Annotated in this window: 451 protein-coding genes, 2 tRNA genes and 18 pseudogenes (2 of these 471 cut by a window edge); 234 read left to right on the forward strand and 237 right to left on the reverse strand. The window is 59.6% G+C overall.

The genetic code is table 11. The features are described from left to right. The 10 genes and pseudogenes from treZ to AB4O23_RS17075 all read right to left on the reverse strand — a co-directional run. Positions 1-1,599, reverse strand: the 5' portion of a protein-coding gene (gene treZ, locus AB4O23_RS17030) for a malto-oligosyltrehalose trehalohydrolase (RefSeq protein ID WP_137220121.1). It extends 147 nt beyond the left edge of the window; 1,599 of the gene's 1,746 nt are visible here — the first part of the coding sequence; its start codon is at positions 1,597-1,599; the stop codon falls past the left edge of the window. Positions 1,600-1,618: 19 nt separating this feature from the next. Further along, positions 1,619-3,172: a glycogen synthase GlgA gene (glgA, locus tag AB4O23_RS17035; RefSeq protein ID WP_026067302.1), complete on the reverse strand. Its 1,554-nt coding sequence runs from the start codon at positions 3,170-3,172 to the stop codon at positions 1,619-1,621. Positions 3,173-3,645: 473 nt separating this feature from the next. After that, positions 3,646-4,599 carry a D-2-hydroxyacid dehydrogenase family protein gene (locus tag AB4O23_RS17040; protein ID WP_460150207.1) on the reverse strand — a complete coding sequence of 318 codons (954 nt, stop codon included), beginning with the start codon at positions 4,597-4,599 and terminating at the stop codon, positions 3,646-3,648. Positions 4,600-4,623: 24 nt separating this feature from the next. Beyond that, positions 4,624-5,625, reverse strand: a complete 1,002-nt coding sequence (locus tag AB4O23_RS17045; protein WP_068931954.1) for an alpha/beta fold hydrolase — start codon at positions 5,623-5,625, stop codon at positions 4,624-4,626. A 47-nt stretch (positions 5,626-5,672) separates the two neighbouring features. After that, a complete protein-coding gene (locus tag AB4O23_RS17050) occupies positions 5,673-6,116 on the reverse strand; it encodes a YqaA family protein (RefSeq protein ID WP_175404215.1) in 444 nt (147 codons plus the stop codon). Positions 6,117-6,119: 3 nt separating this feature from the next. Further along, a complete protein-coding gene (locus tag AB4O23_RS17055; protein ID WP_460060069.1) occupies positions 6,120-6,566 on the reverse strand; it encodes a DUF411 domain-containing protein in 447 nt (148 codons plus the stop codon). Between the two features lie 82 nt (positions 6,567-6,648). After that, positions 6,649-7,107 carry an SRPBCC family protein gene (locus AB4O23_RS17060; RefSeq protein WP_068931953.1) on the reverse strand — a complete coding sequence of 153 codons (459 nt, stop codon included), beginning with the start codon at positions 7,105-7,107 and terminating at the stop codon, positions 6,649-6,651. 81 nt (positions 7,108-7,188) lie between these two features. After that, entirely contained in the window at positions 7,189-8,034 is an 846-nt protein-coding gene (locus tag AB4O23_RS17065) for a methyl-accepting chemotaxis protein (RefSeq protein WP_371912027.1), read from the reverse strand. A 63-nt stretch (positions 8,035-8,097) separates the two neighbouring features. Then, positions 8,098-9,183: pseudogene (locus AB4O23_RS17070) on the reverse strand (cache domain-containing protein); the annotation flags it as partial. Positions 9,184-9,303: 120 nt separating this feature from the next. Then, entirely contained in the window at positions 9,304-10,299 is a 996-nt protein-coding gene (locus tag AB4O23_RS17075) for an aldo/keto reductase (RefSeq protein ID WP_460060071.1), read from the reverse strand. Positions 10,300-10,414: 115 nt separating this feature from the next. Between AB4O23_RS17075 and AB4O23_RS17080 the strand changes: the two genes are divergently transcribed. Further along, positions 10,415-11,326 carry a LysR family transcriptional regulator gene (locus AB4O23_RS17080; protein WP_460069445.1) on the forward strand — a complete coding sequence of 304 codons (912 nt, stop codon included), beginning with the start codon at positions 10,415-10,417 and terminating at the stop codon, positions 11,324-11,326. Between the two features lie 76 nt (positions 11,327-11,402). Here the strand turns inward: AB4O23_RS17080 and AB4O23_RS17085 are convergent, their stop codons facing one another. The 3 genes from AB4O23_RS17085 to AB4O23_RS17095 form a co-directional block, all read right to left on the reverse strand. Beyond that, the gene (locus tag AB4O23_RS17085; protein ID WP_460060072.1) at positions 11,403-12,125 is read right to left on the reverse strand and encodes a membrane-targeted effector domain-containing toxin; all 723 of its coding nucleotides are present in this window, start codon (positions 12,123-12,125) and stop codon (positions 11,403-11,405) included. After that, positions 12,118-12,708 carry a hypothetical protein gene (locus AB4O23_RS17090; protein ID WP_460060074.1) on the reverse strand — a complete coding sequence of 197 codons (591 nt, stop codon included), beginning with the start codon at positions 12,706-12,708 and terminating at the stop codon, positions 12,118-12,120. The genes AB4O23_RS17085 and AB4O23_RS17090 overlap by 8 nt, the downstream gene beginning before the upstream one ends. Positions 12,709-12,785: 77 nt before the next feature. Beyond that, positions 12,786-13,811 (reverse strand): hypothetical protein, encoded by a 1,026-nt coding sequence (locus AB4O23_RS17095; protein ID WP_460089777.1) that lies wholly within the window; start codon positions 13,809-13,811, stop codon positions 12,786-12,788. A gap of 21 nt (positions 13,812-13,832) precedes the next feature. Between AB4O23_RS17095 and AB4O23_RS17100 the strand changes: the two genes are divergently transcribed. Further along, a complete protein-coding gene (locus AB4O23_RS17100) occupies positions 13,833-14,027 on the forward strand; it encodes a hypothetical protein (RefSeq protein ID WP_017530556.1) in 195 nt (64 codons plus the stop codon). A 1-nt stretch (position 14,028) separates the two neighbouring features. Here the strand turns inward: AB4O23_RS17100 and AB4O23_RS17105 are convergent, their stop codons facing one another. Continuing rightward, on the reverse strand, positions 14,029-14,409 hold the full coding sequence (locus AB4O23_RS17105) for a hypothetical protein (protein ID WP_017530555.1): 381 nt from the start codon (positions 14,407-14,409) through the stop codon (positions 14,029-14,031). Positions 14,410-14,645: 236 nt separating this feature from the next. Between AB4O23_RS17105 and pvdQ the strand changes: the two genes are divergently transcribed. The 4 genes and pseudogenes from pvdQ (at position 14,646) to AB4O23_RS17125 (ending at position 18,996) form a co-directional block, all read left to right on the forward strand. Beyond that, complete coding sequence (gene pvdQ, locus AB4O23_RS17110) at positions 14,646-16,934, forward strand: bifunctional acylase PvdQ (protein ID WP_460138669.1); 2,289 nt, start codon at positions 14,646-14,648, stop codon at positions 16,932-16,934. Between the two features lie 212 nt (positions 16,935-17,146). Beyond that, a tRNA-Cys gene (locus AB4O23_RS17115) sits at positions 17,147-17,220 on the forward strand. Positions 17,221-17,488: 268 nt separating this feature from the next. Further along, a pseudogene (locus tag AB4O23_RS17120) lies at positions 17,489-17,719 on the forward strand (IS1182 family transposase); the annotation flags it as partial. Between the two features lie 419 nt (positions 17,720-18,138). Continuing rightward, positions 18,139-18,996, forward strand: coding sequence for a class I SAM-dependent methyltransferase (locus AB4O23_RS17125; protein WP_065879011.1), 858 nt, complete (start codon positions 18,139-18,141; stop codon positions 18,994-18,996). A 402-nt stretch (positions 18,997-19,398) separates the two neighbouring features. On the opposite strand, the gene AB4O23_RS17130 is transcribed toward AB4O23_RS17125, so the two are convergent. Further along, positions 19,399-19,920, reverse strand: coding sequence for a DUF2846 domain-containing protein (locus tag AB4O23_RS17130; protein ID WP_017530550.1), 522 nt, complete (start codon positions 19,918-19,920; stop codon positions 19,399-19,401). 65 nt (positions 19,921-19,985) lie between these two features. Then, a complete protein-coding gene (locus AB4O23_RS17135; protein WP_017530549.1) occupies positions 19,986-20,459 on the reverse strand; it encodes a hypothetical protein in 474 nt (157 codons plus the stop codon). 243 nt (positions 20,460-20,702) lie between these two features. Here AB4O23_RS17135 and AB4O23_RS17140 point away from each other — a divergent pair. Next, a pseudogene (locus tag AB4O23_RS17140) lies at positions 20,703-20,888 on the forward strand (IS66 family transposase); the annotation flags it as partial. Between the two features lie 55 nt (positions 20,889-20,943). Here the strand turns inward: AB4O23_RS17140 and AB4O23_RS17145 are convergent. Next, positions 20,944-21,201: a hypothetical protein gene (locus AB4O23_RS17145; RefSeq protein ID WP_017530547.1), complete on the reverse strand. Its 258-nt coding sequence runs from the start codon at positions 21,199-21,201 to the stop codon at positions 20,944-20,946. Between the two features lie 297 nt (positions 21,202-21,498). Here AB4O23_RS17145 and AB4O23_RS17150 point away from each other — a divergent pair, with 297 nt between their 5' ends. The 3 genes from AB4O23_RS17150 to AB4O23_RS17160 all read left to right on the forward strand — a co-directional run bounded on the left by AB4O23_RS17150 (position 21,499) and on the right by AB4O23_RS17160 (position 24,409). Further along, entirely contained in the window at positions 21,499-22,107 is a 609-nt protein-coding gene (locus AB4O23_RS17150; RefSeq protein WP_026067474.1) for a LysE family translocator, read from the forward strand. 342 nt (positions 22,108-22,449) lie between these two features. Continuing rightward, on the forward strand, positions 22,450-23,430 hold the full coding sequence (locus tag AB4O23_RS17155; protein WP_032883602.1) for a GlxA family transcriptional regulator: 981 nt from the start codon (positions 22,450-22,452) through the stop codon (positions 23,428-23,430). A gap of 49 nt (positions 23,431-23,479) precedes the next feature. Next, a complete protein-coding gene (locus AB4O23_RS17160; RefSeq protein ID WP_460060079.1) occupies positions 23,480-24,409 on the forward strand; it encodes an ADP-ribosylglycohydrolase family protein in 930 nt (309 codons plus the stop codon). Between the two features lie 25 nt (positions 24,410-24,434). Here the strand turns inward: AB4O23_RS17160 and AB4O23_RS17165 are convergent, their stop codons facing one another. From AB4O23_RS17165 to AB4O23_RS17175, 3 genes are all read right to left on the reverse strand, one after another. Further along, positions 24,435-25,682 (reverse strand): NAD(P)/FAD-dependent oxidoreductase, encoded by a 1,248-nt coding sequence (locus AB4O23_RS17165; RefSeq protein WP_460060080.1) that lies wholly within the window; start codon positions 25,680-25,682, stop codon positions 24,435-24,437. A 137-nt stretch (positions 25,683-25,819) separates the two neighbouring features. Next, positions 25,820-26,767 carry a dihydrodipicolinate synthase family protein gene (locus AB4O23_RS17170; RefSeq protein ID WP_017530542.1) on the reverse strand — a complete coding sequence of 316 codons (948 nt, stop codon included), beginning with the start codon at positions 26,765-26,767 and terminating at the stop codon, positions 25,820-25,822. A 32-nt stretch (positions 26,768-26,799) separates the two neighbouring features. Then, on the reverse strand, positions 26,800-27,726 hold the full coding sequence (locus AB4O23_RS17175; RefSeq protein WP_017530541.1) for a 4-hydroxyproline epimerase: 927 nt from the start codon (positions 27,724-27,726) through the stop codon (positions 26,800-26,802). Positions 27,727-27,922: 196 nt separating this feature from the next. Here AB4O23_RS17175 and AB4O23_RS17180 point away from each other — a divergent pair, with 196 nt between their 5' ends. Together AB4O23_RS17180 and treS are read left to right on the forward strand one after the other, a co-directional pair. Further along, complete coding sequence (locus AB4O23_RS17180; protein ID WP_217855047.1) at positions 27,923-28,702, forward strand: AraC family transcriptional regulator; 780 nt, start codon at positions 27,923-27,925, stop codon at positions 28,700-28,702. Between the two features lie 83 nt (positions 28,703-28,785). After that, complete coding sequence (gene treS / locus AB4O23_RS17185; protein WP_065879020.1) at positions 28,786-30,849, forward strand: maltose alpha-D-glucosyltransferase; 2,064 nt, start codon at positions 28,786-28,788, stop codon at positions 30,847-30,849. Positions 30,850-30,913: 64 nt separating this feature from the next. Here the strand turns inward: treS and AB4O23_RS17190 are convergent, their stop codons facing one another. The 5 genes from AB4O23_RS17190 to AB4O23_RS17210 are packed head-to-tail and all read right to left on the reverse strand — an operon-like array spanning position 30,914 to position 38,630. Then, a complete protein-coding gene (locus AB4O23_RS17190; RefSeq protein ID WP_460060082.1) occupies positions 30,914-32,143 on the reverse strand; it encodes an alginate lyase family protein in 1,230 nt (409 codons plus the stop codon). Next, complete coding sequence (locus AB4O23_RS17195) at positions 32,140-35,208, reverse strand: efflux RND transporter permease subunit (protein ID WP_460069438.1); 3,069 nt, start codon at positions 35,206-35,208, stop codon at positions 32,140-32,142. The genes AB4O23_RS17190 and AB4O23_RS17195 overlap by 4 nt, the downstream gene beginning before the upstream one ends. Next, on the reverse strand, positions 35,205-36,323 hold the full coding sequence (locus AB4O23_RS17200; RefSeq protein WP_460060085.1) for an efflux RND transporter periplasmic adaptor subunit: 1,119 nt from the start codon (positions 36,321-36,323) through the stop codon (positions 35,205-35,207). The genes AB4O23_RS17195 and AB4O23_RS17200 overlap by 4 nt, the downstream gene beginning before the upstream one ends. A gap of 16 nt (positions 36,324-36,339) precedes the next feature. After that, complete coding sequence (locus tag AB4O23_RS17205; RefSeq protein WP_137220115.1) at positions 36,340-37,152, reverse strand: MipA/OmpV family protein; 813 nt, start codon at positions 37,150-37,152, stop codon at positions 36,340-36,342. Then, positions 37,149-38,630 (reverse strand): efflux transporter outer membrane subunit, encoded by a 1,482-nt coding sequence (locus tag AB4O23_RS17210; RefSeq protein ID WP_460060086.1) that lies wholly within the window; start codon positions 38,628-38,630, stop codon positions 37,149-37,151. Before AB4O23_RS17210 ends, AB4O23_RS17205 begins: the two co-directional genes overlap by 4 nt. 96 nt (positions 38,631-38,726) lie before the next feature. Between AB4O23_RS17210 and AB4O23_RS17215 the strand changes: the two genes are divergently transcribed. From AB4O23_RS17215 to AB4O23_RS17230, 4 genes are all read left to right on the forward strand, one after another. Beyond that, a complete protein-coding gene (locus AB4O23_RS17215; protein ID WP_017530533.1) occupies positions 38,727-39,416 on the forward strand; it encodes a response regulator in 690 nt (229 codons plus the stop codon). Between the two features lie 5 nt (positions 39,417-39,421). Beyond that, a complete protein-coding gene (locus AB4O23_RS17220; protein ID WP_017530532.1) occupies positions 39,422-40,597 on the forward strand; it encodes a sensor histidine kinase in 1,176 nt (391 codons plus the stop codon). A gap of 345 nt (positions 40,598-40,942) precedes the next feature. After that, complete coding sequence (locus AB4O23_RS17225) at positions 40,943-42,424, forward strand: APC family permease (protein ID WP_017530531.1); 1,482 nt, start codon at positions 40,943-40,945, stop codon at positions 42,422-42,424. A 170-nt stretch (positions 42,425-42,594) separates the two neighbouring features. Next, positions 42,595-42,858: a hypothetical protein gene (locus AB4O23_RS17230; protein WP_080598193.1), complete on the forward strand. Its 264-nt coding sequence runs from the start codon at positions 42,595-42,597 to the stop codon at positions 42,856-42,858. 83 nt (positions 42,859-42,941) lie between these two features. On the opposite strand, the gene AB4O23_RS17235 is transcribed toward AB4O23_RS17230, so the two are convergent. Then, positions 42,942-44,873, reverse strand: coding sequence for an acyltransferase family protein (locus tag AB4O23_RS17235; protein WP_068931941.1), 1,932 nt, complete (start codon positions 44,871-44,873; stop codon positions 42,942-42,944). Between the two features lie 90 nt (positions 44,874-44,963). Here AB4O23_RS17235 and AB4O23_RS17240 point away from each other — a divergent pair, with 90 nt between their 5' ends. Beyond that, positions 44,964-45,155 (forward strand): hypothetical protein, encoded by a 192-nt coding sequence (locus tag AB4O23_RS17240; RefSeq protein WP_065879031.1) that lies wholly within the window; start codon positions 44,964-44,966, stop codon positions 45,153-45,155. Between the two features lie 37 nt (positions 45,156-45,192). Here AB4O23_RS17240 and AB4O23_RS17245 read toward each other — a convergent pair whose 3' ends face one another. After that, on the reverse strand, positions 45,193-45,795 hold the full coding sequence (locus tag AB4O23_RS17245; protein ID WP_065879032.1) for a helix-turn-helix domain-containing protein: 603 nt from the start codon (positions 45,793-45,795) through the stop codon (positions 45,193-45,195). A gap of 161 nt (positions 45,796-45,956) precedes the next feature. On the opposite strand from AB4O23_RS17245, the gene AB4O23_RS17250 reads away from it, so the two are divergent. Continuing rightward, positions 45,957-46,652: a B3/B4 domain-containing protein gene (locus AB4O23_RS17250; protein ID WP_137220113.1), complete on the forward strand. Its 696-nt coding sequence runs from the start codon at positions 45,957-45,959 to the stop codon at positions 46,650-46,652. A gap of 26 nt (positions 46,653-46,678) precedes the next feature. Here AB4O23_RS17250 and AB4O23_RS17255 read toward each other — a convergent pair whose 3' ends face one another. From AB4O23_RS17255 to AB4O23_RS17270, 4 genes are all read right to left on the reverse strand, one after another. Next, positions 46,679-47,563, reverse strand: coding sequence for an alpha/beta fold hydrolase (locus tag AB4O23_RS17255; protein ID WP_460070364.1), 885 nt, complete (start codon positions 47,561-47,563; stop codon positions 46,679-46,681). A gap of 587 nt (positions 47,564-48,150) precedes the next feature. Then, the gene (locus AB4O23_RS17260; RefSeq protein WP_017530376.1) at positions 48,151-49,185 is read right to left on the reverse strand and encodes a site-specific integrase; all 1,035 of its coding nucleotides are present in this window, start codon (positions 49,183-49,185) and stop codon (positions 48,151-48,153) included. Further along, positions 49,186-49,395, reverse strand: coding sequence for a DUF4224 domain-containing protein (locus tag AB4O23_RS17265; RefSeq protein WP_460060092.1), 210 nt, complete (start codon positions 49,393-49,395; stop codon positions 49,186-49,188). Between the two features lie 2 nt (positions 49,396-49,397). Then, a complete protein-coding gene (locus AB4O23_RS17270; protein WP_460060093.1) occupies positions 49,398-49,616 on the reverse strand; it encodes a hypothetical protein in 219 nt (72 codons plus the stop codon). Between the two features lie 115 nt (positions 49,617-49,731). Here AB4O23_RS17270 and AB4O23_RS17275 point away from each other — a divergent pair, with 115 nt between their 5' ends. Further along, positions 49,732-49,974 carry a hypothetical protein gene (locus AB4O23_RS17275; RefSeq protein WP_116078917.1) on the forward strand — a complete coding sequence of 81 codons (243 nt, stop codon included), beginning with the start codon at positions 49,732-49,734 and terminating at the stop codon, positions 49,972-49,974. Positions 49,975-50,009: 35 nt separating this feature from the next. Here AB4O23_RS17275 and AB4O23_RS17280 read toward each other — a convergent pair whose 3' ends face one another. After that, positions 50,010-50,276 (reverse strand): hypothetical protein, encoded by a 267-nt coding sequence (locus AB4O23_RS17280; RefSeq protein WP_460060094.1) that lies wholly within the window; start codon positions 50,274-50,276, stop codon positions 50,010-50,012. A gap of 49 nt (positions 50,277-50,325) precedes the next feature. Beyond that, on the reverse strand, positions 50,326-50,820 hold the full coding sequence (locus tag AB4O23_RS17285) for a hypothetical protein (protein ID WP_460060095.1): 495 nt from the start codon (positions 50,818-50,820) through the stop codon (positions 50,326-50,328). Positions 50,821-51,002: 182 nt separating this feature from the next. Between AB4O23_RS17285 and AB4O23_RS17290 the strand changes: the two genes are divergently transcribed. Beyond that, entirely contained in the window at positions 51,003-51,248 is a 246-nt protein-coding gene (locus AB4O23_RS17290; RefSeq protein WP_460060096.1) for a hypothetical protein, read from the forward strand. A 400-nt stretch (positions 51,249-51,648) separates the two neighbouring features. Here AB4O23_RS17290 and AB4O23_RS17295 read toward each other — a convergent pair whose 3' ends face one another. From AB4O23_RS17295 to AB4O23_RS17305, 3 genes are all read right to left on the reverse strand, one after another. Continuing rightward, entirely contained in the window at positions 51,649-51,960 is a 312-nt protein-coding gene (locus AB4O23_RS17295) for a DUF4406 domain-containing protein (protein WP_460060098.1), read from the reverse strand. A gap of 52 nt (positions 51,961-52,012) precedes the next feature. Beyond that, positions 52,013-52,825: a DNA cytosine methyltransferase gene (locus AB4O23_RS17300; RefSeq protein WP_460060100.1), complete on the reverse strand. Its 813-nt coding sequence runs from the start codon at positions 52,823-52,825 to the stop codon at positions 52,013-52,015. A 65-nt stretch (positions 52,826-52,890) separates the two neighbouring features. Continuing rightward, a complete protein-coding gene (locus AB4O23_RS17305; protein WP_460060102.1) occupies positions 52,891-53,841 on the reverse strand; it encodes a phosphoadenosine phosphosulfate reductase domain-containing protein in 951 nt (316 codons plus the stop codon). Positions 53,842-53,889: 48 nt separating this feature from the next. Here AB4O23_RS17305 and AB4O23_RS17310 point away from each other — a divergent pair, with 48 nt between their 5' ends. Both AB4O23_RS17310 and AB4O23_RS17315 read left to right on the forward strand, forming a co-directional pair. Further along, complete coding sequence (locus AB4O23_RS17310; RefSeq protein WP_460060103.1) at positions 53,890-54,309, forward strand: hypothetical protein; 420 nt, start codon at positions 53,890-53,892, stop codon at positions 54,307-54,309. A gap of 66 nt (positions 54,310-54,375) precedes the next feature. Beyond that, positions 54,376-55,002: a hypothetical protein gene (locus AB4O23_RS17315; RefSeq protein ID WP_460060104.1), complete on the forward strand. Its 627-nt coding sequence runs from the start codon at positions 54,376-54,378 to the stop codon at positions 55,000-55,002. Between the two features lie 153 nt (positions 55,003-55,155). On the opposite strand, the gene AB4O23_RS17320 is transcribed toward AB4O23_RS17315, so the two are convergent. Beyond that, the gene (locus AB4O23_RS17320; RefSeq protein WP_460060105.1) at positions 55,156-55,716 is read right to left on the reverse strand and encodes a hypothetical protein; all 561 of its coding nucleotides are present in this window, start codon (positions 55,714-55,716) and stop codon (positions 55,156-55,158) included. Between the two features lie 29 nt (positions 55,717-55,745). Between AB4O23_RS17320 and AB4O23_RS17325 the strand changes: the two genes are divergently transcribed. Next, positions 55,746-56,330, forward strand: a complete 585-nt coding sequence (locus tag AB4O23_RS17325) for a hypothetical protein (RefSeq protein WP_460060106.1) — start codon at positions 55,746-55,748, stop codon at positions 56,328-56,330. Between the two features lie 39 nt (positions 56,331-56,369). On the opposite strand, the gene AB4O23_RS17330 is transcribed toward AB4O23_RS17325, so the two are convergent. The 9 genes from AB4O23_RS17330 to AB4O23_RS17370 form a co-directional block, all read right to left on the reverse strand. Next, positions 56,370-56,684 carry a hypothetical protein gene (locus AB4O23_RS17330; RefSeq protein WP_460060108.1) on the reverse strand — a complete coding sequence of 105 codons (315 nt, stop codon included), beginning with the start codon at positions 56,682-56,684 and terminating at the stop codon, positions 56,370-56,372. Positions 56,685-56,753: 69 nt separating this feature from the next. Next, the gene (locus AB4O23_RS17335; protein WP_460060109.1) at positions 56,754-57,224 is read right to left on the reverse strand and encodes a hypothetical protein; all 471 of its coding nucleotides are present in this window, start codon (positions 57,222-57,224) and stop codon (positions 56,754-56,756) included. Next, the gene (locus AB4O23_RS17340) at positions 57,221-57,466 is read right to left on the reverse strand and encodes a hypothetical protein (protein WP_078825163.1); all 246 of its coding nucleotides are present in this window, start codon (positions 57,464-57,466) and stop codon (positions 57,221-57,223) included. The genes AB4O23_RS17335 and AB4O23_RS17340 overlap by 4 nt, the downstream gene beginning before the upstream one ends. A 7-nt stretch (positions 57,467-57,473) precedes the next feature. Next, a complete protein-coding gene (locus tag AB4O23_RS17345; RefSeq protein ID WP_078825162.1) occupies positions 57,474-58,037 on the reverse strand; it encodes a siphovirus Gp157 family protein in 564 nt (187 codons plus the stop codon). Beyond that, positions 58,034-58,771: a hypothetical protein gene (locus AB4O23_RS17350; protein WP_078825161.1), complete on the reverse strand. Its 738-nt coding sequence runs from the start codon at positions 58,769-58,771 to the stop codon at positions 58,034-58,036. Before AB4O23_RS17350 ends, AB4O23_RS17345 begins: the two co-directional genes overlap by 4 nt. Further along, the gene (locus AB4O23_RS17355) at positions 58,771-59,865 is read right to left on the reverse strand and encodes a hypothetical protein (RefSeq protein ID WP_460060111.1); all 1,095 of its coding nucleotides are present in this window, start codon (positions 59,863-59,865) and stop codon (positions 58,771-58,773) included. Before AB4O23_RS17355 ends, AB4O23_RS17350 begins: the two co-directional genes overlap by 1 nt. Before the next feature lie 159 nt (positions 59,866-60,024). After that, a complete protein-coding gene (locus tag AB4O23_RS17360) occupies positions 60,025-60,219 on the reverse strand; it encodes a hypothetical protein (protein WP_135196626.1) in 195 nt (64 codons plus the stop codon). Continuing rightward, the gene (locus tag AB4O23_RS17365; protein ID WP_135196627.1) at positions 60,216-60,407 is read right to left on the reverse strand and encodes a hypothetical protein; all 192 of its coding nucleotides are present in this window, start codon (positions 60,405-60,407) and stop codon (positions 60,216-60,218) included. The genes AB4O23_RS17360 and AB4O23_RS17365 overlap by 4 nt, the downstream gene beginning before the upstream one ends. After that, positions 60,404-60,841 (reverse strand): hypothetical protein, encoded by a 438-nt coding sequence (locus AB4O23_RS17370; protein WP_460060112.1) that lies wholly within the window; start codon positions 60,839-60,841, stop codon positions 60,404-60,406. Before AB4O23_RS17370 ends, AB4O23_RS17365 begins: the two co-directional genes overlap by 4 nt. Positions 60,842-61,023: 182 nt before the next feature. Between AB4O23_RS17370 and AB4O23_RS17375 the strand changes: the two genes are divergently transcribed. Continuing rightward, a complete protein-coding gene (locus AB4O23_RS17375; RefSeq protein ID WP_460060113.1) occupies positions 61,024-61,356 on the forward strand; it encodes a hypothetical protein in 333 nt (110 codons plus the stop codon). A 137-nt stretch (positions 61,357-61,493) separates the two neighbouring features. On the opposite strand, the gene AB4O23_RS17380 is transcribed toward AB4O23_RS17375, so the two are convergent. From AB4O23_RS17380 to AB4O23_RS17400, 5 genes are all read right to left on the reverse strand, one after another. Then, complete coding sequence (locus AB4O23_RS17380) at positions 61,494-62,258, reverse strand: hypothetical protein (RefSeq protein WP_460060115.1); 765 nt, start codon at positions 62,256-62,258, stop codon at positions 61,494-61,496. A 72-nt stretch (positions 62,259-62,330) separates the two neighbouring features. Next, positions 62,331-62,603 (reverse strand): hypothetical protein, encoded by a 273-nt coding sequence (locus tag AB4O23_RS17385; protein ID WP_460060116.1) that lies wholly within the window; start codon positions 62,601-62,603, stop codon positions 62,331-62,333. A gap of 61 nt (positions 62,604-62,664) precedes the next feature. Then, complete coding sequence (locus AB4O23_RS17390; RefSeq protein ID WP_460060118.1) at positions 62,665-62,907, reverse strand: hypothetical protein; 243 nt, start codon at positions 62,905-62,907, stop codon at positions 62,665-62,667. Positions 62,908-63,320: 413 nt separating this feature from the next. Next, complete coding sequence (locus AB4O23_RS17395) at positions 63,321-63,572, reverse strand: DUF1654 domain-containing protein (protein ID WP_460060120.1); 252 nt, start codon at positions 63,570-63,572, stop codon at positions 63,321-63,323. Positions 63,573-63,737: 165 nt separating this feature from the next. Then, positions 63,738-64,310 carry a hypothetical protein gene (locus tag AB4O23_RS17400; RefSeq protein WP_460060121.1) on the reverse strand — a complete coding sequence of 191 codons (573 nt, stop codon included), beginning with the start codon at positions 64,308-64,310 and terminating at the stop codon, positions 63,738-63,740. Between the two features lie 163 nt (positions 64,311-64,473). Between AB4O23_RS17400 and AB4O23_RS17405 the strand changes: the two genes are divergently transcribed. Beyond that, a complete protein-coding gene (locus tag AB4O23_RS17405; RefSeq protein WP_223496437.1) occupies positions 64,474-64,962 on the forward strand; it encodes a DUF2846 domain-containing protein in 489 nt (162 codons plus the stop codon). A 397-nt stretch (positions 64,963-65,359) separates the two neighbouring features. On the opposite strand, the gene AB4O23_RS17410 is transcribed toward AB4O23_RS17405, so the two are convergent. From AB4O23_RS17410 to AB4O23_RS17425, 4 genes are all read right to left on the reverse strand, one after another. Beyond that, complete coding sequence (locus AB4O23_RS17410) at positions 65,360-65,686, reverse strand: DUF2388 domain-containing protein (protein ID WP_223496435.1); 327 nt, start codon at positions 65,684-65,686, stop codon at positions 65,360-65,362. 104 nt (positions 65,687-65,790) lie between these two features. Continuing rightward, positions 65,791-66,699 carry a DUF7946 domain-containing protein gene (locus tag AB4O23_RS17415; protein WP_167655231.1) on the reverse strand — a complete coding sequence of 303 codons (909 nt, stop codon included), beginning with the start codon at positions 66,697-66,699 and terminating at the stop codon, positions 65,791-65,793. Between the two features lie 69 nt (positions 66,700-66,768). Beyond that, positions 66,769-67,014, reverse strand: a complete 246-nt coding sequence (locus AB4O23_RS17420) for a hypothetical protein (protein ID WP_223496433.1) — start codon at positions 67,012-67,014, stop codon at positions 66,769-66,771. After that, entirely contained in the window at positions 67,014-67,682 is a 669-nt protein-coding gene (locus AB4O23_RS17425; RefSeq protein ID WP_223496431.1) for a LexA family protein, read from the reverse strand. Before AB4O23_RS17425 ends, AB4O23_RS17420 begins: the two co-directional genes overlap by 1 nt. An 87-nt stretch (positions 67,683-67,769) precedes the next feature. On the opposite strand from AB4O23_RS17425, the gene AB4O23_RS17430 reads away from it, so the two are divergent. From AB4O23_RS17430 to AB4O23_RS17495, 14 genes are all read left to right on the forward strand, one after another. Further along, positions 67,770-67,985: a helix-turn-helix domain-containing protein gene (locus tag AB4O23_RS17430; RefSeq protein WP_223496429.1), complete on the forward strand. Its 216-nt coding sequence runs from the start codon at positions 67,770-67,772 to the stop codon at positions 67,983-67,985. A gap of 54 nt (positions 67,986-68,039) precedes the next feature. Next, on the forward strand, positions 68,040-68,654 hold the full coding sequence (locus AB4O23_RS17435; RefSeq protein ID WP_223496427.1) for a hypothetical protein: 615 nt from the start codon (positions 68,040-68,042) through the stop codon (positions 68,652-68,654). 110 nt (positions 68,655-68,764) lie between these two features. Next, entirely contained in the window at positions 68,765-69,577 is an 813-nt protein-coding gene (locus tag AB4O23_RS17440; protein ID WP_460060123.1) for a replication protein, read from the forward strand. After that, a complete protein-coding gene (locus AB4O23_RS17445; RefSeq protein ID WP_460060125.1) occupies positions 69,567-70,373 on the forward strand; it encodes an ATP-binding protein in 807 nt (268 codons plus the stop codon). The genes AB4O23_RS17440 and AB4O23_RS17445 overlap by 11 nt, the downstream gene beginning before the upstream one ends. After that, entirely contained in the window at positions 70,373-70,843 is a 471-nt protein-coding gene (locus AB4O23_RS17450; RefSeq protein ID WP_460060127.1) for a hypothetical protein, read from the forward strand. The genes AB4O23_RS17445 and AB4O23_RS17450 overlap by 1 nt, the downstream gene beginning before the upstream one ends. Further along, positions 70,840-71,109, forward strand: coding sequence for a hypothetical protein (locus AB4O23_RS17455; RefSeq protein ID WP_068931908.1), 270 nt, complete (start codon positions 70,840-70,842; stop codon positions 71,107-71,109). The genes AB4O23_RS17450 and AB4O23_RS17455 overlap by 4 nt, the downstream gene beginning before the upstream one ends. Continuing rightward, positions 71,106-71,711 carry a recombination protein NinG gene (locus AB4O23_RS17460; protein ID WP_223496423.1) on the forward strand — a complete coding sequence of 202 codons (606 nt, stop codon included), beginning with the start codon at positions 71,106-71,108 and terminating at the stop codon, positions 71,709-71,711. Before AB4O23_RS17455 ends, AB4O23_RS17460 begins: the two co-directional genes overlap by 4 nt. After that, on the forward strand, positions 71,708-72,253 hold the full coding sequence (locus AB4O23_RS17465; protein WP_223496421.1) for a hypothetical protein: 546 nt from the start codon (positions 71,708-71,710) through the stop codon (positions 72,251-72,253). The genes AB4O23_RS17460 and AB4O23_RS17465 overlap by 4 nt, the downstream gene beginning before the upstream one ends. Before the next feature lie 120 nt (positions 72,254-72,373). Beyond that, the gene (locus tag AB4O23_RS17470; protein ID WP_460084681.1) at positions 72,374-72,730 is read left to right on the forward strand and encodes a hypothetical protein; all 357 of its coding nucleotides are present in this window, start codon (positions 72,374-72,376) and stop codon (positions 72,728-72,730) included. A gap of 88 nt (positions 72,731-72,818) precedes the next feature. After that, the gene (locus tag AB4O23_RS17475; RefSeq protein ID WP_068931904.1) at positions 72,819-73,007 is read left to right on the forward strand and encodes a Com family DNA-binding transcriptional regulator; all 189 of its coding nucleotides are present in this window, start codon (positions 72,819-72,821) and stop codon (positions 73,005-73,007) included. Positions 73,008-73,013: 6 nt separating this feature from the next. Continuing rightward, entirely contained in the window at positions 73,014-73,319 is a 306-nt protein-coding gene (locus tag AB4O23_RS17480) for a hypothetical protein (protein ID WP_017528152.1), read from the forward strand. Between the two features lie 392 nt (positions 73,320-73,711). Continuing rightward, positions 73,712-74,050, forward strand: a complete 339-nt coding sequence (locus AB4O23_RS17485; protein WP_010211438.1) for a hypothetical protein — start codon at positions 73,712-73,714, stop codon at positions 74,048-74,050. Next, on the forward strand, positions 74,047-74,391 hold the full coding sequence (locus AB4O23_RS17490) for a hypothetical protein (protein ID WP_460060130.1): 345 nt from the start codon (positions 74,047-74,049) through the stop codon (positions 74,389-74,391). Before AB4O23_RS17485 ends, AB4O23_RS17490 begins: the two co-directional genes overlap by 4 nt. Before the next feature lie 48 nt (positions 74,392-74,439). Further along, on the forward strand, positions 74,440-74,631 hold the full coding sequence (locus tag AB4O23_RS17495) for a hypothetical protein (RefSeq protein ID WP_460060132.1): 192 nt from the start codon (positions 74,440-74,442) through the stop codon (positions 74,629-74,631). Positions 74,632-74,671: 40 nt separating this feature from the next. On the opposite strand, the gene AB4O23_RS17500 is transcribed toward AB4O23_RS17495, so the two are convergent. Beyond that, entirely contained in the window at positions 74,672-75,235 is a 564-nt protein-coding gene (locus AB4O23_RS17500) for a hypothetical protein (RefSeq protein WP_460060134.1), read from the reverse strand. Positions 75,236-75,346: 111 nt separating this feature from the next. Further along, the gene (locus AB4O23_RS17505) at positions 75,347-75,550 is read right to left on the reverse strand and encodes a hypothetical protein (RefSeq protein ID WP_042570956.1); all 204 of its coding nucleotides are present in this window, start codon (positions 75,548-75,550) and stop codon (positions 75,347-75,349) included. Positions 75,551-75,624: 74 nt separating this feature from the next. On the opposite strand from AB4O23_RS17505, the gene AB4O23_RS17510 reads away from it, so the two are divergent. Together AB4O23_RS17510 and AB4O23_RS17515 are read left to right on the forward strand one after the other, a co-directional pair. Then, positions 75,625-76,257, forward strand: coding sequence for a putative metallopeptidase (locus AB4O23_RS17510; protein ID WP_460060136.1), 633 nt, complete (start codon positions 75,625-75,627; stop codon positions 76,255-76,257). 180 nt (positions 76,258-76,437) lie between these two features. Next, positions 76,438-76,770, forward strand: a complete 333-nt coding sequence (locus tag AB4O23_RS17515) for an HNH endonuclease (protein ID WP_460063973.1) — start codon at positions 76,438-76,440, stop codon at positions 76,768-76,770. A gap of 66 nt (positions 76,771-76,836) precedes the next feature. Here AB4O23_RS17515 and AB4O23_RS17520 read toward each other — a convergent pair whose 3' ends face one another. Further along, positions 76,837-77,385, reverse strand: coding sequence for a hypothetical protein (locus AB4O23_RS17520; RefSeq protein WP_460060137.1), 549 nt, complete (start codon positions 77,383-77,385; stop codon positions 76,837-76,839). 31 nt (positions 77,386-77,416) lie between these two features. Between AB4O23_RS17520 and AB4O23_RS17525 the strand changes: the two genes are divergently transcribed. From AB4O23_RS17525 to AB4O23_RS17565, 9 genes are all read left to right on the forward strand, one after another. Next, positions 77,417-77,878, forward strand: a complete 462-nt coding sequence (locus AB4O23_RS17525) for a DUF2280 domain-containing protein (protein WP_460060139.1) — start codon at positions 77,417-77,419, stop codon at positions 77,876-77,878. Beyond that, complete coding sequence (locus AB4O23_RS17530; RefSeq protein WP_460060141.1) at positions 77,865-79,166, forward strand: terminase large subunit domain-containing protein; 1,302 nt, start codon at positions 77,865-77,867, stop codon at positions 79,164-79,166. Before AB4O23_RS17525 ends, AB4O23_RS17530 begins: the two co-directional genes overlap by 14 nt. Beyond that, positions 79,163-80,581: a DUF4055 domain-containing protein gene (locus AB4O23_RS17535; RefSeq protein ID WP_460060143.1), complete on the forward strand. Its 1,419-nt coding sequence runs from the start codon at positions 79,163-79,165 to the stop codon at positions 80,579-80,581. Before AB4O23_RS17530 ends, AB4O23_RS17535 begins: the two co-directional genes overlap by 4 nt. Next, on the forward strand, positions 80,556-81,644 hold the full coding sequence (locus tag AB4O23_RS17540) for a minor capsid protein (protein ID WP_460060145.1): 1,089 nt from the start codon (positions 80,556-80,558) through the stop codon (positions 81,642-81,644). Before AB4O23_RS17535 ends, AB4O23_RS17540 begins: the two co-directional genes overlap by 26 nt. Positions 81,645-81,695: 51 nt before the next feature. Next, positions 81,696-82,361, forward strand: coding sequence for a hypothetical protein (locus AB4O23_RS17545; protein ID WP_460060146.1), 666 nt, complete (start codon positions 81,696-81,698; stop codon positions 82,359-82,361). A 70-nt stretch (positions 82,362-82,431) separates the two neighbouring features. Then, positions 82,432-83,160, forward strand: a complete 729-nt coding sequence (locus AB4O23_RS17550; protein ID WP_460150210.1) for a hypothetical protein — start codon at positions 82,432-82,434, stop codon at positions 83,158-83,160. A gap of 12 nt (positions 83,161-83,172) precedes the next feature. After that, positions 83,173-84,138, forward strand: coding sequence for a major capsid protein (locus AB4O23_RS17555; protein WP_017528141.1), 966 nt, complete (start codon positions 83,173-83,175; stop codon positions 84,136-84,138). Positions 84,139-84,185: 47 nt separating this feature from the next. Then, positions 84,186-84,770: a hypothetical protein gene (locus AB4O23_RS17560; protein WP_223496404.1), complete on the forward strand. Its 585-nt coding sequence runs from the start codon at positions 84,186-84,188 to the stop codon at positions 84,768-84,770. A gap of 59 nt (positions 84,771-84,829) precedes the next feature. Then, the gene (locus tag AB4O23_RS17565) at positions 84,830-85,333 is read left to right on the forward strand and encodes a DnaT-like ssDNA-binding protein (RefSeq protein ID WP_460060149.1); all 504 of its coding nucleotides are present in this window, start codon (positions 84,830-84,832) and stop codon (positions 85,331-85,333) included. Between the two features lies 1 nt (position 85,334). On the opposite strand, the gene AB4O23_RS17570 is transcribed toward AB4O23_RS17565, so the two are convergent. Further along, positions 85,335-85,640: a hypothetical protein gene (locus AB4O23_RS17570; RefSeq protein ID WP_181643602.1), complete on the reverse strand. Its 306-nt coding sequence runs from the start codon at positions 85,638-85,640 to the stop codon at positions 85,335-85,337. 29 nt (positions 85,641-85,669) lie between these two features. Between AB4O23_RS17570 and AB4O23_RS17575 the strand changes: the two genes are divergently transcribed. The 10 genes and pseudogenes from AB4O23_RS17575 to AB4O23_RS17620 all read left to right on the forward strand — a co-directional run bounded on the left by AB4O23_RS17575 (position 85,670) and on the right by AB4O23_RS17620 (position 94,256). Continuing rightward, positions 85,670-86,038, forward strand: a complete 369-nt coding sequence (locus AB4O23_RS17575; protein WP_460060151.1) for a hypothetical protein — start codon at positions 85,670-85,672, stop codon at positions 86,036-86,038. After that, complete coding sequence (locus AB4O23_RS17580; RefSeq protein WP_460060152.1) at positions 86,035-86,691, forward strand: hypothetical protein; 657 nt, start codon at positions 86,035-86,037, stop codon at positions 86,689-86,691. Before AB4O23_RS17575 ends, AB4O23_RS17580 begins: the two co-directional genes overlap by 4 nt. Next, a complete protein-coding gene (locus tag AB4O23_RS17585) occupies positions 86,688-87,104 on the forward strand; it encodes a phage tail terminator-like protein (protein WP_460060154.1) in 417 nt (138 codons plus the stop codon). The genes AB4O23_RS17580 and AB4O23_RS17585 overlap by 4 nt, the downstream gene beginning before the upstream one ends. Before the next feature lie 73 nt (positions 87,105-87,177). After that, positions 87,178-87,834: a phage tail protein gene (locus AB4O23_RS17590; protein ID WP_460060156.1), complete on the forward strand. Its 657-nt coding sequence runs from the start codon at positions 87,178-87,180 to the stop codon at positions 87,832-87,834. A gap of 3 nt (positions 87,835-87,837) precedes the next feature. Further along, positions 87,838-88,218, forward strand: coding sequence for a phage tail assembly chaperone (locus AB4O23_RS17595; protein ID WP_460060158.1), 381 nt, complete (start codon positions 87,838-87,840; stop codon positions 88,216-88,218). A gap of 17 nt (positions 88,219-88,235) precedes the next feature. Next, entirely contained in the window at positions 88,236-88,538 is a 303-nt protein-coding gene (locus AB4O23_RS17600) for a DUF1799 domain-containing protein (RefSeq protein ID WP_012724063.1), read from the forward strand. Positions 88,539-88,565: 27 nt separating this feature from the next. Next, a complete protein-coding gene (locus AB4O23_RS17605; RefSeq protein ID WP_460060160.1) occupies positions 88,566-91,628 on the forward strand; it encodes a phage tail tape measure protein in 3,063 nt (1,020 codons plus the stop codon). Next, positions 91,628-91,966: a phage tail protein gene (locus AB4O23_RS17610; protein WP_068931880.1), complete on the forward strand. Its 339-nt coding sequence runs from the start codon at positions 91,628-91,630 to the stop codon at positions 91,964-91,966. The genes AB4O23_RS17605 and AB4O23_RS17610 overlap by 1 nt, the downstream gene beginning before the upstream one ends. Before the next feature lie 11 nt (positions 91,967-91,977). Next, positions 91,978-92,731 (forward strand): annotated as a pseudogene (locus tag AB4O23_RS17615) (phage minor tail protein L). Between the two features lie 769 nt (positions 92,732-93,500). Beyond that, positions 93,501-94,256: a C40 family peptidase gene (locus tag AB4O23_RS17620; RefSeq protein ID WP_460060162.1), complete on the forward strand. Its 756-nt coding sequence runs from the start codon at positions 93,501-93,503 to the stop codon at positions 94,254-94,256. Between the two features lie 154 nt (positions 94,257-94,410). On the opposite strand, the gene AB4O23_RS17625 is transcribed toward AB4O23_RS17620, so the two are convergent. Together AB4O23_RS17625 and AB4O23_RS17630 are read right to left on the reverse strand one after the other, a co-directional pair. Beyond that, positions 94,411-94,998: a hypothetical protein gene (locus tag AB4O23_RS17625; RefSeq protein WP_460060164.1), complete on the reverse strand. Its 588-nt coding sequence runs from the start codon at positions 94,996-94,998 to the stop codon at positions 94,411-94,413. Between the two features lie 80 nt (positions 94,999-95,078). After that, positions 95,079-95,402: a hypothetical protein gene (locus tag AB4O23_RS17630; protein WP_223496381.1), complete on the reverse strand. Its 324-nt coding sequence runs from the start codon at positions 95,400-95,402 to the stop codon at positions 95,079-95,081. Between the two features lie 141 nt (positions 95,403-95,543). Here AB4O23_RS17630 and AB4O23_RS17635 point away from each other — a divergent pair, with 141 nt between their 5' ends. The 13 genes from AB4O23_RS17635 to AB4O23_RS17695 all read left to right on the forward strand — a co-directional run bounded on the left by AB4O23_RS17635 (position 95,544) and on the right by AB4O23_RS17695 (position 108,113). Continuing rightward, positions 95,544-95,900, forward strand: coding sequence for a VOC family protein (locus tag AB4O23_RS17635; protein ID WP_223496379.1), 357 nt, complete (start codon positions 95,544-95,546; stop codon positions 95,898-95,900). Between the two features lie 132 nt (positions 95,901-96,032). Next, positions 96,033-96,488 (forward strand): hypothetical protein, encoded by a 456-nt coding sequence (locus AB4O23_RS17640; protein WP_223496377.1) that lies wholly within the window; start codon positions 96,033-96,035, stop codon positions 96,486-96,488. Positions 96,489-96,668: 180 nt separating this feature from the next. Beyond that, positions 96,669-97,535, forward strand: coding sequence for a hypothetical protein (locus tag AB4O23_RS17645; protein WP_223496375.1), 867 nt, complete (start codon positions 96,669-96,671; stop codon positions 97,533-97,535). 302 nt (positions 97,536-97,837) lie between these two features. Then, complete coding sequence (locus AB4O23_RS17650; protein WP_223496372.1) at positions 97,838-98,185, forward strand: nucleotide pyrophosphohydrolase; 348 nt, start codon at positions 97,838-97,840, stop codon at positions 98,183-98,185. 12 nt (positions 98,186-98,197) lie between these two features. Then, positions 98,198-99,283 (forward strand): protein NO VEIN domain-containing protein, encoded by a 1,086-nt coding sequence (locus AB4O23_RS17655; RefSeq protein WP_223496369.1) that lies wholly within the window; start codon positions 98,198-98,200, stop codon positions 99,281-99,283. 78 nt (positions 99,284-99,361) lie between these two features. Next, the gene (locus AB4O23_RS17660; RefSeq protein ID WP_135196658.1) at positions 99,362-99,784 is read left to right on the forward strand and encodes a hypothetical protein; all 423 of its coding nucleotides are present in this window, start codon (positions 99,362-99,364) and stop codon (positions 99,782-99,784) included. A gap of 55 nt (positions 99,785-99,839) precedes the next feature. Continuing rightward, entirely contained in the window at positions 99,840-100,433 is a 594-nt protein-coding gene (locus AB4O23_RS17665) for a tail assembly protein (protein WP_135196659.1), read from the forward strand. Positions 100,434-100,847: 414 nt separating this feature from the next. After that, positions 100,848-104,414 carry a TipJ family phage tail tip protein gene (locus AB4O23_RS17670; protein ID WP_460060169.1) on the forward strand — a complete coding sequence of 1,189 codons (3,567 nt, stop codon included), beginning with the start codon at positions 100,848-100,850 and terminating at the stop codon, positions 104,412-104,414. Between the two features lie 778 nt (positions 104,415-105,192). Continuing rightward, positions 105,193-105,381, forward strand: a complete 189-nt coding sequence (locus tag AB4O23_RS17675; protein ID WP_223271453.1) for a hypothetical protein — start codon at positions 105,193-105,195, stop codon at positions 105,379-105,381. Between the two features lie 9 nt (positions 105,382-105,390). Beyond that, a complete protein-coding gene (locus AB4O23_RS17680; protein ID WP_460060170.1) occupies positions 105,391-106,332 on the forward strand; it encodes a hypothetical protein in 942 nt (313 codons plus the stop codon). Positions 106,333-106,753: 421 nt separating this feature from the next. Then, positions 106,754-107,119: a hypothetical protein gene (locus AB4O23_RS17685; protein ID WP_460060171.1), complete on the forward strand. Its 366-nt coding sequence runs from the start codon at positions 106,754-106,756 to the stop codon at positions 107,117-107,119. A 59-nt stretch (positions 107,120-107,178) separates the two neighbouring features. Beyond that, the gene (locus AB4O23_RS17690; protein ID WP_460060172.1) at positions 107,179-107,604 is read left to right on the forward strand and encodes a cell wall hydrolase; all 426 of its coding nucleotides are present in this window, start codon (positions 107,179-107,181) and stop codon (positions 107,602-107,604) included. Continuing rightward, positions 107,604-108,113, forward strand: coding sequence for a lysis system i-spanin subunit Rz (locus tag AB4O23_RS17695; protein WP_460060174.1), 510 nt, complete (start codon positions 107,604-107,606; stop codon positions 108,111-108,113). Before AB4O23_RS17690 ends, AB4O23_RS17695 begins: the two co-directional genes overlap by 1 nt. Positions 108,114-108,402: 289 nt before the next feature. Here AB4O23_RS17695 and AB4O23_RS17700 read toward each other — a convergent pair. Then, positions 108,403-109,093, reverse strand: a pseudogene (locus tag AB4O23_RS17700) (SOS response-associated peptidase family protein). Positions 109,094-109,176: 83 nt separating this feature from the next. Between AB4O23_RS17700 and AB4O23_RS17705 the strand changes: the two are divergent. Then, complete coding sequence (locus tag AB4O23_RS17705; protein WP_460106112.1) at positions 109,177-109,386, forward strand: hypothetical protein; 210 nt, start codon at positions 109,177-109,179, stop codon at positions 109,384-109,386. Here the strand turns inward: AB4O23_RS17705 and AB4O23_RS17710 are convergent. From AB4O23_RS17710 to AB4O23_RS17720, 3 genes are all read right to left on the reverse strand, one after another. Then, positions 109,378-109,737 (reverse strand): hypothetical protein, encoded by a 360-nt coding sequence (locus AB4O23_RS17710; RefSeq protein WP_460060176.1) that lies wholly within the window; start codon positions 109,735-109,737, stop codon positions 109,378-109,380. The genes AB4O23_RS17705 and AB4O23_RS17710 overlap by 9 nt on opposite strands. Positions 109,738-109,819: 82 nt before the next feature. Next, positions 109,820-110,029: a hypothetical protein gene (locus AB4O23_RS17715; RefSeq protein ID WP_017528106.1), complete on the reverse strand. Its 210-nt coding sequence runs from the start codon at positions 110,027-110,029 to the stop codon at positions 109,820-109,822. A 164-nt stretch (positions 110,030-110,193) separates the two neighbouring features. Beyond that, positions 110,194-110,280: transfer RNA gene (locus AB4O23_RS17720), tRNA-Leu, on the reverse strand. Positions 110,281-110,561: 281 nt separating this feature from the next. Here AB4O23_RS17720 and AB4O23_RS17725 point away from each other — a divergent pair. After that, positions 110,562-110,753 (forward strand): DUF2188 domain-containing protein, encoded by a 192-nt coding sequence (locus AB4O23_RS17725; RefSeq protein WP_083221580.1) that lies wholly within the window; start codon positions 110,562-110,564, stop codon positions 110,751-110,753. A gap of 150 nt (positions 110,754-110,903) precedes the next feature. Beyond that, a complete protein-coding gene (locus AB4O23_RS17730; protein ID WP_460060177.1) occupies positions 110,904-111,362 on the forward strand; it encodes a GFA family protein in 459 nt (152 codons plus the stop codon). A 2-nt stretch (positions 111,363-111,364) separates the two neighbouring features. On the opposite strand, the gene AB4O23_RS17735 is transcribed toward AB4O23_RS17730, so the two are convergent. The 5 genes from AB4O23_RS17735 to AB4O23_RS17755 all read right to left on the reverse strand — a co-directional run bounded on the left by AB4O23_RS17735 (position 111,365) and on the right by AB4O23_RS17755 (position 114,723). Continuing rightward, positions 111,365-111,892, reverse strand: a complete 528-nt coding sequence (locus AB4O23_RS17735) for a DinB family protein (protein ID WP_065879036.1) — start codon at positions 111,890-111,892, stop codon at positions 111,365-111,367. A gap of 5 nt (positions 111,893-111,897) precedes the next feature. Further along, positions 111,898-112,509: a LysE family transporter gene (locus AB4O23_RS17740; protein WP_017528102.1), complete on the reverse strand. Its 612-nt coding sequence runs from the start codon at positions 112,507-112,509 to the stop codon at positions 111,898-111,900. Between the two features lie 82 nt (positions 112,510-112,591). Continuing rightward, entirely contained in the window at positions 112,592-113,062 is a 471-nt protein-coding gene (locus tag AB4O23_RS17745) for an arsenate reductase ArsC (protein ID WP_017528101.1), read from the reverse strand. A 1-nt stretch (position 113,063) separates the two neighbouring features. After that, a complete protein-coding gene (locus AB4O23_RS17750; protein ID WP_460060179.1) occupies positions 113,064-114,347 on the reverse strand; it encodes an arsenic transporter in 1,284 nt (427 codons plus the stop codon). Positions 114,348-114,366: 19 nt separating this feature from the next. Next, positions 114,367-114,723, reverse strand: a complete 357-nt coding sequence (locus AB4O23_RS17755; protein WP_116078745.1) for a metalloregulator ArsR/SmtB family transcription factor — start codon at positions 114,721-114,723, stop codon at positions 114,367-114,369. Between the two features lie 174 nt (positions 114,724-114,897). Here AB4O23_RS17755 and AB4O23_RS17760 point away from each other — a divergent pair, with 174 nt between their 5' ends. The 4 genes and pseudogenes from AB4O23_RS17760 to AB4O23_RS17775 all read left to right on the forward strand — a co-directional run bounded on the left by AB4O23_RS17760 (position 114,898) and on the right by AB4O23_RS17775 (position 116,713). Continuing rightward, positions 114,898-115,113 (forward strand): hypothetical protein, encoded by a 216-nt coding sequence (locus AB4O23_RS17760; RefSeq protein WP_017528098.1) that lies wholly within the window; start codon positions 114,898-114,900, stop codon positions 115,111-115,113. Between the two features lie 71 nt (positions 115,114-115,184). After that, a pseudogene (locus AB4O23_RS17765) lies at positions 115,185-115,881 on the forward strand (AzlC family ABC transporter permease). Then, positions 115,878-116,189 (forward strand): AzlD domain-containing protein, encoded by a 312-nt coding sequence (locus AB4O23_RS17770; RefSeq protein WP_065879038.1) that lies wholly within the window; start codon positions 115,878-115,880, stop codon positions 116,187-116,189. Before AB4O23_RS17765 ends, AB4O23_RS17770 begins: the two are co-directional and overlap by 4 nt. 170 nt (positions 116,190-116,359) lie before the next feature. After that, on the forward strand, positions 116,360-116,713 hold the full coding sequence (locus AB4O23_RS17775; RefSeq protein WP_026067277.1) for a hypothetical protein: 354 nt from the start codon (positions 116,360-116,362) through the stop codon (positions 116,711-116,713). A 142-nt stretch (positions 116,714-116,855) separates the two neighbouring features. Here AB4O23_RS17775 and AB4O23_RS17780 read toward each other — a convergent pair whose 3' ends face one another. The 10 genes from AB4O23_RS17780 to AB4O23_RS17825 form a co-directional block, all read right to left on the reverse strand. Beyond that, positions 116,856-117,560 carry a YoaK family protein gene (locus AB4O23_RS17780; protein WP_017528094.1) on the reverse strand — a complete coding sequence of 235 codons (705 nt, stop codon included), beginning with the start codon at positions 117,558-117,560 and terminating at the stop codon, positions 116,856-116,858. Between the two features lie 93 nt (positions 117,561-117,653). Further along, positions 117,654-118,682 carry a DNA topoisomerase IB gene (locus AB4O23_RS17785; protein ID WP_065879039.1) on the reverse strand — a complete coding sequence of 343 codons (1,029 nt, stop codon included), beginning with the start codon at positions 118,680-118,682 and terminating at the stop codon, positions 117,654-117,656. A 73-nt stretch (positions 118,683-118,755) separates the two neighbouring features. Next, positions 118,756-119,841 (reverse strand): molybdenum ABC transporter ATP-binding protein, encoded by a 1,086-nt coding sequence (modC, locus tag AB4O23_RS17790; protein ID WP_065879040.1) that lies wholly within the window; start codon positions 119,839-119,841, stop codon positions 118,756-118,758. Beyond that, positions 119,841-120,521 carry a molybdate ABC transporter permease subunit gene (gene modB / locus AB4O23_RS17795; RefSeq protein ID WP_065879041.1) on the reverse strand — a complete coding sequence of 227 codons (681 nt, stop codon included), beginning with the start codon at positions 120,519-120,521 and terminating at the stop codon, positions 119,841-119,843. Before modB ends, modC begins: the two co-directional genes overlap by 1 nt. Beyond that, positions 120,522-121,274: a molybdate ABC transporter substrate-binding protein gene (modA, locus tag AB4O23_RS17800; protein ID WP_065879042.1), complete on the reverse strand. Its 753-nt coding sequence runs from the start codon at positions 121,272-121,274 to the stop codon at positions 120,522-120,524. It abuts the gene before it with no gap. A gap of 114 nt (positions 121,275-121,388) precedes the next feature. After that, entirely contained in the window at positions 121,389-122,447 is a 1,059-nt protein-coding gene (locus AB4O23_RS17805) for an NAD(P)H-dependent flavin oxidoreductase (RefSeq protein WP_017528089.1), read from the reverse strand. Between the two features lie 105 nt (positions 122,448-122,552). Further along, entirely contained in the window at positions 122,553-123,599 is a 1,047-nt protein-coding gene (gene ada / locus AB4O23_RS17810; protein WP_017528088.1) for a bifunctional DNA-binding transcriptional regulator/O6-methylguanine-DNA methyltransferase Ada, read from the reverse strand. Positions 123,600-123,674: 75 nt separating this feature from the next. Further along, positions 123,675-124,340, reverse strand: coding sequence for a DNA oxidative demethylase AlkB (alkB, locus tag AB4O23_RS17815; RefSeq protein ID WP_068931863.1), 666 nt, complete (start codon positions 124,338-124,340; stop codon positions 123,675-123,677). Between the two features lie 3 nt (positions 124,341-124,343). Then, complete coding sequence (locus AB4O23_RS17820) at positions 124,344-124,511, reverse strand: hypothetical protein (protein ID WP_017528086.1); 168 nt, start codon at positions 124,509-124,511, stop codon at positions 124,344-124,346. Between the two features lie 25 nt (positions 124,512-124,536). Next, entirely contained in the window at positions 124,537-124,839 is a 303-nt protein-coding gene (locus AB4O23_RS17825; protein WP_003173824.1) for a DUF1883 domain-containing protein, read from the reverse strand. Positions 124,840-125,051: 212 nt separating this feature from the next. Between AB4O23_RS17825 and AB4O23_RS17830 the strand changes: the two genes are divergently transcribed. Continuing rightward, positions 125,052-125,402, forward strand: a complete 351-nt coding sequence (locus tag AB4O23_RS17830) for a hypothetical protein (RefSeq protein WP_460084675.1) — start codon at positions 125,052-125,054, stop codon at positions 125,400-125,402. Between the two features lie 22 nt (positions 125,403-125,424). Further along, a complete protein-coding gene (locus AB4O23_RS17835; protein ID WP_017528084.1) occupies positions 125,425-125,655 on the forward strand; it encodes a hypothetical protein in 231 nt (76 codons plus the stop codon). Positions 125,656-125,662: 7 nt separating this feature from the next. On the opposite strand, the gene AB4O23_RS17840 is transcribed toward AB4O23_RS17835, so the two are convergent. Further along, positions 125,663-125,944 (reverse strand): hypothetical protein, encoded by a 282-nt coding sequence (locus AB4O23_RS17840; protein WP_017528083.1) that lies wholly within the window; start codon positions 125,942-125,944, stop codon positions 125,663-125,665. Between the two features lie 142 nt (positions 125,945-126,086). Continuing rightward, the gene (locus AB4O23_RS17845; RefSeq protein WP_017528082.1) at positions 126,087-126,272 is read right to left on the reverse strand and encodes a hypothetical protein; all 186 of its coding nucleotides are present in this window, start codon (positions 126,270-126,272) and stop codon (positions 126,087-126,089) included. A gap of 311 nt (positions 126,273-126,583) precedes the next feature. Between AB4O23_RS17845 and galU the strand changes: the two genes are divergently transcribed. Continuing rightward, a complete protein-coding gene (gene galU / locus AB4O23_RS17850; protein ID WP_003173830.1) occupies positions 126,584-127,423 on the forward strand; it encodes a UTP--glucose-1-phosphate uridylyltransferase GalU in 840 nt (279 codons plus the stop codon). 106 nt (positions 127,424-127,529) lie between these two features. Next, positions 127,530-128,888, forward strand: coding sequence for a glutathione-disulfide reductase (gene gorA / locus AB4O23_RS17855; RefSeq protein ID WP_065879044.1), 1,359 nt, complete (start codon positions 127,530-127,532; stop codon positions 128,886-128,888). Here gorA and AB4O23_RS17860 read toward each other — a convergent pair whose 3' ends face one another. Further along, positions 128,889-129,896 carry a DNA-binding protein gene (locus AB4O23_RS17860; RefSeq protein ID WP_068931862.1) on the reverse strand — a complete coding sequence of 336 codons (1,008 nt, stop codon included), beginning with the start codon at positions 129,894-129,896 and terminating at the stop codon, positions 128,889-128,891. A 171-nt stretch (positions 129,897-130,067) separates the two neighbouring features. On the opposite strand from AB4O23_RS17860, the gene AB4O23_RS17865 reads away from it, so the two are divergent. The 3 genes from AB4O23_RS17865 (at position 130,068) to ahpF (ending at position 133,390) form a co-directional block, all read left to right on the forward strand. Beyond that, complete coding sequence (locus AB4O23_RS17865) at positions 130,068-131,000, forward strand: site-specific integrase (RefSeq protein WP_137220111.1); 933 nt, start codon at positions 130,068-130,070, stop codon at positions 130,998-131,000. 133 nt (positions 131,001-131,133) lie between these two features. Then, on the forward strand, positions 131,134-131,697 hold the full coding sequence (ahpC, locus tag AB4O23_RS17870; RefSeq protein WP_003191303.1) for an alkyl hydroperoxide reductase subunit C: 564 nt from the start codon (positions 131,134-131,136) through the stop codon (positions 131,695-131,697). Between the two features lie 127 nt (positions 131,698-131,824). Further along, complete coding sequence (gene ahpF / locus AB4O23_RS17875; RefSeq protein WP_068931860.1) at positions 131,825-133,390, forward strand: alkyl hydroperoxide reductase subunit F; 1,566 nt, start codon at positions 131,825-131,827, stop codon at positions 133,388-133,390. Positions 133,391-133,440: 50 nt separating this feature from the next. On the opposite strand, the gene gloA is transcribed toward ahpF, so the two are convergent. Then, the gene (gene gloA, locus AB4O23_RS17880) at positions 133,441-133,962 is read right to left on the reverse strand and encodes a lactoylglutathione lyase (protein ID WP_017528076.1); all 522 of its coding nucleotides are present in this window, start codon (positions 133,960-133,962) and stop codon (positions 133,441-133,443) included. Positions 133,963-134,160: 198 nt separating this feature from the next. Between gloA and AB4O23_RS17885 the strand changes: the two genes are divergently transcribed. Continuing rightward, positions 134,161-134,697 carry a DUF4946 domain-containing protein gene (locus AB4O23_RS17885; RefSeq protein ID WP_460138662.1) on the forward strand — a complete coding sequence of 179 codons (537 nt, stop codon included), beginning with the start codon at positions 134,161-134,163 and terminating at the stop codon, positions 134,695-134,697. Positions 134,698-134,810: 113 nt separating this feature from the next. On the opposite strand, the gene AB4O23_RS17890 is transcribed toward AB4O23_RS17885, so the two are convergent. The 3 genes from AB4O23_RS17890 to AB4O23_RS17900 form a co-directional block, all read right to left on the reverse strand. After that, entirely contained in the window at positions 134,811-135,170 is a 360-nt protein-coding gene (locus tag AB4O23_RS17890) for a histone-like nucleoid-structuring protein, MvaT/MvaU family (protein ID WP_065879049.1), read from the reverse strand. A 198-nt stretch (positions 135,171-135,368) separates the two neighbouring features. Continuing rightward, entirely contained in the window at positions 135,369-136,910 is a 1,542-nt protein-coding gene (locus AB4O23_RS17895; protein ID WP_460150212.1) for an EAL domain-containing protein, read from the reverse strand. An 85-nt stretch (positions 136,911-136,995) separates the two neighbouring features. Next, positions 136,996-137,865 (reverse strand): LysR family transcriptional regulator, encoded by an 870-nt coding sequence (locus AB4O23_RS17900; RefSeq protein WP_065879051.1) that lies wholly within the window; start codon positions 137,863-137,865, stop codon positions 136,996-136,998. A gap of 76 nt (positions 137,866-137,941) precedes the next feature. On the opposite strand from AB4O23_RS17900, the gene AB4O23_RS17905 reads away from it, so the two are divergent. Next, positions 137,942-138,865 (forward strand): DMT family transporter, encoded by a 924-nt coding sequence (locus AB4O23_RS17905; protein ID WP_017528071.1) that lies wholly within the window; start codon positions 137,942-137,944, stop codon positions 138,863-138,865. 241 nt (positions 138,866-139,106) lie between these two features. Next, positions 139,107-140,183 carry a 4-hydroxyphenylpyruvate dioxygenase gene (gene hppD, locus AB4O23_RS17910; protein ID WP_017528070.1) on the forward strand — a complete coding sequence of 359 codons (1,077 nt, stop codon included), beginning with the start codon at positions 139,107-139,109 and terminating at the stop codon, positions 140,181-140,183. Between the two features lie 54 nt (positions 140,184-140,237). On the opposite strand, the gene rarD is transcribed toward hppD, so the two are convergent. The 3 genes from rarD to AB4O23_RS17925 form a co-directional block, all read right to left on the reverse strand. After that, positions 140,238-141,119, reverse strand: a complete 882-nt coding sequence (gene rarD, locus AB4O23_RS17915) for an EamA family transporter RarD (RefSeq protein ID WP_017528069.1) — start codon at positions 141,117-141,119, stop codon at positions 140,238-140,240. Between the two features lie 186 nt (positions 141,120-141,305). Next, entirely contained in the window at positions 141,306-142,316 is a 1,011-nt protein-coding gene (locus tag AB4O23_RS17920) for an aldo/keto reductase (protein ID WP_065879053.1), read from the reverse strand. Positions 142,317-142,399: 83 nt separating this feature from the next. Next, complete coding sequence (locus AB4O23_RS17925) at positions 142,400-143,302, reverse strand: LysR family transcriptional regulator (protein WP_135196671.1); 903 nt, start codon at positions 143,300-143,302, stop codon at positions 142,400-142,402. 101 nt (positions 143,303-143,403) lie between these two features. Here AB4O23_RS17925 and AB4O23_RS17930 point away from each other — a divergent pair, with 101 nt between their 5' ends. Further along, the gene (locus AB4O23_RS17930) at positions 143,404-144,108 is read left to right on the forward strand and encodes an SDR family oxidoreductase (RefSeq protein WP_017528066.1); all 705 of its coding nucleotides are present in this window, start codon (positions 143,404-143,406) and stop codon (positions 144,106-144,108) included. 48 nt (positions 144,109-144,156) lie between these two features. On the opposite strand, the pseudogene AB4O23_RS17935 reads toward AB4O23_RS17930, so the two are convergent. Then, positions 144,157-145,468 (reverse strand): annotated as a pseudogene (locus AB4O23_RS17935) (MFS transporter). Between the two features lie 174 nt (positions 145,469-145,642). Here AB4O23_RS17935 and AB4O23_RS17940 point away from each other — a divergent pair. From AB4O23_RS17940 to AB4O23_RS17955, 4 genes are all read left to right on the forward strand, one after another. Further along, the gene (locus tag AB4O23_RS17940) at positions 145,643-146,749 is read left to right on the forward strand and encodes a sugar diacid recognition domain-containing protein (protein ID WP_460063976.1); all 1,107 of its coding nucleotides are present in this window, start codon (positions 145,643-145,645) and stop codon (positions 146,747-146,749) included. A gap of 91 nt (positions 146,750-146,840) precedes the next feature. Further along, positions 146,841-147,980 (forward strand): glycerate kinase, encoded by a 1,140-nt coding sequence (locus AB4O23_RS17945; RefSeq protein WP_460060190.1) that lies wholly within the window; start codon positions 146,841-146,843, stop codon positions 147,978-147,980. Positions 147,981-148,032: 52 nt separating this feature from the next. Next, positions 148,033-149,103, forward strand: coding sequence for a DUF1176 domain-containing protein (locus AB4O23_RS17950; protein ID WP_460060192.1), 1,071 nt, complete (start codon positions 148,033-148,035; stop codon positions 149,101-149,103). Positions 149,104-149,164: 61 nt separating this feature from the next. After that, complete coding sequence (locus AB4O23_RS17955; protein ID WP_065879058.1) at positions 149,165-149,677, forward strand: GNAT family N-acetyltransferase; 513 nt, start codon at positions 149,165-149,167, stop codon at positions 149,675-149,677. On the opposite strand, the gene AB4O23_RS17960 is transcribed toward AB4O23_RS17955, so the two are convergent. Next, a complete protein-coding gene (locus AB4O23_RS17960) occupies positions 149,674-150,366 on the reverse strand; it encodes an aspartate/glutamate racemase family protein (protein ID WP_065879059.1) in 693 nt (230 codons plus the stop codon). The genes AB4O23_RS17955 and AB4O23_RS17960 overlap by 4 nt on opposite strands. A 193-nt stretch (positions 150,367-150,559) precedes the next feature. On the opposite strand from AB4O23_RS17960, the gene AB4O23_RS17965 reads away from it, so the two are divergent. After that, a complete protein-coding gene (locus AB4O23_RS17965; protein WP_017528059.1) occupies positions 150,560-151,231 on the forward strand; it encodes a DUF3313 domain-containing protein in 672 nt (223 codons plus the stop codon). Here the strand turns inward: AB4O23_RS17965 and AB4O23_RS17970 are convergent. The 7 genes from AB4O23_RS17970 to AB4O23_RS18000 all read right to left on the reverse strand — a co-directional run bounded on the left by AB4O23_RS17970 (position 151,228) and on the right by AB4O23_RS18000 (position 159,813). Then, entirely contained in the window at positions 151,228-152,214 is a 987-nt protein-coding gene (locus AB4O23_RS17970) for a DUF3829 domain-containing protein (protein WP_460150214.1), read from the reverse strand. The genes AB4O23_RS17965 and AB4O23_RS17970 overlap by 4 nt on opposite strands. Next, a complete protein-coding gene (locus AB4O23_RS17975) occupies positions 152,211-153,761 on the reverse strand; it encodes a J domain-containing protein (protein ID WP_065879061.1) in 1,551 nt (516 codons plus the stop codon). The genes AB4O23_RS17970 and AB4O23_RS17975 overlap by 4 nt, the downstream gene beginning before the upstream one ends. Before the next feature lie 37 nt (positions 153,762-153,798). After that, positions 153,799-155,199 carry a DUF1254 domain-containing protein gene (locus tag AB4O23_RS17980; protein WP_065879062.1) on the reverse strand — a complete coding sequence of 467 codons (1,401 nt, stop codon included), beginning with the start codon at positions 155,197-155,199 and terminating at the stop codon, positions 153,799-153,801. Between the two features lie 152 nt (positions 155,200-155,351). Beyond that, on the reverse strand, positions 155,352-155,714 hold the full coding sequence (locus tag AB4O23_RS17985; protein ID WP_460060196.1) for a response regulator: 363 nt from the start codon (positions 155,712-155,714) through the stop codon (positions 155,352-155,354). A 251-nt stretch (positions 155,715-155,965) separates the two neighbouring features. After that, entirely contained in the window at positions 155,966-157,840 is a 1,875-nt protein-coding gene (locus AB4O23_RS17990; protein WP_460060197.1) for a hypothetical protein, read from the reverse strand. A gap of 33 nt (positions 157,841-157,873) precedes the next feature. After that, positions 157,874-159,169, reverse strand: coding sequence for a hypothetical protein (locus AB4O23_RS17995; RefSeq protein WP_460138660.1), 1,296 nt, complete (start codon positions 159,167-159,169; stop codon positions 157,874-157,876). Beyond that, positions 159,166-159,813, reverse strand: a complete 648-nt coding sequence (locus AB4O23_RS18000) for a hypothetical protein (RefSeq protein WP_460150216.1) — start codon at positions 159,811-159,813, stop codon at positions 159,166-159,168. The genes AB4O23_RS17995 and AB4O23_RS18000 overlap by 4 nt, the downstream gene beginning before the upstream one ends. A 260-nt stretch (positions 159,814-160,073) precedes the next feature. Here AB4O23_RS18000 and AB4O23_RS18005 point away from each other — a divergent pair, with 260 nt between their 5' ends. From AB4O23_RS18005 to AB4O23_RS18025, 5 genes are all read left to right on the forward strand, one after another. Continuing rightward, on the forward strand, positions 160,074-163,571 hold the full coding sequence (locus AB4O23_RS18005) for a response regulator (protein WP_065879064.1): 3,498 nt from the start codon (positions 160,074-160,076) through the stop codon (positions 163,569-163,571). Beyond that, the gene (locus AB4O23_RS18010; protein WP_017528052.1) at positions 163,572-164,402 is read left to right on the forward strand and encodes a CheR family methyltransferase; all 831 of its coding nucleotides are present in this window, start codon (positions 163,572-163,574) and stop codon (positions 164,400-164,402) included. Then, complete coding sequence (locus AB4O23_RS18015; RefSeq protein WP_017528051.1) at positions 164,399-164,998, forward strand: chemotaxis protein CheB; 600 nt, start codon at positions 164,399-164,401, stop codon at positions 164,996-164,998. The genes AB4O23_RS18010 and AB4O23_RS18015 overlap by 4 nt, the downstream gene beginning before the upstream one ends. After that, a complete protein-coding gene (locus AB4O23_RS18020) occupies positions 164,992-166,185 on the forward strand; it encodes a hybrid sensor histidine kinase/response regulator (RefSeq protein WP_017528050.1) in 1,194 nt (397 codons plus the stop codon). The genes AB4O23_RS18015 and AB4O23_RS18020 overlap by 7 nt, the downstream gene beginning before the upstream one ends. Before the next feature lie 78 nt (positions 166,186-166,263). After that, entirely contained in the window at positions 166,264-166,641 is a 378-nt protein-coding gene (locus AB4O23_RS18025) for a response regulator (RefSeq protein WP_017528049.1), read from the forward strand. 44 nt (positions 166,642-166,685) lie between these two features. Here the strand turns inward: AB4O23_RS18025 and AB4O23_RS18030 are convergent, their stop codons facing one another. The 4 genes from AB4O23_RS18030 to AB4O23_RS18045 form a co-directional block, all read right to left on the reverse strand. Beyond that, positions 166,686-171,389 carry a hypothetical protein gene (locus AB4O23_RS18030; RefSeq protein ID WP_460116727.1) on the reverse strand — a complete coding sequence of 1,568 codons (4,704 nt, stop codon included), beginning with the start codon at positions 171,387-171,389 and terminating at the stop codon, positions 166,686-166,688. A gap of 139 nt (positions 171,390-171,528) precedes the next feature. Next, on the reverse strand, positions 171,529-173,199 hold the full coding sequence (locus AB4O23_RS18035) for an ATP-binding protein (protein WP_065879066.1): 1,671 nt from the start codon (positions 173,197-173,199) through the stop codon (positions 171,529-171,531). Continuing rightward, entirely contained in the window at positions 173,199-174,698 is a 1,500-nt protein-coding gene (locus AB4O23_RS18040; RefSeq protein WP_135196677.1) for an ATPase domain-containing protein, read from the reverse strand. Before AB4O23_RS18040 ends, AB4O23_RS18035 begins: the two co-directional genes overlap by 1 nt. 144 nt (positions 174,699-174,842) lie before the next feature. Beyond that, positions 174,843-175,901, reverse strand: a complete 1,059-nt coding sequence (locus AB4O23_RS18045; RefSeq protein ID WP_460060202.1) for a tetratricopeptide repeat protein — start codon at positions 175,899-175,901, stop codon at positions 174,843-174,845. A 269-nt stretch (positions 175,902-176,170) separates the two neighbouring features. Here AB4O23_RS18045 and AB4O23_RS18050 point away from each other — a divergent pair, with 269 nt between their 5' ends. The 4 genes from AB4O23_RS18050 to AB4O23_RS18065 are packed head-to-tail and all read left to right on the forward strand — an operon-like array spanning position 176,171 to position 180,060. Beyond that, complete coding sequence (locus AB4O23_RS18050; RefSeq protein ID WP_460060204.1) at positions 176,171-176,938, forward strand: SDR family NAD(P)-dependent oxidoreductase; 768 nt, start codon at positions 176,171-176,173, stop codon at positions 176,936-176,938. 12 nt (positions 176,939-176,950) lie between these two features. Continuing rightward, complete coding sequence (locus AB4O23_RS18055) at positions 176,951-178,135, forward strand: acetyl-CoA C-acyltransferase (RefSeq protein ID WP_068931850.1); 1,185 nt, start codon at positions 176,951-176,953, stop codon at positions 178,133-178,135. 12 nt (positions 178,136-178,147) lie between these two features. After that, complete coding sequence (locus AB4O23_RS18060) at positions 178,148-179,275, forward strand: acyl-CoA dehydrogenase (RefSeq protein ID WP_135196678.1); 1,128 nt, start codon at positions 178,148-178,150, stop codon at positions 179,273-179,275. Between the two features lie 11 nt (positions 179,276-179,286). Continuing rightward, a complete protein-coding gene (locus AB4O23_RS18065; RefSeq protein ID WP_068931849.1) occupies positions 179,287-180,060 on the forward strand; it encodes an enoyl-CoA hydratase in 774 nt (257 codons plus the stop codon). Positions 180,061-180,136: 76 nt separating this feature from the next. On the opposite strand, the gene AB4O23_RS18070 is transcribed toward AB4O23_RS18065, so the two are convergent. The 12 genes from AB4O23_RS18070 to arnC all read right to left on the reverse strand — a co-directional run bounded on the left by AB4O23_RS18070 (position 180,137) and on the right by arnC (position 193,114). Then, positions 180,137-181,288, reverse strand: coding sequence for an acyl-CoA dehydrogenase family protein (locus AB4O23_RS18070; RefSeq protein WP_017528039.1), 1,152 nt, complete (start codon positions 181,286-181,288; stop codon positions 180,137-180,139). A 3-nt stretch (positions 181,289-181,291) separates the two neighbouring features. Further along, positions 181,292-182,398 carry an enoyl-CoA hydratase/isomerase family protein gene (locus tag AB4O23_RS18075; protein ID WP_017528038.1) on the reverse strand — a complete coding sequence of 369 codons (1,107 nt, stop codon included), beginning with the start codon at positions 182,396-182,398 and terminating at the stop codon, positions 181,292-181,294. A gap of 139 nt (positions 182,399-182,537) precedes the next feature. Next, the gene (locus AB4O23_RS18080) at positions 182,538-183,248 is read right to left on the reverse strand and encodes an HPP family protein (RefSeq protein WP_017528037.1); all 711 of its coding nucleotides are present in this window, start codon (positions 183,246-183,248) and stop codon (positions 182,538-182,540) included. A gap of 163 nt (positions 183,249-183,411) precedes the next feature. Further along, the gene (locus AB4O23_RS18085) at positions 183,412-183,621 is read right to left on the reverse strand and encodes a type VI secretion system contractile sheath small subunit (RefSeq protein WP_017528036.1); all 210 of its coding nucleotides are present in this window, start codon (positions 183,619-183,621) and stop codon (positions 183,412-183,414) included. A gap of 190 nt (positions 183,622-183,811) precedes the next feature. Further along, on the reverse strand, positions 183,812-185,434 hold the full coding sequence (locus AB4O23_RS18090) for an ArnT family glycosyltransferase (protein WP_137220105.1): 1,623 nt from the start codon (positions 185,432-185,434) through the stop codon (positions 183,812-183,814). A 3-nt stretch (positions 185,435-185,437) separates the two neighbouring features. Next, the gene (locus tag AB4O23_RS18095) at positions 185,438-186,817 is read right to left on the reverse strand and encodes a UDP-glucose dehydrogenase family protein (protein WP_017528034.1); all 1,380 of its coding nucleotides are present in this window, start codon (positions 186,815-186,817) and stop codon (positions 185,438-185,440) included. Then, complete coding sequence (gene arnF, locus AB4O23_RS18100; RefSeq protein WP_065879072.1) at positions 186,814-187,215, reverse strand: 4-amino-4-deoxy-L-arabinose-phosphoundecaprenol flippase subunit ArnF; 402 nt, start codon at positions 187,213-187,215, stop codon at positions 186,814-186,816. Before arnF ends, AB4O23_RS18095 begins: the two co-directional genes overlap by 4 nt. Further along, complete coding sequence (gene arnE, locus AB4O23_RS18105; RefSeq protein WP_017528032.1) at positions 187,212-187,559, reverse strand: 4-amino-4-deoxy-L-arabinose-phosphoundecaprenol flippase subunit ArnE; 348 nt, start codon at positions 187,557-187,559, stop codon at positions 187,212-187,214. Before arnE ends, arnF begins: the two co-directional genes overlap by 4 nt. After that, positions 187,556-189,211, reverse strand: a complete 1,656-nt coding sequence (gene arnT, locus AB4O23_RS18110; RefSeq protein ID WP_460060208.1) for a lipid IV(A) 4-amino-4-deoxy-L-arabinosyltransferase — start codon at positions 189,209-189,211, stop codon at positions 187,556-187,558. Before arnT ends, arnE begins: the two co-directional genes overlap by 4 nt. Further along, complete coding sequence (gene arnD, locus AB4O23_RS18115; RefSeq protein ID WP_017528030.1) at positions 189,208-190,092, reverse strand: 4-deoxy-4-formamido-L-arabinose-phosphoundecaprenol deformylase; 885 nt, start codon at positions 190,090-190,092, stop codon at positions 189,208-189,210. Before arnD ends, arnT begins: the two co-directional genes overlap by 4 nt. Beyond that, entirely contained in the window at positions 190,092-192,083 is a 1,992-nt protein-coding gene (gene arnA / locus AB4O23_RS18120) for a bifunctional UDP-4-amino-4-deoxy-L-arabinose formyltransferase/UDP-glucuronic acid oxidase ArnA (protein WP_065879074.1), read from the reverse strand. Before arnA ends, arnD begins: the two co-directional genes overlap by 1 nt. Continuing rightward, a complete protein-coding gene (gene arnC / locus AB4O23_RS18125; RefSeq protein WP_017528028.1) occupies positions 192,080-193,114 on the reverse strand; it encodes an undecaprenyl-phosphate 4-deoxy-4-formamido-L-arabinose transferase in 1,035 nt (344 codons plus the stop codon). Before arnC ends, arnA begins: the two co-directional genes overlap by 4 nt. Before the next feature lie 413 nt (positions 193,115-193,527). On the opposite strand from arnC, the gene AB4O23_RS18130 reads away from it, so the two are divergent. Both AB4O23_RS18130 and AB4O23_RS18135 read left to right on the forward strand, forming a co-directional pair. Then, positions 193,528-194,340 carry a M949_RS01915 family surface polysaccharide biosynthesis protein gene (locus AB4O23_RS18130; RefSeq protein WP_017528027.1) on the forward strand — a complete coding sequence of 271 codons (813 nt, stop codon included), beginning with the start codon at positions 193,528-193,530 and terminating at the stop codon, positions 194,338-194,340. 108 nt (positions 194,341-194,448) lie between these two features. Continuing rightward, positions 194,449-195,363 carry a site-specific integrase gene (locus tag AB4O23_RS18135; protein WP_017528026.1) on the forward strand — a complete coding sequence of 305 codons (915 nt, stop codon included), beginning with the start codon at positions 194,449-194,451 and terminating at the stop codon, positions 195,361-195,363. 5 nt (positions 195,364-195,368) lie between these two features. On the opposite strand, the gene AB4O23_RS18140 is transcribed toward AB4O23_RS18135, so the two are convergent. Further along, entirely contained in the window at positions 195,369-196,577 is a 1,209-nt protein-coding gene (locus AB4O23_RS18140; RefSeq protein WP_017528025.1) for a multidrug effflux MFS transporter, read from the reverse strand. Positions 196,578-197,362: 785 nt separating this feature from the next. Here AB4O23_RS18140 and AB4O23_RS18145 point away from each other — a divergent pair. The 5 genes and pseudogenes from AB4O23_RS18145 to AB4O23_RS18165 all read left to right on the forward strand — a co-directional run. Then, a pseudogene (locus AB4O23_RS18145) lies at positions 197,363-197,443 on the forward strand (hypothetical protein); the annotation flags it as partial. A gap of 201 nt (positions 197,444-197,644) precedes the next feature. Further along, positions 197,645-198,349: a methyl-accepting chemotaxis protein gene (locus AB4O23_RS18150; protein ID WP_460063979.1), complete on the forward strand. Its 705-nt coding sequence runs from the start codon at positions 197,645-197,647 to the stop codon at positions 198,347-198,349. A 148-nt stretch (positions 198,350-198,497) separates the two neighbouring features. Beyond that, positions 198,498-199,418, forward strand: a complete 921-nt coding sequence (gene rbsK, locus AB4O23_RS18155; RefSeq protein WP_460060210.1) for a ribokinase — start codon at positions 198,498-198,500, stop codon at positions 199,416-199,418. 28 nt (positions 199,419-199,446) lie between these two features. Then, positions 199,447-200,778: an L-fucose:H+ symporter permease gene (gene fucP / locus AB4O23_RS18160; protein WP_017528022.1), complete on the forward strand. Its 1,332-nt coding sequence runs from the start codon at positions 199,447-199,449 to the stop codon at positions 200,776-200,778. After that, complete coding sequence (locus AB4O23_RS18165) at positions 200,775-201,821, forward strand: aldose 1-epimerase family protein (protein WP_017528021.1); 1,047 nt, start codon at positions 200,775-200,777, stop codon at positions 201,819-201,821. Before fucP ends, AB4O23_RS18165 begins: the two co-directional genes overlap by 4 nt. On the opposite strand, the gene deoR is transcribed toward AB4O23_RS18165, so the two are convergent. Next, complete coding sequence (gene deoR, locus AB4O23_RS18170) at positions 201,818-202,576, reverse strand: DNA-binding transcriptional repressor DeoR (RefSeq protein WP_065879078.1); 759 nt, start codon at positions 202,574-202,576, stop codon at positions 201,818-201,820. The two genes, AB4O23_RS18165 and deoR, sit on opposite strands and share 4 nt — an antisense overlap. A 128-nt stretch (positions 202,577-202,704) precedes the next feature. Here deoR and deoC point away from each other — a divergent pair, with 128 nt between their 5' ends. Then, positions 202,705-203,388 (forward strand): deoxyribose-phosphate aldolase, encoded by a 684-nt coding sequence (deoC, locus tag AB4O23_RS18175; RefSeq protein WP_137220103.1) that lies wholly within the window; start codon positions 202,705-202,707, stop codon positions 203,386-203,388. Between the two features lie 188 nt (positions 203,389-203,576). On the opposite strand, the gene AB4O23_RS18180 is transcribed toward deoC, so the two are convergent. Further along, positions 203,577-203,999, reverse strand: a complete 423-nt coding sequence (locus AB4O23_RS18180) for a hypothetical protein (protein ID WP_139113510.1) — start codon at positions 203,997-203,999, stop codon at positions 203,577-203,579. 202 nt (positions 204,000-204,201) lie between these two features. On the opposite strand from AB4O23_RS18180, the gene AB4O23_RS18185 reads away from it, so the two are divergent. The 7 genes from AB4O23_RS18185 to AB4O23_RS18215 all read left to right on the forward strand — a co-directional run bounded on the left by AB4O23_RS18185 (position 204,202) and on the right by AB4O23_RS18215 (position 212,432). Then, positions 204,202-206,379: a type VI secretion system Vgr family protein gene (locus AB4O23_RS18185; RefSeq protein WP_068931843.1), complete on the forward strand. Its 2,178-nt coding sequence runs from the start codon at positions 204,202-204,204 to the stop codon at positions 206,377-206,379. Positions 206,380-206,396: 17 nt separating this feature from the next. Continuing rightward, positions 206,397-206,843 carry a DUF6484 domain-containing protein gene (locus AB4O23_RS18190; RefSeq protein WP_017529828.1) on the forward strand — a complete coding sequence of 149 codons (447 nt, stop codon included), beginning with the start codon at positions 206,397-206,399 and terminating at the stop codon, positions 206,841-206,843. A 15-nt stretch (positions 206,844-206,858) separates the two neighbouring features. Then, complete coding sequence (locus tag AB4O23_RS18195; RefSeq protein WP_017529827.1) at positions 206,859-207,971, forward strand: DUF2169 family type VI secretion system accessory protein; 1,113 nt, start codon at positions 206,859-206,861, stop codon at positions 207,969-207,971. Next, positions 207,968-209,008 carry a 3-oxoacyl-ACP synthase gene (locus AB4O23_RS18200; RefSeq protein WP_026067418.1) on the forward strand — a complete coding sequence of 347 codons (1,041 nt, stop codon included), beginning with the start codon at positions 207,968-207,970 and terminating at the stop codon, positions 209,006-209,008. The genes AB4O23_RS18195 and AB4O23_RS18200 overlap by 4 nt, the downstream gene beginning before the upstream one ends. Continuing rightward, positions 209,008-210,198 carry a PAAR-like domain-containing protein gene (locus tag AB4O23_RS18205; protein WP_065879081.1) on the forward strand — a complete coding sequence of 397 codons (1,191 nt, stop codon included), beginning with the start codon at positions 209,008-209,010 and terminating at the stop codon, positions 210,196-210,198. The genes AB4O23_RS18200 and AB4O23_RS18205 overlap by 1 nt, the downstream gene beginning before the upstream one ends. Positions 210,199-210,464: 266 nt before the next feature. Further along, positions 210,465-211,148, forward strand: a complete 684-nt coding sequence (locus AB4O23_RS18210; RefSeq protein ID WP_223271456.1) for a hypothetical protein — start codon at positions 210,465-210,467, stop codon at positions 211,146-211,148. A gap of 45 nt (positions 211,149-211,193) precedes the next feature. Beyond that, entirely contained in the window at positions 211,194-212,432 is a 1,239-nt protein-coding gene (locus tag AB4O23_RS18215; RefSeq protein WP_460060217.1) for a TIGR02270 family protein, read from the forward strand. 5 nt (positions 212,433-212,437) lie between these two features. Here AB4O23_RS18215 and AB4O23_RS18220 read toward each other — a convergent pair whose 3' ends face one another. Together AB4O23_RS18220 and AB4O23_RS18225 are read right to left on the reverse strand one after the other, a co-directional pair. Further along, positions 212,438-213,772 (reverse strand): LLM class flavin-dependent oxidoreductase, encoded by a 1,335-nt coding sequence (locus tag AB4O23_RS18220; RefSeq protein WP_065879084.1) that lies wholly within the window; start codon positions 213,770-213,772, stop codon positions 212,438-212,440. Positions 213,773-213,792: 20 nt separating this feature from the next. Continuing rightward, positions 213,793-214,749: an ABC transporter substrate-binding protein gene (locus AB4O23_RS18225; RefSeq protein WP_065879085.1), complete on the reverse strand. Its 957-nt coding sequence runs from the start codon at positions 214,747-214,749 to the stop codon at positions 213,793-213,795. A gap of 302 nt (positions 214,750-215,051) precedes the next feature. Here AB4O23_RS18225 and AB4O23_RS18230 point away from each other — a divergent pair, with 302 nt between their 5' ends. After that, complete coding sequence (locus AB4O23_RS18230; RefSeq protein ID WP_017530672.1) at positions 215,052-215,921, forward strand: isocitrate lyase/PEP mutase family protein; 870 nt, start codon at positions 215,052-215,054, stop codon at positions 215,919-215,921. A gap of 64 nt (positions 215,922-215,985) precedes the next feature. On the opposite strand, the gene AB4O23_RS18235 is transcribed toward AB4O23_RS18230, so the two are convergent. Both AB4O23_RS18235 and AB4O23_RS18240 read right to left on the reverse strand, forming a co-directional pair. After that, positions 215,986-216,603: a methyl-accepting chemotaxis protein gene (locus AB4O23_RS18235; RefSeq protein ID WP_460063983.1), complete on the reverse strand. Its 618-nt coding sequence runs from the start codon at positions 216,601-216,603 to the stop codon at positions 215,986-215,988. Positions 216,604-216,621: 18 nt separating this feature from the next. Beyond that, positions 216,622-217,341: pseudogene (locus AB4O23_RS18240) on the reverse strand (PAS domain-containing protein); the annotation flags it as partial. 245 nt (positions 217,342-217,586) lie between these two features. On the opposite strand from AB4O23_RS18240, the gene AB4O23_RS18245 reads away from it, so the two are divergent. Both AB4O23_RS18245 and AB4O23_RS18250 read left to right on the forward strand, forming a co-directional pair. Further along, entirely contained in the window at positions 217,587-217,967 is a 381-nt protein-coding gene (locus tag AB4O23_RS18245; protein WP_017530670.1) for a RidA family protein, read from the forward strand. A gap of 68 nt (positions 217,968-218,035) precedes the next feature. Then, positions 218,036-220,015, forward strand: a complete 1,980-nt coding sequence (locus AB4O23_RS18250; protein ID WP_017530669.1) for a peptidase U32 family protein — start codon at positions 218,036-218,038, stop codon at positions 220,013-220,015. Here the strand turns inward: AB4O23_RS18250 and AB4O23_RS18255 are convergent. After that, positions 219,993-220,895: a DMT family transporter gene (locus AB4O23_RS18255; RefSeq protein WP_065879086.1), complete on the reverse strand. Its 903-nt coding sequence runs from the start codon at positions 220,893-220,895 to the stop codon at positions 219,993-219,995. The genes AB4O23_RS18250 and AB4O23_RS18255 overlap by 23 nt on opposite strands. A 109-nt stretch (positions 220,896-221,004) precedes the next feature. Here AB4O23_RS18255 and AB4O23_RS18260 point away from each other — a divergent pair, with 109 nt between their 5' ends. After that, a complete protein-coding gene (locus AB4O23_RS18260) occupies positions 221,005-221,448 on the forward strand; it encodes an Lrp/AsnC family transcriptional regulator (protein ID WP_017530667.1) in 444 nt (147 codons plus the stop codon). Between the two features lie 71 nt (positions 221,449-221,519). On the opposite strand, the gene xylB is transcribed toward AB4O23_RS18260, so the two are convergent. The 6 genes from xylB to AB4O23_RS18290 all read right to left on the reverse strand — a co-directional run bounded on the left by xylB (position 221,520) and on the right by AB4O23_RS18290 (position 228,208). Then, positions 221,520-222,980 carry a xylulokinase gene (gene xylB, locus AB4O23_RS18265; protein ID WP_065879088.1) on the reverse strand — a complete coding sequence of 487 codons (1,461 nt, stop codon included), beginning with the start codon at positions 222,978-222,980 and terminating at the stop codon, positions 221,520-221,522. Positions 222,981-222,987: 7 nt separating this feature from the next. After that, positions 222,988-223,989, reverse strand: coding sequence for a LacI family DNA-binding transcriptional regulator (locus AB4O23_RS18270; protein WP_460150218.1), 1,002 nt, complete (start codon positions 223,987-223,989; stop codon positions 222,988-222,990). 31 nt (positions 223,990-224,020) lie between these two features. Further along, positions 224,021-224,953, reverse strand: a complete 933-nt coding sequence (locus tag AB4O23_RS18275; protein WP_065879090.1) for an ABC transporter substrate-binding protein — start codon at positions 224,951-224,953, stop codon at positions 224,021-224,023. Positions 224,954-224,987: 34 nt separating this feature from the next. Beyond that, positions 224,988-225,974 carry an ABC transporter permease subunit gene (locus AB4O23_RS18280; RefSeq protein WP_026067484.1) on the reverse strand — a complete coding sequence of 329 codons (987 nt, stop codon included), beginning with the start codon at positions 225,972-225,974 and terminating at the stop codon, positions 224,988-224,990. Further along, positions 225,967-227,499 carry a sugar ABC transporter ATP-binding protein gene (locus AB4O23_RS18285; protein WP_017530662.1) on the reverse strand — a complete coding sequence of 511 codons (1,533 nt, stop codon included), beginning with the start codon at positions 227,497-227,499 and terminating at the stop codon, positions 225,967-225,969. The genes AB4O23_RS18280 and AB4O23_RS18285 overlap by 8 nt, the downstream gene beginning before the upstream one ends. A 166-nt stretch (positions 227,500-227,665) precedes the next feature. Beyond that, positions 227,666-228,208, reverse strand: coding sequence for a cytochrome b (locus AB4O23_RS18290; RefSeq protein WP_065879092.1), 543 nt, complete (start codon positions 228,206-228,208; stop codon positions 227,666-227,668). Between the two features lie 182 nt (positions 228,209-228,390). On the opposite strand from AB4O23_RS18290, the gene AB4O23_RS18295 reads away from it, so the two are divergent. The 7 genes from AB4O23_RS18295 to AB4O23_RS18325 are packed head-to-tail and all read left to right on the forward strand — an operon-like array spanning position 228,391 to position 234,688. Next, complete coding sequence (locus tag AB4O23_RS18295; RefSeq protein ID WP_017530660.1) at positions 228,391-229,068, forward strand: thermostable hemolysin; 678 nt, start codon at positions 228,391-228,393, stop codon at positions 229,066-229,068. After that, positions 229,058-230,536, forward strand: coding sequence for an AMP-binding protein (locus AB4O23_RS18300; protein WP_460150221.1), 1,479 nt, complete (start codon positions 229,058-229,060; stop codon positions 230,534-230,536). Before AB4O23_RS18295 ends, AB4O23_RS18300 begins: the two co-directional genes overlap by 11 nt. Beyond that, complete coding sequence (locus AB4O23_RS18305) at positions 230,533-231,207, forward strand: TenA family transcriptional regulator (RefSeq protein ID WP_017530658.1); 675 nt, start codon at positions 230,533-230,535, stop codon at positions 231,205-231,207. Before AB4O23_RS18300 ends, AB4O23_RS18305 begins: the two co-directional genes overlap by 4 nt. Then, positions 231,194-232,003 carry an SDR family oxidoreductase gene (locus AB4O23_RS18310; RefSeq protein WP_065879094.1) on the forward strand — a complete coding sequence of 270 codons (810 nt, stop codon included), beginning with the start codon at positions 231,194-231,196 and terminating at the stop codon, positions 232,001-232,003. The genes AB4O23_RS18305 and AB4O23_RS18310 overlap by 14 nt, the downstream gene beginning before the upstream one ends. After that, positions 232,000-232,644: a tetratricopeptide repeat protein gene (locus AB4O23_RS18315; protein ID WP_017530656.1), complete on the forward strand. Its 645-nt coding sequence runs from the start codon at positions 232,000-232,002 to the stop codon at positions 232,642-232,644. The genes AB4O23_RS18310 and AB4O23_RS18315 overlap by 4 nt, the downstream gene beginning before the upstream one ends. Before the next feature lie 11 nt (positions 232,645-232,655). Further along, positions 232,656-233,318: a response regulator gene (locus tag AB4O23_RS18320; protein WP_017530655.1), complete on the forward strand. Its 663-nt coding sequence runs from the start codon at positions 232,656-232,658 to the stop codon at positions 233,316-233,318. Further along, positions 233,315-234,688, forward strand: coding sequence for a sensor histidine kinase (locus tag AB4O23_RS18325; protein WP_017530654.1), 1,374 nt, complete (start codon positions 233,315-233,317; stop codon positions 234,686-234,688). The genes AB4O23_RS18320 and AB4O23_RS18325 overlap by 4 nt, the downstream gene beginning before the upstream one ends. 9 nt (positions 234,689-234,697) lie before the next feature. On the opposite strand, the gene AB4O23_RS18330 is transcribed toward AB4O23_RS18325, so the two are convergent. Further along, the gene (locus AB4O23_RS18330; protein WP_017530653.1) at positions 234,698-235,936 is read right to left on the reverse strand and encodes an MgtC/SapB family protein; all 1,239 of its coding nucleotides are present in this window, start codon (positions 235,934-235,936) and stop codon (positions 234,698-234,700) included. Between the two features lie 228 nt (positions 235,937-236,164). Between AB4O23_RS18330 and AB4O23_RS18335 the strand changes: the two genes are divergently transcribed. From AB4O23_RS18335 to AB4O23_RS18350, 4 genes are all read left to right on the forward strand, one after another. Then, positions 236,165-237,088, forward strand: a complete 924-nt coding sequence (locus AB4O23_RS18335; RefSeq protein ID WP_026067483.1) for a universal stress protein — start codon at positions 236,165-236,167, stop codon at positions 237,086-237,088. 213 nt (positions 237,089-237,301) lie between these two features. Then, entirely contained in the window at positions 237,302-238,648 is a 1,347-nt protein-coding gene (locus AB4O23_RS18340) for a sensor histidine kinase (protein ID WP_065879095.1), read from the forward strand. After that, entirely contained in the window at positions 238,633-239,016 is a 384-nt protein-coding gene (locus AB4O23_RS18345) for a response regulator (RefSeq protein ID WP_017530650.1), read from the forward strand. Before AB4O23_RS18340 ends, AB4O23_RS18345 begins: the two co-directional genes overlap by 16 nt. 9 nt (positions 239,017-239,025) lie before the next feature. Further along, on the forward strand, positions 239,026-240,267 hold the full coding sequence (locus AB4O23_RS18350; RefSeq protein WP_065879096.1) for an EAL domain-containing response regulator: 1,242 nt from the start codon (positions 239,026-239,028) through the stop codon (positions 240,265-240,267). Positions 240,268-240,327: 60 nt separating this feature from the next. Here AB4O23_RS18350 and AB4O23_RS18355 read toward each other — a convergent pair whose 3' ends face one another. Beyond that, complete coding sequence (locus AB4O23_RS18355; RefSeq protein ID WP_065879097.1) at positions 240,328-241,128, reverse strand: alpha/beta fold hydrolase; 801 nt, start codon at positions 241,126-241,128, stop codon at positions 240,328-240,330. A gap of 142 nt (positions 241,129-241,270) precedes the next feature. Here AB4O23_RS18355 and AB4O23_RS18360 point away from each other — a divergent pair, with 142 nt between their 5' ends. Then, positions 241,271-242,122 (forward strand): AraC family transcriptional regulator, encoded by an 852-nt coding sequence (locus tag AB4O23_RS18360; RefSeq protein ID WP_017530647.1) that lies wholly within the window; start codon positions 241,271-241,273, stop codon positions 242,120-242,122. A gap of 30 nt (positions 242,123-242,152) precedes the next feature. Here the strand turns inward: AB4O23_RS18360 and AB4O23_RS18365 are convergent, their stop codons facing one another. The 3 genes from AB4O23_RS18365 to AB4O23_RS18375 form a co-directional block, all read right to left on the reverse strand. Next, the gene (locus AB4O23_RS18365; protein ID WP_175404216.1) at positions 242,153-242,290 is read right to left on the reverse strand and encodes a hypothetical protein; all 138 of its coding nucleotides are present in this window, start codon (positions 242,288-242,290) and stop codon (positions 242,153-242,155) included. 11 nt (positions 242,291-242,301) lie between these two features. Further along, positions 242,302-242,514, reverse strand: coding sequence for a hypothetical protein (locus tag AB4O23_RS18370; RefSeq protein WP_017530645.1), 213 nt, complete (start codon positions 242,512-242,514; stop codon positions 242,302-242,304). Between the two features lie 68 nt (positions 242,515-242,582). Then, complete coding sequence (locus AB4O23_RS18375) at positions 242,583-243,128, reverse strand: hypothetical protein (protein ID WP_017530644.1); 546 nt, start codon at positions 243,126-243,128, stop codon at positions 242,583-242,585. A gap of 399 nt (positions 243,129-243,527) precedes the next feature. Here AB4O23_RS18375 and AB4O23_RS18380 point away from each other — a divergent pair, with 399 nt between their 5' ends. Then, positions 243,528-244,937, forward strand: coding sequence for a circularly permuted type 2 ATP-grasp protein (locus AB4O23_RS18380; RefSeq protein WP_017530643.1), 1,410 nt, complete (start codon positions 243,528-243,530; stop codon positions 244,935-244,937). Between the two features lie 3 nt (positions 244,938-244,940). Then, positions 244,941-245,891 (forward strand): alpha-E domain-containing protein, encoded by a 951-nt coding sequence (locus AB4O23_RS18385; protein WP_017530642.1) that lies wholly within the window; start codon positions 244,941-244,943, stop codon positions 245,889-245,891. Positions 245,892-245,955: 64 nt separating this feature from the next. Here the strand turns inward: AB4O23_RS18385 and AB4O23_RS18390 are convergent, their stop codons facing one another. After that, the gene (locus AB4O23_RS18390) at positions 245,956-248,214 is read right to left on the reverse strand and encodes an ATP-dependent DNA helicase (protein WP_460060224.1); all 2,259 of its coding nucleotides are present in this window, start codon (positions 248,212-248,214) and stop codon (positions 245,956-245,958) included. After that, on the reverse strand, positions 248,211-249,860 hold the full coding sequence (locus AB4O23_RS18395) for a VRR-NUC domain-containing protein (RefSeq protein WP_017530640.1): 1,650 nt from the start codon (positions 249,858-249,860) through the stop codon (positions 248,211-248,213). The genes AB4O23_RS18390 and AB4O23_RS18395 overlap by 4 nt, the downstream gene beginning before the upstream one ends. 186 nt (positions 249,861-250,046) lie before the next feature. Here AB4O23_RS18395 and AB4O23_RS18400 point away from each other — a divergent pair, with 186 nt between their 5' ends. Beyond that, positions 250,047-250,271, forward strand: a complete 225-nt coding sequence (locus AB4O23_RS18400; RefSeq protein WP_017530639.1) for a YgdI/YgdR family lipoprotein — start codon at positions 250,047-250,049, stop codon at positions 250,269-250,271. Between the two features lie 82 nt (positions 250,272-250,353). Here AB4O23_RS18400 and AB4O23_RS18405 read toward each other — a convergent pair whose 3' ends face one another. The 8 genes from AB4O23_RS18405 to AB4O23_RS18440 all read right to left on the reverse strand — a co-directional run bounded on the left by AB4O23_RS18405 (position 250,354) and on the right by AB4O23_RS18440 (position 261,019). Beyond that, positions 250,354-251,778, reverse strand: coding sequence for a polyurethane esterase (locus tag AB4O23_RS18405; protein ID WP_460060225.1), 1,425 nt, complete (start codon positions 251,776-251,778; stop codon positions 250,354-250,356). Positions 251,779-251,819: 41 nt separating this feature from the next. Further along, complete coding sequence (locus AB4O23_RS18410) at positions 251,820-253,157, reverse strand: TolC family outer membrane protein (protein WP_460106131.1); 1,338 nt, start codon at positions 253,155-253,157, stop codon at positions 251,820-251,822. Between the two features lie 2 nt (positions 253,158-253,159). Then, the gene (locus AB4O23_RS18415) at positions 253,160-254,473 is read right to left on the reverse strand and encodes an HlyD family type I secretion periplasmic adaptor subunit (protein WP_017530636.1); all 1,314 of its coding nucleotides are present in this window, start codon (positions 254,471-254,473) and stop codon (positions 253,160-253,162) included. Further along, positions 254,470-256,221: a type I secretion system permease/ATPase gene (locus tag AB4O23_RS18420; protein WP_068931830.1), complete on the reverse strand. Its 1,752-nt coding sequence runs from the start codon at positions 256,219-256,221 to the stop codon at positions 254,470-254,472. The genes AB4O23_RS18415 and AB4O23_RS18420 overlap by 4 nt, the downstream gene beginning before the upstream one ends. A gap of 102 nt (positions 256,222-256,323) precedes the next feature. Then, positions 256,324-256,692 carry an AprI/Inh family metalloprotease inhibitor gene (locus AB4O23_RS18425; RefSeq protein ID WP_026067482.1) on the reverse strand — a complete coding sequence of 123 codons (369 nt, stop codon included), beginning with the start codon at positions 256,690-256,692 and terminating at the stop codon, positions 256,324-256,326. Between the two features lie 49 nt (positions 256,693-256,741). Next, entirely contained in the window at positions 256,742-258,175 is a 1,434-nt protein-coding gene (locus AB4O23_RS18430; protein WP_460060229.1) for a serralysin family metalloprotease, read from the reverse strand. A 366-nt stretch (positions 258,176-258,541) separates the two neighbouring features. After that, positions 258,542-259,645 carry a DmpA family aminopeptidase gene (locus AB4O23_RS18435; RefSeq protein WP_065879103.1) on the reverse strand — a complete coding sequence of 368 codons (1,104 nt, stop codon included), beginning with the start codon at positions 259,643-259,645 and terminating at the stop codon, positions 258,542-258,544. A 9-nt stretch (positions 259,646-259,654) separates the two neighbouring features. Further along, positions 259,655-261,019, reverse strand: a complete 1,365-nt coding sequence (locus tag AB4O23_RS18440; RefSeq protein WP_017530631.1) for an APC family permease — start codon at positions 261,017-261,019, stop codon at positions 259,655-259,657. Between the two features lie 199 nt (positions 261,020-261,218). On the opposite strand from AB4O23_RS18440, the gene AB4O23_RS18445 reads away from it, so the two are divergent. Next, the gene (locus AB4O23_RS18445) at positions 261,219-262,004 is read left to right on the forward strand and encodes a helix-turn-helix transcriptional regulator (protein WP_460060230.1); all 786 of its coding nucleotides are present in this window, start codon (positions 261,219-261,221) and stop codon (positions 262,002-262,004) included. A 54-nt stretch (positions 262,005-262,058) separates the two neighbouring features. On the opposite strand, the gene AB4O23_RS18450 is transcribed toward AB4O23_RS18445, so the two are convergent. From AB4O23_RS18450 to AB4O23_RS18465, 4 genes and pseudogenes are all read right to left on the reverse strand, one after another. Then, on the reverse strand, positions 262,059-263,138 hold the full coding sequence (locus AB4O23_RS18450; RefSeq protein WP_065879104.1) for a polyamine ABC transporter substrate-binding protein: 1,080 nt from the start codon (positions 263,136-263,138) through the stop codon (positions 262,059-262,061). Positions 263,139-263,198: 60 nt separating this feature from the next. Further along, positions 263,199-263,294 (reverse strand): annotated as a pseudogene (locus tag AB4O23_RS18455) (cupin domain-containing protein); the annotation flags it as partial. A 34-nt stretch (positions 263,295-263,328) separates the two neighbouring features. Then, a complete protein-coding gene (locus AB4O23_RS18460; protein WP_460060232.1) occupies positions 263,329-264,735 on the reverse strand; it encodes an NAD(P)/FAD-dependent oxidoreductase in 1,407 nt (468 codons plus the stop codon). A 49-nt stretch (positions 264,736-264,784) separates the two neighbouring features. Next, a complete protein-coding gene (locus AB4O23_RS18465; RefSeq protein WP_460063986.1) occupies positions 264,785-265,594 on the reverse strand; it encodes a helix-turn-helix transcriptional regulator in 810 nt (269 codons plus the stop codon). 256 nt (positions 265,595-265,850) lie between these two features. Here AB4O23_RS18465 and AB4O23_RS18470 point away from each other — a divergent pair, with 256 nt between their 5' ends. Further along, positions 265,851-266,123 (forward strand): DUF1652 domain-containing protein, encoded by a 273-nt coding sequence (locus AB4O23_RS18470; protein WP_003174017.1) that lies wholly within the window; start codon positions 265,851-265,853, stop codon positions 266,121-266,123. A gap of 65 nt (positions 266,124-266,188) precedes the next feature. Here AB4O23_RS18470 and AB4O23_RS18475 read toward each other — a convergent pair whose 3' ends face one another. Continuing rightward, positions 266,189-268,636: a UvrD-helicase domain-containing protein gene (locus tag AB4O23_RS18475; RefSeq protein ID WP_223497009.1), complete on the reverse strand. Its 2,448-nt coding sequence runs from the start codon at positions 268,634-268,636 to the stop codon at positions 266,189-266,191. Between the two features lie 217 nt (positions 268,637-268,853). On the opposite strand from AB4O23_RS18475, the gene AB4O23_RS18480 reads away from it, so the two are divergent. After that, positions 268,854-269,549, forward strand: coding sequence for a pirin family protein (locus AB4O23_RS18480; RefSeq protein ID WP_017530625.1), 696 nt, complete (start codon positions 268,854-268,856; stop codon positions 269,547-269,549). Between the two features lie 117 nt (positions 269,550-269,666). Here AB4O23_RS18480 and pgm read toward each other — a convergent pair whose 3' ends face one another. The 4 genes from pgm to AB4O23_RS18500 form a co-directional block, all read right to left on the reverse strand. Further along, positions 269,667-271,313, reverse strand: coding sequence for a phosphoglucomutase (alpha-D-glucose-1,6-bisphosphate-dependent) (gene pgm / locus AB4O23_RS18485; RefSeq protein ID WP_065879108.1), 1,647 nt, complete (start codon positions 271,311-271,313; stop codon positions 269,667-269,669). A 96-nt stretch (positions 271,314-271,409) separates the two neighbouring features. Next, entirely contained in the window at positions 271,410-272,816 is a 1,407-nt protein-coding gene (locus AB4O23_RS18490) for an aminotransferase-like domain-containing protein (RefSeq protein ID WP_017530623.1), read from the reverse strand. Beyond that, positions 272,813-274,231 (reverse strand): hypothetical protein, encoded by a 1,419-nt coding sequence (locus AB4O23_RS18495; RefSeq protein WP_065879109.1) that lies wholly within the window; start codon positions 274,229-274,231, stop codon positions 272,813-272,815. Before AB4O23_RS18495 ends, AB4O23_RS18490 begins: the two co-directional genes overlap by 4 nt. Before the next feature lie 704 nt (positions 274,232-274,935). Further along, positions 274,936-275,958 carry a zinc-dependent alcohol dehydrogenase family protein gene (locus tag AB4O23_RS18500; RefSeq protein WP_460069374.1) on the reverse strand — a complete coding sequence of 341 codons (1,023 nt, stop codon included), beginning with the start codon at positions 275,956-275,958 and terminating at the stop codon, positions 274,936-274,938. Between the two features lie 268 nt (positions 275,959-276,226). Here AB4O23_RS18500 and AB4O23_RS18505 point away from each other — a divergent pair, with 268 nt between their 5' ends. Continuing rightward, positions 276,227-277,141, forward strand: coding sequence for a LysR family transcriptional regulator (locus AB4O23_RS18505; RefSeq protein WP_010210548.1), 915 nt, complete (start codon positions 276,227-276,229; stop codon positions 277,139-277,141). Between the two features lie 213 nt (positions 277,142-277,354). Here the strand turns inward: AB4O23_RS18505 and AB4O23_RS18510 are convergent, their stop codons facing one another. Genes AB4O23_RS18510 through AB4O23_RS18520 form a run of 3 tightly spaced genes read right to left on the reverse strand, consistent with a single transcriptional unit; the run spans position 277,355 to position 278,290 of the window. After that, positions 277,355-277,771, reverse strand: a complete 417-nt coding sequence (locus tag AB4O23_RS18510; protein WP_460150223.1) for a hypothetical protein — start codon at positions 277,769-277,771, stop codon at positions 277,355-277,357. Positions 277,772-277,788: 17 nt separating this feature from the next. Then, positions 277,789-277,935 carry a hypothetical protein gene (locus AB4O23_RS18515; RefSeq protein ID WP_189654366.1) on the reverse strand — a complete coding sequence of 49 codons (147 nt, stop codon included), beginning with the start codon at positions 277,933-277,935 and terminating at the stop codon, positions 277,789-277,791. A gap of 7 nt (positions 277,936-277,942) precedes the next feature. Next, a complete protein-coding gene (locus AB4O23_RS18520) occupies positions 277,943-278,290 on the reverse strand; it encodes a hypothetical protein (protein WP_189654367.1) in 348 nt (115 codons plus the stop codon). A 210-nt stretch (positions 278,291-278,500) separates the two neighbouring features. Between AB4O23_RS18520 and AB4O23_RS18525 the strand changes: the two genes are divergently transcribed. From AB4O23_RS18525 to AB4O23_RS18545, 5 genes are read left to right on the forward strand one after another with little or no spacing between them, the layout of a single operon-like run. Next, on the forward strand, positions 278,501-279,139 hold the full coding sequence (locus AB4O23_RS18525; protein ID WP_460060238.1) for a TVP38/TMEM64 family protein: 639 nt from the start codon (positions 278,501-278,503) through the stop codon (positions 279,137-279,139). 10 nt (positions 279,140-279,149) lie between these two features. Next, the gene (locus AB4O23_RS18530) at positions 279,150-279,533 is read left to right on the forward strand and encodes a nuclear transport factor 2 family protein (RefSeq protein ID WP_010656555.1); all 384 of its coding nucleotides are present in this window, start codon (positions 279,150-279,152) and stop codon (positions 279,531-279,533) included. Between the two features lie 56 nt (positions 279,534-279,589). Further along, entirely contained in the window at positions 279,590-279,976 is a 387-nt protein-coding gene (locus AB4O23_RS18535) for a nuclear transport factor 2 family protein (RefSeq protein WP_032885487.1), read from the forward strand. Between the two features lie 44 nt (positions 279,977-280,020). Next, a complete protein-coding gene (locus tag AB4O23_RS18540; RefSeq protein ID WP_135196271.1) occupies positions 280,021-280,470 on the forward strand; it encodes an SRPBCC family protein in 450 nt (149 codons plus the stop codon). Between the two features lie 56 nt (positions 280,471-280,526). After that, positions 280,527-281,105 carry a flavin reductase family protein gene (locus AB4O23_RS18545; protein WP_135196272.1) on the forward strand — a complete coding sequence of 193 codons (579 nt, stop codon included), beginning with the start codon at positions 280,527-280,529 and terminating at the stop codon, positions 281,103-281,105. On the opposite strand, the pseudogene AB4O23_RS18550 reads toward AB4O23_RS18545, so the two are convergent. From AB4O23_RS18550 to AB4O23_RS18565, 4 genes and pseudogenes are all read right to left on the reverse strand, one after another. Beyond that, positions 281,102-281,251: pseudogene (locus tag AB4O23_RS18550) on the reverse strand (FAD-dependent oxidoreductase); the annotation flags it as partial. The gene AB4O23_RS18545 and the pseudogene AB4O23_RS18550 overlap by 4 nt on opposite strands. A gap of 155 nt (positions 281,252-281,406) precedes the next feature. Further along, a complete protein-coding gene (locus AB4O23_RS18555; protein WP_460084643.1) occupies positions 281,407-282,150 on the reverse strand; it encodes an SDR family oxidoreductase in 744 nt (247 codons plus the stop codon). Positions 282,151-282,220: 70 nt separating this feature from the next. Continuing rightward, the gene (locus AB4O23_RS18560) at positions 282,221-283,324 is read right to left on the reverse strand and encodes an alkene reductase (RefSeq protein ID WP_135196274.1); all 1,104 of its coding nucleotides are present in this window, start codon (positions 283,322-283,324) and stop codon (positions 282,221-282,223) included. A gap of 51 nt (positions 283,325-283,375) precedes the next feature. Next, a complete protein-coding gene (locus AB4O23_RS18565; RefSeq protein ID WP_010656561.1) occupies positions 283,376-283,957 on the reverse strand; it encodes a TetR/AcrR family transcriptional regulator in 582 nt (193 codons plus the stop codon). Between the two features lie 58 nt (positions 283,958-284,015). Here AB4O23_RS18565 and AB4O23_RS18570 point away from each other — a divergent pair, with 58 nt between their 5' ends. Both AB4O23_RS18570 and AB4O23_RS18575 read left to right on the forward strand, forming a co-directional pair. Continuing rightward, positions 284,016-284,399 carry a helix-turn-helix domain-containing protein gene (locus tag AB4O23_RS18570; protein ID WP_223271414.1) on the forward strand — a complete coding sequence of 128 codons (384 nt, stop codon included), beginning with the start codon at positions 284,016-284,018 and terminating at the stop codon, positions 284,397-284,399. A 109-nt stretch (positions 284,400-284,508) separates the two neighbouring features. Then, positions 284,509-285,141, forward strand: a complete 633-nt coding sequence (locus AB4O23_RS18575; protein ID WP_010656563.1) for a TetR/AcrR family transcriptional regulator — start codon at positions 284,509-284,511, stop codon at positions 285,139-285,141. Positions 285,142-285,174: 33 nt separating this feature from the next. Here AB4O23_RS18575 and AB4O23_RS18580 read toward each other — a convergent pair whose 3' ends face one another. Then, positions 285,175-286,377, reverse strand: coding sequence for a pyridoxal phosphate-dependent aminotransferase (locus AB4O23_RS18580; RefSeq protein WP_267863837.1), 1,203 nt, complete (start codon positions 286,375-286,377; stop codon positions 285,175-285,177). A 295-nt stretch (positions 286,378-286,672) separates the two neighbouring features. On the opposite strand from AB4O23_RS18580, the pseudogene AB4O23_RS18585 reads away from it, so the two are divergent. Then, positions 286,673-287,343, forward strand: a pseudogene (locus AB4O23_RS18585) (NAD(P)-binding oxidoreductase). Further along, positions 287,340-288,005: an NAD-dependent epimerase/dehydratase family protein gene (locus AB4O23_RS18590; RefSeq protein ID WP_099549806.1), complete on the forward strand. Its 666-nt coding sequence runs from the start codon at positions 287,340-287,342 to the stop codon at positions 288,003-288,005. The pseudogene AB4O23_RS18585 and the gene AB4O23_RS18590 overlap by 4 nt, the downstream one beginning before the upstream one ends. Here the strand turns inward: AB4O23_RS18590 and AB4O23_RS18595 are convergent. Further along, entirely contained in the window at positions 288,002-288,583 is a 582-nt protein-coding gene (locus AB4O23_RS18595) for a TetR/AcrR family transcriptional regulator (protein WP_169985955.1), read from the reverse strand. The genes AB4O23_RS18590 and AB4O23_RS18595 overlap by 4 nt on opposite strands. 153 nt (positions 288,584-288,736) lie before the next feature. Between AB4O23_RS18595 and AB4O23_RS18600 the strand changes: the two genes are divergently transcribed. Continuing rightward, the gene (locus tag AB4O23_RS18600) at positions 288,737-289,612 is read left to right on the forward strand and encodes a LysR family transcriptional regulator (RefSeq protein WP_046036268.1); all 876 of its coding nucleotides are present in this window, start codon (positions 288,737-288,739) and stop codon (positions 289,610-289,612) included. Positions 289,613-289,684: 72 nt separating this feature from the next. Here the strand turns inward: AB4O23_RS18600 and AB4O23_RS18605 are convergent, their stop codons facing one another. The 4 genes from AB4O23_RS18605 to namA all read right to left on the reverse strand — a co-directional run bounded on the left by AB4O23_RS18605 (position 289,685) and on the right by namA (position 292,935). Further along, positions 289,685-290,122, reverse strand: coding sequence for a nuclear transport factor 2 family protein (locus AB4O23_RS18605; RefSeq protein WP_046036384.1), 438 nt, complete (start codon positions 290,120-290,122; stop codon positions 289,685-289,687). 231 nt (positions 290,123-290,353) lie between these two features. After that, positions 290,354-291,373, reverse strand: a complete 1,020-nt coding sequence (locus tag AB4O23_RS18610) for an alpha/beta hydrolase (protein WP_460084640.1) — start codon at positions 291,371-291,373, stop codon at positions 290,354-290,356. Positions 291,374-291,442: 69 nt separating this feature from the next. After that, positions 291,443-291,826 carry a nuclear transport factor 2 family protein gene (locus AB4O23_RS18615; RefSeq protein ID WP_099549809.1) on the reverse strand — a complete coding sequence of 128 codons (384 nt, stop codon included), beginning with the start codon at positions 291,824-291,826 and terminating at the stop codon, positions 291,443-291,445. A 68-nt stretch (positions 291,827-291,894) separates the two neighbouring features. Next, positions 291,895-292,935 (reverse strand): NADPH dehydrogenase NamA, encoded by a 1,041-nt coding sequence (gene namA, locus AB4O23_RS18620; RefSeq protein WP_099491992.1) that lies wholly within the window; start codon positions 292,933-292,935, stop codon positions 291,895-291,897. 112 nt (positions 292,936-293,047) lie between these two features. Here namA and AB4O23_RS18625 point away from each other — a divergent pair, with 112 nt between their 5' ends. Continuing rightward, positions 293,048-293,437 carry a winged helix-turn-helix transcriptional regulator gene (locus AB4O23_RS18625; protein WP_012724350.1) on the forward strand — a complete coding sequence of 130 codons (390 nt, stop codon included), beginning with the start codon at positions 293,048-293,050 and terminating at the stop codon, positions 293,435-293,437. 156 nt (positions 293,438-293,593) lie between these two features. On the opposite strand, the gene ggt is transcribed toward AB4O23_RS18625, so the two are convergent. The 4 genes and pseudogenes from ggt to AB4O23_RS18645 all read right to left on the reverse strand — a co-directional run bounded on the left by ggt (position 293,594) and on the right by AB4O23_RS18645 (position 297,808). Next, positions 293,594-295,258 carry a gamma-glutamyltransferase gene (gene ggt, locus AB4O23_RS18630; protein ID WP_460089743.1) on the reverse strand — a complete coding sequence of 555 codons (1,665 nt, stop codon included), beginning with the start codon at positions 295,256-295,258 and terminating at the stop codon, positions 293,594-293,596. 249 nt (positions 295,259-295,507) lie between these two features. Next, positions 295,508-296,768 (reverse strand): annotated as a pseudogene (locus tag AB4O23_RS18635) (cation:dicarboxylate symporter family transporter). Between the two features lie 113 nt (positions 296,769-296,881). Then, positions 296,882-297,307 (reverse strand): VOC family protein, encoded by a 426-nt coding sequence (locus AB4O23_RS18640; RefSeq protein WP_135196279.1) that lies wholly within the window; start codon positions 297,305-297,307, stop codon positions 296,882-296,884. Between the two features lie 165 nt (positions 297,308-297,472). Then, the gene (locus AB4O23_RS18645; RefSeq protein WP_223271416.1) at positions 297,473-297,808 is read right to left on the reverse strand and encodes a LysR substrate-binding domain-containing protein; all 336 of its coding nucleotides are present in this window, start codon (positions 297,806-297,808) and stop codon (positions 297,473-297,475) included. Positions 297,809-298,683: 875 nt separating this feature from the next. Between AB4O23_RS18645 and AB4O23_RS18650 the strand changes: the two genes are divergently transcribed. Next, positions 298,684-299,148, forward strand: a complete 465-nt coding sequence (locus AB4O23_RS18650) for a LysE family translocator (RefSeq protein ID WP_460150225.1) — start codon at positions 298,684-298,686, stop codon at positions 299,146-299,148. Between the two features lie 27 nt (positions 299,149-299,175). Here AB4O23_RS18650 and AB4O23_RS18655 read toward each other — a convergent pair whose 3' ends face one another. The 13 genes and pseudogenes from AB4O23_RS18655 to thrC all read right to left on the reverse strand — a co-directional run bounded on the left by AB4O23_RS18655 (position 299,176) and on the right by thrC (position 311,031). Beyond that, the gene (locus AB4O23_RS18655; protein ID WP_373682479.1) at positions 299,176-299,940 is read right to left on the reverse strand and encodes a methyl-accepting chemotaxis protein; all 765 of its coding nucleotides are present in this window, start codon (positions 299,938-299,940) and stop codon (positions 299,176-299,178) included. A gap of 141 nt (positions 299,941-300,081) precedes the next feature. Further along, positions 300,082-301,068: pseudogene (locus tag AB4O23_RS18660) on the reverse strand (cache domain-containing protein); the annotation flags it as partial. A 32-nt stretch (positions 301,069-301,100) separates the two neighbouring features. Continuing rightward, the gene (locus tag AB4O23_RS18665; RefSeq protein ID WP_051550466.1) at positions 301,101-301,604 is read right to left on the reverse strand and encodes an Lrp/AsnC family transcriptional regulator; all 504 of its coding nucleotides are present in this window, start codon (positions 301,602-301,604) and stop codon (positions 301,101-301,103) included. 12 nt (positions 301,605-301,616) lie between these two features. Continuing rightward, positions 301,617-302,378, reverse strand: coding sequence for an ABC transporter ATP-binding protein (locus AB4O23_RS18670; protein ID WP_027616446.1), 762 nt, complete (start codon positions 302,376-302,378; stop codon positions 301,617-301,619). Positions 302,379-302,430: 52 nt separating this feature from the next. Continuing rightward, positions 302,431-303,141: an ABC transporter permease gene (locus tag AB4O23_RS18675; protein ID WP_027616445.1), complete on the reverse strand. Its 711-nt coding sequence runs from the start codon at positions 303,139-303,141 to the stop codon at positions 302,431-302,433. Next, complete coding sequence (locus AB4O23_RS18680) at positions 303,138-303,866, reverse strand: ABC transporter permease (protein WP_027616444.1); 729 nt, start codon at positions 303,864-303,866, stop codon at positions 303,138-303,140. Before AB4O23_RS18680 ends, AB4O23_RS18675 begins: the two co-directional genes overlap by 4 nt. A gap of 51 nt (positions 303,867-303,917) precedes the next feature. Next, positions 303,918-304,700 carry a transporter substrate-binding domain-containing protein gene (locus tag AB4O23_RS18685; RefSeq protein ID WP_027616443.1) on the reverse strand — a complete coding sequence of 261 codons (783 nt, stop codon included), beginning with the start codon at positions 304,698-304,700 and terminating at the stop codon, positions 303,918-303,920. A gap of 173 nt (positions 304,701-304,873) precedes the next feature. Further along, positions 304,874-305,191 carry a DMT family transporter gene (locus AB4O23_RS18690; protein WP_122675166.1) on the reverse strand — a complete coding sequence of 106 codons (318 nt, stop codon included), beginning with the start codon at positions 305,189-305,191 and terminating at the stop codon, positions 304,874-304,876. A gap of 142 nt (positions 305,192-305,333) precedes the next feature. Next, complete coding sequence (locus tag AB4O23_RS18695) at positions 305,334-306,536, reverse strand: trans-sulfuration enzyme family protein (RefSeq protein ID WP_139645610.1); 1,203 nt, start codon at positions 306,534-306,536, stop codon at positions 305,334-305,336. Positions 306,537-306,587: 51 nt separating this feature from the next. Then, a complete protein-coding gene (locus AB4O23_RS18700) occupies positions 306,588-308,006 on the reverse strand; it encodes an aldehyde dehydrogenase family protein (protein ID WP_122675014.1) in 1,419 nt (472 codons plus the stop codon). 2 nt (positions 308,007-308,008) lie between these two features. Beyond that, a complete protein-coding gene (locus AB4O23_RS18705) occupies positions 308,009-309,058 on the reverse strand; it encodes a homoserine dehydrogenase (protein ID WP_122675015.1) in 1,050 nt (349 codons plus the stop codon). A 117-nt stretch (positions 309,059-309,175) separates the two neighbouring features. Then, the gene (locus AB4O23_RS18710) at positions 309,176-309,613 is read right to left on the reverse strand and encodes an Lrp/AsnC family transcriptional regulator (RefSeq protein WP_027606629.1); all 438 of its coding nucleotides are present in this window, start codon (positions 309,611-309,613) and stop codon (positions 309,176-309,178) included. 14 nt (positions 309,614-309,627) lie between these two features. After that, positions 309,628-311,031 carry a threonine synthase gene (gene thrC / locus AB4O23_RS18715; RefSeq protein ID WP_135196280.1) on the reverse strand — a complete coding sequence of 468 codons (1,404 nt, stop codon included), beginning with the start codon at positions 311,029-311,031 and terminating at the stop codon, positions 309,628-309,630. A gap of 238 nt (positions 311,032-311,269) precedes the next feature. Between thrC and AB4O23_RS18720 the strand changes: the two genes are divergently transcribed. Beyond that, positions 311,270-311,752, forward strand: a complete 483-nt coding sequence (locus tag AB4O23_RS18720) for a DinB family protein (protein ID WP_027616437.1) — start codon at positions 311,270-311,272, stop codon at positions 311,750-311,752. A 55-nt stretch (positions 311,753-311,807) separates the two neighbouring features. Here AB4O23_RS18720 and AB4O23_RS18725 read toward each other — a convergent pair whose 3' ends face one another. Both AB4O23_RS18725 and AB4O23_RS18730 read right to left on the reverse strand, forming a co-directional pair. Next, positions 311,808-312,701, reverse strand: a complete 894-nt coding sequence (locus AB4O23_RS18725; RefSeq protein WP_460060246.1) for a dihydrodipicolinate synthase family protein — start codon at positions 312,699-312,701, stop codon at positions 311,808-311,810. A gap of 29 nt (positions 312,702-312,730) precedes the next feature. Then, positions 312,731-313,426 carry a B3/B4 domain-containing protein gene (locus tag AB4O23_RS18730; RefSeq protein ID WP_027616435.1) on the reverse strand — a complete coding sequence of 232 codons (696 nt, stop codon included), beginning with the start codon at positions 313,424-313,426 and terminating at the stop codon, positions 312,731-312,733. A gap of 160 nt (positions 313,427-313,586) precedes the next feature. On the opposite strand from AB4O23_RS18730, the gene AB4O23_RS18735 reads away from it, so the two are divergent. The 3 genes from AB4O23_RS18735 to AB4O23_RS18745 all read left to right on the forward strand — a co-directional run bounded on the left by AB4O23_RS18735 (position 313,587) and on the right by AB4O23_RS18745 (position 316,723). Continuing rightward, on the forward strand, positions 313,587-314,189 hold the full coding sequence (locus tag AB4O23_RS18735; protein ID WP_027616434.1) for an XRE family transcriptional regulator: 603 nt from the start codon (positions 313,587-313,589) through the stop codon (positions 314,187-314,189). A gap of 732 nt (positions 314,190-314,921) precedes the next feature. Then, positions 314,922-315,755 (forward strand): oxidoreductase, encoded by an 834-nt coding sequence (locus AB4O23_RS18740; RefSeq protein ID WP_058426034.1) that lies wholly within the window; start codon positions 314,922-314,924, stop codon positions 315,753-315,755. Positions 315,756-315,781: 26 nt separating this feature from the next. Continuing rightward, on the forward strand, positions 315,782-316,723 hold the full coding sequence (locus AB4O23_RS18745) for an AraC family transcriptional regulator (RefSeq protein ID WP_056859947.1): 942 nt from the start codon (positions 315,782-315,784) through the stop codon (positions 316,721-316,723). Positions 316,724-316,877: 154 nt separating this feature from the next. On the opposite strand, the gene AB4O23_RS18750 is transcribed toward AB4O23_RS18745, so the two are convergent. From AB4O23_RS18750 to AB4O23_RS18765, 4 genes are all read right to left on the reverse strand, one after another. Continuing rightward, complete coding sequence (locus AB4O23_RS18750; RefSeq protein WP_056860328.1) at positions 316,878-317,270, reverse strand: RidA family protein; 393 nt, start codon at positions 317,268-317,270, stop codon at positions 316,878-316,880. Between the two features lie 951 nt (positions 317,271-318,221). Beyond that, positions 318,222-318,992 carry a molybdopterin-dependent oxidoreductase gene (locus AB4O23_RS18755; RefSeq protein ID WP_056859946.1) on the reverse strand — a complete coding sequence of 257 codons (771 nt, stop codon included), beginning with the start codon at positions 318,990-318,992 and terminating at the stop codon, positions 318,222-318,224. After that, the gene (locus AB4O23_RS18760) at positions 318,985-319,545 is read right to left on the reverse strand and encodes a cytochrome b/b6 domain-containing protein (RefSeq protein WP_460063991.1); all 561 of its coding nucleotides are present in this window, start codon (positions 319,543-319,545) and stop codon (positions 318,985-318,987) included. The genes AB4O23_RS18755 and AB4O23_RS18760 overlap by 8 nt, the downstream gene beginning before the upstream one ends. 134 nt (positions 319,546-319,679) lie before the next feature. Next, positions 319,680-320,291, reverse strand: coding sequence for a hypothetical protein (locus AB4O23_RS18765; RefSeq protein ID WP_056859944.1), 612 nt, complete (start codon positions 320,289-320,291; stop codon positions 319,680-319,682). Positions 320,292-320,506: 215 nt separating this feature from the next. On the opposite strand from AB4O23_RS18765, the gene AB4O23_RS18770 reads away from it, so the two are divergent. Next, a complete protein-coding gene (locus AB4O23_RS18770) occupies positions 320,507-321,202 on the forward strand; it encodes a heavy metal response regulator transcription factor (RefSeq protein ID WP_056859943.1) in 696 nt (231 codons plus the stop codon). Further along, positions 321,175-322,569, forward strand: coding sequence for a heavy metal sensor histidine kinase (locus tag AB4O23_RS18775; protein WP_056859942.1), 1,395 nt, complete (start codon positions 321,175-321,177; stop codon positions 322,567-322,569). Before AB4O23_RS18770 ends, AB4O23_RS18775 begins: the two co-directional genes overlap by 28 nt. Before the next feature lie 60 nt (positions 322,570-322,629). Here AB4O23_RS18775 and AB4O23_RS18780 read toward each other — a convergent pair whose 3' ends face one another. Together AB4O23_RS18780 and AB4O23_RS18785 are read right to left on the reverse strand one after the other, a co-directional pair. Beyond that, positions 322,630-323,130, reverse strand: coding sequence for a nuclear transport factor 2 family protein (locus AB4O23_RS18780; RefSeq protein ID WP_056860327.1), 501 nt, complete (start codon positions 323,128-323,130; stop codon positions 322,630-322,632). An 85-nt stretch (positions 323,131-323,215) separates the two neighbouring features. After that, positions 323,216-324,072, reverse strand: a pseudogene (locus AB4O23_RS18785) (SDR family NAD(P)-dependent oxidoreductase). Positions 324,073-324,240: 168 nt separating this feature from the next. Between AB4O23_RS18785 and AB4O23_RS18790 the strand changes: the two are divergent. Then, complete coding sequence (locus AB4O23_RS18790) at positions 324,241-325,653, forward strand: MFS transporter (protein ID WP_223271418.1); 1,413 nt, start codon at positions 324,241-324,243, stop codon at positions 325,651-325,653. A 1-nt stretch (position 325,654) separates the two neighbouring features. On the opposite strand, the gene AB4O23_RS18795 is transcribed toward AB4O23_RS18790, so the two are convergent. Then, positions 325,655-326,515 carry a LysR family transcriptional regulator gene (locus AB4O23_RS18795; protein WP_056859940.1) on the reverse strand — a complete coding sequence of 287 codons (861 nt, stop codon included), beginning with the start codon at positions 326,513-326,515 and terminating at the stop codon, positions 325,655-325,657. Positions 326,516-326,634: 119 nt separating this feature from the next. Here AB4O23_RS18795 and AB4O23_RS18800 point away from each other — a divergent pair, with 119 nt between their 5' ends. The 3 genes from AB4O23_RS18800 (at position 326,635) to AB4O23_RS18810 (ending at position 329,723) form a co-directional block, all read left to right on the forward strand. Continuing rightward, positions 326,635-328,497: an NAD(P)-binding domain-containing protein gene (locus AB4O23_RS18800; RefSeq protein ID WP_223271419.1), complete on the forward strand. Its 1,863-nt coding sequence runs from the start codon at positions 326,635-326,637 to the stop codon at positions 328,495-328,497. Between the two features lie 88 nt (positions 328,498-328,585). After that, positions 328,586-328,933, forward strand: coding sequence for a chorismate mutase (locus tag AB4O23_RS18805; RefSeq protein WP_058426038.1), 348 nt, complete (start codon positions 328,586-328,588; stop codon positions 328,931-328,933). Positions 328,934-329,081: 148 nt separating this feature from the next. Further along, positions 329,082-329,723: a hypothetical protein gene (locus AB4O23_RS18810; protein WP_065873175.1), complete on the forward strand. Its 642-nt coding sequence runs from the start codon at positions 329,082-329,084 to the stop codon at positions 329,721-329,723. A gap of 434 nt (positions 329,724-330,157) precedes the next feature. On the opposite strand, the gene AB4O23_RS18815 is transcribed toward AB4O23_RS18810, so the two are convergent. Next, complete coding sequence (locus AB4O23_RS18815; protein WP_223271420.1) at positions 330,158-331,813, reverse strand: GGDEF domain-containing protein; 1,656 nt, start codon at positions 331,811-331,813, stop codon at positions 330,158-330,160. 374 nt (positions 331,814-332,187) lie between these two features. On the opposite strand from AB4O23_RS18815, the gene AB4O23_RS18820 reads away from it, so the two are divergent. Further along, positions 332,188-336,135, forward strand: a complete 3,948-nt coding sequence (locus AB4O23_RS18820) for a response regulator (protein ID WP_460063994.1) — start codon at positions 332,188-332,190, stop codon at positions 336,133-336,135. Further along, positions 336,128-337,243, forward strand: coding sequence for an HD-GYP domain-containing protein (locus tag AB4O23_RS18825; protein WP_460060250.1), 1,116 nt, complete (start codon positions 336,128-336,130; stop codon positions 337,241-337,243). The genes AB4O23_RS18820 and AB4O23_RS18825 overlap by 8 nt, the downstream gene beginning before the upstream one ends. A 109-nt stretch (positions 337,244-337,352) precedes the next feature. Here the strand turns inward: AB4O23_RS18825 and AB4O23_RS18830 are convergent, their stop codons facing one another. From AB4O23_RS18830 to AB4O23_RS18885, 12 genes are all read right to left on the reverse strand, one after another. Continuing rightward, positions 337,353-337,598: a hypothetical protein gene (locus AB4O23_RS18830; protein WP_058426040.1), complete on the reverse strand. Its 246-nt coding sequence runs from the start codon at positions 337,596-337,598 to the stop codon at positions 337,353-337,355. A gap of 200 nt (positions 337,599-337,798) precedes the next feature. Next, complete coding sequence (locus tag AB4O23_RS18835; RefSeq protein ID WP_103451591.1) at positions 337,799-338,011, reverse strand: hypothetical protein; 213 nt, start codon at positions 338,009-338,011, stop codon at positions 337,799-337,801. Positions 338,012-338,056: 45 nt separating this feature from the next. After that, positions 338,057-338,347 carry a hypothetical protein gene (locus AB4O23_RS18840; protein ID WP_137220385.1) on the reverse strand — a complete coding sequence of 97 codons (291 nt, stop codon included), beginning with the start codon at positions 338,345-338,347 and terminating at the stop codon, positions 338,057-338,059. A gap of 34 nt (positions 338,348-338,381) precedes the next feature. Then, positions 338,382-338,912 carry a hypothetical protein gene (locus AB4O23_RS18845; RefSeq protein WP_103451589.1) on the reverse strand — a complete coding sequence of 177 codons (531 nt, stop codon included), beginning with the start codon at positions 338,910-338,912 and terminating at the stop codon, positions 338,382-338,384. 452 nt (positions 338,913-339,364) lie between these two features. Next, positions 339,365-339,751, reverse strand: a complete 387-nt coding sequence (locus AB4O23_RS18850) for a hypothetical protein (protein ID WP_017530034.1) — start codon at positions 339,749-339,751, stop codon at positions 339,365-339,367. Positions 339,752-339,895: 144 nt separating this feature from the next. After that, entirely contained in the window at positions 339,896-340,351 is a 456-nt protein-coding gene (locus AB4O23_RS18855) for a hypothetical protein (RefSeq protein WP_174556999.1), read from the reverse strand. 413 nt (positions 340,352-340,764) lie between these two features. Beyond that, positions 340,765-340,971 (reverse strand): hypothetical protein, encoded by a 207-nt coding sequence (locus tag AB4O23_RS18860; RefSeq protein ID WP_032883549.1) that lies wholly within the window; start codon positions 340,969-340,971, stop codon positions 340,765-340,767. Positions 340,972-341,070: 99 nt separating this feature from the next. Next, on the reverse strand, positions 341,071-341,385 hold the full coding sequence (locus tag AB4O23_RS18865; protein WP_015371109.1) for a hypothetical protein: 315 nt from the start codon (positions 341,383-341,385) through the stop codon (positions 341,071-341,073). 29 nt (positions 341,386-341,414) lie between these two features. Continuing rightward, positions 341,415-342,017 (reverse strand): hypothetical protein, encoded by a 603-nt coding sequence (locus tag AB4O23_RS18870; protein WP_015371108.1) that lies wholly within the window; start codon positions 342,015-342,017, stop codon positions 341,415-341,417. A 237-nt stretch (positions 342,018-342,254) separates the two neighbouring features. Next, the gene (locus AB4O23_RS18875; protein ID WP_065883888.1) at positions 342,255-343,115 is read right to left on the reverse strand and encodes an SMP-30/gluconolactonase/LRE family protein; all 861 of its coding nucleotides are present in this window, start codon (positions 343,113-343,115) and stop codon (positions 342,255-342,257) included. A 39-nt stretch (positions 343,116-343,154) separates the two neighbouring features. Further along, positions 343,155-343,628, reverse strand: coding sequence for a DMT family transporter (locus AB4O23_RS18880; protein WP_460150227.1), 474 nt, complete (start codon positions 343,626-343,628; stop codon positions 343,155-343,157). Positions 343,629-343,639: 11 nt separating this feature from the next. Then, positions 343,640-345,037, reverse strand: coding sequence for an amidohydrolase family protein (locus tag AB4O23_RS18885; RefSeq protein ID WP_053139078.1), 1,398 nt, complete (start codon positions 345,035-345,037; stop codon positions 343,640-343,642). Between the two features lie 145 nt (positions 345,038-345,182). Here AB4O23_RS18885 and AB4O23_RS18890 point away from each other — a divergent pair, with 145 nt between their 5' ends. Beyond that, complete coding sequence (locus AB4O23_RS18890; protein ID WP_460138651.1) at positions 345,183-345,884, forward strand: LysR family transcriptional regulator; 702 nt, start codon at positions 345,183-345,185, stop codon at positions 345,882-345,884. Beyond that, positions 345,874-346,095 carry a LysR substrate-binding domain-containing protein gene (locus tag AB4O23_RS18895; RefSeq protein ID WP_460138650.1) on the forward strand — a complete coding sequence of 74 codons (222 nt, stop codon included), beginning with the start codon at positions 345,874-345,876 and terminating at the stop codon, positions 346,093-346,095. Before AB4O23_RS18890 ends, AB4O23_RS18895 begins: the two co-directional genes overlap by 11 nt. On the opposite strand, the gene AB4O23_RS18900 is transcribed toward AB4O23_RS18895, so the two are convergent. Then, positions 346,008-347,255, reverse strand: coding sequence for an MFS transporter (locus AB4O23_RS18900; RefSeq protein WP_460060256.1), 1,248 nt, complete (start codon positions 347,253-347,255; stop codon positions 346,008-346,010). The two genes, AB4O23_RS18895 and AB4O23_RS18900, sit on opposite strands and share 88 nt — an antisense overlap. 88 nt (positions 347,256-347,343) lie before the next feature. On the opposite strand from AB4O23_RS18900, the gene AB4O23_RS18905 reads away from it, so the two are divergent. The 4 genes from AB4O23_RS18905 to AB4O23_RS18920 all read left to right on the forward strand — a co-directional run bounded on the left by AB4O23_RS18905 (position 347,344) and on the right by AB4O23_RS18920 (position 349,404). Next, positions 347,344-348,138 (forward strand): AraC family transcriptional regulator, encoded by a 795-nt coding sequence (locus AB4O23_RS18905; RefSeq protein ID WP_041931406.1) that lies wholly within the window; start codon positions 347,344-347,346, stop codon positions 348,136-348,138. Between the two features lie 199 nt (positions 348,139-348,337). After that, entirely contained in the window at positions 348,338-348,553 is a 216-nt protein-coding gene (locus AB4O23_RS18910) for a hypothetical protein (RefSeq protein ID WP_137220386.1), read from the forward strand. A gap of 201 nt (positions 348,554-348,754) precedes the next feature. Then, positions 348,755-349,045: a type II toxin-antitoxin system ParD family antitoxin gene (locus tag AB4O23_RS18915; RefSeq protein ID WP_027605753.1), complete on the forward strand. Its 291-nt coding sequence runs from the start codon at positions 348,755-348,757 to the stop codon at positions 349,043-349,045. Between the two features lie 2 nt (positions 349,046-349,047). Next, positions 349,048-349,404 carry a type II toxin-antitoxin system RelE/ParE family toxin gene (locus tag AB4O23_RS18920; RefSeq protein WP_058426049.1) on the forward strand — a complete coding sequence of 119 codons (357 nt, stop codon included), beginning with the start codon at positions 349,048-349,050 and terminating at the stop codon, positions 349,402-349,404. Between the two features lie 643 nt (positions 349,405-350,047). Here the strand turns inward: AB4O23_RS18920 and AB4O23_RS18925 are convergent. Both AB4O23_RS18925 and AB4O23_RS18930 read right to left on the reverse strand, forming a co-directional pair. After that, complete coding sequence (locus AB4O23_RS18925) at positions 350,048-350,602, reverse strand: DcrB/PsbP domain-containing protein (protein ID WP_068931824.1); 555 nt, start codon at positions 350,600-350,602, stop codon at positions 350,048-350,050. Between the two features lie 255 nt (positions 350,603-350,857). Next, positions 350,858-351,757, reverse strand: a complete 900-nt coding sequence (locus tag AB4O23_RS18930) for a LysR substrate-binding domain-containing protein (RefSeq protein WP_068931823.1) — start codon at positions 351,755-351,757, stop codon at positions 350,858-350,860. A 204-nt stretch (positions 351,758-351,961) separates the two neighbouring features. Between AB4O23_RS18930 and AB4O23_RS18935 the strand changes: the two genes are divergently transcribed. Next, positions 351,962-352,564: a glutathione S-transferase gene (locus tag AB4O23_RS18935; RefSeq protein WP_065879111.1), complete on the forward strand. Its 603-nt coding sequence runs from the start codon at positions 351,962-351,964 to the stop codon at positions 352,562-352,564. A 245-nt stretch (positions 352,565-352,809) separates the two neighbouring features. Then, a pseudogene (locus tag AB4O23_RS18940) lies at positions 352,810-353,308 on the forward strand (pectate lyase); the annotation flags it as partial. A 346-nt stretch (positions 353,309-353,654) separates the two neighbouring features. Here AB4O23_RS18940 and AB4O23_RS18945 read toward each other — a convergent pair. Continuing rightward, complete coding sequence (locus AB4O23_RS18945; RefSeq protein ID WP_460063997.1) at positions 353,655-354,476, reverse strand: ZIP family metal transporter; 822 nt, start codon at positions 354,474-354,476, stop codon at positions 353,655-353,657. A 495-nt stretch (positions 354,477-354,971) separates the two neighbouring features. On the opposite strand from AB4O23_RS18945, the gene AB4O23_RS18950 reads away from it, so the two are divergent. The 3 genes from AB4O23_RS18950 to AB4O23_RS18960 all read left to right on the forward strand — a co-directional run bounded on the left by AB4O23_RS18950 (position 354,972) and on the right by AB4O23_RS18960 (position 356,293). Continuing rightward, positions 354,972-355,151, forward strand: coding sequence for a con-10 family general stress protein (locus AB4O23_RS18950; RefSeq protein ID WP_017529080.1), 180 nt, complete (start codon positions 354,972-354,974; stop codon positions 355,149-355,151). Positions 355,152-355,469: 318 nt separating this feature from the next. Next, on the forward strand, positions 355,470-355,688 hold the full coding sequence (locus AB4O23_RS18955) for a con-10 family general stress protein (RefSeq protein WP_116078836.1): 219 nt from the start codon (positions 355,470-355,472) through the stop codon (positions 355,686-355,688). Between the two features lie 53 nt (positions 355,689-355,741). Further along, positions 355,742-356,293 (forward strand): ATP-dependent Clp protease proteolytic subunit, encoded by a 552-nt coding sequence (locus tag AB4O23_RS18960; RefSeq protein WP_065879113.1) that lies wholly within the window; start codon positions 355,742-355,744, stop codon positions 356,291-356,293. Between the two features lie 188 nt (positions 356,294-356,481). Here AB4O23_RS18960 and AB4O23_RS18965 read toward each other — a convergent pair whose 3' ends face one another. Continuing rightward, positions 356,482-356,796 (reverse strand): hypothetical protein, encoded by a 315-nt coding sequence (locus tag AB4O23_RS18965; protein ID WP_116078839.1) that lies wholly within the window; start codon positions 356,794-356,796, stop codon positions 356,482-356,484. 297 nt (positions 356,797-357,093) lie between these two features. On the opposite strand from AB4O23_RS18965, the gene cyoA reads away from it, so the two are divergent. The 5 genes and pseudogenes from cyoA to cyoE all read left to right on the forward strand — a co-directional run bounded on the left by cyoA (position 357,094) and on the right by cyoE (position 361,858). Continuing rightward, complete coding sequence (cyoA, locus tag AB4O23_RS18970) at positions 357,094-358,011, forward strand: ubiquinol oxidase subunit II (protein ID WP_017529076.1); 918 nt, start codon at positions 357,094-357,096, stop codon at positions 358,009-358,011. Between the two features lie 2 nt (positions 358,012-358,013). Then, positions 358,014-359,986: pseudogene (gene cyoB, locus AB4O23_RS18975) on the forward strand (cytochrome o ubiquinol oxidase subunit I). A 3-nt stretch (positions 359,987-359,989) separates the two neighbouring features. Next, positions 359,990-360,604: a cytochrome o ubiquinol oxidase subunit III gene (gene cyoC / locus AB4O23_RS18980; RefSeq protein WP_068931820.1), complete on the forward strand. Its 615-nt coding sequence runs from the start codon at positions 359,990-359,992 to the stop codon at positions 360,602-360,604. Between the two features lies 1 nt (position 360,605). Beyond that, positions 360,606-360,944 (forward strand): cytochrome o ubiquinol oxidase subunit IV, encoded by a 339-nt coding sequence (gene cyoD, locus AB4O23_RS18985; RefSeq protein ID WP_116078841.1) that lies wholly within the window; start codon positions 360,606-360,608, stop codon positions 360,942-360,944. A 35-nt stretch (positions 360,945-360,979) separates the two neighbouring features. Beyond that, positions 360,980-361,858, forward strand: coding sequence for a heme o synthase (cyoE, locus tag AB4O23_RS18990; protein ID WP_460060261.1), 879 nt, complete (start codon positions 360,980-360,982; stop codon positions 361,856-361,858). Between the two features lie 7 nt (positions 361,859-361,865). On the opposite strand, the gene AB4O23_RS18995 is transcribed toward cyoE, so the two are convergent. Next, a complete protein-coding gene (locus AB4O23_RS18995) occupies positions 361,866-362,375 on the reverse strand; it encodes a ferritin-like domain-containing protein (RefSeq protein ID WP_065879118.1) in 510 nt (169 codons plus the stop codon). Between the two features lie 64 nt (positions 362,376-362,439). Next, positions 362,440-363,324, reverse strand: coding sequence for a manganese catalase family protein (locus AB4O23_RS19000; RefSeq protein WP_017529070.1), 885 nt, complete (start codon positions 363,322-363,324; stop codon positions 362,440-362,442). 286 nt (positions 363,325-363,610) lie between these two features. Here AB4O23_RS19000 and AB4O23_RS19005 point away from each other — a divergent pair, with 286 nt between their 5' ends. Beyond that, the gene (locus tag AB4O23_RS19005) at positions 363,611-364,363 is read left to right on the forward strand and encodes an OBAP family protein (RefSeq protein WP_065879119.1); all 753 of its coding nucleotides are present in this window, start codon (positions 363,611-363,613) and stop codon (positions 364,361-364,363) included. Positions 364,364-364,491: 128 nt separating this feature from the next. Further along, positions 364,492-364,689 (forward strand): hypothetical protein, encoded by a 198-nt coding sequence (locus AB4O23_RS19010; RefSeq protein ID WP_068931818.1) that lies wholly within the window; start codon positions 364,492-364,494, stop codon positions 364,687-364,689. Here AB4O23_RS19010 and AB4O23_RS19015 read toward each other — a convergent pair. The 9 genes from AB4O23_RS19015 to AB4O23_RS19055 all read right to left on the reverse strand — a co-directional run bounded on the left by AB4O23_RS19015 (position 364,639) and on the right by AB4O23_RS19055 (position 373,663). After that, a complete protein-coding gene (locus AB4O23_RS19015) occupies positions 364,639-365,625 on the reverse strand; it encodes an SDR family oxidoreductase (RefSeq protein WP_135196289.1) in 987 nt (328 codons plus the stop codon). The genes AB4O23_RS19010 and AB4O23_RS19015 overlap by 51 nt on opposite strands. Before the next feature lie 115 nt (positions 365,626-365,740). After that, the gene (locus AB4O23_RS19020; RefSeq protein ID WP_135196290.1) at positions 365,741-367,351 is read right to left on the reverse strand and encodes a gamma-glutamyltransferase family protein; all 1,611 of its coding nucleotides are present in this window, start codon (positions 367,349-367,351) and stop codon (positions 365,741-365,743) included. A gap of 22 nt (positions 367,352-367,373) precedes the next feature. Further along, positions 367,374-368,153, reverse strand: coding sequence for an amino acid ABC transporter ATP-binding protein (locus tag AB4O23_RS19025; RefSeq protein WP_017529063.1), 780 nt, complete (start codon positions 368,151-368,153; stop codon positions 367,374-367,376). A 2-nt stretch (positions 368,154-368,155) separates the two neighbouring features. After that, positions 368,156-368,932 (reverse strand): amino acid ABC transporter permease, encoded by a 777-nt coding sequence (locus tag AB4O23_RS19030; protein ID WP_017529062.1) that lies wholly within the window; start codon positions 368,930-368,932, stop codon positions 368,156-368,158. Positions 368,933-368,944: 12 nt separating this feature from the next. Continuing rightward, the gene (locus tag AB4O23_RS19035; protein ID WP_017529061.1) at positions 368,945-369,754 is read right to left on the reverse strand and encodes an ABC transporter substrate-binding protein; all 810 of its coding nucleotides are present in this window, start codon (positions 369,752-369,754) and stop codon (positions 368,945-368,947) included. 63 nt (positions 369,755-369,817) lie between these two features. Beyond that, positions 369,818-370,489 (reverse strand): GntR family transcriptional regulator, encoded by a 672-nt coding sequence (locus AB4O23_RS19040; protein ID WP_135196291.1) that lies wholly within the window; start codon positions 370,487-370,489, stop codon positions 369,818-369,820. A 226-nt stretch (positions 370,490-370,715) separates the two neighbouring features. Continuing rightward, entirely contained in the window at positions 370,716-372,248 is a 1,533-nt protein-coding gene (locus AB4O23_RS19045; RefSeq protein ID WP_135196292.1) for a sensor domain-containing diguanylate cyclase, read from the reverse strand. A gap of 187 nt (positions 372,249-372,435) precedes the next feature. Further along, positions 372,436-372,666, reverse strand: a complete 231-nt coding sequence (locus AB4O23_RS19050; RefSeq protein WP_065879122.1) for a hypothetical protein — start codon at positions 372,664-372,666, stop codon at positions 372,436-372,438. A gap of 106 nt (positions 372,667-372,772) precedes the next feature. Continuing rightward, a complete protein-coding gene (locus AB4O23_RS19055) occupies positions 372,773-373,663 on the reverse strand; it encodes a LysR family transcriptional regulator (RefSeq protein ID WP_460146944.1) in 891 nt (296 codons plus the stop codon). 165 nt (positions 373,664-373,828) lie between these two features. Here AB4O23_RS19055 and AB4O23_RS19060 point away from each other — a divergent pair, with 165 nt between their 5' ends. From AB4O23_RS19060 to AB4O23_RS19080, 5 genes are all read left to right on the forward strand, one after another. Then, complete coding sequence (locus tag AB4O23_RS19060; protein ID WP_017529056.1) at positions 373,829-374,911, forward strand: 4-oxalomesaconate tautomerase; 1,083 nt, start codon at positions 373,829-373,831, stop codon at positions 374,909-374,911. Between the two features lie 43 nt (positions 374,912-374,954). Further along, positions 374,955-376,268 carry a dicarboxylate/amino acid:cation symporter gene (locus AB4O23_RS19065; protein ID WP_026067359.1) on the forward strand — a complete coding sequence of 438 codons (1,314 nt, stop codon included), beginning with the start codon at positions 374,955-374,957 and terminating at the stop codon, positions 376,266-376,268. A gap of 134 nt (positions 376,269-376,402) precedes the next feature. Continuing rightward, a complete protein-coding gene (locus AB4O23_RS19070; protein WP_137220390.1) occupies positions 376,403-377,707 on the forward strand; it encodes a CitMHS family transporter in 1,305 nt (434 codons plus the stop codon). Positions 377,708-377,802: 95 nt separating this feature from the next. After that, on the forward strand, positions 377,803-379,047 hold the full coding sequence (locus AB4O23_RS19075) for an OprD family porin (RefSeq protein ID WP_460064001.1): 1,245 nt from the start codon (positions 377,803-377,805) through the stop codon (positions 379,045-379,047). A 203-nt stretch (positions 379,048-379,250) separates the two neighbouring features. Next, positions 379,251-379,505, forward strand: coding sequence for a hypothetical protein (locus AB4O23_RS19080; RefSeq protein ID WP_460060264.1), 255 nt, complete (start codon positions 379,251-379,253; stop codon positions 379,503-379,505). 33 nt (positions 379,506-379,538) lie between these two features. Here AB4O23_RS19080 and AB4O23_RS19085 read toward each other — a convergent pair whose 3' ends face one another. Beyond that, positions 379,539-380,039, reverse strand: a complete 501-nt coding sequence (locus tag AB4O23_RS19085) for a CinA family protein (RefSeq protein WP_460060265.1) — start codon at positions 380,037-380,039, stop codon at positions 379,539-379,541. Positions 380,040-380,162: 123 nt separating this feature from the next. Here AB4O23_RS19085 and AB4O23_RS19090 point away from each other — a divergent pair, with 123 nt between their 5' ends. The 5 genes from AB4O23_RS19090 (at position 380,163) to AB4O23_RS19110 (ending at position 382,913) form a co-directional block, all read left to right on the forward strand. Further along, on the forward strand, positions 380,163-380,585 hold the full coding sequence (locus tag AB4O23_RS19090; RefSeq protein ID WP_223496686.1) for a low affinity iron permease family protein: 423 nt from the start codon (positions 380,163-380,165) through the stop codon (positions 380,583-380,585). Positions 380,586-380,670: 85 nt separating this feature from the next. Further along, positions 380,671-381,981, forward strand: coding sequence for an SDR family oxidoreductase (locus AB4O23_RS19095; RefSeq protein WP_460084613.1), 1,311 nt, complete (start codon positions 380,671-380,673; stop codon positions 381,979-381,981). Between the two features lie 44 nt (positions 381,982-382,025). Continuing rightward, entirely contained in the window at positions 382,026-382,307 is a 282-nt protein-coding gene (locus AB4O23_RS19100; protein WP_068931813.1) for a hypothetical protein, read from the forward strand. Positions 382,308-382,419: 112 nt separating this feature from the next. After that, complete coding sequence (locus AB4O23_RS19105; RefSeq protein ID WP_065879130.1) at positions 382,420-382,674, forward strand: DUF6555 family protein; 255 nt, start codon at positions 382,420-382,422, stop codon at positions 382,672-382,674. Beyond that, positions 382,671-382,913 (forward strand): hypothetical protein, encoded by a 243-nt coding sequence (locus AB4O23_RS19110; protein ID WP_065879131.1) that lies wholly within the window; start codon positions 382,671-382,673, stop codon positions 382,911-382,913. Before AB4O23_RS19105 ends, AB4O23_RS19110 begins: the two co-directional genes overlap by 4 nt. A gap of 223 nt (positions 382,914-383,136) precedes the next feature. Here the strand turns inward: AB4O23_RS19110 and AB4O23_RS19115 are convergent, their stop codons facing one another. Both AB4O23_RS19115 and AB4O23_RS19120 read right to left on the reverse strand, forming a co-directional pair. Beyond that, positions 383,137-384,930 (reverse strand): thiamine pyrophosphate-requiring protein, encoded by a 1,794-nt coding sequence (locus AB4O23_RS19115; protein ID WP_065879132.1) that lies wholly within the window; start codon positions 384,928-384,930, stop codon positions 383,137-383,139. A gap of 17 nt (positions 384,931-384,947) precedes the next feature. Further along, positions 384,948-385,805 carry an SDR family oxidoreductase gene (locus tag AB4O23_RS19120; protein WP_017529044.1) on the reverse strand — a complete coding sequence of 286 codons (858 nt, stop codon included), beginning with the start codon at positions 385,803-385,805 and terminating at the stop codon, positions 384,948-384,950. 282 nt (positions 385,806-386,087) lie between these two features. Here AB4O23_RS19120 and AB4O23_RS19125 point away from each other — a divergent pair, with 282 nt between their 5' ends. Continuing rightward, the gene (locus AB4O23_RS19125) at positions 386,088-390,233 is read left to right on the forward strand and encodes a CheR family methyltransferase (RefSeq protein ID WP_460150229.1); all 4,146 of its coding nucleotides are present in this window, start codon (positions 386,088-386,090) and stop codon (positions 390,231-390,233) included. A gap of 7 nt (positions 390,234-390,240) precedes the next feature. On the opposite strand, the gene AB4O23_RS19130 is transcribed toward AB4O23_RS19125, so the two are convergent. From AB4O23_RS19130 to AB4O23_RS19140, 3 genes are read right to left on the reverse strand one after another with little or no spacing between them, the layout of a single operon-like run. Beyond that, the gene (locus AB4O23_RS19130) at positions 390,241-390,684 is read right to left on the reverse strand and encodes a DUF421 domain-containing protein (RefSeq protein ID WP_017529042.1); all 444 of its coding nucleotides are present in this window, start codon (positions 390,682-390,684) and stop codon (positions 390,241-390,243) included. A gap of 8 nt (positions 390,685-390,692) precedes the next feature. Continuing rightward, positions 390,693-391,208 carry a hypothetical protein gene (locus tag AB4O23_RS19135; protein WP_065879134.1) on the reverse strand — a complete coding sequence of 172 codons (516 nt, stop codon included), beginning with the start codon at positions 391,206-391,208 and terminating at the stop codon, positions 390,693-390,695. A gap of 14 nt (positions 391,209-391,222) precedes the next feature. After that, positions 391,223-391,444: a hypothetical protein gene (locus tag AB4O23_RS19140; protein ID WP_065879135.1), complete on the reverse strand. Its 222-nt coding sequence runs from the start codon at positions 391,442-391,444 to the stop codon at positions 391,223-391,225. Between the two features lie 325 nt (positions 391,445-391,769). Between AB4O23_RS19140 and AB4O23_RS19145 the strand changes: the two genes are divergently transcribed. The 6 genes from AB4O23_RS19145 (at position 391,770) to AB4O23_RS19170 (ending at position 397,809) form a co-directional block, all read left to right on the forward strand. Continuing rightward, complete coding sequence (locus AB4O23_RS19145) at positions 391,770-391,946, forward strand: con-10 family general stress protein (RefSeq protein ID WP_017529039.1); 177 nt, start codon at positions 391,770-391,772, stop codon at positions 391,944-391,946. A 577-nt stretch (positions 391,947-392,523) separates the two neighbouring features. Next, a complete protein-coding gene (locus AB4O23_RS19150) occupies positions 392,524-392,700 on the forward strand; it encodes a hypothetical protein (protein ID WP_189654370.1) in 177 nt (58 codons plus the stop codon). A 26-nt stretch (positions 392,701-392,726) separates the two neighbouring features. Then, entirely contained in the window at positions 392,727-394,355 is a 1,629-nt protein-coding gene (locus tag AB4O23_RS19155; RefSeq protein ID WP_175404217.1) for an ABC transporter substrate-binding protein, read from the forward strand. Next, positions 394,352-395,302 (forward strand): ABC transporter permease, encoded by a 951-nt coding sequence (locus AB4O23_RS19160; RefSeq protein ID WP_017529036.1) that lies wholly within the window; start codon positions 394,352-394,354, stop codon positions 395,300-395,302. Before AB4O23_RS19155 ends, AB4O23_RS19160 begins: the two co-directional genes overlap by 4 nt. A gap of 3 nt (positions 395,303-395,305) precedes the next feature. Continuing rightward, on the forward strand, positions 395,306-396,190 hold the full coding sequence (locus tag AB4O23_RS19165) for an ABC transporter permease (protein WP_065879136.1): 885 nt from the start codon (positions 395,306-395,308) through the stop codon (positions 396,188-396,190). Then, positions 396,187-397,809, forward strand: coding sequence for a dipeptide ABC transporter ATP-binding protein (locus tag AB4O23_RS19170; RefSeq protein WP_460069320.1), 1,623 nt, complete (start codon positions 396,187-396,189; stop codon positions 397,807-397,809). The genes AB4O23_RS19165 and AB4O23_RS19170 overlap by 4 nt, the downstream gene beginning before the upstream one ends. A gap of 57 nt (positions 397,810-397,866) precedes the next feature. On the opposite strand, the gene AB4O23_RS19175 is transcribed toward AB4O23_RS19170, so the two are convergent. Then, positions 397,867-398,385, reverse strand: a complete 519-nt coding sequence (locus tag AB4O23_RS19175; RefSeq protein ID WP_017529033.1) for an SgcJ/EcaC family oxidoreductase — start codon at positions 398,383-398,385, stop codon at positions 397,867-397,869. A gap of 154 nt (positions 398,386-398,539) precedes the next feature. Here AB4O23_RS19175 and AB4O23_RS19180 point away from each other — a divergent pair, with 154 nt between their 5' ends. From AB4O23_RS19180 to AB4O23_RS19265, 18 genes and pseudogenes are all read left to right on the forward strand, one after another. Beyond that, the gene (locus tag AB4O23_RS19180; protein WP_017529032.1) at positions 398,540-399,706 is read left to right on the forward strand and encodes a sensor histidine kinase; all 1,167 of its coding nucleotides are present in this window, start codon (positions 398,540-398,542) and stop codon (positions 399,704-399,706) included. Beyond that, entirely contained in the window at positions 399,703-400,356 is a 654-nt protein-coding gene (locus AB4O23_RS19185) for a response regulator (RefSeq protein ID WP_017529031.1), read from the forward strand. Before AB4O23_RS19180 ends, AB4O23_RS19185 begins: the two co-directional genes overlap by 4 nt. Beyond that, positions 400,353-402,668 carry an ATP-binding protein gene (locus AB4O23_RS19190; RefSeq protein WP_460060270.1) on the forward strand — a complete coding sequence of 772 codons (2,316 nt, stop codon included), beginning with the start codon at positions 400,353-400,355 and terminating at the stop codon, positions 402,666-402,668. The genes AB4O23_RS19185 and AB4O23_RS19190 overlap by 4 nt, the downstream gene beginning before the upstream one ends. Further along, positions 402,665-403,153, forward strand: coding sequence for a response regulator (locus AB4O23_RS19195; RefSeq protein ID WP_017529029.1), 489 nt, complete (start codon positions 402,665-402,667; stop codon positions 403,151-403,153). Before AB4O23_RS19190 ends, AB4O23_RS19195 begins: the two co-directional genes overlap by 4 nt. 36 nt (positions 403,154-403,189) lie before the next feature. Continuing rightward, positions 403,190-403,720: a sterol desaturase family protein gene (locus tag AB4O23_RS19200; protein WP_017529028.1), complete on the forward strand. Its 531-nt coding sequence runs from the start codon at positions 403,190-403,192 to the stop codon at positions 403,718-403,720. Positions 403,721-404,136: 416 nt separating this feature from the next. Continuing rightward, the gene (locus AB4O23_RS19205; RefSeq protein WP_440447072.1) at positions 404,137-405,048 is read left to right on the forward strand and encodes a methyl-accepting chemotaxis protein; all 912 of its coding nucleotides are present in this window, start codon (positions 404,137-404,139) and stop codon (positions 405,046-405,048) included. 9 nt (positions 405,049-405,057) lie between these two features. Further along, positions 405,058-405,426 carry a response regulator gene (locus AB4O23_RS19210; protein WP_017529026.1) on the forward strand — a complete coding sequence of 123 codons (369 nt, stop codon included), beginning with the start codon at positions 405,058-405,060 and terminating at the stop codon, positions 405,424-405,426. Between the two features lie 22 nt (positions 405,427-405,448). Further along, a complete protein-coding gene (locus AB4O23_RS19215; RefSeq protein WP_068931601.1) occupies positions 405,449-405,736 on the forward strand; it encodes an STAS domain-containing protein in 288 nt (95 codons plus the stop codon). A gap of 40 nt (positions 405,737-405,776) precedes the next feature. Next, entirely contained in the window at positions 405,777-407,819 is a 2,043-nt protein-coding gene (locus tag AB4O23_RS19220; RefSeq protein WP_065876894.1) for a chemotaxis protein CheA, read from the forward strand. A gap of 30 nt (positions 407,820-407,849) precedes the next feature. Beyond that, on the forward strand, positions 407,850-409,508 hold the full coding sequence (locus AB4O23_RS19225; RefSeq protein ID WP_017529023.1) for a methyl-accepting chemotaxis protein: 1,659 nt from the start codon (positions 407,850-407,852) through the stop codon (positions 409,506-409,508). A 36-nt stretch (positions 409,509-409,544) separates the two neighbouring features. After that, complete coding sequence (locus AB4O23_RS19230) at positions 409,545-410,084, forward strand: chemotaxis protein CheW (protein WP_460060272.1); 540 nt, start codon at positions 409,545-409,547, stop codon at positions 410,082-410,084. A gap of 9 nt (positions 410,085-410,093) precedes the next feature. Beyond that, entirely contained in the window at positions 410,094-410,903 is an 810-nt protein-coding gene (locus AB4O23_RS19235) for a CheR family methyltransferase (RefSeq protein WP_017529021.1), read from the forward strand. Next, complete coding sequence (cheD, locus tag AB4O23_RS19240) at positions 410,900-411,388, forward strand: chemoreceptor glutamine deamidase CheD (RefSeq protein WP_065876892.1); 489 nt, start codon at positions 410,900-410,902, stop codon at positions 411,386-411,388. The genes AB4O23_RS19235 and cheD overlap by 4 nt, the downstream gene beginning before the upstream one ends. A gap of 4 nt (positions 411,389-411,392) precedes the next feature. After that, a pseudogene (locus AB4O23_RS19245) lies at positions 411,393-412,476 on the forward strand (protein-glutamate methylesterase/protein-glutamine glutaminase). 355 nt (positions 412,477-412,831) lie between these two features. Next, positions 412,832-414,073 carry a multidrug efflux RND transporter periplasmic adaptor subunit MexE gene (gene mexE, locus AB4O23_RS19250; RefSeq protein WP_065876897.1) on the forward strand — a complete coding sequence of 414 codons (1,242 nt, stop codon included), beginning with the start codon at positions 412,832-412,834 and terminating at the stop codon, positions 414,071-414,073. Positions 414,074-414,088: 15 nt separating this feature from the next. Continuing rightward, positions 414,089-417,268 (forward strand): efflux RND transporter permease subunit, encoded by a 3,180-nt coding sequence (locus AB4O23_RS19255; protein ID WP_460150231.1) that lies wholly within the window; start codon positions 414,089-414,091, stop codon positions 417,266-417,268. Beyond that, the gene (locus tag AB4O23_RS19260; RefSeq protein ID WP_460060274.1) at positions 417,265-418,680 is read left to right on the forward strand and encodes an efflux transporter outer membrane subunit; all 1,416 of its coding nucleotides are present in this window, start codon (positions 417,265-417,267) and stop codon (positions 418,678-418,680) included. The genes AB4O23_RS19255 and AB4O23_RS19260 overlap by 4 nt, the downstream gene beginning before the upstream one ends. 328 nt (positions 418,681-419,008) lie before the next feature. Then, positions 419,009-420,193: an MFS transporter gene (locus AB4O23_RS19265; protein WP_065876889.1), complete on the forward strand. Its 1,185-nt coding sequence runs from the start codon at positions 419,009-419,011 to the stop codon at positions 420,191-420,193. 86 nt (positions 420,194-420,279) lie between these two features. On the opposite strand, the gene AB4O23_RS19270 is transcribed toward AB4O23_RS19265, so the two are convergent. Then, positions 420,280-421,296, reverse strand: coding sequence for an AraC family transcriptional regulator (locus AB4O23_RS19270; protein ID WP_017529014.1), 1,017 nt, complete (start codon positions 421,294-421,296; stop codon positions 420,280-420,282). Between the two features lie 167 nt (positions 421,297-421,463). Here AB4O23_RS19270 and efeU point away from each other — a divergent pair, with 167 nt between their 5' ends. Genes efeU through efeO (AB4O23_RS19290) form a run of 4 tightly spaced genes read left to right on the forward strand, consistent with a single transcriptional unit; the run spans position 421,464 to position 425,690 of the window. Next, positions 421,464-422,309, forward strand: a complete 846-nt coding sequence (efeU, locus tag AB4O23_RS19275; protein ID WP_460060275.1) for an iron uptake transporter permease EfeU — start codon at positions 421,464-421,466, stop codon at positions 422,307-422,309. A gap of 10 nt (positions 422,310-422,319) precedes the next feature. Continuing rightward, complete coding sequence (gene efeO / locus AB4O23_RS19280; protein ID WP_368949622.1) at positions 422,320-423,522, forward strand: iron uptake system protein EfeO; 1,203 nt, start codon at positions 422,320-422,322, stop codon at positions 423,520-423,522. Between the two features lie 14 nt (positions 423,523-423,536). After that, positions 423,537-424,841 (forward strand): iron uptake transporter deferrochelatase/peroxidase subunit, encoded by a 1,305-nt coding sequence (gene efeB / locus AB4O23_RS19285; RefSeq protein WP_068932177.1) that lies wholly within the window; start codon positions 423,537-423,539, stop codon positions 424,839-424,841. A 27-nt stretch (positions 424,842-424,868) separates the two neighbouring features. Next, complete coding sequence (efeO, locus tag AB4O23_RS19290) at positions 424,869-425,690, forward strand: iron uptake system protein EfeO (protein ID WP_017529010.1); 822 nt, start codon at positions 424,869-424,871, stop codon at positions 425,688-425,690. 62 nt (positions 425,691-425,752) lie between these two features. On the opposite strand, the gene AB4O23_RS19295 is transcribed toward efeO (AB4O23_RS19290), so the two are convergent. Together AB4O23_RS19295 and pssA are read right to left on the reverse strand one after the other, a co-directional pair. Next, complete coding sequence (locus AB4O23_RS19295) at positions 425,753-429,604, reverse strand: hypothetical protein (RefSeq protein WP_460060277.1); 3,852 nt, start codon at positions 429,602-429,604, stop codon at positions 425,753-425,755. Between the two features lie 149 nt (positions 429,605-429,753). Beyond that, on the reverse strand, positions 429,754-431,097 hold the full coding sequence (gene pssA / locus AB4O23_RS19300) for a CDP-diacylglycerol--serine O-phosphatidyltransferase (protein ID WP_460060278.1): 1,344 nt from the start codon (positions 431,095-431,097) through the stop codon (positions 429,754-429,756). Positions 431,098-431,221: 124 nt separating this feature from the next. On the opposite strand from pssA, the gene AB4O23_RS19305 reads away from it, so the two are divergent. Both AB4O23_RS19305 and AB4O23_RS19310 read left to right on the forward strand, forming a co-directional pair. Then, complete coding sequence (locus tag AB4O23_RS19305; protein ID WP_065876885.1) at positions 431,222-431,785, forward strand: TetR/AcrR family transcriptional regulator; 564 nt, start codon at positions 431,222-431,224, stop codon at positions 431,783-431,785. A gap of 40 nt (positions 431,786-431,825) precedes the next feature. Next, positions 431,826-432,305, forward strand: coding sequence for a nuclear transport factor 2 family protein (locus AB4O23_RS19310; protein WP_017529005.1), 480 nt, complete (start codon positions 431,826-431,828; stop codon positions 432,303-432,305). 72 nt (positions 432,306-432,377) lie between these two features. Here AB4O23_RS19310 and AB4O23_RS19315 read toward each other — a convergent pair whose 3' ends face one another. Next, entirely contained in the window at positions 432,378-433,526 is a 1,149-nt protein-coding gene (locus tag AB4O23_RS19315) for a PQQ-dependent sugar dehydrogenase (RefSeq protein WP_017529004.1), read from the reverse strand. A gap of 10 nt (positions 433,527-433,536) precedes the next feature. Further along, complete coding sequence (locus AB4O23_RS19320) at positions 433,537-433,851, reverse strand: hypothetical protein (RefSeq protein WP_017529003.1); 315 nt, start codon at positions 433,849-433,851, stop codon at positions 433,537-433,539. Positions 433,852-434,038: 187 nt separating this feature from the next. On the opposite strand from AB4O23_RS19320, the gene ku reads away from it, so the two are divergent. Both ku and ligD read left to right on the forward strand, forming a co-directional pair. Further along, positions 434,039-434,878, forward strand: coding sequence for a non-homologous end joining protein Ku (gene ku / locus AB4O23_RS19325; RefSeq protein WP_065876883.1), 840 nt, complete (start codon positions 434,039-434,041; stop codon positions 434,876-434,878). Positions 434,879-434,902: 24 nt separating this feature from the next. Further along, positions 434,903-437,401 (forward strand): DNA ligase D, encoded by a 2,499-nt coding sequence (gene ligD, locus AB4O23_RS19330; RefSeq protein ID WP_460060280.1) that lies wholly within the window; start codon positions 434,903-434,905, stop codon positions 437,399-437,401. 19 nt (positions 437,402-437,420) lie between these two features. Here the strand turns inward: ligD and lpxO are convergent, their stop codons facing one another. Next, positions 437,421-438,320, reverse strand: a complete 900-nt coding sequence (gene lpxO / locus AB4O23_RS19335) for a lipid A hydroxylase LpxO (RefSeq protein ID WP_017529000.1) — start codon at positions 438,318-438,320, stop codon at positions 437,421-437,423. Between the two features lie 330 nt (positions 438,321-438,650). Between lpxO and AB4O23_RS19340 the strand changes: the two genes are divergently transcribed. From AB4O23_RS19340 to AB4O23_RS19355, 4 genes are all read left to right on the forward strand, one after another. Then, positions 438,651-439,055: a TIGR03067 domain-containing protein gene (locus tag AB4O23_RS19340; RefSeq protein ID WP_460060282.1), complete on the forward strand. Its 405-nt coding sequence runs from the start codon at positions 438,651-438,653 to the stop codon at positions 439,053-439,055. A 121-nt stretch (positions 439,056-439,176) separates the two neighbouring features. Further along, a complete protein-coding gene (locus tag AB4O23_RS19345; protein ID WP_460060284.1) occupies positions 439,177-440,415 on the forward strand; it encodes an MFS transporter in 1,239 nt (412 codons plus the stop codon). A gap of 142 nt (positions 440,416-440,557) precedes the next feature. Beyond that, positions 440,558-442,144 (forward strand): ABC-F family ATPase, encoded by a 1,587-nt coding sequence (locus AB4O23_RS19350; RefSeq protein WP_026067350.1) that lies wholly within the window; start codon positions 440,558-440,560, stop codon positions 442,142-442,144. A gap of 136 nt (positions 442,145-442,280) precedes the next feature. Beyond that, a complete protein-coding gene (locus tag AB4O23_RS19355; RefSeq protein ID WP_460084596.1) occupies positions 442,281-443,456 on the forward strand; it encodes an MFS transporter in 1,176 nt (391 codons plus the stop codon). Here AB4O23_RS19355 and AB4O23_RS19360 read toward each other — a convergent pair. After that, on the reverse strand, positions 443,450-444,487 hold the full coding sequence (locus tag AB4O23_RS19360) for an alpha/beta hydrolase family protein (protein ID WP_017528995.1): 1,038 nt from the start codon (positions 444,485-444,487) through the stop codon (positions 443,450-443,452). The two genes, AB4O23_RS19355 and AB4O23_RS19360, sit on opposite strands and share 7 nt — an antisense overlap. A gap of 211 nt (positions 444,488-444,698) precedes the next feature. Continuing rightward, positions 444,699-445,310: an FMN-dependent NADH-azoreductase gene (locus AB4O23_RS19365; RefSeq protein ID WP_017528994.1), complete on the reverse strand. Its 612-nt coding sequence runs from the start codon at positions 445,308-445,310 to the stop codon at positions 444,699-444,701. A gap of 125 nt (positions 445,311-445,435) precedes the next feature. Here AB4O23_RS19365 and AB4O23_RS19370 point away from each other — a divergent pair, with 125 nt between their 5' ends. Together AB4O23_RS19370 and AB4O23_RS19375 are read left to right on the forward strand one after the other, a co-directional pair. Then, positions 445,436-446,344, forward strand: coding sequence for a LysR substrate-binding domain-containing protein (locus AB4O23_RS19370; protein WP_017528993.1), 909 nt, complete (start codon positions 445,436-445,438; stop codon positions 446,342-446,344). Further along, entirely contained in the window at positions 446,341-446,697 is a 357-nt protein-coding gene (locus AB4O23_RS19375; RefSeq protein WP_017528992.1) for an MmcQ/YjbR family DNA-binding protein, read from the forward strand. Before AB4O23_RS19370 ends, AB4O23_RS19375 begins: the two co-directional genes overlap by 4 nt. On the opposite strand, the gene AB4O23_RS19380 is transcribed toward AB4O23_RS19375, so the two are convergent. After that, positions 446,686-446,944, reverse strand: the 3' portion of a protein-coding gene (locus AB4O23_RS19380) for a DUF1294 domain-containing protein (RefSeq protein WP_017528991.1). The gene runs 125 nt beyond the window's last position; the window shows 259 of its 384 coding nt (coding positions 126-384); the start codon falls outside the window, past its right edge — the gene reads right to left on this strand; its stop codon occupies positions 446,686-446,688. The genes AB4O23_RS19375 and AB4O23_RS19380 overlap by 12 nt on opposite strands.

The following is a 446,944-nucleotide window of genomic DNA, read 5'->3' on the forward strand; positions in this document are numbered from 1 at the left end:
CAGGCGGCCGTTGCCCAGGCGCCAGCGCGCGGTCACGGCAGCGTTTGCCAGCACCTGCGCGCCCAGTGCGACGCTGCCGGGCAGGTGCGGCACGAGGTGTTCGCGGCGCAGGCCGAGCAGATGGCGGTAGAACTCGGTGTGCGCGTTATCGGCCAACGCCGGGGCTGATTGCGCAAAGGTGGACAGGGCGTTCGGGTCGGGGATGCGCGCACGGCGCTCGGGGTCGTGGAACGCGGCGAAATCGGCGAACTCATTGCGTCGGCCTTCACGTACCGCTGCGGCGAGATCGCCGTGGTGGTCGGTGAAAAACAGAAAGGGCTCGCGGGCGTTGCTCTCATCGCCCATGAACATCAACGGGATCATCGGCGACATCAACAGCAATGCGGTTGCGGCCTTGAGCGCGTCGGGCGAGCAGAGTTGATGCAGCCGTTCGCCGAGGGCGCGGTTGCCGATTTGGTCGTGGTTCTGCAAAAACGCCACGAAGGCAGTGGGCGGCAATGACGCGCTGGGCTCGCCGCGAGCGTGGCCATGTCGGGTGGCCTGGCCCTGATAGATAAACCCTTCGCCCAGGCAACGCGCCAATTTGGCGGTAGCGTCTGTGGCGAAGTCGCTGTAATACGCATCGGTTTCGTCCGTGAGCAGCACATGCAGCACGTTGTGGAAGTCGTCGTTCCACTGCGCGTCAAAGTCCTGCTGCAACAGGCTGGCCTGGTTCAGCTCGTTTTCCAGGACCAGCCACACATGTCGACCGATGTCGACCTGCTCTCGCACGCGGTGTGCCAGTTCCTGCAGGAAGCCGGGGTTGTCGATCGCGTGCACGGCGTCCAGCCGCAGGCCGTCGAAGCGGTATTCGAGCAACCACATCAAGGCGTTGTCGAGAAAGAAATCGCGCACTTCGCGGCGGTTGAAGTCGATACCCGCGCCCCACGGCGTGTGGATGTCCTCCTGGAAGAAGCCTTTGGCGTACTGGCCCAGGTAATTGCCGTCGGGGCCGAAGTGGTTGTAGACCACGTCGAGGATCACGGCGAGGCCGTGCCCATGGGCGCTGTCGATCAGGTGTTTGAGTTGCTCGGGTGTGCCGTAGGACGATTGCGGTGCGTAGGGCAGTACGCCGTCGTAACCCCAATTGCGCTCGCCGGGGAACTGCGCCAATGGCATCAGTTCAATCGCGGTAACGCCCAGCTCGGCCAGTCGTGGCAGGTGTTTCTCGACCTCGGCGTAGCCGCCCAGCGCGCCGACGTGCAGTTCGTAAATCACCGCTTCGTGCCACGGCCGGCCATGCCAGTTGGCGTGTTGCCAGGTATAGGCAAGGGGGTCGACCACCAGGCTCCAGCCATGTACGTCTGAAGCCTGGGCCCGGGACGCCGGGTCTGGCACATCCCGTTCGCCGTCGATGTTGTAGCGGTAGCGCGTGCCCGCCGGGCACTTTATTTCAACTTCAAACCAACCATCGGCCTGGGGCAGCATGGCGATGGAGTTGCCGTCTTCCAATTCAACGCTGACATAAAACGCGTCTGGCGCCCACAAAGCAAAACGCGTGTGTTGCGCGTCCAGCATGATTGCGCCGTGGGGCCAGGTTTCCATATTCCGTAATGGCATCTATAGAGACCTCCCTTGATTACTTGGTTTGTTTCCCCAGCGCTTTAGCGACCAGTTGTTCATACAGTTCGGCGTAGGGTTCCACCGCCTGGCACCAATTGAAGGGTTGAGTCATGGCCCGGCAGCGCATGGCATTGAGCAGGCCGGGGAAGGCAAACACCTTGAAGGCGCGACTGAGCGCTTCTTCGTAGCTTTGTACCGTGGATTCATTGAACAGGAACCCGGTTACGCCATCCTCGATGGTGTCGGCCAGCCCGCCGGTATTGCGCGCTACCGGCAGTGAGCCGAAGCGCTGGGCGTACATCTGGCTCAAGCCGCAGGGCTCGTAGCGCGAGGGCATCAGCAGGAAGTCGCTGCCGGCGAACATGCGGCGTGCGTCGGTCTCATTGAAGCCGATGCGCACACCGACCTGGCCGGGGAAGCGCAGCGCCAGTTCGCGCATGGCCTGTTCTTCTTCCGGCTCGCCACGGCCGATAATCGCGATCTGGCCGCCGTTTTCGACGATGAAGTCGGCGACCGCTTCGGTCAGGTCCAGGCCTTTTTGGTAGACCAGGCGCGAGACCACGGCAAACAGCGGGCCGGTGGAGTCATGCAGGCCGAACAACTCGCGTACATGGGCGGCGTTGATCGCCTTGCCTTCCCAGTCGCCGATATTGAAGTTGTGGACCAGATGCTCGTCGGTGGAGGTTTCCCAGCTTTCATCGATACCGTTGGGGATCCCGCTGAGCAGGCCTTGCTGGGTCTTGGCGGCGAGGAAACCGTCGAGCCCGCAGCCGAATTCCGGGGTGGTGATTTCCTGGGCGTAGGTGGCGCTCACCGTGGTGATATGGCTGGAGTACGCCATGCCGGCCTTGAGGAACGACATTTTGCCGTAGAACTCCATGCCTTCCTGTTGCAGGGCGTGAGGCGGAATGCCCAGCTCCGGCGTGGAGGCCAGGCTGACCACGCCTTGGTAGGCCAGGTTGTGAATGGTGAACAGGGTGGGCGTGCGTGACCCACGCCAGTGCATATACGCCGGGGCCAGACCGGCGGGCCAGTCGTGGGCGTGCACCAGGTCCGGGCACCAGTGGATCTGCGCCAGGTTGGCGGCCATGTCGGCGGCGGCCAGGCCCAGGCGGGCGAAGCGAATATGGTTGTCGGGCCAGTCGCGGCCGTTGTTGGCGCCGTAGGGCGTGCCTTCGCGCTCGTAGAGCTCGGGGCAGATCAGCACATAAATGACCAGGCCGTCCTTGAGGTCCATGCGCCCGATCTTGCACGGCGGCAGCGCGGCGTGGCCACCCAGCTCGCCGATGATATGGATCGGGTTGTCGCTTTCCATCACCTGCGGGTAACCGGGGATCAGCACGCGCACATCATGCAGATGCGCCATGGCGCGGGGCAGGGCGGCCGATACGTCGCCCAGGCCGCCGGTCTTCACCAGGTCGGCAAATTCAGACGTTACAAACAGCACTTTCTTTCGATTGGGGTTATGACTGGACACCGGCCGCACCGTGTTGAGGTCGACTAAAGGGGTCGACCCGCCAACTGGCTGACTAACACGTTCTCCCTGAATACTTGCTGCGGCACTGATCATAATTCTCTCCACGTGTTGGTCGGCTAATGGCCCGCTGCCATTAGCTCCGATGACCGCATCCTGCGGCCAGGCGCACAAGCGCATTACGAACTGGCAAGGCGTATGCCAGCTGCACGGTTAGCTTAAAAAGATTGGATGGACGGGCATGTAGCGTGAATCGCGGTGTGCTCGCCTTGCCTTAAAACTTGACCAAGGGCCGAGTTGAAAAGTTTAGTTTTTTTGCGGGGTTTTTGTTTTGAAACGGACCCATCGGTCATGAGTCTAGGACAGATCCCAGAGCCTGTAGGGTTTCTGGAAGGTTTTTGTAGGACAAAAAACTTGTAACCTTATGCAGCTTTATAAAACGACCTGCATCCGAGACGAGGCAGCTCTGTTGCGCCGGGTCGTGAAGCGGCCCCAATTCGGGGCCGTCACGCCGGTGGAGAGGCACTGTGTGCAGGGCAACAGCAGCGCGCGCGCACTTAAAAGGTGCATCAGCCGAGCAGGCGAATCGGCGACCCTTGGGCCCACGCCTGGATATTCTCAATCATCTGCCCATAGAACTGCCGGTAGTTCTGCTCGCTCACATAGCCCACATGAGGCGTGGCCAGTACATTCGGCAACTGGCGGAAGGGGTGGTCCGACGGCAATGGCTCTTCGCCATAAACGTCCAGCGCAGCCCCTGCCAGACGGCCGCTCTGCAACGCCTGCACCAGCGCCGGTTCATCCACGATCGGCCCACGCGCGGTATTCACCAAACGTGCGCCGGGCTTCATCCACCCCAACGCCTCGGCATCCACCAGGCCACGGCTGCGCTCGCTGAGCACCAGGTGGATGGTGAGGATATCGGCCTCTTCGAACAGCGTTTTTTTGCTGACCCAGGTCACGCCCGCCTCGACCGCGCGCGCGGGCGTGAGGTTTTCACTCCAGGCAATCACGCGCATGCCGAACACTTGGGCAAAGCGCGCGACCTTCTGGCCAATGCTGCCCAGCCCCAGGATGCCCAGGGTCTTGCCATGCAGGTCGCCGCCCAGGCCCACCTGCCAGTGGCCGGCCCGCAGGGAATTGGCCTCGGCGAGCAGGTTACGGCTACTGGCCATGATCAACGCCCACGTCAGTTCCGGCGCCGCGTGTTTATAGCTGTCGGTGCCGCAAACCTGAATGCCCAGGCGCTTGGCGGCGGGAATGTCGAGGGCCGCGTTGCGCATGCCGCCGGTCACCAGCAGCTTGAGGTTGGGCAGGCCCTGCAACAGCGCCGAGTCGAAGGTGGTGCGTTCGCGCATGACGCAAATCACCTGGAACCTGTGCAAGCGCTCGATCATCACGGCGGTGTCCGCCGGGTAATCGTGCAGAAAATGCACCTGGCCCACGGCCTTGAGCGCCGACCAATCCACCACGCCACTGGCCACGTTCTGCCAATCATCAATGACTGCGATCTGTACCGACATTGCCCTTGCCTCACAAAGGTTGGATTAAAGCGCGTTCAAACCTTGCAACAGCGCCGTGTGGAATTTTTCCGGCGCTTCCATCTGCGGTGCGTGCCCCAGGCCGGTGAATTCCACCAAGGTGGCGCGGGGAATCAGCTTGGCCACCTGTTTGCCCAGCCTGTCGTAGTGACCGATGCGGGCCTTGACCTGTGGCGATGCAATATCTTTATTGATCGCCGTGGTGTCGGAAGTGCCGATCAGCAGCAGGGTGGGCATCTGCAGGTTTTTGAACTCGTAGTACACCGGCTGGTTGAGGATCATGTCGTAAATCAGCGCCGAGTTCCATGCAACCCGCTTGCGCCCGGGGCCCGTGGCGAGGCCGGCGTACATGTCCACCCAGCGCTCGTACTCGGGCTTCCAGCGCCCCACGTAATAGGTGTTGAGTTGGTAGTTGCGAATCCCCTCGGCGCTGACGTTGAGTTCACGCGCGTACCACTGGTCCACGGTGAGGTAGGGCACGCCCAGGGCTTTCCAGTCTTCCAGGCCGATGGGGTTGACCATTGCCAACTGCTCGGTCTGCTCGGGGTACATCAGCGCGTAACGCGTCGCGAGCATGCCGCCGGTGGAGTGCCCCAGGAGGGTGGCCTTTTGAACGCCGAGCTTTTCCAGTAATTGATGGGTGTTGCTGGCCAGTTGCTGGAAGCTGTACTGGTAATAGGCGGGCTTGCTGGAGGTGCAAAAGCCAATCTGGTCCGGCGCGATCACCCGGTAACCGGCGTCGCTCAGGGCTTTGATCGAACTTTCCCAGGTAGCGCCGCAGAAATTCTTGCCGTGCATCAGCACCACGCTGCGGCCATTGGGGTTGCCTTTGGCAGGCACGTCCATGTAGCCCATTTGCAGGGATTGGCCCTGGGATTGGAAGTTGAAATGTTTCAAGGGGTAGGGGTATTTGAAACCTTGCAGTTCAGGGCCGTAGGTGGCCGCAAATACGGGCGTGACGCTGGTTGTGAGCAGGCCGACGGCACAAAAGGTGCGGCGTAAAGACATGGGCGAGGGCTCCGAAAAAAGGGTCTTCGGATGCTGTTGCGAGGCGATTAACGGGGGATTAACACCCAGTGCAAGGTCACGGCGGCGAGCACTGCGTAGCGCAGGCTTTTGGCCAGCGTCACCAGCAGCAAAAAACGCCACAGCGGTTCACGCATCACACCGGCCACCAGGGTCAGCGGGTCGCCGATGATCGGCAGCCAACTGAGCAGCAGCGTCCAATGCCCCCAACGCTGGTAATGAACACGTGCTTTTGCAAGTTGCGTGTCGCTGACCGGAAACCAGCGCCGTTGCTTGAAGTGTTCCACCCAGCGCCCCAGCAGCCAATTGACCAGCGAGCCGAGTACGTTGCCCAGCGTGGCGATACCCAACAGCCACCACAGGCTGTAATGCCCGCTGACCAGCAGGCCGACCAGCACCGCTTCCGATTGCAACGGCAGCAGGGTCGCCGCGCCAAACGCGGCCAGGAACAGCCCGAGGTAACCCATCAGCACCGATCAGCGCGCCGGGTAATCGGCCACCACCACATCGTTACCGTCGCGCGTCAACCCGATGACTTGATAGGCCTCGCTGCGCCCATCCACTTCCATGCCGGGCGAACCCATCGGCATGCCGGGTGCCGCGATGCCGAGCAGATCGTCACGTTTGCGCAACGCCAGCACCTGGTCGGCTGGCACATGACCTTCAACGAACTTGCCGTCGATCACGGCGGTATGGCAGGAGCCCAGGCGCGGGACCACGCCCAGGCGTTGCTTGACGGCGCTCATGTCGGCCTCGACATGGTCATTGACCTTGAAACCGTTGCTTTGCAGGTGGCTGATCCACTTTTTGCAGCAACCGCAATTGGCGTCACGGTGCACGTCGATAGGGATCAGCTCCGCGACCTGGGCCAGGGTGGTGGTGAACAGTGCACAAAGCAGGGCCAAACGTAGTGGGGTTTTCATCGTGGTGTCGTCCGATTTCCAGGCAGTAAGGCGGGCATTCTCCCTGCTTTTATCGGTGTGACGTCAGGGTAATGTTTCAAGATTATACAAAAGGCGGGTGTTCCAGCCGATGCTTGAGCCGGTCCAGGGCGGTGCTCGACAGTGTGAGCATGCGCTCATGCAGGCTGGCCAACTGCAACTCGGTTCCATAGGTCAGCACGCGCTTGAACAGCGTGCCGTCAGCGCAGGGTTGCAGGACATAGTGGATCGAACCGTCGACGGCCATGGAGGTAAACACCGTCTTGAACTCATCGGGGCGGCGGGCGATTTGTACGCGATAGCTCATGGGTACGCGGATACCCAACAGGTCGATCATTTCGGTAAACCGCGCACCGGCGCAGAGGGAGCCGGTGGTGCCGGTGTCGGCACTGAGGGAGGAGGGGTGCCATTCGTGCCAGCGATCCGGTTGAGTCACATAGTCATAAACGGTATCGATGGGGGCGTTGATAATGCGTTCCTGACTGATCCGCTCCAAGCGGACCGACTGCTCGACAGCGCGCATGGCACACCTCCTGTGTTGCAACTATGAGCTGTCAGAATAGCCCTACTCCCGTGCTTTGCACGGGAGTCTGGATGCCATTGATCAGCGCACTTTGAAGCGGCTCATCAGGCTGATCACCCGGCCATTCGCGTCGAGCAGACTTTGCGTATTGGTTTCAGTGGCATGGCCGCTTTCCACCAGTTCTTCGACCATATGCCTGATCTGCACCATGCTGCGGTTGATCTCCTCGGTCACCGCGCTTTGCTGCTCGGCGGCCGTGGCGATCTGGGTGCTGAGGTTGTTGATATGGCTCACGGAGCCGGCCATTTCATCCAACCCGGTGTTAACCCGCGCCGTGGCGTCCGCCGCCGATTGGCAACTGGCCTGGGTGTTTTCCATGGCCGCCACCGACGAACTCACGCCGCTGGTCAGCCGCGCCAGCATTTCATTGATCTGCGACGTGCTGGCCTGGGTGCGCGCGGCCAGGGCGCGCACTTCGTCGGCCACCACCGCAAAGCCTCGGCCTTGCTCACCCGCCCGTGCGGCCTCAATGGCGGCGTTGAGCGCCAGCAGGTTGGTCTGCCCGGCAATCGCACCGATCACGCCCAGGGTCTCGGTGATGCGCGCGGCGTCCTGGCGCATGTTTTCCACGCTTTGGGTGGCGCTGGACACTTCGCCGATCAAGGCGCCGACGCTGCTCGACGCTTCCCCCACCACCACGCGGGAGCGGTCGGCATGCTCGTTGGCGCGTTGGGTGAAGGCGGCCGTTTCGGCGGCATTTTGCGCGACGGTGTCGGCGGTGGAACTCATCTCGGTAATCGCGGTGACGGTCTGATCGGTTTCCGAGGCGTGGCGCACCAGGATCTGGTTGGTGTGCGCCGAGGTGCGTTGCAATTGCTCAAGGCCTGACGACATGGCGCCAGTGGCCTGGGTCACTTCGCCGATCATGTTTTGCAGGTACACGATAAAACGGTTCACCGAGTGACCAATCGCGCCCAGTTCGTCTTCGGCGCGGATGGTGATGCGTCGGGTCAGGTCGGCGTCGCCCGTGGACAGGGCGTCGATGTTGGTTTTGAGAGTCTTCATGCGCTGCACCAATTGGCGGATCGCATACAGCGCCAGCAGCACCAGCAACACCACCATGGGGATTTGCAACAGGGCCAGGCTGCCGAGCACGTCGTCACGCTGTGCGGTGATCAGTGAGGTGGGCAGGGCGGTGGCGAGGAACCACGGCGTGCCTTCGATGGGGCGCATATAAAAAGTGCTGGCGACGCCGCCATTGTCGAATTCGCTGCGTTGCAAGGCCTGGTCGCGATGCGCCAGGGCTTTGCTGACCTGGGCGGCAAAGGCTGATGTGCCGGTCAGTTCGCTGATGTTCTTGAGCACTACCGGGCTGCTCAGGCGCGAGCTGTTGCTGATGATCTTGCCGTCGCCTTCGACGATCAGCATTTGCCCGCCGATGTCCTTTTCCTTGCTGGCCACCAGGTCGTTGAAGAAACCCAGGGTCACATCGATAGTCGCTACGCCATACGCGGCGCCGTCGCGCTGGATCGCCATGGCGCAGTTGGTGCGCGGCTCCTGGCTGGCGTCGTCCTTGTAGGCGGCGGCCCAGGCGCATTGCCCGCGCGGTGCGGCGAGGCCGCCTTTGTACCAGCTCTGGTCGTAATAGTTGGGCGCCGGGTCACTGTTCCAGAAGGTGTTCACCATCAGCTTGCCCGACGCGTCGCGGTGCCAGAACGTACTGTGCTTGTTACGCCCCGGTGTGCGTTGGTTGGGCAACGGCCAGATGCCGCCGCCAAACACTTTGAGCTCACCGTACTGGTCCACCAGGCCGGGCAGGACCTTGTCGATGGCGTCGCTGTCGAGCAGGGGCACGGTCTGCGTGATGGTGCGTTGCTGGGCCTGAACCTTGTTGAGCTCGCCCTTGATCCGTTCGGCCACCTCGGCGACGCGGTTGAGCACCACCTGTTCTTCGGTGTGACGCAGCGTCGGCGCGACCAACTGGCCGATGCCGACGACGGTCAATACGAACAGCACCAGGACGAACAGCACCAGAAACAGGGTGTAGCGGGCTTGGATAGAGCGCAGTGGGGGCATGGGGCCGTCCTTACGAAGCGTTATTGTCGACGCGGCTTTATTAGAGCTTCGTAAGGCTATCGGCCCGGCGCACGGGAGCTTTAGGTACGTGCGTACAAGAAAGTCGGAGCGCCGCGCTCCTCAGATATCCAGCATCGCCATGACTTCTTCGGGGTAGCGCAGGCCTGCGGTGGCGTCGGCGGGGAAGATCGCTTGCAGCGCCCCCAGCTCGGCCGGGCTGAGGCTGATCGACACGGCCGCGACGTTCTCTTCCAGGTACTTGCGCTGCTTGGTCCCCGGGATCGGGATGATGAAGTCGCCTTGCGCCAATACCCAGGCCAGCGCCAGTTGCCCGGCCGTTACGCCTTTGTCCGCCGCAAGGGTTTGTACCTGTTTCACCAGGTGCAGGTTTTTGGTGAAATTCTCCCCCTGAAAGCGCGGGTTGAAGCGGCGGTAGTCATCGGCACCGAAATCGTCCGGGCTTTTCAGCGCGCCGGTGAGAAAACCACGCCCCAACGGGCTGTAGGGCACAAACGCGATGCCCAGGCGTTGGCACGTGGCGAGGCAGCCGTTGTGCTCCTGGTCACGGCTCCACAGTGAGTATTCGCTTTGCAGGGCGCTGATGGGGTGCACCTTGTGCGCCCGTTCCAGGGTCGCGGCGGACGCTTCGCTCAAGCCGAGGTAACGCACCTTGCCCTGTTGCACCAGCTCGGCCATGGCGCCAATGGTTTCTTCGATGGCCACTTCAGGGTCGATGCGGTGTTGGTAGTACAAATCCAAGGTGTCGACGCCAAGCCGTTGCAAGGTGCCGTTGATGGACTCGCGGATGTACTCGGGGCGGCCATTCACACCGCGCAGGGCCGGGTTGGCCGGGTCGCGCACGATGCCGAATTTGCTCGCCAGGAACACCTGGTCGCGCTTGCCGGCAATGGCTTTGCCGATCAGTTGCTCGTTGGTGTGAGGGCCGTACATGTCGGCGGTGTCGAGAAAGTTCACGCCCAGCTCCAGCGCGCGGTGCAAGGTGGCGATGGCTTCGGTGCTGTCGCTGCCGGGCGTGTAGAAATCGCTCATGCCCATACAGCCGAGGCCGATGGCGGAAACACGTGGGCCGTTTTTACCGAGTTGACGAGTGTGCATGGGTGCAGCTCCTTGGGATGAAGGCGTCATTGTTACGCTCGACAGAATCGGGATAAACAGGCTAAAAGCACTATCACTATTCGTAATATCTAAACAATAAGCCGGGGTGCCGCCGTTGGACCGTTTTAATGCGATGCGCGTGTTTACCCGGATCGTCGAGCTGGGCGGGTTCGCCAAGGCCGCCGACAGCCTGCAACTGCCTCGCGCCTCGGTGACGATCCTGATCAAACAATTGGAAGCGCACCTGGGCGTGCAGCTGTTGCAGCGCACCACGCGCCAAGTCAGCCCGACCCTCGACGGCGCGGCGTATTACCAGCGCTGCGTGCAGTTGCTCACCGACCTGGAAGAAACCGAGGCGGTGTTTTCCACCCAGCGCCAGAACCCGCGCGGCACGTTGAGCATTGATATGCCGGCGGGCATCGGCCGCTACCTGGTCATCCCGGCGCTGCCGACGTTTACCGCGCGCTACCCGCACATTGCCTTGGAAATCGGCCTCAACGACCGCCCGGTGGACCTGATTCGCGAGGGCGTGGATTGCGTGTTGCGCGGCGGCCTGGCCCTGGACGAATCGCTGGTGGCGCGGCCCTTGGCGATGATGGATCAAATCACCTTGGCCAGCCCCGCCTACCTGGCGCGCATGGGCGTGCCCGAGACCCTGGACGACCTGGCCCGGCACCAGATGGTCGAGTACGTTTCCAGCGCCAGCGGCAAACGGTTTGGCTTGGAGTTTGAAGTGGGCGGCGAACTGCGCGCGGTCAACCTGCCCAAGGTGGTCGCGGTCAACGGTGCGGATGGCTACTTTTGCGCCTGCGAGGCCGGGTACGGGTTGATCCAGGCCCCGTACTATCACGCCGTGCAACGCTTGGCCCTGGGCGCGCTGGTGGAAGTACTGCCGCAGGTGGCCGTGCCGAAAATGGCGCTGACCGCGCTGTACCCGCCGCATCGCCAGTTATCACAGCGGGTGCAGGTGTTTGTGGATTGGCTGGTTGAGCTGTGCGCCACGCCGGGTACCGGGTTGCAACGTTAAGGCGCGATACCGGCGGCTTGAACGGCAGCCCAACCACAGCTTGCACACGCGGGTGAGCTGTCGTTGGGCACATGGCTCAGGTTTGCGGTTTGACGTAAATCTGCAGGTCGCCCGGAACGCTGTCGGCGGCGATCGGCTGGGTGGGGTCTGGTGCGCGGCCGATGAGCCGCCTGCCGATACTGGTCTGGACGTTGCGTCTGTCGAAAACGCCAATGCCAATGGCCCCTGTCAATTCAGCCCGGCCGGGTACACCTTCGGACGTGTTCATGTGTGAACGCCCCACCAGCGCCACCCACTTTTGCGTACCCGAGTGGGCCTGGATGGTTTCTGCCGCGTAGTAATTAAACTCCTCCAGCCGCCGTACGGAGCCGTTGCCCGTGGTGGTCGGCCCGAGTATGCCGCGCAGGTTCTTGTGCCGGGTGAGGTAGTAATGGTCAATCGGCATGATCTGTATGCCGTTGTGCTCCAGCTTGGCGCGCAGCTCTTGAAACGTCGGGTTCGTGCGGGGCTTTTTGTCTGTCCCGGCCAGCAGGCCGATGCCGTCATCGACCAGCCCTTGGGGCATATCGATCACGCCCTCGAAATACACTGTTTTCACCCCTTGGTCCTTTAACGTCTCTGCGTTATCGAACAGCACCCTGAAGCTCGCCATCTGTTTATGTGACTCGCCCAATACGATGCCGGGTGCGGCTTTAAAGGCTTCTGCGATCAGTTGGGACACCGGGACCGGCTTTGGAATAAGCGGCAGCGTGGGGCGTGGTGGAAGGCCTATCTGCCGGATAGACGCGTAATTATTCATGCATTTCGTTGTAGAACTTCGTCATGGTTTTCAGCTTGGTGTCGGGCTTGAAATGGTCCGGCTCCAGCTTGCCTTTAAGGCTTTCTACATAGTCGCCATCGGGCAATGCGTTTCTCACCCGTAGCGGACGGGGATAAGGGTGCGGCGGGTAATTGCGACGCAGGTCTGGGTTGCTCGGTGAGTGGGGCGCCAGCGTATCAAGCGGATTGAAGTTTTCCAGCGGCGGGCCGTAAGGCTTCATTTTGGCCGGATCGTAGGCAAAGCGTTGGCCGCCGCCGAGCACGGTGGCGCCTTCCACGGTTTGGCCTGATGTGGTGAAAGTGCCCAGGCTGACCGCGCCGTAATGGGGATGGGCGGCTATCGACGCCCGCTTGATTTTTTCAATGCCGCTGCCGATCAAGTGTGTGCCGCCGCGCACAATCTCACCCAGGCCATTCAATGGGTTCAATTCACCGATCAGCGTGGTGCCGAGGATTTTGGCTATTTGCAACGCCTTGGCCGTCGCGCTGATCGCCTTGGCGCCGACTTTTGCCACCTTCGACGCAGCGCCCGCGCCGGCGGTGACGAAGCTGAACACGTCCATCACACCGTCCAGGTAGTTGCCGTTCTGAAAGTTGACGATGGCCGATCTGAGCGGGATCAGGTCCAGGAAAAAATCGGTCAGTTGCCTTCCGAATCCATCTGTTGGTCATAGCGGCTGGTGCCTTTGGCTGCCTGGACTGCATCCTCATTGTCGATATCAAGGTGCTCGACAAACACATCGGCAATGGCCTGTGTTCGTGCGCTTGCATAGCTCAGGGGCACCGGCAGTGAGGCGGCTGTGGGGGCGGCGTTGAGCCATTGGGCTTGGCCGACGCGGGTGGGGGTGAATTTTTCTATCGGATAGACCCGGTTGGAGGTGCGCTGCCGTTGCTGGGTCAGCTCGGTGCCTGGAACCCCGGTAATGGCCCCCTGTTTCAAATCGATTTTATAAACGGTTTCACCTGCCACGCCGGAGGCTTTAACCAGCAGCGTTTGGTTTTTTTCTTCGAGTGTTCTGCCGAATAAGCCCGTACCCAGCGTGTAGGTATTGTTTTGATAGAACTCGAGCTTGGCGTATTCCAGGTTTTGCCTGTCGGGCAGCGGCAGTTGAGCGATCAGGTGTTTGATCGTCGCAGTGATGCCTTTTTTGCGCGAGTCGATCGCCTGATTGAATTGCTCGTTGAACGTGGCGTTTACGTCGAGTGCGACGAGCGTACGTTGCCGCTCAGGGCTGAGGGGGAATGGCCATGACAGCCCGCCGCCGAAACTGCCCAAGGGATGTTCCAGGGCTCTGTTGAACACGGCCCCGGCCAGGGCCGTCAATGCAAAGTGGCTGGTGGGTAGCGCCAGGCCTCGGGACCGGAGGTAATCCAGCAGGGTAACGGAGGCATCGGCTTGGCTGCGCTCCGGTGAAGCGGGGTCGATGATCATGGTCGTTGCTTTCAACGCTGCCAGGATCGCCTGGGGCGTTGCGTTTTCTCCCAAGCGTGTGGCGATCTCATTGAGTTTTTGCCCCAGGGTTTTGAGGTTTAGTCTGTCGCCCAGCAGGCGTGGCAGGCCATCGCTGAATCCGGCGTCGGACGAGCCAAAGCGTTTTATCGTCTGTAAGATACGAATTTGCCGACCCGATGCCTCGCATGTTCGGCGATCATTCAGTGCATACACTTTCAGCTTCAGGACCCCGTCATGACCCAAAAGCAACGCTTGAAATATTCGATTCTGATTTCCCTGGTGGTACTGGGATCGATGTTCGGCCTGTCCTACCTGCAGAACACCGGGGCTATCAGCGAAAAAACCTTCCAGTACATCGCCATTGCGATTGCCGTGGTGGTGGTGGTGATCAACGGCGTGATGCGTCGCAAGGTCAAGCCTAACCTCTGAGTCAGGCGCGGCCTTCGAGCACTTTGGCGGCCTCTTCATGGAGGCTGTAGCTCTTGTCGGTGTTGAGGGTGATCACGCCCTCGCTGCACAGGCGCTTGAGCACCTCGCGCACACTGAGAAACGACAATGGAATGCCCAGCTCGAGCAAATGGCTGTGCACGCCGCGCACCCCAAGGGTGCGCTGGTTGCTGGCGGCGGTGAGCAGGGCATCGATGACCTTCAGCCGAATCAGGCTGGTACGCAAACCAAAACATTTGAGCAAATGGCGGATACGCTGGTTGCCTTGCTGTTCGGGCGTTTTACCGAACGCTTGCGCGCCGCTGCCGAAATTGGCATCGGCGGCCGTTGAATGTCCTTCCGTGGGCACTGTCGGGTTGTACATGCAAAAACTCCTTATCAGAGCCTGATCAGGAAAATGATGGCGCTCTTAGTAACTAAGACGAACGAGCGAGCGAAATCATGAAGTGAAGGATGTAGAAATTTTGTCGGTATCGGTTTTGTCACACAGCCATCGCCCTGAATAAACCGCGCTGGCGCTAAATTCTTCCCGGTTGATTGCGTTCTTACGGTGGGGTGGTTGCCCCTTGTGAGGGTGTTCAATTTGACGGTGGAGTCTGCGTGATTATTTCCAATCGGGTGTCCAGGGTATGCGTGACGGGTGTGTTGCTGGGGCTGAGCCTGGCCGCATCGGCGCGGGAGCAGGTGGCGCAGGCGTCGGCGGATATCCGGCGCACCAGTTTCGGCGTGCCGCACATCCGCGCTGACGATGAGCGGGGCCTGGGCTTCGGCATCGGTTACGCCTATGCCCAGGACAACCTGTGCCTGCTGGCCAATGAGGTGGTCACGGTGAACGGCGAGCGGGCCAGGTACTTCGGCCCCGAACAGGCGACCCTCGAAGAGCGCAACAACCTGGCCAGTGATGTGTTTTTTACCTGGCTGAATTCGCCGGGTGCGGTTGCCGCGTTCTGGAAGGCGCAGAGCCCGCAGATCCAACAGCGTATCGAAGGCTACGTCGCCGGTTACAACCGCTACCTGAAAGAGCAGGGCGCCCCCGCGCAGTGCCAGGCGACGTGGGTGCGGCCACTGGTTGCCGAGGATCTGGTCAAGCTGACCCGCAGGCTGTTGGTCGAAGGCGGTGTCGGCCAGTTCGCCGAAGCCCTGGTCGGCGCCACGCCACCTCACGCCACCGCCGCCGTGCACACCGGCGCCAAGGCCTTTGAACTGGCCGCGGCCAATCAACAACGCTTCAGCCTGGACCGCGGCAGTAACGCGGTGGCGGTGGGGCGTGATCGCTCGTTCAACGGGCGCGGCATGCTGCTGGCCAACCCGCATTTTCCCTGGGTAGGCGGCATGCGGTTTTATGAAATGCACCTGACCATTCCCGGGCAACTGGATGTGATGGGCGCCGCGTTGCCGGGCTTGCCGGTGGTGAACATCGGCTTTAACCAACACGTGGCGTGGACCCATACGGTAGACACGTCCAAGCATTTCACCCTGTACCGATTGACCCTGGACCCCAAGGATTCCACGCGCTACATGCTGGATGGCAAGTCCGTTGCAATGGATAAAACTTCGGTGAACGTGCAGGTCAAACAACCCGACGGCAGCGTTAAAGCGGTGAACCACACGGTCTACAGCTCACTGTTCGGCCCCGTTGTGCAATGGCCCGGCAAGCTCGATTGGGACCGTCACACGGCTTTCAGCCTGCGCGACGCCAACCTTGGCAATGACCGCGTGCTGCAACAGTGGTACGCAATGAACCGCGCGGCCAGCCTCAAGGCGTTGCAAAACTCGGTGCACACCCTGCAAGGCATCCCGTGGGTCAACACCCTGGCCGCCGACGACCAGGGCCAGAGCCTGTACATGAACCAGTCGGTGGTGCCCAACGTCAACGCGGCCAAACTCGCGCAATGCAGCGACCCACGCGCCGGCGTGCAACTGATCATGCTCGACGGCGCTCGCAGCGCCTGTGCCTGGGACATTGACCCGCGCGCCGCCCAGCCCGGCATCTTCCCGGCCGAACAATTGCCGCAACTGGAACGCACCGACTTTGTGCAGCATTCCAATGATTCCGCCTGGATGGTCAACCCCCAGGCGCCGCTTGCCGGGTTCTCTGCGGTGATCAGCCAGGACAACATCAGCCTTGGCCCGCGCGCGCGGTTTGCCCTGCAACGCCTGCAATCCCTGGCCAAGCAGCCGATCACCGTTGCGGACCTGCAACACATGGTGATGGACAACGAGGTGTACCTGACCGGCCAGGTCATGCCCGACCTGCTGCAGTTCTGCGCCAGACAACTGGGCACCGATGCGCAGGCGTTGAAGCCGTTGTGTGCCAGCCTCCAAACCTGGGACCGGCACGCCAACCTCGACAGCGGCATCGGCCTGGTGCACTTCATCAACTTGATGGAACACCTGCAGCAACTCCCCGACGCCTGGCGCGTAACCTTCGACCCGGCGCAGCCCCTGACCACGCCTCGCGGCCTGGCCATCGACCGCGAACCCGTGGCCAACGCCTTGCGCGAAGCCATGCTGGCTTCCACGGCCGACGTCGCCAAACGAGGCCTTGGCGCGCAAAGCCACTGGGGCGATGTGCAACGCTCCGGGCAAACCCCGATCCACGGTGGCCCGCAGGAACTGGGCGTCTATAACGCGATGCAAACCGTGCCCCGCGCCGACGGCAAGCGCGAAGTCGTCAGCGGCAGCAGCTACCTGCAAATCGTCACCTTCGACGACAAGGGCCCCCAGGCCCAGGGCGTACTGACGTTCTCCCTGTCCAGTAACCCTGCGTCGAACTATGCCAAGGACCAGACCCAAGCGTTCTCCGAGAAAAAACTGCGTTCGCTGCCCTTCACCGAAGCCCAGATCAAGGCCGACCCGCACTATCAATTACAGCGCATCCAGGAGTAGGCCATGCACGCAAACCCTTGATGCCGCTGCGAAATATTTTTGAAATCAAGGGGTTGCAGGCATTGGCAAATGAGTACATAATGGCGCCCATCGAACGCAACGAAGCATTAAAAACTTCAATGTATTCAATGAGTTAGAGTAGAGGTAGGGCTTTTTGGCCCACTCAAGTTTTTATGCGGTGAGTGCCAGTGGTAAAGGCATTGATCGTTTGAGGCCGAGTAGCAAAATGGTTATGCAGCGGATTGCAAATCCGCCTACGCCGGTTCGATTCCGACCTCGGCCTCCACTCTTGAAAACCCCGTAGATTAACGTCTACGGGGTTTTTTATTGTCTGGGATTTGGTCATCGCTTTCGCAATTTTTCGGATCGCTTCCGCATCCCTACCTTTTTTCGGGAAATTTAAGACGCCGTTATCGGTATGCCTCTCCCCGATTGGGCGTGGGATTGTGCTCGAGGCTAAGAAGCCTGAGCGTCTACTAACGGCCCAGAGTGTGTAAAAACACCTTCGCGAACCCTTGCTATGATTTCTGAGGATTTCATCGCAGGGATCGCCCATGAAGCGCTTTATCCAAGGTGAACATCGAGGCCAAGGCATCTTACTTCCCGAGAGCCTCGACGACGACGTCAGCGATACCAATCCGGTGCGCGTAGTCGACGTTTTTGTCGACGAACTCAACCTGGTTTCCTTGGGTTTTGACGGTGCTATTCCGGCTGACACAGGCCGTCCCGCTTACCACCCCTCGATCCTGTTGAAGATATACATCTACGGCTATCTCAACCGCATTTGATTTCGCTGGTGGCGGATTCAGCCCCACCGGTTATTACAAGGACACAAATGGAATTGTGCGGCTTCGCGGCTCTATAAAGTCAGGCACTGTAGGCACTGCTGCGTTTCTCCTGACGACTGGATTCCGGCCGGCCGGCGACTCCAATTTTGCGTGCGTATCCAATAACTTATTCGGGTTCGTCATTGTAAACGCTGGTGGTGCCGTGATTGTTCAGGCAGGCAGCAACTCTTACGTATCTCTCGACGGAATCTCATTCCGAGCTGCGTAGTGGTACGGGCCCATCAGTGGACACTCGCTGGCGGGCCTTTGCATCAAAATTCTTGACCCTTGGCTGGCCGGATGGGCGTCTGATTGGAAGCGAAAACGCTCTGTAGTATGCTGCCCCGCGATCACCAATATGGATATCAAGGACTTACATGAATAATAATGTCTGCCCAGTATGTAGAGGGAAGCTATCAGTTGGTGTTCAGGCATGGCACTTTACTTGCCATAGTTGTAACTATGAAAAGGGCGATCTGGAGCCTGTTATTAATGAGGTGTCTCCGCACAAACTTGTTAATGAAACAGTCAGAGAGACCGGCCTGCGCGATATTCGCGTCGGGAATTTCAATAAACTACTTGGCGTAATTTCAGCGCTTAAGCCCGGCGGCGGCAAGCTGGTAGATGTTGGGTGCGCCCACGGCTGGTTTGTTGAAGCGGCAATGCATAAGTTTGAATCATTGGGCGTTGAGCCTGATGAAGTCGTATTCAAGGCGACTCATGCGCGCGGGCTCCCTGTTCGCAAAGGTTATTTCCCTGACACCTTGAAAGACGGTGAGATGTTCGATGTGATTGTGTTCAATGACGTGATTGAGCATATCCCCGACATCGTCAAGGTGCTTTCCGAGTGCCATAGCCGACTGAATAGCGGAGGCTTGCTTGTTCTGAACCTGCCCAGCAGTGACGGTATTTTCTATAAAATCGCCAGGGCATTTTGCCGCATCGGCAAGTACAGCTACTTCGAAAGGCTTTGGCAGAAAGGCCTCCCATCGCCACATGTTCACTACTTCAACCCAAAAAACCTTTCTGATCTTTTGGCCAAAAACAGATTCACCGCGGTGAAATCTGGAACGCTTCCTACGCTTGGACTGCCTGGCCTGTACGCCAGAATTTCATGCGCCGGCAACCTTGGGAAGCTCTCAACGATCGTCATCTATTGCGCGGTAGCCTGCGCCATTCCGGTCTTGCGCCTGTTGCCGAGTGACATCGTTTACGTAGTGGCCGAGAAGGACTAGTAGGTAAATCGATAGGGCGTCTGTAAGGGTGGGACAATCCTGGGACACTGGATGTCCCATATATCCCTGCATGGATATACAGCATGAGTTGCACAAAGCCAGTAAATACGGGTACTTGAGTCTAAAGGCCCAATGAAATAGGGGCCGGTTAACGGACTGCAAATCCGCCTACGCCGGTTCGATTCCGACCTCGGCCTCCACTCTTAGAAACCCCGTAGATTAACGTCTACGGGGTTTTTTATTGTCTGGGATTTGGTCATCGCTTTCGCAACCCTGTCTTTTTTGTTTGGAAATTTGGGACGCCTTTATCGGAATGGCGCCCCTCGATTGGACGTAGCATTGTGCTCAAGAGTAAGGGGCTTGAGCATCCACTAACGTCCGATTCTGTTGAAAAAGTCGTAGTTACGGTGCAGTTCCCGGCAACTCCTGGCACCACTTGATGGAACGCAACGCTTCCTCGGCAGGCACAAGCGCGTAGCGCGAGTAAAACATTGCTCCACTGAAACGACGGCCGTCGACTTCACCCAAGGTCTGCCCATCCGTGAAGTCGACGGTGCTGAGTTGATCGGCGATGTAATACACCTTTCCATTTTCGACGGTGATATCGAAACGCTTGTTAACCATACCGCTGATGATGGGGGGCGAGGTGGAGGCGACGCTGTGCTTGCCGGCGGGAATGCCGGCCTTGAAAAAACTACCGGAAGGCAAGCTGCCGATGGCGCGGCCATCGACCTGAATGGTCGGGGCCACCCCATTACCGATGCTGGCCGAGGTGCGATAGAAGTACACCGTGGCCTCATCCGCACGGGGTTCAGCCGGTGATGTGAAGAACGGTTGGCCTTTGAGGTCCGGACCGCCGATGCAGCCGGTCAGTGAGGCCAGGGCGGCGAACAGGCCGACCCAGAGTAGCGTACAGCGCTTCATGGCATGAAATTCCTTGAACGTGGATCAATGGGCGTCGGGTTCGATGACTGTCACCGTTACCGGATTCAGATCTTGCACAGCCCTTTACCGAAGTCAGTGGCATCAGAACTCGGCCAAGGCGCAAAACCGCTCTTCGGCGTCAGATTCACGATGTTGCGGTCCTTGAGCATCGGGTACTTGCGCTTGAGCGCCTGCACCGTGTCCTCGGCGTTGTTCACGTTGGACAGGCAAAAGCGCAGGGCATCGGCGCGCAGATCGCCGATATAGAGGGTTTCCCCGGCCTTCACCGAGAAAACCGCAGGCACAGGGCGCGGCATCGATTTTCCGGCGTAATACACGTAATGCCACTGCGTGTACTCATACTCTCCAGGCGGCACTTCATACATGAAGTAATGGCCCAGCACAGAGGGTGATGGCTGATCATCTTCATTGCCCAGCGTCGTCAGCCGTATTGCGGTACCGGGTGCTCCCTGTTGGTCGATTTCAACCACCAGCCCATGGGGCTGCATCATCGGAAAGCTCTCACCAATCGCACCCATGATGATCGCCTTACTCGGGTCCGGTGCGTGCTTACCGTCGTAGCGTGATGTAGCGCACCCGGACAGGAGGGTTGCGCAGAGCGCGACCGCGCCCCAGACGAGATGTTTATTGCTGACTTTCCCTAGCATTGGTCTTTTTTCCGATCAGTAATCTTGCAGTTCGTAGATCCCAGCTGAGCGAACCGAAAACGCGCAAACACAGTTCCACGTTGCCGGCTCGTCCGGTCCTATTGTCCAGCAAGAAAAGCCGTGCCGGTAATGGATAGGTCGCATGCCTGGATGATCGCCCAGCGTGATGCCGTGCCCGAAGGTTCGGTTATCAGCAGGGCGCTCGATAATAGCTTGAAACACTGGCCAGCGCTGTCCCGCCACCTCGATAACGGCGCCGTTCCCATTGACAACAACTGGGCTGGGAACCAGATCCACCCCGTAGATTAACCTCTACGGGTCTTTTTATGGCTCATCGAAAATGGCCGGTCATGGATCAACCATCCCCCTCAGACCGGATGATGCGCTGAGATTTGGCTTCAGCCGCGTACCGATCAAGCTTTTCCTGTTGAGCCGTCAGCAGCGCACATATCTTCGCCAGGGTCGCTGCCGTTGACGGCGGGCTGCCCGCAGTCGGCATGGCTGTCAGCTCTACCACCGCCCATCCGACAATCGCCGCCGCATCTTCCAGATCGTAAAACAACGCCTGTTGCGCGGTTCTGGGGCCGTCGAGGCCTTGTATCAACTTTTTCATCTACGGCTCCGCTGGGGATGTTCAGGCCATTGGCCGCTGGGGAGGGGCACGGCGGTGCGTGCTTTTAGCCTGCGATTAATCCGGGCAAAGAAAAGCCCGCGTTGGGGAGCGCGGGCTAAAGGGGATGTTCACTAGGAGCTGGGTTCACCCTAGGCGCTCGTCTGTGAAAGCTTCGTGAAAGCCTCGCAATTATTTGAGCGAGAAGTGTATGGCTGGATTCGACCCTGGCTGTACGGGGCATCGGGCGGCTTAACCCACTACTGTCGCAGGCCTCTCACAGCGTTTGGGTGCCGCCTCATGTTCATGTCTACCAGCCTGCTCTCAGCCTTCGTGCTGTTCGCCTTCGTGTCTTCGATCACGCCCGGCCCCAATAACACCATGCTGTTGGCTTCGGGGGTGAACTTCGGGTTCCGCCGCTCGATGCCTCATGCGCTGGGGATCAGTATCGGGTTCATGCTGCTGGTGATTTCGGTCGGCCTGGGGTTGGGAGAAGTGTTCAAGGTGTTCCCTTGGGCCTATACGCTGTTGCGCTACGTCGGCGCGGCGTATCTGCTTTACCTGGCGTGGAAGATCGCCACGGCGGGGGCGCTGTCCGACAGCCACGATGAACACGCAAAACCCATGACGTTCCTGGGCGCGGCTGCGTTCCAGTGGGTGAACCCCAAGGCCTGGATCATGGCGTTGGGAGCGATTACCACCTATACGCCCGCTGAGGGCTATGTCACCAACGTGCTGGTTATCGCCCTGGTTTTTGCCGTGGTGAACCTGCCCAGTGTGTGCGTGTGGGCAGGCTGTGGCAGCGGCTTGCGCAATGTGCTGAGCGAACCGCGCCGGCTAAGGGTGTTCAATGGGGCGATGGCCGGGTTGCTGGTGTTGTCGCTGTATCCGATGGTGTTTGCCAACTAACGGTCAGACCGGCGAGATGGTCGCCAGCAAGCCGATGCCGATGGTCAACACCAAAAAGCCGAACAGGAATATTGCCATCTTGGTCATACGGCCTCCGAAGGGGAAGGAAGGGGGGATGTGGCCATTGTCCACCCGCGCGGCATTTCGATACAGGCGCAGATAACAACTAAAAAACCATATCAGATGCGCTTCCCACCGTTCTGCTGCGGGCTTTGGCCGGTTGTGCGTTTGTCGAGATCAGGGCGTGAGACAGCCAATGCATTTGCCCCTAAGATGACGCCCATCGCATCAACAATAAAAGTGGGCCAACCCTCGATGGAAAGACGTCAATTCAGCGGTGGCATGAAGGGCAAGAACCTGCGCTACCTCAATGAAACCTCGCAGCCGGCGTCGGTCAGCCGCGTGGGCTTCCTGTTGCTCGAACACTTTTCCCTGCCGGCCTTTACCCAGACCCTCGACACGCTGGTCACCGCCAACCTGCTGCGCCCCGAGCTTTTCGCCTCGCGCACCTACGGTTGCGACGAGGGTGAAGTGATCAGCGACCTGGGCCTGGTCATTCGCCCCGATGCACGCCTGGATGCCGATGCGCTGCATGAAGTGGACTTGCTGGTGATCTGTGGCGGGTTCCGCACCGAACTCAAGGCCGGCGAAGGCTTCATCCAACTGCTGCGCAGCGCTGCCGAACAGGGTATCCACCTGGCGGGGTTGTGGAACGGCGCCTGGTTCCTCGGCCGCGCCGGGCTGTTGCAGGATTACCGCTGCGCCATCCACCCGGAACACCGTCCGGCATTGGCCGAAGTGTCCAAGGCCACCCATGTGACCAGCGAACCCTACGTGATCGACCGCGACCGCCTGACCGCTTCAAGCCCTTCCGGTGCGTTCCATATGGCGCTGGACTGGATCAAGGGTCTGCACGGTAAAGCCCTCGTCGAAGGCATCGAAGATATCCTGGCCTTCGAAGAATCGCGCTACCGGCGCATCAAACCCACCGAAAACGTCAGTGTCAGCGCGCCCCTGCGTGAAGTGGTGAAATTGATGGATTCCAACCTGGAGGAACCCCTGGAGCTGGACCAACTCGCCGTCTACGCCGGTCGCTCGCGCCGCCAGTTGGAGCGCTTGTTCAAGGAGCAATTGGGCACCACGCCGCAGCGCTACTACATGGAGTTACGCGTCACCGAGGCCCGCCGGTTGTTGCAGCACACCGAGCTCTCGCAGGTGGAAGTGCTGGTGGCGTGCGGGTTCGTGTCGCCGAGTCATTTCAGCAAGTGCTATAGCTCGTACTTCGGATATCGCCCCTCCAAAGAGAAGCGGTTGGTCAAGTAAAGTGCTGGTTGATCCATGCACTCCAGCATGGCCTTTTCAAGGAAGACACATGTCTCTTACGCTTTCGGATCGTTATCGCGGCTGCCTGCTGGGCCTGGCCTGCGGCGATGCAGTCGGTACCACCGTCGAGTTCATGCCTCGTGGCACATTCACTCCGCTTACCGATATGGTCGGAGGAGGGCCGTTCAACCTCAAGCCCGGCCAGTGGACGGACGACACCTCGATGGCGCTGTGCCTGGCGGAAAGTCTGCTGCACAAAAAAGGTTTTGACCCGCGGGACCAGATGGGCCGCTACCTGAACTGGTGGAAGTGGGGATACCTGAGTTCCACCGGCGATTGCTTTGATATCGGCATGACGGTTCGCCAGGCGCTGGCGACATTTGAGACCACCGGCGACCCGTTTGCAGGCTCAACGGACCCGCGTTCGGCCGGTAATGGTTCGATGATGCGTCTGGCCCCCGTCGTGTTGTTTTACTTTCCAGACCCGGAAAATATTCGTGCCTACACCCTCCAGAGTTCGCGAACTACCCACGCGGCGCAAGAGGCGCTTGAGTGCTGCCTGGTACTTGCGCAGGCGATCAGCAACGCGCTGCGCGGCGAGCCGAAGGATGACGTGTTGCGCTTATCCAGCGCAGGATTGTCCGCGCCCAAAGTCATCGCCATAGCGCATGGCGAATATCGCAGCAAGTCGACAACCGAGATCAATGGAACAGGGTATGCAGTCGCGTCCTTGGAGGCAGCGTTGTGGTGTTTCCACCACACTGACAGTTTTGCCGAGGCAGTGCTCGCTGCGGCAAACCTTGGGGATGACGCCGATACCACTGCGGCAATCGTGGGGCAATTGGCGGGCGCTTACTACGGTGCTCAAGCTATCCCTGCTGATTGGACAAACAAACTGTGGCTGCAGGATGAAATCGAGGGCATTGCTGACGCGCTATTGAGCGCGTCCGCGCACCCTGGGCAAGCGCCCGCGCTTTAAGGCGTCGCGCGCAGGCCCACCTCTTTCAAAACCGATCCAGCCGATACGGCCCTGGCGCCGGCACATCTGTTTGCCCAACGCCGGCACACGCCAGTTGCCCTATCCTTTCTGCCGTCACCGCCGCCTGCGTCAACCCCAAGTGCTGATGACCGAATGCGAGCAGTACTTTTGCGTCACACACCCGGTCAATGACCGGCAGCGAGTCCGGCAGGGATGGCCGAAACCCCATCCATGGCGTTGCGTCCCGCACATTCAATTCCTCACGAAACAGCCCCTGGCTCAACCGATGCAACTGCCAGGCGCGGGCCATGTTCGCCGGGCGCTCCAGGCCGGCGAATTCCACCGTGCCGGCCAGGCGCAGGCCGCCGGTCATGGGGGTCATGATGAATTTGCGTTCCAGCGAGGTGACGGCAAACGGCAGGCGCTGGTGCTCGTGGGGCAGCATCAAGTGATAGCCGCGCTCGGTGTCCAGCGGGATTTTTTTGCCGGTGAGGCAGGCGGTGAGTCGGGCCGAGTGGGCGCCGCAGGCGATGAGTACCTGGCGTGCGGTGAGAGTGCCCTGGTCGGTCGTCAACACCACGCCATCAGCGTCAACCCGTGCATCGCGCACCTGACGCGTGACGAATTGCACGCCGCTGGCCTTGGCCGCTTCCACCAGTTCGCATAGCACGTGGTAAGGGTCGACAAAATGCCCCGTCGCGGGAAAAAACAGCCCGCCCTGGACCCGCTCGCTTAACTGCGGCACGGCCTTGCGAATGGCCTCGGCGGGCCAGAAATCCACCGCCACATGTTGTTGGCGCATCCGCTGTTGCAAGGCGTCGAGGGCGGGACGCGAGTCGGCCCGTTCGTACACCAGCAGCGAGCCCTCTTCGCGCAACAGTTCAGAACGATGGATGCTGGCCAGCAAACGCTGCCAGGCGCCGAGGCTGCCTTCGTTCAACGCGCGAATACCCACCACGGTGCGCTGGTATTGCGTCGCACGCAGGTTCAGCAACAGCCGCACAAACCAGGGCAGGGCGCGAGGCAGGTATTTCCAGTCCAGGCGCAAAGGGCCCATGGGGTCGGTGAGCATGGCGGGCAAGCGCTTGAGGATCGACAGGTCGGCGATGGGAAACACCTGTTCCGTCGCCAGGTGGCCGGCGTTGCCATAGGAGGCGCCCCTGCCGGGCGCCTGCGCGTCAAGCACCTTCACCCGCCGACCTTGGCGCGCCAGCTGCAAGGCGCAGGCAACCCCGATAATACCGGCGCCGACCACGACGAAATCTTCGGCCATGGCCTATACCTCTCTCTGGCCGTCGCGATGGCCGCAGAGCAAGTGCCGACCGCTCAACAGCGTGCCTGTCAAAGTCATGAGAGCGTCCTGGAAAAACACAGTTGGCCGCTGTGAACAGCACAGCGGCGCCTAAACAATCAGCCGACGTTCTGTTCCGCCGACCAATTGGCGTACCACTGGCGGAACAGCGCGTACTGGGTTTCGGCATAGCGGCGCTGGGCGTCGCTGAGCACGTCGGTTGCATTGAAATGCAAGTCGTAGCCGGTGTCGCCGTTGAGCACCATCAAGTGCTTGTAATACAGCACCAGGTCACCGCCTTCATCGAAGGACGACAAGACCGCCAACGCGGCCTCCAGCTCATGCGCCTGGCGCCGGGCCGTGGCATCGCCCCTGGCCGCCTGTTTGCTCAGGGCCACCAGTTGCAGCACTTCCCGTGGCAGCGCGTTGCCGATGCCGGTGATTGCGCCGGTGGCGTTGCAGTTGACGAAGCCGTGTACCACCTGGGTGTCGACGCCGACCATCAGGGTCACGTTATCGTCCTGGGAGGTGATGTGTTCGGCGGCGTATCGCAGGTCGGCGCCGCCGCCGAACTCTTTGAAGCCGATCAGGTTGGGGTGTTCGCGACGCAGCTCGAAGAACAGATCGGCGCGGGTGGCGAAGCCGTAGTACGGGCTGTTGTAGATCACGGCCGGCAGCTTGGGCGCGGCTTTGAGGATCGCCGAGAAGTGGGCCTTTTGCGCGGTTGCAGAGGCGCCCCGGGACAGCACGCGCGGAATCACCATCAGGCCGTGTGCGCCAACCTTGGCGGCGTGGGCCGCATGGGCCTGCGCTTCACGGCTGTTCACCGCGCCGGTGCCGACGATGGTCGGCACCCCGGCCGCCACCAGACGCGCCACGCCTTCCTGGCGCTGGGCCTCGGTGAGCAACGGCCAGTCGCCCATGGAACCGCAATACACCACGGCGTTCATGCCGATATCGACCAACTCGCGGCCCTTGGCGACCAGTGCGTCGAAGTCCGGTTGGCGCGCGGTGGTGCACGGGGTCATCAGCGCGGGGATACAACCGGTGAAGATGTTATCGCTCATGGTTCCAGCTCCGTTCAATCAAAGGAGGGGGCTCAGATGCCCCAGGCAAAAGGGTCTTGCTCGTCGATCAGCAGGGTGCTGTCGGCGGTCATGTAGGCGCGGCCGGTAATCAGGGGAATGACGCGCTCGCCCGCCCACTCAAACCGGCCTTCGAATTGGCTGCCGGTGATGCTGGCCTGTCTCCAGGTCTGCCCTTCGACGAGCTTGCCGTCGGCGGCCAGGCACGCCAGTTTGGCGCTGGTGCCGGTGCCGCACGGCGAGCGGTCGTAGGCTTTGCCGGGGCACATCACGAAGTTGCGGCTGTCGGCGCGGGCGTCGTCGGCGAACAGTTCGATATGGTCGATCAGCGCGCCGTCCGCGCCACCGATGCCCTGATCTTCCAGGGCCTTGAGCATCGCCCAGGTGTAGTCGGTGAGGGCGTCGACGTTGCTCATCTCCAGCGCCTTGCCGTGCTCGGACACCAGGAAGAACCAGTTCCCGCCCCAGGCGATATCGCCATGGACCGTGCCATGCCCCGGCACCCGCACCGGCACCTGTTGGCGATAGCGATAGGCGGGCACATTGCGCAGGGTCACGCTGCCATCTTCGTGCAAAGTGGCCGCCACCGGGCCCACCGGGGTGTCGATGCCGTGTACGCCCGGCTGGATGCGTCCCAGGTGGTGCAACGACGCGATCAGGCCGATAGTGCCGTGGCCGCACATGCCGAGGTAACCGGCGTTGTTGAAGAAAATCACCCCACAGGTTGCCTCCGGCGTCACCGGCGCGCAGTACAACGCGCCGACCAGTACCTCGTTGCCACGCGGTTCGAGCAGGCAGGCGCGGCGCCATTGGTCGTGTTCGGTGCGCAGGTTGTCGAGCTGCTCGGCGAGCGTGGCGCCCCTGAGCGCGGGGAAACCGTCCATCACCAGGCGCGTGGGCTCGCCGCCGGTGTGGGAGTCGATCACATGCAGTCGCTTCATAACGGGCTCCAGACGGTGGGTAGCGGGACGCTGGCCAGGCGGCAGTGGTCCTATCCTGAACGGGCGGGCGGTGGCGCGATTGATGTTTTTTGCCGACATCGATGACGAATTCAGCACAGTGCGCATCGCTCGACAGCACCGCCATGCATCGGGCAATCTGCTACGCGTCTAGGCGATCAGCAGGGGCTACACAGTGATGATGCACAGCGCATTTGCCGGCCTTTGCCAAGGCAGCGAGACGAGCCGCCCGCACGACATCCAGCAGTTGGTGGCCGGCGTGGCGCAGTTGCTGCCGATGCTGGATGCGATCCCCAACGCCGCCATTTTCATCAAGGACACACACGCGCGTTACGTCCTCGCCAACCGCACCCTGGTGCAACGCTGCGGCCTCAAGCAGTTGCAGCCGCTGCTGGGCAAGACCAGCGCTGACGTGTTCCCGGCGCCGCTGGGCCCGGGTTATACCGAGCAGGACCGGCGCGTGCTGCAGCAAGGTTTGGTGCTCGAAGACCAGTTGGAACTGCACCTCTACGGCACACGGGAACCCGGCTGGTGCCTGACCCGCAAATGGCCGTTATACAACCACCAAGGCCACATCATCGGCTTGGCCGGGATTTCCGTAGACCTGCAATCGGCCAGCGAAACCCACCCCGCGTATCAACGCCTGGCGGCGGTGGACGAGCACATCCGCATGCATTTCAACCGTCGCGTCACCCTCGGCGAACTGACGCGCATCGCCGGTATTTCAGTGGCGCAACTGGAGCGTTACTGCAAGCGCGTGTTCCACCTCACCCCCCGGCAAATGATCCAGAAGGTCCGGCTGGACCATGCCCATCGCTTGCTGCACGGCGACCTGCCGATCACCGAGGTGGCGCTGCAGTGCGGGTATACCGACCACAGCGCGTTTACCCGGCAGTTCAAGGCCTCGACCGGGTTTACTCCGCGTCAGTATCGCCAGGCGACGCAGGGGTTGGCTTAGCAGAGCCATAACAATGCAACGAATGGCCCGCGTACCCCTCATATGTCTACGAGCGATTTTTTACAACGACAGGGACCAAGCTTATGACCGCGGCTGACAACAACCATGTGAACTGGCTGGTGGAACAATCGATGCTGCACGCAGCCCGCCAGCGCGCCAAGCTCTACTCCGGGCAAGGCAGGTTGTGGCAACAGCCCTTTGCGCAGACGCGACCGCGCGACGCTTCGGCGTTGTCCTCGGTGTGGTTTACCGCGTACCCGGCGTCGATTGTGACCCGCGAGGGCGGCACGGTGCTGGAGGCGCTGGGGGACGAAACGCTGTGGCACACCCTGTCGAAAATCGGTATCCAGGGCATTCATAACGGCCCGCTGAAAAAGTCCGGTGGCCTCAACGGCACACTGCATACGCCGACCATCGACGGCAATTTCGACCGCATCAGCTTCGAGATCGACCCGCAACTGGGCACCGAGGCGCAGTTGCAGGCGCTGACGCGCATGGCGGCGGCGCACAACGCGGTGATCATTGACGATGTGATTCCGTCCCACACCGGTAAGGGCGCGGACTTCCGCCTGGCCGAGATGGCGTACGAAGACTACCCCGGTCTTTACCATATGGTAGAAATCCGTGAGGAAGACTGGCACCTGCTGCCCGACGTGGCCGAAGGCCGCGACGCGCAGAACCTCAGCCCCTTGCAGGTGGACGCGCTGCGCGACAAGCACTACATCGTCGGCCAGTTGCAGCGGGTGATCTTCTTCGAGCCGGGCGTCAAGGAAACCGATTGGAGCGCAACCCAGGTGGTGATCGGCGTGGATGGAAAACCGCGACGCTGGGTGTATCTGCATTACTTCAAGGAAGGCCAGCCGTCGCTCAATTGGCTGGACCCCACGTTTGCCGCGCAGCAAATGATCATCGGCGACGCACTGCACGCCATCGACGTGATGGGTGCGAAGATCCTGCGCCTGGATGCCAACGGGTTTCTCGGCGTGGAGCGCAAGCTCGATGGCACGGCCTGGTCAGAGAGCCATCCATTGTCGATCACCGGGAACCAGTTGCTCGGCGGGGCTATTCGCAAGGCGGGCGGCTTCAGCTTCCAGGAGTTGAACCTCACGGTGGATGACATCGCCTCGATGTCCCATGGCGGTGCCGACCTGTCCTATGACTTCATCACCCGGCCTGCCTACCAACATGCGCTGCTGATGGGTGATGCGGAGTTCCTGCGCTTGATGCTGCGCGAGATGCATCGCCAGGGTATCGACCCCGGCTCGCTGATCCATGCGTTGCAGAACCACGACGAGCTGACCCTGGAACTGGTGCACTTTTGGACACTGCACGCCCATGACAGCTTCCTGTACCAGGGGCAGACCTTCCCCGGCAACATTCTGCGCGAGCACATCCGCGAGCAGATGTATGAACGCCTGACCGGCGAACATGCGCCGTACAACCTCAAGTTCGTGACCAACGGCGTGTCCTGCACCACGGCCAGCATCATCACCGCGGCGCTGGGTATTCGCGACCTGGAGGCGATTACCCCGGCGGACATTCAACAGATCCGCCAGATCCACCTGCTGCTGGTGATGTACAACGCCATGCAGCCGGGGGTGTTTGCCTTGTCCGGCTGGGACCTGGTAGGGGCATTGCCACTGGCGGCGGCGGACGTTGCGCATTTGATGCAGGACGGCGACACCCGCTGGATTCATCGCGGCGCCTATGACCTGGTGGACCTTAACCCCGACGCACACTTATCCGCCGGGCAGATGCCACGCGCCAAAAGCCTGTACGGCAGCCTGAACAGCCAGTTGCAGGACCCCGAGTCGTTTGCCGCGCAACTGCAAAAAATCCTCGCGGTGCGCCGCGCTTACGACATCGCCGCCAGCCGCCAGGTGCTGGTGCCGGATGTGCAAAACCCCGCCCTGTTGATCATGGTCCATGAACTGCCGGCCGGCAGAGGCACGCAAATCACCGCGCTGAATTTCGGCGCCACGCCGATCACCGAAACCGTGAACCTGCCGGATATTGCAGCGGGGATGGTGGTGGACATTATCAACGAGCGGGTGGAAGGGGACCTGACTGCGCAGGGGGAATTCACTATCACGCTGGATGCCTATGAAGGGCTGGCGTTGCGGGTGGTGAGCAATTCGCCGATCTGATAGTCACCGCCTTCCAACGGTGGGAACGGGGCCTTAGCCGACGCATGGGGCAGTTGATGCATCGCTACGGCACCAGTTCAGCGTTTGACAGGCCGTACTCCCCCAGCGAATAGAGCAAGGTCCCGTACCCCAGTTGGTCGTAGCCACCGCTGTTGGGACCATAATCCCCGCCACCGCCTTCCACCTGGGCTTTGTTCGCGAAGGCCTTCACGTTCGGTGCGCTGAGGCCTTCAAGCACCCCGTAGTGGTTGTAGAGCAGCTCCCAGATCGGACGGATTTCGCCTCGATGCTCGGCCGAGATGGTCGTCTGCTTGAACGCGCTGTTGGTGAAGGTGGTGAATGGCACATCCTGGCCCAGGTTGTATTTGGCCACGTATTCGGCGCCTTGCAGCACGCGGTTGTTCTGGTAACCGAACAGGTCATCGCCCTGGTTCCAGGCCATTTGGCAGAAGCTACCGAGCAAGGCGATGTCGAGCAGTGTGTGCGCCTGGTCGCGCCCGCTTTCCTGGACCTGGCCCAGGCCATTGCCGTAGAGCTTCCAGACCACGTGTTCAATGGAACCGTTGCCGGCGCCATGTTTGAAATAATTGACCGCTTCATCATAGATATCGCGACGGTCGGTCAGTACGCCGATGGCCAGCATCGCGTTCATATTGGCCAGGTCCCAGTTGGCCCAATAGTGGTCGACCAACGCGTTATTGTGATGCGCCAGGAAATCATGGTTCATCGGGTAGAAGACCGTGAGCATCATGCGCTGGAACTGCTGTAAGTCCGCCGCCTTCCACTTTGGATAACCGCGCAGTATTTCGGCGGCATTGGCGAGCTGGTATCCGTACAAACCGGCGGCGAGGAATCGGTCCGAAGTGCCCTCAATGGCGGTGAGGGTGGTGGACCACTGGTTCAACAAAGCGACGGCTTTGTCGGCATACGCAGGGTCGCCCGACAGCTGCCAGCGCAGGGCCAAGGCGTACGCGGCGGCTGCGTCGTTGAATAACCTGGCGTAGTTTTCCGGATGTTGGCCATCCGCGCCCCGGTACACCACCGCGACGGGGCTCGGGTTCCAGGCCAGCGATGCATGCCGGTTGGCGATCAATTTTTGCCAGCCGGCCAGCCACGGCTGGTTATGGTTGGCCAGTTTTTCGCGGATGCGCAGGAAGTCTTGCTGGGTCTGCAACAGGCCTGGGTGGACGAACGCGGAGGCTTGAGTACCGAGACTCAGCGAAAGCGCGCCGAGCAGCACGGCCCCGCGGGTTGTGCGCTTGAGGTTGCGCGTTGCCTTCAACGAAAAAATCATGCTGTGCTCGCCTTGATATGTGAGTGTTTACGCGGTGTAAACAGCAATACGTACAGCACCGGGATCAGCCCCAGCGTGACCAATGTGCCGAGCGCCAGGCCGCCCATCAGCGTGATCGCCATGCCTTCCCACAGCGGCCCGGCAAACAGCATCAGCGGCACCAGCCCGATGATGCAGGTCAGTTTGGTCATGACGATGGGGCGCAGGCGCTTTACGGCGGCGTTCACCACCGCCTCGTAAACCGGCAGGCCCTCGTGGAGTTCGGCCTCGATACGTTCCAGCAACAGCACGGCGTTGTTCACGATAATCCCTGCCAGTGACAGCAGGCCGAACGTGGCCATGAACCCGAACGGGTAACCAGTGATCAGCAGCGCGACGGCCACACCGATCAGGACGAAGGGGATGGCGGAAACCACAATCAGCAACTTGCGAAACGAATTGAATTGCCAGACAAACAGCAACAGCATGGCGACCAGCGCGTGGGGCAGGTATTGCAGCAACGCCTGGTTGGCGTCCGCCGAGTCCTCGATCTCGCCGCCCAGTTCAATGCGATAGCCCGGCGGCAGCGCCAGTGCCGCCACCTGCGGCGCGAGTTGCTCGACGATGGACGTCGCCGTCAACGACGGGTTATGCCCGACCACGGTAATGGCGCGTTCCTGATTGCGCCGCATCAGCGTCGAGGGTTCGCTGGCCGCGACGATGCGGGCAACGGCCGCCAACGGCACGGGGGGCGAGCCGTCGGCCGGGTAGACCAGGATGCCGCGCAGATCGGGGGAGGCCTCGGTTGTCGTCGCAGGCTCGCGCACCACCAGCGGGACGCGGGTTTGTTTGTCCTGCAATGCCGAAACCTGAATGCCGCCGAAGTGCAGTTGCAAGGCCTGGCCGATGGCTTGGGTGTCGACACCGGCGCGGCGCGCACTCTGCTGATCGACCTCGACGGTGTAACGCGTCAGGCGAATGCTCCAGTCGTTGCGCACATCCAGCGTGCCCGGCACTTCACGCAGGGCCTTTTCGATCTGGCCGGCCAGGCTGCGCAACACGTTTTCGTCCGGGCCCAGCACACGATAGATCGCCACACCGGCCTCAGTGGTGCCCAGGGAAAAACGCTTGGGCTCGGCGCGCAGTTCCGGGTGTTGCTTGAGCAAATAGCGGCGGGTATTGGCGATCACCGCATCGATATCCGTACCGGGCTTGACGCTGACGGTGAAGTACGCGGTTTCCGGTGCGGGCAAAGGCGGGTTGAGGCCCAGCACGATTCGTGGCCCGCCGTCGCCGACATAGCCGATGCTGTCGGCTACCTGGGGCTCCTTGCTCAGCCACAGGCTGATCTCGCGCACGCTTTGCAAGGTCTTGCGCGAGCCGCTGCCGGGTTCCAGGCTGATGGGTACCTGGAACTGCAAGCGGTCCGATTGAGGCAGAAAGTCATAGGGCACGCGCATCAGTTCGAAAATAGCGGCGGCGAGTAACACCAGCATCGCCATCAGAAACAGTGCTTTGTGTTGCAACACGCGGCCGATGACCGCGCGGTAGCCTCGGTAAAAACCGCTGTCGTAACTGTCTTCCGACGCCTCGTGGCGCGCAGCCTTGGCGAAATACAGGCACAGCAGCGGCGTGACGGTGATACTCAACAGCCACGAGCCGAGCAGCGTCAACGCCAGTACGACCGCCAGTGAACGCAGGTATTCATTGGTGCTGGTCTGGCCGAGGAAGAACGGCGAGAACGCCAGCACGATCACCAGCGACGAGGTCAGCAGCGGAATCGCCAGGGTGCGCCCGGCGTCCTCGCAGGCCTGGCGTCGGTCCTCGCCGGCATGCAGCCGGCGCTCGATGTCCTCGGCGATCACGATGCCGTTGTCCACCAGCAAGCCGAGCGCGAGGATAATCGCGGCAATCGACACGGTTTGCAGCTCGACCCCGAGCATGCGCATCGCAAGCAGCGTGCCGAGGATGGTCAGCGGCACAATCGCGCCGACCACCAGCCCGGTGCGCCAGCCCAGAAACAGCATGACTACGGCCATGACGATGACCACCGTCTCGATCATCACGTGTTTCATCTTGGCCATCTGCTGGTCGACCACATCGGCCTGGAACGTCACCATATGGGCCGTGAAACCCAACGGCAGCTGCTGTTCCAGCTCGGCCAAGCGCTTGCGCAAGGCCACGCCGAATTGGTGCACGTTCTGTCCTGGCGCCATGGACACCGCCAGCACCACCGCGTCCTGGCCTTGATAGATCGCGGCGCTCTGGGGCGGGTCGGCAGCCATCACCGAGATCTGCGCGATGGCGCCGAGGGCCACCGATTGCGCGGTACCGTTGGCGCCGGGCAGTTGGATCGGCAACTGGCGCAGTTGCTCCACGCTGAGCACTTCGCCGGTCACGGTGAGGGTGGTGATCTGCCCGCCAATGTCGGCGATACCACCGGGCGCCAACACGTTCTGTTGCTGCACTTGCTGGAACAGCTGCTGCGGGGACAAACCCAGCCCCGCCAGGCGTTGCGGGTTGAAATCGATCGAGAGTTGCTGGTCCTGCACGCCGTGCAACGTTACCTGGCCGATGCCGGGCAACCCGCCCAATTGGTCGCGCAGGCGTTTCAACGGCCCGCGCATTTCGCTCATGCTGTAGCCGGGCGCGGTGACCGCAATGGAGGCGACGGCGACGCGTCCGAAATTATCATCGACAAAAGGCCCCTGGGTGCCAGGTGGAAATCCAGCGCCGGCCTCGGCGACTTTATTGCGTACCTGCTGCCACAGCACGCCCAGGTCCTTGATTTCATCGCGGGCCGTCACCTGGATAATCACGCTGCCGGGGTGGACGGTAGTCACGATGTTTTTGATCTGCGACAGCTCGCGCAGCTTTTCTTCGGTGGGCCGGGCCAGCAACTCTTCGGCGCGTTCGCTGGGCAGGCCGGGAAACTGGATGCTCACCAGCGCATCGCGGATGGTCACCGAGGGTTCTTCCTGGGTCGGGAAACTCAGGAACGTCGCCACGCCTGCGAGCAGGATCAGCAGGGCGGTGAATAACGTCAGGCGGCTCGCGCCCAATGCGTGACGGGTCAGGTTGATCATTCGGGCGCGCTCAAACGGCTGGAGGGTGCGAGCAGGTTGACGGGCTGGCCGTCGGTGAGGAACGCCACGCCGGTGACGACGACTTGTTCACCGTCCTTGAGGCCCTTGTCGATGGTGACGCGACCTTGGTCAATCAGGCCAATCGCAATATCACGCAGTGCGACCTTGCCCTGGGTCGGGTCATAGACGAACACCTGCACCTGGCTGGCGTCGCCGCCCATGCGCAGCGCCTGGGTCGGAATCGACAGCGCGAGCGCGGCAGAGGTCGCCAATCGCACGTTGAGGTTCACGCCGCTGGGCAGCGCCAGGTCGCGGGCGTCCAGGCGAAAACGCGCGCTTTGCAACATGCCGTTCTGCGCGCGTGTCGACAGGCCCTCCAGCACCAGCGGCAGGGTCGATCCGGGCGCGGCCGGGTCGTTGGCGACGGCGTGGTCGCCAGGCTTGAGGCCGGCGGCCTGTTCCACCGGGACTTGCACGATGACCTGCAACGCGCCGCTGGCTTCCAATTCCATCACCACTTGGCCGGGCGATAACTCGCTGTACAACTGCGCGGGTCGTGCCACGACGCGACCGTCAAACGGCGCGATCAACTGGCCCTGGCGTTGGTCGCGTCGCACCAGGTCCAGGGCCGCTTCATCGGCGGCCTGCTGCGCTACGGCGGCCTGCCACGCGGCTTCGGCTTGCTCCGCCGCGCTGGCCGCGACGCTGCCCTGGGCATACAGCAGTTGCTGGCGCACCTTGTTACGCTTGCGCTCGGCGGTTTGCGCCACGCTGGCGAACAAGGCCGCCTGCGCTTGTTTCAGGCGCAACCGCACGGCCGCCGTATCGAGGCTCGCCAGCACCTGGCCTTGTTTTACGCTATCGCCGATGTCGACATTCAACGCCACCAATCGGCCCGCGCCTTCGAAGGCCAAGACCGCGCGCTGGCGTTGGCGCACCACACCGGTCAACGGCGCGGCGTCGGCGCCGTAGGCGCGCACGCTGGCGACTTTCACCGACCTTATGGCCGGCTCCGGCGCCGCCTCCTCGCGCGAACAGGCCACCACCATCAGGCAGGCAACGCCGAGCACCAGGGGGCGGCCCCAAGAACGGAACAACTGAGCAAAACCCTGCATGCCTGGCGCCTCGTTATCAGAAGGTGTAGTTGATGGCGAACATGCCCAGGCCGGCGCCTTCACGCTTGACCAGTGGGCTGTTACGGGCCTGGTCGGCGTACTGGGTCAGCGTCAGGCTGGCCAGCGTCGACCAGTGCGCGTCCAGGCTGTGCTGCCAGTTCAAGGCGGCGGAATAGGCGTAGATCCCGGCATCGGCGTTGTATCTGCCGTAGAGCGAACGCTGGCTCTGTGCCTGTGTGACGCCGAAGAAGGTCTGGTTGTAGCGGCCATCGCCGGCATGGGCGTCGATGTCCAGGGCCAGGGTGTCGCTGTCTGTGTGAAACAGCACGCCTTCGAGGCCAAAGCGGTAGCGGTTGCCACGGTGCTCGCCGGCCATGCGCAGTTCCGCTTCGCCGCTCACCGAGAGCCAGTCAAGCAGCTGCTGGCTGAGGGTGAAGTCGGCGACGGTGGCGCCGCCGATATCGCCCATGCCTTTGAGCTCGCGGTCGCCGGGGCGGCTGGTGCTGTCCTTTTCCTTACGGCCCAGGTCGTAGTTGATTGCCGCGCTGGCGCTAAAGCCGCTGTCGGATTGAAATTGCAGGCCCACCCCACGGGTGGTGTCGGCGAACAGCACGCCACGCTGGATGCTGAACATCGGCAGCACCAGTGAGCGGTAGCGGTCGGCGCCCATGTAGCGCGGCGCGACGCCCATGCCAAGGCCCAAAGTTGCGGTGGTCTTGTCGGCTGCGGGGCTGGCGTCGGCGGCCTGCGCCTGGGGCACGAGGGCGCAGGCCATCAGGGCGGCGGCGCCCCAGAGCACGGTACGGGTAGGGGCAGTGGTCAATGTCATGGTGAAACCCTTTCTTTGGATGAAAACAATGGTGCGCCGGACAGCGCGCGATACAGCGCCAGGCGGTTGAACAACACCTGGTAGTTGGCCTTGCGTAACTCGATGGCCGATTCAGTCAGGCGAATGGCAGCGGCCAGGTACTGCGAACGCGCAGCCGCGCCGGCGGCAATCTGCTGGTCGACACGCTTGGCCTTTAATGCCGTCGAAGCGGCCAGGTCGATGTGTATGGTGGCGTCGGCCAATGCTTGTTGGCGTTGGCTCAACAGGTCGGCGATTTCGCGGAAGGCGTCCTGCACGGTCTTTTCGTATTGGGCGACAGCCGACTGTTGGCGCGCAGTGGCCAGGTCAAGATTGGCTCGGTTGCGGCCGCCGTCGAACAGCGGCAGGTTCAGTTGCGGCGTGAACAGCCAGGCGCCGCTGCCGGATGAAAACAGGTTGCTCAAGCGCGGGCTGGCGATGCCCGCGCCGGTGCTCAAGGTGATAGAGGGGAAGAACGCCGCCCGCGCGGCGCCGATGTTGGCGTTGGCGGCGCGCAGGGCTTGTTCGCACTGGCGCACATCGAAGCGCTGTAATAGTCGTTGGGACGAGAGTTCGATCAGCCACGGCGGGGTATCCAAATCAATTACAGGGTCTGTCGTGGCAGCGATCGAAGGCGTGGCCTGATAGCCAGTCACCCATGTCAGCGCCTGCTGTGCGCTGGCGTGGTCGGCGCTTGCATCCTGCCATTGCTGGGTGGCGCGCCGAACCTCCATGCGCTGGGTGTCGACCGTGTCCTGGGCGACGAGGCCTTCTTTTTGCTGACCGTCGAGTACGCTCAGCAGCAGGTTTTGGTCGTTAAGAATGGACTGCGTGTCGACCCGGACGCCTGCTTGTAAGCGTTCCTGCAAATACAGGCGCGCCACTTCAACGATCAGCGCCTTGCGCGCGGCCAGGGCACCGTAGCGCGTGGCCAGGTAGTCATGTTGCGCCGCTTCGGAGAGGCTGCGCACCCGGCCGAAAAAATCCAGCTCGAAGTCCGAGATACCCACGGAGGCCACCGCGATGTCCTGTCCATAACGTTCGTCGGCAGCCTTGTCGTGCAAGTGCTGGCGGTTGCGTTGCAGCCCCAGCGCCACGGTGGGCAGGCGATCGGCGCGGGAAATGCCGTACTGGGCGCGAGCTTGCTCCACACGCAGCGATGCAAGGCGCAGGTCGCGGTTGTACGTCAGGGCTTGTTCCACCCGATGCGGCAACTGCGCCGATGAATCCAGACCGGCCAGCAGCTGTTTCTCGTCCTCGGCAAGCGCCTCTGTGTCGTTGGCCTTGGAGGAGGGCGCGCCTACCGCAGGTTCGCCCAGCAGCGTTTGCGGCACGGGCAGCGCAGGTGCCTGGTACTCAGGCGCCAGTGAGCAGCCGGCCAACAGGGCAACCAACAGCAAAACCGCGCTGTGGCGTTCAGGCAGCTTGATAGGCTTGGACAGCGATGCGGTGGTCGGCATAGGATCGGTTCGCGAAAGTCGGCGTAGGGCAATACTGGCAGCGGACTTTCAATAAACCGTTCGTGAATTATCAAGGTTTCATCAAGAGGCTTCTTTGTGTCAGGAAAACGTATCCTCATCGTCGAAGACGACGCCGACAGCGCCAACATTCTCGAAGCGTATCTGCGCCGGGACGGCTTCGAGGTGGCCCTGGCCGAAGACGGCCAACGCGGTCTGGACCTGCACAAAAGTTGGCGGCCCGACCTGATCCTGCTCGACGTGATGCTGCCGCGCCTGAGTGGCACCGAGGTGTTGTCCGCCGTGCGTCGCGGCAGTGACACGCCGGTGATCATGGTGACGGCCATGGGTGACGAGCCGGAAAAACTCGGTGCCTTGCGCTATGGCGCCGACGACTATGTGGTCAAGCCCTACAGCCCGCGCGAGGTGGTGGCGCGGGTACATGCGGTGTTGCGGCGTAGCGCGGGCAGCCAACCGGTGGAACAGGTGCTGCGCTATGAAAACCTGCGAGTCGACCTGCTCGCGTTCACCGCCGCCATTGAGCACCGCGATGCGCCACCGCAGTGGCTGGAACTGACACCGACCGAATTCAAGTTGCTGGCGACGTTGCTCAAGACCCCGTCCAAAGCCTTCACCCGCGATGAATTGCTGGAAATCTGCCTGCCGGAAAGCGAGGCCCTGGCCCGCGTCGTCGATGCCCACGTGCACAACCTGCGGCGCAAGCTCGAAACCCATGGTATCGCCGGAGTACTGGTGACGGTGCGCTCCATTGGCTATCGGTTCAGGTGAGCAACATGCTGGAAAAATCACGGGCCAACGATAAACCTCTGTGGCGCTGGGTCGGCATGCGTATGAGCCTGTTGGCCATCGGCGCGGTGGTGGTGATCGCCGTTTGCATGTGGATCAACTTCAGGCTGTCGGACCAGTATTTTTTGCAGCGCCTGCCGCCGGCGGCGCGCGAGGAGTTGCTGCAGTTGCGCGCCGAGCCGCAGCTCAATGAGACACGCTTGCGCCAACTGGTGGCCGAGTACTATCCGGTGGAGTTCTTCCAGCCGGATATGGCCAACCGTGACTGGCTGATCCTGGCTTGCCTGGTGCTGGCCGCTATCCCGATCATCATTCTCTGCGGTTTGTGGTTTTCGCGGCCCTTGTCCAGCCAGTTCTCGGCGATTGCCCAGGGCGCACGGCGGGTCGCCGGCGGTGATTTCCTGACGCGCCTGCCGGTTCACCACGACGCACCCGACGAGCTGCAACGCCTGATCAGCGACTTCAACAGCATGACCACCCAACTGGAACGTTATGAGCGCGATGTGCGTGAGTCCAGCGCGGTCATCGCCCACGAACTGCGCACACCGTTGAATGCCGCGATGGGGCGCGTGCAGGGCATGCTCGACGAGGTATTCCCCAGCGATGCCACGCAGTTGGGCATGGTCAAGCGCCAGCTCGATCAACTGCGTAAATTGGTGGACGACCTGCACCTGCTGTCGATGGCCAGGGCAGGGCAACTGGTGCTGGAACGCAGCGATTTTCCCCTGGCGGCGTTGGTGAGCGAACGACTGGCCTGGTTCCAGCCGCAATTGGACGAGGCCGGTGTGCAGGCACGGGTCAGTATCGAGGACGGGGTTCGTATCCATGCCGATCGGGATCGCCTGGGTCAGGTGCTGAATATCCTGATCGACAACCTGCTGCGCTATGCGGCGGCGGGCGGCGAATTGAACATCATGGCGCGCCAGGTCGAAGACCGCGTCGTGATTGAGATGGGTGACCGAGGGCCGGGCATCGAAGCACAACACCTGGACAGCGTGTTTGACCGCTTCTGGCGGGCGGAGCGCTCCAGGGCGCGTTATTCGGGGGGCAGCGGGCTGGGCTTGTCCATCGCCCGTGCGATCTGCCAGGCCCATGGCGGCACTATCGCTGCCAGCAATCGTGCCCAGGGCGGCACCTTGATCAGGGCGCAATTTCCGTTGTAGTTCGGCGCAGCAGGTGCGTGAGGACGTCTTGGGATCATGGCGTTACCCAGCTATCTATTTAATCGAACGCGGCGTTCAGTATTTAATATTTGCCGGACTCTGCCGCGGCTATTAGCCTCTTTCCAAGCCTCCAACGAAGCGCCGGACTTCAGGAGGCTGCTGCAATAGCCACACGAACAGAGCACTCGCCAAAAGACGTGCGCGCCTGCGAAAACCGCGCCCGCCAGTGGATGCCCAGGCAACCCCCCACACCCATTACAAGAATACCGAGCCGGGACGAACCTTGAGGGTTTGGCCACGGCTTCGGACAGCCAAAATCTGCCGATTTTCTGGAGCCACACCGCCATGAGTGCACGTCCCCAAACCGGCGTAGACGCCGATAGCGACGCCGAACAATTGCGCAAACTGGGTTACACCTCGAACTTCAATCGCAGCATGAGCCTATGGGAAAACTTCGCCCTGGGCTTTACCTACCTGTCGCCGGTGGTGGGTGTCTACACCCTGTTCGGCCTGTGCCTTGCCGCCGGCGGGCCGCCGATGTTCTGGGCCTACCTGCTGGTGGGCTGCGGGCAATTGCTGGTGTGCCTGATCTTCGGCGAAGTGGTTTCGCAATTCCCGATTTCGGGCGGCGTCTACCCTTGGGCCCGACGCCTGGTGGGTAAGCGCTGGGCATGGATGGTCGGCTGGATCTACTCCATCGCGCTGTGCGTCACCATTGCCGCCGTCGCGGTCGGAGCCGGGCCTTACCTCGCGGCGATGCTCGGTTTCGAGGCGAGTAACAACACCAATATCATCATCGCGGTGGTGCTGACGCTGTTCGCCACCCTGGTCAATCTCAGCGGCACCAAGGTGCTGGCCCGCATCGCCATGTTCGGCTTTCTGTGTGAGCTGGTCGGCGCGGTAATCGTCGGTGTGTACCTGTTGGTATTTGAACGTCATCAGCCCATCAGCGTGCTGTTCAACACGTTTGATATCCGTATCGACGGTTCCTACTTGCCGGCGTTCCTCACTGCATCGCTGGCGGGCATGTTCCTTTACTACGGCTTTGAGGCCTGCGGCGACGTGGCCGAGGAAACCCCCAACCCGAGTAAACAAATCCCGGTGGCCATGCGCATGACCATATATATCGGCGGTGTGGCCGCGATGTTCGCCTGCCTGGCGCTGATCCTCGCCGTGCCGGACATGCAAGCGGTGATCAACGGCACCGATAAGGACCCGGTGACTACCATCCTCAACAATGCCTTTGGCAGCGTCGGTTCGAAGGTGGTCATGGGCGTGGTGATGATCTCCTTCATCTCCTGCGTCATCAGCCTGCAGGCCGCCGCCAGTCGACTGCTGTATTCCTACGCCCGCGATGAGATGGTCATCGGCAGCCGCCTGCTCAAGCGGATTTCGCCGACCACTCAGGTGCCGGTGGCAGCGCTGTTCGTCTCCGGTGTGCTGCCGACCCTGATCATCACCCTCGGTTTCTTCCTTCAGGACGCGGTGGCGACCATCGTCAGCTTTGCGGCCATCGGTATCTACCTGGCCTTCCAGATGATCGTGCTTGCGGCCCTCTACGCTCGCGCCCGGGGCTGGAAACCCAGCGGCAAATTCGCGTTGGGGGCCTGGGGCCTGCCGGTGAATATCGGCGCGCTGATCTATGGCGTCGGTGCAATCATCAACATGGCCTGGCCGCGCACACCGGATGCGGCCTGGTACATCAACTACGCGATGGTTCTCAGCACGGCCATCGTGATTGGCCTGGGCCTGCTCTACATGTGGCTGGGCAAACCCTATGACCGTGGCACCGCACCCGCCGGCGATGCCTGGGAAGTCAGTCGATAGCCGGGGGAGGCGCGGGCTGAGTCTTGCAGGCCACTCGCTGGCTTGAATGGTTCTATGAAATGCTACAAAAGTGGATCTTTTTACCGAACCATTTCGTTCCTATAGTCGCGCCGTATCTTGAGCACTCAGCGCTGTTCGCTGAGTGCTCCTACCCTACGGGAACGCGATCTATGAATTATCAAAAATGTTCTATCGGCCTTGGCGCTTGTGCACTGTTGGTTTTGTCCGCGCTGCGATTGTCCGCCGGCCAACCGCCGGCCAGGGAAGACTTTATAAAATATCCCTCCCTGCGACAAAAGTGGTCGGCAATATGCGACCCGCGCAGCAACCTCGCCGAAGTTAACGCTGAAGGTTGCGAGCATTTACATCAATGGACGGCCGCCAGCGAATTCTCTGTTTTGGATAACTTAATGAATCAAAACCTGGGCAAGTAACAACGCTCGCTGCGGTGTTGCGGCATGTCGATTACTTAAAAAGCAGCGTCATGCCGGAGTTTGCATTGCTGTCGCTCAGTCACTCAGAGATGCCCGCTTTGTTTGAGCTTCTTGGCCAGGTATCGAGAGCCTTCAATGGTCAGGTGGTTCGGATCCCTGAATAGCAGTTTGCCGCCGCTCACCATCGAGCAATCGTTGGTGTTGCAGAAGTACTGGAGCACCGGAACGTATTTCACATTCGGCGATTTCTCAACAGCTTCAGCCAGCGCTTTATGGTACAGGGCCTTATTTTTCATCTGTTGATCAAAAGGCCCGGTGCAGGTTGGGCCGTCTGCGCTGAACCTGCGCCCGTATTTGCATGCCTCAGGGTCAAACAAGAAGGTTGGAACATCATCAAGTAGGGTGACGGATTTATGGTTGTCGGTGAAGAGTTTGAAGGTTCTTTCAAGCTGGCCGGCCGGATCTTCAGTGCTGGGTTGGATCTTTTGTTCCCAAAGCGCGGAGATGAAAACCTTTTTGATGGCTGGGTCTGCCGCGACTCTTTCTATAGCTTCACGCATGACTGGGCTGTCAAGTGCGGGCAATTGTTTTTGAGAGAAAGAGGCGACATTGCTGCTGTTGAATTCATCTGCAAACCCTGCGAGCAAGTGCTCTGCATGGCTATCGCCCAATAGCAAAATATCAATCGATCCAGTTTGTTTTGACTGAAAGCAGCGATATCCGAACTCAAGGTCTTTGAATGACAAATTCCTCAGTGCTTCGTCCGAGCATTTGTAGAAGTTTTTGCTCATGTACGTGATGTACGGATACCTGCCAAGATCTTCGGCGTAGCGCGCAACTGGCTTCGCTGCCTCGCGAAATGGAAGGCCGTCACCCACCTGAATGCCGAGCGCGGTAACTGTCGTGACGACCATCGCGCCGCACAAGCCCTTGATGGCCGTGTTGCGGTCTATGCGCTGGGTACGAATAGGCGATTCGATGAAGCGGTACGTCGCCCATGCAAGCACCAAGGCTGCCACAATGGCCGTGGCTCTTATTTCTGGCGAAGGCGTTGCGCTCTGGATGATCCTCGGGAAGACCAGCAGCGGCCAATGCCACAGGTAGAGTGGGTAACTGATGAGCCCGATACCGACCATCAGGCGATTGGAAAGAACGAAGCGATTAACCATCCCCTCAGGGCCCGCTGCGATGATCAAAACGGCACCCGCGACAGGCACCAGGGCAAGCATTCCGGGGAATGCGGCAGCGCTGGTGATAGTGAGCAGGCCGTATCCAATCATGGCAGTCCCGGCCAAGGACATAACGTTTGCCCAAATGGCTGACGGTGCCGCTCGAAGTGCCAGGCAAGACAGTAACGCGCCCGCCAGCAGTTCCCAGAATCGTGTTTGCGGAGAATAAAAATCTGCCGTTGGATTGTGGGATGCCTGATACAGATTCAGGCCAAATGACACTGCGATGAGCAGCCCTATAGCAATCGGCAGGTTCGTGCGCAGACGCCAGAACGCGAGTAACAGCAGCGGCCATACGAAGTAGAACTGCTCTTCAATACCCAGGCTCCACAGATGTAGAAGCGGTTTTGTGTTCGCGGCTACATCAAAGTAACTGGTCTCGCTCCACAGCAATAGATTTGAGACAAATGCGGCGCCTGCAATCGAATGTTTGGCAAGTGACAGGTACTCATCTGCCAACATCGCGAGCCAACCGAATGACAGGCATGACACCAGCACGACTATAAGTGCTGGGAATATTCTGGCGGCACGCCGGGCGTAAAATCCAGAGAGTGAAAACTTATCCTCGCGCAGCGCTTGGATGAGAATGGACGATATCAAAAATCCGGAAATGACGAAGAATATGTCAACCCCGATAAAACCACCGGTAAGTGCTGATGGGAATGCGTGAAATATAACAACAGACATCACGGCTACCGCTCGAAGCCCATCGATATCGCGTCGGTATTGGAGTGGCGTTTGGGTCGATGCCGCCTGTATTTGTTGTTCAAGTCTTAGTGACGTCATGCTCAAGAGACCTCCGGGGCTCGCTGCGAAGCGCGCATAGCCTAACCGTTGGCGACCTCTCGTCAATATTTATCTATGACGTGCGCCATTATGCCGACCAGCAATAAAGTTGGTCGCGTCCTGCTAGAGCAAAGCGTCGCGTTTAGCGAGATGTTTGCCATTTGCGCCGCATTTTCAGCGCCCCACGTACACAGCGGGATGATCGCCTCGGCCAAGCTGCGACCGAGCAGCTTCATGACCGCCAGCGAGGTCGCTCCTGACGGCGGCCTGGCACAAATCTGAAGCACGATGCTCTCACCGGCTGCCAGCCTGCAGGTATTTACTGATGCATCTCCGTCACAGACATCGTGAATACCAATTTGGATCGGCCAGCGTTGGAATAGGAATGGGGGACGTCAGTTTTGGCCACTGCCGAACTCCCCGCAGGGATGACCAACTCTGTTTCCCCTACCACGCATTTCAGCGTGCCTTTCTCCACATGAAACAGTTCCAGCGTGCCCTGCGGATGCCCCGGTGAAGCGAAAGATTCGCCTGGGTGCATTTCCCAACGCCACAGCTCGATCATGTCGGGGCCCGACGTTCCTGCCAGAAGGCGTGCCGTTCCGCCCAGGTCCCCGGTCCACAGTGTGGGGATGTCTTGGCTGTGGATGATGTGGGCGGATGGAGCTTCGGTCACGTTGACGATGTCTGCTACGGACAGGCCCAGCGCGGCGGCGATTTTGCAAAGGATGCCGATACTGGGGTTCGCCGTACATTTCTCTATTTCGACGACCATCCCCTTGCTCACCCCTGCGCGACGGGAAAGCTCATCCAATGTGATTTTCTGGGCTTTGCGCGCCTGTTTGAGCGTGCGCGCGACGGCCAGGCTGACGGCTTGAGCATCAGCGCCAGGGGTAGTCGACAGGGTGGGCTTCGTGGCCATTGATGAGGGTCATGATGAAAAATGTGCGGGGATTCTCGGCCCTTATCAGTCGCTCCGTCAATCGGCGCGCCCGCTATAGTGGCTGATAATGGTCATTATATTGACTTTGCTGGTCGTCGCTGACTAGCATGAAATGACATTTAGGTACCTGGAGGTTTTTGATGCTGTCCGTACTGCCGTTGATCGATCAAGCCGTTGCCGAGCTGGCGCCACAGTTCCGGGCCCTGAGCATCGTGGTGCAAGCGGCGCCACTGGCCAACCCTGAGGTGGCCCAGGCTGCGCTGGACCGCGCTTGCAAGGTTGTGCAGGAAGGTGGGCCGAGCTGGGGTGAAGCCCATCTGGCCGAGTGGGCGCACACGTTCCGAAAATTTGGCGCCAAGCCGCAGCGCACGCCTTGTTCGGCTGAGGCACTGCGTAAACGGGTTTTACGTGACGGCGGCTTGCCGAGCCTGGATCCCATCGTTGACCTCTACAACGCAATCAGTCTTGAGTACGCCATCCCGGTGGGTGGGGAAAACATTGAAGCCTACGTAGGCTCTCCACGGCTCGTAGTTGCAGATGGCACCGAACCGTTTGACACCTTGAAAGAGGGGGCTCCTGCTGTCGAGTATCCAGACGCCGGCGAGGTTATCTGGCGCGATGACCAAGGCGTGACCTGCCGCCGTTGGAACTGGCGACAAGGTGTCAGGACCCGTCTGGGTGCCGACGCAAAGAGCATGTGGTTCATTCTGGAGAGTTTGCCGGCGATGCCGCTTGAAGCCTTAACGGAAGCGGGGGACAAGCTGATCGAGGGGCTGCAGCAAATGATGCCCGGCGTCCAGATCCAACGTTCACTGATTGGTCCTGGCGGCGAATAGTCAGGTACGGCTATTTCGCCATGAACTCAACCACTGAGGCTCAAAATACCGTCGGCAAATTTTTCCGGTGCCTCTTGGGGGACGTTGTGCCCAATGCCTTCCAGGCGCTGGCGCCGATACGGCCCGGTAAAATAGCCCACGAATGGGTCGTCCTTGGCCGGGGGGTCGACCGCATCGGCCGCACCCTCCAGAACCAGTGAAGGCACGGTGATCGTTGGTTGCGCGGCAAGTCGGGATTCTATATGGCGATAGGCTGGATCGCCGTCAACCAATCCGAAACGATGGCGGTACGAGTGTATGACCACCTCCACAAAGTCGTCGTTCTCAAACGCGGCGGCAGTCGTCTCAAACGCCGCCTCGGTGAACCGCCAGGTTGGGGACCACAGGCGCCATAGCAAATGGCAGAACGCCTTGCGGTTCGCGGTCAACCCAGCGCGCCCACGGCTACCGTGAAGATAGTATTGGTACCAGAGAAGATGCTCAGCTTCGGGTGAAACGGGCGCGTGCTCCTTAGCGATATTCTGGATGCTGTAGCCGCCACAGCTAACCAAACCGCTTACCCGTTCCGGCCATAGCGCGGCGGCGACGCAAGCCGCTCTTCCACCCCAGTCATAGCCCGCAAGCACAGCTTTTTCGATCTTCAGGGCGTCAAGAAAAGCCAACAAGTCGGCGCCTATGGCCGCCTGCTCGCCAGAGCGCATTGCTTGCCCATCTAAAAACCGGGTGGGACCAAAACCACGAAGGTACGGAGTGAAGCATCGCTTTCCAGTCGAGGCCAGGATCTTGGCGACTTCATCGTAGGCATGCACGTCATAGGGGAAGCCGTGGAGCAACACTATGGGGGGGCCGTCTACCGGGCCGAGTTCCAGGTAGGCGATTTGCAAACTACCGGCTTTAACAGTTTTCATCATGCCCTCCGAAATAGCGCCTGCAATCGAAGGGTTGGACAAACAAAACACGCCCATGCTCAAAAAAGCTGGGCGTTCAGGAGCGACCTCACGCCCGCTATGCAGTACGACCGCCGAGCACTTCAGCCACCCAGTCGGCAATGTTCATGAACTAGTCGCGTTCGGCGAGGTTATTGACGGTGTTGAGCAGTGACAGGTACGCGATGGACAGTTGGGCGTTGTAGCCTTTGCGGGCGAGGGTGGCCAGGGCGATTGAACAGTTCGACATCCAGGCCTTGGCACAACAAGGCCATGGCTTCCCTAAAAAGCTTGGAATCCCCCGGAAAACGACGGAACGCCACAAACGAAAAAACCCGCCGAAAGGCGGGTTTTAAAGGGCTCCATGGACTTTACTGGCTGTCCGTGGAACTGGAGATGGTGCCCGAACCCGGAATCGAACCGGGACGCCCTTACGAGCGGGGGATTTTAAGTCCGCAAGGTATTCTTTTAAATACAATAAGTTAGCCTCTATTCTGCACCGCTATGGGCAAATTTTACCTCCCTTGCAGACCTTTGTTTTCAAGGGGGTTAAAATTATTGCGGTGCAGAATTTACCTCGTCGGCGTGACCTTCTTGCCGATCCTCTTACGGATGTAGTTCTCCGTCATGACGACGGTTGTGTGCCCAAGTTGGTCGCGAGCCTGCAGGATGTCACCGCTGGATTCTGCTTTGTCGGTGCCAGCTTTTGCGCGTAGATCGCGCATCTGAAAGTCTCCTTTCTCAACACCGGCCGCCTCACGCGCCGCGTCAAACCTCCCTCGCAACATGCTGCTGGTCATAGGCTGTCCGTTATCCATAACGATGAGCCTACTTGTCCGTATCTTGTGCCCGTCCTTCCTGGCCATGATTCGATCAATAACAACTTTCAGCTCGCCCGTTATTTCAATTCTCCTTTTTGCATTCGTCTTGCCTTGCTTCACGGCCAGCCGGTTGTCGCGTATGTCTCGCTCATCCATTTTCAGGGTGTCAGCGATGCGCTGCCCGGTCAGGTAGAACAAATCGAGCGCATCCCGTAGCGGCTGTTCAGCGTGCTGATACACCAGGGCAAACATCTCGTCCTCAATATATTGATCACGGCCGGACTCTTTGTGCCCCTTAACGCCGGCGCACGGGTTGGCCAGGGCCGTATAGCCGCTGCTCCGGGCGAAGTTCCAGATGGCGCTGAGCAAAGCTTTCTCGCGATTGGCGCGTACCGGAGCGGTTTTGCCGCGCTGCCGCAGGTATTGGACAACGTGCTGTGGCTCGATCGCTTCCAGCGGTGCCGGCGGATCGTCGAAGAACTTCAGCAACTGCTTCAACTCTCGGACGTTGTCTTTTTGCGTGGCCACGCCCTTAGTCGGAACAACTTCGAGCATGTAGATGTTCGCGACGTATGCAAAGGTGAGTACGTCCTGTACCAAGGCCGAGGACGCGCGGCTCTTCTCAAGCTTCGCGTACTCCACGATAGCCATTCCATAATCGCTGCCCAATGCGATCTCTTTTCTGGGCGTGCCCCCGAGGTCGTAGTAGTAATAGATTTTCCCGCTGCGCTGCTTGCGCTTCCTGAGGCGTGTGACGCTATCAGGGTTTGTTGGCTTCCTTCCCATTTAACTCACCAGGCGTGGCTGCCATTTTGGTTTTTCTGTTGATGCAGCGATCGGCTCGCCGGTTAGGGCGTTGGCGATAACGCATGGCCAACCGCTGCGCTTGATGGTGTGGCGAATTCCGTTCCGCTTTAGCACTTGCACCTGGCCGGCTTTCGTTTTCGCGCCTGTGAGTGTGCAAACTTCCTCGTGCGACAGAAAATGAATCTCCATGCCTACCTCCCGCCCGCTGTGGATCGCGCTGTCTTGATGATGTGGATTGCCAGGCCAAAGGAGATCAGCAGCCATGCGCAGGTACCGAAGAGGGCGTAGATCAGTGCCTCGGTGGTGCCGGCGGACAGGAATTCGGGCCCGGCCCAGAAGAACCAGCAGCCGCTGGCGACCAGGTACAGCAAAGCGCCCAGTACAGACAGGGTGAATTTCATAGCGAACATGGGGTGTCCTTGCCGCGCTGGGCGGCAGAAGGTGATGGCTAACTGCCCCGATAGCGAACGAAACGAAGAAGAACTACAAATACTGTTCAACTTCGTTCAAGCGTCAGGGAGGTGTGTGTCGCATAATCTCGATCTTCCAATCGCTCACGCCTACCGGGGCCACACGCTGTTTCTTAAGTTCGAATGGAAGAAGCCAAACGATCAAGCGCCCGTGTCTGCGACCATCGTCGAGCCTGCGACTGTTGATGGCCTCGGAAAGGTTGTCGGCGAGCTGACAGGCCCTTGGCCGGACTATCTATCCGCGTTGAATGAAACGCTGGATGCGGCGGAGCGATGGATCGACCGCCAGTTGAATTGATACCGCTCACCGGCAGGCATGTAGGGGGATTGGGGTTAGGCTTGCTTGGTGCGGAGGTGTCGCTGGCACTGACATTGCGCATCGCCGCAGTGCAGCTCACCGACCCATTCGGGGAATTGGTCTCCCTCGAATCGCTCAATGCGGGAGTGGCTTAGGCCGGTGCGCTTCACGTCTTTTACAAAGCGCTGCCGGTCCTTGGCGTTTCCATCGCGATCAGGCTCATCCCACCGACTCATCACTAGGAGGCCGCAATTCGTCTTGCCATGGTCCATGAAGCCCATGCTTTCCGGTGCATCGCTCATAGCCTTGGCCCCTTGTAGATGAAGACGTAGGCGAACCAGAGGGTGGCGATCATGGCGTCACCGCGGGAGCTTCCGGAATCTCCTCGAACTTGTAGGTCTTTATGACGCGCTCTTCGACGCCGGAGACCTTGATGAATTTGGCCTCTTCGATCCAGGGGTAGGCGTTTGGCTCGCCATGTTTCCCGCCGCCGCTCATTTCACAAAAAGCGAGAGCGCGGCCATCGGGCAGAATGAAAGCCTTAACATCGACCTCGTAGTTGCGCTCCCAACTGTAGTGGCACCAAGACGGAATGCCGGGAGCGCTCACTGCGCCGTAACGCACCTCGTTCACCGCGTCATCGTGCGAGCTTTCATCGTAAAGCTGATCCAGATCCTCGCCGGACATGGACGCCAAATCTTCAAGCGTAACGAGGCCATTCGGTGCGTCGCGCAGACTGTCGTACTTGTAGCCAAAAGCATCGATTCCGTGATGCATCACCAGCAGTTTTGCCATCTGGCTTGCAGTGAGCGTGTTCAGTGAGTGATGGATTTTTGCATCGAGCATAGGGGTTCCTTTGCCGCTATAGCGGCTGACTTTGAAGGGGGAGGAATGGCATTGGCACTTGCGTGAATGCCGAAAAATTGTACAAGCATCGTGCTTGCGTACAGGTATGTGCCACACTGCGTGGAGGAGCTTTCAATCGATAAACCGGCCCACTCCACTGCCATTGCGAATCGAGCATTACCATGGCTTCAAACGACGACTTCAGATTTCAATCACACGCGCATCTCGTTGAGCTCGACGCCGCAACGAACCAGCTGATGATGTTGGTAGTAGCAGGCGAGCTCTCAGGCAACCGCTGGGATGAAGCGCTTGCGCGGCAAAGCGCCGCCTATTCGGCTTGGTTGAGCGTCGTCGCTGGCGTTCAAATCGATCCGATGCCAGCTCTTGATGGCCGACCGCCAGAAGGTGGCAGCCCCGCTATCGAATAGAGCCCGCTGCCTTCTTCGCAAAGTCTTCTGCGCATTCCACCCCTTTTATCGGGGGCGGCTGGGCGTTGGGCGGTCGCCGGACAATCAGCTACAGTTTTACGTCTGCCAACGGAGGACGTATGGACTGTTTGATCTGCGGAGCATCGGCTCGGAAGCTTGAAACCAACTTCCACGGAGTATTTATGACTGCGTTGCATGCGGGAGCTTTGTCTTAAGCGCTGACGTGTTGAAAGAAAGAAAAACTCTCGGAAGAGTTATGTCAGTTGAGAAAACCCGCCTGTGGCTGATCAGCCAGAGGCTGGCGAACAAGCATCGTCCAGTGATCAACGCCGGCAACGTCCGCTGGGAAAGATAACCTGGTTCGCCAAGGCTTGGCTGTCACTCGAATGCATGTCGCTCATCATGCAATCCCCATCGATACCAGATCATGGGCATTCACAACCGTCATGCCGAGCTCCTTGCCGATGTGCACTTCAAGACTGGCGCCGCGGGAGTCCTGCCAACCGGCCAGAGTGGCCACGGTGTCGCACTCCATGAGGGCGGCGATGTCGCGGCGCATGCAGTCGTTCCAGCTTCCGCCGTCTGGGTTGAGTTCTGCAGGGTTGGTCACGGCGTGGCCACTGTCGCGCAGAGTGGTGGTCATGGCGGCGAAGGCCGGGAAGTTGAGGTTGGGTAGGCCGGTCATGGGGCCGCTGAGGTAAATTCGTTTCACGGGGAGTCCTTGCCGGGGCATGCCCGGCGGTAGAGTGGGGAGTTATGCGGCGTCAGTCGTTGTCGATCGAGAGCAGGGGGAATGCTGTTGCTGCCACTCGCGGAACTTGTCCATTGCCAAGGGCTTTAATTCGGTCCACCCGATGGGCCACCCCATCAGCCACTCGACCCATTCCGGGTTCAACTGGCCACCGACTGTTTCGTTCAGGGGCTTGCCACGTGTTTGGCTGGCCCGCTTGGCTTTTCCGGCTTGGGAGAAAACCCCGCTCTTTCCGTCCCGTGCCAACGGAGTCGGCCAAAGCTTCACGGCTGAACTCAGCCCCCAGCCGGCATTCTTGCTGCTGCCAGGCTGGTTGTGATTTCCGTGCACGGTTATCGTTGGCCACAAGCCAGCACCGATCGCGCTGATGGGGCGCTCCGCAGTCGGATGCTGAAACAATGCACCACTGCGCGTCATACCCCATTTCGGCAAGGTCACCGAGGACCACGGCAAGTCCTCTTCCCACAAGCAAAGGTGAGTTTTCCACGTAGACGTATGCAGGTCGTACCTCGCCGACGATTCGCGCCATTTCACGCCAGAGCCCAGAGCGTGCGCCATCGATGCCGTCGCCATTCCCGGCAGCTGATATGTCCTGACACGGGAATCCGCCAGAAACCACGTCAACAAGGCCGCGCCATGGTCTTCCGTCAAAACTGCACACGTCAGACCAAATCGGGAAAGTTGCGAGGGCTCCATCGTTTTGTCGTTGCGCCAGAACTTGTGCGGAGTAGGCATCACGCTCAACGGCGCGGACGGTGCGCCACCCGAGCAGGTGGCCGCCGAGTATTCCGCCACCAGAGCCTGCGAAAAGAGCCAGCTCATTCATTTATCCTCCGTGCAGCCGACTGCCTCGCCGGCTGGCGTGAATGTAAAAAATTGGAAGAATCAGAGTTACTCGCAAAGCCCGTATGCGGATGAACAGCTGTTCTGGCTGTCGGTGCGGACGATCAAGTCGACCATGTCGAACTGGCGGCCGCCGCGGGCGGTGTTGCTCCAGTCGACGATTCGGTCAATGCCGTGCGTGACGGCACTCACTTTGTCGTCCGATCTGACAGTGGGATCGGTGACGGTGGCGAAGAACGTAGCCGCTCCGCGCTTGCTGGCGATGCTCACCAGTCGCTCCCACTCGCGCACCCGGTCAACTTCCTCTGGCCACCTAGACGCGATCTGCCGGAGCTCGTCTTTCGCACACATGATGCAGGGCATACAGCCAACGCGATTGCAGCCTTGCAAGTACAGCGGGTTCGGCTTGATGCCGGCGGCCCGATGAGCCTCAAAGACCGAATCAACCGTCCACTTCAAGATGGGCCGGTAGTTGAACAGGCCGCCGCCAACCTCATCGCACTCAGGAAGGTATTTTCGGTTCAGGGACTCGTCTGCCCGCACGCCTTGCCAGGACAGGATCATGTTTTCGCCGTCCATGAGCGGCAGATATACCTGCTCGATGATCGGATTGCGCTTGAGTTCGTCGGTGCAGAAGCGCGCCTTGGTGCTGGGGAATCGGCCTTTCCACAGGCATAGGTCCAGGAACGGGTTGCCAGTCGGGTGCAGAACTTCCAGAGCGCCCAGCACCACGGATTCCGGCACACCCTTTTCGCGCCATTTCGTTTCGATGAATTTGCGTTTGCCGGCGATCTGCCTGGAGAAGTCCCCCTTCACCCATCGGATGGGAACGCCAGTGGCTTCAGCCAGGTAGTGGATGTAGTCGTACGTCTCAGGATGTTCATGCCCGGTGTCAGCCACTACAGCGCTGAGGTTCGGCACCTCCAGCTCGCGGGCGACCAGCAGCGTAGCCGTGCTGTCTTTACCGCCGCTCATGCTGACGATGTTGTGAGTAGGCATAGGGGATCCTCGCAGGTATATTTCGACCTTCGATAAAGGAGCTTTTGAATGACGGACTGGGAGTGGATAAAGGATTACAGCGGGACAATCGCAATCTTTGTGTCAATGATCAGTGGCGGGCTGGCGCTTTATCACTACATCTCCATAAAGAAATCAGAGGACGCTGCGAGGAGATTCACCACGTATCACAAAATGATTCAAGACCTGAACATTGGTGAAGACGGTGAAGCTCAATACATTGATCGACAGATGGCGATCGTTTACGAGATGCGTAACTTCCCGGAATATTTTCCTGCAACACTGCGGCTGCTAAATCGTTCTCTTCCGCGATGGCGGCTCTTTGCAATGGGAAACAATCCTCTTTCTCCGAATCTTTTAGCCGAGGAAGCTGCGCTTACTATTAGGTACATCAAACGTCGCATGGATGAGCGCAGCTACCTCTGCATCCCGGAGGAGGACCGTCTGTAATTCGCCGGCTGGCGCTGTTCAGTGATATGGGGTATTACGGGTGACCAGCAGAGGGAGCAATGACCGATGGGCGTTAAAACAAACAATAAAAGTCAGTTTGATTTTTTAGTTTACGTAGGGCTTGCCATTATTTTTGTGCTTCTTGGTTCGCTTCTTTATTTTTATTTCAATATCTTTGATGGAGATGTATCAAGAAAGCCAGATAGCTGGTCTGCGTTCGGGTCTTTTTTTGGTGGAGTATTTGGCCCCGTCATCTCTCTGGTTACCTTATTTGCATTGTTACGAACCATTCAGCTGCAGAAGGAACTGCTCACTACCCAATCATTGGAATTCGAAGCCTTGTCATCATTGCAGTCAGAGCAGCTTAGCGCGACAAAGCTTTCAGACTACAAAACCCATCAGTTGCAACTTCTTCATCAGCAAGTTTCTATGTTTGAACAAATGCAGGATAGGTATACAAAAGAAGGAGGAAGAATAATGACGACGATATCTGAGTTTCATGGGACAAAGTCGCTCGCGCTTTCTGAACTAGATGTTGCGATAAGAACTACTGAAGATGCGATAAATATGCTGATAAAGCTTTCTATAAAAGTATCGCTATCTACATACGATACAATAGAGCAGGTTAGACACGAAGTGTCCCAAGGCTTAGAAAGCATTCATCCATTTTTTGCGGGCAGTTCCGAAACTTAATGCATTCATAGTAGAATTTTCCGAGAGAGGAAAGAGGTCAGGCCATCCGCAGGTAGCAGCGAACCCTTCAAGCTGTCGCGACTGCTTTTCAGTTACTTCGAAAACAGGTCGCGACATTTCTGCGAAGCGGGCTGGCTCTTCGGCGGGTGCGGGTCAGGCCGCGTTGCTCAGGCCCAGCACCTGTTGGCGTGCATCTTCAAACTCGCTGCCGAGGATCTCGGCGGCGCCCTCGATGTTCTCGTTTCCATCCTCAAGCCTGAGGCCGAGATTCAGGTAAACTACCCCATCCAGCTCGAAGAACACGCCGCCGCACATCCACAGCGCGCCGGGGTTCAGGCCGATCGCCTCCCAGGCCTCGTCCATGTCGATACTGGCGGGGCAATGCTCCTTCCACAGTGCCGACAGGCGCTCATGCTCGGCGACCTGGGCGGCTCGTGCTTCCTTCGGCGTCCCCTTTGCAGGCTTGGCGCTGGACCTAAGAGCGCGGTAGTCGTACTGATCGGGGCGGCACCAGTGCACGTCCAGCTCGCGGCTATCACTGAGCTTCACGCCACCGACATAGCTTCGATTACCCGACCGCATCGGCGAGGCCGCACCACCAAACACCTGGCCAAGCTTGGCGCGCTGGGCGTCCCACTCCTTGCGTTTGGCTTCCCAGGCGATTACCGCGGCAACCACGGCCGGGGCGGTGGTCTTGTACATGTAGTTGCTCATGGATTATCTCCAGTCAGGCGCCGCCCTCCGTGACCGGTGGTGGCAATTTGGTTTGGGTTGGGGTATTACGGGTGACCGGCATGGAGCCGGATCAGGGAGCGCATATGGCTGAAGACACAAAGAATTTCTCAGCATGGATGAGGGCGTCGGACATTCAGTCCTCGGTCTCGCGTTGCGCTGACTTGTTCAATTGTGGAGTCTTTAATTCCAACGGCAGTGCTGGAATTTTATTTGAGTCTGCAATAACGCTTTTGCTGATCCACCTGAATGATTTGTTGCAGAAGGCCAAACTGGATGGGCAAAGAATAGGCTTCGTTGACGACATTGAGATCACAGAAACCATCACTGATGTCACCGATCTTGTTAGGGCATGCAGATATGCCGCGTGTCATGTTCCAAGCGGTGAACACAAAATTGATTCTGGGAAGTTCACATTTTGCGTAGCTTCTGGCTATGGGCCTACAGCCTTCGTTATCAATGGCAAGGAAATGGGCTCTGATTATGCCGACGATATTGCCGTGTATTACGGAAAGCACCGCCTGTATCTTAAAAGACACCTTTTGCGAAGCTTCGAACTGGTTGCGCAAATTTACCGCACCGAGGGTACTTGGTAAGCGCCACGTTCTGTTTCCGGATGCAGCAAGTAGGGTTGGTTATGCTTCTTCGGCGTCGAGCCGTGATGCCTGGCGCTGGCCGTGGCTGTAGAGTTGATGCGCCACGTTTTCGTCAATCACGATTTCGTGGCGCGGACAACTCAAGAACTCGATCAGCTCGTTGTCGCCCATCAAGTCCATCTTCATGATGGCGATCTGCAGAACCTCGCTGATGATCGGAACCTTGCCGCGCAGCCGGATACGCTCCATGGCTTGTTCGATGCCTGGCCGCACCTTGCGCCGCAATTCCTTCTCGGCAACTGCCAGGCGCTTCTCCGCAGCCTTGGCTGACCGTTCCTGTACTGATTTGGCCATGGTCCACCTCTTCTATTCCGCTGGCCGGCAGTGCGAGCCAGGTTTGACGTTTGCGTTGCTGGGTGCGGGCTATGCGGCGCATGAATCGACCTTGACCTGATTCCAGGCGCCGACGGCTTCGAAGATCCGCGCGGCGTGTTCCTCGTCCAGCGATAGGGTGTCGGGAATGGCGATCCAGCCCGAGGCCACCATCTGGCTTTGGTTGGCCTCGTCGCGCAGCTTCTTGTAGCAATGCTCGATCACGTCTTCCAGGTGGTCGGAGAGGTACACGCCATCGGGCGCAACCTCCACCGACTTGCTGTAGCGGTCGCCGCGGGCGTCGATGCAAAGTGCGCTGAGGTAGATCGTCCACCGGTGGGGGATACCACAAACGGCCTGGCCAATCTTCCCGGGTGCGATGTTCTTCAGCGACTTGTAATTGATCATGCCCTGGCGGCCGCTGGGGTCGATATTCACCACAGCGACGTGATTGGATGCCAGCAGCGAGCGGCACGACCGGGCAATGCGTGCCTGCAGGTTATGCGGCTTGCGCTTGCTCATAATGCCTCCGCGAGTTTGCGCAGCGCGTTACGCTCGGCCCGGGTGATGGGCGGCTTTCGGCGCTTGAGGATCGTTTCGGGATCAAGCTTGGTTGCGCGCTTCGGCGGTACCGGGTTGCCTGACATGCTCGGCACCTGGGCGACGGCACCACCCGACGCCAGGAACTGTGCAGTGCGCTCCGAGATTGAAACTGCGTCCTGGCGGTGCTGCTCTACCAGGCTTAGGTGGTTACTGACGTACATGGCGACCTCACTTGATTCGGATCGAACTGTCGCCGCGCTCTAAGTGAGCCCAGGTAGGTTCGGGTAGAAGTTCGTGTTCAGAGTCTTCACCGGCTGCCATGCGCTTGCGTACCGCATCGTTATGCTCGCGGATCTCCTTGAGCTTGGCGGCAATGGCCTTTTTGTCCGGAGCAATGCTCGACTTCACAGTGGTCAGCTCGTCCGGCACCGCATCTTCGTTGTCCACGATCACCCGTTCGCTGCCCATGGCCAGTGTGATGGTGAAGAGCGGACGCTTGATCGACTTGATGTTGGCGGCTTCCATGTTGCGGCGCAGGTAGTCGCTGATCTGCGACACGCTGTTGGACTTGATCCGCTTGAGTTCAGCCAGGCGCTCGATTTCGTTGTCGATGGCCGTCACGTCGCTTTCAATGTTGCGGCGCAACATGACTATGTTGTCAGCCTTGATGTTGAAATCGCCTTGCACCTCGTCCATGGCGTGCTGTAAAGCCTCTTTCAGGCCTTCATCATCGGTGTCGGCCATGGCCTGAAGTTCGGCGAGTTTGCCGGTGAGTGCGTAGAGCTGGGTCATGCTGCTGCCTCCGTGCCTTTCTCAAGGCTTGCTTTGCGCTCTTCGAATGCGCGAGTGATGCGGGCAATGAACGCGGGCTCATTGCGGCGAGTGGCTTCGCGGATGTATTTCACATTCAAAGTTTTCAGTTCGTACGTAGTGACGGCCTTGCCGATGGTTTCAACTGCTGAGGCGAGCCAGTCCACGCGCTCCTGCTTCTGCCGAAGGATTTCAGCGTCCTTGTCGTCGGCGTTTGCGATCGCTTCCTCTTCTTTGAGTTGAGTGACGTACGCTTCGTCATCGAACAGCCCGAGGAACACGTCGGCGCTGAACCCGAGCATCGAAAGCGATTTCTTGATGGCGTCGGTAAGCGATTTTTTTGGCGCTTCGCCGTCAGTGGTCATGCCGTAGGTAGTTTTGTACTGGTACCGAGTGCAGCCGTATTGCTCGATCTCGCCGCGCTGGCCGTCCTGCATGAACCAGAGGGCAATTTTGACTGTGTGACCAATCTCGCGACCTATGCATGCGCGCTTGTCGCCTTCTCCGATGAAGATTTCATGACCCTCATCGAAGCGCTCTTCGACAATCCTCCAGCCCCAACCGATGCCGACCGGACCAAACAACTCGGTGGCCTTCATGGCCATCGCGGTACCGCTCAAGCTGGTGATGTCCTGGCCGTTGACCTTGGCTTTCTTGGTGAACCTGGTGTCGGTTTTATCGACCTTGTTCCAGATATGCATGTTTTGTTCGGACATCACTTGTTCCTCCAGCAATCAGCGCGCTTGACCAGCTCTTTGAAGGAAGTTGCCGGCAGCCTGCTCATGTATTTTTTGTTGTCGCGATACCATTCTTCCAAGGCTGCTTTGGGCGTCTGGATGGCAACGACGTGGGAGACCTGCTGCTTGTATGAGGTCGAGTTGGCGACTTGCGAGTAATACGCGCCGCGCACGACCACGGTATTGGTCATGCCCTGCTTGACCAGACTGTTAAGCTCTTCCTGGGATTGAACGGCAATAGCACCGGGGTGCTTCTGCTGGAACAGCCTGTAGCAGGCCTCCCGCACAAGTTCGGTGCTGCCGTACTCGACATATTCAACGTCGGGAATGCCGGCCTCGATCTTTTCTGCTACTTCATCCAGGCGCCCGGTGTCGATCCAGGCGTTTTTGGATACCTGCTTCAAATCCCAGCCGCTCACCGTTTGACGGTCACGCTCAAGCTGCAGGTGCTCGGGGAGGATGTCGTAGCCGTAGGTCAGGTCTGTGTCACAGACGAAGAGCGTTCCGACGTAGAGCTTCCCCGGCCGGGAGGGCAGAATGTGGCCGTACTTAGTGCCAATGACGTCGCTCATTGGCGGTTGCATGCGAAGGCACATGCTGCGGATTTCCGTTTCGTCTTCCTCGGTGAGGCCGGAGACAACGAACTCAACACCCTGATTCTGCCGATGCGCCAGCGTCTCATTGATGCACAACACTTCCGCGTCGAACTGGTCGCTATGCCGGAACTCCGGAACCCACTGTTTGTTGCCGTTCCAAACCTTCACGTCGTAGCCGTTCCGGGTAAGCACCAGCAAAGCGATTTTGTAGCCTTCGCCAAAGCTACCGATGGCGTCGGCGCGGTCGGCCTTTGACGTACTACCCAACACCAGAGTGCTGGCTTCCAGCCTTGCAAAGCGGCTGGTGATGAACAGTTGGCCGTCGGCGAAGGCGTATTCGAAAGGCGACTCGCTATCCAGCGCGTTCTGGACCAGCTCCCGGATGGCCTCTTTCAGACCCCAGTGGCGGACGTAATCGCGGGACAGGGGAAGTTCGTAGGACTTGGAACGGATGCGATCTGCAATTGCTGCGAGCATGGCGATACTCCCGCGCCATCCTTGCGGGGCGCTGTGAGGTATATGGTTATTGGGTGATTCGATCAGCGAGGGCGCCGAGCAACATCAGGAAGGTGAAGAGGGCAAGGACAGGGAAGGCGCCGCGCCAGATCAGCAGGCGCCGGGTGCGCTGGTGGGTGTTCAAGGCCTAACCCTCACCGCGATCCGCCCGCCCTTCATGGTTGCCGCCAAGCGCTTCGGCAGCGTGGCCACGGCGCGTTCACGCGGCTGGCCGATCACTTCATTAAAGGGGAGGCCGAAGCCCAGCATGATCAGCTTCGACTCAACGTCATCGAGCTGCTCATCAATCAGCGATTTAACCGGCGAGGTGGTCATGCAGCCTCCTTGCGCTGCCTGGTGATTTTCAGCAGGCGCTGGCAGTAATGGTTGAATTCTTCGACGGTGATTGCGTCGCCCGTGAGCATGTTGGTGATCATCCGCGCCACAACCGCCTGGGCGCCAGGCTCGCTACTTGGGTGCACCAGCGCCTCCAGTGCTTCGTCGATAAGGATGTGCGGGCTCATAGGTCCGCATCCACGTCGTCTTCCGCCTCTTCCCGCTCTGCTGCTACCGCGTCGGCGGCGTAGGGGCGGAGCAGATCCATTGCGATCCGCTCGGCGGCTTCGATGGGACGTGGCTGGCCGATCAAGTCAGCAGCGTGGCCGCGCGAATCTGCTTGGCTTCCCAGGATCGACGACAGGAATAACCGGGCGAGCGAATCACGCTGATCCAGGCCGTCGATCTGGCGTTGGTTAAGGTGGCCTTGCAGGTAAGTGCAGAACCGGTCAAACGTAACCGCGTGCGGCTGACCGTGGCGGCGCTTCCACTTGATATCGACGCCGCACACCAGCTGTTCCGCTGAGTGTTCCAGCCACTCCTGTTCCGGATTGGCCTCGCTGACCTCTGGAGGCAACTGAGCGTCGAAACGCCCTTGGCATAATTTCAATACTGCGCTCATGGTCGCCTCCAAGGTGGCGGGTTGTTCACCTGTATTCGTCAACACTCATGCCTCCCGCTGGTTGCCGATGGGCGCGGGAGAGGAGTGCTGACGCAATAGAGGCGGAGATGGGTAAGTGTTAAGCTGATAGGGCTTTGACCAGGAGCTTGCTGGCCTCAGCGTCTATAAATAAGGAGTTTTGAATGTCGGTAAGGATTTGCAGGTTGTCACTATGTTTGGCATGCCTTTGCTTCGCTGGTAGCTCTATTGCAAACGAGAATGAGGAGCTGCATCAAACCGCTCTCACTGCCATTGCAATGGAGCAAGTCTGCGACAAGGCAAACCCGGGTATGAACGCAAGCATCGAAAATGCCTTCGCCAACGAACCGTCAATGGAACGAATAAAGCCTGAAGTTAGAAAAGTGCAATCAGACCCTGCTTATAAAGCTGAAGTGGCAGCGATGGTAAACACGCTAAGCGCTCCACCCTTTCAGGTCCTTCAGAAGGAACTGTGCGGCCCTTACGCCCCAAAATAAGATATTCACGCCGAAGTGAATTTTCTTGCGGTCCTTTCAACGGACGCAGTCGCATTCAGATCATCCCCCGATACAACCTGCGCTTCGGCGCGCAGGTGACCGGGCAGTTAACGACAGGCTGTCGTGGCGCTGGTTGTTCAATCGTAGATGCCGTAGCTGAACTCATCCTCATCACAGTCGACGATGATCTTCGATGAGCCGAAGTAGAGCGCTGCGACCATCTTCTCGAATGGAGAGCGGAATCGCAGGGTCTGGCTGATCTTCTCGCCGTCGATTTTGGCGGAGTACACAGTGCCAACCTCACACCCCTTTTCGTCACGATCCTTGCCGTTACGGTCGAAGCTGATGTGGATGGCGTTGTCGAGCATGTATTCGCTGCGCTCAGAGCTTCTGGAGTAGATCGAGGAATCGTGATCTTTGGGCTTCTTGTCGAAGTAAATGTGCAGGCCGCCGTAGTCAGATGGCTGGAAGCGAATATCTGGATGTTCCCAGTGATCCTCGGCGGCAGACTCTTTGTGATCATCCACGAAGGCCTCCAGAAGAGCTTGCAGGCTGATCACCTCAGGCATCGCATCCTTGTTCAGCACTTCGTCGATCTGCTGCTGCGCCAGGCGCACCATGTCGGCCTCGACGCCGCTGTTTTCCCATTTCTCTTTCAGAGCGGCCGCAATCATGGCGTTGTAGCGCGTCAGTTCAAAAATTGTGGTCAGGTTGGCGGGAAGCGCTGACTTGATCGCTTCCTCAAACTGCTTGCCCATGTCGCCGTAGCGACCAAAGCAGCTGTCGATCACGCTGGTGAACATCTTTTTGACGTGCTCGTCGATGATTTCGACTGGCTTGTCGCTGTATGCAAAAGCGGTGACGCGCTCGGCCAGCAGCGCTTGAAGTGTTTGTTCGCTCATTTGATGCTCCGTGCTTGATCGGTTGGTTTCCCGATGCCCACCGCTCTGGATGGGCATCAGTGAAAAGGTCCGTCAGTCGTCTTCGTCCGCCTCGATCATCTTTTCGATGTCGGCGGCGGCCGGCTTCTGCCAGTTCTTGATCTGGCCTGTCTCCAGGTCGATGTTCAGGATCAGGTAGTCGCCGTAGTGCTGGCCTGGGAAGAAGTCCGGCACATAGCCTTCATAGCTGCCGACCTCTTCGCCCTGGGCGTCTTTCAGGCCAGCAGCGAACCTGTCGCGGACCTTGATGTGCAGGTGCAACTCGGTCACATCGACCTGCACCGTTTTCTGCTGATTGATTTGCATGCAGCTGTCTCCGGGTTGATTTCCCGTCAGGCCCTCTTGCGGAGGCCTGCCAGTGAAATCTTCATGCGACCTGGCCGAAAACTTCACGGCTGAAGCCCTGGATGTTCATGTGCGCGCTGACCGTCATAGCCTTGCGCTGCTTGATGTGGCTGCGCAGCGCGAGATCCGCCAAATTAGCCTGGTCAGCTTCGAGCGTCGCAATTGCCTCGTCGACACCGCCAAACCACTTCTCCAGCAGCCTGGCGCACGATGCTGCTGCCTCGTTGACCACCTCATCGCTTGCTTCGAAAACTGAATTGCTCATCGCTCATTCCTCGGTTGTCATCCCAAGCAGCCCTCGCGAGAAGGCGGCTCAGTGATGCTTTCCGCCGTGGCCCGCTACTGGCGTCGGTCACCGGCTTGAATCAAATGTCACTCCAGCCGCGGGCCTTTCGGCTTGTTCTCCCGCTGGATAACTGTTCTTGGCGCTTTACGCTGCACGCCCGGGTCAGTTGCCAACCCTCTGAACCGTTTAGGCCGGTTCATCGCTGCCTTTGAATCTGGGCCGGTGGTGATCCGGCAATGGGTATCGCTAAAGAACGGCGCAGGTTTCTCTGCTGGCGATTCGCTGTGGCGTCTCGATGGGTACAAATATAGGCACTCCCATATTTATCGTCAATGGGTATTCCCATATATTTTATGGGAGGCGATAAAAAGCCCGCTCACTGGCGGGCTTATTTAGGAATCGCAGTACTCGCGCCAACCGATCCGGACGGCACCATCATCCAGATGCTCAATCCTGTTGCCGGCGGTGTCGCCAATGTCTTGAATGACCTGATGCCAGGCTTCAGGGCTTTCGTCGTCACGCCTGGATACCTCAACCAACTGAATCCTCTGCACTCTGGGGGAGGCAATTATGCGTTGCAGGCGATGGCCCACAAGCTCGTAGGAGTTTCTCGGTTTCGGGGTGGAGTAGGGTGACTGGATCATGCGTCGCTCCTTGCGAATGCTGTATGCATACACAGTATTGATGCTGACATATCTTGGCAAGAGGGCGGCAGGAAGTTTCATGCATAAATGCATATTGCTTTGCGACGACCTTTCTTTTATGCATGAAAAAGCCCGCACATGGCGGGCACTGTGGAGTTAAATGGGTCAGTCAGTAATCGGTGGATACTTTCCGCTGACCGAGTCCCTGTAAACGATTTCGCTGAATAGCCGGGGGCCGTCGCGCATTGTGATCAGGGCTTGCTTGGCCTCTTCCTTTGTTTCGAATGGGCCGGCACCCACGGCCAGACCTATCATTGAAACAACTGGAAGTCCGGTGCTGGCAATTGCTTCGATGGTTCGTTGCTGCTCTTCTTCGTCGCGGCATGCAGTTGAGGCGACCCATCCGTTTTTCAGTCTTGGTGCGGCCACGGGCTCCACATCTGCGCCGCAGTGCTTGCACTTGACCGCAGCAGTCTTGATGCTCTCGGCACACATAGGGCAAGGTCGCGCGTCTTTCTCTGTCTGGGCAGCAGGTGCGCTTTTGCGGCCCAGCAAAACCATGAGCAGGTCGGCGAGCGCAATCACTCCGCCGACAATCGTGTGAACCTGGCGGTCTGCCATGAGGCCCAGGTTGTTCACCCGGCCGCCGGCGCCAGTAGGCACGGACACATCCATGCTCAGCGCGTAGATCAGCCAGCAGACGCCGACGATGAGTGCAAACGTCCCAAATCCTTTCATTGGATCCCTCCCGTAATTGAGTCAGCACCTTACCATTCGTGGCGTACAGCCACCATTGTCGGGAGGCGTGACGGGGGTGTGTCGTGTGCAAAATCAGCATAAAAAGTTTGATTGAGGGCCCGGCAATGTTGATCATGAAGCGCTTAATCAGAATGGAGCGGGTATGACACGGGTATGGAAGATTTCAGCATTTCTCTGGTTGGGGCTCCTCAGCTCCTGCACGATGACAGGGCCAAAATTCACGCCACTTGAAAACGTGGATTCTCAATACGGTGTTCTCTATGTCTACCGGCCCAGTAATTACGATATGGGCTTAATGACCGCCTTGATTTCTTTGGACGGAAAGCAGATAGCGTCTTTAGAGAACGGCGGTTACGTAGCGGTGCCTGTCACGCCAGGTGAGCACACGGTCACCCAGAAATGGAAGGCCGGAATCTTGGGCAATTCCGATCTTGAGGGGGGCACCACGACCACTGTAGTCGGTGTTAAAAGCTCGGAAGCCTCCTACGTTAGCCTCACATCCAACAGCACGAGAGTGCAGGCAAAACAATTCAATGCTGTCGCTGTTGACCTGCAGTGGCAGCTCAATAAAGTACCTCCGCATCAGGCATTGCCCGAAATTTCTCAATGTAGAAAGGTTGAGGCGATCTAGCTGATCGGCGGGCGATATCTAGATCTAAATCGCAGGCAAAGAAAAGCCCGCGATGGGGAGAGCGGGCTTAAAGGTATGTTCACTAAGAGCTGGAGGAACCATAGGCGGTCACCTGTGAAAAGGATGTGAAAGACTGGATTCTCCATTTTTACGTTCTATGATCATCACCACTCTCAATCAGTGTCCTGGCCAATGATCACCTATCGAATCGATAAAACGAGCAAGGGTTGGGCGATGTTCAGGTCGCGAGGAGTTCGCCCCATTATCGAAGCCGATACAAAGGGCAAGCTGGTAAAGCGGGCGGCTCAAATGCTTGCAGGCTCAGCCGTTTCCGTGCGCATAAATGGTTCAAGCGGTAAGTTCCAGGTGCTTCGATTCTAAGTGATGCGAGGATAGCTCAGAACGTAGTCGCTATTGCCTGGGCCAGCTGCATATCAGACATAAGAGGCGATGTGTAGGCCGAACGATAATACCGGGACGCTTGCTCAAACTCCGCACCGCGAATCTCCCCATCAGAGCCGATGAACGCCAGGGCGTCGGTCTTGGCCGATTTGAAATACTCTGGAATTTCCGAGGTAATAGCCGTGGGCGCTGAGATGATCACTGCGGGCACGATGGTGGTGATCATGAGCGTGCCTTGGAACGGGTTGTTGTTTTCTGCTGCAATTGCCTGAGTGCTGCTCAGCACCATAACGGCGATTGCCAGGATCTTCCATGAGTCCATGCTTCGATGCTTCCATTACGATCATAGGGCACCATCATAGCAGAGCAGGGCGCTTGCCAGATACAAGAAGCCCGGCGCTGGGCCGGGCCTTTGATTGGTAGGAATCAAGTTTCTGTAATGAATAGCCTGTGCAACTCCCCGTCCTTGAAGACCGGACGCGCACGCACCTTGAGGCTCGCGTGACTGCCCATAGCTTGTGTGTATGCGTTATTTGGAAAGGACAAGGCGACGTCAGTGATCTTTCCATGAACAGATCCTGAAAAACCTTCGATCTGAACGCGGCACACCCCTGTATCAACGCTAAGGGCGTAAATCCGAGAAATAACGTAGTCGCCAGGATCACCAACAGAAACTTCGCCATTTGATCGAATGGCTAGGGCCTCCGGCTCAGTAATCTCAACTGGATGATCGGAGTCCGCAAATTGCGTGATTTGGTCGCACGACTTACCAATTGGGGCCAAGGCATTCCGCATGGGGGACCTTGCTGCCTCAACCAATAACGGGAGCGTCGCGAGCAATTTCTCAGTCAGCCTTTCAGAGGAAAGATGGGCATTATCGTTTGCCTTGATTAACCCGTTCGCCATCACATGATTGAGGTCCGAAGACTGCTTAGCTTGCTCCCTGATGACCTCTACCAGCTCTTTCACGTCCGAGTTTCCCGATAGTGCTTTCTTGACGTAGGCCAGAACCTGAGCGGTTAACCAGTCGAATGCCTTTTTATAGACATCCGCAAAAGCAGGCATCTGGTGTGTGATGCCTGTAAGTATAACCAGTGTCTGCTCAAAAGATCCTTCTTTGGGAGGTGCTGAGAAGCACCTTATGTCGGACTGTTGGCGTGATGCCAAAACCTCACCATAAATGCAGTAATGACTGATGAGTCTATATAGCCTGGATGCTCCATCCACCGACTTCGCATACTGCCCGGCTTCCAGTAAATGGCGGTTGGCGTCTAGTCCCTCGTACTTCATGTTCATGTGACCGGTAACACCCGTCATCTCATTCCAACCGACCATTGCACATCCTTGAATTTGAAATGACTTATTCCGCTTGTGTTATTTCGTTCCCACGATTCGTCCCGGTCCTCACCTGATTCGCACTCCATAGAAGTAGTTCAGCGCTATCAGCTCAACCACAGCCACGAAAACGCAGAGCACAACGAAGCCGGGGCTGAATACTCGCTTGCGGCCTGACGAGCCCCAGCTAAGACCAGCTGCGTCGGAGTATCCGGGGATCATCATAAGCAGCGCCAGCCAGGCAATGACCCCCACCTTGCTCCAAAAGCTTTGCTTTCGCCATGAGGTCGAAGGTTTTCCAAGGGCGGATGGCATCAGTAAAACTTCTGCAGCGCCTGCACAACCACTCCCACGATCCGGCAGTTCTCGTCGACGGCCTCAATCGGGTAGCTCGGGTTCAGCGGCTTCAGGAACAGTCGACCGCCGTCGCTGACCAGCTTCTTGAATGTGGCTTCATTGCTGTCTGGCAGCTTGGCCACCACCAGCTTACCTGGTGCGACCTCAGCTTCTGTGTCCACAAGGATCAGCGTGCCTTCGGTGATGCTCTGGCCGGCGGGCGCTGTCATAGAGTCACCCTTGACTGTCAGCCAAAACGCCGGGCCTTTGGCGTCGTACTCCGAAAACTCGTAGGTGTCCGAGATTCCAGCCGGGTAGGGCTCCACTGCTTCAGACCAGGCGCCTGCGGCAACCCAGCTCACAACCGGGTAGCGGAATGATTTGGTGGGCTGGGCGGCAGGGGAGACGTTCGATTCACCAGAGCCGGACGTTAATCCAGAAGCCAGCATTGGCCCGATCTCGTCTGAGAGCCATTTGGCGCTCACCCCACATGCGTCGGCGATCTTCACAACGTGTGCGGTGGCTTTTGATTTTCCACGCTCAAGGTCAGAAATCGACGTCTGCGTGATACCAGCTTTAGCGGCCAATTCGCCCTGATTGAGCTTGGCGTGCCGGCGCGCTGCCTTTAAACGATCTTTGAATTCCATCCACCGAGTATTACGGGTGCTCCCATATCCTTGCAAATCGGTATTCCCATAACCTATTATATGGGTATTCCCGTATGGAGGGGCAGCATGAACACTATTTACAAGGACCTCGTTGCCTTCTTCGGCACTCAGGAGGTCACGGCTGAAAAGCTCAAGGTTGATCAAAGCACCGTTTCCGGTTGGGTTCGCGAGAAGCATGGCATGTCTCCAGTGGTTGCCAAGCGAGCGGAGGCGTTGACCAGAGGTGCTTTCAAAAAAGAATCCCTTTGTCCGTCGTTTCCATGGGCCGAGATGGCCGCCTAAGCGACATCCCTGTCCGCCGTTCCATTGAAGCCAGATTAGAAGAGAGCAATCCCCATGCAAACGTCCAGTTCCAGACACACCGTACAAACCCGTGATCAGGTACTGGTCGCCCATGCTCAAAACCAGATCGCGCGCACCAGCTTGAGCCAAGACGACTTCGCTCAGGCGTTGAGCCGTGAGCTGCATCTGTCCTGCGCTGAGAAGGCCGTCGCTAAAGAGGTGCCGGACTTCGCCACGCTTACCTTGCAGAACGATGTATCCGACTTTGTGAAAGCGACCGGCCGCTGGCTTAAGCGTGTTCAGCGCTGGTTGTCCGGCGATCAGGAAATGCCGTCGTGGCTGGAAGAGTCGTGGGTAAACGCCCTTGAGCCTGCATTCCGTGACCACTGCGTAAACGAACTGGCGAGCCGCCACGGACTGACCGGAGCCCGCCAGATGACCAGCGACCAATGCGCGAACAAAAGCTTCGGCGCACTGATCCGCGCCTTGGGCGATGTGATCGACACCGGCAGCGAAGTGTTTGACGACCAGGTGATGTGCGAACTGGATCTGCCGCACCTACCGGCGTTCGCCAAGCAGTGCCGCCAGGTTGAAGCGAAGGTGGGGGAGTTGGGGCGTCGTGCGGAGCAGTTGCTCGCAGGGGCGCGGCCATTGAAATCCATCGCCTGAATTCCAGGCACAAAAAAGCCGACGTACGAGGTCGGCTTCTTCAACAGCTTTATGCGAGAGAAATCATGCCAAACATTTTTGCGTTACACAACCCTCGGGGATTCACCCGTATGGACAATAGCCTTATGGAGGCATTGGCTACGGTTGACCTGCCAGCGCGTGAGCTGCGCGTGCTCATGGCCATTGCACGCCAGACCATCGGCTATCAACTGGAAACCAAACGCCTGACTGCCGACGATATCGGCAAACAGACCAACTTGCGCCGTGACGTCACGTCGAAGGCAATCAGCCACCTCCTTGAGCGTCGGATCATTTTTCGCGTTGGCGGGAGCCGTGGGGATATCGGCATCGCGCCTGTTCGCGAGTGGTCTTTCTTCGAAGAAAAACAACCGAGTCTCACTGAGACCAAAACGTCTCACTCAGACAATATCGTCTCACTGAGACCACCTGCGAGTGAGACCAAAACTGCTCACTCCCTTCTTTATACAAAGAAAGAACCCCTATTAACTCTTTCTACGAAAGAGATTAATCCGCCCCAAGAGCCAATCGAACCTCCGAAGCCTGATCGCAAGACTCCGTTCAGCATGTCCCAGCTGCTGGCCGACAACCCGCACAACGTCCCTGAGCAATTGCTAGCCGACTGGCTGACCCAACGGAAGGCCAAGCGCGCCGCAGTGACCGCCACAGTCTGGGCAACCGTGAACACCGAGCTGGCCAAGTGTGCTGAGGCCGGGATCACCGCAGACGACGCAATCACCGAAGCGCTGAATTCTGGCTGGCAGGGTTTCAAGGCGTCCTGGGTGATCAAACGTCTGGCTGAATCCGCACCGGTGCCAGCGCCCCCATCGCGCCACACCGGTTTTGGTGACCGCAACTACACCGATGGCCTGATTCAGCGTGAGGACGGTTCCTATGCGATCTGAGCCCGCCCAGCAAACCCCTGAACTGCCACCGGGCACCCGCATCCAGCCCGCCGAGTGCGAGACCCACGGCCACTACGACCAGAAGGTTTTCCCGGTGCTGGGCAAGGAGTTGAAAAGCGGATGCCCCGAGTGCAGCCGGATCATTCGCGAGAAGGCTGAAGCTGCCGAGCTGGCCAACAAGGCGATGGAACTCCGCATGGCGATGGAGCGCAAACTCGGCGCGGCACTGATTCCCAAGCGCTTCGCCAGCAAGACCCTGGACGGCTATGTCGCCACCACCACGGAGCAACACAAGGCGCTGAACACCTGCCGACGGTATGCCGCTGAGTTCGCGCAGATCGCTGAGACAGGCCGCTGCCTATTGCTGCTGGGCAAGCCCGGCACGGGCAAGACCCACCTGTCCGTGGCGATCGCCAACGAGATCATGGCCAAGTCCAGCGCGACCGCGGTGTATCGCACGATCGGCGCCGTACTGCAGGCCATCCGCGCCACCTACGACCACTCCAGCGACCAGAGCGAAAGCCAGATCTTGTCGAGCCTGATCAGTCCCTCGTTGCTCATCCTGGATGAGATTGGCGTCAGCAAGGAGAAGCCGAGCGACTTCGAGCTGAGCAGGCTGTTCGCAATCATCAATGGCCGCTACGAAGAGCTGCGCCCGACGGTGATCGTTTCCAATCTGGATGGGCAGTCGCTGCCAGGGGCTATCGGCGAGCGCTGCATTGATCGGCTGCGGGAGGGCGGGGTGATCGTCATTCCATTTGAGTGGGAATCGCAGCGCGGCAAGGAGGGTTTCTGATGTCCGACAAAATCTCAGTCAACTGTCAGGCCAAGCTCTCCGAAGTCATCACCAAAATCAGTGCCATGTACAAAGACAAGAAGTATGTCGTCGTGACCCTGCGCCCGGGCAAGGACCGAACGCTTGACCAGAACCGCTTGTGGTTCGGGATGTACAAGCGCATCGCCGAAATGACCCAGATCGGCGACGCGGCTGACGCCCGCCGCTACTGCAAGCTGCACTTCGGCGTGCAGATCTTACTGAACGAGGATGCCGGGTTTCAGGCTGAGTGGTACCGGGTCATGCGTCATCTGCCCTACGAAACGAAGTTGGCCATGATGGGCGAGTGCCACCTGTTCGGCCCTGATGGCTTCCCGGTGACCAGCCTGTTCAACCGCGCCCAGGGCGTCCAATACACCGACCGCATTGCCCACTACTTCACCGGCCAAGGCGTGGCGTTTTCCGATCTGCTAAGTCAGGAGGCCGCATGAGCCGTAACTTCAAGCCGGGTGACCTAGCGCTGACCCTAGCAACCAAGTACCGGTTTCCTGCTATGTCCCAAGTTGAACTGATTGTCTTTTTGCGTGAAGACCAAAAGGCAGAGGAACCGGACGGGCATATCTGGATCGCCCCCTACGACGGCTGGGTCGCCGGGCGTGGAGAAGGGGAGGGTTATGGATTTTATAAGCCGTCGCAGTTGATGCCGCTGCGTGGCGACTTCACCCCTGAGCAGCAGAAAGCCAAGGAGGCTGTATGACCATCGAACGGAAGCCGGCCAAGCCGAAGAAGTGCCGCGTTGCTCCGTGCAGGGCCTTATTCGTGCCTGCGCGGATGGGCCAGGCGGTGTGCAGCCCGGCGTGCGCAATGATCGACGCGCCCAGGCATGAGCCGAAGGCGCGCAAGGCGCTGGCCGACATCGAGCGCAAGGACATCAAGGTCCGCAAGGAGAAGCTGAAGAGCAGGGCGGATCACTTGCGCGAAGCCCAGGCCGCGGTTAACGAGTACGTGCGCCTGCGTGACGCTCACCTACCGTGCATCAGTTGCGACTCTACGCCGAACGACAGCGACCTCATGACCGGCAGCCGGTGGGACGCTGGGCATTACCGATCCGTCGGCGCTTGCCCAGAGCTGCGCTTTGAGCCGCTGAACATTCACCGCCAGTGCGTGAAGTGCAACCGCAACCTTTCCGGCAATGCCGTGGAGTACCGCATTCGTCTGGTGCTGCGCATCGGTGCTGAGAAAGTCGCTTGGCTGGAAGGCCTGCACCCGCCATGCAAGTACACCGTGGAAGAGATCAAGGCCATCAAGGCCAAATACCGGGCAAAGACCAGAGAGCTGAAAAAAGGGGAAGCCGCATGACCTATCGCAACGTTGTTTCAGCAGTAGTTCGCGCCCTGGCGGCCGAGACCATCACTTCCGCCGGCGGCTGTGACTTTGAGCCTAAGGTTCAGTGCGCCAAGCAGAAGGGGGAGATCGTTGGCAAGGAGGCGGCGTTTCTCCAGGACTGCTGGGTATTTGGGCGGCTTCACAAAGCGCTGACCCCGGCGCACTGGCGCGCGCTGGTGGCGAAGTACTCGACGCATGAGGAACGAAAGCACGGCGCGATACTGGAGTTGCTGAACTCTGTGAAAACGCCCGCGCCGAGACGCTTCCGTGAATGTGCGGTACTGACTTGGGCCATTCCGCAAGTTGCCGGTGCCGAGGGCAAGCGTTCTGCAGCAGTGCTCCCGGCCGCCTGGTACGACATCACCAATTGGGACAATGATGGTAAGCCTGAGTCGACCCGGTACCGTTGGCGCTCAGGGATCCGCAAGACGCTTGATGACCAGGTGAACGAGGCGCTCACTGCCGCTCAGGAACTGCTCGACGCGGAGGGATTAATCGAAAGTTGCGCGGCGTAGCAAATAGCCATTGCAATGAGTGAGAAAGTGAGAGAGTATTTACCCATCCTGTCGATCTTGCGCGTTAGGGATTTACATAAAAAAGCCCGGCAGCTGTGTCGGGTTTTTTGTTGAGGTGATATGGATACTGCCCATAAGTATAGCCAGGTTTTTTTTGCGGCTCTTTTCGTTCCTGGTTTCGTTTCCGCCGCCCTGGTAGTTGCTCTATCGCAGGCTCGAATAAAATTCCCCACTATTTCTCGCTGGGTAGCCGTAGTGCTATTCGGAACAGGATTATTGTTTAGCGCTGGCGCGTTGCCAGCATGGCAGATCCTGTTCCCTGAGCCTTGCCTTTATTCTTTTACCAAGCCAATGAGCATGTGCTGGATGCAGCCATTTGCAATTTTTCAGATGGGATTGTTTGCAGACCTGCTCGGCGCGCTAACTGCTCTTCTATCGATAAAAATATGGCGAGTCATGGCCAGGATGCGCGTTTAAAACACCTTACGAAACACAGATGCCTAGCCTTCGCGCTGGGCTTTTTATTGCCCAAGGAAAAGGGCGATTCAGCAAAAGGAATTTGCAGATGTTGAAAGAATTCAGATGCGGTAACTGCAAAAGACTTCTCGCCCGTACGGGTGGGTTTACAGAGCTCCAGATCAAGTGTTCCCGATGCGGGACGTTGAATCATGCGAAGGACAAGATCCTCGAGCAATCGCCTTTGAGCGACATGAAAGCGGAATCCTCCGCGACAAATCATTCGACTCAAAGGTAAATAAATATGGACCAAGTAAAAGCAGGCGCGAAATTCATCAACCTCATCGGCTTCGATGCCTATGTTCGGCCTATGATCTCGCCATCCCAGAACACCACGGGCATCGTGATCCGCACGTGCATCAACAACGGCGGCCGACTGTACACGGGAACTGTGGCGCCAGTTTATGAGACGCTGAAAAGCTCTCCGGTCGTTTGCGCGGTTCAGGGCCAGGTTCCGTTCGAGATTCTGATCCCTGGCGGTCAGGGGCTCTGGTATGCGCCGGGTAACAGCGACTCTTCCCTTTACGTGACTTATGACGTACTGCCCTGACCGGCAGTTGATCTTGTTCATGTAGCAAATTAAGCCCTGTGATCGCGCGGGGCTTTTTTATACCTCGAGTTTACCTGTAGCCAGGACAGCCTCACGGAAGGCCTGGACGTTGATAAGCCGGTAGTGCAGCGCTACGGAAAAACACCGGCAGCTCGCGCACCCTGACCTGACTGTGCTTCCAGGGTGGCGCGAGACAAGAACGGCGAGATCGATGCATTGGGGCGTCGACGCTGTGGTTGTCTTTGGCTGACAGCGGGAAAGACCGCACACCTACTCAGGGCCTCGATATTGATCGAGGCCTTTCAGTTTTCGGCCCCACCACACCCATCGCTATGAGCTGGGAGTGCTGCTGGGGCTGACCTATTCCAAACATGCCCCACGGAGTCGAGCGCATGGAGTATCTACAGCGCCTGCTCGACAAGATCGACAGGTTCGAATTGTTGATTGCGGGCCTGATTGGAGCCGTTGTTGCGAGCTGGTGGCACAAGGACGACTTGTCCGACTGGCGCGCGTGGATGGTGTTCTTGATCACTGGTGTTGCCTGCTCGCTGTACCTGACGAGCATGGTCAGCGCCTACCTGAATGTCACCGAGCCAAAGATCGTCGCCGGCATCGGCTTCTTGCTGGGCACATTCGGCGGCTCGCTCCTGGCAGCAATCAACCGAGCCATCAAAGCCGCTGACCTCTGGGCGCTCATTCGCCAGCGGTTCGGGGGAGGCAATCCACCATGAATCTTGAACTGATCAACTCCATCGCCTGCGGCCTTATCGCGCTGTGGGCAGCCTGGTGCGTACTAAGCGGGAAGGTGAGGGACGGCATCCTCGGGAAGCTGATCTACACCACGATCGCCATCACAGGGTTCGTCGTATCGGTACGTAGCCAGAACATTTTCTTCGGCCCGACCACCGCGGGCCTGACACTGCATGTCGCCCTGGCCCTGGCCGGTGCCCGCCATATCTTCATGGTCACGTACTGGCAGCAGGTTAAGGCTTGGCTATGCCGGACGCTGAACTGCGAGCACTGCTTGAGCTGCCCGAAAGCGCCGGAAGGTGTAGAGCGGCACAAGCAGTAATCGGCGCCACGTTTTCGAATTCGCCAAATCGTGGCGCGAGGTTTGCAGATGAGCAAAGTGATCCGACTACGGCACGCGCTCACCATGAGCCCGGACATTAACGCGGCTGTGAACGACCTGGATAGCGCCATCGCCAACGCTATAGATGCTGCGAAAACTGCCAGGCTTCCACAGCGCCTGATCGTTGGATTGCTCCACGGCCATGCCCACGCACAGACACACCAAATGGTGACCGAATAACTGGCAAGTCGCAGTTGTTCAGGCTGAGACTCAACAGCCATCAGGGTTTTACGCCGGGGGAAAGGCAAGATCTGAGCGATTGCTGATGCTTTTCAAGTTGAATCATGGCTTCTTCCCGGCGCTCGCCCTGCAAAGCATGTGTCCATGGCGGATTGACCGCCAGTTTTTCTTCAATGTCAGCAATTACACGCTGTATTGCCAAGCACGGGTCATTGGCTTTTACGCGGTTGCCCAATTGAGAGTTGAGATTCTTGTACTCCCCAAGCAGATTCGTTAGCTGAGTCAGCTGTTGGTTCGCGGCATTTAGGTCTGAGTCGGACCTGTTCAGCTTAAGCTCTAGGTCATGCGCTTTGGCCTGCAGCTGATCGGATTTCTCCGAAAGGGTTTTCTTCTCAACCTGTAGCTCAGCGACTAGCTTGGCTTGCACCTCGACGGTCGATTGAATCTTTCCAATGCCTACCAATTTTTCGGCGCCGTAACCGACAAGATGAAAAAGCGGTACGGCGGCTATCAGGCCTGCTCCGAAAGTAGCGATAGCTCTCAGGAGCATTCGAGGTTTTTTTTCAAGGTGATTGAGCTGTTGTGTCGGGGCTACTTTCTTCATCAGGTAATGCGAATCTCGCTAGTCCAACCCATTCATCTCGCGACTAAATCACAAATATGGGCGGATCGTTGATTGGGAAAAAATGCCGCAGGTGAGTGCGGCGCTGGAGAATCACTCGGTTTTTAGTGCTTCTTGGATTTGATCCGCGTAAGCAGATAGCTGCTCAAATTCGTACGCCAGATTAACGTTGCCAGAAGCACCGCCAGATCTGGCAGCGATAACCTCAAGAGCTGCCGCGACTGCGTTTGCCCTGTAAGACTTATCGGCGTTGTTAAGGTGCGCGGATTTTAGAACGAGATCAGAAATTGAGGACATGCTGCTTTCCTTGCTATTGAGTTGATCCCTACCAATACCGGCAACGCGCCACTATTTCAAGCTCAAGGTAATCCATGGACAGGCCGCATCCTCCATCGTCACTGCTTGAGCTATCCGACCTATCCGATTTCGGCATCCGCCTGACCCCAGCTCCTGAAGTATGGGAATGGCTCCAAGCCGAGATCCTTGCCGGCAGCGGAAGCATTCACAACGAAGACCATGCCCACCTACTGGATGCAGACATCCGAATCATGTGGGCGTCGTCGAGCTTCGCCAGACAGGGCCGCACAGTCCTGGGCCAGGCCGAGCAGGTAGCGTTCCGCGCTGGTGGTTGGCAGAAAGCCCGGATGGAGCAACAGATGCGTGATTGGTTCGGCGACGTGCCGGCCTTCATCATCACGCTGGCTGCTGACTACTGCGCCCAGTGCAGCGATACCGACTTCTGTGCCCTGGTTGAGCATGAACTCATGCATATAGCTCAAGCTCGCGATCAATACGGGCAACCAAAATTCACGAAGGACGGAATGCCCAAACTGGAGCTGCGAGGCCATGACGTCAGTGAGTTCGTCGCTATCGTTGAGAGATACGGTGTTGGAGCGCCGGATAGCGACGTTGCTCGAATGGTCGATGCTGCCAAAAAAACACCATCCGTTAACCGTGCCTCGATAGCGAGTGCGTGCGGTACTTGTTTGTTGAGGGCTGTGTAGTGGAAGAGCAATGGAAGCAGATCAGCGATCTGGCCGCATTACGCGGTCAGCACCCACGGTCGTATCAAGCGACTGACTACGGTGAAAAGCGGAATAGCTGGAGCCATCCTGTCCCAGTTTCTTGTCTGCGGCTATCCGTCGGTGAATTTCACTGATGTGGGCCGGCGTAAGTCACTTAGGGTGCATCGACTTGTCGCCGAGGCGTTTTTGGAAAGGCCTGAAGGGACCACAGAGGTAAATCATCTAGACGCCTCCCGGTCGAACAATCACATATCTAACCTTGAATGGGTTAGCGCTTCAGGCAATCGCAAACACGGCTATGACCACGGAGCGAACGATGCTGAGGGCGAGAGTAATGGGTACTCAAAGCTCATCGAGGAAGGCGTGCGTGAGATCCGCTTACGTAGGCCGTTAACGAAGTCAGCACAGGCCGAGCTCGCTGCGCGACATTGTGTATCAGTGGCAACGGTCAGGGATGTGGCTGCCAAACGAACCTGGAAGCACATCGATTGACGACAAATTGAACATTGCGAGGGCATGCGGAACCTGTTTGAGAGCTGCAAACTAAAGGTGAGTCTCTTATGGACGGACCTCAGGCCAATATTTCTCCAGCATCCAGAACGGTTTTGCGTCATCGAGCGCCTTGAGGGTTTCGATGAGCGCGTAGTACTCAAAGTGTTTCAACGTTGTCCAGGTAACCTTCCGCCACAGTTTTTTGGTTGCTTGATCAGTGATGTCCTTTCGTTTTGCTAGCTCTTTGAGTAGGAAGCTATCAATAGGCGGGTGTGCTACATCGGCAAGCGGAGAGGTATGTCCAGGTCCATTCACAATCATTGATTTGATGTAGATAGCGATCAGCTTCGCAATTCTGCCGTATTCGATTCCCTTTATGCATTGATCTGTAAGGCTTTTTTCAGCGGCGCTACACCACTTCTTGTGTAGTTTTGTGAAGCTTTCCTCTGTGACTGTCGCGTGTTTTTCCTCAGCCTTCAGAAAGTCCTTCACGCCACTGTCTATTAGAGTTTTTAAAAGCACTGATGAGGTAGCGCCTTTGGCTCCACGGCTTGCTGCTCGGGAGGCTGCCCATGCGGAAAATCGATGGCGGTGCTCAAAGTGGTCGTAAGTCATTTCTATACCCAAGCTATACGGATTCGCATTTATGGCAACGCTGGCAGATGGCGTAAAACGCTTCATCGTTAAAGCGTTAGCGTGCTTTGACACACCGACGCAGGTGGTCGATGCGGTAAAGGATGAATTTGGTTTGGTAATACACCGCTCACAAGTCGCTCAGTATGACCCAACGAAGATTGCAGGTAGCAAGTTAGCCATCAAGTGGAAGATTTTGTTTCAAGATACCCGCAAGAGATTCCGCGAGGAGACAGCAGACATCCCGATTGCTAACCGTGCCTTCCGCCTCCGTGCCATGAACCGCTTCGTGGAGAAGGCCGAGACGATGAAGAACATCGGCCTGGCCATGCAGATTCTCGAGCAGGCCGCGAAAGAAACCGGCGACATCTACGTCAACCGCGCACGGAAGGAAGAGGCCGGCGACGAGCCAGCGATCCCGACCCGCATCCAGGTCGACGTGGTGGATGCGAGGAGGCCGAATGCCGAGCCTTAACGTTCCGCAGGCTCAGTTCCTCACGTTGCCCCACAAGTTTCGCGCGTTCGTTGCCGGCTTCGGCTCAGGCAAGACTTGGGTAGGCTGCTCGGCACTGAGCAAACACTTCATGGAGTGGCCTGGCGTCAACGCTGGCTACTTCGCACCGACTTACCCGCAGATCCGCGACATCTTCTATCCGACCATGGATGAGGTGGCCTATGACTGGGGGCTGAAGACCAAGATCAACCAAGCGAACCACGAGGTTCACATCTACAGCGGCCGGCAGTCCCGCGGCACTGTGATTTGCCGGTCGATGGAGAAGCCGCAGACCATTGTCGGCTTCAAGATCGGTCATGCCCTGGTGGATGAGCTGGACGTGCTGACCGCGGTTAAGGCGCAGCAGGCCTGGCGCAAGATCATCGCCCGGATGCGCTACAACCTGCCCGGACTGAAGAACGGTGTGGACGTCACCACGACGCCGGAAGGCTTCAAGTTCGTCTTTCTGCAGTTCGTGAAGCAGCTTCGCGACAAGCCTTCGCTCAAGGAGATGTATGGCCTAGTGCAGGCCAGCACGTTCGACAACGAGCTGAACCTGCCGGATGACTACATCGCCTCCTTGATGGAGTCGTATCCACCGCAGCTGATCATGGCGTACCTCAAAGGCCAGTTCGTCAACCTGACGTCTGGCACGATCTACACCGCCTACGACCGCAAGCTCAACGGATGCTTCGACACCGTGCAGCCCGGCGAGCCGCTGTTTATTGGGATGGACTTCAACGTCGGCAAAATGGCGGCAATCACCCACGTCAAACGTGACCAGGGGCTGCCCAGGGCAGTAGATGAGCTGATCGATGGCTACGACACGCCCGACATGATCCGTCGGATCAAAGAGCGCTACTGGCAGCACGACGGCAACGACTTCAAGAAGACCTGCGAGATCAGGATCTACCCGGATGCCTCGGGCGACTCGCGCAAGTCTGTGAACGCCAGCATCACCGACCTGGCCATGCTTAAGCAGGCCGGGTTCGCGGTCATCGCCCCAGCGGCAAACCCGCCGGTGAAGGACCGAATCAACGCAATGAACGCCGTCTTCTGCAATGCGCAGGGCGAGCGCCGCTACCTGGTCAACTCGCTCACCTGTCCGACCTACGCCGATGGCCTGGAGCAGCAGGTGTGGGGCGCGAACGGGGAGCCAGATAAAACCGCCGGCATCGATCACGCGAACGACGCCGGCGGTTACTTCATCCACCGCGAGTACCCGATCATCAAACCGGTCACCGCTATTAAAATGGGATACGCCCGATGAGCAACGACGTCTCCTTCAAGCGGGCGGAATACACGGCAGTGCTGGACCGCTGGGCGACCGTTCGCGACGTCTGCGCGGGCCAGCACCGGGTTGTAGATCGGCTGCCGTACATCAACGCGCACGACAAGTCGCCGGAGAATCAAGACCGGAATCGGGCTTACCGTGAGCGCGCTGTGTTCAAGAACGCCACCGGGCACACCCGAAACGGGTTGCTCGGCCTGGCTTTCCACAAAGATCCGACACTGACGGTTCCGAAGAAGCTGGATTACTTGCAGGACAACGCCAACGGCTCAGGGGTGAGCATCTATCAGCACTCCCAGGGGACGCTGGAAAAGGTGCTCGAGGCCGGCCGGCATGGTTTGTATGTCGACTATCACCAGGACGACGGTATCGGTGGGCACTCGGTAATCCTTTCCTACTGCGCTGAAGACATCATCAACTGGCGCACCGGTATGGTTAACGGTCATAGCGTGCTAACGCTGGTGGTGCTGAAGGAATCGCCGGAGATCCCTGATGGCTTCGGCTTCAAAACGGTTGAGCAGTACCGGGAACTGGCCTTGGAGGAAGACGGCTTCGTTTGCAGAGTTTGGCGCCGCTCAGGACCAGAGACCGGCGGGCCACTGGCGGTTACTGAAGAGTTTCGGCCTACGGGTGCCGGTGGCCGACTGAAGGAGATCCCGTTCACCTTCGTGGGCGCACAGAACAACGACCCAAGCATCGACGAGTCGCCGCTCTACGATATCGCCATGATCAATCTGGGCCATTACCGGAACAGTGCTGACTACGAAGATAGCGTTTTCTGGTGTGGGCAGGCTCAGCCCTATATCTCTGGGCTCGATGAGCAATGGCGTGATCACATGGAGAAAAACGGCATTTACGTCGGTTCTCGGGCGCCAATGTTGCTTCCTGCCGGCGGCGCCTTTGCCTATGCGCAGCCCGCTCCGAACACTCTTGTCAAAGAGGCCATGGCTGACAAGAACCAGATGATGATTGAGCTGGGCGCTCGGATGGTGGTTGCATCACTTGCGACCAAGACCGCTACAGAGTCCCGCGGGGATCAGTCTGCGTCCACGTCCGTTCTAGCTGGCTGTGTTGCCAACGTCAGCGAGGCCTACACGCGAGCGATCATGTGGTGCTGCACCTACATGGGTATCGCCGACCAGAAGGTCGCCTACCAGGTGAATCAAGAATTCGTCGAACTCTCGGCTGATCCGCAGATGATCACCGCTCTCGTTGGGCTGTGGCAGAACGGTGGGTTCGCGAAGGCTGATCTTCGGTCTTATTTGCGCAAGCTTGGGCTGATCGCACCAGAGCGCACTGATCAACAGATAGACGGCGAACTAGAAGAGCAGGGCGATGGGCTGGGCTTGGACGATGAGGGCAAAATAGATGGCAGCGAACAAGGCAATACTTGATGCGACCATACGGCACGCCGTCTTCCTAGAAAAGCTCAAGGCTGGGGAGGTGGGCAAGTTCGCTCCCTTCCTCAAGGAGATTGACCGCTCGATCCGCGACCGACTCACACAGTCGGATCCGACTGAGTACAACGTCAAGCGCCTGGAATCGTTGTTGAAGGAGGTGGACAGCCTGCTGCAGGGCATCTTCGATCGTTACAGCGCGCAATTGAATCTGGACTTGGTGGACATCGCCAATTACGAGGCCGAGTTCGAGGCGACCAGTCTTGCCAGGTCGGCACCGGTTGGCGTGTCACTGGACGTTGTGGCTCCGACAGCCGCTGCAATTCGCACGGCGGTGCTGACGAACCCGCTCAGCGTGCGCGGCACCGGCGGCGGGAAGCTACTGAAGGCCTTCATCAAGGGTTGGACTGTCGCCGAGCGTGAGCGCGTCACTGGTACAATCCGGAAGGGGTACTTCGAAGGGCAGACGAACTTCCAGATCATCCGCAACATTCGCGGTACCAAGGCGGCAGGGTACAAAGACGGCATCCTTACCACCACCAACCGCAATGCCAGCACGGTCGTGCACACCGCAATTCAGCATGTGTCCTCGCAGGCTCGGATGGAGGTGGCCAAGGCCAACACTGACATCGTCGAAGAGATCCAGATGGTGGCCACGTTGGACAGCAAGACCAGCCAGCAATGCCGCTCGATGGACAAGCGCAGGTTTCCGGTGGATTCAGGTCCAAGGCCACCATTCCACCCGAACTGCCGCACCACCTTCATTCTCCTGACCAAGCTCAGCGCGATGTTCGCCAAAGGCGCTACGCGGGCTTCTGTTGGCGCTAATGGCGGCCAGCAGGTCAACGCTGACCTCGATTACTACCACTGGCTACAGCAGCAGCCGGCATCGTTCCAGGATGTGGCTATCGGCCCTGTACGGAGCAAGCTGTTCCGGGAGGGCGGGTTGACCGTCGAGCGCTTCACTGAGCTGCAGCTTGATCGCAACTTCGCTCCGCTGACCCTGGCGCAGATGAAAGTGCTGGAACCGCTGGCATTTGAAAGGGCTGGATTGGCTTGAAAATGTAATTAGTGCCGTTATGGTGTGCGTGACATAGACGGGGAGTCATGTATGCACCTTAGCGAACCATCCATTCCATATCTAACCAACGACATCATCGGCACAGATGAAGGTTGTGGAATTTTTATTCCTGCTAACCGAATGCTTTATCAGTTCGTGAGGGATAACCCGAGCAATACTGACAAAGCGCAGATTGCATCTAAGGCATTGATTATCGGGCGAAGCCTTTCTGCATCTGCGGAGCGACGGACACCGAGCGAAGCCGAGCCTGTGAGTGGTACAGCAAATTTTTATGACCTGCTGGGACAGACCGTTGCAGACTCGATGGTAGGTGAGTTGCTCGATATGCTTGATGAGCACCAAGACCTCACTCCCATGTTGATTGGCGATGTGGTAAAGGTTCACTCCTTTTTGTGCGACACAGTCACCAAAGTCACCCAAAAAGATTGCAGCAGCTTCTCGTCAAAGTATCTCCATTTTCATCGTCCGAAGCTGTTTCCTATGATGGACTCAAGAGCTCGAACGGCTCTGAAATGGGTCGCTGACGAGCAGGGCTGGGTTTTCGCGTACACAACTGCGGGTCAATCAAAGAACTACAGGGTTTACGTGGATCACTTCCTAAGAGCTCGACAACTGTTCGAGGATCACCTAAAGCGACCGGTAAGCTTGAGGCAGATGGACAACATACTTTTGAACCGATTCGACTTATACATCTGAATTGAACCCGCCTCGGCGGGTTTTTTTATGCCTGCAAAGCGGGCTAGACATACCCAAGGGGTGCATCAACGTGGCAGAAGAAAACGAAATCGACCTGGACAACCCGGCAATCAAAGCCGCTATCGCGACTGCCGTTGAAGCGTCCGTTTCGGGTTTGAAAACCAAGAATTCAGAGTTGCTCGGGAAGCTGAAGGAAACCTCCGGCAAGTTGACCCAGTTCGAAACACAGTTCGAAGGCATCGACATCGACGCAGTCAAAGGACTGCTCAGTCGTGCGGGCCAGGACGAAGAAACCAAACTGCTGACCGAGGGTAAGGTGGACGAAGTCTTCAATCGCCGCACCGAGCGCCTGCGCGGTGACTACGACAAGCAGTTGAAGGCGATCAGCGAGCGCGCCGAGAAGGCTGAGTCGTTCGCTGCCAAGTTCCAGGGCAAGGTTCTGGGTGACTCGGTGCGCGGTGCTGCACTGAAGGTCGGCGCGCTGCCCGAAGCCACCGACGACATCATCCTGCGCGCCAAAGGCGTGTTCACCCTTAACGAAGATGGCGATGCAGTCGCCGTTGATGAATCCGGCCAGGTCATCCTCGGTAAAGACGGCAAGACCCCTCTGACCCCGCTCGAATGGGCGGAATCTCTGCGCGAAAGCGCACCCCACCTGTGGCCAAGGGCTTCAGGGACATTTGCCCCGGGCGGGGGTGGCGGCAAGGCTGCATTCAAGCGCTCCGAAATGACGTCCGAGCAGAAGCGCGATTTCCAGCGCAAGCACGGCCAAACCGCATACCTCGCATTGCCCAAGTAAGGGGAAAGACCCATGGCTACAACTGTCAACAGCGACCTGATCATCTATAACGATGAGGCGCAAACTGCATACCTGGAGCGTGTCCAGGACAACCTGGATGTGTTTAACGCATCCTCCAATGGCGCGATGGTGCTCGATAACGAGCTGATCGAAGGTGACTTCCGCAAGCGTGCGCTCTACAAGCTGAACGGTTCGCTGGAGCACCGCGACGTCAACTCTGAAGGCAAGGTGACTGCCAAGAAGATCAGCGCCGGCGAAGCTGTCGGCGTCAAGGCTCCGTGGAAGTACGGTCCGTACCAGACCACCGAAGAGGCGTTCAAGCGCCGCGGTCGTCCGGTCGAGGAGTTCTCCCAGATCGTCGGTGCCGACGTTGCTGACGCGACCCTGGAAGGCTTCATCCAGTACGCAACTGCTGGCCTTCGTGCCGCCATCGGCTCCAACGCTGACATGGTGGTTTCGGCCAACATCGAAACCGACGGCAAGAAGACGCTTACTCGCGGCATGCGCAAGTTCGGTGACAAATTCGGCCGGATCGCTCTGTGGGTCATGCACTCCAGCGCCTACTTCGACATCGTCGACGAGGCTATCACCAACAAGATCTACGAAGAGGCCGGTGTCGTGATCTACGGCGGCCTGCCGGGCACTCTGGGCAAGCCTGTACTGGTGACCGACACCGCGCCGGCGGATGTGATCTTCGGCCTGCTGCCAAACGCCGTGACCATTACCGAGTCGCAGGCCCCAGGCTTCCGTTCCTACGAAGTGAACGACGAAGAGAACCTGAGCATCGGCTACCGCGCTGAAGGCACCGTGAACATCGATGTGCTGGGTTATAGCTGGAAAGCCACCACTGGCGGTTCCAACCCAACCCTGGCTGCGGTCGGTTCTGCTGCCAACTGGGTCAAGCACGCGGGCAGCAACAAGGTCACCGCCGGTGTGATGATCCAGCTCACTGCAACGCCTCCTGCCACCGGCGGCTAAGCCTCGAATTCAACGAGCGGTCAGCGATGGCCGCACTGGAGAAACACATGGAATTGACTTACAGCAACCAGCTCAACGACTTCGACCCGGAGAAGCGCTACCGCAATCCGGAACACTTCGATAAGCCTGAAGCCGGTGTTACACGCGTGCTGGTGATTGGCGATTGGCCAAACGTGGTCGACGCATATGAAGCGGCCGGTATTGACGTGTCGGTGAGGGAGGCTAAGCGGGTGCAGATGGTTGGCGCCACCAACCAGGCCGAACTCGAAAAAGTCGTTGCGGCTTTGCGTGCTGAGCATGGATCGATCGAGATCCTGATTGGTGGCCTGGAAGCTGGCGAGATTCACCGTCCCGAGTCGGGCGAGGTGGCGTTGCGCTTGTTTGATGTACTCGGAACCATCCATACCTCGGTTGGTGCCCTGGCCTCTGAGCGCGACGGCCTGCTCTCTACCGTTAAATCGCTGCGTGAAGAGGTGGAAGTGCTGAAGACGGCGACCATTGCACCGCCGGCTGACGAGGCCAGTGAAATCGCGGCGTTGAAAGCGAAGCTGGACGAAGCGAAAATGCCGTACCGAGCCAACGTCTCGAAAGAATCCCTGGAAAGGCTCGTCGCTGAGCTCGCCAAGGAGTGATACCGCTGGCTGCCGGTGACCCGGCGGCCAATCTTCAAACCATTCCAGTGAGTTAACGCATGACACTCATCATTGAGGACGGCACTGGCAAGCCTGACGCCGAAAGCTATGCGAGCGCCGAGGACCTGGTCATGTATGCCGTGAAATTCGGCACGGTCATCCCTGCAGGCGTTCCCGAGCAAGAGGCGTTGCTGCGCCGGGCCGCCTTGGCGATGGATGGCATGGTCTGGAAAGGGCGAAAGACCAACAGCGAGCAGGCCTTGTCCTGGCCGCGCCGGGAAGTGCTGCTGGATCAGGAGATCAAGCCGAACAACTACCTGCCGGCGCGAGTCCAGTACGGCCAAATGGCCCTGGCGGCCGAGATACATCAGGACGACATCGATCCGGTGGAGAAACGTAAAGGAGCGGTGCTGCTGGATCGTGTTGAGGGGGCGGTAACGCGCCAATACGCTGCGATCCCGTCCACCAGCAGCCGCTTGTTGCCGGCGGCGCCCAATCGGCCGAGCGCTACACAATTTGCTGATTACCTACAGAAGCGCGGGTTGTTTGCTGTCCGGGCCTGAGTCAGTAAGTCAAAAGCTTGTTCCACCACCAGTTCCAGAACAGATCCTCGGGCCACTCAATCGCATTATGGATCGTAGTGGCGAGGTGATTCGTGGCTGCGAAATCTACATGCGAATCCTCTTCCACTACGAATGGGCAACACCTGCCCTGAGCTCTATATGTCCATTCCTCATCTTTGGTGCCTGCCAAAGCGTCCTGAATCGCGCCTCGTAAATCTAAACGATAGAAGCGCTTCAATGGTGGAGGGCAAGTCAAATAGGCTTGGAGTGCTGCTGTAATAAGCGCGGCGCGTTGCTGGTTGTTCATTGATCCTCTCCATGATCAGGGGGCTTACTATGGCTTTTTATGACGAAATGGCCGTCACTGCACTGAACATGATTACAGAGTTTGGGCAACCTGTGATCATCCGCGCAACAATCGTCGGCGAGTACGACCCGGAAACCGGTTCGGCACCTCCCGACAGCATCAAAGAGCAAACCGCCCAAGGCATCCTGCTCGACTTCACCGGCCAAGAATTCCAGACCAACAGCCTCATCAAACAGGGCGACAAGAAGCTCAAGGTCGCCGCGCAGGGGTTGGCGTGGGTGCCTGGTCTGCTCGACAAGGTCGTGGCCCAGGGCCGCACTTGGTCAATCGTTCCTCCGCTGAAAGAGGTCAACCCGGCCGGTACGCCGATCCTGTATGAGCTGCAGGTGCGGTCGTGAGTCGGGCGGGCGCCGGCCAATCCGGCAGTTTCGCCCTGAGCCTCGCCGAGTTCGCCGCCCAGACCAGCGAGGCCATCGACGCCAGTGTGCGCGAGATCATCATCGAGGTCGGCAGCAGCCTGATCCGGATGTCTCCCGTGGGTAACCCGGAGATCTGGGCCGCAAACGTCGCTTACCGTGAGGCGAACGCCCGCGCAGCCGACGACTATGACGTCAAGGTCGCGGTCCGCAATACGATCATCAACCTCAACGAATCGAACTTCACCAAATCCGGCCAGCTGCGAAAGGGTGTGAAGTACGCCAAGCCCCTGACAAAGACCGAGCGCGACCAGAACTTCAATGTGAATGGTTTGGTGGCTGGCAAGGACTACGTCGGCGGCCGGTTCCGGGCGAACTGGCACATCTCGCTGGGCGTGGTTGAGAGCGTCACCTTCGACGAGGTCGATCCGAGCGGCGCCGAAACCACTGCTGCAATGGTTGCCGCAATGAGTGACTTCACCGCTGGCCAGATGGCTTACATCATCAATAACTTGCCCTACGCGATTCCGCTGGAGTTCGGCCATTCCACCCAGGCCCCCGGCGGCATGGTTCGGGTAACCGTGGCTCGCTTCCAGCAGATCGTGCTGGAGGCGATCAGGAACAACCAGGTATGAGTCACGCAATCATCGCCTCGATCTACGAGGCAAAGCTCATCGCCTGGAACGCTGCCAGGTCGGAGAAGCTTAAGATCGTTTTCGAGAACACGGCTTACGCGCCGGCGGAGGGCGAGACATACCTTCGAGCTTTCACCATTCCGGGCGACACCGCGAGCAACACGCTCGGCGGCGATCACCGGCTTTACACCGGCGTGTTTCAGGTCAGCATCATCGCTCCGGCGGGAACCGGCAAGGCCAAGACGAATCCGATCGCAGCAGAACTGACCGACCTGGTCCCTCTTTACGCGCGGGACACAAAGGGCGCGGTCACCGTGGTGACCATGTCGCCAGTTGACCAGGGGCCAGGCATCACAGGCGATTCCACCTACACCGTCCCGACTTCGTTCTTGTACCGGGCCGACACCAACTGATCCCGCCCATTGGGCAAACCCAGAGACCCGCCATTGAGCGGGTTTTTTCACATCTGCAAAGAGGAAATTCCCCATGGGCTACAAACTCCCGAACGGCGGCACCTTCCAGCACGCCGCAACCTACGCGGCCGCACTGGCTTTCACTGCCATCAGCAACGCAGCCGAGGCCGTTGCCACCGTTGTAGGTGGCACCATCGCTGCCGGCGATATTGTTCTGCTGACGTCTGGCTGGAGCAAGCTGGATAGCAAGGTGGTGCGCGTGAAGGCAGCCACGGCAACGGCTATTACCCTGGAAGGCATCGACACTACCGACACGCAGGTCTATCCGGTCGCTGGCGGTGCGGGCACGATGCGCAAGGTGCTGACCTGGGTGCAGATCCCGCAAATCTCCGACGTGGCCTTCTCCGGAGGCGAACAGAACTACCTGGACGTGGTGTTCCTCGAGGACGACCAGGGCAAGCAGATCCCCACCGACAAATCGGCGGCAAGCATGGTGCTCACCATTGCTGACGACCCGGTCCAGGCGTTCAACGGAGTGCTGCTGAAGGCGGACGCCGGCAAGCAGATCGAAGCGGCCCGCTTGAACCTGCCCGGTAACGACACGCTGCTGTATGGCACTTACACGTCGTTCTCCAAACAGCCAGCGGTGTCCCGTAACAACCTGCTGACTCGTACCGTCAGTCTTGCGTTGCAGGCTGAGCCGACCCGCTACCTGACTGCGGTGGTGTAACCCATGGCAAAGATCCGGATTGCGCAGAACGCCACGTTCACCGCGCCCGTGCTGATTCCAATCGTCGGCAGCGCGCCCGAGAAGGTTGAGTTCACCTTCAAGTACCGGGATCGCGCCGAGCTTGCCGCTCTATTCGATGAATGGAACGAGAAGCGGAAGAAGGCGCAGGCCGCATTGGGGGATAAGCCGTCATGGTCGGAAATTGTTGCGGTGGATACCGAGCAGCAAACCCAGCAAATCAAAGACCTGGTGGTCGGCTGGGGCTTCGATGACGAATACAACGACGACAACATCGTCGCGTTTGTGAAGTCCTGCCAGGGTGCCGCCGAGGCTGTCGTTAAGGCCTACGAAGGCGCATACAGCCAGGCCCGCCTGGGAAACTGACTGACGCCGCCCGCGCGATGTACTCGCCGAGCGTGCCCGACGCGATCATTGGCATGTTCGGCCTTGCCCCTGGCGACCTGGTTGAAGAGGTGGAGGTCTGGCCATGCAACTGGCCGGCCTTCCTCCTTTTCAACCGCATGTCCACCCAGTGGCGAGCAGGCGCAGGCGGCGCGATCGGTCTCGACTACAGCTGCATACGCGACGTGGCCGGGTTCCTCGGCATCAAGAAAAAGAAACTCGCTGAAATCTTCCCTGACCTTCAGGTGCTGGAAGGCGAAGCCCTGCGCGTTATGGCAGAGGAAAGGGAAAACAGCCCGTAACCACGGGCACTTATTCAAGGTGAGTCGATGAACATTGCAGAACTCGGCGTCAAGATCGACTCGGCCGATGCAATCCAGGCGAAAACGAGCCTGGATGAAATGGCGAAGGCCGGCGGCCGGGCCGAGCAGTCCGCCGTTTCGCTGATGAACGAAATGCAGGCGCTGGAAAAGTCTCTTTCCACCAGCGCCAAAACCACCCAGGACCTGGCAAAGCAGCGTGACGCTCTCGCCAAGCTGACCAAGACCGGCGCCTATGGCGAGGCCGAGGCGGCGAAGATCTCCGCTCAATTGGACAAGCGGCAGATCGCCCTGGCCAAGTCTGCCCTCGACGAACAGAAGGCCCTGAACAGCCTTCTGGGTGCCATAGACCCGGCTCGCGCTGCACTCGCCAAACTGGACACGCAGGTCGAGCAGCTTGGTAAGCACCTGGACGCCGGGAGGATCAGCCAGGACCAGTACAACAGCGCCCTGGGCAAAATCGACAAGGATTATGCCAAGCTCGAAAAGACCACCACTGGTTTCGACAAGCTGCGCCTTGGTACCCGCCAGGCTCAGGAAAACGTCGTGCAGTTGGGTAACGCACTGTCGTCGGGTGACTGGGGTAGCGGCGTTCGCGCCGTCGCTCAGTTGGGCGCCGGTGCTGGCGCTGGTGCGGCTGGTCTGCTCGCCATCCTGGCCCCGCTGGCGTTGGCTACCGCTGCCGTGGGTGGCCTCGCGGTTGCCTACTACAAGGGCAGCGAAGAGCAGGACCGCTATAACAAATCACTGATCCTTACTGGCAACTACGCCGGCGTGAGTGCCGGGCAGTTGGGTGACATGGCGCGGCAGGTCAGCGCTACCGTAGGCACCACAGGCCAGGCCGCTGCAGTGCTGGCGATGCTGGCGGAAAACGGCAAGATTGCCGGCGAGAGCTTTGCCGGCATCACCCAGGCCGCAGTGTCGATGCAGGAAGCCACCGGCAAGGCTGTCAGCGAGACGGTTGCCGAGTTTGTGAAGCTCGCCGATGACCCGGTTAAAGCCTCGGCAGCGCTGAACGAGCAGTACCACTACCTCACCGCTTCGGTTTACTCGCAGATTGCCGCGCTGGAAGAGCAGGGCGATCACGCTGGAGCCGTGAAGCTTGCGACCGAATCCTATGCCGACGCGATCAACGAGCGCACTCCGAAGATTTTGGAGAACCTGAGTTTCTGGGAGAAGGCATACAACGCTGTCGCCCAGGCAGCGGACGGTCTGAAAAACGCCGGACGCCGAGACATTAACTCAGACATCGAGAATGCTCGCGCTGGACTGGCTGAAGCTCAGGACATGGATGGACTGTTCCAAAGCCAAAAGTCCAAGGATGCGTTGATTGAGTTCCGGCAAAACCGCCTGAACATGTTGGAGGACGAAAAGGCGGCTCAGGCAGACATTGCCAAATGGGAGGGCGAGCAGGCAAAAGCCCAAGGGGCGGCGGTCACGGCAATGACAAAGGTTGATGCGCTGACCAAGTCGTCGTTGACGAATGAACAGAAACGCGCCGAGGCCCTGAAGGACTACAAGCAGCAGCTCGACGACATCCGCAAGGTAGCGCCGAACGACCCGCGCCTGGCCCAGGCGGCGATCGATAAAAACATTTCCAACATCAACGACAAGTTCAAGGACCCGAAAGCCGCTGGCAACCAAGTCGACCTGACCAGCTTCAACAACGCCAAAAACGACCTGGCGGCGATCACCGACACCTATAAGAACTACCAGAAGGAGATGGAGGCCGCGCAGAAAGCTGGTTTGCTCTCCGAGGAAGACTACCTGCTTCGCCGCCAGGCCCTGATCGGTAACGAGCTTGACCAGGTGACGGCAGCCTACGAGGCCGAGATCTCCGCCCTGGAAGCATCCAAGGCCAAGAAGGGCACCTCGGCCGCGCAAAGTATTCAACTGGACCAAAAGATCGCCGATGCGCGCGCGGGGATGGTCAAGGCGCAGAAGGATGCGGACAGCCAGCTTGAGGTTCTGGCGACTAACGAGACCGGGCGCCTTGCCAAACAGGAGAGGGCGATCAGCACTTACGTGCAGGCGCTGGGGCAGCAACAGCGTGCGCTGGAGCTGGCAGGCCAGCGCGCAGTGCTCGGCGTAGGGCAGGGTGATCGCCAGAACGCGCTCAGCGGCGAGCTGAACAGCCAGGAGGACCGGTTTGCTCAGCAGTCGCTGGAGCTTGCCAACCAGAAGTCCGACCCGTCGCGCAACATGTCGGAGGAAGAGTTTAAACGGAAATCGCAGGCGCTCGCAGACGCGAACAAGGCCGCCACTGACCAGATTCGGCAGAACTACGCTGATGTGGAGAACGCCCAGGGCGATTGGACGAAGGGCGCAACGGCAGCCTGGGATAACTACCTGGATTCGGCGCGCAACATCGCCGGGCAAACAAAAAGCCTGTTCGGCAACGCCTTCAGTTCCATGGAGGATTCCATCGTCAACTTTGCCATGACCGGTAAGGCGTCGTTCTCGGACTTCGCCAAATCGATCCTGGCCGACATGGCGCGCATAGCGACCCGCCAAGCCAGCTCCGCATTGCTGGGCAGTCTGGTTGGTGCGGCGGCGAGCTACCTCGGCGGCAGCGCTGTTGGAGGTGGCAACGGAATGGCCGCCGGCTCTGCCGGTGCTACCTCTTCGAACTTGGGCGCGTCCTCGACCGGCTACTCCAGCACCTACTTTCCGCAAGCCAAGGGAGGCGCGTGGTCTGGCGGCGTGCAGATGTTCGCCGATGGCGGTGCGTTCACGAACTCCATCGTCAGCAAGCCTACGGCTTTCGGTATGGCCAACGGCAAAACCGGCGTGATGGGTGAAGCTGGTGAGGAGGCGATCATGCCCCTGACCCGCACGTCGAGCGGCAAGCTTGGGGTCATGGCTATGGGCGGCGGTGGGGCTGGCGGAACGCAGATTAATGTCGAGGTACACATCGACGGTGACGGAAATGCATCGTCAACGGCTGACGCACCAGGCTATGACCTCTTCGGCAAGGAGCTGGCGACGTTCGTAGAGCAGAAATATCAGGAACTGCGGAGCAGGGACATGCGCCAGGGTGGCGTCATCAACAACGCAATCAAGGGGCGATGATGGCTATCGAACGATTTACCTGGGCAACGGAGAAGGGCGCGGAGGGTGATATCGCTCAGCGTGTTCGGTCCAAGAAGTTCGGCGATAGCTACGAGCAGTCGGTCGAGGATGGACTCAATAACCGGTCGCAATCGTGGCCGGTGATCTTTACCGGCCTGAAGCCACGTATCAAAGACATCATGGCGTTCCTTGATCGGCACAAAGGGGCGAAGGGCTTCCTCTGGGAGCCGCCCCTGGGTGAGCTTGGCCTCTACAAGTGCAACGGCTACAAGCCAGTGCACCGCGGCGGCCAGGTCTACGCCATCACCGCGACCTTCCAGCAAACCTTTCACCCCTGAGATAACCGCCCATGGCACTGATCACGGACATCCAGAAACTGGAGCCCGGCGGCGAGATTCGCCTGTTTGAAATTGATGGGACGGAATACGGCGCCGATTACCTGCGCTTCCACGGCCACGCGATCCCGCACACGCCAGAGGAATTGCTGGCCTATGAGGGCTCCGAAGAGGATCTGCCCGCAAAGTCGATTATCTGGCAGGGCCAGGAGTACGCGGCCTGACCTCGTGCAGATTGAGGGTATTTCCTCGAGCAGTGACGGCACCGCCTCTCGGCCAACGTTCGCCGCCGGCAACGTTAACGGGCGCGTCACGGCGCTGTGCCTGGCCTTCGAAGACATGCTGAAGTTCAAGCTGACGGTTCGCGAGACTCTGGCCCAGTACCTGGACGCCGCCAATTTCCCCGAGGGCAACCCAACTGCCGACCCGACCCAGGAGGCGCTGGAAATCTGGTACATCGACCAGAAAACCAGCGAGGACGGCGAGGCGGTTGTCTGGGAGCTTTCTTCCCCGGGCGAGATCGACAACCACGGCCTACCCGGCCGGCAGATGACCACGTTCTGCCATTGGGCCATGACGGCGGGATACAGAGGCCCTGACTGTAATTACACGGGGACAGCGATGTTTGACGACGAAGACAACCCTACAGATGATCCTTCGAAGGATGAATGTAAGGGGTGCCTGTCCTCATGCAAGCTCAGATTTGGCGAAAACGAAGAGCTAAATTTTGGAGGATTTCCTGCAGTGAACCTGATCTCAAGGAGCTGATACAATGAATTGCGCGGCTAGGGTAGCTCCCGAAAAGCCAATACCTAACTGGCCTGCCGCGCTCCTCAAGTTAGGTTTCATACTGTAGGAGTGTGAAAATGGGTAGACCCGTCAGAGATCTAGCCGGAGAAAGGTTTGGAAGGCTACTTGTAGTGGGCCGCGACGCTAACAAACCCAGCAAGGCCGGGGCCTATTGGAATTGTGTTTGCGATTGCGGCAAAGAGAGCTCCGTTCGATCAGGGCCGCTGGTAAACGGCCAGTCCACGTCATGCGGTTGCCTGTCAAAAGAGCTTACAAGAGCAAGAAGCATCAAGCATGGAATGGAGGGGACGCCGTCTTATCAGCTTTGGGATGGGATGGTCCGAAGATGCTCCAACAAAAACCATGCAGCTTATGAAAACTACGGCGCTCGCGGAATCAAAGTGTGCGAGCGTTGGTTAGAATTTTCCAATTTTTATGAAGATATGGGTGTTCGCCCTGATGGCATGTCGCTCGATCGGATCGACAACAATAAAGGCTACTCACCCGACAACTGCAGATGGGCTACTCATAAGCAGCAGTGTAGAAACACTCGGTCAAACCATCTGAAAACGCTTTTCTGTGAAACTAGAACGATTGCAGGCTGGGCCGATGAGTTCAGCCTCTCTTACAACATCGTTTATCTGCGCATCCGAATGGGCTGGCCGTTAGAAAGGGCTGTTCTCACTCCTCCAGCTCGATAACAACCAATGTAAGGGCGCTACGGCGCCCTTTTTAGTGGGCGCGAATAATGCGAAAACACATCATCACCGCCATCCAGGCGCACGCGGCGGCCCAGTACCCGAAAGAATGTTGTGGCCTGCTGCTGGCTATCGGGCGCAAGCAGAAGTACTTCCCGTGCCGGAACATCGCCACAGAGCCGAGCGAAGAATTCCGGCTCGATCCTGAGGACTATGCCGCTGCGGAAGACTTGGGCGAGGTGATCGGCATCGTTCACTCGCACCCGGACGCCACCAGCAGGCCTTCACCGCACGACTTGGCCATGTGTGAGGCCACGGGCTTGCCCTGGCACATTCTGTCCTGGCCTGAGGGCGACATGCGCACGATCACGCCCACGGGCAGCACGCCGCTGCTCAGGCGGCCGTTCGTGCATGGTGCTTGGGACTGCTGGCAGGTATGCGCTGATTGGTATGCCTGCGAATGGGGTCTGGAGTTCGAAGCCTTCCAGCGCGCCGATGGCTGGTGGGAGAGTGCGGCGAACGCAAGCCTCTACGAGCAGCACTACGAGGCAGCCGGCTTTGTACGCGTAGACCGTCCCCAGCGCGGCGACATGATCGTCATGCAAGTCGGGCGGACAGTTCACCCGAACCATGCCGGCATCTACCTGGGCACTGATCCGGCACTACCTGACGAAGAGTCAGGCGCATTCGGGCCAGGTCCTTTCCTGCTGCATCACCTATACGGGAGGCCGTCCGAGATCATCGTCTACGGCGGCCCCTGGCATGACCGAACACGCCTGATCCTCAGGCACAAAGATGCAAAGTAACCAATCTTGTGAGAACGGAGGCTGGCGATGGACGATGTTCGTTTGAGCAACTACGGGTCAAGCCTCTGTGCTGAGGATATTCCCGTATCAGCAGCGATGGTCGAAGCTGGCCTTGCCGTGCTTGAGGAGATCGATGATTGGCCAATTTCCCGATCTAGGGTCGAAAGAGCTTTTCAGGAGATGTACCTTTGCGGATTTCTAGAATCTGAGCGCGCGTCCTGACACCTCTGAGGATCTCACCATTTGCTGAAATCGCCTGAAGAATTCTCATGAGCTTCAGGCACTGATCTCTTAGCTCGCTGATTTTGAGTGTTGCGTTGGATTTATTGGCGCTCTTTGGCTTAATCAGATCGGTTAACGACGCTGTTTGACCTTCATTTAGCCCCCATTGCCAATGCACTATTTTATGCCTGAGGCTGCTGACATTATCGAAAGCCTTTAGCGTGAAAAGCAGGTCGTCTGCTGCTTGTTGGTCCTGGGTTTTTGAGTCCGATATTCGCCCCTGAACGTATCTGATCATCCCTGCCATTGAGATATTGGCTTCAACTGATAGCTTCTGAGCCTCTGCCACTGGCATCTTGAGGTAAAAGGCAAAAAGCTCCGATATTTGCCACTCGACCGCAGAGTAATTGACGATGAACTGTCCCATCGCATGTAGGTGTTCATCCGAAGGTCCTACGTCGTACTCGCGTTTCCAGTCGATAGTAAACGGTTCCCTGGGCTTAAAATCGCTGTCGCTCACGTAGATCTCCCTATCTTTATCCGCGCCGATATTGGCGCAACCCCAGTCCTTGGGCATGCAGGCGTAGGACTGGGGAATCCTTAATTCAGGCCTTCAAGCTGGTCAGTGTCGAGGCGCCAAGCCTCGGCGGCCCCTGAAAGCAAGGGATCGTCGTCGCTCTTTATATTGCCTATGACTGCGTCCATTCTCTTGAAATCGATATCTGGCAATACCTGTCTGTCTGCCATTTGAACCTCAAGAGGAATCAGCGTTACGCTAACGCTCTGTACTGCCATGAAAGTACCGGCCGTAACTTCATCTATCACGCTTCTCGCTGACTGACGGAGCTTGGCATCGTCCGCCTCGCTCAAAATATCGTATTGCTCCTTAATAGCGTCCGACTTTGCTCTATTCGAAGAATTCATGCAGTTCCTTCACTCTAAGCATCCTTGGAGGCATAAAGCTACTACTTCGGCGCTCAGCGCGGTTACTGGCATTCCATCCACGCTGGATGCCTGGACAGGATCGCGTCATGATGAGGTCTTTGTACAACAAGGAGGTGAATTATGGGTGTCAGAGGAACCGATCATCAGATCGACAACATTGAGTTTAACGTTAGCGATATTCCGCGCAGTAAAGCTTTCTATGGTGCGGCGTTTGGATGGACCTTCGTGGACTACGGACCCAGCTACACCGAATTCAGCGATGGCAGGCTCACTGGAGGATTCACAACTGGAGAGCCCGTTCGGACTGGTGGCCCGCTGGTCATTCTCTACGGGGATGATCTCGAGGAAACTCAGCGCCGAGTCAGTGCAGCAGGTGCCACAATAAGCCGGGAGATTTTCTCGTTTCCTGGAGGCAAAAGGTTTCACTTTATTGATCCGGATGGCTATGAACTGGCTGTATGGAGTGCAGAGACATAGATGTTTGTTTGAGGCTAGCCCAGCCCTGCGCTGGGCTTTTTGCATCTGCCCCTCAATGCTCCAGTCCCGACAACCAAAGAGGGAACGAGATGCGTATTTTGATAGCTGCAGTAGCGGTTTAGGAGCTTCAAGATGGGGTTCGCAACGACACTCTGGGAGTGGTATGGGCAGGGAGAGTTCAAGCTGGTGCTCGCCTTATGTGAGGCATTTCCTGCTCTAGAATTCCTGGCGATGAGTGCAGATCAGCAGCGAGAAGCTATTCCGGACTGCCCTGCATGCGAAGCGTGGTCTATAGCAATGCTGCCGTTGAACGATACGCTTACCGCGTGTGGCAGCGCATTGCCAGACGAGGTTAGAGGCGGTTTGCACCGCATCTGGCAGCTATGCAATGGCCTGACTGAAGACTCATTTCATTGTGGCGACCGGTTGATATTCGATCATCAAGATTGGCAGCCCATCCGTGATTCAGCCACTGATCTGCTCGGGCTGATGGAGCATCCGGAGATTAGCCCTTTTCTGAATGATCTGACGGTTGATTGCCATAACGAGGTCAATGGGTACGTTGCAGCAAAGCCCGAACGTTCTTAACAGGCACGAAACAAACCAAGCCCCGCGCTGGGCTTTTTGCATCTGGCGCAATGACCGCTGAACCGCGCAGGATGCGCAGGTCGTGTGCATCAGCCTCTGAAGGCGTGTATGGCGAATTGCAATCACAGAGGCTAGACTCGCTTCAGATGACCGTCCATCAAATCCGTGGAGCGCTTGTAAATGAATGGAATCACGTTACAGACGTTGATAGCTGTTACGGTTTTGATGAGCGGTTGTGCTTACGCGCCTACGAAACCAGCCTGGCCACTTCCCCCCAAAGACTTAATTGAGTACCCAGAAACAAGCCCCGGGGGCGACACTGCGCTGGCTAGGGCTGAGACTTATACGGCAGGGCTTCTGAAAGTCATCACTGACAACGCCACTAGTAGGGGCGAGCTTAACTGGGGCACGGGTGACTTTGTTTCAATTGGTGCGCTGATGGCAGTAGGAGGTGCCGTGGCTGGTCAGCCAGGATTGATGAACAGTGGCGCGGGTATGTCTCTGCTGGGTTTATCTGCGTCTGATCGATACCAGTTCGGTATTCAGCAATCTGCCTACAACGCTGCAAGGAAGTCAGCAAGCTGCGTTATAGCTCGGATACATTCCATAAGTGAAGACGAATTGCTTTGGGCTGGCTCTCAGCAAACAGACATAGAGCTCAGAACTGCGGCTACGGATATACCCATCGACATCGTGGAGTCGGCAAATCAGATCAAGGAGTCGCTGATTATCCGATTGCAGTCAATTGAATCGGTACCGCTGGACGTGGGAGCAATCAAGAGATTGCTTGCCCAGGTGAAGGCAGACAACGAGGCGGCAGACAAAAGCAGTCAAAAAATTTCAGAACGAGCCGAGCTTGATGGGCAGGCATTGTTAGCGGCTCCGCTCGCATTCGACGCACCTGAAGGTGATAAAGCTGCGCGTAAATTTGAGTTAGATAGAATTCAGAAAAGCAATGAACGCGTGCCCTTAGAGCTCCAAGCATCAGTAACAAAAAAGCTCATGACATTTGAGAGCGAGCTTAGTGCATGCGTAGTTGGTCTCTAATGAAGCAAAAGGCCCGCTGATTCGGGCCTTGTATTTTCGAGAAAAGTGGTCAGCTATCTTTTTAGCTGGTGTCGGAGGTTCTGGCGTCTGCTTTGGGGCGGTCGTGAGCAAGGGCGTCTGTAGAACGCTGACTGGAGAGACGTTCTGCCGAAATCGGTGTGGTTCGTAAATTTAGCCTGACTTTCTCGCGCACCGTCACGTCGGTGTGAATCGCCTCGGTAGCGGCGGACACATCACTTCGTAGCTGACGGTGACAGATGCTGTGTACACTCAAGGGTGAAGCTCACATCAAGCGATGATCCATGGATACGAAAAAACTTCAGCGGAAGCTGGCCCAATTTGCCACTGACCGGGACTGGGACCAGTTCCACAATCCAAAGAACCTGGCCATCGCTCTTTCAGTTGAGTGCTCGGAGTTGCTGGAAGAGTTTCAGTGGCTGACAGAGGAAGAGGCCGCCAAAGTCATGTCCTCTACTGACCAAGCTGAACGCATCAGAGAAGAGATAGCGGATGTCACTGCTTATCTTTTGCTATTAGCAGGTAAGCTCGATATAGATCTTCAAAAAGCTCTATTGAGCAAAATTGAAAAAAACGCCTTGAAATACCCTGCGGATAAATTCAGGGGTATCGCCAAGAAGTACAACCGCTGAGTTCACCTAATAATGAAAATCTGGCTCATACCAGCGTCTGACAATATCGCGACGCAAAACCTTTCTCGCTCGCTGGAAAACGAAATAGATGTCGAGGTGCGCCAGGTGATGCTCGAAAAGGAGCTTCCTTTTCAGTACGCTTGGGGAGCACGCCTTGGAAAAAATGGCTCCAATCGCAATGGCTTTCAGCGTATGTCCGCTGGCGACATCTGCTTTTTCTATACCGCAGATAAACGCGATCCTGATGAGCCAAAAAAGGCATACCGATGGATTGCGCGGATTTTGGATACCACCGAGGATCAGCAGTTGGCTGATCAGATTTGGCCGCCAAGTGGTGAGGAGCCTGAGTCCTTCCCACTTATTTACTTCCTTACACCTCCCGTGAAAATCTTCCTTACCACCGAAGAGATTCCATCGGTTTTGAGCGCAAATGGAGCGGACTATTTTGGACGTGGCCCGAATGGTTTTATGAATCTACGCGATGAAAACTTCGATTACGTCATGGCAAGGTTTGGATCTGCTCAGGGGCTCATGAGTTTTGTTCTGAGTAATTTTGGTCAGGAGGATCCGCTTGAAGCTGAGTACCCTGAGTTGTTTTCTCAGCTCGAAATCGGCGATGTCTCTGTCACGTTTGTCGATGATCTTCTATCCGTAAAAAAATCCAACGGCAAAGCAAGGCAACCAGGTGCAACAGTCCCTCAGCGCCGGTCGAAACAATCCAAAGTTGTGGGTGATAAGGCTGAGCATTTTGTCCTGCAGCTTCTGGTTGATGGAAAAATTCCTGATGTCTCCGCACGTAATGTGATCCATGTTGCCGAGCAAAAGCGAGGATGGGATATCGAGTATGAAGACGAACTGGGCAATATTGTTCGTGTAGAAGTCAAAGGCTCAACAGCGCCTAGGTTCAGCAACTTTGAGTTGACCATCAACGAGCTGAACTCACTTTATGAACATAAGGGTATGTATCATTTTTACCTTGTGGGCAGCTGTATGTCGGGCGATAGAAGGGTTCAGGTCATCACTGATATGGCTGAACGTTTGTCGAGCAGGCAAGCAACTACGACACCTCTGACCTTCAGGTTGGAGCTTCAGGAGTGACGAGTGATTCAGTCAATACAGCACTTCGTGCTTGATGCTGGAAGCGTTAGAGTCCCGCCAAACCAAAGAGGGAACGCCATGCGGATTTTGATAGCGGCGGTAGCGGTGGTGATGCTGGCGGGGTGCGCCTCATCGGCGATCTCGGTGCGGGATGCGAAGCCGGTCCCGTCAGATGAGGTCTATGCCTTCCAGACTAAACCAGCTGGCGAGAGCGGAAAAATCACCGTGGTGCGCGACTCCGGCGCGGTCGGTTCTGGGTGCGACATCGTTGTTTATGTCGACGGCCGCAGGGCTGCAAAGATCGGAACTGGACAGCGGGCCACATTCTACCTTCCGCCGGGGTCGCCCAATCTCGGCGCAGGCCTGGCTGGCTCGGGCTTGTGCGCGGGCGCTGCAATTCGAACCATCGCAGCAACGGTGCAGCCAGGCAAGGAAAGCCTGTACCGTATCAGCGGCGACATGGCTGGGTTCTACATAGGGCCTTATGTCGATTACAACTGAATCAAGAAAACCTTGAAGCCGCCTCCGGGCGGTTTTTTATTGCCCGGAGAAAGTGATGCAGGCATCAGCGATCAACTACCAACCCATGACGACGATTCGCCTGCACGGGCAGCTCCGACAGTTCGGAAAGTCCTTCAGGCTCGCGGTGAAATCGCCGGCGGAGGCGATCAAAGCACTTTGCGTGCAGATCCCTGGATTCGAGCGGTTTCTTTTGAATGCCAAGTCGCGCGGCCTTGAGTTCGCGGTGTTTCGCGATAAGCGCAATATCGGGGAGAAGGAGCTGAGCTACAACGGTGCCGGAGATATCCGCATTGCGCCCGTGGTCGTAGGCAGCAAGCGCGGCGGTATTCTTCAAACCATAGTCGGCGCGATCTTGATTGTTGTGGGTGTTATTTTCTCTGCAACGCCTTTCGGTACCCCGCTCATAGGCGCGGGCATCGGCCTTGTCGCCGGCGGCGTTATCCAGATGCTCAGCCCTCAGGCTGGCGGCCTCAAGACAAGCGCCGCGCCCGAGAACACTCCCGGCTACGCCTTCGGCAGCGCCAAGAACACCACGGCCTCCGGCAATCCTGTGTCGCTGTGTGCCGGTCGCCGGCGCTGGGGTGGCGCGATCATCAGTGCCGCCATTTACGCCGAAGATCAGATGTAGGGATGTTACGGAAGATTGGCTGTGGTGGGCCTGGGCTGTTTCCTAAAATTAGATGTTCGAATGTATCTAGCGAGCTTCCATAGTCCGTTACCGATAGCCGCCAATACGACAACCACGAAGAAGTCGAAAATTCGTGCTCCGATGAGTTCAGGCGTCATAAATGCGGTAAGCATTTTCACTGTGGTGACGAACATATATACGGTGAAAATCCAAAAACCGACTGACACTGCGTAAACCGGTATTGAAAGAGTTGTGCGTAGCCAGGTGGGGGCTTTATTCATCAGCGGTTACTTCCTTGAAAGCTGAGTGGAGTTCCCATGGTAAGGGCTTCTCGCGCCAAGTCCAGCACCGTTGCCGACATACAAATGCCAACACACCGCCCACGAGGCGGTTTTTTATTGCCTGGAGAAAAGCATGGGCGCAGCACGCAAGATTGATGTTTATGGCGCCAAGGGCGGATCCGAGAAGCCTAAAACTCCCACCGAGGCACCAGACAGCCTGCGTTCCGTCGCCATTGCGAAAATGCTCATTGCTGTGGGTGAGGGTGAGTTTGAGGGTGCTCCTACCGCCAAGGACATCTTTCTCGACAATACGCCGCTGCAAGACCCGCAGGGGAACATGAACTTCCCGAACGTGAAGTGGGAATGGCGCAGCGGGGCTGTGGACCAGTCCTATATCCAGGGCATCCCATCGGTCGAGAACGAAACGACCATCAGCACCGAACTGCGCAGCGGCACGCCATGGGTTCGGGCAATCACTAACACCCAGCTATCCGCTGTGCGCGTGCGCTTCGCTTGGCCCGCCCTGCAATCGGTTGACTCCGGTGGCAACATCAACGGTTACGCGATCGGCTACAAGGTCGAACTGGCTACTGATGGCGGCGCCTATCAAGAAGTACTAAACGAGGCTGTCTCCGGCAAGACCACCAGCCTGTACGAGCGAACCCGCCGCATCAATCTGCCGCGCGCAACCACCGGGTGGCTGCTGCGGATCACTCGACTGACTGCAAACCAGAACAACAACAAAATTTCCGACACCATGCAGATTGCCGGCTTCACCGAGGTGATTGACGCGAAGATTCGATACCCGAACACCGCGCTGCTTTACATCGAGTTTTCTGCCGAGCAATTCCGCAGCATCCCAGCGGTGACGATCGAATGCGATGGTCGGAAATGGCAGGTCCCGAGCAACTACGACACCAGGTCGCGCACCTACACGGGCGTCTGGGACGGAACGTTCAAAGAGGCCTGGACCGATAACCCTGTTTGGCACACTTACGGCATCACCACGAACGACCGTTTCGGCCTGGGCCGTCGCATCAAGCCGTGGATGGTGGACAAGTGGGAGCTCTACCGCATCTCCCAGTACTGCGACCAAATGGTGCCGGACGGGAAGGGCGGCCAGGAGCCGCGCTTCATCTGCAACCTAAACCTGCAGAGCAAGGCTGACGCCTGGTCGCTGTTGCGCGACATCTCCACCATCTACCGGGGCATGACTTATTGGGCCCAGGGCCAAGTGTTCACGCTGGCGGATATGCCGCGCGCTACTGACTTCGATTTCGCCTACACCCGCGCGAACGTCATCGACGGCAAGTTCACCTATTCAAGCGCATCGGAGCGAACCCGTTACACGCGAGCTCTGATCAGCTACGACAACCCACTGAACAACTTCGACACCGACGTCACTGCAGTGACCGACGCCAAGCTTCAGCGGCGCTATGGTGACAATCCACTGGAGATCAGCGCTATCGGCTGCACCCGCGAATCCGAGGCCCAGCGCCGCGGTAAGTGGGCGCTTCTGACCAACTCCAAAGACCGGGCCGTCACCTTCAAGGTCGGCTTGGACGGGCGTATTCCGCTGCCCGGCTACGTTATTCCGATTGCTGACGAACTGCTTGCAGGCCGGCCGGTGGGCGGGCGTATCTCGGTGGTGAACGGCAAGGTCATCACGCTGGATCGTGATACCCAGGCCAAGCCCGGCGACCGGCTGATCCTCAACCTGCCCGACGGCAAGTGCGAGGGGCGCACCGTGCATATGGTCAGCGGCCGGCAGGTCACTGTGACCGTTGCCTACTCCGTGCCCCCGGAGCGTGAGCTGGTGTGGGCGCTAGATGCTGACGACCTGGCCATCCCGCTTTATCGCGTGGTCAGCGTGGCGCGGCCGGAGCCTGGCGTGTTTGAAATCTCGGCTGTGCAGTACGACCCGAGCAAGTTTCCTCACATCGACACAGGCGCCCGGCTGGAAGAAAGGCCAATCAGTGTTGTCCCGATCACCATAGTTCCGGCACCGGGAAGCGTTACGCTGACGTCGAGCTACGCCGTGAATCAGGGCATCGCGATCAACACCATGAACATCTCGTGGCCCGCCGTGAACGGTGCAATCGCGTATGACGTGGAGTGGCGCAAGGACAGCGGCAACTGGATCAAGCTACAGCGCACGGGCGCGACAAGCGTTGACGTCACCGGCATTTACTCGGGCGCCTACCTTGCCCGGGTTCGGTCGGTGAGCGCCATCGAGATCTCTTCGATCTGGAAGAGCTCCAACCTGACCAACCTGGAAGGGAAGGTCGGCTTGCCGCCGGCGGTAGCATTCCTGTCCACCACCAGCGAACTGTTCGGCATCGGCATTCGCTGGGGTTTCCCTGCTGGCGCCGAGGATACCCAGCGCACCGAGTTGTGGTATGGCCAGGCCAATGACCTTTCGGTGGCCACCAAGCTGGCAGACCTGGCGCACCCTCAGGCGGACTACAGCATGCAAGCCCTCAAGGCGGGCGCGCAGTTCTTCTTCTGGGCACGCCTGGTGGATCGCACCGGCAACGTGGGGCCGTTCTATCCAGTCGGCAATGGGGTGATGGGCCAGGCCAGCGCAGACGCAGCGCCAGTGCTGGAACTGATCGCCGGGCAAATCGGCCGCACGGAGCTGGGCCAGGAAATCAATGACGAGATCGACAAGATCCCAGGCCTGCAGGCGCAGATCGATGCGCTCGATGGGCTGTCTGCCTACGATCCACAGCAAACCTACCTCGAGGGCGACTTGGTGGTGGTTGGCAAGCGTATCTATCAGGCAACCGGTGCGGTTCCGATCGACACCGCTCCACCGAACGCCGGTTACTGGGTGGACGTAGGGCAGGTGCTGGTCACTGCCAACGGCCTGGCGCAGCAGGTGGAGATCAACACCACCAGCATTACCGAGCTGGATGGAGTAGTCACGGCGCAGGCGTCGAGCCTTGAGGCTTTGCGTTCAGCCTATCGGGACGACGCGGGCGAGGGCGACCTGGCTGATGCACTCCAGGGCTACAACGCCTCGGCGAGTTTCGCGCAGGAAGTGAAGACACGCGCCTCTCAGAACGCGGCCATGGTTCAGCGCCAGACCGAACTCACCGCTTCGGTGGGTGATGTCGCCGGCACCGTAACCGAACTCGAAAGCGTGGTGGTCACGGACAGGCAAGCCACGGCCCAGGCTATCCAGCAGATCGGCGTAGAGCTTGGCGAAACCTCAGCAGCCGTTCAAACGGTCAGCCAAGCCCAGGCCGACACCGACGGCAAGCTCTCGACAATGTGGTCCGTAAAGATGCAGCTCAATCAAAACGGGCAGTACGTGTACGCAGGTGTCGGCCTCGGAATCGAGAACATTGAAGGGGTACTACAAAGCCAGTTTCTGGTCAGCGCTGATCGTTTTGCCATCGTCAATACCATTGACGGCGGCGCCATCAGTGTTCCGTTCTCTGTGCAGGGCGGCCAGGTGTTCATGAACTCGGCCTTCATCCAGGACGGCAGCATTTCCATGCTGAAGATCGGCCAGGCGTTGCAATCCGACAACTATGTTGCCGGGGTGCAGGGGTGGCGGCTGGATAAGGCTGGCAACTTGGAGTTCAACGGCCCGGCACCTGGAGGTGGGCGCCTGACCATGACCAACCGCGCGATCAAGGTGTACGACGAAAACAACGTTAAGCGGGTGCAGCTTGGGGATCTAACCGCATGATCTTCGGAATGAGAATTTGGGGGCCTACGGGAGCCCTAGAACTGGATGAAAACTCTTTTACTGTCCGAGTTGTTTATTCGGCGCTGGTGTCGACTTCAGGAAGAAGCTTATACATAGCAATTCCGGGAGTCTCCCCAAGTACTCATGTTGGCGTCTGTATTCCAAATGGTAACTGGTCGAATAGTTCTTCCAGTCAAGACGCTGGCAATGTCCAGTTTGATGTTCAGGTTTTGGAGGGTGGGGTTAATGTCTGGTTCTGCAATAGAACTTACCCATCGGGAAGAATAGCGGTTGGCACACAGAGGCTTCTCGTATTGAGGTACAGATAATGTCTCATGGCTTGATGTTTACAAATAATTATGATGTTGTAGTTTTGGATTCGGAGTTCTCCCGCCTAGTCATACTGTACTCGGGACGGTATTCGTCTGGTGCTTCTTTCCCATATCCAATAACTTCGGCTGAGGCTCCCTTGATCTTTGTCAGGCCGGATAACTCTCAGTCGTTTCAGTGGATCCGGCTGAATGGTGGACCGGGTAACTGGACTGGGTGGTCAAACACAGGCTTTGGGGGAGGTGCTGGTAGCTATTTTATTGCAGCATATCAATCTACGCCTACTGCTGAATATGGGTTAAGGCTGTGGGATGGAAACTCCAAGCTGTTATTCGACAATGGAACTTCATGCGCTCAATTCACAAACGTTATCACCGGTTGGAATTTTCTTGGATCTTCCAATCCTTCAGTGGGTCGGTGGGAGTTCCGTTGGAACGCAGGAGTGCCCTTGAATACTGGTAACTACATGCTGATCAACAACATTGCCATGGATATTCCCGGCCGAGATACGTTTTCAAAGCTCAGCTGCACCTGGGATTATGGTTCAAACAGCATAATGGTGCTGCTTCAAAATATCGGGGATTTCAATGCCGGGGCGTTGTTTCTACCGCTAATGTTTTCTAAGCCAACTTCGTAGGGGTATTAAATGACCTGGTACAAAACAGGAACAGTTTCTGTTACGAACGGCAGCAATGCTGTGGTTGGTGCGGGAACGTCTTTCATTGCCAATGCTCGTGTAGGAGACGGCTTCCGTGGCCCTGATGGCGGGTGGTATGAGGTCACGAACATTGCTAGCAACACGGCGATGTCGATATCACCTAACTACCAAGGCAGCACGGTTTCTGCTGGCGTCTATTCTCTCGCACCGCTGCAGGGCTACCTCAAGGATTCCGCTGATGCTTTGCGAGCCGCCACTCAGGTTATTGGGCAGGCGGGTACTGACATGTCACTGCAGGTCCAAGCTGCAACAACTGCAGCCACGGCCTCTCAGGGCAGCGCAACCGTTTCAACTACAAAGGCATCGGAATCCGCATCCTCAGCAACCGCCGCGAATGCCAGTAAGGTCGCAGCAAAAGCGAGCGAGGATGCCGCAAAGGCATCAGAGAACAACTCGAAAACCGCCGAGACCAACGCAGCAACAAGCAAGACGAATGCCGCCAATAGCGCAACTGCGGCAGCAAACAGCGCAACACAAGCTGCCAATAGTGCGGCCTCCGCAGCGAACAAAGCGGCAGCTGGTGCGAATAGTGATATTACATCTCTCTCGGGCTTGACTACTCCGCTGTCTATTTTGCAAGGAGGGAACGGCGGTGCGGCTCCGATAAAAGCCGTTACTGATAACGCGGATAGCATACTTACACCAGGCGTATATGCGTTTGGTGGTGGCGGGCTGGGGCTGCCAACTGGCGGGACCGATCCATATTATTTGAGGGTGATATCTAACAGCCCTCGAATTATTCAAGAAGCTCTTGGCATGAGCTCCCTTTTGAACGGGAAAAATTACACTCGCATCCGTAATGCTGCGGAGGCTTGGTCTCCGTGGGTACCATATTCCCAAACGCCGCCTGCAGCCGCATGGGGGGGATAACTGGAGCGCTTTCGGCTCAAACAGATCTGCAAAGCGCTTTAGATTCTAAGCTAGCGTCTGCTGATGCAGCGTATTCTTTTATATACCCAAATGGCGGGTCTTCTGCTGCGCCAGCTAACATTGCAATTAACACCCGACTTATTAATCCGAATCCTTTCCCTGGGCTTCCGGTTATTTGCATGCCGGAGATCTTGGTAGGCGGCGTCTGGGAGGCGCCTGGCTGGTTCAGCAATAATGGAACTACCCCAGCGTCAGTAGGGGTGACCGCAACGCAGCGCCGAGGGGGCGGGGTTGACGACATAATCACTCAGTCAGGATCAAACGCAGTTATTACTTTAGGAGCATATTCGGGCAGTAGCTACACCGGAGCCACACTTAACACCCCCTTGCCCGTACGCGTAAAAGTTTGGAGGTTAAAAGGATGAATACGTACGCTGATGTTGGCGCGAACATGCAGCAAATTGGAGGAGATTGTCCTGACGGTTGGATTCATATGGAAGGACCTCGGCCTGAAGATGAAGATGCGGCGAATTACACCGCGCAAGCAAATGGGACGTGGGCGGTTACTGCGCAAACGTTAAGAGAGAAGCTGATCCCTGTGGAAAACGCGTGGCGGGAACAGCAGATGCCATTGACCCTGCAGACCGTCACGGCAATCGACTTCGGCGAAGAAGACATTGCAGGAACAATCGACCAGTGGAAGTTTTACTGGCGCGAGCTCCGAAAGTGGACCGAGGCCAATCCTGACTTTCCAGATAGCAGCAAGCGCCCGGTCGCGCCAACCTAATCCGTTGAGAGATCACCACCGCCCGCCATTAGCGGGTTTTTTTATGCCTGGAGAAACGTATGAGCGCAACCGATAAAGAGCGAGACACTTTGGCGCGCACGCTTTGGGGCGAGGCCCGAGGCGAAGGACTGGCCGGTCAGATCGCCGTGGCCTGGACCATCCGCAACCGCGTATTCGACGGCAAGGCTAAATCATGGTGGGGGGAGGGATACGCTGGTGTGTGCCTGAAGCCCTGGCAGTTCAGCTGCTGGAACCAGAGCGACCCAAACCATTCCTACCTGAGCGGCGCCAAGCCGATCCCGGCCGCGCAGTTCGCCCAGGCACAGCGCGCAGCGGATCAGGTGATGTCGGGCGCGGTACCGGACCCAACCGGCGGCGCCACGCATTACTACGCTACGACCATGCCGAAGGCTCCGGCCTGGGCTGCTGGCGCGAAGGAGACACTGCGTCTCGGGCACCATGTGTTTTTCAAGGATGTGCCGTGATGACGCCCGGCCAGATCCTGGCGGCGATCCTGCTGGCGGTTGTCATTGGCTTCGGCGGGGCCTGGCAGGTGCAGGACTGGAGGATGGGCAAGCAGCTCGCCGAGCAGGCCGGTCTGCATAAAGACGACCTGGCGGCGATCACCAATGCCGCCGCCGCCCAAGCGCGCGCAGAGCAGGACAAGCGCCTTGCCACCGAGCAAGCCCTGGCCACGTCCGACCAACAACACACCAAGGAATTATCCGATGCCCAGCGCAACCAGGCTCGCCTGCGTGACCAGCTTGCTACTGCTGATGTCCGGCTGTCAGTCCTCCTCGAGGATTCAGCCAGTAGCTGCAACGTGCCCACCGCCACCGGCGCCGTCGGCGTGGTTCATGCAGCCCGTCGAGCCCAACTTAACCCAGCGCATGCTCAGAGAATTATCGCAATCACCGATGCAGGCGACCAAGGACTGATCGCGTTGCGTGCGTGCCAGGCATACGCGAGAGAGGTGAGTGGCGGTGCAAGATAAGTGAGCCACCCACATTTGGCGGGTGGCCGCTAGGATTACTTTCCTTTAGGGGCAGCATTTCCTCGGCCGCCACCTGAAGGGTTGCCCGTGGTGCTTGGGAGATTTGGCACTGCTGGGGCTTTGGAGCCCCCGCCACTACTTCCTCCCTTGCCGGTAGAACCAGAACTATTTTTTCCGCCTCCAGACTTGGACATGACTGTTTCCTCGTGTGACTCAGTTGGATTGCAAGAGTGACCATAGATCAATCAAAAAAAGGCGCCTCCGTCTCCATCGGTTAGAATGTTGCCTGTTATTTCAAAGTCGGGCCGAGCGAATGGATTATTTCGGTCCCTTTGTTGCGCACATTGCCTACGGCTGGATCAACCCTGAACCACTCGAACGCCTCGGATGGTTCACCCTGGTGCAGCACCATTTGCTCGGCGCGTTCCTTTGGCGTGGCGGGGTCCAGCCACTCTCTCGCCAGGTCCGGCGTCAGCACTACGGGTCGCCGGTCGTGGATGTCCACCATGCCGCCAGCGCTATCAGCAGTGATGATAACGAAGCCGTCATGCTCGCCTGGGCCTTCATCAGCATCCGGTAACTGACCGATCGAGGCACAGAAAATCGGTGCACCGTCACGCCGGCGGATCAGGTATGGCTGCTTCTTCGGCCCACCTTCATACCCACTCAAACCAATTATCGATTGGGGTGATCGCCCGGTGCGGCCAGATCGCCCGGAAGAACGGGCCGTGGGCCACCTTCTCGACGCGTGCATTGATAGGTGCAGCGCGATCTTTCGCCCAATGGGGCCGCCATCCCCAGCGCACCGGGTCAGCGTGGAGCAAGTCCCCCTGCAGGTGTAACAGCGCAACTACGGTCGTTGGCGCCACGTTGTAGCGCTCTATCGGCTGATCGCCCACGGAGTTCACCAGAGCATTGGGCATACTCAGCGCGGCTACGAAGTCGTGGATCCCTCTGTACTGTGAAAGCCTTCCGCACATAAGCATATCCGCTCGTCGGCGCCGATGAACAGCCGGTCACCGGCCAATCTCTACACTGTAGACAACGGCAGCGAGCAATCATCATGACGACCAACATTGAGCAGGTCGACGCCCTTGAGGCTTGGTTTACGCTGCGCAACGACCCCGCGTTTATCTCGGCGACGCCGGAAGAGCGATACGAAACACGGCTTTCCCTGGCAGACGACCTCAAGGAGCAGGGCTTGATCAACGAAGGGGAGTGGCGCGAGTTAGGCGAAGAGGCAGTAGCTGCCTACGCTGACGAGCTAGGCTGAAGCGCCCTTGAACACCTTCAACTCGAGCAGCAGCCGCTGATTTTCCCTGAATAGGTGGTCTCGCTGCTCACACACAGTCATAAGGCTGTTTATGCGGCGGCCCATTTGCGAGTTTTCCAGATTTAGCCGACTGATTTCTGACCTTGCGAGTTTGAGCGCTGACTCAGCATTTGCCTTCCCGGTGATCAGTGCGTCATTCATCTGCACCAGCCCTGCGACGTTCGCGCGAGCCTTTCGCAATTGGGCCTGGGTCTGAATGAGTTCATCCTCGAGCAGGGCGCACTGATGCTTATACATTTCAAGGGGCGTAGGGCAGCCAAGCCACGCCGAGGTGTCTTCGTCGATGTTCATGATGGGTAAGCTCGAATACTGTATGGGCGTACAGTAATCGAGCTTTTGATGTGGCGCGATTTTAGGCGACGAGCTGTAGGAATTACTCCGGAGCCATCAGCACTGCCAGGGTCAGCTTTATAAACTCTTCGTTCTCGTCGATGGTGTGCAGAGCGCCCCGGATATTCTCGGCCACATCTGCGGAACCGCGTTGCTCAACCCAGTTCGAGAGCTCCATGATTGAGGCTTCAAGAGCGAGCTGATTTTCGTAGAGCTTGGAGAGTAGGGAAGGGAGTAGGTCTGTGTTCGGCATGTCTGTTCCTCCTTGGAGTGAACAGCTTAGCAGGGGTCTTAATCTTGGATTTGATTTAGGTCGACAGGACGCCGAGGAATGGAAATTGCGGTGCAGGAGGAAAAATTGCGGAGCAAAAAAAGTAAGGGCCTGCTCAGGTTTCCCTGGCAAGCCCTTGATATCTATGGTGCCCGAACCCGGAATCGAACCGGGACGCCCTTACGAGCGGGGGATTTTAAGTCCCATGCGTCTACCAGTTTCGCCATTCGGGCGGTAGCGCGGTTAAGCAGGGTTGGGAATATATAGATCCAGGCGCGTATGTGCAAGGTCGCACGCTAGCTTTCTTGTGCGCGGGAATGGATGAAAAAGCTCGGAAGATCAGTGAGCTACGCGGTTTTGAGGGGCGATTCGGTACTGGGGTCGAGTCGGGGGGTACTGTCTATAAATGACAGAAGAGCCTTTGAAGCCCGCGACATGTGGTCAGCCTTCCTGGCGGATGCGGGTGTAAGGTAGGCCGTGCAACCCGTGGAAATCTCAGGAAAGCGAGGTGACTATGAGCGTTCCAATGCTGAAGAAGCTGCATCTGAATGGATACCATATCGTGCAGGTCAATTACGGCCCCTGGCGAGTGTGTACGCATAGCGACCGGTTGGCGTCCTTCAATTCCCGTGAACAGGCACTGGCGTACGCCGCCACGCTGCCGGCGTACAAGGCGCGCGGCAGGCCGGTAGCCAATGATGCGTGAGGACACGTGAAAGCCCCGGTTCCGCCGGGGCTTTTGCGTATGGCGTACTGCCCCGGCGCTGATGCAGGGTTCGGTATCGTTTGCTGGCCTGTTCAACCCCAGCCGCGGGCGCTACCCTGCCACGCTTTCCATCACAAAAAGGACACGATGATGAGCGCCGAAACCCTGCTTCAAGTAGGCAGCTGCCGCTGTAACGAGGTGCGCTTTAGCCTGAGCGAGCCCCCGGTGATCACCATGGCCTGCCATTGCACCGGTTGCCAGAAGATGACCTCCAGCGCGTTTTCCCTCAGTGCGTTGTATGCCGCCGGTGCTTTCACGGTGACCCAGGGCTGCCCGGTCATTGGTGGCCTGCACGGCGTCGACCGTCACTACTTTTGCCCTCGCTGCATGAGTTGGCTGTTTACCCGGCCCCATGGCATCGACGAGTTCGTCAATGTGCGCGCGAGCCTGCTGGATAATTTCAGGGCGTACAGGCCGTTCATGGAAACCTGGACCTGCGAAAAGCTGCCCTGGGCAAATACTCCAGCGGTCGAAAGTTTCACGAAACTGCCCGAACCCCACGACTTCCCGCGCTTGATGCAAGCCTATGCCGCGTTCGGTAAGGGCTGAGTTCAGTCGATCAGTGCCAGCAAATCAGTGTCGCCGACATCCACGCCCGCCTGGGTCAAAAGCGTTGTGACCTGGCCGCGGTGGTGGGTCTGGTGATTGAAGAAGTGCAGCAGCAGGCTCGAAAACGGCTTATCGCTCGCGACGCCACGCATGTTGCGGTAATGCAGGCGCTGGTCGAGGTCGGGCTCACGCAAGGTCTCGACCCAGTCGATGATCAGTTGGTCGAGCCAACCGCGACGGGTCGCCAGTTGCTCCAGGTCCGCGAAGGCCAAGTGCTTGAGGTCGCGGGGCATGGCGATGGCTTCCAGCGGGGCCAGTGCCGAAAAGCCTGTCGGGTGTTGGGCGAAGCGCTTGAGCCACACCGTGTCGCCCAGCGCCAGATGGTTGAGCGTGCCGAGGATCGAGCCGAAAAAGGCCTCGCGGTCCATGCGTAATTGCGCCTCTGAAAGCTGGGCGGCGGCGGCATAGACCTTGCGGTTCATCCACCGGTTGTACGCTGCCATCAGCACGATCTGTTCGATACGGTTCATGTGGTTTAAATGCCCTGAGCGGCCAGAATCGCCAGATAGATCAGCACCACGCCGCAGGCGGCATAACTGACGCGCTGCCACAGTGGCGAAGCATTTTTGCGCAAGAGGTTGACCAGGGTAGCGATCAAAAAGCATGACAACACCGAGGCCAGCATAAAACCTGCAAAAAACATCAACGTCTGACCATGGCTGGGCGTGGCGCCCACGATGCCGGACAAGGCGCTCCCCAACGCGCCCCAGTAAACAATGTTCTTCGGGTTGGCCAGGGAAATCGCGGCGCCCACCGCCAGTGCGTTTTTCCCGGAAGTGGCCGCTGCGTCGTCCATTTTTGGCAGGTGCCAGGCGTCAATCAAGCTGCGTATACCAAGCCAAGCCAGGTACAGCGCGCAGATCACCGTCAGCGGCACGCGCACGGCGTCATGCTGGATGAGCAGGGCGATGCCGGTCAGGCCGATCACCGCCCACACTGCGTCGCCCACCAGCGAGCCGATCTGCACCAACAGGGCAGGCGTGAAGCCCTGCAATAAGCCACGTCGCAGGGTCTCCGCCAGCACCGCGCCGGGCGAAAGGCAAAACACAAAACCGAATACCAGCGCGTAAAAAAAGATCGTCAGCATGCCCGCTTCCTTTCGAGAAAGTGGCAGAGCATACGTCAGCAAGGGCGCTCAAATCGACCGTTGTTTGAGCCTGGCAACGTTGTTACAACGCGGCGATACGCTCAAGTTCAATCTTCAGTTGCGCCGGGGTCAGGCTGGACAGAGGCAGGTCGAAAAGCGCTCGGCAGCGGGTTTCGATGGTATTGAGTGTCGCCTCGAACGCGGCTTCCACAATGGCGTCATCGCCCTTGACGTCAGACGGGTCCTCCAACCCCCAATGCGCCTTTACCGCAGGCCCGAAATACACCGGGCAAGCTTCACCGGCAGCTCTGTCGCACACGGTGATCAGAATGTCAGGCGGGTTGTCTTTAAAAGCGTCATTGCCTTTGCTGTACAACCCCTCGGTGCTGATACCCACAGCTTGCAGCGCGCTCAGGCTGCGCGGCAGTACCTGGCCCTTGGGGAAGCTGCCGCAGCTGAAGGCCTGGAAACCCTCCGGCGCGAGGTGATTGAACAGGGCCTCGGACAAAATACTGCGGCAGCTGTTGGCGGTACACATGAACAGGACTTTCATCTTAGATACTCAGGCGCAAGGCGAGGGCGGCGAGGGTGATCAGCAACACCGGCACGGTCAGCACTATCCCGACCTTGAAGTAGTAACCCCAGGTGATGGTAATGCCTTTACGCGCCAGGATATGCAGCCACAGCAACGTGGCGAGACTGCCGATCGGGGTGATTTTGGGGCCCAGGTCGCTGCCGATCACGTTGGCGTAGATCATGGCGTCCTTGACCACGCCCACGGCGTGGCTGGACTCGATGGACAGCGCGCCGATCAACACGGTCGGCAGGTTATTCATGGCCGAAGACAGCAAGGCCGTCAGCACGCCGGTGCCCATGGCCGCGCCCCACACGCCATAAGTGGCGAAGGTATCCAGCCAGGTCGCGAGATAGGTGGTGAGGCCGGCATTGCGCAATCCGTAGACCACCAGGTACATGCCCAGGGAAAAGATCACGATCTGCCACGGTGCGTCCTTCAAGACCTTGCGCGTGGATATTTTGTGGCCCTTGGCGGCGATCACCAGCAGCAGGACGGCGCACACGGCGGAAATCGCGCTGATGGGAATGCCCAGTGGTTCCAGGGCAAAGCAGCCTATCAACAGAATGCCCAGCACCCACCAGCCGGCCAGGAAGGTGGCGCGGTCGTGGATCGCACTGGCGGGATCGGCGAGGTCGGCGGGGTCGTAGGTGTGGGGGACGTCGCGGCGAAAGTACCCCAGCAGCACGGCCAGGGTGGCGGCCACACTCACGAAGTTGACCGGCACCATCACGGACGCGTATTCGTTGAAGCCGATCTTGAAGTAATCCGCCGAGACAATATTCACCAGGTTCGACACCACCAGCGGCAGGCTCGCCGTGTCGGCGATAAAGCCCGCGCCCATCACGAACGCCAACGTTGCCGCCGGGGAAAAGCGCAGGGCCAGCAACATCGACATCACGATGGGCGTGAGGATCAGCGCCGCCCCGTCATTGGCGAACAGCGCCGACACCAGCGCGCCGAGCAAAACCATATAGGCAAACAAACGGCGACCGCGCCCACGGCCCCAACGCGCCACATGCAGGGCGGCCCAGGCAAAAAAACCGGCCTCATCGAGCAGCAGGCTGATGATGATCAGCGCGACAAACGTACCGGTGGCGTTCCAGATGATGTGCCATACCACCGGGATATCCGCCAGGCTGATCACGCCGCAGGTCAAGGCCAGGATCGCGCCCAGTGTGGCGCTCCAGCCAACACCCAGGCCCTTGGGCTGCCAGATGACCAGAATGATGGTGACGATAAAAATCGCGATCGCGACAAGCATGAATAAACGCTCCGATGGCTCAGCAGCAGGTGCTGGCCCGTTGTGGTCTGTCGCCCATTGCATCCAGACGCTGGGCGTCGTTATGCAACCATGGCTGGTTGGCTTGCAGGGTGGTGTCCAGCAGTTGGGTGACCCAGTCAGGCAGTGCCGGATTGATGCGGTAGTAGATCCATTGCCCTTGGCGACGGTCCAGCAATAACCCGCCTTTGCGCAGTTGCGCCAGGTGGCGGGAGATTTTTGGCTGGCTGTCGTCCAGAGCATGGATCAACTCGCACACGCAAAGTTCGCCTTCACGCAGAATCAGCAGGGTGATCCGGGCGCGAGTGGCGTCCGCCAGGCATTTGAACAGGGCGGGCGGGGAAAAGAAGTCGGACATGTTCAACGTCGGTATAGAGGGGGGGCGAATATATGGAATTGCGTATATGTAGGTCAAATCCTGTTTTGCGTTGACGTGGATCAAAGGTCGTCGAATCAACCACAAGTGATTGAAATTAAACTGAAACATGAATGTCCTAAAGTGCCTGCCCATTGCTGATGAAGGAAGACCCGCGTGACCCGAGCCACTCGCAACCTGCGCAAAACCCTGGATTCCGTCGCGGAAAATAACGAAACCGCGGCGTTCGACCTGATGCGCGCCGTGGAGAAACTCGCCGATGAAGTGTTGCGTCAACGCCTGCTCAATACCATTCACCGGCTCAACCAGGACGCCTATGAACTGCGTGAGGCGCGTGATTCGGTGGAGCAGGTGTCGGTAAAACTCGCCTGAGCAAGATCGTTCAAGACATCTTTTATTTGCGCTGGCATGCTCGTCGACTGTTCGTTGATGAGTCGTTTTCCATGCCTGCTGCCATACCTCATTACGGCTTCGCTCGCGGCGCCATCGCCGCTATCCCCCTGTCCCTGGCTCTGCGCGCCCTGGGGGTTGCTCGCCGGTTCCATGGCCATCGATGCGCAATTTACCCCGCTGCAGGCCCAAGGCTTGTCCGCCATCGTGTTTGCCGGTGCGGCGCAGTTGGTAGCCATCGGCATGGTCAAGAGCGGCGCCAGCCTGATTTCCGTCGTGCTCACCACCTTGTTGCTGACCTCCCAGCATTTGCTCTACGGCATGCACCTGCGTCCGGTTCTTTCGCCGCTCAAGACCCGGTGGCGCATGAGCCTGGGCTTTTTGCTCACCGATGAATTCTTCGCGCTGGTCAGTCATTTTGACCGCCAGACCTTCAACCGCTGGTATGCATTGGGCGTGGGCCTGACGTTCTATATCATCTGGAACCTGTTCACCCTCGCCGGCATCGTGCTGGGTAAAAGCATTCCGGGGCTTGACCAGTTGGGCCTGGAGTTCTCGATTGCCGCGACCTTTATTGCCTTGATCACGCCCGTGGTGCGCGATGTGCCGACGGTGGTCTGCGTGGCCGTGGCCCTGCTGTGTTCGGTGTGGCTGAGTTATCTGCATTGGGAGTCGGCGGTGGTGGTGTCCGGCGTGCTGGGCATGAGCGCAGGGTTTGCCTGCAAGCGACTGGGAGTCGGGCAGCCATGATTTATCTGATGATCGTGGCCATGGGCCTGGTGGTGTTTTTTAATCGTTACCTGTTTATCGAGCCGCGCCTGCCGGTGCGCCTCAACCGCGGCGCGCGCGAGTTTCTGGGGTTTGCGGTACCGGGCATGCTCACGGCGATCTGCGGACCGATCATTTTTTTGCCCGATCACCAGCTCAACCTGAGCCCGGCCAATCCGTATTTACTGGCGGGTATCTGCGCGATAGGCCTGATGTACTGGACGCGCAGTGTGTTGATTACCGTGCTGCTGAGCATGGCGTTGTTTTATCTGTTTCGCTGGTGGGTCTGACGCGCAGGCGTAAAAAAGCCCGCGGGAGGGCGGGCAGAAGGAAGACTTCTAAAAATGAGCCTGGCCACTATAGGTGGTGAGTTCTTCCTTCACAGTGAAACAAAGTTCATGCAGGCGGCAGTCAACGCCATTGCAATGGTACAGTCGCGTTTTTTCAAGGAAGCGATGGCATGCGAAAGGTGGTCATGGGCGCATTGGTACTGGCAGCACTGGCCGGTTGCGCGGGTTCGAAGATGAAAGACGCGCGCGCGGGCACGCCCTACAAAACCCTGGCGTCGGATAAAACCACCCTGGTGGTTGCCGAGTGCGTTCAGTTTGGCTGGCAGGATGAAAGCGTGTTTGGCGTGGACGCCGGTGGTTTCAAGGAGCCGAGCGGGGCGGGCGGTTTTACCGTGTACACCACGGGCGGCGATTACTTCGTGGACGTGCAAAGCGCCGGTAGCGGATCGTCCGTCAAGTATTACGCCGCTGCCGACGGCATGCCCGCCAAGCGTCGTTTGGCCGCATTGGCGACCTGCCTGTAATCCCGTGCCTTAGGCATATTCGGAAATGCCCGGCACGACAGCCGCCGGACATTCGCTTATTATTCACACCGCTCGCCCGAGGTAATGGCTCTTTACCAGTACACGGACGTCGAGGCCAGCACGTCGGGCGAGCATCCTTCTTCTAGCGCGGCATAAACCCCAAATGCCAACGCCGAGGGATCTTCAGTGTCAAGACCCCCAGTGCCCCGGCCAACACGCCACTGACCAGCAACGCCTTCAGGCCCATCTGCTGCTCCAACAGCGCACCGATCACCGCGCCCACAAACATGCCGCCCCACGGGATCAGTTGCACCCGCCACCCGTTGCGGCGCTCCCCCAGCATCCAGCGGCCCAGGCCACGACCAAAGCGCGACAGTGCCCCCGTGACGTAGGTCAGCCCCACCGGTAAACCATTCACCTCTTCCACCGCCGCGTTGAGCATACCCATCGCCGTGATTGCCGCCAGCAAAGCGGGCAAGGCATCCTCGAACGGCCACAGCGCGCCCGCGCACAGCAATGTGGCGATGCACAGCAGCAATGGCAGTGCATGCCGCCGCCCGAAGCGGCTGACCACCACCCCCAACGCATTGCCGACAACGAAGGTGGCAACCAGCAGCAGCAGGCGTCCTGTCAAACCGAGATCACCGGCGCTGATCGCCACCGCCAGGCGCGTGGTGTTACCGCTCATGAACGACACGAAGTCACCGCTGGCCATAAAGCCAATGGCGTCGGTCATGCCGGCCAGCACCGAGAGGCTGGCCACCAGCATCAAGCCGACCCGACCGCGCCAGCGCTGTTGATGAGCAAGCGCGGCATTGGCGAACGGCTTGTGGGACGAAGGCAGCATGGGCCGTGCTCCTCAAGTGAGATTATCCGGCCACTACGGTAGGACGCTTTGCTGACGTGCGCAATGATCTCAGACAGCTTTAAGTTGCACCGCCTAACGTCCCTTGGCGAGCTGCTCAAGGAACATGGCCAGCGCGACTTCCTCGGCCTTGAGCCCCTTGCGCTTGCGCGGCTTGGGCAGTTTCGACAGCTCGCCCAGGCTGAAATGCTCTAGCACGGCGGGGTGGATATAACACTTGCGGCACACCGCCGGTGTATTGCCCAGTTGCCTGGCGACGTCCTTAACCATCGCCACCACGTGCCGCTTGGCTTCGGATTCGGGCTGCCATTGCAGTTCGCGCAGTACCGCCAGCGCCATGGCGGTACCGGCCCAGGTGCGGTAATCCTTGGCGGTGAAGTCGGCGCCGGTCAGGCTGTGCAGGTAGGCGTTTACATCGTGGGAACTGACGGTGTGACGCTCTCCCTCTTCATCCAGGTACTGGAACAGGTTCTGCCCCGGCAATTCCATGCAGCGCCGGACCACCGTGGCCAGGCGCCGATCCCTGACGCTGACCTGATGCTCCACGCCACTCTTGCCACGGAACTGGAACTTGATTTCGCTGCCCTTGATACCCACATGGCGGTTGCGCAGGGTGGTCAACCCGTAGGACTTGTTGTCGCGCGCGTACTGGGTGTTGCCGACGCGGATCAACGTGGCGTCCAGCAGCATCACCACCGTGGCCAGGACTTTCTCGCGGGTAAAGCCGGGTTCCGCCAGTTGCGCTTGCAACCGCTTGCGCAATGGGGGCAGCGCCTTGCCGAACGCCTGCAGGCGCGAGTACTTATCGCTGTCGCGCACTTCACGCCAGCGCGGGTGATAGCGGTATTGCTTACGCCCACGCGCGTCGCGGCCGGTGGCTTGCAGATGGCCGCGCGGGTCGGCGCAGATCCACACATCGGTGTAGGCGGGGGGCACGGCCAGGGCGTTGAGACGCTTGATTTGGTCAGCGTCGTTGATGCGCTCACCCTTGGCATCGAAATACTGGAACTTGCCGCGTACTTTCTTGCGGCGGATACCGGGCTGGGTGTCGTCAACGTAATGCAAATCGCGGGGTAGATCGGCGGGCAACGCAGAGTCGGGCATGGGCGGGTTCCTTGGCAACACATCAGGCCGGTATGTCTGATTGACCGCAGCCCTGTGCGGTCGTGCCAAATAGTTATGCGAGCACGGCGACCGCCTTGATTTGCGCCCACAACGCCTGGCCCGGGTGCAGTTGCAACTGATCGCGGGAGAAGCGCGTGATACGTGCCAGCAATGGCGTGCCGGCAGCCTCCAGGCGTACCAGCACATGGGCGCTGTTGTCCGCGGCTATTTCGTCGGTCACCGTCACCGGCAGGCGGTTGAGGATGCTGCTGTGTTCTTCGGCCTGCAGGCTCAGGCTCACGTCCCGCGCCTGCACCTTGACCCGCAACGCTTTGCCGACGGCCAGTGGCGCATGAGCGATGCGCATTGGCAGGGCGCTGCCAGGCAGTTGCAGCGTCAGCAGTTGATAATGCGCGTCATAGGCGCTGACGGTGCCGTTGATCATCACACCGGCGTCGTCGCCCCGTGCCAGCGGCAGGTCGAGCCGCGCCAGGGTCTCGCCGATGGGGCCGCTGGCCAGGGCCTTGCCGGCGCTGAGCAGCACGATGTGATCGGCCAGGCGCGCCACTTCATCCTGGGCGTGGCTGACGTACAGCACGGGAATATCCAGTTCATCGTGCAGGCGCTCCAGATATGGCAGGATCTCGCCCTTGCGCTGGCTGTCGAGGGCGGCCAGCGGTTCATCCATCAGCAGCAGTGTTGGGCTGGTGAGCAAAGCCCGGGCGATACCGACGCGCTGGCGTTCACCGCCGGAGAGGAACAAGGGGTTGCGCTCCAGCAGATGGCCGATGCCCAAGAGCTCGGTGGCTTGGGCCATGTCCACGCGGCGCTGCTGGCGGGGGATGCGCTTGAGGCCGAATTCCAGGTTGGCGCGCACCGACAGATGCGGGAACAGGCTGGCTTCCTGGAACACGTAGCCCAGGGCGCGTTTATGCGGGGCCACGAATAACCCGGTGCGGCTGTCCTGCCAGACCTCATCGTTGACCTGGATAAAACCGTCGTGCGCACGCGCAAGCCCGGCGATGCAGCGCAGGCAGGTGGTTTTGCCGGAGCCGGAGTGCCCGTACAACGCCGTCACGCCGCGCCCCGGCAGATGCAGGTCGACCTCTAGGGCGAAGTCGGGGTATTTGAGTTGCAGGCGTACGTCAATCGTCGACATCAGTTCCAGCCCATCCTGGTTTTACGGCTGGAGTACAGCGCCAGCAACACAAGAAACGCAAACACCAGCATGGCCCCGGCAAGCCAATGAGCCTGGGCATATTCCATGGCTTCGACATGGTCGTAGATCTGCACCGAGACCACGCGGGTCCTGTCCGGAATATTGCCGCCGATCATCAATACCACGCCGAACTCACCGACCGTATGGGCGAACCCGAGGATGGCCGCGGTGATAAACCCTGGGCGTGCCAGTGGCAAAATGACGGTAAAGAAGGTGTCCCAGGGATTGGCGCGCAAGGTCGCGGCCACTTCCAACGGGCGAGTGCCGATGGCGCTGAAGGCGTTTTGCAACGGCTGCACCACAAACGGCATCGAATAGATCACTGAGCCGATCACCAAACCGGTGAAGCTGAAGGTGAGGGTGCCCAGCCCCAGCCACTGAGTGAACTGGCCGACGTAACCGTTTGGGCCCATGGTCAGCAGCAGATAAAAGCCAATCACCGTAGGTGGCAGCACCAGTGGCAGGGCGACGATCGCGCCGATGGGGCCACGCCACCACGAGCGGGTGCGCGACAGCCACAGGGCAATCGGAGTGCCGATGACCAAGAGGATCACTGTGGTCAGCGAAGCCAGTTTGATGGTCAACCAGATGGCGGAAAAATCGGCACTCGATAGCGGCATTTATAACTCGTAACCGTAGGATTTGATAACCGCCGCGGCTTTGGGGCCTTTGAGGTATTCAACCAGCGCTTTGGCAGCGGCGCTGTCTTTGCCTTTGTTGAGGATCACCGCGTCCTGTTTGATCGGGTCGTGCATGGAGGCGGGGACGATCCATGCAGAGCCGCGGCTGACTTTGCCGTCTTTGTAGATCTGCGACAAGGCCACGAACCCCAACTCGGCGTTACCGGTAGACACGAACTGATAGGCCTGGGTGATGTTCTGGCCTTCAACCAGCTTGGCCTTGACCTGCTCGGTCAGGCCTTCTTTGGCCACAACTTGGGTCGCGGCCAGGCCGTACGGCGCGGCTTTCGGGTTGGCGATGGACAGGTGCTTGAAGTCATTTTTCTTCAAGACCTCACCGTTGGCGTCTACATAGCCTTCTTTAGCCGACCACAGCGCCAACGTGCCCACGGCATAAGTAAAGCGCGAGCCCTTGACGGTGGCGCCTTCGTCTTCGAGTTTTTTCGGGGTGGCGTCGTCGGCGCTCAGGAACACCTCGAACGGCGCGCCGTTTTTGATCTGCGTGTAAAACTGCCCGGTAGCACCATAGGCCGCGACCAGCGTGTGGCCGGTGTCCTTCTGGAAGTCGGCGGCAATCGCCTGGATCGGCGCGGTGAAGTTGGCGGCCACGGCCACCTGGACTTCATCGGCGCTGGCCGAGCCGGCCGCGAACGCGGCGACCAGCACGGCCAGGCGTGAGGCGTGAATCATCATGGAGCAGCTCCTTGGGATGTACGGCAGGTGGGTAGAAGGGCTAACCGCTATGTACGCGAATATATAGCGGTTGGCCTTTGCCGGTACAGCGCAATGTTGCCGCAGGTGGCTGGGTTACGTGAGTTTGGCCAGGGCTTGTTCGGCCAACTCGCGGGTCAGCTCATAGGTGGCCAGGTCCTTGCCCAGGCGCAGTGCCTGGCCCGACCAGAGGTTGCTGAAACCCGCTTCATCCTTGGCCTTGAGCGGCATCAACGCTCCGCCGGCCTTGGGAAATGCCGGCGCCGCCGGATTGATCGCACCCAATTCACGCATCAGCCGGTTGACGATGCCCCGCGCCGGGCGGCCAGTGAACAGGTTGGTGAGTGCAGTTTCGCTGGCCTGGGCGTGGCGCAACGCATGGTGATGGGCGGCGGTTACATTCGCTTCGGGGGTGAACAGGTATGCAGTGCCGATCTGCACGGCCGAAGCACCCAGGGCGAACGCCGCGACGATCCCGCGTGCATCGCCGATACCGCCGGCGGCGATCACCGGTACGCTCACGGCGTCCACAACCTGGGGTAGCAGGGCGAACAAGCCGATCTGCGTATTGAGATCGTCGCTGAGAAACAAGCCGCGATGCCCGCCCGCTTCGATGCCCATGGCGATGATTGCGTCGCAGCCATGGGCTTGCAGCCAGACCGCCTCTTCCACAGTGGTGGCAGAGGACAGCACCTTGGCGCCCGTGGCTTTTACCCGCTCCAGCAGGGATTTTTCCGGCAGGCCAAAGTGAAAGCTGACGACCTCAGGGCGAAACTCTTCGACGACCTGGCAGGCGGCATCGTTGAACGGCGCGCGGTTGGACACCGGCGTTGGCGCATCAAAATCGGCGCCCAATTCGCGGTAGTACGGTTCCAGCAGCGCTTTCCAGCGTTGGTCCCGCGCGTCGTCAACGGAAGGCGGTTGATGGCAGAAAAAATTGACGTTGATCGGTCGATCGCTGGCCTGGCGGATGGTGGTCAGCGCGTCACGCAGTTGTTCAATACTCAGCGCGGCAGCCGGCATGGAACCCAGCGCGCCAGCACGGTTGGCGGCGATTACCATGGCGGGGGTGGTGCCAACGGCCATGGGGGCCTGGATGATAGGGACCTCGATACCCAGCAGGTCGAGAATGCGCGTGTCTGGCCAGGTGCCCATGTGATGCGTCTCCAGCGTTAGTCGGTTTTTTCGCTGTTTTAGCAGGGCCATCGCTGCGCGGCCAGTCTGTTTTATTCACTGGACGACGCAGGCTTTTCGTGCGGTTCAATCGCCGCGTTCGCGCTCCAGCAATTGGCGCTTGCGTTCCACCCCCCAGCGGTAGCCCGACACATCACCGTTGCTGCGCACCACGCGATGACACGGGATTGCCACTGCCAGGCGGTTGGCTCCGCAGGCCTGGGCCACCGCACGAAACGACGTGGGTGCGCCGATCTTTTCGGCGATTTGCGCATAGCTGGCCGTGCTGCCCAGCGGAATTTCGCGCAAGGCTTGCCATACCCGCTCCTGAAACGCGGTGCCGCGCACATCCAGCGGCAGGTCCAGGCCCAGGGCGGGCGCTTCGATAAAACCCACCACCTGCGCGATCAACTGTTCGAAGCGGCGGTCGGCGCCCACCAGGTCGGCCTTGGGGAATTGGTCCTGCAGTTCGCGCACCAGTTGCTCGGGGTCATCTCCCAGCAGGATCGCACACACGCCGCGGGCGCTCTGTGCCACCAGGATCGCCCCCAGCGAACATTGGCCCACCGCGAACAGAATCTCGTTGTGGGCGCCGCCGGCCCTGTAATCGCTGGGTTTCATGCCCAGCAACTGATCGGCCGAGGCATAAAAACGACTGTTGGAATTGAAGCCTGCGTCATACAGCGCATCGGTCACCGTATGTTGGCCCTTGAGCCCGGCGCGCACTTTGCGTGAGCGGTGTGCGCTGGCGTAAGCCTTGGGCGTCAGCCCCGTGACGGCCTTGAATACACGGTGGAAGTGAAACGGGCTCAGGCCCGCCAACTTGGCCAGGGCATCAAGGCTGAGCGGGGTGTCGGCCTGCTCGATATGGCGGCAGGCCATGGCCACCCGTTGCGCATGCTGCGCTGCCCGCTGGGTCTGGTCGCCGACGGCACGCTTACTGGGCCGATAGCCTGCCGCTTCGGCTTGGGCGGGAGTGTCGAAAAACTCGATATTTTCCGGGCGCGGCAAACGCGAAGCACTGCTGGGGCGACAGTACACGCCGGTGGTTTTCACACCGTAGACGAACAGCGTATCGGCCTTGGGGTCGCGGGTGAGGATCGCAGCCCAGCGTGGATCTTGTTCGGTAGTCATGGCAGGCACTCGTTACAGGTCCTGGGCAGATTAGCCGCCTCGTAAAAACCTGGCACTCCGAAGCTTGCGCTCAAATCAGCCGGCGGTGCGCAAGGTGAGGTTGATGCGTTGCCGTCCCATGCGGGGGTGCACGCCCTCCTTGATGGGCATTACGCCATGAAAACGCAGGCGATCAACCCCGCCCCACACCACCACATCGCCATGAAACAACGAAATCTTTTGCGGCTTGTCACTACGCGCATGGCCGCCAAACAGAAAAACTGCCGGCAGCCCGAGGGACACCGACACGACTGGCGCGCTGTAGTCTCGTTCGTTCTTGTCCTGGTGCAGGGACATTTTCGCGCCGGGGACATAGCGGTTGATCAAGCAGGCATCCGGGGCGAAATCGTTGAAGCCGGCGTCGGCTGCCGCCAGCACCGCCAGTTCGCGCAATGCGTCGGGCAGGGCCGGCCAGGGTTGCTGGCTGCGCGGGTCCAGCGGGCTGTAGCGGTAGCCTCTGGTATCGGTGGTCCAGCCCAGTTCTCCACAGCTACTCAACGCAGCCGACATGGTAAAGCCGCCCGGAGTGACCATTTGCCGAAACGGGGATTGAGCCAGCACGCGGCGTAGCTCAGGTAGAAGCCGCTCAACCCAGGGCAGGGCGTAAGCCCGTAGCACGTAGGACTGTTCGCCGATTTGCTCGCGCCCGGCGGGTTGTTGCAGGGCGTCGTCGGCGAACAGATCGGCAGTGGGGCCGGGCATGCCTTACAACGCCTTACTCACGGTGATGTCAGTGATTTCATCGCTGGCATCGTGGATTTTCGCCAAGGCTTGCTTGGCTTCTTCCAGGCTATTGCTCGTCAGTTGGGCGAACTCAAAACGGCGTTCGCCGTTGAGTTTGTACTTGATTACATATTTGGTAGTGGCAGTCACGGCTATTTCCTATGGCGCGTTCGGATCAGCTCAGCTTGGTGCTGGTACGACGAACGATACGAATCTTGTGGGACAACGCAGGCTTGCGGGTGACGCTGATCGCCCGACGCGTGACCACGTCCAGAGTGATATTCCAGAACCCGGTGCTGGGCGCGGTGATCTTGGCGGGAAACTTGTCGAACGCACCGCCGTGGTAAGTGTGGCGACCGCCATTCTTGAAGCTGCGAAAGTTCGCATCGCTCATCAGGCGGATATTGCAGGTTTGCGAGCATTCGATGACGACGATATCTCCCTCGTTGAGGTGCTCGCGCTGGTGGATGAATTTCATGAGGGTGTCTCCAGAAGGGCTTTTTCTGAAAAATCAGAACGATACGTAGGTTAAGATGGAGTTTATCAGCCCCAGCGCGTTTATTATCGGCCCGTCTGCAATGACGTCGACAATTTAAAACAGTTATTTACCGAGTTATCAGGGATAAATCCTACGTGTGCGGGAGAAAATTACCATCCCCGCTGTCGTAGGGTCTTTATTGGAGGTTTTGTATGAAGTGGAGTGTGTTGGTGCTGACCTTGGCGATAGGTGGGTGTGCTTCGGTTGCAGATATCAAGCAGACCCCGCCGACGTTGGCCGTCATTTCCGGGAAGAAGCCCCAGGAATACGCCGCGTGTGTGATACAGAAATTATCGGCTACCCGCCGTCCGCCGCAGATCGAACCGCACAAAGAAGGTGTGCGCGTGATCGTGCCGCAGAAATTTTCGGCCGACCCTTCGGCCATTTTCGAGATTGACGAGCGCTCCAGTGGCAGCAGTATCAAGCTTTACGAGAGCATGTCCAACGTGCCGATCCGCCCGGGCGATGTGAAAAAAGCCGGGGAAGAGTGCATTTCCGGCTGATGCCGTCGTGGAAAAACCAGATATGAAGCGTGAACACGTCAAAGCCCGCCATGCCGAGGGTGAAATCTCGGCTACCCATGTCATCCAGAACCCTGCCCACCTCGGTGAGTGGATCGTGTTCTTCAAGAAAAGTGGCGGGCGCAGCTTTTTCCTGGTGGACGAGCAAGACGAAGTCGAGTCTTTTGCCAGCCTTGACGAGCTGACCGAGCTACTTCGGGAGCTGGGTATCAAATTTGCCGAGATTCACTTGTAGGCGAGGGTTACTTGCAGACCACCACCACACTGCGACTTTTGTAGTTGCCCACATCCTGGCCCAGGGTCTTGTCGCTTTCTTTAAGCGATGGCGTGCCCTCGGTGCCGACAATGCGATAGCCGGTGCCGGCGCAAGAGGCATCGGCTTTTTCGTAGCAACTGGCCCAGGAGTTGGCTTCGCCGGAGCAATCGATGGTCAGGCCTTGCTCGCCGTTTTTCAGGTAAACATCGGAAGTGGTGGTGCAGCCGGCGAGTGCCAGAACCGCTGTCAGTGCCAGGAGTTTGTTCATAGGTGTTCGTCGTCGAGGGTGTGGGAAGGCGCTGACACTATCGTGGGGCGTTTTCGGCAGGTTATAGCGAACTGCCATCAAGGTACAGAGTGATACAAAAAAAGCCCCGTCAAACGGGGCTTGTTGCGCGGGGGCTGAAGACTTATTTGCCCTTCGGTCGCTTGCTCGACGCGTGGCCGGCTTCATCCACGAACACTTCGGCTACCGCTATCGCCATGCTTTCTGTCTCGAAAACGCCAGCGACGCTGTCTCCGTGAAAGTTGATCAGGTGCCAGCCGTCCGCTCGCTTGGTGATCAGGTAGCCGTTCACGCCTTTTGGTTCTGACATCTATTAACAATCTCGTCTGGTCTGATTCAAGGGCCTAATGATAGCGCCAAATCTCACGAAGCCGCGTAAGTTATTCCAAGTCAGTGTTCCGGCTGAAAAAGCGTGCTAAAAAGACGGCTTACCATGGAAATGATGCGTGACCGGCAATTTTTGCCAAGGCGGTAGGAAGGTCTTTGTAAGATAAGTGGAACTTACGCTGACATTTTTTCTCTATGATGACATCGCAACGCCAGCAGCTGCCATTGTAAGGTGGCTGCGGCCTGATTAGACTGCGCCGAATTTCGTACGCACAGCCCTTTTTAAGGACCCATATGATCAAGAAATGCTTGTTCCCAGCAGCCGGTTACGGCACTCGCTTCTTGCCAGCGACCAAGGCCATGCCCAAAGAAATGCTGCCGGTGGTGAACAAGCCACTGATTCAGTACGGCGTGGAAGAAGCTCTGGATGCCGGTCTGAACGAAATTTCCATCGTCACCGGCCGTGGTAAGCGCGCGCTGGAAGACCACTTCGACATCAGCTACGAGCTGGAAAACCAGATCAAGGGCACCGACAAGGAAAAATACCTGGTCGGCATCCGTAAGCTGCTCGACGAGTGCTCGTTCTCCTACACCCGTCAGACCCAGATGAAAGGCCTTGGCCATGCGATTCTTACCGGCCGACCGCTGATCGGTGACGAACCGTTCGCTGTGGTCTTGGCGGATGACCTGTGCGTTAACCTGGAAGGTGATGGCGTACTGACCCAGATGGTCAAGCTGTATCAGAAATACCGCTGCACCATCGTTGCGGTCATGGAAGTGAACCCGACCGAAACCAACAAATACGGCGTTATCGCCGGTGACGACATTGGTGATGGCCTGATCCGCGTGCGTGACATGGTTGAAAAACCTGCGCCCGAAGATGCTCCGTCAAACCTGGCGATCATTGGTCGTTACATCCTGACTCCGGACATTTTCAAGCTGATCGAAGAAACCGAGCCAGGCAAAGGCGGCGAGATCCAGATCACCGACGCCCTGTTGAAGCAAGCCAAAGACGGCTGCGTGATTGCCTACAAGTTCAAGGGCCAGCGTTTCGACTGCGGCGGCGCTGAAGGCTACATCGAAGCCACCAACTTCTGCTACGAGCACTTCTACAAGACTGGCAAGGCTTATTGATTCACGCTTGCCCATGCGTTTGTAAGAGAAAGCCACCTTCGGGTGGCTTTTTCGTTTTTCAGCCCCATGTAAGTCGGTATGCTGACGGCCTGCCGAGGAGAGTGAAATGGCCTACGATTTTGACTTGTATGTAATTGGCGCCGGTTCCGGCGGTGTTCGCGCGGCGCGCTTTGCCGCCGGCTTTGGTGCCAAGGTGGCTGTGGCCGAAAGCCGCTACCTGGGCGGTACTTGCGTCAACGTCGGCTGCGTGCCGAAAAAGCTGTTGGTGTACGGCGCGCATTTTGCCGAAGATTTCGAGCAAGCCAGCGGCTTCGGTTGGTCGCTGGGCGAGGCGAATTTTGACTGGGCTACGCTGATTGCCAACAAGGATCGCGAAATCAATCGCCTGAATGGGATCTACCGCAACCTGCTGGTTAACAGTGGCGTGACGCTGCATGAAGGGCATGCACGGCTTGTTGATGCGCATCAAGTTGAGGTCAATGGCGAACGCTTTACCGCCAAGCATATTCTGATCGCCACCGGCGGCTGGCCGCAGATTCCGGAGATTCCAGGGCGTGAACATGCCATCGGCTCCAATGAGGCATTTTTCCTCAAAACGCTGCCTAAGCGCGTGTTGGTAGTTGGTGGTGGTTACATCGCTGTCGAGTTTGCCGGTATTTTCCACGGGTTGGGCGCCCAGACTTCATTGCTGTATCGCGGCGACCTGTTCCTGCGTGGCTTCGACGGTTCGGTGCGCACCCATCTAAAAGAAGAGCTGACCAAGCGTGGCCTGGACCTGCAATTCAATGCCGACATCGAGCGCATCGACAAGCAAACGGATGGCAGCCTCAAGGCCACGCTCAAAGACGGTCGCGTGCTGGAGGCCGATTGTGTGTTCTATGCCACTGGCCGTCGCCCGATGCTGGACAACCTTGGGCTGGAGAGCACGGGCGTGAAACTCGACAAGCGTGGCTTCGTCGAAGTGGACGACCTGTACCAGACCGCCGAGTCGTCCATCCTGGCTATCGGCGATGTGATCGGTCGCGTGCAGTTAACGCCGGTTGCCCTGGCTGAAGGCATGGCTGTGGCGCGTCGTTTGTTCAAGCCAGAGCAGTATCGCCCGGTGGATTACACGATGATCCCCACGGCGGTGTTCAGCCTGCCCAATATTGGTACGGTGGGCCTGACTGAAGAAGAGGCGAAAGAGAAGGGCCACAAGGTGCAGATCTTCGAGAGCCGTTTCCGGCCGATGAAACTGACCCTCACGGACTGCCAGGAAAAGACCTTGATGAAACTGGTGGTCGATGCCGACACCGACAAAGTGCTGGGCTGCCATATGGTCGGCCCGGATGCCGGTGAGATCGTCCAGGGCCTGGCGATCGCGCTCAAGGCGGGCGCGACCAAGCAGCATTTCGATGACACCATCGGCGTGCACCCCACGGCGGCGGAAGAGTTTGTCACCATGCGCACACCTGTGGCGCACTGATCAGGTTTCAGGTGTTGCCTCTGGCGCCGTTGCAACGACGGCCGCCAGGCGCAATGCCTCGATACTGGCCTGGGCCTTGATAAGGTCCAGCTCCAGCCCTTTGTTGGCCTGCTGAAGCTCACTCAGCGCGTGCTGGCGTGACTCGCTTTGCATGGTTGCAACCCGCAGGCGCTCCTGCAGCAGGGTGCGTTCGCCGTCGATCTTGCTTACCTGTTCGCTCAGCTTAAGTTGCTGGGCCTGGTCCTTGCGCACTTGCTCTTGCAGCGTCGCCAACTCCTTGGTGGTTACCCGGTGCTCGATCAGCAGTCGCTCGTTGTCGCGATGCAACTGGGTGATCTCATCCTGGCGCACCATTGCGCTTTGCTGGGCTTGGCGCAGTTCTGCCTGTATCTGCTGCAACTGGCCTTCGTGGCGCCGCTGCTCCTGCTCGCGCTGTTCCTTGATTGCGTTGCGATAGTGTTCAAGCGCTTCGCGGGCGTGCAGGTGCTTGTCTTCCAGCGAACGGATCTGTTCGTCCTTGTCATTAATGCGCAATTCGTAATCGCTGCACGCCTGGCTTAGCCCGGCGTTACGGGTTTGTTCGATCTGCAGGCTGGTTCTGGCGGTTTGCAGAGCGGCACTTTCTTCCGCAAGCGCCGCACCCTGGATATCGAATTGTTGCTGCAGCTGGCCGTGGGTCTCTTCAAGCGATTTCAGCTGGGCGAGCAGGGCGGTTTTTTGTTGTTCGAACTGCGACAGAGCTAGGTCAATCGGCTCTTGGGCCTTCTCTTTCAGGCGCTGGGACAGACGCGCGACCAACTCAGCCAGCTCATCGTCAATCGGGGCTTGAGCGATGGTCAGGCGGGTTTCGCTGTCGTCCAGCTCTTTCAAGTAGCGGTGGATCGTTGTTTTCGAGCCGGTATTGCCCATCTCGATGCGTACAGCATCAATGCTGGGGTTTTCGCCGCGAGCGAGGATCGCCAGGCGTGCCGCTTGAACCACTGCTTTGTTTATTCCGCCGCGTGCCATGGGGTCTCCGTCGATTTGGTACTGTAATATGTAGTATGTAGTTACATACTATAACACTATCCAAAGCTCGTTCAAATTCGGCCGATTCACAGATGGGGTATTGGCGTATTATCCCGTGTCAAAAACCGTTAGGGCGCTATGCAGCCCCCAAATAGTACGAATAGGCCTCCCATGAGCGATCTGGATCGTTACCTCAATGCCGCCACCCGCGATAACACCCGGCGTAGCTATCGCGCTGCCATCGAGCACTTCGAGGTGAGTTGGGGTGGTTTCCTGCCGGCCACCAGTGACAGTGTGGCGCGCTACCTGGTGGCCCATGCAGGCGTGTTGGCGGTCAACACCTTGAAGCTGCGGCTTTCGGCGTTGGCGCAATGGCACACCAGCCAGGGTTTTGCCGACCCGACAAAAACACCGGTGGTGCGCAAGGTGCTCAAAGGGATTCGGGCCGTGCACCCAGCTCAGGAGAAACAAGCCGAGCCGTTGCAGCTCAAGCATCTGGAGCAGGTGGTGGCGTCCCTTGATAGCGAAGCGCGCGAAGCGGGCGAGGCTCAGGATCAACCTCGGCTGCTGCGCGCCAAGCGTGATAACGCGTTAATTCTGCTGGGCTTTTGGCGCGGCTTTCGCAGCGATGAGTTGTGCCGACTGAGTATCGAACACGTTCAGGCCACGCCCGGCGCCGGTATCAGCCTGTACCTGCCGCGCAGCAAAAGCGACCGCGACAACCTCGGCAAGACGTATCACACCCCGGCGCTGCTGCGCTTGTGCCCGGTGCAAGCCTATACCGAGTGGCTCAGCGCGTCGGGGTTGGTGCGTGGCCCGGTGTTTCGGGGCATTGATCGCTGGGGCAACCTGGGGGAGGAGGGCCTGCACCCCAATAGCCTTATCCCGTTATTGCGCCAGGCGCTTGAGCGTGCGGGCATCGCCGCCGAGCAATACACCAGCCATTCCTTGCGCCGGGGCTTCGCCACATGGGCGCATCGCAGCGGCTGGGATTTGAAGTCGTTGATGAGTTACGTCGGCTGGAGCGACATGAAATCCGCCATGCGCTATGTTGAATCCACACCTTTTCTCGGTATGACGTTGGCGACCCAGCCGCTGCTTTGAGTTTTCTTCTATTAATACAGTCGTCTGATAGCGAAAACCAATCGTCAGCATCAGGTTTGCCAATGAGCCATCAGTCAAGAGAGTGGGTAGGATTCACTTCATCAACTTCTTAACCCCTGACGGAGAGTCAACGATGCCTATCATCAACAGCCAAGTAAAACCGTTCAAAGCCACCGCATTCAAAAACGGCAGCTTCGTAGATGTGACCGACGCTGACCTGAAAGGCAAATGGTCCGTAGTGTTCTTCTACCCGGCCGACTTCACCTTCGTTTGCCCAACCGAGCTGGAAGACCTGGCTGACAACTACGCCGAATTCCAGAAACTGGGCGTCGAGATCTACAGCGTGTCCACCGACACCCACTTTGCCCACGCTGCCTGGCATAACACTTCGCCAGCCATCGGCAAGATCCAGTACACCATGATCGGCGACCCAACCCTGACCATCTCCCGCAACTTCGACGTACTGATCGAAGAAGCTGGCCTGGCAGACCGCGGCACGTTCGTGATCAACCCAGAAGGTCAGATCAAGATCGTTGAATTGAACGACGGTGGTGTCGGTCGTGACGCTTCTGAGCTGCTGCGCAAAATCAAAGCCGCCCAGTACGTTGCTGCCCACCCAGGCGAAGTCTGCCCAGCCAAGTGGAAAGAAGGCGAGGCCACTCTGGCTCCGTCCCTGGACCTGGTCGGCAAGATCTAAGTCTGTGAAGTCTCAAGGGCGGTATTCCGCACTTAAGTAAGCTGCATCCGCCCTCTGAACGCCCGGGCGAGATTCGCTCGGGCGTTTTTTTGTCTGCAATAAACCGAATTAACAGGAAATCGCCCGTATGTTGGACGCCAATCTTAAAGCTCAGTTGAAGTCATACCTGGAACGGGTCACCCAGCCGATCGAGATCGTCGCCTCCCTTGATGACGGCGCGAAATCCCAGGAAATGCTCGCTCTTTTACAGGACGTCGTCAGCCTCACCACGCTGATTACCCTGAAAACCGATGGCAATGATGCGCGCAAGCCCTCGTTCTCCATCAACCGCCCGGGTGCCGATATCAGCCTGCGTTTCGCCGGCATCCCCATGGGCCATGAATTCACTTCGCTGGTGCTGGCCCTGCTGCAAGTCGGTGGCCACCCGTCGAAGGCCAGTGTCGAAGTGATCGAACAGATCCGCGCCCTCAAAGGCGAGTTCAGCTTCGAGACTTATTTCTCGCTCTCCTGCCAGAACTGCCCGGACGTGGTCCAGGCGCTGAACCTGATGGCGGTGCTCAACCCGAACATCCGCCACGTTGCCATCGACGGCGCGCTGTTCCAGGCTGAAGTCGATGAACGCCAGATCATGGCGGTGCCCAGCGTGTACCTCAACGGTGTGAACTTTGGCCAGGGCCGCATGGGCCTGGAAGAGATCCTCGCCAAGCTCGATACCAGCGGCATTGAGAAGGCTGCCGAGAAAATCAGTGCCAAAGATGCCTTTGACGTCCTCGTTGTCGGCGGTGGGCCTGCCGGTTCTTCGGCAGCCATTTATGCGGCGCGTAAAGGTATTCGCACCGGTGTTGCCGCCGAGCGTTTTGGCGGCCAGGTGCTGGACACCATGTCCATCGAGAACTTTATCTCGGTACAGGAAACCGAAGGGCCGAAGCTGGCCAGCGCGTTGGAAGCCCATGTGCGTCAATACGACGTGGACATCATGAACCTGCAGCGCGCCAGTGCCTTGATCCCGGCGAAAAACGCGGGTGACCTGCATGAAATTCGTTTCGAAAGCGGCGCGACCCTCAAGTCCAAGACGGTGATCCTGGCCACCGGCGCCCGCTGGCGTGAAATGGGGGTGCCGGGTGAGCAGCAATACAAGGCCAAAGGCGTTTGCTTCTGCCCGCACTGCGACGGGCCGTTGTTCAAAGGCAAGCGCGTGGCGGTGATTGGCGGCGGTAACTCCGGCGTTGAAGCGGCCATCGACCTGGCCGGCATCGTGAGTCACGTGACCCTGCTCGAGTTCGACAACAAGCTGCGCGCCGACGCGGTGTTGCAACGCAAGCTGCACAGCCTGCCGAACGTTGATGTGATCACCAGCGCGCTGACCAGCGAAGTCAAAGGCGATGGCCAGAAAGTTACCGGCCTGGCGTATAAGGATCGCGACAGTGGCGAGTTCAAGACCATCGACCTGGAAGGTATCTTCGTGCAGATCGGTTTGCTGCCCAACACCGATTGGCTCAAGGGCACGGTTGAGCTGACCCCGCGCGGCGAGATCATTGTGGATGCCCGTGGCGAAACGTCACTGCCTGGCGTGTTTGCCGCCGGTGACGTGACGACGGTGCCGTACAAGCAGATCGTGATTGCGGTAGGCGAGGGCGCCAAGGCGTCGCTGAGTGCGTTTGATCACCTGATCCGTACGTCTGCGCCGGCGTAACGCAGGGCCTGAAAATGAAAAACCCCATGAGTGATCATGGGGTTTTTTCGTTACAGCGGCGCGGGTTGAATGATCTCGACCCAATACGCATCGGGGTCCTTGATGAATGCCAGGCTTTTCATGCGGCCATCGCTCAGGCGTTTCTGGAAATCACACCCCAGCGCTTCAAAGCGTTCGCACGCTGCAACGATATCCGGCACCGAGATGCAGATATGGCCAAAGCCACGCGGGTCGGTATTGCCGTTGTGATAAGCGAAGTCGGCATCGTTTTCGGTGCCGTGGTTGTGGGTCAGTTCAAGGATGCCCGGGATCGACTTCATCCACTGGGTGCGCGCGGCGGCGTCGGCAGGGATCTGGGATTTGTCCACCAGGGCCAGGAAGTACAGGCTGAATTCGGCTTCCGGGAAATCGCGCTTTTCAACCAGGGAGAAACCCAGGACGCGGGTATAGAAATCCAGCGACTTGGTGATGTCCTTGACCCGCAGCATGGTGTGGTTGAACACGAAGTTCGACGTGGCGGTGTCAGGTTGGGCGGTGACGCCCGGGAAGGTGTTCAGTTCGTGCAGGCTCATGGGCCCTCCAGAAAAAAATGGGGCAAACGCAGCTCCTGGTGAGAGGAGCGTTCCCTTGGCTTGCGGCTGGCATCTGTGCAGCGCAGCCATGATACGCAAGGCTCGCCTGCCGCGCCAAATGAAAAAGCTGACGCAGGCCTTGCGACCGATGGGCGCAGGGGCTCACACTTTGGTGCTTGGTTCTAGGGTGTTTTTCGCATGTTCGACGTTCGTAAACGGCTATTGAGCGCTGGGTGTTTGCTGTTGACCAGTTCTGTTGTGTTGGCGGCCGATCCGGAAATTCATTGGCCCAGCGGCTGGCAAGCCGAAGAAGTGATTGCCGATGGCGAGGTACCGGCAAAACCGCAACCGGTCTCCCGGCAGCGTGCGATCAAGAATGATGAAAACGGCAACACGTTGATGGTCATGGAGTTAACGGGCACGCCGGTCGAAAGTGGGCATAAAGTTAATCTTCGGGGCGTTTTGCTGGAAATGCGTAAGTCCATCCAGAAAGGGTTTGCCCAAGGTGGCTACCAAAGCGTGTGCACCAAAATGCACGCTGCAACATTGAGCCGTCTTGAAGCGCTGGAAACTACTTGCGTGATTACCGAGAACGGCCGGCACGTATTGTCACAAACATTGGTGGCGGCGGTTGATACCGATAAGGCGTATGTTTTTTCATACGCTGGCCAAGCGCAAGCATACGAGGCGAGCAAGGATGAAGTCAGTTCAGTGCGCGACAGTCTCAAACTTTAAGCACGTTCGGCCGATTGCCATGGAACAAAATGAAATGTTATTTAAGTTCAGGTTCGAACGCGTGAATAAAAAAAGCCCCGCTTAAGCGGGGCTTTTTTATTAGAGCAATGCGATCAACCGCGAAGCCAGGAATCTACCGTCTCGGCGCCGTATTGTTCTTTCCAGGTCTTGAGGCCACGGTGGTTGCCACCCTTGGTTTCGATCAGCTCGCCAGTGTGCGGGTTCTGGTAGACCTTGACCACGCGCGCGCGACGCTGTTTGGGAGCCGCGGCGGCACTGGACTTGCCCGGGTTTGGATCAAGGATCAGGATGATGTCACGCAGGCCTTTGCCGTAGGTTTTCATCAATGCCTGAAGCTTTTCTTCGAATTCGATCTCTTTCTTCAAGCCTGCGTCGTTCTTCAGGGATTCCAGCTGGGCAAGCTGCTCTTGAAGGGCTTTTTCTGCTGCGCGAAATTCGGCGAGTCTGGACAAAATCTGTACTCCAATAGTGTAGTTGGCTGATATCAACTGCAGACAAAGCTATAAGCCAAGCGCTTTAAACGACTCAAAAAATACGTCGTCCTGTGAGCTCTGCACAGGCAGGAAAAATTGTAGTAGTTAATCCGCTACGAGTAAATCACGTCTTTTGTCTCAACTAAGAATATTTCAACGCGCTGAGTGTATGGCTATTCAATGACTGATCAAGGTTTGAATGAATTCATCACCGGGTAACGGTCTGCCAAACAGGTAACCCTGCAGGAAATCCACACCGTGCGCCGCCAGGTATTCACACTGCTCGGCTGTTTCGACGCCCTCTGCAACGATGCCCAGGTCGAGCTTGCTGGACAACTCTATGATGCTGTCGAGGATATGACTTGATAGTACATCTGCGCCGATCATGGCGACAAAACTCTGGTCTATCTTCAAATAATCCACATTGAAATTACGCAAGTAAGCCAGGCTGGAGTGCCCGGTGCCAAAGTCATCGAGGGCGATCATCACGCCCAGTTGATGCAGGGCATCGAACAGCTGTCGCGTGATAGCGGTGGGTTCGATCAGCTCGCGCTCGGTCAACTCCAGCACCAGCGTCACCTGGCCTGCCGGGAAAGCGGCCAGAAATTCGCGACAGTCATCCACCAACTCCAGGTCAAGGCAATGGCGTGCGGTGATATTCACCCCAATATGGAAGCCCGGGCTGATACGCGCCGCATAGGGCGCCAGTTGCGCAGCGGTCTGACGCAGCAGGGCGCGGGTCATCGGCACGATCAGGCCGCAATGTTCGGCCAAAGGAATAAACAGGTCTGGGCGCACCAAACCTTCCTTGGGGTGGCGCCAGCGCATCAACACTTCACAACCCGCCCATTCGCGCGTGTCGCCGCGCACCACCGGCTGAAAGTAAGGGACGAACTCATTCGCTTCCAGCGCTCGTTGCAATTCATGGGTGGGCGTCGAAGAGCGCTTTTGCAGCCCACGCACAAGCACACCGGCCAGAACGCCAAAAAACACCACTAGGCTGAACGACGCCGGGTAACGCTCGCGCATATAGCGCCACACTTCACCGGCGGGCATGCCGGCGTCGACACTGTACGGATAGCGCGCGGACGCCAGGTGTTGATGAGCCACGGCAAAGCCAGGCACCGGCACGTCATGCACCTTGCCGTCGGCACCGAGCCAGTGCGGGCCCACCTGCAGGGTCAGGTCCGCGTAACGGCTGATCAAGCGCAGGGCGTTGGTCAGGTGGTAGCCGTCGATAGAGGCAAAGGCGGCTTTGTCGCCGTCAACCAGTCGATGCACCAGGAGCGCGGTATCCGGCGTAACCGGGTTGCCCGTCATCAACCATAACGCGCCGTCGACATAGTCAGCCGGGTTGACGCTGGACTCATGGTCGCCGCCGAACAGTGAGCTGCAATAGATGTTCTTTTGCCAGGACAACGTGGTTGCACGCACAAACGGTCGCCGCGTGACCTGCTCGCGCAGCGCCAGTTGGGCCGCGTCATCGCAGGGTTGGCCCGCCAGGGGCAGCAGAACCTGGGCGGCGAGGGCGGTGTTATCAAGCATCAGGTCAAACTGGCGCACGGCTTCCTGGGCGGTGCGGACGGTACTCTGTTGCAGCGAGCGTTCGGCTTGCCAATGCAAAATGACGATGCCCAGCGCAATCGGCAGCAAGCCACCCAGCATGGTCATGAAGGTGCGAGTGGCGCGGTTTCGCGGGCCGTTGGCGGTCAGGGGCATGGGCAGAACGGCCTGTAGCAGCAATCGGGATGCGCTGATGATAGATGGCTCGCCGCCAATAAGCTCGCAGTCCAGGGCGGTGGGGTCATAGCGCCAGGCTCTGGGCGATACGGATAAACGCCAGGGTCGCCGGGGAAGACTGGCGCCGGTCCAGCACGGCCAGGCCGACCTTGCGCGGCACGGCGGGCAACAATGGCCGCTGTACATAACGCGGGTCTGGCGTGGCGGGCAAGGACGCCTGCGCCACCAGGCTCACGGCATCGCCCCGGCTCACTGTCTCCAAGGTGCTCAGTAATTGGGAGCAGCGGTAACGCACATTGGGCACTAAGCGAGCGTCACTGAACAGCCGCGTCACCAGTTCCGACGAGCCTGCCTCCGTCAGCGCAAAGGGGGCGCCGCACAAGTCCTTGAGCGTTACCTGCTCACGGTCGGCCAACGGATGATCGGTGGGCAGCAGCGCGACCATCTGGTCTTCGAACAATGGGTAGGTATCCAAGCGCTCCTGTTCGAGCACGACGAAGCCGATATCGACTCTGCGCTCGTCCAGCCAGTGGATGACTTGTCGGTCCGGCCCTTCGTCCACGTGTACTTCGATACCGGGATGCGCCTGGCGGAATCGACTGAGAATCCTCGGCAGCAAATAGGTGGAAGAGGTCGGCCCAAACGATCCAATGCGCAAGGTCCCGCGCTTCATGCCCCGGGCATCGGCGGCTTCCTGCTGCAGCGTGTTGGCGAGGCCGAGCATGGCACGGGCGCGACCGAGTAATTGCTGGCCGATATCGCTGGTTTCTACCAGGGTTTGATGGCGCCGAAACAGCGCCACGCCCAGTTCCTGCTCCAGCGCCTTGATGGCGTGGGACACCGCCGATTGGCTGATGCCCAGCCGGTGCGCCGCGCTGGTGAAACCTTGCAGCTCGGCCACCAGGGAGAATATTTCCAGTTGCGTGAGGGTCATGAGTAAATGCTCATTTTACGATGATGGCTTATTAGCTGAAGAATACGCCCATTCTCCTGTTCTTCGAGCCCACTTCATGCGCGCCACCTCTGATCGCCTCACTTACTGCAAACTCGCCGCCGTCACCATGATTTGGGGCGGCACCTTTGTCGCCGGGCGATACCTGGCGAATCAGGTCGACCCGCTATTGGCCGCCAGCCTGCGTTTTCTCCTGGCGAGCCTGGCCTTGTTACTGTTCATGGGCGTGGCCCGCATTCCCCTGGTTCGTCCAAGCCTTCGGCAATTGGCGCTGTTGGCGGTGCTGGGGTTCTTTGGGATTTTTTTCTACAACCTGTGCTTCTTCTATGGGTTGCACTACATCAATGCGTCGCGGGCGTCGTTGATCGTGGCGTTGAACCCGGCCGTGATTGGGCTGGCCTCCTGGCTGCTGTTCAAAGAGCGCTTGGGGCGCAGTAAAGTCATGGGCATCGCGCTGTGCCTGGGCGGTGCCGCCACGGTGATTGTCAGCCGCAACCCGCAACTGATGCAGGTCGCCCCCCAGAGTTGGCTCGGGGATCTGCTGATCTTCGGCTGTGTGTTGGCTTGGGGCGTTTATTCGTTGTTTTCCCGTGGGTTGAACGCCACCCTGGGCCCGTTGCAGACCGTCACCTGGTCAGTGCTGCTGGGCACGTTGATGCTGACCGCCACAACCGCACTGAGCGGCGGTATCACGCTTGAAGCGGTTGCCCGTATCGACCTGCCACAACTGCTGAGTCTGGTGTATCTGGGCGTATTGGGTTCGGCGCTGGCCTATATCGGCTACTACGACGGTCTCCGGCGTATCGGCGCGACACGCTCCGGCGTATTTATCGCACTCAACCCGCTGACCGCCGTCATCTGCGGCGCGTTGCTGCTGGGCGAGCAATTGACCGTCCCCATGTTGCTGGGCGGGGCAGTCATTCTGCTGGGCATCTACCTGTGCAACAAACCCCTTGCACGGGCGCGGGTAATGGGGATTTGATAAGAGTACGGACAAACCCTGTTACGCTGTGTAGAATCGATTTACGCATACAAGAATATGGACTTGCGCTCACGCAAGCCTCGGCCGTCAGAGACTGATGACACCATGAAGCGACACGGTTCCCCCCTCATCTTTGGTGACTTCCTCGCCCGCAGCGTGCGAGGCCTGTCCTGCGCGCCACCTGTTCGCCTCATCCTTGCTGGCAATTGACATCCGTTAATCACAAGAATGAGGCGCCGAAATGGCCGACCAATACGAAAACCCAATGGGCCTGATGGGCTTTGAATTCATCGAGTTCGCATCGCCAACCCCGGGCACCTTGGAGCCGATCTTCGAGATCATGGGCTTCAGCAAAGTCGCGACCCACCGTTCCAAAAACGTGCACCTGTACCGCCAGGGCGAGATCAACCTGATCCTCAACAACGAGCCCAACAGCATCGCCTCCTACTTTGCCGCCGAGCACGGCCCATCGGTGTGCGGCATGGCGTTCCGCGTCAAGGACTCGCAGCACGCCTATAACCGTGCCCTGGAACTGGGCGCCCAGCCGATCCACATCGAAACCGGCCCGATGGAGCTGAACCTGCCGGCGATCAAAGGCATCGGCGGCGCGCCGTTGTACCTGATCGACCGTTTTGGCGAAGGCAGCTCGATCTATGACATCGACTTTGTGTTCCTCGACGGCGTGGACCGCAACCCGCAAGGCGCCGGCCTGAAGGTCATCGACCACCTGACCCACAACGTCTATCGCGGGCGCATGGCTTATTGGGCCAACTTCTACGAGAAACTGTTCAACTTCCGTGAAGCGCGTTACTTCGATATCAAGGGCGAGTACACCGGCCTGACGTCCAAGGCCATGAGCGCGCCGGACGGCAGAATCCGTATCCCGCTGAACGAAGAGTCGTCCAAGGGCGCCGGGCAGATCGAAGAGTTCCTGATGCAGTTCAATGGTGAAGGCATCCAGCACGTGGCATTCCTCACCGACGACCTGATCAAGACCTGGGACGCGCTGAAGAAGATCGGCATGCGCTTCATGACCGCGCCGCCGGACACCTACTATGAAATGCTCGAAGGCCGCCTGCCGAACCATGGCGAGCCGGTGGATCAATTGCAGGCGCGTGGCATCCTGCTGGATGGCTCGTCCATCGAAGGTGATAAGCGTCTGTTGCTGCAAATCTTCTCGGAAACCTTGATGGGCCCGGTGTTTTTCGAGTTCATCCAGCGCAAGGGCGATGATGGGTTTGGCGAAGGCAACTTCAAAGCGTTGTTCGAGTCCATCGAGCGGGACCAGGTACGTCGCGGCGTCTTGACCGCCGAGTAAGTGCAAAAAGCCCGGCCGAGGGCAACCTCGGCCGGGCTTTCTATTGCCAGGGCATCAGGCCCGCTGCTGGCGCACCAAGTGCTTGAACCCTTCGAACACCAGTACCATCACGGCGACCCAGATCGAAATATAGGTCAGCCATTGCCCCGGCTTGACCCCTTCACCCAGCAACAGGGCCACTACCAGCAGCAACACCGGTTCGACGTAACTGAGCAGCCCGAACAGGCTGAACGCCAACAAACGGCTGGCGATGATATAGCTCACCAAGGCCGAGGCACTGATCAGGCCCAGCAAGGGGATCAACGCATACAGCTTGGGGTGCGCATCCATCACCGCAAAGCCTTGTTCGCCGCTTTGCACAAACCACCAGGCCACCGGCAGCATCAACGCCATATCCAGCCACAGCCCGCCAAGGTGATCGGTCTTGAGGTATTTGCGCAGGATGAAATACAGCGGGTAGCCGATGATCACCACCAGCGTCGCCCAGGAAAAACCGCCGGCCTGGTACAGCTCGTTAAGCACCCCGAGGGCAGCGCAAAACACAGCGATTTTTTGCAGGTAGGACAGCTGTTCGCCCCATACCAGACGCCCGGTCAACACCATGGTCAGCGGCAGCAGGAAGTAACCCACCGACACATCCAGGCTGCGCCCGTTCAGCGGCGCCCACATGAACAGCCACAACTGCACGCCAAGCAGCGCCGAAGACAGCACTACCCCGGCAATCCATCGAGGCTTGGCCACCAGTACGTAGAGCAACTCGCGCACCCGCCGCCATTCGCCGCTGACGATCATGAACACCGTCATGCACGGCACGGTCAGCAACATGCGCCAGCCGAAAATCTCCAGGCCGCTCAACGGCGTGAGAAGCGACGTGAAGTAATACATGACGGCAAACAACACCGAGGCCGATACCGATAACACAACACCTTTAGACACGCTGCCCTCGCGAAAGCCGATTGGAAATAAACAGGGAGAATCGAGAGCGGATTATGGTGCTTTCAGCGGCAAAGGGTGCGCTGTTTTGGGGCGGGGGACGGAAAATGACCAAAAAAGGTCGGTTTACCCAGATCGAATGTGGGGGCTGTCGACCCCCACATATTTCCAGTACGCCCGAGAGGCTGGCTAGGCGTACGCCGCCCGGCCCGAGACAAAGTGGCTCACATCATTGAACCCCGGTGTGGACGAATGCCCCGGCGTGACCAACGAATCGATAAACGCTTCATCCTGCGCCGTAATCTTCACGCCCAGCGCCCCCGTGTAGGCGTCCCACTGCGCCTCGGTGCGCGGCCCGACGATCGCCGAACTCACCGCCGCGTTGTTCAGTACCCAGGCGATCGCGAATTCCACAACCCCCACGCCGCGCGCTTGGGCGTACTCCTGAATCTGCTGGGCAATGCGCAACGACTCCACACGCCATTCGGTTTCAAGGATGCGTTTGTCCTGGCGCGCGGCGCGGCTGCCCGCTTGCGGGGTCACATCCGGCGCATATTTGCCGCTGAGCACGCCCCGGGCCAGCGGGCTATAGGGCACCACCCCCAGGCCATACGCCGCCGCAGCGGTGATCTGTTCCACCTCGGCCTGGCGATTGACGATGTTGTACAGCGGCTGGCTGATCACCGGTTTATCCACGCCCAGGCGCTCGGCCACGCGGATGACCTCGGCGATGCGCCAGCCGCGATAGTTGGACAGGCCCCAATAGCGGATCTTGCCCTGGCGAATCAGGTCGCCGATGGCCGATACAGTGACCTCCAGCGGCGTGGCGTGGTCTTCGCGATGCAGGTAATAGATGTCCAGGTAGTCGGTGTCGAGCCGGGTCAGGCTGGCTTCAATGGCATTGAAAATGCGCTTGCGGCTCAAACCGCTGCGATTGGGTAAGCCGTCGGGCGGGCCGAAGCCGACTTTGGACGCCACCACCCAATCCTGGCGCTGGCGGGCAATGGCTTCGCCGACCAGTTCTTCGGAGCGGCCGCCGGTGTATACGTCGGCCGTGTCGATAAAATTGATGCCTTGGTCCCAGGCCTTGTCGATGATGCGCAGCGAGTCCTCGGTGTTGGTCTGTTCGCCAAACATCATGGTGCCCAGGGTCAGGGCGCTGACCTTCAACCCGGACTGGCCCAATGTGCGGTAAATCATGCAAAGCTCCTCAAGTCTGGGAAACGTGAGCGTCATGCAATACCAGACTCAGAGGCTCTGGAACAAGCCCCGTGCGCATTTCTTCACGTGCGCAGCAACGCCTGGCAGCGCACTTGTAGAAATCGGTGCAGCACTTTTACCCGCTCCGACACTTGCAGGCGGTGCGGGCACATCAGGTTGAATGGTGTGGGTTCGCCTTGCCAGTCCGGCAGCAGTTGCACCAGGCGGCCGGCCTTGAGGTCCCGGGCGATATCCAGGTTGGCCTTATACGCAATACCGTGGCCGGCCAAGGCCCAGCGCCGCACGATTTCACCGTCATCGCTCAAGTAGTCGCCGGTCACTTCAACTTCCTGCAGGTCGTCGCCCTGGCGAAAGAACCAGGTGCTGCTGGCCCGGCCCTGGCGCATGTAGCGCAGCGTATTGTGCTGCGCCAACTGCTCCGGCGTGGTGGGTGTGCCATGGCGCGCGAGGTAATCGGGGCTGGCGCAGGCTATGCGCCGGTGGCCCGGCACCACCGGCAGCGCCACCAGGCTCGAGTCCCTCGGCACGCCGAAGCGCAGGGCGATGTCGACGGTGTCGCGGAACAGGTCGGCATTGCTGTCGTTAAGCAGCAGTTGCAGGCGGATATTCGGGTGTTCCAGCTTGAACTCGTCCAGCCAGCCAAGCACAACGTTGCGCCCGAAATCCGACGGTGCAGCCAATTGCAGCAGGCCGGTCAGCCCTTGGCTCTGCTGCTTGAGCGCCTGCTCGCCTTCGGCCAGCGCCGCCAGGGCCTCGCGCACGCTGTCGAGGTAGCGCTTGCCTTCTTCGGTCAGGCGCATGCTGCGGGTGGAACGCGCGAGCAGGCGAATGCCCAGGCGGGTCTCCAGGCGTTTGAGCGCAATGCTGGCCGCCGCTGGGGTCAAACCCAGGCCGCGGGCGGCGGCGGACAGGCTGCCGGTGTCGGCCGTGCGCACAAAGACTTCAAGGTCGAGGATCGAGCTCATTTATAAAAATCCTTTAAAGATCCTGTCGTTTTACCGGGATTTTTCGGCGATTGCCAAGCTGGGAAGATGAACGCTCACTTTCGACCCCAAGGACCTTTCCCATGACATCCCCCCTCAACGGCAAAACCGTGATTGTGATCGGCGGCAGCAGCGGTATTGGCGCGGCGGTGGCCGAGGCGGCCATGGTGCGTGGCGCACACGTGATACTGGCCGGGCGGCGCTTGTCGTCCACTACCGACGATGGCGTACGCAGCGAACCGGTGGACGTCACCGACCCGGCATCCCTGCAACGGTTGTTCGAACGCGTGGGGCATTTTGATCATCTGGTGTATACGTCTGGCCCTTCGGTACGCGCCAACCCCTTGAGCGAGACAGACTTGGAGCAGGCCCAGGACAATTTCAATGTGAAACTCTGGGGCGCATTGCGCGCTATTCAACGGGCGCTGCCCTTTCTGGATGAGCGCGGCAGCATCAGCCTGACCTCCGGGCAACTGGGGCGTAAATTAGTGCCGGGCCAGTTTATAAAGGTCGGCATCAATGCCGCGACCGAGGCACTGGGCAAACAGTTGGCCAAGGAACTCGCACCGCGTCGGGTCAATGTGATCAGCCCGGGGGTCATTGATACGCCGGCGTACGCGGGGTTGGCCGAGGAATCGCGCCTGGCGATGTTTGCCAAGGCCGGTAACGCATTGCCGGTTGGCCGGGTAGGCCAGGCGGAAGAAGTGGCGGCGGGCTATGTGCTGGCCATGGAAAACGGTTACATGACCGGCGCCGTAATCGACATTGACGGCGGTGGCTTGCTGTAACACCGCCTCCACGGTGGGAGGGCGCAAAGCCCTCCCGCACTGACCGCATCAGGCGTTGAGGCTGCGCGTCATCCGCAATGCCAACACACTGCCGGCCACAATCACTGCGGCCAGCAGGTAAAGCGCCATATCCGTGGACCCGGTGGCATCCTTCACGAAACCGACGATATACGGGCTGAGGAAGCCGGCCATCTGGCCCATGGAGTTGATCAGCGCCAACCCACCGGCCGCCGCGCCCGCGCTGAGCATAGCGGTAGGCACCGGCCAGAACATCGGCAGAGCCGGTGAGGGCGCCCATGGTGGCGATAGTCAGCCCGAGGATGGCGAGCGCCGGCGTAGTGGCGAAATTCACCGCGATCACCAAGCCAATGGCGCCCATCAACATCGGCACCACCAAGTGCCAGCGACGCTCTTTGCGCAAGTCGGCGGAACGCCCCACCAGCAACATGAATACCGCCGCCAGCAGGTAAGGGACCGCACTGAGCCAGCCAATCACCAGGTTATCGCTGAACCCCAGGTTCTTGATGATCGACGGCAACCAGAAGTTGATCGCGTACACACCGCTCTGGATGCAGAAGTAGATCAGCCCGAAGGCCCAGATGGCCGGGTTCTTGAATACTTGCCCCAGCGAGTCGGTGGTGGCCTTGGGTTTGTTTGCCTGGTCGGTGGCCTGGTCGGTTTCCAGCACCGCGCGCTCGTGCGGCGTGAGCCACTTGGCGTTGGCGAAGCTGTCACTGAGCAGGAAGTAGGCGAGGGCGCCGAGGATCACGGTCGGGATGCCTTGCAGCAGAAACATCCACTGCCAGCCGGCCAAGCCACCTTGGCCGGCGGCGAAGTGGTTGAGAATCCAGCCGGAAAACGGGCTGCCGAGCAACCCCGACACCGGGATCGCCGACATGAACAGGGCCATGATCCGCCCACGACGGAACGTCGGGAACCACTGCGCAAGGTACAGCACCACACCGGGGAAGAACCCGGCTTCGGCGGCACCGGTAAACAGGCGCAGGGTGTAGAAATGCGTCGGCGTGGTCACGAACAACAGGCAGGTGGACAGGGTGCCCCACACGATCATCATCAAGGCAATCCAGCGACGTGGACCGAACCGGGTCAGCGCCAGGTTGCTCGGCACGCCGCACAGCACGTAGCCGATAAAGAAGATCCCGGCTCCCAGGCCGTACACGGTTTCGCTGAACTTCAGTGCATCGAGCATCTGCAACTTGGCAAAGCCAACGTTGACCCGGTCGAGGTAGTTGAACAGATAGCAGATGAAAATGAACGGGATCAGGCGCAGGGTAATGCGCTTATAGATGGCGTTTTTATCGTCATCGGTGGTCAGTGGGGCAGCGGCGCTCTGTGACATGGCGTTCTCTCTATTTATTATGATTTTGCGCGATGCGCGGGTAACGTTGATCGCCCAACGAGTCTCGGCCACGCGGCGGGGTGCTGTCTTTGTGCTCGCGCACAGACAAGCCGGCTTTGCGCTGTGCCGATGAACAACCCTGCCGTGCAGGACTTTTTCGAGGAGATGGCCCCCGTGTTCGAGCTGGATCATGACCTGGCGCAGGATATCGTCGATCGGACCATGGCGATTTTGCCCTACAACGTCAACGTCATGGACAGCCAGGGGCTGATCCTGGGCAGCGGTGAAGCCGAGCGCATCAACACCCGCCATGAGGGGGCGCAACTGGTGCTGGCCAATGGGCGCGTGGTGGAAATCGACGGCCAGACCGCCAAGCACCTCAAGGGCGTGCAGCCGGGTATCAACCTGCCGCTGATGCACGATCAGCGCCTGATCGGCGTGCTGGGCATCACCGGCGAGCCGGATTTGCTGCGCACGTATGCCGAACTGGTGCGCATGACCGCCGAAATGCTGGTCAGCCATCGTCACCAGCAAGCCGAGCAGCACTGGCGGCGCCAGCGTTGCGATGACCTGCTGGCATTGCTGCTGGCCGACACCGGCGACTCACCGCGCCTGGTCGATGAAGCCCAGCAACTGGGGCTCAAACCGCAACTGGCGCGCACGCCTTCCCTGTTCGAGCTGGGCCCTGGCCAATCGGCGGAAGCCTTGAGCACCTGGCTGACCTCGCGTTACCCGGACAGTTGGTGCGTCAGCTCAGCGCAGTTTTCGCTGTTGTGGTGCCGGCCGGCGGCCGTTCAGGTGGACAACCTGCGCCTGCTGGAGAAGCTCGACGCTCAAGGTTGGACGATCCTGCGGGTGGCCGTGGGCGGGCAAGCCAATGGTTTGCCCGGCCTGCGGCGTTGCTACCGACGCGTCGGTGACCTGCTGGCGTACGGTCGCGATGTGCTGCCGCACTCGCGGCTGCTGACGCTCAGCCGTTATCGCCTGCCGGTGATGCTCTGGCGCCATCGCAACGATGATGCCCTCGACGAACTGCTCAACCCTCTGCGCAACGTGCTGGCCAAGGACAGCAACGGCCAACTGCTGGCCACGCTGCGCAGCTGGTGCGAGCACGACGGCCAGAGCCAGGCCTGCGCCGATGCGCTGGGCATTCACCGCAATAGCCTGCGTTATCGCATGGAGCGCATCGCGGAACTCAGCGGCGTCGACCCGTTGACCCTGGACGGCATGCTTGCCTTGTACCTCGGCGTGCAGTTGCTGCCCCAGTCTTTGTCGGAATGAACAACAAAGCTCACCCGCACTTGTGCATCTGACCGGCGTCAATCCCGGTGCCAGCTGGCAGCATGGGCGTTATAAAAACCGGAGAAAGCCCATGAAAATCATCATCGCCCCCGACTCGTTCAAGGACAGCCTGAGTGCTGAAGGCGTCGCCCAGGCTATCGCCCACGGGTTGGCCCAGGTCTGGCCGGACGCACAGTTGATCCAATGCCCGATGGCGGACGGCGGTGAAGGCACGGTGGATTCGGTGCTCGCCGCCTGCCACGGCGAACTGCGCCACCAAACGGTGCGCGGGCCGCTGGGCGCGGCGGTCGACGCGCGTTGGGGCTGGTTGGCCGACAGCCGCACGGCGATCATCGAAATGGCCGAAGCCAGCGGTCTGCAACGGGTGCCGCCCGGCCAGCGCGATGCGTGCATCACCAGCACCTTCGGCACCGGAGAACTGATCCGCGCGGCCCTGGCTGCCGGTGCCCAGCGCATCATCCTGGCGATTGGCGGCAGTGCCACCAACGATGGCGGTGCCGGAGCGATGCAAGCGCTGGGTCTGCAAGTGTTCGACGCCCAGGAGCAAGCGCTGGCACCTGGCGGCCTGGCCTTATCGCGCCTGGCCCGTATGAGTCTTGAACACCTCGACCCACGCTTGGCCGAGGTGCGCTTTGAAATCGCCGCCGACGTAAATAACCCACTGTGCGGCCCCCAGGGTGCCTCGGCGATTTTCGGCCCGCAGAAAGGTGCCACCCCCGAGCACGTCAGGCAACTTGACGCTGCGCTCGGCCATTTCGCCGACCACTGCGCTCGTGTGTTGCCCAGGGATGTACGCGACGAACCCGGCAGCGGCGCGGCGGGTGGCCTGGGCTTCGCCGCCAAAGCCTTCCTGGGGGCGCAGTTCCGTGCGGGTGTGGAGGTCGTGGCTGAGTTGGTCGGCCTTGATCAAGCCGTGCGCGGCGCCGACCTTGTGATTACCGGCGAAGGCCGTTTCGACGCCCAGACCCTGCGCGGCAAAACGCCCTTCGGTGTGGCGCACATCGCCCGGCAACACGGCGTGCCGGTGATCGTCATCGCCGGCACCCTGGGCGATGGTTACGAGCAGATGTACGCCCATGGCGTCGACGCCGCATTCGCGTTGCCTTCAGGGCCCACCAGCCTGGAACAGGCGTGCGCTGAAGCACCGCGTTTGTTGAGTGAGCGGGCGGCGGATATTGCGCGGGTGTGGCGGGTGGCTGCCAAGCGCTGACGCACCCGTCAGAACATGGGACAATCCGCGCCTTTTCGACACGGAGAGTCCCATGCTGCGCCCCGTACTTCTGGCCCTGCTGCTGAGCGGCACTGCCACCCTTGCTCAAGCCAAACCCGAAACCGTACCGCTGCTGCGGGAAATCAAGGAGTGGGTGATCGGTTGCGACAACCTGCGCAATTGCCATGCCCTCAGCGCGCCCAGTGGGGTCGACGAAGAGGACTACAGCTCGTTGACGTTGCACATCTGGCATCAGGCCGGGGCCGAGGGCTACCTGCGCTTGCGCTTCGACCATCGTGGCGAAGCGCTGGACCTGGCCACCTTGCGATTGGACGGTCAGCCGCTGGGCCTGGAGTTGACTCGGGATTTGCACGTCGAACTGGACGATCAGGGCGGCGATCCCGAGGTGCGGTCCTACGGTGTGATCGAGGAGGCCGCGGCCCGCCGTTGGTTGCAGGCCTTGCGCGATGGCAAGCGTCTGGAGCTACCGGATGACAAGGACGCCCATGTGTCGTTGAGCGGGCTGAGCGCTTCGCTGCTGTTGATAGATGCGGTGCAGGGGCGGGTGGATAACCTCACCGCGCTGGCCCGGCAGGGTAAAGGCGCGGCCAGTGCCGTGCCGGCGCGTTTGCCGACCCCGGTATTGCGCAAATTCCCGGGGGCACCCGCGTTGACCGCACAGGAGCAGGCCGGCCTGGTAGCGGCTGCGCTGCGCCCCATCACGCCTGAGGTCAACGGCACGGGCGGCGAACCGGAGGCCAGCGCCGGTGCGCTGACGGCGCAGCAAGCAATGACCGTGGTGCGTTATGACTGCGCGGCCTACAACTGCGAGTACGACGTGGTCAGCCGCCAGCGCCAGGCGCCATATGCCGAAACAACCCTGCAGCTTGAGTCTTTGCCACTGGAGGACGCGGCGCTGCAAGGCTCGGTCGGCTATGACCCGGCCACGGGCACCTTGAGCTACTTCTACAAACAACGCGGGATCGGCGATTGTGGCGGCGGGGGGGTGTGGGTGTTTGACGGCAAGGGCTTCCAGCTCAGCGAATTCAAAATGATGCCGCGTTGCACCGGGGTGGCCTACGGGGATTGGCCGTCTTTGTGGTCGACCGCACCTGCGCCCTAGCCATCAAGCGGGGAGGGCCTCTACACTGGCCGGCCATGTGTTATTCAAAGGATGAAGCACCATGCACACGCCTGAACCTCATATCGTCATCCAGCGCTTTACCGAGGCCCATCTTGAAGGCGTTGCGGCGCTCTATAACGAACCTGCCGTGTGCCGTCAGGTGCTGCAGATGCCTTTCCAATCGGTGGAGGCGTGGCGCAAAAAACTGGTGATGGACGATGAGCGGCGCCTGCAACTGGTGGCCGTGCATGGCGGCGAGGTCATTGGCCAACTCGGCCTGCAACAGTACCTGCGCGTGCGCCAGGCCCATGTCGGTTCGTTCGGCATGGGCGTGGCCACGGCCTGGCAAGGCAAAGGCGTGGGCTCGCGCCTGTTGACGGCCGCGCTGGACGTGGCCGACAACTGGATGAACCTGCATCGTGTGGAGCTGACGGTGTACGTCGACAACGAAGCGGCGCAACGCCTGTACCGTAAATTCGGCTTCGAGGTAGAAGGTGTGCTGCGTGACAGCGCCCTGCGTGATGGGGTGTTTGTCGACACCGTCAGCATGGCGCGCCTGCGCACGCGCGCTTAGTCCTGCAAGGCAAACGCCACCGCCGCCTGCGCATGCAGCGCGGTGGTGTCCAGCAGCGGCAACTCGCTGTGTTCGGGCTTGATCAACAGGCCGATTTCCGTGCAACCGAGGATCACCGCCTGAGCGCCGCGCGCGGCCAGGGACTGGATGACCCGTTGGTAAGTCCGGCGTGAAGTGTCGCTGATCACGCCGACGCACAGCTCCTCATAGATAACGCGATGCACCTCCTTGCGTTCATCCGCGTCCGGTAACAGCACGGTCAGGCCGTGGCCGGTCAGTCGGGACGTAAGAAAGTCCTGCTCCATGGTGAAGGCCGTGCCGAGCAAACCAACCGTCAACGTCCCGGCTTCCACGGCGGCCAACGCGGCGGCATCGGCGATATGCAGGAACGGAATCGACACTGCCGCTTCGATTCGCGGCGCCAGCTTGTGCATGGTGTTGGTACACAGCACCACGCATTCGGCGCCACCCGCCTGCAAGCGGCGGGCGGCATCTTCGAGGATCAGCGCGGTGTCGTCCCAGCGTCCGGCATGCTGGGCTTGCTCCACCGGGCCGAAGTCCACGCTGTACATCAACACTTGTGCCGAGCGCAGCGGGCCGAGTTGGTCGCGCACGCACTGGTTGATGATGCGGTAATACTCGGCGCTGGACTCCCAGCTCATGCCGCCGATAAGGCCGATGGTGCGCATGTGATGTTCCTGACAATGGATGTGGTTTCACCTTACTCACTGGCAGGGCAATAGTCATACGCAGTTACCGCGCAAATGAGCGGTGCAGTTTGGTCTGAGCGCGCATGCCAGGCGCCGTCAATGAGGTGTATTCCCCAGGATTGGCTATACCTACAGCTCATTCTTACGATGATGATCGCCAGGGAGTTCAATGATGAAGCTAAGGCTAATGATCAGCGCGCTGTGCGTCGCCTCGATCGGCATGGCGGGCTGCGCCAGCAAGGTCACGCAACCGGACGAGTATTCAGGGTTCCTCTCCAACTACAGCCAACTGAAGAAAGCCACGTCACCCTCGGGCGCTGAAGTGATGCGCTGGGTCGATCCCACGCTGGACTTGAGCCGCTACACGGCGGTGTACATCGAGCCCACTCAGTTCTATCCCACGCCACAGGCCAGCGCAAAAATCCCGCAGAGCACCCTCAGCGGCATCAACAGCTATTTCAACCAGGCGCTCAAGCGTGAGCTGGCCAAGTCATTGCCCTTGGCGAACGGCCCGGGCCCTGGCGTGATTGTGGTCCGTGCCGCAATCACTGCCGTCAGCAGTAAGACCGAAGGCCTCAAGCCCTATGAATTCATCCCGGTAGCGTTGGTGGCGGCAGCGGTGAGTACCGGCGCGGGTATTCGCGACCAGGAGACCACCTTGGGCACCGAGGCGCAGTTTCTGGATGGCGCCAACGGCAAGGTCCTCGCCCAGGTGGTGCGCAAAGGCACCGGCAAGCCGCTGTCAAATGACTCGCAGGTGATGAAGGCCGATGACGTGAAAGAGGTGATCGATGGTTGGGCGTCAGATCTGCATCAGTCCTATGTGAAGCTCAAAAAACACTAGAACGCATTGCGCGCAAGGCGGTTGTAGTAGCTCAGGAGGGCGTCGTAGCGACGCGTGACGAGGTAGTAGTCCTCACTCAGTTGCGGTGGCGCGGCGTGTGCGAGCCAGTCTTGGCGAAGGGTGGTCAACGCCGCAAGGTATGCCTCTGCCGCCGGGCTGATCGTATACCAGAGGTTACTGGCCTCTTCATCCCGAGGGTTGCCGGGGTGCAGGCGTTTGTACGCGTTGCCGTTATCCGCCGCCGCCTGCACGGCCGCGACCAGGTCGGCGACGGTCTGCGGTGTCAGGCTGGCATCGCGCATGTCACGTTCAATCCGGTCAACGGCATGGCGCGCGGCGATCATGTAATTGAGTACGTGCCAGTGAAGGTCGCGGCCCATACGGGCTTCGATACGCGCCAACTGCGCGGGGCGTACGCTCAGGTCTTCACGTTCCAGTTGGTTGCGCAGGCCGGTTGAGACCGCCAGGTAGTCTTCGCCGACGTCGACCAGTTGGGCGAGCAGTGGTTTGTTCATGGCCTCAGCGACCATTTGCTGAACACCTTGAGGCACGCCATCGGGCGGCGGCATTGCCGTGATTTTGTCCGTCAGCGAGGTGAGTTTCTGCAGCCGGTAGGCGTACACACTGGCCAGGCCGATCAATGGGCTGCCGGGTTGCTGGCGCTCCAGTTTCAGGGTGTACAAGGACGAGCACACCGATGCTTGGATAATCCGCGGTTCGGGCTCGTTTCTGTCGCCGAAGTTGTCGTGCTCGGGCGCTTGTGGCGACGCGGCATGCAGGCGGTAGTACGCCAAACGGGTGTCCCGATCAATACGGTTCACGCAGTCAATGAGGGGGGCCAGCGCACTGGCTGTTGCCGTGGACGGGCTGTCACGCTGGTCCAGCCACAATTGCGCGTATTGCAAGGGTTTGGTCGCGCCGGCGACACCGAGCAGCCCCAGGCCCAACACCAGGCTTATGGGCACCAGCCATTTCGGATTCATCGCTTGGCCTCCTGGCCGTACCACTGCGTGTGCGTGGCGGGTGCCTGGCATTCGGTCGCGCTGCGCGGCATGCGGCTGCACAGGCGCTCGGTCCACTGTTGCAGGCCCTGGTTACGGGTGATCAGATGGCTGTTATCGAGCACCTTCAAACCGGCGTACAGCACAACTGCGCCGACGAGACCCAACGCGCCGCCCAGCACGGCCCAGCGCGGGTGGCGGGCGGACCAGGGGGTGTGGTGGTTGGTGAAGGGGCGCCTGATCAAGCCGACCAGTGCCAGCACCACGACCAGGGTCAAGCTGGCCAGCGGGTTGAACACATACCCCAGTGCTCCCGCCACAACGAGCCCCGGCAGCAGATCGCGTATCGGCAGCAACGGCAAGTGGCTGGCGCTGATCCAGCACGGCAATCGCTGGCTGAGCCGTTCATCCAGCACGCGATAGTGGTGAGCCCATGGTCGCCAGCCCTGCCAGGCTACGCCCGCGCAGACCACGGCGCCTATCGCCCACACAATGCCCTGGCCCAGGGTCGGGATGATCTTCCCGGCCAGGCTTTCAACCTGTACCAGCATGCCCACCAGGCAACTGAGCACCAGCGCGACGATCCACGGCCAGGTGTCCAGGGCCGAATCCCAGCCTTGCCAGAAATACACGGTGCCGCCGGGCATCGCTTCGGCAACGCTGATGTGGTCGGCGTAAAGATCGGCGCTGAGCTGCTGGCAGGCCTTCCAGTCGTGCTCGTCCAGGCGTTGCGCGAAGGCGCGGCGCTGGCCCAGGCTCATCGGCGCGAGCAGTAAACGCGCGGCGCGCTGTTCCGGGCTGTAGGGCGGTTCGGCGGCCAATGCGCGTTGGCGTGCGAGAAAGGCCGGCCCTTGCTGGCGTTTCAACAAGAGCGCCCACTCGTCGGCCGGGCAGGCATGATCTGCGCCACCGTGCCAGCGCTGCCCGGCACACACGGCGTTGAACAGCGTGCTTGACCAGTAATGATGATGGGCAAGCAGCCTGGCCAACCATTCATTGAACCACTCGGCATGGGGATGATTGTTCACCCAGGCATGCTCATGACGTGCGGCGTAGGCCGCCAGGAACGCGGCGTCGTCGTGCTGCCCAAGCGCCTCATACAGCGGGCGCTGCAATTGGTCGCGCTGCTGTCGCTCCAGGGTGTCGATCAATGCGCTGGGCAATTCGAGCCGTTGCCAGGCAGTCAGCCAGTTGAAGGTTTCGAAGGCCCACCGCGTGTCCTCGGCATTCAGCTCGCCTTCGATGCAGCGCTGCAACAGATGGATCTCAAGGAACAACGCCGTGCCATCGGCCATTGCCGCTTCATAGCGCTGGGCAAGGGTTTCGCCGAGGGCTTCGACAAGCACCTCGGCCTCGGGCTCCTGCTCGTTCTCACGCCAGGCCAACGCGGCTTCATAGGCTTCGCGCAGGCGCTGGAAGCCCTGTGGGTCGTCGTCCGGACGCGTCTTTTTCAACAAGGCCGCGTAGTGGCGCTTGATCGTGCGGCTATCGGCATCCGGCGCCAGGCCGAGGATGTTCCAGCAATTCATTTGCGATGCAGCTCCCTGACAACGGCCCGGCGTGCGGTTATTTGAGTGGCGTCAACGGTGGCAATTTCCACTGGCCATTGCTGGCTTCGGGCTTGGGCAGGTACACGCGCAGTACCGCATAGAACGGCGCCGGCGGGGCGGGCAGCCAGTTGGCCTGTTCCGCCTTGGGTGGCTCGTGATGCTGCAATGCCAGGGTCAGGCCACCGTCGGCGTCCAGCTTCAGGCCCGGCAGCATGCGCGAGTTGATCAGGTAACGCTTTTTATGGTTCGGCACCAGTTGGTGGGTCTTGGCGTCGTACAGGGTCAGTGACCAGAACGCATCGGCCGGCGGCAGTTGGTCCTTGCTGAAATGCACGGTATAGCTATGACGCGCGCCGTTGGCCGGTTTGCCTTCGCTGTCGTCACGGTAGGTGAATGACACGGCTTCGTCGGCGGAGTTGCCGAAAATCCCCAGGTCGGCACCGGCGTAGCGGTACAGGTAATTGTTTTGCAGACGGTCACGGCTGCCGTACAGGTCGCTGCGGGCGACCTGATGAGTGTCGATCTTGTCTTTTTTGAAGGCCGCGAATTCGGCGCGAGCATCGGAAATGCCGTCCTCCAGCGCCTTGCGCTGTTCAGCGGTCAATTGGTTGGCCTTGAACGGCGCGCCAGGCGCCACACCGATCTTGGCAAAACGCGCCAGCAGCTCTTTTTCACTGTCCTGGGGGGCGGCGAAGGCCAACATGAAGTTCAGGTAACGAAACAGCTGTGGGCCTTCGGTCATGGTCGCCATGGGCTTGGGCCAGGCGAGTTTCGGCGCCTTGGCCGGTGCGGCCTGCTTCACGTAGCTGCTCAGTGACTGCACCTTGTAGCCATTCTGGATCTGCTTGACCTTGTTCAGGTCTTTGTCATCAAACAACTGGGTGCGATACAGCGCATAGGCGACGTTGCTTTCGCTGTAGACCACGCGGTCCACGTCCACGGGTTGCTGCCCCTTCCAGTCGGGACCGGCGATCATGTAATGACCACCGTTGTTGCCGGTGCTGCGCGTGCCCAGGTAGGCGATGTTTTGCGTGTACAGGTCAACCAGTTGCACGGCGTAGTAACGGTCGTCCTCGATTTTCGGCAGCGTCAGCACCAAAGGCTCGCTGCGCAGGTCCATCCACACGAAGGAATACGCCATGTCGGCATTCGGGGTCGTCAAGGCGGTGTCTTTGGGGCTGGTCACCGGTGCGGTGGTACCGATACGGTTGAACGGCGCCTTGAATTCAACGCCGCCCTTGTCGACAGCCTGGGCGTAGAGCGTCTTGTACATCTGCACCACGGGGAAGCCGTAAAGGTAGGCTTCCTTTGCAATGGCCCGCGCTTCGCTCGGGGTTGCCGTGAAGTCGGCCAAGGCACCGCCGCTCAGCAATAAAGAGAGGCTCGCCAGCAGCAGGCGCGTGGGTTTTGCAATCATGTTGTTGCATCCTTCGTGAGTGCTTTTGAAGAAATGTGTTGAATGGCGCACGAGCGCGCTGAGTTTCCGTTTTTATTCGCCGCAGGTCACGTAAATCTGTGCGGGCCGGACACAAAAATGCCGCCCCGGAAGGCGGCACTGGCAAGCCGACATCATTCAGTGCCGAGGATAGACCTGACCTTGTCGCGCAACTGGTCGATGGAAAACGGTTTGCCTATCACGTGCATGCCTGCGGGCACATCGATGTTTTCGGTATAGCCGCTGGCAAACAGGATCGGCAGGGCGGGGTGCAATTCACGCACCTTGTTGGCCAACTGCTTGCCGTCCATGTCCGGCAGGCCGACGTCCGTCATCATCAGGTGGATGTTCTGGTCAGGGTTTTGCACGTGTTTCAACGCACCTCCAGCGTCGGCGGCTTCCAGCACACGGAACGCCAACTCCTCCAATACATCGACGATCAACATGCGCACGATGTCGTCGTCTTCGACGACAAGGATGGTGGAGGTGGAGGGCATAAAGAGGCGTCCTGAAGATGGGAGGGCGGGGGCTTGCTCAGTCCGAAGACCATCCTCTACTGAGTTGTCTGCGCCCCGGCAAGTTCCCGACAAAAGAAGGCTATTGTGCAGGCAATAGGCCTTGATGTCTTGTGACGAGGTGAAATGCCCGCCGGGAAAGGACTTGCCCGCAGGCAGGCGCAAAAGCGTCAGGTTGACGGTCGCCTGGCAAATCGACCGTCGCACCTGCACTTTTGGGCCTGGGGCATGGCTTACAGATCAGTCAAAAACAAGTCCTGCACGCTACCTGGCACGGTGGCGGTCACGCTATTCAACGCGGGTTCCTCGAATACCGAAATCTTGTACTCAGGCACCTGGGGGTTCTGGCCGAAATGTGCCAACAGGTATTTAGTCCTGCCGGATTTTAATGTGCTTTCCAGCGCGGCGCTCATTTGCGCCTCCGTGGAAAAGGTCGCCTTCCCATAGTTAGGGTCGAAATAAAACCATTCCTTCTTGCCATTGGAAATAACCACGCCGGCGGTGAAGCCGTGATCGGGGCCATTGATTAAAAGGGTTTTTGAAGTGCGGGCACCGGCCAGCTCTGAAATGATCTGCGTGTAAGGAACCTGCCTCGCCTGCATACCATGATGGAATTGACCGCCCAGTATTTCCTGCAGCTGACTTATCTGGTCGTTGAACTTGGCAACTTTCGATGCCTTGAGCTCTTGGATACCAGCGTTGACGGGGTCGGTTTTGCGCAATTGGGCAATGTCGCCGGGGCTAAGCGTAGGCACCATCGCGACATACAGGTTCTTGATAAACGTATCCTGCTTGCGATGCCTCACGGCGGCGGCCATGACATTGGAAAGCGCCGCGCACTCGCCGCCCGAGAGCGGGGAGACTTGACTGAGGTAATACCCTTGGGGAATCGGCGTTGCCTTGCCACCGGCGGCAGTGATTTCAGCAGCGAATTCCTTGAAGTTCTCCTGGCTGACTTTGATTCGTCGATTTTCCAAATACTTGACCAGCTGTCCAAACTCTTCTGATGTACGCCCGGGGGCAATGGCAAGTTCTGCGAGCTGGTAGTTAGTCAGTGTGTCTGAAAACTCGCGGATGCGTTCTGGGTTCCCCGAGTCGTAGCCTTTCTTAAACATGTCTGCGTCGACGATTTGCGCAGCTTCACGTGCGGATTTAAAACGCTCGGGCAGCGCTTCAAGTTCATCTATGCGTTTTACCAGGCTACCAAGCTCTGCTGGCGTACGGCGTTCGGCAACGGCAAGACGTTTCAAATCCTCAATACTCAGTGCTGTGGAATAGCCATAGATAGCGTCTGGTTTAACGTTGTTCTGGCCCAGTATGTAGGCTGCCTTGTCCTCGGTTTTGGCGTTGGCCACAGCGGCCATGAAGTCACGGCGATAGTTAGGGTTATTCGCAGGTGGCGCCAATACCGAACCGATCATCTTGCCAAACCAGCTGTCGGCAAACGCTTTTATTTCGCCTTCGAGCGCAGCCACTTTCGGCGTAAAGTCTTTGAGCGCCGGGCCATACGGGCGATGGTTGATGGCGTCATAGCCATACCATTTTCCCTCCCTGAATACAGCGCTGCCGCCGACGGTCTGCTCGGCTATTTTGTAGGTGCCCAGCGCGGCGACGTCATACGTTTTACTGGCCGCTTTCAACAAGTCATAACTACCGCTCGCGCCCTTGAACTTGTTAAGCCATTCGCCGGTTTTGGCAAGCCCTTTGCCCGCCAGCTTTGTCGCGCCCATCAATGCATCGCCCGCCCCGCCGACCGGGTTGAGCGCCTCAAGCGCGGTAACGCCAATGAATTTGGCAACTTTGGCCGCCTTGCCTGCGGCGCTGATACTATGAGCGCCCTTGGCCAGAGCTTTTGAGGCCTGAGCCGCCTTGCCTGCGCCCAACGTTACCAAGCCGATGATGTCCACCCCCAGATCAAACAAGCCGTCGCCTACCTGGCCGTTTTTGAAGTTGACGATGGCGGATCGAAAAGGGATGAGGTTCAGAAAAAACTCACCTATTGCCGCATTCACCTGTCGAGCCTTATCGTAAGAGGTGACGCCCTTGGCGTAATTCAATAAGTCTTCATTGCCGAGATCCAGGGATTTGACGAAGGCGTCAGCAATCAACTTTGTTCGAGAGCCACCGTAGCTATACGGCGTTTAATCAGCACCGGTCCACTCTGCGGTGTGATCAGCACCTACCCATCCTCCGGTTTGATTGGCACGCTCGCCGTTGTAGGGATCAAAGAGCTCGGTTCGGGAAATAATGTTCGCCGTGCGCGTATCCAACTTCTCGCGGCTGTAGGGCTCGCTGAACTTATTGCTTAGGTAGTTCTGTTTTTCGATGCTCGCCTTACGGGTGTCAATCTCATAAATATTGACTTCGCCGTTTCGCGTGGTTTTTACGTGCAGTGTATGCCCGCGTTTTTCCAAGGTGAGCGGCGAAAGCACATCCATCGCTACCTTGTAATCATTGGTGTGCAGGAACTCTATCTTGCCAAACTCAAGGTTTTTTCGATCCTCCAGCGGTAGCTTGGAAAGCAGGTATTTGACCATCCCCGCATGGCCTTCGCTTTGAGATTCCAGCGCTTCTTTGTACTGGGTATTAAACACATCAACGACGTGGAAACGCTCAGACCTGCAGTACGCATTGAATGCCGTCATCGGCACGAGACTGCGACTGCTTTCCCAACGGAAGCCGGACTGGAGTTTGTCACCCTCCATCGCGATGTCGAGCATCGAACGCAAGGTCGGATCGCCCCGACGCGTGTTCCCAAAGCGCTTTTGCAGCACCTTTTGCTCAAATATCTGGGGGTCGTGGTCGGGGAATTCCTGCTTCAGGCAGTACAGGGCAATTGCCTTGCGGCTGGGAAAGGGCGTCTGGAGCTGGGTGGAGACGTGGGTCAGCGCCTCTAACTTACTGTTGTAGTGGATTCTGATGCGTTCGATTTGCGCATCGCCCGGCACTTGTTCGGCGCTCTCCAACACACCGTTGACGACGGCCCAATCCCTCAAGACTTCACGCTGAACCCGATCATCAGCGAGCGCCATGCCTTCAGCTGCGAGCAATACCTGGGCATAGGACATGTTTTGTACGCTGCCCGGTGCCTGCGCCTCCAGCTTGGCCACTTCAATCGTTAGTTGAGACCAGGCAATGCTGCCATACGTCACGCTGGCGGGAAGGTCTTTGACCAGATACTGCGGTGCGGTGCGTGAAAGCAGGAGATGAGCGGCGAATTTGGCGGTTTGAGTGGTCGCCCGGCCACTGTCGATCAAGTGTTGACTCAGCCGGTCCACAATGACAGAAGCGTGTTGCCCCCATTGCGCCTGTGCGTCCAACTGAAAACCAGCCACAGCATTACGGACCGGGCCAGTGAGCGACTCCGGATCAAGCCCCACCTGAATGGCCGTTAATAGATAGTCATAAATGCTGGTACCTGATGAAGCGCCCTTCAAGTGCGTCTGCAGGGCTTGGCCAGCGCCTGGGCCTTGGGCGTGTCCAGCAATTGTTGAAGCGCTGTACGTGGCGCCTGAAGGTCGGCCGCGGTTGTTGGGCTGCCGCTCAGCAAATAAGCCAATGCGCCTTTACTCGCATCCGCCAATGGTAAGCCTGCCAATGAAGTGTTATTGGACTGCAGGAAGTCGGCGATGCTCTGCCGGCCCTCTGTTGTCATGGGCACCGGCCAGGAAAGCCCACCCCCCAGATTGCCCAGCGGGTGCAACGCGGCCTTCTGGTTCAGGGTTTTGACCAGCTCACCCAGCGCGTCCAATGAGGTCGGTACCTTCAAGCCATTTTGCAGTAAGAACGACTCAAGGCTGACTTGGCTCTCGGGGGCCAGTCGGCTCGTCACCTCGGCGCTCGTCAGTGAGTTGTCGGCAGGGACGCGTGCGGTGAGGTCCTGATGCACGGCGCTCAATTTGGCCGCCAACACCTCCCAGTTGCGTTGGTTGGCTAATGCGGTTTGAAGTCCGGAAACGCCGGCCGGGGCCTCTGGCCCTGGAGCGATGGCGGGTTCAATTGCGCTCGCGGAGGCGTGGGGCGTTTCCGCACGGGGAAGATTGACGATGGCGGGGGCCGGGAGGCTAGTGATCGAAGTCATTACATTTACCTGTCGTAATTTGGGAAGGTACCGCGCCGAAAAGTGCTTCCCTGAACCCTCGGCCACTCCCTGTGTGTGTGCAGTCGTCCTGCGTACATTCCGTTACGGTTGTCAGAATTCGTGTGCAAGTCCCGATGCCACAGCCCGCATGCGTGTCTGATATGTGTAGGCATGCTCCGCGAAAAGCATCACAAACGTAGCCCTCCAACCCCAATCTGGGGCAAACTCCCGGTTTTTCCGCACCTGGCCAAGGCATGCCCATGACTCCCGCGTCGACCGTCGATGAAAAGAGCTTTCGTACCCTCCTGAGCCGAAACGTGGCCTTGCCCCTGGGCGTGGGCGTGCTCAGCGCGGTGTTTTTCGTGGTGCTGATCACGTATTTGCTGTCGGTGGTCCAGTGGGTGGAGCACACCGACCGGGTGATCAACAATCTCAATGAAACCTCAAAGCTGACGGTCGACCTGGAAACCGGCATGCGCGGGTACTTGATTACCGGCGACGAACATTTTCTCGACCCGTACGAAGTGGCCAAGCCGCGGATCCTCGCCGACCTGCGCAACCTGCAGGAGCTGGTGGCGGACAACCCGCAGCAGGTTGATCGCCTCAAGCGCCTGGAAGCCTTGCAGCTGGAGTGGAACAAATACGCCCAGTCGATGATTGATATGCAGCGCCAGAGCGGCGACTTTCGCGGCGCCGTGAAGGCGGGGCGCGGCAAGCGCCTGACCGATGAGATCCGCAAGGAATACGACGATGCCGTGGCGATGGAGCAGCAGTTTCGTATCGCCCGCAATACCGAAGTCACCCGTACCACCGTGATCAGCGTGACCTTGTATCTGGTATTCGTGCTCGGCTTGAGTGGTTTTCTGGCGTATGCCGGCCGACGGAACTTGCTCGAATTATCCGAGAGTTACAGCGCAAACATCGCTTCACAACAGAAGATCGCACGGCGCCTGGAACGCCAGGCCTGGCTGCGCAACGGCCAGACCGAACTGGCCGAGCAGGTGCTGGGCCAGCTCAGCCTGAACATGCTTGGGCGCAATATCCTGCAGTTCTTCGCTCAGTACATGGGGTCGGCGGTCGCGGCGCTGTATGTGCGCGAAGAACACGGCGGCCTCAAGCGGGTGGCCACCTATGGTTTCTCCCGCGAGCAGGAACAGCTCGAACAGTCGATCTACAGCGACGAAGGCATTGTCGGGCAAGCCGCGCAGTTGGATCGCCTGATTCGCCTGGACGACGTGCCGGTGGATTATTTCAAGGTCAGCTCGGGCCTGGGCGAAGGCGCGACCCGCAGCGTGCTGGTGGTGCCCACCAGCGATGACGATCGGGTCAATGGCGTGATCGAGCTGGGTTTCCTGCGGCCGCTGGATGAGCGTGATGTTGAACTGCTGGAGCTGATCGCCGGCAATATCGGCACCTCCATTGAAGCCGCACGCTATCGTCAGCGCCTGCAGGAAGTGCTGGCCGAGACCCAGCAGCTCAACGAAGAGTTGCAAGTGCAGCAGGAAGAACTCAAGACCGCCAACGAAGAGCTGGAGGAGCAGTCGCGCATCCTCAAGGAGTCCCAGGCCCACCTGGAAACCCAGCAGGCCGAGCTTGAGCAAACCAACGAGCAATTGGCCGAGCAGACCCAGACCCTGGCCGAGCAGCGCGACGCCATGGACCGCAAGAACGGTGAACTCAACCAGGCCCAGCTCGAATTGCAAGACCGTGCCGAAGAACTGCAGCGCTCGAGCAAGTACAAGTCCGAGTTCCTCGCCAACATGTCCCACGAGCTGCGCACGCCGCTCAACAGCTCGCTGATCCTGGCCAAGTTGCTCGCCGAGAACCCCCAGGAGAACCTCAGCGCCGAACAGGTCAAGTTCGCCGAGTCGATCTATTCGGCCGGCAATGACCTGCTCAACCTGATCAACGACATCCTGGATATTTCCAAGGTGGAGGCCGGCAAGCTCGAAGTGCGCCCGGAAAACTCCAGCGTGACGCGGCTGATCGAGGGCTTGCGCGGGATGTTCGAACCTCTGGCGGCGGATCGCAAACTGGGCTTTGAGGTTGACGTGCAGGCTGATGCGCCCGGCATGCTGTTCACCGATCGCCAGCGTCTGGAGCAGATCCTCAAGAACCTGCTGTCCAACGCGATCAAGTTCACCGAACAGGGCGAGGTCAGCCTGTCGGTGTCGCGCGCGCCGGGGCAGGGCATTGCCTTTACCGTGCGCGATTCGGGCATCGGCATTGCGCCGGACCAGCAGGAGAGCATCTTCGAAGCCTTCCGCCAGGCCGACGGCACCACCAACCGCCGCTATGGCGGCACCGGCCTGGGCTTGTCGATTTCCCGCGACCTGGCCACCTTGCTCGGCGGTTACATCAGCGTGACCAGCGAACCCGGCAAGGGCAGCGTGTTTACCCTGGTATTGCCGGAGCAGTACGTAGAACGCGAGGCCGACGCGCCGCCAATCGAGCAGCCGCGCCAGGTCGTGGTGGCGCCTGCACCGGCCCCGGTCAAGGTGTCGCCATTACCGGTGGCCGATGCGGACCTGATCCCACGCTTTGCCGACGACCGCGACAAGGCCCCGTTCACCAGCCGCTGCATCCTGGTGGTGGAAGACGAACCCAACTTTGCGCGCATCCTGTTCGACCTGGCCCATGAGCTGGGCTACCACTGCCTGGTGGCGCACGGTGCGGACGAGGGCTACAGCCTGGCCGAGGAATACATCCCCGACGCGATCCTGCTGGACATGCGCCTGCCGGACCATTCCGGCTTGACCGTGCTGCAACGTCTGAAGGAACACGCCGAGACCCGTCATATCCCGGTGCACGTGATTTCCGTGGAGGACCGCGTCGAAGCCGCCATGCACATGGGCGCCATCGGTTATGCGGTGAAACCCACCACCCGCGAAGAACTCAAGGACGTGTTCGCGCGCCTGGAAGCCAAGCTGACCCAGAAGGTCAAGCGCGTGCTGCTGGTTGAAGACGATGACCTGCAACGTGACAGCATTGCCCGCCTGATCGGCGACGATGATATCGAGATCACCGCCGTCGGCTTTGCCCAGGAAGCCCTCGACCTGCTGCGCGGCAACGTTTACGACTGCATGATCATCGACCTCAAACTGCCGGACATGCTCGGCAATGAGCTGCTCAAGCGCATGGCCACCGAGGACATCTGCTCATTCCCGCCGGTCATCGTCTACACCGGGCGCAACCTGACCCGCGACGAAGAGGCCGAGCTGCGCAAATATTCGCGCTCGATCATCATCAAGGGCGCACGCTCGCCGGAGCGCCTGCTGGATGAGGTCACACTCTTTCTGCACAAAGTCGAATCCCAGCTGTCCCATGAACGCCAGAAGATGCTCAAGACCGCCCGCAGCCGCGACAAAGTCTTTGAAGGGCGCAAGATCCTGCTGGTGGACGACGATGTGCGCAATATCTTCGCCCTGACCAGCGCCCTGGAGCACAAAGGCGCCGTGGTCGTGATCGGCCGTAATGGCCGCGAAGCCATCGACAAGCTCAATGAAGTCGAAGACATCGACTTGGTGTTGATGGACGTGATGATGCCGGAAATGGACGGTTACGAGGCTACCGCCTTGATCCGCCAGGACCCGCGTTGGAAAAAACTGCCGATTATTGCGGTCACGGCCAAGGCGATGAAGGACGATCAGGAGCGTTGCCTGGCGGCCGGTTCCAACGATTACCTGGCCAAGCCGATTGATCTGGACCGTTTGTTCTCACTCATTCGCGTATGGCTACCGAAGATGGAACGTATTTAAGTGGAGCACTGTTTTTTGGAAAAAAGCAGCGACATCGAGCTGCGTCTGCTGATTGAGGCGATTTACCTCAAGTACAGCTATGACTTTCGCGACTATTCCGGGGCGTCGGTCAAGCGCCGCGTGGCCCATGCCTTGCGCCAGTTCGACTGCGCGACCATCTCGGCATTGCAGGAACGGGTGCTACACGACCCGGCGGCGTTCATGCAGTTGCTGCAGTTTTTGACGATTCCAGTGAGCGAGATGTTTCGCGACCCTTCGCACTTCCTGGCGATCCGCCAGGAAGTGGTGCCGCTGCTCAAGACCTACCCCTCGATCAAGATCTGGATCGCCGGCTGCAGCACGGGCGAGGAGGTCTATTCGATGGCCATCCTGCTGCGTGAAGAAGGGCTGCTGGAGCGCACGATCATCTACGCCACCGACATCAACCCGGCGTCCCTGGACAAAGCCAAGCAGGGCATCTTCTCCCTGGAGAATGTGCGGGCCTACACCGCCAACTATCAGCAAGCGGGCGGGCAACGTTCATTTGCCGACTACTACACAGCGGCTTACGATTACGCGATCTTCGACAAGACGCTGCGCGAAAACGTGACGTTCGCCGACCACAGCCTGGCGACCGACAGCGTGTTTTCAGAAACTCAATTAATTTCGTGCCGCAATGTATTGATTTACTTCAATAAAAAATTGCAAGATCGCGCATTCGGGTTGTTCCATGAGTCGCTGTGCCATCGTGGTTTCCTGGTGTTGGGCAGCAAGGAAACCCTGGATTTCTCTGCCTACGGCAAGCAATTCGAACCCTTGGTCAAGCAGGAACGGATCTACCGAAAATCATGAACGATGCTGTAGCCAGCCCGATTCGCGGGATTGAAGCCATCGTCGTCGGCGCGTCCGCCGGCGGCGTCGAGGCGTTGCTGAGCATTTTTGCCGAGCTGCCCGACGGCTTCGGCCTGCCGATCATTGCCGTGCTGCACCTGCCCGATGAACGCCGCAGCCAACTGGCGGAAGTCTTTGCGCGGCGCCTGCGCATCCCGGTGCAGGAAGCTCGCGACAAAGAGCTGATCGAAGCGGGCCGGTTGTATTTTGCCGGGCCTGGGTACCACCTATCGGTGGAGCAGGACCGTAGCCTGTCGCTGAGCCAGGAAGACCGCGTGCATCATTCCCGGCCGGCCATCGACTATCTGTTTACCTCGGCAGGCGATGCCTATGGCAAAGGCCTGTTGGGAATTTTGCTGACCGGTGCCAACCAGGACGGCGCGCGCGGGCTGGCCCATGTCAAGCAAGCGGGCGGCACCACCATCGTGCAAGACCCAAATGAAGCGCGGATTGCCGTGATGCCCCAGGCCGCCCTGGCCCTGCACACCCCCGACCATATTCTGACCTTGAGCCGCATTGCCGCGTTGCTGGCTTCCCTGGAACCCTCACCATGCTAAGTACTGTCCAGGCCAAACTGCTGATCGTCGACGATCTGCCGGAAAATCTGCTGGCCCTCGAAGCGCTGATCAAGCGCGAGGACCGCCAGGTGTTCAAGGCATTGAGCGCCGACGAGGCCTTGTCCCTGTTGCTGGAACACGAATTCGCCATGGCGATTCTCGACGTGCAGATGCCCGGCATGAACGGTTTTGAGCTGGCCGAACTGATGCGCGGCACCGAAAAGACCAAGAACATCCCGATCGTCTTCGTCAGCGCCGCCGGGCGTGAACTCAATTACGCGTTCAAAGGCTATGAAAGCGGCGCGGTGGACTTTTTGCACAAGCCGCTGGATATCCATGCGGTGAAGAGCAAGGTCAACGTGTTCGTCGACCTGTACCGCCAGAGCAAGGCCATGAAGCAACAGGTCGAAGCCCTGGAGCGCAGCCGTCGTGAGCAGGAGTTGCTGCTCACGCGCCTGCAGGCCACCCAGGCCGAGTTGGAACAGGCCGTGCGCATGCGCGACGACTTTATGTCGATCGTCGCCCATGAGGTGCGTACGCCATTGAACGGGCTGATCCTTGAAACCCAATTGCGCAAGATGCACCTGGCCCGGGATAACGCGGCGGCATTCACCCTGGACAAGATGCACGCCATGGTCGACCGCGATGAGCGCCAGATCAAAAGCCTGATCCGCCTGATCGAAGACATGCTTGACGTGTCGCGCATTCGCACCGGCAAGCTGTCGATCCGCCCGGCGCGCTTCGACCTGGCGCAACTGGTCAGCAACCTGGTAGAAAATTTCGCGCCGCAAGTGGCCGCCGCAGATTCGTCGATGCAGTTGCAGACGCAAGGGCCGGTCGAAGGTAACTGGGATGAGTTCCGTATCGAGCAAGTAATCACCAACCTGCTCACGAATGCGCTGCGCTATGGGGCCAAGAGCCCGGTGGATGTGCGGGTGTACACCGAACACGGTGAAGCGCGGGTGGAAGTGCGCGACCGTGGCATCGGCATCAGCGAAGAAAACCAGAAGCGTATCTTCCAGCAGTTCGAGCGCGTATCCGCCAGCCAGGTGTCGGCGGGGCTGGGCCTGGGGCTGTTTATCTCCGAGCAGATCGTTGCGGCCCATGGCGGCACCATCGAGGTCGAGAGCCGGATAGGCGAGGGCGCCCTGTTTCGGGTGTGCCTGCCCCTGGATTCGTCGGCATGAAATCAATCGTCACCTTGACGCAACCTCTGCGTGACCCCATGGTCGTACGTGCAGCAACTGACCGGACAAAGGCTTCCCATGAGTGAAGATGCGCAAGATGTCGTACTGATCGTCGAAGACGACGAATCCATTATGTTTGTGCTGGGTGAATACCTGGCGGGCCTGGGGTATCGGGTCTTGAAGGCGGTAAACGGTAAGGAAGCCTTTGAGATTCTGGCGACCAAGCCGCACCTGGACCTGATGGTGACGGATTACCGCCTGCCGGGCGGTATCTCCGGCGTGCAGATCGCCGAGCCGGCGCTTAAAGTGCGGCCGGAACTGAAGGTCATCTTCATCAGCGGTTACCCGCAGGAAATTCTCGACTGTAACAGTCCGATCACGCGCAACGCGCCGATCCTGGCCAAGCCGTTTGACCTGGATACGCTGCAAGAACATATCCAGCGGTTGCTTGCCTGAGACTGGCGGCGCCTGAGCATCCAGGCGCCGTTTGGCTCAGAGATTCAAGGCTGTAACGCGCGCGCATTGGCATTGAGCGTGCTGGCGGGTGTGTAGGCAAATTCCCATCCGACTTTTCCATTAAAGCCGTTCAAAAAGCGCTGAAGACCTTCGCCGTTGCCGAGCTTGTAGACGGTCACTCCACCGCTGATCTGCCCGGTATTCCCACTGCTGATCATGGCCAGGTCCAAGTCCGGGCTGTTGGTGTTGAACAGGAACAGCTCGTTGTGATGGGTCTTCTGAATGTAGACGGTGTGGGCAAATTCCCCGCCCTCATACGCGTGCCTGAAGTTCAAGAGCCCTGACTCCGTGATCTGCGCCGGATTGAAGGTGGTTTTCAGGCTGTCCGGCTTGATGCCCATCAACTCAAGATAGCCTGCGGAGTAATTGGAACCGCCTGTGCGGTTGGTGGCCGCTTTCACCGTCTCCAATACGCTGGGCGAGAGGGTCTTTTCAGCTTGCCCTATGCGTATCGACGCTTCGTAGCAGATCAGGCCCTGATTGTCCGGATGCGCGTGCAACGTCTCCCAATGGTGCTTCAATTCAGCGTTCGAGAGGCTGCGTGGCCCTTGGGAAGGCGTGATGGGCGTGTCGTAGAGGGCTTTGAGGTCTGGCGTGAATACGCTGTTTTTTTGTTGCCACGCATCATCATGATCAAAGACCTTGAATTCGAGTTTATTGCGCTCAGTGCCGTGGGTTTTATAGCCCTTGGCCAGCTTCTTGTCGTTGAACACCTTATCAAGCCCGCCTCGCATGGCTTCGGCGCTTGGAAACGTGGCAAGGCCATGGTTGGGGTCGTAAAAGTAGTAAGTCTTGTCGGCGCCGTTTATTTTTACGCCTGCCGCCATTGCATGGCCTGGCGAGTCAATCATGACCGATTTCGAGGCGTGCGCCTGCGCCAGTTCCTTGATCATGTCTTGATAGGCGACCTGCCGAATGGGCTGCCCTGCGTGGAACGCAGCCTGGGACCCCACCTGAGTTTGAAGCCTGTTTAATTTGTCGATGAAATCCCTGGACGCCGGGTCCCTGGGAAAGGCTGCGGCGGTGTACATGTTCTTGATCAGTACGTCTTGCTTTCCCTCTGCCATCGCGCTGGCCATGGCGCGTGCGAGCGCTGCACATTGCCCTTCGGCCAGTTGTGCGGTCTGAGTGAGGTAAATAACCTGCGGCATGGCCGTTACCTCACCGAATCTCGGTTCGATGCGATCGATAAACCGGGCGGAGCCACTTCGCCCGGGCTCGTAGGCGATGTCATCATATTTTCGCACCAACATCCCGACTTGCTCCGTCGTGAGGTCCTTGTTGCCGGCCAGGGTCATAACCTGCGCAATCGTCATGTTATTGCGTGCTCCGCTGATCGTTTGCAGATCGCCATACCGATAACCCTGCTCGAAGGCTTCCTTATCGGGCCCATTTCGGTGAGTCGCGACAGTTTTTTTCCAGTCGCCGACAACACGCTCATCCAGCGGCTTGCGCGCCGTGGCTGCCGTTGCCCAATTGCCCAGCCCCTGCGTATCAATATGGGCCGAGGGCAGGAAATCCTGTAAGGGCGTCCCGTAGGGTTGTCCATTGGCGGGGTTGTAGGCGTACCACTTGCCGTGCCGCATAACCGCCGGCGCCTCGACAATTTGATGGTTGATTCGGTAGGTGCCAAAGGAAGATGAATCGTAGCGTTTGCTTGCCGATATCAGGTCATAGCCGTTTGACGTATGAGCCAGCCCGCGTAATTGCCGCAGTTCACCAGCGCTGGATGACCACACTTTTTTACCGCCGGCAATCAGGCCGCGCCCGATATCGGTGACACCGTCCAGCGGGTTAAGCGTGCCCAGCGCCGCGCGCCCGATAATCTTTGTACCGTGAGCGACTTTACTTGCAGCGGACGCACCGGCATGCAGCGCTTTGGCGCCTTTAGCCGCCGCGCCCAACGCCAGGGCAAAGCCGAAGGCATCGAATACCAGATCAATCACGCCGTCACGCACGTTACCTGCCCGAAAATTCTGAATAGCGGACCGTAAGGGGATCAGGTTGAGCAGAAATTCGCGGGCTTTTTGGTAGAACGGAACCTCGGTGTCGAACGTCGTCACGCCCTTGGCCTCATCCGCCAGTTCACGGATGCCGATATGTTTTACCAGGGTGTCGGCAATGTACCGGGTTCTCTCGCTTGCAAAGCTGTTGGGCGTGCCGCTCTGGCGTTTTGCATCGGTAACGCTTGCCGAATAAGTGCCGGAAGGTGTGATTGCCTTGAGCATCGGGCTCTTATGGGTGTGACCATCGCTGTACAGTTGCGGCCCCAGCGGATAATCCTTTAGCTCAGCACGTTGGCGAATCGTATTGTCGTTCAGATTTATTTCATACACGGTAGTGTCACCGCCGAGCACCGCTTTAATCAGTAATGCACCGGGTACTTTCGTTTCGTTCAGCGTTTGACTGAAACCCGTGTGGGAGACGCGGAACTCTTGGAGCGTAGTGATCTGTGCGCACTCGATCTTTTTTCTGTCTTCGAGCGCAAGGGTCGCAATAAGGTGCTTGACTTGCGTGCCAATCGCCTTTTCAGCGGAGGAACAGTACTGGGGAAGCTCGCTTGCGAAGCGTGCATTGATGTCAGCCAGTTGGTCAGCCTTACCGGAGATAGTCCGGAAGTCGAATTGATTACCTGCTGACCAATGGGAGGCTGGAGGCGTGCTGATAGTGCCGTGCAGGTAAAGATCCAGCACCGAATAAGGCCCCGGAAAATCACGTTGTTCCGGGACGGATGTGATGCATTTTTTCTCGAATGGTATCCGGTCGCCGTAAACCCGCTTGAGCTCATCAAGCGCCATTTTCTTGCGTTCAGGCATGGGGGTGGAGAGGGCGCTTGAGGCTTCGCTCAGCTGTGCAATCTGGTCATTGAACGCCCGAGTGACGCGACTCATCTGGTCGGCGCTGTAGTCATCCGAGGTGTTCAGTTGCAGAACCCCATTGGCTACCCCCCAATCTTTAAGCGCAGCCCACTGGGCCTGCTGTTCCACCTCTTGCTCCTGCTCCGTGACGGGGGCCAGGTCGGCCCGCTTCATGACGTCGGCATAGCTCATGTGCGCGGTTGCGCCCGGCGCCTGATGCTCAAGGCGTGCCACGGCGACACTGAAGCTGACCCAACTGTGGGAACCGCATGTCACGTTGTCGGGGATGTTCTGGACCAAAAACGCCGGTGCGCGGCGTGACAACAACAAGTGGGCCGCAATCGGCGCCATCTCCACACTGGCACGTCCCTTGGCAACCAGGTGACTGGTCAGCCCGGCGACTACGGCTGAAGGGTGCCGGCCCCAATGCGCATAGTTGGCCAGGTCAAAACCGGCGACGCCGGTTCTGACGGGGCTCGACGTGTTGCCCGCTTCGGATTCTTCGTCCAGGGTCGCGCCGAGGGCGCCCAGGGTCCAGTCGTTGATGCTATCGGGCGTCGATACCCCCTCATATCTCTGCTGCAGCGCCACGCCCAGCGCCTGGGCCTTGGGCGTCGCCAGAAGGGTTTGAATGAACTGCGTCGGGTTACTCAGCTCGGAGGTTGAATAAATTTCGTTGCGCGTCAGATAGCCCAGCAAACCTTGGCTCGATTGGTAATTCTGCAAACCACTGATGCCCAGCGTGTTTTGCCTGAGGCTACGCCTCATGCTGGACCTGTCAGCATCACTCAGCGGAATCGGCCAGGCCAATGCGCCGCCGAAGTTACCGTGAGACGCCCCTGCAAGTGGCGGGGTATCCAGTGCCTCGCCCACATTTATCAACTCGTCGATGCTGTCGGGCAGCTTCCAGCCTTTATCGCTGAGGTATTTTTCGAGGCTGACCGTAAGGGCGTCATCCAAGCCTTTGTTGAGCGAGTCGCCATGCAGCCTGAACGTCGTGCGGGCTAATTCATCGCGAATGAACGACGGCAACCGCTCGGAGGCTGGCCGCCGCCTTGGAGTTGCCGGGGCGTCAGCGAGCTTTTGCGCCTCAATGATGATAGGAATCAACTTAAAGGCCGCCGTCCTTTGGTTGTGTAGCTCCGCCAGTTTGGCCTGTTCGTCGCGCAGTACCTGTTCGGATCGCTCAGGCGCCAATCGTGCCGGACCGAAGGCTTTTGACTGCTCAAGCTCTGCGGCGCGAATGCCCAGCGCCTCACGGGTTTGCCCGGTGATGGCCTCACCATAAAAATCGGCGACTTCGCGGTAGTCGGCGGTGGTTCTGTTGACCGGGGAGTAAATATAGTCGGACCTGGAAGTGAGCGCGCTTGCGGCCTGCATGATCGGCGCCATCATCGACGTCCACAAATAGCCTTGCGCGAAGCCCGAAAACGTCTTTGGCTTACCGTCGACGACGGCAACGATGTAATTGCTCGCGGGGCTGATCTCGATAGGTTTCGAACGATCAATGCCGTTGCGGCTTGCCCACACAACAAAGTGCGGGCTCGCCATCAAATTGTTCAGGTGTGACCACCATTGGCCGAACGAGGAGGCGGGAGGGATGTTCTCTATATAACGAAGCTCGCCGGTCCTGGCCGCAAGGCGCTGTGTTTGCGCCACACGCAATGCCAGCTCACTGTCGGCTATGTCGCGCGCACTCTGCGCGGCGGTTTCAGGCACATGCCGGGGAGCCTCTTGGGGCGTCACCGCGCGTGGACGGCGCGCGGCGCTGTCGGCCGGTGTATTCGAGGGAATCTGAAGCGTTGGATGAACGAGGCGCGAAGCGATCATGGCTGGATGGGTTCCTAGGTGGATTCAGTTTCACCCCAGCGGCATATACGACGCTGCGATGGCAACTGTGTACCCTGGCCCCCTGAAGCGATTCCTTCCTTGCAGGAACGATTCGTTGCGCGATATTGCCTCGCTTGCCTTATGTCTTAATCATTTCCCTCACCTTCGCCGTTAACAGGTCGAAGGTGAACGGCTTGGTGATCAACTGCATCCCAGGGTCGAGAAAACCTCCACGCACCGCCGCATGTTCGGCGTACCCGGTGATGAACAGCACCTTGAGTTCCGGCCGCAGCTGGCGGCCGATTTCCGCCATCTGCCGGCCGTTCATGCCGGGCAAACCGACGTCGCTGATCAGCAAGTCGATACGCTGCTCGGATTCAATGATCGGCAGCGCCGTGTCGGCATCTCCGGCAACCACATAGCCGTAACCCAACTCCTTGAGCACGGCGCAGACCAGTACGCGCACCGCCGGGTCGTCCTCGACGAGCAGCACGGTTTCCCCGGCATTGGCAAAAGGCAGCAACGCCGGGTCGACCAACGGGACAGCGTGCATTTCGCCGATAAAACGCGGCAGGAACAGGCTGACAGTGGTGCCTTTGCCCACCTCGCTGTGAATGGTGACGTGGCCGTGGGACTGGCGGGCGAACCCGTAGATCATTGACAACCCCAGGCCAGTGCCCTGGCCGATGGGTTTGGTGGTAAAGAAGGGGTCGAACACCCGGCCGATAACGCTTTCGGGTATACCGCAGCCGTTGTCGCTGATGCTCAGCTCGACGTAGTCACCCGGGGTGAGGGTGCCGTAGGCGGCGGTAAAGACGTTGTCCAGGTGGCGATTGGTGGTCTCCACCCGCAGGTTGCCACCATTGGGCATGGCATCGCGGGCATTGAGCACCAGGTTGAGCAGGGCGCTTTCCAGTTGGTTGGGGTCGGCTTCAGCGGTCCACAATTGCTCGGTGAAGCGCATCTCCAGATGGATGCTTTCATTGATGCTGCGTTGCAGCAGTTCGCCCATGGAACTGACCAACTGGTTGATATTGACCGGCTTGGAATCCAGCGATTGGCGGCGGGAAAACGCCAGCAGGCGGTGAGTCAGGCCGGCGGCACGGTTGGCGGACGTGACGCCCAGGTCGATCAGGCTGTCGAGGTCGTCGAGCTTGCCGCGTGCCACGCGCCTTCGCAGCAGCTCCAGGCTGCCGATAATCCCGGTGAGCATATTGTTGAAGTCGTGGGCAATGCCGCCGGTGAGTTGGCCCACGGCCTCCATTTTCTGCGATTGACGCAGGGCTTCCTCGTTGTTGCGCAATTGCGCGGTGCGTTCCTCGACTTGCTGCTCAAGGGTTTCCAGGGTGCGTTGCAGGCGCAGTTCGCTCTCGCCCAGGTCGATCAGGCGGTCGCGGGCTTCATATTGGCGGCGCCGACCGCGCAGCGCCGTGCTGACCAGGCTGATCAGCGTGACGGGATGGAAGGGCCGCTCCAGGAATGTCACGTTGCCCAGCAGGCCGCTGAGGTGCGACGAGCCGTTCTGCTCGCCGCCACCGTGATGGGTCATCAGCACGATGGGCATGTCCGACCATGGCGGCTGTTGATGCAGGTACTCCAGCAGCGGCTCCAGATCGACGCCACGCAAGGCTTCGGCGGCGATGATCAGCAGGCCGGCGCCCTGTTCCAGGGCCTCGCACAACATTGGCAGGTGCGTGGCGACGATGCCGCTGTAACCCGCCTCGTTGAGCATTTGCAGGGCCAGTGCGCTGTCGCGACCCAATGGCGCCAGGATGATTGCGCGTTCGGACACACCGGGTAGAGTCGGCACTATCCCTCTTCCTTGAGCAGAGGGGAGCCGGCCCCCATGTAGGTGGGGATGCCGCGCAGTACGCCCTGGAAGTTGTCCAAGGGCTCGCCGACGGTCAAGCCACGGCTGCTGATGCGGTATTCGCGAATCGTCGATTCGTGGGAGCCGGTGCGTTTCTTGATGATCGAAATGGCGCGACGCACTTTGCCCAATGCCTCGAAGTAACGCAGCAGAATCACGGTGTCGGCCAAATAAGTGATGTCGACCGGTGTCTGCATGTCGCCGACCAGCCCGTGCTGGGCGACAGTCATGAAGGTGGCCGCGCCGCGACGGTTGAGGTACAGCAGCAACTCGTGCATATGCAGGATCAACGCGTTCTCTTCCGGCATTGCCGCCTGGTAGCCGTTGATGCTGTCGATCACCACGGTCTTGATCCCGCGCTCGTCGACGCAACGGCGCACCCGGTGGGAGAACTCGCCGGGAGACAGCTCGGCGGCGTCCACTTGTTCAATCAAAAGGTTGCCGGTGGCCTGCAGGGCGGCGAGGTCGATGCCCATGTTTTTCATGCGCTCGAACAACAACCCCAGCTCTTCATCAAAGATGAACAGCGCGGCTTTTTCCCCGCGTGCCACGGCGGTAGCGGCGAAGATCATCGAGATCAGCGATTTACCGGTACCCGCCGGGCCCAGGATCAGGCTGCTGGAGCCGGTCTCGACGCCACCGCCCATCAGCGCATCCATTTCCAGAATGCCGCTGCTCAGGGTTTGCCGCACATAGCCACCACGGTGTTCCGCCGCCACCAGGCGCGGGAACACGTGGATGCCGTCTTGCATGATCGTGAAATCATGAAAGCCGCCACGGTATTTCTGGCCGCGGTACTTCACGATCCGCACGCGACGGCGCTCGGCACCGTAGCTGGGCGTCAGTTCTTCCAGGCGAATCACCCCGTGGGCCACGCTGTGTACGGTTTTATCCAGGGATTCGGTGGTCAGGTCATCCAGCAGCAGTACGGTGGCGTCGTAACGCACGAAGTAATGTTTGATCGCCAGGATCTGCCGGCGATAGCGCAATGAGCTTTGCGCCAACAGGCGGATTTCCGAAAGGCTGTCGATCACCACGCGGGCGGGCTTGACCCGCTCCACCACTTCGAAGATCTGCCGGGTGGCTTCGCCCAGTTCAAGGTCCGAGGAATACAGCAGGCTTTGCTGGTGCTCGGCGTTGAGCAGGCTTTCGGGTGGGGTCAGTTCAAAAATGTGGATGTTGTCATCCAGGTCCCACCCGTGGGATTTGGCGCCCTGGCGCAGCTCGCGCTCAGTCTCCGAGAGGGTGATATACAAAGATCGCTCGCCGTTTTTCGCTCCGGCCTGGAGGAAATGCAGCGCCACGGTGGTCTTGCCAGTGCCAGGTTCGCCTTCGAGCAGGAACAGGTGGCTACGTGAGAGCCCCCCGGAAAGAATGTCATCAAGACCTTCGATGCCGGTGGCCGCCTTTTCACTGAACAGCGCTTTGGATGTAGACAAGAAGTGCCCTCGATTCAGGTACAAGTAGAGGGGCATGCCCGTCACGACATGCCATGTTCACTTGACCATGGCACTTTGCAGCCGTTCCACAATTGCTGCAATTTGTCGCTGTAAGCGGCCGCTGTACAACCCGTTTTGGCGGGTCTACAGGCCTTGTTGCAGCGCCGGATCATCGGGGTTCTGCTGTTCCAGTTGAGCCAGTAACACCTGCACATTCTGCAATTGGCCGCTCTCTTTCCAGTAGTTGACCAGCAACACCCGCGCCTTGCGGTTGGCGGGGTGGCGCTGCACGATCTCCTCCAGCTGGCGCTGCGCGGCTTCCAGTTCCTGTTGGTCGTGCAGGGTGGTGGCCAGGTCGTAGCGGTAATCCTGATGGTCCGGCTCCAGTTCCACCGCCTTGGACAGGCCGAGCAACGCATAAGGCCGCTCGCCATGGTGCAGCAGCCACATACCCAGGGCGTGTTGCAGGTACGCCGACTCGGGGTGTGCCGCCAATTGGCGCGCCAATAGTTGCCGCGACTCTTCGGTCTTGCCTTGTTTATCCAGCAACTCGATTTGCGCCACCACGGCCTGGAGGTTGTCCGGCTCCAGGCGCATCGCTTGCTCCAGGGCATTTTGTGCATCGGGCAGCAGCGCGCTGTGGATGTAAAGGCGCGCCAGTTGAATCCAGCCATCGGCGGTTTCGGGCTGGGCCTTGAGGTATTTCACGAATTCATCCAGCACTTGCTGCAACGGCCCGAAATACAGGCCCAGGGTGTCCGGCGACAAGCCGAGCAGGGCATTGGCGGCAGCAAAGCGCACGCTTTGCTCCGGGTCATCGAGCAGCGGGCCGAGCAACAGCGTGCGCTGCCCGCTGGGCACCAGGCCCACAATGCTGTGGATCGCCGCTTCGCGCACCCGTGGCGAGTCGCTGGCCAGGTCTTTGTCCGCCAGCTTCAAGGCTTGGGGGCTGGGGTAGTTGGGCAACTCGGCGTGCAATGCGGCACGACGCTCTTCAGACAGGTCCGGCCGCCCCAATTGCTGATACAGCACACGGGCGGCCCCCGGCTCGCCGTTACGGGCCTGTTTCAGGGCCTTGGAGTAACCATGGGCAATGGCAGGCGTCACCGCCACCGGGGTGGAACGGGACAAATACCAGGTGATCAGCACAATAAAGAATAGGGCGCACAGGCCAACGATGGCGTAACGGCGTGACTTTGACATGCAGGCGTCCAAAAGCTCGAACAGCGAGGGAAAAGTCGTCAGCTTCTGTCAGACCAAGGCAGGTGTCAAACCCGCATCAACGGAGTACGTACGCCACCGGATCAAGGACCGGTGCCCCCAGGACGTTGAGCCGGCGGGGTCTATGCTCCAGGAGCATTGGCCAAAACAGTCAGCCATGTTGAAGGCTTTGACCATTGCTGCTCAACGGCGCTGAAGCGACTATTCGGCCCATACGCTCGTTACCCGGTCCATCGTTCAAGGAAACAATGATGCAGATTGAAAACAAGGTTTTTCTGGTCAGCGGCGGCGCTTCGGGCCTCGGCGCAGCCACCGCTGAAATGCTGGTAGCCGCCGGTGCCAAGGTAATGCTGGTGGACCTGAACGCCGACGCAGTGGCGGCCAAGGCCAGGCAGTTGGGCGATAGCGCCCGCAGCGTGGTAGCCGATATCAGCCAGGAGACCGCTTGCGAAGCCGCCGTGCAGGCCGCTGTTGCGGCCTTTGGTGGCCTGCACGGGCTGGTCAACTGCGCGGGTGTGGTGCGCGGCGAAAAAATCCTCGGCAAGAACGGCCCCCATGGGCTGGCGAGTTTTGCCCAGGTGATCAACGTCAACCTGATCGGCAGCTTCAACCTGCTGCGCCTGGCGGCGGCGGCTATCGCCGAAACCGAGGCGAATGCCGATGGCGAACGCGGGGTGATCATCAACACCGCCTCCGTGGCGGCGTTCGACGGCCAGATCGGGCAGGCGGCGTACGCCGCGTCCAAAGGTGCGATTGCCAGCCTCACATTGCCGGCGGCCCGGGAACTCGCGCGCGTGGGTATTCGGGTGATGACCATTGCGCCCGGCATCTTCGAAACGCCGATGATGGCCGGCATGACCGAGCAAGTGCGCGACTCCCTGGCCGCCGGCGTGCCATTCCCGCCACGCCTGGGCAAACCGGCTGAATACGCCGCGCTGGTGCGGCACATTATTGAAAACAGCATGCTCAATGGCGAGGTGATCCGTCTCGACGGCGCCTTGCGCATGGCGGCCAAGTAAGGAGCGGTACTCATGAGTGATCCCATTGTTATTGTCAGTGCAGTGCGCACGCCCATGGGCGGCTTTCAGGGCGACCTCAAAGGCCTGACCGCGCCGCAGTTGGGTTCTGCCGCGATTCGTGCGGCGGTCGAGCGCGCCGGTATCGCCCCGGATGCCGTGGATGAAGTGCTGTTCGGCTGCGTATTGCCCGCCGGCCTGGGTCAGGCGCCCGCACGCCAAGCGGCGTTGGGCGCGGGCCTGGACAAGTCGACCCGTTGCACCACCCTCAACAAAATGTGCGGCTCGGGCATGGAGGCGGCGATCCTGGCCCATGATTCGCTGCTGGCCGGCAGCGTCGAGGTAGTGATTGCCGGCGGCATGGAGAGCATGTCCAACGCGCCGTATCTGCTGGACCGCGCCCGCAGCGGTTACCGCATGGGCCATGGCCGCGTGCTGGACCATATGTTCCTCGACGGCCTGGAAGACGCCTACGACAAAGGCCGCCTGATGGGCACCTTCGCCGAAGACTGCGCCCTGCATAACGGTTTCAGCCGCGAGGCCCAGGACGCATTTGCCATCGCCTCCCTGACCCGTGCCCAGGATGCGATCACCCATGGCAACTTCGCCGCCGAGATCGTCCCGGTACAGGTCACCGTGGGCAAGGAGCAGAAAACCATCCTCCACGACGAACAGCCCCCCAAGGCCAAGTTGGACAAGATCAGCAGCCTGAAACCGGCTTTCCGCGAAGGCGGCACGGTGACGGCGGCCAATTCCAGCTCGATTTCCGACGGTGCGGCCGCGTTGCTGCTGATGCGTGAGTCCGAAGCGTTCAAGCGTGGGCTCAAACCATTGGCGGTGATCCGCGGCCATGCGGCGTTCGCCGACGAGCCGGGGCTGTTTCCGGTGGCGCCAGTGGGGGCGATCCGCACGCTGATGAGTAAGACCGGCTGGGACTTGGCCGAGGTCGACCTGTTCGAGATCAACGAAGCTTTCGCCGTGGTCAGCCTGGTGACCATGAGCAAACTGGATATCCCCCACGCCAAGGTCAATGTCCACGGTGGCGCCTGCGCGCTGGGGCATCCGATCGGGGCCTCCGGTGCGCGCATCCTCGTGACCCTGCTCTCGGCCCTGCGCCAGAAAGGCCTCACACGAGGTGTTGCCGCCATCTGCATCGGCGGTGGCGAAGCCACGGCCATGGCCGTCGAATGCCTGTATTAAGGACTCTGCACCATGCTGCCCAATGACGAACAACTGCAAATCAGCGACGCGGCCCGGCAGTTTGCCCAGGAGCGCCTGAAACCCTTCGCCGCCGACTGGGACCGTGAACACCGCTTTCCCAGGGAAGCCATCGGCGAGATGGCCGAACTGGGCTTTTTCGGCATGCTGGTGCCGGAACAGTGGGGCGGTTGCGACACCGGTTACCTGGCCTACGCCATGGCCCTGGAAGAAATCGCCGCCGGTGACGGCGCCTGCTCGACCATCATGAGCGTGCACAACTCGGTAGGGTGCGTGCCGATCCTGACGTTCGGCAACGAGCAACAGAAAGCGCAATTTCTTACGCCCCTGGCCAGCGGCGCCACGCTCGGTGCTTTCGCGCTGACCGAACCCCAGGCCGGCTCCGACGCCAGCAGCCTGAAGACCCGTGCGCGCCTCAACGGCGACCACTATGTGCTTAACGGCTGCAAGCAGTTCATTACCTCCGGGCAAAACGCGGGCGTTGTGATTGTGTTCGCGGTCACCGACCCGGCTGCCGGCAAGCGTGGCATCAGCGCGTTTATCGTGCCCACCGATTCGCCGGGCTACAGCGTGGCGCGGGTTGAAGACAAACTTGGCCAGCATGCGTCGGACACCTGCCAGATCCTGTTTGAGGACGTGAAAGTGCCGGTGGCCAACCGCTTGGGTGAGGAGGGCGAAGGCTACAAAATCGCCCTGGCCAACCTTGAAGGCGGTCGCGTCGGCATCGCCTCGCAGGCCGTGGGCATGGCCCGCGCCGCGTTTGAGGCGGCGCGTGATTACGCCCGTGAACGCGAGAGCTTCGGCAAGGCGCTGGTCGAACACCAGGCCGTGGCGTTTCGCCTGGCCGACATGGCGACGCAAATCGCCGTGGCCCGGCAAATGGTGCACTACGCCGCGGCCCTGCGTGACAGCGGCAAGCCGGCCCTGGTGGAAGCATCGATGGCCAAGCTGTTTGCCTCTGAAATGGCCGAAAAAGTCTGTTCGGCCGCCTTGCAAACCCTGGGCGGTTACGGTTACCTGAGCGACTTCCCCCTGGAGCGGATCTACCGCGATGTGCGGGTCTGCCAGATTTACGAAGGCACCAGCGATATTCAACGCATGGTCATCTCACGCAATCTTTAAGGAGCCGATACATGAGTTACGAAACGATTTTGCTCGACGTCCAGGGCCGTGTCGGGCTGATTACCCTCAATCGCCCCCAAGCCCTCAATGCGCTCAACGCGCAATTGGTCAGCGAGCTGAACCAGGCGCTGGACGGCCTGGAAGCCGACCCGCAAATCGGTTGTATCGTACTGACCGGCTCGAAAAAAGCCTTCGCCGCCGGCGCCGATATCAAGGAAATGGCCGAGCTGACCTACCCGCAGATCTACCTGGACGATCTGTTCAGTGACAGCGACCGCGTGGCCAACCGCCGCAAGCCGATCATTGCCGCCGTGAATGGTTTTGCCCTGGGCGGCGGCTGTGAGCTGGCGCTGATGTGCGACTTTATCCTGGCCGGTGATGGCGCCAAGTTCGGTCAGCCGGAGATCAACCTCGGCGTGCTGCCGGGCATGGGTGGCACTCAGCGCCTGACCCGTGCGGTGGGCAAGGCCAAGGCCATGGAAATGTGCCTGACCGGGCGCTTTATCGACGCCGTGGAGGCCGAACGCTGTGGGATTGTCGCGCGTATCGTGCCGGCCGATGACCTGTTGGACGAGGCGCTGAAGGTCGCCACGCTGATTGCCGGCAAATCGGTGCCGATCAGCATGATGGTCAAGGAAAGTGTGAACCGTGCGTTTGAAGTGAGCCTGTCCGAAGGCGTGCGGTTTGAGCGCCGGGTGTTCCATGCGGCGTTTGCGACGCTGGATCAGAAGGAAGGCATGGCGGCATTCGTGGCCAAACGGGCGCCGGAGTTCAAGGACAAGTAACACGCTCCCAAGAACGCCGCTGACCCTAGGTGGGACGGGGTTGCTCCCTCCCACCTAGGTTTTTGTGGTGTCTCACTCAGAGCTGGTAGTTCTTCAGCTCTCTGGCAATCACCAGGCGTTGAATCTCGCTGGTCCCTTCGTAAATCTGCGTGATCCGCGCATCCCGGTAGTAGCGCTCCACCGGGTAGTCCTCCAGGTAGCCATACCCGCCATGAATCTGCATGGCTTGGGAGCAGACCTTCTCAGCCATCTCCGAGGCGAACAGCTTGGCCTGGGACGCTTCCGACAGGCATGGCTTGCCGGCACTGCGCAGGCGCGCGGCGTGCAGGATCAACAAACGTGCCGCGTTCAGGCGGGTTTGCATGTCGGCCAGCAGGTTGGCCACGCTCTGATGTTCAATGATCGCTTTGTCGAACTGCACACGGTCGCGGGCATAGGCCAGCGCCGCTTCAAATGCGGCGCGGGCGATCCCCAGGGCTTGGGCGGCAATGCCGATGCGGCCACCTTCAAGGTTGGACAGCGCAATCGCCAGGCCCTTGCCGCGTTCGCCCAGCAGGTTGGCCTCGGGCACGGTGCACTGGTTGAGGGTGACGGCGCAGGTGTCGGAGGCGCGAATGCCCATCTTGTGTTCGGTGCGGTCCACCACAAACCCTGGGGTCTGGGTGGGGACGAGGAACGCCGAAATACCTTTCTTGCCCAATTGCGGGTCGGTCACGGCAAACACAATGGCCAGCTTGGCGCGTTTGCCGTTGCTGACAAATTGCTTGGCACCATTGATCACCCACTGGCCATCGCGCAGTTCTGCACGGGTGCGCAGGTTATGCGCTTCGGACCCGGCCTGGGGTTCGGTGAGGCAAAAGCAGCCGATCGCCTGGCCGCTGGCAAGCTCGGCCAGCCAGGTTTGCTTCTGCTCAGCTGTGCCGTAGTTGAGGATTGGCCCGCAACCCACTGAATTATGGATACTCATCAGTGCGCCAGTGGCGCCATCACCGGCGGAAATTTCCTCCACCGCCAGGGCGTAGGCCACGTAATCGACGTAGGTGCCGCCCCATTCTTCAGGCACCACCATGCCTAGCAGGCCGAGCTCGCCCATCTTCGCCACCAGGGCGTCGTCGATCCAGCCGGCTTTTTCCCAGGCTTGGGCGTGAGGGGCGATTTCACCACGGGCGAAGTCGCGCGCCATGTCGCGAATCATTACTTGTTCTTCTGTGTATTCAATATCTTGCATGACTTATCTCGCAACCTGCTCGAAGTGTTGGAAGAAGCTTTCTACATGGGCGACAGCCAACCCGTGCAGGGTGGGCGGGTTCCAGCGAGGGGTCTTGTCCTTGTCGATGATCAGGGCGCGCACGCCTTCGATCAGGTCGCCGCGCTCGAACCATTGGCGGTCCAGGTGCAGCTCCAGGGCAAAACACTGCTCCAACGGCAGGCGCCGGCCACGGCGCAGCATTTGCAGGGTCACGGCCATCGCCAGCGGCGAGCGGGTCTGCATCAGGTGGGCGGTGCTGAGCGCCCACTCATGGCTGTCGGCGACGGTCACGGCCTGCAATTGCTCGACGATGCTCGGGATGTCCGGCTGGGCGAAAAAGTGGTCGATCGCCGGGCGCAGCGCAGCCAGCGGCGCATCGGGCAGTTGTTGCACGGCCAGCTTGGCCAACAGGCCTTGCAGGTCTTTTAGCGCAGCGTCGTGCTGCCATTTCAGCTCATTGAGCTTCTGGTCCAGCTCAGCCAGCCTGGCGCTGTCCAGGTACCAGTCCGCGAGGCCGCAATACAACGCGTCGGCGGCGCGTATTTGCACGCCGGTGACGCCAAGGTAAATCCCCAGTTCACCCGGAATGCGCGGCAGAAAGTAACTACCGCCCACATCGGGAAAGTAACCGATGGCCACTTCCGGCATGGCCAGGCGGCTGCGTTCGGTCACCACGCGCAAATCCGCGCCTTGCACCAGGCCCATGCCTCCGCCCAGCACAAACCCGTCCATCAGGGCCAGGACCGGTTTGCGGTAATGATGGATGGCCAGGTCGAGGGCGTATTCCTCGACGAAGAAGTCTTCGTGCAAGGTGTCGCCGTTTTTGAAACTGTCGTAGAGGGAGCGGATGTCGCCGCCGGCGCAGAAGGCCTTTTCGCCAGCCCCGCGCAGGACCACGGCATAGACGCTGGGGTCATCGGCCCAGGCCTGCAGTTGTTGGGTGAGGCGGCGGACCATGTTCAGGGTAATGGCGTTCAAGCCGGCCGGGCGATTGAGGGTGAGGTGACCGATATGGTTACGAACGTCGGCCAGTACCTCTTCCTGGGGTAACTCGGCACGGCTTGCTTCGGATGGAACCTGAGCAGTCATCTATAACTCCCTGCTTTTATTGTTCTTTATCAAGATGTTCGCGAGCGAACCTTCTCGTGATCGTACCAGTGCAAATTTGCCCCGTACAACCCGGAATCATGCAGGTCGTTTTTGCATTTATGCAGGACGCAGCGCGGCGTCAGGGCACGCGGCTTGCCAGGACTTCGCCGATGCTGCGTCGGCGCGCGTGCGTCTCGGCGGCGTGAATCAGTTGCTCAAGTTCCGTGGGCGCTACGTCGTAGAACTGCTCCATTTCGGCCAATGCCAGCTTCAGGTCGGCGGCGGTCACCGCCGGGTCCCGAGCGGCCTCGTGGTGACTCAACATCGGCGTCGCGGGCTCAACGGCCCCCTTGGGGTAGCGAGTGCGCGTGGCGTTGTTATAGGCCAAGGCACAGGCGAGCAGGGCGCCAGCCCCCAGCAACACTGCGCCCAATTCATGCCAGCCGAGGGCGGCGGAGGCCGGGTCGGCCAGTACCAGGGTCATGGCCAGGCCACCGGCTGGCGGGTGCAGGCACCGCAGCCAACACATCAGTATCACGGCCATGCCGGCCGCCAGGCAGGCACCGCCCAATGTGCGCCCGAGCACGCGTGCCACCAGCAGCGCCACGACACCGGCGCACAGGTAACTGCCGATGATCGACCAGGGTTGCGCCAGCGCACCGGATGACACGGCAAACAGCAATACCGCAGAGGCGCCCAGCGGGCCCAGCAGGTGCAGAGCCACCGGCATGCCGAAAACCTGGGCGCAGAGCCAGACACTGAACAAAGTGCCCAAGGCCATGCCGATCGCGGCACGGCTCCATTCGGTGGGACGGGTGTTGATAGCAGCGGGGAACCAGCGAGCACGCATTGAAAAGGGTCCATAAACGACGGGCAAAAAAAAGGCTTGTCTGGTTGCCCGGAAAAGCCTCTTGAAAGTTCCTGCATTTGGGGGAGGAACCTGCGCAGTGTGCCGTGGCTGGTAAGGCTGCGCCAATGCATATTAATGCAGGTTAAATACAAAAATAGTGAGCTCAAACGAGGTCGGTATCGGTCTCTTCGCGGAATACATGGCGCCGTAGCGTTTCCTGCATCCCCGGCTCGCCGGCGAGCGGCCCTTTGAGCGCGACCAGGGCGTTGCGCAACGTCATCAGCCGATCCAGCGGCGCAATCGGCAGATAGCCGATATGGACCTCATCGCGGGCCAGGGAAACCGGGGGATCCAGCGAAACATCATTCGGCACGGCGTCGTCCTCTCACGAAGTAGGCCCCGTTGGGCGGCGGCCTATAGCGTCCTTGTTGTTATCCATGGCCCGTGGCGGTAAAGGCTTACCGCACGTGGCCATGGAGTTTACAGTTGGGATCCGCGCGCCGAACAGTGAAATGACATCGGCCGTTACGCATAGCTATGTAGGAGTCTTCTGCGCCCCAGGTTCAAGGTTGCGAGCTTTTGGCCAAGTGCAGCAGCACATAGGGGTTTTTATCGAATTCCCCCATCAGGGTCGGTTTGATCGAGGCAAAACGCGGGTCTTTCAGCGCCTCGAAATCCGCCTGGCTCATCACCAGCCAAGCGGGGCCTTGCAGGGGCGTGAGGTCGGAAGCCTGCTGGGTGAACAACGGCACCTGGTCGCAGTCGAGGTTGACCATGTATTTGATGGCCTTGGCGTCTTTGCCCAGGCCATGCAATACCACCGGCGCCCGCTGCTGCATCACTTGTTCATGCACGCGCAGGGTAAACGTGCGGGTGTCGTAGAGCACGCGCTCCAGCGGCTCGACCACCAGAATATAGGTGGCCCACACCGCCAGCACCGCCGCGAATGCCGGGCCCACTGGCCGCAAGCGCGGCTTGAACAACGCCAGCAGTGAAAGGGCCTGCAACAGGCCAAGCAGGCCAAACACCCACGTCAGATGGCTCAACTGTTCGGGGTAGCGTGACCGCGCAAACAGCAGCGCGCTGATCAGCAAGGCCGGCAACAGGGCCCAGAGGGTCAGCATCAGCCCGCGCAGCCAGGCAAACATGCGGCCCTGCGCCACTTGGAACGGGTACGCGGCAATGATCGCCGCCATCGGCAACATCGCCAGCACATACCGCGCCTTTTTCGCCTGGGGAATCGACAGGCCCAGCATCACCAGCACACCGGCGGCCGCGCAGTACAACAGCAGTTTCTCTGCGGGCTGCGGCGAGTGCCGTCCACCCAGCGCCACGGCCAGCAACACCAGCAGCGCCAATGGATAGGCCAGCGCGTAGTTGCCCATTGAACTGGTGAAGTAATACAGCGCGCTGCTTGAACCTTCGCTGCCATCCATGCGCCCCAGGAACTGCATGCGAATCACGTCTTGCATGAAGCTTTCGCCACCGCTGAGCTTGGCCATCAGCAACAACAGGCCGACGCAAGCGACTAGCAACGCCAGGGCCAACAGACCAAAACTGAACAACTGGCGCCACTGCCGGTTGATCAGGTAATAGCTGCACAGCACGCCGGTCGGCACGACAAGGCCAATCGGCCCGCGAACCGCAAACCCCAGGATCAATAGCAGGTACAGCCAATGCAGCCGCTTACCCGCGCCGAAGTGATCATGGGCGTAACCCAGGTAGAACACCGTCAAGGTAATGGCCGCGAGCATTTGGTCCAGGGACACGGCGCGGGTTTCGCTGATAAAGGTACTGCTCAACAGCATCAGCGCGATGCTCAGCAGCCCCCAGCGCCGGGAGTAGGGCGCCGTAAGGCGATACACCAGGACCACGATCAGCGCCGAGGCAATGGCCGTCGGCAACCAGGCCGTAAGGCTGGTGACCTGGCCCAGGGGCAGCGACAGCAGCCAGGTCAGCAGCGTTGAAGTGGCCAGGTAATCGGCGTACGGCTGGCCGTAGGTGGTCGGGAAAAATCCCGGGCCATGGCGCAGCATTTCTTGGGCAAAGAGCACGAAGCGTGAGTCGAAGCCGATAATCGCCTGGTGCCAGCTGCCTGCGATAAACAGCAACAACGCCAGCAATCCCAACCCGAGGGATTGGCGGCGGATCGTTGCAGTGAGCAGGGGCGTTTGGACGTTGTTCACGTATCAGGCTTCCACGACCTGCGGCACCCACTGTTGCTGCGGAATCGGCAATTGGCACGAGTCGCCACGGCCGATCGGGAAATACTGGAAGCCCTTGCGCGACAGGCGCTCGCCGTCGTACAGGTTGCGGCCATCGAAGATCACCGGGGTTTTCAGGCGCTGGTGGATCAGGTCGAAGTCCGGGGCCTTGAACTGTTGCCATTCGGTGCAGACGATCAATGCATCGGCACCGTTCAAGGTCGATTCCGGCGTGCCCATCAGCATCAGGCGCGCTTCGTCGCCGTAGATACGCTGGGTTTCCTGCATGGCTTCCGGGTCGAATGCACGCACATCGGCACCGGCGGCCCACAGCGCTTCCATCAGCACACGGCTGGGGGCGTCGCGCATGTCGTCGGTGTTCGGTTTGAACGCCAGGCCCCACAGGGCAAAGGTCTTGCCACGCAGGTTACCTTTGAAGAACGCGTTGACGCGCTCGAACAACTTGCTCTTCTGGCGTTGGTTGATGGCTTCCACGGCTTCCAACAGATCGCTGGAGCAGTTGGCCTGCTTGGCGCTGTGGATCAAGGCGCGCATGTCCTTGGGGAAACACGAGCCGCCGTAGCCGCAACCGGGGTAGATAAAGTGGTAGCCGATGCGCGAGTCGGCGCCGATGCCCAGGCGCACGGCTTCGATGTCGGCGCCCAGGTGCTCGGCCAGCTCGGCGATCTGGTTGATAAAGCTGATCTTGGTGGCCAGCATGCAGTTGGCGGCGTACTTGGTCAGCTCGGCGCTGCGCAGGTCCATGAAGATGATGCGGTCATGGTTGCGGTTGAACGGTGCGTACAGATCGCGCATCACGTCGCGCACTTCTTCGCGCTCGCAGCCGATGATGATGCGGTCCGGACGCCGGCAGTCGGCCACCGCCGAGCCTTCCTTGAGGAATTCCGGGTTGGAGACGATATCGAAGTCCAAGTGCCGACCGGCCACGTGCAGGGCTTTTTCGATATACGCACGCAGGGTGTCGCCGGTGCCCACAGGCACGGTGGATTTTTCTACCAGGATCACCGGTTCCATACGGTGGCGAGCCACGGCGTCGCCCACCGACAGTACGTATTTCAAGTCGGCCGAGCCGTCTTCATCCGAAGGCGTGCCCACCGCGATGAACAGCACTTCGCCGTGTTCGACCGCGAGTTTTTCATCAAAGGTAAAGCGTAGGCGCCCGCTTTCCAGGTTCTCCTTGACCATGGCGGCCAACCCCGGCTCGAAGATGCTCACATGGCCTTGCTGCAACAGCTTGACCTTGTTCTGATCGACGTCCATGCAGATGACATCGTGACCGACTTCGGCCAATACGGTGGCCTGCACCAGGCCGACGTAACCACTACCAAATACACTGATTTTCATGGGGCATTCCTGGGACTTGTGGCACTAGCACGACGAGAGTTGATGATCAGCACACCGAGGATGACAAGCGCCACCCCCAGGGTTTTGGAAAGCGAAAAATGTTCGTTGAACACCGGCAGGCTGGCGGCCAGCAGGTACACCAGCGCATAGCTGATGCTCAGCAGCGAGTAGGCACGCCCCAACGGCAGGTGCTTGAGCGCGCCGAGCCAGCAGAGCATCGACAGGGCGTAGGCGCAGATCGCCAGCATCACCACGCCAAGGGCGTCGAGGTCGATCCGGGCCGTCAGCCATTCGTGGGGCAGCGGTAGACGCGTCATGCTCCAGCGCATGCCCAGTTGGGCAACGCTCACCAGGCCGACGCTACCCAGCGCCAGGGCAAAGCCTTGAACCCGGCTCATACCTGGCGCCCCAGCAGCACGACACCGGCAATCACCAGCAACACGCCCAGCCAGTGGCGGCGGTCGATGGGTTCATGGAAGACAAACCGTGCCACCAGCGTGACCAATACAAAATTTAGGCTGAGCATGGGGTAGGCGATGCCCACTTCCAGGCGCTGTAGCACCAGCAGCCACACCAGCAAGCCCAGGCCCAGGCAGATCAACGCGGCCCACAGCCACGGCGAGCGCAGTTTCAGCGCCCAGCCGTCGGGCTGGGTGCGCCAACCTTCCACGGCGAATTTTTGCGCCACCTGGCCCATGCAGGTCAGCAGGCATGCGGCGAGCAACAGCAGCAAGGTCGTCACGGTGCAACCTGCGCGAAGATCAGAATTACAATATTGCCTTGCTCATACCGTTTGCCGTCCTGAGGCAGCAGGTTCAGTTCGGCGACCTCATCGTCGCCCTTGACCCGCATCACCACGCCGACAGCACCTTTTTTGCGCGCGTCGCTCATCCATTGCCGGACTTGGCTTGTGTCGACCTGGTGATGGCCGGCATCCGGGTAGGCGAGGCCGTATTTCACTTCGCCAATCGTGTTGTAGAGGGTCACGTCCGGGCGTTGCAGGCGCCAGGACAGGGCCGACGCCGCGCCGAGGTCATTGCTGAGCAACGCGCTGGCCGGTTGCAGTTCCTGCAGGTGGTCGATGATGAATTGATCCGGGGTCTTGTTGTAGACCACCGAGTGCGGCAGCGCGGCCGGCAGCAGCGCAACCATCAGCCAACTGCCGAGTACCGGCGCGGCCCACAGATGCAAAGGCCGTGCAGCCTGCAGCAGGTTGACGATGATCCAGGCGAACAGGAAGGCGAACACCAGCACCAGGCTGAGGGTTTCCTGGCCGTGCTCATACACCGGTTTTTTCAGTTGAAACCAGGTCAGCGCCAGCAACCCCACGACGCCGATCACCAGGTTGAGCCAGCCATTGATGCGCAATACGCGGCCACGGCCGGCGGCCAGTTTGGCGGCCAGGGTATTGCCCATCAGCAAGGCCAGGGGCAGCAGGCACGGCATGATGTAGGAAGGCAACTTGCCCTTGGCCAGGCTGAAGAACACCAGCGGCATCAGCAGCCACAGCAACACAAAACCGCTGCCGGCGCTGCGCTTGTCCAGCCACGCCTGCTTGAGCGTTGATGGCAGCAGCGCCACCCACGGCAGGCAAAACGCGACCAGCAGCGGCAGGTAGTACCAGAACGGCTCGGCATGCTGGGCATCGTCACCGGCAAAGCGCTGGATGTGTTCGTGCCAGAAGAAGAAGTTCCAGTAGTCCGGTTCCTGCAGATGCACCGCCAATGCCCACGGCAGGCTGACGACGATTGCCACCACCACGGCCACCACGCCATACGCCAGGAGTTCGCGAAAGCGTTTTTGCCAGATGGCATAGGGCAGGGCGATCAGCACCGGCAGTAGCCACGCCAGGAAGCCCTTGGTCATAAAGCCCATGCCACAGGCAAAACCGAGCAATGCCCAGGCGCCCAAACGGCCATTGCGGCGGGTGCTGTCAAAACAAAACCACAAGGCCACCCCGGTCAGGTTGACCCAGAAGGTGAACTGCGGATCAAGGTTGGCATACCCGCCCAGCGCCGCGACGCTGACAAAACTCATGTACAGCACGGTACTGATCAGGGTTTTCTGCGGGTCGTTCCATAGCCGACGCGACACCAGCGCCACCAGCAGGATGCTCAAGCCGGTACTCAATGCCGAGGCGAAACGCACGCCAAACAGGTTCTGGCCGAAGATCGCCTGGCCCAGCGCGATCATCCAATAGCCGCCCGCCGGTTTTTCGAAGTAGCGAATGCCCATGAAGTGCGGCGACGCCCACTTGCCGGTCAGCAGCATTTCCTGGCTGATCTGCGCGTAGCGGGTTTCATCCGGAATCCACAAGCCATGGGTGGCCAGCGGCAGCAAATAGAATGCGCCGAACGCCAGCAGGAGCAGGGGCAGCGCCCAACGTCGGATCATGCCTGTTGCACGCCGAGCCAGCCCTCGCGGCCGCTCAAGGCGCCGCGTACCAGCTGTTGCCGGGGCAGGGTGGAGAGGTCCGCCGGCAGCAGGTCGCCCAGCGGTTGGAAGTGGATGCCGCGCTGCCCGGCCTGGGCGAGCAACTGGCGAAAATCGTGGGCCATCAGAATCCCTTCTACTTCTGCGTGGATCGTGTAGACGTTGAGCTTCGACTCGGTGAACCGGTCAAGAATGAAGCGGTTGAAATCCTTGGCGGCCACCACCGGCCCGACGACTTCGTCGAAGGTCGGCAGGTCCACCGGAATTTGTGGGGTGCCCGCGCTGCCGTCGGCCAGGGTCGGTCGAAACAGGCTGGTGCCCCGGCAATCACTGTTGTAGCGAAAGTTGAAACCTTGCTTGGCTTGCACCACGCGCTCATCGGCACGCCAACCGGCGGCCGCTGAACAGTCGACGCGTTCGCCGAGGATGTCGCTCAAGGTGTCGACGCCACGGCGGATCTGCTCGAGCAATTGCGCATCGCTCCAACGCCCGGTGTTGGCCTGCCAGCCGTGGTGGTCCCAGGCGTGCAGGCCGACTTCGTGCCCGGCGGCCTTGGCCTGGCGCATCAAATGCCCCAGATCGCGGCCAATCGGCTTGCCCGGCCAGGCAGTGCCGGCCAGCAGGATGTCCCAGCCGTACAGGCCGGCGGCGTTGGAGCGCAGCATCTTCCACAGGAACTGCGGGCGGATCAGGCGCCACAAGTGGCGCCCCATGTTGTCCGGCCCGACACTGAAGAAGAACGTCGCTTTCACCCCCGCTTCATCGAGGGTGTCGAGCAGCCGTGGCACACCTTCACGGGTGCCTCGGTAGGTGTCGACGTCGATGCGCAAGCCTGCCTTCATCAGTGCTTATCCGCGATTTCGAGCATGGCTTCGCGCAGGAAGAAGTCCAGCGTGTTGCCGATGGTTTCGCTCATCGCCACGGTCGGCTCCCAGTTCAGCAGGCGCTTGGCGTTTTCGATGCTTGGCTTGCGGTGCGCCACGTCCTGGTAACCGGTGCCGTAGAACGCCTTGCTCTCCACATCGCGGAACCCGGCGAACGGCGGGAAATTGCCGCGCAGCGGGTGCGCTTCGAACTGGCGCAGCAGTTCTTCGCCCAACTGGCGGATACTGGCTTCGTTTTCCGGGTTGCCGATGTTGATGATCTGGCCGTTGCAGGCATCGTTGTCGTTATCGATGATGCGCGCCAGGGCTTCGATACCGTCGGCGATGTCGGTAAAGCAGCGTTTCTGCTCGCCACCGTCGAACAGGCGAATCGGCGTACCTTCCACCAGGTTGAGGATCAGTTGGGTGATCGCACGGGAGCTGCCGATACGGGCGGAATCCAGGCGGTCCAGGCGCGGGCCCATCCAGTTGAACGGACGGAACAGCGTGAAATTCAGGCCCTTGGCGCCGTAGGCCCAGATCACGCGGTCCAGCAGTTGCTTGGAGACCGAGTAGATCCAGCGTTGTTTATTGACCGGGCCGACCACCAGGTTGGAGGTGTCTTCGTCGAAATACTGGTCCTGGCACATGCCATACACTTCAGACGTCGACGGGAAGATCACGCGCTTGTTGTATTTGACGCAGTAACGCACCAGCTTGAGGTTTTCTTCGAAGTCCAGTTCGAATACGCGCAGCGGGTTGCGGGTGTATTCGATCGGCGTGGCGATGGCCACCAGCGGCAGCACCACGTCGCACTTCTTGATGTGGTACTCGATCCACTCGGTGTGGATGCTGATGTCGCCTTCCACGTAATGGAAATTGGGATGGCTGCGCAGGCGCTCGATGGCGTCGGAGCCGATATCCAGGCCGTAGACTTCGTAACGGTCGTCACGCAGCAAGCGCTCGGACAGGTGGTTACCGATAAAGCCGTTCACGCCAAGGATCAGTACGCGGGTGCGGCGTGGCTTGCGCCCGGATTCGGCACCGCGCAGTACGGAGCCGTCGACCAGGCCCAGCTCATTGGCAAGCGAAGGGCCGGCCAGGTACAGGCCGTTATCGTTGCGCTGGCCGAACTTGACCACCAGGGAGTCTTCACCGCAGGCAATTCGCAGCGGGTTGACGCTGATCACCCGGCCCGGCGCCAAGCCTTCGTTGCCCTTGACCACCTCGGCCTGCCACACGATCAGTTTGTGCTCACCAACGGCGCAGAAGGCCCCCGGATACGGTTGGGTCACGGCACGAACCAGGTTGAACAGTTCTTCAGCCGGTTTTTTCCAGTCCAGCTTGCCGTCGGCGGCGGTGCGGCGGCCGAAGTACGTTGCCTGGCTTTCGTCCTGGGCGGTCTCGCTCAACTTGCCCTGGGCCAGTTGCGGCAAGGCATCACGCAGCAGGCTGGTGGCGGCATCACGCAGCTTGGCGTGCAGGGTCAGGCCGGTGTCGCTGCGTTCGATGCTGACTTTGTGCTGGGCAAGGATCGCGCCGGCATCGGCACGCTTGACCATGCGGTGCAAGGTCACGCCGGTTTCGGTTTCGCCATTGACCAACACCCAGTTGGCCGGCGCGCGGCCACGGTATTTGGGCAGCAACGAGCCGTGCAGGTTGAACGCACCTTGGCGGGCGGTGGCCAGCAGCGGCTCGCTCAGCAGGTTGCGGTAGTAGAACGAGAAGATGTAATCCGGGTTCAGCTTGGCGATGCGCTCGATCCACAGCGGGTGGTTGGCGTCTTCCGGGGCATGCACGGGGATGCCGTTGCGCGCGCAGAGCTGGGCGACGGAACCGTAGAAGGTGTTTTCCTTGGGGTCATCGGCATGGGTGAATACGGCAGCAATGTCGTAGCCGGCCGCCAGCAGGGCTTCAATGCCTGCACAGCCAATATCGTGGTAAGCGAAGACAACAGCGTTTGAATTCATGACGAAACCTGATCGGAAGGAGAAGTAGAGGTATGGGAAGTCGCCAGGCCGTCAACCACGACGACTGGAGCCGGTGCCGCCGGGGTGTTGCGCAGCACCTTTTCAATAAAGAAGCGTGGGCGGGCGCGGACATCGCTGTACATGCGGCCTAGGTATTCGCCCAAAAGGCCCATGCCGATGAACTGGCCACCCGTAAAGACGAACAGCACCGCGAACAGCACGAACATGCCATCGCCCGCCCATTGGGCACCAAAGGCCAGGCGCAGCACGATCAGCGCAAATGCAAACAGAACGCCCACGGCCGCCAGGCTGAAGCCGACGATGGACAGCAGGCGCAGCGGCGTGGTGGTCATGCAGGTAAGCAGGTCGAACATCAGGCTGATCAGGCGCATGGCGCTGTATTTGGACTCGCCGTGTTCACGCTCGGCGTGGTGCACCAGGATTTCAGTGGTGTGGCGGGCAAAGCCGTTGGCGAGGATCGGGATGAAGGTGCTGCGCTCGCGGCAGGCGAGCATCGCGTCGACGATGGTGCGGCGGTATGCGCGCAGCATGCAGCCGTAGTCGCTCATGGCCACGCCGGTGGAGCGTTGCACGGCCAGGTTGATCAGGCGCGACGGCCAGCGGCGAAAGGCCGAGTCCTGGCGGTTGTTGCGCACGGTGGCAACCACGTCGTAACCCAGGGCAGCTTGTTCCACCAAGCGCGGGATTTCTTCCGGCGGGTTCTGCAGGTCGGCGTCGAGGGTGATCACCACGTCGCCCCGGCACTGTTCGAAACCGGCCATGATCGCCGCGTGCTGGCCGTAGTTGCGGTTGAGGATCACCGCGACCACGTTACTGCCATCCTCGCAGGCGGCGTCTTCGAGCATTTGCGCGCAATTGTCGCGGCTACCGTCATCCACCAGGATGATTTCGTATTCGTAGGCCAACTGCTTGCAGGCGGCTGTGGTGCGACGCAGCAGTTCAGGCAGGCTGTCTTGTTCGTTGTAGACCGGAATAACGATCGACACACAATGAATAGGGTAGGGTTTCAAAGATTCAGGACCTCGGGGTTAGAGCAACTTGGCGCGTTGAAAACAGCAGCATTCATTGGCTGAGCAGGCAGCCCGCAGATAAACAAGGCGGCATTAAAGGCGAAGCAGAATCAATAGGTTAGTCACTAAAACGCGGATTGCCATGAAGTGCTGCAACAAAGATTAAGCGTAAAAATGTGGAACCGATATGAAAGGCAGATGAAAAACTCGTTTATTTGACAGGCAGACAGCTAGGGTTCAGCTAGTGAACCAAGGCGTTGCCGCCGTTTGTGGGTGGGCGAATCAGAACGCTTTTTGAGCGGTTTGGTTCAGGCTGGGCGAGCAGGCTTGGCCGCTGAACTTTATTCAAGAATCTTCTCTGCAATGGCGCCCAAGTGCCGGTAAAGTAAGCGCTCTCTTGCCAGGGTAATGGGATGAATAGCGTGCAGCTTTTACGCGGCCGGTTGCGGCCAGTGTTGATGGGGTTGTTGGTGGGCGTGGCGTGTGTCACCAGCGTGCGGGCCGATGACGGCGTGGCGCTGACCAGCATCGACCAGGTGCCGGACGGTGTGGAAGTGCGTGGCAAGCAGGTCGCGGCCTATACCTGGGACGACCGCCAGGGCAAGAACCTTCTGGTGCTCGCCGAGCAAGTCAGCGAACGCGAAGACGATGGCACCCAGTCGGCGTTCGTGTACGCCGCCCAGTACCTGATCGACGGCAGCCGCCCCAAACGCGTGTGGATGCTCTATGACGACGTGCAGCGTTGCGAGTTCGACGCAGCGCTGCGCTTTGATCGGGGCGCAACCAAGGTCACCGACCTCACCGGCGACGGCATCACCCAGGCCACCGTGGGCTATTCGCGCACCTGCACCAGCGATGTCAGCCCCAATGAGTTCAAATTGATCATGCACGTGGGCAAGTCGCAGAAGTATCGCCTGCGTGGCGTCGACCGCTATGGCGCCGCCTGGTGGGACGAAGAGGCCGGCGCGCTGCGCGGCATGCCGCTGCCCACGGATTGCAGCGTGGCCGGGCAGCAGGCCTTGGTCAGCCAATACAAGGAGCAGGGCACTGAGTTGCCGTTGCCGGGTTGCTATGGCGATGAGAAGGATTTTGCCAAGGCGCCCGAGGCGTACCTGGCGTTCATGCGCCAGCACTGGTTCGCCCTGATGCAAAAGCAAGACGCTGAATGGAGCCAGGCCCAGGCCCAGCCGTCGCAACCCACCGAAGAAGACGATACGGCCCCGTGATTTGGTACGAGGGCGGCTCCTGCGCTAGACTCGGCCCTCGCCAATTCCATAAATACCTAGGTTAAACAAAGGTTTGTTCAAGGTATTTAATCCAAAGGCTGATCTATTTTGACTGAGTCCATTCGCAACCCTCTGACCCTCTACCTGACCCGTCTGGCACCCTCCAGCCAACTGACCATGCGTTACGTGTTGCAAGATGCCGCCGACCGCCTGGGCTTCGAGGACATCAACCTTGAAGACATCGACTGGCACTTGTTGCAACCCGAACATGTCATCGCGCTGGTGGCAGCCCTGCGTGAGGACGGTTACGCGCCCAACACCTCGTCGCTGTACGTGAACGCCGTACGCGGCGTGATGAATGAAGCCTGGCGCATGAGCCTGATCAGCCAGGAACACCTGTTGAAGATGCGCACGGTCAAGGCCGCGCCCGGCACTCGCCTGGGCCAGGGCCGCAACCTGCGGCGCACGCTGATTCGCGAAATGATGCAAGCCTGCGCCGCCGACCCACGCCCGCAGGGCCTGCGCGACGCGGCGGTGATTGGGATTTTGTACGGCTCGGGTATGCGCAAGTCCGAGTCGGTCAACCTCGACCTGGCGCAGATCAACTTCGACGAGCGCAGCTTGCGGGTGATCGGCAAGGGCAATAAAGAGTTGGTCAAATACGCGCCGGACTGGGCGTTTGCCAAGTTGCAGGCGTGGCTGGCGTTTCGGCGCGAGCAGCTCAAGGAGGGCGAGCAGGACGATCACTTCCTGTTTAATCGTATCCGCCGGGGCAGTCATATCACCCGTGAGCGCATCACCAAGCACGCGATCTATTACATTGCCCGCCAACGCGGAGCGCAGGTGGGGGTGAAGATCATGCCCCATGACTTTCGCCGCTCGTTCATTACGCGCGTGATCGAGGAGCATGACCTGTCGATTGCGCAAAAACTGGCGCATCACAGCAATATCCAGACCACCGCCAGCTATGACGTACGTGACGACAATGAGCGGCGGCGGGCAGTGGACCGGTTTGATCTGTGACGAGGTCAGGGCGAGGGCGGTGCGCTTGCCAAATGCGCCGGCAAACGGCGCAGGGTCCACATCACCGTGAGCATCGCGGCGACAGCGCACAACGCAATGCCGATCAACATGGGCGCAGGCGTGTGGTTGGCGAACACGCCCACCAGGGTCATGCACAGCGCAGCGGTAATCATCTGGATGGCGCCCAGCAGGGCCGAGGCGGAGCCGGCCACTGCGCCATGCTCTTCAAGGGATAACACACCGGCGGCCGGCAACAGCAGGCCCAGGAACCCGAAGCCCGTAAACAGCAGGGTCATCATCAACGCCAGGCTATCGATCCAAAGCGTGGTCATCGCCAACAGGACCATGACCACCGCCACCGCCGTCACCGACCAGCGAATCACCGGCGCCAGGCCAAAACGCGCGCTCAAGCGTGCCGTCAGTTGGCTCATGGCAAAAAATGATGCGGCATTGAGTGCGAAACACAGGCTGAATTGCGTCGGCGTGAGGCCGAAATGCTCGATGTACACGAAGGGGGCGCTGCCGATGAACACAAAGAACGTCGCCAGGCCAAACCCGCAGACGACCGACAGCCCGATAAACACCGGATCGCGCAGCAGTGCCCCATAGCTGCTGAACGCGTTGCCCAGGGTCTTACCCAAGCGGCGTTCGGCCGGGTGCGTTTCGGGCAGTTGCAGGATCGTCATCACCAGGCATGCCACGGCTACCACCGCCAACACCGCAAACACTTCGCGCCAGCTCCACAGGGCGATCACCACGCTGCCGGCCAGTGGTGCGAGGATCGGCGAAACACTCATCACCAGCATCAGCAAGGCCATCAACCGCGCGGCTTCATGGCCGGTGTACAGGTCACGCACTATGGCCCTGGGCACGACCATACCGGCACAGGCGCCGAATGCCTGCACCGCGCGAAAACCGATCAGCACTTCAATGCTCGGGGCCAGGGCGCAGCCGACACTGCCCACGGCAAAGATCACCAGCCCGGCATAAATCGGTGGCTTGCGCCCGAATACATCGCTGATCGGCCCGTAAAACAGTTGGCACACGCCGATGATCATGAAGAACACCGTCAGGCTCATTTGCACCGCCGCCGGCGAGGCATTCAGGCTCGCGCCCAGGGTGGGCAAGGCGGGCAGGTAGCTGTCGATGGCGAACGGGCCGACGGCGGTGATCAACCCCAGCAGCAGGGCCAGGTGGGCGATACTTCGTGACATGAGGCGGTTCCGGGCAGTGCAGAGGCCGGTCAGCTTAAGGGAAACGCGCAAATCCGCAAACTTAGGCTTCACTAACAGGCAACTGGTGCCGATAACACCAGTAGCAATGCGCGAGCGGTTGGGTTGCCAGCCGGCAGTCCAAGTACGGGGATACCAGCATGACGATCAAATTACGCTTGATGTTGTTGATTGCGACCGGGTTGCTGACGGCCCTGGTCATGAGCCTGACCGGCTACTTGGGCAACACCCGGATGGGCAACGCCGTGCAGGACAACGAGGTCGGCATGACCGTGCTGCGTAACCACATGGAAGCCGACATGATGCATGACGCCCTGCGCGCCGATGTGTTGTCGGCCATGTTGGTGGGCTTGGGGAAGAGCACCAGCACCAAGGAGGAGGTCAATAGCTCGCTGAAGGAGCATGCCGACAATTTTCGCCAGGTACTGGGGGAGAATCTCAAGCTGCCGGTGGTAGACACGATCAAGACCAGCCTGGAGAAAATCAAACCCAGCCTGGATACCTACATCAGCGCCGGCGAACGCATCGTCGCGCTCGCCCTGGTTAACCCCGAGGCCGCGCGCGGGGAGCTGGACGCCTTCAATACCGCCTTCAGCCAGTTGGAAGATCAGATGGCCGCCCTGAGCGAACTGATCGAAAGCCATACCCTGAAAACCAGCGAGGGCACGCACCAATCCCTGAGCAACGCCAATTTCACCCTCGGCGCGGTATTGATTGCCAGCCTGTTGCTGCTGCTGGCCCAGGGCCGTTGGGTCATCCTCAGCATCATGGGCCCGCTGCAAACCGCCAGCCGCATTGCCGCCAGCATCGCTCGGGGTAATTTGAGCGAGCCGATTGTCGAACCGCGTCGCAAGGACGAGGCCAGCTCGTTGATTCGCAGCCTCGCCACCATGCAGCGCGACCTGCGCGGCATGATCGAGGTGGTGCGCAGCAACGCCCAGGGTGTCAACGGCATGAGCGAGCGATTGAGCCAGGGCTGCCATGAAGTGGCCGGCAGCAGCCAGCAACAAAGCAGCGCCGCCAGCACCATGGCGGCGGCGGCGAGTGAAATGACCGCCAGTATTGAAGAAATCACCCGGCATGCCGGGCGCGCCCTGGATATGGCCAACCAGGCTGAAGCCCTGGCCAAGGATGGCGGGCGCGTGATTCACCAGGTGGTCAAGGACATGGACGGCATCGCCCGTTCGGCCCAGCAATCGGCCCAGGTCATCCGCACGCTGGATAAAGAGTCCGAGGCGATCTACAGCATTATCCAAGTGATTAAAGGCATCGCTGACCAGACCAACCTGCTGGCCCTGAACGCTGCGATTGAAGCCGCGCGCGCGGGCGAACAGGGCCGTGGGTTTGCCGTGGTGGCCGACGAAGTGCGCAGCCTGGCGGGACGCACCAGTGCCTCGACCCAGGAAATCGCGAGCATGGTCGCGCGTATCCAGCAAAACACCCGCGAGGCGGTAACTAGCATGGAGGAGGGGGTTTCCCAGGTCGACAAAGGCATGGCCGTGACCGCTGAGGTCGAGCGGGCGATTCGCGAGATTCTGCAGGCCACCCTGAATACCACCGAGCTGGTCAACGATATTTCACGCACCATCGGGGAACAGAGCCTGGCCAGCAACGAAATCTCCCATCAGGTGGAAATGATCGCCGGCATGTCGGAGAACAACAGCCGCGTTATCGGTGAAACGGCTTCGACCACAGATGAGCTGGCCGGCCTGGCCGGCAAATTGTCCCAGTCGGTAGATCGGTTCAGCTTGTAACGAAGGCACATTTTCAGCCGGCCCCTGTGGGCCGGTTTTTTTTTGCTCGTGCAAAATAAAGATTGAATATTCACACCTAATGTTATTTAAATAACAAAACAAGAGCGACACGACCTGCCTGGTCGTGCCGTAACAAGGTGGAATAGCAATGAGCAAGATCGCAGTCATCGGCAGCAACATGGTGGACTTGATTACCTACATCGACCGCATGCCGGCCCAGGGCGAAACCCTGGAAGCGCCGGGTTTTGCCCTCGGGTGCGGCGGCAAAGGGGCCAACCAGGCGGTGGCGGCAGCCAAGCTTGGGGCCGATGTGCTGATGCTGAGCAAGGTCGGCGACGACATGTTTGCCGACAACACGGTGGCCAATTTCCAGCGCTTTGGTATCGACACTCGTTATGTACAGCGAGTGCCGGGCGTTTCCAGCGGGGTGGCGCCGATTTTTGTGCGGGCCGACTCCCATAACAGCATTTTGATCGTCAAGGGTGCCAATGCGCATTTGTCGCCGGCGGATATCGAGGCGGCGGCCGAGGACCTGCGGCAGTGCGGGCTGATCGTGCTGCAGTTGGAGATCGCGGTGGAAACCGTGTACTACGCCATCGAATTCGCGCACCGGCACGCCATTCCCGTCCTGCTCAACCCCGCGCCGGCCCTGTCCGGGCTCAGCGCTGAACACTTGGCGCACCTGGACTTCCTGATCCCCAACGAGTCGGAACTGGCATTGCTCAGCGGGCACGTGGTCGACTCGCCGGAATCGGCGCATGCCGCCGCCTGCAGCCTGGTGGCCGGTGGCATTCGCCACGTGATCGTCACCCTCGGCGAACACGGCGCGTTGTACGTGGGGGAGGAGGGCGAGTTCCAGGTACCGGGGGTGCGGGTCGAGGCCCGTGACACCACTGGCGCCGGGGATGCGTTTATCGGTTGCTTCATTCACCACTGGAACCGCGACGGCCATATTCGTCAGGCCATGGAACAGGCGGTGGCCTATTCCGCCTGCTCGGTCATGGGCCTGGGTACACAGACGTCCTATCCCGACCACGAAACGTTCGAGCGCTTTCAGCAACAGCCGTAACACTCTCAACCCAGCCCGGAGAACAATAATGAACAAACCTGCGCTGCAACAGACACCCGATGGTTTCTACCTGAACCGCACACCTTGGTTCGCCTTTATCCTGCTGTGCAGCATTTTTGCGCTGTGGGCCGCGGCGGCGAGCATGAACGATGTGCTGATCGCCCACTTCAAAAAAGCGTTTTTGCTCAGCGATTTCCAGACCGCCTTTGTGCAGTCGGCGTTTTACCTGGGCTACTTTTTCGTGGCGATTCCAGCGGCGATGGTGGTTCGTCGTTTCAGCTACAAAAGCACCATCCTGATCGGCCTGCTGTTGTATATGTTCGGCTGCCTGCTGTTTTTTCCGGCAGCCTCCACCGCCAAATACGGCATGTTCCTGCTGGCGCTGTTTGTGATTGCCGCCGGCCTGTCGTTTCTGGAGACGGCCTGCAACACCTACTCGACGCTGATGGGCCCTCGGGAAACCGGGACGCGGCGATTGAACATTTCGCAGACCTTTCACCCGTTCGGCGCCATGGCCGGGGTGTACGTGGGCAGCTTCGTGATGTTCAAGGACACCGACGCCACCACGGAGCAACTGACGCAGATGAGCGCCTCCGAGGCGGCGGTGCAGCAGTTGCAAATGATCCAGTCCACGCTGTTGCCTTACCAGTGGATGATTGCGGTGCTGGTGCTGATATTTATCCTGGTCGCCATGACCCGGTTCCCTGCGTGCAAAGGCAACACGCCCGCCGGCAGCAAGCCTGGCAGCTTGCGTCAAAGCCTGGGCCGGCTGTGGCGCAACCCGCGCTTCACCTTTGGCGTCTTGGCGCAGTTTCTGTATGTGGGCGCGCAGGTGGGCGTATGGAGTTTCACCATTCGCCTGGCCATGCAAATGGGCGGTATGAATGAGCGCAGCGCTTCATGGTTCCTGTTGACCACCTTTGCCGCCTACTTTGTCGGCAAGTTGATCGCCAACCTGTTGATGCGCCGTCTGCATCCGGCCAAGGTGCTGGCGATCTACGGCGTGCTGTGCATCGTGCTGCTGGCCTATACCATTCTGGTGCCGAACATTTCGGCGGTGTACGCGGCGGTCGGCGTGAGTATTTTCCTGGGGCCTTGCTGGCCAACCATCTACGGCCTGACCATTGATGGCCTGGGCGAAGACACCGGCGTCGGCGGTTCACTGCTGGTGATGAGCATCGTCGGCGGCGGGGTGATCCCGATCTTCCAGGGGCTGTTGTCCGACGCCAGCGGCGGCAACATGCAGCTGGCCTATAGCGTGCCGTTGCTGTGCTTTATCGTGATCGTGATGTATGCGCTCAAGTGCATGCGTCAACCCGGCACTTTGCCGGTGGGTGCGACCGGAGCGGTGGCCTCATGAATACACGTATCCCGTTGTACCCAACGGTGTTCGGCGAGCAGGAGAAAATCCTCCTGCAATCGCCGGCCTTCAAGGTCAGTGCCTGGGTCTATCCGTCCGGCGTGTTGGCCCTGAGCCTGGAGAACAGTCGTGGGCGATTGGTGGTATTGCCTTACCAGGGGCAGATGATCTGGTCGGCCGTGTTCGACGGTTGCGACCTGACCATGAGCAACCTGTTCGAGCAGCCCCGGCCCAGCCCGACGATTATCGACACCTACGGCTGCTTCATGTTTCACAGTGGCCTGTTGCGCAACGGTTGCCCGGCCGCCGATGACACCCATGCCTTGCACGGCGAAATGCCCTGCGCGCCCCTCGACTCGGCCTGGCTGGAGGTGGGCGAGGGCTTTGTGCGCCTGGGCGGTTCGTATGAGTACGCCAAGGGCTTCGGCGATCGCTACCGGGCGTGCCCCAGCGTGACACTGCACGCCGATTCGGCCGTGTTCGATATCGACATGCAGGTGACAAACCTGGCCGGCAAGCCCATGGACCTGATGTACATGGCCCATATGAACTATGCCTATGTGGACGGCGCGCGTTTCGTCGAGCCATTGGGCGTGCAGCGCCAGCGCCTGCGCACCAGTGTGCCGGACCACGTCAAGCCGACGCCGGCCTGGAGTGCCTATATGGCGCAATTGGCTGAGTGTCCCACTCAACTGGGCTGCCTCGAACAGCCATCGCTGTACGATCCCGAGATCGTGTTCTTCTTCGACGGCGTGGGTACGGACACCCTGGGCCAGGCACACTTTCTGCTGGACCATCCCGACGGTACGGCGTTCTACACCCGCTACCGTCCCGAGCAATTCGAGCACGCCGCACGCTGGATCCTGCACACACCGGATCAACAAGTGGCAGCGTTCGTGCTGCCGTCCACCTGCGAGCCCGAGGGTTATAACGCCGAGAAAACCAAAGGTCACGTGCGTCAGCTGGCCGCCGGGGCCTGCGCATCGTTCAGTGTCACCACCGGTTATTTGAATGCGCAGGAGCGCCAACGATTGTTGGGTTAAACCAGCAATTGCGCACCGCCGGCCCGAATAGCGTCCTGATACGTTCGGGGGATTTTCTTGTCGCTGACCACGTATTGAAAGTCTTCAAGGGTGGCGAAGTGAGCGGTGCGCACCGTGTCGAACTTGCTGAAATCGGCGAGCAACACGCGTTGCTGGGCCTGGCGCATGACCTTTTGCTTGACCTCGACTTCATTGAAGTTAAAGCACGTTACGCCGAACGCCTGGCTGACGCCGGCGGCGGTCACGAAAGCCCAGGTCAGGCGCACGCTGTCGAGGATGCTGCTTTCGGCGCTGCTTTCAAAGACCTGGTTCTTGCGGTGAAAGGTGCCGCCGCACAACACAATGTGGCAATTGGGCTTGTTCTGCAGCTTGAGCAGCACGTTCAACGAACTGCACACCGCGGTGAACTCCAGTGCATCAGGGATGAAATCGACCACAAAAGGCGAGGTCGTACCGCAGTCGAAAAATACCGTGTCACCGGCCTGGATCAACTGCGCGGCGAGTTTGCCGATACGGCGCTTTTCTTCTACGTGGCGCGTGTCTTGTTCGGCCACCCGGTAATCGCCGACGTCATTACCGACGCGGGTGATGTAGCCACCCAACAACCGCAGGTGATCGCTGAAATGGCTGAGATCACGGCGCAGGGTCATCTCGGAAACGTCCAGCAGGGCGGCCATTTCCCTCAGGTGAATGGCGTTCTGGTCCTTAAGGGCTTGTTGGATAAGCTTCAGTCGCTCGGCTTTTCTACTGTCCACGGGTATTCCAGGGCTTGATTGTTAGTGTTAATTAAGTAACATTAATTGTTAGTATTGTAACGCGCTGGCGTGAGTATTGTGACAAGCGCCGCATCATCATTGGCAACATACAGGCAAGGACCCGTTAAATGAACAGTCTTCCACCCACCGCATTGGCCAAATATATCGATCACACCTTGCTGGCGCCGGACGCTTCCCGGGAACAGATCCGCACCTTATGCGAAGAAGCCCAGGCACACGGTTTTTATTCGGTGTGTCTGAACTCGGGGCAAGTGCCTTATGCCGCGACCTGCCTGGCCGACAAAACCGTGGTGATTTGCGCCGTGGTGGGCTTTCCACTGGGCGCCGGCCTGAGTGACACCAAGGCCTTCGAAGCCCAACGCGCCATTGCCGCCGGGGCAGGGGAGGTCGATATGGTGCTCAACATCGGATGGTTGAAAGACGGGTTGCTGGACGCCGTGCGCGATGACATCGCCTTGGTCCAACAGGCCTGTGGCGCCGTACCGTTGAAGGTCATTCTGGAAACCTGCCTGCTTGACGACAGGCAGAAGGTCCAGGCGTGTGAAATCTGCCGGGAACTGGGCGTGGCCTTCGTCAAGACATCCACCGGCTTCAGCCGCAGCGGCGCTACGGTCGAAGACGTGGCCCTGATGCGCAAAACCGTAGGCACTGGGGTTGGAGTAAAGGCCTCCGGCGGCGTACGCGATTATCCGACGGCAGTGAAGATGATTGAAGCCGGGGCGACACGCCTGGGCAGCAGCTCAGGGATCGCAATCGTGGGCGGCGCCATGACCGCGGCGAGCGGTTACTGACGGCGATTTTGCTGGCAAGCACAGCCATGTATTAATATAACTCAACTAAATACTCATTTAGTTGAGTTGGATTCATGTTCAGGTATCAAGCATGGGCGAGGACAGTGCTGATGCGCCAGGCCGTCTCTCCATACGCATGGCCTTTCGGCGCTCACGAGGGATAGCCCGTCGGCCTTTGGGGAATTTCTTCAAGATCGATGCGCATCATCGCGTTCCGGCTGCTCAAGGGGTTGGATCCGCACTTTATCGGTTATGCCGCCGAACACACGGCTGTTTGCCGGTGCGGGCCTTGGCGAATTCCAGCCCATCGGATCAATCTCAATACGTATAGCGCCACAAGGGCCGTGCTGCGTCATTGGCCAAGCGTTGGGCGCTGGATTGGAAAGGTGCCGGTATGCTGATCGACGGATGTTCATCTGGCCGATCTCGACACAGAGGTTGGTGCCGGCACCGACCAGAAACACACAGACCTTGAAGACAGGATCACGCAGTTGCCGCCGGGTCAAAACCAGCAGCGAAATGTTCGTGGCTGGTGGCTTTGCCCAGGGTTGGCGTTGACAGGGGTTTGGTGCGTTGAAATCTGGTGGGCACTGCCGCTGATTGCGTAACATGGTATTACGCATAATGTATATTATGTTAAATCATGTGTCTGACTTGTCACCAAACCCACCTCAATCACCTCGGTCTTGCTGAACCTTGAGGCGCATTTGCTTTCCCCTCGTCCCGCCTTTGACGTTGAATCGTAACCGGGCATTGATTCTGCGGCCAGATACGCTAACACTCTACGGGCTACGCCAACTTGGAAGGCAATTTATGGCAATAACGCAAAACACCCGTTGGGTGCAGGTTGACAGCCCCCTCGGCGGCGATGTCCTGTTGTTGCAGAGCATGGCCGGCAGTGAAGAGCTGGGGCGTTTGTTTCACTACGAATTGGACCTCACTTCCGAAGATCAAGCGATCAAGTTCGATCAGTTGCTGGGTAAACCGATGGGTCTGTCCCTGGAACTGTTCGAGGGTGGCCGTCGCTACTTTCACGGCATTATCAGCAGTTGCCGACAACTGACCGGCCATGGTCAGTTCGCGGGCTATCGCGTCAGCCTGAGGCCTTGGTTCTGGCTGCTCACGCGCACCTCCGATTGCCGCATTTTCCAGAACAAGACCGTGCCGGACATCATCAAGCAGGTGTTCCGCGACCTCGGTTTCTCCGACTTCGAAGACAGCCTGAGCGGCAGCTATCACGAGTGGGAATATTGCGTGCAGTACCGCGAAACCAGCTTCGACTTCGTCAGCCGGTTGATGGAACAGGAAGGCATCTATTACTACTTTCGCCATGAAAAGGCGCGCCACGTATTGGTATTGGCCGACGCCTACGGCGCTCATTCCACTGCGGCAGGCTATGCGTCGGTGCCCTTCTTTCCACCTGATCGGCAAATGCGCGAGCGCGATCATTTCTACGATTGGCAACTGGCGCGGGAGGTGCAATCCGGTTCGCTGGCGCTGAACGACTATGACTTCCAGCGCCCCCGCGCCAGCCTCGATGTGCGCTCCAGTGTGCCGCGCGACCACAGCAACGGCGACTACCCGCTTTACGACTATCCCGGTGAATACGTCCAGAGTAACGATGGCGAGCACTATGCGCGTACCCGCATCGAAGCCATTCATAGCCAGTTCGAGCGCGTGCAGTTGCGTGGTTGCCCCCGTGGTCTGGGCTCCGGCCATGTGTTCAGGCTGACTGGATACAGCCGTGAGGACCAGAACCGCGAATACCTGGTGGTGGTCGCACGCTACCAGATCCGCCAGGAACTCTACGAAAGCGGGCAGTCGGAATTGTCCGAGCAGTTCGTCAGCGAGCTGGACTGCATGGACGCCAGCCAGGCGTTCCGTCCCCTCCCCCTGACCCCCATGACCATCGTCCGCGGGCCGCAGACCGCCGTGGTGGTCGGCCCCAGTGGCGAGGAGATCTGGACCGACCAGTATGGCCGGGTCAAAGTGCACTTTCACTGGGACCGCCACGACCAATCCAACGAAAACAGCTCCTGCTGGATTCGCGTGTCCCAGGCCTGGGCCGGCAAGAACTGGGGCGCCATGCAGATCCCGCGGATCGGTCAGGAAGTAATCGTCAGCTTCCTCGAAGGCGATCCGGATCGGCCGATCATCACCGGTCGTGTCTACAACGCCGAACAGACAGTCCCCTACAAGTTGCCGGCCAATGCCACCCAGAGCGGAGTGAAAAGCCGTTCAAGCAAAGACGGCTCACCCGCCAATTTCAATGAAATCCGCATGGAAGACAAAAAAGGCGCGGAGCAGCTGTTTATCCACGCCGAAAAAAACCAGGACATCGAGGTCGAGAACGACGAGACCCACTGGGTCGGCCATGACCGCAGCAAGACCATCGACAACGACGAAACCGTTCACGTCAAACACGACCGCACAGAAACGGTGGACAACAACGAGACCATCACCATCGGCGTAGACCGTACCGAGGACGTGGGCAATAACGAAAAAATTACCATCGGTGTCAATCGCACCGAGCACGTGGGCAGCAACGAGACCATCACCATCGGTGCAAACCGCACGGAAAAGGTCGGCGCCAACGAAAAAATCACCATCGTCAGCAACCGTACCGAAGACGTAGGCGGCAACGAGACCATCGACATCACGGGCAACCGTAACGAAACGGTCAAGGGCAACGAAGGGATCGAGATCAACGGTAACCAGCGTACCCAGATCGGCCAGGACGAATCCCGTGACGTCGATCGCAACCGAACCACCAGCATCGGGCAGAACGACAGCCTGGACGTCGGCAAGCACTTTGCCCTCACCGCCGGCGACTCCATTACCCTGACCACGGGCGCATCCAGCCTCACCATGAAGAAGGACGGCTCCATCACGATTCGCGGCAAGAACATCATCATCGACGGTTCCGGCGCCATCAACATCAAGGCCAACAAGAACGTGGTGATCAAAGGGCAGAAGATCCTGCAGAACTAGGACATGGAGGTATGTATATGACGGTTCAGTACCCGCTCCCCACCCAGGCCCGTATCGATGGGGTCATCATCGGCAGCCTGCTCGCCCTGCCCCATGCCGGCGCGCCCACGGTCACCTACCCCGGTTGCCCGGACAGCCGCGGCCTCGTCGCTCGCTGCACCGCGCGGCTAAGCCCGGCGGATATCGGCAGCCCGGTGGCGCTGATGTTCGAGGACGGCGACCCGATCCGCCCACTGCTGATCGGCCTTCTGCTTGACGCCCAGGCCGCCGTCGCTCCCGTCGCCAGTGTGCGACTGGATGAGCAGTGCCTGGAATTGAGCGCAGAACGCGAGATTGTGCTGCGTTGCGGCAAAGCCAGCATCACCCTGACCCGCGCCGGCAAAGTGATCATCCAGGGCGCCTACCTGTCCAGCCGTTCCAGCGGAGTCAACCGCATCAAGGGCGGCTCGGTGCAAATCAACTAGACAGGTAATCGGCCCATGGAATTGCTCAATGCCAGCAGACTGACGGCGGCCTATACCCTGGGTATGGACCGTGATGGTCGCGAATCCCTGGTCGTGGTGGCCAAAGGCACGTTTGATCTACCGCTGGACGGTCGCGCCTTGACGCTCGCCGACAGCCAGCAACCGCTGCTGATGGCCGACACCTTTCTCGGCGAACCAGGCCTGAGCGCCCCGCTGCAGGAAATGGACTTTGCGCCGGTCAAGCCCTTCTGCGATGTGCTGGTGTGCGGCAAGGCCTACGCGCCCGGCGGGCGGCCCGTGACGCAGTTGACCGCGGGTATTCGCGTGGGTCGGATGAGCAAGGCTTTTTCCGTCGTTGGCCCGAGGCAATGGCAACTGGGGCTGTTGGGCCTCTCTCCCGGCTCGCCGCAGCCTTTTACCGAACAGAACATCTCCTATGCCCAGGCCTACGGTGGCTCCCATCCTATGGTGAATGCCCCCGATATGCGTGACGGTTACCTGGACAACCCAAGCGGTTGCGGCTGGTACCCGCGCGGCCTTGATAACGCCTACATCGTCGGCAGGCCAATGCCCAACACCGAAGAGCTGGGCAAACCGATCGAAAACCCTTTTGGCAACTTTCGCCCCGTGGCCCTCGGCCCCATCGCTCGTAGCTGGCCGCAACGCGCCCGCTTCGCCGGTACCTACGACGAGGCCTGGAAAGCCGACTGTTTTCCGTTTCTGCCGGCGGACTTCGACACCCGCTACTATCAGGCCGCACCCGACGATCAGCAGGTTGATTACCTGCGCGCAGGCGAGGAGGTACTACTGCTGAACCTCACTGCCCAGGAGCGCGCAGGTTTTCGCATCCCTGAGATGGAAGTGCCGGTGACCTTTTTCCTGAAAAAAGGCGGCCATGAAACGGTGTCAGCGGTGATCGACACCCTGCTGATCGACACAGACGCCCGCCAGGTGCAGTTGACCTGGCGTACCTCCCGTCCGCTGCGGCGCAACATGTTCGAGATTGCCCAGGTGCTGGTCGGCACGCTGTCCATCGGCTGGTGGCGCGCCCGGGCATTGGGTAAAGACTACTACCCATCGCTGCGCGCCCTGGTAAACGCCAAACGCACCCGGGAGCAAACGCACTGATGCGTGCTTTGAGCATTATCGGCTCCGGCATGGTCAGCGCTGTCGGCCTCAGCGCACCGGCCAGTTGCGCGGCGATCCGCTGCGCCATCGACAACTTCCAGGAAACCCGCTTTATCGATCGGGGCGGCGAATGGCTGATTGCCGCCAGCGTGCCGTTGGAACAGCCCTGGCGCGGCCGCACCAAGCTGGTCAAGATGGCCGCGCGCGCCATTGCCGAGGCCCTGCACAGCACGCCCAACGTCGAACCGGAAAAAACCCCGCTGCTGCTGGGGCTGGCAGAGCTCGAGCGCCCCGGCCGTCTAGAAGGTCTCGATAAAGGATTGCTGCAGGCCATTGAAGCCGAACTGGGCCTGCGCTTTCACCCCGCCTCCAGCATCCTCGCCCATGGCCGGGTCAGCGCCGCCGTGGCGCTGCTTGATGCACGCACCCTCATTTATGGCGGTGGCCATCGCCACGTGCTGATTGCCGGCGTCGACTCCTTCCTCAACGGGCCAACGCTGGCTGCCTTCGAGCAACGCGAGCGCTTGCTCACCAGCCAGAATTCCAACGGTTTTATCCCCGGCGAAGGGGCTGCCGCCGTGGTGCTGGCCGCCCCCGTCGCGAGTGACACGCCGCAATTGGCCTGCATCGGGCTGGGGTTCGGCACGGAACAGGCCACGGTGGAATCCGAAGACATCCCGCTACGCGCCGAAGGCCTGACCCAGGCCGTGCGCGCAGCCCTGGGCGAAGCCGGTTGCGGGTTGGAACAGATGGATTACCGCCTGACGGACATCTCTGGCGAACAGTATTACTTCAAGGAAGCTTCCCTGGCCCTGAGCCGCAGCCTGCGGGTACGCAAGGAGTTCTTCCATCTCTGGCATCCGGCCGACTGCATCGGTGAAGTCGGCGCCGCCATTGGCCCGGCGATGCTCGCCGTGGCACTGGCCGCCAGCCGCAAGGGTTATGGCGAAGGGCCGAATATTTTTTGCCACCTGGGCAACGACGCCGGCCAACGCGCCGTCGCGCTGCTCAGCTACCAGACCGTGAGGGCTGCCTGATGGCCAACCAAGTATTTGCCAACAACATGGAAGTCTCCTGCAAGTCGGCCGACGGCAAGTCGATCGCGTGTTTTCCGGACGTGTGCTTCACCCCACCCGTGGCCCCGCCTACCCCGCTGGGCGTGCCCATCCCCTACCCCAACACCGGCATGGCCAAGGACACGACCAAGGGCAGTCGGACGGTAAAGATCACGGGTAAGGAAATCATGCTCAAGGACCAGAGCTATTTCAAAACCAGCTATGGGGATGAGGCTGGAAACGCCCCTAAAAAGGGCATCGTCACCAACAAGATCAAGGGCAAGGTGTATTTCACCTCCTGGTCGATGGACGTGAAGTACGAAGGGAAAAACGTTGTTCGGCACATGGACCTGACCACCCACAACCATGCCTCCCAACCGGGCAATACCATGCCCTGGACCTATACGGACCGAATGGCACTGGCCAAGGATCTGGCCCAATGCGAGGGCGAACGAGGCCGGGCAAAAGACGCTTGCGGGGACCTTGAGCAGAAAATGATCTGCCCGGACATCAGCCCGCTACAGGCCGCGACCAAAGCCCGCAAAGCCGCTAAAGACGCGGCGGGCGACGGGTTTAAAGACAACGCGGCCTATCTGGGCACGCACGCCGACGTCCAGGGCGAGTATGCGTCCCTGGCCAAAACCATCAACAGCGACCCTTGCCAAAAGGCGATGCGCTGCTTTCTCGCGCCGTTCAAACCCAACCGATGCTGCCCCGGACAAACCGGTGACCACCTAATCGATTCGGCATCCTTCACCGACGGGCCGGCCTTTCCCGGCCAACCCAGAAGCAAGCACCCGACCAAAGCCGGCTGGAGCAAATACCAGACCGACAGAGCCCCGGTGATGTGCGCGGAGGGGCCCAATCAGACCACCGCCACCCACGGCCAGATGCATACCCGACGTGGGGTGGTGGCCTTGCATGAAGCTGATGCAAACGGTGAATGGCCAAGGTCCAAGGCTACGCAGACGGGGGCCAGGGCGGCGAAGAAAACCTTTCCGGACTCCAACTGTAGTCAGGAATGCCTGGAAGCTCAGTTGAACACCTATCACGACAAAGCAAAGGACCCAGGCGAGGAAAAACCGATCAATGCCTGTGCGTCCATGACCAGCAATCAAGACGAGCGCAATAAGGCTCAGGCCGAAATGTACCCTAGCGAGCCTAGCCGCTAATTTACCCCTATCAGGAGACTAAGATGGACCCTCGAGACCCGCGATTCCGTGGACTTAGTATTGGCACTGGTGTTGTTCGCTACTCAGACCTGAGCTATTTGATTACCACAAACGACATCTCGATCAGTGAGGGCTATACAGGTTCGATACTGTTTGGTCTTGATCGAGGAACCTGGGGCGCCGGCACAGTACCATGGCTTGCCTGCTCCGGAACGGTCTGCCATAAACCTGCCGAACGTTACTTGGTCCTTGGCACCGATGGATCAGTGCGGGCCAGTGGTGGCGGCTCGATAAAGGAAGAATCCTCCATCGCCAGCTGCGGCACAGACCCCAAAAAACGCGGCCCCCTGCGTGAAATCCGTGGCATCGCCAAAGGCCGAGCCTACGCCGTAGGCGCCTGCCGACAAGCCTATGTTCGCGAGGGCGAAGACCAATGGCGTTGCATCGACCAGAGCGCCCAGGTCGGTGACACCCCGATCACCGACACCAGCTTCGAATCCATCGATGGTTTCAGCGAGCAGGAAATCTATACCGTCGGCTGGGAAGGCGAAATCTGGCGGTACGACGGCGACCTCTTCACCCAGCAGAACAGCCCCACCAACCTTGCGCTCTACAAGGTCCGCTGCGCGCCGGATGGCTACGTCTACGCCTGCGGCCAACTCGGCACCTTGCTTCGGGGGTGCAATGAACAATGGGAAATGATCGAACATGACAGCACCGACGAAGACCTCTGGGGCATGGAAGTGTTCGATGGGCAGGTTTATGTGTCGTCCACCCATTTCGTCTACCGGCTCGAAGGCGACAAACTCAAGCCCGTCGACTTCGGCGACGACGTGCCGCGAACCTGTTATCACCTGAGCGCGGCCGACGGCATCATGTGGTCCATCGGGCCCAAGGATGTCATGCAGTTCGACGGTTCAAACTGGACACGGTGCCTGCAAATTGACTAACCCGACGCGCCTGCCCTGCCCTTGTTGCATCGGGGCCCGGGACTGATGAACACACTGCCCGTCGTCCTTGACCTGCATGCCGAAGAAGCCAGCTTCCTCGCTGTCCTGCGTGATTACGCGTTACGCGCGCCACATTACGACCTGGACGACCTCGGCAAACTGGAAGACCGTATCGACGCTCATCTCGATGGCCTGCGTATCGCCGGCCCCGCAGGCCTGGAAACCGTGCTGGCCCAACTCGGCCCCCACACGTTTGGCGAGCTGTTTGCCGGCGTGGTCCTGGCCTTCGAGACACACCACACCGATGGGTTGTCGCAGCTCAGCGAACACGTGAGAAACGCGGTGGAAACCGAGCGTGGTTATCTGATGGCCCTGGGGTGGCTCGACTGGGAATGGGTCGCGCCCTGGATCGACCGCATGCTCGCCTCCCCAAAGCCCCTGTTCCGTCGCCTCGGCCTTGCTGCCTGTGGTATGCATCGTCGCGATCCCGGCGCAGCGCTGCTCGCGGAGCTTTCGCAAGCCGACCCCGGCGTGCTGGCACGCGCGGCCCGTACCGCCGGCGAACTGCGCCGGCATGACCTGATGCCGACCCTTCGTTCGCACCGTCTACATCAAGATGCAGCAACGCGCTTCTGGGTCAATTGGGCCACCGCACAGCTGGGCGATGAATACGCCCTGGAGCCACTGCGCCCCTTCGCCGAGCAACCGGGTGCGTTCCAGTACCGTGCGCTCTGCGTCCTGTTGGCCTGGCAACATCGGGAGCACAGCGTCGCCTGGATACACCAGTTGCTACAGAACCCTGCCCAGCGCCGCATCGGCATCCAGGCCATTGGGCTGCTGGGCGATCCCGTCGGCGTGCCGTGGCTGATACAGCAGATGAGCGACCCGCCGTATGCCCGTGTCGCCGGCGAAGCCTTCAGCCTGATGACCGGCGCGGACCTGGCGCTGCTCAATCTGGAGCTGCAGCAATTGCCGGATTTCGACGCGGGGCCGAACGACAACGCCGAGGACCCCAATGTCGTCATGGACCCCGATGAGAACCTGCCCTGGCCCGACCCGCAGTCAATCAGCCGCTGGTGGCAGGCCCATGGAGGCGAATTCCAGGCAGGCGTCGGCTACATAGTGGGGTTGCCTCAAAGCGAAAGCGGTTTCAAGCAAGCGCTTGCCCATGGCCTGCAACGCCAGCGCATCGCCGCCGCCTGTGGCATCGCGCGCTTTCGGCCAACCGATGTGCTTTTGCCCATTAGCGCTCCCGTCAGGCGGCAAAAAAAGTGGCTGGGGTAACCGGCTCAATTCGGCAACCCGTTGCGCTTGAACCTGGGAATGTCCAGCCCCAAGCTCTCGCGCAACGTCGTTCCTTCATACGCCGTGCGATACACGCCACGCGCTTGTAACAACGGTATGACCTGTTCAGTAAAGCGATTGAATTGTTCCGGGTGCCCAATGTAAACATTGAAGCCATCCACCGCCCGCGCCTCGAACCAATCCGCCATTTTCTGCGCGACCGTGTCCGCCGACCCCACGAAGGCGCCCGGACGCAGTTGTCGACCGAATTCAACCGCCTGGCGCAACGTGAAGCCTTTCTCGCGAGCCTGGTCTGCAATGCGCTTGGCGGCGGTAAAAAAGCTGCTGCGGGCGGCCTCCAGGCTCTGCTGGGGAAACGCTGCGTCGAGGTCGTACTGGCTGAAGTCATGCCAGCCGAAATTACGCCCGAACTCCTTCAGCGCCAGTTCAAAGCTGTGATCGGCCTGATGGTAATGCTGCTCGATTTCCCGCGCATGCTCGTCCGTGTCGCCGACGTAGATTTCCGCGCCCGGCATAACCAGCAGTTGTTCCGGGTCGCGACCAAGCTGCACTGCCCTGCCCTTTACCTCCCGGTAGAAAGCCTGGCCCTGCTCGATGCTGGCGGCGTGGGTGAAGATCACATCGGCCGTGGCGGCGCCCAGGTCGCGACCTTGCGCTGAATCACCGGCCTGGAATATCACCGGCTGGCCTTGGGGTGAGCGCTGGATATTCAGCGGGCCCACCACCGAAAAGTGCTCGCCCCGGTGGTTCAGGCTATGCAGCTTGCTCGGGTCGAAAAACTGCCCCGTGGCACGGTCGCGCACGAACGCATCGTCCTCATAAGAGTTCCATAACCCTTGCACCACCTGAACGTGTTCGGCGGCACGGCCGTAGCGCGTGTCGTAATCATAATGCTCGTCGCGGCTGTAATTGCCCGCCGTGCCCGCATCTCCGCTGGTCACCACGTTCCAGCCGGCGCGGCCCTTGCTGATCAGATCCAGAGAGGCCAGACGCCGCGCGACGTTATACGGCGAGTTATACGAGGTGGTCAGCGTACCGACCAAGCCTATATGGCGGGTGCTGACCGCCAGCGCGGACAACAGTGTCAGCGGTTCGAGCCGGTTCAGGTAGTGCGACGGCGATCCCGGCGTGATGAACTGGCTGTCGACAATAAACACCAGGTCGAACAATGCCGCTTCGGCCTGGCGCGCGATGTCGATATACCAGTCAACGTTAACGCTGGCATCGGCCGGCAGTTGAGGGTCAAGCCACAGATTGTGGCGGCCTGGCCCGCCGCAGCCCATCGTCAAGGCCCCGAGTTTCAGTTGTCTTTTCATCATGTGGGGGCATTCCTCGGTGTTCAGGGCTGGGTCTTGGCGACGACGGGTTGCAAGGACGCGGCGAATGAATCGTCGAATAAACTGGCCGCCGCATAAGGCTTGACCAGCCCTTGGCCGGCAAAAAAGTCCACGGTTTTTTGTGCCTCTACAGGAGACTGGGCTGTCAGCGGCTCGACCGTTGTGCGTGCCCGGGCAAACCAGACACGTGCAATGTCGGCATCCGCCCGGGTGCGTTTGGCCCAGGCATCGGCATAAGCGTCTGTGTTGGCGGGATGCTGGCGAGCCCAGTCGCGCGCTTTCTTCAGGCGCTGAAGAAAATCGCTGATGGGCGCACGTTTGGTGTCGATGGCCTTGGCGTTGGCCGCAATGAAACTCTGGGCGGGAATCAGCCCTTCAGCCGTCGCGAGAACCCGCGCGCCTTGGCGTTCCTGTTGGGTGACGTAAGGCTCCCACGTCGCGATCACGTCCACCGACCCACCTTCCAATGCATGGGAGGCATCCAGCGCGCTGAGATAGCGCAGTTCCAACGCGTCTGGGCGCACGCCCGCCTTATCCAGCGCGGTCAGCAACAACTGCTGGCTCCAGGAGCCTTTCCAGATCGCCGCACGCTTGCCTGCAAGGTCCGCGAGGCTGTGGATCGACGAGTCCTTTTTTACCAGGATGGCCACGCCGTCGAGGTTTTGCCGGCTGACGGCGATCACCTTGATCGGTGCACCTAAAGCCCCCAAAAACAGCACCGGCGCATCCCCCAGCAAGCCGATGTCGAGGCTGCCGACGTTGAGTGCCTCGGCCACCGGCGAGCCTGCGGTGAATTGCTTCCATTCAAGGGTATAAGGCAGATCGTCCAGTACGCCTGCGGCTTCCATCACGGCCTGGGCGTTGTAGCTTTGATCGCCCACCACCAGTGTTTGCGCGGTCGCGCTCAGGCACAGCAGCAGGCCGGCCAACCCGGCCGCGAGTTTTGTCAGGTAACGCACGCTCGTCTCCAGATGCCTTGTCAGGCAGTTCAAGTCGATCCGCGCGTACGGTCTCGGCACTGTTCAAAGGGGTAGTCAGCCGCATACGATGGGGCCGGGCGTCGGGCGTGTAAAATACTGATAATGCATAACGTAATTCTATAATAATGTCATAAGCGTATTTTTAGCCCCGTCGGTTCCATGTGCCAGCCGCATGCCTCATGCTCAAACGTCATAATCCCCGGTTCGCCTGCGTGGTAATCTCGCGCCACCACGAATAGACATTGATCGTCACTCGACGATGACCAGAGCCAGGAAAGAACATGTCCAAAAAATCTCACTCAGCGTTGCGCCGCAACTTCCGTGAACTGCTTGCAACGCCTGCGTGCGTTGAAACCGCCTCCGTATTCGACCCGATGTCCGCGCGTATCGCCGCCGACCTGGGTTTCGAGGTGGGCATCCTGGGTGGCTCTGTTGCCTCGTTGCAGGTATTGGCGGCGCCCGATTTTGCGCTGATCACACTGAGTGAGTTCGTTGAGCAGGCCACCCGAATCGGTCGTGTGGCGCAACTGCCCTTTATCGCCGACGCCGACCACGGCTACGGCAACGCCCTCAACGTGATGCGCACCGTCGAAGAGCTGGAACGTGCCGGTGTGGCCGCGCTGACGATTGAAGACACCTTGCTGCCGGCGCAATTCGGGCGCAAATCCACCGACTTGATTTCGGTTGAGGAAGGCATCGGCAAAGTCCGGGCGGCCTTGGAAGCCCGCGTCGATTCAGAGCTGTCGATCATTGCCCGTACTCACGCAGGCGTGCTGCCGACCGAGGCGGTGATCGAGCGCACCTTGGCGTATCAGCAAGCTGGCGCCGATGGGATTTGCATGGTGGGTGTCAGCGATTTCGAGCATCTGGAGAAGATCGCAGAAAAGCTCACCGTGCCGCTGATGCTGGTGACCTATGGCAACCCCAAACTCCATGACGCCCAGCGCCTGGCAGACCTGGGCGTACGCGTGGTGGTCGCGGGCCATGGCGCTTACTTCGCGGCGATCAAGGCCACCTATGACAGCCTGCGTGCCCAGCGTCAGTTGACCCATAGCACTTCGAACCTGAGCGCTACCGAGCTGACCCACACCTACACCTTGCCGGAAAGCTATGTGGCCTGGGCCGAAGAGTTCATGGATGTAAAAGAGTAAACCCTGCGTGAAGCGAGGGCAGAATCACTCTGCCCCTCTTCCTCAAGCCGCTTGGCTTGCCGGCTTAGCCAACCCAACCGACCGCCGTCTTGGGAATAACCTCGGACTCATCGAGCTTCGACGCGAACATGCTCACCGCCTGCACCGCGTCGCTGGTGCTGGTGCGGATCTGCAGGATCACCGATCCCGCCTGATCCGCAAGGTTGACACCGCGCTGCGCGCCCTCCTGGGTGGCGCTCATGCTGGCGACCGCGTCGCGGGTTTCCGAGAGGATCATGCCGATCATCTCGGCAATTTCCGCGGTAGAACGGCTGGTGCGCCCGGCCAGTTGCCGCACTTCATCGGCGACCACCGCAAAACCACGCCCCTGGTCACCCGCCCGCGCCGCCTCGATGGCCGCGTTGAGCGCCAACAGGTTGGTCTGGTCGGCGATGCCACGAATGGTGTTGACGATGGCCGTGATCTGTTCGGAGCGATCACCCAACTGGCCAACCAGACGCGCCGAGGCGCCGATATTCTCGGCAATGCGGCGCATTTCCGTGGCGGTTTCATGGATCACCTGGGTACCGTGCTCGGCGAAACGCTCGGTTTCGGATGAAATATGGTAGGCCCGCGAGGCGCCGCGTGAGTCTTCCTCGAATTTTTCCACGCGTTCGGTGATGTCGCTGGCGAACTTGACCACTTTGAGCAGCTTGCCGTCGCCGTCATAGACCGGGTTGTAACTGGCTTCCAGCCACACCACGCGCGCATGTTTACCGATGCGCTTGAATTGCCCGGTGAAAAATTCGCCGTTGTTCAAGCGGCGCCAGAAGTCCGAATACTCACTGCTGTTGATCAGCGCCGGCTCGCAAAACATGCGGTGATGTTTGCCTTTGAGCTCGGTCAGCGAATAGCCCATCACGTTCAGGAAGTTGTCATTGGCATCCAACACTTGGCCGTTCAAGTCGAATTCAATTACCGCCATGGCGCGGTCAAGCGCGGTCAACTTGCTGCGGGTTGCGGCTTCCTGCTCGACTTTGGCGGTGACGTCGAGGGCGTACTTGACCACCTTCAACACCTGGCCTCGTTCATCCAGCACCGGGTTGTAGCTGGCTTCCAGCCACACCGTGCGGCCATGGGAATCGACGCGCTTGAACGTACCCGACACAAACTTGCCGGCCTTCAGCTCACTCCAGAACTGACCGTAGGCCGGGCTGCTGGTCAGCGCCGGCAAACAGAAGTCACGGTGGGACTTGCCGGCCAACTGGTCGCGGCTGTAGCCCAGTGTTTTCAGGAAGTTGTCGTTGGCGGTCAGCACCTTGCCATTGAGGTCAAATTCGACCACGGCCATGGAGCGTCCGAGTGCCGATATCAGTCCTTTGTATTCGGTGACTTCGGCCGTCCTGGCCGCCAGTTCTGTTTTGAGTGTTGTGTTGAACATGACGTACCCTCAGCCGCGCAAAGAACCTATTTCTTATAGGGCTATCGGCGTCGGAATACGGGACTTTACGGGATTTTACGGTTTATTTTCTGGCGTCAAATAACCGTGATTGAAGTGGGTGTTCAAGGCGATTTCTGCGGCTGCGCAAGCGACGCCAGCCGCTGCTGGGCATAAGCCGCGGTTTGCCCCTGCGGTTATTTTCGGGGACCATGGCGCCTTTCCGTTCCTGCCAATGAGAGGCGCCCATGGCCAACCACGACCTGTCCTACACCCCCGATCCTGATGCCGACTCCATTTCCAGCGACGTGATCGGCTTCAACGGCATCCTGGTCTCCACCCAGATCCCGACCCGCGCCGACGGCAGCCTGGAGCTGGGCGATATCACCCTGCAAAGCGAATGCACCCTGCAAGCGCTCAAAGTTGCCTTGGAAAAGGCCGGCAGCACCATGGACCGGGTCATGCACCTGACCATTTATCTGACCGACATGGCTGATCGCGCCGCCTTCAATGAAGTCTACAAACGCTTCTTCGCCAAGCCCTGGCCCGTGCGTGCGGCGGTTGGCGTGGCGGCGCTGGCGGTGGAAGGCATGCGGGTGGAAGTCACCGCGATGGCGGCCAAGGCCTGAGTGGATGCCGGTCAGGCATTTCACAGCTACAATGCGCGCCTCAACCGTGACAAGCCTGACTAAAAACTATGTCCTTGCCCAAGCATCACCTGGAACTGCTCAGCCCTGCCCGCGATGTCGCCATTGCCCGCGAGGCCATCCTGCATGGCGCCGATGCCATCTACATTGGCGGCCCGAGCTTCGGCGCGCGCCATAACGCCTGTAACGAGGTGAGCGACATCGCCCAACTGGTCGAATTCGCGCGTCGTTACCATGCGCGCGTATTCACCACCATCAACACCATCCTGCATGACAACGAACTGGAAGCCGCGCGCAAGCTGATCCATCAGCTCTACGACGCCGGTGTCGACGCGTTGATCGTGCAAGACCTCGGTGTCATGGAGTTGGATATTCCGCCCATCGAGCTACACGCCAGCACCCAGACCGACATTCGTACCCTGGGCCGGGCCAAGTTCCTCGATCAGGCCGGCTTCTCCCAGCTGGTGTTGGCCCGTGAGCTGAACCTGCAAGAGATCCGCGCCATCGCCGACGAGACCGATGCCGCCATCGAATTCTTTATCCACGGCGCCCTGTGCGTGGCGTTCTCCGGGCAGTGCAACATCTCCCACGCGCAAAACGGCCGCAGCGCCAACCGTGGCGACTGCTCCCAGGCCTGCCGCCTGCCATACACCTTGAAAGACGACCAGGGCCGCGTCGTGGCCTTTGAAAAACACTTGCTGTCGATGAAGGACAACAACCAGAGCGCCAACATCCGCGCCTTGGTCGAAGCCGGCGTGCGTTCGTTCAAGATCGAAGGCCGCTACAAGGACATGGGCTATGTGAAAAACATCACCGCCTATTACCGCCAGCGCCTCGACGACGTCCTCGAAGACCGCCCGGACCTGGCCCGTGCGTCCAGCGGCCGTACCGCGCATTTCTTCCTGCCCGACCCGGAAAAAACCTTCCACCGGGGCAGCACCGACTACTTCGTCACCGACCGCAAGATCGACATCGGCGCGTTCGACACCCCGACCTTTACCGGCCTGCCGGTGGGTACCGTGGAAAAAGCCGGCAAGCGCGACCTGCAAGTGGTCACCCATGAGCCGCTGTCCAACGGCGATGGCTTGAACGTGCTGGTCAAGCGTGAAGTCGTGGGTTTTCGCGCCAACATTGCACAAGCCAAAGGTGAATTCGAAGAAGACGGCCAGAAGCGCTACCGCTACCGCGTCGAGCCGAACGAAATGCCCGCAGGCCTGCACCAACTGCGCCCGCATCACCCGCTCAACCGCAACCTGGATCACAACTGGCAACAGGCGCTGCTCAAGACCTCCGCCGAGCGCCGCATCGGCCTGGCGTGGGTAGCGCGCCTGCGTGAAGACCAGCTGGAAATCACGGCGACCAGCGAAGAAGGCATCAGTGCCAGCGTCGCCCTGCCCGGCCCGTTCGGCGTGGCCAACAAGCCTGAACAGGCGCTGGATACCCTGCGTGATCTGCTTGGCCAGCTCGGCACCACCGAGTACCACGCCACCCGCACCGAGCTGGATGCGCCACAGGCGTTCTTCATTCCCAACTCGCAGCTCAAGGCGCTGCGTCGCGAAGTGATCGAAGCGTTGACCGCCGCCCGCGTCAAAGCGCATCCGCGTGGCGGGCGCAAGGCCGAGACCACGCCGCCGCCGGTGTACCCGGAAGCGCATCTGTCGTTCCTGGCCAACGTCTACAACCAGAAGGCCCGCGACTTCTACTATCGTCACGGCGTCAAGCTGATCGACGCGGCGTTCGAAGCCCATGAAGAAACCGGCGAAGTGCCGGTGATGATCACCAAGCACTGCCTGCGTTTCTCGTTCAACCTGTGCCCTAAACAGGCCAAGGGTGTGACCGGGGTGAAGACCAAGGTGGCACCGATGCAGTTGATCCACGGCGACGAGGTACTGACGCTGAAGTTCGATTGCAAACCGTGCGAGATGCACGTGGTGGGCAAGATCAAGGGGCATATCCTTGGGTTGCCGCAGCCGGGCAGCGCCGTGGAGCACTTCAACCCGCAAAACATCATCTTCCAGGGTACGCACTGACGTTCGAGCGGGGCCACCACCAGCCCCGCTGCAACCCCGCCGCCGCCAGCAGAATCGCCGCCACCCCCAGCCATTGCAGCCAGCCCAGGCGATGGCCGAAGGCAACCCAGTCCACCAGGATCGCGGCAATCGGGTAGATGAACGACAGCGCGCCGGTGATGGCCGTCGGCAGTTTCTGGATCGCGCCGTACAGCAACACATACATCAAACCGGTATGCACCACCCCCAGCGTGACCAATGCCGCCCAGGCATTGCCCGCCGCCGGCAGGCTGTTCCACGGCACCAGCGGCGCCAGCAGCAACGCGCCGGTGACCACCTGGATCAGCGCCATCAAGTGCGGCGGTACTTCCTTCAAGCGCTTGATGATCAGCGCCGCCAGCGCATACAGAAACGCCGCCCCCAAGGCCAGCGCAATCCCCGTCAGGTAATCCCCGCCCCCGCTCTGCTGCTCGCCATGGGCGGTGACAATCGCCAGCATCCCGAGAAACGCCACACTCAGCCACGCCAGCTTCTGCACGGTGATTTTTTCACCCAGCAACAGCGCCGCCAGCATCACCAATATGAACGGCTGCACGTTATACACCGCCGTGCTGATGGCGATGGACGCGCGCGAGTACGATTCAAACAACAGCAACCAGTTGCCGACAATGGCCACGCCACTGAGCATCGCCAACCCAAGCTTGGCCCAACTGAGCAAATCCAGGCGCAGGTAGCCCAGCAACGCGCACACGATCAGCAGCGTCAGCCCACCGATCACGCAGCGCCAGAAAACCACCTCGATCACCGACACGCCCGACACCAGCACACACCAGCCAATGGTGCCGGAAATCAGCATGGCGGCGACCATTTCCCACGAACCGCGACGGATGGATGAATCCATGATTGATGCTCCTCAAGTGAGGCTCAATTATGGCAATCTGTTCGGCAGCGGCTCCAGCGACTAAAAAAGGCAAAACGTTTAAATCACCTTTTCTTATTAGGCCAATCCCATGATCGACACCATCGACCAACAACTGATCGCCGCCTTGATGGACGACTCACGTTTGTCCCTCAAGGCGCTTGCGGGGATCACCGGGCTGTCTTCGCCCAGCGTGGGCGAGCGCCTGCGCCGCCTGGAAGAACGCGGCGTGTTGACCCACTACACCGTCGATATCGACCCCAGTCACTTCGGCTACCTGCTGCAAGCCATCGTGCGCATCCGCCCCCTGCCGGGAAAATTGCAGGAAGTGGAACGCCAGATCCAGGCGATTCCCGAGTTCACTGAATGCGACAAGGTGACGGGCGACGACTGCTTCATCGCGCGTTTGCATGTGCGCACCATGGACCACCTCGACAGCCTGCTCGACCGGCTCAATGCCTACGCCGAAACCAACACCGCCATCGTCAAGAAAACCCCGGTAAAACGGCGATTGCCGCCGCTGGCCAGCGACTGAACGGGAACAAACCGGCTTCTGTGGGAGGGGGCTTGCGTTTAGCTGAGCGGCATTGAGGCTACCACCGGTGGTTAGTCGTGAAGGCTCTTTGCGGCGCTCAGCAACCCCTGGAACTTGCGATAGCGCGCCGCCAACACCGGCTGCTGCGTCAGGTCTGGCTTATACCGCGCCTTGACCGGCATGCCCGCCGCCAGCAACTCCGCGCCTTGCCCAATCGCCATAAACCCCAGCTTCGCCGCGCCGATGCACGCGCTCAATTCGCTGCCGTGCAAGGTAAAAATGTCTCGCTGGAGGATATTGGCCAACAACTGCGCCCAGTACCCGCTGCGGGCACCGCCGCCTACCAGGGCGCAGGCTGTCACGTCGGCACCGGCCGATTGCACCGCGCGCAGTGCATCCAGCAGGCCGAAACCCACGCCTTCCATCACCGCATACCCGAGCATCGCCGGGGTGCAGTCATGCCCCAGGTTCATAAAGCCGCCCCGCAACAGGGGATCGTTATGCGGCGTGCGCTCCCCGGCCAGGTAGGGCAAGAACAGCGGTGTGCCCAGCGGCACGGGTTGGCCGATCGGCAACTGCGCCTGCACCTGCTCCAGCAGCGCCTGTTCATCGGCCGTGCCCGTGAGCCGTGTGACCCAACGCAGGCAACTGGCACCGGCGAGCATGGCCCCCATGGTGTACCAGCGGTCGGGCAACGCATGGCAGAAGCTGTGCACCGCACTCGCCGGGTTGCCGGCGGCGTGGTCGGTAATCGCCACAATCGCCGCGCTGGTGCCCAGGGTAATGAAACCATCACCGGCATTGATTGCACCGATGCCCACGGCGGCCACCGGGTTGTCACCGCCACCGCCGGCAATCACCACTTTGGCGGGTAAACCCAACCCGTTCAGGGTAACCTCGGCACTCGCCGCACCGCCCTCCACCAACCTGGGCAACTGCGCGGGTTCAAGGCCGGTAGCGCGCACCATGGGCGTGAACCAGTCGCGCCGCGCCACATCCAGCCACAGCGTGCCGGCGGCGTCCGACATCTCGCTGATGCGTTCGCCACACAGCCGCAAGCGCAGGTAATCCTTGGGCGAGAGCACGCAGTCGAGGGCGTTGAACACCTCCGGCTCATGGCGTTGCAGCCACAGCAGCTTGGGCGCGGTGAGCCCGGCCATGGGCAGGCTGCCGGTCACTTCGGCCAATTCAGGCCCCAACTGTTCGGCCTCGGCGACGGCGCGCGAGTCGTCCCACAGAATCGCCGGGTACAGCACGCGGTCGTCAGCGCCCAATAACACCGCACCGTGCATTTGCCCGGACAGGCCGATACACGCCACGCGGGCAAACGCTTCATGGCCGCGCAATTGCTCCAGCGCCTGCAGACAGGCCTGCCACCAGTCCTCCGGTGCCTGCTCGGACCAGCCGCTATGGCGCCGCGACACGCTCAAGCGCACGCCGGTGTGCGCCAGCACGGTTCCATCCAGGCCCATGAGGATGGCTTTGAGTTCGGAGGTACCCAGGTCAATGCCAAGGGAAACAGGACAGTTCATAGACGTGTTATTCCAATTTCGAACAGCCACAGGAGTTACGTAATTGCAGGGTCGGTGCCAGGCGCACGCTTTGCGGCGGGGCGTCGGGCGATGCCATGCGGTGCAGCAACAGGTCGACGGCGCGCGCCCCCAGCGCCTTGACCGGCTGTGCGATCAGGCTGAGGCGCGGCACGAAAAAATCGGCCCATTCAAAATCATCAAACCCCACCAGGGCCATCTGCCCCGGCACCTCAATGTGCGCGTCTCGCAGGGCATGCATCGCGCCGAGTGTCATCAGGTTATTACCGGCCATGATCGCGGTGGGTGGCGATGCCAGCCCCAACAGTTGCACCGTGGCCTGGCGTGCCGGCTCGGTATTGGAGCCGCCGTTGACCAGCAACTGCGCGTCGAACGCCAGCCCCTGCGCCTGCAACGCCGCACGATAACCGGCCACCCGCTCATCGGTGGTGCTGAACCCGCCGCGCCCGGCGATAAACCCGATACGTCGATGCCCGTGAGCAATCAGGTGCTCAATCAGGGCCTGGGTGGGCTGGATATTCTCCACCCCGACCTGATCGAACTGCTCGCTCATCATCCGATCCACCAACACCGCCGGAATCTCGTTGGTCCGCAGATATTCCAAGGCCAATGAGCCGTTCGACGGCGCCAGCACAATGCCGTCGACCCGCCGATGATGCAGCGCCGTGACCACCCTCAGCTCTTGCTCCGGGTCGTCATGGGTGTCGACAAACAGCATCATGTAACCGTGTTTGGCGCACTCGGTTTCAATCGCGTGCACGGTTTCGCTGAAGTAGTGGTTGGACAGCGCCGAGATCGCCACGCCGATGGTGTTGGTGCTGGAACGGGCCAGCGAGCGCGCCAGGGTATTGGGAATGTACCCCAACGCCTGGATCGCCTGCTGCACCGCCAGCACCGTAGCCGGGCTGACTTTGCGGGTGCCGTTCAGCACATGGGACACGGTCGACGTCGACACCCCCGCCCGGCTTGCCACGTCGTCCATGGTGACCATGGCGCTGCTCCTCTCTGTCAACGCAGCGGGATCAATGCTTGCTCGACCAGCCGCTGTACGTGCCGACGTTGTCGCGGGTGATCAGTTTTGGCGTCAGCAGGGTCACCGCTTCGGCTGGGGCTTTGTCGTTGAGCAGGTCGTTGCCCACGCTCACTGCGGTCTGGGCCATGGCCCACGGGTCCTGGCTGGCGGAGGCCTGGATCTGCGTATCGGTCTTCAGGGCGTTCTCGATATCCGGCGCACCGTCTACCGAGGTAATGATGATGCCGCTGCGCTTGAGCTGCTTGGCCGCCAGGTCGCTGCCGATGGCCTGCGGGTCGTTGATCGCGAACAGGCCGTCGATTTTCGGGAAGCGCGTGAGGTAACCCTGCATCACGTTCAAGCCGCCTTCACGCGAGCCCTTGCCGTCCTGGTCGTCGGACAGCACCTTGATCTCCGGCGCCCCGGCCAGCGCGGCTTTACAGCCTTTGACACGGTCGGTCACGGCGGTCACCTGCGGGCCATTCTGGATAATCACATTGCCTTTGCCCGAGAGTTTGTCCACCAGGAACTGGCAGGCCAGCTTGCCGGCTTCCACGTTGTCGGTCTGCACCGTGGCGTTCACCCCCTTGGCGTCCACATCCACGGCCACCACCACGATACCGGCGTCCCGCGCTTTCTTGATCGCCGAGGCCATCGCGGACGGGTCGACGGCGTTGATCAGAATCAAGTCGACCTTGGACGAGATGAAGTTATCGATCTGTGAGAACTGCTTGCTCAAGTCATAGTCGGCGGACACTGAAGTGACCTTGACGTTGGGATTCAGCTCTTTGGCGCGAGCGGTTGCACCGTCGGCCAGCGTCACGAAATACGGGTTGCCGAGCGAGCCCATGCTGATGCCAAGGGCCTTGAGTTCACGCGCTTCGACGGCTTGGGACATCAGGGCAGCCAAAGCAACAACGGGAAATATGCGTTTGAAGTTCATGCGGGTCTCTCTTGTGATTGTTGTATGAGTGAAATCAGGTACGCGCACCAGACTGGCGATAACGATCCAGCGCCACCGCGCCAATGATCACGATGCCCTTGATGATGTACTGCCAGATATCCGACACCCCCAGCAGCACCAGGCCATTGGTGAGCACCGCGATAATCAGCGCGCCGATCAGCGTGCCGCCGATGGTGCCGACGCCGCCGGTAAAGCTGGTGCCGCCGAGGATCACCGCGGCAATCGCATCCAGCTCATAGGATTGTCCCAATTGCAGGCCATTGGCGGCGAACAGGCGCGAGGCGCTCATCACCGCGCCGAGCCCGGCCAATGCACCGGACATGGCGTAGACGAACAGCAGCACCTTCCACACCTTGATGCCCGACAGACGCGCCGCTTCCGGGTTGCCGCCCACCGAATAGATCTGCACGCCCATCACCGTGCGCCGCAGGATGAACCACGACAGCGCCACCACCGCCACGGCGATCACCACCAGCCACGGCACCCCTAAGATCGAGTCATTGCCGATAAAGGCAAACGGCAAGTCGGGGTTGAATACCGTCTTGTCGTCGGCCAACAGGCGCGCCAAGCCACGCATGGCGGTAAGGGCGCCGAGGGTGACGATAAACGGCGGCAGCCGCATAAAGGCGATCAACCCGCCGTTGACCAAGCCCAGCAACAGGCCAAAACCAATCCCGGCGGCGATCCCGAACATACCGAATTGCGGCGACATAGAGGCCTGCAACGCCACGACCGCCGACGCCGCCAGAATCGCCCCCACCGACAGGTCGATGCCCGCCGTGAGAATCACAAAGGTCATGCCCGCCGCCAACACCACGTTGACCGAGGCCTGCTGGGTGATGATCGACAGGTTCTGCATGGTCAGGAAGTTTTCGCTGGCCAGGGCAAAGCCCACCAGCAACAACACCAGCACCGGCAACATGCCCACTGTGCGCATCAGTTCACGTGCGCGCTCTGCCCTGCCTATTGTTTGTTTTGTTGCAATCATCGAATCAGCCATTGGCAACCACCTGATCGCCACCGGTGGCGAGGTCAATAATACGTTCCTGGGAAATAGCGTGGCCCGAGGCCCCGCCCACTTCGGCCACCAATTGGCCTTCGCGCATGATCAGCACCCGGTCGCAGGTGCCGATGATCTCCGGCAGCTCGCTGGAGATCACCACAATGCCGACACCGGCCTGGGCCAGTTGATTGATGATGCGGTAGATCTCGGACTTGGAGCCGATGTCCACGCCCCGCGTGGGTTCGTCGAGGATCAGCACATGCGGCTTGACCTCCAGCAGCCGCGCCAGCAACACCTTCTGCTGGTTGCCGCCGGACAACGCGCCCACATTGACCTTGCCCGACGCCACGCGGATCGACAGCGATTTGATCGCCTCATTCGCGCGTTGCGCCGCGTGGCCAAGGTCGAGCACGCCGCCGGCACGCGCATCCGGCACACAGGCGCAGACGTTGATGTTGTCGGCCACGCTCATGTCCAAAAACAGGCCCTGGGCTTTGCGGTCTTCGGTGAGGTACACCACGCCGGCGCGGATCGCATCGGCCGGGGTGCGCAGTTGGGTGACGGTCTTGCCCACCACTTCCAGGGTGCCGCTAGTACGCGGGTCGGCGGCGAAGATCAGCCGCGCCAACTCCGTGCGCCCTGCCCCCACCAGGCCGGCGATGCCCAGCACTTCACCGCCGTGCAAATCAAAGCTGCAGTTGCGCACGCGCTTGCCGTCGGCCATGTCCCGCACACGCATCACTACGTTGCCGGGGTTGTAGGCGGCGTGTTCCTTTTTATAGAAACCGGACAGGTCGCGGCCCACCATCATTTTCACCAGCACCTCGGCCGACAACGCGTCGCGGGTCAACTCGCCGATGTACTGGCCGTCACGCAGCACCGAAACCCGGTCGGACAACTCATAGATCTCGGCCATGCGGTGGCTGATATAGATAATCGCCAGGCCCTGGCCGCGCAGTTGTTTGATCAGCGCAAACAGCCGGTCGGTCTCGCGGGACGACAGCGGTGTGGTGGGTTCGTCCATCACCAGGATCCTGGCGTGGGCATGCAGGGCGCGGGCGATTTCCACCAACTGACGCTCGGCAATCGACAGGCTGCTGACTTTGGTCGCCGCGGTGAATTCCGCGCCCAAGCGTTGCAGCACCTCCTTGCAACCGTCCTGCATGCCCTTGCGGTCGATGGTCCAGCCGCGCCGCAGTTCACGGCCCAGGTAGATATTCTCGGCCACGCTCAGGTTCGGGCACAGGCTCAATTCCTGATAGATCACGGCGATGCCGAGGGCTTTGGCGGTGGCGGGGTTATAGGTGGCGATGGCTTGGCCACCGATGCGGATTTCGCCGCCGGGATCGGCCTGGTAGGCCCCGGAGAGGATTTTCATCAGCGTCGATTTGCCGGCGCCGTTCTCCCCCATCAAGGCGTGGATTTCGCCGGGGTAGACCTTCAGGCCGACGCTTTTAAGCACGCGCAACCCATTGAAGGTTTTGCTGATGCCCTGCATCTCGAGCAAGGGTTCAAGGCTCATGGGTGAGCTCCTGGATTTATTATTTTTGTAGGTCGGCTCCCTTTGAATCAGAGCCGATTGCCACCGACTCTAATTCAGATACATTTGCTTACGCAAGCGCTTGCGTCGCCCGTTTGTCGCTAGAAGAAACGTTTCACCCAGCGCTATAAGCGTAACTTTCGCATTTCTAACGTTTTGGCAGCATTCGCGTCAGGGTGTTATCCCGCACCCAGTAATGGTGGAACAACCCAGCGGCCGCGTGCAGGCCAATCAGCCAGTAGCCGGTACTGCCCAGCCACTCATGCCAGTGCTTGAGTTGCTTGGCGTGGTCCGGGTCTACAGCCACCAGCGACGGCAGCGCCCATTCGAAATACGGCACCGGCTTGCCCGCGGCGTTGAGCATCAGCCATGCCAGCAACGGCGTGCCGATCATCAGTGCGTACAGCGCCAGGTGCATCAGGTGCGCCACGACGGTCTGCCAGGCCGGTGGGCGCGGCAAAATGGCCGGGCGCGGCGCGAGGCGGCCCAGCAGACGCAGCCATACCAGCGCGAAGATGCCGAGACCAAACAGCGCATGGCCGCCCAGCAACAGCCCCTTGAGCGCGTGCCCTCGAGGCAACAGGCCCTTGAGTTCGATACAGGCGTAGACGCCGACAAACAGCGCCAGCATCAGCCAGTGCAGGGTCATCGACAGACGTGTGTAGCGCTGGGTCAGCAGATGTTCGCTCATGAAAGGGCAACCTTGTGCGGAAGTAGAGGCCGTGTCCGGCCTGGGAAAGTCGGCGCCAACCTGCCTGCACAGTCTTAAGGCAGTCTGAAGATCGACAATACCGCTGACTTTTCCCACCTTCAGACTTCGTTAAGAAACGCCGCTGATACTCCTCCCAACTTCACTTGGGAGGCACACCACCCATGCCCCGGATCGATTGGAACATCCCCTTGCCGCTGCTGTTCGGCCAGCCCGACAGCACCACCCTGCAACTTGCCCGCGCCCTGCCCCATGACCGTGAACGTGCGGCCTTCGAGGCGTTTATCCAGCAACGTTTTCGCCTGGCCCACGGCGCCGATATCCGGCACTTCATGCCGCAATTGTTCGGCGTCAGCCAGGTCGGCGGCGAGCTGTGCGCCGTCGCCGGGGTCCGCCTGGCGGGGGCCGAACCGCTGTTTTTGGAGCGCTACCTGGATCATTCGATCGAGCCACTGATCAGCGCTGCCGCCGAACGCGCGGTGGAGCGCAGCGCCATTGCCGAAGTGGGCAATCTGGCGGCCAGCGATACCGGCAGCGCGCGCCTGAGCATCATCGCCATTACCTGGCTGCTGGCCATGGCGGGCCTGGAGTGGGTGGCGTTCACCGGCAACGTCGGTCTGGTCAATAGCTTCCACCGTCTGGGTTTGAAGCCCGTCACCCTGTGCGCCGCCGACCCGCAGCGCCTGGGCGACGAGCGCCATCACTGGGGCAGTTATTACGAGAGCCAGCCCTGGGTGCACGTCGGCAATATCCGCGCCGGCTTCGTTCATTTGCGCAACGTGGGCCTGTTTTCACGCCTGGGGTTGCCCACGCTTCTAGAGGACACTAGCCATGTCGCCTGAAACCCGTCGTTTCCATGCTGTACTGCGTGGCTATGCCGAACGCAACGACGGCGCTGTCGCCCTGTGGGGCGACACGCTGAAAATCAATTACACCGCGCTGTTTGCCGAAGTTACCTACCGCCAGGAACGCCTTCGCGATGAGGGGGTCAAGGTGGTGGCCCTGGCCCTGGACAACGGCGTCGACGCCATCTTGTGGGACTTGGCGATTTTGTTTGAAGGCCTGACCTGCCTGACCTTGCCACCGTTCTTCAGCCCTGCCCAGCGTGACCATTGCCTGGAACAAAGCCACGCCGAGCGGGTGATCGCCGAGCCTCATTTGGACGCTGAGTTACACGCTGGCGGGTATCGCAAAACCGGCGAGTTCTGGTGCCGCGCGTTTGAAGGTCGGCCGTCAATGCCGTCTGGCACCGCCAAGCTGACCTTTACCTCCGGCACCACCGGCACGCCCAAAGGGGTGTGCCTGAGCGCCGACAGCGTGCTGCGGGTCGCGCGTGAGTTGCACCAGGCCAGTCATGCCAGTGATCCACGCCATCACCTGGCGCTGCTGCCCATCGCCATCCTCCTGGAAAACCTGGGGTGCTACGCCGCGCTGTATGCCGGTGCCACCTTGAGTGTGCCGAGTCAAAAAAGCCTGGGCATCCAGGGCGCCAGTGCGGTGGACGCTGCACAGTTGCTCGGTTGCCTGGCGCTGCGCCAGCCCCACAGCCTGATTCTGGTCCCGCAATTGCTGCTGATGCTGGTGATTGCCGCCGAACAGAAGGCGTTCAGCCCCCACGGCCTGCGCTTTGCTGCGGTTGGCGGCGCGCGGGTGTCCAAGGCGTTGCTGCACCGCGCCGGACAACTCGGCTTGCCGGTCTACGAAGGCTACGGGCTGTCGGAATGCGCTTCGGTGGTGAGCCTCAATCGTCCCGAGGCGCAGCGCCCGGGCAGCGTCGGCAAACCCTTGCCCCACGTTGAGATCCGCCTGGTCGAGGACGGTGAAGTGCTGATCAAGGGCTCAACCCTGCTCGGCTACCTGGGTCAGGCCGAAGCGCCCGGAGAGTGGTGGCCCAGCGGCGACCTCGGCGCCTTTGATGCCGATGGGTTTCTTTACCTCAAGGGCCGCAAAAAGCATCAATTCGTCACCAGTTACGGGCGCAACGTCAACCCGGACTGGATCGAAGCCGAACTGACCCAGAGCGGCGTGATTGCGCAGGCCTTTGTCTACGGCGAGGCCCAGCCGCACAACCACGCCCTGCTTTGGCCACTGCGCGCCGATTGCACCGAGGCACAGCTGCAGGCGGCCGTGGACGCGGCCAACAGCGGCCTGCCCGACTACGCGCACGTGCACCGGTGGACGCGTCTGGATCAACCGTTCAGCGCCGCCAACGGCTTGCTCACCGCCAATGGCCGCCCACGGCGCGACGCCATCGTCGCCCGCTACCAAACCCTGCTTGCCCCTGCCTTGAACGAGGAAATGTCATCGTGAACTTTTTCGATACGCTCCAAGATGCCACCCAGCACGAACGCCAGGCCCTGTTCAGCCTGCCCATCATCCGCGATGCGCTGGAGGGCAAGGTCAGCCTGGAAAGCTACCGCGCCTTCCTGGCCCAGGCCTATTACCACGTTCGCCATACCGTGCCCCTGATGATGGCCTGCGGCGCTCGCCTGCCGTCGCGCCTGGAGTGGCTGCGCAAGGCGGTCTGCGAATACATTGAGGAGGAGTACGGCCACGAGCAGTGGGTGCTCAATGACATTGCCGCCTGCGGTGGCGACGCCCACGCGGTGCGTGAGGGCCGCCCCGGTTTGCCCATCGAGCTGATGGTCAGCTACCTGTATGACCTGATCTCCCGTGACAATCCGGTCGGTCTGTTCGGCATGGTCAATGTGCTGGAAGGCACCAGCATCGCCCTCGCCACCCATGCGGCCGGGAGCATTCGCGAGCGCCTGCATCTGCCGGAAACGGCGTTCAGCTACCTTAGCTCCCACGGTTCGCTGGACATTGGCCATATGCAGACCTACCGCGGCTTGATGAACCGACTGGATGACCCGGCCGACCAGGCCGCCGTGATCCACGCGTCAAGGGTGGTCTATGCGCTCTACACCGACATGTTCCGCACCCTGCCGCGCATCACGGAGACGCAACATGCGCCTGTCTGACGCGCGCGTGGTGCTGACCGGCGCCAGTGGCGGGATCGGCCTGGCGATTGCCGCCGTGCTGTGTGCCAGTGGCGCCCAGGTGCTGGCGGTGGCACGTCATCGCGCCCCTTTGGAGGTGTTGCTCGCGCAGTATCCGCAGCAGCTGTGCTGGGTGAGTGCCGACCTGACCTTCCTCGCCGACCGGCGCAAGGTGCTGGCGGCGGCCGATGCCATCGGTGGCGTCAACCTGCTGATCAACACCGCCGGGATCAACCACTTCGCGATGCTTGAGCAACTGGACGACAGCGAAATCAGCGGCATGCTGGCGTTGAACATCACCGCGCCGATCTGCCTGACCAAGCTGTTGCTGCCGCAACTCAAGCTCGCGCCGAGCGCCATGGTGGTCAATGTGGGCTCCACCTACGGCTCCATCGGTTACCCCGGCTACGCCACCTACTGTGCCACCAAGTTTGCACTGCGCGGGTTTTCCGAAGCCCTGCGCCGCGAGCTGGCCGACACCCGCGTGGGCGTGTTGTACGTAGCGCCACGGGCGACGCGTACGCGCATGAACAGCCCGGCGGCGCAGGCATTGAACGACGCGCTCAAGTCCAACGTCGACGACCCGCACACCGTCGCCTCGGCGGTGATCCAGGCCATCCTCAAGGATCGTCGCGACCTCTACCTGGGCTGGCCGGAGCGCTTCTTTGTGCGCCTCAACAGCCTGCTGCCAAACCTGGTGGACCGTAGTTTGAGCAAACAACTGCCACTGATTCGGCGCTTGAGTCACACACCTATCGATAAGGACCCCATCCCATGAAACGACTTTTTGCCGCCCTGCTGTTCACCCTGTTGAGCCCTCTGACCTGGGCAATGGACGCCGCCGACCAGCAACGCCTTACCGAAATCCAGACCCGTTGGGCACACATCCAATACAACCTGCCTGAGGAACAACGTTCCAAAGCCTTCGAACAGCTCGCCAGCCAGACCACGGCGCTTACCACGCAGCGCCCCCAGGCCGCCGAAGCGTGGATCTGGTCCGGTATCGTCACCAGCAGTTGGGCCGGCGCCCAGGGCGGGCTTGGGGCATTGAGCAAGGTCAAGGCGGCCAAGGCCGACCTCGAAACAGCGCTGGCCCTGGATCCCAAGGCCCTGCAGGGTTCGGCGTATACCAGCCTGGCGGCGCTGTACGACCGCGTGCCCGGCTGGCCCATCGGCTTTGGCGATGCGGACAAGGCCGATGCGTTGCTCAAACAAGCCTTGCAACTCAACCCGACGGGCATTGATAGTCTGTACTTCTGGGGCGATCACCTGTACCGGCAAAAGCGCTACGCCGAAGCGCGTGACGCCCTGCAAAAGGCCCTGCTCGCCGCACCACGGCCGGGGCGCGAAACTGCCGATGCCGGGCGCCGCAAAGAGATCACCGACCTGTTGGCCCAGGTCAATCAAAAACTCAACTGACAGGAGTCCATGTGCGCCTATTACTGATCGAGGATGATGTGGCGCTGGGGGAAGGCATCCAGCAGGCGCTGGTGCGTGAGGGCTACACCGTCGACTGGCTGCAGGACGGCGGCAGTGCCTTGCACGCCTTGCTCAGCGAAACCTTCGATGTGGTGGTGCTCGACCTGGGCCTGCCACGCATGGACGGACTGGAGGTATTGCGCCGCCTGCGCGACAGCGGCGCCGTTGTGCCGGTGTTGATCCTCACTGCACGGGACGCCACCGAAGACCGCATCGCCGGGCTGGATGCCGGCGCCGACGATTACCTGATCAAACCCTTCGACCTGTCGGAACTCAAAGCCCGCCTGCGCGCGCTGCTGCGGCGCAGTGCCGGGCGCGCGCGGGTGCTGATCGAACACGCCGGCATCTGCCTGGACCCCAGCACGCAACAGGTCACCTACCACAACCAACCGGTGGTGCTGACCCCTAAGGAATACCAGTTGCTGCACGAACTGCTCTCCCCGCCCGGCCGCGTGATGACCCGCGATCAGTTGATGCAGTTGCTTTACGGCTGGAACGAAGAGGCGGAAAGCAACACCCTGGAGGTGCATATTCACCACCTGCGCAAGAAATTTTCCAGCGAGTTGATCCGCACCGTGCGCGGGGTGGGCTACCTGGTGGAGGAGCGTGGATGACCTCGATCCGGCGGCGCACCCTGACCCTGATCATCGGCCTGATGCTGACCGGCCTGCTGGTGATCAGTTGGCTCAACCTGCACGACAGCAACCACGAAATCGCCGAAGTCTACGACGCGCAATTGGCGCAGAACGCGCGGCTGTTGCAGGGCGTGATGAGCATGCCGCTGGGCGGCAAAGACCAGGCCGAGCTGTATCGCGCGTTTAACAAGGCCTTGGGCAACGCCGTGCCTAAGCTGGACGGGCATCCTTACGAAAGCAAAATCGCCTTCCAGGTATGGAACCCCCAGGGCGAGCGCCTGGTGTTTACCAGCAGCGCGCCAGCGCTTGCGGCGCCTCCCGAGACTGCCGGGTTCGGCAACGTCGAGGATGTCAGCGGTCGCCAATGGCGCGGTTTCGTGCTCAAGGACAAGGACAATGGCCTGCGTATCTGGGTGGGTGAACGTGACGACGTGCGCTCGGACCTGGTGGGCCGCATCGTGCGCCATACCCTGTGGCCCAACGTGTTGGGCAGCCTGATCCTGGCCGCATTGGTGTGGCTGGCCATCGGCTGGGGCCTCAAGCCTCTGGCCGATATGGCCGCCACCCTGCGCGCCCGCCATTCCGGCTCCCTGGAGCCGATGCAACTCACACCCCTGCCCACGGAGCTGGAGCCGATGCAGGCGGCGTTGAACCGCATGCTGGCGCAAATCCAGGACATGGTCGGCCGTGAACGGCGCTTTATCGCCGACGCCGCCCATGAAATGCGCACGCCCCTGGCGGTGCTGCGGGTGCATGCGCAAAACCTGCTGGAAGCCGGTACCGAGACCGAACGGCGTGAATCCCTGGCCTTTTTGATCAGCGGCGTCGACCGCACCAGTCGCCTGGTTAATCAGTTGCTGACCATGGCGCGCCTGGAGCCCAGCGACGAGCATCTGCCTGTGCAGGCCATCGACCTGGCGGCGGCAGTGCGCGAAACGCTGATTCAACTGACACCCTGGCTGCTGAGCAAAGGCCTTGAACTGGTGTTCGACGTGGACGCCGCCGCCTATGCCGCGAGTACCGATGCGGTGGCGATCAATATCGCCCTGACTAACCTTGTGACCAACGCGGCCAACTTTTCACCGGAGCACGGCGTAATCACGGTGGGCTTGCGCAAACACGCCAACCGCTTCGCGCTGACCGTGGACGACCAGGGGCCCGGCATTGACGAGAACGAGCGCGACCGGCTGTTCGAACGGTTCTACAGCCGCGGCAATGCCCAGGGCGCCGGCCTGGGCCTGACCATCGTGCAAACCATCGCCCAACGTCTGGGGGGCCGGATACACCTGGAAAATCAGGCATCCGGAGGCTGCAGAGCCATCCTGGAGATCCCCGGTGATGCGCCGTAGGCGCAGCCGTCACGCGGCCACGGTTCCCAGCCACATCGCCCCGGTCAGCAGCAACTGCCCAGGAATCACGTAGGCCGCAAAACGCCGGCCGCCGGTGACCCAGGCCACCAAACATTTGCTCAACGCGTTGCAACTGATGGCCAGCAACACGGGGGTGGACGCGGCAACCAGCGTCAACTGGCCGCTGCTGGCCAGTGCTGCAATCGAGGCGGTCGAGGCATGGGCATCGGCGAAGCCAGCCAGGGTGGCGCTGACAATGACCCCCATTTGGCCGAAGTGATAGAGCATCACTGACGACACAACGCCAATGCCCGTCAGTGTCAACACCATGATCAAGGCCAACTTGAGGTCGAACGCGCCGCCAACCTGAACCGGCTGGCCGGTGGGCGCGGTGCGCGCTCGCAGCATCACACCCAGCGCATACAGTGCGGTGGCAGCCAGGCCCGCCAGCAGCGGCCAGGCCAATTGGCGCAGTAATGCAGGCTCCACGGCGCCCAGAATCAAAGCGGCCTGGGTCATCGTTGCCAGGTTCGACAGAATGGCGGCTGCCGCCAGGGTTCGCAGGTGGTCCGGCTCTTTGAGCGCCCTATGCCCCATGGCGGCGATGGTCACGGTACTGGACGCAAACCCCGAAGCGATGGCCCCGATGGCATACCCGTAACGGGGGCCCAGAATGCGTTCCGCCACGTGCCCCACCGCGCCTACTGCCATCAACATCACCGTCAACGTGCAGATGGTGCGCGGGTTCACCGCCTCGTAAGGGCCGATAAATCGATCCGGTGCCAATGGCAGCACCACCAACGCCACAACCAGCAGCAACAGGCCGTCGCGCATTTCTGCATCGGTCAATTGGCTGCGGGCGAAATCGTGCAGTTTCTGGCGGTAGACCAGCAAACCGGCCATCACCACGCCAATCGCCGTCGCCAGCGCAGGCGACGCGGCACACAGAGCGCCCAGCACCAGGACAGTCAACAAGGCGACTTCACTGGTGATGCCTGGGTCTTTGTCCTGACGCTTCCAGTAAGCCGTACTCACCAGCACGGCCAGGCACAGCGCGATCAGCCCAAGCAACAGCGCACCGCCGACTTGTTGGGTGACATAGCCCAGCAAACCGGTGATGGAATAGGTACGCAAACCGGCAAACGCGCGGTGTTCGCCCTCGCCTTTATGGCGCTCACGCTCCAGCCCCACCAGCATGCCGATGCCCAGCGCCGCGGCGGCGCCGGCAATGCCCAGGGTTTGCGTCATGCTGTGCCCCTATTACACGCAAGTGTGCGGTGGGTTACCAGACTGCACCGCAACGGCACGATACGTGTTGATCATGGTCAACGACGCGCCGCACCGCTCGACCGACCGTCGCCCGGCCGCTCCCCCCTGCGCGCCCCTTGATGCAGGTCAATTCAGGCAAGGCGCCTGGGGCGATGATCAACCAGAGGCGTCACGGCCCAAACCCCTTCGTTGCCACGGGAGATCAGCATGTCTGCTCAAGCACGTTTCCTTTTATTGGTTTCACCGTTGATGGAACACAGCCCCGCCCTGGAAAGAGCCGCCGCCCTGGCGAAAGCCGAAGGCGCCGCGCTGCATATCCTGGCCTTCGACTACCTCGATGGCCTGGCAACCGCGGGCCTGGTGAACGAGCAGGCATTGGAGCAGATGCGCCTGGGGTACGTGGAGCGCCACCACCAATGGCTGGAGGACCAGGCCAGGCCGTTGCGCAAGCTCGGGCTGACGGTCACCACCGAAGTCGCGTGGGTCGAACACCCGCTCAAGGAGTTGCTGCTGCGCCTCAAGGAAGAACCCATGGACCTGGTGATCAAGGCCCTGGAGCAGGAATCGTGGCTGTCGCGCCTGGTATTTACGCCGCTGGACGTGCACCTGTTGCGCGAATGCCCGGTGCCGCTGCATTTTGTGCGTCAGGTCAAACATGCGTTGCCGCGCAAAATCGTCGCGGCGGTCGACCCGTTTCATCGCGACGGCCGCTACGAGGGGTTGAACGACCGTATCCTGCATGAAGCGACAAAACTGGCCATCGCGTGCGATGCCGAGGTAGAAGTGGTGTATGCCCACGACTTGTCCGACCTGAGCGCCCAGGAGTATGGCTTTGGCAGTGGTGCGGGGTTTTTCTCTTCACAGGCCGCCAAGCTGCTGTTCGACGAGCAAGGCAAGACTTTCGACGACCTCGCGGCGCGCAACGGCATCCCGCCCGAACAGCGTCACATGATCCTCGGCAGCCCGGCCCGTGTGCTGTCCAGCTATGCCGATGCTTACAATGTCGACGTTATCGTCATGGGCCGCGTCGGCCATCACGGCCTCGATCGCCTGCTGGGCAGCACCGCCGAATCGCTGCTGTACAAGATGCCGTGCAGCGTCTGGATGGTCTCCCCCGAAGTTATCGATTGAGTACCTGACGCACCTGTCAAGGGCGGCGCTCTGCCGCCCTATTGAATTTCTGCCCATCCAATTGAGTGCAGCGACACCGCGCCGTGCGTGGTATCTGCTATTGTCAGGGCACTTCATGTCCTCCCCGTCGCCTTCGAGCGACTTTGTGTGAGCATGCTCTGCGCCCTCGCCTGACGACGACGGCGGGCCTGAACCCCATGGAACGCACAAGCGATGGACACTCCCCCGCCCTTACCGCCGCAGTCACGCGCGGAAAAAATCGTCGAGTTCAAACGCCAGAAAACCCTGCTCAAGACCGGTGCGCTGCAAGACGCCATCTTTAACAGTGCGTACTTTTCCAGCATCGCCACCGACGAAAAAGGCGTGATTCAGATCTTCAATGTCGGCGCCGAACGCATGCTTGGTTACGCCGCCGCCGACGTGGTCAACCGCATCACCCCTGCCGATATCTCCGACCCCGCCGAGCTGATCACCCGCGCCGCCGCCCTCAGCCTGGAACTCGACACGCCCATCACGCCAGGCTTTGAAGCCCTGGTATTCAAAGCCTCGCGCGGCATCGAGGACATCTACGAGCTGACCTACATCCGTAAGGACGGCAGTCGCCTGTCGGCCATGGTCTCGGTGACCGCATTGCGCAACCGCAGCGACACGATCATTGGCTACCTGCTGATCGGCACCGACAACACCGCGCGCAAACAGGAAGAGGCCCAGCGCAAACGTTTTGAGCGCGCGCTGGAAGAAAAAAACCTGGAGCTGGAACACGCCAGCCGCATGAAGTCCGAATTCCTCGCCACCATGTCCCATGAACTGCGCACGCCGTTAAACGCGGTGATCGGTTTTTCCGAGGCGTTAAAGGACGGGCTGGTGGGCGATATGAGCGATACCCAGCGTGAATATATCGGCGACATCTTCACCAGCGGCCAGCACCTGCTGTCGCTGATCAACGACATTCTCGACCTGTCCAAAGTCGAGGCCGGGATGATGGACCTGGAGCTTGAACCGGTGGAACTGACCGGTTTGCTTGCCAACAGCCTGCTGATCGTGCGGGAAAAGGCCGCCCAGCAGCGTATCCAGTTGAAGCTCGACAGCCAGGGCGACCTGGGCACTCTGATGCTTGATCAGCGCAAGACCAAACAGATCGTCTACAACCTGCTGGCCAACGCGGTGAAGTTCAGCGCGCACGCAGGCTTTGTGAACCTGGTGGTGCGCGAGGTCAGTCGTGATCAAGTCGGGCAGGTGCCGGGCGATTGGCCCGTGCACGGCTTTGCCCTGCAGCCCAGCGTGCACCAACGCTTTCTCGAATTGAGCGTAAGCGACACCGGCATCGGTATTGCCGCCGCTGACATGGGCAAGCTGTTCAAGGCGTTCAGCCAGATCGACAGCAGCCTGGCACGCCAATTCGAAGGCACCGGCCTGGGCCTGGCGATGGTCAAGCAACTTACCGACCTGCACGGCGGCAGTGTCGCCGTGGCCAGCCGTGAGGGCCTGGGTGCCCGTTTTGTGGTGTGGCTGCCGCTGCACCGCGCCAAAGCTACGGAGGCAGCATGGCCACAATCCTGATCGTCGAGGACAACGAAGCCAATATGCGCCTGGCGCGCCTGCTGCTGATCAACGCCGGGCATAGCGTGCTGTGGGCCGCCGATGCCGAAACCGGGCTGGCCATGGCCCGTGAGCAGAAACCGGCCTTGATCCTCATGGACATCCAGCTGCCGGGCATGGACGGCCTGGCCGCGACCCGCTTACTCAAGCAAGACCTGAGCACCGCACACATCCCGGTGATCGCCCTTACTGCCATGGCGATGAAGGAAGACCGCGAAAAGACCCGGCTCGCCGGTTGTGATGCGTATGTGATCAAACCCCTGCGCTACAAGGAGCTGTACCAGGTGATCGATACCCTGCTGAACCCAACCCTCACACCTCCTGTATGAGTCCTCTTCATGGCCAGCTCACCCGCAACACTGTTGATCGTTGATGACGAACCCCAGGTTCGCAAACTGTTGGAAACCCTGCTGCAACACGAGGGCTACCAGACACGCAGTGCAAGTTGCGGGGAAGAAGCCTTGGCATCGGTGGCACAGCAGCCCCCCGATCTGATCCTGCTGGACGTCATGATGCCGGGCATGGACGGCTTTGAGGTGGCCAGCCGGCTCAAGGCCAACCCGGCCACGGCGAACATCCCGATCATCATGCTCTCGGCCCTGAACGAACCCGGCGCACGGGTCAGCGGCCTGCACACCGGGGCCGAGGAATTCATCAGCAAGCCGGTGGAACACATCGAACTGTGGCTGCGCGTACGGAACCTGCTGCGGCTCAAAGCCCATGGCGACCAGTTGAAACAGCACAGCGCGATGCTGGAACAGCAACTGCAACGCCACAGCGAGGACAGCACCCGCATGAACGTGCATGACCTGGCCCGCCAGGACTTGGAAGCGGCCTTGCGCGATGCCGTTGAACGGGATGAATTCACCCTGCACTACCAGCCCAAGGTTGATGTGGCCAGCGGACGCATCTGCGCCCTGGAAGCCTTGTTGCGCTGGGACCGCCCGGGTTATGGCGCGGTATCGCCCGCAGTGTTTGTGCCGGTGCTGGAAAGCCTGGGCCTGATCGTGCCCGTGGGACGCTGGGTGATCGAGACGGTCTGCCGACAGATCGCCACCTGGCAACGTGAGGATATTGGCGCGGTTGAAGTCGCGGTGAACGTCTCCGGCCATCAATTGATCGAGGGTGACCTGATTGCCGATATCGGGCTTATTCTCGAGCAGACCGGCGTTCAGGCCCATTGGCTGGAGGTGGAACTGACCGAAGGTTCGCTGATGGACAATACCCAGCACACCATCGCCAGCCTGCAACGCCTGCGTGCCAAGGGTGTGAAGATCGCCATCGACGACTTTGGCACCGGCTATTCAAGCCTGGCGTACCTGCGCCGCTTTCCCATCGACACCCTGAAGATCGATATCGCGTTTATCCGCGAAGTCACCACCAACCCGCAGGACGCGGCCATTACCCGCACGATTATCGAACTGGCCCACAACCTGAAACTGCGCGTGGTTGCCGAAGGCGTGGAAACCCAAGACCAGATGGCGTTCCTGAAGGAAGCCGGGTGTGACCAGATTCAAGGGTATCTTTTCAGCCGGCCGCTGCCGGTGGAGAGCCTGGAGCGGCTGTTGCGCCAGCAGTGAGGCACTCACGTTGCTGCGCAGCCCAACGGGAGCAAGCTTGCTCCCGTTGGGCTGGCCGGGTTATTGAGCGTTGGCTTTGGCCGCATCGTTGATGATCGCCACCACCCGCGCCGGGTTGGAGACCATCACCACGTGGGACGCCCCTTTGATGTCTACGGTTTGCTTGGAACCCGCACGGTCGGCCATGAATTTGAGCGCGGCTTCGGGAATGTTCTTGTCCGCCGAACCGTAGATGAAATAGGACGGCACGGTTTTCCAGGCCGGTGCTCCCGACGGTTCCTTCAACGCGGCTTCTGTGATCGGGCGCTGCCCGGCGGCCATCAGTTGCGCGTCTTTCACGGCCACATCGGCGGCGAACTGGCTGTTGAACTTGTCCTGCTGGATGTACAGGTCAGTCACACCGTCCTTGGACACTACCGGTTTATCCAGGGTCGGGCCCAGTGTGCCGCCGGGGTAACGACCGGACAGTTCAAACGCCGTTTCACCTTGTTCCGGGGCAAACGCGGCGACATACACCAGCGCCTTGACTTTGTCGTTGCCATGCACCGCGTTGGAGATCACCGCACCGCCGTAAGAGTGCCCCACCAAAATCACCGGGCCCGGGGTGTGTTCGACGATATCAGCGACGTAGTCCGAGTCGGTCTTGACGCTGCGCAGCGGGTTGGCCACGGCGATCACCGGGTAGCCCTGGGCCTTGAGGCCGGCGATCACACCGTTCCAGCTGGAGGCGTCGGCGAAGGCGCCATGTACCAGCACTACCGTGGTTTTTTGTGGCGCGGCGAAGGTCGCGGTGGCTGTACCGAGGGCGAGCGCGCCCGTCATCAAGAGGGCAGCGAGGCGGGAGATCTTCAGGGCTTTCATGGTGGTTGCTCCGTTTAGAGTGGCCGTTCAAGGCGTTGAACGTGGAGCCATAATGCCGAAGCGCATTTTACAAATGGAGTCTAATAGTCGAGGATATGCGACATATCGTCTAACAAATCGTTTATCTACCCTCTGGTGAACCATGGATCGTTTATCCACGCTGCTGGTGCACTTTGGCATTGGTGCCGATACCTTTCACAGCGGGCCGCTGCACGGCGCCCTCGACACCCACGACTTACAGCAACGAGGGCGCGTCTATTTGCTCAAGGAGGGCCAGGCCGGCCTGGAGATGCCAGAGGGCACGCTGCGCATCTGCGAACCCAGCCTGATCGTAGTGCCGCGCCCCCTGCCCCATCGACTGGTGGCCGGCAAGGCGGATAACGCCCTGGTAGTGGCGGCCTCGCTGCGCTTTGACGGTGGCCTGGACAACCCGCTGGCGGTGGCGCTCACCGATTCCATCGTCATGCCGCTGGCGCAGATCCCCATGATCGCCGGCACGCTGGACTGGCTGTTCAGTGAGGCCTTCGCCGAACACTGCGGCCGCGAGGCGGTGATGAACCGGCTGTTCGAGCTGATGGTCATCCAGTTTCTGCGCCATATGATGGCCTACCACAGCATGACCACCGGCATGATGTCGGGCCTGGCCGACCTGCGCCTGGCACGGGCCATGACCCTGGTGCACAACCATCCGCAACGGCCGTGGACCGTGAATGAAATGGCTGTGGAGTCAAATATGTCGCGGGCCAGTTTTGCCGCGCATTTTCACAAGGTCGTCGGGCAAACCCCGGCCGATTATGTACTGAGCTGGCGCGTGAGCCTGGCGCAGAAGCGTCTGCGCGACGGCCGGCCCATGGCGTTGATCGCCGATGAGGTGGGTTACGAAAGCCCGTCCGCGCTGGCCCGGGCGTTCCGCCGCAAAATCGGCACCAGCCCGCGCGAGTGGTTGCAGGCGCAAGCGCCCCTGCGGGAGCGGCAAACGGTGCAACCCGCCTGAGCGCAACGCGTTAGACGCCGCCGAAGCCGATCAACCTATGGCTGCGTCGGTATTGCCCGGCTCGCCCGCTTCATCCGGATCCAGGAGCGGCACTTGCGCATCGTCCATCAGCGAGCCGGGGTCTTCGTTGCCTGGGTCGTTGGGTTCTTCGTCCAGTTCTTTTGCCATGACCGGTTCCTCTAGCCGCCCTGGGTATCGATATCGGCATCGGTTTCAGGCTTGGGCTCGCGCTCGGGCTTGAAGTCAGGGCTGTAGTCGTTGTCCCTGGCCGCAGGGTCACTGGCGGGCCTGGGGTCTTTCGGTGCATCGGCGGCGGTGCCGGGCGTCGGCTGCCCGACGTCGATGGCCGGGTCGTTACGGTTGCTCATCTGTGGGTCGTTGTCTGTGCTCATGCTTCACCTCTGCCTGTGCCGGATAACGTTAAGGCGCTGCGGCGGGGCGTGAAGTTCCATGGGATTGCTCATCGGATCGGATTATCGATCTGGATATAGAACGCGTACATCCCCAGCAACAGCCAGAACACCATGAACAACCAAGGGGCGCGCATCGAGAACAGCAGCGACTTGCGATAACCCTTGTGGGATGACTCCACTTCCGAGAACAACGGCGACTCGTCATAGGCCAAGCCCATCACCGGCTCGCTGCGCAGCAGTTCACTTTGCTTGTAGTGCCAGTGATCGATGATTTCGTAGGCCGCGCGAATGCCGGGCCAGGCGTTGAGGGAACTGAGAATGCCCAGCGCCACCAGAAATACCGGTACCACCAGCGTGAATAATTTGCCCCACTCGGGGTTCAGGTTACCCATGCCCGAGACAAAAGCGATCACCAGGAACGACTGCGCCGTCAGGTAGGCGTCGGTGCGGTTGGCGAGAATCGAAGTTTCGTACTGGATCTCGCGGCGATAAAAGTCCAGGCGATCCTTGGGTGAACCGAACATCTTCGCGTTGTGTTCATTGTGGTCGGTCAGGGCCGCTTCGGGGGTGTCGGGGGCGATGATTCTGGGCACGACGATGCTCCACACTGTTGCGAAACCCGTTAGAAGAATCACGGGTGGGCGAAGTTCAAGTTTGTTGCGCACCAAAGCGGGGCGCGCCTTGCTTTATTGTGGGGACAAGCAACAGCCCCTGTAGTGGGCGTCCACCTGCTACCCCATAGCCCGGTTATCCCTACAAAGCCTGCTGATCACCGGGTAATCGACACGCCGCTGCGGTTTAGGCACACGCATTGCTTAAACCATTCATCTGCCCCAATACAGGAACATTCGTTACCCCCCGACCCAGAGCCGACCCCATAAGAAAGTAAGGACCAGGCCTGTTGGCACCCTGCGCCACGGGCTCATAAAAACATGCGTTTTTTTAAGCGGCAGTGCCTCCCCTGCAATGCTGGGCACTGACAAGGTACTGGAATGGCTCGATCTTTCTTTGATGAAATGAATGACGCAAACGGCGTATGCCGTGCGCACTATCAAGACTTCTCCCGCTGGCTGGCCAATACGCCGCCGGAACTGCTGGCCCAGCGTCGCCGCGAAGCCGATTTGCTGTTCCACCGCGCGGGAATCACCTTCACCCTGTACGGCGACGAGCAGGACACCGAGCGCCTGATCCCCTTCGACATCATCCCCCGCAGTATCCCCGCCAGTGAATGGCGCGTGATCGAACGCGGCTGTATCCAGCGGGTCAACGCGCTGAACATGTTTCTTGCCGATATCTATCACGACCAACGCATCATCAAGGCCGGGATCATTCCCGCCGATCAGGTGCTGGGCAACGAGGGTTACCAGAAGGCGATGGTCGGCCTGGACCTGCATCGCGGCATCTATTCGCATATCTCCGGCGTCGACCTGGTGCGCGACGGCGACGGCACCTACTACGTACTGGAAGACAACCTGCGCACCCCCAGCGGCGTGAGCTACATGCTCGAAGACCGCAAGATGATGATGCGCCTGTTTCCCGAAGTGTTCGCCAGGCAGCGCATCGCTCCGGTGGACCACTACCCCAACCTGCTGCTCAAGACCCTGAAAAGCTCCAGCCGCCTGGACAACCCCAACGTGGTGGTACTGACCCCGGGCCGCTTCAACAGCGCGTTCTTCGAACACGCGTTCCTGGCCCGCGAGATGGGCGTTGAACTGGTGGAGGGCGCGGATCTGTTCGTACACGACCTCAAGGTATTCATGCGCACCACCGATGGCCCCAAGGCCGTGGACGTGATCTACCGCCGTATCGACGATGCCTTCCTCGACCCGCAGGCGTTCAACCCCGAGTCGATGCTCGGCGTGCCGGGCCTGGTCGCGGCGTACTGCGCGGGCAACGTGGTGCTGGCCAATGCCATCGGCACCGGCGTGGCGGATGACAAGTCGATCTACCCCTATGTGCCGGAAATGATCCGTTTCTACCTGGACGAAGAGCCGGTGCTGCAGAACGTACCGACGTTCCAGTGTCGCAAGCCGGATGAACTGTCCCACGTGCTGACCCACCTGCCCGAACTGGTGGTCAAGGAAACCCAGGGCTCCGGCGGCTACGGCATGCTCGTGGGCCCTGCCGCCAGCGCCGCCGAGATCGAGGACTTCCGCCAACGCATCAAGGCGCGCCCGCATGCCTACATCGCCCAGCCGACCCTGAGCCTGTCCACCTGCCCCACCTTTGTCGAAAACGGCATCGCTCCCCGGCACATCGACTTGCGCCCCTTTGTACTGTCGGGCAAGGAAACCCGCCTGGTGCCCGGTGGCCTCACACGGGTGGCCCTGCGTGAAGGCTCGTTGATCGTCAACTCGTCGCAAGGCGGTGGAACCAAGGACACCTGGGTGGTGGAGGATTGAACCATGTTGAGTAGAACCGCCGCAGATCTGTACTGGATGTCCCGTTACCTGGAACGCGCCGAGAACCTGGCGCGCATGCTGGAAGTCAGTTATTCGCTGTCGTTGATGCCCCAGGCCGGGCACACCGATGGCCTGGACGAACTGGCCATGTCGTTGCTCAGCAGCGGCACCCTGGACAGCTACCTCGAACGCCACCAAACGCTGGACGCCGAGCGCATGTTGCACTTTTTCGCCCTCGACGAAGAAAACCCCGCCAGCATCTACAACTGCCTGCGCGCCGCGCGCGGCAATGCCCACGCGGTGCGCGGGCGGATCACCGCCGACATGTGGGAAAACCTCAACGCCACCTGGCTGGAAATGCGCAGCATCGCCGCCGGCGGCCTGGCTCGGCATGGCATCAGCCACTTCTGTGACTGGGTCAAACAGCGCTCGCACCTGTTTCGCGGCGCGACCTCGGGCACCATCATGCGCAATGACGCCTACCGGTTCATTCGCCTGGGCACCTTTGTCGAGCGCGCGGACAACACCTTGCGCCTGCTGGATGCGCGCTACGAGATGTTCGGCGAGGAGTCGGAAGAGGTCAGCGACCTCTCGGCACGCGGCTACTACCAGTGGAGCGCCCTGCTCCGGGCGTTGTCGTCATTCGAGGCCTATACCGAGCTGTACCCGAATGCGCTGAATGCGCGGTCGGTGTCGGAATTGTTGTTGTTGCGCAGTGATGTGCCGCGTTCGTTGCATGCCTGTGTCGAGGAATTGAGCCATATCCTCGCCGACCTGCCCGGCAGCTACGGGCGCACGGCGCAGCGCCTGGCGGCGGAGTTTGAGGCACGGCTGAGGTACACCGGCATCGATGAGATCCTGGAAGATGGGCTGCACACTCGCTTGACCGACTTTATCGACACCGTGCGCGAGTTGGCGCGGGCGATACAAAGCTCCTATCTGGAAGTGGTCTAGCCACACCACCGATAAAACTGTGGGAGGGGGCTTGCTCCCTCCCACATGGGGAGTGCCGTCCCCATCAGCTATCGATTGACCACCACTTCGGAAACAGTTGCCGCACCCGCGCCTCGCCAAACCGGTCATCGATCAATATCACCACGCCCTCGTCCTGCTGGCTACGAATCACCCTGCCCGCCGCCTGCACCACTTTCTGAATACCGGGATACAAATAGGTGTAGTCATAACCCGCACCGAAGATCGCGCCCATGCGCGCCTTCATCTGCTCGTTGACCGGGTTCAGTTGCGGCAAGCCCAACGTCGCGACAAACGCACCGATCAAGCGTGCGCCAGGCAAGTCGATACCCTCGCCGAACGCGCCGCCGAGCACGGCAAAACCGATGCCCTGGCTGTGCTCGGTGAACTGCTCGAGAAACGCCTGGCGCTCGGCTTCGGTCATGCCGCGCGATTGCTGCCACAAGGTGATTTGCGGGTGTTGCTCGGCCAGCAACTGCGCCACTTGTTGCAGGTAATCAAAACTTGAGAAAAACGCCAGGTAATTGCCCGGCCGCTGTGCGAATTGTCGGGCAATCAGCTCGACGATCGGCTGCAGGGATGCCTGGCGATGCACGAACCGCGTAGACACTCGATCAACGATGCGCACGCGCAATTGCTCGGCCTTGAACGGCGACTCCACGTCAATCCACACCGTGTCCTTGGGCAGGCCGAGCAGGTCGGCGTAATAGTGCCGGGGGCTCAGCGTGGCGGAAAACAGCACGCTGCTGCGGGCGGCCGTCAGCCGTGGGCGGATGAACTCGGCGGGCACCACGTTGCGCAGGCACAGGGTAGAACTGCTGCGCTTGGCGTTGAGCTGACGCTTACTGATATCGAAAATGAAGTGTTCGTTGAACAGCTCGGCGACCTTGGAGAACTGCAGGGCTTCGAAGTAAAAGGCTTGCAGCTCGCCGCTGAGGGAGTCGGGATGGTCGTTGAAGTAGTCGCCCATGGCGCTGGCGCACAGGCTCAGGGCCTGCAAGAGTTTTTCCGGTTTGGCGGCATAGGCCTGATACGGCGCGACTTGTTCCTTGTGCAGGGCGTTCCATTCACGGTTCAGGCGCTGCAAGGTTTTTTTCAGCGGTTCGGGCGCCGTGTCGCGCAGGGTCTTGAGGCGGTATTGATCAAGACTCGCGCTGTACATCGCGCGCGCGCGGTCCACCAGGTTATGGGCTTCGTCGACCAGCACCGCAGCACGCCATCCGTTGAGCTGGGCCAGGCCGAAGAGCATGGCGCCGAAGTCGAAATAGTAGTTGTAGTCGGCAACGACCAGGTCGGCCCAGCGCGCCATTTCCTGGCTCAGATAATAGGGGCACACGTTGTGGGCCAGGGCGACGTCGCGCAGGTTGCGCTGGTCCAACAGGCGTACGTTGGAAGCGGCGATACGGGCGGCGGGCAGACGGTCGTAGAAACCCTGGGCCAACGGGCAGGAATCGCCGTGACAGGCTTTATCCAAGTGTTCGCAGGCCTTGTCCCGCGCCACCAGCTCCAGCACGCGCAAGGCCAGGTCGGGGCTGGCGGCATGCAGTACTTGCGCGGCATCAAGGGCCAATTTTCGGCCGGGAGTCTTGGCGGTCAGAAAGAACACCTTGTCCAGTTGCTGCGGCGCCAGCGCCTTGAGCAGCGGGAATAGCGTGCCAAGGGTCTTGCCGATGCCAGTGGGCGCCTGGGCCATCAGGCAGCGGCCGGTGCTGACGGCCTTGTACACCGACTCGGCCAACGCGCGTTGGCCGGGGCGAAACCCGGCATGCGGGAAACTCAAGGCCTGGGCCGCGCGGTTGCGCGCTTCACGGTGGGCCATTTCGCGCCTGGCCCAGCCAAGGAACAGCGCGCATTGGGTGTTGAAGAACGCTTGTAGTTCGGCGGCCTGGAAGCGTTGACTGAGCAGGGTTTCGCCCTCGCCGACAATATCGAAGTACACCAGCGCCAACTCGATCTGCGTCAACCCGAGCTTCTGGCACATCAGCCAGCCATACACTTTGACCTGAGCCCAATGCAGTTGCCGGTGGTTAGCGGGCTGGGCGTCAAGGTCGCCGCGATAGGTTTTCACCTCTTCCAGGCGGTTGGCGTTCGGGTCGTAGCCGTCGGCCCGGCCCCGCACGGTGAGTTGCTGGTAGGTGCCTTCGAGGGCGACCTCATTCTGGTAGTGCGCGCTGCGTCGCGAAGCCACGGTGCGGTGCCCGACGATACCCTCCTGGGCGCTGGGCGATGGGGTAAAGCGCAGGTCCAGGTCGCCGACCTTGGCGGTGAACTCACACAGCGCCCGCACGGCCACGCTGTAGCTCAAGCGACGTGCTCCGCCCAGCGCACGTAGCAGACCGTGACCGGCATCTGGTGGTCGCCACAGAATTCCAGCCAGCGCAATTGATTGTCTTGCAGGCGGTCGCCGGGGCCTTTGACTTCGATCATGCGGTAGGTTTTTTGCGCCGGCCAGAACTGGATCAGGTCCGGCATGCCGCTGCGGTTGGCGCGAATGTCCAGCAGCAGGCGTTCGAACCAGTGGCGCAGGTGCGCGGCGGGCAAGCATGCCAATGCCTGTTCCAGCAGCGTTTCACTGAGCAGGTTCCAGAACACGAAGGGCGACTGAAGCCCCCATTTGTCCACGTAGCGCTGGCGAATCACGGTTTTGTAGCGCTCGTCCTGCAGTCGTTCGAAACACGCGTCGAACAGCGGCGCACGGCGTTGATGGAAGTCTTCGCTGTGCAGGTCCGCCGGCCCGCGCTGGAACGGGTGAAAAAACGAGCCCGGCAACGGAGCGAAGATCGCGTCCCAACACAGCAGGCCGAACAACGAGTTGATCAGGCCGTTTTCTACGTAATGCACCGGTGCATCGGGTTCGCTGAGGTGAGCCTGCACGCAGTATTCCACCGACATCAGCGGGTCCGGCAGCGCCAGTTCGAGGTCCAGGCGCGTGACCTCGCGAGGCTTGGACCTGGGCGCGACCGGCCCACCCAATTTGCGCCGAAGACGCGGCATGACGCGCTGCAGGTGTTGCTGCTCGGCGGCACTGTGCGGCGCCTGTTGCGCAAGGGTTGCCAGGGCCATGGCCTGCACGTAGTCCTGCTGGCGCTCCAGCACACGGATCAACCGTGAACGCGCACCGGGATACGCGCAGGCCCGGTAGATCTGCTCGGCCAGGGCCAATTGCGCACTGCGTTCACAGAACTGCCCGATCTGGAACAACAGCTTGGCGCGCCGTTTTTCCAGCCAGGGGTTGTCGGTGCTCAGGGTCGCGACCCGGTGCAGCACCTCGTCCAAGGCTTCAGCGTTTTCAAAGGCTTGCTGGCAGTGGTGCAAAAACAGAAAACCCTGTACGTCGGCACGCGTGCGCAGCCCACGGGACTCGGCGCAGAACTCGACTTTTTCGTAGGTGTAAATGCCCAGGTCCGCCAGTACGAATTCGGACCAGTCCTGGTGCAGGTTGCCAAAGAACATCAGGCGCAACCGGTCGCACAGGTCCATCACGGTGAGGCTGTACAACGAATCGGCCAACTCGGGGCACCACTGGGCAAAGCTGCGGGTTTGGCTGAACTGCGCCGCCAACCCCTCCAGCCAGTCGGCCTTCTTGCCCTTGGGCTGATCGATCCAGGGGGCGAAGGCACTCAGGATTTCAGCCTTTTGCAGCAGCGCGAACAGTTCGGCAAAGCCCAGCGGGTGCTGGTCATCCACCCAACCCAGTGCCAACAACGGCACTGCGGCGGCGTGGGTGCAACCCACCTCCCCGTAGTTGAGCTTACCCGCGCGAAAATGCATGCCTTTGCGCATCACCATGCGCACCAACAGCGCCTGGGAGGCCTGCGGCAACCTGTCAAATTGCTGAATGAAATGCTCTTCGTCAGGATCAAGCAGATCGGCATAGCGTTGCCCCAGCCAATGCAGGACCTGGCGGAAGTTATGCAGGTAATAGAGCGGGTCGTCGAGCGGATTGGCCATGGTGCGCGCTGATCAAATACTGGTTATGCATACAGAGTGCCGCCGCCGATGCTGTGTTGCAATCGGTAATAGATAAATGGCGTACGCAACTTTTTGTATAAAAGTGATCAGATGGGGGGTCGATGGCGTAACATTTACGGCCCGCAGCCCTTGGCGCGGGACTTTTCCGAGTTGAAGGTAAGGATAATGAACATGAAGAATTTGGGGCTGCCGCTGGTTGCACTCACTTTTCTGGTATTGGCCGGTTGCGCGACGCAAACCGTCGTAACCCTGCAAAACGGCACGCAGTATTTGACCAAAGACACGCCAAACGCCAAGACCGCCGACGGTTTCTACGAATTCACCGATATCGCCGGCAAGCGTGTACGCGTCAAGGCCGATGACGTGGCTACGGTGCGCAAGGAAAACTGATTGCCTTCAAGCCACACTGATCAAATGTGGGAGTGGGGCTGTTGGGGTGAGCAAGCAAGCGCCCTCACCACAACAGGCAGTTTCAGATGATCACGATCCCCTCCCCCGACAACCCGCTCACGCCCACCAATGTCACCGAATCCCCGCCAAAACTGATCACCGTGTCCCCACCCACTGCCTTGGCGTGATCACGATAGTCCGCACTGCCCTCTACCTGCGTAAACACCAGTTTGTCTGTTGGTTGGTAACCGATGATCCGGTCGTGGCCAAACGGCCCGCTGAACAGGAAGGTGTTATGCCCGCTGCTGTCGCGGATCGTGTCATTGCCTTTGCCGCCTTCGATAAAGTCCGCGCCTTTACCGCCCTGGATCAGGTCATTGCCGTCGCTGCCGATGATGAACGTGTCGCCCGTGTGCGGCTGCGCGTTGCGGTTGAGGTCTTGCACCCAGGTGGTAGCGCGCGCCGGGGCGGACAGGTTGGCGACGATAATCGTCGAATCGCGGCTCATCTGCGCATAGAACCCGGAGTCCAGGATGCGCGTCATGCCGTCGCCATACCCGGTGGGCAAGTGCGAGATCCAGGTCGGCAGGTTGATGATGGAAAACGGCAGCGCGTTCCACAGTGTCGAGGCGTAATGGTCGTTGAAGCTGACGATGTTGTCGGTGGTCGACGCATGGGGCTGGTCATGCACGCCCAGCGATGACCCGCTGAAGGATGAGCCGTCCAGCGCACGGAATACCGGGTCGTTTTCGTAGCCGACATTGAGCACCTTGTCACCGGCGCTCTGGGTCGGCGAGGCATAGGCCACATAGTTGGCGTCCTGGTAGAACCCGGCCCATCTGCCCGCGCTCAGGTCGGCCATGCTGTTGACCGCCAGGCCGCCCAGGCTGTGGCCGCTGACCACCACGTCGTGACCGCCCAGGCCATGGGCGGTGGCGTAATCGGCAACGTTCTTGAGCAAACCGCCAAAGGCCTCGCCCGCGTAGTTTTTTGCGTAATCCCTGGGGCCCAACGCGGCTAGCACGTCACTGACCAGGTCGCCGATGGAATCGCTGATCAGGCTTTCCCTGGGACCGGAGGTGCCGCGAAAGCCGATGCCGATTTCGAGCAATTTACCGGCGTCATCGTACTTGCCCAGCACTTCGGCCTGGGCCGTGGTGTAGCCGGCCTTTTCGCCAAAAAAGGTGCCCCGGGCGTCGGTTTTACCGGTATACCCCAGCGTGCCGGCGCTGATCGGCGTCCAACCGGCTTGTTGCACCGCCTGCAGCGCGGCTTTTTCCGAGTCCGGGTTCCACGGCACGCCGGGGATCACGCCCTGGGAATCACTGCTGCCCAGCAACGCACCGACCAATGTGGCCGGCAAGCCCAAGCCCAGCCCGTTGTGCTGGTAGCCCACGGCAAAGCCGTTATCCAGGTTGTGGTAGGTGTACAGCGTGATCGCCATGGCATCGGCGAACAACGCTTTGGAACCCTCGGCTCCGAGGCTCTTATAGTCAAACACACCCATGGTATTGCCTCTTTTGTTGTTGCAATTGTCGAGAACGCCCCTCAACGCGGTGCCGGCCCGAAGGCTTCATCCACCTTGGCCAAGTCGGTGTCGCGCAGGTTGCCGGCGTAGTAATGCAATTTGGTCCAGGCCATGAGGTAGTCGTAACGCGCCTGGGCCAGGTCGCGTCGGGTGCTGTACAGCTGTTGTTCGGCATTGAGCGCATCGAGGTTGACCCGCTCGCCGCCGAGGATGCTTTGCCGGGTCGACACCACCAGCGCTTCGGCAGACGCCAGGGCCTTTTGATAGGCGCGCAGTTTGCTCACGCCGGACAAGCAGGCGCTGAACTGGCGACGCAGTTCGATCAGGGTTTCGCGGGTCTTGCCCTCCAACTCGTACTCGGCCTGCTCCATGGCGCGACTGACCTGGCGGGTGGACGCCGAGATGCCGCCACCGGCATACAGCGGCAGGCTCACTTCGACGCCTATCGTGTTGGTGTCGTAGCGCTGGTTGTAGGTGTTGCCGCTGTCGGATTCCTGCTGGCGCGAGCTGGCATACGCCGTGACCTTGGGCAGGTGCCCGGCGCGGTTGCGTTCCACTTCATAGCGCGCCACTTCCAGGGCCTGGCGCTGGGACGCCAGCGTGGGGTTATTGCCGATCGCCAGGGCATGCCAACTGTCGTAGTTGGCCGGGGTTAACGTAAACGCTGCAAAGCCTTGGTTGAGCGGCGCCAGGTCGTGGATGTTGACGCTCTGCACGCCGATCAGCGCGCCCAATTCTCGTAACGAGGCGTCCTGTTCATCCAGCGCCTGGATCTCTTCGGCGGTGGCCAGCTCATAGCGCGACTCGGCTTCGAGGATATCGGTGCGGGTGCCCTCGCCCTGCTGGAACAGGTGCTGGTTCTGCTGGAACTGCTGCTCGAAGGCTTTCTTCTTGGCGCGGGCGATGTCGATCTGGTCCTGGGCAAACAGCGCCTGGGTGTAATAGGTCAGTACCCGCACCAGCAACGCCTGGCTCTTGTCGCGAAAACTCTCGTCGGCGAACAGCGCCTGGGCCACGCCCTTGCGATAGTTGGCGTAGGCTTCGTAGTCGAACAATGGCTGTTGCAAGCTGAAGGTGGAGCCGTAGCTGTTGTAGTTACGGTCGTCGCGGTAGCTGCCGCCGCGCCCGTCCGGCAAATGCGCCTCGGAGTTGTTGCGGCCCTTGTTGTAGTTATAAGACAGCTTGGGCAGCAGGCCGGCGCGGCCGATGGTGCGGTTCTCCAGGCCCGCGTCGCGCTCCTTGATGGCGCCGAGGAACACTGGGTCGTTGCGCAAGGCTTGCTCGTACACATCGAACGGGCCCATGGCGGCCTGGGCGCTGGTGCAGGTCAACAACAAGGCGATAAACACCGGTTTCATGTTCATTCCTCGGTCAACGCGGAGCCGGCGCGGTCGAGCAGCGGCTTGAACAGGTAATTGAGCAGCGAGCGTTCGCCGGTGCGCACGAACATCTCGGCCGGCATGCCGGGCTTGATCACCAGGCCCTGAAGTTTCTCCAGTGCGGCCTCGCTGACGGTGGTGCGCAACACGTAATAGGGCGCGCCGGTTTTTTCATCGAGCATCTGGTCGGCGGAAACCAGGCTGACCTCCCCCGGCACCCTCGGGGTACGGCTCTGGTTGAAGGCCGTGAAGAGAATGTCGACCGGCAAGTGTGTACCGACCTTGTCCACCAGATGCACCGGTAAGTGCCCCTCCACTTCCAGGCGCGTGCCCTGGGGCACGATTTCCAGCAGGGTTTCGCCGGCCCGCACCACGGCGCCTTCGGTGTGCACGCCGAGGTTGACCGCAACCCCATCGGCGGGCGCATTGATTTGGCTGTGCTGCAAGTCGAACCCGGCCGAGGTGAGTTGCTGCTCCAGGGTCAGGCTGCGCAGTTGCGCGTCGGCCAATTGGCTGCGTACCTCCTTCTGGTACTCCTCGCTGTGCTGCTGCAACTTGAGGCGCGATTCGAGGATGCCCTGCTCCACCCGACCGCTTTCACCGGTGTTCTGCGCCAGGTCCTGTTGCACTTGGGACAACTGGCGCTGGTATTCCATCAAGCGGTTACGCGGGATGTAGCCGTTGTCGGCCAATGGTTGCAGATTACTCAGTTGGTCACGCAGCGATTGCGCCTGGGCGGTCAGGTCGCTGCGGGCACGGCGCATGCCATTGAGTTGCGCGGTGGCGCCGTCGATATTGGCGCGAATACCCGCCTGTTCACGGGCGAAGGCTTCACGGCGGCTGCTGAACAGTTGGCGCTGGCCTTCCAGCACCAACGCCAATGCGGGGTCGGGGTTACTGCTCAGTTCGGCGGGAAAGCGGATGCCGGCGCTGTTGTCCCGTTCGCTCTGCCAACGCGCCACGCTCGCCCAGGCCATGCGGTATTGGGCTTGCAGCGAGTGCACATCGGCCTGGCTCTGGGTCTGGTCGAGGCGAAACAGCGGCTGGCCTTGCTTCACCCATTCGCCCTCGCGCACCAGAATACGGCTGACCACGCCGGGGCTGAGGGTTTGCACGGCCTTGCGCTTGCCCGACACCACCACCGTGCCCTGCACCGGGATGCCTTGATCGAGCGGCGCGAGGCTGGCCCAGAGGAAAAACCCGCCAGCGCCGACCACGGTCAGCAGCCAGCCCATCCGGGCAAAAAAACCGGCATCGCGTTCTTTGAAAGGGGGTTCAACAGTGAGGCTGTTCATGCGCCGGGCTTCCTTGCGGCTGAGTACTGACGACTGAAACTGACGCCGGGCTTGTCTTTTGGCGCTTCCTGCTGGCCGGACAAGGCACGCAGCACCTCCTGGCTCGGCCCGAACGCCTGTAGGCGCCCTTCGTTGAGCACCAGCAATTTGTCGGCCTGGGCCAGCGCCGAGGAGCGATGGGTCACCAGCACCACGCTGCTGCCCTGGGCCTTCATCTGTACGATGGCGCTGGCCAGCGCGGCCTCGCCGACGGTGTCGAGGTTGGAGTTGGGCTCATCCAGCACAATCAAGCGCGGCCCGCCGTACAGCGCGCGCGCCAGGGCCACGCGCTGCTTCTGGCCGCCGGACAGGCCGCCGCCGTTGTCGCCCAGCACCGTGTCGTAACCCTGGGGCAAGCGCAGGATCAGTTCATGCACGCCGGCTTGTTGTGCCGCCTTCACCACACACTCAGGGTCAGCCTCGCGAAAACGCGCAATATTGTCGGCGATGCTGCCGCTGAACAACTCAATGTCCTGGGGCAGATAGCCGATATGCGGGCCGAGGTCGTCGCGGTTCCAGCGATGGATGTCCGCGCGGTCCAGGCGCACGGTGCCCGCCAGCGTTGGCCACACACCCACCAGCACGCGGGCCAGGGTGGATTTGCCGGAACCGGAAGCGCCCAAGACACCGAGCACTTCGCCGGCGCCGAGGTTGAAGCTGACCTGATGCAAGCTGGCCAAACGATGCCCCGGTGGGCCCGCGCTGACGTGTTCGACACTTATCTGCCCGTTCGGCGCCGGCAACGCCATGTGCTCCACGTGCGGCGGGAATTCGCGCAGCAGTTCGTCCAGCCGCTGGTAGGCCAGCTTGGCCGAGCTCCATTGCTTCCACACCGCGATCAACTGGTCGATGGGGCTGAGTACCCGGCCCATCAGGATCGAACCGGCGATCATCATCCCGGCGGTCATGTCGCCACGGATCACCAACAGCGCACCCAGGCCCAGCACCAGCGATTGCAGGCACAGGCGCAGGGACTTGCTCAGCGAGCTGATCACAGAACCGGTGTCACTGGCACGGTTCTGCAACCCCAGGAACTGCGCATGCACGGCAAACCAGCGCTGGCGCAGCGCGCCGAGCATGCCCATGGCCTGGATGGTCTCGGCGTTGTGCAAGTGGCTGGTGGCCAGCTGGGTGGATTGCTGGGAAAAACCACTGGCCTCGCCCAAAGGCTTTTTGGTCAGGTATTCGTTCAGGCAGGCCAGGCCGATCAGCAGCAGCGCACCGGCGGTGGCCAGTACGCCGAGCCATACGTTGAACAGGAAAATCACCAACAGGTAGAGGGGAAACCACGGGGCATCGAAGAACGCGAACAGCGCCGGCCCGGTGATGAATTGACGGATATGGGTCAGGTCGCCCAAGGATTGCCCGGCATGCCCCTGGCCGCGTTGCAGGTTGCGTTCGAACGCGGCCTTGTACACGTGCAGGTTGAAACGCCGCTCTAACTGGCTGCCGATGCGGATCACGATAAAACTGCGGATCACTTCAAGTGTGCCAATAAATGCAAAAAAGCCCACGACCATCAGCGTCAACATCACCAGGGTGGTTTCGTTCTGGGAGGACAGCACGCGGTCATACACTTGCAGCATGTAAATCGACGGCACCAGCATCAATAGGTTAATCAAGGCGGTGAAGCAGCCAATACTGATCAAGATGCTTTTATATTCACCCAGCGCCTTGAATAAAGGAGCAGCAACAGGGGGCTTGGCCATAGGTGTTGATCTTCCTTGAACCGGATTGCACGCATAAGCTGCCCGAGCCCCAGATACAGGCCGAGCAACTAATAAAATCGAGTAATACGCGTATAGCGATAACTAAGGCATTCGTTTTAGTTCAATAACGTCGCCGGTTTTATTACGCGCCTGATAACCACCGCCCTTCTGGCGATTCAAGTGTGCGATGCCGCTGCCCACGGCGTTGAACAGCCAGATGCCGTCCGGCGTAGGTGACCAGGTCAGGGGTTTTTCTCCCAGCCACTGTTCGGCGCAGGCGACGTCACCGCCCAGCGCATTCGCCTGTTCGAGCAGGTCCAGGGCGCACACCTGGCCCTGCTGGTGCAACTGCCAATGCCCGGCCAACTGGGCCGTGGTGGGTAAAACAAGACTGCTCGCCATTGCGTGGGCTCCTGCCGACACGAACATCACCTGCAACCCGCAGGCGATCCAATTGAAAAAACGCTGCATCCGCACGCTCCCTCGTGAAGGCGCGACGCGCAAGCGCCGCGCCCTTGTATCACGCGACGATGTCGCTGACTGCCGCCTGGCCGACGGTGGTGACGAGGAAGTCCGCCACGCCGTGCCCGGAGAAGTCCACCGCCAAGGTACCCAGGTTGCTGCCTGCCGCATAGGTCAGGACCGCGTCGCCGGCATGCCCGGTAAACGCATTGACGAAGCTCAGGCCGGCGCCTTTGGTGATGCCGCTGAGGTCGATCTTGTCCGAGCCCGAGGTGAAGTCGAAGAGCTTGTCTGCAGCCCCTGGCTTGGAATCGGAACTGGCGCCGAACACAAAGGTGTCGCTGCCCGCGCCGCCCCACAATTGGTCGGCACCACCCCCGCCATAAATCAGGTCATTGCCGGCCCCGCCTTTGATCACGTTGGCCGCGTTGTTGCCGATGATCAGGTCGTTGCCCGCGCCGCCGAAGGCGTTCTCCACGGTGACGCCCTTGGCGATGGACACGTTGCCCACCAGGCCGCCGACGTCGGAGAACGCGGTTTCATTGAGGTTGATCTTCTGGTTCTGGGTGAACCCGGAGAAGTCCAGGGTGTCATTGCCGCCACCGTCCCACACCGAGAACACCAGCTTGTCGGCGTTGGAGCTGGCGCTGAGAAAATCACGCCCGGTATTGGAGTTGAAACCGTAGGTGGTGTCACCGGCACGGGTGTTGTAGTTGGCGCCGTAGAGCTTCTGGATCGCCGCGATATCGTCGATCAACGGCCCCGAGGCATAGGCCTCGACCCCGCCTTTGCTGAAGTTCTGGTTAGTGTTGCTCTCGCTCCAGTAACTCATCAGGCTGTAGCCGCGCGTGTCCTGTCCATAGGTCGCGTCGTTGTAGGTGGGCGCGCCTTCGCCGGCGTTGTAGTCGCCGGGGTGAGCCAGGCCCAGGGTGTGGCCGATTTCGTGGGTGAGCGTCTGCCGGCCATAGTTGTTCAGGTCCGGGGTTTTGTTCGGCGTGTAGCTGTTGTTGGTCAGGTACCACGAGGTGCCGTCGTAGCCCGCGCCGGTGCCGGGCAGGTAGGCGAAGGCCGCCGCGCCGTCCTGGCCACTGCTGTAGTTGCCGAAGGTCATGTGGCCGTCACCGCCGCTGGCTTTCTCGGTGAACGCGACGTTGGCCACGTCTGCCCAGGATTGCATGGCCAGCACGGCCTGGGCCTTCTGCTGCGCGCTGAACTGGCTGAAGCCCGAAATGCCGTGTTTGTTCAGGGTGCTCGAGGAGGCCGAGGTGAGGAACGTGTAGGTCAGGTCGATCTTGCCGTTGCCGTCGAAGTCCCGGTACGTGGCACCGTCGCGCAGCAGCTGGGTGGCTGCCTGGTCGACGGTGTAGGAGGGTTTGCCATTGATCGTGAGGTTGCCGCCACGGTCATACAGATGGCTGAAGCTATCGATTTGCGCGTAAGCGGTGCTGGCTTGCGCCGCCGACACGATAGCCTTGTCTTTTACTTTTGACATAAACGTACTTCCTTGTGTGCAAGTGCATCAGTCTTTGATCGATAGGAACCCCGCTGGCGAGATCGTCCTATCACTCGCCTCTTTTGAAGGCGTCACGAAACTGACACAACTTGAAATCTTTCGTCCACCTCTATTTCCAAGGTTAAAAACGCGCCATCCGACAACTTAGGGAAGTCGGGTGCCGTATTTATTGGGGCACTCGGATTTTGTCCAACAAAAAACACGGGGCTCGTATTTAAATATTAAATATCGCTAACGCCGCGTAACTTCAGCGACGTCACGAATAATTGGATCCACTCTATTGCCACGGTGGCATTGGCAATATTAAACAGCCACTCCTTCAACTAACGATCAGGTTGTTCGTCATTACCGGGGCACACTCCAACCGCTGTTTTTTAATGCCTGCAACAGCGTGTCGCCCGTGAGGCCCGGCACCCGTACGCCGTCATCGGTGGTCATGTCCTCCCCGGCCAGAATGGCGTTGATGATCGCCTCCTCCACCGCCTCGGCCGCCGCGCTGAACAGCGGCGAAATATGGTCGTTGTTGAGCATCTGCAACGTGCTGCTGAACGGCAGGCCTGCACGCGCGTAATCCGCCGGCGGCAGGTCCCTGTTGCCGGTGGCGAAGGCCAGGAACAGGTCGCCGCTGGAGTCCTCGGTACCGCCGCCGGTGCGGGCGATGCCAATGGATGCGCGTTGTGCCAGGCGCTGGCACTGGTGCGGCAACAGGGGCGCGTCAGTGGCAATGACCACCACGATCGAGCCCATGCCCGGCGTGCCGCGTTCGGCGAAGGGCGAGGCAATGCCCATCAGTTGGCGCCCCACCGGGTAGCCGTCGACCCGCAGCTCCTGGCGCTTGCCATGGTTGGCCTGCACCAGCACGCCAACGGTCCAACCGCCCTGCTCCGCCGGTAAACGTCGCGACGCGGTGCCAATACCGCCCTTGAACTCATGGCAGATCATCCCGGTACCGCCACCCACCGCGCCTTCCTGCACGGGGCCGGTCTCGGCGTTGTGCAGCGCCTGGCGCACGTGCTCAGGCTTGACGTGTTGACCCCAGATATCGTTGAGCAGGCCGTCGTAAGTCTCCATCACCACTGGCATGCACCAGTACACCGCCGGGTCCGCCAGGCGTTCGCGCTCCAGGGCGATCAGGGTGTCGCGCACAATGCCCAGGCTGTGGGTGTTGGTGATGGCCAGCGGCGTGGTCAACAGCCCGGCTTCGCGGATCCATTCAAGGCCGGTGGCATCGCCATTACCGTTGAGCACGTGGTAACCGGCGAAACACGGTTGTTGCCGCGCCTCGCCGGCGCGCGGCTGGACCACGCTGACGCCGGTGCGCACGTGTTTGCCGTTGATACGCGTCTTGAGTGTGCTGTGGCCGACCCGGACGCCCGGCACATCGGTGATTGCATTCAACTCACCGGGCGTACCCAGCCCCAACGTGATGCCCAATTGACGTGCGCGCATACCCACTCCTTACAGTTTCTGGAAGACCGGACTCGACCGGCCGCTGATGCAATAGAAAATCACCGACACGGCCAGCAAGCCGAGGATGACCATGATGTCGCGCACCGAGGCCGCCATGACCAACGTGATCAACAGGTACCCCGCGCCCAGTACCGCCAGCAACGCGGGCAACGGCCACAGCGGCATGCGATAGGGATGCTCGCGGTCGCGCAGCAGCGCACGGCTCATCAGTGCGCTCAGCGCCACCACCAGGTACACCAATATGATCAGCAACACGCTGAACGACGTGAGGTCGGCCAAATTCGAGCTGAAACTGAGCAGCGCCGAGGGGATCGCCAGGAACAGCGTAGCCAGCCAGGGCGAATCCCAGCGCGGGTGGATCCGCGTGAACAGGGTGTTGATGCTGGGTGTCCAGAGCGCATCGCGCCCGCTGCTGAACACCACGCGGCCGATCTGGATGACGATGGCGACGATGGCGTTGAACACCGACAGGAAGATCCCCGCGCTGACCAGCCGCGACAGGGTTTCATTGCCGTGGCTGGTGAGCAGGTAGCCGATAGGGTCGGGGCTGCTGATCATCGCGCTCAGGGAGGGCGCGCCGATCAACAGCGCGGTGATCGGTACCAGTTCGATGATCACCACCAGCCCCAGGGACCACAGCACCGCCTTGTGTACGCCTTTGCCGGCGCATTTCATGTCTTCGGCCAGCAACACTGCGGTGCCGTAACCGTTGTAGGAAAACAGGCCGATGCCCACCGCACCGATTACCAGGGCCCAGGGCGCCAGGTGCAGTACGCCGTTCTCGACGATCTGCGGCTGGAACAACACACTCGCGGGCTGCACCGGGTTGCCGAAGCCGATAAACACGATGACCAGCAACGCCGCCACTTCCAGCAGCAGGCACGTGCCGGTGATCCACGCATTGAGCTTGATATTGAGAACGCCCAAGGCGTAGCTGCATGCCACGATCACCAGGGCGACGGTTTGTGAATCAAAGCGGGTGCCCAAGGCGTTGTTGAGGTAGGTCGCGGCGCCAGTGGCCAATACCGGCGGGATAAACAGCAGCATCACCAGCACGGTGAGGAAGGTCGCATAGCCGGCCATGCCGCCGAACACGCGCTTGGCATACACATACTCACCACCGGCGCTGTTATGGGCGCGGCCCAGTTCGGCGTAGCAAAAGGCGAACATCAGTGCGAGCAAACCGGCCATCACAAACGCCAGGAACACCCCGCTGCCGGCCTGCTGGATGGCGAACGGTGCGATCACGAAGACCGAACTGGCGGGTGTCACGGCGGAAACCGTGATGGTCACCACATCGAAGACGCTCAGGGTGGGTTTCAGCACGCCGTCAAGCGTGGGGGAAGTGCTCATATCGTTATCCTCTGTCGTTGTTCTTGGTGTGAGGCAGAAACGAAAAATGATGTGTTGGCGGGATATGTTTCCCGCTGAATAATGGTGAAATTAAACGCTGCGTTTATGTCAGCCAATTCCCCTATTGGCGTACTCCCCTTGACGGCCTGCGGCAAAAGCCGAACCCTGGGCCGATCTTTGGGTGGCGGGAGCCTGTCATATGAGCCTGTTTCGCGAAGTCGGCATGCACGCCGACCTGGGCCGCACCGTCTCGCATATCGGCACCGAGCGTTTCTGGAAACCGTTGGTGTTGTTGCTGCACCAGTGCGTGCCCTTCGATAACGCCCTGGCGATCTTCTACCCCCTGGATGGCCCACCCCGGGCCCTGGAAGAGTACGACGCCCAGCCCACCAGCAAACCCGCTTCGATGCTGGTGTACCTCAATGGCCTGTACCTGCTCGACCCCTTCTACCAGGCGTGCCGTGAAGGCAATGCCAGCGGCGTGTATCGCTTGGAAGAAGTGGCGCCGGATCATTTTCGCCAGAGTGAGTACTTCCTCAACTACTTTCACGACAACGTGCTGGAAGACGAGGTGCAGTTCATCCTGCAACTGCCGGGTACCGGCACGCTGTCACTGTCGCTGGGCATGCAGCGGCGCTTCAGCGGCGAAGAGGCAGGCTTGCTGACTACGCTTGCGGCCTGGGTGCTGCCGCTGATGCAACAGCATTGGCAACAGAGCACTCAACGGGTGCCGGCCATGGACAGCCAGATCAGGGATGCATTGAGCCAGTTCGGCAGCGGTGTGCTGTCGGAGCGCGAACTGGAAATCGCCCGGCTGGTACTGCGCGGGTTTTCTTCCAAAGCCATGGCCGAGCGCCTGAATATCTCGCCGGACACGGTAAAAGTGCACCGCAGGCACCTGTACGCGAAGCTGGACATATCGTCACAACCGGAGTTGTTTTCGTTGTTTATCCAGTCGCTGGGGCATGACTTGGAAAACCCCTGAGATCGTTCCCCCGCCAGGCGGGGAACGATCAAACCCATCAAGACAGATGGTTTTTCAGCGCCCCATGCGAATGGTGTTCCAGACTCGCGTGCGAATCCGGTCGATATTCAGCGGCATGGCTTGCAGGGCAAACAACTTACCCATCATGTCCGCGCTGGGGTAGACCTTGGTGTCGCCTTTGATTTCAGGGTTGACCAGGCTGTCCGCCGCGCTATTGCCGTTGGCGTAGTGCACGGCGTTGGTGATCTCCGCCATGACCTGGGGCTCCAGCAGGTAATCCATAAAGGCGTAGCCGGCCTTTGCATCCGGCGCGTCGGCGGGCATGGCCACCATGTCGAACCAGATCGCGGCGCCTTCCTTGGGGATCTGATAACCGATCTTCACGCCATTGTTGGCTTCGGTGGCGCGGCTCTGGGCCTGCAGCACGTCGCCGGAGAAGCCGACAGCCACGCAGATATCGCCATTGGCCAGGTCACCGGTGTATTTCGAGGAGTGGAAGTACGCCACATACGGCCGCACTTTCATCAGCAGGGCTTCGGCCTTTTTGTAGTCCTCGGGGTTCTTGCTGTGGTGCTCAAGGCCCAGGTAATTGAGGGCGATGGGCAACAATTCCGGGCCGTTATCGAGGATGGCCACGCCACACTTGCTGAGCTTTTGCATGTATTCGGGCTTGAAAATCAGGTCCCAGGAATTCACGGGGGCATCGTCCCCAAGCACCGCCTTGACCTTGTCGATGTTGTAACCGATGCCGGTACTGCCCCACAGGTACGGGAAACCGTGGGCATTGCCCGGGTCATTGTTCTCCAAGGCCTTGAGCAGCACCGGGTTGAGGTTTTTCCAGTTGGGCAACTGGCTCTTGTCGAGCTTTTTCAGCGCGCCACCCTGAATCTGCCGGGCCATGAAGTGGTTGGAAGGAAACACCACGTCATAGCCGGAGTTACCGGTCATCAGCTTGCCGTCGAGGGTTTCGTTGCTGTCATACACGTCGTAGCTGAAACCGATCCCGGTCTGTTTCTGGAAGTTCTTCGTGGTATCCGGGGCGATGTAGCTGGACCAGTTATAGATTTTCACCGTCTCGGCGGCCTGGCTGACAGAGGCCAGCAACATCAAGGGCAACAGGGCAATGGCTTTCATGGTTCGATTTCCTGGCGGTTTTAGGGCTGTTTTTATGGCAGGCGATCAAGGATCAAAGCGTTACAGAATCAATACGTAGGTCTTGCGCACGGTTTCCTGGATATCCCACACGCCCGTGCTGTTGGCCGGCAACATCAGTGCATCGCCGGCTTGTATATGCTCATGGGTGTTCTCGTGTGAGTGAAACGGCTCAGTGCATGAAACCTTCCATGAACCCGGCCACGCCGGTCGCCCATTTGCGACGCCACGGGGCGGAGTTGGGGTTGGCCAGCACCTGGTCTTCATGGACAAAACTGCGAATGATCGCGTTGTAGCCCAGCCAGCGGCAGGGCTCGGGTTCCCAGGCCTTGAGCGCGTCGAGACCACGTTCGCGAATGACCCAGGGCTGTTTGGTCAGCGCTGTATCGCGCCCGAGGATCAAGTCCGCCAGGGTGCGACCGCCGAGGTTGGCAGCGCCGACGCCCTCCCCGCCATACCCGCCAGCCAGTGCGATGCCGGACTGTTGATCACAGAGCATGTGCGGCCGGAATTGGCGCGACATGCCGAGATTGCCGCCCCACGAATGGCTGATCCGTGCGTTTTTCAACTGTGGGAACAGCTCACTGAACAGGTAGCGACGCAGCTCGACTTCGCTGTCGGTCAGATCGAAGTTGTGGCGCAACTGTCCGGCGAACTGATAGCCGCCACGGGCGCCGAATACCAGGCGGTTGTCCGCCGTGCGCTGGCCATAAGTGACCTGGCGGCTGCTTTCGCCGAAGGCCTGGCCGTGGCTCAGGCCAATCTCGTCCCAGGTGCTGGCCGGCAACGGCTCGGTGGCGACGATCAGGCTTTGCACCGGCAATTGGTAGCGGCCCAAGGGCGGCAACGTGTTGGCATAGCCCTCGACGGCCGGTACCACCCACACCGCGCGCGCACTGGCCTTCGCCGTGCGCAGGCCGCCGGACTGCCACTGGGTTACCGGACTGTTTTCATAAATCTTCACGCCCATGCGTTCCACCACCCGCGCCAGGTCGCGCACCAGCTTGGCCGGCTGAATCGTGGCGACATGGGGTGCATAGATACCGCCATAGGGCCTGGCGATGCGGAGCTGTTCGGCCAACTGCTGCGGGCTCAGCCAGCGGTAGTCGGCGTCGGTGAGGCCCTGGCAATAGAGCTTGTGCAGATAGGCGCGCAGGCTGGCTTCTTGCTCGGGGTAGCGCGCGGCACAGTACAGGGCGCCCCCCTTGCGGTAGTCGCAGTCGATGCCTTCGCGGGCCAGTACCTGCGCCACTTCGTCGGGGATGCCGTGCAGCAGATCGAACGAGGCGCGGCGCGCTTCGGCGTGCAAGCCGGCCAGCAGCCGATCTTCGCCGAGCAGGTTACCCATCAGCCAGCCACCGTTGCGCCCCGAGGCACCAAAACCGGCGGTTTGCGCCTCGATAATCGCGATGGTCAACTCAGGCGCCTGGCGCTTGAGGTAGTAGGCGGTCCATAGCCCGGTGTAACCGGCGCCGATAATGGCCACGTTGACGTCCAAGTCATGCTCAAGGCACGGCCGAGCCACCAGCGGGTCGTCCAGTTGATCCATCCATAAACTGATGTTGCGCCATTGCGGCATGCCAGGCTCCCCTACCTCATTTCGATAGAGGGGATCCTAGAGCGCGGGGTTATTCGCTGTCTTGCGCGCGTGCACGCAGGGAAATTTGCTTGACGTAGGCTTTGGGCGACTGCCCGGTGTGCTGGCGGAAGGCGCTGTAGAACGCCGACAACGAATTGAAACCGGCGGCGAAGGCCAGGTCGTCGACCTTTATCGGCGGTGTGGCGTCATCCAGCGCTGCCAGCAAGTGCTGGAGCCGGGCCTGGTTGACGTAGCGGTAAAAGCTTTGCCCCAGCACTTGGTTGAGCAGATAGGAAATCTGGTTTCGGCTGTAGCCACACTCCTTGGCGACGCGCTGCAAATCCAATTCGGGGTCCAGGTAGGGTTGCCTGCGCTCGAAGTACTGCTGCAGGTCCTTGGCCATGTGCCCCAATTGCTGGGGCGACAGGCCCAGGCGGCTGACCGTGGGGCGCAAGGCCTGGGTGGGCTGCTCATGCACCAGTGACGCGTATTCATTGACCCGCCAGATCAACTCGTCGCGCACGGTAATGGCTTCGCTGGTACGAAACGACACCAGCCCCTGGCCGCCCCGCAACGTGATGCGGTACTGGATGAAGGCGGTGTCGCCCTCGGCACGGATGCGATCGGTGTGCTCAATGGCCTCATCGGCCTCACGGGGCATGCTGGCGTGCAGGTACTCACGCAGGTCGGCGTAACCAATGACACGGTTCTGGAAAAAGTCGTGGTACTGGATGTCCGGGTGGTAGTAGGACATTACCCCGTCCAAGTCGCGGTGGCGCCAACACAGATGGTGGCGCAACACCAGCTCACGCGTGGCGTGGGTGTGCTGGCAATCATCGGCGGCGGCGATGTCGGGCATGGGCGGTTCTGCGCTGGGTAAACCGTGGAGCTTGCCGAAATTCCACAGTGCCGACAACGGCCAATTGCGACCGCAGAGTAATGGCACTGTGCCCAATCCTGAGCAGGGCTTGACCTGCATCAACCTTATGCAAAACAACCGCCGAACGGGGCAAAAAAACTCGACTCGCGTTTGCGAACGAATGCTATTTTTAAAGCTCCGACGCCACGACCACTGACGGTCATGGCTCCCTGCCGCGAGCTAAAGGAAGCGCTCAATGAACAAGGTGGGCAACATGAACAAAGTGACGTTCCCCAACGCCTGCCAGTTGATGCGCTGGCATTTCCATCCGATGGGCTTCGAGGGCAGCATGGACGCGCCCGGCAGTATGGTCGCCCGCCTGTTCGACCGCGCCAGCGGCGAAACCCTGATTGCCATCGCCGGCATCCCCTGTGCCACGGTGATGAATGCCGCCGATGTGGAGCGCATCATTGAAGCGGTGGAAGACGAGCTGGCGTCCTTTGTACCGCCGTTGTCGTTGCGGGCGTGAGGTGAAGGCGGGAACGCCCACACCTCATCCGGACAGTTGCTCCCACAGTAGAGCCGGTGCGGCTTTCAGCCGCGCTGGTCATCGAAAAATGCCTTTTTTCCATCGACCCGTTCCGAAGCCCTGGGCACATTCACAGCCTGGCCTTCGGGCTTTTCCACATACCAGTAGCACTGGCTGACGGCCCGGGTAATGCCGACGTAGGCCAGGCGCAGCACCTCGTCCTGTTGCGCCGTGTCATACGGCTCGCTGTCGCCGTCCTTGCCCAGACCCGCCATGCGATACACCTGATTCTTGTAGGGCGAACGGGTCACGTGCTGGCAATCCCCAAGCAGAAAGACCGCATCGGCCTGCAGCCCCTTGGCGCTGTGGTAGGTCAATTGCTTGAGCCTGCGCGCTTGAGGCGGCAAGCTGGAATCCACATTAACTACTGACTGAATATGCTCTTGAATCAACAGCTTATCGCTGCTTTTTCGATACAGCATTAATATCGAATCACCCTTTTGGTAGTGCTCCAGCAATCGACGGCCCAGCGCTGCGTCATCACGCGCAAACACTTTGACCGGCTCCAGCGCCTTGGGCGTGCCGCTGGCCTTGGCCTTCTTGCCGGGAATCGCCGGGGCGGCCCGCACAATATGCTCGGCTGCATCAATGATGTGCTGATGGCTGCGGTAGTTCTCGCCGAGCATTACGCGGGTGGTACTCGGTGCGGGGAATTCCGTGTTGAATTGCATGAAGTATTTCGGCGAACTGCCGCGCCAGCCATAGATCGACTGCCAGTCATCCCCGACGCACAGCAGCGAAGAATGCTGTGCGCCACGCCCCACGTGCATCGCCGGGCCCCGGCTACGGATTTCGCGCAAGCTGGCCCGCAGCCACGAGACGATCTGCGGCGACACGTCCTGGAACTCGTCGATCATCAGGTGCGACAAGGGGCGCAGCAACGGATCGCTGAGCAACTTGAGGTTTTCCGGGGTGTTTTCGCCAAATAACGAGAACATGCGGTTATACGTCATGATCGGCGGCGATTGGTCGAGCAAGTGATCTTCCAGGGCCTTCCAGAAAATGCTCAGGGCCTCGAAGAAGAAGCGGTCCGGATCGTCTTTGGCAAAGCTCATCCGGCCCACGGCGGTGGGCACGTCCAGGCCGAGGTTCTCAATGAAGCCGGCCGCCATGACAAAGCTGTCGAGCAACGGTGCGCTGGCCAACTCACCTTTGACCTTGTAATCAAAGCCCGGCCCGGCGCTGGCATCTCCCGCCAGGCCGCTCGCAAGACGGCCGGATGATTCATAACTCTCGAACCAAATCAGCGGCTTACGACAGAAAGCTTGAAACAGGGTGCGCTTTACCGCCCATTCCGCGCGTACCGACAGCTTGGCATTCGGTCGGCTGAGCTGAGGGTTTTCCCGTGGATCAAAGCCCAGCACCACCCAGGCATCCAATTCGGGGATATAGCCGTGGCAGTGAAACTGTGCGCCATTGACCTCCACGGTCTGACGGTTGGGCTCAATCCCCTTGATCGGCCAGGCGCCGGCGCGGAACCACAGGTCCTCGATCACATCGCACAGCTCTTCATCGCGCTTGGCCGCCAGTTCGGTGACCGCCGCACGTTTCTGTACATCCGGATGGTCACGCTCCAGCTCCTTTAGCTGCAGGCCCTGACGAGCCAGCGGTGCGATCAGCTCGCTGAAACGCGGGTGCTCGCCCTGCAACCGGTGATAACAGGCGTTCATCTGCTGACGCTGGGCGTCATTGATGCGCAGGTCGAAGGGGTTGCTATCGGCGTCTTCGAAGCCGGAACTGAGGTTTTCGAACGCTTGCAGGCGCTCAAAGCCCGGCAGGCTGCGCACCATCGGCAGGATGCGCGAGTGAAAGGTACGCACTACCGCCTGGGCATCTTTCATATCAAGCGGTTGGCCCCACAAGCTCATCATTTGCATGAGCTTGTGGATGAAGTCCTTGCGTGCCTCGCGGGTAAAGGTCACCACCGTCATTGAGCTCAGCTCGAAGCCCAGATAATGGGTGAGCAGCAAAATGCGCAGTACCAGCGAGGTTGATTTACCGGCCCCGGCCCCGGCAATGACGGATGTCGAAGGCGTATCGCTGAAAATCATCTTCCATTGCGCCGCGCTGGGCTGGGCATGGGCCGGCAGCAACCGCGCCACGTCGGCCTTGAGACGTTTTTTCAGGTCGGCGGTCAGGGGCAACCGCCAATCGTCGAACAGGCTGTCGTCGATGCCGGGGGCTCGGTGCTCATCCGGGCGGAAATCACGAATCAACAGGACTTGTCGGCCCTCTTCGATGCCATCGGCCTTGCCTTCGCGATAGCCATACTCCACGCCGGCTTCGTGACCACTGCGAAACCCATCGGCTTGCCCGTGCAACCACGAAAACCGGTGCTGTGCGCGCAAGCGGGTCAGGCCGTGGCCAAACAAACGGGCGGCGAGGCGTTTCAACAGCGGCATTTGTGCCAGTGGGCGCAGTTCAGGGGGCAGATCAGGCTTGTGTTGCGGCACGCGGACTCCTGCGATGAGCTGGGTTTGACAGGTGCGCCATGGTCGCCGGAAACGCCGCGCAGTTCCAGCCAATTGCTGTGGCGTCATGCAGTTAGGCGATGAACTGAAAGTCAAAGCAGCGCAAACCAATCAATTTAGCTGATAGGAATCAGGCATTTTTTACGCTTTTTATCGATGTTGGGCTGACGGATGATGCCGTCATCAACAGGAGGCAATCATGCTCGAACTTCGACCTTTCAAATCCCTGGGCGGCGCCCATCATGGCTGGCTTGACGCTCATCATCACTTCTCGTTCGCCGAATACCACGACCCCAAGCGCATGCACTGGGGCAACCTGCGTGTGTGGAACGACGACATCATCGCGCCAGGCACCGGCTTTCCACAGCACCCGCACCGTGACATGGAGATCATCACCTATGTGCGCGAAGGCGCGATCAGCCACGCCGACAACCTGGGCAATAAAGGCCGTACCGAAGCCGGTGATGTGCAGGTGATGAGCGCGGGTACCGGGATCGCCCACAGTGAATACAACCTGGAAGCCACGCCGACCAAGATTTTCCAGATCTGGATTATTCCCAACGAAGCCGGGCTGCCGCCGTCATGGGGAGCCAAGCCGTTTCCCAAAGGTGAGCGCGAGGGCTTTGTGACCCTGGCCAGCGGCAAGGTCGGTGACAGCGAAAGCCTGCGCATTCGTGCTGATGCGCGCCTGGTGGCGGCCAATTTGAAGGCGGGCGAAAGTGCTGAGTACCGACTCGACAGCGGCCGCCGTGCCTATCTGGTACCGGCCACGGGTGTGATTGACGTCAATGGCGTGCGTGCGCAGGCGCGAGACGGCGTGGCGGTCGAGGATGAGCAGGTGTTGCGGGTGACGGCGCTTGAGGACAGCGAGATCGTATTGGTCGATCTGGCCTGATCGAAAGGTGGGAGGGACGGTGCGACCTGCTCCCGATAGCGGTGTGTCAGTCAGCTGATTGAATAACTGTCGCACCGCTATCGGGAGCAAGCCCCTCCCACATTTTTTACAACTGTGTCAGTTGGAGCTGATTGCGCCATCTACCAGCACTTGCGCCTCTTGCACCAATTGCTTGAGGTGATCTTCGCCAATAAAGCTTTCGGCGTAGATCTTGTAGATATCCTCGGTGCCCGATGGCCGTGCGGCAAACCAGCCGTTTTCGGTCATCACCTTCAAACCGCCAATCGCCTGGTTATTGCCCGGCGCGTGGCTGAGGATCTGCTGGATGCCTTCCCCGGCGAGTTCGGTGGAGGTCACCTGCTCCGGCGACAGTTTACCCAGCAAGGCTTTCTGCGCGGGCGTGGCCTTGGCGTCCACACGAATGGCGAACGGTTCGCCCAGGGCGTCGGTCAGGCCACGGTAGATCTGGCTTGGGTCCTGGCCTTTGCGCGAGGTCATTTCCGCCGCCAGCAGCGCCGGGATCAAGCCGTCCTTGTCGGTGCTCCACACGCTGCCGTCTTTACGCAGGAACGACGCGCCGGCGCTTTCTTCCCCACCGAAACCCAACGAACCTTCGAACAAGCCGTCGGCAAACCACTTGAAGCCCACCGGCACTTCATACAGACGGCGGCCGATGCGGGCCGCCACCCGATCGATCAGGCCGCTGCTGACCACGGTCTTGCCCACGGCCGCATCGGCGCGCCAGTCAGGACGGTTCTGGAACAGGTAGTCGATGGACACCGCCAAGTAATTGTTCGGCGCCAACAGGCCGCCGGACGGGGTGACAATGCCGTGGCGGTCGTGGTCCGGATCGCAGGCGAAGGCGACGTCGAAGCGCTCCTTGAGGCCGATCAACCCCTGCATGGCATAGCTGGAGGACGGGTCCATGCGGATCTGACCGTCCCAGTCAACGCTCATAAAGCGGAAGGTGGCATCGACTTCGGTATTCACCACCTCCAGGTTCAGGCGGTAATGCTCGGCAATCGCCGACCAGTAGCGCACCCCTGCTCCGCCCAATGGGTCGACGCCCAGGCGCAGATCGGCGCTGCGGATCGCGTCCATATCGATCACGTTGACCAGGTCCGCCACGTAGGTATTGAGGTAGTCGTGACGGTGGGTTGTGTCGGCCTTGAGCGCCTGGGCATGGGAGATGCGCTTCACCCCGGCCAGCTTGTTGGCGAGCAGCTCGTTGGCCTTGGCCTCGATCCACTTGGTCACATGGGTATCGGCCGGGCCGCCGTTGGGCGGGTTGTACTTGTAGCCGCCACTTTGCGGCGGGTTGTGGGACGGCGTGATGACAATGCCGTCGGCCAGGCCGCTGGTACGGCCACGGTTGTAGCAAATAATGGCGTGGGAAATTGCCGGGGTCGGCGTGTATTCATCACCTTCGGCGAGCATCACATGCACACCGTTGGCTGCCAGGACTTCCAGGGCGCTGGCGCCGGCCGGCGTCGACAGTGCGTGGGTGTCCAGGCCGACAAACAGCGGCCCGTTGATGCCTTGGGCTTCGCGATACAGGCAGATCGCCTGGCTGATGGCCAGCACGTGCCATTCGTTGAAGCTCAGCTCGAACGAGCTGCCACGGTGCCCGGACGTACCGAAGGCCACGCGCTGGGTGGAGATCGCTGCATCAGGCTGGCCGGTGTAGTAGGCCGTGACCAGTCGCGGGATATCCACCAGCAACTGGGCCGGCGCCGGTTTGCCCGCAAAAGGACTGATTGTCATGCATAAACCTCGGAAAGAAGGATGTGGAAAAATGGCAGTTTACTGAGAGTTGGACTACTGCGCGACGGTATCGATCCTACAACACAAATAGAAATTTCACCCAGTCTGCGCCTGGCGCAAGGCGTCGCTCAATGCCGCCAGGGCAATGTCCAGATTAGGGTGCCCATGGAAGGTGTGGCTCACGCGCAGGTTCTGGTGATGCAAGCCGCTGACGCTGAACAGCTCACCGGGTGCAACCACCACTTGCTGTACCAGCAAACGCTGGAATACCTGGCGCATATCCACGGCACGCGTGGAGGCCAGCCAGAACGCCGCCCCAGCCGCCGGCATTCGAAAACTCACCTGCCCTCCCAACTGTTGCTCCAGGCGCAGGCTCATCCGCACCGCTTGTTCGCCGAGCTGTTGGCGCAGCGTGCGCAGGTGCTGATCGAAACGCCCGCTTTGATGTAAGCGGGCGATGGCACGTTGGCGAATCGACGACAAGCGAAATGAGCGCAACAGGAATTGACGCTGCAACTCAACGCCCAGGCGCCGCGCCAGCAAAAAACCATAGGGGGCTTCCGAGCCGAGCAGTTTTTCGAATGAAGAGAACACGATCACCCGGTCAGGGTTCACCAGATCGCGCAACGCCGTGTGGGACGTATCGAAACTCAGCCGGCCGAAGGTGTCGTTTTCCAGCAGCCAGCAATCGTGTTGGCTCAGCAGCCGCGCCACTTCCAGCCGCTCGTAGAGCGACATCGTCACCCCCGAAGGCAAGCTGACCGTGGAAGAGAACATCACCAGGTGCACCGCTTCGTCGCGCAGCAGCCGCTCCAGGGTCGGGCGGTCCAGGCTACCCTCGGGTGTCCAGGGCAACTCAAGGATGCGCACCCCTGCGTCCTGGAACAGGCGCAGGATGAGCCAGTCACAAGGTGACTCCACGATGACCGTGCTGCCCCGCAGGCCCAGCACTTCAATCAGGATGTCCAGCACGCCGCGCAGGTCGGCACCGATGTACACATTGTCGGCGTGCCAGCAGTGGGTGGGCGACGAGGTGTAACGTGCGGCCAATGCGGCCCGTAATTCCCAGACCCCGTACGGCTGGGACCAGGGCTGCAAGTTTTTCGGGTACTGGCGCACCAGTTCGCGTTCCAGGCGCAGCAGGGCTGTGTCCAGTGAGGCCAGCAACGCGGGCTCATCGCCACTGAGCACGGCCATGCCGGGGCGTCGGGCTGCCGCGTAGAGGCGGTCGAGCAAATCCCCACCCGCCCACGCCGAGGGGTTGGCAGACATGGGCCAGGCGTAATAACCGGACTTGGCCACCGAATACACACGGCCTTCTTTTTCCAGCAACGCATAGGCGTACTGGATCGTCGAGATCGACACGTTCAGGCGCCCGGCCAACTGCCGCAATGACGGCAGCTTTACGCGGGTATCAGTACTGACCTCGTTGATCAGGGTAATCATGTAGCGGTAGACCGCCTGATACGCGAAGTCCGCCTGACGCTCGCCGCGCAGGGTCATTGCCCGGACGAATGCACGGCCAGGACGGCGCCGTGGGTTGCAGGGGCACGCCGTGCGCCATGGACGTCGACAAGGGGACGTTTGCGATACAGGTGCTGCAACAACGGCAAGGGCACGCCGCTGGTGTCCGTGACCCACTGTTGCAGCATATCGGCGGACGGCTTGCCCTGAAGCACCTTGTGCAGTTCCGGCAGCGCCACCAGCATGCCCGGATGGCACTGGCGCAAATAGCTTTCCAGGCGCTCGCCATGATGAATGAACGGCGAAAACAACAGGCAGATCAGTTGGGTTTCATCCAGGCCGAAGAATGACTCGGCAAAAGTGCTTGAGAGCAAGCGCCCTTCAGCCGTGCCGGCCTGGGCGAGCAGTTCTTGGGGCATATGCAGGCCAAGCATGTACGGCGTTGCCTGCTGGATAAAATCTTCGACGCCCTCGGCGTAGTCCAGATCCCGCAGGCACTCAGCCTGCAGCCCGCGCAAATGGGCCATCAACAGCGGGTTGGAATAAGCCGGGTGCGTGAAGTGAAAACCCAGCGGGTCGGGGGTGTAGGCCATGAACTCAGTCAACAAGGACGATGAGCCCAGGTCGACGTCCTCCAGCAGGTCTGCCACACCGATGTAGGCGAGGTGGCGGTGGCTGGCCTTGCTGGGATCGTCATGGGCGACATAGTGGTCGCCGAATGCATCACGGTAATAACCGCTGCTCCACTCCTCCATTCGGGCGAACAATGCGTTGAGCGATAGCGCGCGGCCTTTGGCTATCGGCATACCGGCGCCCACGGCGGCTTTCTTGAGCCAGGCGAGAAACTGGCCTTGCTTGCGCGGGGAGTCACCGCTGACCAGCGCATGAACGCCGCCATTGCAGGTGGTGACACGCTGATAGAAGTCTCCAAGGGCCAGGTATGTGTCGTTGCACAGCATGGCGCGGCAGTCGCCGGAACTCAGGTGCCCGATCAACAACCTGGCGCGCCGGCTGATGTCTCGGGCCACTGGTGAGGCCGGGCGCAGGTGATTGAAGGGTTGTACCTCGTGGTTTTCCACCATTAACAACTCCACGCGCGGGTCGTCGTGGAGGAACAAACGGCCATAGCCCCGATTGAGGGTGTCCAATTGGCTTTCCGTGATGCCCGTATGACGCAGCGTTGCGACCCGCAGGTGAAAGGTACGGGGCGCACGCCCGGCAATGGTCAACTGGGCGGCGCGCAACAGCGCCAGGGTGTAGCTGCTGACTTCACCCCCGCCATGGGCCAACAGTATTTTGAAATCCCCCACCTGCTCCATGCCCCCTGCCGCCACAACGATGCGCTGTACCAATAACTGGAGTGCCGTTCGCCCGGAGCGACTGAAGTGCCCAATCAAACGCTGCAGAACTTGTTGGTAAACATGGTTCATCGCCTGCTCGTGAATAGTGCTCATAGTTCTACTACCTGAGTTGAAAGATCAGTTTCAAGCAACTGCTGGACAGTGCGTGCTCGACTTATTTTGCGTTTGGGAAAATCGCGCATTGCCTCGTGCGTCGATAAATAAACACTAGCAGCCTGTTGCCAAATCCCTGGGGCTTTGGCCAGCATCCAGTAGCCAGCACACGCACACAAGCTGCTGATATTTATGAAATAATTTAATACTCCCAATACCCTTAAGACCATTCCTACAGTTTCCTACAGTGTTTTAGCCAGCGTTTTAAAGAAGCTTCCGACAAAGCATTAAAAACAACTTTTCGATATAGGGGCTAGCGACTTTTTATAGAAACACCTATGCGCTGCGCACGCAGAAGCCCTGCCTAGAGTTCGAATAACTAGCGGTGACCGCGTCATTGAATCAATCATTGCTCAATCCTTGAGATGAAAGTGAAGGCGTAATTATCAGTGCTGGAATAATGATTAATAGATACAGAACTTGGCCAAAAACCAGTGCAGATGAACAGGCGTGGCTGCATAAAAAGCGCACACACAACAACGCCGCGCTGTGATTCAGCGCGGCGTCAGGGACCAAGAGCAGGATTCAGGGGGCTAATGCGCCGAACGGTACCTTATGGCGCCCGCAGGTTAAGCCCTGACAAATGGCGCATTTGCCCCATTCGTTGAGAGACTGGAGCATTCATTTGCGAATACTCCTACAGCTCAAACAGCTTCAACCTGCAATGCCACACGCTCGCGGCACGGGCATTCGTCCATATAGCGGTGCGCTTCGACGAATTGGCTGAACGGAAACACGGTAGTTTTCAGCGGCACAAGCACACGGTCAGCGGTCAACTGGTTGATATCACGCAACGCACGTTGCAGTGCAACCTGGTCCTGGATGATGCCCAGTTCCGGTTTTCCGGTGAAATTACCGATGCAGTGCACAAAGAACTGAATATTCTTCTGGAACGCCGCGCACGCCGGGAAGGGTGTCTGGTTACCGCCCTGCAGGCCATACAGCACCAGGCTGCCGCGCGGAGCCAGCACATCGCCGAGCAGCGACATCTGCGGGCCACCCAAGCCATCGAACACCACATCAACGCCGCGGTTGTCGGTGAACTTGTTGATTTGCATCAGCAGGTCCTGTTCTTCGGTGACGATGACCTTCTCCGCACCGAGAGACAGCAGGTATTCACGCTCGTCACTGTTTTTGGTCGCCGCGATCACCCGCACACCCAGGGCTTTGCCCAGTTGTACGAACGAAGGACCGGCGCAATGACTGGCGTCGGTGACCAGCGCAAATTGCGCCGGTTTGACCCGGGCCAAGTCCATATAAGCAAAGTAGGCAATCAACAGCGGTGTGTAATGCACACTCGCTTGAATCGGACTCAAGACGTCCGGGTAGCGGGTCAGGGCCGAACGGGGCAGGACGATCTGTTCGCCATACACCGGGTAATCGTTGGGGCTCTCGGCCGGAAAACTGGCCACTTTATCGCCCACGGCCAGATCATCCACGCCGTCACCCAGGGCTACCACGACCCCGGCCATTTCATGGCCCAAGCCAGAAGGAAGACGTGCATGGGAAGACGCCAGGTTCTGGCGCCACAAAATGTCATACCAGCTGATGCCAATCGCTTCGACACGCACCTGCACTTCGCCCGGCGCGGGCTGTGCGGCTGCATGCTCTTCGCACTTGAGCACCTCGGCCGGACCAAACTTGTGAAAACGAATCGTGCGGGACATCGCAAACCTCGCCAAAGTAACCTCTAATGCCATGAACTCTATCTGGGCTTTCCAGGTAAGGCCACCGGTCGCCGTTAATAGTCGACATGTCTGTCATTGATTCCGCATGTGAGGAATAGACCTCAGGCGTCGTGGGAAAACTCCATTGACCTGTAGGAAAACTCAATTAGCCGGTGCAGAGTACCAGCCTTTCCCCGTAAGATTCACGCCGGGCATTGTTCCTATATGACCGCTCTCGTCAAGTTCGCTGACTCTTCCAGGACACAAGATGAACCGTAACGACCTGCGTCGTGTCGACCTTAACCTCTTGATCGTATTCGAAACCTTGATGCACGAGCGCAGCGTGACCCGCGCCGCCGAGAAACTCTTCCTCGGTCAGCCGGCCATCAGCGCGGCGCTGTCACGCCTGCGCGGGTTGTTCGATGACCCGCTGTTTGTGCGCACCGGCCGCAGCATGGAACCGTCGGCCCGCGCCGTAGAGATCTTCGCCCTGCTCTCCCCGGCCCTGGACTCGATCTCCACCGCCGTCAGCCGCGCCGCCGAGTTCGACCCTGCTACCAGCACTGCGGTGTTTCGCATTGGCCTGTCCGATGACGTTGAATTCGCCCTGCTGCCTCAACTGCTCAAACGCCTGCGCGCGGAAGCCCCCGGCATTGTGCTGGTGGTGCGCCGCGTCAACTACATCCTGATGCCGGGCCTGCTGGCCTCCGGCGAAATCTCCATCGGCGTCAGCTACACCGCCGACCTGCCGGCCAACGCCAAGCGCAAAGTACTGCGCCGCAGCCTGCCCAAACTGCTGCGCGCCGACAGCGTGCCCGGCTCCTTGAGCCTGGACGACTTCTGCGCCCGCCCTCATGCCCTGGTGTCGTTTGCCGGTGACTTGAGCGGCTTTATCGACGAAGAGCTGGAAAAACTCGATCGCAAACGCCACGTGGTACTGGCCGTACCGCAGTTCAATGGGTTAGGCACGCTGCTCGCAGGCACGGACATCCTGGCCACCGTGCCGGACTACGCCGCTGAAGCACTGACCTCGGCAGGCGGCTTGCGCGCCGAAGACCCGCCATTGCCGGTGCGCAGCTTTGAACTGCACATGGCGTGGCGCGGCTCGCAGGACAATGATCCGGGGGAGCGGTGGTTGAGGTCGCGGATTCAGATGTTTTTTGGCGATCCTGAGAGTCTTTAGGCGTCGGCTGGCAGGCTGTTCGGCTGATCATTTCTGCCTTTCCACCAACCATGGAGCTCCATTCACTTCCAGTGGATTGCTACATTGGGGGCACATTTGAGGGCATGCATTGGATGCTTCGAAAAGGATGCCCCCAGCCTAAGGCCAAACAGGCTATTGATAAGGGCAGTTCCGATCGGAGTCTCTGCAAATCGATAGACCGGCCTGAGGCTTTCAACATATCTGTGGGAATCCTGAGAGTTTTTTGAAAAACAGGAAGCACCTGTGATCTGCCCTACCCTGATTATCACAAGACGTGGCGAGATCACCATAGGTGAGTAAAGTAGCCGCTCCGCTATTGGTCCTACGCGATTCCCCCGCACTCTGTGCCGACAACACAATCGACAGCACAATCAACACCGCTCCTGTCAACACCGCTCCTGTCAACATCCGATATGACGGCGCTCCATGGAGCCACCACCACGCGTGAGCCATGGCGTAGACCGGCTCCAGTGAGATGATTATCCCGGCGCTGCGCGCGTTCACGATGAGTTTCTTGCGGCTGAGGCCGCGCAGCAAAGCCCGGTCTTGCAAAAGGGCAAACACCTCCAGGATTAGCTGGGCAAACTCCGCGTGGCCGAAGGTGATCATATTGACACTGGCGTGAATCAGCGGCCCAGGTTGGGGTGATTGAGTCGCTCAGAAATGCGCAGGGCGTCGTCGTGCTTTTCGCTCCAGTGCAGCAAATGCGAGTAGATCAGGATGCCTATATTGCTCTGCTGTGCGATAGACAAGGCTTCGGCCAACAAACGCACCACAGGCTCATCGCCCACCTGGGTCCGAACGCGCGAAATCCCCCGCGGTTTTAATCACCAATTCGACGGTGGAGCGTGGAGGTGCCACTTTCAGCATCTGATAAATGCCCGCGTTCTGCTCCGCCTCTGCGCCAAGGCGCAGGTTGAGCACCACATAGATGCCCGCTACCTCAATGTCGTGACGCTCCTTGACGCTGTTCAATTGCTGGACAGCTGCCCAGTTGCGTCCATCGCAGATTGAAAGATAGGTGGCGTCATAACCCACCGCCTTAGTCATCTCGCACCTGTCCTCAAAACTGTAGGTGCCCATGGAGCTGTAGAAACAGGTGTCCTGTGCGTAAAACCTTGGCGTCATGGTGTTCTCCCGCAGGGCATCAGGAATTGGTTGCAAAGCACCGTCGAACGCCCACTTCGCCCCCACCAACACCGAAAGCAAATGTCTTGACACTAACTGTAGTGATCACTATAAAATGCACGCAATATGTAGCGATCGCTAATTAAGTGGCTTTCAGTGATGCGCTGGACGGGAAGCATTCCCACAAACTGAATGAATCGGGTAGGCAACGTGATAGACCTGGCCGTACACAGCGTCGCCCAGTGGACCGAGATTATTCGCTCGCTCGCAGTCGTCGGGATTGCGCTGTATGCCGCGATATTTGTGGTGGGCACTGTCGCCTTCGTACCCGCCTCGATGCTTACGGCGCTCGCCGGTTTTTTGTACGGCCCGATGGGGGGAACGCTGCTCATCTCGCCCGCTGGCTTGCTGTCTGCAGCGGTCGCATTTGCCTTGGGCAGATCGCTTCTGCGCCCTTGGGTCAAACGACGCCTGGCGAAAAGCCCCACATCAGCGGCGGTCGACCACGCAATCGAGTCAGGAGGTTTTCGAATTGTTTTTCTCTTACGCCTAGCGTCCATCGTGCCGTTCGCTCCGCTGAGCTATGGACTCGGAGCCAGCCGAATCGCCCGTCGAGATTTCCTCCTGGCGACTTGGATCGGCCTGTTTCCTGGAACATTTCTGTATGCGTACTTGGGCTCTCTGGCGGCTGATGTCGCACAGATAATCAGTGGCGAGGTAACGACCAATCGATCGACTCAAATGATGACTTGGACGGGTCTGGTCGTTGCATTGATAGCCTTACTGACCGTCGCCAGATATGCACGCAAAGCGATCAACCAAGCCCTTCTTCAACCCTCTTCAAACTAGGAGTTACACCATGAGCAACCCAACTTACGTCGAAGACTACAACGCCATCGTCACGGTGCTGAACCACTACAACGAAGGTGGCAAGCAAGCCAAAAGCAGCCTCATGAAACCTGCCTTCAGCGAGCAGGCCACCATCTTTGGTGTAGATGGCGAAGGCAAGCTGACCGGAGGCCCGATCCAGGGTCTGTTCGACATCATCGACAGCGCCTTCCGTCCCTCACCGGAAGCCAAAGGCGCCATCGTCAACGTCGATATCGTAGGCACCGCTGCCAGCGCACGTATCGATACCAACGACATCTCCGGCTTCTGCTTCACCGATTTCTTCAACTTGCTGAAGGTTGACGGAAAGTGGACTGTCATCAGCAAGATCTACCACACCCACGTTGCTCCTTAACCCAGCCGTTTGAACCGCGCCCTGTTGGCGCCAAAACCATGCAAAGGGGTTTGACCATGAGCAAAAACATCAAAGCTGTACCCACCCAGGACTACAACGCCGTTGTCGCCGTGGCCCAGCAATACGCAGACGGCCTGCGTGCCGGCAGCCCGGAGGTGCTGGAGCAGGCCTTCCACAAGGAAGCGGTGATGTACGGCTTCACCAACGGCAAACTGTTGGGCGGCCCGATCAGCAACCTGTTCGACTTCGTCCGCACTAATGGCACGGCCCCGGATATCAGCACTCGCCTGGACGTGCTGGCGATCACCCCAACCACCGCCGTGGTACGGGTGGACATGGAAAAGGACGCGATCGGTGCCGACTACAACGATTACCTGACACTGATCAAAATCGACGGCACCTGGAAGGTGATCGCTAAGGTTTATCACCAGTTTGAAGGCTGACCCGAGCAGCCTGAACGTAATGCTGTTTCTTAAGGTGATGAATCATGGCAAAAGTTGAATACAGTGCCGTCGTAGATGGCGGCGCCGAGCGCGTTTGGGATGTACTCAAGCGCTTCGGGAAAATCAGCCAGTGGCACCCGGCGATCCCGCAGAGCGTCATCGAAGACGGTCAGCCGGACGGTCTGGTCGGTTGCATCCGTAGGCTGACGTTGCAGGACGGCGCCATTCTGCGCGAGCAGTTATTGTCGGTAGACGCGGTGAATCTGCAGTTCTCCTACCGCTTCGTTGAAGCGCCACTGCCCGTCGACAACTACGTGTTGACCGTGCGACTGATCCCGCTGACCGGCGAGCAGAAAACCGTGATTCTGTGGTCTTCGACCTTCGACACGCGCGAGCCTGATCCCCAGGGGCAATGGACCTCGACCATCGAGTCGCTCATTGTCGGCGGGCATGAAAGCCTCCAGGTTTACCTGAACCAAACCGCCACCGCGTGAATGTGCCCTACCCCGCTCCAGCAATGGATGCGGGGTTTAATTTTTCTGGAGTTACGATGCACGACCACATTGCCGAAGTGCCGCTTGAAAAGGCCTACCGGCTGATCAATCACGGCCCCACCGTGCTGGTATCTGCTCAACACGAGGAGACTCGAAATGTGATGGCCGCGGCATGGGCCTGTGCATTGGATTTCTCACCACCCAAAGTCACTGTGGTGCTGGACAAGATCGCCAAAACCCGCGAACTGGTAGAGCGTAGCGGCCTCTTTGTGATTCAGGTTCCCACCGTGGCACAGCTGCAATTGACCCGCGATGTCGGCAGCGTCAGCCTGCAGGAAGATCCACAGAAGCTGGCTCATAGCGGCGTGGAGCTATTCAGTACCAGCGGCCATGACGTGCCATTCGTGGCCGGCTGCTCGGCCTGGCTTGCGTGCAAACTATTGCCCGAACCGCACAACCAGTTGACCTACGACCTGTTTATCGGTGAAGTCGTCGCTGCCTGGGCCGACACACGGGTATTCAGCGACGGTCATTGGCTCTTTGAGCGTGCGCACCCGGATTTTCGTAGCCTGCACTACATCGCAGGCGGCCACTTTTATGCGATCGGAGAAGCGCTAACTCCATCAGTGATCTAATGCAGTCTCAACCGAGGCTCGGTGCCTGGCCCCAGATGGTTACCCGACATCAGTAATGCATAGGGTACCAGGCCATAGCGCGCGACTTGCGGTATGCGGTACAGCGATGCATAGAACGCCCGCGCAAACCATCCTTCCAGCGTCACGCAGGCTCTTCGCCAGCGCCACCGTCGACAATCAAAATACGAATTTCATTGAAGGGTCTCAGTGCTTTTACTCGGGAGCACAGGACGGATCCTGTAGCGCCCAGGCACACGGCGTTGCGCCGGTGCCTGGGCTGGGTGATTTCAACGCTTATGACTTACCAATCCTGGCGGGTCGGCGAAATTATCAGGTCGTTGACGGTGACGTTTTCAGGCTGATTCAGTGCATACAGCACTGCGCGACCAATGTCGTCCGGCGAGATAGCGATTTTATTCAGCTCTTGAGCCGCTTTACGGCCTGCCGGGTCGGTGACTTTATCGGCCCAACCGGTGTTGATCACACCCGGGCTGACCGTGTTGACACGGATGCCGTGCTGCACGCCCAGCTCTTTGCGCATCGACTCAGTCATGGCCTGCACGAAGAACTTAGTGGCGCTGTAGATACCTGCAGCAGGTCCGACCTGGTGACCGGCGACCGAATCCATATTCAGGATCTGGCCCGACTTCTGTTTCAGCATGAACGGCAACACCGCCGCGATACCATGCAGGTAGCCTTTGATGTTCACGTTGATCATCTTTTCCCAATCATCGGTGGCCAGGTCGACCCAGTTGGAAAACAGCATCAAGCCTGCGTTGTTGATCAGGATATCCACCGAACCGAAAGAGTCCTGGGCGAATTGCGCGAGCGCTTTCATATCCTCAGGGTTGGTAACGTCGCTGACGCGACCTACCGCTTCACCGCCCTTGCCTTTCAGTTCGCTGACGATGGCGTCCAGGCCTTGCTGGTCCAGGGCTGCTGCGACAATTCGAACGCCTTTCTCGGACAAGGCACGTGCCGATGCAGCACCCAGGTCGGACGATGCGCCAGTGATGATCGCGGTTTTATTCTGCAGATAGTTCATGGGCGTTCCTCTCGTTGGTGACTGCCCGTCTGTGCGGGCAGTTTTTGGGGTTATCGCGGATATAAGCGGATCAGTAGTTGCCGACAGGCCAGTCGGTGTAGCCTTTGGCGCCGCCGCCGTAATACGACTCGCGCGGTGCGATGGTCAGTTCGGCCCCACGACGCAAGCGCTCGACCAGGTCCGGGTTCGAGATAAACAGGCGGCCAAACGCTACCGCGTCGATCTTGCCTTGGGCGCGGCGCTCAATAGCCATGTCCAGGTCGTAGTTGTTGTTGCCGATGAAGGGCCCGTTGAACTGCGCGCTCAATGCGTCCATGTCCACGCCTTCCGGTACTTCACGCGAGGTGGCGGTAGCGCCTTCAACGAAGTGCAGGTAAGCCAGATCGAATGCATTGAGTTGCTGGATCAGGTAGCCATACATCGCCATGACATTGCTGTCGGGCGGCGTGTTGCCGGCATCAGGCGTCACCGGCGACAAACGAATGCCAACACGGTCGTTGCCCCAGATTTTGACGATTGCTTCGGTCACTTCCAGGGTCAGACGCGCACGGTTCTCGATGGAGCCGCCGTACTGGTCGGTGCGATGGTTGGTCGAGTCCCGCAGGAACTGGTCCAGCAGGTAGCTGTTAGCTGAGTGAACCTCTACACCATCAAAACCGGCACGCTTGGCATTCTCGGCAGCACGCTTGTACTGCTCGATGATCCCCGGGATCTCATCGGTTTCAAGCGCCCGTGGCATCGACACCGGAACGAAGCCGTTGGTGGTATAGGTGTCGCCTTCAGCCTTGATCGCGGAAGGTGCGACTGGTGAGGCACCGTCAGGTTGCAACTCGACACTGGAGAACCGCCCCACATGCCACAGCTGGCTGACGATCTTCCCGCCGGCGGCATGCACGGCGTCCGTGACTTTCTTCCAGCCCGCAACCTGCTCCTCGCTCCAGATGCCGGGGGTGGCCGCGTAACCGCGGCCTTGCGCGGAAATATTGGTGGCCTCGGCGACGATCAAGCCCGCGGTGGCGCGTTGAGCGTAATACTCAGCGTGCAGCTCGTTGGGGATGCCATCTTCGGCATAGCGGCTACGGGTTACAGGCGCCATCAAAATACGGTTGGCGAGTTTCATCGCGCCCAGGTTGATGGGGGTGAATAAGTCGGTACGAGTGGCGTTGTCTGTCATGAAAGACCTCAATTAAATAGACCGGTCGTCTAGTAAGTTGGTAAAAAATAACTACGACAAAAGTCGCTTTGCCAGAGTCAGGGATGTTTCAAAGGCGTCGTCGCGCTTGCCGATCTTCATCATCAACGAAGCGCCGAGCCAAACCTGATAGAGCGATTGCGCAAGCGTCGCGCTTGGCGCTGTGGACGTGATCGAGCCATCGACAAGCCCCTGCTCAATACAGCGCTCAAGCTTTGCGTGGATAGCCTGCGTGCCTCGGTCGAGCACCAGGCGCATGCCCTCCGAGAGGTCACAGACCTCGGCGCCCAACTTGACCACCAGGCACTTGTCGGTAGGCAAATCAGAGCACTGGGTTTGCGCCCAATACTGGAAGTAACTCAGCAGCCTTTGCGCGGCGGGTGCAGAACCCATCAACAGCGTGTCGACTGTTGCGAGGTAGTCGGAAAAATACTGCTCAAGCAATGCCTGACCAAATTCTTCCTTGGATTTGAAGTAGTGGTAGAACGAACCTTTAGGCACGCTCGCAGCCGCTACCACCTCAGCTAACCCTACGCTGGTGTAGCCTTTGTGAGTCATCAACGTCCTGGCGACATCCAGGATGTGTTGGCGTGTTTCAGAATGATGCTTTTTCATAATGCAGCCATCCTAATTAAAACTAGACCGGTCGTCTAGTAAATTTTAGAATAGCCTCATGTTCTACGACCAACGGCGAACGAAGACAAATGACAGGGTCAAGCTCATGAACACCCTTCCCCCCACGTCAACGTTCAACACCGAGTGCCTTGCGCAATTCAACCTCAATTGCCTGGTGATCTTCGCTGCGCTGTATCAGGAAAAAAGTGTCACCAGGGCGTCCGAGCGGTTGAACATTGGGCAACCTGCGGTCAGCAACAGCCTGTCCAAACTCAGGCTGGTTTTTCAGGACCCACTGTTTTTTCGCCGAAACGCAGAGATGGTGCCCACCGCAGTCGCCGATGATATTGCGAAGCATGTGATACCGCTATTGAGCGGTATTGGCCACGTGCTTGAGCGATACAACGTACCGGCCCTTGGGCACCCGTCACGGCCGAACTGAAAGCTCAGAATTACGCTACGCAACCGAAAATTTCATTTTGTGTATCATTGGGCAGAACTTTCTTCCAGGCATGCTCGTCTGGCGATACGCCCCCAAGGTGCTGCACTCAATGACCAACTCCACCCCAATCTCTGTTCCACGCGCAAAAGGACGCCCGCGCGCGTTTGATCGAGACCAGGCTCTGCTGCAGGCGCTGGCAGTGTTTTGGAGGCGTGGCTACGAGCCGGCCTCTGTGGCGGAATTGTGTTCAGCCATGGGCGTCAGCCCTCCCAGCCTGTATGCGGCGTTCGGCAACAAAGCCAAGTTGTTTCTCGAAGCGGTTGCCTACTACGAAGCGACGTTCTGGGATGCCACGTGGGAGCGCATGGACACCGAGCCCGACATCGTGCTTGCCATCAGCGAGTTCTTCCACACCTCCGCGTCGATCTTGACCGAACCCGAGGCGCCCTGCGGCTGTATGGTCGTCCTCGCGGCAGTCAATGTCTCCGACGATGCCGGTGAAGTCACCGCGACCCTAAAGGCCTTGCGCCAGGAAGGCCGTGACTACTTACAGCAGCGCTTGGATCGCGCAGTGGAACAAGGTCAGCTCAAACCGGAAACCAACACTCGCCTGCTCGCCGCTGCCTTGAATACATTGCTCGAAGGCATGTCCCTGCAGGCACATGACGCTGCCAGCAGGGAAGATCTGCAAGGCATCGGCGCAACAGCCGTAGCGATGCTGAGCCCTTCCCTGTCAGCTTGACTGGAACCAACTCCGCCAAACCACGCGCTGCATTCAAGCAAGCTGTTCACACGCAGCCTTGATGCGCGCGCATGCCTGCTCCAGCAGCACCGTGGAGGTCGCAAAGGAGATGCGGAAATAACCCTCCAACCCAAACGCACTCCCCGGTACCACCGCCACCTGTGCGGCTTCGAGCAGGTACTGGCAGACATCCACGTCATTAGTCAGCACCGCTCCTGCAGGCGTTTTGCGCCCGTACAGCCCCGAGCATGAAGGGAAGAGATAAAAAGCGCCCTCCGGACGGCGACATACCAGGCCGGGAGTGGTGTTAAAAGCGTCCAGGCAAAGATCCCTGCGCTGACGAAACACTTCATTGCGCTCAGCCAGAAAATCGATAGGCCCGTCCAGCGCTGCCACGGCAGCCGCCTGGGATATTGCGCAGGGGTTGCTCGTGGTCTGCGATTGAATGGTGGCCATGGCGGCGATCAACGGTTTAGGACCGCCCGCATAACCAATGCGCCAGCCCGTCATTGAATACGCCTTTGAAACGCCATTCACGGTCAGCACGCGACCATGTAACGCCGGCACCTGCGAAGCCAGCGTGGAAAACACCCAACCGTCGTAACTCAGGTGCTCGTACATATCATCCGTCAGCACGTAGACCTGCGGATGCTCCAACAATACGGCGCCCAACCGATCAAGCTCTGCCGCGCTATAACCCGCACCCGTCGGGTTGCTTGGCGAATTCAAAATCAGCCACTTGGTACGCGGCGTGATGGCTTGCTGGAGTTGCTCGGCGGTGATCTTGAAATGCTGATGGGCCGCGCAGCGGATTTCCACGGGCGTGCCCCCCGCCAGGCGCACCATGTCCGGATAGGACACCCAGTAAGGCGCAGGAATGATGACTTCATCCCCGAGGTTAAGGGTGGCCTGCAGCGCATTGATCAGCACTTGCTTACCGCCGGTGCCGACGCTGATTTCGTCTGTCGCGTAGGTGATGCCGTTTTCACGCTGAAATTTTCGAACGATCGCCGCTTTGAGTTCTGGAGTGCCGTCTACATCGGTGTAGCGGGTCTGGCCTGCATCAATCGCCGCCTTGGCAGCCGCATTGATGTGATCGGGGGTTGGAAAGTCCGGCTCGCCGGTTGACAGGCTGATGATATCGGCCCCATTGCGGCGTAACTCTGCCGCCTTGCGCGTGATTACCAGCGTTGGCGAGGGTTTAACCGCTTTCAGCAAATTTCCGAGCAATTGCATGGGGCCACTCTTTGAGCTTTTGTTGATAGTGCATCAATGCTAGCGGCCTCCAGCAGACAATTAAAACAATATATATGGATGCAAAAAATCAATTTTATTTGTTTATTCCGGGCTGATTTTTTTGGCCTCTTGCGCCGATTGAAGACAAGGCACGTGCCCGGGGCCAAATCTCCCAGGCGCTTGACAGTTTCTGTAGTGACCAATATAGAATAACCCTCAGCGTGCATTCGCCGAGCGCGTTTGCAGGTTCGCTTGAGGGGGACATTTTTGAAACATCGCCTGATCTGGAGGAACTATGCACTCAGTTTTTATCGTCGGTGGTTCGGGTAAAGTGGCCCGAAGCCTTGCTCGACAACTGGCAGACCGAGGCCATGAACCACATTCGTTATACCGTCATGCGGAACAGGCCGAGGGACTCGAAGCACTCGGCGCCATCCCGTGGCGGGTAACTTGCTTGACCTCGACACAGAGGCTCTGGCCAAGCTGATGGCGGGCAGTGATACCGTGGTATTCGCGGCGGGTGCCGGCGGCAAAGGCGGCGAGCAGATGACGGATGCCATCGACGGTCACGGCCTTGAGCTGTCCGTAGCCGCGGCTGAGTTGGCGGGCATTCAGCGCTTTATTCTTGTGTCGGCGTTTCCAGAGGCATCGCGTGGAAAATCAGTTTCCGAGACGTTCGAAAACTACATGTCCGTGAAAAAGCGCGCCGATGTGCACTTGGCCGCAAGCGATCTAGATTGGGTCATTCTGCGCCCCGGCACCTTGCTGGACTCACCCGGCAGTGGCAAGGTCCACGCTGGCCTGGCTATCCCCTATGGCGACGTGCCGCGCGACGATGTCGCCGCAGCCTTGTTGCAGATCATCGAACAGCCCGGCGTCAGTCGCGTCATTATCGAACTGACCCAAGGCAGCACACCGGTCAACGAGGCTATCCAGAGTTTTGTGCCGGATAGCACTCAAGCATGAACGAACCCACAACATTCAAGCTGCTACTGGTCGGCGCAAGCGGGCTGGTTGGCAGCCATGTACTGGATCTGGCCCTGTCGGATCCGCGCGTCGGCAAGGTCTACGCGCCAACACGCAAGACTTTGGCGGCGCACCCTAAACTCATCGCCACGCCCATCGATTTTGATCACTTGGACGAACAGGCTGATCGCTGGCAAGCAGATGCTGTGATCTGCACGCTGGGTACCACGCTTAAAACAGCTGGCTCCAGAGCAGCCTTCGAGCGAGTCGACCACACCTATCCATTGGCAGTGGCCAGGCTCGCACGCGCGCATGGAACGCCGACCTACGTGCTCAATTCGGCTATCGGCGCAGATGCGGGATCTTCGTTTTTCTATAACCAGGTCAAAGGCCGCCTGGAACAGGATCTGGCGAGGGTGGGGTTTGAATCGCTGACGTACGTGCGGCCGGGTGTCATCGGAGGCAAGCGTGAGGAGGTGCGCCATGCCGAGCGTGCACTGATCCGGATGCTCAAACTTGCATCGCCGCTGTTACCTGAACGCTGGCGTCTCAATCCCCCGGCGCTGATTGCGCGGGCATTGCTTGAAGCCGCGATCAGTCAGGAGCCTGGCATTCATGTGGTGCCATCGAGCAGCATGACCAAGCCTGCCGATCGAAACTAAGCCAACAAGCGTCGGCTCATATCAAGCGCAGCATCAAAAGGCTCGCGTGTTCTGTTGACCTTGACCAACAACGAGGCGCCCAGCCACATCTGGTAGAGCGCTTCAGCCAATATTGCTGAGTCAATCGACGCACTTATGGAGCCATCCGCTTTACCCTGCTCAACACAACGAACCATCCGCTCAATAATCAGGGCAGTACCCTTCTCAAGCACACCGCGCATGTTTTCGGACAGGTCACACACTTCCGCCCCCAATTTGACCACCAGGCATTTTTGATCGGTGTGATCAAACGCCTGTGTCTCGGCCCAATAGCGTAGATAGCTCAGCAGACGTTCGGCGCCGGAGCCCTCACTGGCCAACTGCACATCGACACGCGTGAGGTACTCGTCAAAGTACTCTTCGAGCAGCGCTTGGCCGAACTCGTCCTTTGATCGAAAGTAGTGATAGAACGACCCTTTAGGTACACCCGCTGCCGCGAGCAGCTCGGTAAGGCCGACGGCGGTGTAACCTTTCTGGGTCATCAGCGACCTGGCGACATCGATGATGTGCTGGCGCATGTCATGGGCGGGTTTCTTCATAATGCCGCGCATGCTAGCAAAAAAATGATCTAGCGTCAGGCGCCCGTTAGAGCGCCTGACGTTTGTTCACCTGTATCGGAAGCAATTTTACGTAGCGCTTCAGCGACAAAAATATAAATATATTTCGAAGCAAAACATAATTATTATTTGAGCATGATCAAAGAACTGAAAACACTTATCGCTGTGGCGAGAGAAGGCACATTTGCGGCTGCCGGCAGCAAAATCGGCCTCACCCAAGCCGCCGTCAGCGCCCAGATGCAACGCCTTGAGGCGGAGCTAGGGGTACAGCTATTCGACCGTAAGGGACGCTCGGCTCAGCTAAATCGAATGGGTCACCAGGTTTTGGCGCAGGGTCAGGAACTGGTACGCCAATTTAAAGATCTGGGCTCGACATCGGTGGGTCTTCCTGCAAACGTTTTGGTCACCATTGGAGCGATTGCCTCGGTTCAGCGCTCCTTCTTGCCAGACGCCCTGGCTGAATTTCATCAACGATCTGCGCAATGCAGGACGCGAGTGCTCCCCGGCTTGTCGATGGAGTTGGTGAACCAAGTCGATTCAGGCGAAATCGATATGGCCGCGATAATCCGCCCGCCCTTCTCGCTTCACAGTGATCTGCGCTGGACAACCTTGGCGCGAGAACCTTACCGGCTGATCGTCCCCGCCGATATGCCGGGAGACGATTGGGCTGAATTGGTATCGAGCCAACCCTTTATACGCTATGACCGATCATCCTTCGGCGGACGCCAAGTGGATAGGTTTCTGCGACAAACCCATTTTTCATTGCACGAAGTCTGCGAGCTCGATGAACTGGATGCAATCGTCAAACTGGTTGCAAACGGCGTTGGAGTCGCCTTGGTGCCAGAAACGGCCACCCGTGAAGAATGGCCTGCCGAGGTACGTGCAATCGACCTGAAACAACGTACATTCCATCGCGATATTGGTTTGGTGCACCGTGCACGTCGCAGTCTAACTGAGCCAGTAAAACTACTGGCTCAACTGATTACCGAGCATGCAGTGAAGAAGCATTAGATAAGTGCTGACGAGTACTTCGTGAAACTCATCTTCGATTTCGAACTCAATTTTCAGCGCTGCCCTAACTAGTTAAGGCGCTTCATGGGTTTGGAAAATTTTGCTAACGACCGTCCACTTGCCTTCTACTTTCAGCAACTGGAAGAAGTCGGTGAAAGAGAGGCCTGACATGCCGTTGGCGTCGATACGAGCACTCGCGGCATTACCGACGATTTCAATACGAGTAATCGCGGCCTGCGCGTCGGGAGATGGACGGAAATTCTTGTCAATTCCCTCGAACAGGATTGGAATCGCGCCGCCGTCCAACTTGCCATCGGCACCGACGCTGTACATCGTCGCATGTTCATTGAAAGCGGGTTTCATAATACTGCTCTTGGCCTGCTTGCAACCCTCAATATACTTGTTAAGCACCTCTGTAATAGCTTGATAGTCTTCTACATACGTAGCTTTGCTGACTGTTTTACTGCTGAGAACTTGTGGGCCACCTGGTGCGTTTTCCGCTTGAGCCATCGCGCCAAAGGTCGAAATCAAGACCCAAATAAACAACTGCTTAATAGATATAACTTTCATTTAGTCGCTCTTCATAATGAGTGCAATTATTGAAACATGCTCAACCGCACAAACGCAGCAGAAACTCCGGAATTCGACTGTGCGCAAGCAGCTTCGCTATGAGATGACGAGGTGTTTTCAATGACGAAGCCCGCAGTTTCACCGTGACCTACGGGTTCTTTGTTTTTGAAATTACTTGCTCAGGTTGATCTTGAGTTCCTGAGAAGCCTGCGCAATCGCGCTGCGCGGCGTCGGCAGATGGCTGAAGCCATTCGACAGACCGAAATCGTGAATCATGCCGTTGTAGCGAACCGTCTTCACAGGCACACCCGCAGCGTCGAGCTTGCGGCCGTAAGCTTCAGCTTCATCGCGCAGGACATCGAATTCGGCTGTCTGGATCAGCGTCGGCGGTAAGCCCTTCAACTGTTCGGGCGTGACCTGCAGTGGAGAAGCGTAAATCTGTTTGCGTGTCTCGGCGTCGGGTGCGTAATAGTCCCAAAACCACGCCATCATGTCCTTCGTCAGGAAATAGCCGTTGGCAAACTCCTTGTACGACGGCGTGTCAAAATTGGAATCTGTCACTGGGCACAGCAACACTTGCGAGCGCAGTGCAGGTCCACCCTTCTCGTTCGCCATCAGGGCAACTACGGCGGCAATGTTCCCGCCAGCACTATTGCCGGCTACGGCGAGGCGAGTGCCGTCTACCTTGATATCTTCGCCATGTTCGGCGACCCATTTTGTCGCGGCATAGGCTTGCTCGGTGGCGACGCCATATGCCGCCTCTGGCGAGAGGCTGTAGTTGACGAAGACCGCCACCGCACCCGAGCCTACCACCAGGTCACGCACCAGTCGTTCGTGGGTCGGGAAGTCGCCCAACACCCAGCCGCCGCCATGGAAATACATGAACGCGGGCAGCGTCTTCTGTTGGCTACCGACCGGGCGCACGATGGTCAACTTCAGATCGCTGCCGTTGACGCGGATCGTCTTCTCACTGACATCAGCTGCCGGCAAGGCCACTTGAGGGGCAGCCTGGGCGCCCGCCAGCGCGGCACGGGCATCGACCGGCTTCATGGAATCGAGCGTCGGCACACCTTCAAGCGATTGCAAGAGTTTCGCCGTGTTGTGCTCAACTCCCGGGTATGTGGTGGCGGAGGCACTACCCGGCGCAAGAGTAACGACCGTAAAAGCGAGAGCGGAGGTAAGGGTTTTCATGACGGTTCCATTTGTATGGCTGAGTGCCGGGAAGCAATCAGCTACAGCAGACTCAAGGACGACAGAGGTTCAAGGCGCGACGTGGGTGTGAAAGATCTTGCTGACGACCGTCCACTTGCCATCGACTTTCAGCAGATGGAAAAAGTCGGTGAAAGAAATGCCTGACATGTCGTTGGCGTCGATGCGCGCGCTAGCCGCCGTACCGACAATCTCAATGCGGACGATAGCTGCCGGTGCATCTGGAGAGGGGCGAAAACCCTCATCAATCCCCTTGAACAGGATTGGAATTGCGCCACCGGCCAGCTTACCGTCGCCATCGACGCTAAACATGGTCGCTTGCTCATTGAAAGCAGGCTTCATGAGGCTGCTTTTTGCTTGCTTGCAGCCCTCGATGTACTGGTTCAGCACCTCGGTGATGGCGTGGTATTCGTGTACGTAAGTAGGTTTGCTCATGGTTAACTCCTGCTTCATAGGATTGAGGATTAGCGCGCCGCAGCGGCGCGCGTTCGACGTGGACAAGTTCAGGCTTGGGTATCAAGCCATACAGAGCCGTAACGCGTGTAGGCAGCAGGAATCTCAATGATTTCTTTCAAATCATCTGCTGCAGTGCGCACCCAGAACGGATCACGCAGCATTTGCCGGCCGACAAACACCAAGTCAGCTCGGCCGTTTTGCAGGATGTCTTCGGCCTGACGCCCACTCTGGATGACACCCACCGCACCCGTCGCAATATGCAATTCTTTGCGCAGCAACTCAGCGGCCGGGACTTGGTAACCAGGATAGGTCTGAACCTTGATCATCTTGATCCCGCCGGAGCTGCAGTCGATCAGATCGACGCCCTGCTCTTTCATCCAGCGACCGTATTCAAGGAACGACTCGGGGGTATTCCCGCCTTCGGCGTAATCAGAGCTGGAGATACGGACAAACAGAGGACGATCGCCCCAATGGGTTTTGACTTCCTCCAGCACTTCGCGCAGGAAGCGATAGCGACGCTTGGCATCACCGCCATATTCGTCGTCGCGGGTATTGGCGAGTGGGGAGAGGAACTCATTCAGCAAATAGCCATGCGCGGCATGAATCTCAAGCACATCAAAGCCCGCGTCACTGGCACGTCGTGCGGCATCGCCATAGAGTTTCACCAAACCCGGAATTTCGTCAGCCGCGAGTGCGCGAGGCACAGGGCTGGTTTCCGTGAACGGGATAGCCGATGGCGCGATGTGAATGAGATTGGGCAGGTCAGCGTTGCGCCCCGCATGGCCGATCTGAGCACCGGCTTTGGCACCAAAGCTGTGAAGCAGTTCGGTCAGCGCTTTCAAGCCGACGATGTGTGCGTCACTCCAGATACCGAGGTCACCGGCCCCGATACGACCGTCGGCGTGGACTGCCAGCGTTTCCGGGAAAATCAGCCCCGCCTGCCCCAAGGCGCGAGCACCGTAATGCACTCGGTGCCACTCAGTGACAAAGCCGTCATCGGCAGCCATGTGCATGCACATCGGCGACATAACGACGCGGTTTTTCAGTTTAAGGCCTTTGATTTCATGAGGAGACAGCAGCAAACTCATCTAACTAATTCCATAGTGATCGATATGGAATAATGTTAACGTGCGCATCCGATTCGCGTAAGTACGCACATTTTTGTGCTGTAGGTACATTTTTTATACCTAGGAGATCCCTTTGAAGAAATGCACCCCACAGAGTGAAGTTGAAGCGTTTGCCTGTCCTGTCGCCTTTACGGTGGATGTCATCGGCGGCAAATGGAAATCGCTCATACTGTTCCATCTGATGTCAGGAACGAAGCGGTTCAACGAATTGCGTCGGCTGATGCCAGATGTGACCCAGAGAATGCTCACACTACAACTCAGAGAGCTGGAGACAGATAAGGTTATCCATCGCGAAATCTATCGAGAGGTCCCGCCCAAGGTCGAGTATTCCCTAACAGCATTAGGCAACACGCTTGCCCCACTGATCAGCGCGATGCGGGAGTGGGGAGCGGTGCATGAGCATGCAATCCTGGCATTCAGGCGCGCTGAGATTGATGCAAATTCATTTGAGTCGCTCGCCTAACTTTAGATTCTTGTCAGGCAGGCGAACGCCTCAGCGCAGGATAAAGAACTAGCACTGGGGCGTGGGCTCTGGTGGATCTCGATCCACCTGGATGACCACCCCCTTACCGAGTGCTTCTGGCCAAATGCTCGTAAGCCAGACGAGCGGATTGACCCGCTACTTGGCGATGGACGTGACGCCCCTCCCCCTGGGATCAGATACGGGTTCAGGCACGCCGTGCTCAACGCGGATTGCCTGAATATCACCGTTGAAGCCCTGGTTAGCCAGGTAGTAGCCAGCGACGTCAAGGTCCGCCGCCAGTTGCCCGGAAATCGGCGCGTAGGGCTCCCAGAAGATCGTGTTGGCAGGCAGCAACTGGTGGTGAAAGCGCATCGTACCCACCGCGTCTTTTAGCCCTAGGTGGAAGTCATACACGTTACTGACAACCTGAAAGATCGACGTGAAAATCCGCGAGCCACCCGGTGTACCAATGACCAGGGCGACCTTGCCGTCCTTCAGGAAAATCGTCGGAGTCATCGAAGACAATGGCCGCTTTCCGGGTTCGATAGCATTGGTATCAGTGCCCACGACGCCCATCTGATTGGGCACCCCCGCCAGTGCCGAAAAGTCATCCATCTCATCATTTAGCAAAATACCGGTTTTTTCTGCGACCACACCGGAGCCGAAAAAGCCATTGAGCGTGTAGGTGTTGGAAACGGCATTGCCCCATTTATCGACGATTGAGAAGTGCGTGGTCTGGGGTTTTTCCGGCGATTCAATATTCAGGCCGGCGACGACCTTATTGGTGTCCGAAGGGACCGACAAATTGATCTGCGACGCCCGGCCCGCCAGGTAGTGCTCGTCGATCAACTCATGCACCGGCACCGTGTAAAAATCCGGATCGCCCAGGTACTGCGCCCGATCGGCAAACACCCGCTTCTCGATCTCCGCCACCAGGTGCATATAGCGCGCGGAATTGAGCGGCACGCCCTGGAAATCCTCGCGGCGCATCTCTTTCATCTTCAACAGTTGCACCAGCGCGACCCCGCCGGAGCTGGGCGGTGGAGCGGTGACAATCTGGAAGCCATTCCAGTTGGCTTGTATGGGATCTCGCCACACGGCTTTGTAGTCGGCCAGGTCCTGCGTGCTGATCAGCCCGCCATTGGCACTCATATCGGTCACGATCAACGCAGCGGTTTTACCGGCGTAGAATCCTTTAGGACCTTGCGCGGCGATGCGTCGGAGTACCGCCTCAAGTTCGGGCTGCTTAAAGGTGGTACCGACCTGCAGCTTGCCGAAATGTTCAGCGAAGTTGGTTTTACCGGCGAAGCGTTTTTCGTTTTCGCTCGTAGCGATACTGGCCAGTGCTTCATCGACGACGAAACCATGGCGCGCATAGTGAATGGCCGGTTCGATCAGCTGCGTCCATTTGAGCTTGCCAAAACGTTTGTGCGCTTCCCACAGACCGGCGACCGTCCCCGGCACACCCACCGACCGGTGGCCGATCACACTGCCTTGCGGTTGGTCGGCAGCAATCACTTTTTTACCCGAGCTGTCGACGAACATGTCTCGCGTCGCTTTCAGCGGCGCACGCTCGCGGTAATCGAGAAAGTAGGGTTTGCCCTTGAAGTAGACGGTCATGAAACCGCCTCCGCCGATGTTCCCGGCTTCGGGGTAGGTCACGGCCAGGGAAAAGGCAACGGCGACAGCCGCATCCACGGCATTCCCGCCTTTGGCAAAGATTGCGTTGGCGGTGTCCGCAGCAAATTGGTCAGGTACGGCCACCGCAGAGTGCGTCAACGCCGTGCGTGGGCTGGCGACCGCCAGTTGATAAGTTCCCATAAATAGCAACACCATCCATAGTGCGACGCAGCGACGCGTCCGATAGAACACTGATTTCTTGCACATAGACCACCTGTTTTTTTTATAAATAATGGCAGCACAGTGGCAACTAACAGGGCACGATTATTTATCTGAACCGAGCACACGGGCGCCTGAAAAGAATCAACACGCAACAACTTCTTATTGGTTTGTCAGCCAAAAAAAGAGCCCTCGACGCGGTTAACGTGGAAGGCTCTTGTGTGTTGCTGATTAAGCGTTCTGCTCGACCCCTACTGAGCTTTTTCGCTCCAGGGGGGCTTTCTCCCACTTGGCGATAACCAGGGGTGCGATTGCATTACCCAGCACGTTCAAGGTGGTAGTGCCGCTGTCGATGATCCGGAAGATCCCGGCAATCAACGCGACCCCTTCCAGCGGCAGCCCGGCAGACGCCAAAGTAGCCGACAGAATGATGATGGCGAACCCAGGTACACCCGCAGCGCCCTTTGACGTCAGCACCATCGTGACCACCAGCAGAATTTGCTGAGTCAACGAAAGATCGATGCCATAGAGTTGGGCAATGAAGATCGTCGCCACACCCAGGAAGATCGAAGCACCGTCCAGGTTGAACGCATAACCCACCGGCACCACGAAGCTGACGATTCGCCGAGGCACGCCGTAGGCTTCCAGCTTGGTCATCAACTGCGGCATGACAGCCGCAGAAGCTGCACTGGAGAAGGCCAGGATCAGCTCATCGCGGAAGTACTTGATCAACTTGAAGACGTTTTCGCCGATCAGGTAGCAGATACCGCCGAGCATCACCAGGGCGAAGGTAATCAGCGCCAGGTACACCACACCGATCAACTTGAGCAACGGCAGCAACGAGGCAAATCCGAAGGTCGCTACAGTGGCGCCGATCATGCCGAATACACCGATCGGTGCGTAGAGCCATGACAAACGACACCACCTTGAACATGGCGTCGGAGAAGCCCTGCACAACCGCTACAACCGGCGCACTTTTGGCTTTGGGCAACGTGTTCAACGCCATGCCCAGCAGCACCGCAAAGAACAGCACCGACAGCAACTTCCCTTCCGACATCGCGACAATCACGTTATCGGGCACGATGTTCTGCAGGATGATCAGCGCGCCTTTCGACGGCTCCATATGCACGGCTGCTGCGTTGTGCGCGATGCCCGCGATTTCGGTGCCTTTACCCGGCTCGAACATGTTGGCGAAGCACAAGCCAAGCACGATGGCGAGACTGGTGATTGCAAAGAAGTAGATCAACGACTTTGCGCCCATACGACCGAACGATTTGTTATCACCGCCCCCAGCAATGCCGAGGATCATGCAGCAGAAAACAATCGGCACGACGACCATTTTCATCATCTTGATGAAGATATCACCGAGCGGTTTAAGGATTTCGGTACTGACCCAAACTTGATTTTCCGGGTGGGTATTGAAATACCAACCCACGAGCACGCCAAGCAACAGCCCGGCAACGATTTGCCAAACTAAGGGGATACGTTTCATGTCTAGCCTTTTTGTTGGAATGAAAGGACTGCGTGACGGCAGTAGCTAGATTCATGAGCTTCCAGCTCATTTATATTTTCCTGACGCACTCTTTGGCGTGCGCCAGGTTTTTATTATTTAGAGAAGAGCTGGCTCATATCCTTGAACGCCTTGAACTCCAGCGCGTTGCCGCACGGGTCGAACAGGAACATGGTGGCTTGCTCGCCGACCTGGCCTTTAAAGCGAATGTAGGGTTCGATCACAAACTTGGTTGCGCGCGCTTTCAAGCGCTCGGCCAGGGCTTCCCATTGTGCCCACTCCAGGATGATGCCGAAGTGCGGAACCGGCACGTCGTGGCCGTCTACCGGGTTGCTGTGCACGCTTTCCTGCGAAGCAGTCTTAGGGTGCTCATGGATGACCAGTTGATGGCCGTAGAAATCGAAGTCTACCCATTGGTCGCTGGAGCGACCTTCGGAAAGACCGAATACCTCACCGTAGAAGTGACGTGTGGCGGCCAGGTCATACACAGGGATTGCGAGGTGGAAAGGAGAAAGACTCATCAGGACTCCGATAACAATTTTTTATTGGTTTGTGGTGCCGGACACCGTGGTCGCTGCCCGACGGCTTTTTGAAGGTGGATTTATGCTAAAGCCGAACCAACTTAAAAAAAATCAATATAAATTTTTCAAAAGCACAATTTTATTTTGTTAATCGGCAATCTCTTTTTACTGCTCCCAGCCCCCCTGAATCGCATGGGTAATTTTATCGACAAACACCCTTGTCTTCGTCGGAACCCACCGCCCCGGGGGCATCACGGCATAGATACCACCCGTTGCCGCTCCTTCCCATTGCCTCAATATTTGTACAAGCGTGCCACCACGCACCGCCGCACCGGCCAGCCAATCAGGCGTCAGAATGATCCCTGCGCTCTCCACAGCAGCCTGTAAAAGCGCCTCCGAACTATCCGAGATCAGCGGCCCCGTCTCAATGCTGATTCCGTGTCTAGGCGACTGGAGTCGATGGACACGCGGATCGATCCCCCTGGCAACCGCGCATTGCACATCGCGCAGAGCATGAGCATCTCGCGAGCCAATTTCTGGATAGATGAAGAGAGACAGACCCGAAAAGTCCGCTTAGGGATATCAACTCACAACCCATAATCCTCTTCCGAGCGACCACGGATTTGCCCCATTCGGGTTGCTCATCCAGTATATGGAGGCGCACTGAATACCAGCCACGGCCACCCAGGTCCGTGTCGGCAATCGCCGTTCGCGATCGCTCGTACGCCCGGTGTGAATGGGGGCGTAACTGGGGGCATAATTCGTTTTTTTCAGGCTGTAACTACCGCCCTAGAGCCAAGTCAAAATGTTTTTTGGCGACCCTGAGAGTCTCTAGGGGCCGGATGGCGGGCTGTTTATCCGATCACTTCTGCCTTTTCAAGGACCATGGAGATCCATCCACCTCCAGTGCATTGCTACATTGGGGGCATATCTGAGGGCATGCTTTGGATGGTTCGAAAAGGATGCCCCCAGTCTAAGGTCTAGCAGCCCAAATCTCGAAAAATCACACGCTGATGACGGGATTGGCAGGGGCAAACTCGGCGTAGGACTACAGGAAGTTGGCGATGGAAAACATCCCATTGAGCGCGATCCAGTCCCACGAGATGAGAATCAAATAAGCCAGAAAATTCAGCTAAAGAACCCAATGACGAATAGCTTATGAACACTTAAGCTGCGAGCTATTACAAGCAGCTCGAGGGTCGACTGATGTCATTTGATTTCCACCACCTTCTACTCGTTTTTACCGCCTACATTGTTGGAGCGGCAAGCCCGGGGCCCAGCAATATGCGGATCATGGGCGTTGCCATGCACCAAGGCAGAAAACCTGCGCTGATGCTTGCAGCCGGAGTGATCAGTGGTTCTTTTTTTGGGGATCGATGGCCGCCACAGGCGTCTCGGCCATTCTGCTTCAGTTCGCAGAGGCACTCTTCGTGCTCAAGATCGTCGGCGGAGCATACTTGCTGTTCCTAGCCCTGAAAGCGGGACGTTCTGCCCTGACACCTGACGAGAAAATTGAGAAAGCGCTGGGCGCAGCACCGCCTATCTCGGGTTTTGGCCTCTACCGGCGGGGCTTGCTTATGCACCTGACCAACCCAAAGGCATTACTGGGTTGGATCGCCACGATGACGCTCGACTCGGGACCACAAGCGACACCTGTAACAGTTATGATCATCCTGGCTGGCTGTGCCGTGTTGAGCATTTCTATTTTCTGCGGTTATGCGATCGTTTTCTCCACGGCACCGATGATTCGGGGTTATCGCAGGGCGCGCCGATGGATTGAAGGCACCCTTGCGTTGGTCTTTGGCGCAGCAGGTTTTAAGCTGCTGTTCTCGCGCGCGTGATTCAATGCCTGCTCTTGTAGGGATGGCCTAAGTTCGAAAGCCATCCACCAGCTGCTTGAGTCGTGTGGCTTGTCGTTCAAGATCGTCACAAGCAAGCAGTGTGGCCTGCAGGTTTTCCACCCCTTCCTGGTTGAGGTTTTTGATCTCGGTGATGTCGATGTTCAGTGAACCGATGACCGAAGTTTGCTCTTCAGTTGCTGTCGCCACCGACTGGTTGATTCCGTCAATCTCGCCGATGCGCTGACTGACGCTGCCCAGCCGCTCACCGGCCTGGTTGGCGATAATCACGCCGTCCTTACTGTAGCGCTCGCTTTCGTTCATGGTGAGTACCGCCTCACGTGCGCCCATCTGAAGCTCTGCAATCATTGTATGGATCTCTTGGGCTGACGTCTGCGTGCGGTAAGCCAGGCTGCGAACTTCGTCAGCTACAACAGCAAACCCACGCCCGGCTTCACCCGCCCGCGCGGCCTCGATCGCGGCATTGAGTGCCAGCAGGTTGGTCTGTTCGGAAATGCCCTTGATGACTTCAAGAATTCGACCGATATTTTCGGTCTTACCATTCAGCGCCTCTATGTTGCTGCATGACGTGCGGATTTTCCCAGAGAGCGCGCCCATGGCATTTATCGTTTGGGTCACCACCTCGCGGCCATCTTCAGCCTGGCACCGGGCATCCGACGCCTGAAGGGAAGCGTCACCTGCGTTACGCGCGATTTCCTGGGCCGCCGCGCCGAGTTCGTTAATCGCGGCCGCAATACTGTTGGTGCGATTGGCCTGGTCGTCCGAGTTCGACATTGACGCACTAGAGGTCTGCGTTACACGCCTGGCCACTTCATTGACATGCTCGGTAGCAGAAGACACTTCACGTATTGAGTGCTGAATACGTTCCACGAAAAGGTTGAAGTCTGCGGCCAGTTCTCCGAACTCATCTTTCGAATGCGCACTCAAGCGGCGGGTAAGGTCGCCCTCTCCCTGGGCGATATCCCGCATGGTTGTACCTATCAACCTCAGGGGCCGCATCAGTACGCGAATAAGCAAGCCCAGCAAAAGCAGCGTGGTCGCAACGGCAATAACCATCGACAAAATGGCGGAAGTGCGAAAGTCATCAAGTGCCGCATAAGCTTTGCTTTTGTCGATGGACAAACCGATATACCAGTTCACCGAAGGCAGTCCCTTGATCGGCGAGAACATCAAAATTTGAGGTTTTCCGTCCTGCTCCGTCTCGCTGATATGGGAGCTAAGTGATGGCGTGTTCAGGGGGTAAATATCGCTCAATTGCTTCATCACCCGTTCTTTTTCTGGATGAACCAACACCCTGCCATCTGCGTTGACCAGAAAGGCATAGCCAATTCCACCTAGGTCGAGCGAGCTGACAATGGTCGCCAGCGTCTCCAGTGTAAGATCCCCGCCTACCACTCCAAGCGGCTGGCCGTCCTGACTGACCGGCGTTGCAATGGTCATCATCAGTTGCCCTGTCGTCACATCGAGGTAAGGCTCAGTCAGCGTTGTCCCTCCTGCAGCCATTGCGTCGGTATACCAAGGCCGGGTGCGAGGATCGTAATCAGCAGGTAGATCGTCCTTTGGCCGGATGACGAAACTACCGTTACGACTGCCTAGATAAGTGAAGGTAAACGTCGATAGCAACGACCTCTGCTCCAGCAGCCGCGTGATGTTTTGCGACGCGGGATCATTGGCAACCTCCTGGGCAACATGATCTATTAGAAGTACCCGCCCAGAGAGCCAGAACTGAACGCTTGCAGCCGTGATCTTGCTCATTTCCTCTAGGTGGTTTTCAAGGTTCGAGCGAATGGTTTTGCGCTGAATCGAGTCGTTGTAAAGCGTAAAAAGCGAAAACGCTGCGACAACAACGAATGATGCTGCAAGCAATACCTTATGACTGAACTTCAGGTTCGCAATCATCATGGTTTATCTCTAGGCGTGAAGTGTTGTAATTGTTATTCGATACCAAGGTGCGTCGATGAAGGCTTGATGACGGCCAGCTGTGGATAGGCCACTAGTTTCTCGAGGTGCAGTTCAGTGCTCTCCAGCCATGATTCAGTGATTGATCGGAAATGCTCCATATCCCGGCAGCGTATTCGGAGGCAGTAATCAAGCGCACCACTCACCAAGTGACACTCAATGACTTGCGGGCAAGCACTGACAAGCGCCTCAAATACCTTTTGCGTGCTGCATCTCCTGCCCTCATCCAGTGTCACTAGAACCACCAGTGATAAACCGGGTAATAGCTTGCGCTCGTCAATAAATGCCCCGTAACCGCGGATGACGCCCAGCCTCTCCAGCTTGCGAACGCGTTGCTGACAAGGGCTCTCGCTCAAGTGCACCAGTGAGGCGAGTTTTTTATAGGTGATGCGCCCATTGCGGCGCAATACGTCGACGATGGCCGCGTCGATGCGTCCCAAACCCTCATGGGCCGCGTGGTTCTTTGTTCCGCTGGTCATAGCCAAAGCATTTCACTTAAGCCCGTTGGACAGAAACTGCTGCAGGCGCTCGCTTCTGGGGTTATCCAGAATTTCAGGTCCGCCCTGCTCTTCAACCAGTCCTTGATGAAGGAACAGCAGTTGGTTCGACACTTTGCGTGCAAACCCCATTTCATGGGTCACCATGATCATGGTGCGCCCCTCTTCAGCAAGCCCCTGGATGACTTTGAGCACCTCGCCCACCACCTCAGGGTCAAGCGCCGAGGTGGGTTCGTCGAACAGCATGACTTCGGGCTCCATGGCGAGGGCGCGGGCGATCGCTACCCGCTGCTGTTGACCACCGGAAAGAAATGCAGGGAACTGATCGGCAACACGGGCAGGCAAGCCGACTTTATCCAAGTATCGCCGCGCACGGTCTTCTGCGTCTTTTTTGCTGATGCCTAGCACCCGACGCGGGGCAATGGTGATGTTTTCCAACACGGTCATGTGTCCCCACAGGTTGAAATGCTGGAAGACCATGGCCAAGCGGGTACGCAGTCGTTGCAGCTCGCGGTCATCCGCCACACGTAATCCAGCATGATTTTTAACCATGCAAATTGGTTTGCCATCCAAACTCATGGCACCGTCGTTGGGTGTTTCGAGAAAATTGATACAGCGCAGGAACGTACTCTTTCCCGAACCGCTCGCGCCGATCAGGCTAATGACATCGCCCGTTTTGGCCTGCAGGGAAACACCCTTGAGTACTTCATGGGTACCGTAACTCTTGTGTAGTCCGTCAACCGTCAATTTGTACATGTTCGCAATCATCCTCTAAGCGGGTTGGGAGCGGCCCTGTCAGATACAGGGCTCAGTGAGTCGGCCCTAAAAAGGCCAGCCAATGACGTTCGGCAATTCGGAACACTCCGACCAACGCAAAGGTGACCGCCAGGTAAATCAGTGCCGCAATCCCAAACGATTGAAAGGTTAAAAAGGTCGCTGAGTTCGCGTCACGGGCAACTTTGAGAATGTCCGGCACCGTGGCGGTGAATGCCACCGTGGTTGAGTGCAGCATCAAGATCACTTCGTTGCTGTAATACGGCAGCGAGCGACGCAAGGCTGACGGCATGATCACAAACGCATAGAGTTTCCATCCCGAGAGGCCATACGCTTTTGCCGCCTCGACTTCGCCATGAGCGATGTTGCGAATGGCCCCGGCAAATATCTCGGTGGTGTAAGCGCACGTGTTCAGAGCGAAGGCAAGAATGGTGCAGTTCATTGCATCGCGAAAGAATGCGTCCAACACAGGCTGAGCGCGTATTGCGGCGAGGCTGTAGATTCCGGTGTAGCAGATCAGCAGTTGGATGTAGAGCGGTGTCCCCCTGAACAGGTAGGTATAAAACTGCACTGGCCAGCGCACGTAAAACCTGGGGGACACGCGTGCGATGGACAATGGAATAGATACGATAAAGCCGATGAAAAGCGATGCGCTGAGCAACCATAGTGTCATGGCCAGACCAGTGATTTGCTGGCCATCGCTGTAGACGAATGACCTCCAGTACTCCTGCAGTAGTTCGATCATCGCACTGCCTCCCGTAAACCCGCGGCGTAGTGTTTTTCCAGACAGCGCAGGACGAAGTTGGAGATGCTGGTGATGATCAGATAGGTCAGTGCAGCCAGTACCAGGAAAAAGAACAATTGATAGGTACTTTTTCCTGCGTCCTGGGCAGCCTTTACCAAATCAGCCAGGCCGATGATCGACACCAATGCGGTGGCTTTAAGAATTACCATCCAGTTATTACCCAGCCCCGGGAGGGCAAACCGCATCATTTGCGGGAATACCACAAAGCGAAAACGCTGGGCGCGACTTAACCCATAGGCAGTAGCGGCTTCGACCTGTCCACGGGGTACGGCCAGCATGGCGCCGCGGAAAGTTTCGGTGAAATAGGCGCCGTAGATAAAACCAAGGGTGATGATTCCTGCGACGAAGGGATTGATTTCGATGTACTGCCAGCCCAATGCCACTGTGATGACCGTCAGCCAGGTTTGCAGACTGTAGAAAATCAACAGCATCAGCACCAGATCCGGCACCCCACGAATCAGTGTGGTGTAGAGCTGCGCGGGCATACGCAGCAGCTTGAGACTGGACAGTTTAGCGCTGGCGCCCATCAACCCGAGCAATACGCTAAGCAAAAGAGAGCACAGGGACAGCTTGACGGTCATCCAGGTGCCTTCGAGCAGCAGCGGACCGAAGCCTTGCAAGCTGAATGCAGAGAGCCCCAATGCGCCTAATAATGGTTCAAACATGATCAACAACCTATAGCGAAAACGCCCATCCAGCGGACGAGCGCCGGGTGGTTATTTGCCGCTGTAAAGATTCAGATCGCCAAAATGCTGCTTCTGGATCGAATCATAGGTGCCATCGTCGTGAAGAGCCTGGATCGCTTTATCCAGCAAGGCCTTGAGCTCTGTATTGCCCTTGGCGATGCCGATGGCTGTTTTGGAGGGAAGATAAGGGCTCTCGACCGACGGGCTCATTTCGTAGTCAGCGCCCTGGGGGGAGTTGATAAAACCCAGTTGGGCTTGAAGCGCATCCTGAAGGGATGCATCCAGCCGCCCCGCTACCAGGTCGTAATACACCTGATCCTGGTTCTGATAGGACTGGATTTTTATCCCGGCTTTGTCCAGCACGGCCTTGGCGTAAGCTTCCTGGATACTGCCTTGAAAATAGCCAACCGTTTTGCCTTTGAGTGATGCCACATCCGTGCTCAGGTCCGACCCCTTCTTGAACACATAGGACGTGAATCCGGAGAAAAGCTCGCTTGAAAAATCAATGGCTTTTTCACGAGTGGCCGTCACGGTCATGGATGACAGGATACCGTCGAACTTGCCGGCCCTGAGGCCTGGAATCAGGCCATCAAAATCGCTTTCCACCCAGATGCATTTGACTGAAAGCTTGGCGCAAATCGCGTTGCCCAAGTCAATATCAAATCCCTTGAGGCTGCCATCGGCGGCCTTGGACTCAAACGGCGCGTAATTGGCATCTACGCCGAAACGCAAGGTGGAGTATTCTTTGGCAGACACTGCACTTGTGCACAACGCCAAGCCCATTACTAAACATAGCTTCTTTAGCGAAATCATAATTACATCCCTAGATATTGTAGTTGGATTAAGGGCAGTAAACATCCGACAGCATTAACCATGACGCTCGTTATTATTTAGCGAGACCTGCGTCTGGACTTGAACGTTACCTGAGTACGGCGACTTTACGAATATGGCAAATTGAACGTTATCACGAGCAAAATGCTCGCCTTTCAAGCAGACACCAATTTCATCATTAACAGTCCACTGACAATCAATACGGCGGCCACGATACGCAACAGCGTGGCGGGTTCACCCATGAAGAAAATACCTGCAGCAAAAGCTCCCACAGCGCCGATCCCCGTCCAGATGGTGTATGCCGTACCCAGCGGCAAGCTCTTCATCGAGAAGGACAACAGCGCAAAACTGGCAATCACGGTTACAAATGTAATGACCGTGGGCACTAATCGCGTAAACCCTTCAGATTGCTTCATCGAAAAAGCCCACACAACTTCAAATATCCCCGCAACTATCAAACTCACCCAAGCCATGAGCAACTCCCAATCAATAAAAAACACCAAGACTGTTTGCGCCAGGCGCAATTAACACGTCAACGTTATTAAAAAGACCCCCGCGAGGACGGGGGTAAAGACGGGTTGACCAAACCCTGGTTACATAGCGCCCGTATTCAAATCACTTGAATGTTGCGTCCAGCGCGAACGCAATATCCTTGATCAAGTCTTCTGGGTCTTCCAGCCCTACAGAAAACCGCAAATGACCGTACTGGCGGAACTCTTCGGGGTACTTGTCAAAGCCGCCTCGACCCTCTGCACCTACGTGCACGATCAGTGATTCGTCATGCCCTAATGAAACGGCCGACGTGATGATGCGCAGGTTCGAGACAAAGCGATTCTGGGTATCAGGATCACCCTCTACGGCAAACGCCATCACAGCACCATAGCCCTTGCCCGCAAATTGCCGGCGCGCCAACTCATGCTGCGGGTGGGAGGGCAAACCGGGGTAGTAGACGTAGGCAATCCGATCATCGCTATCCAGAAACTGAGCCAACTTTTCGGCCGAGTTCAATAATTGCTTCAAGCGCAGAGGCAACGTGACCGAGCCGCGCATGATCATCCACGCGTTGAACGGCGAAATGGTCGCGCCGAGGTCAACCAAGGCATCATTCTTGATCTTGTTGATCAACTGGTTGGAGCCGATCACTACCCCGCCCATGGCATCACCATGGCCATTGATGTACTTGGTCAATGAGTGAATGACGAAGTCGACACCGTGTTGACTTGCACGAAAAAATGGAGGCGGCGTGAATGTGGCATCCACAGAGATCAGCGCGCCATGAGCGTGTGCAATCTCAGCCAATGCCGCAATGTCTGCAACTTTCGTGGTGGGGTTGGCGATCGTTTCAGTGTGGATCAGCTTGGTATTGGGGCGAATGGCGTTACGTACCGATTCCAGGTCACCTACGTCTACGAAGGTTGCCTCAATGCCGTAACGTTCAGGCAGTAGTTCGGCGAAAAGCCGCCAGACTGCCTGGTAGGTGATGTCACTGACGATGACGTGATCACCACTTTTCAAGAATGAAAAAAATACCGAGTGCAAGGCAGCAACACCGGTCGCGAATACCACCGCGTCTTCACAACCCTCAAGGGCTGCGAGTTTTTTCTCAAGGCAAACCTGGTTGTGGCCTTGATTGCGTGTGTACACGAGCCCGTCCGGGCTCGACCAGTCCATGGTCGCGGGGTCTTCCGGCAAGAGATAGGAGTTCGCCATAACCAATGGCGTACGGACGGCGCCACTGGTGACATCCGCGACATTGCCGCCATGAACAGCAAGTGTCGCTGCAGATAATGTCGAAAGGTTGTGCTTATCGGGGCGCATGTCGATTCCTCGTTATTGTTGTGTAATTCATTCTTGAGTTGAGCGAATTGTTTAGCTTCCACTCACACCGTTGATGCAAATGACCTTGGGCTGCGTCATATCTTCGTAAGCAAAACGTACGCCCTCGCGGCCCATGCTCCCGTACTTGAAACCGCCGAAAGGCATTGCATCAAAGCGGTAGTCGGAAGAGTCGTTGATCATCACCCCGCCCGCCTCCAGTCGTTTAGCGGCGGTCATTGCAACCTTTAGATTGCTGGTGAAGATCCCAGCATGCAGGCTGTATTCAGGCTCGTTAGCCAGCGCTAACGCTTCATCCAGGGAGGCGACGCTCTGGAGGATGACCACCGGGCTGAACACTTCTTCGCACCACAACTTGCATTGGCGGTCGACGCCTTCCAGCACGGTAGGTGAATAGAGCGAGCCGTTACATGTGTTGCCAAACAACAACGTGGCGCCTTTGGCAATGGCGTCATTGACCACTTCCTCGGTACGCTTGGCTGACGCCTCGGTAATCATCGGCCCTACGTCCGTCTGCTCATCTGCAGGGTTACCGACGATCAACTTAGAGGTCTGTTCAACAAAGCGCGTTTTGAAGGTTTCATAGAGTGAGGCCTCGATGAGGATCCGTTGGGTACCGATGCAGTTTTGTCCGGCCGCCCAGAAAGCCCCCGACACGCATGAATCAACGGTTTCATCCAAATCACAATCAGCCATCACGATGACCGGCGCATTACCGCCAAGGTCCATCGCTAGCTTCTTGAGGCCAGCTGTACGAGCGATCTGCTCACCCGTGACAAAGCCGCCAGTGAAAGACACCATGCGCACCGCACGGTGGGCCACAAGAGCCTTGCCCAGGGCGGCGCCGCCTGTTGCGACGGTGGCAACAACCGGAGGCAGACCCGCGTCGATCAAGCACTCCACCAGCTTGATCGCTGATAGCGGTGTGAGCTCAGACGGCTTTAGAACAACTGCATTTCCTCCTGCAATGGCAGGCCCCAATTTATGCGCGACCAGGTTAAGCGGGTCGTTGTAAGGGGTGATGGCAACGATGACGCCCAACGGTTCACGGGTGAACCAGCCCTGACGGGATTCAGACCCGACATAGGCGTCAAAAGGAATGACTTCACCGGCATTGCGCTTGGCTTCTTCGGCAGACAACTTCAAGGTATTGACGCATCGCAACACCTCCTTTCGCGCCTGCTTCAGCGTTTTTCCTGACTCCGCGACGATCAGTTTGGCAAAGGAGTCCTTGTCACGCTCGACTGAGCTTGCGGCCTTTTCCAAGATACGCGCACGCTCATGGCGCGGCAGATCCTTGGCAATCAAGGCACCTAAAATGGCGGTGTCAACTATCGTGGTAGCGGATGATGCGGGTATGTCTGCCACTTCACCCACTTTGCTGCCGTCAAACGGGCTGAGCACCGTAATGGCCTTATAATCAGCAGCGAGCGAGAGACTCAAGCTATTCATGATTACTTACCTGACGTGGTTTTGTGGTTGTGGATGCTTACGATGTCGGCGAGCAAGGCAAATGCGGTTTCAAAACGACCTGCCCCCGCACCCACTACAGTGACGGGACCGAGAATGGCCGTGTTGAAGGTAATTGCGTTGGTGGCTCCGCTCACGGCTGAGAGCGCGTCGCTCGCCGGCAAGAGCTTCGGACTCACTGATGCTGAAATCGAACCATCGCTCCGTTTCTCTGCGCTGCCAATCAGCTTCCAGCGGGCATTTGCTTTCGTCGCCTCGGCAATATCCTTGGCCGTGATTTCAGAAATCCCTTTGCACAGGACGTCGCTTGGTTTGAGTTTTGCGCCTAGCAGTTCATTGGCGAGGATGACAACCTTCAAGCGCACATCGTGCCCTTCTACATCCGCTGTTGGGTCAGCTTCGGCATACCCCAGTTCCTGCGCTTTTGCGACAGCACTGGAGAAGTCCAACCCCGTCTCCATGCTGGAGAGGACAAAGTTTGAAGTACCGTTGAGAATCCCCTTGAAGCCGGTGATTTCCGAGCCTGCCAGTGACTCCTTGGCCAAACGGATAACCGGGGTCCCACTCATGACAGAACCTTCAAATTCAAAGCAGGCGCCGGTGCTATCGGCCAGCGTCTTCAAGCTTTGTGCATGCAGCGCCACGGGCCCTTTGTTGGTGGTCACGACACTGACGCCCTTTTCCAGAGCCCAGCGGCAGAAGGTCGTAGCCGGTTCACCATCCACAGGATTGGTGAACGTTGCCTCAGCGACAATATCGGCGCCAGAGAAGCGGATAACGGTTTCGTTTGCCGGCTCAGCAGTCCCGCCGGCCAGGGTCCTGAAACTGCCTTTAGCAGCAGGCACTGCTGCCAATTCACGAGCGTCCAGGCCGTCTTTGTTAATGATCGAACCGAGGTAAAGGTCACTGACACCGACAATCTTCAAGGTAAAACCTAATTCATCGGCCCAACGCGAATTCTTATCGGCAATAAGCTGGGTCAGCGCGCGGTTAACGCCACCAAATCCAAGCAACGCAATTTTGTATTCAGTCACGACAGGGTTCTCATTGTTATGTTGTGGTGCTGAGATAGTAAGCCGCCAACTTAACTTTACGAATATGGCAAACAGAACGTTGTTGCGAGCAAAATGCTCGTACAACAGCGCAACTTGCTATTTTGTGCTCGACAGAACAAAAGACGTTACGGTATTCAGGACTCCCGGCAGCGTCGAGATCTCACTCCATACCCTGTGGATACGATCTGCATTCATCGCCTGAACCGTCAGTACAATATCGAGGTCGCCACTCATCACATTGCAGGAAATAACTTCAGGCATTGCACCAACGGAACGAACAACTTCTGAATCTCGCATACGATCCTTACGATAAACGAAGATTAATGCATTAATGGGTCCTGCATCAGCTGAAGGCATACCTTTAATAATTGTGTAGCCTCGGACATACCCATCGCGCTCCAATCGCTCAATCCGCAGCCTGACTGCGTTCCTGGACAAATTGACTTTTAGGGCAATATCGTTGTGGGCCAACCGTGCATTGCGAGTTAGCTCCTCCAAAATCTTTTCATCAACTTTATCTAAAACACGTTTCATCTCTGGCTCCGGACTTATAACGAGTGAGACTCCGTGTCTTTTGATAATGCCCTGACCAGTGAGATCAGCGACCTGACGTCGTTGGGAATTGAAGTACAGTCTTGTTCAGCAACTACAGGAACACCAATTGTATTTAGGTGGCCAACAATCTCTGACTTTTGGGTTGCAGTGCCAACTTTCGACGGATGTGTGGTTGCCAGGCAAATCATGGGGATCATCAAGCTGCGTCTGCTTACACGTGCAGCGCGCAAGCCGATGGCGGTATTGGGACTGACCAGATATCCACTCTCTGCAAAGACCTCATGAATACAACTGAATGCGTCTGCATCGTCCACAGCCAGTGAGTCAAACAGTTGGCGTGCCTCCAACCATTCATCCTGCGCTAACTGAATAGTTCCCTCGCCTTCTAGCAACTGCATATTACGAGCTACTTTTTCTCCGCATCGATTTAAAATGCTCCACTGTAGGCGCTCAAAATTAGAGGCTAATGAAACATTCATCGTGGGAATTTTGGTAGCACGAATTTCATTTCGACTGTACAGATTTGATTGGAGAAAGTTATGCAGTCCGGCGTTAGTATTCGTGGCAACGATAAGCTGTCGAATCGGCAGTCCCATTTGCTTGGCAATATAACCAGCGTACAGGGCGCCAAAATTTCCAGTCGGGACACTGAAAGCAATCTCTCTTTTAGGCGCACCGAGCTGAAGAGCAGAATAGAAATAGAAGGAGAGGTGCGCAAGTACGCGAACCCAATGCACTGAGTTGAACGAAATAAGATGCTGCCGTGCATTATTACTTTGTTTCAGGAACTGCTCACACAAACGATGACAATCAGAATAGTCTCCGTCGACCGCAACATTCACAACATTATCTTCGTGCGTACTCAGTAAGCGTATGCGATCCTCCGCCGTTAACCCCATGGAAGGATGCAATACCAACAACGTAACGCCCTTCATTCCCGAAAATGCTTTTATTGCTGCGGCGCCAGTATCTCCACCTGTACAACCTATAATCAGCGCCTTCTTACCAGACCTGAGTAAATCATGATCGATAAAGCGAGACATCAACTGAAGGCCAACGTCTTGGTAGACGCCTGACGGCCCATGAAACAATTCGAGTATCCACTCGTTACTTGCGGTCTGGTACAGCGGTGTCACTGCGTTGCTTTTAAAACAATCAAAAATCTCGTCAAGCATCCGAGACAACAGATCCTGCTCGATCCATCCCCCCAGAAAGGGCTCGATTACGTAGCGAGCCAATTCATGGAAGGGCAACCATTCGAGCTTTGAGAGCTCCTCCTTTTTGAAGCGGGGAACCTTGTGCGGCACGTACAAACCACCGTCAGGCGCGTACGCCCCCATCAGCACCTCGCTGAATTCGTACGTTCTACCAGGGGTCCGTGTGCTGACGTATTTCATGATCCAAGACACCCTCAAGCCATTTCCGAGCCGGCCGCCTGCAAGCTGGGGCTTCTGCGGAATTCAATGCGGTAGCGTTAATCGCCTTTGATCCAGCTTCATACCAATGACCATAAAAGTCAATATATCGACTATTATATCTCGCTAACGGTATTCCGTTCCCGTTACACGAACCCCCCTTTTGTCCAAGCCCATGGGATGTGCGAGGGCCGACAATGCTTAGAAATGGGAGAACACCATGTGTGCCAAGAATCTGCTGCACTCGCTTTATCAGTACAAGGCATGGTCTGAGGATGTGTTATTCAGGTGCTTGAAAGCGCCCATTTCGCAGTCGTTTCCTGTGGAAATGGAGAAGGCCTGTTATTGGCTCAGGCACATCAATATTGTGGACCAACTATTCATCGCCAGACTGCAGGGAAAACCGGAGGAATTTGACGACGTCGTCACTGAGCAGCGGCAAGACATTCGTCAGTTGGAAGAGGCTTTCACAGCGGCAAATCAATGGTTTGTCGATTACACGAAATCAGTCACTGCAAAGGAGCTGTCTGAACCGGTGGAATTTATTTTCAAGGATGGCAAACCCGGCAACATGACCAAAGAACAAATCCTTGCTCATGTGCTTTCTCATGGCCTGCAGCATCGAGGAAGTGTTAGCACGATCCTACCCAGGGAAATCCTGGAGGGACACCAAGATCATTTCACAACGTTTTTGAAACTGTAGGCAGTTGGATTTCTGCCTCCTCAACCATGATGAGGCAGAGTGTTCACCGCAGTGCTCAGCTCAATTCGAGCGCGTCTATCACCGCTGCAATTTGCTTGCGTCCTTCCCCTTCGATGGTTCTAAGCGGCAAAGGCACGCTCGGAGAGTGAGTAATGCCGCGTAGCTCCGCTGCAGTGGCTATCACGCGAAAGCTACCGCCAAATTGGCTGAACAATGCCCAAAGCGGCTTCAAGGATTCGGAGAGGCGCATAGCCTCAAAGGCGTCACCTGACAATGCTGCTCGTGTGATGGCGAGCGCTGTATTGGGGAACAAACCGCCCATGACCGAATACCAGGCATCGCAGCCGGCATTCATTCCAACAGCGGCAAACGCATCGCCGCTTATTCCAATAGTCACGTGACTCGGAATCAATTTCCGCAGGCGCTCCACACGCTCCCTGGCCAGATGTGGCGCCTCGGGGACGCCAGGGATTTTGATTGAGCTGACATTGGGTAGCTCTGCAATACGCCCGTGTAACTCATCGGTAAATTCGAAATGAGTGGTACCAGGATTGTCATAGACACATAGCGGGATTGAGACGTTGGCCGAAACCATTTCGTACATCGAGAACACATCGTCCTGAGCAAGTTTTTGATATGACACGGGTGGCAGCAGCAAGGCTTTGACCCCCACGGCTTGCGCATCCTCAGCCAGCAGCAAAACGTCGCGTGTACGCAGCGCGCCGATGCTCACCATCACAGGCACGTCCTCCGCGGCCTCTACTGCCAACTGAGCAACTCGAGAACGTTCGGCTCGAGAAAGATACGCATAGCTTCCGGTGGATCCTAGAGCCCCGATGGAATCTACTTTAGCTGCCACCAATTGCTGCACAAGACAAGTAAAAGCATTTTCGTCCACACCCTGCTCATCCATAGGGGTCAGAGGAAATGCACTAAGACCGGTAAACATCGTCATCACTCCTTGCAGTGGTCTATGGACTATTTGGCCCCAGGACCAATCAGTGAGCTTTCGATCTGGACGCCTGGCATCATTTGCTGCAACCCTTCGATGAGTTTGTCCCCCGCTTCCGTCAGGGCTTCAAGCGGCATCGCCGGCAGACTCTCCAGAATGAACCACATGCTCCTCGCGTCAGCACCGAGACGGGTCCTGACACCTTGCCGCCAATTCCAGCGACGGCAGGTCACGCCTTTGTCATCGCGCCAGACAACCTCGCCGGCATCCGGATACTCGAAGGCAGCAGCCCCCTCTTTCATCGTGTCAAAAGCCTCAGTGCCATCAGCGACTACGAGCCGTGGGGAGCCCACATAGGCTTCAATGTTTTCCCCGCCAACCGGGATGGCGTACTCAATGCTGATTGCGTTGTAGAGATCGACGATGGGATCCAGGCTAGGCAAGCTGCCGTCACGTAAAACTCGTTTACGCAGCGCTTCAGCTGAACAAGGTGTGCGCTGCGGCTTGGCCCCAAACTTTCGAAAGGTCTCAGCCCATGCAGCCAGATGGCCTTCTCCCCAGCTTGGCCCACCTTCCTGCACAGCCTTGCAAGCACGGTCCAGCGCAGCCTGGGCCACCTCAGGATGAGCCAGTGGTGCAGCTTCCACCACGATACTCAGGGCCCTGAACTCCGGCGCCAGCTCGGCAACGGCTTGATCGATTAACGGCAGTACGGACAGCATCAAAAACCTCCAGGAACCTAAATGTCATTTCATGCTAGTCAGCGACGACCAATAAAGTCAATATAATGACCATTATCATCTAATATAACGGCTGAGCCGATTGACGGAGCTACTTATAAAGGCCGAGAATCCCAGCACATTTTTCTCATGACCTTCATCAATGACCACCAATACCAGCCTGTCGACTACCCCTGGCGCTGATGCTCATGCCGTCAGCCTGGCCGTTGCGCGCACACTTAAACAGGCACGCAAAACACAGAAGATCACGCTGGATGAACTTTCCCGCCGTGCTGGCGTGAGCAAAGGAATGGTTGTCGAAATAGAGAAATGTACGGCGAACCCCAGTATCGGCATCCTTTGCAAAATCGCCGCCGCGCTTGGACTGTCTGTTGCAGACATCGTCAATGTGACCGAAGCCCCATCCGCCCATATCATCGACAGCCAAGACATCCCCACGCTCTGGACCGGTGACCTGGGAGGAACGGCGCGCCTCCTGGCGGGAACGTCCGGCCCTAATATGATCGAGCTGTGGCGTTGGGAAATGCATCCAGGCGAATCTTTCGCTTCACAGGGGCATCCTCAGGGCACGCTTGAACTGTTTCATGTGGAGAAAGGCACGCTGAAATGCGTGGTAGGGGAAACAGAGTTGGTCATCCCTGCGGGGAGTTCGGCAGTGGCGAAAACCGATGTACCTCATTCCTATTCCAACGCTGGCAGATCCAAGTTGGTGTTCACCATGTCCGTGACGGAGATGCATCAGTAGATACCGGCAGACTCGCAGCCAGTGAGCATGTGTAAGGCGAGCGAACCAGCCAATTTCAAAAGGGCTGCGCCACCGAAAGCCATCAAGCCCCACGTAGCATCACCGCCAGGGCGTGCACTCGCAATTGCGAGTGCATCGCATGCAACTGGGGGCAAAATTGGGGGCATATTTGATATTTTTCTGCCTGAAAATATCGTCCTAGAGCCTAGTCAAAATGTTCTTCGGCGCCCCTGAGAGCCTTTAGGCTTCGTCTGGCAGGCTGTTTAGCTGAGCATTTCTGGCTTTTCATGGGCATGGAGATCCATTCATTTGCAAGCCCGCCAGTCCCGTTGCCTCACCGAAATCGCCATCAATTTATTCTGGCCCAGCAAATACAACCGCGCCCCGTCAATAAATGGTTCAGGCACCTGATGTTCGATCTGTTCGGCGATTAACTGCGCGCGCAGCCTTTACTGCCAATGCGAAAACCTTGGAGCGCAGGTGCGACACCTTCGGCCAGACCGCATGCACATCAGCGTTACCGAAAAACGACTTGCGACACGAAGCAGACATTAGAGCAGGTAAATAAGCCCGTCGTTTTTCTTCCTTTGGCCTCGTTTTTTGCCAGCAGATTTCAGGTTGCTCACCGAGCACTCCGATAGAATCAGGCAATACTAAAATCGAATCAGGCATAGTTCCCAGCCACTCTCCGCCCTAGCATAGCCTGACCTTATATATTCAGGAGTGCGCCCCATGCGTGCAGAAAAAACCATTTTTATCACGGGCGTTAGTAGCGGCTTTGGCCAGGCCCTGGCTAAGGAAGCTCTCGCTCAGGGCCATCGAGTGATCGGCACTGTTCGCAGCGAATCCTCTCTGGCAACGTTCCAGGCGCTCTTGCCTGAGAGAGCCCATGGCGTGGTGCTGGACGTTACCCACTTTAATGCCATCGACGCCGTCGTCGCCGCTATTGAGGGTCAGTATGGCCCGGTGGACGTGCTGGTTAACAACGCGGGTTATGGCCACGAAGGGGTTTTCGAGGAGTCGTCGCTGGAGGAAATGCGCCGTCAGTTCGACGTCAATGTATTCGGCGCGGTGGCGATGACCAAGGCGTTTGTGCCCTTTTTTCGCCAGCGGCGGGCGGGACGTATCCTCAATATCACGTCCATGGGTGGCTATATCACCATGCCAGGTATTGCTTACTACTGCGGCAGCAAATTTGCCCTGGAGGGCATCTCTGATACGTTGAACAAAGAGCTTGCGCCCTTCAATATTTTTGTAACGGCCGTGGCGCCGGGGTCTTTCCGAACGGACTGGGCAGGTCGTTCGATGCAGCGTACGCCGCGCAGTATCAGTGACTACGATGCGACTTTCGACCCGGTGCGAAAAGCCCGTGAGGAAAAAAGCGGCCTTCAACTGGGCGACCCGCAGAAAGCCGCACGCGCCATGATGACTATTATCACCAGCCCTAATCCGCCGGCTCAACTGCTGCTGGGCAGCGACGCCCTGGCTCTGGTGCGTGACAAGCTGCAGCGGACGGCGGAGAGTATTGAGCAATGGGAAGCGCTGAGCTGTTCCACGGACGGCTGAGCATAAAAGTGGAGAACGTACAATCGATGCCGAAATCCAAGGACCCGAGCACTGCGCGTATGGTGCAGTTGATGGGCCAGCTTGCACCGCTGGAGGGTTACAACCTGAGTCCGCTGGATGATGTGCGTTTTCTGCGTTCCAACCGGCCGCTGAAGCGCACCCCGGTTCTATATGAGCCGGGCATCGTCATCCTCTGTCAGGGGCAGAAACGCGGCTATCTGGGTGATGAAATTTACATCTATGACGCCCAGCATTATCTGGTGGTGTCAGTGCCAGTGCCTTTTACAATGGAGACCGACGCTAGCGAGGCGGAGCCAATGCTGGCGGTGTACATACGTCTGGATTTCAATCTGGCCGGCGAGCTGATTCAGCAGGTAGATGAGGTATGGAACATCCGCGTGGCTCAGCCTATGGGTATGTACGCCTCGCCCATGGACGAACCGCTGCGCCAGTCGACCCTGCGTTTTCTGGAAGTCATGGGCGACTGCACCGACGCGCAAATCCTCGGACCAGCGATGTTGCGCGAACTCTACTACCGCATTCTCACTGGCGAACAAGGCGGTACCCTACGCGCGGCTATCGCCCAGCAGGGTCAGTTCGGCAAGGTGACGCGCGCCATTCACAAAATCCACCGCTGTTACCACGAGCATCTGGATGTAGAAATCCTCGCCCAGGAAGCGCAGATGAGCGTGCCTAACTTTCATCTGCATTTTCGCAAGGTGACCGATTCCTCGCCTATGCAGTACCTCAAGTCGACGCGGTTGCATCAAGCGCGATTACTGATGCTGCGTAACGACCTGACAGCGGCCAAGTCGGCATTTCTGGTGGGTTATGAAAGTGCTTCGCAATTTAGCCGCGATTTCAAGCGCCTCTTCGGACGCACGCCAATAGCGGAGGTGGCGCGGATGAAGCAGGCTTATACGTTGCCGGCACCGACAACCCCGTCGCCCTTCGTGTCATCACACTGAGTTTCAAACAATCCTGTCTTGCCCGTCGCCAGTAGGCGTGGGAACGTGCGGATGGCGTGCCTGCCGACACAACGGGCGAGTGAAGTGTCACATCTGCTGCCGCATAGATAAACACCCATCCAGGATTTGTATATTCAGGGGCCTATCAGAAAAGCTATCGCTCTACGGCGATGCATTTGATCTCCACGAGAAGGCCGGGGCGAGCCAGTTCACCGACACCTATGCATGTCCATGCACAAGTACTCCGAGGAAAGACTTTATCCTTCACGCGTCTAAAAATTGGCATGTGGCGGTGCATATCGACGTGATAAGTTGTCATTTCGACGACATCTTCAAATTCGCACCCGCCGGCTTCCAAGACGAGCCGGAGATTGTCCCAAGCTGCCAAAAACTGCTGCTCTGGGTCTTCGATAACTGATAATTCCGGCGTCCGGCCTACCTGACCAGCGCAGTAAAGAGTCTTTCCTACCTTTACAGCTGGTGCATAACCAGCATGCTCGCAGAGCAATCTCATGCCATCTGGAACAATGATCTGACGATCAGTCATGGTTGTGGAGCCCAAAATATAAACGGATACGAAAGCTAACTCACGTGCCAGAACGGCGTCCAATCGGGTCACTGGGACTCAGCCTCATAAAACCGCATTCGCCACTCTAGAAACCCCGGCCAGTAAGCGAACGACAGACCACTAATAAATAAAGACGCGCATTGGCGTAGCTGCTTTCTCGATAGAAATACTAGCCCCGCGGCGAAAGAGCTATCGAGATCCGCCCGTTTAACGCCCTTACTCTGAAATTGACTTGTCGAGAAGGTGGCTCTCGACTGAAGAGGACTTGCGACGGCGAAAAATCCGTACGCCAGGCGACCGTAGCGGTGCTCTAACAATCTCAATCGGTAACCAGGTGAGGGTTATCGGGGAAAGAGCCACTGCGGTAGCGAACGCATTCAATCCCTCTTTGCAGATCACATCAGAAGAGAATTCGCTTTCCTCGCCATTGAAAGTACACACGATTCGCTCATCAAAGGACTTTGAGTAGGGCCGTCTACCCTCCTCATTTCCGCAGGTGTGTTTGATAATCTCACTGCTATCCAGAATGTTTCGATCAGGGAAGTTGAAGTCCGCAATATCCAAGCCACTGGCTCGCGTACCTGGCACTGATCGGCCCGGTCTGCTGAAAGAACCGTCGGCGTTCCTTCGCCATGGCAACAATTGAAGCAGCGCTCGCATCTCCGGCCGGCATGACAGGTTTGTGGTCGATTCCGATAACAGATGAGCGCGGGTTGTATCCGGCTCCTGCACAGGTGATCTGGACTGAGCCTGCAATTGGGATTGGAAATCTGCACTATGGGTCGTTGCCCGCTTCTTGTTTTCTGAAGTCGGTAACACTGATGAAGCTGGCGGTACCGCAGATATATAGGTCATGGGGACGCCTCATATCAGGTCTGGTGTCATGAGTCTCGCCAGCATTCCTGGCGTGGCTGTTCAGTTTTTGCGCCATCAGATCCCGCTGAACCAGTTGTATCCCTGGTCTTCCCAATACCCGCCCGGGTTGTCGTTGCTCACGAAAATCTCGACAACATGCTTGGGGTTTTTGAAGCCCAATTTGGTGGGTACTCGAACCCGCAGCGGATAGCCGTACTCGGGCGGCAACGCGACATCAGCGTAATCCAGCGCCAGCAGTGTCTGTGGGTGCAAGGCCGTCGGCATGTCCAGACTGGAGTAATAGCGATCAGCACATTTGAAACCGACGAATTTCGCTGTGGTATCGGCACCGATGTGTTCCAGAAAGGTTTTGAGCGGTACACCTCCCCATTGTCCTATGGCGCTCCAACCTTCAACACAGATCAAACGGGTGATATCGCTACGTTGCGGCAGTTTGCGCAAGCTTTCGAGTGTCCATGGAGCCTTGTCCCTGACCCGGCCGGAGACGGCGAGCGAGTAACTGGCGAGGTCCACTTCAGGGATATCGTCCTGGCCATAGAATGCGTTGAACGGAAATGGCGTAGTGATCTGCGCGCGGGTGAAGGTCGGCGCCAGTTTCTGTCCGCTGAACAGCCATGCCTGGACCCTATCGTTCCAGCGCGACATGGCCCAAAGGACCTTGTCAACCTGATCGCCGTCCTGCAGGTTGCAGCCGGTCAGCATCGACATCGCACCCACGGTCAAGCCGGCACGAAGGAAATGCCGGCGCTGGATATTCTCCAACTCAAGCTGTTGCGCAGGTTCAAGCCTGACGCGCTGAACAGTTCCTTTTCTGGATTCAGTCATGGCCATTTCTCCTGATATCAAGCGACCGCACCCCACCTGAAATCATTGGCAGCAGGGTTTTGGGTACCAGCATTACCAACCCAAGATGAATCACGACGAATGCAGCAATTACCGCCATCGCCGCAAAATGTACGTAGCGAGCGACGTCATAGCCGCCCAGTAGCGCGACCAGCTCTTGAAGTTGAATGGGTTTCCAGATCGCCACACCCGAAATGACGACGAGTGCGCCTCCTGCCAGCACCATCCAGTACATCAGGCGCTGCACAGCGTTATAGACACCCTTTTCATGCACGAGCCGGAAGCGCAAAGCGTCCGTAAAATCACGCTTCAATGCGACAAGCCCAATGGGCAGCAACTCACGTTTGAAATGGCGACTGACGACGCCATACAGCACATAGATTGCGCCGTTGATCAGCAGCAGCCACATGAATGCAAAGTGCCAGGCCAGCGCCCCACCCAACCACCCGCCCACGGTTACCGACACTGGAAACCTGAAGCCGAACAGTGGCGAGGCGTTGTAAATGGCCCAACCGCTCATGAACATGCAGACCATGCAGGCGGCGTTGAGCCAGTGGGTGAGGCGAACCGGCCAGGGATGAAGCTTTTTCTGTCTCACGTGTTTCCCCCTCGAAACCAGCCATGTAGCGGAGCGTTGCCAAGCGGCAGCGCCCCTGCCTTTTCAGGTGATTACATCGGTGGCTGGAAGCCATCCTTGCCAACTGCAATGCCGCGCGCGGTGGTTCCATCTGCGGCGGGGAACACGACAATTTTCGTACCTTTGACCAGTTCATCGGCTTTGCCTGGCTCGACGTAGGCAATTGGCACATCGTCCGGTACGACGATTTGTTTCTCGCCACCCTTGTAGTTGACGGTCAATGTGCGGCCGTCAGCTTTGGACAGTTTCCCCACTGTACCGTTGGTCATGGTGCCTGTGCTGCCATCCGCGTTCTGCCAGCCATAATGACCTTCGCCGCTGCCCTTCAGGCTGGCGTCAAAAACCGTCACCTCCAGCGCCTTCAATGTTCCGTTGGCCTGCGGGATGGCCGCCGAGCCAATGAAGCTGTCGGATTTGATCGATTCGATATTGGCCTTCGATACCCGGTTGATACCGGTCTTGTCAGTCAGTCCGATAGTCTGCTGGGCGCCGGAGCGGACAGTGAATGTCAGCGTATTGTTGCTGACGCTTTCCACCGTGCCACGCAGCGGTTTGATCACCGGCATGTCAGCCGCGGTAGCAATGACGGCAGCACTGAGCATCAACAAACCGAATGTGGTAGACAAGGCGTTTTTTAGTTGCATGGTGACGATTCCTCATGGGGTGATGTGCCGCCATCCTCGACCGCAGACCGGGACGTCACGATGACCGCCGAATGACATTTTTGTCATTCGTCAGCCCTGCCCATGAATGACAGAAATGTAACCGACTGCGCCCGCTCATCCCGTTACACTGCACAGCCGAGATACCGATGTCGCGGGCTGAATCCTGTCATGAAGAGACCCGAGCGCGCCTCACGATGCATATCCTGCTAATCGAAGATGACACCAAAACAGGTGAGTACCTCAAAAAGGGGCTCGGCGAGTCCGGTTACAACGTCGACTGGACCCAGCACGGCGCCGACGGCCTGCACATGGCCTTGCATACGACCTACGATCTGATCGTGCTGGACGTGATGTTGCCCGGGATTGACGGGTTTCAGATCATCGAGCTTTTGCGCGCCAGACAAGACGTCCCCGTGCTGTTCCTGACCGCGCGCGACCAGTTGCAGGACCGCATTCGCGGCTTGGAACTGGGCGCCGATGACTACTTGGTCAAACCTTTTTCGTTTACTGAACTGCTGTTACGCATCCGCACCATCTTGCGTCGTGGTGTCGTGCGCGAAGCCGACCATTTCCACCTCGCCGACCTCGAGCTGGATCTGGTCCGGCGCCGCGTTACACGCCAGCAGCAGGTGATCGTGCTGACCAACAAGGAGTTCGCCCTGCTGCATCTATTTCTGCGCCGGGCAGGCGATGTGCTGTCCAGGACACAGATCGCTTCGGAAGTCTGGGACATGAATTTTGACAGCGATACCAACGTGGTGGACGTAGCGGTCAAGCGCCTGCGCAGCAAGGTCGATCAGCCCTACCCTATCAAGCTGATCCATACCATTCGCGGTATCGGCTATGTCTGCGAGGTGAGGCCATGCGGTCCCGACGCCAACCCTCTCTGACCCTGCGATCGACCGTGGCGTTTTCCATGGTAGCGATGCTGGCCGTGGCCGGTGCAGGCGTTTATCTGTATCAGACGATGAAAGCCTCGGTATTGGTGTACAGCGATCATGCGGTCATGGGCCGCCTGGAACATTTTCGCAAGCTGCTGCACTACGAGCTCGCCATCGAAAAGCTGCGCGACAGCCCGCAGATTTTCAAGAACATGCTCGACAGCGAAGACGACATCTTCATCATTGAAGAGCCCGGACAGCAACCGGTAATCCAGGTAAATCCACTGAACGTCACGTTGCCTGAACTGCCCGTGATCGGCCAGGATACAAAGCTGAGCGTCAGTGACCTGCGTAGCGGCGTGACCGACTCGGGAACAATGCTGCGCGCCGCCTCCGTCGTCACGACGTCGGGGGGACGTGAAGTGCGCCTGACCGCCGCGCACCTCATGGGCAAGGAAATGGCTATGCTCGCGGCGTATCGCGAACGTATCTACCTGGCCGTTGCCCTTGCGTTTCTGGCCACCGCGTTGCTGGGTTACCTGGTACTGCGTCGAGGGCTGCGTCCGTTACGCAAGATGGCCGCGCATGCGGCAGCGATAACACCCGAGCGTCTGCACAGCCGTATGGACAGCTCCGATACGCCGGTTGAACTGCAACAGCTGAGTGACGCCTATAACGCGATGCTCGATCGTCTTGCCCGGGGTTATCAACGATTGACGCAATTTTCCGCTGACCTTGCCCATGAAATCCGCACGCCGGTGGGGTCGCTGATGGGGCATTGCCAGGTCGCCCTTCGCCAGCGCCGCAGCGAGGATGACTATCAGGCACTGATCGCTTCGAACCTTGAAGAGCTCGAACGGATCTCGCGCATCGTCGAAAGCATTCTGTTCCTTGCGCGCGCCGATGAAGCGCACGCACTGGTGGAGCGCCAGCAACTATCGCTGCATGACGAATCGCAGCGCATTGCCGACTATTTTGAAGGCTTGGCTGAAGAGCGGCGAATGACCGTACAGATAACAGGCGATGGAAACGTGCTCGCTGACCCTTTGCTGCTGCGCAGAGCCTTGAGCAACCTGGTGGCAAACGCCGTTCGCTATGCCTACGAGGGCACCGAGATTCAGATCCGGGTGATGGAAACCCCCGGCGGAGCCCGCATTGAAGTGAAGAACCAAGGGCCTGTGCTGAGTGATGAAACCGTGGGCAAACTCTTCGACCGCTTTTACCGCGGCGATGCGTCTCGCCACCAGAACTCTGACTCCTACGGCCTTGGCCTCGCCATCGTCGTGGCAATCATGCAACTGCATGAAGGTCACGTGCGTGTCGAACAGCCAAAGCCCGGGGTTATCTGTTTTTCGCTGTCATTCCCTGGAGCTTGAACGACGTCGGCGGACAGTGCTTGTCGTTCGCTGCCCCCAACTGAAACTCATGCGCGCAGGTCAACTGTCTGAGGGCTTGCCCAGGCTCTGGTGCTCGACCGGCGCATACTTTTCTTCGCCAGCAACGGGTACCCAGTCCTTCAAAGGTGTAAGAAAGTGCAGTTCAAAACGACGTGACAAGAACGCCCATCTTCCGTCCCGACGTTCAAACCTGTCGTGGTACAGCCCGCTGACTTGCACCGGGCCTTTTTCAATGTCGTGAAACAGGCAATCCGCAGCCACCGTACCCACCGCGCTGTCACCCTTAATATCGATCAGCGGGTTGGCCATCCAGTGATGCATATGTGGCATCTGGCGCCAGCTGTTTTGCGCCATCGCGAGGATTTCGTCACGGTTTCCGGCTTGGCCAAAACCCGGTAGATCCAGTGTTGATTCTTCGTGCCAGATACCGCTCAGGAGCGAGGCGTCGATGCGGTCGAAGGCATTGGCGTAGGCGTTTATCAGCGACTCGATGGCGGCGCGACTTTCCAGGGCGTCCAGTCGGGCGGTCAGTTGTTCCATGTTCATGATGGGGTTTCCTGCTGAGGCTTCGCATAAGCGACGAAGGCAGCCCTCCGCGAGGGCTGCGCTACGGTTGAGCACGTGTTCAGATCTGCGACAGGCCGCCGTCGACCATCAGCTCCACACCGTTGACATATTTCGCATCGGCAGATGCAAGGAACAGCGCCGACGAGGCGATTTCTTCAGGTTGGGCCATATACCCCAGCGGAGTGATCTGCTCGACGTGTTGGCGCAGCGCGGCAATGTCGCTCTCGCTCATCTTCAAGCCGTTATCCATCAGAGGCGTGCGGGTGAAGCCAGGGCTCAGGACATTCGCTCGAATCTTGCGACCTTTGAGTTCGTTGGCCCAAGTCCTGGCGAAGGACCGTACTGCGGCCTTGGATGCGTTGTAGAGGCTCAGTCCTTCCATCCCATTGCTGGAACAGATAGAGGCCGTCAACACGATCGACGCACCGTTTTTCAACAATGGCATCAACGTTTGAACGGTAAAAAAACCCCCTTCACGTTAATGTCGAACATGTTGAAATAAGCCGCCTCGGTGGTCTCGCCCAGCGGGTTCTTTTCGCAAATACCCGCGTTGGCAAACACTGAGTCCAGCTGATCGTCGCGCGCCTCAATTGTAGCTTTGAGTTTATCGAGATCAGCCTGGCTGGCGACATCGGAAATGACCGCTACGACTCTGTCGCCTAGCTTCGCCACCGCCGCCTCCAGCGTGGCTGCAGAACGACCCGTGATGTAAACACGCTTGGCTCCCTCGGCAATCAAACCTTGCGCAATTGCAAACCCGATCCCTGTGGATGCCCCGGTGACGACTGCAACCTGATTAGCGAATTTGCCTGACATATCTGACTCCTCAGTCTCGATTGTGTGGCTCGACTGGAACCACAGTGCGGCCATTTTGAGAGGAGTCAGGGGCTGAGCGGCACTGCCATAAATGAACATTGGCCGTTCATTTATGTGAGGCGTAAGGGAAGGTTTGATCGTTTAGATTGGAGTCAGCTGATTCAGAGCATGACCTGCAATCGAGAATATTCTGGAACCGAAGGGTTCCAGGAAGGAGACCTTATGCCTAAGACAAAAGTCGCCCCCCCGGAACCGCGGCGTTGGTTGATGTTCACCATCTTGTTGGTCGGTGCATTTTTACCGCCGCTGGATTTTTTCATCGTCAACGTAGCGCTGCCTTCAATTCAGCAATCGCTAGGCACGGCCTCCTCCGCCGAACAGTTGATCATCTCCTCGTATGCGGCGCTTTATGCCGTGACACTGATTACCGGTGGACGGCTGGGTGACATCTATGGCCGCATGAGAATGTTCTTCGTTGGTCTGGTTGGCTTTGCCGTTGCCTCACTGATCTGCGGTGTAGCCGAGTCACCCTGGGTGTTGATCGCCGGACGTTCGCTGCAAGGCGTGACGGCAGCCATCATGGCACCTCAGGCACTCGCATCAGTGCAGGCGATATTCCCCGACTCCGAAAAGCCCTTGGCACTGAGCCTGTATGGCGCGGTCTTTGGTCTGGCTTCGGTAGTCGGCCAGGCACTTGGCGGAATATTGATATCGCTCAACCTGATGAACCTGGGCTGGCGGGCGATATTTCTGGTGAATTTACCGATTGCGTTACTGGTCATCCTTGTCGCCATTCCAGTGGTCAAGGAAACCCACGCACCACAGACAAGCAAGCTGGATCTGGGCGGAACGCTATTGTCGATGGTGACGCTTGCGGCTCTGATCATTCCTCTGATCGAGGGGCGTGAATCGGGTTGGCCTTTGTGGGCCTGGCTGTCGCTTGCAGCGGTGCCGCTGCTGGCCTGGCTGTTCTGGCGCTACGAAGCCCGCCTGCATCAAGCGCAAGGTGCTCCGTTGCTGAATCCTGCCGCACTGCGCGCGCCCGGTCTTGCCCGGGCACTGCTCGTCGCCCTCACCTTTTACGCGATCGGCGTGTTTTTCCTGCTGCTTTCCATTTATCTACAGGGAGCGCTGCACACGAGCCCACTCAATGCAGGCCTCGTCTTCCTTCCTTTCGGCGCGGGATTTTTGCTGGGACCGCTTTCCACCCCTCAGTTCAGGCGTTTTCTGGGGGCATACGTCAATCCCGTCGGAATGGGGCTTGAAGTGTTGGGATTTGTGCTCTTGGCCTGGCTCGTGGCGCACACGCCGATGTCCGCCAGCCCCGCTGCGCTGCCCCTTGCCGTCATTCTGTTTCTGATCGGTTTCGGACAAGGATTAGCCCTTCCGACATTGATGCGCATGATCACAGGACGTGTGGCACCCGCATACTCCGGCATGATTGCAGGCATTACCAGCTCCACCCTGCAAATCAGCACGTCACTGAGCGTGGCAATAATAGGCGGCATTTTCTACACCCTTCTAGGCACGGATACGGACGCGGCTGCCATCACCCACGCTTTCACCGTCTCCATACTCTGCATCGCAGCATGCCTGGCGGTAGGCGCGGGATTGAGCCTTACCCTGACGCGCCAACCTGCTACTGATCCGCAAACGGCGGCCATGCACCCAGCAGAGTGAGTCAACCGCATGCCTGATTGCCGATCATGATGGAAGCAAGATCGGCAAGAGCACGAAGGCTGTCCATCTGGCGCATGTCCTGGTGGTAGCCCATCCATATGTCGCGACCCGGTGGCGGCTCGTGCGGATCAATCAACCGCAGCGCCGTTAATTGGTCACCCAAGGCGCGGGGCAATACGGCAACGCCCTGCCCCTGCGTGCACATTTGCGCCTGGACTGTGCGGCTGCTACTGGTGAACAAGGTACGCGCCAGAGGGTAACGCTGCTGCAGCCACTGCACATCGGGATAATGAGACTGGGCAACACTCATGGTAATCAAACCAACCCCCTCGCCCTGTGGCTCGGGATCAGCAGATCCGACGGCCGTGTATAACCCATAGCTCAGGGAGATCAGCTTGCGGTGAACAATATCGGGTTCGGTGAAAGGGACGATTCGAAACGCGATATCGGCGTCGCGACGAGCCAGGTCAAACAATCGATGCCCGGCGATAACCTCAGGCACAATCAGAGGGTAACGTCGCCCCAGTTCACTGAGGACGGGGGCCAGCACATAACAGGCAAACCAGTCAGCGCAAGAAATGCGCAACACACCTTCTGGCTGGGCGCTGTCGCCCGCCAGGCGCCTTTCGATGGCCAACGCACTCTGCTCCATTTCCTGCGCTAGGCTGAGCAGCTTCTCTCCGCTGTCGGTCAGTACCAAACCTTGGGTGGTACGCAGGAAAATGGGCTGGCCACTGGACTGCTCAAGCACCTGCAAGCGCCGCCCCACGGTCGGATGGCTAACACCCAACAGCTTGGCAGCAGCGCCCAATGACCCACTGCGGGCAATCGCGAGAAAGATCCGCACATCACTCCAGTCCATACTCTACCCCGTACAAAAATGAACAGTGAGAGTGCAGTAATGGCAGTGCCGTAGCAATCCCAGGCTCGACATACTTCTCTGCATACACCTTCGTCGAAACACCAACCGAGGGACTGCAAATGAAGATTGGCTTTATCGGTGTGGGAAGCATGACCAGAGCGATCATTCCGTTGCTCATCCGGGCCGGCCATCACGTATCGGCATGGAACCGTAGTCACGCTGCGATTATGGATCTCGAAGGAGTAAGCGTTCTCGAATCCCCGTCCTCGGCCTTTCAGCAAGAGGTCGTCATCAGCCTGCTGGCCGATGATGCCGCCGTCAGGGAAGTGCTGCTGTCCAGCGCTGCTCTGGAAAATGCAGACAAGGCCTGCGTGCATGTCGTGATGTCGACTTTGTCGCCTTCACTCATGGTCGAGTTGCAGGGCATGCATGATGCAATCGGCATGGCATTGGTCGCGGCACCGGTTTTCGGCGTGCCCGCCGTGGCCGCGAGCGGCGAGTTGAACATCCTGGCGGCCGGATCGCAGCTAGCTGTCTCGACGGTTCAACCGCTGTTTGACCTGCTCGGGAAAAAAACCTGGTATCTGGGCGATCAGCCTGAACACGCGTGTATCGCGAAAATCGCCGGCAACATGATGATCACTCAAGCCATCCAGTCGCTGGGCGAAGCAAGCGGACTCGTTCAACGCCACGGACTGACCCCTTCGATTTTCGTCAACCTCATGACCCAGACCCTGTTCGCCTGCCCCAGTTATCAACGGTATGGGCAGAACATCGCCAACAACAGCTTTGAACCGGGTTTCAAACTGTCTCTTGGCCTCAAGGATATAAATCTGGCTATTGATGCGGGCCGTCTCAAGGACCTGGAACTGCCTGCTGCGGATGCAGTGCGATCGAAAATGACGTCGGCAGTTGCCCGGGGAGACGGGCACAAGGACTGGTCGGTCTTCGCTACGCAGACACTTACCCAATCAGCCGATCATGCCCAGCAACCCTGGCGAAGCGCACCGATAAAACGTACGCGGCGTGGCAACTTCTGGGTGACCGGCGCCCGTGTTACCCAGAACGGTAAAAATTTCCAGAAGGGTCCGATGTACGTAGCCTGGGAATCCCCTGAGCACATCACTCAAGCCTATCCCGTGGTGCTGGTGCACGGCGGCACGCTGCAGGGCACCGAATGGCTGGATACACCCGATGGTCGCCCGGGATGGGCGCAGCGGTTCCTCGAAGCGGGCTTCGTAGTCTTTCGCGTCGACAGACCCGGCCACGGGCGATCGCCGTATCACCCCGACATCATGGGACCGATGGGGCCAGCGTTCTCCTATGAACGCGCCCGCGAAGTTTACTTTCCAGAGGGAGGTGGAGAAACGCAGTGGCCGTTTGAGTCGGATGACGAAGCAGCGTTTGACGCCTTCATTGCAGCTTACGGCCCCATGCCGGCTGACCTTGCGGCCTCGCAGACCCTGGACGCGGACCGACTGGCCGAACTGCTCGACAGAATCGGTAAGGCCATCATCGTTACGCATTCCGCTTCCGGGCCCAGTGGCTGGTTGGTCGCCGATCGTCGACCCGACCTGATCGCAGGGATTGTGGCAGTGGAGCCTATGGGGCCGGTATTTGGCCATACGCCGGGTATAGGCAGCCTCGAATGGGGACTGACCGCCGCCCCTTTGACCTTTGATCCGCCTCGCGAGACGGCGGAGCAAGTCCGCACAGCAGAACCATCAACCCTGAAAATTCCCGGATTGCAGGGCGTTCCGGTAGCGCTGATGACAGGTGAGACATCAGCGTTTGCTTCTTACGCATCCAGCATTGTCCCTTTCCTGCGAAATGCCGGTGCCAACATTCACCACCTGGATCTACCGGCACTGGGTATTCACGGCAACGGCCACGGATTGATCTATGAACGCAATTCAGACTCGGCTTTCAAGGTAGTCATGCAGTGGCTGGAGGAATCGTTGAACATGCCCGATCCCGCGTAAAGCGCCTGCTCAGGTTCTCCGTCCAATCATGGAAGGACCAAGGAAGGGTACAGACAAGCCCCTTAGAACAACTGCCACGAGGTTATCCATGGACAATTCCGACATCACGCGTCAACTCTCGGCATTCAGACAAACCATCGACAATATCGACGCCGCGCTCATCCACATGCTTGCTGAACGGTTCCGCTGTACTGATGAGGTCGGCTTGCTTAAAGCCCGACATCAATTGCCAGCGGTGGACAAGAAGAGAGAGCAGCATCAATACGAACGTCTGACAGCCCTCGCCCAGGAGGCCAACCTCGATACGGCCTTCGTCCAGAAGCTGATGCAGTTTGTCATCGGTGAAGTGGTCGACCGCCACAGACAATTTGCGGCCAGGCATAACCCAGGACTCTGCGAGGGCGCTGTCCTCAAACCTGAAAACACCGCCGTCTAACCCGCCGCCTCCCCTCACTAGACGCCCGGGAATTGCTGATAGATCGCAGACAACTCGATAGAGAAGCGACTGAATAAGCCCCTTTCTCCGACCGATTCCTGAAAGGCAATTAGACTATCAAGACGAGCAGAACCGCATGAAATGGCCAATGATCGATCAGATTCGCAGTTTCACTGTTTTACCCTCTGGCTACACATGGGATTACCTGAAACGCGAGGAGATCGATGTAGCGATAATTTTTTTCCAGACGTGGTTTCCCTCCATTACGGTGGGGTTAGGGAGCCCTTTTCTGAACCAGCAATTTTATGAAGACAACGTGGTGCTCGAAGACGATCTGGAGCGGGCGATGTTCGCTATAGTGGTCCGCCGAAATCATGAAATCGTCGCGATAGCAACGTGGGAAAAAATTGACGGCGCTGATGTCATCTTCGGGCGAGTGGGCGCGGTAGCCAAACATCATAGACAAACCAAACTGGCCGTAGCTGCCCAAGACCTCGGAGAAAAAATGGGAAGGTTCATGGGAGCGGGCTTGATCTATGGTATGGCGACAACCAGCGCTCCGTATATGCAACAAGCACTGGAGCATGCGGGTTACAAAGCCGTAGGAATAATGCCTGGCTTCGACCAAGAGGAAACAGAGCCAGGAATCGTTCGCAGGGTTTACGAAGTCATCTACGCAAAACGACTCGCCCCCAACTCAAATTTTCTGATTCCTTCAGTACACAACCTCACACCGACCGTCGCTCGGCTTTATGCAGAAATATTTCACGAAACAATCAGGGCTGAATGAGAGGCAAGCATAAAACCAGTGTGTTTCGGATCAAATAAAGATCCTCGCTCACGCTGATTGCGTTGCTCGGGAGCGCCGCTTTAGCTTGCGTGCACCGAATACCAGGTACTGCCATACTGGAGTCAGTCGCAGGTCACCATTCAAGATCACTCGCACACTCAATGCGATTGGGGGCAAAAGGGGGGGCAAATAACAGCATTATCGACCTGAAAACGCCTTCCTAGAGCCTAGTCAAAATGTTTTTCGGAAGCTCTGTCAACATGGAGCAGCTATGACTGACAGCTCTCGGCCAGAAGTGGCCATTCAGCTTTCACAATCCGGGCCAGTCAACTGCGCTGAATTGAAGCCTCATGCGAAGGACGACACACGCACACCGCAATGGCGCACTGGTTTCTAACCACCAAGTCTTTTCGCAGGGGCACCACGCAGCAGCTTCAAGCGTGCGCAGCGATACTGGCTTTGCTTTGGAACATGTCGGTGTCAGCCTTGAAAATCAAATCGTCGAGGCCTTCACCATCTTCCGGATACCACGCCACCCCTAGGCTAGCGCTAACCTTGATCTGGCTGTTTTCCCATGGAATGGGCAAGGCGACGGCTTCGCAGATTTCACCTGTGATGCGCTGGATATCGCTTCTGCGATGCGCGCCGTCGAGCAGCAAGATAAATTCATCACCGCCCATGCGGGCAGCTATTTCGAACTCGCAAATATTGGATTTGATCGCCGAGGCTGCGTGGATCAGCATGGCATCGCCCGCCTGGTGGCCATAACGATCATTGATCTGCTTGAAGTGGTTCAAGTCGATATAGCACAGGGCCAGATGCTCTCCACGATTCTTTGCATCGAGCAGCCTCTGACTAGCGAAGGGAATAAAACTATTGCGATTGGGTAAGCCAGTCAGGCTGTCATAGAAAGCCAGCTTGTGTACTTCCTCTTCGGCGAGTTTGCGCAACTTGATCTCGTTGCGTAGATGGCGCTGGGAATTCAACAGAACCAGAGCGAACATCAGGACAAGCACAGCGCCGATGCTGATCAGAACAATGGTCTTGCGCAGTCGCTCAACGAGTTGCGGCGGGTTGGGATCGTAAATGAAGTTTTCCAGCCCGGCGATAGTGTCGACCATACCCAGTTCGAGGAAAGTTTCAGCCATACGTTGCCAACGCCCTGGGTTCATATGACCGATCTCGATCAGGTCAGATACCACCAGCGGACGCATGGCCTGAGCTTCGAACTGCAAGTGCGCGCGACTTTTGTCCACCGAATACTGATTGAGCAGCAGGTCTATGATTTGCTCGGGGTTATCCATCGCGTAGCGCCAGCCGCGCAGGGTAGCGCGGCGGAAGGCCTCGACGCGCTGTGGATGCTCGTCAATCTCGGCCTGGCTGGTGAACAGGATGTCGCTGTAGAAGTCGATCCCGTAGGTGACGGGCGAGATGATGTTGTATTCCACGCCCCGCTGTTGCAGGTAGAAGGGCTCGTTGGTCAGGTACGAGTTGAACGCCGTCACTTTACCGCTGGCCAGATCCCCAATTTGAAAACTGCTGGGTAGCAGTTGTAGTTTTTCGAGGGGTATACCCTCGCTACGGAACATCGCCAGAAAATCGGCATCTGTCTGCGCATCCATCAGCATCAACGGCTTGCCGATCAGGTCGTGCGCAGTGCGAACACCCTGGTCTGTGCGAGCCACGAGCACGGAAGGTGAGTGCTGAAAAATCACCGCCAGCGCTACCAAGGGCTTTCCATGCAGGCGTGCGTAGAGCAATTCGCTATTAGCTTCGCCGTATTGGGCACGCCCAGAGAGCACTTCTTCGACCGGTGTGACATTGGGGCCACCTTCGTGCAAGCGCACGTCCAGTCCTTCTTCACGGTAATAGCCCTGAGCGATGGCGGCATAGTAGCCCGCGAACTGAAACTGATGCCGCCAACGTAGCTGTACATCAATAACCTGCTCAGCACTATTCTGTTTAGTGACCGGACTCGCCCACGCAGCCTGAGCCGAGAGCAACACGAAACACAGTAGTCGACGCAGCCGAACCAACAGAAGTCTCTCCGGCCGGTCGAGCGCGTTAGAACAGCAACAGCGGCTGGGCATCGTGAGAGTCCATGGATCGCGCTCGTGGTTGAGCGTGCAAGGCGTGGCGCGACATTGTGACATCACTCATACAGGGCCAGCAATCGCGCGCCACGCCGCAAGCGGCCGCTATACTCGCTTGCGGCGTGGCTGGCGTTTGCTTCCCTGGAACAGACAGCTCCCGGCCATTTCCGGACATTGGAGAAACTTAGGTGTGCGAGTATTAAGTAAGCGTCCGGAAACTCACTCTCCGGACGGTGAGTAGCAGTGGGAAGTTGCTAGCTGGCCCTGTTTTTGTTGCTGGCGCTTGCTGCACCGTATGCCTACACTCCAAAAACCTATAATACCAGTGCAGAACGGCGGACAAGCTCGTGCAAGGGCGTTCACAAGGATATGTGGAGTTGGATAGTGAGCAATTACCTACCAGCAGGAGCATTTTGAAAACAGAGCCGCGCTTGGGAGCGTTGCTTGCACTGGTAAGCTTGTTGGTGCTGAGCATGCCATGCGTGGAAGCACGTACGCTGTCCCAGATTCGGGAAAGTGGCGTCCTGCGCATATGCGTGGCTGGCTCAAGCGCTTCCTTCTACCGGACCAATGCGGAGGCGTTCGCGCAATCACTTGGTTTACGCCCACAGGTAACGGAACTGCCGAGTTTCGATGCGCAGTTTCACGACGATCGGGGCGAGACCGTACGCGAGGCAAGCTACGACCCGAAGCTACTCGCCGACGGCAGCTGTGATCTTTATCCAAATGACTTGCAGATCGTCCCTTGGCGCGAAACGAAGATGTTGCTCGTGCCCTACTACCGGGTCCGCAACCTGGTCATCGCCCATCGCTCCAACCAGTCCCTGGGCAACGAGGTGTCTGATTTGCTCGGTCTGACGGCGGCAGTGCAGAAGGGCACGGGCTACGAGCAGTGGATCGATGAAGCCAACCGCGGTCCTCTCTCCAGTCAGCCGGTCAGAATAGTGTATGCGCCAACCGAACAGGCGGTGAAACTGGTCGCCGATGCGAAGGTGGATTTCACGGTGTTGGGTAGCGAAAGCGCGCTGCGCTGGGCCCGTGAAGATCCCGAACGTCTCTCCATTGCGTTTCCGGTCAGCGAAGCGACCAGCGTTGGGTGGGGTGTTGCGCGCAACGCCCCGGATCTCGCGCGAGCGCTGGAGCGGTTCTTCCAGTCCAGCAATCGCATTGATTCGCCGCTCGATGCGAGCTGGCGGCGGTACTATCGCGTATCGCTCATGGAATACCGGCTGTTCGAGGAGTCCTTCAACGAGGACAGCCTCGATATCAAAACCGTAATGAACTGGGCGATCCCGAGTTTGGTCGCGGTCCTGCTGTTGCTCGGCGCCATGCTGGCCTGGAACCGACGCCTCAACCGCGAAGTGGACGAGCGCAAGCGCGTTGCCGCAGAGCTAGCCGAGCGCGAGGCTTTCACCCGCGCGCTCATGGATACAAGCCCCGCCAGCCTGGTGCTGGCAGATCGGAACGGGGTCGTCAGGGAAGTAAGCCAACGCTTTTCACAGGCGACCGGTTATGTCAGCGAGGACCTGCTCGGGCGCAACGCCACGAGCCTGTATGTCGACCCTAAGGAGCGCGAACGCTTCCTCGAACTGCTGACACGAAACGGCAAGGTCGAACACTTCGAGACTCGCCTGTTGCACAAAAATGGATCAATTCTCTGGGTTCTGGTCGGCGCATCATTCGTGACAATCCACGGTGAGACCCTGGTCGCTAGCTGGGTGCGCGATGTCACGGATCATCATGCGGCAGCAGTGGCGCTTAGCGAAGAACGCGCGCGGCTGCAGGCAATCCTCGATACGAGTCCAATCAACATAGCCTTTTCTACCCAGGGCGTGATCCGCTTCGCCAACCCCCGCTTTTGTGAAACGTTCGGCGTAGGCGTCGGTGACGCTGCTTCGCAGATTTACGCGAATGGGCATGATCGCGAAGCCATCGTCGAACGCCTCACGGACGACGGCATCGCAAAGGACCAGGAAGTACCGATGCGTGACCGGCAGGGGCGCGAACGCACCATACTTGTCACCTACCTGCCAATCCAGATCCAGGGGGAGCAAGGGCTGCTCCACTGGCTGCAGGACATCACCGAGCGCAAGGCAGTAGAGCAGGTGCAGCAGCGGGCGAAGGAGATTGCTGAAGAGGCGACGCGGGCAAAAAGCGACTTCCTTGCAAACATGAGTCACGAAATCCGCACGCCCATGAATGCGATCATCGGCATGTCCTACCTTGCGCTGAAGACTTCGCTGGACCAGCGGCAGCGCGATTATGTCTCGAAGATCCACAACGCGGGCACTTCGCTGCTTGGCATCATCAACGACATCCTCGACTTCTCCAAGATCGAGGCCGGAAAGCTCAGCGTCGAGGCCGTGCCGTTTGAGATCGATGCGGTGCTCGACAACGTGTCCTCGCTGATTGCGCAAAAGGCCTACGACAGGGGTATTGAGCTGCTGTTCGACCGGGCGTCGGACGTTCCCGGGACGCTGCTTGGAGATCCGCTGCGCCTGGGCCAGGTCATCCTGAACCTGGTAGGCAATGCAGTGAAATTCACCGAGCATGGGCAGGTGACGGTCGTGGTTCGCAACCTGGGCCGCACCGGCGACAAAGTTCAACTGCAGGTTCGTGTACGCGATACCGGTATCGGCATGACTCCCGAGCAGGCCGGGCGACTCTTTGAGGCCTTTGCCCAAGCCGATAGCTCCACCACGCGACAATTCGGCGGTACCGGCCTGGGCCTTGCCATCTCGAAGCGCATCGTCGAGCTGATGAGCGGAACGATCGCGGTGGACTCCGAACCGGGCAACGGCAGCACGTTCTCTTTCAGCGTCTGGCTTGGTCTTGACCAGCACATGCGTACGCAGCGCCAGATTGTCCCTTCGGAGCTCGCCGGAGCGCGGGTCCTGGTCGTCGATGACAATGCCGACGCGCGCCAGATCCTTTCCGATATGCTTCGCGTAGCGGGACTTTCACCGGTCGCGGTGGCGTCAGGCGAGGCTGCTCTGGAGAGCCTTCGCGGTGCGGCGGCCGACGACCCGTTCCGGGTGCTATTGGTGGATTGGCAGATGCCAGAGATGGATGGCATCGAGACGACGCGCCGGGCGCTTGGCCTGCAGCCTACATTGTACGCCGTCATGGTCAGTGCATTTGGGCATGACGAAATGCACGCCGCTGCGCAAGCGGCCGGCATTCGCGCGTTCCTGGTCAAGCCGGTCAACCAGTCCTCGCTGGTAGAGGTACTGGTCAACTTATTCGCGCCGCAAACGGGTGTGGTGGCGGTAACCGTACCCATTGCGCAGGCGCAGGTGCTCGCCGGAGTGCGCCTGCTCGTCGCGGAGGACAACGAAATCAACCAACAGATTGCCAGGGAGCTTCTCGAGGCTGCCGGTGCCCTGGTGGAAGTTGCCGGCAACGGCTGCGAGGCGCTGTCGATGTTGGCTGCAGCGCAATACGACGCGGTGCTGATGGACGTACAGATGCCGCAGATGGATGGTCTCGAGACGACCCGGCGTATTCGCGTCGAGCCTCACTGCGCACAGATCCCGGTGATTGCTATGACCGCACATGCCAGGGTCGAGGACCGGGAGCGCTGCATCGAGGCGGGCATGGTCGACCATGTGACCAAGCCCGTGGATCCGCAAGCACTCATCGCCACGGTTCTGCGCTGGGTCGTACCTCGGTCGGCGGCAGTGGAGCCGTCCAGCGTCGCATCGGGCGAGGAGCGCCTACCGGACATTCCAGGGCTAGATAGCGCCGACGGACTGAGGCGAGTGGCTGGCAATCGCCAGCTATACATCAAGCTGCTGGGTCAATTTGCCGACCGCAGGGCTTTGGAAGGGCAAGCGCTGGGGAACGCGCTGCGCGCGGGTGATCGGGCGACGGCCGAGCGAATGGCCCATACCGTTAAAGGCGTTGCAGGCAACCTCGGCTTCAGCGGCCTGCAAGTCATGGCCGGTAAGCTGGAAACCGCGATCAGGGCGCACGCCGAGTCGGACGCATTGGTGAATGAATTGATCGAAGCGCTCTCGCTGGCCGTGCATGCGATCCGCCAAGCGCTGGGTAGCGGCCAGGCAGCACCGGCGGTGGTATCGAGCGTCGACTGGGCACAGCATGCCATAGCGCTCATGCACCTGCTGGAGGCCAATGACGGAGCAGCGCCGGATTATATGGAGCAGTATGCGGATTCGTTGCGCGGAGCACTCGGCCAGGACAGTTTCGAGCAGTTGATGAATGAGGTGAACAACTTTGACTTCGAGGCCGCACGGCTAACACTCAAGCGTGCATCGACGGCCCGCGATACCCCGTGCTGGAGGGAGCATCATGAGTGAAACGCTAAACTACTCACTTAGCCCGATCATCCTCATTGTCGATGATACGCCGGAGAACATTACGCTGATCAATGGCCTGCTGAAGGACATCTACCGCACGCGCGTGGCCATCAGCGGTGAGCGCGCGCTGAAGGCAGCGGTGCAGGAGCCTCGCCCGGATCTGATTCTGCTCGACATCATGATGCCTGATCTGTCGGGGTATGAGGTGGCAGAGCAGCTCAAGCGCGATCCGCGCACCGCTGATATCCCGATCATCTTCATCACCGCCATGGCGACAATGGAAGACGAGATCCTGGGTTTGCAGATGGGCGCCGTGGACTACATCACCAAGCCGATCAATCCACCCATCGTGCTGGCACGGGTGGAAACCCAATTGAAGGTCAAGGCGGCCGCCGACTTTTTGCGTGATCAGAAGGCTTACCTTGAGCAGGAAGTTCAGCGCCGCACCGCCGAGGTCATCGCCATCCAGGATGTGACCATTCAGGCCATGACCTCGCTGGCCGAAACCCGCGACAATGAGACGGGTAACCACATTCGACGAACTCAGCACTACGTCAGACTACTGGCCGAGATGCTTCGCGAACATCCGAGGTTCCAGCATTTTCTCAATGACGAGAGCATCCGCCTGCTGTTCAAGTCGGCTCCACTGCATGACATCGGCAAGATCGGCATACCCGATGGCATACTGCTCAAGCCGGGGCGCCTCACGCCGGAAGAGTTCGAGACGATGAAGACCCATACGGTACTGGGACGCGATGCCATCCGGAATGCCGAAGAGCAGTTAGGCACCTCGGTGGCATTTCTGCGCCTTGCCAAGGAGATCGCCTACAGCCACCATGAAAAGTGGGATGGTACCGGTTATCCCGACGGGCTGAGTGCCGATGACATCCCCATCAGCGCCAGGCTCATGGCGGTGGCGGATGTCTATGACGCGCTGATTAGCCGACGCGTATACAAGAAGGGCATGTCACACGATCAGGCGCTGGAGATAATCCGCCAGGGATGTGCTACGCATTTCGATCCAGAAATCTGCGAGGTTTTCCTGGCCAACCATGAGCAATTCCAGGCTATCGCGGTGCGTTTTGCTGATCGCGGTCAGGATGGCTAATGAACGCGTCGCCGTGAAATCAATGCCATGTACGGGACAACCACCGTTTCGCGGATCGCGTGCTGGCTGACCAGGGCGCTCAAGGTGTCTGACTGGATCGCTTCACCATTCATGGCGCCAGATCCCGCCGGCGGCGTGCTGCGGCGTCTTCAACAGCGATAAACAACCGCTCAATCGTAGCGGGGGTTAGCGCACGTGCGGCTTCCACCCCCTCCACAAAACCTTCTGCGCGCTCTTCGGCCAGTGCCAAGGCAGGCACATCTGCTGCGCGGCCGAGGCGTGCCAGGTGATTGGCGAGTTTGGTGCGGACCAGATCGGGCATGCTGACACCATTGCGCGAGAATACGACGCTCATTCTTTCACCCATTATTGTTGAGGTGAGGGATAACGCCAGGAAGGCGCTTCCTGATCGAATTAGCGGTCACTGCGTAAAACCACCGCTGTGGGGGTTGGTCTACCAGCGCAGGGGGGGCTGGTTTTCACCGGCCCACAAAAAAGCCCCCACACTGGCTTCAAGTGTAGGGGCCTTTTGAACATAAGCGGCGTTATTGGTAATCAGGTACGGCTGGCCCGACCGATCAAGGCATACAGCGGCTCTAACTTCGCCTGCACACTGGTCTTGTTTGCCACGCTGATCAGGTACTGCTGGGCAGCTACGCCTCCGGCTTCCGCCAGGGCCGCATAAATGGGCTGGAGCTTTGCGTCCACGCTAGTTTTATTCGCCTGTTCGATCAGGTAAGTAACGCCTGGGTTTGCTTCTACTGACATGCTCGTACTCCGGGTATCAGTCGTACTCATGGTGGGGGTTGCTTTCTACAGGCTCTGCGCGGCCGTGCGCGCCTCGGCAATCATTCCGGCAAGCTCGGCACCGTCCTCGGTGTTTAGCGTCACCTGCCAGAACTGATTATCGCCAGCCTCGCCGCTCACCTTGCACACCGCAACCCCACCAAAGGTAGCGGACTCGATACGCACTCGCTCAAACGGGGCACGTAGGCTGATATCTGGATTGCGCACGTCGAATTGCACAAAGTTGATGGCTACCGTGACCGTAACCGGCAGCGCGCCGGGCACTTGGGCCAAGGGGTGATATGTGCGGGTCATCATCATTTCTAAGGGTCCTTTCTGTTTGTCATGCGCGTCATTGGAATGCTTGCCATAGCTGATAGCAGAAAAAACCCACTAAAAGAAAGCCAGCACTAAGCCCACTAATCAAAGATGGGATTAAGAAAATCCACCATACCCGCTGGGAACGAATTTGAAATTTTTTCGTAGATGCAAGAAACAGTTGTAGAAGTTTAGGCCCTCTCATGCTCTCAATCATCGCGTTTGTTCTGGCCATATGGATACTTCCCCAGATCATTTTGATGATTTCCCATGATATGAAGAGCATCAAGGACAGTAAGCCGAGGAGCCCGCAAAGCGCGTAAAGCATGGGTGGGAGTTTCGTGGACAAAGTGGACCAAAAACCAAACAGGCCCGCATACCCAGCGACCAATAGGAGATTTGTGTAATTGGTTGCGCCCGCCATCTGCTTTTCATTCAGTTGCATCAACAGGTCAGCATCTTTATCTCTTTCGAGATGAAGCTGAAATTCCTTTAACTCCTGAATCTCTTTGGCGTGCGCATTCACTACATCGCTTGCCCGCTCATTCCATTGCTGCTGATCCATTCTTCTCCGCTCCGTTGAGAGTTGGGTTATAGGAAATTCTGATCGGTCCAAAGCGCGAATATGCCCTGGTAAGCGTCATCAGTGAGCCACATTTTTTCGCACCAAAACAGCGCGCCAGTCCCATGGCGGTCCCATGAGGCTATTTTTTGGACGCCAAAAAGCACAAACCCCCGACTTTCTCTAGGAAAATCAGTGGCTTGCGTTTTTTCAATTTGGCGGTGAAGGAGAGATTCGAATCCTCATCACCTCACGTGTCCACAGCCTCCGATTCAGCGCCTAAGCAATGACTGCTATTGGCCGATTTCTGCCTGTCGCGACCGGCTGAAACCGACCCAAAGCTGACGGTGGCGACAGTCAGAGATCGGCCAAAAGCAGCTCCTCAATTCAGGGGCGTTTTCGTCCGAAAAAACACCATTCGGAAATGTCTGAAAGAGGACGCGCAGGCACCTACCTCAAGGACGATGCAGCCCTGTCGCATCCCGCCAGTACAAGGTTTTTTCGAACTGAAAGCTAATAAGAAAGAAAGCCGAACACGACTGAGATATGGACCGAGCGATTTTATTCAGATCTTCCATAGCCGACTCCCCCTCTGGTTCGGGCCCTTTAATTCTGATGGTGCAACGCACAGCGACAGGGAAGTCGATACCCATTGTATTCTCAGCATAAATCGTAGGGGCATCGAGTACGTCATTGGTACTCAATTTAAGTCCCGAGGTAAATTCAGCGTATAGCCCATTTCCTGCGACCTCTATTTCCCAAGCACCGGCATTCGCAACTGCCTTGCTCAGCGTCGAAATTGTGAGCGTACTATCAGCTTCCAAGCACAGATCAAGACTCATGAATCCTCCCTTTTCCTTGGCTGCACACTTGCACCAAAATTTTTGAGTGCGATCTTCGCGACAGTGTATTTGGCTAGGGGTTTGAACGACCTCCGCCGTTCACTATGGGCGGGAGTCGACCCAAAGCCGACATAACTCCGTGCATTATCGTTTTTCCACAACAACCACATAATCGGAGAAGTCGACATCACCCACCCCGTCGCTACATTCCAACGTCATCGTGCCATCGGTCCCGTGGACGTGAATTCCAGCATTGCCAACCCATGCATTCATGCCAAAAGCGCTCTTCCAGACGTTCCAGATTTTTAGAACGTTTCCACCTTTAGAAAACACTTCTATCTCCAAAGCATCGGGACTGGTATCAGACCACAAAACTATTTCGGGACAGCCGTTGCCAGAGCCTTCGACGACGATTTGCCCGCCCATCATCTTTAATGCCAATCCTTGCACTCGACCGTTCGTAGCGCCCAATCGACGAACTGAAAAGACGGTTCTGGGTTCTGTGATCTTGATCTCCATTATCGCAACGATAGTTTTTCCATTGAAACTTATGGGCTTCCCTTTGGTGCGCATAAATGTAGAGGAGAGTGTTTCTTCCATTTTTTGATCCCCGGAATCTCTCAGGTGCCTTGCCTCAGTTTGGCCTAGCGAGGTTAGCATCCCTATACCTTAAGGGATTATGAATGGCTGCTTTTGGCCGAGGCTGTGGAAAAACGTTTTTGAGCGCGACAGGTACTCAAAACCGAACCGAAAATCGCGTTTCTACGCAAAATCCACATCTGCTGACGTACCGATAAATTTCAGATTTGACGTAGACGCGGACACTTAAATTTTGGTGAAGCGTTTTTACACACTCTGGGCCATTAGCCGCCATTTACTAAAAGCCACTTTCGACTCAAAGCTGGCAATGGCGATACCCCAGACTGATTCCGGCTCGATACGATAGAAGCATTTACAACACTTGGTCGTGCCCAGCCCCATTGTTCGGGAACCTTCTGGCCACTTAATAAGAACTAATGCTGATCGTCTGGAGGGACGGTAACGGGATGAAGAAAAGAGTTCCAGGCCTTGTATGCTTCATGATGCTTTTTGACTTCCTCATCCCAATCAGGCCCTGAAACTCTCTTCGAGACCACCATCATCATCATTTTGGTATTGGCGGCATCAAGCTCAACTAGTAGCTCGTGGCATCTAAATCTAAAATCATCTATGTCTTCCATATACTCACCTTGCGACAGGTCTAGCCGGATATACCGGGTCATGCCCATTTTCGTAATGACAAGTCCCCAAAGACAAAGGTTCATTGAGCAGCCGAGTTTCTATTCGGCATGTTTTGAACAGACTGCATCGCACAGCAGCTCCAACAACTCATTCGCCAGGACCGCCGCTTCTTGTCGATAGTCGGCGTTCCAGCGGCACGACCAGTTATCAGGCTTTCCCTCATCCTCCCATTGCGCCAATGCAAGCCCGTTGAGTATTTCCAGCTCGAACCAAACACGCTGCCAAGCGACGGCGTCCTGGACTGACGCCGTGTCTTGCCATAGGAATTCTGTTTGCACGACAAATGCCGACCATGCAAACAGATCCTCTGAGGCTCGCTCACCGATCATTCGGAAGTATTTTGCGCTAGCCAATCAACGATTCCTTGTAGTCGTTTACCTGTTTAGTAAACGTCTATCCCCGGATAGAGATCCGCGGGTGGACGATAATTGGGGTTCTCAAAGCGGCTGTTCTCGTAATGGGTTTTGGCCGTCGGTCCATCGCCGTTATAGGTCACCTGCGGGTTTGGCGTGAGATGCCAACCGCTTCCTTCCTTGTCGCGCTCGATCAGTGATGCGTATAACCTACAGTTGCCTGATGAGCCGGATGTCAGCCTGAACTGGTAATAGCGTCCGGCTTGGGGCGTGAACTTAGTCGAGACATAGCAGGAACGAGTGCGTGTCCCCTCCCAGAATAGATCCACTTGCGTTTCGATACCGGGTCGGATCTGCGTTTCGTAATAGTCCCATGTAAGGTCTTGCCCTGCCTTTGGCATGCCCACGTCCTGTGTGTGGGTGAACGGCAGGGGGCCGGTGCGAACGGCGCCGCCCGAACGTTTGCCGTTTTCGTATTGGTAAATTTCGGCGTGCTGCGTGTAGTCGACGATACGTACCCAGGCAGGGTTGGGCTCGTTTTCGGGCGCGGTAAAGTAGTTGGTATGGGGCAAAAACTGGCAGCCTGCGAACAACGGCAATGCAAGCAGGCAGAGCAGAGGGCGTATCGACATGAAGCCTTTCCTTTTGCGGAGTCAGGGTTACAGACAGCAAAAGAGGAGGCGCATTGCGTAAAAGCTGAAAATTTTGTGGCTGAATCGTCGCGACGATATCGGTTTCAACCGGTCGCGACAGGCAGAAATCGGCCAAAAGCGGCCCTTCGCAACAGGCATAAATCGGCCAGAAGCGGTCATTCATACGCGTCTACCAAGTTGGCATTCAGAACGGCGCGACAGGCTAGAACCTACTATTCAGTGCAGTCGTCCTGTAAATCGCTCTTCAGGGGATCCGGCAGCTAAAACGGCTTCGGCTTTTATCAGCGTGCCATCGAAATCTGCCGGCTTATCCAGCCCTATCCGTGCGCTGGTGCAGTAAAGCGTTTCATAACCAAGTCCCGCTAACACCGGACAAGTGGTCTGAATACACGGGGAGTCGATCACGCTGTCAACTTTGCCGTCAGTCGCGTAACGCACGACTCTGCTACCGCCCCATTCCGCATTCCAGAGAAAGCCCTGCGCATCAATACAAGAACCGTCTGGAGCACCCTGACCGTTGACTGTAGTGAATACACGCTGGTTTTCTAGCGACGGGTAATCGCAGCAGAAAATGCATCCTTGCAGGGAGTCCGCGTAATACATGGTGGAACCGTCCGGGCTAAAACAGATGCTGTTCGGGATCGCCACTTCGGGAAGGTCCAGCGTTTCAGTCTTGAGCGTCGCGGCATTGAACCGGTGAAATCGCCCTATAGTTTGCACCGCCTCACCGGCATCCATAGTGCTAAACACAAAGTTGCCCATACGGTCGCAGCGGCCATCATTGACCCGGGTTCCGGGTACTCCAGGCGTGATGGTAATTTTGGTGAAGCGAAGAGTACTCAGGTTGTAATAACCTAGGCAGGAGGCCAATCCCATTAGCAATACGTCTGTATTGGTCGTAAGGGCGAACGACCCCAGCGGCTCGGGCACTCGCCAGTGCTGTACTTCACCGCTCACGGGGTCCAGAGCAAGCAGTTCGCAACCAGGGATATCGGTCCAGAACAGGCGTTCCGTTCTTTCACACCAGACAGGGCACTCGCCAAGAAGACTGGTGGTGCCGCTTAGGGTTTTAAACATGGTTGCGTCCTACGAAACAGGATGGGGCAAACAAGGCAGTCAGTTGGAGAAAAGCGCTGACCACCTGTCACCGAACAGGGCGATGGCCAGTCCTGCGAGCATCACCATCGACCCGGCCAACTTGATGAGAGACACCGGCCTTTCCGATGCCCCCATCAATCCGAAATGATCGATAACCAGTGAGGAGATAATCTGACCTGCGATAGCGAGAGCCAGCAGGGCTGACAGGCCGATTTTTGGCGCAAGCACCACATAACTAAGCAAGGCACCGGCACCCAGCAGACCGCCCAGCAGGCTCCACCAGGGCTGGGCAGGTATAGCCGCCAGTGAGGCCACTATCCCGCCACGCATCAATGAAAAGACGCCCAGGCACACCGCTCCGGCAGTAAATGAGAACAGCGCCGCCGCTACGGAATCTCCACCCACACCTTTAGCGAGTTGACCATTCAGCGTGGTCTGCAGGGTAATGCCAAGCCCCGCGGCGATGGCCAGCAGGTAGTAAGCTGCGTTCATTTCGCGCCTCCTTACTTGGCTGACTCAAGCGGCATGAATGTCTCGGCAAAAATATCCGGCTGGTAGCCTGCGGCAGCAAACAGATGCTCACGGGATTCGTCGATTGCTGCACGCAGCCTTTCGCTGTCCACGCCCAGCACCTTGCCGCCGCGCTTGACGATGCGCCCGCCAATCATGACCGTGTCGACATTGCTGCGTTCGGCCGCGTGTACCACGGTGCCGAATGCGTTACCCGACGGGTAAAGGTTGATGTCCTGCGCATTGATAAGGATCAGGTCGGCCTGTTTGCCGGGGGTCAGGGTGCCGACTTTGTCCTGCAATCCTGCACAGGTGGCGCCGTCAAGAGTGGCGGCTTTGAGCAGGCCATGAGCCGGCAGGGTCACCGGATGATGCTCTGCGCCGCAGCAGCGCTGCTGGTGCATGCCCATGACGCGTTGCAGGTAGAACGCCACCCGCATCTCCATGAACATGTCACCGCTATAGGAGGTTTCGTTATCGACACTCAGCCCCGGGCTGATGCCGTGACGCTGGGCCGACTGCATGGCGAACATTCCATCTTCAATGCCGTAGTGGGCATCTGAACGCGGGCATACGTTGACCCGCACGCCAGCCTCGCGAATGATTTTCCAGCCGGCGTCCGGCAGCGCTGTGCAGTGGTTGAAGATGTTATCGGGGCGCAGCAGACCCTCGCGATGCAAACCCTCCAACTCAGCTGCCATGTCCCCGCCGAAGAATTCGGTAATGATAGGCAGCCCCAAGCGCCGGGCCTCAGCCCATAGCTCAGGCTCCAGCTGCGCCATTACCGCCAGCGAGAGCAGCGGGTTGTCACCGTTCTTGACGTATTTCCCCTGGAGACGCTCCAGGTTGCCGGGCCAGTGGGCTTTGTCCCACTCACCAGAAACTGGCGCACCGGAGGCGTGTACAGACCGGATACCAGCATCGAGCAGCGCCTCGACCGCGGCGTCGGAGTGCGCGCCGGTGCGGCTGTTGTGCGAGTTATCGACCACGGTCGTGATGCCCGCATCGATGCACCCCAATGCAGTCAGTAGATTGCCAATATACATGTCAGCCGGGCGATAGTATTTGGCGAACGAGAAGTGCGTTGCGTTGCAGTAGTCTTCCAGGGTTTCGGCATTCGGATTGATTCGACGCAGTTGGCCCTCCCAGGAGTGACGATGCGTATCGACCATGCCGGGCATGGCAATCATGCCGGATGCCTCGATAACCATAGCGTCGCCGGCCTCGATGTTTTCACCTATGGCCGTGATGGTGCTGCCTTCGATAAGGATATCGCCGCGCGCCAGATTGCCGATATCACCGTCCATGCTCAGCACAGTGGCGCCGCGGATAAGGGTGCGCGCGGCCTGAGCGGTCGGGGCCTGCACAATGCTGCGGTTATATTCAGCCATTTTCTGTACACCTCTTCAAATTTCGTTGGAAGCAATGTACGCAATGCGATACTGCGGGAAAAAGATGGTTAAACTGTTTTTATTATTCAATATCTACGAATAATAACGACTTTACCCGATCACTGCTTTGAGGCTGCTAACAGTCATGGACCGTATTCAAGCGATGCAGGTTTTCGTACGTGTGGCTGAAGCAGGAAGCTTTATCCAGGCGGCGCAGACGCTCTCTCTGCCGGCCTCCACAGTTACCAGCAGCGTTAAAAATCTTGAGAAGTACTTGCAGGTACGCCTGCTGAACAGAACAACGCGTCGGGTCAGCCTGACCTCTGAGGGCGCACAATATCTGGCGCAATGCCGGGAAATATTGGAGCTGATCGAACACACAGAGACCAGCCTGACGGATTCCGTAAAACGGCCACAGGGGCGTTTGCGTGTCGATATGCCGGGTGGCATTGCACACTTCATCGTCATGCCAAACCTGCAAGACTTCTACAGGCGCTACCCGGATATCTACCTGATGATAGGCGTCAACGATCGGCAGGTTGATCTGGTTCAAGAGGGTGTCGATTGCGTTATTCGTACAGGCGAGCTCGATGACTCAACGCTCGTTGCGCGCCCACTCGGTCGGTTTCGCTGGGTAACCTGTGCGTCTGCCGCCTATCTCGAAGAGAACGGCACTCCGCAAAATCCGCAAGATTTGTCTCACCACCGGGCCATCCATTACTTCTCGGGCCGCGCAAGGCAAGCAGGTGAAATGCGCTTTGCCCGTGGTACCGAAAAAAATCTCAGTCCCGGTGAACGGCACAGCGGCCGTCAACGAGACTGGGCTTTACATCAAAATGTGCCTTGAAGGCTTCGGGCTGGTGCAGCTCGCTGAGAACGTGGTCAGCGAGCATCTGCGAGAAGGGCGACTGGTCGAAGTGCTTGCTGACTGGCAGCCCGCATCGGTTCCTGTTCACCTGCTATACCCGCATCAGCGCTTTTTATCGCCAGCTGTGAGCGCATTCGCTGACTGGATTGCTGGGCTTGTTCGCGACGATGATTCAGCAGATTCAAGTTGAACGTTGCGCCCGGTCAGCATGCCGGTGAATGCTCCGGCTACGGAGATTGCGGCTGTGATCAGCAGCGGTCCTGTCCAGCCACCGGTCCAGTCGTGCAGTTGGCCCAGCAGCAAGGGGCCTGCGGCTGCCATCAGGTAGCCGACGCACTGCGCCATTCCTGAAAGTGCCGCCGTGTCACCGGCATTTTTTGTGCGCAAGCCGATGAAGGTCAGGCCGAGCATCATGCTGGCACCATAGCCGAAGCCCAGGACCGCGGCCCACAACATGGCGTAGTCTGGCGCGTAAATGAGCCCGATCAGGGATGAGGCGGTTAACAGGCTGACGGTAGCGGCTGCCAGTTTCTGGTCTTTGAGACGACGAAGCGTGGCCGCCAGAATCAAGCCGGGAATGGCCGTCGTCAGTTGAAGCGTGCCGTGTACCGTGCCTGCTTGCTCCGGGGATATGCCATGGTCCATCAGAATGGTCGGCAGCCAGCCGACGGCGACATAAAAAGGCATCGCGTTCAGCCCCATGAACAGTGTGACCTGCCATGCCAGCGGCGAACGCCAGACGGCCACGGTTGGCGCTTGTTTCGGACCTGACAGATTTACGTGTTCGTGTTTTTTCAACTGCGGCAGCCACACCACCAGCGCCAACAACGGGGCTGCGACCAACAAACTCAGGGCAATCGGCCATCCCCATGATTGGGTCAGCGGAACTATTACGGCTGAACCGACAGCGCCCGCTGCACCCATGGTGATGGAATAAGCGCCGGTCATGGACGCCATTTTTGTCGAGAAGTCGCGTTTGATCAGGCCGGGCAGCAGCACGTTGCCCAGGGCGATCCCAGTGCCTATCAATATCGTACCGGCGTACAACACCCATGCGCTGCCTGCGGAGCGGAGCAGGATGCCCGCTGAAATGACCAACAGTGCACCGAAAAGCGTGCGCTCGATGCCGAACCTGCGGGCGACCGATGCGCTGAGCGGGGAGAAGGCTGCAAAGGCAAGTAATGGCAGTGAAGTAAGCAGGCCTAGAGCTGAGGCGCTCAAGCCAAAATCATTCTGGATCAGCGGCAAAACGGGCGCGATGCTGGTAAAGGGAACGCGCAGGTTCACGGCGATAAGCAGAATGCCTGCGACGAGCGCGATGGCATGCCACTTGTTTTTTGTATCTGACATATTCTTTATCTGTCCTCTTAAAAGAAGACAACTGTAGAGAACTTCAGAACCGGCTAATATAGATATCAAGACACCTGATATCTAAATTATGCCAAGCTCAAAAAATGTCGTTTCCTCGCCGGAAGATTTCGATTCAGACCTTTTCGCCCAGGCAGCGATTGCCCTCAAGGTTGCGCCTGACCTCAATGATTCGGGTGCCCGTCCGCATGATCATCGCAAAGGCCAGCTCATCCTGTCTTTGCATGGCGCAGTGAGCTGTGAGGTGCAAAATGCACTCTGGCTTGTCCCTCCCCAGCACGCCGTATGGATCCCGGGCGGCACGCCGCACAGTTGCCGAGTGACCGAAAACGCCCGGACCTGCTTTCTGTTCGTTGAGCCCGGTGCGGCAGCCATGCCTGAAGAATGCTGCACGGTTGCCATTACGCCCCTTGTTCGGGAGATGGTCCTGCATCTCGCTGAACAGGAACCTGCTTACCATTCCGAGGGCAAGACAGCTCGGCTGGTTGCAGTGCTGCTTGAGCAGCTTTCCGATGCCCCGCTGAAAGAGCTGCATTTGCCGATATCAGACCACCCCAAGATCAAACAAATCGCGGATACGCTCTTCTCAGATCCAGGCGACCGAACCACGTTGCGCGAGTGGGCCACTCGGCTTGCAACCAGTGAACGAACGCTGGCCAGGCTTGTAGAAAGCACGACCGGGCTGAGCTTCGGACGCTGGCGTCAACAATTGCATTTGATGATCGCACTGAGTCATTTGGCGGAGGGGGTATCCGTGCAACGTGTGGCGGGCATCCTGGGATATGACTCTGTTAATGCATTCATCACTATGTTCAAGAAAGCACTGGGTAAACCGCCTACTCAGTATTTTTCCTCTCTGCGCTAGTGCTCTGCTGGCTGATACAAAGCGCCGAGGCTGTAGAACGATCTGTCTGCTATTGGCCGTCTGCTGCCTGTCGCAACGGCAGTTTTTGGCGAATGCTGGCCCTCACTCTAAACCGTTTCATGCACTTAACTCACGGGTGGCTCAGGACATCCGCCTCCCCCGCTGCTACGCTTTCGGCTCCTTCATTGGAGTCGAAACAATGCCCACTGAATATTCACTGCCTGATGTCCTTGAGCGTCTGTACCAAAACCAGCTCGTCTTAGAGGCGGCGGTGATGGAGTTGACGTTGTGGATTGAGCGCAAGGGTACGACGGACACAGGCGACAATATCCGCGGCGCGCTACAAACGATTGGAGAGAACGCCGGACACATCAAACAAGGTTTGGCAAAACTGAAGGCCCGAGGCCCACACTAATTAAGCTGTCCACGACGTCCCGCATGCGACAGCCTTGCTTGGACTTTGTGCGCTTACAGTCCGGGCCATCTGTTCGGCGCAAAGGATGACCCCACACTTTACAGTTCGTCAGGTACAAATCCTAAACTCCCTGCTTTTATGTAAAATGGCATAATATGCCAACGTTCGAAACAATATGTTTGCCCAGAGTTGGAGCTAATGATGGCGACGCGAAACGTTGTGCTCACCCCTCACCAAGAACAGGTTATCCAGGACCTGGTCCAGTCCGGCCGTTATCAAAATGCCAGCGAAGTAATGCGAGAAGGCTTAAGGCTATTGGAGCAACGCGTCGCCGAAGATACCGCCAAAATTGAGGCCCTGCGTCAGGCGACCTCGATCGGCATCATGGACCTTGAGCACGGGCGCTTTACTCAGGTGAACGAAGGAGATCTGGAGCACTACCTCGAGGGCTTGAGCCTGGAGGCCACCCTCCCCGCGCGAGAGAAACACTGAGCATGCCGCAGTATCGGATTTCCAACGCGGCGCGTGCCGACATTGTCGACATCCTCAGGCTCTCCCAAGCGCAGTTCGGCGATCAAGCACGCCAGCGCTACCAGGCGCTGATCCTCGCGGCGCTGCAAGCGCTTGCCGACACGCCTTATTGCATTGGCAGCCATGACCGCGATGAGCTTGCACCGGGCCTTCGCAGCTATCATCTCACCTATTCACGCCAGCAGGCCAGACATCCCCATGGAACGGTCAAAAGCCCACGCCACGTCGTATTTTATCGTTTGGCAAATGACGACGTGATCGAGGTCGTCCGACTCCTTCATGACGCCATGGAAGTGCAGTTGCACTTACCTAACGACTGATCAGCGACCTGGCCCAACGGCTTAACTGGCCAGGAATAGCGAAGGTAAGGCGTCCCCTCTATATCTCAACCTGAGCGCCCTCGTTGTCAGCCGACTTGGCGGCCAATTGAGGCGGGAGGTTCGGTGTCCACCGGGCTATCGAGACCCACGACCAGAGCCCTGGCAACATCACGCAGAGCACGAGCATCTCGCGGGTCAATTTCAGGATAGGTGCAGAGAGACAGACCCGACAACTCCACTTAAGGATGTCGACTCATTACCCAAATCCTCTTCCGAGCGACCAAGGATTTGCCAGATACGGGTTGCTCATCCAGTATACGGAGGCGCACTGAATACCAGTGACGGCCACCCAGATCCATGTCAGAAATCGCCATTCGCGATCGCTCGCACACCCTGTGCAATTGGGGGCATAAATGGGGGCATAATTCGCTTTTTTCAAGCTGAAACTACTGTCCTAGAGCCTAGTCAAAATGTTCTTCGGCGACCCCGATAGTTTGTAACTGGGTACATAGCCCCCGTACGGCGCGGGTGGGTCGGGGAGTACGACACCGCGTTAGGCAAGCTTTGCGCACGAGCTCATGCGGGCTCCTTGTGATGGACAGACCGTCGGGAGCCGACAGCCTGCCCTCCGGAAACTTGCGGTTTACTTGCCCAGAATGTTCTTCAACGCAGCGGTATGGCCGGCCGGGTCGTTTACGCTGGACATCACTTCGATAACGGTGATCGTCTGATCGTTCATCGTCATCAACGAGGCCACCAGTAGTTTCAGGCCGTTGAAATCGTCGGTGCCGTCCAGGCGGTACATCTTCAAGCCATTCACCTGAATGGTCTTCTCGCTAGTCGTGCGAAAGTTGGGTGACGCGGCCTGCTGCTTTTCTTTCAAGGTATCCACGGCAAGGCGAAACGCAGCGTCCGGGGTGGTGCCCGCAGTCGACGCCGGACCTTCGGTAACGATGATGGCCTGCTCGCTTTTCGGATCGAAGTACATCGTGCCGCCGTTCTCGCTGTTCAAGGTGCGGGCCTCGACGCCTTTGAGCACGAACTTCAGCTTGCCGCCTGCCAGGGACACCGATTGCATGTCCGCTGCCGCCATAGCGGTTTTGTCAGGCGGCGCAGCAACGGCCATGGAGGCCGCGCCGCTCAAGGCAGCAAGCACGCACAAGGAATGGGTCCAGCCCAACAGCACATGTTTCGACATTAATAGCGCCTTTGTTTTCAGGCCGTCGTATGCCGACGGTCTATCGTGCGAACAGCCTAGCTTAGTTGCCTGCTCACTTGCCCAGGATGTTGTTCACCGCCGCAGCGTGTCGCTCATATTTGCGGTCAGCATGGGGGTTGATACTTTTCGCGAAGAGCACCCGGTTTTAGGGGTCGTGTTGGGGTATAAGTCAGTTCGATAAAAGGCAGTACCCCTATGTCGCGCTCAAACAGATCCATTCAGGCAGTACCTCTGTCAGGCGTTTTGTTTCAGTTGCGCGAAGTAACGTTCCACTTCGCCGGACAACCAATGGGAGAATTCGCGTTGTTTGTCTTGCGAACTTTCCCTGGGTGGCCACACCAGCCAATAGGGGTAGGCGTACGGCGCACTGACGTCACACAGCTGGACCAGCTCGCCCCGCTCGATAGCGTCATGTACCAGGCTGCGCCGCTCCAGCGCGATGCCTTGCCCCAGGCGAACGGCTTCCAATACCAGGTTGGAATCATTGCTGCATAACCCCTTGCGCGCGTCGCCCATCTTGACGCCGGCCGCTTCGCACCAGGGCAACCACGATTCAGTGTTGTAGATGATCGGGCTGTCGATGATTTCTTGCGGCGTCTGCGGCAGGCGTCCGCCATTGAAATGGGGAGCGGCAACTACCACGACTTCATCGTGAAACAACAGTTTTTGCTCGACGCCCTCCCAATCACCCTTGCCCATGCGGATGCCGATATCCACCGACTCCTGATGCAGGTTGGAAATTGTCAGGCTGGCTTGCAGGCGAATGCTGATATGCGGGTAAAGCTGCTGAAAACCCGGTAGGCGCGGTATCAACCACGACCGGCCGAACGACGGCAGAACCGCCACCACCAACTCCCCCATCTTGGGCTGGGCCTGGATCAATCGAGTGGCCTCGGCGATGTCGCCCAGGGCTTTACGAATCTGCAGCGCATACAGTCGCCCATCCTCGCTGACACGCAAGCCCCGCCCTTCGCGCACAAATAGCGTCAACCCGACAATCTCCTCCAGTACCTTGATCTGCTGGCTGACAGCTGAATGCGTGACGTGCAATTCCTTGGCGGCGAGGGTGACGCTTCCCAACCGGGAAGTGGCTTCGAAACTGCGCAGGCAGGTCAAGGGAGGAAATGCACTCATGTAAGCCAACCTAACCTTTCTCGGTAATATTTATCGATATTTTGCGGCCCGAACACAGGCTAAAGTAATCTCAAATTAACAATCCTGCCAGCCACAGGGTCTTTCCGCGCCACCCTCACCTCGCGAACTGCGAGCTACTGCTCAACCTGTACAAGTACCTCAAGTATCCCCATTGAAAATTACCCTGACGTAAATGGAGGCTTCATGAAACTGGTCGGCATGCTGGACTCGCCCTACGTGCGCCGCGTAGCAATTTCCCTGGATCTTTACGGCGTCGATTTTGAGCATCAGCCACTTTCGGTATTCAGCACCTACGAACAATTCGCCAGGATCAACCCGGTGGTAAAGGCGCCCAGCCTGGTGCTGGATGATTCAACCGTGTTGATGGACTCAAGCCTGATTCTCGATTACTTCGAAGCGCTGGCTCCGGCTGATAGAAAGCTGTTGCCACAGCCAGCCAGCGCGCGAGCCCAGGACCTGCAATTGACGGGGCTTGCCCTGGCCGCTTCTGAGAAAACCGTACAGATCGTGTACGAACATAACCTGCGCCCCGCAGAAAAACTCCACGAGCCCTGGCTCGACCGGGTAACCGGCCAGTTGCTGGCAGCCTACTCGGCCTTGGAAAAACGCCTGGCCCATGCGCCGAATCAAGCCCTGACGCAAGGTGCCGTCAGCGCGGCAGTGGCCTGGTCTTTCAGCCAGTTCAAAATCGCCTCGATGGTTGACGCCGAGGCCTTCCCGCACTTGCAACTCCATGCCAGGCGTCTTGAGGAACACCCAGCCTTCAAGCGATACCCCATCGAATAAGCGCCCTGCAACGTACCGCGATCAGCAACACCTTCACGCCTATCGGCACCGGCCGTGACGCGGATGCAAAACCCGTGCGCCTGCAAGGCTCAGTCAGTTCTCCGGCAAGCTGACAGCGCCCGGCTGAACCTCAGCTGAAGGCAATGGTTATCGGGCTTAAAGCGTTTGATAAATACCCGCGCCTATTCAGATCATGGCAAGCCTGTTTCGCAAGGCTTGGCCGCTGGTATTCAACCTTCAGGAATATGCCGTTGACGTTCCCGATTCCCCAGTGTCTTTCAGCCCTCGTGTTAGCTGCCGCTGTGCTGGTAACGCCGGCTCTGGCGGCAAGCCATGCCGAGGGTTTTGCCAAAGACGTAACCGGCGGTGGCCAAGTTGCGGCCGTGCGCCCCGCCACACCGGCCGCACTGCAAAAGGCGCTGTGTGCAAGCTTCGACCCACGGGGCAACTGCACCGATGACACCCCGCGCGTCATCGCCCTGGACCATACGTTTGATTTTCGCGGTTCGGTTGTGTCCGACGGCAGCGCCACGGTCACAGAGGCCGGGTGCATGGCCAACGCTTGCCCCCAGGGCGGCGGGCAATGGGCAATCGACGGTGCCAACCATTTCTGCCAGTCGAAACCGCCGGCCACGGTGACGTATGACAAGGCTGGGGTTGCAGCGTTTGAAGATCGGTTCGAACAAGACCCTTATAGGCATAGGGGCTCATGCCGGTATCCAGGGCATGGGGTTGGTCATCGGCAGCGCCTGAGTGGCGATGACTACCGCCCTCGGGATGCTTCTGTGCTGGAGGCGTTCAAGACCTATCGTCAATACCTTGTTGCACCGCAGCCAGCCGACCTTGCGCGAATTGCAGTGCGGCGCGATGCCGGTACGGGCCACCTGGATTTGGCTAGCCACTGATGCGATGTCTACTGCTGCTCATGCTCTGCTCACTGGCGAGCCCTGCCTTCGCCGGTTCTGATCAATCGGCAACCATAAATCAGTCACCCCGCAGTTGACAGCGCGCGGCTGTTCGGCACAAGCGCCTTCTTTGACTATCTAGCGCAGCGGGTCGACGTGTTCGACGACTCGGCCTGGAAACCCGCTCACCCTAAAGCCGTGTCTAAAAACATCATCACGGCAAATCCGAGCATCAAGCCGAGGGTCGCGGGTGTCTCGTGGCCATTGCGATGGGTTTCGGGAATAACCTCATGTGACACGACAAATATCATTGCGCCCGCTGCCAGCCCCAGGGCGACGGGATAGCCCAAGGCATATCCACTTGAAATGCCCAAGCCCACCACAGCGCCTATTGGCTCCATCAATCCAGAGCCGATGGCAATCAACATCGCGCGATACGCCGAGAGCCCGGTGACGCGCAATGCAAGCGCCACCGCCAAGCCTTCGGGTATGTCCTGGATCGCGATGGCCGTGGTCAAGGGCACCCCAACTTTAAGGTCGCCATCGGCAAAGCTGACACCGATGGCCATACCTTCCGGGAGGTTGTGCAACGTAATGGCGAGTACAAACAACCACACCCGATTGAACCGTTCGGTATGCGGGCCTTTACGTCCGCTTTGCGAATGCTCGTGTGGAACAAAGCGCTCCAAGCCAACCATGAGCGCGACGCCCAGCCCCAGCCCTGCCACCACTACGCAGGCAGCCCAGACCTGATTACCCGTCATTGCCTGTGCGGCATCGATACCGGGAAGAATCAAAGAAAACGAACTCGCGGCGAGCATCATCCCGGCTGCAAAGCCGAACATGGTGTCTTGAGTGCGTGAGCTGATGCTGCGTAGCGCTATCGCTGCGATTGCGCCTAAAGCCGTCGCGCTGAACCCGCTCAGGCCACCCAGGAGGGCAAAACGCAAATTGGACACATCGGCCTTGAACAGGGCGCTGTATCCGCAGACCAGCAGCAGTAGCATCACACTCAGGATCGCCGCCCAGAACAACGCGCCCGCCCATCCAAGCTCGAACGCACGACTTAAATGGCCACGCGAGGCTGACTGCGCGGACGTAGACCTATCAAGCATCGTTATCTCCTCGGTGGCGGGCGTATCGTTGAGGGTTCAATCACGCACTGAGTCGCTGTCATGGGATTTTACCGGCGGCTCCAAAGTTCCAAAGTGTTGCCCGCCTTTACGTTGTTCCGCCACTGTTTATAACGCTGCGCGTCGAACGGGCTGTTGGCACTTCACACGCGCACTTAAATGCTATCAATCTAATATTGCAGACGTTAATAAAGTTAGACGAAGCGGCACTGTTGCGCGGCGCTTGTATAAGTTTTTTCACCGAGTCGACCGTTCGTCGCCAATTCATCTCATTGCTCAAAACGTTTTCGCGGGCCGCGTTATCGGAGTAGATATCCATTAGCGAAGTGGATAACTAGCGAAACGACAACTCACCGATGGAGAAATACCATGACGACGAGTAATAAGAACCCGGGCAACTTCGCCAATGATCCTCAGAAAGCATCGGAGGCGGGAAAGAAAGGTGGCCAAGCGTCCGGCGGTAACTTTGCAAACGACCGTGAGAAAGCGTCGGAAGCGGGCCGTAAAGGTGGCCAGAACAGCCATGGCGGCGGCCGTAAGTCCTCATAGCAAAGCGGCCCAGTCGCCCTCCTAGTTATCAAAGGGAATAAACGATGCGAACAACAGTGGATGGTCAACAAAGCGATTTTTATCGCGGATCGGTTATGGAAAGGCACGCTGAGACAAACACAAGCGGACGTTCTCATACGACGGCGAGTTATGAATACCAGCGAATGCCAGAAAGAACCGAAGTAACAATAGGTGTTTCACACACACCCTCCCTTGTGCGAAAGGCACTTATAAGCAGTGCACACACAGTTGTTTAGTGTGGCTTTCGTAGCATTAAAGCGACGTAACCTAACCCACATAGCAACGAGGTAAATCAACATGAGTACTCAAGACAAGCAAGGCCAAATGAGCGTCAATGAAGCCGGTAAAAAAGGCGGCGAAGCTACGTCCGCTTCTCATGACAAAGAGTTCTATCAAGAGATCGGTAGCAAAGGCGGCCAGAACAGTGGCGGCAACTTCGCCAACGACCGTGAGAAAGCTTCTGAAGCGGGGCGTAAAGGTGGCGAACACAGCCATGGTGGCGGCCGCAACAGTTGATGTGCTGGATGCAGGGGAGCGGCGCTCCCCTGTCTTTATGGATGAGGGACACCATGCCTTTACACATTATCAACTTTACCGGACCGATCACCGCGTCGACCTGCAGCCAGCTTATCCAACAAGCCTCGCTGGCCGTGCAGCAAGACGCCTCTGGCCTGGTCCTGAACATTGCCACCATGGGCGGTGAATGCAGCTACGGTTTCACGATGTATAACTTCCTGCTGTCACTGCCGATCCCGGTACACACCCACAACCTGGGCACCGTGGAATCGATGGGCAATATTATTTTCCTGGCCGGTGAGCGCCGGACCGCCTGCAAGCACAGCAAGTTTCTGTTCCACCCGTTCCATTGGCATTTGCAAGGTTCTATCGACCATTCGCGCATGTCCGAATATGCGATGAGTCTTGACTACGACTTACAGTTGTACGCACGCATCGTCGCCGAGCGCACGCTGGATGCCGCCGAAAAACTGGAAACCGAAAAATACCTGATCGCCGCGCCGCGCATTCTCGACCCGCCGAATGCCATGACCGCCGGATTGATCCATGCCATCGAGCTGCCTGTTATCAAGGCAGAGTTCGTGAGTAGTTTCATACACTCCTAGTTATTCAGAGGGGAGCACGGCAATGAGTAACGGAACACGTCCATCATTATCGAGTACCGATAAGTGTGCCGTATGTTTCTCAGCGCGCAGCCTGCTCACTTATAACTTCCAGAACTCCTGTTTTGCCCGTACTCAGTACGGGCTTTTTTTTGCCGAATGATAGAGGCCCTCTGTGGGCTTGAACCCGGTCAATCATCTTCGTGCAAGTGAGCATCCGCGCAAGGTAATCGCCCCGACTCTCCGCCGGCGATTCGTTCCGCCTGATCAATACCGCGTTTGAGTGCATCCCGCACTGTCCATTCAGCGCCCGGCAATTGTTGGCTGCGCTCGGCAACACACTGCCCCGTAGCGGTATAGACGCAGACCAACACTTCTATATCCGCGTCCGTACGCTCTCGCGCCCTGACTTCGATATGACAACCGTTTTCCACCTCTTGGGTAAAACACTCTTCTTTCAATTGCTTTTCGATCCAAGCATTGTAGGCATTACCTCGAATAAACATAAGTCATCTCCCGCATCGTTAGTTGGCCGGCCGTTACGTGAGACCTGAATCCTTATCCGGGATTCCGTATTTTTTTGCACGAGATTCGAACAAGCGCTTATACAAAATCACCCGTGTTTCGCTTGTTAAGCCGTTCGTCAGGCGAAGTAACAAATTGTTAAACCAACCCTTCACGTCCAATTCAAATTGTTCGGGTAAGGGGTTTTAACACGCACAGCGTCAGCGGTTCGCTTGAATGACTTGGGCATACAAGCGCAACGCACTCATCGCGGATATTTATCAACACAGGAGCACGGCATGAAACGCGCGAGTTATGGCCTGGCCTATATCGCCAGCCTCTTCTTATTAACCGGCTGCAATCTGGTGGTGTTCAACCCAAAGGGCCAGATTGCAACCGACGAGCGCAACCTGATTATCCTCGCCACCGGCCTGATGTTGCTGGTGGTCGTGCCGGTGATCGTGCTCACGTTCGTGTTTGCCTATCGCTATCGCGCGACCAACAAAAAAGCCCGTTACTCGCCCCGTTGGGCCAGTTCGCACAAAATCGAAGCCGTGGTGTGGGGCGTTCCGTTGCTCATCATCATCGCCCTGGGATGGGTGACGTGGGAAACCACCCACGCCCTCGACCCCTATCGCCCGCTCGACTCCGACAAACAACCGCTCAATGTTCAGGTGGTGGCCACTGACTGGAAGTGGCTGTTCATTTACCCCGACCTGGGTGTCGCCAGCGTGAACGAGCTTGCCCTGCCGGTGCATACGCCGGTGAGCTTTACCATCACGTCCGACGCCGCCATGACCTCCTTTTTCATCCCGGCCCTGGGCGGGCAGATCTACGCCATGGCCGGGATGCAGACCAAGTTGCACCTGATCGCCAACGAGACCGGCGAGTTCAGAGGCATTGCCGCCAATTACAACGGCCCCGGTTTTTCCGACATGCACTTCTCCACGCTGTCACTGAGCGACACCGACTTTCAAGCCTGGCTGACAAAGGTCAAGGGTGCGCCGACGCAGCTGGACCACACCAGCTATGCGCAATTGGCCAAGCCTAGCACCCGGCACCCGGTGACCTATTACTCGGCGGTACAGGAGCGGCTGTTCCTGGACATCGTCGACAAATATGAAGGCATGAACAAGGCCGACAAAACCCAGCGCCGCCAGACCCGGTTGAACAGCACCGGCGAGCGCGCGGATCACTACCTGGTGCAGGAGCGTTAACAATGTTCGGAAAACTTTCGTGGGAGGCGATCCCAACAAGCGAGCCCATTGTGATGTACACGCTGGCCTTCGTTGGGCTGATCGGTGTGGCGTTGGTGGGGTCGATTACCTGGAAACGCAAATGGGGTTATTTGTGGCGCGAATGGTTTACCTCGGTGGACCACAAGAAAATCGGCTGCATGTACATCATCGTGGCGCTGGTGATGCTGCTGCGCGGCTTCTCCGACGCGATCATGATGCGTACCCAGCAAGCCATGGCCGCCAGCGGCGGGCCAGGTTACCTGCCGCCTGAACACTACGACCAGATCTTCACCGCCCACGGCGTGATCATGATCTTCTTTATGGCCATGCCTTTCGTGGTCGGCTTGATGAATATCGTGGTGCCGTTGCAGATCGGCGCGCGCGATGTGGCCTACCCGTTTCTCAACGCGCTGAGTTTCTGGCTGTTCGTGGTCGGCGCGGCACTGGTCAACATTTCGCTGGGGGTGGGCGAGTTTGCGCGCACCGGCTGGGTTGCCTATCCGCCGTTGTCCGAGCTGGGTTACAGCCCCGGCGTCGGCGTGGACTATTACATCTGGTCACTGCAGATATCCGGCATCGGCACGTTACTCACGGGGGTGAATTTCTTCGTGACCATCCTGAAGATGCGCACCGAAGGCATGACCCTGTTCAAGATGCCCGTGTTCACCTGGAACGCACTGTGCACCTCGGTGCTGATCCTGGCGTCGTTCCCGATCCTGACCGCCACCCTGCTGATGCTGTCCCTGGACCGTTACCTGGGCATGCATTTTTTTACCAACGAAGCCGGTGGCAACCCGATGATGTACGTCAACCTGATCTGGTCTGGGGGCACCCGGAGGTGTACATCCTGATCCTGCCGGCGTTCGGGGTGTTTTCCGAGATCGCGGCCACCTTCAGCAGCAAGCGGCTGTTCGGCTACGTGTCGCTGGTGTGGGCAACGATCGCGATTACCGTGCTGTCGTTCATCGTGTGGTTGCACCATTTCTTCACCATGGGCTCGGGCGGTAACGTCAACGCGTTCTTCGGCATCATGACGATGATCATCGCCGTGCCGACCGGGGTAAAAATCTTCACCTGGCTGTTCACCATGTACCGTGGACGGGTGCGCTTCGAGACGCCGATGCTGTGGACCCTGGGCTTTATCGTGACGTTCAGCATCGGCGGCATGACCGGCGTGCTGCTGGCCGTGCCCGGCGCCGACTTCATGCTGCACAACAGCCTGTTCCTGATCGCTCACTTTCATAACGTGATCATTGGGGGCGCGGTGTTCGGCTACATGGCCGGCCTGACCTATTGGTTCCCCAAGGCCTTTGGTTTTCGCTTGTACGACAAACTGGGGCGTATCGCATTCTGGTGCTGGCTCATCGGCTTTTATTTCGCCTTCATGCCCTCGTACGTGCTGGGCTTCATGGGCATGACGCGCCGCCTCAACCACTTCAACAACCCGGAATGGCGGCCCTGGCTGCTGCTCGAACTGGTGGGCGTGGCGATTATCCTCTGCGGCGTCGCCTCCCAGGCCCTGCAACTGTTTGTCAGCATCCGCTACCGTCACCGCTATCGCGACCTCACCGGTGACCCTTGGGACGGCCGCACCCTGGAATGGGCCACCGCCTCTCCGCCACCGCTGTACAACTTCGCCGAGCAACCCAAGGTCAGCGACCTGGATGCGTACTGGGGCATGAAGGAACGCGGCGTCAGCACCCTCAGCCACACCGATTACCGAAGCATCCACATGCCGCGCAACACCGCTTCGGGCCTGGTCATCAGCCTGTTCGCACTGGTCTGCAGCTTTGCCCTGGTCTGGCATATCTGGTGGTTGGCGGCCTTCGGCCTGGTGGCATCGGTGGTTGCATTCGTGGTGCGCAGCTACGACGAAGACACCGATTACTTCGTGCCCGCGCAAGAGGTCGCGCGCATCGAAAAGGCACGCCTGAAAGACCTGGCAGAGGCTTGACCCATGTCCAACATCATCATCGAAACAGACGTTGCGCATACCCACGAACAAGGGCACGAAGACGCCGGTTCCCTGAGCCTGTTCGGGTTCTGGATCTACCTGATGACCGACTGCATCCTGTTCGCCACGTTGTTCGCAGGCTATGCCGTGTTGCGCGACAGCGTGGCCGGCGGCCCTTCGAGCGTGGATATTTTCGAACTGCCCTATGTGCTGGGTGAAACCATGCTGCTGCTGTTGAGCAGCATCACCTACGGCTACGCGATGCTCGCCATGAACCGTGGCCAGCAAGCCCAGGTCCTGCGGTGGTTGGGGCTCACATTTGTGCTGGGTGCGGGCTTTATCGCCATGGAGTTCAACGAATTCCACCACCTGATCGAAGAAGGCCATGGGCCGGACCGCAGTGCGTTCCTGACCGCATTCTTCACGCTCGTGGGCACCCACGGCGCGCACGTGCTGACGGGGTTGATATGGATGGCGGTGCTGATGGCCCAGGTCTATCAACGTGGCCTGACCAACACCAATGCCACGCGCCTCAGTTGCCTGAGTTTGTTCTGGCACTTTTTGGACGTGGTGTGGATCTGCGTGTTTACCGTGGTCTATCTGTTAGGGGTGGTGTGACATGTACAAACAAAGTTCGATTCACAGCAGCGCCGGTACAAGCCATGGCAGCAGCCGTTCGTACCTGGTCGGGTTCCTCGTTTCGGTGCTGCTGACCCTGGTCCCGTTCGCCCTGGTGATGTTCCCGTCACTGCCGCGCACCGTTACCGCATGGCTGGTGGTGTCGCTGGGCGCGATACAAGTCATCGCCCACCTCAAGTACTTCCTGCACCTGGACACGGCGGCAGAACAACGCTGGAACTTGATCGCATTGGTTTTTTCAGTGGTCATCATTTTGCTGCTGGTGGGGCTCTCGCTATGGATCATGGACAATATTCATCACAATATGCTGGCGCACTGAAACACTGGATAGGGCTACTCAATGTCGGGGTTCAATTGACGAAGCCCGGCATCATTTTCGGTAACCTCGCGTCAGTGCTCGGCGGTTACTTCCTGGCCTCCAGCGGTCATTGGGTGGCACCGTTGCGTTTGCTGGCGACCCTGCTCGGCACCGCGCTGGTGATCGGTTGCAGCTGCGTGCTGAACAACTGCGTTGACCGCGACATCGACCGGCGTATGGTGCGCACCTGTCACCGGGCGCTGGCCCTGCGAGCGATCACGGTGCCCAGCGCCGTAAGCTATGCCCTTGCGCTGGGCATCGCCGGCTTCAGTTTGTTGTGGGCTGCCAGCAATGTGTTGGCCTGCATCCTGGCGATGGTCGGCGTGGTCATCTACCTGGGGGCTTATACCTACTGGTTGAAGCGACGGTCGCATTGGGCAACCTTAATCGGCAGCCTCTGCGGGGCGATGCCACCCGTTATAGGTTATGCCGCGGTCACCGGCCGGTTTGACGCCACGGCGATGCTGCTGATCGCGGTGTTCGGCTGCTGGCAGATGCCTCATTCACACGCCATCACCGTGATGCGGCGCGAGGATTTTCGCGCGGCGCGCCTGCCCTTGCTGACGCTGTCCCAAACCCACAGGCAAATACAGGCGTACATGCTGGCCTTCCTGGTCAGCGTCGTGTTGCTGGGTGTGGTGGCCCAGATGAACGTGCTGTATTTCACCGTGGTAAGCGGCCTTGGCGCTTACTGGCTGGCACTCGCCAACAGCCCTGTGCGCCTGATTGATCCGACACGCCGGGCACGCACGTTATTTGGTTTTTCGATTCTGCTGATACTGGCTCTGGATCTTTCGCTGGCGTTGAACAGCGGGCGCCAAGGCTCACTTTCATGCGGGGTGCAGGCGCCCGCCATCATGCGGTCGGGCGCCTGACGCAACGTCAGCGCTTGGCCTCTTCATCGGGGGCCGCAGAGCGCTGCAGAAACGCTTGGGTGAGCTCGGGCAAATGTTCGCGCAACCAGTCAGCCATGGCGACTTCCTGCGGCAGGATCTTTTCACAGGCCGCTTTGGTTTCGGCGTCACCGGCCTCCTGCGCGGCCGCGATGAGCACCGTGTAGCTGGCGATCTCCATATTTTCAAATACGTAGCCGGCCATGGCGCCCTTGATGACCTCATCGCTCATCAGTGAGCCACCGACCGCCTGCCCGAACGCCATCAACTTGCCGCCGATGTCTTTGAGCGTCGAGGAGCTGCCGCCCAGGCGCGTCAGGCATTCGTCAATCAACCTCTGCTGGTCGAGAGTCTCTTCTATATGCTGGTCGATGCGGGCCTTGAGCCGTGGGTAGTGCTCCAGGCGCTCGGATTGTGCCTTGAGCATTTTTTCGGCCTGTTGCTCCATCGCATGCGCATCGCGTAGCCAGTCGAGCAGGTTTTCCTGTGGAGTTGCCATGTCGTTAATCCTCGTCAAAAAATGCTGAACCGCCGCACGCCGGCAAGCGTGCGGTTGCCTTGAGTCAAATGGCAGGCTTGGGCGGGATACCCGCCCCCAGGTCAGCCCCGGTAGTGGGGTCGCTGGCGGGGTCCGAGAGCGTGCGGATCTTCATCGCACTCAGCTGCGCTTCCTCGTCGGCGTCCAGTTGCACCGTGGCCATGCCGTCGCCGCCATCCACCGCGGGTTGCGGGTTTTCCACGAACGTCCATTCTTCGCCCTGGTTCCAGGGCCCGCGAACATTCCCCTCGCCCTGCGACATGTTGAAGTACACCTGGGTGAACTCAGGCATGCCCGGCAACTTGCCTTGGGGGAAATTCGGCTGAATCGCATGCAACGCCTTTTCAAAGGACAGTTGATGCGCGATCTCGCGCGTCATCAGGAAGCCCAGCGCCTCCTTGACGCCCGGGTCGTCCGTGACGTTCATCAGGCGCTCATACACGATTTTGGCGCGGGCTTCAGCGGCAATGTTGGAACGCATGTCGGCGGTAGGCTCACCGATCGTGTCGATGTAAGCCGCTGTCCATGGCACGCCGGCGCTATTGGTCAACGGCGAACCGGCGCCATACAGCAGGCTGGTGATATGCGAGTCATTGCCCGCGCCGTTAAGCGCGCGATACAACTCGCCCTCCTCCTCCACGCCCTCGGCCATGCGCCCCTTGGCGCCCTTGTTGAGCATCACGATGATGGATCCCACAACCTCCAGATGGCTGAGCTCCTCGGTGGCGATGTCCATCAACAGGTCTTTGCGCCCCGGATCGTCCTCGGCCAGCGCTTGGGTGAAATAGCGCGACGCTGCCGCCAATTCACCCTGAGCGCCGCCAAACTGCTCAAGCAAAAGGTTCGCCAACCCCGGGTTAGGCTCGGCCACGCGCACGGTGTATTGAAGTCGCTTGTTATGTAGAAACATGAACAAATCTCCTCAGGCTTATTGAAAAGGAGACGGCCCCTTGGAAGGCGCGCCTACTTTTATGTGAAGCGAGCACCCAGAGGAAATTTCAAAATAAAGCGATGCATTTCGACCAGCGGTTATGTGCTACAGGCCAAGCGAAACGGCGGCCCTGGCGTGCCGAGTGCCGTCAGCGTTATCGCGATTGAACGCCTGTTTGGCCGCACCTTCTAATGCTTGCACTGCCTGAACCTGGCAAGCGCCCCCCATGCACACCTCGATCAATCGACCATGGAAGGTATCCGAAATGAACCACACCACACTCCACGTACTCTGCCTGACTACCGCCGTTACTCTGCTCACAGCCTGTGCCGGCAATAACTCGGCCTCCAATGTCGTGGCGCCTGGTAAGGCGAAATCACCAACCCTGCAATCTCTCGACGCCGGGGCGGCGCTGCTCCAATCGCGCCCGCCCATCGATGCGCTGAACGCTTACCTGGACGGCTTCCACTTTTATAATGGCCACCCCGACGTGCAAATGGAGGCCCATCATTACTGCTCGGTGCTCAACGAAGAAGTGATCCAGTGCGTGATCTACGACGGCAATCGCAAGGATGCAAAGTTGATGGGCGTGGAATACATCATCAGCGAACCATTGTTCGGCACGCTGCCGGCCGCTGAAAAAGCGTTGTGGCACAGCCACGTGCATGAAGTGAAATCAGGCCAGTTGGTCGCACCCGGCATCCCCGAAACGGCCGAGCACGCCCTGATGGAAAAACTCGTGCATACCTATGGCAAGACTTGGCACACCTGGCATACCGACCTCAACAAGCGTCTGCCGCTGGGTGTCCCTCAGCTCATGATGGGGTTCACCGCCGACGGCCAGGCCGACCCGGACATGGTCGCCGAGCGCGACCAGCGCATGGGCATCGACAGCGCCGAAAAAAAGCAGGCGCGCATCGACATCGTCGCGCCGCCGATCGCACCCGGCGCCGACGCATGGCGCCAGGGCACTGTCATCCAGATCATCGACCCGACCGCAACGGCCCATCAGCATTGAACGCGGCGCTGGCCATCCGAGCCTGCCCGGCACGTCAGTCGATCCAAGGGAACAACCGGTCGAGTGCAGCGTCATCATTAAAAACGCGGGGCATTTGGCCCCGCTATCGCGCATAAAGGATGGCAATCATGTTCGATAAAAAAACCCGCTACATCGTCAGTTTCATCCACGACAACCAGCCGCAAAGCCGGACGCTGGAGCATGACAGCGACAGCCTCGCAAACACCGCGCTGACGCTGAACGGCTTTGGCTATCGCTGGTATCGATGCCACGGTTCAGAACCACAGCAGAACCATCGCACCGACCAGCGCCAACACCGCGGATAACGCCGACACCTGAGTGGAGGTCAGCGCCAGCGCGCTGTCGCGGGAGCGGCCGACGAAACGGCCGCGAGTGCGGTGCAGTTCAGCGCTCAGCGGTTGGCACAAGTTGTCGCCGTGGTCGCCGCTCTCATCTTCCTGGCTCATTTGGCCCGGATAGCACTGCCGCGCGAGCATATGATCGAGCAGCCCCGGGATCAGGCAACTGCCGACAATCGCCTTGATGCTTTCCATGCCCAGCCACAACTCGCGCGGCGTGCGCCGCACCACACTGAAGATCGCCCGAGCGGCCACGTCGGGGTCGTGGATGGGTGGCACCGGTTGCGGGCGTTTGTCGAGTTTGTTGCGCGCCCAGTCGAACTGCGGCGTGTTGATCGCCGGCAACTGCACCATGCACACACGAATGCGACTGCGCTCGTGCAGCAGCTCACAACGCAGCGCGTCGGTAAACCCGCGAACGGCGAACTTGGCGCCGCAATAAGCCGATTGCAAAGGAATGGCGCGATAGGCCAGCGCCGAGCCCACCTGGATGATCACGCCGCTATTGCGCGGGCGCAGCAATTTCAAGGCGGCCAGCGTGCCATTAACGGTGCCCAGGTAAGTGACGTCGGTGACGCGGCGGATTTCCTGCGCGGTGAGTTTTTCAATGGGTGAGAACGCCGTGACCATCGCGGAATTTACCCACACCTGCAGCGGGCCCAGTTGCGCCTCAAGCGCAAGGGCCGCCGCTTCAAGCGCCTGCGCATCGGCCACATCGACACTTATCGCCGTGACCGCCTGGCCGTACTGCGCCAGCTCTTCGCGCGTTGCCGCCAGAGCGGCCTCATCGCGTGCCAGCAGGCCGATGCGGTAACCGGCGGCGGCGAAACGATGCGCCGTGGCCCGCCCTACCCCCGCGCTCGCACCGCAGATCACCACCAGGCCGTTGTTCTGCTGATCCATTGCCACCTCCCACACGTTTGTGACGTCGCCTGCCCTCAACAAAATGGACGATAGGCAAACGCCGACAGTTCGATATTTTTGGAGGCCATGGTCGGCGCAGCGCCTGTGCAGCCGCTTACCACACCGCGATATGTGAGTCGGCCCTGGGCTCGGTGCCGCCGCACAGCACGCCGCTGAGCGGATCGCGCAGGATGATCTGCCCACGCCCGTAGTCGGTCAGGTCGCTGTCGGTCTGCACCTTGTGCCCGCGCCGTGCCAGCGCATTGACCAGGTCGCGGGAAGCGCCATGTTCGATGCCGACCTTCATGTCGCCCAGCCATTGCCAGCGCGGCGCGTCCAATGCCGCCTGAGGGTTGAGGCCGAAGTCCACCAGGTTCATCACCATTTGCACGTGGCCCTGGGGTTGCATATAGCCGCCCATTACGCCGAACGGCCCCAGCGCCTGACCACCCTGGCTGAGAAAGCCGGGGATGATGGTGTGGAAGGTTTTCTTGCCGGGTGCCAGGCAATTGGCATGAGTGGGGTCAAGGCTGAATTCCTGCCCGCGATTCTGCAGGGCGATGCCGCTGTCGGGCAGCACCACGCCGGAACCGAAGCCGTGGTAGTTGCTCTGGATAAACGAGACCATATTACCTTCGGCATCCGCCGTGGCCAGGTACACCGTGCCGCTGGCATGGGGGTCGCCGGGCTTGGGAGGCTGGGCCTGTTCGCCGATCTGGCCACGCCGGCGCGTGCTGTAGTCGTCGCTGAGCAGGTCGGCCACCGCCACGCGCATATGCGCAGGGTCGGTGATGTAGTGCAGGCCGTCGCTGTAGGCGAGCTTCATCGCTTCCAACTGACGATGCCAGGTTTGCTGGCTGTCGCGGTGGTCGAAGCTGAAGCCTTCAAGGATCTTCAACGCCATCAGTGCGACCAGGCCCTGGCCGCTGGGCGGGATTTCCCAAACGTCGACGCCCCGGTAATTGATGTGGATCGGCGCGACCCACTGCGCGCGGTAATCCTTGAGGTCGCTGGCGCGCAGGTAACCACCGCTGGCGCGCGAGTGCGCATCCAGGCGCTCGGCCAGGGCGCCGCGATACAGGCTTTCGCAGCGGGTGGCGGCCAGTTCTTCCAAGGTGCGGGCCTGGGCCGGGTTGCGAAAAATCTCCCCCGCCTGGGGCGCACGGCCGTTGATGAGGAACGTGTCGAACCAGGCCGCCAGCACGTCATCGCGGTGCGGGCTGAATTCGTTCAAGGCCAGCTGCCATTGATGGGCAACCACCGGTGACAACGGGAACCCCTCGCGCGCCAGGCTGATGGCCGGCTGCAGTAACTCGGCAAACGGCAACTTGCCGAAGCGTTGCGACAGCTCAGCCCAGGCCGATGGGCAGCCCGGCACGGTGACGGGAGTCCAGCCGTACAGCGGCATCTGTGGGTGCCCCGCCGCCTTGACCGCCTCGATACTCAAGGCCGCCGGCGCATGGCCGTTGCCGTTCAGGCCGTGCAACTGGCCCTTGCACCAGACCAGGGCAAACGCGTCGCCGCCCAGGCCGCAGCCGGTGGGTTCAACCACCGTAAGCGCCGCCGCCGTGGCAATGGCGGCGTCGATGGCATTGCCGCCGTTCTGCATGATCTGGATACCGGCCTGGGCGGCCAGTGGTTGGGAGGCGGCGACCATGCCGCGTCTGGCAAACACACTTTGGCGTTGCGACGGATAAGGGTATTCGTGAGCAGAGAATTTCAACATGGCTAAGGCTCTTGAAAAAGGGTCATAACACGCGGCTGAGAAACGCCCGGGTACGCGGATGGCTGGGGTGGCTGAAAATCTGTTCCGGCGGCCCCTGTTCGATCAGCTCGCCCTGATCAAGCACCACCACGCGGTCGGCCACTTCACGGGCGAAGCCCATTTCATGGGTGACCACCACCATGGTCATGCCCTCCTCGGCCAGTTCTTTCATCACCTGCAAGACCTCGCCGACGGTTTCCGGGTCGAGGGCGCTGGTGGGTTCGTCAAACAGCATCGCCTGGGGTTTCATCGCCAGCGCACGGGCAATCGCCACCCGTTGCTGCTGGCCACCGGAGAGCATCGACGGATAATGGCCGGCCTTGTCCGCCAGGCCGACCCGCGCCAACAAGCCACGCGCCTGCTCCAGCGCCGCCGCGCGCGGCACGCCGAGCACCTGGATCGGCGCTTCGATGATGTTCTCCAGCGCCGTCATGTGCGGGAACAGGTTGAAGCGCTGGAACACCATGCCGATGTCGCGGCGCTGGCGGGCGATGTTGCGCTCCGACTCGCGCACCAGGCTGCCGTCGCTGCGTTCGCGATACCCCATGGCGCGGCCATTGACGCGTATGCGCCCGCCCTGAATGTCTTCAAGCAGGTTGATGCAACGGATAAAGGTGGTCTTGCCGGAGCCGGAGGCACCGATCAGCACCACCACTTCGCCGCGCCGCACTTGTAGGGAAATGCCCTTGAGGATCTGCAACTCGCCGAACGCCTTCTGAACATCCAGGGCCTCAATGATCAGCTCTTCACTTTGGTGCGCCATGCTTAACGTCCTCTCAGCAATTTGAGGGTGCTGCGACCGAACATGCGGCTGGCGGCCGGCGGTGGCGCTGACGGTCGATCGGACTGGCCGAAGCGGTGTTCGAGCCAGCGCTGGAAAAAGCCCCACAGCGTGGTCAGCGTGAGGAAATACAGGGCCACTACCAGGTACAACTCGAACACGCGGAAGGTCGCCGAGGTGATCATCTGCGTGCTGAGCAGCAATTCCTGCACGCCGATCACGCTGACCAGCGTGGTGTTTTTGAGCATCACGTTGAACTCGTTGCCCAGCGGCGGCACGATCACCCGGAACGCCTGGGGCAGCACGATGCGCCGCATCAATTTGGCAAAGCCCATGCCCAGGGAACGTCCGGCTTCGTATTGGCCCTTGTCCACCGCGCCGATGCCGGCACGGATGATCTCGGCCATGTACGCGCCTTCATTCAGGCCCAGAGCAATGATTGCCGCCTGGATATTGCCGGGGATCATCAGCCCGAACAGCTCGATGTCCTCGAAGCGGAAGATCCCGCCGGCCGCCAGCGCGGTGTACAAAAACACGATCTGCACCAGTAACGGCGTGCCGCGCATCAGCCACACGTAAAAGCGCACCGGCAGGTGCAGCAGCGGGTTCTTCGACAGGCGCAACAGCGCCGCCCCCAGGCCCAGCGCGCAGCCGAGCAGCATCGCCAGCACGCTGATCAGGCACGTCAGCCACAGCCCGGTGAGGTACACCCCACTGGGCTGCAGCAGGTACTGCCAGAACACATCCCAATTGAAATTCATCGTGCGGTTGCCTCAGTCGAGTGTGTCGCTGCTGACATGCCATTTGTTTAGCAACTGCACGTAGCTGCCGTCGCTGCGCATGTCGCTGATGATCTGCTGCACGGCGGCGCTCAGTTGCGGGTCGTCCTTGCGCATGCCAAGGCCTGTGAGGATGCGGCTGAACGCGGGCACGCCTTCCTGGAACAGGTCCGGGGCCATCGCGGCGTAATAGCCGGCGGTTTCCACGGTGGTGCCATAGGCATCGACCTGGCTGATGCGCAAGGCCTGGAAGGCATCGGTGTCGGTGTTGTACACCACCAGTTTCATCGGTGGCTTGCCGGCCTTGGCGAGGCTCTCGTTGTGGGCGTCGAGCAGGGTCTTGATGGTGGAGCCGTTGAGCACCGCCACTTTGTGCGTGGACAGGTCATCCAGGGTCTTGATGCCCTTGGGGTTGCCCTTGGGCACCACCACCGACTGGCTGGAATACATGTAGTTGACGATGTCGATTACCTGGCGCCGCTCGGGCTTGTCGAACAGCTGGTCGACGATCATGTCGCACTGCTGGGCGAGCAGCGCGGGCACCAGGCCGGAGAACGGAATCACCCGCCACTGCACCTGTTTGTCGCCCAGGCGTTTGGCGATTTCCAAGCCCAGGTCAATGGTAAGCCCACGCGGTTTCTGGGCTTCGTCGAAGGACACCAGGGGCGGTGAATCCATCCCCGAGCAATAGGTGAGTTTGTCGACTTTTTGCAGGCGCTCCGGCACCTGCGGTGCGGCAGTTACCCATTGGCTGCAGAAAGCGAGAGAGATAGCCACCAGCAAGGCGCGGCGTTGTTTATGCATGACCAGACACTCCAGTTCGTTGAATAACGGGGCAGGACACAACGTCAAAACACGACAGCTTTCTTAGTGTTCGGATTGCAGAAATTGAATCAGCGCCGGCACCGTGCCTTCGATGTGCTCGCGCACCACGGCTTCGGCGCGAGCGGCGTCGCCGGCGCGAATCGCATCAAGAATCACGGCATGTTCCTGACGCGCGCTGAGGGGTTTTTCGCTGTGCTGCAGCCACAAGCGCATGGGCGCCTCCACCAGCGAATACAGCGCCGATATCTGCTTCATCAGGCGCGGGCGGCCGCTGAGGCTGCACAGGTACTCGTGGAAGGCGCGGTGGCAGCGGACCCACGCGGCGCTCTCGTCGCGGTAGTCATCCATTTCGTCCAGCAGACGCTCCAACGCGGCCAGTTGGCGCTCACCGATGCGCCCGACGGCAACCCGCACCGCCAAGCCTTCAAGAGCGCTACGCATCTCGAACACCTCGTGCAGTTCTTCGATATCCAGGCCACTGACAATCGCGCCGCGGTTGGGACGCAGGGTTACCAGGCCCTGGGCATCCAGGCGCCGAAACGCTTCGCGCACCGGCATGCGGCTCATGCCGATCTCGCTGGCGATGTCCTCGGCGATCAACCGATCACCTTTGCGGTAGCGGCCGCCGCAGATGGCGTCGAGCAGGAAGTTGTAGGCCTCCTCCTCGGCAGTGAGGGGCTGTCGACGGTCAATGTAAGCGGGAGCAAATTGCATGGGCGGGATCTCTGTATTTTTGTATCCAATTATCCACGGATACAATAAAGCAGAATCTGTGCCAGCCGACCCAGCGCCGCGTTAAGCGGCTGATTTGAATGGATTCGTTCGTTTATTCGCAGCAGAGATGGCAACCGAAGGGCGCGCTACGTGCTACCTAATGGCACAGCGACTGCCCGTTTCTGTGCCGCAAAGTAGCGGGTGAGCACTGGACGGGCTAGCGCAGTTAGCTCGCGAGTGGCTCGCCTTTTGGGGTGTCGCCCTGCAGGAAAAACCGATTGCGGCCCGCCGCTTTGGCGCGGTAAAGCGACTGATCGGCGGCTTCGACAAACCCGAGCACCGGCTGCAACTGCGCGCCAGTCGCCGTAGCAATGCCAATGCTCACACTCACGCGCGCAAACGGGCTGCCCGGATGGGGAATGTTTTCCTGGTGCAGACGGTCGAGTATCAATTGCGCCACCACCTCTGCGCCCTGGCTGCCGGTCGCGGGCATGATGATTGCCATTTCCTCGCCGCCGTAACGTGCGACCAGGTCGGACGGGCGTCGCACACACGCTTGCAATAGCGTGGCGACCGCTTGCAGACAGGCATCGCCGGCAACGTGGCCGAGCGCATCGTTGAACCGCTTGAAGTGGTCGATATCGATCATCAGCAAGGCCAGCGGTAAACCGTCGCGCTGTGCCCGGCGTGCTTCCACCGCCAGTGTTTCATCGAAACAGCGCCGGTTCGCCAGGCCGGTCAGCGCATCCTTCATCGCCAACAGTTCCAGTTGCCGGTTCGACTCAAGCAATTGTTGCTGAGCGATGTGCAACGCCGCTTCCGCGAGGGTGCGTCGGCGTATGTCCAGCAGCAGGAGCCAGCCGATCAGCCCGGTCAACCCCAAAAGCCCCGCCACCACCACCGCCGATAGCGCCGCCTCGGTGCGCCATGCGGCGAGCGCTTCGTCCTTGCCCAACGCCACGGTGGTGATCAGTGGCAAGGTTTCGCTTTTGCGATACGCATACAGCCGCTCCACGCCATCCAGGCTGGAGGTGTACGAGGCGGTGCCTACGGATTGCTCGACCAGGTATTTGGCATAGATCGGCGACTTGGAAAAGTTGCGGCCCATGTCCTGCTCGCGGAAGGGATAGCGCACCAACAAGGTGCCATCGGTGTAGGACAAACCAATGGCGCCGTCCCGGCCGACGTCAATTTTGCCAAACACGCGCAAGAAATTCTCCACCCCCAGCGTCACGGCCACCACCCCGGCGAACTGCCCCTGAGCGTCATTGAAGCGACGGCTGATGGTGATCACCCACTCCCGATTGGAACGGCTCTGGATCGGCGGGCCAATAAACGGCTCACGGCTGGGATCGTCGCGATGGTGAATGAAATAAGCACGGTCGCGGCTGTTGGCCCCCACCGGAATCGGCCGGTTGGACGACATCAACCAGCGCCCCTGATTGTCATAGAGCGTGATGCCACTGAGCTGCGGCATCAAGGGCAGCTTGCGGTTGATCAGCGCACTGATTCGCTGGATCTGCGCCGGGCCATCGCCTTCGGTTTCCAGGCGCTCGACCAGCCCGAGCAACAACAGCGAGCTTTGCCGCACGACGCCTTCGGTGTAGGTGTTCAGTGCCTGGGTCAGGTTCAAGCCATGAACGTCTACCTCGGCCAGCGCCCGCTCACGGGACGACAGGATTTTCCAGACTGTCAGCGAAGTCAGCGAGCAGCCAATCATCAGCAGCAAGAGCATTACAAGGCGGGTATCACGCTTCACATCAGTACCTTAAGGAAGTCCGGTTTCCATTCCAGCCATCATTTGAACATCGGCACTTTACGGTGGCCACGTGTTCCCAGGCGCGAGCATACAAGCAGTGCGACGCGGCCGCAGCAACAGAGTGCGTGCTCGCACCCCCTTATTGATCGGACTCAACGCATGCTCCAGGCCAAGCGACGCCTGACGTTCAGTCAGCTGCGTCGTTATCGGACGAGGGCACGCGGTCAATCCCGGGAGTGCCGTTGGCAGGCTTGGCGCTGTCTTCGCCCGCGGGAGGACCGCTCTCGGGGTGGTCCCAATCGGTTGTCGCGTTAGGGTCTTCGTCACGGCCGGCTGTACCGATCACGCAGCCGTCTTCGTTGGGTGTGCCAGCTTCTTCAACGGGCCGGTACTGTTGGTTGGATGGCTCATGTTTCATGGAAAAATCTCCAGTTCACAGGATAGGAACCCGTTTGGAGCGACCGCTGAAGACCAAGTGCAACGAAAAGGACGAATGGCATGGGCGCAATGCCTTTAACCGGTGACTATTGCGGCCATTGTTCAAGCAGTATCGAAACGAATTTTTCCGCCGCCGGCGACAGTGATGCCCCGCGCCGGTAAACCAGGCCCAACGAACGGTTCACCACGGGTTCGATGAGCGGCACGCTGACCAAGGTCGGGTGATCGTGGGAAGGCATGGCCAGGCTTGGCATCGCCGAAACGCCCAGCCCGGCTTCCACCAGGTCCAGCGACGTCGAGAGGTGTTGCACCTCGTAAAACCACTGCGGGCGCCAGCTCAAGCCAGACAGGGCGTGATCCAGCAGCATGCGGTTGCCGCTCAGGCGCCCGACTCCGATCAGGCGGTAATCGCTCAGTTCAGACCAGGTGACCGACGTGCGCCCGGCCAACTCATGATCACGCCGGCAGGCCAGCACGAACGGCTCTATCACCAAGGGTACGAATTCGATATCCGGGTGTTGGCCACTCATCATGTTGATACCGAAATCGGCCTCCCCGCGCAGCACCGCTTCAAGCCCCTCGTTGGCGCTCAAGTCCAACAGGCGGATGCGGATTTTCGGGTAGCGCTCGTTGTACAGGCGAATCACCGACGGCAGGAAATAGAACGCGGCCGTCGGGATACACGCCAGGGTGACCCGGCCGATCTGGCGCTCGGCGAGTTCGCGGATGTTGAGAATCGACTCGTCGAAGTCATCCAGCAGGCGGCGCGCCTTGGGCAGAAAGTCGCGGCCGACGCTCGTGAGGCTGACCTTGCGCGTGGTGCGATCAAGCAATGCGGTGCCCAACCCTTCCTCGAGTTTTTTAATGCGGCGGCTGAGCGCGGGTTGCGACAGGTGCAATGCATCGGCGGCTTCGTGGAAGCTGCCCAGTTCGGCGATCTTCACGAAAGATCGAATATCGTTGAGCTCATAGTCCATGGCTGTTCTCATCGGCAGAGGGCGACGGGAGGTAATTTAGCGCACATTTTTCATTCGTCAAACGCAATAATCCCGTCAATCTTTGCATTGGAAACATTTCTGAAAGCTTGAGACTCTTGCCTCCAGAGCATCAATTACCTCGATTGATCAACAAGAGTCAGTCCCATGCAAAGAATTCCCTGTGTGCTGATGCGCGGTGGCACCTCCAAAGGCCCGGTTTTTCTCGACTGGGATTTGCCGGCGGCCATTGAGGCCCGTGACGAACTGCTGCTTAACCTGATGGGCTCCGGCCACGAGCTGGAGATCGACGGTATCGGTGGTGGCAGCCCGCAAACCAGCAAGGTGGCGATTGTCAGCCCGTCGCTGCACCCGGACGCAGACGTGGATTACCTGTTCGTTCAAGTGATGGTGTCGCAACGCCGGGTCGACAGCGCGCCCAACTGCGGCAATATGCTGTGCGCCGTCGGCCCGTTCGCCATCGAACAGGGCCTGGTCAAAGGCACGCCGGGGCGCACCCGGGTACGCATTCGCAACGTCAACACGGGCACCTTTATCCATTCCGAGGTGTACACACCGGAAGGTAAAGTCAGTTATGAAGGCGACACCGCCATCGACGGCGTGCCCGGCACCGCAGCACCGGTGCAATTGACGTTCCTCGACGCAGCCGGCAGCAAGACCGGCAAACTCTTCCCCACCGGCAACACGCAAGACGTGATCGAAGGCATCGCGGTGACCTGCATCGACATGGCAATGCCGATGGTGCTGATCCAAGCCAGCCAACTGGGCAAGCGTGGCGATGAAAGCCCGGCTGAACTGGACGCCGATAAAGACTTCCTGCGCCGCCTCGAGTCATTGCGGCTCAAGGCCGGCCTGGCCATGGGCCTGGGCGATGTCAGCGACAAAGTGATTCCCAAGCCGGTACTGGTTTCGCCGGCCAAAGCCGGCGGTACGATCCAGGTCCGCTACTTCATGCCGCATAACTGCCACCGCGCCCTGGCCATTACCGGCTCGATTGGTTTGGCCACCGCCTGCGTGGCAGACGGCAGCATCGTCGCGCAGATGCTCGGCGGGGTCAGTACGCCGCGCCTGGAGGCGGTGCGTATCGAGCACCCCAGCGGCGGGATTGATGTTGTATTGTCCTACACCGGCGTCAAGGGTGAGACCATCCAGGCTTCCGTCGTACGGACTGCGCGCAGGCTTTTTTCCGGCTACGTCTATGCCACGGACTCGCAGCGCCTCGCCGGATAATCTCGGCGGCCGTTGGCATTTTTGCATCCGCACAATTCTAAAAATGGGTGATGCCATGAAAGTTGTTAAATCGCTCTACTTCCAGATTCTCTGCGCCGTGGTGTTGGGCATCGTGGTCGGACACTTCTGGGCCCAGCAGGCCATTGCCCTCAAACCGCTGGGTGATGCGTTCATCAAGCTGATCAAGATGATGATTGCCCCCGTGGTGTTCTGCACCATCGTCACCGGCATCGCCGGGATGAGCGACAAACGCTCGCTCGGCCGCCTGCTCAGCAAAACCATGCTGCTGTTCTTCGGGCTCACGGTGATCAGCCTGGTGATCGGGCTGGTGGCGGTGTACGTGTTCCAGCCGGGTGCCGGCATGAACATCGACCCCAGCCAACTGAGTACCAAGGGCCTGGCCCAGTACACCGAGTCGGCCGCGAAGCTTGGGGTGGTGGAGTTTTTCATGCACATCATCCCCGACACCTTTATCGGTGCCTTCAGTAAAGGGGAAGTGCTGCCGGTGCTGTTTATCGCGGTGTTGTCCGGTTTTGCGTTGTCGTCACTGGGCGAACGTGGCAAGCCGGTGCTCGACGTACTCGAATCCGCCTCGCACATGGTGTTCAAGATCTTCGCCTACCTGATGCGTTTTGCGCCGGTCGGTGCTTTCGGCGCCTTGGCGTTCACCGTCGGCCAGTACGGCATCACCTCGCTGGGCTCGCTGGCCAAGCTGATCATGACCTTGTACATCGCCTGCGGCTTCTTCGTATTCGTCGTACTGGGCAGCGTTTGCCGCGCCAACGGTTTCAGCCTGTGGAAACTGCTGCGTTACTTTCGCGAAGAGTTCCTGGTGGTACTCGGCACGTCGTCCACGGAACCCGTCATGCCGCGCATGCTGGAGAAACTCGAAGCGCTGGGGTGCAAGAAAGGCGTGGTGGGCCTGGTGCTGCCCACCGGCTACTCGTTCAACCTGGACGGCACGGCTATCTACCTGTCGCTGGCGGCGATTTTCATTGCCCAGGCCTGCAACATTGACCTGAGCCTGACGCAGGTCATTACCATGCTGGCGATCATGCTGCTGTCCTCCAAGGGCGCGGCCGGCGTGACCGGCAGCGGGTTCGTGGCACTCGCGTCGACCCTGACGGTCATTCACGACATCCCCTTGGCCGGCCTGGCGTTGCTGATCGGCGTTGACCGCTTCATGTCTGAAGCGCGGGCCCTGACCAGCCTGGCCAGCAACGCGGTCGCGACGGTGGTGATGTCGATGTCTGAAAATGCCTGCAACCGCGAAACGCTGGCGCGAATGCTCGACGCAAAGCCCGATGCGGCCCAGGCAGAAGCCTGGGAAGACCTGAAGGTCGCCAAACGCGTCTAGCGCCAACCGCAAACACCTACCCCTGACTTGACCGAGCCCCCCTCCCCGCCAGGCGCCATTGTGCCGCCTGGCGGGCAAGGGCCCGTGCGCCTCGGCGTCAGCCATTCTTACGATAACAACAAGAGACTCGTCCTATGCTCGCTTTCCTTGGCCTGGCCATGGTGGTCGTATTCACCGTCCTCATCATGACGAAGCGGTTGTCGCCGATCGTCGCGCTCACCGTGGTGCCCATCGTCTTCGCGGTGATTGGCGGTTTCGGCGGCACCACCGGCAAGATGATGCTCGACGGCCTGAAAATGGTCGCGCCGTCCGCCGCCTTGCTGCTGTTTGCCATCCTGTTCTTTGGCCTGATGATCGACGCGGGGTTGTTCGACCCGCTGATCCGCAAAATCCTCAAGCGCGTCAACGGCGACCCGATGAAAATCGCGGTGGGCACGGCGCTGCTGTCATTGCTGGTGGCTCTGGACGGCGACGGCACCACTACCTACATGATTACCTGCGCGGCGATGCTGCCGCTGTATAAGCGCATCGGCATGAACCCGATGATCCTGGCGACCATCTCCATGCTGTCGTTGAGCATCATGAGCGGCATGACGCCTTGGGGCGGCCCCGCGACCCGGGCCATCGCCGCGTTGGGCCTGGATGCCGGCGAATACTTCGTGCCGTTGCTGCCAACGATGATCGGCGGCGCCATGTGGGTGGTGTTCACCGCCTTCATACTGGGGCGGGCCGAGCGCAAGCGTATCGGCAACGTGCAACTGCAAAGCGGTGGCGGCGATTGCTACATCAACGCCATTCTTGAAAACACCCCTCACAAGCGTCCGAAACTCGCCTACGTCAACCTGGCGCTGGTGGTTGCAGTGATGGTCGCGCTGGTGATGGGCCTCATGCACTCGGCGATCCTGTTCCTGATCGGCTTCGTGCTCGCGCTGATGATTAACTACCCGCAATTGGACATTCAGAAAGAACGCATCCTGGCGCACTCGGGCAACGCGATGACGGTGGTGCTGCTGGTATTTGCCGCCGGGATCTTTGCCGGGATTTTTTCCGGCACCAAGATGGTCGACGCCCTGGCGCAGACCCTGGTCGACTGGATTCCGCCGTCCTGGGGCCACCTGTTTCCGCTGGTGGTCGCGATCACCAGCATGCCGCTGACCTTCGTGCTGTCCAATGACGCCTACTATTTTGGCGTGGTACCGATCCTGGCCAATGCCGCGGCGGCATACGGCATCGCCCCGGTGGAAATTGCCCGGGCCTCGATCCTCGGGCAACCGGTGCACCTGATGAGCCCGCTGGTCGCCTCGACCCTGTTGCTGGTGGGCATGGTCGACCGTGATATCGGCGACTTCCAGAAAGCCACCGTCAAATGGGCGGTGCTGACCTCCCTGGTGGTGACCGCGCTGGCCTTGCTCACCGGGGCCATCAGCCTGTTTACCTGATTCATCTCCCTGCAGCCTTCCAGCGCGCCTCGCTTACGAGGCGCGTGTTGCCCTGTACGCCGAATAACAACAACGAGACGTTTGCCATGAACCCTATGTATACCCGTCGGGCCCTTTTTTGCGCGTTCGGCCTGGCCCCCCTCGCCGGTGCCAATGCCGAAGGCTTTATTGATGACAGCAAGCTCAAGCTGCAACTGCGCAATGTGTATTTCAACGAGCACTTTCGCGACGAACACGGCATGAGCGCACGGGCCGCGAGGACGGCAAAAAGCGAGCGCACCGAATGGGCACAGGGTTTCCTGCTGGACTATCAGTCCGGGTTCACCGCAGGCACCCTCGGTGTGGGCGTGGATGCCCTGGGGCTCTATGGCGTCAAGCTCGATTCAGGGCGCGGTCGCAGCGGCACGGGGCTGATGCCGGTGCATGATGACGGCCGCGCGGCCGGTGAATTTGCCAGCGCCGGCGCCACCGTCAAAGCCCGGTTCGCCAAAACCACCGTCAAGTACGGCACCCTGCTGCCCAAGACCCCGGTGCTGATTTACAACGACGCACGCTTATTGCCACAGACCTACCAGGGTACCCAGGTCACTAGCACCGACATCGAGAACCTGATCGTCACCGGCGGGCACCTGGACCGCTTCAAGTTGCGCGACTCCACCGACAGCGTGCCGATCGTGCCGGATGGCTACAGCGGCGAAAAGTCAGGGGACTTCAACTACGCCGGCGCCGAATACAAATGGGGCAAGAGCACCCGTCTGAGCTATTTCTACGGCGAACTCGAAAATTTCTACCGACAGAACTTCGCCGGTATCCAGCACGACCTGCCGTTGGCCGGTGGCGTGCTGACCGCCGACCTGCGCTACTTCAACAGCGTTGATAGCGGCTCGGCGTACGCAGGCAAAATCGACAATGACCTGCTCAGCGGTCAATTGTCCTACGCAATCGCTGGGCATACGCTCGGCGGCGGCTACCAGACCCTGCGCGGCGATGCCGGTTTGCCCTACATCAGCGGTGCCACCGTGTACTCGTTCAGCAACGCCGGTATCGGCAAGTTCATCGAGGAGGACGAGAAGACCTGGATGCTCAACTACGGCTACAACTTCGCCGCCGTCGGCGTGCCGGGCCTGACCTTCTCCGCACGCTACCTGAGCGGCAATGACGGCAAGTCCACCACAACAGTCAAGGAATGGGAGCGTGACGCCGAGCTGGCCTACGTTGTGCAGGCCGGCACGTTCAAGGGGCTGGGTGTGCGCATGCGCAACTATGTCTACCGCTCCGAGTTCTCACGGGGCCGCGACAGCAACCGCCTCTACCTGACCTATGACATTGCCCTGTGGTAGTTCAATAAACGATGGGCTTCAGGCGTTTTTGCCCACTGGCCGGGGTCGCGTTGCACTCCCCCGGCCAACCGATCAGCCAGCTCAGGTTGCTTGTGCACTTAAACGCGGCGCGTCGACCAGAACAGCCACTATCTCGCCAGTATTTACGCAGCGGTTTTCTGCGCTAGCCTTGTCGTGTTCCGACTTCTTGCCCCGGTGAATTAATGGACACGTTAACGAAAGCAGAAATTGAAGCGGCGCTGTCGGCGCGCCTGCCCAACTGCACGGTCAAATGCGCGATCAACCCGGACAGCAGTCTGTCGGTTACGGTGTTGGCGCATGATGCCGAGCAGTTCACCATCGCCAATATCCAACGCGCGCACTATCACGGCCCATCGGGAATCAACCGGCTCACCCGGGAAATACTCGAAGAAATGGTCATGTCCAGGCAGTCGTCCCGACGGTCATCTGCGGGGTAACGGTTTCAAGGCCGGGCCCCGCTCGTCGAAGCGCTAAGCCTGTTCACCTGCCAGGGCGCGTTGATGAAAATGCGCCAGCCATTTCAAGGCATGCTCCGATGCGGCCTGTTGAACGTGCTCACGCCCGCCCATGAAGCGCTCTTTTCGACTGAACACACTCAGCCCGCGTTCGGTGCGAAAGGCCCACGCAAAACACACGGTGCCGGGCGGGATGCCGTCAACCGCGTCCGGGCCCAGTAGCCCCGTCGTCGCGATGGCAACATCCGCTGGGCTATCGCGCAGAGCGCCGCAAGCCATCTCTTGAGCCACCTCGCAACTGGTCAGGTTGAACGTTTCCAGGGTGTACGCGCGTACCTTCAATAAGCGTTGTTTGGCTTGCGGCGAATAGACCACGTAGCCGCTTTCGATGCATGAACCCGCGCCCTCGACCTGCGACAGCAACGCGATGACTCTGCCGGCCGTGCATGACTCGGCCGTGGTGATAACCAATTGATTATGTTTAAGGTAATCGATGGTGGACGTGGCTACCGACATGCTCATGACTCCTGCGCGAAGGGCATTTTCCTGATTGATTCTGGTAAAGCCCGGCGGGTTTGTAAAAAAGAATTTCGAGATTTTGCTGCGGTCTACAAAAGACCACAACAGAGGGATTCCATCATGAACTTCACCAAATTTTGCCAAGCACTTTCCAACCGGGCCGGCAGCCCAAAAACCTTCGTCGTGGCTGTAACGCTGATCGCCGTCTGGGCGCTCACGGGGCCATACTTCCACTACGACGATACCTGGCAACTGATCATCAATACCTCGACCACGATCATCACGTTCTTGATGGTTTTTTTGATCCAGAACACGCAGAACCGCGACAACGACATTCTGCATTTGAAGCTCGATGAGTTGATCCGTGCCACCAAGGAAGCGCACAACACGGTCTTGTCCCTGGATAAGCTGGGCGCGCAAGAGCTCAAGAAACTGCGCGAGCAGTACAGCGCGCTGGGCCAGAACGACCCCGCTGGCGAGAACCTGCCCAAGGCGCAGGACGACGCCGCAGCGCGGGTGGCCAGCCACGATCAGCAACATTGAATGCCAGCCTCCTTCGGTCATTTGAATTGAACGATCATTTGCAGGCCCGCCTCTATCGCAGGACCCGCGAACGGAGGATGCCTTCATGATTGACTCAGCAACCGGAATGAGACCTGGCGAACGCTACGCAGTAGAGAACCAGGAACGAACGAAGAACTTTGGTGGTTTTTTCCTGGATGGAAAATATTACCTGGGCCCCGAACTGATGACGGCGGTCGGCTGGCTGGAAGGCCAGACGTTTATCTACGACGAACTCGATGCCACAGGCGAGCCGGTGTTCCCCGACCGCGTTGCCGGCACGGTCGAAGACCTGACCCTGGTGTTGCACGATGGTGCTCGGCTGAAGCTGCGCCCGGTGCCGGTGCACGCGCCGCAGGATCCACCGGCCCCAGCGCCGGTCATGCAAAAACACCACGGCCGACTGCACGGCAAAACGGTGGTGATCACCGGTGCCTCCAGTGGCATCGGACGCGCCGCCGCCCATGCATTTGCCGAGCAAAACACCCGACTGGTCCTGGCCGCCCGCGACCAGGCGGCCCTGGACGAGGTGGTCGAGGAATGTGCGGTGCGCGGTGCCGAGGCGATTGCGGTTAAAACCGATGTAACCCGCAACGATCAGATGCTGGCCTTGGCCGAACAGGCCGCTGCCTTTGGCAATGGCCGCATCGATATCTGGATCAACAATGCCGGTGTCGGCGCGGTGGGCAACTTCGAAAACACCCCGCTGGAAGCTCACGAGCAGGTGCTGCAAACGGACCTGCTGGGTTACCTGCGAGGCGCCTACGCGGCATGGCCTTATTTCAAGGCGCAGAACAGCGGGATCCTGATCAATACACTGTCGCTGGGAAGCTGGGTCGCCCAGCCCTACGCCGCCGCCTATTCAGCGAGCAAGTACGGCTTGCGGGGCTTGACGCAAGCGCTGCGCGGCGAACTGGTGGGTTTCCCGGACATTCACGTCTGCGACATTTACCCAGCGGTGATGGACACTCCGGGCTTTCGGGACGGCGGCAACTTTACCGGCCACGCCTTGAAGCCGCCGCCACCGGTGTACGACCCCCATCGTGTGGCGCAAGCGATGGTGACCTGTGCGCTGCAACCGCGCAAAAGCACCACCGTGGGCGCTGCCGCCACCGTTGCTCGAATCGCCAACTTGGTGCTCCCGGCCTTCCCGCAACTGTCCGGTTGGCTTACCCGCTTCGGCCTCAATCGCAGCCCCCGCTGCGCGACGTCGTCGGGCAATCTATTCGCTCCTGCCACCGGCGAACGTCGCGTCGAAGGGGGCTGGCGACAAGCCGGCCATCCACCCTATTGGCTCGTGGCCGCAGGCGCCGCGTTGCTGGTCGGCGGCTTTGCGGTGGCGCGCAACTATCAAGCGAACCATAAGCGTCGCCCATAAATCAGGGGGCAACCGCCCCCTCCTTTGTTATTGGAGGTACCCGCATGTCTTACGATTACCAAGGTTCTGCCAGTGTTATCACCGCGTCACGCCATCTGGGAACGCCATCGGATGAATGTCTGAATGCCGACGTGGGTATCCACCTGAGCCGCTCAGAGAAACCGACCATTGCCACCCTGAAGTTCGATGCGCCCCTTCAGTGGCCGGGCAACCCTAACGTGGTCACCGTCAACCTGCCGGATGGCACGTCCGTCAGCGGTGTCATCGTCGACCTGCAACGGCCGGCTGAAGGCCAGGGCTGGGTAACCTTCACGGTGGATGACTGAGACATTCCCGGCCCTGGATAAGCCCGCCGGCTCGGCCATCGGTTTGTCGAACAACTTTTTTGAATCTTCGTTGGCGCCAAATATCTGTAGTTCATGAGCATAAGGAGGTCTCGTGAAACACAACTTATTCACTATCCGGTATCAGCTCCATGGTGAGCCCAAGTCCTTCATCGTGCGTGCGGCGCAGATGAACAATGCCCAAGCATGGCATTGGGCCAGTTGCGATGCCGGTGTGGCAGTCATACCCAGGTTTGGTCAACACACCCTCAAGCGTGTGTCCAAACCGATGGCGGAAAAATATGGCATCACGGATGTGCGCTGGAGCGGCTCCGAAGAGATCCAGTGGGCGGAGGGCCTCACACAATGAACAGCCAGACTCTTGATTACACGACCAGACAAATGTGGGACGAGGAGATGGCGCACAACGCCAAGATGTTTTTCGAGGCCGACCGACTGGACGCACAGGCGTACCAGATCATCGAGTCCTACAGCGGCGATGCGGCGACCTGGGCGCGCTTTCTCGAAGCCAAGAAAATTGCCGATGCGCAACGCACCGCAGCGTATCGAGACTGGATGCGCGTCCGACGCGCGATGCGCAACAAGTGAGCGTCAGCCCTGCGCAAGGCAGGGCTGAGAGTCAGGCCCCCGACTCGGGATCTTTCGAAGGACCACCAGGGGCCACACCGCCCTGATCGACGTGCGCGTCAGCTGGGCGGTCGGCCGCTTCGTCTTGCGGTGTACCGTTTCGTTTAGCCGTTTCGGGACGCACCTTTTGCTCGGGTTGCGCCTGGTTGCGGCGTGTTCGCTGATTCATCCTGGCACCTGCCTTTTATTTCCGCCCGCCTCCCGGCAGTACGCCGGCCAGCACTTGCTTGGCGGTTTGTACAATGACGCCCGCTTCATCCGGATCGCCTTTGAGCAACGTGGTGGCGAATTTCTTCGCCTGCTCCAGTTTGATATGCGGCGGCAACGGCGGCACGTTGGGGTCGGTCTTGAACTCGATCAACACCGGCACTTGCGCGGCCAGGGCCTGCTCCCACGCGGCGGCCACCTGCTCCTCGCGCTCGACAAAAATGCCCTTGAGCCCAAGCGAAATCGCAAACAGGTGGTAGGGCACATCCGGGATAGCCTGCGAAGCTTCGAACTTGGGGTCGCCTTCCATCACGCGCTGCTCCCACGTGACCTGGTTCAGGTCTTCATTGTTGAACACCGCACAGATCCATTGCGGGCTTTGCCATTGCCGCCAATATTTGGCCACCGTGATCAGCTCGGCCATGTTGTTCATCTGCATTGCGCCGTCGCCCACCAGGGCAATCACGGTGCTGTGCGGATGAGCGAACTTGGCCGCGATGGCATAAGGCACGGCCGCGCCCATGGAGGCCAGGCCGCCGGACAGCGAACATTGCATGCCACGACGAATCTTCAGGTCGCGGGCAAACCAGTTGGCGCATGAGCCCGAGTCGCTGGTGATGATGGCGTGGTCGGGCAAGCGCGGCGACAGCTCGTGCACCACCCGTTGCGGGTTGATCGGCGTGGCCTTGGCCAGGGCGCGTTTCTCCAGGGTTTTATCCCACGTGGCACGCCAGCCCTCGACCTGCTTGCGCCATTTGCGCGAGGTCTTGCGCTTGAGCAAGGGCAATAACGCCGAAAGGGTTTCGGCGGCATCGCCGAGCAGGTTCACCTCCATGGGATAACGCAGGCTCAGCATGTCGGGTTGCAGATCGATCTGCACGCCACGCGCCTGGCCTTCCCTGGGTAGGAACTCGGCATAGGGAAAGCCCGAACCGATCATCAGCAAGGTGTCGCACTGGGTCATCAGTTTGTAGCTGGGCTCGGTGCCCAGCAGGCCGATGCTACCGGTCACCCAGGGCCAGTCATCCGGCAACACGGCCTTGCCGAGCAACGCCTTGGCCGCACCGGCGCCCAAGGCATCGGCGACGGCAAGCACTTCATCGGTGGCGGCCAGCGCACCGGCGCCGACCAGGATGGCGACCTTCTCCCCGGCGTTCAGCACCTCGGCGGCGCGCTGCAGGTCGGCCTCGTAAGGCACGATGCGCGGCTTGGTATAACCCACGCCGGAATGCAGGGTGCCGTGGGCCCTGGCGGGCGGCTCATAGGCCGCCTCCTGCACATCGTTGGGCAGGATGATCGCCGTCACCCGGCGCTCGCCGACCGCCGTGCGTACGGCCCGGTCCACCAAGTGGCGCACCTGCGCGGGCACCGTGGCCTGTTGCACGAATGCCCCGGCCACATCCTTGAACATCGAAACCAGGTCCAGCTCCTGCTGGTAATGGCCACCCAAGGCCGCCCGCGCCTGCTGCCCGACAATGGCCAACACCGGCATGTGGTCCAGGCGCGCGTCATACAGCCCAGTGATCAGGTGCGAGGCACCCGGCCCGGAGGTGGCGATGCACACCCCCAACTCGCCCGTGAACTTGGCGTGGGCTGAAGCCATGAACGCGGCCATTTCTTCGTGACGGGCCTGGATGAATTCGATCTTGCCCTGGGCCCGGCGCAAGGCGCCGAACACGCCGTTGATGCCGTCACCCGGATAGCCAAAGATACGAGTCACGCCCCACTGGCTGAGCCGCTCGACCAGAAAGTCGCCTACTGTCATCGTCATCGGATGCCTCGCTGATATCAGAGAATCGGTTTGCCACCCGTTACGCCGTAGCGTTCGCCGGAGATGTAGCTGCCTTCATCCGACGCCAGCAGCACATAGATAGGCGCCACCTCGACCGGTTGGCCGGGGCGTCCCAAGGGCGTACTGCCACCGAAGTGTTTGATCGAGTCTTCGGTCATCGTCGATACGATCAGCGGTGTCCAGATCGGCCCGGGCGCTACGCTGTTGACGCGGATCCCACGCTTGCCAAGCATTTGCGCCAGGCCCGCGGTGAAGTTGGCAATCGCGCCTTTGGTCGCCGCGTACGGCAACAAGGTAGGGTTGGGTGCATCGGAATTGACCGAGCTGGTGTTGATGATCGAGCTGCCCTCGGCCATGTGCGGCAGCGCGGCCTTGCAGATCCGGAACATCGCCGTGACGTTGACATTGAAGGTCTTCAGCCAATCCTCGTCGGGGATGTCTTCGAGCGTCTCGTAGGTCATTTGGTAGGCCGCGTTGTTGACCAGCACATCGATGCGCCCGAACTTCTCCACGGTGTCGTTGACGATCGCCGCGCAGTGCGCCGCGTCGTCCAGATCGCCGGGCAGCAACAGGCATTGGCGCCCTGCCGCCTCGACCCAGCGCGCGGTTTCCTTGGCGTCTTCATGCTCGTCCAGATAGGACACCGCCACATCCGCGCCTTCGCGCGCAAAGGCAATGGCCACGGCGCGTCCGATGCCGCTGTCGGCACCGGTCACCAAGGCAATCTTGTTGGCCAGCCGACCCGAGCCTTTATAGGTTTGCTCGCCGCAGTCGGGCATCGGGTCCATCTTGCGCTGATCACCGGGAACGGGTTGTTGCTGTGGGCTGAACGGCGGTTTTGGATAGTTGCTCATCGCGGGTTCCTCCGGGTTGTGAATATTCTTGCGAGGCCGGGCCGGAAGGGTTAGTTCAGACAAATTTGCAGAAAATCGGATAACCGTCAGGTGCATGCGCGCCGCTCGTCAGTCTGGATAAACCTTTCCAGGTTTTTTCGTCTCAACCGTGAGGTAAAGGTCGCAGGCGTTCTGTTACAGGTAGGTTTTCAGCTATATTTCGTTTCCGTTGCGCCCTCCCCCACGCTTGAACTCGTACCCTCTACACACTCTTCACGTGCGCAGTTAAAAAGGTTGGTATTTATGAAGTCTGCCCCCCTGCGGTCTCCGAACGTTCCGCAACGCAAGGAATTGACCCCCAGCAATCTGGATTTCCCGGTGGTGGGAATTGGCGCGTCGGCAGGCGGACTGCAAGCGGTGAAGAGTTTTTTTGAACACATGCCCAAAGACTGCGGCATGGCGTTCGTGGTGATCCTGCACCTGTCCCCCGACCATCAGAGCGTGGCGGACAAGATCATCCAGGAGTCGACCGGCATGCCGGTCACCCAGGTCAACAGCACCATGGCGATCGAAAAAAACCAGGTGTATGTCATTTCGCCCGCGCAGTTGTTGACGATGAATGATGGCTATCTGGCCGTATCGCCGTCGGTACGCGAAGGCGGCTCGCACATTGCCATCGACCTGTTTTTTCGCGACCTGGCCGACACCCATAAAGAACGCGCGTTTTGCCTGGTGCTGTCCGGTACCGGCTCGGATGGCGCGGTAGGGCTTTCACGGATCGAGGAGCAAGGCGGCATCACGCTGGTACAAACGCCGGAAGATGCCGAGTTCGACGGCATGCCCCTGGCCGCGCTGGAAACGCAAATGGTCGACCTGGTACTGCCCGTGGTGGAGATGCCACAGAAGTTGCTGGAGCTGTGGCGCAATGCCCAAGCGATCATCCTGCCCACCGCCAATGACCCCGAGATCCGCACCACCCCGCCGGCCAACGAGCGCGATGCGGCCGTGGCGGAGCAGTTGTTGCTGGACATCCTGATCCAACTGCGCGCCAGTACCGGCCATGACTTCAAGCACTACAAGCGCGCCACCGTGCTGCGCCGTATCGAGCGTCGCCTGCAAGTGACGGCGCAACCGGACCTGGCGACCTATTACAACTTTTTGCAATCACACCCGGAAGAAACCAAGGCATTGCTGGGCGATATGCTGATCGGCGTGACCAACTTCTTCCGCGACCGCGAGGCCTTCGAAGCCCTTGAGCGGGATGTGATCCCCAACCTGGTCAAGTCCCTGGAAGACAGCGTGCCGCACCGCGAGGAAGTGCGTATCTGGTCGGCCGGCTGCTCCACCGGTGAGGAGGCCTACAGCCTCGCGATGCTGGTGACCGAGCAACTGGCGCTGGATGCCAGCAACGCCAAGATGCAAGTGTTTGCCACCGATATCGATGAGCGTGCGATTACCCACGGCCGCAACGGTGTGTATCCCGAAGCGATCATCACCGACGTGCCGCCGTCACGCTTGCGCCAGTACTTCGCCAAGGAGAAAAACCAGCACTACCGCGTGCGCAAGGAGATTCGCGAAAAGGTGCTGTTCGCCAAGCACAGTCTGCTGGCTGACCCACCGTTCTCGCAGATAGACCTGATCGTGTGCCGCAACCTGCTGATCTACCTGGACCGCGACGTGCAGCGCGACATCCTGCAACTGTTCCACTTTGCGCTGCGCCCCGGTGGCTACCTGTTCCTGGGTTCATCGGAGTCGGTCGACGGTTGCCTCGACCTGTTTGTGCCGGTGGACAAGCGCAACCGTATCTTCCGGGTGCGCGCCGGCTCCTCCGCGGTGCGTCGCGCGCCCACCATGCCGCGTGGCGGTTACCTGCGCCCGAACACCACCGCCGTTGCCGCCGCGGCGCCGGCGCCCAACAAGGTTTCGTTCGCCGATATCCACCTGCGCGCCCTGGCCAAGGCCGCACCGCCCAGCGTGATTGTCGATATCCACGCCGATATCCTGCACATGAGCGAAGGCGCGGGACGCTTCCTGCGTTATGTCGCCGGGGAAATCACCCACAACCTGCTGGCGCTGGTCCACCCCGACCTGCGCCTGGATATCCGCACCACCCTGTTCCAGGTCCAGCAATCGAACACCTGCGTGACTTCGCGCAAGGTTCGCATCCAACGCGAACAGGGCACTTACCTGGTGGACATCAGCGCCCGCCCCTACCGCGACGAGGCCACCGAAAACGACTATGTGCTGGTGATGTTCCAGGAAGCCGAAATCGACCCGCAACAGTCCGAGGCCGACACCGTCAGCCATGCGGAAAACCAGATCATGAGCAACCTGGAGCGCGAGCTGCAACGCACCAAGCTGCACCTGCAGGACACCATTGAGCAGGCGGAAGTCTCCAGCGAGGAACTCAAGGCCTCCAACGAGGAAATGCAGGCGATCAACGAAGAGTTGCGCTCGGCCACCGAGGAACTGGAAACCAGCAAGGAAGAGCTGCAATCGATCAATGAGGAACTGTTGACGGTCAATTACGAGCTCAAGACCAAGGTTGAAGAGACGGACAAGGTCAACGACTACCTGACCAACCTGATCGCCTCCACCGACATCGCCACCGTGTTCGTCGACCGCAACATGCGCATCCGCTGGTTCACCCCGCGTGCCACCGATATTTTCAGCATGCTGCCGGTGGACACCGGGCGCTCGCTGATGGACATCACGCGCCGCCTCGACTACCCGCAAATGAGCGATGACGCGACGAACGTGTTTGAGTCGCTGAGCATGATCGAACGCGAGATCAGCAGTAAGGATGCGCGCTGGTACATCGCGCGGTTGCTGCCCTACCGCTCCAGCGAAGACCACATCGACGGCACCGTGCTGACCTTTATCGATATCACCAAGCGGCGCCAGGCCGAAGAGGAACTGCGCCTGGGCGAAGAACGCATGCGCCTGGTGGCCGAAAGCACCCATGATTTCGCCATCATCATCCTCAATGACCACGGCGCCATTACCGACTGGAACACCGGCGCCGAACTGATCTTCGGCTACACCAAGAACGAAGTGCTGGGCGCTTATTACGACCTGATTTTTTCGCCCGAGGACCGCTCCGCCGGCGTGCCGGAGAGCGAACTGCGCGCGGCCCGCGAACATGGGCGTGGCGAAGATGAACGCTGGCATGTGCGCAAGGACGGCAGCCGGTTCTATTGCAGCGGCGAAGTCACCCTGCTCAAGAGCGCAAGCTTGCAGGGCTACGTGAAGATTGCCCGTGACCTCACCGGGCATAAACGCACCCAGGACGAACAGAGTCAGCGGTTGATGGAAACCCAGACCAACAGCCATCTCAAGGATGAGTTCTTCGCGGTGATGTCGCACGAACTCAAGCACCCATTGAACCTGATCCAGCTGAACGCCGAATTGCTGCGGCGCCTGCCCGCCACCAAGTCGGCGGGCCCTGCGATCAGGGCGGTGGATACCATCTGCGAGGCCGTGTCCAACCAGGCGCGGATCATCGACGACCTGTTGGACGTCGCTCGGGTGCGTACCGGTAAGCTCAAGCTGAAAAAACAACCGGTCGACCTGATTCGCACACTCCAGGATATCCATAGCGTGGTGCTCGCAGACGGGCATCGTCGCCAGGTGACCCTGCAAACGCCATCCGAAGGTGGAGCGCTGATCGTCGACGCAGACCCGACGCGCATCGAGCAAGTGATCTGGAACCTGATCAACAATGCGCTTAAGTTCACGCCGGAGAATGGCCAGGTGCAGTTGGTGGTCAGCCGCAAGGACGGGCACGCCCAGTTGGACGTGATCGACAGCGGCGCCGGGCTCGCCGACGACAGCCTGGAAAAAATCTTCGACCTGTTCGGGCAAGCCGAAAACCAGCACCAGACCCATCAGCGCGAGGGCCTGGGGATCGGCTTGTCGCTGGTACGCCAATTGGTCGAAGCGCACGATGGCACGGTGAGTGTTCACTCCAAAGGCCTGGGCTTTGGTTGCACCTTCTCCATTCTGTTGCCACTGAGCCCGCAACAACACCACCTGCCGGACGCCAGCGACACTCAGGCCGAGGACGAGCGTTTGAATGGCGTCAAGGTGCTGTTGGTGGACGATTCGGCGGAGGTGCTTGAAGTACTGAATTTATTGCTGGAAATGGAAGGCGCCGAGGTCAGTGCGTTCAGTGATCCGCAGAACGCCCTTGAAAACGCCCGCGAGGCTCAATACGACGTGATTATTTCCGACATCGGCATGCCGAAAATGAACGGTCATGAGCTGATGCGCAAACTGCGCACGATCGACCATCTGCACAAGGTTCCCGCCATTGCCCTGACCGGTTACGGTGCCAGCACGGACCAGAAAAAGCACGCCGAATCGGGCTTCAACACCCATGTCAGCAAACCCGTGACCCATGACTCGTTGATCAGCCTGATCGAAAAACTCTGCCGCTCACAGCGGTAGGTGGGGCTTATTCAAAGGGGATAATCGAAATTTTGCCGTTGCGCTCAAGGATCGCGAATTTGATCTGATCAATCGCCAGAATGCCTTGGGCGGAGCGGGCCGCTTCGAGAATATCGCTCTCATCCAGGCGCGCGTGCTTGAGACGTTCAGCGAGCACCTTGCCGTCTTCGACCACAATCGTCGGCCCGCCATCCAACACCCTGGAAAACCAGCGCGAACGCTGTTTGACCAAGGACAAACCGATATCGATGGCGATCAACGTGACAATCACCAGCACGGCGTTGGTCAACGAAAAATCTTCGCCCAGCAACGCCTGCTGAGTCGCCTCGCTGATCACCATCAATAGCACCAGGTCGAAGGTGGTGAGTTCCGCCAGGGAGCGCCTGCCGGCGATCTTGAACAGAATCATCAACACCAGGTAAATCGCGGCTGCGCGCAATACCGAGTCCATGGCGCCCCCTACGGATAGATGAATTGTGAAAAACGCACGGACGCGCCGTTGGCGAGCGCCACCTGGGTGTCGAAGCTACCCACGCCGTCGCTGCGCAACGTCAGGTACAACACCGCATGCCCGTCATCATCGGTGAGCAGCCACAGTTTCACGCCTTCGCCGGCGGTGCTGGCCTTGAGGGGTTGCGGCTGCAGCATTTCAACATTGAAGCCACGCAACAACTCGCCACTGAGGGCTACCTCCAGGGGCTCGCGCGCCTTGCCCCGCAGATGGATGACCAGCACATCGGACGACCCGTTGCGCAGAAACCGTTGATGCTCGACGCGCAGTTGCCCATCGGCGCTGCGCACGTCGGCGGTGCTGAGCGGCCCCTTGGAGAACAGCCCGGCCAAGGTCAGCGCCATCAACACCACCAACCCATACCAACCCCACCGCTCGAAGCGCCAGACCTTGCGCTGCAGGGTCATGTCTTCATTCACCGGATAGCTCCGGCTGTGCAAGTCGTTATGCGCAGGGGGCTTCATAGGGCACCTTCGGCTCAGCCTTTGCTATGTTCGGGCGAAGATGGGCCTTTGGTCACACCGCGCGGCCCCGCGATACTCCAGATCGCCAGCCCTAAAAACGGCAGCAGCACGACCATAGCCGTCCAGCCCGCCTTGTTGCCGGTTGAATTGTCGCTTCGCCAGACGCTGTTGATGACCCAAAGGTCGAGCAACAGCAGGATGACGGCCAGGAAAATCCAGAAATAAGTGAATGGCATGATGCACCTCCCGTTGATACAGGTTTGGTTTAACCAGGACGGCCGGGGTTCATTCTTTTTCGCTGTTCACAGATAAACGTATCCACTCAGCGAAGCGGCACGAACGCTATCCATGCACTCTCCCAGGCCTTGATAAAAGTTAGACGAAGCGGCGGTATTTTATGCACCTTGTATAAGTTCTTTCACACGACCGACCGTTCATCGCCGTTTTTATACATTCACAAAACGTTTTCGCAAGCGGCGTTATCGGAATAAGTACCTGTGACATTCACGGGCAACTAGCGAAGCGACAACCCGCTACCTGCTATTCAATTGGAGAAAGACCATGACGACTAGTAATAAGAACCCAGGCAACTTCGCCAACGATCGCGAAAAAGCGTCCGAGGCCGGTAAAAAAGGCGGTCAAGCATCGGGTGGCAACTTTGCCAACGATCGGGAAAAAGCCTCCGAGGCCGGGCGCAAAGGCGGCCAACACAGCCATGGTGGCGGCCGCAAATCGTAAGTGAGCGAAAAGGGGGCGGCCTTGGCTGCCCCTTTCTTACTGGGCAAAGAAGTTAGTCATTTGACCCGCACGCTATAGGTTGCCGTGGACAACTAACCCTGCCTACCCATGCCTAACTGTACCTATTAAGCCTTCTTCTCCTGACACAACTTCATCGCTGTAGATATTTGCCCGCGCTGATAAATACCCACCGCTGGGAAGTGCAATTTAAGTTGCATCCACTTCAATATGACGTCCCCTTCTTTATGCCCCTCCGCACGAGCCGGTGCCCCTTGGAAACAGCAGGCCGCCGCACATGCCCTCGCGCGGATGCGGGAAGACCAATGCTCTGCCCACTGCACCACGCCCCGAACGCCGTCCTGTCAACACGTGAAGGCCACATCGGAAGCGGCATGCAAGGACCTCAACATAAAAACAAATCATTTTATGATTACGCAAGATAACAATATCTGATAATTAGCTTATTCCTAAAAAGACTTTCACTCCGGTTTTTTATAGGCTTATCTTCGCTTCACAGACCGACCCCATGCCCGGCGGAGGACGTACACACCCCCAGCAGACATGGACCCCTCCCCTCATGCCAGACCTTGCCGCCCCCGATCACCTGACTGTCAGCGTCGACGGCACCCACATCTTCGACGTACGCCCCGACCAACACGCGGTGTACAGCAGCCTCGGCCTGGCGGCGTACGGCAACCCGCCGTTCTACCCGGGCGGTGGCTACTGGTACACCAAGCTGGCCTACGACTTTTAAGCCAAACCGAACACGAGGGCACTCCATTGAATAAATCGCATCTGCCAAGCCGTCTGCTGGCCGCCGGCGCCCTGGCCTTGAGCCTGGTCGCCTGTTCACCGGGCAGCGACACCCCGGCGGGCAAAACCCTGAACATCGCCTTTTTTGGCGACAACACCACCTTGGTCAGTGTCGACCCGTTCCAGGTGTATTGGCTCGAACACCGTGTGCTGCTGCGCAATGTGGCCGAATCCCTCACCGACCAGGACCCACAGACCGGCAAGATCATCCCGTGGCTGGCCACACGCTGGGAAGTCAGCGACGACGCGCTCACCTTCACCTTCCACCTGCGCGACCATGTGACCTTCAGCAATGGCGAGCGCTTCAATGCCCAGGCGGTGAAAACCGCGTTCGACAGTAACAAGGCCTTGGCCCGCGAGTTGCCGGCCACTTTCGGCGCCACTTACCTGGCCGGGTTCGACCACGCCGAAGTGGTGGACGACCTGACCGTCAAGCTGGTGCTGGCCAAGCCCAACGCCGGTTTCCTGCAAGCGACGTCCACCACCAACCTGGCGATCCTGGCGCCAGCCTCCTACGCGCTCAGCGCCAAGGAGCGCTCGCTCGGCAAGATCATCGGCACCGGGCCGTTCGTGCTGGCCAGCTACACGCCGGAAGTCGGCGCGCACCTGACCAAACGCAAGGGCTACGCCTGGGCCTCGGCCAACATGCAAAACCAGGGCGAAGCGCACCTGGATGCCGTCGACGTCAGCTATATCCCCGAAGAGAGCGTGCGCAACGGCCTGTTCCTGCAAGGCAAAGCCGACATCCTGTGGCCGCGCAACCCGTTCTCCGAGGTGGACCTGAAGCTGTTCCAGGCCAAGGGCGCCACCCTCCAGAGCCGCTCGTTGCCGGGCCCGGCGCTGAACCTGTACCCCAACACCCGTGGCGAGCGGGTACTGGCCGACCAACAGGTACGCCAGGCCCTGCAAAAAGCCATCGATCGCAAGAGCTATGCCAGCACCGTGTACAACGCCGACTTCCCGGTGGTGGACGGCATCTATGACGTGACCACGCCTTACTTCAAGAGCCAAGGCAGCAAGTTGGCGTATGACCCGGCCGCTGCCGCGCACCTGTTGGACCAGGCGGGCTGGGCCAAGGGCGCGGACGGTTATCGCAGCAAGAACGGCAAGCGCCTGAGCCTGAGCTACAACATCACACCGGCCGAGACCGCCGGCGATGTGTTGATCCAGGACCAACTGCGCAAAGTCGGCATCGAGCTCAAGCTCAACGTGGTCACCCGTGCCGAATGGGTCGCCAACAACAGCGCCGGCAACTATGACCTGACCAGCACCTACATGACTCGCGCCGATCCGATCATCCTGCAAACCATCCTCGACCCGCGCACCGCCAACAGCTCGACCCTGGCCACCAACCTTTACGAACCGGCCGCGCTGGACAAAGCCAAGAGCCTGTTCGATGCAGGCATCACCGCCACCCAACAGCAACAACGCGCCACCGCTTACGGCGACCTGCAGGACCTGTTGGTGGAACAAGGCTCGGCGTTCCCGGTGTACGAGCGCGTGTGGCAGGCGGCGACATCGCCCAGGGTGAAGAACTTTCGCTGGACCGCCGAGGGCTTTGCGTTACTGGGTGATATCGACGTGAGCACGCCATGAGCCGCTACCTGATCGGCCGTGTCGGCCAGGCGCTACTGGTGCTCTGGGGCGCGTATAGCATCACTTACTTCATTCTGTATCTGCTGCCGGGTGACACGCTGTCGATCATGCTCAGCGCGTCGGGCATGGAGGCCGATGGTCTGTCGGTGGAAGACCTGGCCAAGGCGCGGGCTTATTACGGGCTGGACAAAGGCGTGTTCGAACAGTACGTCGACTTGCTGCTGGGGGCACTGCGCGGGAATTTCGGCCAATCGTTATCGCTTAACCGCCCGGTGGCCGAGCTGTTGGTCGAACGTTTGCCGCAGACGTTATCCCTGGCCGGCCTGGCCATTGTGCTGTCACTGCTGGGCGGCATCGGCCTGGCTTACCTCACCGCGTATATCCGCTGGCAACCGCTGAAGAAAGCGCTGGCGCGCCTGCCGTCCCTGGGCTTTTCGGTGCCGGTGTTCTGGATGGGCCTGCTGTTGATCCAAGTGTTTGCGTTTGGCCTGGGGTGGTTTCCCGCCACCGGCAGCCGGGGCGTTGAAAGCCTGGTACTGCCGGCGGTCACCCTGGCGATTCCGAGCGCGGCGGTGTACGCCCAGGTGCTGCAACGCAGCTTCCAGGGGGTGTGGAAAGAAGCCTACATCGTCACCGCCTACGCCAAGGGCCTGAGCCGGGGCCAGGTGCAGGCCCGCCATGGGTTCAAGAACGCCGCGCTGCCGATCCTCACGCTGATCGGTTTGCAGGTCGGCAATACCGTGTCCGGCGCGGTGCTGGTGGAGACCATTTTCGCCCGCTCCGGCATCGGCCGCCTGGCCCAGGAAGCGGTGCTGCGCCAGGACATCCCGGTGGTGCTGGCGATTGTCGCGGTGTCGGCGGCTGCGTTTGTGCTGGTGAACCTGTTGGTGGACCTGCTTTACCCCTGGCTCGACCCGCGTATTTCACACACGCCAAAGGTGTCCTGAACCATGACCACACTTAATCGAAACCTGGCGCTTTCGGCGCCGCTCTGGCGCCGCCGCAGCCCCCTGCAACGGGTTGCCGCCACCTTGCGGCCCTTGCTGCGTCGGCCGGGGTTCAGCCTGGCCGTGCTGGTGGTGCTGTTTTCGTTGGTTGCCGCCGTGGCGCCGCAACTGCTGAGCAGCTTCGACCCCTACGCCACCGCGCCGGCGGACAAGCTCAGCGCGCCGAACCTGACGCACTGGTTCGGCACCGATGAGCTGGGCCGCGACCTGTTTACCCGAGTGGTGCATGGCGCCAGCCTGTCGGTGCTGGCCGCGTCGCTGGCGGTGGGCATCGCGCTGGTGGGTGGGCTTGGCCTGGGCATTCTGTCCGGGTTTACCGGCGGGCGTGTCGACGCGGTGATCATGCGGTTTGTCGATGTGTTGCTGGCCCTGCCCGGCCTGTTGCTGGCCCTGGCGATTGTCACGGCCATCGGCTTCGGCACGGTGCCGGTGGCCGTTGCCGTGGGGATCGGCATTATCCCGGGGTTTGCGCGCACCACCCGCGCTGAAGTCTTGCGCGTGAAAACCCTGCCCTACGTCGAAGCCGCGCGCCTGGGCGGCGCCAGCTGGAGCCGCACGTTGCTGCGGCACATCCTGCCGAACGCCTGGGGGCCGGTGGCGGTGCTGGCGACGCTGGACTTCGGCGCGGCGATCCTCGCCACCGCCGGCCTCAGTTTCCTCGGTTTCGGCGCCGCGCCACCGGCGGCGGAATGGGGCACGTTGATCGCCAATGGCCGGCACTTTCTGATCACCGCGCCCTGGGTGTCGTTGCTGCCAGGCCTGTTCCTGGTCGCGGTGGTGTTCAGCCTCAACCATATCGCCCGTACGTTCGAGGAGGCCCAGCGATGAGCGCGTTTCTGGTCGATGTACGCCAGCTCGCGGTCGATTACCGCGCCGGCGGCCAGCTCAACCCGGCGGTGCGCGGGCTGTCATTTAGCATCGCCCAGGGCGAAACCGTGGCGATTGTCGGCGAGTCCGGCTCGGGCAAAACCACCCTGGCCAACGCCATCCTCGGGTTGCTGCCGGATAATGCGCGGATCAGCGCCGGTGAGCTGTGGGTCGATGGCAGCGACCTGAGCCACGCCGGCGAGCGCCAGAAACGCAACCTGCGCGGCCGTACCATCGGTCTGGTGCCCCAGGACCCGATGGTCAGCCTCAACCCCACCCTGCGCGTTGGCCAGCAGATCGGCGAAGCGTTGATATCGGCCAAGGGCAAGCGCTACCCCGGCATCGACGCGGACGTTGTCGCGTTGCTGCAACAGGTGGGCATCGATAAGCCGGTACTGCGCGCGCGCCAGTACCCCCATGAACTCTCCGGCGGCATGCGCCAGCGCGTACTGATCGCCATTGCCCTGGCCGGCAACCCGCGCCTGATCATCGCCGACGAGCCCACCAGCGCCCTCGACGTCACCGTGCAGCGCAAAATCCTCGACCACCTGCAACGCTTGGTCAGTGAACGCGGGATTTCACTGCTGATCATCACCCACGACCTGGGCGTGGCCACCGACCGCGCGGACCGCATCCTGGTGATGCAACACGGCGCAGTGGTCGAACAAGGCCCGCCCCGCCAGATCCTCGCCCAGCCCGCTCACGACTACACCCGCGCCCTGATTGCCGCCGCGCCCGCCTTCGCCAAGCGCCGTGCGCCGCTGATCAATCTTGACCTGGGGCGCCAGCCGATCCTGAGCCTGCACCACGTCGGCAAGACCTTCGCGTTGCCCAAGGTCAAGGGCGAGGCCGCTACCTTGCTGGCCCTGGAGGACCTCAACTTACAGGTGTACCCCGGCCAGACCCTGGCCATCGTCGGCGAGTCCGGATCGGGCAAGAGCACCGCGCTGCGTATCGCCCTGGGCCTGGAGAAACCCAGCCAGGGCCGCGTCTGCTTCGAGCAACAGGACGTCACCGACCTGAGCTGGCGCCAGTTCCGCCCGTTGCGCCAACGCCTGCAACTGGTGCAACAAAACCCGTTCGCCGCCCTCGACCCGCGCTTTACGGTGTTCGACAGCATCGTTGAGCCGCTGGTGTCGTTCGGCCTGCTCAAGGGGGCGGCGTTGGAACACGCCGCGCGTGAGTTGATCAGCCGCGTGCACCTGCCGGTGAGCTTCCTCGACCGCCTGCCGCGCGAGCTGTCCGGGGGCCAGTGCCAACGCGTCGCTATCGCCCGCGCCCTGGCCTTGAAACCCGACCTGTTGCTGCTCGACGAACCGGTCAGCGCGCTGGATGTGTCAGTGCAGGCGCATATTCTGGAGCTGCTCGAAACGCTGCAACGGGACATGGGTATTGCCTATGTGCTGGTCTCCCATGACCTGTCGGTGGTCGCCAACTTTGCCCACGAGGTACTGGTGCTGCGCAATGGCCGAGTGGTGGAACAGGGGTCGGTGGAGCAGATCTTCAACCGCCCGGTCACCGCGTACACCCGTGAGCTGATCGCGGCGATCCCAGGCCAGGTGGCCGCCGAGTTCAGTTGAGAACGAACCCTGCACCTATGGCGAGGGAGCTTGCCCCTCGCCACAATAAACACGCCTTTATTGCTTGGCGTGCTTGACCTGCATTTCGGGCATCGCCGACGAATGATGGTTGAGGATCTTCCACTGCCCGCCCACCTGTTCGTAAACGAACGTATAGCGCGCCTGTACCTCACGCTTCTTACCGTTCGCTTCGGTCAGGGTGAAGGTATAGACCCCGCTGTCCATGGCCACATTGCTGCCCAACTGGCGGATCTCGCGGTAATTGATCTGGCCTACCGGCTTGAGCGCCAGGAAGTGGTCGAAGTAATCCTTGATCTGGTCTGGCGTGGTGCGTACCTGGTTCGACACCGTAGGCTGCAACACCGCGCCCGGCGCATACAGGGCAACCACCGAGTCAACGTTGCCGGTCTGCAAGGCGCTGTTCCAGCGGTCGAACAAGCCGGCGATCTCGCGGTCTTTGAGGTTGGTCGGGGCCTGCGCCACCTCACGGTAAACATACGGGGCGGTCTCGGCGGCCTGGGCAAACGGTGCGCTCAAGGCAAACATCAGGGCGATGGCGGCGGGTTTGAATTGCATGACGAAACTCCAGTGGTGATCGGTGAGCCCACTTTGCCAACCTGCCCAGCCGCCGCCATCGGCCAACCGGAGTCATTTGCCTATGCCATTTGGCAGATAGCGCCCAAGGGCCTGGCAAGGTCTAATAAGCGTCCTCGCGACCGGAACATTCAGCATGCACGACACACCTCATGATCCCGGCAGCGCCTTGGCCATGCGCGCGCATTTTCGCCAGTCGCAAAGCCGCGCAGCGCGCCTGCGCCTGTTGGTGGAGACCGGGCAGGAACTGGCTCAACTGGCCCCCGAGGCCATGCGCGAACAGGTGCTTGTCAGGGCCTGTGCGTTCCTCGCGATGGACCACGGGGTGCTGCAGGAATGGGATGCCGAGGGCAGCGCCAGTGCCACCGCCCGCCATGGCAGCCCCGCGCGGGTGGCCAGCCTGGCCGCCCTTGCCGACCGCGACCTGCGTGCGCCACGCTGGCACGACCAGCCGCACAGCGTGCTGCAAGTACCCTTGCGCGGCAGTGACGGCCAGGCCTTTGGCGTATTGGTGCTGGGCAATAGCGTCAGCCTGCGCGCGCCGGAGCATGAAGACAGCGAATCCGTGCAATTGCTTGCCACGCTGCTGGCCACTCACCTGGAAAACCATCGGCTGTTGACCACCCTCAAGGCGCGCGACCGTACGCTGTCCGACCTGGTCAACCGCTTGCTTCGCGCCCAGGAAGACGAACGCAAACGCGTAGCCTACGACCTGCACGACGGCCTGGCGCAAACCCTCGCCGGTTTGCATCAACGGCTGCAAGGGTTCGCCGGCCGCTGCCCGCCCCTGCCACACGCCTTGGCCGCGGACTTGCAGGCGATTCTCAGCCTGGCCCAGCACTCCGTCGGCGAAGGCCGCCAACTGATTGCGGGCCTGCGCCCCACGGTGCTGGACGATTTCGGCCTGTTCAAAGCCCTCGACAAAGAAGCCGACCGCCTGCGTGACGCCGGCATCAACGTGGTGTGGCGCTCGCACTGTGCGCAGCGGCTGCCCAGCCAGGTGGAAATTGCTGTGTTCAGGATCGGCCAGGAAGCCATCAATAACGTCCTCAAGCATGCGCGTGCCAGCCAGGTGCAACTGGCCCTGGAGCTGCGCGACGAGATGGCCGTTTTACAGGTGGACGACAACGGCAAAGGCTTCGCACACGACCACCCCCGGGATGAGGCCCGGCATCTGGGCCTGGCCACCATGCACGAGCGCGCCAGCCTGCTGGGCGGGCGCTTCACCTGCGCCAGCGTGATCGATGGCGGCACCCGCCTGCAGGCCAGCGTGCCGGCCGGCCTCAACGGAGTTGCACCATGAGCAAGGTGTTACGCCTGGTCCTGGCGGACGACCATGAAGTCACGCGCACCGGTTTTGTCGCGCTGCTGGCCGGCCACCCGCAGTTCGAAGTGGTCGGCCAGGCGTGTGACGGCCAACATGCCGTGGAGCTGTGCGAACAACTGCTGCCGGATATCGTCATTCTCGATATCCGCATGCCGGTGCTCAACGGCCTGGGCGCGGCGCGCGTGCTGCAACAACGCCTGCCGACGGTGAAAGTGGTGATATTCACCATGGACGACAGCCCCGACCACCTGGAAGCGGCGATGAATGCCGGCGCGCTGGGCTACCTGCTCAAGGACGCCAGCCGTGCCGAGGTGATCCAAGCCTTGCAGCAAGTGGCCGCCGGCGGCGAAGCGCTCAACGCGGCTGTCAGCGCACGCCTGTTACGGCGCATGGCCGAACGCCAGGCCAGCGGCGTGGCGCCCAGCGAACACCTCACCCCACGGGAGCGCCAGGTCCTGGGGCTGGTGGCCAACGGCATGAGCAACCGCGCCATCGGTGAACACCTGGGCATCACCACCGGCACGGCCAAGGCCCATGTGGAACGGGTGATCGGCAAGCTCGGCGCGGCCGACCGCACCCAGGCGGCCGTGCGTGGTATCGCCCTGGGCCTGGTGGCACAACCATGAAGCGCCGTTGGGCCGACCTGCCCCTGCGGGGTAAGGCGCTGGTGGTTATTTCGTTGCCGTTGGTGGTGCTGTTACTGTCCCTGGTGCTGATCTACACCACCGAACGCCAGACCGCGCGCGCCGAAGAAGACGTGCGCCGGGTGCTGCGCGTGCAAGGCGATATCCAGGCCGTGCACACCCTGCTCGCCGAAGCGGCGGCCAGCGTGCGCGGCTACCTGCTGACCCGGCGCGAGGACTTCCTGCCCAGTTACCGCAACGCCAGGCCGCAGATTGACGCCGCGCTGCTGCGGCTCGACCGCAACGTTCGCGATCAGCGGGTGCGCGAGCAACTCAACGCGATAAAGCCGCTGATTGACGGCAAGATCGACGGGCTGCAAGACATGCTCGACGACAGCCACGCCACACCGCACTCGATCAGCGCCATTTTGATCAGCAACAAACACATCCTCGATGCCTTGCGCCAACACATCGGCACCATGCTCACCCTGGAAGCGTCTTTGCTGGCCGAGCGCAGCGCGGCGGCGTACGAGACCCGTCAGCGCTTATTGCTGTCGACCTGGCTGGCGGCGGTGTGCGGCTTGTTCGGCGCCATTGTCGCGGTGCTGTTCCTGTCCAAGGGGATTGTCGCGCGGGTACAGAACGTACAACGCAATGCGCAACGCCTGGCGCTGGGCCACCCGCTGTTGCCGCAACCGCCGGAACACGACGAAATCGGCCAACTGGGCACGCGCCTGGTGGAAGCCGGCTTGCTGCTGGCCGAACGCGAACGCGCCTTGCGCGACAACGAGGAACGCTTGCGGCTGATCATCGACGGGGTCAAGGACTACGGGATCTTTGCCCTCGACACCGCGGGCCATGTCACCAGTTGGAACAACGGCGCCGAGCGCATCAAGGGTTACACCGAGCAGGAAATCATCGGGCGGCACTTCTCGGTGTTCTACCTGCCCCAGGAGTGCCCGCAGCACCCGGACATGGCCTTGCGCGAGGCCACCGGCAACGGCGATTACACCGAAGAGGGCTGGCGCTGCCGCAAGGACGGCACGCGCTTCTGGGCCAGTGTGGTGATCACCGCGCAGTACGACGGCACCGGCGCGTTGCGTGGCTTCTCCAAGATCACCCGCGACATCACCGACCGCCGCGCCGCCGAAATCGCCTTGCGCACCGCCCGCGAGGAAGCCGAACGCGCCAGCCGCGCCAAAAGCGAGTTTCTGTCGCGCATGAGCCACGAGCTGCGCACGCCACTCAATTCGATCCTGGGTTTTGCGCAGTTGCTGGACATGGACGCGGCCAAGACACAAAAGGCCCAGGTCGGGCATATCCTGCGCGCCGGCCAGCACCTGCTGACGCTGATCAACGAGGTGCTGGACATTGCCAAGATCGAAGCGGGAGGCCTGGCGTTGAACATTGCCCCGATCCCGTTGACGCAGGTGTTGCAAGAGGCGTTGACGCTGGTGTCCCCCATGGCGACCGACGCGGCTATCCAATTGCAGCCCCTGCCCCCGCTGGCGGCCGATATCGGCATCGTTGCCGACCGCCAACGCCTCACCCAGGTGCTGCTGAACCTGCTGTCCAATGCGATCAAATACAACCGCCGCGAAGGCCAGGTGAGCATCGAGGTCACGGTCGACGGGCCGCGTATCGGTGTAGCGGTGTGCGATACCGGCACAGGCATTGCGGCGGGTCACCTGGGGCAGTTGTTCACCCCGTTCGAGCGCCTGGGTGCCGACCCGAATGTGGAAGGCAGCGGCCTGGGCCTGGCGCTGAGCAAAAGCCTGCTGGAGCAAATGGACGGCCGGCTGACCGTGCAAAGCCAGGTCGGTATCGGCTCACGCTTTACCCTGGAGCTGCCGTTCGCGCGCCTGCCGGGCTCACCGCTCAGGGTGCCCACGGTGATCGACAGCGAATGGAAGCGCCCTGCCCCCGCCGCTTGCCGGGTGCAGGGCAACGTGTTGTGCATCGAAGACAACCTCTCCAGCCTGGCGCTGATCGAAACCCTGCTGCAACGCCGGCCGGGGATAAAGCTGCTGTCGAGCATGCAAGGCCAACTGGGCCTGGACCTGGCCGCACAGCATCGGCCGCAGCTGATTCTGCTGGATGTTTCGCTGCCGGACATCGACGGTTTGAAAGTGCTGCAGCGCTTGCGCGGCTCGGCGCTCACCCACGACATCCCGGTACTGATGATCACCGCCGATGCCAGCGACCCTACCCGCCGGGCCTTGCAGGACGCCGGCGCAACGGCGGTGCTGAGCAAGCCCATCAACATCCCGGCGTTTCTCGCCCACCTCGACCAGTATTTTCCGGAGCCCGCGTGAACACCGACCTGCGCATTCTGATCATCGACGACCAACGCCCGAACCTTGAACTGGTGGAGCAACTGCTCGCCCGTGAAGGGTTGACCCATGTACTGAGCAGTACCCAGCCGCTGCGCACCCTGGAACTGTTCAACAGCTTCGAGCCGGACCTGGTGATCCTCGACCTGCACATGCCCGAATTCGACGGCTTTGCCGTGCTCGAACAACTCAACCGACGCATCCCCCAGGGCGAATACCTGCCGATCCTGGTGCTCACCGCCGACGCCACCCGCGACACCCGCCTGCGCGCCCTGGCCCTGGGCGCACGCGACTTCATCAGCAAACCACTGGACGCGCTGGAAACCATGTTGCGGGTATGGAACCTGCTGGAAACCCGCGCGCTGTACAAAACCCTGCGCAAGCTGATACCCGCGCAGCAGATCGAGTTGTTGCAACGGCGTGAATCAACGGGCAATCTCCACGCCGCCGGGGACGCTCCGGTCTAGTTCCCCCATCGATCGCACCTCAAGGACGACCCGCACATGGCGGCTTCGAACAAATGGCTGATGTCGTCAGTCGCGTATTACCTGGATTTTTTCACCATCCCCTTGTTCATCGGCTTTGCGCTCTGGCTGGCGCCGCTTGCCCCGTGGCAATTGCTCGCCGGCCTGTTGGCCTGGACGCTGGTGGAGTATTGCGCGCACCGTTTTCTGTTCCATTCGCTGTATCGCCGCGAGCACTGGACCCATCACATTGATGTACTGGCCTATATCGGGGTGTCGAGCTGGAAAACCAGCTCCACCTTTGCCGCGCTGCTGTTGTTTGCCTGGTACACCGGCCTGACCTCGGCGTTCATCGGCGCGGTGACCGGCTACTTCTATTACATCTCGGTGCATTACGTGATGCACCGCCCCGAGCATTGGGCGTATCGCTATATTCCGGGGCTGGTTGCCAACCACGACCTGCATCACCGCCAAGGCATCGAAAAAAACTTCGGGGTCTCTTCACCGCTGTGGGACCACGTGTTTCGCACGTTTATTCGCACGCCGGCACGGGTTGAAACAACGGAGTGAACGTAACGTAGCGGTCATAAACCAGACGGAAGGCATACAGGGAGGTCTAAAGTTACGGCGGTTGGGGCGGATAACTCCTATGTTATTTATATCCGCAACACTGTTCAGGGACCGAACTCATGACCCAGAGTCAATCCAGCCGTACTGCCCTTCCTGGTCATCCGCGTTTTCTTTGGTTCGCTTTCATCCCGGTCATCCCCGCCGCCGCCTGGATACTCGTGCAGTCCGCCTCCCCGGCCAACCTGGCGGCCTGCGTGGGGCTGGCGTTGGTTGGCCTGGGCGCGTGCGCCTGGAGCGCCCGGGCGCAGCGCCAAGCCGTGCAGCGCGCCCTTGCGCTGGCCGCCCCTTGCGCGGCGCAGGCCGGGCAACAGAGCGCGGATGCACGGGCACAACTCGACGAAGTCTTGCTGGGCGCCATGCCGATCTGGGCCAAACACGTGGAAAGCTCGCGCCAGCAGACTGAAGACGCCATTGTCAGCCTGGCGAATCGTTTCACCGGTATTTCCACGCGGTTGCAAGACACCGTGCAGGCCTCGCAGCAAGCCGCCGGCGAGCTCGACGGGCAGGCCGCCGACGGAGCCCTCAAGGTGTTGGCGCGCAGCGACAGCGAATTGAGCCAAGTGATCGACTCCCTCAAGGCCGCGCAATCGAGCCGTGACCAGACCCTGTCCCAAGTGCGCAGCCTCACTGCCTATACCGGTGAGTTGCGCAGCATGGCCGCCGACGTGGCGGCCATTGCGGCACAAACCAACCTGCTGGCCCTCAACGCGGCGATCGAAGCGGCACGCGCCGGTGAAGCCGGTCGTGGTTTTGCGGTAGTGGCCGATGCGGTACGCAGCCTGTCGAGCAAGTCCAGCGAGACCGGCCAGCAGATGTCGGCCAAGGTCGACATCATCAATAACGCCATCACCCAACTGGTGCAAGCGGCCTCCAGCAGCGCCGACCAGGACAGCCACTCGGTCGCGGCGTCCGAGCAGAGTATCCAGCAGGTGCTCGAACGCTTTCAGAACATCACCGGTCGCCTGGCCGACTCCGCCGATCTGCTCAAGCAGGAAAGCTACGGGATTCGCGACGAGATGACCGACGTGCTGGTCAACCTGCAATTCCAGGACCGGGTCAGCCAGATCCTCAGTCACGTGCGCGACAACATGCATGCCCTGCATGAACACCTGCTGCAGGCCAGCCAGTCGCCGGACCAGCCGGTCAACGTGGATGCGCGGCAATGGCTGGCGCGCATGGAGGCCACTTACGCCACCGACGAGCAGCGGCGCACACACCATGGCGACGCCGCTGCGCAACAGACTTCACAAGACATCACCTTTTTCTAGGAGCACAGCATGGCAAAGAATGTATTAGTGGTGGACGACTCCAGCAGCGTGCGCCAAGTGGTCGGCATTGCCTTGAAGAGCGCCGGCTATGAGGTGATCGAGGCGTGCGATGGCAAGGACGCGCTGGGCAAGCTCAACGGGCAGAAGGTGCACTTGATCATCAGCGACGTGAACATGCCCAACATGGACGGCATCACCTTCGTCAAGGAGGTCAAGAAGCTGGCCAGCTACAAGTTCACGCCGATCATCATGCTGACCACCGAATCGCAGGAATCGAAAAAAGCCGAGGGCCAGGCCGCGGGCGCCAAAGCCTGGGTGGTCAAGCCGTTCCAGCCGGCGCAGATGCTGGCGGCGGTGTCCAAGTTGATCCTGCCCTGATCGCCGACGGCCCGGAGGCCCCATGCCTATCACCCATGAAACACTCGACGGCGCCGCCCGCGTGGGCATCGAGGGCGAGCTGACGATCTACACCGTGGCCGAACTGGCCGCTGCGCTGCTGCCCCGGATCAGCACTGCGCCGCGCCTGGAGGTCGACCTGTCAGAGGTCACGGAAATCGACGGCGCCGGCCTGCAATTACTGGCGGTGATCCGCCGTGAAGCCGCCGCCGGCGGCACGCCGGTCAGCCTTGTAGGGCAGAGCCAGGCGATTACCCAAACATTGCATTTATGTGGCGGCACGCTGTTTTAGCGCGCCATAGCCGATCAATGAGCGACAAAGGAATGTCCAGGTGAGTATTAATCTCGATCAGGCACAGCAGACCTTTATCGTCGAGGCACGCGAGCTGTTGCAGGTCATGGAGCAATCCCTGCTGCAATTGGAAAACGAGCCAGGTGATGAGGATGCCATCGGCGCGGTGTTTCGCGCCGCACATACCATCAAGGGCTCCGCTGGGTTGTTTGGCCTGGCGCCCATCGTCGGGTTCACGCATATCGTCGAAGATGTACTCGACCGCCTGCGCGAGGGCAGTGTAACCGTGGATGCGGCGCTGATCGCGCTGCTGCTCAAGTGCGGCGACCACATGCTCGAACTGATCGAGGCGGTCGACCATCACGACGGCGCGCTGCAGCCTGCCACGCTGGAACGCGGTGAGGTGTTGCGCGAGGCGCTGAGCGCCTATCAGCCGCTGCAGGCCGCCCCCGCCGGCGGCGAAATCGCCGTGACGGATGACGCGCCTCAGGCCGAGCTGCTCTGGCATATTTCCCTGCGCTTCGGCGTGGACGTGTTTCGCAACGGCATGGACCCGTTGTCCTTCCTGCGTTACCTCGACACCTTGGGCCAGGTGCTACAGGTCACTACCCTGACCGACAGCATTCCACCCGTGGACGCCTGGGACCCGGAAAGCTGCTACCTGGGATTCGAGATCGACCTGCGTTCGAATGCCAGCCACACAACCCTCAACGAAGTCTTCGATTTCGTGCGCGATGACTGTGAAGTACAGATTTGCGCCGTTGATGAGCCGAGCGACAGTGGCCCCGCCACCGGCACCGAGCTGGTCACCCAGGCCGCGCCCGCCAGCCCCACGCAAGCTGCGCAACAGCGCGTGGCCACGGCCAGCGACGCCAAGCCCCGCGATGGCGCCTACGTGCGGGTCAATGCCGACAAGCTCGACGAATTGATCAACCTGGTGGGCGAGCTGGTTATCGCCAGCGCCGGTGCCAGCCTGCTGGCCCGCTCCTGCAACAACGATCCGTTGCAGGAAGCCACCTCCACCGTGTCGGGGCTGGTGGAAGAGATCCTCGATGGCGCCCTGCACCTGCGCATGATCCCGATCGGCGACACCTTCAATCGCTTCCGCCGCGTGGTGCGCGATGTCAGCCAGGAATTGGGCAAGGACATCGACCTGATCATCAACGGTGCGGAAACCGAGCTGGACAAAACCGTGGTGGAGAAAATCGGCGACCCGCTGATGCATCTGTTGCGCAATGCCATGGACCACGGCATCGAAAATGCCGACGCCCGGCGCGCGGCAGGCAAGTCAGCCAAGGGCCACCTGAGCCTGAACGCATATCACGATTCGGGCAGCATCGTGATCGAGATCGCCGACGACGGTGCCGGGCTCAACCGCGAACGGATCCTGGAAAAAGCCCAGGAGCGCGGGCTGGTCGCCAGCGGCGCGCAGCTCAGCGACCAGGAGATCTACAACCTGATTTTCGAAGCCGGCTTTTCCACGGCCGAGGCGGTGACCAACCTCTCCGGACGCGGCGTCGGCATGGATGTGGTCAAGCGCAATATCACCCTGTTGCGCGGCACCGTCGACCTCGACAGCCGCCCTGGCCAGGGCACCGTGGTGCGCATTCGCCTGCCGCTGACCCTGGCGATCATCAATGGCTTCCTGGTGGGCATCGACCAATCCACTTACGTGATTCCGCTGGACATGGTTCAGGAATGCATCGAACTGGACGAACGCCAGCGCCAATCCAGCCGCGACCAGGGTTACCTGGACCTGCGTGGCGAGGTGTTGCCGCTGGTCGACCTGCGCGAGCATTTCAGCCACGAAGGCCCGGCGGCGCGCCGCCAGAACGTGGTGGTGGTGCGCTATGCCGAGCACAAGGCCGGGCTGGTGGTGGATGACCTGCTCGGCGAGTTCCAGACCGTGATCAAACCCTTGGGCAAGCTGTTCGGCGCGCTGCGCGGCATCAGCGGCTCGACCATCCTGGGCAGCGGCGCGGTGGCCCTGATCCTGGATGTGCCGGCACTGCTCAATCAAATCGTACAACAAGAAGCGCGCACGCCTCAGGTGCCCCCCCAGGCCTCGGTCGTCGTGCGCTGAAGCATTTGCAATTTCCATGGAGGTTCCCCGATGAAATGGTTCTACGATCTTAAAATTTCCACCAAGTTGATCAGCTCATTCCTGGTGGTCCTGGCGCTCACGGCGGGGATGGGCGCGTTCGCCATCCTCCAACTGGGCGCCGTCAACCATGCGGCGCAGGAGATCCGGGGCAACTGGATGCCGTCGATGCGCGCGGCGGCCGGCATGCGCTTTTTTGCCGCCAACTACCGGCTGAAGGAAAACCGCAATATCAGTACCGAAGTGGCCGAGGAGAAAGCCCAGGCCGAGCGCGAAGCGGTGGAAGCGCGCCAGCAGTTCGAAACCCGGCTGGACACCTACGAACAACTGCTGTCGAACGACGAAGACCGTCAGTTGCTGGCCGGAGTGAAAAGCGCCTGGAACGCTTACCTCGCGGCCAGCCAGCAATTGCTGGAGCTGTCCCGGCAGAACCAGGAAGCCCAGGCGCGCGCCCTGCTGCGCGGCGAATCCAAGACGCACTTCGATGAGTTGACCAACCGCCTGCAGAAAATGGTCGAACTCAACGATGCCGGCGCCACGGTAGCCGGTGACCGGGGCTCGGTGCTGTATGAAGAATCACGCCTGTTGATCATCGTGACACTGGGCGCGGCGCTGCTGATCGGCCTGGGCCTGGCCCTGTTCATCGCGCGGATTATTTCGCGCCCGCTGCGACTGGCCGCGACCGCCGCCGAACAATTGGCCGAAGGCAATCTCACTGCGCCCATCGCGCCCGGCTCGAAGGATGAAACCGGCATGGTGCTCAACGCCATGCGCGATATGGTCGGCAAGCTCGCGCATATCATCGGCGAAGTGCGCAACGCCGCCGACAACCTGGCCAGCGCCTCGGAGCAAGTCAGCGCCACCGCGCAGTCGATGAGCCAGGCCACCAGCGAACAGGCCGCCAGCGTCGAGGAAACCAGCGCGTCGGTGGAGCAGATGAGCGCGAGCATCAACCAGAACACCGAAAACGCCAAGGTCACCGATGGCATGGCCAGCAAGGCCGCCAAAGAAGCCACCGACGGCGGCGAGTCGGTGCAGCAAACCGTGGTGGCGATGAAGAAAATCGCCCAGCGCATCAGCATCATCGATGACATTGCCTACCAGACCAACCTGCTGGCGCTCAACGCCGCCATCGAGGCCGCGCGGGCCGGCGAGCACGGCAAAGGCTTTGCCGTGGTGGCCGCCGAAGTGCGCAAACTGGCGGAGCGCAGCCAGGTGGCCGCCCAGGAAATCGGCGAGTTGTCGTCCAGCAGCGTGGACATGGCCGAAAAAGCCGGCAAGTTGCTCGACGAAATGGTGCCCTCGATCAACAAGACCTCCGACCTGGTGCAGGAAATCAGTGCCGCCTCCGAGGAACAGGCCGCCGGTGTCGCGCAGATCAACACGGCCATGACCCAGCTCAACCAAGTGACCCAGCAGAACGCCTCCAGCAGCGAGGAACTGGCCGCCACCGCCGAAGAAATGAGCAGCCAGGCCGAGCAACTGCAACAAGCGATGAGCTTTTTCGTGCTCGACTCCGCCCCGAAGGCCGTGGTGCAAAACAGCAACCCCGACAGCCCGGGCAGCAAGCCCAGCCGTCAGCCACCGCGCCCGGCCCCGCAGGCCCCGCGCAAAGCCTTCGCCTACAACATGGCCAGCGCCCCGGACGAATCGGAATTCACCCGTTTCTGATGGCAACCCTCAATGCGGGCTCACAGGGAGAATGACATGGGTGCAGTAATGACTACCCGGCAGGCCGTGGTTGCGGCCGATGAGGATGCGCAATACCTGACCTTCATGCTTGGCGGCGAGATGTTCGCCATCGGCATTCTGGGCATCAAGGAAATCATCGAATACGGCAGCCTGACCGTGGTGCCGATGATGCCCGCGTTCGTGCGCGGCGTGATCAACCTGCGCGGCGCCGTGGTGCCGGTGGTTGACCTGTCGGCGCGTTTTGGCCGGGCTAACTCGTCGATTACCCGGCGCTCCTGCGTCATCATCATCGAAGCCAGCACTGACGATGGCCCGCACCAGGACATTGGGCTGCTGGTGGACACGGTCTCTGCCGTGCAGGAGATCCCGGCGGCGCAGATCGAGCCGCCGCCCAGCTTCGGCGCGCGGATTCGCGCCGACTTTATCGGCGGCATGGCCAAGGTCGATGGCAAGTTCGTGATTGTGCTGGAGGTGAACAAAGTGCTGTCTATCGATGAGATGTCCAGCCTGGCTGAAAGCACCCAGGCGCCGACGCTCGACCTCGACGCGCGTTGAGGCTCGATCATGGCAGACACCGCCTCGCTCAACGACCGTGAATTCGGTCAGTTCCAATCCTGGCTGTACCGTGCGGCAGGCATCAACCTGTCGTCGGCCAAGAAAGCCCTGGTGGCCGGGCGCCTGTCCAAGCGCCTCAAGCACTATGAGCTGCAGAGCTATGGGGATTATTTCCAACTGATCATGAGTGACCAGCGCCAGGGCGAGCTGCAAGTCGCGCTGGACCTGCTGACCACCAATGAGACCTACTTTTTTCGCGAACCCAAGCACTTTGACTTTCTGCGCCAGCAGGTATTGCCCAGGGCCGCGCCAGGCAAAGTGTTTCGCGTATGGAGCGCGGCCAGCTCATCGGGCGAAGAACCCTACAGCCTGGCGATGACCCTGGCCGAGGCGCTGGGCACCACGCCCTGGGAAGTGATCGGCTCGGACATCAGCACCCAGGTACTGGCCAAGGCGCGCACCGGGCATTATTCGATGGAGCGCGCCGGCACCCTGCCCCAGCCGCTGCTGACCAAGTACTGCCTCAAAGGTATCGGCCGCCAGGAAGGCACCTTCCTGATCGACAAGAGCCTGCGCAACCGCGTTAGCTTCGTGCAGGTCAACCTGAACGAACCGTTGCCCGGCCTTGGTGAGTTCGATGTGATTTTCCTGCGCAACGTGATGATCTACTTCGACCAGCAGACCAAGCGCCAAGTGGTTGCGCGCTTGTTGCCGCAGCTTAAACCCGGCGGCCATTTCATCATCAGTCACTCCGAAAGCCTCAACGGTGTGAACGACACCTTGAAGCTGGTGGCGCCGTCGATTTACCGCAAGCCATGAAAAAGCCGGTCGATGCCGCCGAGGTGGTCCTGGCGCCAGGCCAGGTCAGCTTTGTGACGCGGCCGACACGCCTGCGCACGCTGTTGGGATCCTGCGTGGCGTTCACCTTCTGGCACCCGCAACGGTTGATCGGCGGCATGTGCCATTTCATGTTGCCGGCGCGCATGCGGGTTGATCAGCCACTGGATGGCAAATACGGTGACGAAGCGCTGGAGCTGCTGCTTCAACACGCGCGCGCCCACGGCACGCGGCCACAGGATTATCAGATAAAGGTGTTCGGCGGCGGCGAGATGTTCCCCACGCAGGTGTACGTGCCGGCGCGCAATGTGGCCAGCCTGAACGTCCTCGCGGCGCTGGCCCTCGCCGAGCGCCATGATTTGCACCTCACGGCCCAGGACATGGGCAGTACCGGCTATCGCACTATTGTGTTCGACCTGTGGAACGGCAACGTCTGGGTCCGGCATCAACCAATGGGAAAACGTTAAAACCATGCCTTCCAAAAAAATCAGTGTATTGCTGGTCGATGACTCGGCCGTGGTACGCCAGGTGCTGCTGGCGATCTTCAACGACACGCCGGACATCCACGTCATGGGCGCGGCCTCCGACCCGATCTTCGCCATGGACAAACTCGCCCGGGAATGGCCGGATGTGATCGTGCTGGACGTGGAAATGCCGCGCATGGACGGCATCACTTTTCTGCGCAAAATCATGAGCGAGCGGCCGACGCCGGTGGTGATCTGCTCCTCACTGACCCAAAAAGGCGCGGAGACCTCCCTGCAGGCACTGTCGGCCGGCGCGGTGGAAGTCATCACCAAACCCACCACTGGCTTGAAAAATTTCCTGATCGAGTCGGCGCCGGAATTGGTCGCCGCGATCCGCGCGGCCGCCCATTCCAACGTCAAGAACCTGGGCAAGCGCAGCGCACGGCCGACACCCGCCCCCGCACCGGCGGGCAAACTCAGTGCCGACGCGATCCTGCCCGCCGCCAGCGGCCAGGCCATGGCCCAGACCACCGAACGTATCGTCGCCATCGGCACCTCCACCGGCGGCACCCAAGCGCTGGAAGCGGTACTCACGGCGCTGCCGAGGGTGTGCCCGGGCATGGTGATCGTGCAGCACATGCCGGAGAAATTCACCGCGTCATTCGCCGAGCGCCTCAACAGCGTGTGCCAGATCGAGGTGCGCGAAGCCCGCAACAACGACCGCATACTCCCCGGCCTCTGCGCTGATCGCCCCTGGCGGCAAGCACCTGATGGTCACCCGCAGCGGCGCCTTCTATCACGCCCAGGTCATCGACGGGCCGCTGGTCAACCGGCACCGCCCCTCCGTCGATGTGCTGTTTCGCTCGGTGGCCAAGTTTGCCGGCAAGAACGCCACCGGCATCATCATGACCGGCATGGGCGACGACGGCGCCCGTGGCCTCAAGGAAATGCTCGACGCCGGCGCCGCCACGGTGGCGCAGGACGAAGCCAGTTGCGTGGTGTTCGGCATGCCCAAGGAAGCCATCAAACTCAATGCCGCCCAGCGCATCATGGCGTTGCAGGATATTCACCAGGCGATTTTGCATAAGTAAACCGCCCGTGGCGCAGGCAGCTTGCTCCCGATGAGGGCGTGTCAGTGAATGCATCCGTTCCTGACCCACTGCCATCGGGAGCAAGCCCCCTCCTACATTTGGATCTCTACCCGTGAGCCAGATATGTGTCGGCTATCAGGGCGTCACAGGAGTAAGCTCGGCCGCCAGGCCCCACTGCTTCGTCGGTATTGCTATCACGGCCATCGATAGCACCCTAACGAAAGCCCCAGGCTAGAGGGCTCATCCCGTGCTTATATCATTCCGAATGATAGTTACCTTTGCTTCATTCGATTCGTGACATACCGCGTCCCCGCGCATGATCCGCCCATCTCAAATACATTGGCGGATGCACCTCATGGAACAGTCACTCAAACATTTGCGCTTCCCCCTGGCGATTTTGGCCGTGGTGGTGATGAGCGCGTGCGGCAAGACCCCGGAACAAGCGGCCGCCATGCCGGCGGCCAAAGTCAGCGTGGCCAAGGTGCTGGAGCAACCGGTCAATGAGTGGGACGAGTTCACCGGGCGCCTGGAAGCACCGGAAACCGTACAGATCCGCCCACGGGTTTCCGGCCAGATTGACCAAGTCGCTTTCACTGAAGGCGCTTTGGTCAAGAAAGGCGACCTGCTGTTCCAGATTGACCCGCGTCCGTTCCAGGCTGAAGTGCGCCGCCTTGAAGCCCAGCTTGCCCAGACCAAAGCCGCTGCCACCCGCAGCGACAACGAAGCCCAGCGTGGCGAACGCCTGCGCCAGAGCAATGCGATCTCCGCCGAACTGGCCGACTCGCGCACCACCGCCGCCCAGGAAGCCCGCGCCGCCGTCGCCGGGATCCAGGCGCAGTTGGACCTGGCCAAGCTGAACCTGAGCTTCACCCGCGTGACCGCGCCGATCAGCGGCCGAGTCAGCCGTGCCGAAATCACCGCCGGCAACCTGGTGACCGCCGATACCACCGCGCTGACCAGCGTGGTCTCCACCGACAAGGTCTACGCCTACTTCGACGCCGATGAGCGCGTGTTCCTCAAGTACACCGAGTTGGCCCGCCAGGGCCGTCGTGGCGCCACCACCCCGGTGTACCTGGGCCTGTCGAACGAAACCGGCAACCCGCACCTGGGCCAAATGAACTTCGTCGACAACCAGGTCAACCCGGCCACCGGCACCATCCGTGGGCGCGCGGTGTTCGATAACAGCAAGGGCGAATACACCCCAGGCCTGTATGCGCGCCTCAAGTTGGTGGGCAGCGGCACCTACTCCGCCGTGCTGATCAACGACGAAGCCGTGGGCACCGACCTGGGCAAGAAGTTCGTGCTGGTGATGGACGGCGACAAGCCGGCGTATCGCTCGGTAGAGCTGGGGCCGAAGATCGAAGGTTTGCGCATCGTGCGCAGCGGCCTGAACAAGGACGACACCATTATCGTCAAGGGCCTGCAGCGTGTGCGCCCAGGCTCGCCGGTCGCCCCGGAAACCATCCCGATGGCCAGCAAGGAAACCCTCGCCGCCTTGGCCCAACAACGACAAGCGCTTGAAGCCAGCAACCTGGAACAAGTGGCGCCGGAAAAACCCGCGCCCAAGCTGGCCAGCGTCGCGACTCCACGCGGTTAAGGGATACGACTCAAGATGAATTTTTCCAAGTTCTTCATTTCGCGGCCGATCTTCGCAGCGGTACTTTCGCTGTTGATCCTGATCGCCGGCGCGATCTCGCTGTTCCAATTGCCGATCAGCGAATACCCGGAAGTGGTGCCGCCGACCGTCGTGGTACGCGCCAACTTCCCGGGCGCCAACCCCAAGGTCATCGGTGAAACCGTGGCGGCCCCGCTTGAGCAGGCCATCACCGGCGTCGAGAACATGCTGTACATGTCCTCGCAGTCGACCGCCGACGGCAAGCTGACCCTGACCATCACCTTCGCCCTGGGTACCGACCTGGACAACGCACAGGTGCAGGTACAAAACCGCGTCACCCGTACGCAGCCAAAACTGCCCGAGGAAGTGACCCGCATCGGTATTACCGTGGACAAGGCCTCCCCCGACCTGACCATGGTGGTGCACTTGACCTCCCCGGATCAGCGTTACGACATGCTCTACCTGTCCAACTACGCCTTGCTCAATATCAAGGATGAGTTGGCGCGCCTGGGGGGCGTGGGTGATGTGCAGCTGTTCGGCATGGGCGACTACTCGCTGCGTGTATGGCTGGACCCGAACAAGACCGCTTCGCGCAACCTGACCGCCACCGATGTGGTAACGGCCATTCGCGAACAAAACCGCCAGGTGGCTGCCGGTGCCCTGGGCGCGCCGCCCGCACCGAATGCCACCGCGTTCCAGTTGTCGGTGAATACCCAAGGCCGCCTGGTCACTGAGGAAGAGTTCGAGAACATCGTTATTCGCGCCGGCGATAACGGTGAAATCACCCGCCTCAAGGACATCGCACGGGTGGAGCTGGGCTCCAGCCAATACGCCCTGCGTTCGTTGCTCAACAATCAGCCGGCCGTGGCGATCCCGATCTTCCAGCGGCCGGGTTCCAACGCTATCGAGATCTCCAACGAAGTGCGCGGCAAGATGGAAGAGCTGAAAAAGAGCTTCCCGCAAGGCATGGACTTCAGCATCGTCTACGACCCGACCATCTTCGTCCGGGGTTCCATCGAAGCGGTGGTGCACACCCTGTTTGAAGCACTGATCCTGGTGGTGCTGGTGGTGATTCTGTTCCTGCAAACCTGGCGCGCCTCGATCATTCCGTTGGTGGCGGTGCCGGTATCGTTGATCGGTACGTTTGCGGTGATGCACCTGTTCGGCTTTTCGCTCAACGCCCTGTCATTGTTCGGCCTGGTATTGGCCATCGGTATCGTGGTGGACGACGCCATCGTGGTGGTGGAGAACGTCGAACGTAACATCGAGCTGGGCCTGGAACCGTTCCCGGCCACTGAAAAAGCCATGAGCGAAGTGACCGGCCCGATCATCGCCACCGCGTTGGTGCTGTGTGCGGTGTTCATCCCAGCGGCCTTCATCAGCGGCCTGACCGGGCAGTTCTACAAACAGTTCGCCTTGACCATCGCAATTTCCACGGTGATCTCGGCCTTCAACTCGCTGACCTTGTCCCCTGCCCTGGTCGCCGTGTTGCTGCGCAGCCACGACGCGCCAAAGGACCGCTTCTCCAAGGTGCTCGACAAGATTTTCGGCGGCTGGTTGTTCCGTCCGTTCAACCGCTTCTTCGAGAAAGCCAGCCACGGTTATGTCGGCACCGTACGCCGAGTGATTCGCGGCAGCGGCATCGCCCTGTTCCTGTACGCCGGCCTGATGGTGCTGACCTGGTTCGGCTTTGCCCACACTCCGACCGGTTTCGTACCGGCCCAGGACAAGCAATACCTGGTGGCCTTCGCTCAACTGCCGGACGCCGCGAGCCTGGACCGCACCGAAGACGTGATCAAGCGCATGTCCGAGATCGCCTTGAAACAACCGGGCGTGGACAGCGCGGTGGCGTTCCCCGGCCTGTCGATCAACGGTTTTACCAACAGCCCGAACAGCGGCATCGTGTTCGTGACCCTCAAGCCGTTCGACGAGCGTAAAGACCCGAGCATGTCGGCCGGTGCGATTGCCGGCGCCTTGAACGGCCAGTACAGCAATATCCAGGAAGCCTACATGGCGATCTTCCCACCGCCGCCGGTACAGGGCCTGGGCACCATCGGCGGGTTCCGCCTGCAGATCGAAGACCGTGGCAACCTGGGTTACGACGAGCTGTACAAAGAAACCCAGAACATCATCGCCAAGAGCCATAACGTGCCGGAGTTGTTCGGCCTGTTCACCAGCTACACGGTCAACGTGCCCCAGGTCGATGCCGCCATCGACCGCGAAAAGGCCAAGACCCACGGCGTGGCGATCAGCGACATCTTCGACACCCTGCAGATCTACCTGGGCTCGCTGTATGCCAACGACTTCAACCGCTTTGGCCGCACCTACCAGGTCAACGTGCAGGCTGAGCAGCAGTTCCGCCTGGACGAAGACCAGATCGGCCAATTGAAAGTGCGTAACAACAAGGGCGAAATGATCCCGTTGGCGACCTTTATCAAGGTCAGCGACACCTCGGGGCCGGACCGCGTGATGCACTACAACGGTTTTATCACCGCCGAAATCAACGGCAACGCCGCACCGGGCTACAGCTCGGGCCAGGCCCAGGCCGCGATCGAAAAACTGTTGAAGGATGAACTGCCCAACGGCATGACCTACGAGTGGACCGACCTGACCTATCAGCAAATCCTCTCGGGCAACACCGCGCTGTTCGTGTTCCCGCTCTGCGTATTGCTGGCGTTCCTGGTACTGGCCGCCCAATACGAAAGCTGGAGCCTGCCGCTGGCGGTGATCCTGATCGTGCCGATGACGCTGCTGTCGGCCATTACCGGGGTGATCATGTCGGGCGGCGACAACAACATCTTTACCCAGATCGGCCTAATCGTACTGGTGGGCCTGGCCTGTAAGAACGCGATCCTGATCGTGGAGTTCGCCAAGGACAAACAGCAGGAAGGCCTCGACCCGCTCGCCGCGGTACTGGAAGCCTGCCGTCTGCGTCTGCGGCCGATCCTGATGACCTCGTTCGCGTTCATCATGGGCGTGGTACCCCTGGTGTTCTCCAGCGGTGCCGGTGCCGAGATGCGTCATGCCATGGGTGTGGCGGTGTTCTCCGGGATGATCGGGGTGACCTTCTTCGGTCTGTTGCTGACGCCAGTGTTCTACGTACTGATCCGTCGCTATGTGGAGCGCCAGGAAGCGCGCAAAGCGGCCAAGGCCTTGAAGCTGGAGACACAGCAATGAGTGTGAACGTGTTTTTGCCAAGCTTGCTGGTACTGGCGCTGAGCGCCTGTGCCGTGGGCCCGGACTACAATGCCCAAACCCCGGAGGCGGCGAACATCACCGCCGCCGCGGATGCCAAGCAATATGACCACGCCAAGTTCGAAGGCATCTGGTGGCAGCAGTTCGAAGACCCGACCCTGAACCAGTTGGTGACGCAATCCCTGCAAGGCAACCGTGACCTGCGCGTGGCCTTTGCCCGCCTGCGAGCGGCACGGGCGATCCGCGATGACGCCAGCAATGACGCCATGCCGACCATCACCAGCCGCGTCAGCAGTGACCAGGGCAAAGGCCAGATCCCCGGGCAAACCACGCGCAGGGTCAAGACCGAGCGTTACGACCTGGGCCTGGACATGGCGTGGGAACTGGACCTGTTCGGCCGCATCCAGCGCAACCTGGAAGCCACCGACGCCGACCAGCAGGCCGCCGAAGCTGACTTGTACCAGCTGCAAGTCACGATGATTGCCGAACTGGTCGACGCCTACGGTCAACTGCGCGGCGCGCAACTGCGTGAACGCATTGCCCTGGACAACCTGAAGAACCAACAGGAATCGCGCACCATCACCATCAGCCTGCGCGATGCCGGGGTGGGCGACCAGCTCGACGTGGAACGTGCCGACGCACGCCTGGCGGCGGTAGAAGCCAGCGTGCCGCAACTGCAGGCCGAGCAGGTGCGCGAGCGTAACCGCATCGCCACCCTCCTCGGCCAGCGCCCCGACAAACTGAGCGTAGACCTGAGCCCCAAAGACCTGCCGGCGATTGCCAAGGCGTTGCCGATCGGCGATCCAGGACAACTGCTGCAACGGCGCCCGGACATCCTCAGCGCCGAACGCAAACTGGCCGCCGCCACCGCGCGCATCGGCGTGGCCAAGGCCGACCTGTTCCCACGGGTCAGCCTCAGCGGCTTCCTCGGCTTTACCGCCGGGCGCGGTTCGCAGATCGGCTCGTCCGCCGCAAATGCCTGGGCCCTGGGCCCGAGCATCACCTGGGCCGCGTTTGACCTGGGCAGCGTGCGTGCTCGCTTGCGCGGCGCGGATGCCGAAGCGGATGGCGCGCTGGCCACCTATGAGCAACAAGTGCTGCTGGCGCTGGAAGAATCGGAAAATGCCTTCAGTGATTACGGCAAACGCCAACAGCGTCTGGTCTCATTGATTCGTCAAAGTGAGTCCAGCCGCGCCGCCGCCGACCTCGCCGCCATCCGCTATCGCGAAGGCACCGTGGACTTCCTGGTCCTGCTCGACGCCCAGCGCGAACGCCTGGCCGCCGAAGACTCCCAGGCCCAGGCCGAAGTGGACCTGTATCGCGGGATTGTGGCGATCTACAAGGCGCTGGGCGGTGGATGGCAGCCGGATACGGTCGTAGCGACGGCCAAATGATGTAAAGAGCTCCTTTGGTTGGTCGCATCCAGCCAATTTTTAGCCCCGTGGTCCATTCGGCCATGGGGCTTTTTTTGTTTGGAGCGTCCTAAAATGTTGAAGGTTGCTTCTGTAAGTTAAAAACGAAGTACCTTGTAAGAAAACTCTTAATACTGCGCTGCGCCTGGCGATCAGACTCAAGTCATTTATTCGTCGAAAAATGGACTTTCAAAAACAGAAATATGCCTTAACCTTAAAGCTCAATGTCTAGGGCGCCAACAAAAAAATGAGAAGATGGGGATTCTTAAAAAACAAAAACGACAACTTATATTATTCTCTATCGATATTTATGAACCTGGACGTTCAGAGAAGCCTGTTTGTACTTTACTTGCTGCAGCTGGGTATCACACAGGGAGAGATAGGCATTCTGCAATCCTTTTTATTCTTCTCTTGCGTAGCCTTGGAAATCCCATCCGGTTTACTCGCAGATCGCTATGGGCGTAAATACTCTCTTATCATTGGTTTTTCAGGGTTGTTTTTAAGTGGCATTGGCTTTTTACTGTTTTCTTCTTTTATTCCTTTCGCCATTATATTTTGTCTATTTGGCGCAAGTATTGCCATGGGCTCCGGCTCCGATAGGGCGTTACTGTATGACAACTTACTCGCTGAGAACCGCACAGCGGAATATCCTAAAATACTGTCACGCGCCCGTGCTATTGGCGCTGTATCATTAGGCTTGTCCATGTTTGTGGGCGGCGTACTACAGGACACCTTGTCCTGGAACAGTGTTTACATCGTTTTTGCGGTATCAAAACTGATCGGTGCTTTTGTTGTTACATTCATTACTGAAGCCAAGCCCCCGCCCACCTCACTGACGCCCAATGAAAAAATCAATATACGCAATGAGGAAACCGAGGGGGTTTTTACTTCACTAACTAGGTTTTTCCGCTCGAAAAAAGGTGCCTTTCTTATACCCTTATTTATTGGATTCGCGTTATTCGAGCTATCAACGATCCCCTTGTTTATTTATGGTCAGCCATTTTTTTCAATGCAGGGATTGGAGATACCTACCATTGCCGGCATTTATGCTGCCGTTGAAGCCGTCTCGGCATTGATGTTCATGGCTGCGGGTTTTATTTGCAGCCGACTTTCTCTGGGCATCATTGCCTTCACTACAACCGGCATCGTCACGCTTCTGCTTTTCATTTTGTCATTCAACATCGGCATCGTTACTTCAATTGCTGCCTTCCTACTTATTATGTCGCTGCCTGCTCTATATGAGACTTCCTATGAAACCTATATTCATGACAATGTTGAGTCACGTATTCGAGCCTCTTGCCTGTCTGTTGCGAATCTAGTCAACTCGATCATCATCGGCATCTCCTACAGCGTGTTTGGAGGACTAGTAGATGTCTACGGCTTCTCGCTGACGTTGATCATAGTTGCGGCCTTCTGCCTGGTTGGTTTGTTGGGTGTAAGCGCCACGTTGCTGTTAGGTGGACAAAAAAACCGTTTAAACCAACAAAACGCTTGAGATACGCAGTTTCATTTGCGAGCTGATCATCACACTGACAGGCATCCGACTGAAAACCTGACCTGTTTTGTCCGTACCCTTACGCCCTACATAGCATCGTTAAGAATCAAACTCCGATAATGCCCCGGATTCGACCCACTCCACTTGCGAAACGCCTTATAAAACGAACTGGTATCGGCAAACCCCAGCCGCTCTGCAATCTCGGCAAAGCTGATCTGCGGCTCCGCCAGCCACACAATCGCCAGTTCCTTGCGCACGCTGTCCTTCAACCCCTGATACGTCTGCCCTTCTTCGGCCAGGCGCCGCCGCAGGGTCGAGGCGGAGATACAGTGGGCCGCCGCCAGGCCATCGGTTTCCGGCCAGGTGTCGGGCGGCATTTGGCGCAGGTCGTGCTTGATGCGGGTGGCCAGGCTGTCGGGGTCGCGGTATTTGACCAGGATGTTGGCCGGCGCGTGGGCCAGGAAACGTTGCAGTTCTTGCGGGCTGCGCTTGATCGGCAGGTCGAGGCAATCGGCGGAGACGATCATGCGCGTGCGTGGCCGGTTAAAGCGCAGGTTGTCGGAAAACATCACCCGGTAGTCATCACAATAATCCGGCGGCGGGCAGCGCAACTCGATGGCCAGGATGGGGATGCGCCGCCCCGCCAGCCAACAGGCAACACCGTGGACAATCATCCAATAGGTGAAGTAGGTGAAGGCGCGATTGGGCTCGGCATCCGGTTCCAGCAGCACGATTTCCGCCAGACTCTGTTGGCGCACCAATTGGGCGGGCAGGCGCTCCAGCATCAGTGAGAGAAACCCCAAGCCGGTTTCCAGGCCGGCCGCCAGGGTCGGTTGCGCGATGGCCGCCCGGCAGAGAAACGCCAGGCTACCGGACTTGAGCCTGCGCGGGTCCATGCCGAAGAACTCATCGTCGCAACGCCTTGCCAGCAAGCGCCACAGGCGTGCATAGGCCGTGGCCGGTACACGGGCGGCGGGCTCTTGCAGCAGCGCCGGGTCGATCCCGACTTTGCTCAGGGCCTCGACGGTGGCCGCCCCCGGCGCGCAACTCTGCGACAAGGCCTCGCGCACGAGGTGGATGGAGATGGTGTCTTTTTCCGCCATGGAAGTTGGGCAATCCGGTCGTGCATGAGGTGGCGTGCATCATAAGGGCGCTTGCGCTTTGCCACCACCGTTCAGCCGGCGTTCAGCTAAAGTCAATATTTCCTGTTTGGCAATGAGTATCATTATGTTACAACTTAGCACCCTAACTAATTGCCCTGCGGTGCCGAATGCTTGTCCCCTTTCTCATCATGCTGCGCGAAGGCATTGAAGCCGCATTGATCGTCGGCATCATCGCCAGTTACCTGCAACAGACAGGCCGCGGCCAATGGATGCCGGCCGTGTGGATTGGGGTGTTCCTTGCCGCAGCGCTGGCCTTGCTGGTGGGCGGCGGCCTGGAATGGGTCAGCGCGGAGTTCCCGCAGAAACAACAGGAGCTGTTCGAAGGCGTGGTCGGCCTGGTTGCCGTGGGTATCCTCAGCTCCATGGTGTTCTGGATGCGCAAGGTTGCGCGCTCCATCAAGCATGCGTTGCACGCCTCCCTTGATCAGGCGTTGACCGGCTCCAGGCACCAGGTCACCGCACTGATCCTGATGGTGTTTTTCGCCGTGGCCCGCGAAGGCCTGGAAACCGTGTTTTTCCTGCTGGCGGTGTTCCAGCAGAGCGAAGGCCCCGGCGCGCCGATGGGCGCCCTGCTCGGCCTGGTGTTGGCGATTGTCGTCGGCTGGCTGATTTACACCGGCAGCATGCGCCTGAACCTGGGTGCGTTTTTCCGCTGGACCGGCCTGTTCATCCTGGTGGTCGCGGCCGGCATCCTCGCCAACTCGGTGCAGGCTCTGCACGAGGCCGGGGTGTGGAACCATTGGCAAACCGTACTCTTCGATTTCAGCGCTGTATTGCCGATGGACAGCCCATTGGGTTCGGTGCTGGCCGGCATGTTCGGCTATCAGGAAGCGCCGACCGTCAGCACCCTGGGCGCCTACCTGATTTACCTGGTGGTGGCGCTGGTGATGTTTTTCCTGCCAGCCACGCCGGCCAAGCCTGCCGCCACCCCCTCCTCCGTTTCCAGCCAGTAAGGACCGTCTCTTGTCCAGCCCAACGCCTCAACCTGCCTCGCCACCCCGCGCCCTGCGCTGGGCGGTGGCCGGCTCGGTGGTCGTGATGATCGCCGCCGGTGGCCTGTTCTACTACGCCTCGCAGATGGCCGCCGCCAAGCGCCAGGCCAACGGCAATGAAATTGCCGTGACCATCCACGGCCACGCCTGCGAGCCCAACGCACTGACCGTTCCGGCCGGGCGCGCGAGCTTTCGTATCATCAACCGCTCCGACCGTGCCGTGGAATGGGAAATCCTCGACGGCGTGCTGGTGGTCGAGGAGCGCGAAAACATCGCCCCCGGCCTTAGCCAGGTTATCAACGCCAACCTGTTGCCCGGCGACTATGCCATCACCTGCGGCCTGCTGAGCAACCCGCGTGGCACTTTGCATGTGACGCCCACGGCGCAGTCCGACGCCCAGGCCAAGGCCAAGCCGTCGATGGTGGCGTTTATCGGCCCGCTGTCGGAGTTCCGCGTGTACCTGAGCAGCCAGGGCAATGCGCTTATAAAGGCCACGACGGCGCTGCAACAGGCGATCGAGGCCGGTGACCTGGCCCAGGCGCAGGCGGCGTATGTACCAGCCCGTGAGGCTTATCAACGGCTGGCGCCGGCGTCGCAACGCCTGGCGGAACTGGACAACGCCATCAACGCCCGCGCCGATTATTTTGAAAAACGCGAACAGGACCCGGCGTTCAGTGGCTTGCATCGCCTCGAATACAGCCTGTTCCAGCAACGCAGCCTCGCTGGCCTGGCCCCGGTGGCGCAGCGCCTGGTGACCGACGTCAGCGGCCTCAAACAACAACTGCTGGCCCAGTCGCTGCCGCCGGAGCAACTGGTGAGCATCGTGGTGCGCAACCTCAACAGCCTGGCGGATGTGCGCGCCGTCAGTGGTGAGGAAGAGCGCTACAGCCACATCGACCTGAACGGTTTCGCCGCCAACCTGCAAGCCGCGCACAAGGTGGTCGAGTTGATGCGCCCGCTGCTGGCCAAGTCTGCCGCTGACCTGCTCCCCAAAGTCGACAGTGCCCTCGCCGCGTTCGATGCCGAACTCGCAGGCTTTAAGGTCAATAACACTTACCGCACGTACGACAGCGTTACCGCCGATCAGCGTCAGCAGATCGCCGACAAGGCCAAGGCTCTGGCCGTTGCACTCGATGGAATCGACCCCGCCCTTGGCCTTTCCGGCCTGCAGTGAAGACGACCGAATTTATGAGCGATTCAGCACACTTTTCAGCACAACGTCGCCGCGTCCTGCTGGGCATGGCCGCCACCGGCGCGGCGATTGCCGGCAGCAGCCTGGCCTGCCCGGCGATGGCCGCCGCCGCCGAGCAAGTCACCACGGCGCCACGCAGTGACAAGACCCAGGACCACCATGACTTTTTCGGCCAGCACCAAAGCGGCATCGTCACGCCGCGCCCGGCCTGCGGCATGCTCGTGGCGTTCGACGTGCTGGCCGGCGACCGCGACGACCTGGAGCGGCTGTTTCGCACCTTGAACGAGCGCATCAGCTTCTTGATGACCGGCGGCGCCGTGGCACAAGTCGACCCGAAACTGCCGCCCACCGACTCCGGGATTCTCGGCCCGGTGGTGACGCCGGACAACCTGACCATCACGGTTTCGGTCGGTGAATCGCTGTTCGATGAGCGCTTTGGCCTTGGCGCGGTGAAGCCCAAGCGCCTGAGCCGCATGGTGGGTTTTCCCAACGACGCGCTGGAGCCGACGCAGTGCCATGGCGACCTCAGCGTGCAGTTTTGCTCCAACACCCCCGACACCAATATCCATGCCCTGCGCGACATCGTGAAGAACCTGCCCGACCTGCTGCTGGTGCGCTGGAAGCAGGAAGGCAGCGTGCCGCCCCAGGCCCCTGCCAAACCCGGCACGCCTGCGCAGAGCGCGCGTAATTTCCTGGGGTTTCGTGACGGTTCGGCCAACCCCGACTCCAACGACGACAAGGCGATGAACCAGATTGTGTGGGTACAGCCGGGCAGCGACGAGCCAGCCTGGGCGGCTCATGGCAGCTATCAGGCGGTGCGCATCATCCGCAACTTCGTCGAGCGCTGGGACCGCACGCCCCTGCAAGAACAGGAAAGCATCATCGGTCGGGTCAAGACCACCGGCGCACCCATGGATGGCCAGCAAGAAAGCCAGGTGCCCGACTACAGCCAGGACCCCCACGGCAAGTTGACCAAGCTCGATGCGCATATCCGCCTGGCCAACCCGCGCACCCCGCAGACCCAGGCCAACCTGATCCTGCGGCGGCCGTTCAACTACTCCAACGGCGTCAATAAAAACGGTCAGCTCGACATGGGGCTGTTGTTCATCTGCTACCAGGCTGACCTGGAGAAAGGCTTTATCAGCGTGCAGACCCGGCTCAACGGCGAGCCCCTGGAGGAGTACCTCAAGCCGGTGGGCGGCGGGTACTTTTTCAGCCTGCCGGGGGTCACCGGGCCCAAGGATTTTCTTGGACGCACACTGCTTGCGGCCGCGCACCCTCAAACCACTGCCAATACCTAAAACAAACCCCACAGCGGAAACCGTCCCATGAAGAAGTCGACTCTCGCGTTGTCGTTGTTAATGACCCTTTCGCCCCTGGCCGCCTTCGCCGCCACCACGGCGCCGCTGGACCTGGTAGGCCCGGTGTCGGACTACAAGATCTACGTCACCGAAGAAATCGGTGAGCTGGTGACCCAGACCCAGGCCTTCACCGACGCCATCAACCAAGGCGACCTGGCCACCGCCAAAAAACTCTACGCGCCGACCCGTGTGCACTATGAGTCCATCGAACCGATCGCCGAGCTGTTCAGCGACCTCGACGCGTCCATCGACTCCCGCGTGGACGACCACGAAAAAGGCGTGACCGCCGAAGACTTCACCGGTTTCCACCGCATCGAATATGCGCTGTTTTCGCAGAACTCGACCAAAGGCCTGGAGGCGCTCACCGCCAAGCTCAACACCGATGTCAACGACCTCAAGACCCGCGTCGATGGCCTGACCTTCCCGCCGGAAAAAGTCGTGGGCGGTGCCGCCGCCCTGCTTGAAGAAGTCGCCGCCACCAAGATCTCCGGCGAAGAAGACCGCTACAGCCACACCGACCTGTACGACTTCCAGGGCAACATCGACGGCGCGAAGAAAATCGTCGACCTGTTCCGTGGCCAGATCGGGCAGCAAGACAAGGCTTTCCTGGCCAAGGTCGACAAGAACTTCGCCAGCGTCGACAAGATCCTGGCCAAGTACAAAACCAAGGACGGCGGGTTCCAGACCTATGACAAGGTCAAGGAAGCCGACCGTAAAGCCTTGGTCGGCCCGGTCAATACCCTGGCTGAAGACCTCTCGATGTTGCGTGGCAAGCTGGGCTTGAACTGATTGGCCGCCTCGACATGCGCGCAGCCTGTACGGGCTGCCGCGGGGCCTCGGCCGCCGTGGTCTCAACTTGCCTGCGGCACGAACCGCTCCAGAGGGCTCCCTTCGGGTCTTTGGGTCAGGGGATTGATCGCATACCAGGAACCCTGTTTCTGAACCGCATCGACCTGTTGATTACCGATGAAGCCTTTGCGCGATCCCGCCCAGTGATTGGCCGAGGTGCCTGGGCCGGCGAAGAGGGCATCGCGCGCACCCATGGTCCATCGCCACTGCTCAAAGGTTTTCACCGGCAATAGGGCGCTTGATCCAATGCGAAATGGGCGCCCTAGCGCAAACGTTGCAAGGGCGTTCGGAGTCGCGCGCAAAATCTCGGGGACGCTTTCCACTGGATTGAATACCCCACGCAAAAATGTACCTGCCCCTTTCAATGCAACCGTGCTGAACGGCTTGCCATTGAAGCGCATCAGCAACTTCACCCCCTTGGCAAAGCTCTTAGCTCCCGCCAGCCCACCGGTGGCGACAAAAGATGCCAAGTCTATCAGCAGCCCTTTTACCCCCTCGCCGGTATTGCCCTCGACCAAATCAGTCAATGCGCCCACAAAAGGGATCAGGCTGAGTACCGTATGCACATTTTCAGCGGTAAAAATATTCTTGCCGGAGGGGAATGGGTAGGCACGGCGCCATTCGAGGTTGGTGGGTTGGTTGGCGTAGTCGATCAGCGCCTCACGCTTATCGTCAAAGCCATAGGCCAACATTGTTTCCACAAGCTTAGAGGTCGTGGAAGAAACGAAGGTATCGGGTGTGCGTTGATTTGTCTTGTCCACTGCTCCGCGCAATGGGCTGCCGTACTTTTCAATGATCACCTGCGAATTCATCCCGGGGCGTGGCACGGAGCCTGAGCGATAGGCCTCAAAATCATAGGGCAGCGACACACCGTCCTGCACGTTGATTTGATAATAGCCACCCAGCCCAGTGGGCTCACTGCCTTTGGTGATCTTGTCGCCAAGCGGAAGATTATCGGGCAAGTCCGTTCGTTCGATCATTTTCATCGAATTGGGGAACACTTCGTAATAGCCATATTTGGGGTTGGCCTGACCCGTTTCGTAGCGCATCAACAGGCCGTGAGTGCCGCGTTTGTTGGCCACGTTCGAGTCCGGCGCCTTATCTTTTTCCAGGCGTTCCCCGGTCCCTGTCCGAAGGCTAAAAAACTGGATCTCGTTTGACGATTCCAGCGCCATGCGCTGTTTCAGTGGTAATTCAGCGAAAGCCAGTTTCATCGCCGTAGCCTGGGCCTTTCGGATGTCGGCGATGTATTTGTCAACGGCGGGTTCCACCAGGGGCGCGATCGGCGGCAGCTGGCTAATACGCTGGAAGAAAGTCGCCTGGGAAATAGCGGGGTGATTGAAGTTGTATTTCTTGTCACCTATGAACAGAGCGTCGAGAGAAGAACTGAGCTTGAGCCAAAAGCTCTCATCTTCGGCCTGCCCCGCCAAAATGAAGTCAACCAGCAACGGCTGGCGAGTCTCCAGGTGTCCATGATTGCGAGGGTCATAAGGTTCATCGGTAATGAGGTCCAGCTTAGCCGTGCGAATTTCTTCCTCGGTCATTTCAGGAAACAACAAGGCCAGTTGTTTGACCAATACACTGGCTCGGGTAGGCGGCGCACCCGTCAACACTTCGAATGCACCGCGCGTGGTGTTTTCTCGCTCAGTAAAGGCGTTAGATGCCGCTTCATAATCCGTACTGGAGTAGGTGCGATCCGAAGTTGCCGGATAGACGCCCACCATGACGCCCCAGTCCAACAGTGCCCGGGCCCCCAACGCTTTGATCAATTTTTCTTGGTTAGGCCCTGCCGACTCCTGGCGTGCCAAAGCCAGGGCTTGCTGAAGGTTCAACCGCGAATCGCCTGCCATTGCACTGGCCAGGCGTAAGTTCATCCAGGCCGTGGAGCCAACCTTGATAGCGCCCGGGTCTGGGTTGAGTACGTTCAGGGGTTCGGCAGCCAAGCCTGGGTCTCTCTTGATCAGCATCTCCGGCGCCGCCTGGGCCAGATACAGGTGAGCCATCAGCGCCAAGACCTTGGGATCAACGCCTTTGTCTGCCAAGTGCCGCTCGACGTCGCCACGTACCTCTTTAAGCGTGCGGCCCCTATTAGCGGGCTGGTACAGATCGTAGCCTGCCACAACCCCTGGCAGGCCCGGCACCGGCGCGTTCACACTGAATTTGAGGGCCGTAGCCAAAACTTGATGGCGGTCGGCCCTTGTCAGCGCTTGACCATCGGCCACGGCAAACAGCTTGAGGGATTTAGCGATTGTGTCGGCCAGCGCGGTGGCGCCAGGGGAATCAAAAAAAGCCGCGAGTTGGCTGTCCGGATCGGGAAAGGATTGGAAACCCGACGAGGCAGGGGAAAAGTCCTTGAACAACGCCATGACCTGCGTCGAGGCGCTTCTGAATGTTTGACTGGAGGCGTCAGACAGGGCTTCCGTGCCCTGCCCATAGGGCGTCATGCTTGCGTAATTACCGGCCAGTGGAGGGTTGGGTAATTTCACGTTGAAACCGCTCAGGGCCGCGCGCATCTGGCCGACGGTCTGCGGAACGTCGAGGGCGTAGTGCGCCATGACCTGACGGGCGTCATAAGTACGCGTGGAATACAATGCATCACCGATTTTTTTACTCAGCACCACTAACGATTCCAGCTCCGCCCCCATCGTTCGCGCTGCAGCTTGCTCTTGCGCACTTTCCCAGCCTGACAGCTTCCCGACCTCGTCGTCGAAAGCACGCCGCAGCGATACCCACTGACCTGCACCGTCGCGCGCCTGCAAGTCGCCGTCGGACAGCCTGTATTCATGCCGCCTGAATTCACCGTCCTGCCTTTGAAAGCCGGCCTTATGCAAAAAGGCTTCGAACCGGGGCGATGCCAGGAATTTCAGAAACCGTTCACGGGGCTTTTTACTGCGCTGGTCCAAGGTGGAGCCGGGGGCGGCAACCAAGCTCAGCTCTTTCAGATTCAGCGTGTCGTTGTCACCTTTGCCCTCAACCAAGGGTTGTAACAGTTCGGACAGACGCCCCCGTAAGGCACTGTCCTCGTGGGACCGCCGCTGTTGTTTGAATTGCGCCTCCCACTGATCACGCTGCGCCTGTGATATTTGCGGCCAGCCACCACGCTTGAGCTGTTTGCCCAATAGGGGTGCGGCTTTTTCATTGTGCGGTGGCGCAACCCCGTAAAACTCCAACAGCACGATCAGTGGGATATTCGCCTGTGCCGCACCCGTGGCGATCGGAATGCCTCGGTTGTTCGGCGAGAGGATCCTTTGCAGTGCGGATACTCTTAGGCCGACTTGCCCCCAGCCGGAACCGTCAGTGGCGGTAAAACGTTGGAACGTTTCCTTGCCCTCGCGCACCACTATCCCTACCACGGCGTCGTCGAGCACCCGTATCGTGGCGGGCTTGAAGCCTGTGGATTTGAACCAGGCCTGCAGGGCCGGCTCTTTTATCGCATCGTTGTATAAGGAAATAAAGGGCGCGATTGAGGCTTTTTTCGGCACTGCGTTATCAGGAGCGGTACCGGAATGCAGCCACCGCATCAGGTTCTTTTGCAGCCTTTTGTCGGCATCCTGAGCATCTGCGACGACCGGGAAAAGACCTCCCGCGCCGGCAGCGCTGGCGGGAGACTCCTCCGTCACAGAGCCCGCATGACGCTTGACTCGGGTTTTCGATTCGCTCGACGGGCCGGCGAGCCCGTCCATACGCAACGCGCGCAGCGAACGACTGTTGTGTGCAAGACCTTGAGGTTGAGTTGGAAACGCGGGTTGTGGCGCCGCGTGAGCCTGGGAGGTTTCTACGGCGGGAAGCGGCGTTTCAGCCGCATGGAGAACGGACAACGCCGGCGCAACAGGAGCTCTGTTTATGGCTATCATTCTGACGAACGCTCTCTATACCAAGGGAATGGCGAGAGTCCTGTCCCTAGAACTGTCAGCAGAAAACGTACAGACCAACACCTAAACAAAACGTAGGGAAATTCCCAACGCTGTGAGTGCAATGCCTGAGCCGCGCGATAGACCCAGGCTTACAAGATGCGATAGAGCAAACGTTCAATCCGCACCCGGCTGACACGCCGTAGGAATTTGCCGACCGCCTCCGGGTAATCCGGCAGCGTCTCCAGTTGCTGGTAGCGCTCGATACGCGTGGTGTGCTGGAAAATCTGCCCCAGCTCACTTCGGCGCGGCGCCAGCCACTGCCCTTGCGGGTCATCGATCAACAAGGCGTTTTCCAGGTCGAGGCGGAACGCACGCGGGTTGAGGTTGTTGCCGGTCAGCAAGGTGTAGCGCTCATCGACCCACATGCCCTTGAGGTGGTAGGTGTTATCGCCGTCGCGCCACAGGTGCAGGTTGAGCTGGCCTTTGTCGATCATCGGCTGATGGCGCTTGGCGAAGCGACGCAGGCTGATTTCGTACAGGTAAGGCAAGGCCGCGATGACCTTGAACGGCTCGCTGGGTGGGATGTAGAAGTCGTTGGCGGTCTTGTCGCCCACGATGATGTCGATCTTCACGCCACGCGCCAGGGCGCGGTTGATCTCGCGGGTCACCGGCAGCGGCAGGTTGAAGTACGGTGTGCAGATGGTCAGTTGATGCTGGGCGCCGGCAATCAGCTCCAGGATCACCCGGCTCAGCGGGTTGTTCTTGCCCACGCCGAGCAGCGGGCTGACCGACAGCTGGCCGTTGGGCAACTGCCCCGCCGTGGTGTCATAGGCCGCGTGTTTGAGACGGCTGCGCAGGTCGCCGATGTCGTTGCGCAGGCTGCGGGTAGTCGGCGGGTTCGGCAGGTCCAGGCGGTGCACGGCCTTGGACGCCACCAGGCCGTGTTCCACCAGGTGTTGCATCGAGTCGGCCAAGGGTTTGCTGTGGATCAGGTGGTACCGGTCGAAGCGGTATTTGTCGAACTTGTGCAGGTACACATTATTCAGGCTGGCGCCGCTGTAAAGCACGCTGTCGTCGATCACAAAACCCTTGAGGTGCAGCACCCCGAACAGTTCGCGGGTTTGCACCGGCACCCCATACACCGGCACTTCGCTGGCGTGGCGTTGGGTCATGGCCTGGTACCAGGCGCTGTTGCCCGGCTGTTTGCCGGCACCGATCAGCCCGCGCTGGGCGCGCAGCCAGTCCACCACCACCACGATGTCCATTTCCGGGCGCGCGGCCTTGGCGGCGTGCAACGCGTCGTAGATTTCCTGCCCCGCTTCGTCGTGCTGCAAATACAGCGCAACGATGTAGATGCGGCGGGTGGCCTGGGGGATGAGCTCCAGCAGGCGACGACGATACGCGTCAGCACCGGACAGCACTTCAAGGGTGTCTGGCGTGAGGGCAAAACCACGTAGTTTGGGCAACAGGGAGCGTTTGAAGAACGACGGCATAAGGCTCGCAATGGGTCGAATCCGAAGAGGCCCCGAGCTTACACCATGGGTGTGCTCAGGTCTCGCTGCCTGACATGGAAAAAGCCGATTGACCAAGAAGAACGATCGTTCTACTGTCACGAGCATGAACGACATGACCCGTAATGAAACGCGCGACATCATCCTCGACGTCACCGAAAAACTGCTCTATCGCCATGGCATCGCCGCCACTGGCATGGACTTTCTGGTGAAAACCGCCGGTGTGTCGCGCAAAAGTATCTACCGCTACTTCGCCAATAAAGACGAGTTGGTGATGGCCGCCCTGCAACGTCGCGATCAGCGCTGGATGGATTGGCTACGTGGCGAAGTGGAACGCGTCGACGACAGCGGCGAGCGCCTGCTGGCGCTGTTCGGCGCGCTGAAAACCTGGTTTGCCTCAGCGGACTTTCGCGGCTGCGCCTTTATCAACACCAGCGGTGAAACCGGCGACCCGCACGACCCGGTCCGCCTGCTGGCCAAGGCCCATAAACAGAAACTGTTCGAGTACGCGCTCGAACTGTGTCAAGTCCATGGCACCCCCGAGCCCGAACGGCAGGCCGCGCAACTGCTGATCCTGATCGATGGCGCCATTACCGTTGCCCTGGTGATGGGCGACTCAACCGCCGCCGATAACGCGCAATGCATGGCGCGAACCTTATTGGGGCTATGAATACACCGCCGCGCAACTTCGTTTTAACAGGAGCCGTCAAATGTCAGCCACCCCACAAACACGCCCGCCGCTGCCGCCGTTCACCCGTGAATCGGCCATCGAAAAAGTCCGCCTGGCCGAAGACGGCTGGAACTCCCGGGACCCGCAACGGGTATCCCTGGCCTACACCCCGGACACGCAATGGCGTAACCGCGCCGAATTCGTCTCCAGCCGCGAAGAAGCCAAGGCGTTTCTCACGCGCAAGTGGGCCAAGGAGTTGGACTATCGGCTGATCAAGGAGCTATGGGCCTTCACCGATAACCGCATCGCCGTGCGCTATGCCTATGAATGGCACGACGACTCGGGCAACTGGTTTCGTTCGTATGGCAATGAGAACTGGGAGTTCGACGAGAACGGCCTGATGGCCCACCGCTTTGCCTGCATCAACGATAGGCCGATCAAGGAAAGCGAACGCAGGTTCCACTGGCCGTTGGGCCGGCGCCCGGACGAACATCCGGGGCTGTCCGACCTGGGCCTGTAAACCTGTGGGAAGGGGCTTGCTCCCGATAGCTGCCCTGCTGTCATCGGGAGCCGGCCCCCTTGCCTGTGGTGGCTAGTCCTGGTTCAACCCCACCCGATACAGCGCGCCGTCATCCTCGTCGGTGAGCACGTACAGAAACCCGTCAGGCCCCTGCCGCACGTCGCGAATACGTGCCTTCAAGCCGCCTAGCAAGCGTTCCTCATGCACCACTTTGTCACCCTCGAACTGCAAGCGAATCAGTTCCTGGCTGGCCAGCGCGCCGATAAACAGGTTGTGCTGCCACGCCTTGAAGCGGTCACCGTCATAGAACGCCATGCCACTGATGGCCGGCGACTTCTCCCACACATGGTGCGGCGCCACGGTGCCTTCGGCGGTCTTGCCCTTGGCTTCGGGAATCGGCGCCAGGGAGTAGTTGATGCCGTGGGTGGCCAGCGGCCAGCCGTAGTTTTTGCCACGTTCGATGATATTCACCTCATCGCCACCCCGTGGCCCATGTTCGTTTTCCCAAATCGTGCCGCTCCAGGGGTTCAGCGCCAAACCCTGCGGGTTGCGCTGGCCGTAGGACCAGATTTCGGGGCGCACGCCCGGCTGGCCGACAAAAGGGTTGTCATCCGGCACGCGACCATCCGGGAAAATCCGCACGACCTTGCCTTGCAGCTTGTCCAGGTCCTGGGCGGTAGGCCGTTCGTTGTTTTCTCCCAGGGTCACGAACAGGTAGCCATCGCGATCAAACGCCAGGCGCCCACCGAAGTGGTTGCCGGTGGAGAGCTTCGGCTCCTGGCGCAGGATCACCTTGAAATCCACCAAGCCGCTGAGGTCGGCCGCCAGGCGTCCACGGCCCACGGCGGTGCCGGCCGTCCCGCCTTTGCCGCCGCCTTCGGCATAAGACAAATACACCGTGCGGTCCTGCTTGAAGTCCGGCGACAGCACCACATCAAGCAAACCACCCTGCCCCTTGGCCCAGACGTCAGGCACGCCACTCAACGGGGCGGAGAGTTTGCCGTCGGGGCCGACAAACCGCAGGTGCCCTGGCCGTTCGGTAACCAGAAAGCCCTGCCGGTCCGGCAGGAAGGCCACCGCCCAGGGGTGGTCCAGGCCTTTGGCGATCGGAGTTACCGTGATACTGCCTTGCTCACTGGGGAACTGCTGGATATCGGCCGCATAAACAGGCGTCAGGATCATTGCGCACAAGGCGGCTGACAGGGTTTTGCGTAGCAACATAGAGGAATCCTTACCGGCGATTGCCGTTGGCATCATAAGTGGGGGCTTTGGTCTCGGTGGCCGGGCGGCTGGGGGCGGCTTCGCGCTGGGGATAGCGGTTGCCGATGCCGCGGTTTTCCAGGGTGGGCGGGCGCGTGGTCGGCCCGGTCTGAATACCCCGAACCGCCGGCGCACTGGGCTGGGTGCCCTGCATGCTGTTGGGGTTGGCCCGGTGGATCGGGCCGTTATTCGGGTTGTTGTTGCCGGGCAGGTTTTGCGCCTGGGCGAACGGCCCCAGGCTCAGGCCCAGCAATAACGCGGCGACATGGCGTACACAGGTGTTCATGACAAAGCCTCTCTGGGACGCGGAGTACGTGCTTTCGATGCCACGCTACGCCTGGGGTTCGGCTTTGGTAACTAAATACTTCCTCATCAGATGTAACACGATCTGTCCGCATATCCGTCCGGCGAAACTTTTCCCACCGCGTTCAAGTCACCAGAACACACAGGCTTCTTATAAAGGAATCGTACTTATGCCACGGGCAATCTGGAAAGGCGCCATCAGCTTCGGCTTGGTTCATATCCCCGTGTCACTGGTCTCGGCCACATCCGCCCAGGGCGTGGACTTTGACTGGCTGGACAAGCGCAGCATGGACCCGGTGGGCTACAAGCGCATCAACAAAACCACCGGCAAAGAGGTGACCAAGGAGAACATCGTCAAGGGCGTGGCGTTTGAGAAAGGCCGCTATGTGGTACTCAGCGAAGAGGAGATTCGCTCGGCGCACCCCAAGTCCACCCAGACCATCGAAATCATCGCCTTCGTCGCCAGCGACCAGATCCCCTTGCCGAACATCGACACCCCGTACTTTCTGGCCCCGGATAAACGTGGCGGCAAGGTCTATGCGTTGCTGCGCGAAACCCTCAAGAAAACCCGCAAGGTCGCGCTGGCCAACGTGGTACTGCACACCAAACAGCACTTGGCGGCCGTGATGCCCCTGGAGTCCGCCATGGTGCTGGTGATGCTGCGCTGGCCCGCCGAAGTGCGCAGCCTGGACCAACTGGAACTGGGCAGCGACGTCACCCAGCCGAGCCTGGCCAAAGGCGAACTCGACATGGCCAAGCGCCTGGTGGAAGACATGAGCGCCGACTGGCAGCCTGACGAATACCGCGACACCTTCCAGGAAAAAATCATGGCCCTGGTGGCGAGGAAGGCTAAGGCCGGCAAGATCGAAGACGTGGAATCCCAGGAGGCCGGCGAAGAACGCAAGTCGGCCGATGTGGTTGACCTCACCGAGCTGCTCAAGCGCAGCCTGGCGGGTAAGCCGGCGGCGAAAAAAACGGCCGCGAAAAAGTCCACCAAGAAGGCCTCCTGAGCCCGCCGTACGTTGGAGAAAGCCATGGCAAAGCCTCTGAGTGAATACAACCGCAAGCGTGATTTCAACATCACCGCCGAACCCTCCGGCAGCGCGCCCGCCGGCAAGCGCAAGGCGTCGGCGCTGTCGTTCGTGATCCAGAAACACGATGCGCGCAACCTGCACTATGACTTTCGCCTGGAACTTGACGGTGTGCTCAAGAGCTGGGCGGTGCCCAAGGGCCCCAGCCTGGACCCCAGCCAGAAACGCCTGGCCGTGCATGTGGAGGATCACCCGCTGAGCTATGGCGCGTTCGAAGGGAGCATCCCGGCCGGCCAGTATGGCGCCGGCGATGTGATCGTCTGGGACCGTGGCGTCTGGCAACCCCATGACGATCCGCACAAGGCCTACGCCGCCGGCAAGCTCAAATTTACCCTGGTCGGCGAAAAACTCTCGGGGGACTGGGCCTTGGTACGCACCCGCTTAAGGGCCAGCGGCGACAAGCAACAATGGCTGCTGATCAAGGAAAAAGACACACAGGCACGCCCCGCCGCCGACTACGACATCGTAGAGGCCGAACCGAAAAGCGTGCTCAGCGATGCCTCGGTCGGCACATCCAAGGTCGACAAACCCAAGCCCAAGCCCAAGCGCCGGGCAACAGCGCAAAAGGCCGCGGCCGACCTCCCCGAACACTTCACGCCGCAGTTGGCGACCCTGGTGGACCGCGCACCGGAAGGCGACTGGCTGTATGAAATCAAGTTCGACGGTTATCGCATGCTGACGCGCATACGCGATGGCGAAGTGCGCCTGTTCACCCGCAACGGCCATGACTGGACTGACCGCTTGCCGCGCCAGGCCAAGGCGCTGCAGGCGCTCAAGCTCAAGGACAGTTGGCTCGATGGCGAAGTGGTCAGCCTCAACGGCGAGGGGTTGCCGGATTTCCAGGCGCTGCAAAATGCCTTCGACATCGGCCGCAGCCTGGACATCGTTTATTACGTGTTTGACGCGCCGTTCCTCGCGGGGCAAGACATGCGCCACAAACCCGTAGAAGAACGCCGCGCGGCACTCAAGTCGGCGCTGGCGGGCAGCAAGAGCAAGCTGCTGCGGTTTTCCGAAGCGTTCACCGCCCATCATCAGGATATTTTTGAAAGCGCCTGTGACCTCGCCCTGGAAGGCGTGATCGGCAAACGTCGGGGCAGCCCCTATGTGTCCAGCCGCAACGCTGACTGGATCAAACTCAAATGCCGCTTGCGCCAGGAGTTTGTGATCGTCGGTTACACCCGCCCCCAGGGTTCGCGCAGCGGTTTTGGCGCCCTGCTGCTGGCGGTCAATGACGATGCCGGGCTGGTCTATGCCGGCCGGGTGGGCACCGGTTTCGACCAGGCGTCGCTGGCCAGTATCCACGCGCAACTCAAGCCATTGGAGCGTACGTCTTCGCCGCTGCAAAAACCCTTGACCAGCGCCCAGGCGCGCGGAGTGCATTGGGTAGAACCGAGCCTGGTGTGCGAGGTGCAGTTCGCCGAATGGACCCGCGAGGGCGTGGTGCGGCAGGCCGCTTTCGTGGCGCTGCGCAGCGACAAACCCGCCGCGCAGATCGTGCATGAACAGCCGCGCACGGCCAAATCGCTCAAGGCGCAGCCCGCCAAAAAGGCCACCAGCGGGGTGAAGATCACCCACCCCGAGCGCGTGATCGACCGGCAAAGCGGCACGCAAAAACAGCAGCTGGCGCAGTTTTACGACAGCATCAGTGAGTGGATCCTGCCCTTTCTGCGCAATCGACCGGTGTCGTTGTTAAGGGCGCCGGAGGGCATCGAGGGCGAGCAGTTCTTTCAGAAGCACGCCGAACGCCTGGCGATTCCCAATATCACCCAGCTGGACCCTGCGCTGGATCCAGGCCATGCGCGGCTGATGCAGATCGACAATGCCCAAGCGCTGGTGGGCGCCGTGCAAATGGGCACCGTCGAGTTGCATACATGGGGCGCCACCACGGACAAAATCGAAACGCCGGACCTGTTTGTACTCGACCTCGACCCGGACCCCGCCCTGCCCTGGAAAACCATGCTGGAAGCGGCGCGACTGAGCTTGTCGGTGCTCGACGAGCTGGGGCTTGATGCGTTCGTCAAAACCAGCGGCGGCAAAGGCCTGCACCTGGTGGTGCCACTGGCGCGGCGTGATGGCTGGGACACGATAAAGGCCTTCGCCAAAGCCATTGCCCAGTTCATGGCGCAACAACTGCCCGAGCGCTTTACCGCCACTTCGGGGCCGAAAAACCGGGTGGGCAAGATCTTTATCGACTACCTGCGCAATGCTCGCGGCGCCAGCACCGTGGCCGCCTATTCCGTGCGTGCGCGGCCGGGGCTGCCAGTGTCGGTGCCGGTCAGTCGCGAGGAGTTGGAGCACGTGCGCGGCGCCCAACAGTGGACGGTGGCCAACCTGCAGCAGCGCTTGCAGGCGTTGAAAGACGATCCCTGGGCGGGGTATGCCAACCGGCAGAAGATCAGCAAAAAAATGTGGGACAAGCTGGGCGCCCGCCCCCCGCAGTAAAGGGCGCCCCGGCCAGGTCTCAGATCAGGATAAAAACCAGCGCCAATGCCGCGAAGATCGCCCACTTCTCCAGGTAGTAGCGCATGCGGTTGCGCTTTTTCAGCTCTTTGCCGCGCAAGCGAATTTTGTACAGCCGGGTGAAGGCGCGGTTAAGCCCGCCGGTCTTGTCGCCATCATCGTTGGGGGAGCCCGCGGCAGCCATCACCGTGCGGCTGAACCAGCGATTGAACGCGGCAGCCCAGCGGTACTTCATCGGGCGTTCGATATCGCAGAACAAAATGATGCGGTTGTGCTGCGTGGTGTTCTCGGCGAAATGGATATAGGTCTCGTCGAACATCACCGGCTCGCCGTCGCGCCAGTAGTAGTTTTCGCCGTCCACATTGATGTAGCAGCCCGGATCATTCGGCGTGTCCAGGCCCAAGTGATAACGGTAGGAACCCGCATAGGGGTCGCGATGACGCACCAACTTGGAGCCCGGCGGCAACTCGGCGAACATCGCCGCCTTGATCGAACCGATGCTCTGCACCAACTGCGTGGTACGCGGGCACAGCTTCATCGCCGATGGGTGGCTGTCGCCGTACCACTTGAGATAGAAACGCTTCCAACCCGATTTGAAAAACGAGTTGAAGCCCACGTCGTTATATTGCTCGGAGCGCTTGATCGCCCCGGCGCGCATCAGGTCCTGGCCTTCCTGGCGGATCTCTTCCCAGTGTTCCTGCAACGGGCTCAGGTCGGGGAAGTCACTGGGCGACAGGTAAGGTCGGCTGGGCAGCTTGGAGAAGAGATAAAGCAAGCAATTGACCGGCGCCAGGAAGGTCGAATGATCACTGAGCTGGCGGCCCAGCTTGTGTCGCACCCGGCCGCGCAGATGAACATACGCAATGGAGGCAACATAGAGAGCAACAATGATGAGTTTCAAGGGATTTCGTCACACGTCAGAAGAGAACAGGCTGCTCCCGCGTGCCCACGACGGCCGGGGATGGATGCAGCACCTGAAATCACAATTCAAACCGTCATCACGAAGCGGTTGGAGGGCGCCGGTTCGTGACCAGTGGTAGTTATTTAGCCACAGATTGTAACCAAAAGTTAATCAAGAATTGTGAAAAGCTGTCTATTGGCCAGTCAAGTCGGCCAAGCCGCCGCGCGCAAAAAAGCAGACATTTTTCTACGCCCGGTTACACTTCAGCCGGTTCAGTACGCGGCAACCGGCTACCGCCGTCGCTTAGCCCTTCAGCAAAAAGGAAGTTGCATGTCATCCCTTTCAGACCCCGATTTTCAAGCCCTGCAAGGTAACTGGGAGCAAACGCGCCTCGAAGACAGCGGCGTGCTCAACCCCGCCGACGCCCACAGCGCCCCTGGGGCAATTACCACTATTTCGGGTGACCGCTTCGAAGTCCGAACAGTCGACGGCGCGGTGTTGCTCAAGGGCCGTTTTTTGCTCGACAGCACCACCACGCCCAAGAGCATTACCTGGGTAGACGCCATCGGGGATGACGCCGGCAAATACCTGCCCGCCAGTTATCGCCTGGAGCAGGACGAGTTTGTGTTTATTGCAGCGGACGAGCACCAGCCCAGACCGCAGGTATTCAGCACGGGCCCCGGCCAAACCATGCGTACGTTCATACGGCGTGCCCCGCATAACCGTGGCGCCTAGAAAAGAAGCCCGACGGCCCGGGATTGAAAACACTGGGCCGCGCGCGAAACTAATCCGCAGCCTTACAAGTCATTAAAGCAATCCGTGTTCAGCCGTTGAACGCGCTTCGGAAGATCTCGCCGTGGCCCATCGCTCCGACCTGCGTAATACCTTGTCCCTGGACAGCCTGAATTTCTTCCTGGCGGATGTGCGTGACGGCCTTGGCCCCTACCTGGCAATTTACCTGCTGGCGGTGCACCAATGGGACCCGGCCAGCATCGGTGTGGTCATGACGCTCGCCGGTATCGCGGCCTTGATCACCCAGGGCCCGGCAGGCGCGCTGATCGATCGTACCCGCAGCAAGCGCGCGGTGATCGCCGTGGCGGCGCTGCTGGTGACGGCCAGTTGCCTGATGCTGCCGTTTGTCAGTTCATTCGGATGGGTCGCGTTGACCCAGGCCGCCAGTGCCGTCGCCGCCTCGGTGTTCGCGCCGGCAATCTCGGCGATTTCCCTGGGCATTACCGGGCCGCGCGCGTTTACCCGTCGTACCGGACGCAACGAAACCTTCAACCACGCCGGTAATGCGGTGGCCGCGCTATTGGCCGGCGGCCTGGCTTATCTGTTCGGTCCCGTGGTGGTGTTTTACCTGATGGCCTTTATGGCGGTGGCCAGCGTTATCGCAGTCAGTTGCGTGTCGGCCAGGGCAATCGATCATGACGTCGCGCGCGGCTTCGACCCGGCCCATCACACCGACCACGAGCAACCCTCGGGCCTTGAGGTGTTGCTGGCCAACCGCCCGCTGCTGCTGTTCGCCATTTGCTGCGCGCTGTTTCACCTGGCCAATGCCGCGATGCTGCCGCTGGTCAGCCAGAAGCTGTCGCAGATCAACCTGCAGATGGCCACGCCCCTGACCTCGGCATGCATCGTCGCCGCGCAATTGGTGATGGTGCCGGTGGCCTGGCTGGTGGGGGTCAAGGCCGATGTGTGGGGGCGCAAGCCGCTGCTGCTCGCCGGTTTCTTGATCCTGCCATTGCGCGGCGTGCTGTACACCTTGTCGGGTGATCCCTACTGGCTGGTGGCGGTGCAGTTGCTCGACGGCGTGGGCGCGGGAATCTTCGGCGCGCTGTTCCCGGTGATCGTCAAGGACCTGACTCAAGGCACCGGACGCTTCAACGTCAGCCTGGGTGCCCTGTCGACGGTGTTTGGCCTGGGCGCGGCGTTGAGCAACAGCCTGGCCGGTTTCGTGGTGCAACAGGCGGGCTACAACGCGGCGTTCCTGACCCTGGCCGGCGTAGCAGCCGTGGCATTGGCGCTATTGTGGCTGGCGATGCCGGAAACCTTGGCAACACCATCTTTCGCGTGCCATACAACTGTCGCCTGACATATGCGACAATGCGCGCCAAATTCCAACACACATCCCCCATTTTTTGCTCAGCGACCGGGTTTCGCGCCTTGATGTCGCTGTTGATGCCTGCCTGACGGCGCTTGCCGCCATGCTCGCAACCCATTGATAGGTAAAGTAATTGATCTCCACAGCTAACATCACCATGCAGTTCGGCGCCAAGCCGCTCTTCGAGAATGTCTCGGTCAAGTTCGGCGCCGGTAACCGTTATGGTTTGATCGGTGCCAACGGTTGCGGCAAGTCGACCTTCATGAAAATCCTCGGTGGCGACCTTGATCCGTCCGGTGGCCAGGTCATGCTCGAGCCGAACGTGCGCTTGGGTAAACTGCGCCAGGACCAGTTCGCCTACGAAGAATTCACCGTGCTCGACACCGTGATCATGGGCCACGAGGAGCTGTGGAAGGTCAAGGCCGAGCGTGACCGTATCTACTCGCTGCCCGAAATGAGCGAAGACGACGGCATGGCCGTGGCCGAGCTGGAAACCGAGTTCGCCGAAATGGACGGCTACACCGCCGAATCCCGCGCCGGTGAGCTGCTGCTGGGCCTGGGTATTCCCCTGGAACAACACTTCGGCCCGATGAGCGAGGTGTCGCCTGGCTGGAAGCTGCGCGTATTGCTGGCCCAGGCGCTGTTTTCCGACCCTGAAGTGCTGTTGCTCGACGAACCGACCAACCACTTGGACATCAACACCATCCGCTGGCTGGAAAACATCCTGACCCAGCGCTCCAGCCTGATGATCATCATCTCTCACGACCGTCACTTCCTGAACAGCGTGTGCACCCACATGGCTGACCTGGACTACGGCGAGTTGCGCCTGTTTCCGGGCAACTACGACGAATACATGACCGTGGCGACCCAGTCGCGCGAGCAACTGCTGTCGGACAACGCCAAGAAAAAGGCGCAGATCTCCGAGCTGCAATCGTTCGTCAGCCGCTTCTCGGCCAACGCCTCGAAAGCCAAGCAGGCGACTTCCCGTGCCAAGGCGATCGACAAGATCCAGCTGGCCGAAGTCAAGCCGTCGAGCCGTGTGAGCCCGTTCATCCGTTTCGAGCAGAACAAAAAGCTGCACCGCCAGGCGGTCATGGTCGAAAAGATGGCCAAAGGTTTCGACGGCAAGCCGCTGTTCAAGGATTTCAGCTTCCAGGTTGAAGCCGGCGAGCGCGTGGCGATCATCGGCCCGAACGGTATCGGCAAGACCACCCTGCTGCGCACCCTGGTCAACGAACTGACCCCGGACGCGGGCAGCATCAAGTGGACCGACGCCGCGGAGCTGGGCTACTACGCCCAGGACCACGCCCACGACTTCGAAGACGACATGAGCCTGTTCGACTGGATGGGCCAGTGGACCCAGGGCGAACAAATGATCCGTGGCACGCTGGGCCGCATGCTGTTCTCCAACGACGAGATCCTCAAGTCGGTCAAGGTGATCTCCGGTGGTGAGCAAGGCCGCATGTTGTTCGGCAAGCTGATCCTGCAAAAGCCGAACGTGCTGATCATGGACGAACCGACCAACCACTTGGACATGGAGTCCATCGAAGCACTGAACCTGGCGTTGGAGAACTACCCGGGCACGCTGATCTTCGTCAGCCACGACCGTGAGTTCGTGTCGTCCCTGGCCACCCGCATCATCGAGCTGAGCGCCGATGGCGTGATCGACTTCAGCGGCACCTATGACGATTACCTGCGCAGCCAGGGCGTGGTGTTCTAAGTACAACGCTCAGCGGCAAGCACAACGCAGGACCCACATGTGGGAGGGGCAAGCCCCTCCCACATTGATATTGCGGTGGCGTCAGAGTCGGGTTATGCCATCATGGCCCTCACCGCCCGCCAGCGAACGAATGTCCATGCCCAACGCCGCCCCCTCCTCCCTGTCGATCACCCTGCAGATCGTCTCCATCGTCTTCTACACCTTTATCGCCTTTATCTGCATCGGCCTGCCGATTGCGGTGATCCCTGGCTATGTACATGAGCAACTGGGTTTCAGCGCGGTGGTAGCGGGGCTGACTATCGGCTCGCAGTACCTGGCCACCCTGCTCAGCCGCCCGATGGCCGGGCGGATGTCGGACAACGTCGGCACCAAGCGTGCGATTGTGCTGGGACTGGTCGGCATCCTGATCAGTGGCGTGCTGACATTTTTCGCGACGCTGCTGCACGGCATTCCCGGCTTGAGCCTGGGCATTCTGATCGTCGCCCGGCTGTTGCTGGGCGTGGCCCAAGGGTTAATCGGCGTGGGCACCATCAGTTGGTGCATGGGCCAGGTTGGCGCGGAGCATACGGCGCGTTCGATCTCCTGGAACGGCATCGCCTCTTATGGCGCCATCGCCATTGGTGCGCCGCTGGGCGTGGTGATGGTCGCCGAGTACGGCTACAACAGCCTGGGGCTGGCACTCACCGTGTTGGCGGCGTTGGGCCTGGTGCTGATCCGCAACAAGCCATCGGTGCCGGTGGTGCGCGGCGAACGCCTGCCGTTCTGGGCGGTGTTCGGGCGTATCGCCCCGTTTGGCGCCAGCTTGTGCCTGGCGTCCATCGGCTACGGCACCCTCACCACCTTTATCACGTTGTATTACCTCAATCGCGGCTGGACCGGCGCGGCGTACTGCCTCACGGTGTTTGGCCTGTGCTTTATTCTGTCGCGGCTGGTGTTTATCTCGGCGATCAGCCGTTTTGGCGGCTTTCGCGCGGCGATTGCCTGCATGGTCATCGAAACCCTGGGCCTCACGCTGCTCTGGCTGGCCCCTACCACCGGCGTAGCGTTGATCGGTGCCGGGCTGACCGGCTTCGGTTTATCGCTGGTGTACCCGGCGCTGGGCGTGGAAGCCATCAAGCAGGTGCCCAACAGCAGCCGTGGCGCCGGGTTGAGCGCCTACGCGGTGTTCTTCGACCTGGCCCTGGCGATTGCCGGGCCGTTGATGGGCTTTGTAGCGCTGAACCTTGGCTATGGCTGGATTTTCTTCTGCGCCGCGCTGCTGTCGGTCACGGCATTGGGCTTGACCTTGCTGCTTCAGCGGCGCGCTTACTGATCAGCCGTTTGCAGGCCGGCGCGGGTAGGTTCGCTGAGGGTGTGGGCGAAAAAGCGTCCGGCCTCGGAAATAAGGTCGCGGTGAATGCCTTCGCGGTCGACGCCGTCGGCATCCGTGCAGATGGCCGGCATTGCCGCCAGTTGGTCGCTGTCGCACGGAGCCATGAACACGAAGTGCCCTGCCCCGGCCAGCAGTTTGAAATCCGGCGGCTGCGGCAGTTTGCGCGCCAGGGCCGCAGCGTTTTTGTCCACGGCCACCAGCTTGTCACCGTCACCGCTGTAGAGCAGCACCGGCACATGCACGTCGGCCAGGGTGTGCCGACCAAACATCAGGCTCAGGGGCGCCATCAACATCAGCGCGTGGATACGTGGGTCGGACTGCGGCTGCAAGTCATCCCGGTCGACCACCAGCTCGCCTTTGGTGGTACAGGCATCACGGTCTTCGGGGCGCTCCTGGCAATAGCGGCGCAGGCGATCGAAATCCGGCTTGGCACCCGCCAGGATCAATGCCGTCTCGCCGCCGGCGGAATAGCCGATAACGCCCACTTGGTCGACGTCAACGAAGGGGGACAGCATCGGGTCCGCCAGGGTCGCGGTGATGGCTTCGGAAATCTGGATCGGCCGCCCATATAGGTTGCTCAGCGTCCCCAGGCGGCTGTGATCTTTATAGTTGTCGCCGGGGTGCAGCACCGCCACCACCACAAACCCTTTGCGCGCCAGCGAGGTGGCCAGGTCATGCAACGCCAGTGGCGTGCCGGTGTTGCCATGGGACAGCATCAGCATCGGGAAACGGCCGATGGCGATCTTGGAGTCTTCCGTGGCGGCGACGTGATAGGCGCCCACCTGCGTGCTGTGCTCGGTGTCGGTGGAGGGATAGAACGCGACGGCCTTCATTGGCTGCAAATCCAGCGGGTCGAGAAACGTCATGCGATGAAAGCCCACACTCCAATGAGGGTGCGGCGCGGGCGCGGCGTGCACTGAAATCAGGCTGCCGAGCAGGGAAAGAACCATAACAGCACAAAGACGCATCATGGGGATGTCCACCTTTGCTGCGTGAGAACCGACATGTCGAATGAAAAGCCCAGGGTGTCGAACCCATGCTTGCACAACCTGGGCCACATTAAAAAAGACCGCGGGCAAACGAAAAAACTCCGCACTCCGGTCGCGTTCAGGCGAGCAGAATACAGAGTTTAGGCGCCCGGTTTCAGATTGAAACCGGGGGACAGCGAAATTTACACAAGCCTTACGCGGCGGCGAACAATTGTTCGTTGATCAGTACGTTGGCGTCGCTCATGGACTTGCTGCGCACTTCATCACCGTAGGCCAGGCCTTCGGCACGCACGATTTCGATATCGGTGATGCCAAGGAAGCCGAACAGCAGTTTCAGGTAGCCCTCGTGGGCCGCACCGGTGGCTTGACCGGCATGCATGCCACCGGAGGTAGACACGATGATGACTTTTTTGTTGCCGCACAGGCCTTCCGGGCCGGCTTCGGTGTAGTGGAAGGTCTGGCCGGCCACGGCGATGCGGTCGATCCAGGCTTTGAGCTGAGTCGGGATGGTGAAGTTGTACATCGGCGCGCCCACCACGATGGCGTCGGCGGCAAGAAATTGCGCCAACGACGAGGCACTCAGCTCGGCTTCGTGCTTTTGCGCGGCATCGCGCAGCTCAGCGGCGGTGCCCAATGCACCCAGCGTGGCGCCGGAAAAGTGGTTGATAGCGTCGTCGGCCAGGTCGCGGTAAGTCACTTCCACACCCGGTTCGGCCGCCTGCCAGGCTTTGACAACGCCGGCGCTGAGCTGACGGGAAGCCGAGTTGTCGCCGAGGATGCTGGAATCGATGTGCAACAGTTTCATGGTAGGTCTCCGAATGGGATCGACGGTGGCGATCAGATGGTGGTGATACTACGTATGAAACCAATGTTCGATAAGCCGTCTGAAATGCGATAGTTTGTCCCACTGACAGGACAATAGGCTCCACCATGCAAGACCTTAACGACCTCTACTATTTCGCCAAAGTTGTCGAAGCCGGCGGTTTCGCGGCCGCCGGTCGGCTGTTGGGCATTCCCAAGTCACGGCTGTCGCGGCGCATTGCCGAGCTGGAAGAACGCCTGGGCGCGCGCCTGCTGCAACGCACTACCCGGCAGTTGACCCTGACCGCCGTTGGCGAGCGCTACCTGCGTCACTGCCAGGCAATGCTGCTGGAAGCCGAGATGGCCGATGAGGCCGTGGCGAGTATGTCCAGCGAGCCGCGCGGGCGGTTGCGAGTCACTTGCCCGGTGGGCTTGGCACAAAACATGATGCCCGACGTGGTTGCCGGGTTCCTCGCCGCCCACCCCCAGGTGCAATTGGAAATGACCCTGGTCAATCGCCGTGTCGACCTGGTGGCCGAAGGCATCGACGTGGCCCTGCGCGTGCGCGAATTGGGCGACGAGGACCCGCTGTTGGTCACCAAGCGCCTGCGTCCGGCCCAGACCGTGCTGGTTGCCAGCCCCAACTTTCTAAACGGCCGCCAGGTCAGCACCCTCGATGACCTCAAGCACTTGCCGATACTTGGCGCATTGGAGGCCGACCGCATGGTGCACCAGCGTATGCTCGACCCTCGGGGCAACCCGCACGACCTGGTGATGGAAGCGCGGTTGGGCGTGGATGACTTCAACGTACGCAAGGCCAGCGCGATCATGGGCCTGGGCTTTACCGTGCTGCCGATGATGTATTGCGAGGAAGAGCTGGCCAGCGGTCGCTTGGTGCAACTGCTGCCCGAGTGGTCGTTGCCCGGCGGCTGGCTACAGGCGGTGTACCCCCATCGACGTGGCGTACTGCCGGCCATTCGCGCTTGGATCGATTATCTGGAAGAAGGCTTTAAAAGCTGCGGAGACCGCCTGCTATGAAGATGACCGAAGAACACGTCGCCACGTTCTGCCTGAGCCTGCCCGGCGCGCGGGAGGACTACAAATGGGGTGGCGTGCGGGTGTTTTCGATTGCCGGCAACAAGATGTTCGCGTTACAGAACCTGCGCGGCGACTCGCTGGCGTTCAAGGTCGATAAAGCGTTGTTCCTGGGCCACGTGGACCGCCCCGGCATCCACCCCGCGCCGTACCTGGCGCGTGCGCAGTGGGTGATCATGAACACGCCCTACCCGCTCGGCGCCGAGGAGCTGCGCGGCTTGTTGCGGCGTTCCCACCAACTGGTGGTGAGCAAACTGCCCAAGCGCACGCAGATCGGCTTGCTGCTAGAGGACTGACAGCCAGCTGCCGCCCAGGAACAACTGGTCCAGCCAGAATACTTGATGCAGCAGCACGATCACCCAGAACAGCACCTGGTAAGACACTTTGCGCGTCTTGTGGCGCAACACCTGCTGGGCAATCAACGCGCCTGGCCAACCGCCTGCCAGTTCCACCGCATGCAGGATGTTTTCCGGGGTGCGCCAACTGTCGGTGCGCGCCTTGCGCTTATCGCTCCAGTACAGCAAAAACGCGACCACACTGACC

The sequence above is a fragment of the Pseudomonas sp. H2_A10 genome, from assembly GCF_054680085.1.

Bases quoted from the DNA above. Each gene is read 5' to 3' on its own strand.
- glgA (WP_026067302.1), bottom strand. From the start codon at position 3,172: ATGATCAGTGCCGCAGCAAGTATTCAGGGAGAACGTGTTAGTCAGCCA.
- AB4O23_RS17040 (WP_460150207.1), bottom strand. From the start codon at position 4,599: ATGTCGGTACAGATCGCAGTCATTGATGATTGGCAGAACGTGGCCAGT.
- AB4O23_RS17045 (WP_068931954.1), bottom strand. From the start codon at position 5,625: ATGTCTTTACGCCGCACCTTTTGTGCCGTCGGCCTGCTCACAACCAGC.
- AB4O23_RS17055 (WP_460060069.1), bottom strand. From the start codon at position 6,566: ATGAAAACCCCACTACGTTTGGCCCTGCTTTGTGCACTGTTCACCACC.
- AB4O23_RS17060 (WP_068931953.1), bottom strand. From the start codon at position 7,107: ATGCGCGCTGTCGAGCAGTCGGTCCGCTTGGAGCGGATCAGTCAGGAA.
- AB4O23_RS17065 (WP_371912027.1), bottom strand. From the start codon at position 8,034: ATGATCGGCGAAGTGACCCAGGCCACTGGCGCCATGTCGTCAGGCCTT.
- AB4O23_RS17075 (WP_460060071.1), bottom strand. From the start codon at position 10,299: ATGCACACTCGTCAACTCGGTAAAAACGGCCCACGTGTTTCCGCCATC.
- AB4O23_RS17085 (WP_460060072.1), bottom strand. From the start codon at position 12,125: ATGAATAATTACGCGTCTATCCGGCAGATAGGCCTTCCACCACGCCCC.
- AB4O23_RS17090 (WP_460060074.1), bottom strand. From the start codon at position 12,708: ATGGACGTGTTCAGCTTCGTCACCGCCGGCGCGGGCGCTGCGTCGAAG.
- AB4O23_RS17100 (WP_017530556.1), top strand. From the start codon at position 13,833: ATGACCCAAAAGCAACGCTTGAAATATTCGATTCTGATTTCCCTGGTG.
- AB4O23_RS17105 (WP_017530555.1), bottom strand. From the start codon at position 14,409: ATGTACAACCCGACAGTGCCCACGGAAGGACATTCAACGGCCGCCGAT.
- AB4O23_RS17125 (WP_065879011.1), top strand. From the start codon at position 18,139: ATGAATAATAATGTCTGCCCAGTATGTAGAGGGAAGCTATCAGTTGGT.
- AB4O23_RS17130 (WP_017530550.1), bottom strand. From the start codon at position 19,920: ATGAAGCGCTGTACGCTACTCTGGGTCGGCCTGTTCGCCGCCCTGGCC.
- AB4O23_RS17135 (WP_017530549.1), bottom strand. From the start codon at position 20,459: ATGGGTGCGATTGGTGAGAGCTTTCCGATGATGCAGCCCCATGGGCTG.
- AB4O23_RS17145 (WP_017530547.1), bottom strand. From the start codon at position 21,201: ATGAAAAAGTTGATACAAGGCCTCGACGGCCCCAGAACCGCGCAACAG.
- AB4O23_RS17150 (WP_026067474.1), top strand. From the start codon at position 21,499: ATGTTCATGTCTACCAGCCTGCTCTCAGCCTTCGTGCTGTTCGCCTTC.
- AB4O23_RS17155 (WP_032883602.1), top strand. From the start codon at position 22,450: ATGAAGGGCAAGAACCTGCGCTACCTCAATGAAACCTCGCAGCCGGCG.
- AB4O23_RS17160 (WP_460060079.1), top strand. From the start codon at position 23,480: ATGTCTCTTACGCTTTCGGATCGTTATCGCGGCTGCCTGCTGGGCCTG.
- AB4O23_RS17165 (WP_460060080.1), bottom strand. From the start codon at position 25,682: ATGGCCGAAGATTTCGTCGTGGTCGGCGCCGGTATTATCGGGGTTGCC.
- AB4O23_RS17170 (WP_017530542.1), bottom strand. From the start codon at position 26,767: ATGAGCGATAACATCTTCACCGGTTGTATCCCCGCGCTGATGACCCCG.
- AB4O23_RS17175 (WP_017530541.1), bottom strand. From the start codon at position 27,726: ATGAAGCGACTGCATGTGATCGACTCCCACACCGGCGGCGAGCCCACG.
- AB4O23_RS17180 (WP_217855047.1), top strand. From the start codon at position 27,923: ATGATGCACAGCGCATTTGCCGGCCTTTGCCAAGGCAGCGAGACGAGC.
- treS (WP_065879020.1), top strand. From the start codon at position 28,786: ATGACCGCGGCTGACAACAACCATGTGAACTGGCTGGTGGAACAATCG.
- AB4O23_RS17190 (WP_460060082.1), bottom strand. From the start codon at position 32,143: ATGATTTTTTCGTTGAAGGCAACGCGCAACCTCAAGCGCACAACCCGC.
- AB4O23_RS17195 (WP_460069438.1), bottom strand. From the start codon at position 35,208: ATGATCAACCTGACCCGTCACGCATTGGGCGCGAGCCGCCTGACGTTA.
- AB4O23_RS17200 (WP_460060085.1), bottom strand. From the start codon at position 36,323: ATGCAGGGTTTTGCTCAGTTGTTCCGTTCTTGGGGCCGCCCCCTGGTG.
- AB4O23_RS17205 (WP_137220115.1), bottom strand. From the start codon at position 37,152: ATGACATTGACCACTGCCCCTACCCGTACCGTGCTCTGGGGCGCCGCC.
- AB4O23_RS17210 (WP_460060086.1), bottom strand. From the start codon at position 38,630: ATGCCGACCACCGCATCGCTGTCCAAGCCTATCAAGCTGCCTGAACGC.
- AB4O23_RS17220 (WP_017530532.1), top strand. From the start codon at position 39,422: ATGCTGGAAAAATCACGGGCCAACGATAAACCTCTGTGGCGCTGGGTC.
- AB4O23_RS17225 (WP_017530531.1), top strand. From the start codon at position 40,943: ATGAGTGCACGTCCCCAAACCGGCGTAGACGCCGATAGCGACGCCGAA.
- AB4O23_RS17230 (WP_080598193.1), top strand. From the start codon at position 42,595: ATGAATTATCAAAAATGTTCTATCGGCCTTGGCGCTTGTGCACTGTTG.
- AB4O23_RS17235 (WP_068931941.1), bottom strand. From the start codon at position 44,873: ATGACGTCACTAAGACTTGAACAACAAATACAGGCGGCATCGACCCAA.
- AB4O23_RS17240 (WP_065879031.1), top strand. From the start codon at position 44,964: ATGCCGACCAGCAATAAAGTTGGTCGCGTCCTGCTAGAGCAAAGCGTC.
- AB4O23_RS17245 (WP_065879032.1), bottom strand. From the start codon at position 45,795: ATGGCCACGAAGCCCACCCTGTCGACTACCCCTGGCGCTGATGCTCAA.
- AB4O23_RS17250 (WP_137220113.1), top strand. From the start codon at position 45,957: ATGCTGTCCGTACTGCCGTTGATCGATCAAGCCGTTGCCGAGCTGGCG.
- AB4O23_RS17255 (WP_460070364.1), bottom strand. From the start codon at position 47,563: ATGATGAAAACTGTTAAAGCCGGTAGTTTGCAAATCGCCTACCTGGAA.
- AB4O23_RS17260 (WP_017530376.1), bottom strand. From the start codon at position 49,185: ATGGGAAGGAAGCCAACAAACCCTGATAGCGTCACACGCCTCAGGAAG.
- AB4O23_RS17265 (WP_460060092.1), bottom strand. From the start codon at position 49,395: ATGGAGATTCATTTTCTGTCGCACGAGGAAGTTTGCACACTCACAGGC.
- AB4O23_RS17270 (WP_460060093.1), bottom strand. From the start codon at position 49,616: ATGTTCGCTATGAAATTCACCCTGTCTGTACTGGGCGCTTTGCTGTAC.
- AB4O23_RS17280 (WP_460060094.1), bottom strand. From the start codon at position 50,276: ATGAGCGATGCACCGGAAAGCATGGGCTTCATGGACCATGGCAAGACG.
- AB4O23_RS17285 (WP_460060095.1), bottom strand. From the start codon at position 50,820: ATGCTCGATGCAAAAATCCATCACTCACTGAACACGCTCACTGCAAGC.
- AB4O23_RS17290 (WP_460060096.1), top strand. From the start codon at position 51,003: ATGGCTTCAAACGACGACTTCAGATTTCAATCACACGCGCATCTCGTT.
- AB4O23_RS17300 (WP_460060100.1), bottom strand. From the start codon at position 52,825: ATGAATGAGCTGGCTCTTTTCGCAGGCTCTGGTGGCGGAATACTCGGC.
- AB4O23_RS17305 (WP_460060102.1), bottom strand. From the start codon at position 53,841: ATGCCTACTCACAACATCGTCAGCATGAGCGGCGGTAAAGACAGCACG.
- AB4O23_RS17310 (WP_460060103.1), top strand. From the start codon at position 53,890: ATGACGGACTGGGAGTGGATAAAGGATTACAGCGGGACAATCGCAATC.
- AB4O23_RS17315 (WP_460060104.1), top strand. From the start codon at position 54,376: ATGGGCGTTAAAACAAACAATAAAAGTCAGTTTGATTTTTTAGTTTAC.
- AB4O23_RS17320 (WP_460060105.1), bottom strand. From the start codon at position 55,716: ATGAGCAACTACATGTACAAGACCACCGCCCCGGCCGTGGTTGCCGCG.
- AB4O23_RS17330 (WP_460060108.1), bottom strand. From the start codon at position 56,684: ATGGCCAAATCAGTACAGGAACGGTCAGCCAAGGCTGCGGAGAAGCGC.
- AB4O23_RS17335 (WP_460060109.1), bottom strand. From the start codon at position 57,224: ATGAGCAAGCGCAAGCCGCATAACCTGCAGGCACGCATTGCCCGGTCG.
- AB4O23_RS17340 (WP_078825163.1), bottom strand. From the start codon at position 57,466: ATGTACGTCAGTAACCACCTAAGCCTGGTAGAGCAGCACCGCCAGGAC.
- AB4O23_RS17345 (WP_078825162.1), bottom strand. From the start codon at position 58,037: ATGACCCAGCTCTACGCACTCACCGGCAAACTCGCCGAACTTCAGGCC.
- AB4O23_RS17350 (WP_078825161.1), bottom strand. From the start codon at position 58,771: ATGTCCGAACAAAACATGCATATCTGGAACAAGGTCGATAAAACCGAC.
- AB4O23_RS17355 (WP_460060111.1), bottom strand. From the start codon at position 59,865: ATGCTCGCAGCAATTGCAGATCGCATCCGTTCCAAGTCCTACGAACTT.
- AB4O23_RS17360 (WP_135196626.1), bottom strand. From the start codon at position 60,219: ATGACCACCTCGCCGGTTAAATCGCTGATTGATGAGCAGCTCGATGAC.
- AB4O23_RS17365 (WP_135196627.1), bottom strand. From the start codon at position 60,407: ATGAGCCCGCACATCCTTATCGACGAAGCACTGGAGGCGCTGGTGCAC.
- AB4O23_RS17370 (WP_460060112.1), bottom strand. From the start codon at position 60,841: ATGAGCGCAGTATTGAAATTATGCCAAGGGCGTTTCGACGCTCAGTTG.
- AB4O23_RS17375 (WP_460060113.1), top strand. From the start codon at position 61,024: ATGTCGGTAAGGATTTGCAGGTTGTCACTATGTTTGGCATGCCTTTGC.
- AB4O23_RS17380 (WP_460060115.1), bottom strand. From the start codon at position 62,258: ATGAGCGAACAAACACTTCAAGCGCTGCTGGCCGAGCGCGTCACCGCT.
- AB4O23_RS17385 (WP_460060116.1), bottom strand. From the start codon at position 62,603: ATGCAAATCAATCAGCAGAAAACGGTGCAGGTCGATGTGACCGAGTTG.
- AB4O23_RS17390 (WP_460060118.1), bottom strand. From the start codon at position 62,907: ATGAGCAATTCAGTTTTCGAAGCAAGCGATGAGGTGGTCAACGAGGCA.
- AB4O23_RS17395 (WP_460060120.1), bottom strand. From the start codon at position 63,572: ATGATCCAGTCACCCTACTCCACCCCGAAACCGAGAAACTCCTACGAG.
- AB4O23_RS17400 (WP_460060121.1), bottom strand. From the start codon at position 64,310: ATGAAAGGATTTGGGACGTTTGCACTCATCGTCGGCGTCTGCTGGCTG.
- AB4O23_RS17405 (WP_223496437.1), top strand. From the start codon at position 64,474: ATGACACGGGTATGGAAGATTTCAGCATTTCTCTGGTTGGGGCTCCTC.
- AB4O23_RS17410 (WP_223496435.1), bottom strand. From the start codon at position 65,686: ATGGACTCATGGAAGATCCTGGCAATCGCCGTTATGGTGCTGAGCAGC.
- AB4O23_RS17415 (WP_167655231.1), bottom strand. From the start codon at position 66,699: ATGGTCGGTTGGAATGAGATGACGGGTGTTACCGGTCACATGAACATG.
- AB4O23_RS17420 (WP_223496433.1), bottom strand. From the start codon at position 67,014: ATGCCATCCGCCCTTGGAAAACCTTCGACCTCATGGCGAAAGCAAAGC.
- AB4O23_RS17425 (WP_223496431.1), bottom strand. From the start codon at position 67,682: ATGGAATTCAAAGATCGTTTAAAGGCAGCGCGCCGGCACGCCAAGCTC.
- AB4O23_RS17430 (WP_223496429.1), top strand. From the start codon at position 67,770: ATGAACACTATTTACAAGGACCTCGTTGCCTTCTTCGGCACTCAGGAG.
- AB4O23_RS17435 (WP_223496427.1), top strand. From the start codon at position 68,040: ATGCAAACGTCCAGTTCCAGACACACCGTACAAACCCGTGATCAGGTA.
- AB4O23_RS17440 (WP_460060123.1), top strand. From the start codon at position 68,765: ATGGACAATAGCCTTATGGAGGCATTGGCTACGGTTGACCTGCCAGCG.
- AB4O23_RS17445 (WP_460060125.1), top strand. From the start codon at position 69,567: ATGCGATCTGAGCCCGCCCAGCAAACCCCTGAACTGCCACCGGGCACC.
- AB4O23_RS17450 (WP_460060127.1), top strand. From the start codon at position 70,373: ATGTCCGACAAAATCTCAGTCAACTGTCAGGCCAAGCTCTCCGAAGTC.
- AB4O23_RS17455 (WP_068931908.1), top strand. From the start codon at position 70,840: ATGAGCCGTAACTTCAAGCCGGGTGACCTAGCGCTGACCCTAGCAACC.
- AB4O23_RS17460 (WP_223496423.1), top strand. From the start codon at position 71,106: ATGACCATCGAACGGAAGCCGGCCAAGCCGAAGAAGTGCCGCGTTGCT.
- AB4O23_RS17465 (WP_223496421.1), top strand. From the start codon at position 71,708: ATGACCTATCGCAACGTTGTTTCAGCAGTAGTTCGCGCCCTGGCGGCC.
- AB4O23_RS17470 (WP_460084681.1), top strand. From the start codon at position 72,374: ATGGATACTGCCCATAAGTATAGCCAGGTTTTTTTTGCGGCTCTTTTC.
- AB4O23_RS17475 (WP_068931904.1), top strand. From the start codon at position 72,819: ATGTTGAAAGAATTCAGATGCGGTAACTGCAAAAGACTTCTCGCCCGT.
- AB4O23_RS17480 (WP_017528152.1), top strand. From the start codon at position 73,014: ATGGACCAAGTAAAAGCAGGCGCGAAATTCATCAACCTCATCGGCTTC.
- AB4O23_RS17485 (WP_010211438.1), top strand. From the start codon at position 73,712: ATGGAGTATCTACAGCGCCTGCTCGACAAGATCGACAGGTTCGAATTG.
- AB4O23_RS17490 (WP_460060130.1), top strand. From the start codon at position 74,047: ATGAATCTTGAACTGATCAACTCCATCGCCTGCGGCCTTATCGCGCTG.
- AB4O23_RS17495 (WP_460060132.1), top strand. From the start codon at position 74,440: ATGAGCAAAGTGATCCGACTACGGCACGCGCTCACCATGAGCCCGGAC.
- AB4O23_RS17500 (WP_460060134.1), bottom strand. From the start codon at position 75,235: ATGAAGAAAGTAGCCCCGACACAACAGCTCAATCACCTTGAAAAAAAA.
- AB4O23_RS17505 (WP_042570956.1), bottom strand. From the start codon at position 75,550: ATGTCCTCAATTTCTGATCTCGTTCTAAAATCCGCGCACCTTAACAAC.
- AB4O23_RS17510 (WP_460060136.1), top strand. From the start codon at position 75,625: ATGGACAGGCCGCATCCTCCATCGTCACTGCTTGAGCTATCCGACCTA.
- AB4O23_RS17520 (WP_460060137.1), bottom strand. From the start codon at position 77,385: ATGACTTACGACCACTTTGAGCACCGCCATCGATTTTCCGCATGGGCA.
- AB4O23_RS17525 (WP_460060139.1), top strand. From the start codon at position 77,417: ATGGCAACGCTGGCAGATGGCGTAAAACGCTTCATCGTTAAAGCGTTA.
- AB4O23_RS17530 (WP_460060141.1), top strand. From the start codon at position 77,865: ATGCCGAGCCTTAACGTTCCGCAGGCTCAGTTCCTCACGTTGCCCCAC.
- AB4O23_RS17535 (WP_460060143.1), top strand. From the start codon at position 79,163: ATGAGCAACGACGTCTCCTTCAAGCGGGCGGAATACACGGCAGTGCTG.
- AB4O23_RS17540 (WP_460060145.1), top strand. From the start codon at position 80,556: ATGGCAGCGAACAAGGCAATACTTGATGCGACCATACGGCACGCCGTC.
- AB4O23_RS17545 (WP_460060146.1), top strand. From the start codon at position 81,696: ATGCACCTTAGCGAACCATCCATTCCATATCTAACCAACGACATCATC.
- AB4O23_RS17555 (WP_017528141.1), top strand. From the start codon at position 83,173: ATGGCTACAACTGTCAACAGCGACCTGATCATCTATAACGATGAGGCG.
- AB4O23_RS17560 (WP_223496404.1), top strand. From the start codon at position 84,186: ATGGAATTGACTTACAGCAACCAGCTCAACGACTTCGACCCGGAGAAG.
- AB4O23_RS17565 (WP_460060149.1), top strand. From the start codon at position 84,830: ATGACACTCATCATTGAGGACGGCACTGGCAAGCCTGACGCCGAAAGC.
- AB4O23_RS17570 (WP_181643602.1), bottom strand. From the start codon at position 85,640: ATGAACAACCAGCAACGCGCCGCGCTTATTACAGCAGCACTCCAAGCC.
- AB4O23_RS17575 (WP_460060151.1), top strand. From the start codon at position 85,670: ATGGCTTTTTATGACGAAATGGCCGTCACTGCACTGAACATGATTACA.
- AB4O23_RS17585 (WP_460060154.1), top strand. From the start codon at position 86,688: ATGAGTCACGCAATCATCGCCTCGATCTACGAGGCAAAGCTCATCGCC.
- AB4O23_RS17590 (WP_460060156.1), top strand. From the start codon at position 87,178: ATGGGCTACAAACTCCCGAACGGCGGCACCTTCCAGCACGCCGCAACC.
- AB4O23_RS17595 (WP_460060158.1), top strand. From the start codon at position 87,838: ATGGCAAAGATCCGGATTGCGCAGAACGCCACGTTCACCGCGCCCGTG.
- AB4O23_RS17600 (WP_012724063.1), top strand. From the start codon at position 88,236: ATGTACTCGCCGAGCGTGCCCGACGCGATCATTGGCATGTTCGGCCTT.
- AB4O23_RS17605 (WP_460060160.1), top strand. From the start codon at position 88,566: ATGAACATTGCAGAACTCGGCGTCAAGATCGACTCGGCCGATGCAATC.
- AB4O23_RS17610 (WP_068931880.1), top strand. From the start codon at position 91,628: ATGGCTATCGAACGATTTACCTGGGCAACGGAGAAGGGCGCGGAGGGT.
- AB4O23_RS17620 (WP_460060162.1), top strand. From the start codon at position 93,501: ATGCGAAAACACATCATCACCGCCATCCAGGCGCACGCGGCGGCCCAG.
- AB4O23_RS17630 (WP_223496381.1), bottom strand. From the start codon at position 95,402: ATGAATTCTTCGAATAGAGCAAAGTCGGACGCTATTAAGGAGCAATAC.
- AB4O23_RS17635 (WP_223496379.1), top strand. From the start codon at position 95,544: ATGGGTGTCAGAGGAACCGATCATCAGATCGACAACATTGAGTTTAAC.
- AB4O23_RS17640 (WP_223496377.1), top strand. From the start codon at position 96,033: ATGGGGTTCGCAACGACACTCTGGGAGTGGTATGGGCAGGGAGAGTTC.
- AB4O23_RS17645 (WP_223496375.1), top strand. From the start codon at position 96,669: ATGAATGGAATCACGTTACAGACGTTGATAGCTGTTACGGTTTTGATG.
- AB4O23_RS17650 (WP_223496372.1), top strand. From the start codon at position 97,838: ATGGATACGAAAAAACTTCAGCGGAAGCTGGCCCAATTTGCCACTGAC.
- AB4O23_RS17655 (WP_223496369.1), top strand. From the start codon at position 98,198: ATGAAAATCTGGCTCATACCAGCGTCTGACAATATCGCGACGCAAAAC.
- AB4O23_RS17660 (WP_135196658.1), top strand. From the start codon at position 99,362: ATGCGGATTTTGATAGCGGCGGTAGCGGTGGTGATGCTGGCGGGGTGC.
- AB4O23_RS17665 (WP_135196659.1), top strand. From the start codon at position 99,840: ATGCAGGCATCAGCGATCAACTACCAACCCATGACGACGATTCGCCTG.
- AB4O23_RS17670 (WP_460060169.1), top strand. From the start codon at position 100,848: ATGGGCGCAGCACGCAAGATTGATGTTTATGGCGCCAAGGGCGGATCC.
- AB4O23_RS17680 (WP_460060170.1), top strand. From the start codon at position 105,391: ATGACCTGGTACAAAACAGGAACAGTTTCTGTTACGAACGGCAGCAAT.
- AB4O23_RS17685 (WP_460060171.1), top strand. From the start codon at position 106,754: ATGAATACGTACGCTGATGTTGGCGCGAACATGCAGCAAATTGGAGGA.
- AB4O23_RS17690 (WP_460060172.1), top strand. From the start codon at position 107,179: ATGAGCGCAACCGATAAAGAGCGAGACACTTTGGCGCGCACGCTTTGG.
- AB4O23_RS17695 (WP_460060174.1), top strand. From the start codon at position 107,604: ATGACGCCCGGCCAGATCCTGGCGGCGATCCTGCTGGCGGTTGTCATT.
- AB4O23_RS17705 (WP_460106112.1), top strand. From the start codon at position 109,177: ATGACGACCAACATTGAGCAGGTCGACGCCCTTGAGGCTTGGTTTACG.
- AB4O23_RS17710 (WP_460060176.1), bottom strand. From the start codon at position 109,737: ATGAACATCGACGAAGACACCTCGGCGTGGCTTGGCTGCCCTACGCCC.
- AB4O23_RS17715 (WP_017528106.1), bottom strand. From the start codon at position 110,029: ATGCCGAACACAGACCTACTCCCTTCCCTACTCTCCAAGCTCTACGAA.
- AB4O23_RS17725 (WP_083221580.1), top strand. From the start codon at position 110,562: ATGAGCGTTCCAATGCTGAAGAAGCTGCATCTGAATGGATACCATATC.
- AB4O23_RS17730 (WP_460060177.1), top strand. From the start codon at position 110,904: ATGAGCGCCGAAACCCTGCTTCAAGTAGGCAGCTGCCGCTGTAACGAG.
- AB4O23_RS17735 (WP_065879036.1), bottom strand. From the start codon at position 111,892: ATGAACCGTATCGAACAGATCGTGCTGATGGCAGCGTACAACCGGTGG.
- AB4O23_RS17740 (WP_017528102.1), bottom strand. From the start codon at position 112,509: ATGCTGACGATCTTTTTTTACGCGCTGGTATTCGGTTTTGTGTTTTGC.
- AB4O23_RS17745 (WP_017528101.1), bottom strand. From the start codon at position 113,062: ATGAAAGTCCTGTTCATGTGTACCGCCAACAGCTGCCGCAGTATTTTG.
- AB4O23_RS17750 (WP_460060179.1), bottom strand. From the start codon at position 114,347: ATGCTTGTCGCGATCGCGATTTTTATCGTCACCATCATTCTGGTCATC.
- AB4O23_RS17755 (WP_116078745.1), bottom strand. From the start codon at position 114,723: ATGTCCGACTTCTTTTCCCCGCCCGCCCTGTTCAAATGCCTGGCGGAC.
- AB4O23_RS17770 (WP_065879038.1), top strand. From the start codon at position 115,878: ATGATTTATCTGATGATCGTGGCCATGGGCCTGGTGGTGTTTTTTAAT.
- AB4O23_RS17775 (WP_026067277.1), top strand. From the start codon at position 116,360: ATGCGAAAGGTGGTCATGGGCGCATTGGTACTGGCAGCACTGGCCGGT.
- AB4O23_RS17780 (WP_017528094.1), bottom strand. From the start codon at position 117,560: ATGCTGCCTTCGTCCCACAAGCCGTTCGCCAATGCCGCGCTTGCTCAT.
- AB4O23_RS17785 (WP_065879039.1), bottom strand. From the start codon at position 118,682: ATGCCCGACTCTGCGTTGCCCGCCGATCTACCCCGCGATTTGCATTAC.
- modC (WP_065879040.1), bottom strand. From the start codon at position 119,841: ATGTCGACGATTGACGTACGCCTGCAACTCAAATACCCCGACTTCGCC.
- modB (WP_065879041.1), bottom strand. From the start codon at position 120,521: ATGCCGCTATCGAGTGCCGATTTTTCCGCCATCTGGTTGACCATCAAA.
- modA (WP_065879042.1), bottom strand. From the start codon at position 121,274: ATGATGATTCACGCCTCACGCCTGGCCGTGCTGGTCGCCGCGTTCGCG.
- AB4O23_RS17805 (WP_017528089.1), bottom strand. From the start codon at position 122,447: ATGGGCACCTGGCCAGACACGCGCATTCTCGACCTGCTGGGTATCGAG.
- ada (WP_017528088.1), bottom strand. From the start codon at position 123,599: ATGACTACCGAACAAGATCCACGCTGGGCTGCGATCCTCACCCGCGAC.
- alkB (WP_068931863.1), bottom strand. From the start codon at position 124,340: ATGCCCGGCCCCACTGCCGATCTGTTCGCCGACGACGCCCTGCAACAA.
- AB4O23_RS17825 (WP_003173824.1), bottom strand. From the start codon at position 124,839: ATGAAATTCATCCACCAGCGCGAGCACCTCAACGAGGGAGATATCGTC.
- AB4O23_RS17830 (WP_460084675.1), top strand. From the start codon at position 125,052: ATGAAGTGGAGTGTGTTGGTGCTGACCTTGGCGATAGGTGGGTGTGCT.
- AB4O23_RS17835 (WP_017528084.1), top strand. From the start codon at position 125,425: ATGAAGCGTGAACACGTCAAAGCCCGCCATGCCGAGGGTGAAATCTCG.
- AB4O23_RS17840 (WP_017528083.1), bottom strand. From the start codon at position 125,944: ATGAACAAACTCCTGGCACTGACAGCGGTTCTGGCACTCGCCGGCTGC.
- AB4O23_RS17845 (WP_017528082.1), bottom strand. From the start codon at position 126,272: ATGTCAGAACCAAAAGGCGTGAACGGCTACCTGATCACCAAGCGAGCG.
- galU (WP_003173830.1), top strand. From the start codon at position 126,584: ATGATCAAGAAATGCTTGTTCCCAGCAGCCGGTTACGGCACTCGCTTC.
- gorA (WP_065879044.1), top strand. From the start codon at position 127,530: ATGGCCTACGATTTTGACTTGTATGTAATTGGCGCCGGTTCCGGCGGT.
- AB4O23_RS17860 (WP_068931862.1), bottom strand. From the start codon at position 129,896: ATGGCACGCGGCGGAATAAACAAAGCAGTGGTTCAAGCGGCACGCCTG.
- AB4O23_RS17865 (WP_137220111.1), top strand. From the start codon at position 130,068: ATGAGCGATCTGGATCGTTACCTCAATGCCGCCACCCGCGATAACACC.
- ahpC (WP_003191303.1), top strand. From the start codon at position 131,134: ATGCCTATCATCAACAGCCAAGTAAAACCGTTCAAAGCCACCGCATTC.
- ahpF (WP_068931860.1), top strand. From the start codon at position 131,825: ATGTTGGACGCCAATCTTAAAGCTCAGTTGAAGTCATACCTGGAACGG.
- gloA (WP_017528076.1), bottom strand. From the start codon at position 133,962: ATGAGCCTGCACGAACTGAACACCTTCCCGGGCGTCACCGCCCAACCT.
- AB4O23_RS17885 (WP_460138662.1), top strand. From the start codon at position 134,161: ATGTTCGACGTTCGTAAACGGCTATTGAGCGCTGGGTGTTTGCTGTTG.
- AB4O23_RS17895 (WP_460150212.1), bottom strand. From the start codon at position 136,910: ATGCCCCTGACCGCCAACGGCCCGCGAAACCGCGCCACTCGCACCTTC.
- AB4O23_RS17900 (WP_065879051.1), bottom strand. From the start codon at position 137,865: ATGACCCTCACGCAACTGGAAATATTCTCCCTGGTGGCCGAGCTGCAA.
- AB4O23_RS17905 (WP_017528071.1), top strand. From the start codon at position 137,942: ATGCGCGCCACCTCTGATCGCCTCACTTACTGCAAACTCGCCGCCGTC.
- hppD (WP_017528070.1), top strand. From the start codon at position 139,107: ATGGCCGACCAATACGAAAACCCAATGGGCCTGATGGGCTTTGAATTC.
- AB4O23_RS17920 (WP_065879053.1), bottom strand. From the start codon at position 142,316: ATGATTTACCGCACATTGGGCCAGTCCGGGTTGAAGGTCAGCGCCCTG.
- AB4O23_RS17925 (WP_135196671.1), bottom strand. From the start codon at position 143,302: ATGAGCTCGATCCTCGACCTTGAAGTCTTTGTGCGCACGGCCGACACC.
- AB4O23_RS17930 (WP_017528066.1), top strand. From the start codon at position 143,404: ATGACATCCCCCCTCAACGGCAAAACCGTGATTGTGATCGGCGGCAGC.
- AB4O23_RS17945 (WP_460060190.1), top strand. From the start codon at position 146,841: ATGAAAATCATCATCGCCCCCGACTCGTTCAAGGACAGCCTGAGTGCT.
- AB4O23_RS17950 (WP_460060192.1), top strand. From the start codon at position 148,033: ATGCTGCGCCCCGTACTTCTGGCCCTGCTGCTGAGCGGCACTGCCACC.
- AB4O23_RS17955 (WP_065879058.1), top strand. From the start codon at position 149,165: ATGCACACGCCTGAACCTCATATCGTCATCCAGCGCTTTACCGAGGCC.
- AB4O23_RS17960 (WP_065879059.1), bottom strand. From the start codon at position 150,366: ATGCGCACCATCGGCCTTATCGGCGGCATGAGCTGGGAGTCCAGCGCC.
- AB4O23_RS17965 (WP_017528059.1), top strand. From the start codon at position 150,560: ATGAAGCTAAGGCTAATGATCAGCGCGCTGTGCGTCGCCTCGATCGGC.
- AB4O23_RS17970 (WP_460150214.1), bottom strand. From the start codon at position 152,214: ATGAATCCGAAATGGCTGGTGCCCATAAGCCTGGTGTTGGGCCTGGGG.
- AB4O23_RS17975 (WP_065879061.1), bottom strand. From the start codon at position 153,761: ATGAATTGCTGGAACATCCTCGGCCTGGCGCCGGATGCCGATAGCCGC.
- AB4O23_RS17980 (WP_065879062.1), bottom strand. From the start codon at position 155,199: ATGATTGCAAAACCCACGCGCCTGCTGCTGGCGAGCCTCTCTTTATTG.
- AB4O23_RS17985 (WP_460060196.1), bottom strand. From the start codon at position 155,714: ATGCCCTCCACCTCCACCATCCTTGTCGTCGAAGACGACGACATCGTG.
- AB4O23_RS18000 (WP_460150216.1), bottom strand. From the start codon at position 159,813: ATGACTTCGATCACTAGCCTCCCGGCCCCCGCCATCGTCAATCTTCCC.
- AB4O23_RS18005 (WP_065879064.1), top strand. From the start codon at position 160,074: ATGACTCCCGCGTCGACCGTCGATGAAAAGAGCTTTCGTACCCTCCTG.
- AB4O23_RS18015 (WP_017528051.1), top strand. From the start codon at position 164,399: ATGAACGATGCTGTAGCCAGCCCGATTCGCGGGATTGAAGCCATCGTC.
- AB4O23_RS18020 (WP_017528050.1), top strand. From the start codon at position 164,992: ATGCTAAGTACTGTCCAGGCCAAACTGCTGATCGTCGACGATCTGCCG.
- AB4O23_RS18025 (WP_017528049.1), top strand. From the start codon at position 166,264: ATGAGTGAAGATGCGCAAGATGTCGTACTGATCGTCGAAGACGACGAA.
- AB4O23_RS18030 (WP_460116727.1), bottom strand. From the start codon at position 171,389: ATGATCGCTTCGCGCCTCGTTCATCCAACGCTTCAGATTCCCTCGAAT.
- AB4O23_RS18045 (WP_460060202.1), bottom strand. From the start codon at position 175,901: ATGTCAAAGTCACGCCGTTACGCCATCGTTGGCCTGTGCGCCCTATTC.
- AB4O23_RS18050 (WP_460060204.1), top strand. From the start codon at position 176,171: ATGCAGATTGAAAACAAGGTTTTTCTGGTCAGCGGCGGCGCTTCGGGC.
- AB4O23_RS18055 (WP_068931850.1), top strand. From the start codon at position 176,951: ATGAGTGATCCCATTGTTATTGTCAGTGCAGTGCGCACGCCCATGGGC.
- AB4O23_RS18060 (WP_135196678.1), top strand. From the start codon at position 178,148: ATGCTGCCCAATGACGAACAACTGCAAATCAGCGACGCGGCCCGGCAG.
- AB4O23_RS18065 (WP_068931849.1), top strand. From the start codon at position 179,287: ATGAGTTACGAAACGATTTTGCTCGACGTCCAGGGCCGTGTCGGGCTG.
- AB4O23_RS18070 (WP_017528039.1), bottom strand. From the start codon at position 181,288: ATGCAAGATATTGAATACACAGAAGAACAAGTAATGATTCGCGACATG.
- AB4O23_RS18075 (WP_017528038.1), bottom strand. From the start codon at position 182,398: ATGACTGCTCAGGTTCCATCCGAAGCAAGCCGTGCCGAGTTACCCCAG.
- AB4O23_RS18080 (WP_017528037.1), bottom strand. From the start codon at position 183,248: ATGCGTGCTCGCTGGTTCCCCGCTGCTATCAACACCCGTCCCACCGAA.
- AB4O23_RS18095 (WP_017528034.1), bottom strand. From the start codon at position 186,817: ATGAAAATCAGTGTATTTGGTAGTGGTTACGTCGGCCTGGTGCAGGCC.
- arnF (WP_065879072.1), bottom strand. From the start codon at position 187,215: ATGAGCCGGGTTCAAGGCTTTGCCCTGGCGCTGGGTAGCGTCGGCCTG.
- arnT (WP_460060208.1), bottom strand. From the start codon at position 189,211: ATGATCCGACGTTGGGCGCTGCCCCTGCTCCTGCTGGCGTTCGGCGCA.
- arnD (WP_017528030.1), bottom strand. From the start codon at position 190,092: ATGAAGGCAGGCTTGCGCATCGACGTCGACACCTACCGAGGCACCCGT.
- arnA (WP_065879074.1), bottom strand. From the start codon at position 192,083: ATGAATTCAAACGCTGTTGTCTTCGCTTACCACGATATTGGCTGTGCA.
- AB4O23_RS18130 (WP_017528027.1), top strand. From the start codon at position 193,528: ATGAATAGCGTGCAGCTTTTACGCGGCCGGTTGCGGCCAGTGTTGATG.
- AB4O23_RS18140 (WP_017528025.1), bottom strand. From the start codon at position 196,577: ATGTCACGAAGTATCGCCCACCTGGCCCTGCTGCTGGGGTTGATCACC.
- AB4O23_RS18150 (WP_460063979.1), top strand. From the start codon at position 197,645: ATGACCGCCAGTATTGAAGAAATCACCCGGCATGCCGGGCGCGCCCTG.
- rbsK (WP_460060210.1), top strand. From the start codon at position 198,498: ATGAGCAAGATCGCAGTCATCGGCAGCAACATGGTGGACTTGATTACC.
- fucP (WP_017528022.1), top strand. From the start codon at position 199,447: ATGAACAAACCTGCGCTGCAACAGACACCCGATGGTTTCTACCTGAAC.
- AB4O23_RS18165 (WP_017528021.1), top strand. From the start codon at position 200,775: ATGAATACACGTATCCCGTTGTACCCAACGGTGTTCGGCGAGCAGGAG.
- deoC (WP_137220103.1), top strand. From the start codon at position 202,705: ATGAACAGTCTTCCACCCACCGCATTGGCCAAATATATCGATCACACC.
- AB4O23_RS18180 (WP_139113510.1), bottom strand. From the start codon at position 203,999: ATGTTACGCAATCAGCGGCAGTGCCCACCAGATTTCAACGCACCAAAC.
- AB4O23_RS18185 (WP_068931843.1), top strand. From the start codon at position 204,202: ATGGCAATAACGCAAAACACCCGTTGGGTGCAGGTTGACAGCCCCCTC.
- AB4O23_RS18190 (WP_017529828.1), top strand. From the start codon at position 206,397: ATGACGGTTCAGTACCCGCTCCCCACCCAGGCCCGTATCGATGGGGTC.
- AB4O23_RS18195 (WP_017529827.1), top strand. From the start codon at position 206,859: ATGGAATTGCTCAATGCCAGCAGACTGACGGCGGCCTATACCCTGGGT.
- AB4O23_RS18205 (WP_065879081.1), top strand. From the start codon at position 209,008: ATGGCCAACCAAGTATTTGCCAACAACATGGAAGTCTCCTGCAAGTCG.
- AB4O23_RS18215 (WP_460060217.1), top strand. From the start codon at position 211,194: ATGAACACACTGCCCGTCGTCCTTGACCTGCATGCCGAAGAAGCCAGC.
- AB4O23_RS18220 (WP_065879084.1), bottom strand. From the start codon at position 213,772: ATGATGAAAAGACAACTGAAACTCGGGGCCTTGACGATGGGCTGCGGC.
- AB4O23_RS18230 (WP_017530672.1), top strand. From the start codon at position 215,052: ATGTCCAAAAAATCTCACTCAGCGTTGCGCCGCAACTTCCGTGAACTG.
- AB4O23_RS18245 (WP_017530670.1), top strand. From the start codon at position 217,587: ATGGCCAACCACGACCTGTCCTACACCCCCGATCCTGATGCCGACTCC.
- AB4O23_RS18250 (WP_017530669.1), top strand. From the start codon at position 218,036: ATGTCCTTGCCCAAGCATCACCTGGAACTGCTCAGCCCTGCCCGCGAT.
- AB4O23_RS18255 (WP_065879086.1), bottom strand. From the start codon at position 220,895: ATGGATTCATCCATCCGTCGCGGTTCGTGGGAAATGGTCGCCGCCATG.
- AB4O23_RS18260 (WP_017530667.1), top strand. From the start codon at position 221,005: ATGATCGACACCATCGACCAACAACTGATCGCCGCCTTGATGGACGAC.
- xylB (WP_065879088.1), bottom strand. From the start codon at position 222,980: ATGAACTGTCCTGTTTCCCTTGGCATTGACCTGGGTACCTCCGAACTC.
- AB4O23_RS18270 (WP_460150218.1), bottom strand. From the start codon at position 223,989: ATGGTCACCATGGACGACGTGGCAAGCCGGGCGGGGGTGTCGACGTCG.
- AB4O23_RS18275 (WP_065879090.1), bottom strand. From the start codon at position 224,953: ATGAACTTCAAACGCATATTTCCCGTTGTTGCTTTGGCTGCCCTGATG.
- AB4O23_RS18280 (WP_026067484.1), bottom strand. From the start codon at position 225,974: ATGGCTGATTCGATGATTGCAACAAAACAAACAATAGGCAGGGCAGAG.
- AB4O23_RS18285 (WP_017530662.1), bottom strand. From the start codon at position 227,499: ATGAGCCTTGAACCCTTGCTCGAGATGCAGGGCATCAGCAAAACCTTC.
- AB4O23_RS18290 (WP_065879092.1), bottom strand. From the start codon at position 228,208: ATGAGCGAACATCTGCTGACCCAGCGCTACACACGTCTGTCGATGACC.
- AB4O23_RS18295 (WP_017530660.1), top strand. From the start codon at position 228,391: ATGCCCCGGATCGATTGGAACATCCCCTTGCCGCTGCTGTTCGGCCAG.
- AB4O23_RS18300 (WP_460150221.1), top strand. From the start codon at position 229,058: ATGTCGCCTGAAACCCGTCGTTTCCATGCTGTACTGCGTGGCTATGCC.
- AB4O23_RS18310 (WP_065879094.1), top strand. From the start codon at position 231,194: ATGCGCCTGTCTGACGCGCGCGTGGTGCTGACCGGCGCCAGTGGCGGG.
- AB4O23_RS18315 (WP_017530656.1), top strand. From the start codon at position 232,000: ATGAAACGACTTTTTGCCGCCCTGCTGTTCACCCTGTTGAGCCCTCTG.
- AB4O23_RS18325 (WP_017530654.1), top strand. From the start codon at position 233,315: ATGACCTCGATCCGGCGGCGCACCCTGACCCTGATCATCGGCCTGATG.
- AB4O23_RS18330 (WP_017530653.1), bottom strand. From the start codon at position 235,936: ATGACGCAAACCCTGGGCATTGCCGGCGCCGCCGCGGCGCTGGGCATC.
- AB4O23_RS18335 (WP_026067483.1), top strand. From the start codon at position 236,165: ATGTCTGCTCAAGCACGTTTCCTTTTATTGGTTTCACCGTTGATGGAA.
- AB4O23_RS18340 (WP_065879095.1), top strand. From the start codon at position 237,302: ATGGACACTCCCCCGCCCTTACCGCCGCAGTCACGCGCGGAAAAAATC.
- AB4O23_RS18345 (WP_017530650.1), top strand. From the start codon at position 238,633: ATGGCCACAATCCTGATCGTCGAGGACAACGAAGCCAATATGCGCCTG.
- AB4O23_RS18350 (WP_065879096.1), top strand. From the start codon at position 239,026: ATGGCCAGCTCACCCGCAACACTGTTGATCGTTGATGACGAACCCCAG.
- AB4O23_RS18355 (WP_065879097.1), bottom strand. From the start codon at position 241,128: ATGAAAGCCCTGAAGATCTCCCGCCTCGCTGCCCTCTTGATGACGGGC.
- AB4O23_RS18360 (WP_017530647.1), top strand. From the start codon at position 241,271: ATGGATCGTTTATCCACGCTGCTGGTGCACTTTGGCATTGGTGCCGAT.
- AB4O23_RS18365 (WP_175404216.1), bottom strand. From the start codon at position 242,290: ATGGCAAAAGAACTGGACGAAGAACCCAACGACCCAGGCAACGAAGAC.
- AB4O23_RS18370 (WP_017530645.1), bottom strand. From the start codon at position 242,514: ATGAGCACAGACAACGACCCACAGATGAGCAACCGTAACGACCCGGCC.
- AB4O23_RS18380 (WP_017530643.1), top strand. From the start codon at position 243,528: ATGGCTCGATCTTTCTTTGATGAAATGAATGACGCAAACGGCGTATGC.
- AB4O23_RS18385 (WP_017530642.1), top strand. From the start codon at position 244,941: ATGTTGAGTAGAACCGCCGCAGATCTGTACTGGATGTCCCGTTACCTG.
- AB4O23_RS18395 (WP_017530640.1), bottom strand. From the start codon at position 249,860: ATGGCCAATCCGCTCGACGACCCGCTCTATTACCTGCATAACTTCCGC.
- AB4O23_RS18400 (WP_017530639.1), top strand. From the start codon at position 250,047: ATGAACATGAAGAATTTGGGGCTGCCGCTGGTTGCACTCACTTTTCTG.
- AB4O23_RS18405 (WP_460060225.1), bottom strand. From the start codon at position 251,778: ATGGGTGTGTTTGACTATAAGAGCCTCGGAGCCGAGGGTTCCAAAGCG.
- AB4O23_RS18410 (WP_460106131.1), bottom strand. From the start codon at position 253,157: ATGAAACCGGTGTTTATCGCCTTGTTGTTGACCTGCACCAGCGCCCAG.
- AB4O23_RS18415 (WP_017530636.1), bottom strand. From the start codon at position 254,473: ATGAACAGCCTCACTGTTGAACCCCCTTTCAAAGAACGCGATGCCGGT.
- AB4O23_RS18420 (WP_068931830.1), bottom strand. From the start codon at position 256,221: ATGGCCAAGCCCCCTGTTGCTGCTCCTTTATTCAAGGCGCTGGGTGAA.
- AB4O23_RS18425 (WP_026067482.1), bottom strand. From the start codon at position 256,692: ATGCAGCGTTTTTTCAATTGGATCGCCTGCGGGTTGCAGGTGATGTTC.
- AB4O23_RS18430 (WP_460060229.1), bottom strand. From the start codon at position 258,175: ATGTCAAAAGTAAAAGACAAGGCTATCGTGTCGGCGGCGCAAGCCAGC.
- AB4O23_RS18435 (WP_065879103.1), bottom strand. From the start codon at position 259,645: ATGCGCGCACGTCAATTGGGCATCACGTTGGGGCTGGGTACGCCCGGT.
- AB4O23_RS18440 (WP_017530631.1), bottom strand. From the start codon at position 261,019: ATGAGCACTTCCCCCACGCTTGACGGCGTGCTGAAACCCACCCTGAGC.
- AB4O23_RS18445 (WP_460060230.1), top strand. From the start codon at position 261,219: ATGAGCCTGTTTCGCGAAGTCGGCATGCACGCCGACCTGGGCCGCACC.
- AB4O23_RS18450 (WP_065879104.1), bottom strand. From the start codon at position 263,138: ATGAAAGCCATTGCCCTGTTGCCCTTGATGTTGCTGGCCTCTGTCAGC.
- AB4O23_RS18460 (WP_460060232.1), bottom strand. From the start codon at position 264,735: ATGCCGCAATGGCGCAACATCAGTTTATGGATGGATCAACTGGACGAC.
- AB4O23_RS18465 (WP_460063986.1), bottom strand. From the start codon at position 265,594: ATGCCCGACATCGCCGCCGCCGATGATTGCCAGCACACCCACGCCACG.
- AB4O23_RS18470 (WP_003174017.1), top strand. From the start codon at position 265,851: ATGAACAAGGTGGGCAACATGAACAAAGTGACGTTCCCCAACGCCTGC.
- AB4O23_RS18480 (WP_017530625.1), top strand. From the start codon at position 268,854: ATGCTCGAACTTCGACCTTTCAAATCCCTGGGCGGCGCCCATCATGGC.
- pgm (WP_065879108.1), bottom strand. From the start codon at position 271,313: ATGACAATCAGTCCTTTTGCGGGCAAACCGGCGCCGGCCCAGTTGCTG.
- AB4O23_RS18490 (WP_017530623.1), bottom strand. From the start codon at position 272,816: ATGACCCTGCGCGGCGAGCGTCAGGCGGACTTCGCGTATCAGGCGGTC.
- AB4O23_RS18495 (WP_065879109.1), bottom strand. From the start codon at position 274,231: ATGAGCACTATTCACGAGCAGGCGATGAACCATGTTTACCAACAAGTT.
- AB4O23_RS18500 (WP_460069374.1), bottom strand. From the start codon at position 275,958: ATGTCCCGCACGATTCGTTTTCACAAGTTTGGTCCGGCCGAGGTGCTC.
- AB4O23_RS18505 (WP_010210548.1), top strand. From the start codon at position 276,227: ATGAACCGTAACGACCTGCGTCGTGTCGACCTTAACCTCTTGATCGTA.
- AB4O23_RS18510 (WP_460150223.1), bottom strand. From the start codon at position 277,771: ATGATCACCTTCGGCCACGCGGAGTTTGCCCAGCTAATCCTGGAGGTG.
- AB4O23_RS18520 (WP_189654367.1), bottom strand. From the start codon at position 278,290: ATGACGCCAAGGTTTTACGCACAGGACACCTGTTTCTACAGCTCCATG.
- AB4O23_RS18530 (WP_010656555.1), top strand. From the start codon at position 279,150: ATGAGCAACCCAACTTACGTCGAAGACTACAACGCCATCGTCACGGTG.
- AB4O23_RS18535 (WP_032885487.1), top strand. From the start codon at position 279,590: ATGAGCAAAAACATCAAAGCTGTACCCACCCAGGACTACAACGCCGTT.
- AB4O23_RS18540 (WP_135196271.1), top strand. From the start codon at position 280,021: ATGGCAAAAGTTGAATACAGTGCCGTCGTAGATGGCGGCGCCGAGCGC.
- AB4O23_RS18545 (WP_135196272.1), top strand. From the start codon at position 280,527: ATGCACGACCACATTGCCGAAGTGCCGCTTGAAAAGGCCTACCGGCTG.
- AB4O23_RS18555 (WP_460084643.1), bottom strand. From the start codon at position 282,150: ATGAACTATCTGCAGAATAAAACCGCGATCATCACTGGCGCATCGTCC.
- AB4O23_RS18560 (WP_135196274.1), bottom strand. From the start codon at position 283,324: ATGACAGACAACGCCACTCGTACCGACTTATTCACCCCCATCAACCTG.
- AB4O23_RS18565 (WP_010656561.1), bottom strand. From the start codon at position 283,957: ATGAAAAAGCATCATTCTGAAACACGCCAACACATCCTGGATGTCGCC.
- AB4O23_RS18570 (WP_223271414.1), top strand. From the start codon at position 284,016: ATGTTCTACGACCAACGGCGAACGAAGACAAATGACAGGGTCAAGCTC.
- AB4O23_RS18575 (WP_010656563.1), top strand. From the start codon at position 284,509: ATGACCAACTCCACCCCAATCTCTGTTCCACGCGCAAAAGGACGCCCG.
- AB4O23_RS18580 (WP_267863837.1), bottom strand. From the start codon at position 286,377: ATGCAATTGCTCGGAAATTTGCTGAAAGCGGTTAAACCCTCGCCAACG.
- AB4O23_RS18590 (WP_099549806.1), top strand. From the start codon at position 287,340: ATGAACGAACCCACAACATTCAAGCTGCTACTGGTCGGCGCAAGCGGG.
- AB4O23_RS18595 (WP_169985955.1), bottom strand. From the start codon at position 288,583: ATGAAGAAACCCGCCCATGACATGCGCCAGCACATCATCGATGTCGCC.
- AB4O23_RS18600 (WP_046036268.1), top strand. From the start codon at position 288,737: ATGATCAAAGAACTGAAAACACTTATCGCTGTGGCGAGAGAAGGCACA.
- AB4O23_RS18605 (WP_046036384.1), bottom strand. From the start codon at position 290,122: ATGGCTCAAGCGGAAAACGCACCAGGTGGCCCACAAGTTCTCAGCAGT.
- AB4O23_RS18610 (WP_460084640.1), bottom strand. From the start codon at position 291,373: ATGAAAACCCTTACCTCCGCTCTCGCTTTTACGGTCGTTACTCTTGCG.
- AB4O23_RS18615 (WP_099549809.1), bottom strand. From the start codon at position 291,826: ATGAGCAAACCTACTTACGTACACGAATACCACGCCATCACCGAGGTG.
- namA (WP_099491992.1), bottom strand. From the start codon at position 292,935: ATGAGTTTGCTGCTGTCTCCTCATGAAATCAAAGGCCTTAAACTGAAA.
- ggt (WP_460089743.1), bottom strand. From the start codon at position 295,258: ATGGGAACTTATCAACTGGCGGTCGCCAGCCCACGCACGGCGTTGACG.
- AB4O23_RS18640 (WP_135196279.1), bottom strand. From the start codon at position 297,307: ATGAGTCTTTCTCCTTTCCACCTCGCAATCCCTGTGTATGACCTGGCC.
- AB4O23_RS18650 (WP_460150225.1), top strand. From the start codon at position 298,684: ATGGCCGCCACAGGCGTCTCGGCCATTCTGCTTCAGTTCGCAGAGGCA.
- AB4O23_RS18655 (WP_373682479.1), bottom strand. From the start codon at position 299,940: ATGTCGAACTCGGACGACCAGGCCAATCGCACCAACAGTATTGCGGCC.
- AB4O23_RS18665 (WP_051550466.1), bottom strand. From the start codon at position 301,604: ATGACCAGCGGAACAAAGAACCACGCGGCCCATGAGGGTTTGGGACGC.
- AB4O23_RS18670 (WP_027616446.1), bottom strand. From the start codon at position 302,378: ATGTACAAATTGACGGTTGACGGACTACACAAGAGTTACGGTACCCAT.
- AB4O23_RS18675 (WP_027616445.1), bottom strand. From the start codon at position 303,141: ATGATCGAACTACTGCAGGAGTACTGGAGGTCATTCGTCTACAGCGAT.
- AB4O23_RS18680 (WP_027616444.1), bottom strand. From the start codon at position 303,866: ATGTTTGAACCATTATTAGGCGCATTGGGGCTCTCTGCATTCAGCTTG.
- AB4O23_RS18685 (WP_027616443.1), bottom strand. From the start codon at position 304,700: ATGATTTCGCTAAAGAAGCTATGTTTAGTAATGGGCTTGGCGTTGTGC.
- AB4O23_RS18690 (WP_122675166.1), bottom strand. From the start codon at position 305,191: ATGGCTTGGGTGAGTTTGATAGTTGCGGGGATATTTGAAGTTGTGTGG.
- AB4O23_RS18695 (WP_139645610.1), bottom strand. From the start codon at position 306,536: ATGCGCCCCGATAAGCACAACCTTTCGACATTATCTGCAGCGACACTT.
- AB4O23_RS18700 (WP_122675014.1), bottom strand. From the start codon at position 308,006: ATGAATAGCTTGAGTCTCTCGCTCGCTGCTGATTATAAGGCCATTACG.
- AB4O23_RS18710 (WP_027606629.1), bottom strand. From the start codon at position 309,613: ATGAAACGTGTTTTAGATAAAGTTGATGAAAAGATTTTGGAGGAGCTA.
- thrC (WP_135196280.1), bottom strand. From the start codon at position 311,031: ATGAAATACGTCAGCACACGGACCCCTGGTAGAACGTACGAATTCAGC.
- AB4O23_RS18720 (WP_027616437.1), top strand. From the start codon at position 311,270: ATGTGTGCCAAGAATCTGCTGCACTCGCTTTATCAGTACAAGGCATGG.
- AB4O23_RS18725 (WP_460060246.1), bottom strand. From the start codon at position 312,701: ATGTTTACCGGTCTTAGTGCATTTCCTCTGACCCCTATGGATGAGCAG.
- AB4O23_RS18730 (WP_027616435.1), bottom strand. From the start codon at position 313,426: ATGCTGTCCGTACTGCCGTTAATCGATCAAGCCGTTGCCGAGCTGGCG.
- AB4O23_RS18735 (WP_027616434.1), top strand. From the start codon at position 313,587: ATGACCACCAATACCAGCCTGTCGACTACCCCTGGCGCTGATGCTCAT.
- AB4O23_RS18740 (WP_058426034.1), top strand. From the start codon at position 314,922: ATGCGTGCAGAAAAAACCATTTTTATCACGGGCGTTAGTAGCGGCTTT.
- AB4O23_RS18745 (WP_056859947.1), top strand. From the start codon at position 315,782: ATGCCGAAATCCAAGGACCCGAGCACTGCGCGTATGGTGCAGTTGATG.
- AB4O23_RS18750 (WP_056860328.1), bottom strand. From the start codon at position 317,270: ATGACTGATCGTCAGATCATTGTTCCAGATGGCATGAGATTGCTCTGC.
- AB4O23_RS18755 (WP_056859946.1), bottom strand. From the start codon at position 318,992: ATGACTGAATCCAGAAAAGGAACTGTTCAGCGCGTCAGGCTTGAACCT.
- AB4O23_RS18760 (WP_460063991.1), bottom strand. From the start codon at position 319,545: ATGGTCTGCATGTTCATGAGCGGTTGGGCCATTTACAACGCCTCGCCA.
- AB4O23_RS18765 (WP_056859944.1), bottom strand. From the start codon at position 320,291: ATGCAACTAAAAAACGCCTTGTCTACCACATTCGGTTTGTTGATGCTC.
- AB4O23_RS18770 (WP_056859943.1), top strand. From the start codon at position 320,507: ATGCATATCCTGCTAATCGAAGATGACACCAAAACAGGTGAGTACCTC.
- AB4O23_RS18775 (WP_056859942.1), top strand. From the start codon at position 321,175: ATGCGGTCCCGACGCCAACCCTCTCTGACCCTGCGATCGACCGTGGCG.
- AB4O23_RS18780 (WP_056860327.1), bottom strand. From the start codon at position 323,130: ATGGAACAACTGACCGCCCGACTGGACGCCCTGGAAAGTCGCGCCGCC.
- AB4O23_RS18790 (WP_223271418.1), top strand. From the start codon at position 324,241: ATGTTCACCATCTTGTTGGTCGGTGCATTTTTACCGCCGCTGGATTTT.
- AB4O23_RS18795 (WP_056859940.1), bottom strand. From the start codon at position 326,515: ATGGACTGGAGTGATGTGCGGATCTTTCTCGCGATTGCCCGCAGTGGG.
- AB4O23_RS18800 (WP_223271419.1), top strand. From the start codon at position 326,635: ATGAAGATTGGCTTTATCGGTGTGGGAAGCATGACCAGAGCGATCATT.
- AB4O23_RS18805 (WP_058426038.1), top strand. From the start codon at position 328,586: ATGGACAATTCCGACATCACGCGTCAACTCTCGGCATTCAGACAAACC.
- AB4O23_RS18810 (WP_065873175.1), top strand. From the start codon at position 329,082: ATGATCGATCAGATTCGCAGTTTCACTGTTTTACCCTCTGGCTACACA.
- AB4O23_RS18815 (WP_223271420.1), bottom strand. From the start codon at position 331,813: ATGCCCAGCCGCTGTTGCTGTTCTAACGCGCTCGACCGGCCGGAGAGA.
- AB4O23_RS18825 (WP_460060250.1), top strand. From the start codon at position 336,128: ATGAGTGAAACGCTAAACTACTCACTTAGCCCGATCATCCTCATTGTC.
- AB4O23_RS18830 (WP_058426040.1), bottom strand. From the start codon at position 337,598: ATGAGCGTCGTATTCTCGCGCAATGGTGTCAGCATGCCCGATCTGGTC.
- AB4O23_RS18835 (WP_103451591.1), bottom strand. From the start codon at position 338,011: ATGTCAGTAGAAGCAAACCCAGGCGTTACTTACCTGATCGAACAGGCG.
- AB4O23_RS18840 (WP_137220385.1), bottom strand. From the start codon at position 338,347: ATGATGACCCGCACATATCACCCCTTGGCCCAAGTGCCCGGCGCGCTG.
- AB4O23_RS18845 (WP_103451589.1), bottom strand. From the start codon at position 338,912: ATGGATCAGCAGCAATGGAATGAGCGGGCAAGCGATGTAGTGAATGCG.
- AB4O23_RS18850 (WP_017530034.1), bottom strand. From the start codon at position 339,751: ATGAGTCTTGATCTGTGCTTGGAAGCTGATAGTACGCTCACAATTTCG.
- AB4O23_RS18855 (WP_174556999.1), bottom strand. From the start codon at position 340,351: ATGGAAGAAACACTCTCCTCTACATTTATGCGCACCAAAGGGAAGCCC.
- AB4O23_RS18860 (WP_032883549.1), bottom strand. From the start codon at position 340,971: ATGGAAGACATAGATGATTTTAGATTTAGATGCCACGAGCTACTAGTT.
- AB4O23_RS18870 (WP_015371108.1), bottom strand. From the start codon at position 342,017: ATGTCGATACGCCCTCTGCTCTGCCTGCTTGCATTGCCGTTGTTCGCA.
- AB4O23_RS18875 (WP_065883888.1), bottom strand. From the start codon at position 343,115: ATGTTTAAAACCCTAAGCGGCACCACCAGTCTTCTTGGCGAGTGCCCT.
- AB4O23_RS18880 (WP_460150227.1), bottom strand. From the start codon at position 343,628: ATGAACGCAGCTTACTACCTGCTGGCCATCGCCGCGGGGCTTGGCATT.
- AB4O23_RS18885 (WP_053139078.1), bottom strand. From the start codon at position 345,037: ATGGCTGAATATAACCGCAGCATTGTGCAGGCCCCGACCGCTCAGGCC.
- AB4O23_RS18890 (WP_460138651.1), top strand. From the start codon at position 345,183: ATGGACCGTATTCAAGCGATGCAGGTTTTCGTACGTGTGGCTGAAGCA.
- AB4O23_RS18895 (WP_460138650.1), top strand. From the start codon at position 345,874: ATGTGCCTTGAAGGCTTCGGGCTGGTGCAGCTCGCTGAGAACGTGGTC.
- AB4O23_RS18900 (WP_460060256.1), bottom strand. From the start codon at position 347,255: ATGTCAGATACAAAAAACAAGTGGCATGCCATCGCGCTCGTCGCAGGC.
- AB4O23_RS18905 (WP_041931406.1), top strand. From the start codon at position 347,344: ATGCCAAGCTCAAAAAATGTCGTTTCCTCGCCGGAAGATTTCGATTCA.
- AB4O23_RS18910 (WP_137220386.1), top strand. From the start codon at position 348,338: ATGCCCACTGAATATTCACTGCCTGATGTCCTTGAGCGTCTGTACCAA.
- AB4O23_RS18915 (WP_027605753.1), top strand. From the start codon at position 348,755: ATGGCGACGCGAAACGTTGTGCTCACCCCTCACCAAGAACAGGTTATC.
- AB4O23_RS18920 (WP_058426049.1), top strand. From the start codon at position 349,048: ATGCCGCAGTATCGGATTTCCAACGCGGCGCGTGCCGACATTGTCGAC.
- AB4O23_RS18925 (WP_068931824.1), bottom strand. From the start codon at position 350,602: ATGTCGAAACATGTGCTGTTGGGCTGGACCCATTCCTTGTGCGTGCTT.
- AB4O23_RS18930 (WP_068931823.1), bottom strand. From the start codon at position 351,757: ATGAGTGCATTTCCTCCCTTGACCTGCCTGCGCAGTTTCGAAGCCACT.
- AB4O23_RS18935 (WP_065879111.1), top strand. From the start codon at position 351,962: ATGAAACTGGTCGGCATGCTGGACTCGCCCTACGTGCGCCGCGTAGCA.
- AB4O23_RS18945 (WP_460063997.1), bottom strand. From the start codon at position 354,476: ATGCTACTGCTGCTGGTCTGCGGATACAGCGCCCTGTTCAAGGCCGAT.
- AB4O23_RS18950 (WP_017529080.1), top strand. From the start codon at position 354,972: ATGACGACGAGTAATAAGAACCCGGGCAACTTCGCCAATGATCCTCAG.
- AB4O23_RS18955 (WP_116078836.1), top strand. From the start codon at position 355,470: ATGAGTACTCAAGACAAGCAAGGCCAAATGAGCGTCAATGAAGCCGGT.
- AB4O23_RS18960 (WP_065879113.1), top strand. From the start codon at position 355,742: ATGCCTTTACACATTATCAACTTTACCGGACCGATCACCGCGTCGACC.
- AB4O23_RS18965 (WP_116078839.1), bottom strand. From the start codon at position 356,796: ATGTTTATTCGAGGTAATGCCTACAATGCTTGGATCGAAAAGCAATTG.
- cyoA (WP_017529076.1), top strand. From the start codon at position 357,094: ATGAAACGCGCGAGTTATGGCCTGGCCTATATCGCCAGCCTCTTCTTA.
- cyoC (WP_068931820.1), top strand. From the start codon at position 359,990: ATGTCCAACATCATCATCGAAACAGACGTTGCGCATACCCACGAACAA.
- cyoD (WP_116078841.1), top strand. From the start codon at position 360,606: ATGTACAAACAAAGTTCGATTCACAGCAGCGCCGGTACAAGCCATGGC.
- AB4O23_RS18995 (WP_065879118.1), bottom strand. From the start codon at position 362,375: ATGGCAACTCCACAGGAAAACCTGCTCGACTGGCTACGCGATGCGCAT.
- AB4O23_RS19000 (WP_017529070.1), bottom strand. From the start codon at position 363,324: ATGTTTCTACATAACAAGCGACTTCAATACACCGTGCGCGTGGCCGAG.
- AB4O23_RS19005 (WP_065879119.1), top strand. From the start codon at position 363,611: ATGAACCACACCACACTCCACGTACTCTGCCTGACTACCGCCGTTACT.
- AB4O23_RS19010 (WP_068931818.1), top strand. From the start codon at position 364,492: ATGTTCGATAAAAAAACCCGCTACATCGTCAGTTTCATCCACGACAAC.
- AB4O23_RS19015 (WP_135196289.1), bottom strand. From the start codon at position 365,625: ATGGATCAGCAGAACAACGGCCTGGTGGTGATCTGCGGTGCGAGCGCG.
- AB4O23_RS19020 (WP_135196290.1), bottom strand. From the start codon at position 367,351: ATGTTGAAATTCTCTGCTCACGAATACCCTTATCCGTCGCAACGCCAA.
- AB4O23_RS19025 (WP_017529063.1), bottom strand. From the start codon at position 368,153: ATGGCGCACCAAAGTGAAGAGCTGATCATTGAGGCCCTGGATGTTCAG.
- AB4O23_RS19030 (WP_017529062.1), bottom strand. From the start codon at position 368,932: ATGAATTTCAATTGGGATGTGTTCTGGCAGTACCTGCTGCAGCCCAGT.
- AB4O23_RS19035 (WP_017529061.1), bottom strand. From the start codon at position 369,754: ATGCATAAACAACGCCGCGCCTTGCTGGTGGCTATCTCTCTCGCTTTC.
- AB4O23_RS19040 (WP_135196291.1), bottom strand. From the start codon at position 370,489: ATGCAATTTGCTCCCGCTTACATTGACCGTCGACAGCCCCTCACTGCC.
- AB4O23_RS19050 (WP_065879122.1), bottom strand. From the start codon at position 372,666: ATGAAACATGAGCCATCCAACCAACAGTACCGGCCCGTTGAAGAAGCT.
- AB4O23_RS19055 (WP_460146944.1), bottom strand. From the start codon at position 373,663: ATGGACTATGAGCTCAACGATATTCGATCTTTCGTGAAGATCGCCGAA.
- AB4O23_RS19060 (WP_017529056.1), top strand. From the start codon at position 373,829: ATGCAAAGAATTCCCTGTGTGCTGATGCGCGGTGGCACCTCCAAAGGC.
- AB4O23_RS19065 (WP_026067359.1), top strand. From the start codon at position 374,955: ATGGGTGATGCCATGAAAGTTGTTAAATCGCTCTACTTCCAGATTCTC.
- AB4O23_RS19070 (WP_137220390.1), top strand. From the start codon at position 376,403: ATGCTCGCTTTCCTTGGCCTGGCCATGGTGGTCGTATTCACCGTCCTC.
- AB4O23_RS19075 (WP_460064001.1), top strand. From the start codon at position 377,803: ATGTATACCCGTCGGGCCCTTTTTTGCGCGTTCGGCCTGGCCCCCCTC.
- AB4O23_RS19080 (WP_460060264.1), top strand. From the start codon at position 379,251: ATGGACACGTTAACGAAAGCAGAAATTGAAGCGGCGCTGTCGGCGCGC.
- AB4O23_RS19085 (WP_460060265.1), bottom strand. From the start codon at position 380,039: ATGTCGGTAGCCACGTCCACCATCGATTACCTTAAACATAATCAATTG.
- AB4O23_RS19090 (WP_223496686.1), top strand. From the start codon at position 380,163: ATGAACTTCACCAAATTTTGCCAAGCACTTTCCAACCGGGCCGGCAGC.
- AB4O23_RS19095 (WP_460084613.1), top strand. From the start codon at position 380,671: ATGATTGACTCAGCAACCGGAATGAGACCTGGCGAACGCTACGCAGTA.
- AB4O23_RS19100 (WP_068931813.1), top strand. From the start codon at position 382,026: ATGTCTTACGATTACCAAGGTTCTGCCAGTGTTATCACCGCGTCACGC.
- AB4O23_RS19110 (WP_065879131.1), top strand. From the start codon at position 382,671: ATGAACAGCCAGACTCTTGATTACACGACCAGACAAATGTGGGACGAG.
- AB4O23_RS19115 (WP_065879132.1), bottom strand. From the start codon at position 384,930: ATGACGATGACAGTAGGCGACTTTCTGGTCGAGCGGCTCAGCCAGTGG.
- AB4O23_RS19120 (WP_017529044.1), bottom strand. From the start codon at position 385,805: ATGAGCAACTATCCAAAACCGCCGTTCAGCCCACAGCAACAACCCGTT.
- AB4O23_RS19125 (WP_460150229.1), top strand. From the start codon at position 386,088: ATGAAGTCTGCCCCCCTGCGGTCTCCGAACGTTCCGCAACGCAAGGAA.
- AB4O23_RS19130 (WP_017529042.1), bottom strand. From the start codon at position 390,684: ATGGACTCGGTATTGCGCGCAGCCGCGATTTACCTGGTGTTGATGATT.
- AB4O23_RS19135 (WP_065879134.1), bottom strand. From the start codon at position 391,208: ATGAAGCCCCCTGCGCATAACGACTTGCACAGCCGGAGCTATCCGGTG.
- AB4O23_RS19140 (WP_065879135.1), bottom strand. From the start codon at position 391,444: ATGCCATTCACTTATTTCTGGATTTTCCTGGCCGTCATCCTGCTGTTG.
- AB4O23_RS19145 (WP_017529039.1), top strand. From the start codon at position 391,770: ATGACGACTAGTAATAAGAACCCAGGCAACTTCGCCAACGATCGCGAA.
- AB4O23_RS19150 (WP_189654370.1), top strand. From the start codon at position 392,524: ATGCCAGACCTTGCCGCCCCCGATCACCTGACTGTCAGCGTCGACGGC.
- AB4O23_RS19160 (WP_017529036.1), top strand. From the start codon at position 394,352: ATGAGCCGCTACCTGATCGGCCGTGTCGGCCAGGCGCTACTGGTGCTC.
- AB4O23_RS19165 (WP_065879136.1), top strand. From the start codon at position 395,306: ATGACCACACTTAATCGAAACCTGGCGCTTTCGGCGCCGCTCTGGCGC.
- AB4O23_RS19170 (WP_460069320.1), top strand. From the start codon at position 396,187: ATGAGCGCGTTTCTGGTCGATGTACGCCAGCTCGCGGTCGATTACCGC.
- AB4O23_RS19175 (WP_017529033.1), bottom strand. From the start codon at position 398,385: ATGCAATTCAAACCCGCCGCCATCGCCCTGATGTTTGCCTTGAGCGCA.
- AB4O23_RS19180 (WP_017529032.1), top strand. From the start codon at position 398,540: ATGCACGACACACCTCATGATCCCGGCAGCGCCTTGGCCATGCGCGCG.
- AB4O23_RS19185 (WP_017529031.1), top strand. From the start codon at position 399,703: ATGAGCAAGGTGTTACGCCTGGTCCTGGCGGACGACCATGAAGTCACG.
- AB4O23_RS19190 (WP_460060270.1), top strand. From the start codon at position 400,353: ATGAAGCGCCGTTGGGCCGACCTGCCCCTGCGGGGTAAGGCGCTGGTG.
- AB4O23_RS19200 (WP_017529028.1), top strand. From the start codon at position 403,190: ATGGCGGCTTCGAACAAATGGCTGATGTCGTCAGTCGCGTATTACCTG.
- AB4O23_RS19205 (WP_440447072.1), top strand. From the start codon at position 404,137: ATGCCGATCTGGGCCAAACACGTGGAAAGCTCGCGCCAGCAGACTGAA.
- AB4O23_RS19210 (WP_017529026.1), top strand. From the start codon at position 405,058: ATGGCAAAGAATGTATTAGTGGTGGACGACTCCAGCAGCGTGCGCCAA.
- AB4O23_RS19215 (WP_068931601.1), top strand. From the start codon at position 405,449: ATGCCTATCACCCATGAAACACTCGACGGCGCCGCCCGCGTGGGCATC.
- AB4O23_RS19225 (WP_017529023.1), top strand. From the start codon at position 407,850: ATGAAATGGTTCTACGATCTTAAAATTTCCACCAAGTTGATCAGCTCA.
- AB4O23_RS19230 (WP_460060272.1), top strand. From the start codon at position 409,545: ATGGGTGCAGTAATGACTACCCGGCAGGCCGTGGTTGCGGCCGATGAG.
- AB4O23_RS19235 (WP_017529021.1), top strand. From the start codon at position 410,094: ATGGCAGACACCGCCTCGCTCAACGACCGTGAATTCGGTCAGTTCCAA.
- cheD (WP_065876892.1), top strand. From the start codon at position 410,900: ATGAAAAAGCCGGTCGATGCCGCCGAGGTGGTCCTGGCGCCAGGCCAG.
- mexE (WP_065876897.1), top strand. From the start codon at position 412,832: ATGGAACAGTCACTCAAACATTTGCGCTTCCCCCTGGCGATTTTGGCC.
- AB4O23_RS19255 (WP_460150231.1), top strand. From the start codon at position 414,089: ATGAATTTTTCCAAGTTCTTCATTTCGCGGCCGATCTTCGCAGCGGTA.
- AB4O23_RS19260 (WP_460060274.1), top strand. From the start codon at position 417,265: ATGAGTGTGAACGTGTTTTTGCCAAGCTTGCTGGTACTGGCGCTGAGC.
- AB4O23_RS19265 (WP_065876889.1), top strand. From the start codon at position 419,009: ATGAACCTGGACGTTCAGAGAAGCCTGTTTGTACTTTACTTGCTGCAG.
- AB4O23_RS19270 (WP_017529014.1), bottom strand. From the start codon at position 421,296: ATGGCGGAAAAAGACACCATCTCCATCCACCTCGTGCGCGAGGCCTTG.
- efeU (WP_460060275.1), top strand. From the start codon at position 421,464: ATGCTTGTCCCCTTTCTCATCATGCTGCGCGAAGGCATTGAAGCCGCA.
- efeB (WP_068932177.1), top strand. From the start codon at position 423,537: ATGAGCGATTCAGCACACTTTTCAGCACAACGTCGCCGCGTCCTGCTG.
- efeO (WP_017529010.1), top strand. From the start codon at position 424,869: ATGAAGAAGTCGACTCTCGCGTTGTCGTTGTTAATGACCCTTTCGCCC.
- AB4O23_RS19295 (WP_460060277.1), bottom strand. From the start codon at position 429,604: ATGATAGCCATAAACAGAGCTCCTGTTGCGCCGGCGTTGTCCGTTCTC.
- pssA (WP_460060278.1), bottom strand. From the start codon at position 431,097: ATGCCGTCGTTCTTCAAACGCTCCCTGTTGCCCAAACTACGTGGTTTT.
- AB4O23_RS19305 (WP_065876885.1), top strand. From the start codon at position 431,222: ATGAACGACATGACCCGTAATGAAACGCGCGACATCATCCTCGACGTC.
- AB4O23_RS19310 (WP_017529005.1), top strand. From the start codon at position 431,826: ATGTCAGCCACCCCACAAACACGCCCGCCGCTGCCGCCGTTCACCCGT.
- AB4O23_RS19315 (WP_017529004.1), bottom strand. From the start codon at position 433,526: ATGTTGCTACGCAAAACCCTGTCAGCCGCCTTGTGCGCAATGATCCTG.
- AB4O23_RS19320 (WP_017529003.1), bottom strand. From the start codon at position 433,851: ATGAACACCTGTGTACGCCATGTCGCCGCGTTATTGCTGGGCCTGAGC.
- ku (WP_065876883.1), top strand. From the start codon at position 434,039: ATGCCACGGGCAATCTGGAAAGGCGCCATCAGCTTCGGCTTGGTTCAT.
- ligD (WP_460060280.1), top strand. From the start codon at position 434,903: ATGGCAAAGCCTCTGAGTGAATACAACCGCAAGCGTGATTTCAACATC.
- AB4O23_RS19340 (WP_460060282.1), top strand. From the start codon at position 438,651: ATGTCATCCCTTTCAGACCCCGATTTTCAAGCCCTGCAAGGTAACTGG.
- AB4O23_RS19355 (WP_460084596.1), top strand. From the start codon at position 442,281: ATGCCCAACGCCGCCCCCTCCTCCCTGTCGATCACCCTGCAGATCGTC.
- AB4O23_RS19360 (WP_017528995.1), bottom strand. From the start codon at position 444,487: ATGATGCGTCTTTGTGCTGTTATGGTTCTTTCCCTGCTCGGCAGCCTG.
- AB4O23_RS19365 (WP_017528994.1), bottom strand. From the start codon at position 445,310: ATGAAACTGTTGCACATCGATTCCAGCATCCTCGGCGACAACTCGGCT.
- AB4O23_RS19370 (WP_017528993.1), top strand. From the start codon at position 445,436: ATGCAAGACCTTAACGACCTCTACTATTTCGCCAAAGTTGTCGAAGCC.
- AB4O23_RS19375 (WP_017528992.1), top strand. From the start codon at position 446,341: ATGAAGATGACCGAAGAACACGTCGCCACGTTCTGCCTGAGCCTGCCC.